The 449,858-nt window shown below is 62.2% G+C and carries 448 protein-coding genes, 5 tRNA genes and 1 riboswitch (2 of these 454 running past the window's edge); of the genes, 278 read left to right on the top strand and 175 right to left on the bottom strand.

The window, feature by feature from the left end; genetic code table 11:
• Positions 1-99, top strand: partial view of a hypothetical protein gene (locus tag KF821_10890; protein MBX3006318.1) — the 3' end only. It extends 621 nt beyond the left edge of the window; 99 of the gene's 720 nt are visible here — the last part of the coding sequence; its start codon lies off the left edge, out of view; it ends in the stop codon at positions 97-99.
• Positions 100-229: 130 nt separating this feature from the next.
• The gene (locus KF821_10885; protein MBX3006317.1) at positions 230-1,759 is read left to right on the top strand and encodes a glycosyltransferase family 39 protein; all 1,530 of its coding nucleotides are present in this window, start codon (positions 230-232) and stop codon (positions 1,757-1,759) included.
• A gap of 1 nt (position 1,760) precedes the next feature.
• Here the strand turns inward: KF821_10885 and KF821_10880 are convergent, their stop codons facing one another.
• Complete coding sequence (locus KF821_10880; GenBank protein ID MBX3006316.1) at positions 1,761-3,230, bottom strand: DEAD/DEAH box helicase; 1,470 nt, start codon at positions 3,228-3,230, stop codon at positions 1,761-1,763.
• Positions 3,231-3,344: 114 nt separating this feature from the next.
• On the opposite strand from KF821_10880, the gene KF821_10875 reads away from it, so the two are divergent.
• The 6 genes from KF821_10875 (at position 3,345) to KF821_10850 (ending at position 12,016) form a co-directional block, all read left to right on the top strand.
• Positions 3,345-4,172, top strand: a complete 828-nt coding sequence (locus KF821_10875) for an SDR family oxidoreductase (GenBank protein MBX3006315.1) — start codon at positions 3,345-3,347, stop codon at positions 4,170-4,172.
• 58 nt (positions 4,173-4,230) lie between these two features.
• Positions 4,231-5,562 carry a C39 family peptidase gene (locus KF821_10870; protein ID MBX3006314.1) on the top strand — a complete coding sequence of 444 codons (1,332 nt, stop codon included), beginning with the start codon at positions 4,231-4,233 and terminating at the stop codon, positions 5,560-5,562.
• An 8-nt stretch (positions 5,563-5,570) separates the two neighbouring features.
• On the top strand, positions 5,571-6,803 hold the full coding sequence (locus KF821_10865; protein ID MBX3006313.1) for an exonuclease SbcCD subunit D: 1,233 nt from the start codon (positions 5,571-5,573) through the stop codon (positions 6,801-6,803).
• Positions 6,804-6,808: 5 nt separating this feature from the next.
• On the top strand, positions 6,809-7,831 hold the full coding sequence (locus KF821_10860; protein MBX3006312.1) for a PD40 domain-containing protein: 1,023 nt from the start codon (positions 6,809-6,811) through the stop codon (positions 7,829-7,831).
• 210 nt (positions 7,832-8,041) lie between these two features.
• The gene (locus KF821_10855) at positions 8,042-9,352 is read left to right on the top strand and encodes a hypothetical protein (GenBank protein MBX3006311.1); all 1,311 of its coding nucleotides are present in this window, start codon (positions 8,042-8,044) and stop codon (positions 9,350-9,352) included.
• 93 nt (positions 9,353-9,445) lie between these two features.
• Entirely contained in the window at positions 9,446-12,016 is a 2,571-nt protein-coding gene (locus tag KF821_10850; protein MBX3006310.1) for a DEAD/DEAH box helicase, read from the top strand.
• Between the two features lie 151 nt (positions 12,017-12,167).
• Here the strand turns inward: KF821_10850 and KF821_10845 are convergent, their stop codons facing one another.
• A complete protein-coding gene (locus tag KF821_10845) occupies positions 12,168-12,359 on the bottom strand; it encodes a hypothetical protein (protein ID MBX3006309.1) in 192 nt (63 codons plus the stop codon).
• A 124-nt stretch (positions 12,360-12,483) separates the two neighbouring features.
• On the opposite strand from KF821_10845, the gene KF821_10840 reads away from it, so the two are divergent.
• Positions 12,484-13,710 (top strand): ribonuclease H-like domain-containing protein, encoded by a 1,227-nt coding sequence (locus KF821_10840; GenBank protein MBX3006308.1) that lies wholly within the window; start codon positions 12,484-12,486, stop codon positions 13,708-13,710.
• Between the two features lie 489 nt (positions 13,711-14,199).
• On the opposite strand, the gene KF821_10835 is transcribed toward KF821_10840, so the two are convergent.
• From KF821_10835 to tgt, 4 genes are read right to left on the bottom strand one after another with little or no spacing between them, the layout of a single operon-like run.
• Entirely contained in the window at positions 14,200-15,210 is a 1,011-nt protein-coding gene (locus KF821_10835) for a class I SAM-dependent methyltransferase (protein ID MBX3006307.1), read from the bottom strand.
• Positions 15,210-15,911 carry a hypothetical protein gene (locus tag KF821_10830; protein ID MBX3006306.1) on the bottom strand — a complete coding sequence of 234 codons (702 nt, stop codon included), beginning with the start codon at positions 15,909-15,911 and terminating at the stop codon, positions 15,210-15,212. Before KF821_10830 ends, KF821_10835 begins: the two co-directional genes overlap by 1 nt.
• Positions 15,908-16,711 (bottom strand): undecaprenyl-diphosphatase UppP, encoded by an 804-nt coding sequence (gene uppP, locus KF821_10825; protein MBX3006305.1) that lies wholly within the window; start codon positions 16,709-16,711, stop codon positions 15,908-15,910. The genes KF821_10830 and uppP overlap by 4 nt, the downstream gene beginning before the upstream one ends.
• A gap of 15 nt (positions 16,712-16,726) precedes the next feature.
• Positions 16,727-17,848 carry a tRNA guanosine(34) transglycosylase Tgt gene (tgt, locus tag KF821_10820; GenBank protein ID MBX3006304.1) on the bottom strand — a complete coding sequence of 374 codons (1,122 nt, stop codon included), beginning with the start codon at positions 17,846-17,848 and terminating at the stop codon, positions 16,727-16,729.
• Positions 17,849-17,928: 80 nt separating this feature from the next.
• On the opposite strand from tgt, the gene KF821_10815 reads away from it, so the two are divergent.
• The 5 genes from KF821_10815 (at position 17,929) to KF821_10795 (ending at position 26,122) form a co-directional block, all read left to right on the top strand.
• Positions 17,929-19,734, top strand: a complete 1,806-nt coding sequence (locus KF821_10815; protein MBX3006303.1) for an SLC13 family permease — start codon at positions 17,929-17,931, stop codon at positions 19,732-19,734.
• Positions 19,735-19,808: 74 nt separating this feature from the next.
• Positions 19,809-21,149 (top strand): L-lysine 6-transaminase, encoded by a 1,341-nt coding sequence (lat, locus tag KF821_10810; protein MBX3006302.1) that lies wholly within the window; start codon positions 19,809-19,811, stop codon positions 21,147-21,149.
• Between the two features lie 33 nt (positions 21,150-21,182).
• Positions 21,183-22,736, top strand: a complete 1,554-nt coding sequence (locus tag KF821_10805; GenBank protein ID MBX3006301.1) for a GAF domain-containing protein — start codon at positions 21,183-21,185, stop codon at positions 22,734-22,736.
• 23 nt (positions 22,737-22,759) lie between these two features.
• Positions 22,760-24,106, top strand: a complete 1,347-nt coding sequence (locus KF821_10800) for a hypothetical protein (GenBank protein MBX3006300.1) — start codon at positions 22,760-22,762, stop codon at positions 24,104-24,106.
• A 96-nt stretch (positions 24,107-24,202) separates the two neighbouring features.
• Entirely contained in the window at positions 24,203-26,122 is a 1,920-nt protein-coding gene (locus KF821_10795; GenBank protein ID MBX3006299.1) for a hypothetical protein, read from the top strand.
• A gap of 34 nt (positions 26,123-26,156) precedes the next feature.
• Here the strand turns inward: KF821_10795 and KF821_10790 are convergent, their stop codons facing one another.
• A complete protein-coding gene (locus KF821_10790; protein MBX3006298.1) occupies positions 26,157-26,852 on the bottom strand; it encodes an FHA domain-containing protein in 696 nt (231 codons plus the stop codon).
• A gap of 103 nt (positions 26,853-26,955) precedes the next feature.
• Here KF821_10790 and KF821_10785 point away from each other — a divergent pair, with 103 nt between their 5' ends.
• Positions 26,956-27,939, top strand: coding sequence for a serine/threonine protein kinase (locus KF821_10785; protein ID MBX3006297.1), 984 nt, complete (start codon positions 26,956-26,958; stop codon positions 27,937-27,939).
• On the opposite strand, the gene KF821_10780 is transcribed toward KF821_10785, so the two are convergent.
• The gene (locus KF821_10780; protein ID MBX3006296.1) at positions 27,917-30,703 is read right to left on the bottom strand and encodes a hypothetical protein; all 2,787 of its coding nucleotides are present in this window, start codon (positions 30,701-30,703) and stop codon (positions 27,917-27,919) included. The genes KF821_10785 and KF821_10780 overlap by 23 nt on opposite strands.
• A gap of 162 nt (positions 30,704-30,865) precedes the next feature.
• Between KF821_10780 and KF821_10775 the strand changes: the two genes are divergently transcribed.
• The gene (locus KF821_10775; GenBank protein ID MBX3006295.1) at positions 30,866-31,549 is read left to right on the top strand and encodes a glycosyltransferase family 2 protein; all 684 of its coding nucleotides are present in this window, start codon (positions 30,866-30,868) and stop codon (positions 31,547-31,549) included.
• Positions 31,550-31,568: 19 nt separating this feature from the next.
• On the opposite strand, the gene recJ is transcribed toward KF821_10775, so the two are convergent.
• The gene (recJ, locus tag KF821_10770; protein ID MBX3006294.1) at positions 31,569-33,260 is read right to left on the bottom strand and encodes a single-stranded-DNA-specific exonuclease RecJ; all 1,692 of its coding nucleotides are present in this window, start codon (positions 33,258-33,260) and stop codon (positions 31,569-31,571) included.
• 122 nt (positions 33,261-33,382) lie between these two features.
• Between recJ and KF821_10765 the strand changes: the two genes are divergently transcribed.
• From KF821_10765 to tpiA, 3 genes are read left to right on the top strand one after another with little or no spacing between them, the layout of a single operon-like run.
• A complete protein-coding gene (locus tag KF821_10765; GenBank protein MBX3006293.1) occupies positions 33,383-34,729 on the top strand; it encodes a YvcK family protein in 1,347 nt (448 codons plus the stop codon).
• A complete protein-coding gene (locus tag KF821_10760; protein MBX3006292.1) occupies positions 34,719-35,894 on the top strand; it encodes a phosphoglycerate kinase in 1,176 nt (391 codons plus the stop codon). Before KF821_10765 ends, KF821_10760 begins: the two co-directional genes overlap by 11 nt.
• A gap of 1 nt (position 35,895) precedes the next feature.
• A complete protein-coding gene (gene tpiA, locus KF821_10755; protein MBX3006291.1) occupies positions 35,896-36,654 on the top strand; it encodes a triose-phosphate isomerase in 759 nt (252 codons plus the stop codon).
• A 12-nt stretch (positions 36,655-36,666) separates the two neighbouring features.
• Here tpiA and KF821_10750 read toward each other — a convergent pair whose 3' ends face one another.
• Positions 36,667-38,022, bottom strand: a complete 1,356-nt coding sequence (locus KF821_10750; protein ID MBX3006290.1) for a diguanylate cyclase — start codon at positions 38,020-38,022, stop codon at positions 36,667-36,669.
• 83 nt (positions 38,023-38,105) lie between these two features.
• Positions 38,106-38,732: a uracil phosphoribosyltransferase gene (gene upp, locus KF821_10745; GenBank protein MBX3006289.1), complete on the bottom strand. Its 627-nt coding sequence runs from the start codon at positions 38,730-38,732 to the stop codon at positions 38,106-38,108.
• A 101-nt stretch (positions 38,733-38,833) separates the two neighbouring features.
• Between upp and ruvB the strand changes: the two genes are divergently transcribed.
• Together ruvB and queA are read left to right on the top strand one after the other, a co-directional pair.
• The gene (gene ruvB / locus KF821_10740; protein MBX3006288.1) at positions 38,834-39,859 is read left to right on the top strand and encodes a Holliday junction branch migration DNA helicase RuvB; all 1,026 of its coding nucleotides are present in this window, start codon (positions 38,834-38,836) and stop codon (positions 39,857-39,859) included.
• 94 nt (positions 39,860-39,953) lie between these two features.
• Positions 39,954-40,970, top strand: a complete 1,017-nt coding sequence (gene queA / locus KF821_10735) for a tRNA preQ1(34) S-adenosylmethionine ribosyltransferase-isomerase QueA (protein ID MBX3006287.1) — start codon at positions 39,954-39,956, stop codon at positions 40,968-40,970.
• Here the strand turns inward: queA and KF821_10730 are convergent.
• The 4 genes from KF821_10730 to KF821_10715 all read right to left on the bottom strand — a co-directional run bounded on the left by KF821_10730 (position 40,967) and on the right by KF821_10715 (position 48,427).
• A complete protein-coding gene (locus KF821_10730) occupies positions 40,967-44,479 on the bottom strand; it encodes a GAF domain-containing protein (GenBank protein ID MBX3006286.1) in 3,513 nt (1,170 codons plus the stop codon). The genes queA and KF821_10730 overlap by 4 nt on opposite strands.
• A gap of 83 nt (positions 44,480-44,562) precedes the next feature.
• The gene (locus KF821_10725; protein MBX3006285.1) at positions 44,563-44,778 is read right to left on the bottom strand and encodes a hypothetical protein; all 216 of its coding nucleotides are present in this window, start codon (positions 44,776-44,778) and stop codon (positions 44,563-44,565) included.
• Between the two features lie 39 nt (positions 44,779-44,817).
• Complete coding sequence (locus KF821_10720; GenBank protein MBX3006284.1) at positions 44,818-45,012, bottom strand: hypothetical protein; 195 nt, start codon at positions 45,010-45,012, stop codon at positions 44,818-44,820.
• A 202-nt stretch (positions 45,013-45,214) separates the two neighbouring features.
• On the bottom strand, positions 45,215-48,427 hold the full coding sequence (locus tag KF821_10715; protein ID MBX3006283.1) for a hypothetical protein: 3,213 nt from the start codon (positions 48,425-48,427) through the stop codon (positions 45,215-45,217).
• Positions 48,428-48,535: 108 nt separating this feature from the next.
• Here KF821_10715 and KF821_10710 point away from each other — a divergent pair, with 108 nt between their 5' ends.
• Positions 48,536-49,840, top strand: a complete 1,305-nt coding sequence (locus KF821_10710) for a thymidine phosphorylase (GenBank protein ID MBX3006282.1) — start codon at positions 48,536-48,538, stop codon at positions 49,838-49,840.
• A gap of 117 nt (positions 49,841-49,957) precedes the next feature.
• On the opposite strand, the gene KF821_10705 is transcribed toward KF821_10710, so the two are convergent.
• Complete coding sequence (locus KF821_10705) at positions 49,958-50,815, bottom strand: DegV family protein (protein ID MBX3006281.1); 858 nt, start codon at positions 50,813-50,815, stop codon at positions 49,958-49,960.
• Positions 50,816-51,062: 247 nt separating this feature from the next.
• Between KF821_10705 and rpsP the strand changes: the two genes are divergently transcribed.
• The 7 genes from rpsP to KF821_10670 all read left to right on the top strand — a co-directional run bounded on the left by rpsP (position 51,063) and on the right by KF821_10670 (position 58,324).
• Positions 51,063-51,557: a 30S ribosomal protein S16 gene (rpsP, locus tag KF821_10700; GenBank protein ID MBX3006280.1), complete on the top strand. Its 495-nt coding sequence runs from the start codon at positions 51,063-51,065 to the stop codon at positions 51,555-51,557.
• Positions 51,558-51,563: 6 nt separating this feature from the next.
• A complete protein-coding gene (locus KF821_10695; GenBank protein MBX3006279.1) occupies positions 51,564-51,800 on the top strand; it encodes a KH domain-containing protein in 237 nt (78 codons plus the stop codon).
• Positions 51,801-51,892: 92 nt separating this feature from the next.
• Positions 51,893-52,390, top strand: a complete 498-nt coding sequence (rimM, locus tag KF821_10690; GenBank protein ID MBX3006278.1) for a 16S rRNA processing protein RimM — start codon at positions 51,893-51,895, stop codon at positions 52,388-52,390.
• A gap of 99 nt (positions 52,391-52,489) precedes the next feature.
• A complete protein-coding gene (gene dprA / locus KF821_10685; protein MBX3006277.1) occupies positions 52,490-53,611 on the top strand; it encodes a DNA-processing protein DprA in 1,122 nt (373 codons plus the stop codon).
• On the top strand, positions 53,604-54,713 hold the full coding sequence (locus KF821_10680) for a mannose-1-phosphate guanylyltransferase (protein MBX3006276.1): 1,110 nt from the start codon (positions 53,604-53,606) through the stop codon (positions 54,711-54,713). The genes dprA and KF821_10680 overlap by 8 nt, the downstream gene beginning before the upstream one ends.
• 73 nt (positions 54,714-54,786) lie before the next feature.
• Positions 54,787-57,081, top strand: coding sequence for a type I DNA topoisomerase (gene topA / locus KF821_10675; GenBank protein ID MBX3006275.1), 2,295 nt, complete (start codon positions 54,787-54,789; stop codon positions 57,079-57,081).
• 145 nt (positions 57,082-57,226) lie between these two features.
• Positions 57,227-58,324 (top strand): hypothetical protein, encoded by a 1,098-nt coding sequence (locus KF821_10670; protein ID MBX3006274.1) that lies wholly within the window; start codon positions 57,227-57,229, stop codon positions 58,322-58,324.
• Positions 58,325-58,390: 66 nt separating this feature from the next.
• On the opposite strand, the gene KF821_10665 is transcribed toward KF821_10670, so the two are convergent.
• On the bottom strand, positions 58,391-58,759 hold the full coding sequence (locus tag KF821_10665; protein MBX3006273.1) for an MmcQ/YjbR family DNA-binding protein: 369 nt from the start codon (positions 58,757-58,759) through the stop codon (positions 58,391-58,393).
• Complete coding sequence (locus KF821_10660) at positions 58,752-59,546, bottom strand: TlyA family RNA methyltransferase (protein MBX3006272.1); 795 nt, start codon at positions 59,544-59,546, stop codon at positions 58,752-58,754. Before KF821_10660 ends, KF821_10665 begins: the two co-directional genes overlap by 8 nt.
• 127 nt (positions 59,547-59,673) lie before the next feature.
• On the opposite strand from KF821_10660, the gene KF821_10655 reads away from it, so the two are divergent.
• From KF821_10655 to greA, 5 genes are all read left to right on the top strand, one after another.
• Entirely contained in the window at positions 59,674-60,537 is an 864-nt protein-coding gene (locus KF821_10655; GenBank protein ID MBX3006271.1) for a decaprenyl-phosphate phosphoribosyltransferase, read from the top strand.
• Entirely contained in the window at positions 60,534-61,478 is a 945-nt protein-coding gene (mvk, locus tag KF821_10650) for a mevalonate kinase (GenBank protein ID MBX3006270.1), read from the top strand. The genes KF821_10655 and mvk overlap by 4 nt, the downstream gene beginning before the upstream one ends.
• Positions 61,475-62,278 carry an isopentenyl phosphate kinase family protein gene (locus tag KF821_10645; protein MBX3006269.1) on the top strand — a complete coding sequence of 268 codons (804 nt, stop codon included), beginning with the start codon at positions 61,475-61,477 and terminating at the stop codon, positions 62,276-62,278. The genes mvk and KF821_10645 overlap by 4 nt, the downstream gene beginning before the upstream one ends.
• A 161-nt stretch (positions 62,279-62,439) precedes the next feature.
• Positions 62,440-63,594, top strand: coding sequence for a deoxyguanosinetriphosphate triphosphohydrolase (locus KF821_10640; protein MBX3006268.1), 1,155 nt, complete (start codon positions 62,440-62,442; stop codon positions 63,592-63,594).
• Positions 63,591-64,064, top strand: a complete 474-nt coding sequence (gene greA, locus KF821_10635; protein MBX3006267.1) for a transcription elongation factor GreA — start codon at positions 63,591-63,593, stop codon at positions 64,062-64,064. The genes KF821_10640 and greA overlap by 4 nt, the downstream gene beginning before the upstream one ends.
• An 81-nt stretch (positions 64,065-64,145) precedes the next feature.
• Here the strand turns inward: greA and KF821_10630 are convergent, their stop codons facing one another.
• From KF821_10630 to xseA, 3 genes are read right to left on the bottom strand one after another with little or no spacing between them, the layout of a single operon-like run.
• Positions 64,146-64,925, bottom strand: a complete 780-nt coding sequence (locus KF821_10630) for a DUF2071 domain-containing protein (protein MBX3006266.1) — start codon at positions 64,923-64,925, stop codon at positions 64,146-64,148.
• Position 64,926: 1 nt separating this feature from the next.
• Entirely contained in the window at positions 64,927-65,151 is a 225-nt protein-coding gene (locus tag KF821_10625; protein MBX3006265.1) for an exodeoxyribonuclease VII small subunit, read from the bottom strand.
• Positions 65,151-66,308, bottom strand: a complete 1,158-nt coding sequence (xseA, locus tag KF821_10620; protein ID MBX3006264.1) for an exodeoxyribonuclease VII large subunit — start codon at positions 66,306-66,308, stop codon at positions 65,151-65,153. The genes KF821_10625 and xseA overlap by 1 nt, the downstream gene beginning before the upstream one ends.
• 229 nt (positions 66,309-66,537) lie before the next feature.
• Here xseA and KF821_10615 point away from each other — a divergent pair, with 229 nt between their 5' ends.
• The 27 genes from KF821_10615 (at position 66,538) to lgt (ending at position 91,884) form a co-directional block, all read left to right on the top strand.
• Complete coding sequence (locus tag KF821_10615) at positions 66,538-67,020, top strand: HIT domain-containing protein (protein ID MBX3006263.1); 483 nt, start codon at positions 66,538-66,540, stop codon at positions 67,018-67,020.
• Between the two features lie 62 nt (positions 67,021-67,082).
• Positions 67,083-68,291 carry an acetyl-CoA C-acetyltransferase gene (locus tag KF821_10610; protein MBX3006262.1) on the top strand — a complete coding sequence of 403 codons (1,209 nt, stop codon included), beginning with the start codon at positions 67,083-67,085 and terminating at the stop codon, positions 68,289-68,291.
• Position 68,292: 1 nt separating this feature from the next.
• Positions 68,293-68,784, top strand: coding sequence for a DinB family protein (locus KF821_10605; protein MBX3006261.1), 492 nt, complete (start codon positions 68,293-68,295; stop codon positions 68,782-68,784).
• 59 nt (positions 68,785-68,843) lie between these two features.
• On the top strand, positions 68,844-69,692 hold the full coding sequence (locus tag KF821_10600; GenBank protein MBX3006260.1) for a 3-hydroxybutyryl-CoA dehydrogenase: 849 nt from the start codon (positions 68,844-68,846) through the stop codon (positions 69,690-69,692).
• 131 nt (positions 69,693-69,823) lie between these two features.
• Positions 69,824-71,260, top strand: a complete 1,437-nt coding sequence (gene gatB / locus KF821_10595; GenBank protein MBX3006259.1) for an Asp-tRNA(Asn)/Glu-tRNA(Gln) amidotransferase subunit GatB — start codon at positions 69,824-69,826, stop codon at positions 71,258-71,260.
• The gene (locus KF821_10590) at positions 71,257-71,724 is read left to right on the top strand and encodes a GNAT family N-acetyltransferase (GenBank protein ID MBX3006258.1); all 468 of its coding nucleotides are present in this window, start codon (positions 71,257-71,259) and stop codon (positions 71,722-71,724) included. The genes gatB and KF821_10590 overlap by 4 nt, the downstream gene beginning before the upstream one ends.
• Positions 71,721-72,074 (top strand): DUF393 domain-containing protein, encoded by a 354-nt coding sequence (locus tag KF821_10585; protein ID MBX3006257.1) that lies wholly within the window; start codon positions 71,721-71,723, stop codon positions 72,072-72,074. The genes KF821_10590 and KF821_10585 overlap by 4 nt, the downstream gene beginning before the upstream one ends.
• 27 nt (positions 72,075-72,101) lie before the next feature.
• Complete coding sequence (locus KF821_10580) at positions 72,102-73,529, top strand: glycosyltransferase family 39 protein (protein MBX3006256.1); 1,428 nt, start codon at positions 72,102-72,104, stop codon at positions 73,527-73,529.
• Position 73,530: 1 nt separating this feature from the next.
• Positions 73,531-74,148, top strand: a complete 618-nt coding sequence (locus KF821_10575) for a CPBP family intramembrane metalloprotease (protein MBX3006255.1) — start codon at positions 73,531-73,533, stop codon at positions 74,146-74,148.
• 147 nt (positions 74,149-74,295) lie between these two features.
• Positions 74,296-74,760, top strand: coding sequence for a 50S ribosomal protein L21 (gene rplU / locus KF821_10570; GenBank protein ID MBX3006254.1), 465 nt, complete (start codon positions 74,296-74,298; stop codon positions 74,758-74,760).
• Between the two features lie 18 nt (positions 74,761-74,778).
• Positions 74,779-75,051, top strand: coding sequence for a 50S ribosomal protein L27 (rpmA, locus tag KF821_10565; GenBank protein ID MBX3006253.1), 273 nt, complete (start codon positions 74,779-74,781; stop codon positions 75,049-75,051).
• A gap of 49 nt (positions 75,052-75,100) precedes the next feature.
• On the top strand, positions 75,101-75,595 hold the full coding sequence (rpmE, locus tag KF821_10560) for a 50S ribosomal protein L31 (GenBank protein ID MBX3006252.1): 495 nt from the start codon (positions 75,101-75,103) through the stop codon (positions 75,593-75,595).
• A gap of 105 nt (positions 75,596-75,700) precedes the next feature.
• Complete coding sequence (locus KF821_10555) at positions 75,701-76,270, top strand: thymidine kinase (protein ID MBX3006251.1); 570 nt, start codon at positions 75,701-75,703, stop codon at positions 76,268-76,270.
• 2 nt (positions 76,271-76,272) lie between these two features.
• Positions 76,273-76,842, top strand: a complete 570-nt coding sequence (hpt, locus tag KF821_10550; protein ID MBX3006250.1) for a hypoxanthine phosphoribosyltransferase — start codon at positions 76,273-76,275, stop codon at positions 76,840-76,842.
• Positions 76,843-76,869: 27 nt separating this feature from the next.
• Complete coding sequence (locus tag KF821_10545; GenBank protein MBX3006249.1) at positions 76,870-78,357, top strand: HD domain-containing protein; 1,488 nt, start codon at positions 76,870-76,872, stop codon at positions 78,355-78,357.
• A gap of 448 nt (positions 78,358-78,805) precedes the next feature.
• Positions 78,806-79,966 (top strand): alanine racemase, encoded by a 1,161-nt coding sequence (gene alr / locus KF821_10540; GenBank protein MBX3006248.1) that lies wholly within the window; start codon positions 78,806-78,808, stop codon positions 79,964-79,966.
• 58 nt (positions 79,967-80,024) lie between these two features.
• Entirely contained in the window at positions 80,025-80,567 is a 543-nt protein-coding gene (gene lspA / locus KF821_10535; GenBank protein MBX3006247.1) for a signal peptidase II, read from the top strand.
• Complete coding sequence (locus KF821_10530; protein ID MBX3006246.1) at positions 80,548-81,483, top strand: RluA family pseudouridine synthase; 936 nt, start codon at positions 80,548-80,550, stop codon at positions 81,481-81,483. Before lspA ends, KF821_10530 begins: the two co-directional genes overlap by 20 nt.
• Before the next feature lie 344 nt (positions 81,484-81,827).
• Entirely contained in the window at positions 81,828-82,853 is a 1,026-nt protein-coding gene (ltaE, locus tag KF821_10525) for a low-specificity L-threonine aldolase (GenBank protein ID MBX3006245.1), read from the top strand.
• Between the two features lie 108 nt (positions 82,854-82,961).
• Positions 82,962-83,798 (top strand): purine-nucleoside phosphorylase, encoded by an 837-nt coding sequence (locus KF821_10520; protein MBX3006244.1) that lies wholly within the window; start codon positions 82,962-82,964, stop codon positions 83,796-83,798.
• Between the two features lie 15 nt (positions 83,799-83,813).
• The gene (locus KF821_10515) at positions 83,814-84,512 is read left to right on the top strand and encodes a hypothetical protein (GenBank protein ID MBX3006243.1); all 699 of its coding nucleotides are present in this window, start codon (positions 83,814-83,816) and stop codon (positions 84,510-84,512) included.
• Positions 84,509-85,057 (top strand): GNAT family N-acetyltransferase, encoded by a 549-nt coding sequence (locus KF821_10510; protein MBX3006242.1) that lies wholly within the window; start codon positions 84,509-84,511, stop codon positions 85,055-85,057. Before KF821_10515 ends, KF821_10510 begins: the two co-directional genes overlap by 4 nt.
• 17 nt (positions 85,058-85,074) lie before the next feature.
• Positions 85,075-86,976, top strand: a complete 1,902-nt coding sequence (locus KF821_10505; GenBank protein MBX3006241.1) for a hypothetical protein — start codon at positions 85,075-85,077, stop codon at positions 86,974-86,976.
• The gene (locus KF821_10500; GenBank protein ID MBX3006240.1) at positions 86,973-88,034 is read left to right on the top strand and encodes a 30S ribosomal protein S1; all 1,062 of its coding nucleotides are present in this window, start codon (positions 86,973-86,975) and stop codon (positions 88,032-88,034) included. The genes KF821_10505 and KF821_10500 overlap by 4 nt, the downstream gene beginning before the upstream one ends.
• A 23-nt stretch (positions 88,035-88,057) precedes the next feature.
• On the top strand, positions 88,058-90,301 hold the full coding sequence (locus KF821_10495) for a hypothetical protein (protein MBX3006239.1): 2,244 nt from the start codon (positions 88,058-88,060) through the stop codon (positions 90,299-90,301).
• A 113-nt stretch (positions 90,302-90,414) separates the two neighbouring features.
• Complete coding sequence (locus KF821_10490) at positions 90,415-91,056, top strand: CDP-alcohol phosphatidyltransferase family protein (protein MBX3006238.1); 642 nt, start codon at positions 90,415-90,417, stop codon at positions 91,054-91,056.
• 9 nt (positions 91,057-91,065) lie between these two features.
• On the top strand, positions 91,066-91,884 hold the full coding sequence (lgt, locus tag KF821_10485) for a prolipoprotein diacylglyceryl transferase (GenBank protein ID MBX3006237.1): 819 nt from the start codon (positions 91,066-91,068) through the stop codon (positions 91,882-91,884).
• A gap of 499 nt (positions 91,885-92,383) precedes the next feature.
• Here lgt and KF821_10480 read toward each other — a convergent pair whose 3' ends face one another.
• Positions 92,384-92,899 carry an HNH endonuclease gene (locus tag KF821_10480; GenBank protein MBX3006236.1) on the bottom strand — a complete coding sequence of 172 codons (516 nt, stop codon included), beginning with the start codon at positions 92,897-92,899 and terminating at the stop codon, positions 92,384-92,386.
• Positions 92,900-93,101: 202 nt separating this feature from the next.
• On the opposite strand from KF821_10480, the gene KF821_10475 reads away from it, so the two are divergent.
• On the top strand, positions 93,102-94,316 hold the full coding sequence (locus KF821_10475; protein MBX3006235.1) for a tyrosine--tRNA ligase: 1,215 nt from the start codon (positions 93,102-93,104) through the stop codon (positions 94,314-94,316).
• 47 nt (positions 94,317-94,363) lie between these two features.
• On the opposite strand, the gene KF821_10470 is transcribed toward KF821_10475, so the two are convergent.
• From KF821_10470 to KF821_10455, 4 genes are read right to left on the bottom strand one after another with little or no spacing between them, the layout of a single operon-like run.
• Positions 94,364-97,006, bottom strand: a complete 2,643-nt coding sequence (locus KF821_10470) for an FtsW/RodA/SpoVE family cell cycle protein (GenBank protein MBX3006234.1) — start codon at positions 97,004-97,006, stop codon at positions 94,364-94,366.
• Positions 97,003-97,866 (bottom strand): S-methyl-5'-thioadenosine phosphorylase, encoded by an 864-nt coding sequence (mtnP, locus tag KF821_10465; GenBank protein MBX3006233.1) that lies wholly within the window; start codon positions 97,864-97,866, stop codon positions 97,003-97,005. The genes KF821_10470 and mtnP overlap by 4 nt, the downstream gene beginning before the upstream one ends.
• Complete coding sequence (locus KF821_10460; protein ID MBX3006232.1) at positions 97,863-98,330, bottom strand: FHA domain-containing protein; 468 nt, start codon at positions 98,328-98,330, stop codon at positions 97,863-97,865. The genes mtnP and KF821_10460 overlap by 4 nt, the downstream gene beginning before the upstream one ends.
• The gene (locus tag KF821_10455) at positions 98,323-99,096 is read right to left on the bottom strand and encodes a DUF3662 domain-containing protein (protein ID MBX3006231.1); all 774 of its coding nucleotides are present in this window, start codon (positions 99,094-99,096) and stop codon (positions 98,323-98,325) included. The genes KF821_10460 and KF821_10455 overlap by 8 nt, the downstream gene beginning before the upstream one ends.
• Positions 99,097-99,206: 110 nt before the next feature.
• On the opposite strand from KF821_10455, the gene KF821_10450 reads away from it, so the two are divergent.
• Positions 99,207-99,608 (top strand): hypothetical protein, encoded by a 402-nt coding sequence (locus KF821_10450; GenBank protein ID MBX3006230.1) that lies wholly within the window; start codon positions 99,207-99,209, stop codon positions 99,606-99,608.
• On the opposite strand, the gene KF821_10445 is transcribed toward KF821_10450, so the two are convergent.
• The 6 genes from KF821_10445 to KF821_10420 all read right to left on the bottom strand — a co-directional run bounded on the left by KF821_10445 (position 99,592) and on the right by KF821_10420 (position 104,302).
• Entirely contained in the window at positions 99,592-99,732 is a 141-nt protein-coding gene (locus KF821_10445; protein ID MBX3006229.1) for a hypothetical protein, read from the bottom strand. The two genes, KF821_10450 and KF821_10445, sit on opposite strands and share 17 nt — an antisense overlap.
• Positions 99,733-99,746: 14 nt before the next feature.
• Entirely contained in the window at positions 99,747-100,778 is a 1,032-nt protein-coding gene (locus KF821_10440; GenBank protein MBX3006228.1) for an MFS transporter, read from the bottom strand.
• Between the two features lie 77 nt (positions 100,779-100,855).
• The gene (locus KF821_10435; GenBank protein MBX3006227.1) at positions 100,856-101,887 is read right to left on the bottom strand and encodes an electron transfer flavoprotein subunit alpha/FixB family protein; all 1,032 of its coding nucleotides are present in this window, start codon (positions 101,885-101,887) and stop codon (positions 100,856-100,858) included.
• On the bottom strand, positions 101,887-102,660 hold the full coding sequence (locus KF821_10430; GenBank protein MBX3006226.1) for an electron transfer flavoprotein subunit beta/FixA family protein: 774 nt from the start codon (positions 102,658-102,660) through the stop codon (positions 101,887-101,889). Before KF821_10430 ends, KF821_10435 begins: the two co-directional genes overlap by 1 nt.
• A 54-nt stretch (positions 102,661-102,714) precedes the next feature.
• Positions 102,715-102,984 carry a GIY-YIG nuclease family protein gene (locus KF821_10425; protein MBX3006225.1) on the bottom strand — a complete coding sequence of 90 codons (270 nt, stop codon included), beginning with the start codon at positions 102,982-102,984 and terminating at the stop codon, positions 102,715-102,717.
• Between the two features lie 106 nt (positions 102,985-103,090).
• Positions 103,091-104,302, bottom strand: coding sequence for an acyl-CoA dehydrogenase family protein (locus KF821_10420; GenBank protein ID MBX3006224.1), 1,212 nt, complete (start codon positions 104,300-104,302; stop codon positions 103,091-103,093).
• Positions 104,303-104,454: 152 nt separating this feature from the next.
• On the opposite strand from KF821_10420, the gene KF821_10415 reads away from it, so the two are divergent.
• The 7 genes from KF821_10415 (at position 104,455) to ybeY (ending at position 110,713) form a co-directional block, all read left to right on the top strand.
• On the top strand, positions 104,455-105,525 hold the full coding sequence (locus tag KF821_10415; protein ID MBX3006223.1) for a tetratricopeptide repeat protein: 1,071 nt from the start codon (positions 104,455-104,457) through the stop codon (positions 105,523-105,525).
• Positions 105,526-105,589: 64 nt separating this feature from the next.
• A complete protein-coding gene (locus KF821_10410; GenBank protein ID MBX3006222.1) occupies positions 105,590-106,237 on the top strand; it encodes a hypothetical protein in 648 nt (215 codons plus the stop codon).
• A 71-nt stretch (positions 106,238-106,308) separates the two neighbouring features.
• Positions 106,309-107,142 (top strand): hypothetical protein, encoded by an 834-nt coding sequence (locus KF821_10405; protein ID MBX3006221.1) that lies wholly within the window; start codon positions 106,309-106,311, stop codon positions 107,140-107,142.
• Between the two features lie 72 nt (positions 107,143-107,214).
• Positions 107,215-107,562, top strand: coding sequence for a histidine triad nucleotide-binding protein (locus KF821_10400; protein ID MBX3006220.1), 348 nt, complete (start codon positions 107,215-107,217; stop codon positions 107,560-107,562).
• A gap of 73 nt (positions 107,563-107,635) precedes the next feature.
• On the top strand, positions 107,636-108,082 hold the full coding sequence (locus KF821_10395) for a GatB/YqeY domain-containing protein (GenBank protein ID MBX3006219.1): 447 nt from the start codon (positions 107,636-107,638) through the stop codon (positions 108,080-108,082).
• 16 nt (positions 108,083-108,098) lie between these two features.
• Positions 108,099-110,243, top strand: coding sequence for an HDIG domain-containing protein (locus KF821_10390; GenBank protein ID MBX3006218.1), 2,145 nt, complete (start codon positions 108,099-108,101; stop codon positions 110,241-110,243).
• Positions 110,240-110,713 carry an rRNA maturation RNase YbeY gene (ybeY, locus tag KF821_10385; GenBank protein ID MBX3006217.1) on the top strand — a complete coding sequence of 158 codons (474 nt, stop codon included), beginning with the start codon at positions 110,240-110,242 and terminating at the stop codon, positions 110,711-110,713. The genes KF821_10390 and ybeY overlap by 4 nt, the downstream gene beginning before the upstream one ends.
• Before the next feature lie 46 nt (positions 110,714-110,759).
• Here ybeY and KF821_10380 read toward each other — a convergent pair whose 3' ends face one another.
• The 3 genes from KF821_10380 to KF821_10370 form a co-directional block, all read right to left on the bottom strand.
• A complete protein-coding gene (locus tag KF821_10380) occupies positions 110,760-112,925 on the bottom strand; it encodes an ABC transporter permease subunit (GenBank protein ID MBX3006216.1) in 2,166 nt (721 codons plus the stop codon).
• A 2-nt stretch (positions 112,926-112,927) separates the two neighbouring features.
• Positions 112,928-113,695, bottom strand: a complete 768-nt coding sequence (gene phnC, locus KF821_10375; protein ID MBX3006215.1) for a phosphonate ABC transporter ATP-binding protein — start codon at positions 113,693-113,695, stop codon at positions 112,928-112,930.
• A 135-nt stretch (positions 113,696-113,830) separates the two neighbouring features.
• A complete protein-coding gene (locus KF821_10370; GenBank protein ID MBX3006214.1) occupies positions 113,831-114,814 on the bottom strand; it encodes a phosphate/phosphite/phosphonate ABC transporter substrate-binding protein in 984 nt (327 codons plus the stop codon).
• 213 nt (positions 114,815-115,027) lie between these two features.
• Here KF821_10370 and KF821_10365 point away from each other — a divergent pair, with 213 nt between their 5' ends.
• From KF821_10365 to KF821_10350, 4 genes are all read left to right on the top strand, one after another.
• Positions 115,028-116,344: a hypothetical protein gene (locus KF821_10365; protein MBX3006213.1), complete on the top strand. Its 1,317-nt coding sequence runs from the start codon at positions 115,028-115,030 to the stop codon at positions 116,342-116,344.
• Between the two features lie 269 nt (positions 116,345-116,613).
• Positions 116,614-117,504 (top strand): hypothetical protein, encoded by an 891-nt coding sequence (locus tag KF821_10360; protein MBX3006212.1) that lies wholly within the window; start codon positions 116,614-116,616, stop codon positions 117,502-117,504.
• Positions 117,501-118,304, top strand: coding sequence for an SDR family NAD(P)-dependent oxidoreductase (locus KF821_10355; GenBank protein MBX3006211.1), 804 nt, complete (start codon positions 117,501-117,503; stop codon positions 118,302-118,304). Before KF821_10360 ends, KF821_10355 begins: the two co-directional genes overlap by 4 nt.
• 22 nt (positions 118,305-118,326) lie before the next feature.
• The gene (locus KF821_10350; protein ID MBX3006210.1) at positions 118,327-120,231 is read left to right on the top strand and encodes an NAD-binding protein; all 1,905 of its coding nucleotides are present in this window, start codon (positions 118,327-118,329) and stop codon (positions 120,229-120,231) included.
• Positions 120,232-120,298: 67 nt separating this feature from the next.
• On the opposite strand, the gene KF821_10345 is transcribed toward KF821_10350, so the two are convergent.
• The 10 genes from KF821_10345 to KF821_10300 all read right to left on the bottom strand — a co-directional run bounded on the left by KF821_10345 (position 120,299) and on the right by KF821_10300 (position 130,851).
• The gene (locus KF821_10345) at positions 120,299-120,799 is read right to left on the bottom strand and encodes a hypothetical protein (GenBank protein MBX3006209.1); all 501 of its coding nucleotides are present in this window, start codon (positions 120,797-120,799) and stop codon (positions 120,299-120,301) included.
• A 345-nt stretch (positions 120,800-121,144) separates the two neighbouring features.
• Positions 121,145-121,672, bottom strand: a complete 528-nt coding sequence (gene coaD / locus KF821_10340) for a pantetheine-phosphate adenylyltransferase (GenBank protein ID MBX3006208.1) — start codon at positions 121,670-121,672, stop codon at positions 121,145-121,147.
• The gene (gene recG, locus KF821_10335) at positions 121,672-124,194 is read right to left on the bottom strand and encodes an ATP-dependent DNA helicase RecG (GenBank protein MBX3006207.1); all 2,523 of its coding nucleotides are present in this window, start codon (positions 124,192-124,194) and stop codon (positions 121,672-121,674) included. Before recG ends, coaD begins: the two co-directional genes overlap by 1 nt.
• 372 nt (positions 124,195-124,566) lie before the next feature.
• A complete protein-coding gene (locus KF821_10330; GenBank protein MBX3006206.1) occupies positions 124,567-125,088 on the bottom strand; it encodes a DNA-deoxyinosine glycosylase in 522 nt (173 codons plus the stop codon).
• The gene (locus KF821_10325) at positions 125,089-125,934 is read right to left on the bottom strand and encodes a DegV family EDD domain-containing protein (GenBank protein ID MBX3006205.1); all 846 of its coding nucleotides are present in this window, start codon (positions 125,932-125,934) and stop codon (positions 125,089-125,091) included.
• A gap of 14 nt (positions 125,935-125,948) precedes the next feature.
• Positions 125,949-127,637, bottom strand: coding sequence for a DAK2 domain-containing protein (locus KF821_10320; GenBank protein ID MBX3006204.1), 1,689 nt, complete (start codon positions 127,635-127,637; stop codon positions 125,949-125,951).
• Between the two features lie 26 nt (positions 127,638-127,663).
• Positions 127,664-128,017 carry an Asp23/Gls24 family envelope stress response protein gene (locus KF821_10315; protein ID MBX3006203.1) on the bottom strand — a complete coding sequence of 118 codons (354 nt, stop codon included), beginning with the start codon at positions 128,015-128,017 and terminating at the stop codon, positions 127,664-127,666.
• 7 nt (positions 128,018-128,024) lie between these two features.
• Entirely contained in the window at positions 128,025-128,690 is a 666-nt protein-coding gene (gene rpe, locus KF821_10310; GenBank protein MBX3006202.1) for a ribulose-phosphate 3-epimerase, read from the bottom strand.
• A gap of 179 nt (positions 128,691-128,869) precedes the next feature.
• A complete protein-coding gene (locus tag KF821_10305) occupies positions 128,870-129,829 on the bottom strand; it encodes a DUF4238 domain-containing protein (protein MBX3006201.1) in 960 nt (319 codons plus the stop codon).
• A complete protein-coding gene (locus tag KF821_10300) occupies positions 129,829-130,851 on the bottom strand; it encodes a serine/threonine protein kinase (GenBank protein ID MBX3006200.1) in 1,023 nt (340 codons plus the stop codon). Before KF821_10300 ends, KF821_10305 begins: the two co-directional genes overlap by 1 nt.
• Positions 130,852-130,990: 139 nt before the next feature.
• Here KF821_10300 and KF821_10295 point away from each other — a divergent pair, with 139 nt between their 5' ends.
• Positions 130,991-131,491 carry a hypothetical protein gene (locus tag KF821_10295; protein ID MBX3006199.1) on the top strand — a complete coding sequence of 167 codons (501 nt, stop codon included), beginning with the start codon at positions 130,991-130,993 and terminating at the stop codon, positions 131,489-131,491.
• A gap of 96 nt (positions 131,492-131,587) precedes the next feature.
• Positions 131,588-131,941, top strand: a complete 354-nt coding sequence (locus KF821_10290) for a DUF971 domain-containing protein (GenBank protein ID MBX3006198.1) — start codon at positions 131,588-131,590, stop codon at positions 131,939-131,941.
• Between the two features lie 41 nt (positions 131,942-131,982).
• Here KF821_10290 and KF821_10285 read toward each other — a convergent pair whose 3' ends face one another.
• The 7 genes from KF821_10285 to KF821_10255 all read right to left on the bottom strand — a co-directional run bounded on the left by KF821_10285 (position 131,983) and on the right by KF821_10255 (position 138,411).
• Complete coding sequence (locus KF821_10285; protein MBX3006197.1) at positions 131,983-132,420, bottom strand: Hsp20/alpha crystallin family protein; 438 nt, start codon at positions 132,418-132,420, stop codon at positions 131,983-131,985.
• Between the two features lie 155 nt (positions 132,421-132,575).
• Entirely contained in the window at positions 132,576-133,331 is a 756-nt protein-coding gene (locus KF821_10280; protein MBX3006196.1) for a response regulator transcription factor, read from the bottom strand.
• Positions 133,332-133,427: 96 nt separating this feature from the next.
• Positions 133,428-133,670 (bottom strand): hypothetical protein, encoded by a 243-nt coding sequence (locus tag KF821_10275; GenBank protein ID MBX3006195.1) that lies wholly within the window; start codon positions 133,668-133,670, stop codon positions 133,428-133,430.
• Between the two features lies 1 nt (position 133,671).
• Positions 133,672-134,181, bottom strand: coding sequence for an FHA domain-containing protein (locus KF821_10270; GenBank protein ID MBX3006194.1), 510 nt, complete (start codon positions 134,179-134,181; stop codon positions 133,672-133,674).
• The gene (locus KF821_10265; protein MBX3006193.1) at positions 134,178-135,674 is read right to left on the bottom strand and encodes a VWA domain-containing protein; all 1,497 of its coding nucleotides are present in this window, start codon (positions 135,672-135,674) and stop codon (positions 134,178-134,180) included. Before KF821_10265 ends, KF821_10270 begins: the two co-directional genes overlap by 4 nt.
• A gap of 51 nt (positions 135,675-135,725) precedes the next feature.
• On the bottom strand, positions 135,726-136,628 hold the full coding sequence (locus KF821_10260; GenBank protein MBX3006192.1) for a serine/threonine-protein phosphatase: 903 nt from the start codon (positions 136,626-136,628) through the stop codon (positions 135,726-135,728).
• Between the two features lie 13 nt (positions 136,629-136,641).
• A complete protein-coding gene (locus KF821_10255) occupies positions 136,642-138,411 on the bottom strand; it encodes a PQQ-binding-like beta-propeller repeat protein (GenBank protein MBX3006191.1) in 1,770 nt (589 codons plus the stop codon).
• 317 nt (positions 138,412-138,728) lie between these two features.
• Between KF821_10255 and KF821_10250 the strand changes: the two genes are divergently transcribed.
• From KF821_10250 to KF821_10235, 4 genes are all read left to right on the top strand, one after another.
• On the top strand, positions 138,729-139,721 hold the full coding sequence (locus KF821_10250) for a hypothetical protein (GenBank protein MBX3006190.1): 993 nt from the start codon (positions 138,729-138,731) through the stop codon (positions 139,719-139,721).
• A gap of 22 nt (positions 139,722-139,743) precedes the next feature.
• Positions 139,744-140,895 (top strand): FAD-binding oxidoreductase, encoded by a 1,152-nt coding sequence (locus KF821_10245; protein ID MBX3006189.1) that lies wholly within the window; start codon positions 139,744-139,746, stop codon positions 140,893-140,895.
• A gap of 205 nt (positions 140,896-141,100) precedes the next feature.
• Positions 141,101-142,264 (top strand): CinA family nicotinamide mononucleotide deamidase-related protein, encoded by a 1,164-nt coding sequence (locus tag KF821_10240; protein ID MBX3006188.1) that lies wholly within the window; start codon positions 141,101-141,103, stop codon positions 142,262-142,264.
• A 112-nt stretch (positions 142,265-142,376) separates the two neighbouring features.
• Positions 142,377-144,305 (top strand): amidohydrolase family protein, encoded by a 1,929-nt coding sequence (locus KF821_10235; GenBank protein ID MBX3006187.1) that lies wholly within the window; start codon positions 142,377-142,379, stop codon positions 144,303-144,305.
• A 101-nt stretch (positions 144,306-144,406) separates the two neighbouring features.
• Here the strand turns inward: KF821_10235 and KF821_10230 are convergent, their stop codons facing one another.
• From KF821_10230 to KF821_10210, 5 genes are all read right to left on the bottom strand, one after another.
• Positions 144,407-145,120, bottom strand: coding sequence for an ABC transporter ATP-binding protein (locus KF821_10230; protein ID MBX3006186.1), 714 nt, complete (start codon positions 145,118-145,120; stop codon positions 144,407-144,409).
• Between the two features lie 11 nt (positions 145,121-145,131).
• Positions 145,132-145,929, bottom strand: a complete 798-nt coding sequence (locus KF821_10225; protein MBX3006185.1) for an ABC transporter ATP-binding protein — start codon at positions 145,927-145,929, stop codon at positions 145,132-145,134.
• Between the two features lie 27 nt (positions 145,930-145,956).
• Positions 145,957-147,603: a hypothetical protein gene (locus KF821_10220; GenBank protein MBX3006184.1), complete on the bottom strand. Its 1,647-nt coding sequence runs from the start codon at positions 147,601-147,603 to the stop codon at positions 145,957-145,959.
• Positions 147,604-147,611: 8 nt separating this feature from the next.
• A complete protein-coding gene (locus tag KF821_10215; GenBank protein ID MBX3006183.1) occupies positions 147,612-148,673 on the bottom strand; it encodes a branched-chain amino acid ABC transporter permease in 1,062 nt (353 codons plus the stop codon).
• A gap of 88 nt (positions 148,674-148,761) precedes the next feature.
• Positions 148,762-149,976 carry a branched-chain amino acid ABC transporter substrate-binding protein gene (locus tag KF821_10210; GenBank protein ID MBX3006182.1) on the bottom strand — a complete coding sequence of 405 codons (1,215 nt, stop codon included), beginning with the start codon at positions 149,974-149,976 and terminating at the stop codon, positions 148,762-148,764.
• Between the two features lie 405 nt (positions 149,977-150,381).
• Here KF821_10210 and gyrB point away from each other — a divergent pair, with 405 nt between their 5' ends.
• The 3 genes from gyrB (at position 150,382) to folD (ending at position 153,830) form a co-directional block, all read left to right on the top strand.
• A complete protein-coding gene (gene gyrB / locus KF821_10205; GenBank protein MBX3006181.1) occupies positions 150,382-152,304 on the top strand; it encodes a DNA topoisomerase (ATP-hydrolyzing) subunit B in 1,923 nt (640 codons plus the stop codon).
• Between the two features lie 22 nt (positions 152,305-152,326).
• The gene (locus tag KF821_10200) at positions 152,327-152,707 is read left to right on the top strand and encodes a VOC family protein (protein ID MBX3006180.1); all 381 of its coding nucleotides are present in this window, start codon (positions 152,327-152,329) and stop codon (positions 152,705-152,707) included.
• A gap of 244 nt (positions 152,708-152,951) precedes the next feature.
• Positions 152,952-153,830: a bifunctional methylenetetrahydrofolate dehydrogenase/methenyltetrahydrofolate cyclohydrolase FolD gene (folD, locus tag KF821_10195; protein ID MBX3006179.1), complete on the top strand. Its 879-nt coding sequence runs from the start codon at positions 152,952-152,954 to the stop codon at positions 153,828-153,830.
• Positions 153,831-153,841: 11 nt separating this feature from the next.
• Here the strand turns inward: folD and KF821_10190 are convergent, their stop codons facing one another.
• From KF821_10190 to KF821_10160, 7 genes are read right to left on the bottom strand one after another with little or no spacing between them, the layout of a single operon-like run.
• On the bottom strand, positions 153,842-154,207 hold the full coding sequence (locus KF821_10190; GenBank protein MBX3006178.1) for a monovalent cation/H(+) antiporter subunit G: 366 nt from the start codon (positions 154,205-154,207) through the stop codon (positions 153,842-153,844).
• 14 nt (positions 154,208-154,221) lie between these two features.
• Entirely contained in the window at positions 154,222-154,497 is a 276-nt protein-coding gene (locus KF821_10185; GenBank protein MBX3006177.1) for a hypothetical protein, read from the bottom strand.
• Positions 154,484-155,005: a Na+/H+ antiporter subunit E gene (locus tag KF821_10180; protein MBX3006176.1), complete on the bottom strand. Its 522-nt coding sequence runs from the start codon at positions 155,003-155,005 to the stop codon at positions 154,484-154,486. The genes KF821_10185 and KF821_10180 overlap by 14 nt, the downstream gene beginning before the upstream one ends.
• A complete protein-coding gene (locus tag KF821_10175) occupies positions 155,005-156,573 on the bottom strand; it encodes a Na+/H+ antiporter subunit D (GenBank protein ID MBX3006175.1) in 1,569 nt (522 codons plus the stop codon). The genes KF821_10180 and KF821_10175 overlap by 1 nt, the downstream gene beginning before the upstream one ends.
• Positions 156,573-157,034 carry an NADH-quinone oxidoreductase subunit K gene (locus KF821_10170; GenBank protein ID MBX3006174.1) on the bottom strand — a complete coding sequence of 154 codons (462 nt, stop codon included), beginning with the start codon at positions 157,032-157,034 and terminating at the stop codon, positions 156,573-156,575. Before KF821_10170 ends, KF821_10175 begins: the two co-directional genes overlap by 1 nt.
• Complete coding sequence (locus KF821_10165; GenBank protein MBX3006173.1) at positions 157,031-157,462, bottom strand: MnhB domain-containing protein; 432 nt, start codon at positions 157,460-157,462, stop codon at positions 157,031-157,033. The genes KF821_10170 and KF821_10165 overlap by 4 nt, the downstream gene beginning before the upstream one ends.
• Positions 157,455-159,809: a DUF4040 domain-containing protein gene (locus KF821_10160; GenBank protein ID MBX3006172.1), complete on the bottom strand. Its 2,355-nt coding sequence runs from the start codon at positions 159,807-159,809 to the stop codon at positions 157,455-157,457. The genes KF821_10165 and KF821_10160 overlap by 8 nt, the downstream gene beginning before the upstream one ends.
• Before the next feature lie 339 nt (positions 159,810-160,148).
• Between KF821_10160 and KF821_10155 the strand changes: the two genes are divergently transcribed.
• The 8 genes from KF821_10155 to KF821_10120 all read left to right on the top strand — a co-directional run bounded on the left by KF821_10155 (position 160,149) and on the right by KF821_10120 (position 169,406).
• Positions 160,149-161,534 carry an 8-oxoguanine deaminase gene (locus tag KF821_10155; GenBank protein MBX3006171.1) on the top strand — a complete coding sequence of 462 codons (1,386 nt, stop codon included), beginning with the start codon at positions 160,149-160,151 and terminating at the stop codon, positions 161,532-161,534.
• Positions 161,527-162,474 carry a carbamate kinase gene (gene arcC, locus KF821_10150; protein ID MBX3006170.1) on the top strand — a complete coding sequence of 316 codons (948 nt, stop codon included), beginning with the start codon at positions 161,527-161,529 and terminating at the stop codon, positions 162,472-162,474. The genes KF821_10155 and arcC overlap by 8 nt, the downstream gene beginning before the upstream one ends.
• Before the next feature lie 46 nt (positions 162,475-162,520).
• Positions 162,521-163,471: a glycosyltransferase family 2 protein gene (locus KF821_10145; protein MBX3006169.1), complete on the top strand. Its 951-nt coding sequence runs from the start codon at positions 162,521-162,523 to the stop codon at positions 163,469-163,471.
• Positions 163,472-164,078: 607 nt separating this feature from the next.
• Complete coding sequence (locus tag KF821_10140) at positions 164,079-164,657, top strand: hypothetical protein (GenBank protein MBX3006168.1); 579 nt, start codon at positions 164,079-164,081, stop codon at positions 164,655-164,657.
• Positions 164,657-166,159 carry a hypothetical protein gene (locus KF821_10135; GenBank protein ID MBX3006167.1) on the top strand — a complete coding sequence of 501 codons (1,503 nt, stop codon included), beginning with the start codon at positions 164,657-164,659 and terminating at the stop codon, positions 166,157-166,159. The genes KF821_10140 and KF821_10135 overlap by 1 nt, the downstream gene beginning before the upstream one ends.
• 1 nt (position 166,160) lies before the next feature.
• Positions 166,161-166,754, top strand: coding sequence for a hypothetical protein (locus tag KF821_10130; protein MBX3006166.1), 594 nt, complete (start codon positions 166,161-166,163; stop codon positions 166,752-166,754).
• Entirely contained in the window at positions 166,751-168,181 is a 1,431-nt protein-coding gene (locus tag KF821_10125) for a hypothetical protein (protein ID MBX3006165.1), read from the top strand. Before KF821_10130 ends, KF821_10125 begins: the two co-directional genes overlap by 4 nt.
• A gap of 49 nt (positions 168,182-168,230) precedes the next feature.
• Positions 168,231-169,406: a hypothetical protein gene (locus KF821_10120; protein ID MBX3006164.1), complete on the top strand. Its 1,176-nt coding sequence runs from the start codon at positions 168,231-168,233 to the stop codon at positions 169,404-169,406.
• Between the two features lie 68 nt (positions 169,407-169,474).
• On the opposite strand, the gene KF821_10115 is transcribed toward KF821_10120, so the two are convergent.
• From KF821_10115 to KF821_10100, 4 genes are read right to left on the bottom strand one after another with little or no spacing between them, the layout of a single operon-like run.
• Entirely contained in the window at positions 169,475-170,323 is an 849-nt protein-coding gene (locus KF821_10115) for a ParB/RepB/Spo0J family partition protein (GenBank protein MBX3006163.1), read from the bottom strand.
• On the bottom strand, positions 170,324-171,112 hold the full coding sequence (locus tag KF821_10110) for a ParA family protein (protein MBX3006162.1): 789 nt from the start codon (positions 171,110-171,112) through the stop codon (positions 170,324-170,326).
• Positions 171,112-171,963: a hypothetical protein gene (locus KF821_10105; protein MBX3006161.1), complete on the bottom strand. Its 852-nt coding sequence runs from the start codon at positions 171,961-171,963 to the stop codon at positions 171,112-171,114. The genes KF821_10110 and KF821_10105 overlap by 1 nt, the downstream gene beginning before the upstream one ends.
• 57 nt (positions 171,964-172,020) lie before the next feature.
• Positions 172,021-172,812, bottom strand: coding sequence for an alpha/beta fold hydrolase (locus tag KF821_10100; GenBank protein MBX3006160.1), 792 nt, complete (start codon positions 172,810-172,812; stop codon positions 172,021-172,023).
• 259 nt (positions 172,813-173,071) lie between these two features.
• Between KF821_10100 and KF821_10095 the strand changes: the two genes are divergently transcribed.
• On the top strand, positions 173,072-174,334 hold the full coding sequence (locus tag KF821_10095; GenBank protein ID MBX3006159.1) for an MFS transporter: 1,263 nt from the start codon (positions 173,072-173,074) through the stop codon (positions 174,332-174,334).
• Positions 174,335-174,630: 296 nt separating this feature from the next.
• Here the strand turns inward: KF821_10095 and miaB are convergent, their stop codons facing one another.
• Both miaB and KF821_10085 read right to left on the bottom strand, forming a co-directional pair.
• On the bottom strand, positions 174,631-175,995 hold the full coding sequence (gene miaB / locus KF821_10090; GenBank protein MBX3006158.1) for a tRNA (N6-isopentenyl adenosine(37)-C2)-methylthiotransferase MiaB: 1,365 nt from the start codon (positions 175,993-175,995) through the stop codon (positions 174,631-174,633).
• A 71-nt stretch (positions 175,996-176,066) separates the two neighbouring features.
• Positions 176,067-176,486: a hypothetical protein gene (locus KF821_10085; GenBank protein MBX3006157.1), complete on the bottom strand. Its 420-nt coding sequence runs from the start codon at positions 176,484-176,486 to the stop codon at positions 176,067-176,069.
• A 109-nt stretch (positions 176,487-176,595) separates the two neighbouring features.
• Here KF821_10085 and KF821_10080 point away from each other — a divergent pair, with 109 nt between their 5' ends.
• The 15 genes from KF821_10080 to KF821_10010 all read left to right on the top strand — a co-directional run bounded on the left by KF821_10080 (position 176,596) and on the right by KF821_10010 (position 192,795).
• Positions 176,596-177,798: a C39 family peptidase gene (locus KF821_10080; protein ID MBX3006156.1), complete on the top strand. Its 1,203-nt coding sequence runs from the start codon at positions 176,596-176,598 to the stop codon at positions 177,796-177,798.
• A gap of 136 nt (positions 177,799-177,934) precedes the next feature.
• On the top strand, positions 177,935-178,978 hold the full coding sequence (gene hrcA, locus KF821_10075; protein ID MBX3006155.1) for a heat-inducible transcription repressor HrcA: 1,044 nt from the start codon (positions 177,935-177,937) through the stop codon (positions 178,976-178,978).
• A 10-nt stretch (positions 178,979-178,988) separates the two neighbouring features.
• The gene (locus tag KF821_10070; GenBank protein MBX3006154.1) at positions 178,989-179,501 is read left to right on the top strand and encodes a nucleotide exchange factor GrpE; all 513 of its coding nucleotides are present in this window, start codon (positions 178,989-178,991) and stop codon (positions 179,499-179,501) included.
• A 28-nt stretch (positions 179,502-179,529) separates the two neighbouring features.
• Positions 179,530-181,425 carry a molecular chaperone DnaK gene (gene dnaK, locus KF821_10065; GenBank protein ID MBX3006153.1) on the top strand — a complete coding sequence of 632 codons (1,896 nt, stop codon included), beginning with the start codon at positions 179,530-179,532 and terminating at the stop codon, positions 181,423-181,425.
• A gap of 89 nt (positions 181,426-181,514) precedes the next feature.
• Positions 181,515-182,639 (top strand): molecular chaperone DnaJ, encoded by a 1,125-nt coding sequence (gene dnaJ / locus KF821_10060; protein ID MBX3006152.1) that lies wholly within the window; start codon positions 181,515-181,517, stop codon positions 182,637-182,639.
• Positions 182,640-182,764: 125 nt separating this feature from the next.
• Positions 182,765-183,139 carry a hypothetical protein gene (locus KF821_10055; protein MBX3006151.1) on the top strand — a complete coding sequence of 125 codons (375 nt, stop codon included), beginning with the start codon at positions 182,765-182,767 and terminating at the stop codon, positions 183,137-183,139.
• The gene (locus tag KF821_10050; GenBank protein MBX3006150.1) at positions 183,136-183,336 is read left to right on the top strand and encodes a helix-turn-helix transcriptional regulator; all 201 of its coding nucleotides are present in this window, start codon (positions 183,136-183,138) and stop codon (positions 183,334-183,336) included. Before KF821_10055 ends, KF821_10050 begins: the two co-directional genes overlap by 4 nt.
• A 47-nt stretch (positions 183,337-183,383) precedes the next feature.
• The gene (locus tag KF821_10045; GenBank protein MBX3006149.1) at positions 183,384-183,983 is read left to right on the top strand and encodes a YdcF family protein; all 600 of its coding nucleotides are present in this window, start codon (positions 183,384-183,386) and stop codon (positions 183,981-183,983) included.
• 48 nt (positions 183,984-184,031) lie between these two features.
• Positions 184,032-184,955 carry a 50S ribosomal protein L11 methyltransferase gene (gene prmA, locus KF821_10040; GenBank protein ID MBX3006148.1) on the top strand — a complete coding sequence of 308 codons (924 nt, stop codon included), beginning with the start codon at positions 184,032-184,034 and terminating at the stop codon, positions 184,953-184,955.
• Positions 184,956-185,056: 101 nt separating this feature from the next.
• Complete coding sequence (gene trmD / locus KF821_10035) at positions 185,057-185,782, top strand: tRNA (guanosine(37)-N1)-methyltransferase TrmD (protein MBX3006147.1); 726 nt, start codon at positions 185,057-185,059, stop codon at positions 185,780-185,782.
• 86 nt (positions 185,783-185,868) lie between these two features.
• Positions 185,869-187,065, top strand: coding sequence for a tetratricopeptide repeat protein (locus tag KF821_10030; GenBank protein MBX3006146.1), 1,197 nt, complete (start codon positions 185,869-185,871; stop codon positions 187,063-187,065).
• Between the two features lie 2 nt (positions 187,066-187,067).
• Positions 187,068-188,393 (top strand): tetratricopeptide repeat protein, encoded by a 1,326-nt coding sequence (locus KF821_10025; GenBank protein ID MBX3006145.1) that lies wholly within the window; start codon positions 187,068-187,070, stop codon positions 188,391-188,393.
• 332 nt (positions 188,394-188,725) lie between these two features.
• Complete coding sequence (groES, locus tag KF821_10020) at positions 188,726-189,019, top strand: co-chaperone GroES (GenBank protein MBX3006144.1); 294 nt, start codon at positions 188,726-188,728, stop codon at positions 189,017-189,019.
• Between the two features lie 45 nt (positions 189,020-189,064).
• On the top strand, positions 189,065-190,702 hold the full coding sequence (gene groL, locus KF821_10015) for a chaperonin GroEL (GenBank protein MBX3006143.1): 1,638 nt from the start codon (positions 189,065-189,067) through the stop codon (positions 190,700-190,702).
• A 431-nt stretch (positions 190,703-191,133) separates the two neighbouring features.
• Positions 191,134-192,795, top strand: a complete 1,662-nt coding sequence (locus KF821_10010) for a ribonuclease J (protein MBX3006142.1) — start codon at positions 191,134-191,136, stop codon at positions 192,793-192,795.
• A 39-nt stretch (positions 192,796-192,834) separates the two neighbouring features.
• Here KF821_10010 and KF821_10005 read toward each other — a convergent pair whose 3' ends face one another.
• The 5 genes from KF821_10005 to KF821_09985 all read right to left on the bottom strand — a co-directional run bounded on the left by KF821_10005 (position 192,835) and on the right by KF821_09985 (position 198,569).
• Positions 192,835-193,548: a LysM peptidoglycan-binding domain-containing protein gene (locus tag KF821_10005; protein ID MBX3006141.1), complete on the bottom strand. Its 714-nt coding sequence runs from the start codon at positions 193,546-193,548 to the stop codon at positions 192,835-192,837.
• Positions 193,549-193,727: 179 nt separating this feature from the next.
• Positions 193,728-194,084, bottom strand: a complete 357-nt coding sequence (locus KF821_10000) for a cupredoxin domain-containing protein (protein MBX3006140.1) — start codon at positions 194,082-194,084, stop codon at positions 193,728-193,730.
• 65 nt (positions 194,085-194,149) lie between these two features.
• Positions 194,150-195,304: a hypothetical protein gene (locus KF821_09995; protein MBX3006139.1), complete on the bottom strand. Its 1,155-nt coding sequence runs from the start codon at positions 195,302-195,304 to the stop codon at positions 194,150-194,152.
• A complete protein-coding gene (locus tag KF821_09990) occupies positions 195,304-197,874 on the bottom strand; it encodes an FtsX-like permease family protein (GenBank protein ID MBX3006138.1) in 2,571 nt (856 codons plus the stop codon). The genes KF821_09995 and KF821_09990 overlap by 1 nt, the downstream gene beginning before the upstream one ends.
• 2 nt (positions 197,875-197,876) lie before the next feature.
• Positions 197,877-198,569, bottom strand: a complete 693-nt coding sequence (locus KF821_09985) for an ABC transporter ATP-binding protein (GenBank protein ID MBX3006137.1) — start codon at positions 198,567-198,569, stop codon at positions 197,877-197,879.
• Between the two features lie 125 nt (positions 198,570-198,694).
• On the opposite strand from KF821_09985, the gene KF821_09980 reads away from it, so the two are divergent.
• On the top strand, positions 198,695-199,339 hold the full coding sequence (locus KF821_09980) for an exopolysaccharide biosynthesis protein (protein ID MBX3006136.1): 645 nt from the start codon (positions 198,695-198,697) through the stop codon (positions 199,337-199,339).
• Positions 199,340-199,489: 150 nt separating this feature from the next.
• Here the strand turns inward: KF821_09980 and gap are convergent, their stop codons facing one another.
• Positions 199,490-200,497 carry a type I glyceraldehyde-3-phosphate dehydrogenase gene (gene gap / locus KF821_09975; GenBank protein MBX3006135.1) on the bottom strand — a complete coding sequence of 336 codons (1,008 nt, stop codon included), beginning with the start codon at positions 200,495-200,497 and terminating at the stop codon, positions 199,490-199,492.
• 434 nt (positions 200,498-200,931) lie between these two features.
• Here gap and KF821_09970 point away from each other — a divergent pair, with 434 nt between their 5' ends.
• The gene (locus tag KF821_09970) at positions 200,932-201,468 is read left to right on the top strand and encodes a PadR family transcriptional regulator (GenBank protein MBX3006134.1); all 537 of its coding nucleotides are present in this window, start codon (positions 200,932-200,934) and stop codon (positions 201,466-201,468) included.
• 18 nt (positions 201,469-201,486) lie between these two features.
• Positions 201,487-202,329 (top strand): molybdate ABC transporter substrate-binding protein, encoded by an 843-nt coding sequence (modA, locus tag KF821_09965; protein MBX3006133.1) that lies wholly within the window; start codon positions 201,487-201,489, stop codon positions 202,327-202,329.
• Positions 202,330-202,372: 43 nt separating this feature from the next.
• On the opposite strand, the gene KF821_09960 is transcribed toward modA, so the two are convergent.
• Complete coding sequence (locus tag KF821_09960; GenBank protein ID MBX3006132.1) at positions 202,373-202,663, bottom strand: DUF2218 domain-containing protein; 291 nt, start codon at positions 202,661-202,663, stop codon at positions 202,373-202,375.
• A gap of 109 nt (positions 202,664-202,772) precedes the next feature.
• Positions 202,773-202,844, bottom strand: a tRNA-Arg gene (locus KF821_09955).
• Positions 202,845-203,119: 275 nt separating this feature from the next.
• Here KF821_09955 and KF821_09950 point away from each other — a divergent pair.
• On the top strand, positions 203,120-203,827 hold the full coding sequence (locus KF821_09950) for a response regulator transcription factor (GenBank protein MBX3006131.1): 708 nt from the start codon (positions 203,120-203,122) through the stop codon (positions 203,825-203,827).
• Here the strand turns inward: KF821_09950 and KF821_09945 are convergent.
• Positions 203,817-204,746, bottom strand: coding sequence for a polyprenyl synthetase family protein (locus KF821_09945; GenBank protein MBX3006130.1), 930 nt, complete (start codon positions 204,744-204,746; stop codon positions 203,817-203,819). The two genes, KF821_09950 and KF821_09945, sit on opposite strands and share 11 nt — an antisense overlap.
• 69 nt (positions 204,747-204,815) lie before the next feature.
• The gene (locus KF821_09940; protein ID MBX3006129.1) at positions 204,816-204,968 is read right to left on the bottom strand and encodes a hypothetical protein; all 153 of its coding nucleotides are present in this window, start codon (positions 204,966-204,968) and stop codon (positions 204,816-204,818) included.
• A gap of 238 nt (positions 204,969-205,206) precedes the next feature.
• On the opposite strand from KF821_09940, the gene KF821_09935 reads away from it, so the two are divergent.
• Both KF821_09935 and KF821_09930 read left to right on the top strand, forming a co-directional pair.
• Positions 205,207-207,039, top strand: a complete 1,833-nt coding sequence (locus KF821_09935) for a hypothetical protein (protein MBX3006128.1) — start codon at positions 205,207-205,209, stop codon at positions 207,037-207,039.
• Positions 206,975-207,295, top strand: a complete 321-nt coding sequence (locus KF821_09930; GenBank protein ID MBX3006127.1) for a hypothetical protein — start codon at positions 206,975-206,977, stop codon at positions 207,293-207,295. The genes KF821_09935 and KF821_09930 overlap by 65 nt, the downstream gene beginning before the upstream one ends.
• Before the next feature lie 169 nt (positions 207,296-207,464).
• On the opposite strand, the gene KF821_09925 is transcribed toward KF821_09930, so the two are convergent.
• The 6 genes from KF821_09925 to rpmH all read right to left on the bottom strand — a co-directional run bounded on the left by KF821_09925 (position 207,465) and on the right by rpmH (position 210,918).
• Positions 207,465-208,196 carry a Jag N-terminal domain-containing protein gene (locus tag KF821_09925; GenBank protein MBX3006126.1) on the bottom strand — a complete coding sequence of 244 codons (732 nt, stop codon included), beginning with the start codon at positions 208,194-208,196 and terminating at the stop codon, positions 207,465-207,467.
• Positions 208,197-208,220: 24 nt separating this feature from the next.
• The gene (locus tag KF821_09920) at positions 208,221-208,970 is read right to left on the bottom strand and encodes a membrane protein insertase YidC (protein ID MBX3006125.1); all 750 of its coding nucleotides are present in this window, start codon (positions 208,968-208,970) and stop codon (positions 208,221-208,223) included.
• Positions 208,971-208,977: 7 nt separating this feature from the next.
• On the bottom strand, positions 208,978-210,036 hold the full coding sequence (locus KF821_09915) for a PQQ-binding-like beta-propeller repeat protein (protein MBX3006124.1): 1,059 nt from the start codon (positions 210,034-210,036) through the stop codon (positions 208,978-208,980).
• Between the two features lie 11 nt (positions 210,037-210,047).
• Positions 210,048-210,353 (bottom strand): membrane protein insertion efficiency factor YidD, encoded by a 306-nt coding sequence (gene yidD, locus KF821_09910; GenBank protein ID MBX3006123.1) that lies wholly within the window; start codon positions 210,351-210,353, stop codon positions 210,048-210,050.
• Between the two features lie 2 nt (positions 210,354-210,355).
• The gene (rnpA, locus tag KF821_09905; GenBank protein ID MBX3006122.1) at positions 210,356-210,643 is read right to left on the bottom strand and encodes a ribonuclease P protein component; all 288 of its coding nucleotides are present in this window, start codon (positions 210,641-210,643) and stop codon (positions 210,356-210,358) included.
• A 98-nt stretch (positions 210,644-210,741) separates the two neighbouring features.
• The gene (gene rpmH / locus KF821_09900) at positions 210,742-210,918 is read right to left on the bottom strand and encodes a 50S ribosomal protein L34 (protein MBX3006121.1); all 177 of its coding nucleotides are present in this window, start codon (positions 210,916-210,918) and stop codon (positions 210,742-210,744) included.
• 123 nt (positions 210,919-211,041) lie between these two features.
• Here rpmH and KF821_09895 point away from each other — a divergent pair, with 123 nt between their 5' ends.
• The gene (locus KF821_09895; protein ID MBX3006120.1) at positions 211,042-211,311 is read left to right on the top strand and encodes a hypothetical protein; all 270 of its coding nucleotides are present in this window, start codon (positions 211,042-211,044) and stop codon (positions 211,309-211,311) included.
• Positions 211,312-211,313: 2 nt separating this feature from the next.
• Here KF821_09895 and KF821_09890 read toward each other — a convergent pair whose 3' ends face one another.
• Genes KF821_09890 through KF821_09880 form a run of 3 tightly spaced genes read right to left on the bottom strand, consistent with a single transcriptional unit; the run spans position 211,314 to position 213,584 of the window.
• The gene (locus tag KF821_09890) at positions 211,314-211,739 is read right to left on the bottom strand and encodes a hypothetical protein (GenBank protein ID MBX3006119.1); all 426 of its coding nucleotides are present in this window, start codon (positions 211,737-211,739) and stop codon (positions 211,314-211,316) included.
• Between the two features lie 40 nt (positions 211,740-211,779).
• Positions 211,780-212,787 carry a L,D-transpeptidase gene (locus KF821_09885; GenBank protein ID MBX3006118.1) on the bottom strand — a complete coding sequence of 336 codons (1,008 nt, stop codon included), beginning with the start codon at positions 212,785-212,787 and terminating at the stop codon, positions 211,780-211,782.
• A complete protein-coding gene (locus KF821_09880; GenBank protein MBX3006117.1) occupies positions 212,787-213,584 on the bottom strand; it encodes an N-acetylmuramoyl-L-alanine amidase in 798 nt (265 codons plus the stop codon). Before KF821_09880 ends, KF821_09885 begins: the two co-directional genes overlap by 1 nt.
• Before the next feature lie 105 nt (positions 213,585-213,689).
• Here KF821_09880 and KF821_09875 point away from each other — a divergent pair, with 105 nt between their 5' ends.
• Positions 213,690-214,211, top strand: a complete 522-nt coding sequence (locus KF821_09875; GenBank protein MBX3006116.1) for a flavin reductase — start codon at positions 213,690-213,692, stop codon at positions 214,209-214,211.
• 130 nt (positions 214,212-214,341) lie between these two features.
• On the opposite strand, the gene KF821_09870 is transcribed toward KF821_09875, so the two are convergent.
• Positions 214,342-215,475, bottom strand: a complete 1,134-nt coding sequence (locus KF821_09870) for a hypothetical protein (GenBank protein ID MBX3006115.1) — start codon at positions 215,473-215,475, stop codon at positions 214,342-214,344.
• Positions 215,476-215,606: 131 nt separating this feature from the next.
• Between KF821_09870 and KF821_09865 the strand changes: the two genes are divergently transcribed.
• Both KF821_09865 and KF821_09860 read left to right on the top strand, forming a co-directional pair.
• Positions 215,607-216,077 carry a MaoC family dehydratase N-terminal domain-containing protein gene (locus KF821_09865; GenBank protein MBX3006114.1) on the top strand — a complete coding sequence of 157 codons (471 nt, stop codon included), beginning with the start codon at positions 215,607-215,609 and terminating at the stop codon, positions 216,075-216,077.
• Between the two features lie 5 nt (positions 216,078-216,082).
• Entirely contained in the window at positions 216,083-219,292 is a 3,210-nt protein-coding gene (locus KF821_09860; GenBank protein ID MBX3006113.1) for a transglycosylase domain-containing protein, read from the top strand.
• A 9-nt stretch (positions 219,293-219,301) separates the two neighbouring features.
• Here the strand turns inward: KF821_09860 and KF821_09855 are convergent, their stop codons facing one another.
• From KF821_09855 to KF821_09845, 3 genes are all read right to left on the bottom strand, one after another.
• Entirely contained in the window at positions 219,302-221,521 is a 2,220-nt protein-coding gene (locus KF821_09855; protein ID MBX3006112.1) for a hypothetical protein, read from the bottom strand.
• Positions 221,522-221,591: 70 nt separating this feature from the next.
• Positions 221,592-222,515, bottom strand: a complete 924-nt coding sequence (locus KF821_09850; protein ID MBX3006111.1) for an alkaline phosphatase family protein — start codon at positions 222,513-222,515, stop codon at positions 221,592-221,594.
• 94 nt (positions 222,516-222,609) lie between these two features.
• Positions 222,610-223,737 (bottom strand): aminopeptidase P family protein, encoded by a 1,128-nt coding sequence (locus KF821_09845; GenBank protein ID MBX3006110.1) that lies wholly within the window; start codon positions 223,735-223,737, stop codon positions 222,610-222,612.
• A 69-nt stretch (positions 223,738-223,806) separates the two neighbouring features.
• Between KF821_09845 and KF821_09840 the strand changes: the two genes are divergently transcribed.
• Both KF821_09840 and KF821_09835 read left to right on the top strand, forming a co-directional pair.
• A complete protein-coding gene (locus KF821_09840) occupies positions 223,807-224,421 on the top strand; it encodes a DUF1684 domain-containing protein (GenBank protein ID MBX3006109.1) in 615 nt (204 codons plus the stop codon).
• Between the two features lie 18 nt (positions 224,422-224,439).
• Positions 224,440-224,949 (top strand): hypothetical protein, encoded by a 510-nt coding sequence (locus KF821_09835; GenBank protein ID MBX3006108.1) that lies wholly within the window; start codon positions 224,440-224,442, stop codon positions 224,947-224,949.
• A gap of 35 nt (positions 224,950-224,984) precedes the next feature.
• Here the strand turns inward: KF821_09835 and KF821_09830 are convergent, their stop codons facing one another.
• Positions 224,985-226,355, bottom strand: a complete 1,371-nt coding sequence (locus tag KF821_09830; GenBank protein MBX3006107.1) for an MFS transporter — start codon at positions 226,353-226,355, stop codon at positions 224,985-224,987.
• A 91-nt stretch (positions 226,356-226,446) separates the two neighbouring features.
• Here KF821_09830 and KF821_09825 point away from each other — a divergent pair.
• The 4 genes from KF821_09825 (at position 226,447) to KF821_09810 (ending at position 231,016) form a co-directional block, all read left to right on the top strand.
• A tRNA-Ala gene (locus tag KF821_09825) sits at positions 226,447-226,519 on the top strand.
• 100 nt (positions 226,520-226,619) lie between these two features.
• Positions 226,620-226,692: transfer RNA gene (locus KF821_09820), tRNA-Ala, on the top strand.
• Between the two features lie 383 nt (positions 226,693-227,075).
• Entirely contained in the window at positions 227,076-229,517 is a 2,442-nt protein-coding gene (leuS, locus tag KF821_09815; protein MBX3006106.1) for a leucine--tRNA ligase, read from the top strand.
• A 545-nt stretch (positions 229,518-230,062) separates the two neighbouring features.
• Entirely contained in the window at positions 230,063-231,016 is a 954-nt protein-coding gene (locus tag KF821_09810; GenBank protein ID MBX3006105.1) for a hypothetical protein, read from the top strand.
• A gap of 16 nt (positions 231,017-231,032) precedes the next feature.
• On the opposite strand, the gene metG is transcribed toward KF821_09810, so the two are convergent.
• From metG to KF821_09795, 3 genes are all read right to left on the bottom strand, one after another.
• Positions 231,033-232,829 carry a methionine--tRNA ligase gene (gene metG, locus KF821_09805; protein ID MBX3006104.1) on the bottom strand — a complete coding sequence of 599 codons (1,797 nt, stop codon included), beginning with the start codon at positions 232,827-232,829 and terminating at the stop codon, positions 231,033-231,035.
• Positions 232,830-232,923: 94 nt separating this feature from the next.
• Entirely contained in the window at positions 232,924-233,718 is a 795-nt protein-coding gene (locus tag KF821_09800; GenBank protein MBX3006103.1) for a phosphatase PAP2 family protein, read from the bottom strand.
• Positions 233,719-233,730: 12 nt separating this feature from the next.
• Positions 233,731-234,651 (bottom strand): hypothetical protein, encoded by a 921-nt coding sequence (locus KF821_09795; GenBank protein ID MBX3006102.1) that lies wholly within the window; start codon positions 234,649-234,651, stop codon positions 233,731-233,733.
• Between the two features lie 142 nt (positions 234,652-234,793).
• On the opposite strand from KF821_09795, the gene KF821_09790 reads away from it, so the two are divergent.
• The gene (locus tag KF821_09790) at positions 234,794-235,456 is read left to right on the top strand and encodes a NifU family protein (protein MBX3006101.1); all 663 of its coding nucleotides are present in this window, start codon (positions 234,794-234,796) and stop codon (positions 235,454-235,456) included.
• A 548-nt stretch (positions 235,457-236,004) separates the two neighbouring features.
• Here the strand turns inward: KF821_09790 and KF821_09785 are convergent.
• Positions 236,005-237,132, bottom strand: a complete 1,128-nt coding sequence (locus KF821_09785; protein ID MBX3006100.1) for a sigma-70 family RNA polymerase sigma factor — start codon at positions 237,130-237,132, stop codon at positions 236,005-236,007.
• Between the two features lie 31 nt (positions 237,133-237,163).
• Positions 237,164-237,709 carry a DUF177 domain-containing protein gene (locus tag KF821_09780; GenBank protein MBX3006099.1) on the bottom strand — a complete coding sequence of 182 codons (546 nt, stop codon included), beginning with the start codon at positions 237,707-237,709 and terminating at the stop codon, positions 237,164-237,166.
• Between the two features lie 225 nt (positions 237,710-237,934).
• On the opposite strand from KF821_09780, the gene rdgB reads away from it, so the two are divergent.
• From rdgB to KF821_09745, 7 genes are all read left to right on the top strand, one after another.
• Complete coding sequence (gene rdgB, locus KF821_09775) at positions 237,935-238,537, top strand: RdgB/HAM1 family non-canonical purine NTP pyrophosphatase (GenBank protein ID MBX3006098.1); 603 nt, start codon at positions 237,935-237,937, stop codon at positions 238,535-238,537.
• A gap of 73 nt (positions 238,538-238,610) precedes the next feature.
• Positions 238,611-239,093, top strand: a complete 483-nt coding sequence (locus KF821_09770) for a hypothetical protein (GenBank protein MBX3006097.1) — start codon at positions 238,611-238,613, stop codon at positions 239,091-239,093.
• The gene (locus KF821_09765; protein ID MBX3006096.1) at positions 239,093-239,272 is read left to right on the top strand and encodes a hypothetical protein; all 180 of its coding nucleotides are present in this window, start codon (positions 239,093-239,095) and stop codon (positions 239,270-239,272) included. The genes KF821_09770 and KF821_09765 overlap by 1 nt, the downstream gene beginning before the upstream one ends.
• Before the next feature lie 160 nt (positions 239,273-239,432).
• The gene (locus KF821_09760; protein ID MBX3006095.1) at positions 239,433-240,257 is read left to right on the top strand and encodes a hypothetical protein; all 825 of its coding nucleotides are present in this window, start codon (positions 239,433-239,435) and stop codon (positions 240,255-240,257) included.
• Positions 240,258-240,287: 30 nt separating this feature from the next.
• Positions 240,288-241,130 carry a hypothetical protein gene (locus KF821_09755; GenBank protein MBX3006094.1) on the top strand — a complete coding sequence of 281 codons (843 nt, stop codon included), beginning with the start codon at positions 240,288-240,290 and terminating at the stop codon, positions 241,128-241,130.
• A gap of 136 nt (positions 241,131-241,266) precedes the next feature.
• Positions 241,267-242,025, top strand: coding sequence for a hypothetical protein (locus KF821_09750; protein MBX3006093.1), 759 nt, complete (start codon positions 241,267-241,269; stop codon positions 242,023-242,025).
• Between the two features lie 111 nt (positions 242,026-242,136).
• The gene (locus tag KF821_09745; protein MBX3006092.1) at positions 242,137-243,324 is read left to right on the top strand and encodes a tetratricopeptide repeat protein; all 1,188 of its coding nucleotides are present in this window, start codon (positions 242,137-242,139) and stop codon (positions 243,322-243,324) included.
• Between the two features lie 62 nt (positions 243,325-243,386).
• On the opposite strand, the gene KF821_09740 is transcribed toward KF821_09745, so the two are convergent.
• Complete coding sequence (locus KF821_09740; GenBank protein MBX3006091.1) at positions 243,387-243,599, bottom strand: cold-shock protein; 213 nt, start codon at positions 243,597-243,599, stop codon at positions 243,387-243,389.
• A 198-nt stretch (positions 243,600-243,797) separates the two neighbouring features.
• On the opposite strand from KF821_09740, the gene KF821_09735 reads away from it, so the two are divergent.
• Positions 243,798-245,462, top strand: a complete 1,665-nt coding sequence (locus KF821_09735) for an HD domain-containing protein (GenBank protein MBX3006090.1) — start codon at positions 243,798-243,800, stop codon at positions 245,460-245,462.
• Here KF821_09735 and KF821_09730 read toward each other — a convergent pair.
• The 4 genes from KF821_09730 to KF821_09715 form a co-directional block, all read right to left on the bottom strand.
• The gene (locus KF821_09730) at positions 245,459-245,989 is read right to left on the bottom strand and encodes a hypothetical protein (GenBank protein MBX3006089.1); all 531 of its coding nucleotides are present in this window, start codon (positions 245,987-245,989) and stop codon (positions 245,459-245,461) included. The genes KF821_09735 and KF821_09730 overlap by 4 nt on opposite strands.
• Positions 245,990-245,992: 3 nt before the next feature.
• Positions 245,993-246,883, bottom strand: coding sequence for a hypothetical protein (locus KF821_09725; protein ID MBX3006088.1), 891 nt, complete (start codon positions 246,881-246,883; stop codon positions 245,993-245,995).
• A complete protein-coding gene (locus KF821_09720; protein MBX3006087.1) occupies positions 246,883-247,434 on the bottom strand; it encodes a sigma-70 family RNA polymerase sigma factor in 552 nt (183 codons plus the stop codon). The genes KF821_09725 and KF821_09720 overlap by 1 nt, the downstream gene beginning before the upstream one ends.
• A 344-nt stretch (positions 247,435-247,778) precedes the next feature.
• The gene (locus KF821_09715; GenBank protein ID MBX3006086.1) at positions 247,779-248,141 is read right to left on the bottom strand and encodes a response regulator; all 363 of its coding nucleotides are present in this window, start codon (positions 248,139-248,141) and stop codon (positions 247,779-247,781) included.
• A gap of 275 nt (positions 248,142-248,416) precedes the next feature.
• Between KF821_09715 and KF821_09710 the strand changes: the two genes are divergently transcribed.
• Complete coding sequence (locus KF821_09710; GenBank protein MBX3006085.1) at positions 248,417-248,632, top strand: cold-shock protein; 216 nt, start codon at positions 248,417-248,419, stop codon at positions 248,630-248,632.
• A 56-nt stretch (positions 248,633-248,688) separates the two neighbouring features.
• On the opposite strand, the gene KF821_09705 is transcribed toward KF821_09710, so the two are convergent.
• Positions 248,689-250,137 (bottom strand): HD-GYP domain-containing protein, encoded by a 1,449-nt coding sequence (locus tag KF821_09705; GenBank protein MBX3006084.1) that lies wholly within the window; start codon positions 250,135-250,137, stop codon positions 248,689-248,691.
• Positions 250,138-250,201: 64 nt separating this feature from the next.
• Here KF821_09705 and KF821_09700 point away from each other — a divergent pair, with 64 nt between their 5' ends.
• From KF821_09700 to KF821_09690, 3 genes are read left to right on the top strand one after another with little or no spacing between them, the layout of a single operon-like run.
• Entirely contained in the window at positions 250,202-251,230 is a 1,029-nt protein-coding gene (locus KF821_09700) for a hypothetical protein (protein ID MBX3006083.1), read from the top strand.
• Positions 251,227-252,024 carry an ABC transporter permease gene (locus KF821_09695; protein ID MBX3006082.1) on the top strand — a complete coding sequence of 266 codons (798 nt, stop codon included), beginning with the start codon at positions 251,227-251,229 and terminating at the stop codon, positions 252,022-252,024. The genes KF821_09700 and KF821_09695 overlap by 4 nt, the downstream gene beginning before the upstream one ends.
• 1 nt (position 252,025) lies before the next feature.
• Positions 252,026-252,700 (top strand): hypothetical protein, encoded by a 675-nt coding sequence (locus KF821_09690; GenBank protein ID MBX3006081.1) that lies wholly within the window; start codon positions 252,026-252,028, stop codon positions 252,698-252,700.
• A 67-nt stretch (positions 252,701-252,767) separates the two neighbouring features.
• On the opposite strand, the gene KF821_09685 is transcribed toward KF821_09690, so the two are convergent.
• The 4 genes from KF821_09685 to KF821_09670 all read right to left on the bottom strand — a co-directional run bounded on the left by KF821_09685 (position 252,768) and on the right by KF821_09670 (position 255,617).
• Positions 252,768-252,974, bottom strand: a complete 207-nt coding sequence (locus KF821_09685) for a hypothetical protein (protein ID MBX3006080.1) — start codon at positions 252,972-252,974, stop codon at positions 252,768-252,770.
• Positions 252,975-253,104: 130 nt separating this feature from the next.
• Complete coding sequence (locus tag KF821_09680; GenBank protein MBX3006079.1) at positions 253,105-253,647, bottom strand: hypothetical protein; 543 nt, start codon at positions 253,645-253,647, stop codon at positions 253,105-253,107.
• Positions 253,637-254,122 carry a PaaI family thioesterase gene (locus KF821_09675; protein MBX3006078.1) on the bottom strand — a complete coding sequence of 162 codons (486 nt, stop codon included), beginning with the start codon at positions 254,120-254,122 and terminating at the stop codon, positions 253,637-253,639. The genes KF821_09680 and KF821_09675 overlap by 11 nt, the downstream gene beginning before the upstream one ends.
• Positions 254,123-254,141: 19 nt before the next feature.
• On the bottom strand, positions 254,142-255,617 hold the full coding sequence (locus KF821_09670; GenBank protein MBX3006077.1) for an FHA domain-containing protein: 1,476 nt from the start codon (positions 255,615-255,617) through the stop codon (positions 254,142-254,144).
• Positions 255,618-255,695: 78 nt separating this feature from the next.
• Between KF821_09670 and KF821_09665 the strand changes: the two genes are divergently transcribed.
• Together KF821_09665 and KF821_09660 are read left to right on the top strand one after the other, a co-directional pair.
• Entirely contained in the window at positions 255,696-257,858 is a 2,163-nt protein-coding gene (locus KF821_09665; GenBank protein ID MBX3006076.1) for a hypothetical protein, read from the top strand.
• 24 nt (positions 257,859-257,882) lie between these two features.
• Positions 257,883-259,127, top strand: a complete 1,245-nt coding sequence (locus KF821_09660; protein MBX3006075.1) for a hypothetical protein — start codon at positions 257,883-257,885, stop codon at positions 259,125-259,127.
• A 4-nt stretch (positions 259,128-259,131) separates the two neighbouring features.
• Here the strand turns inward: KF821_09660 and KF821_09655 are convergent, their stop codons facing one another.
• Both KF821_09655 and KF821_09650 read right to left on the bottom strand, forming a co-directional pair.
• Positions 259,132-259,344, bottom strand: coding sequence for a hypothetical protein (locus KF821_09655; GenBank protein ID MBX3006074.1), 213 nt, complete (start codon positions 259,342-259,344; stop codon positions 259,132-259,134).
• Complete coding sequence (locus KF821_09650) at positions 259,316-259,747, bottom strand: hypothetical protein (GenBank protein MBX3006073.1); 432 nt, start codon at positions 259,745-259,747, stop codon at positions 259,316-259,318. Before KF821_09650 ends, KF821_09655 begins: the two co-directional genes overlap by 29 nt.
• Positions 259,748-259,868: 121 nt before the next feature.
• On the opposite strand from KF821_09650, the gene KF821_09645 reads away from it, so the two are divergent.
• Positions 259,869-261,488: a glycosyltransferase family 39 protein gene (locus KF821_09645; protein MBX3006072.1), complete on the top strand. Its 1,620-nt coding sequence runs from the start codon at positions 259,869-259,871 to the stop codon at positions 261,486-261,488.
• Positions 261,489-261,494: 6 nt separating this feature from the next.
• On the opposite strand, the gene KF821_09640 is transcribed toward KF821_09645, so the two are convergent.
• Positions 261,495-262,058, bottom strand: a complete 564-nt coding sequence (locus tag KF821_09640) for a cob(I)yrinic acid a,c-diamide adenosyltransferase (GenBank protein ID MBX3006071.1) — start codon at positions 262,056-262,058, stop codon at positions 261,495-261,497.
• Positions 262,059-262,111: 53 nt separating this feature from the next.
• Here KF821_09640 and KF821_09635 point away from each other — a divergent pair, with 53 nt between their 5' ends.
• From KF821_09635 to KF821_09615, 5 genes are all read left to right on the top strand, one after another.
• The gene (locus tag KF821_09635; protein ID MBX3006070.1) at positions 262,112-263,812 is read left to right on the top strand and encodes a GAF domain-containing protein; all 1,701 of its coding nucleotides are present in this window, start codon (positions 262,112-262,114) and stop codon (positions 263,810-263,812) included.
• Positions 263,809-264,201, top strand: coding sequence for a hypothetical protein (locus KF821_09630; GenBank protein MBX3006069.1), 393 nt, complete (start codon positions 263,809-263,811; stop codon positions 264,199-264,201). The genes KF821_09635 and KF821_09630 overlap by 4 nt, the downstream gene beginning before the upstream one ends.
• A 50-nt stretch (positions 264,202-264,251) precedes the next feature.
• Entirely contained in the window at positions 264,252-265,019 is a 768-nt protein-coding gene (locus tag KF821_09625) for an alpha/beta hydrolase (protein ID MBX3006068.1), read from the top strand.
• A gap of 14 nt (positions 265,020-265,033) precedes the next feature.
• Positions 265,034-267,127 (top strand): diguanylate cyclase, encoded by a 2,094-nt coding sequence (locus tag KF821_09620; protein ID MBX3006067.1) that lies wholly within the window; start codon positions 265,034-265,036, stop codon positions 267,125-267,127.
• 93 nt (positions 267,128-267,220) lie between these two features.
• The gene (locus KF821_09615; protein MBX3006066.1) at positions 267,221-268,705 is read left to right on the top strand and encodes a diguanylate cyclase; all 1,485 of its coding nucleotides are present in this window, start codon (positions 267,221-267,223) and stop codon (positions 268,703-268,705) included.
• A gap of 48 nt (positions 268,706-268,753) precedes the next feature.
• Here KF821_09615 and KF821_09610 read toward each other — a convergent pair whose 3' ends face one another.
• A complete protein-coding gene (locus tag KF821_09610) occupies positions 268,754-268,915 on the bottom strand; it encodes a hypothetical protein (GenBank protein MBX3006065.1) in 162 nt (53 codons plus the stop codon).
• A 125-nt stretch (positions 268,916-269,040) separates the two neighbouring features.
• Here KF821_09610 and KF821_09605 point away from each other — a divergent pair, with 125 nt between their 5' ends.
• The gene (locus KF821_09605) at positions 269,041-269,679 is read left to right on the top strand and encodes a hypothetical protein (protein ID MBX3006064.1); all 639 of its coding nucleotides are present in this window, start codon (positions 269,041-269,043) and stop codon (positions 269,677-269,679) included.
• 12 nt (positions 269,680-269,691) lie between these two features.
• Here the strand turns inward: KF821_09605 and KF821_09600 are convergent, their stop codons facing one another.
• From KF821_09600 to KF821_09585, 4 genes are all read right to left on the bottom strand, one after another.
• The gene (locus KF821_09600; protein MBX3006063.1) at positions 269,692-270,414 is read right to left on the bottom strand and encodes a Pr6Pr family membrane protein; all 723 of its coding nucleotides are present in this window, start codon (positions 270,412-270,414) and stop codon (positions 269,692-269,694) included.
• 40 nt (positions 270,415-270,454) lie between these two features.
• Entirely contained in the window at positions 270,455-270,931 is a 477-nt protein-coding gene (locus tag KF821_09595) for a GNAT family N-acetyltransferase (GenBank protein MBX3006062.1), read from the bottom strand.
• Between the two features lie 62 nt (positions 270,932-270,993).
• On the bottom strand, positions 270,994-271,731 hold the full coding sequence (locus KF821_09590) for a Pr6Pr family membrane protein (protein MBX3006061.1): 738 nt from the start codon (positions 271,729-271,731) through the stop codon (positions 270,994-270,996).
• 52 nt (positions 271,732-271,783) lie between these two features.
• The gene (locus tag KF821_09585) at positions 271,784-273,223 is read right to left on the bottom strand and encodes a hypothetical protein (GenBank protein ID MBX3006060.1); all 1,440 of its coding nucleotides are present in this window, start codon (positions 273,221-273,223) and stop codon (positions 271,784-271,786) included.
• A gap of 95 nt (positions 273,224-273,318) precedes the next feature.
• On the opposite strand from KF821_09585, the gene KF821_09580 reads away from it, so the two are divergent.
• Both KF821_09580 and typA read left to right on the top strand, forming a co-directional pair.
• Positions 273,319-274,230, top strand: coding sequence for an SH3 domain-containing protein (locus KF821_09580; GenBank protein MBX3006059.1), 912 nt, complete (start codon positions 273,319-273,321; stop codon positions 274,228-274,230).
• 71 nt (positions 274,231-274,301) lie between these two features.
• On the top strand, positions 274,302-276,158 hold the full coding sequence (gene typA, locus KF821_09575) for a translational GTPase TypA (GenBank protein ID MBX3006058.1): 1,857 nt from the start codon (positions 274,302-274,304) through the stop codon (positions 276,156-276,158).
• Between the two features lie 110 nt (positions 276,159-276,268).
• Here typA and KF821_09570 read toward each other — a convergent pair whose 3' ends face one another.
• The 3 genes from KF821_09570 to KF821_09560 all read right to left on the bottom strand — a co-directional run bounded on the left by KF821_09570 (position 276,269) and on the right by KF821_09560 (position 278,290).
• Positions 276,269-276,646: a helix-turn-helix transcriptional regulator gene (locus tag KF821_09570; protein MBX3006057.1), complete on the bottom strand. Its 378-nt coding sequence runs from the start codon at positions 276,644-276,646 to the stop codon at positions 276,269-276,271.
• A 116-nt stretch (positions 276,647-276,762) separates the two neighbouring features.
• Positions 276,763-277,146: a PAS domain-containing protein gene (locus KF821_09565; GenBank protein ID MBX3006056.1), complete on the bottom strand. Its 384-nt coding sequence runs from the start codon at positions 277,144-277,146 to the stop codon at positions 276,763-276,765.
• Positions 277,139-278,290, bottom strand: coding sequence for a DUF2029 domain-containing protein (locus KF821_09560; protein ID MBX3006055.1), 1,152 nt, complete (start codon positions 278,288-278,290; stop codon positions 277,139-277,141). The genes KF821_09565 and KF821_09560 overlap by 8 nt, the downstream gene beginning before the upstream one ends.
• An 85-nt stretch (positions 278,291-278,375) precedes the next feature.
• Between KF821_09560 and KF821_09555 the strand changes: the two genes are divergently transcribed.
• Complete coding sequence (locus tag KF821_09555; protein ID MBX3006054.1) at positions 278,376-279,062, top strand: rhomboid family intramembrane serine protease; 687 nt, start codon at positions 278,376-278,378, stop codon at positions 279,060-279,062.
• Between the two features lie 180 nt (positions 279,063-279,242).
• Positions 279,243-280,964, top strand: coding sequence for a hypothetical protein (locus KF821_09550; GenBank protein ID MBX3006053.1), 1,722 nt, complete (start codon positions 279,243-279,245; stop codon positions 280,962-280,964).
• Between the two features lie 90 nt (positions 280,965-281,054).
• On the opposite strand, the gene KF821_09545 is transcribed toward KF821_09550, so the two are convergent.
• Positions 281,055-281,468, bottom strand: coding sequence for a GNAT family N-acetyltransferase (locus KF821_09545; protein ID MBX3006052.1), 414 nt, complete (start codon positions 281,466-281,468; stop codon positions 281,055-281,057).
• 113 nt (positions 281,469-281,581) lie between these two features.
• Here KF821_09545 and nirK point away from each other — a divergent pair, with 113 nt between their 5' ends.
• Positions 281,582-283,060, top strand: a complete 1,479-nt coding sequence (gene nirK, locus KF821_09540) for a nitrite reductase, copper-containing (GenBank protein ID MBX3006051.1) — start codon at positions 281,582-281,584, stop codon at positions 283,058-283,060.
• A 55-nt stretch (positions 283,061-283,115) separates the two neighbouring features.
• On the opposite strand, the gene KF821_09535 is transcribed toward nirK, so the two are convergent.
• Positions 283,116-284,192 carry a hypothetical protein gene (locus tag KF821_09535; protein MBX3006050.1) on the bottom strand — a complete coding sequence of 359 codons (1,077 nt, stop codon included), beginning with the start codon at positions 284,190-284,192 and terminating at the stop codon, positions 283,116-283,118.
• Between the two features lie 279 nt (positions 284,193-284,471).
• Here KF821_09535 and KF821_09530 point away from each other — a divergent pair, with 279 nt between their 5' ends.
• From KF821_09530 to KF821_09515, 4 genes are all read left to right on the top strand, one after another.
• Positions 284,472-285,533: an extracellular solute-binding protein gene (locus KF821_09530; protein ID MBX3006049.1), complete on the top strand. Its 1,062-nt coding sequence runs from the start codon at positions 284,472-284,474 to the stop codon at positions 285,531-285,533.
• Between the two features lie 105 nt (positions 285,534-285,638).
• A complete protein-coding gene (locus KF821_09525) occupies positions 285,639-286,490 on the top strand; it encodes an ABC transporter permease (GenBank protein MBX3006048.1) in 852 nt (283 codons plus the stop codon).
• Between the two features lie 25 nt (positions 286,491-286,515).
• Positions 286,516-287,310, top strand: coding sequence for an ABC transporter permease (locus KF821_09520; GenBank protein MBX3006047.1), 795 nt, complete (start codon positions 286,516-286,518; stop codon positions 287,308-287,310).
• A 131-nt stretch (positions 287,311-287,441) separates the two neighbouring features.
• Complete coding sequence (locus tag KF821_09515; GenBank protein ID MBX3006046.1) at positions 287,442-288,614, top strand: ABC transporter ATP-binding protein; 1,173 nt, start codon at positions 287,442-287,444, stop codon at positions 288,612-288,614.
• Between the two features lie 36 nt (positions 288,615-288,650).
• Here KF821_09515 and KF821_09510 read toward each other — a convergent pair whose 3' ends face one another.
• Both KF821_09510 and KF821_09505 read right to left on the bottom strand, forming a co-directional pair.
• Positions 288,651-289,427 (bottom strand): hypothetical protein, encoded by a 777-nt coding sequence (locus KF821_09510; protein MBX3006045.1) that lies wholly within the window; start codon positions 289,425-289,427, stop codon positions 288,651-288,653.
• Between the two features lie 71 nt (positions 289,428-289,498).
• The gene (locus KF821_09505; protein ID MBX3006044.1) at positions 289,499-290,263 is read right to left on the bottom strand and encodes a hypothetical protein; all 765 of its coding nucleotides are present in this window, start codon (positions 290,261-290,263) and stop codon (positions 289,499-289,501) included.
• Between the two features lie 278 nt (positions 290,264-290,541).
• On the opposite strand from KF821_09505, the gene KF821_09500 reads away from it, so the two are divergent.
• The 7 genes from KF821_09500 (at position 290,542) to KF821_09470 (ending at position 297,963) form a co-directional block, all read left to right on the top strand.
• Positions 290,542-291,006, top strand: coding sequence for a hypothetical protein (locus tag KF821_09500; GenBank protein MBX3006043.1), 465 nt, complete (start codon positions 290,542-290,544; stop codon positions 291,004-291,006).
• A gap of 149 nt (positions 291,007-291,155) precedes the next feature.
• On the top strand, positions 291,156-292,286 hold the full coding sequence (locus tag KF821_09495; protein MBX3006042.1) for a DUF5309 family protein: 1,131 nt from the start codon (positions 291,156-291,158) through the stop codon (positions 292,284-292,286).
• A gap of 148 nt (positions 292,287-292,434) precedes the next feature.
• Positions 292,435-293,256 (top strand): hypothetical protein, encoded by an 822-nt coding sequence (locus KF821_09490; protein ID MBX3006041.1) that lies wholly within the window; start codon positions 292,435-292,437, stop codon positions 293,254-293,256.
• Positions 293,256-295,808: a hypothetical protein gene (locus tag KF821_09485; GenBank protein ID MBX3006040.1), complete on the top strand. Its 2,553-nt coding sequence runs from the start codon at positions 293,256-293,258 to the stop codon at positions 295,806-295,808. The genes KF821_09490 and KF821_09485 overlap by 1 nt, the downstream gene beginning before the upstream one ends.
• 26 nt (positions 295,809-295,834) lie before the next feature.
• Positions 295,835-296,260, top strand: a complete 426-nt coding sequence (locus KF821_09480) for a hypothetical protein (protein ID MBX3006039.1) — start codon at positions 295,835-295,837, stop codon at positions 296,258-296,260.
• 11 nt (positions 296,261-296,271) lie between these two features.
• Positions 296,272-297,627 carry a hypothetical protein gene (locus KF821_09475; GenBank protein ID MBX3006038.1) on the top strand — a complete coding sequence of 452 codons (1,356 nt, stop codon included), beginning with the start codon at positions 296,272-296,274 and terminating at the stop codon, positions 297,625-297,627.
• A 9-nt stretch (positions 297,628-297,636) separates the two neighbouring features.
• Positions 297,637-297,963 (top strand): hypothetical protein, encoded by a 327-nt coding sequence (locus KF821_09470; GenBank protein MBX3006037.1) that lies wholly within the window; start codon positions 297,637-297,639, stop codon positions 297,961-297,963.
• Between the two features lie 30 nt (positions 297,964-297,993).
• On the opposite strand, the gene KF821_09465 is transcribed toward KF821_09470, so the two are convergent.
• Together KF821_09465 and KF821_09460 are read right to left on the bottom strand one after the other, a co-directional pair.
• Entirely contained in the window at positions 297,994-298,152 is a 159-nt protein-coding gene (locus KF821_09465) for a hypothetical protein (protein MBX3006036.1), read from the bottom strand.
• A 3-nt stretch (positions 298,153-298,155) separates the two neighbouring features.
• Positions 298,156-298,437, bottom strand: a complete 282-nt coding sequence (locus KF821_09460) for a hypothetical protein (protein MBX3006035.1) — start codon at positions 298,435-298,437, stop codon at positions 298,156-298,158.
• A gap of 49 nt (positions 298,438-298,486) precedes the next feature.
• On the opposite strand from KF821_09460, the gene KF821_09455 reads away from it, so the two are divergent.
• The 4 genes from KF821_09455 to KF821_09440 are packed head-to-tail and all read left to right on the top strand — an operon-like array spanning position 298,487 to position 299,948.
• A complete protein-coding gene (locus tag KF821_09455; protein MBX3006034.1) occupies positions 298,487-298,693 on the top strand; it encodes a hypothetical protein in 207 nt (68 codons plus the stop codon).
• 49 nt (positions 298,694-298,742) lie between these two features.
• Positions 298,743-298,895, top strand: coding sequence for a hypothetical protein (locus KF821_09450; protein MBX3006033.1), 153 nt, complete (start codon positions 298,743-298,745; stop codon positions 298,893-298,895).
• Between the two features lie 58 nt (positions 298,896-298,953).
• A complete protein-coding gene (locus tag KF821_09445; GenBank protein ID MBX3006032.1) occupies positions 298,954-299,511 on the top strand; it encodes a GNAT family N-acetyltransferase in 558 nt (185 codons plus the stop codon).
• The gene (locus tag KF821_09440) at positions 299,508-299,948 is read left to right on the top strand and encodes a hypothetical protein (protein MBX3006031.1); all 441 of its coding nucleotides are present in this window, start codon (positions 299,508-299,510) and stop codon (positions 299,946-299,948) included. Before KF821_09445 ends, KF821_09440 begins: the two co-directional genes overlap by 4 nt.
• On the opposite strand, the gene KF821_09435 is transcribed toward KF821_09440, so the two are convergent.
• The 3 genes from KF821_09435 to polX form a co-directional block, all read right to left on the bottom strand.
• Positions 299,945-300,754 (bottom strand): HD domain-containing protein, encoded by an 810-nt coding sequence (locus KF821_09435; protein ID MBX3006030.1) that lies wholly within the window; start codon positions 300,752-300,754, stop codon positions 299,945-299,947. The genes KF821_09440 and KF821_09435 overlap by 4 nt on opposite strands.
• Positions 300,755-300,817: 63 nt before the next feature.
• Positions 300,818-301,501 (bottom strand): hypothetical protein, encoded by a 684-nt coding sequence (locus KF821_09430; protein MBX3006029.1) that lies wholly within the window; start codon positions 301,499-301,501, stop codon positions 300,818-300,820.
• Between the two features lie 16 nt (positions 301,502-301,517).
• Positions 301,518-303,245 (bottom strand): DNA polymerase/3'-5' exonuclease PolX, encoded by a 1,728-nt coding sequence (polX, locus tag KF821_09425; protein MBX3006028.1) that lies wholly within the window; start codon positions 303,243-303,245, stop codon positions 301,518-301,520.
• Positions 303,246-303,369: 124 nt separating this feature from the next.
• Here polX and rpsU point away from each other — a divergent pair, with 124 nt between their 5' ends.
• Entirely contained in the window at positions 303,370-303,603 is a 234-nt protein-coding gene (gene rpsU / locus KF821_09420) for a 30S ribosomal protein S21 (GenBank protein ID MBX3006027.1), read from the top strand.
• A gap of 93 nt (positions 303,604-303,696) precedes the next feature.
• Here the strand turns inward: rpsU and KF821_09415 are convergent, their stop codons facing one another.
• Entirely contained in the window at positions 303,697-304,044 is a 348-nt protein-coding gene (locus KF821_09415) for a hypothetical protein (GenBank protein ID MBX3006026.1), read from the bottom strand.
• A gap of 180 nt (positions 304,045-304,224) precedes the next feature.
• On the opposite strand from KF821_09415, the gene KF821_09410 reads away from it, so the two are divergent.
• From KF821_09410 to KF821_09400, 3 genes are read left to right on the top strand one after another with little or no spacing between them, the layout of a single operon-like run.
• Positions 304,225-304,905: an META domain-containing protein gene (locus KF821_09410; GenBank protein MBX3006025.1), complete on the top strand. Its 681-nt coding sequence runs from the start codon at positions 304,225-304,227 to the stop codon at positions 304,903-304,905.
• Between the two features lie 47 nt (positions 304,906-304,952).
• Positions 304,953-305,201, top strand: coding sequence for a DUF1272 domain-containing protein (locus tag KF821_09405; GenBank protein ID MBX3006024.1), 249 nt, complete (start codon positions 304,953-304,955; stop codon positions 305,199-305,201).
• 41 nt (positions 305,202-305,242) lie between these two features.
• Positions 305,243-306,130 (top strand): EamA family transporter, encoded by an 888-nt coding sequence (locus tag KF821_09400; GenBank protein MBX3006023.1) that lies wholly within the window; start codon positions 305,243-305,245, stop codon positions 306,128-306,130.
• Between the two features lie 87 nt (positions 306,131-306,217).
• Here KF821_09400 and KF821_09395 read toward each other — a convergent pair whose 3' ends face one another.
• From KF821_09395 to KF821_09375, 5 genes are all read right to left on the bottom strand, one after another.
• Positions 306,218-306,685, bottom strand: a complete 468-nt coding sequence (locus tag KF821_09395) for an isoprenylcysteine carboxylmethyltransferase family protein (GenBank protein MBX3006022.1) — start codon at positions 306,683-306,685, stop codon at positions 306,218-306,220.
• Positions 306,686-307,660: an ABC transporter permease gene (locus tag KF821_09390; GenBank protein ID MBX3006021.1), complete on the bottom strand. Its 975-nt coding sequence runs from the start codon at positions 307,658-307,660 to the stop codon at positions 306,686-306,688.
• On the bottom strand, positions 307,653-308,708 hold the full coding sequence (locus KF821_09385; protein ID MBX3006020.1) for an ABC transporter permease: 1,056 nt from the start codon (positions 308,706-308,708) through the stop codon (positions 307,653-307,655). The genes KF821_09390 and KF821_09385 overlap by 8 nt, the downstream gene beginning before the upstream one ends.
• Positions 308,705-310,195 carry an ATP-binding cassette domain-containing protein gene (locus KF821_09380; protein ID MBX3006019.1) on the bottom strand — a complete coding sequence of 497 codons (1,491 nt, stop codon included), beginning with the start codon at positions 310,193-310,195 and terminating at the stop codon, positions 308,705-308,707. Before KF821_09380 ends, KF821_09385 begins: the two co-directional genes overlap by 4 nt.
• 64 nt (positions 310,196-310,259) lie before the next feature.
• Positions 310,260-311,435 (bottom strand): BMP family ABC transporter substrate-binding protein, encoded by a 1,176-nt coding sequence (locus KF821_09375; protein ID MBX3006018.1) that lies wholly within the window; start codon positions 311,433-311,435, stop codon positions 310,260-310,262.
• Positions 311,436-311,759: 324 nt separating this feature from the next.
• Here KF821_09375 and KF821_09370 point away from each other — a divergent pair, with 324 nt between their 5' ends.
• Positions 311,760-312,716 carry an FAD-binding oxidoreductase gene (locus tag KF821_09370; GenBank protein MBX3006017.1) on the top strand — a complete coding sequence of 319 codons (957 nt, stop codon included), beginning with the start codon at positions 311,760-311,762 and terminating at the stop codon, positions 312,714-312,716.
• A 52-nt stretch (positions 312,717-312,768) separates the two neighbouring features.
• Positions 312,769-313,131, top strand: a complete 363-nt coding sequence (locus KF821_09365) for a four helix bundle protein (protein MBX3006016.1) — start codon at positions 312,769-312,771, stop codon at positions 313,129-313,131.
• An 84-nt stretch (positions 313,132-313,215) separates the two neighbouring features.
• Here KF821_09365 and pckA read toward each other — a convergent pair whose 3' ends face one another.
• Positions 313,216-314,880, bottom strand: coding sequence for a phosphoenolpyruvate carboxykinase (ATP) (pckA, locus tag KF821_09360; protein MBX3006015.1), 1,665 nt, complete (start codon positions 314,878-314,880; stop codon positions 313,216-313,218).
• Between the two features lie 87 nt (positions 314,881-314,967).
• Between pckA and mgtE the strand changes: the two genes are divergently transcribed.
• Positions 314,968-316,356, top strand: coding sequence for a magnesium transporter (gene mgtE, locus KF821_09355; protein ID MBX3006014.1), 1,389 nt, complete (start codon positions 314,968-314,970; stop codon positions 316,354-316,356).
• A gap of 16 nt (positions 316,357-316,372) precedes the next feature.
• On the opposite strand, the gene KF821_09350 is transcribed toward mgtE, so the two are convergent.
• The 6 genes from KF821_09350 to KF821_09325 form a co-directional block, all read right to left on the bottom strand.
• Positions 316,373-316,984 carry a hypothetical protein gene (locus KF821_09350; GenBank protein ID MBX3006013.1) on the bottom strand — a complete coding sequence of 204 codons (612 nt, stop codon included), beginning with the start codon at positions 316,982-316,984 and terminating at the stop codon, positions 316,373-316,375.
• A 22-nt stretch (positions 316,985-317,006) separates the two neighbouring features.
• Positions 317,007-317,079: transfer RNA gene (locus tag KF821_09345), tRNA-Arg, on the bottom strand.
• Between the two features lie 21 nt (positions 317,080-317,100).
• The gene (locus tag KF821_09340; GenBank protein MBX3006012.1) at positions 317,101-318,261 is read right to left on the bottom strand and encodes a site-specific integrase; all 1,161 of its coding nucleotides are present in this window, start codon (positions 318,259-318,261) and stop codon (positions 317,101-317,103) included.
• An 83-nt stretch (positions 318,262-318,344) separates the two neighbouring features.
• Entirely contained in the window at positions 318,345-318,542 is a 198-nt protein-coding gene (locus KF821_09335) for a helix-turn-helix domain-containing protein (GenBank protein ID MBX3006011.1), read from the bottom strand.
• Entirely contained in the window at positions 318,532-319,428 is an 897-nt protein-coding gene (locus tag KF821_09330) for a replication initiation factor domain-containing protein (protein MBX3006010.1), read from the bottom strand. The genes KF821_09335 and KF821_09330 overlap by 11 nt, the downstream gene beginning before the upstream one ends.
• A 579-nt stretch (positions 319,429-320,007) precedes the next feature.
• The gene (locus KF821_09325) at positions 320,008-320,964 is read right to left on the bottom strand and encodes a hypothetical protein (GenBank protein ID MBX3006009.1); all 957 of its coding nucleotides are present in this window, start codon (positions 320,962-320,964) and stop codon (positions 320,008-320,010) included.
• Positions 320,965-321,354: 390 nt separating this feature from the next.
• On the opposite strand from KF821_09325, the gene KF821_09320 reads away from it, so the two are divergent.
• A complete protein-coding gene (locus tag KF821_09320; protein MBX3006008.1) occupies positions 321,355-322,284 on the top strand; it encodes an Abi family protein in 930 nt (309 codons plus the stop codon).
• Between the two features lie 47 nt (positions 322,285-322,331).
• Positions 322,332-323,327, top strand: coding sequence for a Gfo/Idh/MocA family oxidoreductase (locus KF821_09315; protein MBX3006007.1), 996 nt, complete (start codon positions 322,332-322,334; stop codon positions 323,325-323,327).
• A gap of 329 nt (positions 323,328-323,656) precedes the next feature.
• Here KF821_09315 and hemH read toward each other — a convergent pair whose 3' ends face one another.
• Positions 323,657-324,700, bottom strand: a complete 1,044-nt coding sequence (hemH, locus tag KF821_09310; protein ID MBX3006006.1) for a ferrochelatase — start codon at positions 324,698-324,700, stop codon at positions 323,657-323,659.
• 198 nt (positions 324,701-324,898) lie between these two features.
• On the opposite strand from hemH, the gene KF821_09305 reads away from it, so the two are divergent.
• The 6 genes from KF821_09305 to KF821_09280 are packed head-to-tail and all read left to right on the top strand — an operon-like array spanning position 324,899 to position 329,560.
• Complete coding sequence (locus tag KF821_09305) at positions 324,899-325,666, top strand: iron-siderophore ABC transporter substrate-binding protein (GenBank protein MBX3006005.1); 768 nt, start codon at positions 324,899-324,901, stop codon at positions 325,664-325,666.
• Entirely contained in the window at positions 325,557-325,859 is a 303-nt protein-coding gene (locus KF821_09300; protein MBX3006004.1) for a hypothetical protein, read from the top strand. The genes KF821_09305 and KF821_09300 overlap by 110 nt, the downstream gene beginning before the upstream one ends.
• Positions 325,859-326,689 carry a (2Fe-2S)-binding protein gene (locus tag KF821_09295; GenBank protein ID MBX3006003.1) on the top strand — a complete coding sequence of 277 codons (831 nt, stop codon included), beginning with the start codon at positions 325,859-325,861 and terminating at the stop codon, positions 326,687-326,689. Before KF821_09300 ends, KF821_09295 begins: the two co-directional genes overlap by 1 nt.
• Positions 326,650-327,729, top strand: coding sequence for an iron ABC transporter permease (locus KF821_09290; GenBank protein ID MBX3006002.1), 1,080 nt, complete (start codon positions 326,650-326,652; stop codon positions 327,727-327,729). Before KF821_09295 ends, KF821_09290 begins: the two co-directional genes overlap by 40 nt.
• Complete coding sequence (locus KF821_09285; protein MBX3006001.1) at positions 327,729-328,775, top strand: iron ABC transporter permease; 1,047 nt, start codon at positions 327,729-327,731, stop codon at positions 328,773-328,775. Before KF821_09290 ends, KF821_09285 begins: the two co-directional genes overlap by 1 nt.
• 2 nt (positions 328,776-328,777) lie before the next feature.
• On the top strand, positions 328,778-329,560 hold the full coding sequence (locus KF821_09280; GenBank protein ID MBX3006000.1) for an ABC transporter ATP-binding protein: 783 nt from the start codon (positions 328,778-328,780) through the stop codon (positions 329,558-329,560).
• Positions 329,561-330,430: 870 nt separating this feature from the next.
• Here KF821_09280 and KF821_09275 read toward each other — a convergent pair.
• Entirely contained in the window at positions 330,431-331,936 is a 1,506-nt protein-coding gene (locus KF821_09275) for a serine hydrolase (protein ID MBX3005999.1), read from the bottom strand.
• A gap of 117 nt (positions 331,937-332,053) precedes the next feature.
• Between KF821_09275 and KF821_09270 the strand changes: the two genes are divergently transcribed.
• The 13 genes from KF821_09270 (at position 332,054) to KF821_09210 (ending at position 343,097) form a co-directional block, all read left to right on the top strand.
• On the top strand, positions 332,054-333,010 hold the full coding sequence (locus KF821_09270) for a proline dehydrogenase family protein (protein ID MBX3005998.1): 957 nt from the start codon (positions 332,054-332,056) through the stop codon (positions 333,008-333,010).
• Positions 333,010-333,492, top strand: coding sequence for a DinB family protein (locus KF821_09265; GenBank protein ID MBX3005997.1), 483 nt, complete (start codon positions 333,010-333,012; stop codon positions 333,490-333,492). The genes KF821_09270 and KF821_09265 overlap by 1 nt, the downstream gene beginning before the upstream one ends.
• Positions 333,489-333,929 (top strand): dTDP-4-dehydrorhamnose 3,5-epimerase family protein, encoded by a 441-nt coding sequence (locus KF821_09260; protein MBX3005996.1) that lies wholly within the window; start codon positions 333,489-333,491, stop codon positions 333,927-333,929. Before KF821_09265 ends, KF821_09260 begins: the two co-directional genes overlap by 4 nt.
• A gap of 6 nt (positions 333,930-333,935) precedes the next feature.
• Positions 333,936-334,856: a prenyltransferase gene (locus tag KF821_09255; GenBank protein ID MBX3005995.1), complete on the top strand. Its 921-nt coding sequence runs from the start codon at positions 333,936-333,938 to the stop codon at positions 334,854-334,856.
• 50 nt (positions 334,857-334,906) lie between these two features.
• Positions 334,907-335,377: a thioredoxin-dependent thiol peroxidase gene (gene bcp / locus KF821_09250; protein ID MBX3005994.1), complete on the top strand. Its 471-nt coding sequence runs from the start codon at positions 334,907-334,909 to the stop codon at positions 335,375-335,377.
• 86 nt (positions 335,378-335,463) lie between these two features.
• Positions 335,464-336,498 carry a cytochrome c oxidase subunit II gene (gene coxB / locus KF821_09245; GenBank protein ID MBX3005993.1) on the top strand — a complete coding sequence of 345 codons (1,035 nt, stop codon included), beginning with the start codon at positions 335,464-335,466 and terminating at the stop codon, positions 336,496-336,498.
• A gap of 14 nt (positions 336,499-336,512) precedes the next feature.
• Positions 336,513-338,432: a cbb3-type cytochrome c oxidase subunit I gene (locus tag KF821_09240; protein MBX3005992.1), complete on the top strand. Its 1,920-nt coding sequence runs from the start codon at positions 336,513-336,515 to the stop codon at positions 338,430-338,432.
• Positions 338,433-338,450: 18 nt separating this feature from the next.
• Positions 338,451-338,666 carry a hypothetical protein gene (locus KF821_09235; protein MBX3005991.1) on the top strand — a complete coding sequence of 72 codons (216 nt, stop codon included), beginning with the start codon at positions 338,451-338,453 and terminating at the stop codon, positions 338,664-338,666.
• The gene (locus KF821_09230; protein MBX3005990.1) at positions 338,667-339,227 is read left to right on the top strand and encodes a heme-copper oxidase subunit III; all 561 of its coding nucleotides are present in this window, start codon (positions 338,667-338,669) and stop codon (positions 339,225-339,227) included.
• Positions 339,228-339,345: 118 nt separating this feature from the next.
• On the top strand, positions 339,346-339,957 hold the full coding sequence (locus KF821_09225) for an SCO family protein (protein MBX3005989.1): 612 nt from the start codon (positions 339,346-339,348) through the stop codon (positions 339,955-339,957).
• Positions 339,958-340,476, top strand: a complete 519-nt coding sequence (locus KF821_09220; GenBank protein ID MBX3005988.1) for a hypothetical protein — start codon at positions 339,958-339,960, stop codon at positions 340,474-340,476.
• A gap of 3 nt (positions 340,477-340,479) precedes the next feature.
• Entirely contained in the window at positions 340,480-341,244 is a 765-nt protein-coding gene (locus KF821_09215; GenBank protein MBX3005987.1) for an SURF1 family protein, read from the top strand.
• Positions 341,241-343,097 (top strand): heme o synthase, encoded by a 1,857-nt coding sequence (locus KF821_09210; GenBank protein MBX3005986.1) that lies wholly within the window; start codon positions 341,241-341,243, stop codon positions 343,095-343,097. Before KF821_09215 ends, KF821_09210 begins: the two co-directional genes overlap by 4 nt.
• 69 nt (positions 343,098-343,166) lie before the next feature.
• Here KF821_09210 and KF821_09205 read toward each other — a convergent pair whose 3' ends face one another.
• On the bottom strand, positions 343,167-343,670 hold the full coding sequence (locus KF821_09205) for a copper chaperone PCu(A)C (GenBank protein MBX3005985.1): 504 nt from the start codon (positions 343,668-343,670) through the stop codon (positions 343,167-343,169).
• Positions 343,671-343,781: 111 nt separating this feature from the next.
• Positions 343,782-344,828 (bottom strand): L,D-transpeptidase, encoded by a 1,047-nt coding sequence (locus KF821_09200; protein MBX3005984.1) that lies wholly within the window; start codon positions 344,826-344,828, stop codon positions 343,782-343,784.
• A gap of 103 nt (positions 344,829-344,931) precedes the next feature.
• Between KF821_09200 and KF821_09195 the strand changes: the two genes are divergently transcribed.
• Entirely contained in the window at positions 344,932-345,858 is a 927-nt protein-coding gene (locus KF821_09195; GenBank protein MBX3005983.1) for a hypothetical protein, read from the top strand.
• A 36-nt stretch (positions 345,859-345,894) separates the two neighbouring features.
• Here KF821_09195 and KF821_09190 read toward each other — a convergent pair whose 3' ends face one another.
• The 4 genes from KF821_09190 to KF821_09175 all read right to left on the bottom strand — a co-directional run bounded on the left by KF821_09190 (position 345,895) and on the right by KF821_09175 (position 349,698).
• Positions 345,895-346,803 (bottom strand): pseudouridine-5'-phosphate glycosidase, encoded by a 909-nt coding sequence (locus KF821_09190; GenBank protein MBX3005982.1) that lies wholly within the window; start codon positions 346,801-346,803, stop codon positions 345,895-345,897.
• Between the two features lie 212 nt (positions 346,804-347,015).
• On the bottom strand, positions 347,016-348,590 hold the full coding sequence (locus tag KF821_09185) for a recombinase family protein (GenBank protein ID MBX3005981.1): 1,575 nt from the start codon (positions 348,588-348,590) through the stop codon (positions 347,016-347,018).
• A 1-nt stretch (position 348,591) separates the two neighbouring features.
• Positions 348,592-349,134: a hypothetical protein gene (locus KF821_09180; protein MBX3005980.1), complete on the bottom strand. Its 543-nt coding sequence runs from the start codon at positions 349,132-349,134 to the stop codon at positions 348,592-348,594.
• Positions 349,135-349,269: 135 nt separating this feature from the next.
• A complete protein-coding gene (locus KF821_09175) occupies positions 349,270-349,698 on the bottom strand; it encodes a helix-turn-helix transcriptional regulator (protein ID MBX3005979.1) in 429 nt (142 codons plus the stop codon).
• 59 nt (positions 349,699-349,757) lie between these two features.
• Between KF821_09175 and KF821_09170 the strand changes: the two genes are divergently transcribed.
• The 46 genes from KF821_09170 (at position 349,758) to aspS (ending at position 384,830) form a co-directional block, all read left to right on the top strand.
• Positions 349,758-350,012: a hypothetical protein gene (locus KF821_09170; protein ID MBX3005978.1), complete on the top strand. Its 255-nt coding sequence runs from the start codon at positions 349,758-349,760 to the stop codon at positions 350,010-350,012.
• Positions 350,013-350,029: 17 nt separating this feature from the next.
• The gene (locus KF821_09165; protein ID MBX3005977.1) at positions 350,030-350,467 is read left to right on the top strand and encodes a hypothetical protein; all 438 of its coding nucleotides are present in this window, start codon (positions 350,030-350,032) and stop codon (positions 350,465-350,467) included.
• Positions 350,464-351,372: a tyrosine-type recombinase/integrase gene (locus KF821_09160; GenBank protein ID MBX3005976.1), complete on the top strand. Its 909-nt coding sequence runs from the start codon at positions 350,464-350,466 to the stop codon at positions 351,370-351,372. Before KF821_09165 ends, KF821_09160 begins: the two co-directional genes overlap by 4 nt.
• Complete coding sequence (locus KF821_09155) at positions 351,369-351,563, top strand: hypothetical protein (GenBank protein MBX3005975.1); 195 nt, start codon at positions 351,369-351,371, stop codon at positions 351,561-351,563. Before KF821_09160 ends, KF821_09155 begins: the two co-directional genes overlap by 4 nt.
• Positions 351,560-351,739, top strand: coding sequence for a hypothetical protein (locus KF821_09150; protein MBX3005974.1), 180 nt, complete (start codon positions 351,560-351,562; stop codon positions 351,737-351,739). The genes KF821_09155 and KF821_09150 overlap by 4 nt, the downstream gene beginning before the upstream one ends.
• Complete coding sequence (locus tag KF821_09145) at positions 351,702-351,962, top strand: hypothetical protein (GenBank protein MBX3005973.1); 261 nt, start codon at positions 351,702-351,704, stop codon at positions 351,960-351,962. Before KF821_09150 ends, KF821_09145 begins: the two co-directional genes overlap by 38 nt.
• Before the next feature lie 76 nt (positions 351,963-352,038).
• On the top strand, positions 352,039-352,272 hold the full coding sequence (locus KF821_09140) for a hypothetical protein (protein MBX3005972.1): 234 nt from the start codon (positions 352,039-352,041) through the stop codon (positions 352,270-352,272).
• Positions 352,273-352,381: 109 nt separating this feature from the next.
• Entirely contained in the window at positions 352,382-352,810 is a 429-nt protein-coding gene (locus tag KF821_09135; protein MBX3005971.1) for a hypothetical protein, read from the top strand.
• Positions 352,803-353,174, top strand: coding sequence for a hypothetical protein (locus KF821_09130; GenBank protein MBX3005970.1), 372 nt, complete (start codon positions 352,803-352,805; stop codon positions 353,172-353,174). The genes KF821_09135 and KF821_09130 overlap by 8 nt, the downstream gene beginning before the upstream one ends.
• 270 nt (positions 353,175-353,444) lie before the next feature.
• Positions 353,445-356,180, top strand: a complete 2,736-nt coding sequence (locus KF821_09125; GenBank protein MBX3005969.1) for a toprim domain-containing protein — start codon at positions 353,445-353,447, stop codon at positions 356,178-356,180.
• The gene (locus KF821_09120; protein ID MBX3005968.1) at positions 356,173-356,739 is read left to right on the top strand and encodes a hypothetical protein; all 567 of its coding nucleotides are present in this window, start codon (positions 356,173-356,175) and stop codon (positions 356,737-356,739) included. Before KF821_09125 ends, KF821_09120 begins: the two co-directional genes overlap by 8 nt.
• Before the next feature lies 1 nt (position 356,740).
• On the top strand, positions 356,741-357,175 hold the full coding sequence (locus KF821_09115; GenBank protein MBX3005967.1) for a hypothetical protein: 435 nt from the start codon (positions 356,741-356,743) through the stop codon (positions 357,173-357,175).
• Positions 357,165-357,449, top strand: coding sequence for a hypothetical protein (locus KF821_09110; GenBank protein ID MBX3005966.1), 285 nt, complete (start codon positions 357,165-357,167; stop codon positions 357,447-357,449). Before KF821_09115 ends, KF821_09110 begins: the two co-directional genes overlap by 11 nt.
• A 26-nt stretch (positions 357,450-357,475) precedes the next feature.
• On the top strand, positions 357,476-357,841 hold the full coding sequence (locus KF821_09105; GenBank protein ID MBX3005965.1) for a hypothetical protein: 366 nt from the start codon (positions 357,476-357,478) through the stop codon (positions 357,839-357,841).
• Entirely contained in the window at positions 357,841-358,230 is a 390-nt protein-coding gene (locus KF821_09100; GenBank protein ID MBX3005964.1) for a hypothetical protein, read from the top strand. Before KF821_09105 ends, KF821_09100 begins: the two co-directional genes overlap by 1 nt.
• Positions 358,227-358,502, top strand: coding sequence for a hypothetical protein (locus tag KF821_09095; protein MBX3005963.1), 276 nt, complete (start codon positions 358,227-358,229; stop codon positions 358,500-358,502). The genes KF821_09100 and KF821_09095 overlap by 4 nt, the downstream gene beginning before the upstream one ends.
• A gap of 209 nt (positions 358,503-358,711) precedes the next feature.
• Positions 358,712-359,275: a hypothetical protein gene (locus tag KF821_09090; GenBank protein MBX3005962.1), complete on the top strand. Its 564-nt coding sequence runs from the start codon at positions 358,712-358,714 to the stop codon at positions 359,273-359,275.
• A gap of 34 nt (positions 359,276-359,309) precedes the next feature.
• Entirely contained in the window at positions 359,310-361,016 is a 1,707-nt protein-coding gene (locus tag KF821_09085; protein MBX3005961.1) for a ParB/RepB/Spo0J family partition protein, read from the top strand.
• The gene (locus KF821_09080) at positions 361,013-361,714 is read left to right on the top strand and encodes a hypothetical protein (GenBank protein MBX3005960.1); all 702 of its coding nucleotides are present in this window, start codon (positions 361,013-361,015) and stop codon (positions 361,712-361,714) included. The genes KF821_09085 and KF821_09080 overlap by 4 nt, the downstream gene beginning before the upstream one ends.
• A gap of 626 nt (positions 361,715-362,340) precedes the next feature.
• Positions 362,341-363,051, top strand: a complete 711-nt coding sequence (locus KF821_09075; protein MBX3005959.1) for a hypothetical protein — start codon at positions 362,341-362,343, stop codon at positions 363,049-363,051.
• Positions 363,020-364,579, top strand: a complete 1,560-nt coding sequence (gene terL, locus KF821_09070) for a phage terminase large subunit (protein MBX3005958.1) — start codon at positions 363,020-363,022, stop codon at positions 364,577-364,579. Before KF821_09075 ends, terL begins: the two co-directional genes overlap by 32 nt.
• An 8-nt stretch (positions 364,580-364,587) precedes the next feature.
• Positions 364,588-366,087 (top strand): phage portal protein, encoded by a 1,500-nt coding sequence (locus KF821_09065; GenBank protein MBX3005957.1) that lies wholly within the window; start codon positions 364,588-364,590, stop codon positions 366,085-366,087.
• The gene (locus KF821_09060; GenBank protein MBX3005956.1) at positions 366,080-366,292 is read left to right on the top strand and encodes a hypothetical protein; all 213 of its coding nucleotides are present in this window, start codon (positions 366,080-366,082) and stop codon (positions 366,290-366,292) included. Before KF821_09065 ends, KF821_09060 begins: the two co-directional genes overlap by 8 nt.
• Positions 366,282-367,124, top strand: a complete 843-nt coding sequence (locus KF821_09055; protein MBX3005955.1) for a hypothetical protein — start codon at positions 366,282-366,284, stop codon at positions 367,122-367,124. Before KF821_09060 ends, KF821_09055 begins: the two co-directional genes overlap by 11 nt.
• A complete protein-coding gene (locus KF821_09050; GenBank protein MBX3005954.1) occupies positions 367,121-367,582 on the top strand; it encodes a hypothetical protein in 462 nt (153 codons plus the stop codon). Before KF821_09055 ends, KF821_09050 begins: the two co-directional genes overlap by 4 nt.
• A 175-nt stretch (positions 367,583-367,757) precedes the next feature.
• A complete protein-coding gene (locus KF821_09045; GenBank protein ID MBX3005953.1) occupies positions 367,758-369,890 on the top strand; it encodes a hypothetical protein in 2,133 nt (710 codons plus the stop codon).
• Between the two features lie 61 nt (positions 369,891-369,951).
• Positions 369,952-370,407, top strand: a complete 456-nt coding sequence (locus KF821_09040) for a hypothetical protein (GenBank protein MBX3005952.1) — start codon at positions 369,952-369,954, stop codon at positions 370,405-370,407.
• A gap of 14 nt (positions 370,408-370,421) precedes the next feature.
• The gene (locus tag KF821_09035; protein ID MBX3005951.1) at positions 370,422-371,021 is read left to right on the top strand and encodes a hypothetical protein; all 600 of its coding nucleotides are present in this window, start codon (positions 370,422-370,424) and stop codon (positions 371,019-371,021) included.
• The gene (locus KF821_09030) at positions 371,018-371,485 is read left to right on the top strand and encodes a hypothetical protein (GenBank protein MBX3005950.1); all 468 of its coding nucleotides are present in this window, start codon (positions 371,018-371,020) and stop codon (positions 371,483-371,485) included. Before KF821_09035 ends, KF821_09030 begins: the two co-directional genes overlap by 4 nt.
• Positions 371,482-371,700, top strand: coding sequence for a hypothetical protein (locus KF821_09025; GenBank protein MBX3005949.1), 219 nt, complete (start codon positions 371,482-371,484; stop codon positions 371,698-371,700). Before KF821_09030 ends, KF821_09025 begins: the two co-directional genes overlap by 4 nt.
• Positions 371,697-372,476, top strand: coding sequence for a hypothetical protein (locus KF821_09020; GenBank protein MBX3005948.1), 780 nt, complete (start codon positions 371,697-371,699; stop codon positions 372,474-372,476). Before KF821_09025 ends, KF821_09020 begins: the two co-directional genes overlap by 4 nt.
• A gap of 9 nt (positions 372,477-372,485) precedes the next feature.
• Positions 372,486-372,998 (top strand): hypothetical protein, encoded by a 513-nt coding sequence (locus KF821_09015; GenBank protein MBX3005947.1) that lies wholly within the window; start codon positions 372,486-372,488, stop codon positions 372,996-372,998.
• 2 nt (positions 372,999-373,000) lie between these two features.
• A complete protein-coding gene (locus KF821_09010) occupies positions 373,001-373,408 on the top strand; it encodes a hypothetical protein (protein MBX3005946.1) in 408 nt (135 codons plus the stop codon).
• Positions 373,409-373,467: 59 nt separating this feature from the next.
• Positions 373,468-373,632, top strand: a complete 165-nt coding sequence (locus KF821_09005) for a hypothetical protein (protein ID MBX3005945.1) — start codon at positions 373,468-373,470, stop codon at positions 373,630-373,632.
• A 3-nt stretch (positions 373,633-373,635) separates the two neighbouring features.
• Positions 373,636-375,729, top strand: a complete 2,094-nt coding sequence (locus KF821_09000; GenBank protein ID MBX3005944.1) for a hypothetical protein — start codon at positions 373,636-373,638, stop codon at positions 375,727-375,729.
• On the top strand, positions 375,729-377,312 hold the full coding sequence (locus KF821_08995) for a hypothetical protein (protein MBX3005943.1): 1,584 nt from the start codon (positions 375,729-375,731) through the stop codon (positions 377,310-377,312). Before KF821_09000 ends, KF821_08995 begins: the two co-directional genes overlap by 1 nt.
• Positions 377,313-377,960, top strand: a complete 648-nt coding sequence (locus KF821_08990; GenBank protein ID MBX3005942.1) for a hypothetical protein — start codon at positions 377,313-377,315, stop codon at positions 377,958-377,960.
• Positions 377,957-378,385 carry a hypothetical protein gene (locus KF821_08985; GenBank protein ID MBX3005941.1) on the top strand — a complete coding sequence of 143 codons (429 nt, stop codon included), beginning with the start codon at positions 377,957-377,959 and terminating at the stop codon, positions 378,383-378,385. Before KF821_08990 ends, KF821_08985 begins: the two co-directional genes overlap by 4 nt.
• Entirely contained in the window at positions 378,382-379,080 is a 699-nt protein-coding gene (locus KF821_08980) for a hypothetical protein (GenBank protein ID MBX3005940.1), read from the top strand. The genes KF821_08985 and KF821_08980 overlap by 4 nt, the downstream gene beginning before the upstream one ends.
• A gap of 17 nt (positions 379,081-379,097) precedes the next feature.
• Positions 379,098-380,006 carry a hypothetical protein gene (locus KF821_08975; protein MBX3005939.1) on the top strand — a complete coding sequence of 303 codons (909 nt, stop codon included), beginning with the start codon at positions 379,098-379,100 and terminating at the stop codon, positions 380,004-380,006.
• Positions 380,007-380,282 (top strand): hypothetical protein, encoded by a 276-nt coding sequence (locus KF821_08970; GenBank protein ID MBX3005938.1) that lies wholly within the window; start codon positions 380,007-380,009, stop codon positions 380,280-380,282.
• Between the two features lie 81 nt (positions 380,283-380,363).
• Positions 380,364-380,759, top strand: coding sequence for a hypothetical protein (locus KF821_08965; GenBank protein MBX3005937.1), 396 nt, complete (start codon positions 380,364-380,366; stop codon positions 380,757-380,759).
• A 269-nt stretch (positions 380,760-381,028) separates the two neighbouring features.
• Entirely contained in the window at positions 381,029-381,691 is a 663-nt protein-coding gene (locus KF821_08960) for a PHP domain-containing protein (GenBank protein MBX3005936.1), read from the top strand.
• Positions 381,692-381,804: 113 nt separating this feature from the next.
• A tRNA-Leu gene (locus KF821_08955) sits at positions 381,805-381,888 on the top strand.
• 59 nt (positions 381,889-381,947) lie between these two features.
• Positions 381,948-382,781 (top strand): hypothetical protein, encoded by an 834-nt coding sequence (locus KF821_08950; GenBank protein MBX3005935.1) that lies wholly within the window; start codon positions 381,948-381,950, stop codon positions 382,779-382,781.
• Between the two features lie 258 nt (positions 382,782-383,039).
• Complete coding sequence (gene aspS, locus KF821_08945) at positions 383,040-384,830, top strand: aspartate--tRNA ligase (protein MBX3005934.1); 1,791 nt, start codon at positions 383,040-383,042, stop codon at positions 384,828-384,830.
• 656 nt (positions 384,831-385,486) lie between these two features.
• Here aspS and KF821_08940 read toward each other — a convergent pair.
• Complete coding sequence (locus KF821_08940; GenBank protein ID MBX3005933.1) at positions 385,487-386,143, bottom strand: queuosine precursor transporter; 657 nt, start codon at positions 386,141-386,143, stop codon at positions 385,487-385,489.
• 231 nt (positions 386,144-386,374) lie between these two features.
• On the opposite strand from KF821_08940, the gene KF821_08935 reads away from it, so the two are divergent.
• Complete coding sequence (locus tag KF821_08935) at positions 386,375-386,728, top strand: 4a-hydroxytetrahydrobiopterin dehydratase (GenBank protein ID MBX3005932.1); 354 nt, start codon at positions 386,375-386,377, stop codon at positions 386,726-386,728.
• Positions 386,725-388,029: an ABC transporter substrate-binding protein gene (locus KF821_08930; GenBank protein ID MBX3005931.1), complete on the top strand. Its 1,305-nt coding sequence runs from the start codon at positions 386,725-386,727 to the stop codon at positions 388,027-388,029. Before KF821_08935 ends, KF821_08930 begins: the two co-directional genes overlap by 4 nt.
• Here the strand turns inward: KF821_08930 and KF821_08925 are convergent.
• The gene (locus KF821_08925; protein ID MBX3005930.1) at positions 388,026-389,276 is read right to left on the bottom strand and encodes a YcaQ family DNA glycosylase; all 1,251 of its coding nucleotides are present in this window, start codon (positions 389,274-389,276) and stop codon (positions 388,026-388,028) included. The genes KF821_08930 and KF821_08925 overlap by 4 nt on opposite strands.
• Positions 389,276-389,869, bottom strand: coding sequence for an SGNH/GDSL hydrolase family protein (locus tag KF821_08920; GenBank protein MBX3005929.1), 594 nt, complete (start codon positions 389,867-389,869; stop codon positions 389,276-389,278). Before KF821_08920 ends, KF821_08925 begins: the two co-directional genes overlap by 1 nt.
• Before the next feature lie 94 nt (positions 389,870-389,963).
• Here KF821_08920 and KF821_08915 point away from each other — a divergent pair, with 94 nt between their 5' ends.
• The gene (locus KF821_08915) at positions 389,964-390,347 is read left to right on the top strand and encodes a hypothetical protein (protein ID MBX3005928.1); all 384 of its coding nucleotides are present in this window, start codon (positions 389,964-389,966) and stop codon (positions 390,345-390,347) included.
• Between the two features lie 80 nt (positions 390,348-390,427).
• Positions 390,428-390,958 carry an NYN domain-containing protein gene (locus KF821_08910; GenBank protein ID MBX3005927.1) on the top strand — a complete coding sequence of 177 codons (531 nt, stop codon included), beginning with the start codon at positions 390,428-390,430 and terminating at the stop codon, positions 390,956-390,958.
• 143 nt (positions 390,959-391,101) lie between these two features.
• Here KF821_08910 and KF821_08905 read toward each other — a convergent pair whose 3' ends face one another.
• From KF821_08905 to KF821_08880, 6 genes are all read right to left on the bottom strand, one after another.
• Positions 391,102-391,716 (bottom strand): hypothetical protein, encoded by a 615-nt coding sequence (locus tag KF821_08905; GenBank protein MBX3005926.1) that lies wholly within the window; start codon positions 391,714-391,716, stop codon positions 391,102-391,104.
• Positions 391,717-391,784: 68 nt separating this feature from the next.
• Positions 391,785-392,780 (bottom strand): P1 family peptidase, encoded by a 996-nt coding sequence (locus KF821_08900; GenBank protein ID MBX3005925.1) that lies wholly within the window; start codon positions 392,778-392,780, stop codon positions 391,785-391,787.
• A 359-nt stretch (positions 392,781-393,139) separates the two neighbouring features.
• Positions 393,140-393,604 (bottom strand): methylglyoxal synthase, encoded by a 465-nt coding sequence (locus tag KF821_08895; protein MBX3005924.1) that lies wholly within the window; start codon positions 393,602-393,604, stop codon positions 393,140-393,142.
• A gap of 1 nt (position 393,605) precedes the next feature.
• Positions 393,606-394,787 (bottom strand): aminopeptidase P family protein, encoded by a 1,182-nt coding sequence (locus KF821_08890; protein ID MBX3005923.1) that lies wholly within the window; start codon positions 394,785-394,787, stop codon positions 393,606-393,608.
• Between the two features lie 352 nt (positions 394,788-395,139).
• Complete coding sequence (locus tag KF821_08885; GenBank protein MBX3005922.1) at positions 395,140-396,111, bottom strand: aldo/keto reductase; 972 nt, start codon at positions 396,109-396,111, stop codon at positions 395,140-395,142.
• 15 nt (positions 396,112-396,126) lie between these two features.
• Positions 396,127-397,455 (bottom strand): hypothetical protein, encoded by a 1,329-nt coding sequence (locus tag KF821_08880; protein ID MBX3005921.1) that lies wholly within the window; start codon positions 397,453-397,455, stop codon positions 396,127-396,129.
• A 318-nt stretch (positions 397,456-397,773) separates the two neighbouring features.
• On the opposite strand from KF821_08880, the gene malQ reads away from it, so the two are divergent.
• A complete protein-coding gene (malQ, locus tag KF821_08875; protein MBX3005920.1) occupies positions 397,774-399,264 on the top strand; it encodes a 4-alpha-glucanotransferase in 1,491 nt (496 codons plus the stop codon).
• 647 nt (positions 399,265-399,911) lie between these two features.
• Here malQ and KF821_08870 read toward each other — a convergent pair.
• Together KF821_08870 and KF821_08865 are read right to left on the bottom strand one after the other, a co-directional pair.
• Positions 399,912-400,499, bottom strand: a complete 588-nt coding sequence (locus tag KF821_08870) for a hypothetical protein (GenBank protein ID MBX3005919.1) — start codon at positions 400,497-400,499, stop codon at positions 399,912-399,914.
• A 26-nt stretch (positions 400,500-400,525) separates the two neighbouring features.
• Positions 400,526-401,500, bottom strand: coding sequence for a DMT family transporter (locus tag KF821_08865; protein ID MBX3005918.1), 975 nt, complete (start codon positions 401,498-401,500; stop codon positions 400,526-400,528).
• Positions 401,501-401,585: 85 nt separating this feature from the next.
• On the opposite strand from KF821_08865, the gene KF821_08860 reads away from it, so the two are divergent.
• The 4 genes from KF821_08860 to KF821_08845 all read left to right on the top strand — a co-directional run bounded on the left by KF821_08860 (position 401,586) and on the right by KF821_08845 (position 405,323).
• A complete protein-coding gene (locus KF821_08860) occupies positions 401,586-402,188 on the top strand; it encodes a superoxide dismutase (GenBank protein MBX3005917.1) in 603 nt (200 codons plus the stop codon).
• 128 nt (positions 402,189-402,316) lie between these two features.
• Positions 402,317-402,742 carry a ferredoxin family protein gene (locus KF821_08855; GenBank protein ID MBX3005916.1) on the top strand — a complete coding sequence of 142 codons (426 nt, stop codon included), beginning with the start codon at positions 402,317-402,319 and terminating at the stop codon, positions 402,740-402,742.
• A 659-nt stretch (positions 402,743-403,401) separates the two neighbouring features.
• A complete protein-coding gene (locus KF821_08850; protein MBX3005915.1) occupies positions 403,402-404,838 on the top strand; it encodes an aspartate ammonia-lyase in 1,437 nt (478 codons plus the stop codon).
• A gap of 8 nt (positions 404,839-404,846) precedes the next feature.
• The gene (locus KF821_08845) at positions 404,847-405,323 is read left to right on the top strand and encodes a DinB family protein (GenBank protein ID MBX3005914.1); all 477 of its coding nucleotides are present in this window, start codon (positions 404,847-404,849) and stop codon (positions 405,321-405,323) included.
• Here the strand turns inward: KF821_08845 and KF821_08840 are convergent.
• Both KF821_08840 and KF821_08835 read right to left on the bottom strand, forming a co-directional pair.
• Positions 405,320-406,162 (bottom strand): DUF2785 domain-containing protein, encoded by an 843-nt coding sequence (locus tag KF821_08840; GenBank protein MBX3005913.1) that lies wholly within the window; start codon positions 406,160-406,162, stop codon positions 405,320-405,322. The genes KF821_08845 and KF821_08840 overlap by 4 nt on opposite strands.
• A 96-nt stretch (positions 406,163-406,258) precedes the next feature.
• Positions 406,259-407,059, bottom strand: coding sequence for a hypothetical protein (locus KF821_08835; GenBank protein MBX3005912.1), 801 nt, complete (start codon positions 407,057-407,059; stop codon positions 406,259-406,261).
• A gap of 104 nt (positions 407,060-407,163) precedes the next feature.
• On the opposite strand from KF821_08835, the gene mutL reads away from it, so the two are divergent.
• Complete coding sequence (mutL, locus tag KF821_08830) at positions 407,164-408,894, top strand: DNA mismatch repair endonuclease MutL (GenBank protein MBX3005911.1); 1,731 nt, start codon at positions 407,164-407,166, stop codon at positions 408,892-408,894.
• Positions 408,895-408,932: 38 nt separating this feature from the next.
• Here the strand turns inward: mutL and KF821_08825 are convergent, their stop codons facing one another.
• Positions 408,933-410,147, bottom strand: a complete 1,215-nt coding sequence (locus KF821_08825) for a response regulator (protein ID MBX3005910.1) — start codon at positions 410,145-410,147, stop codon at positions 408,933-408,935.
• An 87-nt stretch (positions 410,148-410,234) separates the two neighbouring features.
• On the opposite strand from KF821_08825, the gene tilS reads away from it, so the two are divergent.
• Complete coding sequence (gene tilS / locus KF821_08820; protein ID MBX3005909.1) at positions 410,235-411,638, top strand: tRNA lysidine(34) synthetase TilS; 1,404 nt, start codon at positions 410,235-410,237, stop codon at positions 411,636-411,638.
• Between the two features lie 181 nt (positions 411,639-411,819).
• On the opposite strand, the gene KF821_08815 is transcribed toward tilS, so the two are convergent.
• Positions 411,820-412,731, bottom strand: coding sequence for a site-specific integrase (locus KF821_08815; protein ID MBX3005908.1), 912 nt, complete (start codon positions 412,729-412,731; stop codon positions 411,820-411,822).
• Between the two features lie 163 nt (positions 412,732-412,894).
• Between KF821_08815 and KF821_08810 the strand changes: the two genes are divergently transcribed.
• From KF821_08810 to KF821_08785, 6 genes are all read left to right on the top strand, one after another.
• Complete coding sequence (locus tag KF821_08810; GenBank protein MBX3005907.1) at positions 412,895-413,350, top strand: MarR family transcriptional regulator; 456 nt, start codon at positions 412,895-412,897, stop codon at positions 413,348-413,350.
• Positions 413,351-413,357: 7 nt separating this feature from the next.
• Positions 413,358-414,854, top strand: coding sequence for an efflux RND transporter periplasmic adaptor subunit (locus tag KF821_08805; GenBank protein MBX3005906.1), 1,497 nt, complete (start codon positions 413,358-413,360; stop codon positions 414,852-414,854).
• A gap of 19 nt (positions 414,855-414,873) precedes the next feature.
• Positions 414,874-415,539, top strand: coding sequence for an ABC transporter ATP-binding protein (locus KF821_08800; protein ID MBX3005905.1), 666 nt, complete (start codon positions 414,874-414,876; stop codon positions 415,537-415,539).
• Position 415,540: 1 nt separating this feature from the next.
• Positions 415,541-416,767 carry an ABC transporter permease gene (locus KF821_08795; GenBank protein MBX3005904.1) on the top strand — a complete coding sequence of 409 codons (1,227 nt, stop codon included), beginning with the start codon at positions 415,541-415,543 and terminating at the stop codon, positions 416,765-416,767.
• Between the two features lie 174 nt (positions 416,768-416,941).
• Entirely contained in the window at positions 416,942-417,808 is an 867-nt protein-coding gene (locus KF821_08790; protein ID MBX3005903.1) for a DMT family transporter, read from the top strand.
• A 9-nt stretch (positions 417,809-417,817) separates the two neighbouring features.
• Positions 417,818-418,705, top strand: a complete 888-nt coding sequence (locus KF821_08785; GenBank protein MBX3005902.1) for a DMT family transporter — start codon at positions 417,818-417,820, stop codon at positions 418,703-418,705.
• Here the strand turns inward: KF821_08785 and mce are convergent.
• Both mce and KF821_08775 read right to left on the bottom strand, forming a co-directional pair.
• The gene (gene mce / locus KF821_08780; protein MBX3005901.1) at positions 418,702-419,253 is read right to left on the bottom strand and encodes a methylmalonyl-CoA epimerase; all 552 of its coding nucleotides are present in this window, start codon (positions 419,251-419,253) and stop codon (positions 418,702-418,704) included. The genes KF821_08785 and mce overlap by 4 nt on opposite strands.
• 15 nt (positions 419,254-419,268) lie before the next feature.
• Positions 419,269-420,885: a methylmalonyl-CoA mutase gene (locus KF821_08775; GenBank protein ID MBX3005900.1), complete on the bottom strand. Its 1,617-nt coding sequence runs from the start codon at positions 420,883-420,885 to the stop codon at positions 419,269-419,271.
• Positions 420,886-421,046: 161 nt separating this feature from the next.
• Here KF821_08775 and infA point away from each other — a divergent pair, with 161 nt between their 5' ends.
• The gene (infA, locus tag KF821_08770) at positions 421,047-421,295 is read left to right on the top strand and encodes a translation initiation factor IF-1 (GenBank protein MBX3005899.1); all 249 of its coding nucleotides are present in this window, start codon (positions 421,047-421,049) and stop codon (positions 421,293-421,295) included.
• Positions 421,296-421,324: 29 nt separating this feature from the next.
• On the opposite strand, the gene KF821_08765 is transcribed toward infA, so the two are convergent.
• Positions 421,325-422,563 carry a LysM peptidoglycan-binding domain-containing protein gene (locus tag KF821_08765; protein MBX3005898.1) on the bottom strand — a complete coding sequence of 413 codons (1,239 nt, stop codon included), beginning with the start codon at positions 422,561-422,563 and terminating at the stop codon, positions 421,325-421,327.
• An 88-nt stretch (positions 422,564-422,651) separates the two neighbouring features.
• Between KF821_08765 and rsmG the strand changes: the two genes are divergently transcribed.
• Positions 422,652-423,365 carry a 16S rRNA (guanine(527)-N(7))-methyltransferase RsmG gene (gene rsmG / locus KF821_08760; protein ID MBX3005897.1) on the top strand — a complete coding sequence of 238 codons (714 nt, stop codon included), beginning with the start codon at positions 422,652-422,654 and terminating at the stop codon, positions 423,363-423,365.
• A gap of 564 nt (positions 423,366-423,929) precedes the next feature.
• Here rsmG and KF821_08755 read toward each other — a convergent pair.
• From KF821_08755 to KF821_08735, 5 genes are read right to left on the bottom strand one after another with little or no spacing between them, the layout of a single operon-like run.
• Entirely contained in the window at positions 423,930-424,310 is a 381-nt protein-coding gene (locus KF821_08755) for a type II toxin-antitoxin system VapC family toxin (GenBank protein MBX3005896.1), read from the bottom strand.
• Positions 424,307-424,513 (bottom strand): AbrB/MazE/SpoVT family DNA-binding domain-containing protein, encoded by a 207-nt coding sequence (locus tag KF821_08750; protein MBX3005895.1) that lies wholly within the window; start codon positions 424,511-424,513, stop codon positions 424,307-424,309. Before KF821_08750 ends, KF821_08755 begins: the two co-directional genes overlap by 4 nt.
• 47 nt (positions 424,514-424,560) lie before the next feature.
• Positions 424,561-425,757 (bottom strand): DNA replication/repair protein RecF, encoded by a 1,197-nt coding sequence (recF, locus tag KF821_08745; protein MBX3005894.1) that lies wholly within the window; start codon positions 425,755-425,757, stop codon positions 424,561-424,563.
• An 11-nt stretch (positions 425,758-425,768) separates the two neighbouring features.
• Complete coding sequence (gene def, locus KF821_08740) at positions 425,769-426,296, bottom strand: peptide deformylase (protein MBX3005893.1); 528 nt, start codon at positions 426,294-426,296, stop codon at positions 425,769-425,771.
• A 13-nt stretch (positions 426,297-426,309) separates the two neighbouring features.
• On the bottom strand, positions 426,310-427,956 hold the full coding sequence (locus KF821_08735) for a cyclic nucleotide-binding domain-containing protein (GenBank protein ID MBX3005892.1): 1,647 nt from the start codon (positions 427,954-427,956) through the stop codon (positions 426,310-426,312).
• Between the two features lie 128 nt (positions 427,957-428,084).
• Between KF821_08735 and KF821_08730 the strand changes: the two genes are divergently transcribed.
• Positions 428,085-429,530 (top strand): phosphoglucomutase/phosphomannomutase family protein, encoded by a 1,446-nt coding sequence (locus tag KF821_08730; GenBank protein MBX3005891.1) that lies wholly within the window; start codon positions 428,085-428,087, stop codon positions 429,528-429,530.
• Between the two features lie 193 nt (positions 429,531-429,723).
• Here the strand turns inward: KF821_08730 and KF821_08725 are convergent, their stop codons facing one another.
• The gene (locus KF821_08725; GenBank protein ID MBX3005890.1) at positions 429,724-430,422 is read right to left on the bottom strand and encodes a hypothetical protein; all 699 of its coding nucleotides are present in this window, start codon (positions 430,420-430,422) and stop codon (positions 429,724-429,726) included.
• Between the two features lie 93 nt (positions 430,423-430,515).
• Between KF821_08725 and KF821_08720 the strand changes: the two genes are divergently transcribed.
• From KF821_08720 to polA, 18 genes are all read left to right on the top strand, one after another.
• Complete coding sequence (locus KF821_08720) at positions 430,516-431,538, top strand: hypothetical protein (protein ID MBX3005889.1); 1,023 nt, start codon at positions 430,516-430,518, stop codon at positions 431,536-431,538.
• Positions 431,539-431,712: 174 nt separating this feature from the next.
• Positions 431,713-432,228, top strand: a complete 516-nt coding sequence (locus tag KF821_08715) for a ferritin (GenBank protein MBX3005888.1) — start codon at positions 431,713-431,715, stop codon at positions 432,226-432,228.
• Between the two features lie 200 nt (positions 432,229-432,428).
• Positions 432,429-432,548: riboswitch (FMN riboswitch) on the top strand.
• Between the two features lie 188 nt (positions 432,549-432,736).
• Positions 432,737-433,543 (top strand): ABC transporter permease, encoded by an 807-nt coding sequence (locus KF821_08710; GenBank protein ID MBX3005887.1) that lies wholly within the window; start codon positions 432,737-432,739, stop codon positions 433,541-433,543.
• Positions 433,544-433,668: 125 nt separating this feature from the next.
• Positions 433,669-434,631, top strand: a complete 963-nt coding sequence (locus KF821_08705) for an ABC transporter substrate-binding protein (GenBank protein MBX3005886.1) — start codon at positions 433,669-433,671, stop codon at positions 434,629-434,631.
• Positions 434,631-435,389 carry an ABC transporter ATP-binding protein gene (locus tag KF821_08700; GenBank protein MBX3005885.1) on the top strand — a complete coding sequence of 253 codons (759 nt, stop codon included), beginning with the start codon at positions 434,631-434,633 and terminating at the stop codon, positions 435,387-435,389. The genes KF821_08705 and KF821_08700 overlap by 1 nt, the downstream gene beginning before the upstream one ends.
• Positions 435,390-435,437: 48 nt before the next feature.
• Positions 435,438-435,962 carry a cytochrome c maturation protein CcmE gene (locus KF821_08695; GenBank protein ID MBX3005884.1) on the top strand — a complete coding sequence of 175 codons (525 nt, stop codon included), beginning with the start codon at positions 435,438-435,440 and terminating at the stop codon, positions 435,960-435,962.
• 15 nt (positions 435,963-435,977) lie between these two features.
• The gene (locus tag KF821_08690; protein ID MBX3005883.1) at positions 435,978-438,077 is read left to right on the top strand and encodes a heme lyase CcmF/NrfE family subunit; all 2,100 of its coding nucleotides are present in this window, start codon (positions 435,978-435,980) and stop codon (positions 438,075-438,077) included.
• On the top strand, positions 438,074-438,547 hold the full coding sequence (locus KF821_08685) for a cytochrome c-type biogenesis protein CcmH (GenBank protein ID MBX3005882.1): 474 nt from the start codon (positions 438,074-438,076) through the stop codon (positions 438,545-438,547). Before KF821_08690 ends, KF821_08685 begins: the two co-directional genes overlap by 4 nt.
• Before the next feature lie 2 nt (positions 438,548-438,549).
• Complete coding sequence (locus tag KF821_08680) at positions 438,550-439,095, top strand: TlpA family protein disulfide reductase (protein ID MBX3005881.1); 546 nt, start codon at positions 438,550-438,552, stop codon at positions 439,093-439,095.
• Positions 439,095-439,460: a hypothetical protein gene (locus KF821_08675; protein MBX3005880.1), complete on the top strand. Its 366-nt coding sequence runs from the start codon at positions 439,095-439,097 to the stop codon at positions 439,458-439,460. The genes KF821_08680 and KF821_08675 overlap by 1 nt, the downstream gene beginning before the upstream one ends.
• A complete protein-coding gene (locus KF821_08670) occupies positions 439,457-441,175 on the top strand; it encodes a c-type cytochrome (protein MBX3005879.1) in 1,719 nt (572 codons plus the stop codon). The genes KF821_08675 and KF821_08670 overlap by 4 nt, the downstream gene beginning before the upstream one ends.
• Positions 441,172-441,876 carry a heme ABC exporter ATP-binding protein CcmA gene (gene ccmA / locus KF821_08665; GenBank protein ID MBX3005878.1) on the top strand — a complete coding sequence of 235 codons (705 nt, stop codon included), beginning with the start codon at positions 441,172-441,174 and terminating at the stop codon, positions 441,874-441,876. Before KF821_08670 ends, ccmA begins: the two co-directional genes overlap by 4 nt.
• On the top strand, positions 441,869-442,543 hold the full coding sequence (locus tag KF821_08660) for a heme exporter protein CcmB (GenBank protein MBX3005877.1): 675 nt from the start codon (positions 441,869-441,871) through the stop codon (positions 442,541-442,543). Before ccmA ends, KF821_08660 begins: the two co-directional genes overlap by 8 nt.
• Positions 442,544-442,550: 7 nt before the next feature.
• Entirely contained in the window at positions 442,551-443,267 is a 717-nt protein-coding gene (gene ccsA, locus KF821_08655) for a cytochrome c biogenesis protein CcsA (GenBank protein ID MBX3005876.1), read from the top strand.
• A gap of 10 nt (positions 443,268-443,277) precedes the next feature.
• A complete protein-coding gene (locus tag KF821_08650; GenBank protein ID MBX3005875.1) occupies positions 443,278-443,532 on the top strand; it encodes a hypothetical protein in 255 nt (84 codons plus the stop codon).
• Positions 443,533-443,603: 71 nt separating this feature from the next.
• Complete coding sequence (locus KF821_08645) at positions 443,604-444,890, top strand: AI-2E family transporter (GenBank protein ID MBX3005874.1); 1,287 nt, start codon at positions 443,604-443,606, stop codon at positions 444,888-444,890.
• Positions 444,891-444,963: 73 nt separating this feature from the next.
• Positions 444,964-446,262 carry a transposase gene (locus KF821_08640; GenBank protein MBX3005873.1) on the top strand — a complete coding sequence of 433 codons (1,299 nt, stop codon included), beginning with the start codon at positions 444,964-444,966 and terminating at the stop codon, positions 446,260-446,262.
• A 109-nt stretch (positions 446,263-446,371) separates the two neighbouring features.
• Entirely contained in the window at positions 446,372-449,164 is a 2,793-nt protein-coding gene (gene polA, locus KF821_08635) for a DNA polymerase I (protein MBX3005872.1), read from the top strand.
• Here polA and KF821_08630 read toward each other — a convergent pair.
• A protein-coding gene (locus KF821_08630; GenBank protein ID MBX3005871.1) for a hypothetical protein crosses the window boundary here: on the bottom strand, positions 449,161-449,858 show its final stretch. 913 nt of this gene lie beyond the right edge of the window; only the last 698 of its 1,611 coding nucleotides appear in the window; the start codon falls outside the window, past its right edge; it ends in the stop codon at positions 449,161-449,163. The genes polA and KF821_08630 overlap by 4 nt on opposite strands.

The following is a 449,858-nucleotide window of genomic DNA, read 5'->3' as shown; positions in this document are numbered from 1 at the left end:
ACGGATGCGCAAGTGAACGTTGACGCGCAGGGGGATCTCTCCGGCCGTACGCCGTCCCTGCTGGATAATCTGCTCAACTTGTTTGTCAACATCAACTAAGCTGTGCTGCCATGAGGTATACAACGGGCGTTCACCCACGGGTGAACGCCCGTTGCTTTTGTGGTGCAGGCAGAGACAAAAATGGTATCGTAGGCGTGGTGGCGCAGGCGGCGCGGCCAGCGAGAAAACGATGACTTCAAGCGATACCCCCCAGACCCCCAAAATAGCTTTTGACCAATTCCCCTGGCTATACCGTGTGACGGTGCTGCTGCTCTTCGTGGCGGCCGCGGCCCTGCGCCTGTACGATCTCAGTGATCCGCCATTGGATTTTCACCCCACGCGCCAGTTGTATTCGGCGCTTAAGGCGCGCGGCATGTACTATGCCACTCTGGGCACAGCTGCGGATTGGCAGCGCGAGCTGGCGGTGACTCAATGGAAAGCGCAAGGCCTGATCGAGCCGCCCATTATGGAACGCATCTCGGCCAGCCTGTATAGCCTGTTGGGCCAGGAAGCCCTGTGGGTGCCGCGCCTGCTGGCCAGTCTCTGTTGGCTGCTGGGCGGGGTGGCCCTGCTGCAGCTCACCCGCCGAGTGGCAGGCACCAACGGCGCTGTGTTTGCGTTGGCGTTCTATTTGTTCACACCCTACCTCGTATTCGCCAGCCGCGCCTTCCAGCCAGACCCGCTGATGGTGGCGCTGATGATCGCCGCGCTGTATGCCTTGCTGCGCTGGGAGCGCCAACCCAGTTGGCGTTGGGCGGCGGCCGCCGGGCTGCTGGCCGGCCTGGCGATCTTCGCCAAAACAGTGGTAATCTTTCCGTTGGCGGCGGCGTTCATCAGCGTGCCCTTGGTGAAACTAGGCTGGCGCGGCGCTGTGCGCAATCGCCAGGTGTGGCTGATGGCGTTCCTGGCCTTGTTGCCTTACATGGCTTTCTATATTTATGGTTTGTGGGTAACGGGCGAATTGCAATCTCAATTCAGTTTGCGCTTCTTCCCCCAATTGTGGTTGACCCCTGGCTTTTGGCTGCAAGCCAATGCCAATATCAGTAGGGTGGTGGGCTTTGAATTCTTCCTCGCCGCATTGCTGGGCGTGGGGATGCTAACCCGCAAAGCGGATCGGGCGCTGTTGCTGGCGCTGTGGGCTGGCTACCTGGTCTACGCGTTGGTGCTGCCCTATCATATCGCCAGCCATGACTATTACCAATTGCCGCTGGTGCCGATTGTGGCGCTGGGCCTGGCGGTCTTTGCGCAACAGATGGCTGGGCGCCTGCAGGGCGCGCCGCGCCTCAAGGCCGCGGCGCTGCTGGCCGTCTTGCTGGTGTTTGTAGCCATCCAAGGGTGGACTGCGCGCGCTGAGCTCAAACGTGAAGACTATCGCCAGCAGCCCGCCTTCTGGCAGCAGATATCTGGATTATTCCCGCGCACTGCCTCTCTGATCGCCATCACCCCAGATTACGGCTATCGCCTGGAATACTGGGGCTGGCGCTCGGTAAGCAACTGGATGTCTGCGGCGGATTTTGCCCTGCGCCAATTGGCCGGCCAGACGGTGGACCTGGAAGACTGGTTTCGCCAGGAGGTGGCGGGTAAAGAGTACTTCCTGATCACCGAAATGGATGAGCTGGCGCGCCAGCCTGAGATCGAACAATTACTGCAGCAAAACTACCCGGTGTGGAAATCCGGGCCTGGCTACATCATCTACGATCTGCGCGTTCCCGCGCCGTAAGTTAGCTGCGCCGGCGGCCACGGTCGCCACGGCGGGCATTGTCACGCCGGCGGCCGCCATCCCGCTCCGCGCCGCCTTGCGGGCGAGCGGGCACAGGCTTGGCGGCTGCCGATGCCGCGGCGATCAGTTGCTGCGGGTGGGCCGCGGCGTGGTAGCTATCATCCAGCAGCATCGCCAACAGTGCCTGGCCTTCGTCGTTCTCGGCCAATTGGCGCGCCAGGGCGCGGAAGCGCTGGCTGCGCTCCACCTGCAGTTTGTCGCGCCCGCGTAGCTGGGCTTCCAGCTGGGCGGTGAGGCGCTGCCCGAGGATGCTGGCCACCTCGTCTTCAGTGGGGGCGGGGCGCTCGGTGAACTCGATCTTGTAGATCGCCGCGATCTTCTTGAGCTCGCGCTCCTCCAGGCCGGTGATGATCAGGCTGATCGCCACGCCGCCCGCTCCGGCGCGCCCGGTGCGGCCGGCGCGGTGGATGTACAACTCGGCTTCTTCGGGCGGCTCATAGAGGATCACCAGTTCAAGCTCAGGAATGTCGATGCCGCGGGCGGCAACATCCGTGGCCACCAGAAAGTTCAGCGAGCCATCCTTGAGTTGCGCCAGCACTTTCTCGCGCGCCGCCTGCGAAAGCTCTGAACTCAGTTCGGCGGCGTTGAAGCCAAAACGTTGCAGCACCGTGGTGACGTAGTTCACGCGCACCTTGGTGTTGCAGAAAATGATGGCTTGGTGGGGGTTCTCGATCTCCAGCAAACGCACCAGCGTGCGGTCCTTATCCATGCGCGGCACGGTCATCACTACATGCTCTACGTTGGTAACGTGCACATGGTCACGGCTGAGGGCGAGGAAATCGGGCGCATCCAAAAAGCGCTGCGCCAGGCTTTGCACCGTCTGCGGGAAGGTGGCCGAGAACATGCTGGCCTGTACGCCTTGTTGGGGCAGGTAACGTTGTACTTCCAGCATGTCTGGATAGAAGCCCATCGAAAGCATACGGTCGGCTTCGTCGAGCACCAGCATGCGCAGCGCGTTCAAGTTCAGATTGCGTTTGAGCAAATGATCGAGCACGCGGCCCGGCGTGCCCACGATCACCTGGGCGCCGCGCTGGAAGCCTTCGAGTTGCGGGCCGTAGCCTACACCACCATACACGGGCACCACCTCCAGTCCGCTGCCGGGAAACAGCACCTGGGCGTCTTTGGTCACCTGGCTGGCCAGCTCACGCGTGGGCACCAGCACCAGCGCCTGTGGCTCTTTGCGGCTGGCGTCCAGCCGTTCGAGCATTGGCAGCAGGAAGGCGCCGGTTTTGCCGCTGCCGGTGCGTGCTTGCACCATCAGGTCTTTGCCGGCGAGCATATAGGGGATGGCTTTGGCTTGCACCGGGGTCAGTTGGCTCCAGTGAGCGCGCTGCGCCGCGTCCTGGATGCGGGCGCTCAACTGGGTCAACGTGGTTTCGGGGAGGCTCGGAGGGGTGATTGAGTTTTCCATGTACTGCTTTCTTGTTTCGAGAATGATCTTCATTATAGTGGTACACCCTAGGGATACACGCCTATTTCACTGAAGTTTCTATGCAATAATGAAGCCAGCCTTGGAGGTGTACACATGGAACGATGGAAAAACTCCACAGTACTGATTACCGGCGGCGGTTCGGGAATTGGCCGCGCCTTGGCGCAGGCGATTGCCGCGCGGGGCGGCTGGGTGACCGTGGCGGATATAGATTTGGCTGCTGCCCAGGCTGTGGCCGCGGCGTGCGGCGCACAGGCCGCAGCAGTGAAACTGGATGTGCGTGACGCTAAGGCTTTCCAGAAATGCGTGGATGCTATTGTCCAGCAGCACGGCCACCTTGACTACTTGTTCAACAATGCTGGCATTGGCATTGCGGGGGAAGTCTCCGAAATTCCGGCGGAAGCTTGGCAGCGCATTATTGATATCAATATCAACGGTACGTTAAACGGGGTGGCGGCCGCTTACCCACAGATGCTGCGCCAGGGGCGTGGGCACATTATTAACACCGCCTCGCTGGCCGGCCTCGGCCCAGCGCCATTGCTGACCCCGTACGCAATGACCAAGCATGCCATCGTGGGCCTGAGCCATAGTTTGCGCATTGAGGCCGCTGCGCAAGGTGTGTGCGTCAGCGTTTTGTGCCCCGCTTCGGTGGAGACGCCCATGCTGGATGCGCCGCCCCCGGCCGATATCAAGAATATGCCCTGGACGCCCAATGTGCGCCGCTTCCTCACCAAACTGGCCGGGCCGCCGTATCCGGCCGATAAGTTCGCCGCCGAAGCGCTGCGCGGCGTGGAGCGCAATGCGGCCACCATCGTGGCGCCGGCGCGGGCGCGCCTGGTGTGGTATCTGGGCCGCCTGGCACCCAACATCGTTGAGGCGGCCAGCCTGCAGGCGGTTGCCGCGGAGCGCGCCACGCGGGGCTGACCCCGGCCGGCCTGCTCTGCTGGCCTTAATCTGCGGATGATAGAATCGTTTGCAGCGCATGCAAGACTCCTATCTTCGCCCCAGTAACCGTCGCCGCCGCCCACCCACACCAAAATGGCTGCGCGTGCTGGCGATCCTGCTGGCGGGCCTGTTGCTGGTCCTGCTGATCTATAACCTGCCGCCGGTTAAAGAGCGCCTGGCGTGGCGCCTCGAGGCACTGCGCACCCGTATCGTCTATTTCTTCAATCCACCACAAGAGGCGGTGTTCCAGCCGCAAATCACCACCATCAGCCAACCTACACAGCTGCCCACCCGCACGCCGCAGGCGACGCAGCCGGCCACGGCGGTGCCACTGCCGCCTCAGGTGCAATTGGGTGGCTTCACCTATGTAGACCAGCACAACCGCTGGAACTATTGCGGCCCGGCCAATATGACCATGGCGCTCAACTTCTGGGGCTGGGAGGGCGACCGTGATGACGTGGCACGTTACGTCAAACCCGGCATTGGCAGCAACCCCAACCAACCGGAAGACAAGAACGTGATGCCCTATGAGATGGAGGACTTTGCCAACACGCAGGTGCCCGGCATGCAGGCCCTCATCCGCATGGGCGGCGAGATGGATACGCTCAAGCGCCTGCTGGCGGCTGGCTTCCCCGCCATCGTCGAGAAGGGCTACTACACCACCGATGCCAGCGGCAAATACTCGTGGCTGGGGCACTACCAATTTGTCACTGGTTACGACGATGCCGAAGGTGTCTTCATCGTGCAGGATACCTACGAGCGCGGGGGCGAGAGCGATACGGGCAAGAACATGCGCTGGCCCTATGCGGATTTCTATTCCGCTTGGCGCCAGTTCAACTTCCTGTTTATTGTGGTGTACCCGCAGGCACAGCAAGCCGCGCTGCTGGAGGCGCTTGGCCCCTGGGCGGATGAGCAATGGGCCTTCACGCATGCCATGCAGACCGCCCGCGCCGATAGCGAGACCCTCAGCGGGCTGGATGCCTACTATGCCTGGTTCAATGTCGGCACCAATCATGTGCGCCTGTTGGAATATGCCGACGCAGCGCATGCCTACGATTACGCCTTTCAGCTCTACCAGGGCCTCGACCCTGAGACGCGCCCGTATCGCATGCTGTGGTATCAGAGCTGGCCATACTGGGCTTACTACTACAGTGGCCGCTATGCGGATGTGATTGCCCTGGCTAATGTCACGTTGTTGGAAACCATTGCTGAGCCCACGCTGGAGGAGAGTATCTACTGGCGTGGCCTGGCACGCGAAGCCATTGGCGAGACGGATAACGCCATCGCTGATTATCGTGAGGCGGTGCGTCTCAACCCTAATTTTGGCCCCGGCATTGCTCAGTTGCAACGCTTGGGAGTAAGCCCCTAGGAACACGTATGAAAATCCTGCACTTCGCCGACGCCCACATTGACATGGCCAACACCGGCCGCCAGGACCCCGAAACCGGCTTGCCGATCCGCGTGATGGACTTTTTGCGCTCACTGGACGAGATCATCGATACCGCCATCCAGGAACGGGTCGATATGGTGATCTTTGCCGGGGATGCGTATAAGGATCGCAACCCTGCGCCCACCTTTATGCGCGAGTGGGGCCGGCGCATGATCAAACTTTCCAAGGCGCAGATCCCCACCCTGTTGCTGGTGGGCAACCATGACCTTTCGCCCAGCCTGGGCCGTGCTCACGCCCTGGAAGAATATGCCACCCTGGAAGTGCCCTTCATCAAAGTACTCGACAAGCCGCAGTTCCTCGGCCCGGCGGATCTGTGGGATCTGCCGCTGCAGGTGATTGCCCTGCCGTGGGTGACGCGCTCGGCGATGCTAGCCGCGCTGCAAAGCGTGGGCGATGAGGTCGATGACATCTACACGCAGATGGAAGAGTACCTGACCCGGCGCGTCAACGAGTACCTGGATGCTGCCGATCACAGCATGCCGATTGTGATGGCAGCGCATGCCTCAGTGCAGGGCGCAGTGTATGGCGGCGAGCACACCGTGATGCTGGGCAATGACCTGGTGCTTTCGGGCAGCCTGGTGCGCGACACGCGCCTTGACTATGTGGCACTGGGCCACATCCACAAGAAGCAGGATCTCAACGAGGGCGGCCAGCCCCCGGTGGTGTACCCGGGCTCGATTGAGCGCGTGGATTTTGGCGAGGCGCGCGATGACAAATACTTTGTCATCGCTGATGTGCAGAAGCACAACACTCAATTGGATTGGCGCCAACTGCGTCACATCCGCAAGTTTTGGACTGGGGTGGCACGGCCAGAGAATGAACTGAGCGTTACCGCGGATATCATCGCTAAGCTGCCGCCGCCCGAGCAGTTGCAGGATGCGATTGCGCGCCTGATGGTGTTTTACCCGCGCGAGTGGGAAGCGTATATCGACGAAGCGCAGATCCGCGCCGCGGCCGCCGGGACCTTTGAGTTTCACTTGCTCAAGCGCCCTGAGATCAGCGCGCGCAGCCGCATTGCCGAGGGCCGCGTGGTCAGCGAGATGACGCCCTATGACTTGCTCGATCTCTATTGGGATACCGTACACCTCGACCCGGAGCAACGTGCCACGCTAACCGGGCTGGCAAAAGAGATCATCGAGAATCCGCAGGCGGAGGAGTAGTGCGCTTGCGCACCCGCCCTTTGTTGCCGCTGGCAGGCTGCGCCCTGCTGGCGGCGTGCCTGCTAGCGGGCTGCATCGCCCCGCCGGATACGCACCTGCCCACGCGCACGCCCGCCGCAGCGGAGACCGCCGCACTGCCTGCCCAGCCACCACCGGCCACGGCCAGCCCGGAGACCGCGCTGGCCCTGCACGAGCTGGGCTGGCTAACCTATACCGCCAGCATCGGCGGCCGCCGCGATATCTGGCTGATCCGCCCGGATGGTAGCGATGAGCTCAACCTGACCGGCGAGTTTCCCAATGGCTTTGCTGAGGCGCCGGTGTGGGCGCCGGACGGCCGCGGGCTAGCCTACGATGCAGTGCCCAGTGCCGATGTTTCGCGCGATATCTATTACATCGATCTGGCCAGCCGCCAACTGCGCCCGCTGACCACGTTGCCGGGCTTTGATTGCTATCCCAGCTATTCGCCCGACGGTTCGCAGATCGTCTACATGTCAGAGCGCGGCGGCAACCGCGATCTGTTCATCATGGATAGCGAAGGCAACGAGCTGCTACAACTGACCGACCATCCGGGCTACGACTACGAGCCGGCCTGGTCGCCGGATGGGGCACAGATCGTATTCACCTCGCGGCGCACTGGCAACTCTGAGCTTTTTATCGTCAACGCCGATGGCAGCGATCTGCGCCAACTGACCGATGAGGCCAAGCTGGACTGGCGCCCGAGCTGGTCGCCGGATGGCGAGTGGATCGCCTTCGAGACCTGGCGCAACGGCAACGCCGACATCTACATGATGCGCCCGGACGGCAGCGACCTGACCCAGCTCACCGATAACCCGGCCGAAGACGGCCACCCGACCTTCTCCCCGGATGGGCGCTACCTTGTGTTCCACTCCACGCGGGCAGGCAATTACCAACTGTTCATTATGGACCTGGCCAACCCCGGCGAAGCCTGGCACCTGCCCACCGAGAGCCCGTATGCGCTGCTGCCCGCCTGGTCACCGGTGACCGTGGTTGAGGCGTTGGAGGAGTAGGTTAGTAGTGTTTCTAGATGTGGGGAGAAGAAAGCAATTCTTTTTTGCAGCAGAGTGCTAGTTGTAAATTTTGCCCTCACCCTCTAGCGTAATCACCTACAAGTTTGTGCGGTGTATTAGATGAGTGACAGTCGATGCATTGATCCACAATTGTTTTTCAGAGAGGTAAAATGCATCTTTTACACTTCATAGTTTCTCATGGGGTCTAACATGGAAGAACACACTTCGAGTGAAATCTTAAGCCAACCTCCGCAGGCTGTTCAGATTCCAAGCCAGGATATCGAATACATACAGGTTGCTCTAAATAATGTTAGAGATGAAATCAGGGATAACCCGTATATCAAAGAGGCGAGCAGGGTTCTGTCAGTAGGGGGTTATCGTAGCGCTATAGGTTCCTACTGGAACGCTGTGGTAGATGACCTCCGACGGAAAATTCTTCATCGAAGCCTAGATCTCTTTAACAAGGAGCGTCCAGGTGGTTCCCGAGAAATCAGGACATACGAAGATTTCCAAGAGCATGTTACAGACTACGACCTAATTGAGGGGGCATACAAAATTGGTGTTCTTGATTGGGAAGCGAAGAAGGTCCTGCATCAGGCTAGAGAAACGCGTCATATATTTGATGGTCACCCGAAGAGTTCAGATCCAAGCGTAGTTAAAGTAATGAATCTGATGATAGATTGCAATCAGTATGTTCTTTCAGTTGAACCTCCACCTGCAATCATCGATATAAACGCCTATATCGCAGTGATGGATAGCGACGACTTCATGCAAGAAAAACTAGCGGTGCAACAGTCGCTCGGTGACCTGCCTGAGATATATAAGATAGAGCTAATCAATCGTTTTTTGACTATTTATCAGCATGAGGCAACTTCAACAAGGTTGAGAAGTAATATCGAGCTTTGCGCTCCATTGCTATGGGAGTTCTTGCAGAAGGAAACTAAACATCAAGTCGGCGGGCGCGTTGACAAGGAATTGCAGCAGGGTCAAGCGCGAAAGAGTGCTCAAGCTATACGTTTTTTATCAATTTGCGATGGAAGTCTTCGATATACCTCAACCGCTACTCGTCAGATTGTGTTTAACAAAGAGATAGAGGCTTTAGAGAACAATCTTGACAGCTGGGATATTGAAGCAAAAATTGTTTCTCGCATTGAGCAGCTTGGGATGAGTATTCCCGACATGTTATTGGACCGCTACGTTCGTTCACTGATGCTGACCTATGTTGGCTATCAGTCATATCGGAATTATTATTCTTGGGCGGCTGCCCCAATAGTGATCAGATTGTTCGAGAATTTCGACGAAAGGGCAGCAATAGCATTTACGAGTGCAATTGCGGGCTCAAGTATTTTGCGACAAAGAATCAGGTCTGTCTTTCAGCTTGAACGGTTGCGCACCATAGCGCGCTTGGTAATTGACAAGCTCGATGAGAGGAGTGCAGAGTATCGCTTGCTTACTCTCTTGTTGGACAAAGAAAAGGTTGACGACTTCTTCACAACTATTAATTCTCGTCCCACAGCTTAACCCTGTGCTTAGATACGCTTTTTTGAGCTAATCCTCATTACTGCTGCCAGCTTTTATTAGAATATCCGTTCCATTCCTGCTACAATCGCCACTATGGCCAATCTTGAAGCCCTGCTGGCCCACTGGCGCGCTGAACCCGGCGTCGGCGGCAACGTCACCCGCTGGCATCGTGACCCGGCGCGACCCGGCCGCTACGAGCCGCTGCCCGCAGACCTCCATCCGGCGCTGGCCGCTGCCTTTGCCCGCCTGGGCTACGGCCAGCTCTACAGCCACCAGGCCGCCGCCTACCGCGGCCTGCGAGCGGGCGAAGACGTGGCCGTGGTCACCGGCACGGCCAGCGGCAAGACCCTGTGCTACAACCTGCCGGTGCTCGATACCTTGTTGCGCGATGATACGGCCCGGGCGCTGTACCTGTTCCCGACCAAGGCGCTGGCCCACGACCAGCGCGACGAGCTGGATACTTGGCTGGCCGCCGCATCGGCGACCGCCAGCATCCCCGCCGCGGCCTACGACGGCGATACGCCCACGCACCACCGCAACAACATCCGCCGTAAGGCACACCTGCTCATCAGCAATCCTGACATGCTGCACTACAGCATCCTGCCCGCGCACACCCAGTGGGCCGAGTTCTTCGGCAATCTGAAATACATTGTCATTGACGAGATGCACTATTACCGCGGCGTGTTCGGTTCGCATGTCGCCAATGTGCTGCGGCGGCTGGCACGCGTCACGCGCTTCTATGGCGCCCGCCCGCAGTTCGTGCTGGCCTCGGCCACCATCGCCAACCCGCGTGAGCTGGCCGAGCGCCTCATCGAGCGCCAGGTCACGCTCATCGAAGAAGACGGCGCGCCGCGCGGCCCGCGCAACTTTCTGGTCTACAACCCGCCGGTAGTGGACGAGCAGCTGGGCCTGCGCGCCAGCCTGTATCAGGAGAGCGTGCGCCTGGTAAGCGACCTGCTGGCCTATGACGTGCAGACGATCCTGTTTGGTCGCACGCGACGCATGGTGGAAGTGATGCTCAAGAATCTGCGCGACCGCACCGCGGCGGGCGAGGACAGCATCCGCGGATACCGCGGCGGCTACCTGGCCGCCGAGCGCCGCGAGATCGAGAGCGGCCTGCGCAGCGGTGAGCTGCGCGCCGTGGTGGCCACCAACGCCCTCGAGCTGGGCGTGGATATTGGCGGCATGGGCGCGGCGGTGCTGGCGGGCTACCCGGGCAGCGTGGCGGCCACCTGGCAGCAGGCCGGCCGCTCCGGCCGCGGCGAGCAGCCTGCGCTCGGCGTGCTGGTCGCCTCCGCCAATCCGCTCGACCAATATCTGGCGCGGCATCCTGAATATCTACTGGGCCGCACGCCGGAGCGCGCTCTGATCAACCCGGACAATCTGCTCATCCTGCTCTCGCACCTGCGCTGCGCGGCCTTCGAGCTGCCCTTCCAGCCGGGCGAAAACTTCGGCACGGTGCAGGCCGCCGAGGTGGAGGAATTTCTGCGTCTGCTGGCCGAGGGCGGCGAGCTGCGCGCCTCGGGCGGCAAATATTATTGGATGCAAGAGCAGCAGCCCTCGCGCGGCGTCAGCCTGCGCGGCGCCAGCACCGACTCGGTGGTCATCCAGGCGCGTGACGATAAGGGCGCCTGGCAGCTGGTGGGCGAAGTGGAGCCCAACGCGGCGCTGTGGCTGGTGCATCCTGACGCCATCTATATTCACGACGGGCGCACCTATTTTGTGGACAAGCTCGACCTCGACGAAAAGGTGGCCTACCTGCGCCCGATCGAGGCCGACTATTACACGGTGCCCAAGAGCCGCAGCACCGTCACACTGGTCGAGGAGCACAAGCAGCAGCCAGCGCCCGGTGGTAGCACGCACTATGGCGAGCTCAACATCACCGTCGAGATCACCGGCTACGACAAAATTCAATGGAGCGGCAGCGGCCTGGTGGACCCGGAGAATCCTGGCGGTGGGCAACTGAGCTTGCCGCCGATCGAGCTCAATACGTATGGCTATTGGTTCGCGATTGGCGAGGACACCATCGTGCGCCTGCGCGAACAGGGCTTGTGGACCAACGATGCCAACGACTACGGGCCGGAGTGGGCCGCGGTGCGCAAGGCGGCGCTGGAGCGCGACGGCCACCGCTGCCAGGTGTGCGGCGCCGGCGAACCGCTGGACGTGCACCACAAGCAGCCGCTGCGCAGCTTCCGCTCCTATGCCGAAGGCAACACGCTCGAGAACCTCATCAGCCTGTGCCCCACCTGCCACCGCCGCGCCGAAGCGGTGGTGGCGATGCGCAGCGGACTGGCCGGGCTGTCGTTCGTGCTGCGCCACTTGGCGCCGCTGTATTTGATGTGCGACCCCAGCGATTTGGGTGTGCATTCTGACCCGCGCTCAGATTTGGCCGAGGGTGGCCCCGTAGTGGTGATGTACGACAATGTCGGCAACGCACTGGGCTTCAGCGAGCGCTTGTTCGAGCTGCACGGTGAGTTGATGGCGGCCGCGTTGGAGCTGGTGGCGGCCTGTGGTTGCAAGGATGGCTGTCCGTCATGTGTGGGGCCGGGCGGCGAGCAAGGCCAGGGCAGCAAGCGTGAGACGCTGGCCCTGCTGCGTGAGCTGGCGGACACGGTGCCCGTGCATCCCGAGCGCAGCGAGGGATCCTCGTTGGCGCAAAGGTAAAACTGGCTTTTGCGTGGAAGTTGAGCCAATAAGGATTCTTCCCTAGCCCGGGTTCGGCGATCTGGTGTAGACGAAGTAACCCGGTCAGAATGACACGGGTATTAAATGGAGAGCAGAAACAAAAAACTCCGGCTGTTTGGCCGGAGTTTTTCTAAGCAGTGAAAATTCTTAGTTGGCCTTTGCCAAGGTGGCTGCCCAGCAGCGAGAAGGCGGCTACATCGCCCAGCTCGCTCTGCAGGCGCGTGAGGAAGCCGATGGGGTTGCGCGCAAACTGGGGCAGGTTGCCTACAACGGGAAAACCTGCCATGCGGGCAGGTTGCTTGGTTTGAACGGGAGTGACCATGGTGCTCCTAACTACCTTGTGATTTCTTGCACATATAATACTGCGCTCTGGCAGTTTGTGGGTAAGCGATTGATTAAGGCAGAAAATAGAACAAACGTAGCGAAAATAGCGGATAATTGCACACATGGCTTCCCTTTCTGACCGCTTGAAGGCGCTGGGTGTGCAACTGGGCGCAGGCGACCTGGCCGCCAAGCCAGCCGCTTCGTCCAAGGCGGCTTTTAGCATTGAGCAGGTAGTGCCCGGCCGCAGCCAGCTCACCGATTTCGGCGAGGCGTATGTAGTCGAGCACTTTATCCCAGCTGGCGAGCCGCACGGCCAGCATCTGTTGCGCTTCCCCGAAGCGATGCAGCGCATGGCGGCATGGGCTGGCGACACGCGCCTGGCGCTGATTCCGGCTGAGCGTTTCCTCTTTCTCGACACCGAGGCAACTGGCCTGTGGGGCAGCGGTACGATGGCGTTCCTGATAGGGATGGGGCGCTTCGAGGCGGGCGGCTTCCGCTGCGTGCAGCTATTCCTGCGCGAGCCGGCCGAAGAGCGCGCCATGCAAGCTGTGCTCGACCATGCCGTCACACCCGATGACGCGCTGGTGACTTTCAACGGCAAGAGTTTTGACCTGCCGTTACTTGCCAACCGCTACCTGGCCAATGGCCAGCGCTCCCCGCTGCGCCAGCTGCCGCATATTGATTTACTCCACATTGCCCGCCGCCTGTGGAAGGATCTGCTGCCCAGCCGCGCCCTCGGTGACCTGGAGGCGCAACTGCTGGGCATCACGCGCACGGGCGAAGACCTGCCCGGCTGGCTGCTGCCACAACTGTTCATGGACTACATGCACACCGGCGATGCCCGCCCGCTGGCTGGCGCCTTCTATCACAACCACATGGATGTGGTCAGCATGGCCTCACTGTTGGAGCACATTGCCCGTAAGCTGGAAGCGCCAATGGAACTAGTGCAGCACGGCAGCGAGATGGCCGCCATCGGGCGGCTGTTGGCGGATACCGGCTTCGCCGAAGAGGCCATCGAAGTCTTCCAAGGCACGCTCTCGATGGAACTGCCGGATGACAAGCGCGGCCAGCTGCTGGAGCGACTCGCCGCGCTGTTCCGCCGCCGCGGCAATTACGAGGCGGCGCTGCAACTATGGCAGCAGGCCGCCGATGATGGCCAGGTCTACGCTCATGTGGAAATTGCCAAGTACTACGAGCACAAGACGCGCGAGTACACGCTGGCGCTGGAGTACACCGTGACGGCGCTCAAAGTGGTGCGCCGCAAGCGGCCCACAAACTTTGAGCGCGTGCACTGGGAGCCGCAGCTGGAACAACGCGCCGCGCGGTTGGAGAAGAAACTCGGGCGCTAACTACGAAGTTTCTGCCGCAGATGAACGCGGATGAACACAGATTTTGTTGCCCCTATAGCTCGCTCTCTACAAGTACGGCCGGGCGATAATTCCTCGCAGCGCTCGGGATGCGCAACCCACGTGTCATCCTGAGCGGGTGGGCACAACGTCACCAGCACGCCGAACCCGCGCCAGCGAAGGATCCTTGCAGGCGCGTCTTCTATGTAGCGCGTGTTTCTAGCTTATGGATTCCCCCAGATTGCTTCGGTCGGCCGCATTGACATGCGGCCTCGCTCGCAATGACGGCCTAAGCGGAAGCAAGCAGCTCGCCCCGCAACCTACGTGTCATCCTGAGCGGGGCACAACGTCACCAGCACGCCGAACCCGCGCCAGCGAAGGATCCTTGCAGGCGGGTGTTCTATCTAGCGCGTGTTTCTAGCCTTTGGATTCCCCCAGATTGCTTCGGTCGGCCGCATTGACATGCGGCCTCGCTCGCAATGCCAGACAGCGCTACACCGAGAGCACCAGAATTTTGAGCGGCGGCTTACCATCCATGCTGGGGAAATCGGCTTCGGGCAGAATCCACTCAACATCGCGTATCGGCCGGCCAGCTTTGGCGGCGCTGCGCTGCAACTGCGCCAGCCAGCCCTCGCGCTCCACGGTCGCCACGTTGTTGCAGCAATACAGCGTGCCGCCCTCAGCCGTGGCCAGCAAGGCGGGCTTGAATACCGACGGGTAATCGTTGACCAAGTCCACGACCCCAAAGGGGCTCTTGGCATAGCGCGGCGGATCCAGAAAGACAATATCGAAGGACTGCGCTGCCAGTTTCGGGAAAGCGGGCATGCGTTTGCCGCGCACGAAGTGCGGCTGGCCGATGCCGGCCAGCTGGCGCAGCGCCGGAAACACATCACTCTTGATGAAGTCCGGCTTGATACGCAGCGCGTTCAGTTCAGCGTTGTGCTCGCCGACCGCCAGCGTGCTGGCGGCGAAGTCTATATTGACCACCTGGCGCGCCCCCGCCACCGCCGCCGCCGTACCCACGCTGCAGGTATACGCGAAGAGATTCAGCACAGATTTGCCGGCCGCGTTCTGCAGGATGTGGCGGCGGCCAGCGCGCATATCCAAAAACAGCCAAGGGTCTTGCCCCTCATGGCGCGCTTGCACCTGGTAGCGTACCCCCAGCTCGCGCACGGTGTGCAGCTGGCTGGCCACCTGCTGCCGCTCGGCGGGCAGCGGGTTGCGGATGCGCGAATTTGTCTGGCTGCGGTCGTTGTAGATCGGGGTTAGAGCGGGTAGCGCCTGGGCGTAAAAGGCCTCGATGGCTGTTACTTCATCCGGTGCAAGCGGCTGGTGAAAGCTTTGCACCAGCAACAACTCACCATAACGGTCAATCGTCAGGCCGGGGTGCCCCTCTGCCGTGCCGTGGAATAGGCGATAACTGTCCGTGTCTTCGCTATGCAGTTGGGTGAGCAGATCGCGGCGTGCGTCTAGCGCTGTGGCAAGCAAGCTGGGCAGCGCCATCAGGGGTAACTTTCGGCCAGCCGCGCCTGGCCCGTGCCGCTTTGCAGGCAGGCTAACACGTTGCGCGCCAAACCTTGCGGCTCGGCCGGCGCTTGCGCTAGCACGGGCAGCTCAATTCCTAACGCGATCGATTGCAGCGAGGCGGGCAACCAGGCGGCTGGCAACAGAGCCACTGCGGCGGCATCGCTTTCAAGTTGGTGCAGCGCCGCTTCAGGCGCTACGACCAAGGCATTGGGGGCGAAAGGCACCCCCTGCAGGCGTTGCGTTTCCACCTGTTGGCGGGCCTCGTCGCTGGCTGGCGGGATCAACAGCTGCGGGGCGCCGGCCTGGCCACCGATCGCTTGCCAATCCGTCAGGGCTCCGCTGAGTAGCAAGCTGGCTTGTGCGCTGTTGAGCGCGGCGGTCTGGCTGGCAGGCAGCGCCAACACCAGTTGCTCGCTGGCGATCTCGGCGGCGAAACCGGCCGCCGGGTGCGCGCCCAGCTGGATATACAGATCATAGGCCGCCAGGTCAATCTCTGAGGGATACACTGAATCGATGCTCACCGCCACGCCCTCGCCGGTCGGCAGGCAGGCCATTAGCGCGCTGGCCGCAGGGTAGGCCGCTGGGCTGATCGCCAACCGCAGGGTCTGCTGCGCCGCTTGAGGTGCGCCGCAGCTCACCAGCCCGAGCGCCAACAACAGTAAGAGGATGCGCTTCATCGCCATATCAGAATCAGCAGGCCCAGTGCGCTGCAGTACAGGGCAAACGGATAAAAAGAATGCGTCGCCAGGTAGCGTAGCAGCCAGCGGATGGCGACATAGCCCACTATAGCCGCCGCCACAAAGCCCACTAGGATCGGCAGCAGCAGGCTGCTGGCCTCGGGCAGGCTGCCCAGTTGCAGCAGGGCTACGAAGCCTGCCGCGGGCATGATCGGCACCGACATCAGGAAGGCGAAGCGCGCCGCCTCGCGGCGGTCAAAGTTGCGCAGCATGCCACCGAACAAGGTTGACGCCGAGCGCGATACCGCCGGCAGCAACGCAAAGATCTGCGCAAAGCCGATCCACACCGCGTCGGCAGGGGTGAGCTCGCTCAGTTGGCGTTGTTTCTTCCCCAGCCATTCGGCGGCCAGCAACAGCAGGCCGTTCACGATCAGGAACGCCGCGGTCCAACGCAGGCTGGAGAATGTATCCATGCGATCCTGGATCAGCCAGCCGACCACAACCGCTGGCAGCATGGAGAGCAATACTCCCCAGCCCAAGCGGGCGTTGGGGCCAGCCGGGGCGCCGCGCAGGCTGCGCCACAGGTCCTGAGCGATGGCCAGCAAGTCCTTGTAAAAATAAGCCACTACCGCCACCCAGGTGCCCAGTTGCACCAGTACATCAAAAACAAACGCGGCGCTATCCTCCGCGGGCAAGCCGAGCAGGTTGCGCGCCAGGATCAGGTGGCCAGAGCTGGAGATGGGCAAGAATTCGGTCAGTCCCTGCACAATACCCAGCAGGGTGGCGTGAAGCAGCGTCATCGGCGAGAGGTTCCTTTACTTTGCAAGTGCGCCTTGGTGTTGGAGTTCCAGCGCGGCCACCCGCTGCGCAAAGCTGCCATCCAAAATGGCGGCGCGCAGATCCTTGGCCAAATGAACGAGGGTGTAGAGATTGTGAATTGAGAGCAGCGTGCCTGCCAGCATCTCTTTAGCAACAATGAGATGGCGCAGATAGGCCCGCGTGAAGGTGCGGCAGGTGTAGCAGCCACACGCCGCGTCGATCGGATTGCGGTCGTGCGCGAACTCAGCGTTCTTCAGGCTCAGGCGCCCACCCGAACGTAGGAAGACGGCGTTGTTGCGCCCCAGGCGCGTGGGCAGCACACAATCGAAGATATCCACGCCGCGCTGGATGCATTGCACCAAATCCTCTGGTGTGCCCACACCCATCAGGTAGCGCGGTTTGTCCGCCGGCAGGATCGGGTCCACTACGTCTAGCATGGCGTGCATATCGGCTTTGCTCTCGCCCACTGAGAGGCCGCCGATGGCGTTGCCCGGCAGGCCCAGGCTGGCGACGAACTCGGCGGAACGCGCCCGCAGATCCGGCCAGATGCCGCCCTGCACGATGCCGAACAGCGCCTGATCGCCACGCTGCTTGGCGGCGATGCAGCGTTGCAGCCAGGCATGCGTGCGCTGCATTGCCTGCTCGTTGTAGCCGCGGTCGCTCGGCTCGGCGCATTCGTCGAACGCCATGATGATGTCGGCGCCCAAATTCTCCTGGATCGCCATCACGCGCTCCGGGGTGAAGCGATGGCGCGAGCCATCGATGTGGCTACGAAAATCCACACCATCTGCATCGACGGCGCGGGTTTGCGAAAGCGAGAAAACCTGGAAGCCGCCTGAATCGGTAAGCATCGGGTGCGGCCATTGCATAAATTCGTGCAGGCCGCCCATTTCGGCCACCAGGGTGTCGCCCGGGCGCAGATAGAGGTGATAGGTGTTGGATAGCACCAGGCTGGCGCCTAGCTCGCTGAGCTGCGCCGGAGTGATCGCCTTGACGGTGGCGGCGGTGCCCACCGGGGCAAACACGGGCGTCAGCAGCTCGCCGTGCGGCGTAGCAAAGCGGCCGGCACGGGCGCGGCCGCTTTGGCCTTCAAGCGTGAATTTGAAATCAAAGCTCATGTGGCAGTAAGTGTACCTAATCAGGCGTATTTGCCCAATCGTCCTAGACGAGCACTATAATCCGTACACAGAGGAACTTGTTGAGTAGCGAAACCATCCTGACCCTGGCCATTTTAGCCGTCGCGCTGGTTCTTTTTCTCAGTGAACGCGTCTCAGTAGATCTGGTGGCCCTGCTGGTGTTGGTGGCCCTCGGCCTGAGCAGCATCCTATCCTCTGAAGAGGTCTTCTCCGGCCTCAGCGACCCCGCCGTGATCACTATCATGGCGATTTTTGTGCTGGCCCACGGCTTGGAAGTCACCGGGGTGGCCGAGCGCATGGGGGTCTTCCTGGCGCGCTCGGGCGGCGGCGAGCTGTGGATCACGCTGAAGTTAATGGGGCTGGCCGCCTTCATGTCGCTGTTCATGAACAATATCGCCGTGGCGTCGATCCTGATGCCCGCCATGTTCTCGCTGGCTAAAAAGACCAATATCAGCCTCAGCCGTTTGCTCATGCCGCTGGCCTTTGGCACACTGCTGGGCGGCATGGCTACGCTGTTCACCACTACCAACATCGTGGTCAACAGCGTCTTGCAAGACGCTGGCTACACGCCCTTCGGCGTGCTCGATTTCGTGCGCATGGGGCTGCCGCTGACGATTGCCGGCATTGCCTATATGGTGCTGCTGGGGCGCCACCTGCTGCCCAAACAACCCTCGGAAGAGCGCGCTACTGTGCTGCGCCAGGCAGATGATCTGCTCGATACCTATCATCTGGATGAGCGCTTGTTCCGAGCGCGCATCCCGGCTGGCTCCATCCTGAGCGGCAAAGCCTTGGCGCGCAGCACCCTGCGCGAGGTGTACAACCTCAACGTGGTAGCGGTGGAACGTGGCGATGAACGTTACCTTGACCCCAGCCCGGAGTTCCTGCTGGAGCAGGGCGATGTAATGTTGCTGTCTGGCCGCCTTGAAGAGTTCCGCAAGATCGACGTCGAGCCTTATCTTGAGATCCTGCCGATGAAGGAATACGATGAGCGCGATCTCGAATCGGCCTCCACCGTCGTGTTGGAGCTGGTGCTCTCGCCGCGCTCTCAGCACATCGGCCACACGTTGAAAGAAGCTCATTTCCGCGAGAACCTGGGCATGACCATTCTGGCCGTGTGGAACGGCCAGAGCGTGGTGCGCACTGGCCTGGCCGATCACCGCCTGGAGTTTGGCGATGCGCTGTTGGTGCAAGGCCCGCGTGACCGCTTGCCCATGCTGCGCAGCAATCCCGATCTGATCGTGTTGAGCAGTGAAGAAGAGCCAGTGCGCCATGTCAACGGGCGCAGCCGCCGCGCGGTGGGCATCTTCCTGGTCACGGTGCTGATCACCATGCTAGGCATCCTGCCCACTGGGGCGGTGATGCTGGCTGGCGCCCTGGCGCTGGTGCTCAGCAACGTGGTCACGATGGAGCAGGTGTACCGGGCCATCGATTGGAAGGTGATCTTCTTGATCGCCGGCATGCTGCCACTGGGCATGGCGCTTAACAAGACCGGGGCCAGCGACTTGATCGCCAGCCAGATCTTGCAGACGGCCCAGCCCTACGGCCACCTCGGCATCCTGCTGGCGATGATGGTGCTGACCGTGGTGCTCTCGCAAGCCATGAAGGGCGCCGCCGTCTCGGCCGTGGTCACGCCGATCGCCCTGACTGCCGCCCAGGCCGCCGGGATGGATCCGCACAGCCTGGCTCTCGGTGTGGCCATGGCTACTTCAATTGCCTTCGTTACGCCCCTGGGCCACCCCGTGAACATCCTGGTGCTCGGCCCCAGCGGCTATCGCTTCAAGGATTTCTTTCGCGTCGGTCTGCCGCTCACCTTACTGCTCATGCTCTTGATCACCCTGTGGCTGCCGCGGCTGTGGCCGCTCGGCTAGCCTGCGGCTGAGAGGGGGCGACCAGGCTGGGTATAATTGGCGTGAAACTCCCCACATCATTAAAAAGGAAGCCAATGAAACCTTCAGACGTACACGCAACGATTGCTAAACACCTGCCTGCCGGCAGCGAACCGATTGTCCTGGATGTGGAGGGTTCGCACGGCCCTTATTTGCGTGATGCACTGACGGGCAAAGAATATATTGACTTCTTCACCTATTTTGCCAGCGCGCCGATCGGCCACAACCACCCCAAGATGCACGACTCAGACTTCATCGAGAAGATGATGAGCGTGGCGATCACCAAACCCTCCTCCTCGGACTTTTTCACAACCTACATGGCCGAGTTCGTGGAGACCTTCTCCAAGCACATCATGCCTGCCAGCATGCAGCACCTATTCCTCATCGCCGGCGGCGCCTTGGCGGTGGAGAATGCCCTCAAAGTAGCCTTTGACTGGAAGGTGCGCCGCAACATCGCCACCTTCAGCAAGCCGCCTACGGGTCGCATGCACAAGATCGATGGCATGGGCTCCAAGATCATCCACTTCCGCGAAGCCTTCCACGGCCGCTCGGGCTACACCATGTCGATGACCAATACGAACGATGAGCGCAAGTACATGTACTTCCCCAAGTTCGATTGGCCGCGCATCATGAACCCCAAGCTGCGCTTCCCCATCACCGATGAGGTGCTGGCGGACGTCAAGCGCGCCGAAGAGATTGCCATCACGCAGATCGAATACGCCCTGCAGCAGCACCCCGGCGATATTGCCGGCCTGATCATCGAACCCATCCAGGGTGAAGGTGGCGACAATCACTTCCGCCCTGAATTCTTCAAAGAATTGCGCCGCCTGGCCGATGAGCACGAGTTCCTGCTGATCATGGATGAGGTGCAGAGCGGTATGGGCATCACCGGCAAGATGTGGGCGGTGGAGCACATGGGCATTGAGCCCGACATCATCGTCTTCGGCAAGAAGGCCCAGGTGTGCGGTTTCATCGCAGGCCCGCGCATTGATGATGTGCCCAACAACGTCTTCGAAGAAGAGAGCCGCATCAACTCCACCTGGGGTGGCGACCTTACCGATATGGTGCGTTCGCAGCGTTTTATCGAGATCATGGCCGAAGAGAAGCTGGTGGAGCACACGGCCAAGATGGGTGAGAAGCTCATCGCTGGCTTGCAAACCGTGGCGGCTGGCTCCAAGGGCTTCCTGGACAACGTGCGCGGCCGCGGCATGATGGTGGCCTTTGATGTCCCCAACAGCGCCGAGCGCGATGCCCTGCTGGCACGCATGAAGGACAACGGTGTCTACGCGCTCAGCTGCGGCAACCGCTCCGTGCGCTTCCGTGGCACGCTGGACACCCCAGCCGAGATCATTGACAAGACGCTGGAGATCCTGGCCGCCAGCCTGCCCAAAGCCTGAGCAAAGGCCGTATCATAGGGCAACTACCCGCCTATGTTGCCTGATTTCCGTGTACGCCAGCGCGATTACCTTCTGGAGATCGCGCGGGTCATTACCCAAGAGCTAGACCTGGATGCGGTGCTGGCGCGCATTTTGCGCCACGCCGCTGACCTGCTGGCTGGCCAGGCCGGCCTGGTAGCCCTGCGCACCGAACCCGGTGGCTGGGCTACCGCCGCCTCGTACGGCATCCCCAACGAGCTCATTCAGTACCTCAACCCGATCCTTGCGGCGGTGCCGGATCATGAAGATCCGGCCCGCTTTGAGCTCCCTGAAGTCAATCGCTTGCTACAACGCCTGGCGCGCGAGGTCAGTTTGGGTTTGTTCAGCGGCGTGGGCCTCCCGCTCATCTCGCAGAACCGCGTGCTGGGCGTGATCTTTGTCTTCCGTAATTACCGCGGCCAGTTCTCGCGAGAAGATCGTGTGCTGCTGCAAAGCTTTGCCGACCAGGCGGCCATTGCCGTGCAGAACGCCCAGCAGTATGCCAACACCAATCGGGAGCGCCGCCGCACCGAGGCCATTTTGGATGCAGTGGCGGATGGCATTCTTATCCTTGGGCCGGATCACACCATCGAACGTTGCAACCCCGCCTTTGCGCGCCTGTCTGGCCGCGGGGCGGGCGATGTGCTCGGCCGCAAGCACAATGAGGTCATCCAGTTTGGCGAACTGGAGCACGGCCCCACGCTCGAGCAGGCCGAAGCGGGCGGCTGGCCGCTTACGCCCACGGCCACGCTCTACGTCGAAGGTGACCTGCAGCGGCCGGACGGCAGCGCCCTGGCCGTGGGTGTGACCTACGCGCCGCTGCTGACCCAGGAGGGCCGGTTGCTGAACATCATCGCCTCCGTGCGCGATGTCAGCCACTTCCGCCAGGCCGAGGAGCTGCAAAGCACCTTCATCTCCGTCATCAGCCACGAGCTCAAGACGCCGGTGGCGCTGATCAAGGGCTATGTGGGCACGCTGCGCCGCCCGGATGTACGCTGGGATGGCAAGATCGTGCAAGACAGCCTGGAAGTTATCGAAGAAGAGGCTGACCGTCTGAGCGGCCTGATCGAAAATTTGCTGGATGCCTCGCGCTTGGAAGCCGGCGTGCTGCCCATCAACGCCAGCGATGTGGCCCTGCCGCTGCTCGCCGAGCGCATCGTGGAGCGCTTTCGCACCCAATCGCCCTCGCATACCTTCGTGCTGGATTTCCCGCCCGAGTATCCCGTGATCCTGGCCGACGAGCAGCGCATCAGCCAGGTGCTGCTCAACCTGCTCTCCAACGCCGTCAAGTATTCGCCGCAGGGCGGCGAGATCCGCGTGTGGGGCCAGGTGCGCCCGGAGCATGTCGTCGTGTGCGTCAGTGATGAAGGCCCCGGCATCGCTCCCGGTGACATCCCGCACATCTTCGATCGCTTCTACCGCGCCGATGAGGCCCAGCGCAACACCAAGGGCGCTGGTCTTGGTTTATATTTGACCCGCGCCATTTTGGAGGCCCACGGCGGCAGCATCTGGGTCGACCCGAGCTACACCCACGGCGCCTGCATTTGCTTCTCCCTGCCGCGCCACTAAAATTCATTCTGTATCGAGAGATCATGCCACGTACACAAGTTGCCTGCCCCCAATGCCGCACCCCCGTCACTGCTGAGGTTGAACAGCTCTTTGATGTGGGGGCCGACCCGCAGGCCAAGCAGAAGCTGCTCAACGGTTCTGTCAACGTAGTGCAGTGCCCCACTTGCGGCTTCCAAGGCCAGATCCCTGTGCCCATTGTCTATCACGACCCCAGCAAGGAGCTGCTGCTGACCTACTTTCCGGCAGAGCTCATTACGCCCGTGATGGAGCAGGAAAAGCAGATCGCACCTTTTATGAATCGCGTGGTCAATAATCTGAAGCAGGAGGACCGCAAGGCCTACCTGTTCAAGCCACAGCAGATGTTCACCTATCAAAACCTGATCGAAAAAGTATTGGAAGGGGAGGGCATCACCAAAGAAATGCTGGCCGCCCAGCAGAAGCGTGTCGAGCTGTTGCAAAGCCTGCTCACCGCGCCCGAAGAGGGCATTGTCGATCTGGTGCAGAAGAATCTCGACACCGTGGATGCTGACTTCTTCACTTTGCTCAGCCGCATGTTGCAGGCCGGGCTGGGCGCCGGCGACGAGAACGCCGCCATCCGCCTCGGCAAGATCCAAGAGGCGTTGCTGGAGCACACCGAGCTCGGCCAGCAGATCAAGCAGCAGGCCGATGAGATCGAAGCGGCCCGCGCTACGCTGGAAGGCGCCGGCCAGGAGCTCACCCGAGAGAAGCTGCAGGAGCTGCTGCTGGCGGCACTGGATAACGAGATCCGCCTCAGCGCCATGGTCAGCATGGTGCGCCCCGGCCTGGATTATGTATTCTTCCAGCAGCTCAGCGAGAGCATCGAAAAAGCCAGTGGCGAAGCGCAGGCCAAACTCCAGCGTCTGCGCGAAACCTTGCTTGCCCTGACCCAGCAGTTGGATGAGCAGTTACAGCAGCGCGTCAGTGCCGCACAGAAAAACCTCGAAGCGATGCTGCAGGCCGAAGACCCGATCCAGGTCTTGCAGCAAAACCCGGCCATCCTGGATGAATTGTTTGTGCAAGTGATCAATCAGAGCTTGCAAGAGGCGGCTGAGAAAAAAGATGGCACGCGCTTGCAAAAATTGCAACGCCTGGCCATGCTCATCCAGCAATTGGTCAATCCCGGCTACAACCCCGGCCTGCTCGAAGAATTGGTCGAAGCCAGCGATGATGCCGCGCGCACCAAGGTGGCCGAAGACAATAAAGAATCGATCACCCCGGAATTTCTGGAGAGCCTCTCTGCCATGATGGCCCAGCTACAAGATAGCCCGGATAAGCAGCTGGCCGACAAGGTGCGCCAGGCCTACCGCGCCGCCCTTAAAGTTTCGATGCAAAAGAGCATGGGCACCTAAAAGGGTGCCCTTGCCTGCTTGCTACCAAATCGAGTAGTCTGAGTAGACCCCGCGCGTGTCGCTAGACGCGCCGGGCCTGATTTTTTGGGAGGATATATGCAGAAGCAAGCTTGGGCCATCGCTGCGCTGTGCTGCGGGCTGGTGCTGGCCGCGTGCGCCGGCGCCGCGCCGGCCAGCGAACCCGTGGGCGCCAGCGCTACACCGGCGCCCACCCAACCCCCAGCCGCCACGCCCACTCAGGCGCCAAGCGCCACCCCCACGCTGGCGCCGTATGCCTGGCCCACCACCGCGATCACGCTGGAGAATGCCGCCGCAGTAACCTTGCTGGATACCTGGGGGCAAGGAGCCATCATCGCACTCAAGGCGGTGGGCGATGGGCAGGTGTTCTTTGCCGAAACGCTCACCAAGCTGCTCTTCTTCGATACCGAGACGCGCGAGCTGCTGTTCGAGATGCCCAAGCCCACCTATTTTGAGTATTCGCCCAGCAGCCAGTACATGGTGGGTGTGGATGCCGCTGGCGTGGTTAGCCTGGGGGCGCTAGGTGCTACGAACTCGTCCTTCACTCTGGAGAGCGGCGAACCCACCGATAATTATCGTTTTGTATTCTCTCCGGATGAAAGCCTGGTGGCCGTTGCCAGGTATCCGCATGGCAATGTGCACCCGCGCTTTCATGTTATTCGGGTCTACGCTACCAGCAGTGGTGAATTGGTCGCCACCCTCGATCAGGGCGACTATTCACCCGTGCCGGAACGCATCGTCATTGCTCCGGGCTCGCAATACCTGATCGTCCAGGATGCTGGCTACCAACAAGTGCTGGGCGTTTGGGATATTGCCGAGCAGCACATGATTGCCAGGTTCCTGGATCGCACGCTACTGCCCACCCACCCGTTCAGCCCAGATGGGGAGCTGTTCGCCACTTTCTCTGAAAACTACGTATTCTTGTGGAGCTCCAAGACGGGCCAGTCCGCCGGACGTTACGGCACCGGCTTGGGCTGGACCTATGATGTCCAATTCTCGGAGGATGGCGCCTACATCTCGATCAATTCGGGCGAGCAGGTGCGCAAAGCCAGCGATGGCAGCCTGCTGCCGGCGCAAGAAGCCGAGGCCATCGTTTTTCCTGAGAACACCCGCCCCGAAGCGATCTCGCTGAATCTATCCAGCCAAAAAGAGTGGCTTGAAGCGCAAGGCTACTTTGGCGAGCGCGGCTTGATCTTGCCAGTGCAGGCGGATGCGCTGGAAGTGTGGATGCCCGCCATTGATACCCGCTGGCTCCCCCTCCAGAACGAAGTTGCCTCGTTGAGCGAGATCGGCTTTGTTGAAGGGCAAACGCACTTCTCAGAAGATAAATACGTCACCCTTAAATGCCAGCAGGGCCAGCTGAGTGTGTTAAGCAGTAATAGCGTGCCGGTGCAAACTCTGGCGGCGTGCAGCTCCCAGTCACCTGTCGCCGCCAGCCTCAACGGCGGCTTGGCGGCGCTCGCCAACGGCTCGGTCGTCGAGCTGTACAGCCTCATCGATGGTGCGCTCGTGGCCACCTTGCGTGCCCATCAAGAGGATGTGCAATTGCTGGCCTTCTCTGAGGATGGCCGTCTGCTTGCCTCGTATGCAAACAAAGAGCTCTTCATTTGGAGCCTGGAGGGCGAGGTAAGCAAAACCCTCAGCTTATCGGCGCCTTCACCCGTGTATGGCCCGCTGGCGTTCTCGCCGGACAATCAGATCCTGATGTCCAATCAGGGGAATGGCGCCATGGGAGTGTGGCGGCTGACCGATGGCCAAAAGTTGCGCGATATCAAGAATCCATCCTGGGCTTCTGCTATCGCGTTTCTTGGTGAGCCGCTCGTGGTCGTCGTGGGGTCCGACGGTCAGCTCTATCTTTGGGATTACCTGAGCACCAGCCTGCTAACTACGTTGCCTACCGGGTTGGGGCAGGTATCCAACACGCGCGTGGTGCTGGATGGGCGCGGCATTCTGGTTGCTTCGACAGACGGCATCCTGCAGCTATGGGGGCTTGAGTAGCCAAAAAAAAACAAGCAATCAAAAAAGACCCGCACTAGTGCGGGTCTTTTTGTTCGTCTTCGGGTTCCAGGGGGTTTTCCAGGCGCAGCCCGTGGCCGCGCACCGTCACCACATACTCGTGGCTCGGATCGGCCTTGGCCAGGCGCTCGCGCAGGCGGCGGATCAGCGCATCCAGCGCCTGGTCAGAGATGTTCAACGCCTCATCAGCCTGCCATACATGGCGCACCAGCTCATCGCGCGTCACCACCAGGCCATCGCGCAGGTAGAGCATCTCCAGCATGCTGAATTGCGCCACCGAAAGCGGCGGGTCCACCTCGATTTGATTGGCCCACACCCGCCGTGAACGTTTGTCCATGTGCAGGCGCCGGCGCCCTTCGGGTACCGCCGCGGGAATGTCAAAATCCAGCGGTACGGTGGCATCTGAGCTGAGGAAGGTGAACTTTTGGGCCAGGGCAATCTGGATCAGGTCGCCATCGTTGAGTGCCACTGAGCCCTTAAGCGGCTTGCCGTTGTGGTGCGTGCCATTTTTGCTGTCCAGGTCTTCGAGGGTGATGCCATCGGCGCCGGCCAGCAGGCGGGCGTGCTGGCGCGAAATCTTGCGATCCGGGATGATGATGTCGCAATCCTCCCCGCGGCCGATCACCAGTTGGTTGCGCACCGTCCAACGCTCCCCATTTAATGGGCCGTTTTGCGCGATCAGCACGGGGTAACTTTCGGCACTCGGGGGCATGTGCACTCCGCAGGTATAATACCAAATTCAGGCTGCTCACCCGGCTTCGCCAACGGGTTACGCCCCCGGGGTGCGCAGCGGAGTTCGGAGAAGAATCAAAACGATGCCTTTGGACGCCGGCGAGATCTTACGCGAGCGCTACCAGATCAAAGAGTTCATCAGCCGGGGCGGCATGGGCAGTATCTACCTGGCTGAAGACTTGCGCCTTGAGGGGCGCCAGTGCGCCGTAAAAGAAGTTCGCCTCGATCCCTCGCTTTCCGAAGAAACGCTCAACCAAACCCGCGCCCAATTCCTGCGCGAGGCGACGGTGTTGGCGCGCCTCGATCACCCCAACTTGCCCAAAGTGTCAGATTTCTTTTCCGAAGGTGAAAGTGATTACCTGGTGATGGATTACGTCCCCGGCGGGGATTTGCGCACCTTGATGATGGAAGCCCGCCAGACGGATGAGTTTTTGCATGAGACGGAAGTGCTGGCCTGGGCCGGGCAGATCGCCGCGGCGCTAAATTACCTGCACAGCCAGGATCCGCCGATCCTGCACCGTGACGTCAAGCCGAGCAATCTTAAACTGACCCCGAATGGTGTCGTCAAGCTGGTCGATTTCGGCCTGGTCAAGATCCTCGCCGCCCAGGAAGATACGGTCACGATCGTGCAGGGCCGCGGCACGGCGCTCTACACGCCACTGGAGCAATACGGCGGCGATACCGGCCACACCGATGTGCGCAGCGATGTGTACGCCCTGGGCGCCACGCTCTATCACCTGCTGTGTAACACGCCCCCGGTGGAGGCGCGCGAGCGCTTCTTGCATCCGGAGCAGATGCCCAGCCTGCGCACCCTCAACCCCGAGGTCAGCCCGCGCACCGAACGCGCCGTGATGTGGGCGCTGAGTTTGCACCCCGAGGAGCGGCCGCAAAGCATCGCCGAGTTTCAGGAGGCGTTGTTTGGCAAGTTGGAGCCGGTGGGGCGCAATGCGGGCCGCGTGCCTGCACCCAGTTGGGGCGATATTCTTTCGCTCGGCACCGAGCGTTCGCTGGTGTGGTTAGCGGGGATGTTGCTGTTGTTGGGCTTTATTGCGACGATCGGCCACTAGCCGGTTTGCGGCCGCGCCGCCACCAGGCCCAGCCGGCCAGCCAGCCCCCCAGGCAGCCAGCCAACACCGCCAGAACCAGCCCCCACTTGCCGCTAAACTCCAGGATCGCCTGGCTGCCGGGCAGATCCAGCGCCAGATAGCAGCCGGCCAGCAGCCCGCCGATCAGTGTGGTCAGTGCCCAGCGCACGCCCCAACGTAGCTGGTGCAGGCTAGTCCCACTTTGGTAGGCAAACAGCGCCGCCACGGCCGAGATCAGCACCCACAGAAACCAATCCACCAGATCCGTGCGCCGTGCACTCTCCTGCCCATTGGCCGCCAGTGTAGGCAATGGCGTTTGCGCCGCCTGGGTGGCCAGGATCGATTGGGCCGTTTGCGTTGCCTGCAGCGCCAAGCCCTCAGGGTTGATGCCAGCTACGCTGAACTGCTGGCCCAGCGCAAGCGCCGCCGGCTCCCCGCTGGCGGCGGTGATGATCAGCGTGCCTTCATCTTCGATCGAATAGGTGGTGTTGGCCACGCCCAGATGCGTGGGCGCGCTGATCTGGCGTTGCAAGGTGGTTTGCTCGGTCACCAGGTTGATCGCAAAGGTCACCAGGGTATTGTCTGGCACCGGGTTGTTGTTATGGTCGAGGATCGGCCCCGCCTGCAATGCCAGCAGGTCGCCGGCTTTGTAGCTGGGCGGCTCGGCGGTCACCGTCGGTGTAGTGCTATCGGGCGTGGCGCTGGCTTCGGGCAGCAAGCGTGACACTACCAGCGGAACTTCGCGCAATGGGTTGGGAGCCAGCGCATCGGCCAGCTCGTAGCCTACGCCCAGCACGCTCACCGGCGAAGCGCCGCGCGGGTCGATCTCTTTGAAGAGCAGGCGTGCGGCCACTTCGGCCAGGCCGGCGCCTTCACCATACAAGCCGTAATAGGCGCTTACCTTGGTCACGTCGGTCGCATCCAGGTAGTACGGCGCATTCAGCGCGAACACAATCACTTTCTTGTTTTGCAGCAGATTCATGCGTTCGGCCAGCAGGCGCCGCAGTGCCTGCGATTCAGGCCGCGCCGGGTTGTTTTGCGTGACGCCAAACACCACCCATTCGGCGCGGGCCAAATTATCCAGCAGTGGGTCTTCCCCTTCGATGTTGCCATCCAACGTGCGGGTGAGCTGCATGAAGGAGAAGGACGACAAGTTGGCGGCAGTGATCTGGTTGCCCGCCGCCGGGCCATAAAGATTTACGGCCGCCTGGGCAAAGGCGTTGACCGCAACCTCGGCCTGCGGTGGGCACTGGCTGCATTGCTGGGCGGTGTAGCTATCCGTAATGAAGACGATCTGCTCAAAGCGCCCCGGTGGTTCCGGCAGTGCATCGGCCAGGGCGGCCGGGCTGGGGCTGAACAGGGTGGCCGCCCGGCGGCCGACCTCAAAGATGAGCTGGTCATCCTGGCCGATGGCCGCCAAGCCCTCGGCGGCGCTGAGCACCTGGCTGGCGCTGAAGCTGGGGTACAGGCGGAATTTGAGTGTGAGGATGCGCAAGACCGATTCGTCCACGCGCTCAGCAAAGGCCAAATCCTCGCGGTATTTTTGGGCAAAGAACTCGGCGGTGTGCACGATGGTGGTGTAGCTGTTGGGATCCCCGGTGGAAATGAAGTTACCTAGATACAGCAGATCGCTGCCAGCCAGAAACGCATCGCGTGCCACCAGGGGTGCATTGAAGCTTTGCTCGCTGGCGTCGTAGCTGCGCCGTACGGCGCGCGTGCCGAGGCTATCGCTAACGATCAGCCCCCCTTGCTCGCGCCAACTGGCGAAGGCCGGCAGGGCCATCAGATCATTGAAGGCTTGCAGATCGAAACTGAGCGGGCGCGTGGTGGTGCGGATGTTGCCCTGGAAGCCCTGATAGCGAATGTGCGCCAGCAGCATTGCATCGGCGCTGGCTTCGGCACTGGGAGCATTGCCGGTGACGCTAAAAAAGGGCGGCAACTCCACCTGGGTAAGCTGCGTCAACGATTTGCGGATCGTAGGCACTTCATCATCCAGCGGGCGATCCGAATCGCCGTAGCCGGGCAGGTGCTTGGCCACCACCGCCACGCGGTTCTGGCTGCCGGCATGAATGCCGCTAATGTAGGCCTGGCCCATCTGCCCCACCCAGTAGGGATCGCCGCCGAAGCTGCGCACGCCCAGATCACCCGGTGAGCTCGGCCGCGGCGTTTCGATCACATCCAGCGAAGGGCCCAGTAGCAGGTTAACGCCCAGTGCGGCGAGCTCGCTGCCGAGCAGGGCGCCAGCCTGCTGCGCCAGGCCAGGGCGCCAGGTGGCGCCTAGCATCATCGCGTTCGGCTGCGGGCTGAGCACATCCAGCAGTTGGTCGTTCGGGTAGCCATCGCCTTCCTGGGCCAGCGCCACCAGCAGCGGAATATAGGCCGCCCGCGTGCCGTTGAGCAGGCTGCCTTGCGAGGCGTCTTGTTCGGCGGTCTGCAGCTCCGCGATCAGGGTGTGTGCCTGAGCCAGCGTATCCGGCGCGGCTACGAAGTTATCCATGTCGCGGCGCAGCACTACGCCGCCAATGTGATAGCGGTTGATCAGTTCGTAAATCTGGCTGTCCGTGCTGGCGTGTGCACCGCTAAAGGTCACCATAAAGAGCTGCCCGACGCGCTCTTCGGGCGTCAGGCGTTGCAGCAGTGCCTCCGCCTGGGCTTGGGCATCGCTTTGCGGGCGCGGCGCGGCCAGCACTGGCTGAGCGGCAATAAACAGGGGCACCAACAGGCTGAGCAATACCCCCGCGCTCATCAAGCGGAGGCGCAGGGCGCGGGCTGGGGGAGACGCGGGCGCGGATCGCATACGAGTAATAAAAAACCGCAAAACCTTAACCGTTTGCGGTTGGCTCTATTATACCTGTACGGTCTGTGGCTCCCGGCAAGCCTGGCCGGCTAGGTAGCATATAATCCCAGCATGAAGCTCAGTGTCATCATTCCCATTTACAACGAAGCCAATACTTTGCAAGAGATCATCCAGCGCGTGCGTGCCGCCGGGTTGGCGGATGAATTGGTGTTGGTGAATGATGGCAGCCAAGACGGCAGTGCAGCGCTATTGCAGGCCTATGCCGGGCAGCCCGGGGTGCAAGTGCTGCAGCACGCCCGCAACATGGGCAAGGGCGCCGCGGTGCGCAGTGGCATTCAGGCTGCCACCGGCGATCTGATCCTGATCCAGGACGCTGATCTGGAGTACGATCCGCGTGATTTTGGCAAACTGCTCGATCCGATCCACACCGCCAACGCCGATGTGGTCTACGGCTCGCGCTTCCTCGGCGGCCCGCGCCGGCCCACCATGTTCTGGCACATGGTCGCCAACAAGCTGCTCACGCTGCTCACCAATATCCTCTACAACAACATCCTTACCGACATGGAGACGGGCTACAAGCTGTTCAAACGTGAGGCTTTGCAAGGCATCACCATCCGCTCCAATCGCTTTAACTTTGAGCCGGAGATCACCGCCAAGCTGCTCAAGAGCCGCGTGCGCATCTATGAAGTGCCGATCAGCTTCAACCCGCGTGATTACTCGGAAGGCAAAAAGATCGGCCTCAAAGATGCCTTTGAGGCCGTGTGGGCCTTGCTGTGGTATCGCTTTTTCGATTAATGGCTGGGCCGGTAGCGGGTTAATCCGCCGGCTTGAGATCGCGCACATTCAGTTGCAGGCTGGTGCGCCCGTTGAATTCATTCGCTTCAAAACGATAGAGCAGATCGATCGCCTTCGGCATGCGTGAGTACCATTCGCCCATGCCGAAGGCGATCGCATCGTAGACGATGTGCCCATCGCTGACGCTGAGCTTGAGGTGGCGCGCCTCGGCGCCGACGGTGCGCGCCGAGCGCACCTGCAGCCCGCGGCTCACCAGGTTGACCTGGGGGTTGCCGAAGCCGGTAGGCTCGAGCAGCGCCAACTGGTTGAGCACATCGGGGCGCAGCTCGCTCAGTGGCAGCTCGGCATCCACCGTGATTTCCTGGCGCAGGTCGAGGGTGCCCAGTTGCGCCGCAGCGATCGCCCGCAGGCGTTCCTGCAGCTCGGGCAGGCGCTCGTTGCGGATGGTGAAGCCAGCCGCGGCCGCGTGGCCGCCAAAATTCTCGAACAGCTCGGCGCATTGTTCCAGCGCATCGGTAATATGAAAGTGAGGGATGCTGCGGCACGAGGCACGCGTGAATACATCGCCCTGCTGGCCGACGATGGCCGGGCGGTAGAAGCGCTCCACCAGGCGCGAAGCCGCCAAGCCCACCACGCCGGAGCTGTACTCCGGGTGGAAGGCGAACAGCACCAGGGCTTCCGGGTCCCCTTGCGTGGCCAGTACCTCGGCCGAGGCGCTCATCGAACGCGTCAGCTCCTGGCGTTCCTTATTGCGCAGGTCAAGATATTGAGCCAGTTGGCCGGCGCTGAACACATCATCAGTGGTCAGCAGGTCGTAGGCGGCCTTGGCGTTCTCCATGCGCCCGGCCGCGTTGAGGCGCGGCCCGAGCATGTAGCCAATGTCACCCGCACTCACCTTGGCTGGCTTCACGCCAGCCGCGCCCATCAGCGAGAGCAAGCCCTGGCGGGTGGGGCGCCGGATCAGCTCCAGCCCCTGGCGTACCAGCCAGCGGTTTTCGCCGGCCAGCGGCACCATATCGGCCACGGTACCCAGTGCCACCAGGTCCAGCCCGGCCAACGCATCGGCCTGGGGCTGCAGGCGGTTGCGCAGCGCCACGGCCAGCTTGTAGGCGGTGCCTACACCAGCCAATTGTTTTTCAGGGTACTCATCACCGGCTTGTTTGGTATTGATGATCGCCAGGGCATCCGGCAGTTCGGGGCCGGGCGAGTGATGATCGGTAATGATCAGATCCAAGCCCAGGCGGCGAGCTTCGGCGGCCTCAGCCAGGGAGCGGATGCCACAATCCACACTGATCACCAGCGCCGCGCCCTGCGCGTGCAGCGTTTGCAGCGCCGCCACGTTCAGGCCATAGCCTTCTTCAAAGCGATCGGGGATGTAGCCGCGTGCCTGGCCGCCCAACGCCTGGATGGCCTGCACCAGCAGCGCCGTGGCGGTGACGCCGTCGGCGTCGTAATCGCCATATACCACGATCGTTTCCCCGTGCTGGATGGCGTAGGCGATGCGCTCCACCGCCACGCCCATGTCCTTCATGCGCAGCGGGTCGTTGTCGTGCGGCGGCTGCGCCCCCAGGTACTCGCTGGCGGCTTGCGCCGTATGGTGGCCACGATTGAACAGGATCTGGCGCAGCAGCGCCGGATGGTGGGCCAGGTTTTGCTCGATCGCCGCATCGATGCGCGGCGCAATTTTCCAGATCTTCTCAGTGGGTGGCATGGCGGCGCAATCATACCAGCCGGCAGCAAGCCAACAACCCTATGCTGTAGGGGCAACCACTTACAAACTCTCTAAACAGGGCTACATTTCTTGCGTTATCATCGCGGGCGATGTGGCTTCAAATGCAGAAATGGTGGCAGGCGGCCTGGGTGGGGGTGCGCCGCGTGCTGCGTTGGCTCACCCCCGGCCTGGGGATCAAACGTTGGCTGGTGGTCATTCTCTTTGGCACCTTTTTGATCGGCGTAGGTGGTGCCATCCTGGTATTGGATATCTACCGCACCGCGCCGGATACCTGGTGGGCCAGCTACCTCTCTACGCTCTCACTGCGCTTCCTTGAACGCCCCGTGCGCGCGCTCATCTTTGGCGGCCTGGGGATGGGTGCGCTGGTCTACGGCGTGCTGAATATGAACCGGGCCTTGTTGGCGCCTTATCTGCGCCCCGGCCGCCCGGTCGTCGATACCCTGGTAGATCACCGTAAACGTGGCCGCGGCCAGCGCATCGTCGTCATCGGCGGCGGCCACGGGCTCTCCACCCTGCTGCGCGGCCTCAAAGAGCATACCTACAACATCACCGCCATCGTCACCGTGGCCGATGATGGCGGCTCCTCCGGCCGCCTGCGTAGCAATCTCGGCGTGCTGCCCCCTGGCGATATCCGCAACTGCCTGGCCGCGCTCTCCAACGATGAAACCCTGATCACCCAGCTCTTCCAGTATCGTTTTTCCAGCGGCGCCGGTGAATTGCAGGGCCACTCCTTTGGCAACCTGTTCATCAGCGCGTTGAGCGAGATCACCGGCAGCTTTGAGCAAGCCGTGGCCGAATCTGGCCGGGTGCTCTCCGTGCACGGCCAGGTGCTGCCCGCCACGCTGCACGATGTGCGTCTGGTGGCCGATCTGAGCGTGCCGCTGGCCGGCGGCGAAGTGCGCGTGCACGGCGAGAGCAAAATTCCGGAGCAAACCGGCGCGGCGGTGCGCCGCGTCTGGCTGGAGCCCAATGCACCCCCGGCCTACCCGGCGGCGGTGCGCGCCCTGCTGAATGCGGATCTGATCGTGATCGGCCCCGGCAGCCTATACACCAGCATTCTGCCCAACCTGCTGGTGCCCGACCTGGCCGCCGCGCTGCGCAACAGCCCGGCGCTCAAGATCTTCATTTGCAATCTCTCGACCCAGCCCGGCGAGACGGATGGCTACAGTTGCGGTGACCATGTGCGCGCCATCGAGCAGCATGTGGGCGATCATTTGTTTGATGTCGTGATTGGCAACCAACCCCTGGGGCGCAAGCTGCCCAAAGGCAGCGATTGGGTGACCATCGATGAGGACCTGCGCAAGAACTATCCGCTCTACCTGGCGCAGGTGGCAGACCCTGAGAAACCCGGCCAGCACCTGGCCGATAAACTAGCGCAACTGCTGATCGATCTATTGCAGGAGCGCACTGGCCCATTGACGCGAGAAGAGCAGGAACATGTTCAATAAGAAAACGATTGCTGATATTGACCCGCAAGGCAAGCGCGTCCTGGTGCGCGTGGATTTCAACGTGCCGCTGGAGGGCGAGGTGGTGCAGGATGACACACGCATCACCGCCGCCCTGCCCACCATCGAGAGCTTGCTGCAGCGTGGCGCGGCCGTGATCCTGTGCTCGCACCTCGGGCGGCCCAAAGGCGCCCCCGATGCGCAGTACTCGCTGGCCCCAGTGGCGGCGCACCTGCGCACGCTCACCGCAGCGCCGGTGCACTTTGTAGCAGAGGCCATCGGCCCGCAAGCCGAGGCGGCCGCCCAGGCGCTCAAGCCGGGCGAAATCCTGGTGCTCGAGAACACGCGTTTCTACCCCGGCGAAACCGCCAACGATCCGGCGATGGCGGCTGCGCTGGCCAAGCTGGCTGACCTGTACGTCAATGATGCCTTTGGCTCAGCGCACCGCGCCCATGCCTCTACCGAGGGCGTTGCCCACTATGTGCCCGCCGTGGCTGGCTTATTGATGGAAAAAGAGATCCAATACCTGGGCCAGGCGTTGGCCGATCCGGCGCGGCCCTTCATTGCTATTTTGGGCGGCGCCAAAGTGAGCGACAAGATCGAGGTGATCCGCAACCTGCTCGCCAAGGCGGATCAGGTGCTGATTGGCGGCGGCATGGCTAACACCTTCTTCGCCGCCCAGGGCATCGCCATGGGCGATTCGCTGGTGGAGCCTGAAGCGATCGCCACCGCCAAGGCGCTGCTGGCGGATAGCCAGGGCAAGCTGCACCTGCCGCTGGATTTTGTGATTGCCGATGCCTTTAGCGCAGAGGCTGCCTATCGCATTGTGCCGGTGAGTGATGTGCCCGCCGGATGGCGCGTGCTGGATATTGGGCCGGAGACCGTCGCCGCTTTTGGCTCCGTGCTCAGCCACGCCGGCACCGTGGTGTGGAACGGGCCGATGGGCGTATTTGAGCTGGCGCCCTTTGCCAGCGGCACCGTGGGCGTTGCCCAGGCCGTGGCCCAGTCCTCGGCGGTCAGCATCGTCGGTGGTGGCGATTCAGTCGCCGCCCTGCAGCAATCTGGCTTGGCTGGCAAGATCACCCATATCTCCACCGGCGGTGGCGCTTCATTGGAGATGCTCGAAGGCAAACTGCTGCCCGGGTTGGCAGCGTTGGAGGATAAATAGCATGGCACGTACCCCGCTGATCGCAGGCAACTGGAAAATGAACAAAACCGTGGGGGAAGCCCTGCGCCTGGTGGAAGATATGTTGCCCGGCTTACGCGCCGTGCAGGGTGTGGAGACATTGCTCTGCCCGCCGGCGATGGCCTTGATGCCCGTGGCGGCCCTGCTGGAAGGCAAAGGCGTGGCCCTCGGCGCGCAGAACCTGCACTGGGAGGCGGATGGCGCCTTCACCGGCGAACTATCCGCCCGCATGCTGGCCGAATTCTGCCAGTATGTGATCGTGGGCCATTCCGAACGCCGCGCCTTGTTTGGCGATACGGATCTTAACGTGCACCGCAAGCTGGTTGCCGCCCTGGCGGCCGGGTTGACCCCGGTGCTGTGCATCGGCGAGACCTTGGAGCAGAACGAAGCTGGCCGCGCCGCCGAAGTGCTCAGCGGCCAGCTGCGCGCCGCCCTGGAAGGCGTGGACATTCCCTCGGCGCAGGCGCTGGTGGTGGCGTATGAGCCGGTGTGGGCCATTGGCACTGGCAAGGCGGCCAGCCCTGAGCCGATCAACACCCTGTTGCGCAATGTCGTGCGGCCCACGCTGGCCGGGTTGCTGGGCCAGGCCGTGGCTGACGAAGTGCGCGTGCTGTATGGTGGGTCCGTGAATGCAGGCAACGCCGGCGAGTACTTTGCTCAGCCGGAGGTCGATGGCGCTTTGGTGGGCGGGGCTAGTTTGAAGGCGGCTGATTTCGTAGCGATCACGCAGGCCGCGGCTTAACCGGCGGCCGGATCAGCCCGCCGCTCGCCCGAACAAGCGCACAGTGTTGCCGCCCTGTTGTTTGGCGGCATACATCGCCTGGTCGGCCTCGCGCAGCAGGCTTTCTGCTTCGGTATCGGCGTCATTGAGGGCGATGCCGATGCTGGCGGTAATGTTGGCTTCATCCTTCAGCGCGCTCAGTACGAAGGGGCGCAGCACCGCTTCACGTATGCGTTGTGCCACTTGCATCGCATCCGCGGCCTGCTCGATCCCATCCAACAGCACGGCAAACTCATCGCCGCCCAGGCGGGCCACGATGTCGCCCGGGCGAATACTGGCTTCCACGCGCCGGGCGAAGTGATACAGCAGCTCGTCGCCCACCATGTGCCCATAGCTATCGTTGAACAATTTCAGATCGTCCAGATCGATAAACAGCACCGCGTAGTGTCGCTCTTGCTGGTGTTCCTGGGCACGGCTGAGCTGCTCGATAAAGTAGGAACGATTGGGCACTTGCGTGAGCGCATCGTGGGTGGCGTGGTGCTGCAGCACCTCCTGAGTGAGCTTGCGGACTGTGACGTTGTGCAGCACGCACACCCAGCCGGGCTGCTGGATCTGCAGCGGGGCGGCATGCCAATCGAAGTGCTGGTCACCCAGGGCAATCTCAAAATCAAAGGGGTGCAGTTGGGCAAAGCGCGCCACGATCTGCTCGGCTTCGGTGGCGGCCAGACCACAGCCTTGCAGCACGCTGGCCAGCGCCAGCGGCTCGTTCGCCGGGATGCCGAAGAAGTCGATCGCCGCTTGGTTGGCGCGCGTCACGCGCGTCTCACTGGTCAGCAGCAGGATCGGATCGGGCGTGCTTTGTAGCACCGCATCGAACAGGGCGGTTTGTTCCATCAGCTCGGCTTGAAACTTGCGCTTGCTGGTGATATTGCAGAACATCAGCTCAGTGCCGATCACCGCGCCGGCTTCATCCTTGCTGGCCACCGCCGAGCACATGGCGAACACCGGGGTGCCGTGCTTGTTGTAGAGGGTTAGCTCGCGTTCGCGCACAAAGCCGTTGCTTTTCACATCGGCAAACAGGCGCTCGGCATCCTTAGGCTCGTTCCACATATAGCCCGGGAAGCCCTTCTCCAACAGTTCACTTTTGGCATCCACGCCCATCATGCTAAGAAAGTAGGGATTGGCGTAAGTGATCTCGTTGTTGGCGTTGGTGTACACCACGCCATCATGGGCGTTGTTGTGAAAGTTGAGATCTGACATGGCGCGGTCAAGAAAATTGCGCTCCAGGGAGACTTGGGCGAGCTTCTTCTTCAGCTCGGCATTCTCCTTGCGCAATTCAGCCAGCGTAGGGCCTTTGGCGCGCGTCAGCGGCGCTTTCTTGGTTGGCATATAGCGGTCAGACCACTCCGAGTGTACACCTTACAAAAACGTAGAACAAAGCGAGCTAACAAAACTGCAAGCCGGCATTAGCGTTAGCCCGTGCCGAATTGGCGATCACCTGCATCGCCCAGGCCGGGAACAATGTAGCCAATCTCATTCAGGCGTTCGTCTTGGGCACCGAGGAACACCGGCACATCGGGGTGTTGCTCGGCCAGGTAACGAATGCCCTCGGGGGCGCCCAGCAAGCCAATGTAACGAATGTTCTTGACGCCCCATTCCTTGAGGATGCTCACGGTGGCCGCCGCCGAGCCGCCGGTAGCCAGCATCGGGTCGAGCACCAGGCACACGCCCACGGTGGGGGCCAATGGCAGCTTGTTGTAGTACTGCACGGGTTGCAGGGTCTTCTCGTCGCGGAACAGGCCAATGTGCCACACCTGCGCATCGGGGATCAGCTCCCACACGCCATCCACCATGCCCAGGCCGGCACGCAGGATCGGCACCAGGCCAATCGTGTCTTCCATTTCGCCGCCTTCAGCCTTGCCCATCGGGGTGTCCACCGTTTTCTTGATCGTCGGCAGATCACGCGTGGCCTCGTAGGTCAGCAGGGCGCTGATCTCTTTCACCAGCTCGCGGAACTTGCGCGGTTCGGTGGATTTGTCTCGCAGAATAGTAAGCTTGTGTAAAACCATGGGGTGCTGGGAAATGTTTGCCTGGGCCATGCGCGTTCCTCCGTTGGCTAATGAGGCGGCGAATAAATTGCGCCGATTATATACGCAGCGCCGCTGCGCCGCGAATTTTCGAACCTGTATAATCTTTGACGATGAACGATGCCCCACGCCTGGTGGACCCGGCGCCCCAAACCACGGATCGCAACGAGCCCGCGCTGCGCCCGCGCAAGCTCGATGAACTCATTGGCCAGAGCAATGTCAAAGAGAATCTGGCCATCCTGATCGACGCGGCGCACCAGCGCGGCGAAGCGCTGGACCATGTGCTCTTCTATGGCCCGCCCGGCCTGGGCAAGACCACGCTGGCGCACATCCTGGCCAATGAGATGGGCGTCAACATCAAGGTCACCGCCGGCCCGGCCATCGAGCGCCAGGGTGACCTGGCGGCGATCCTGAGCAATCTCAATGAGGGCGATGTGCTCTTTGTGGATGAGATCCACCGCCTGGGTAAAGCGGTAGAAGAGGTGCTCTACCCAGCGATGGAAGATTATTCGCTGGATATTGTCATTGGCAAAGGCCCTTCAGCGCGCGCCATTCGCCTCAAGCTGCCGCGCTTCACCGTCATCGGCGCCACCACACGCCTGGCCTTGCTCACCGCGCCGCTGCGGGCGCGCTTTGGCGCCACCTTCCGCCTGGATTACTACGAACCCGCCGCCATCCAGGCGATCCTGGCGCGCGCTGCCGGCGAGCTGGGCCTGCCGGCGGATGCCGAGGGCATGCAGGAGATAGCCCGCCGCAGCCGCGGCACGCCGCGCGTGGCGCTGCGCTTGCTGCGCCGGGTGCGCGATTATGCCGAGGTGCGCGCCGCCGGCCAGCTCACCCAGGTGGTGGCCGAGCAGGCCCTGCAATTATTGGAAGTCGATTCGCTCGGCCTGGATGAGCTCGATCGCCGCGTGCTGCGCGTGATTGTTGAGAAGTTCGGCGGAGGCCCGGTGGGCCTGAACACCATCGCCGCCGCAGTGAGCGAAGAGCCCGATACGATCATGGATGTGGTGGAGCCCTACCTGATGCAGCTCGGCTTCCTCGAACGCCGTGCCCAGGGCCGCCACGCCACCCTGGCGGCGTGCACTCATTTGGGCCTGCCCGTGCCGGCGCAGCTCAACACGCCGACTCTATTTTGATCCACAGATAAACACAGATGCTTGGAACAGATAAAGCAGATACATCTGAGTTCATCTGCTTGTTATCTGTGTGTATCTGTGGAGAGTTTTTGTCTTGAACACCGCTGACTTCGACTACGAGCTCCCCGAAGAGCGCATTGCCCAAACGCCCGCCGAGCCGCGCGATAGCTCGCGCCTGCTGGTGCTCGACCGCGCCAGCGGGCAGCGCATCCACACCCACTTCGCTGAAATTGGCCAGTTTTTGCGTCCGCATGATCTGCTGGTGGCCAACCGCAGCCGCGTGCTGCCGGCGCGCCTGCACGGCCACAAGCAGCCCGGCGGCGGCGAGGTGGAGATCTTGCTGGTGGAGCAGTTGGCGCCGCAGCGCTGGAAGGCGCTGGTGGGCGGCAAGGGGCTACGCCCCGGCCGGGTGATCGAGCTCGGGCATGGTTTGCAGGCCGAAGTGGTCGAAGAGCTAGAGCGCTCGGCGCGGGTGATCGTGTTTAACCAGCCGCTCGACGAGGCTCTCAATTCCATCGGGCAGATGCCGCTGCCACCCTATATCCACACCGCCTTGCAAGACCGCGAGCGTTACCAAACCGTCTATGCCCAGCAGGCGGGCTCGGTTGCCGCGCCCACCGCCGGGCTGCACTTCACGCCTGAGCTGCTGGCCCGCTTGCAGGCGCAGGGCACCGGCTTCGCCGAGGTGCTGCTGCATGTCGGCCTGGATACCTTTGCCCCAGTGCATGAGGATGACCCGCAGCAGCACACCATCCACACCGAATGGTGCCGCCTGCCCGCCGCCACCGCCGCGGCCGTGGCCGCGGCGCGCCAGGCTGGCGGGCGCGTGCTGGCCGTGGGCACCACCAGCGTGCGCACGCTAGAGAGCGCCGCGCGTGCTGGCGCGGGCCGCGTCGCGGCCTACGAAGGACGTACTGACCTATTTATCTTGCCGGGGTTCGAATTCAAGGCGGTGGATGCGATGATCACCAATTTCCACTTGCCGCGCTCCAGCCTGTTGATGCTGGTGAGCGCCTTTGCGGGGCGCGAATTGATCCTGGATGTGTATCAGGAGGCGATCCAGCGCGGCTATCGCTTCTATTCATTTGGCGATGCGATGCTGATTCTTTAGTTGTTGCGCGCTCTGAAATTTTCCAACGCCTGCAAAAAGGCTTGCACTACATTCGGGTCAAACTGTGAGCCGCTACAGCGCTTCAGCTCAGCGATGGCCTCCGCCTGGGTGCGTGCCTGGCGATAGACGCGTTCATCGGTCATGGCTACATAGGCATCCGCCACGCTGATGATGCGCGCGATCTTGGGGATCTGCTCGCCGCGCAAGCCATCGGGGTAGCCGGTGCCGTCGTAGCGCTCCTGGTGGGCACGGATGATCGGCGCCACCGTGGCCAGGTTGCGCACTGGCTCCACAATGCGCGCCCCGATCTCAGGGTGCTGGCGCATGATGTCGAGCTCGGCCGCTTCCAGCGAGCTGGGCTTGCGTAAGATTTCATCGGGTACGCCGATCTTGCCAATGTCGTGCAGTAGGGCACCCCATTTGATATCAGTCAGTTCATCGGGCGTGCAGCCCAGCAGGCGCCCGGTTTCCACGGCCAGGTCCACCAGGCGCTGGCTGTGCCCGCTGGTGTAGGTGTCGCGCACGTCGATGGCACTGGCCAGGGCGCTGACGGTTTGCAGATATGCATCCTGCGCTTCTTCAAACAGGCGCACGTTCTCCAGCGCAATGCCGGCATGGATGGCAAACGAGGCCACCAGATCGGCATCTGCCTGCGAGAACTGCTTGCGCGTATAGCCATCCACGGTCAGCACGCCGATGCATTCGCCGCGCGCCATCAGCGGCGCGCCGATCCACGAGAGCACCTGCGCCGCGCCGGGCGCCAACATCCAATCGGGGTGCTGGCCAATATCCTCGAACAGCAGGGTGCGCTGTTCGAACAGCAGCGGGTGGGCCAGGCGGTCTTCCTGAATGTTCAATTCGTGCCCCACGGTTTCCGGCGGCAGCTTACCGGCCACGGCGTGGATCACCAAGTGGTCGCCGCGCCGCAGTTGTACCGAGGCACTGTCAAAGGGCACCACGCGTTTGAGCTGCTCGAGGATCAGATTGAGCACGCTGGCCCGGTCGGCGGCTGAACCGAGGATCGCGGCCACTTCGCGCAAGGTCTCCGCCTGGCCGCGCTGTTCGCGCTCCGCCGCGAACAGGCGCAGCTTCTCCAGCGCCGTGCCGACTTGCCCGGCGATGGTGCTCAACAAGCGCAGATCAGATTCGGTGAAGGCGTTGATGCGTGTGCTCTCGGCGTTGATCACGCCCAGCACACGATTGTCATTGCCGAAGATCGGCACACACAATTCAGAGCGCATGCTGGGGTTGACGCGCATGTAATTGGGCTCTTTGTACACATCGGGCACGCGCCAGGCTTTGCCAGTGGCGGCCACATGGCCGGTGATGCCTTGAGAGAGCGGCACGGCCTGCTGGCGGCTGCTTTCGTCGATGCCGCGATAGGAGGGGTGCACCAGCAGTGCGCTGCCCTCGGCATCCATGATCAGGAAGCCGAATTTATCGGTATATAAGCTGGCGCCGATGATTTCCGTGGCGCGTTCGAGTAGCTCATTCTCGGTCTTGGCATTCACAGCCGCCTGGGTGATGGCGTGCAGCATGGTCAGCTCTTGTAGCTGGCGCTTGGTCGATTCAAACAGCTGGATGCTTTCCAACGACAGGGAGATCTGATCACCCAGGGTGGAGAGTGCCGCCACTTCGTAATCATCAAATGCGTTCAGTTGCTGGCTTTCGATGTTGAGTAGCGCAAAGACCTTCTTGTAGATCTTGATCGGAATGACCAGCTCTGATTGGATCGGGCCGTGCCCTTCCACATGGTGAAAATTGGCAGCCTTGCTGACATCGTTGGCCAGCACGACCTCGCCGCTTTGCGCTGCCTGGCCCAGCAAGCCCACGCCAAAGGCCTGGCTGTAGCCCTGACGGTTGACGCGGCCCTCGAAGGCGCCGGCACTGGCCTCCACGATGTAGGCTTGCGTTTCATCGTCTACACGCGTGATGTCTGTGGAGAAGTAGCCCATGCGGCGGTGCAGGCACTCCACAATCGTTTCAAATAGCTTTTCGCGCTCCAACAGGCCGCTCATGCGCGTGGTCAATTCGTTCAGCACGGCCAACTGGTGGGCACGGCGGGTTTCAGCGCTGGCATTGCGCAAGCGCTGAATACCGGTGGCCAACTGGCCCGCCAGAGTGCTGAGCAGGCGCTCATCGTCTTCCGTGAAGTGGTTCAGCTCACGGCTTTCGGTGTTGATCACGCCGATGACGCGTTCGCCGATCTTCATCGGCACACACAGCTCGGAGAGCGTGGCCTTGTCGTAATCCAGGTAGTTGGGCTCCAGGCGCGCATCCGCAATGCGCATCGGCTTGCCGGTTTGTGCCACGCGCCCGGTGACGCCCACGCCCAGGGCAATCGGTTTGCCGGCCACTTCCGGCGCCGATTCATAGGAGGGGTGGATGTGCAATTCTTGGCTGTTCTCGGCCAACAGAATGATGCCGAAGTTATCCGAATAAATACTATGGCGAATGAGCTGGGTTGCACTTTCGATCAGCTCATCTTCGCTGTTGGCCTCGGTGGTGGCATTGGCCACCTGCTGCAAAATGGTCAACTCTTGCAGTTGGCGGCGGGTGGCTTGGAACAGGCGCGCGTTCTCGATCGCCACTGCAGCTTGCTGGCACAGGGTTTGCGCCAGGTAGATCTCACGGCTGGAGAAGCTGCGCAGTGCTTCACGGTCTTGCAATTCCACCAACCCGATGATCTTGCTCTGGGCGATCAGCGGCACCAGCAATACCGTTTCCACCCCGGCGCGTTGCAAGGCCTTCTTCTCGGCGGCGGCAAGGTTGCTTTGCGTGCGTTGGCGTTGCATCGATTGGCCCGCTTCCAGCGCGGCGCTCACGTCCATATGCGCGGCGATGGCCTGCGGTGGGTGGCTGGGCACTTTGTCGTAGCTGTGGCGCAGGCGTAAGGCTTGGGTATCCGCCAGCCAGTCGTACGCAATAAAGGTGTGTACATCCAACAGGTTGATCAGTTGGTACCCCACCACCTGCAATACTTTGTCAATATCCAGGCTGGAGCTAATGCTGGCTCCGGTGAGCGCCAGCGCGGCGAGCTCATCGGTATGCTGACCATCGGTGCTTTCATGCAGCCAGGGAATGGGCAGGTTTTCGGGGTTGCTGATCGTGACGCGGATCAGGTCCGTATCTTTGAGCGGTAGGTGGCTTAATTGAATTTTGCCGTTGATCGGTTTGCCGGCAGGGGTGCGCCCGGCCCACGGCGTTTCGGGTGTCTCGCCTTGCCGCGCCAAGGCGCGGTAACGGTCCAGTTCCCCCTGGCCCGTTTGGCTTAGCTGTTCAAAGTTGTGCTGCTGCAGGCGGTTTTCTTCGGCTTCAAATAGCAGCACGGCACTCTGGTTGGCCGCCAGCACTTGGCCGTTATCGGCCTGCAGAATCAATACGGCCTCGGCAATATGCTCGATCAGGGCCTTGACTTTGCTCAGATTACGCGAGAAGTCATTGCCCGACGAAGCTCGACGGGAACGTGAATCGTTGAAGGAGGCCAGCAGCATTGTGTTTGCATCCATAAGCGCCGCTCAACGTACGGGCATGCGTCATGTTAAGGGGCCAGTATCCTGCGGCGTAGGCCGAGGAAAGCCCCACGGAATGCTTAGTGTACTGCGGGCGCGGCCTGAATCAGGGTGCCCAGGCGGTGCATGAATTGATCGAGATCCATGGCCTGGATAGCGGTGACGGCGCGCATTTCTTCTTCATTCAATTGGAACGCGCTCAGTTTTTCCTGCAAGCGGCCGCTCAGCATGGCTGCCTTGAAATCCTGGTCTACCAGCGCGAGAGTGGCAATAGCGTTCAGTTTGAGCTTGGACATTGGGGTCTCCGTTGGGTGTGCGTAAAGGTCAGGGCTGGATTAGCGCGTGGCCGGGCCGGAGCCGATGCCGCCGCCGATGGGGTAGCTGGCCTGCGGGCCGGAACCGATGCCGCCGCCAATGGGGTAGCTGGCCTGCGGGCCGGAGCCGATGCCGCCGCCGATAGGGTAGCTAGCCTGCGGGCCGGAGCCGATGCCGCCACCGATGGGGTAAGAGAAGCTGGTCTGCTTGATCATGTTGGTAAATCTCCTGTAGATTAGATTGGCCACATTCTACGAATGCACCTATGAACGCAGCTATGACCAAATGTCAAAAAAAGCCACCCAATTTCGAGTAGCTTTTTCATTACCTGGCGATTAAGTTGCAATTTCCTTGCCGTTTGGCACGTTTCCGGTTGCGCACCGGTGAAGTGCAAACGCAAGGGTGCGTATTTTTGTTCTACACGTTGATGATCAATTGTTGGTAATACTCCTGCAGCGCCTCGATCGGCTCGGCGTTCAGTTCATGGCGTAGCAGGGCCTTATAGTCCTTATAGTGGGCCAGCGCGGTGGAGGTGGCGCCCGAGGCGACCATGCTCTTCATCAGGGCCAGGTGCGCTTCATCACGATACGGGTCGCTGGCGACGATGCGTTCATAGGTCTCGCGCGCTTCGCGGAAGCGCTTGCCACGCATCTCGATCTCACCCAGGCTTATCAAGGCATCCAGGTAGCGGCCGCGCAGCACCTCGCGGCGCTGGTCTACCCATTCCATGTACAGGTCTTCCATAAAGGGCCCACGGTACAGGCGGATCGCCTGGCGCAGCAGCTCGGCCCGCTCGGCATCCGCCAGCCCGCTGGCCCCGGCCATCGCCAGATAATTTTGAAATTCAGCCACGTCGTACCATACGTGCAGACTGTGGTGCAAGCTGTAGCTTTCGTCTTCGAAAACGATGGCTTCCTTGAAGCCTAGCGCCTGGCGCACACGCCATAGCGTGGCGTGGAAGTTGCTGCTGATCTTACTGATGCTGAAGTCTGGCCAGAAATCCAGGCCGATGGCTTCTTTGCGCACCCTGCCTTGATCCAATATATAAAAGAAGAGCGCCTTGGCACGGCTAGAACGCCACACCGCGCTGTGGATCGCGGCGCCATCCTTGCTTACCGTGCTGCTGCCAAAGGCGTGCACCTCCAGGTTGGTATCGGGCACTTGCTCCACCGGGCTGGGCGGGCCCAGGTTGGCGCGCCCCGGCTGGAAGGCTGCTGCACGGGCATGCAACTTCTCCAGCGCGGGCAGCTGCACATCGGCCAGCGCGCGGGCCAACGCCTCCAGGTGGCGTTGTGCCGCTACCACCAGGAACTGGTCATAGCCCAGGCGTGCGGCGATCTGCAGCGCCAGGGCAAACAGATCCTCGGCAGCCGGCAGCTCGCCTGCGGCGTGCAGCAGCAGCGCCTGGTGAAAGGCGGCCAGCGGCGTGCTGGGGCGTGGCTGGCCGTCTTGGGCATTAACCAGGCACTTGGCGAATTCTTCGCGTGCCAGTACGGTTTGGCCCATCGCTAGATAAATGCAGCCCAATTCCAGAGCATAGTCATCGCTGCCAAAGGTGTTGCTGGGTTTGCTGGCGGCCTGGCGCAGCAACGCCATCGCCTCGTTGCCATTGCCCTGCAGGCGCTGCACGCGCGCCTGGCCGGCATAGATCAAGGCCAGGTCCAGTTGCGCGTCACGCTGGCCAAGCTGCAAGGCGTGTTCGAAAACCGCCTCCGCCTCCGCCAGCTCGCCCAGGTCCAGCAGCAGCTCCCCCTGGCCGCTCAGAATGGCAATCTCGGCGCGCACCTGCCCTGAGGCGTGGGCGTGCCCCAATGCCAGCGAGTACTCCTTCCAGGCGGCGGGGTAGTGGCCTACCTGGTGGTGCAGATAAGCGATGTTGTTGCGCGCCGCCGCTAACGCCCCCAGATTGCTGCGGATGCTGACATGAATATCCAATGCTTCCTGAAACGCTTGCTGTGCCAGCAGGATCTGCCCGTTGACAATATGGATCCAGCCTAGATCGCTCAGGCATTCAGCCAGATTGAAGACGTATACCCCTTTGAGCTTGTCTTGCCCTTCGGCGGCCAGTTGGCGCAAGCCGCGCACCGCATCTTCCAGGTGATGGATGCCCGTGCGGGTCTGGCCCTGCAAGTGCAAGGAAACGCCGCGCAAACGTTCGGCTTGGTACCACTGGTAGGAGCGTGTCTCGCTCAACAACTCCTGTGCTGCATCGGCCAGGCCGATGGCGCCATTGGTATTGCCGGTAAAACGATAGACCATGCCACGCGTGATCAGCGCATTGGCCAATAGCTGTACATCACCACGGTCACGCAGCACCGGCTCGGCTTCGGCCAGCAGCTTGAGGCACTCCTCAAATTGGTTTTGGTTGCCGAGCGATTTAGCCTGGTAGAGCAGCAGGCGTGGCGCCAATTGGCACAGGGCCGGCGCCGTGCCTAATTCTTCCAGCCAGCGCGCCAGCAGGGCCTGGCGCCCGGTGGTGTAGAAGTGCTCGGCGGCGGCATCCATCCACTCGGCGGCCTGCTCGGTTTCGCCGGCGGCCAGTTTGAAGGCTACCGCGCTCTCCCATTCCTGGCGGGCAAAATGCCATTCGGCGGCGCGGCTTTGCAAGTGGTGCAGGCGTGCGGCGTCATGCCGTGCGAAGTAATCCTGCAGGAATTCGGCAAATAACTGGTGGAAGCGGTAGCTGGTCCCCTCGCGCGTTTCGGTGCGGCTGACGAACAAGTTGCGTTCTTCGAGAGCGCGCAGCATCTGGCCCGAATCCTGGCGTTGCAGCAGGAAGTTACACTGCGCTTCGCTAAAATCGCTGAACACCGAGGCGCCCAGCATAAACGCCCGCAGCTCTTCGCTTTGTTGGTTGACGACTTCTTCGGCCAAGTAGGTGTAAACCTGCTCGGTGTCCCCCAGGAAGCGCGGCAGCGCGCCGTGGCTGATGGCGCGCACCGCCAGCAACAGCGCCACGATCCATCCGTCAGCACGCTTGGCCAGCTCCTCGGCTTCCTCCTGCGTCAGCCGCATGCGATAGTTTTGCAGCACCAGCTTTTGCAGCTCATCGGCGCGGAAGCGCAACTCATCCGCGCTGATCGTCACTAGCTCATCACGAATATACAGGCTGGCGGCGGGGATGCCGTAAACGCTGCGCGAGCCGATCAGAATACGCAAATGGTCGGGCAGATGCTCCAGCAGGCTTTCGAGAAAATCGACGATCTGCTGGTTCTCGCCTGCCAGATGATAGTCATCCAGCACCAGCACACAAAAATCTTTGACCTGCTCCTGGATCGCATTGATCAGCTCAGTAGCAATGCTGGGCGCATCCGGCGTGGCACCGGGCGTGTTCAGGTGTTCCTCCAGGGCTTCGCCGAAGCCGGGGAATTGCTGCTGGAAGGCGGCCACAATGTGCAGGGCAAATTGCACCAGATCGCCATCCTCCGGCCCTACGCGATACCAGCAGACGTGAGCATCTACATCAGCGGCAAAATCCACCAGCAGCGTGGTTTTGCCGTAGCCCGCCGGCGCCGATACAAAGGTCAGCTTGCGGTGCAGGTTTTGGTGCAGCGTATCCACCAGGCGCACGCGCCGCAGCACGTCCTTGCGACGTTGCGGGGCACGCACCTTGGTCAGCAGAATAGTCATTCGGCGAAGTACAGCCTTTCCGTACAGGCTTATTGTAGGGCAATCCGCCCTGAATGTTGAGCCCGAACGGTGGATGGGGCATTAGTATAATTTTCCCAGTGAGGTGTTATGCGAACTGTGGATCTGATCATTAAGAAGCGTGATGGCCTGGAACTGACCCGCGAGGAAATTGAATTCTTCGTTCAGGGCTTCACCGATGGCAGCGTGGCCGACTATCAGGCCGCGGCCTGGGCCATGGCGGTGCTGCTCAACGGGATGAGTGACCGCGAAACCACCGATCTCACCCTGGCGATGGCCCATTCGGGCGATGTGCTCGATCTGAGTGGCGTGGTGGATATTGCCCTGGATAAACATTCCACCGGCGGGGTGGGGGATAAAACTACTTTGGTGGTGGAGCCGGTCGTCTCGGCCTGTGGCCTGCGCGTCGGCAAAATGTCTGGCCGCGGCCTGGGCTTCAGCGGCGGCACGCTCGACAAAATGGAGGCCATTCCCGGCTTCCGCACCAACCTGACCCAGAAAGAATTCCTGCGCCAGCTCAAGACGCTTGGCGTGGTGCTCACCGGCCAAACCGGTGATTTGGCGCCGGCGGATGGCAAGATGTACGCTCTGCGCGATGTCACCGGCACCGTTGATTCGATGGCGCTGATCGCCTCTTCCATCATGAGCAAGAAGATCGCCGGCGGCGCCCAACGCATGGTGCTGGATGTGAAGGTGGGGGTGGGCGCGTTCATGAAAACGCTGCCGCAAGCCAAAGAGCTGGCGCAGTTGATGGTGCGCATTGCCAAGCGCGCCGGCCGCAAAGCCGTTTGCCTGCTTTCGGATATGAACCAGCCGCTCGGCTTCGCCGTGGGCAATGCCCTTGAAGTCAAGGAAGCCATCGCTACCCTGCATGGCGCTGGCCCGGCGGATTTCCGCGAGCATTGCCTCGAAGTGGCCAGCCAGCTCATCGTGCTGGGCGAGGGCGCCAGCAGCCTGGCAGCGGCCCGCAAGCTGGCCGAGGCCAGCCTGCAGAATGGCGGCGCCTTCGAGCGCTTCCGCAAGCTGGTGGCCGCGCAAGGCGGCGATGTCCGCTATGTGGATGATCCCGAGAAGCTGCCCAAGGCGCCCTTTGTGGAAGTTGTGAAGGCCCCCAAGAGCGGCTACCTGAAATGGATCGACGCCAAGACCGTCGGCGAAACCTCTGTAGAGATGGGCGCCGGCCGCGCCAAGAAGGGCGATGCGATTGACCCCGCCGTGGGCATCGTGGTGCTGCACAAAGTGGGCGACAAGGTGGCCAAGGGCGAAGCCCTATTTGAGTTGCACGCCAACTCCAAACAATCGCTCGCCGCGGCCCGGGCGCGTGTGCTCGGCGCGCACCAGTGGTCGGCCAGCAAAGTCAAGCCGCTGCCGCACTCCTATGGGGTGGTGAAGTAGACCAGCTGTCAGCGTTCAGCAATCAACTTTAAACAAAAACAAGCCCTGCGAATTCGCAGGGCTTGTTTTTGTTTTTGAAGTTGATTTAGCTGATAGCTAAAAGCTGATCGCTGATTGCTACCCTTGATACCCCGCCATAAACGCCACGCCCAGTGTACCCGGGCCAGTGTGCGTGCCCACCGAAGGGCTCACCGCGGTTACTGCGGTCATCGTCGGGTTGAAGCGCGCTTTGGCCTCATCCAGCAGCGCCTTGGCATCCGCCTCGGCGTTGGCGTGCACTACCGCCAGGTGCAGCGGTGTGCGGCCGCCGATGCGTTCTTCCACCAGCTCCAGCACACGCGCCAACGCCTTGGCCTTGGTGCGCACGCGCTCGCGGGCTTCCAGGGCGCCATCTTCCACTTCCAGGATCGGCTTCAGGTTCAACGCCGTGCCCAGGAAGCGCGCCCCGCCGCCGATACGGCCGCCGCGGTGCAGGAACTCCAGCGTATCCACCAGCAGCATCAAGCCGGTGTGCTCACCGGCCTTCTTGGCGATCGCCGCGCAGTCTTGCAGCGATTTGCCCGCCTTGGCGGCCTTGGCCGCTTCCAGCAGCGCCCAGCCGGTGCCCATCGAAGCCGAATGCCCGTCCATCACTTCGATATTGATGCCACTGACCAGCTCTTTGGCCTGGTTGGCTGAGCTGATCGTGCCCGAGAGCTTGGCGGAAACAAACAGGCCCAAAATGTCGCTATAGCCATCTTTCTTCAACTTCTCGTACATGTCCTTGAAGGCGGCCGGCGAGGGCTGCGAGGTGCTGGGCATGCTATCTGCCTTAGCCAGGCGTTCGTAAAACTCGTCGGGCTGGATATCCACGCCATCGCGCAGTTCCTCCCCGTTCCAAATTACCACCGTGGGCACAATGTTGATGTTCAGGCCCTCGCTCAGCTCTTTGGGAAGGTAGGTGGTACTATCGGTAATGATTGCAACTTTGGCCATGCTCTCTCCTCACAGATGATTCGTGTGCCGGGGCGGGCACGTAAAATAGGGTAGTGGCTAAGTGTAGTGGAAACTCGGCCAGCCTACAAGAGCGCGCCCGTTACCGCCCGCCCTGGGGCCTAAAGCGCGCTCTTGACCCGCCGCCGCTTAGCGGCTACAATCACCCGCCGTTTGTAGTGATAAAACTACACATGGGCTTTGCCATCGGCAGGGCCTAGTTAACGTTTACTTGAGGAGCTTGTTGTAGATGGTACGGATCAGATTGCGCCGCGTGGGCGGCCATAACCAGGCTAGCTTTCGTATCGTAGCCGCAGATAAAGAAAGCCCGGTCAAAGGCCGTTTTATTGAGGTGCTGGGTTCCTACAACCCGCGCACTCAGCCGGCCACGATTGTGCTGAAGGAAGACCGCATTTATCACTGGATCGGCAATGGTGCCCAGCCCAGCGAATCGGCCGAGCAGGTCTTCAAGCAGGCTGGCTTGCTGGATCGCTATGTGCGCTTCAAAGCCGGCGAGGCCATCGAGACCCTGCTGGCCGAGGCCGATGCCGCCGCCAAGCTGCGCAATGCTGACCAGCGCACTCGCCGCCCGGCTCCGGCGTCTTCCAGCCGCAACAAGAAGAACCTGGCGGCCGCTGCCGCCGCCGCGGCTGCTCCGGCTGCGCCAGTGGCTGAGGCCCCTGCCGCCGAAGCTGAAGCGCCGGCCGAGGCCGCTCCCGCAGACGACGCCCCTGCCGCTGAATAAGCAGCTATGCAAGCGCTCATCGAATACATCGCCCGTTCCCTGGTAGATGATCCTACCCAGGTGCAGGTGCGCCCGCGCCGCCGTGGCGAGGGCAATGAGCTCGCCTTGCAAGTGGCCAAAGAAGATATGGGGCGCATCATTGGCCGCAACGGGCGCGTCGCCAATGCCATTCGCCTGTTGCTGCAGGTAGCCGCCTCGCAAGATGGCAAACACGCCAGCCTGCACATCTCGGAACCTGATTGACCTCGCGACGTCACAGAGCCAACACTCGCCGCAAGGCAAATGAAGGCAAGCCCTCCCAGTCAGGCTCGGCAGTTTTTCGCGAGCCTGACTTTGTGTTGGTGGCCGTCTTGCGCCGCCCGCATGGCCTGCGCGGCGAGCTGCAAGCCTCCATCGAAACCGATTTCCCCGAGCGCTTCAAACCCGGCGCGGTGTTCTTCCTGGGTGAAGACCATCGCCCGGTCACCATTCGCAGCGTGCGCCCGGTAGATAACGGCGTGCTGCTGGCGTTCAAAGAATTTCCCGATCGTGCCTCCCTGGAGCAGGTGCGCAATGCACCGCTGTTCTCGCGCGTGCAAGACAGCCCGCCATTGCCGCCCGGCCAGTTTTACCGTTACCAACTGCTCGGTTTGCAGGTTCTCACCGATAGCGGAGAGGCGCTGGGCCAGCTCACCCAGGTGCTGGAGACCGGCGCCAATGATGTCTACGTGGTGCAATCGCCCACCTATGGGGAAGTGCTGTTGCCCGCCATCGCGGACGTAGTGCTGGAGACCGACATTGCCGCTAAGCGCATGCGCGTGCACCTGCTGCCCGGCCTGCTGCCCGAGAAGTAATAATGAAGAACCGTGGGGGATGTTCTAACTCATCCTTCATCCCTCATTCTTCATCCTTGGTATGCCTGTGGTATTCTGGTTGCCGTTTTGAGGGCCAGCATGCCTACGCCACCCATGGATAGCGAAAAGCTCAGCCGCATTGCACTCACCAGCGTTAAAAATGTAGGCGCCGTGCGCTTCCGTTTGCTGCTGGAGGCCTTTGGCAGCGCCGCGGCTGCATGGGCCGCCACGCCGGCCCAATGGCAAGCGGCTGGCCTGCCGCCCGCCGCCGTCAATGGCTTGGTGCAGGCGCGCCAGAGCCTGGAGCTGGACAAGGTTCCCGCCCGCCTGGCGCAGTACGGCGTGCGTGCCCTGGTGTGGGAGGATGACGAATATCCCCGCCGCCTGCGCGAGCTCGAGCAAGCCCCGCCGGTACTCTACCTGCGTGGCGATCTGCTGCCTGAGGATGAATGGGCCGTGGCCATTGTCGGCAGCCGCGAGGTGACCGCCTACGGCCGCCAGGTGGCGCAAGAGCTAGCTACCTTTCTGGCGCAGCGCGGCATCACCGTGGTAAGTGGGCTGGCGCGCGGCGTGGACGCCCTGGCGCACACCGCCGCCCTGCGCGCCGGCGGCCGCACGCTAGCCGTAGTGGCACATGGGTTGGATAGTGTCTATCCCGCTGCCAACCGCGGCCTGGCCGAAGAGATGATCAAGCGCGGTGCCGTGCTCAGCGACTATGCGCTGGGCACTCCGCCGGATGCGGCCAACTTCCCGCCGCGCAACCGCATCATCTCCGGCCTCTCGCAGGCGGTGGTGGTCATCGAGGCGGGTGAGCGCAGCGGGGCGTTGATCACCGCTGGCTTTGCCGCTGAGCAAGGCCGCGAGGTCTTTGCTGTGCCCGGCCCGATCTATGCGCCGCAAAGCAAGGGATGCAATATGCTGATTGAACGTGGGGCACACCCACTAACGCAGTTTGAGAACTTACTAAAGGTGTTGAACCTGGAAACGATGCAAGCCAACAAAGATGCCCGCCAGGCATTGCCCACAGACGCCACCGAGGCTGCGCTCTACCGCCTGCTAGGGGCTGAGCCGCTGCACCTCAATGAGATTGGCGCTCGTGCGGCCCTGCCCATCGCCCAAGTCTCCTCCACGCTGACCTTGATGGAGCTCAAAGGTTTGGTGCGCCATGTGGGCGGCATGGCCTATGTGGCCGCCCGCGAACTGGGGGCTACTTATGGCTAAGCCTGTGATGCAACACGCCTACGCCGTGATCATGGCCGGCGGCGGCGGCACGCGGCTCTGGCCGCTCTCGCGCCAGTCCAAGCCCAAGCAGATGCTCACCCTCATCGAGGAGCGCAGCCTGTTCCAGATCGCCGTGCAGCGTTTGCAAGCCCTGCTGCCGCCCGAGCGCATTTTGGTGGTCACCAGCCAGCAGCAGGCTGACCAGCTCAAGACTCACGCCCCCGAGCTGCCCACCGAGAATTACATTCTAGAGCCGCAGCCACGCGGCACCGCCGCCGCCATTGGCTTGGCCGCTGCCGCCCTCGGCCAGCGTGACCCGCAGGCCGTGATGATCGTGCTCACCGCTGACCACTACATTGGCAACGAAACTGGCTTCCACCGCTACCTCGAAGCCGCTGTGGCCCTGGCGCAGACCGGGCCGCTGGTTACCCTGGGTATTGACCCGGCCTTCCCCGCCACGCAATATGGCTACATCCACATGGGTGAGAGTCTGGGCGAATTCGGCGGCTTTGTTGCCCACAAGGTCAAGCGCTTCAAAGAGAAGCCCAGCCTGCCAGAAGCTGAAGCCATGCTCGCTTCCGGTGACTATGCCTGGAATTCCGGCATGTTTATCTGGACCATTGAGCGTATCCTGCAGGAATTTGCCCAGCAAATGCCAGACCTGCACGCCACGCTGCAAACTGTGGCCGCCGCCATGGGCACGCCAGACTACGACAGCGTGATCGCCCACGAATGGCCGCGCATCGCCGCCCAGACGATTGACTATGGCGTCATGGAGCATGCCGCCAACGTCGCCGTCATCCCCGCCAAGGAATTGGCCTGGAACGATGTCGGCTCGTGGACCTCGCTGTTTGAGGTGCTGCCCGCCGACGCCAACGGCAATCTGGCGCTGCATCCACACCACCATGACCTCGATAGCCATGATTCCTTGGTGCACGGCGCCAGCAACACGCCAGAGCGTCTCATCGTTACCGTTGGCGTCAAGGATTTGGTGGTCGTAGACACCGGAGATGTGCTATTAATTTGCTCCCGTGAGCGCGCCCAGGATGTGCGCCAGGTCATTGAAGCCCTGAAAGAAAAAGGGTTACAGAAGTATCTGTAACCATGATGATGATTAAAACTTTAGAGGTGTTTGTTTGGAAGCGTATTGCGTAAAGTGCAAGACCAAGCGTGAAATGGTTGACCCCAAGCCGGAATACACGGCCAGCGGGGCGCCGGGTACGCGTGGCACCTGCGGTGTGTGCGGCACCACCTTGTTCCGCATGGGGCGCACCCCGGCGCATGAGGGCATTGCCGCCCCGGTCAAGCCGACCAAGCAAGAGCGCCAGGACGCCAAGCGCAAAGGTCGCCTGGTCATCGTCGAGTCGCCCGCCAAGGCGCGCACCGTAGGCCGCTACCTCGGTAACGGCTACCGTGTCGAAGCCTCAGTGGGCCATGTGCGTGACCTGCTGCGTTCGCAGCTCTCGGTGGACGTAGACAACAGCTTCGCGCCCAAGTACCGCATTCCTAACGAGAAGCGTAAGGTGGTCAAGGGCCTCAAGGCCGAGGCCGCCAAGGCCGAAGAGATCTTCCTCGCTACCGACCCTGATCGCGAAGGCGAGGCAATTGCCTGGCATCTGCTCGAGGCCGCCGAGATCGATCCGGCGCGCGCCAAGCGTGTCGTCTTCCATGAGATCACCAAGCCCGCCATCGAAGAAGCTTTTGGCCAGCCGCGTGAGCTCAATATGGATCTGGTCGACGCGCAACAGACCCGCCGCGTGCTTGACCGTCTGGTAGGCTACAACCTCAGCCCCATCTTGTGGACCAAGGTACGCAACCGCCTCTCGGCCGGCCGCGTACAGTCCGTAGCGCTGCGCCTGATTGTGGAGCGCGAGCGTGAGATCGATGCCTTCGTGCCCGTCGAGTACTGGTCCATCGAGGCGCAGTTGCAACCTGAAGGCAGCAAAAACACCTTCGTGGCCAAGCTGGCCGAGGTCAACGGTGCCGAGCCGGAGCTGGGCTCCAAAGACAAAGTTGATCCGCTGCTGGCGGATATGCAAACCGCCGCCTACAGCATCCGTGAGATCAAGCGCGGCCAGCGCCGCCGCAAGGCGCCCGCACCGTTCACCACCAGCACGCTGCAGCAAGAAGCCTCGCGCAAGCTCGGCTACACCGCCAAGCGCACCATGGCTATTGCCCAGCAGTTATATGAAGGCATTGACCTGGGTGAGGGTGAGACCACCGGTCTTATCACCTATATGCGTACGGACTCCACTTATGTCTCGCCGCTGGCGCAGCAAGAGGCGCGTGAGTACGTCACCAGCGTGCACGGCGCCAGCTACCTGCCGGAGCAGGCGCCTGAATACAAGACCCGCGCCAAAGGCGCACAGGAAGCGCATGAGGCGGTGCGCCCAACCTCAGCTATGCGCACGCCGGCGCAGATCAAAGACAACCTCAGCCGAGACCAGTACCGCCTGTACCAGCTCATCTGGCAGCGCTTCCTCGCCTCGCAGATGGTGCCCGCGGTCTACGACACTATCTCGGTGCGTGTAATTGGCCAGGGCAGCAACGAGTACCTGCTGCGCGCCTCTGGCTCCATCTTGCAATTCCCCGGCTACCTGGCTGTGTACGAGGAAGCCAAAGACGAAACCGTCAAAGCCGAGGGTGAAGATGATTCACCCATCCCGCCGGACCTGGCCGAGGGTCAAACGCAAAAGCTCTTGGAGCTGTTGCCCGCCCAGCACTTCACCCAGCCGCCGCCGCGCTTCAGCGATGCCTCGCTGGTCAAAGCGCTGGAAGAATACGGCATCGGCCGCCCGTCCACCTATGCGCCTACGCTCAACACCTTGCAGCAGCGCGGCTATGTGGTGCGTGAAGATAAGCGCTTCATCCCCACCGAGACGGGGCTGCTCGTGAACGACCTTATCACGGAGCATTTCCCAGACATCGTCGATTTCAACTTCACGGCAGAGATGGAAGCCAATCTGGATAAGATCGCCTCTGGTGATGCCAACTGGGTCAAAGTGCTCAGTGACTTCTATGGCCCCTTTGCTGAAGAAGTGGAGAAGGCCAAGCTGGAGATGCCCGAGTCCAAAGCTGGCCCCGAGTACATCGGCCGCGAGTGCCCCACCTGCAACCAGGGCCAGCTTATCATCCGTTGGGGGCGCTATGGCAAGTTCATCGGCTGCGAGCGCTTCCCAGACTGCCGCCACACCGAGCCCTGCCTCGAGAAGATTGGCGTCACCTGCCCCAAAGACGGCGGCGATATCGTCGAGCGCCGTACGCGCAAGGGCCGCATCTTCTATGGTTGCGCCAACTACCCTGAGTGTGAATTCACCTCGTGGAAGCGCCCGCTGCCCACACCGTGCCCCAGTTGCGGCGGCACGCTGGTCATCGCCAACAAGAACTTCGCCCAGTGCATCGACTGCGAAACGCAGTTCCCGCTGGACGATGTACAAAAGGAAGACGAGCCCGCCGGCGAAGCTGCCTAGTTTGTCATTGCGAGGACGCTGAAAGTTGCATTCATGCAACTTTCAGCCCCGAAGCAATCTCCAAGCCAGATTGCTTCGCTGCGCTCGCAATGACAGGCTGGAGTTAGTTGCACATTCCCTGCTGCTCCTCTAAAATCCAATCCAAATGGACTACGACCCACAAACTCCTGACCCCGTCGCACCGCCCGCCGCCCGCCGCCGCGGCTTTGCGTTCGATCCCACTGCGCTGCTCGCCAGCCTGCGCCAGCCACGTACCCTAGCAATTGCTAGCGCTATTGCCGGGTTGCTGTTCGGCTGGCTGGTCATCGGCTGGTGGCTGTACCCGGTGGAATTCATCGATGGCAATCCGGCACAGATGCGCGCCGATTACCAGCAAAGCTACCTGCGTGCTGCCATCGACTCCTACACCCTCACCCCGGATGAGACCGTAGCGCGCCAGCGCCTTGAGGCGCTGGGCGCCGCCGTGGATGGCATCATGGCCGCCGTGGCCGCTGCACCCGGCAGCCAGGACGTCAATACCATCGCTCATTTCCAATTGCTGCTGGGCACCAATCCCGCCCAGGGCGCACAAACGCCCAATGCCGAGACCGGGCCAGCTAGCCAGTCAACCCCGGCTGCCGGCGCCGATAAGCCGCAACTAACAGCGGGCAACTGGTTCACCACAATGTGTGGCATTACGCTCGCTTTGGGCGCGGTTTTGCTAGCGGTTACCTTACTGAAGAAGCGCCAAAGTGGCGCGCTCGCCGCGTCGCCGCTAGGGCCGCGTGGCAAGGTGCAACCCAGCGCGGCTCCCGGCGCCATCAGCAATGATGCCTTGCCGCTCTCGCAGTGGATGACCACCTATTTGATGGGCGATGACCTGTTCGATGACTCGTTCAGCATTGATTCGCCTGCCGGCGAATTCATGGGCGAGTGCGGCGTGGGCATTGCCGATACCATCGGGGTAGGCACGCCCAAGCGTGTCACGGCCTTCGAGATCTGGCTGTTTGACAAGAACGATATCCAGACCGTGACGAAAGTGCTGATGAGCAGCCACGTCTTCCGCGATGATGCGGCCCGTGGCCGTCTCTCCGCCAAGGGCGAGCCGGCGTTGTGCAGCCCCGGCGTCGAGATGGTGCTCGAGACCGCCACTCTACAGATGGTGGCGCGCGTGGTGGATATGCAATACGGTGAGGGTGCCTTGCCCGAAGACAGCTTCTTTGAGCGCGTGACGCTGGAGTTGGCCGTGTGGGCCAAGAGCTAACCTGAATGCAAGCAACAAAAGACCAGCCGTTTGGCTGGTCTTTTCTTTTGCGCCTTAGCAGCTGTGTTAGCTTTCCAGTGTGGCACGCACGGCTTTGGGCAGGCTGGCGACCACCAGCAGGTACGACTGGTCGATCATTTCGCGCAGCACAGCATCAGGCAAACCTTCGCCGACCACCACCGTATTCCAGTGCTTTTTGTTCATGTGATAGCCCGGCCGCACCCACTGCGGGTAGGCAGCGCGCTGCGCCAGCGCATCTTCAGGGTCACATTTGAGATTCAGGGTGAGCTGCGCTTCGCCCTCGCCGATAAGGGCGAACATCTTGCCGCCCACTTTGAGCACGCGGGCGCCCGGGCCAAAGGGATAGCTGTCGCCGGCGCCGGGCTTCTTCAAAAAATAGGCCAGTACACCCGCATGGCTCTGTAGCTTAGCCATCTTCGCCCTCCGGCTCTGGCGCCGCCAGCACCGCGTCCAGGTCCGGCGTCACGGCTGCCGCGCCCTGCTGTGCCCAGAGCAGGAACTCCACATTTCCCTTGGGGCCGAGCACGGGCGAGCGCAGCAGCCCGCGCAGCGCCAGGCCGCGCTGGCTGACGAAGGCCAGCGTATCTTCGAGCACGCGGCGGTGCACGCTAGCATCACGGATGACGCCTTTGCCGCGTGCGACCTCTTTTTTGCCCGCCTCGAATTGCGGTTTGATCAGCGCCACTACCTGGCCGCCTGGCTTCAGCCAACTTTGAAATACGGGTAGCAGCGTCTTGAGCGAGATGAACGAAGCGTCCACTACCACGCCATCCACTAGCTCTGGCAGGGCGGCTACATTGCGGGCATTGGTTTCTTCCATCACCACTACACGCCCATCCTGACGCAACTGCCAGTGCAACTGGCCTTTGCCCACGTCAATGGCGTACACCTTGGCTGCGCCGCGTTGCAGCAGGCAATCGGTGAAGCCGCCGGTTGAAGAGCCCACATCGGCCGCCACCCAGCCTTCCACCGAGATAGCGAAGCCATCCAGAGCGGCCTGCAGCTTCTCGCCGCCGCGCGAAACGAAAGGCGGCCGCGCCGCCAGCTCCATGGCGGCGTCTTCCGGCAGCAGCGCTCCGGCCTTATCGACCAGCTGGCCGTTGACGCGCACCTGGCCGGCCATCAGCAGGCGCTGCGCCTGGCTGCGGGTTTCGGCCAGGCCGCGCTGCACCAGAAGCAAGTCGGCGCGTTGTTTAGGCATAGTGAGATTCTATAGCAGAAAAACGAGCGATCAGTGAGCGGGGGTGAGTGATTAGTTATCAATCACCTTACAGATTACTGTTCACCGATCACTAATCACTCATACTTTAAATGCTATGATTCGCCCCATGCTGCTTGCTCTGCTCAAAAACATGCGCCCAAAACAATGGGCCAAGAATGTGTTGCTGTTTGCCGGGCTGGTGTTTGACCGCCAACTCACCCGGCTCGGCCCACTGCAGCAGACGGTGTTGGGCTTTGCGTTCTTCTGCTTGTTGAGCAGCAGCGTCTACCTCATCAACGACATTGTGGATGTGGAGGCCGATCGCCGCCACCCTCAGAAGAAGCACCGCCCGCTGGCCTCCGGGGCGCTGCCCATGTGGCTGGCGGTGAGCGCGGCAGCGGCCTGCATACTGGTGGCCCTGGTGGGCGCCTTCTGGCTCTCGCCAGCGTTTGGCATCCTGTGCGTGATCTATCTTGCGCTCAATTTCGTGTACTCGGCCTGGCTCAAGCACATCGCCATCATTGACGTCATCGTGCTGGCGCTGTTTTATGTCATCCGTGTCGGCGCGGGCGTCACGCTGATCGATGTGGTGCGTTTCTCGCCCTGGCTGTATGTATTCACCACCTTCTTTGCCCTGTTCCTCGGCATCGGCAAACGCCGCGCCGAAATCAAGGCCAAAGGCGGCGCGCACACGCGTAAAGTGTTGGCGGGCTACACCGAGGAATTTCTCGACCAACTACTGCTCATCGTGCTCAGCCTGGCCATTCTGACCTACAGCCTGTACACCTTCTCCGCCCCTAACCTGCCCGATAATCACAGCATGATGCTGACCATTCCCTTTGTGCTCTACGGCTTCTTTCGTTATCTGTATCTGGTGCAGGTCAAACATTCCGGTGAAGCGCCGGAGGATATTCTGTTCTCTGACCGCCCTCTGCAAATTGACTTGGTGCTGTGGGCGCTGACCGTCTTGCTAATTTTCTACCTCGCATGAGCATGCCCGCCGGCACCGGGGCGGCCCCCGGCAAAGTGATTCTGTTTGGCGAGCACGCCGCGGTGTACGGCCAGCCGGCCATCGCCGTGCCCGTGCAGCAGGTGGCGGCGCGTGCCCTGGTGCGCCCGCTATTCAATGCGCCCAGCGGCCGCATTCGTATCCAGGCGCCTGAAGTAGGCCTGGAAGCTGACCTGGACGAGCTAGATCCGCAACACCCACTGGCCGCCGCGGTGCACTTCACCCTGCAGGCGATGGGCGTGCAGCGCCCGTTAGCAGTGACCATCAAGGTCAGCTCCACCATCCCGGTGGCGGCCGGGCTCGGCTCCGGCGCGGCGGTGAGCGTGGCGATTGCCCGCGCCCTCTCCGGCTTCCTCGGCCACCCGCTGGCCGATGAGCAGGTCAGTGCCGTGGCGTTCGAAGTGGAAAAAATCCATCACGGCACACCTTCGGGCATCGACAATACCGTGATTACGTACAACCAGCCGGTGTACTTCATCAAAGGGCAGCCACTGCAGACCTTTACGCTGGGCGCGCCGCTGAATCTCGTCATCGCCGACACGGGCATCCCCAGCCCCACCAAAATAACTGTGGGCGATGTGCGCAGCGCATGGCAGGCTGAGCCGGAGCGCTACGAAGCCTTGTTCGCCGAGATTGGCGCCATCACCAATGCCGCCCGTGCCGCACTGCAACAGGGCGAGCTGGCCACGCTGGGCGAGCTGATGAACCAAAACCACGGCTTACTACAACAGCTCAACGTGTCCTCGCCAGAGTTGGACGCTCTGGTGGCCGCGGCACGCGCCGCAGGCGCCCTGGGCGCCAAACTCTCCGGCGGCGGGCGCGGCGGCAACTTGATCGCGCTGGCCGCCGGCGACCCGGCGCCACTGCAGGAAGCCCTGCAGACCGCGGGGGCCAGCGCCACGCTGCACACGGTGGTGGCATGAGCGAGCTGGTCTTCCTGAAGCTGGGCGGCTCGCTGATCACAGACAAGCACACCGAGGCCACGTTGCGTCCGGATGTGGTGCGCCGCATCGTGCAAGAGATTGCCGCGGCGCGCCAAGCCAACTCCGGGCTGCGCATCGTGCTGGGGCATGGCTCGGGCTCCTTTGGGCACGTGCCCGCCAAAAAGCATGGCACGCGCCAGGGCGTTAATTCGCCCGAGCAATGGCTGGGCTTTGTAGAAGTGTGGCGCTATGCCAGCGCGCTCAACCAAGCCATCATGGGCGCGTTGCAAGCCGTAGCTGACCAGCCTGCCATCTCTTTTGCGCCCGTCAGCAGCGTGCTGGCGGCGGGCGGCGGCGTGCAGAGCTGGAACCTGCAGCCCATCCGCGCCGCGCTGGCGGCGGGCATCATCCCCGTGGTGTATGGCGATGTGATCTTCGACACCCAGCTAGGCGGCACGATCCTCTCCACCGAAGATTTGTTCGTGCACCTGGCCGCCGAGCTGCAGCCTGCCCGAATTCTGCTGGCCGGCAACGATGCTGGCGTATACGACCGTTATCCCGATGGCACAGTGGTGCCGCGCATTACGCCTGCCAGCTACGCCAACATGAACGCGCTGCCCGGCGCCTCCGCCGCCACCGATGTAACCGGCGGCATGGCCAGCAAAGTGGAGAGCATGCTGGGCATCGTGCAGGCGATGCCGGCGTGCCAAATCAGCATCTTCTCTGGTATTGAAGACGGCAATATTCAGGCCGCCCTACTAGGAGAGCAGTTGGGAACGCTAATAGCCAGTGATGAATAACAAGTGAGCAGTGAGTAGTGATCGGCAATCAGTGCTTAGCGAACTGACCATCACGGACTGCTTCACCGATTGACTGCTCCCTGATTGACTGCTCCCTGCTCACTCTTTCCTGATTAACCCCGATTGACAGTCCCATAGCCATCAACTAGACTTTTCATAAGATGATTATTACTCGCCAACTGCTTGAACAGTTCGAAGACCAAACGCTGGCTCCCTATGGCATGCGCAGCCGCGACACCAAGGGCCGCGAGTACCCCGACAACGAGCCGGAGTACCGCACTACCTTTCAGCGCGACCGTGATCGCATCATCCACACTACGGCCTTCCGCCGCCTGGAGTACAAGACGCAAGTCTTCAACAACTTTGAGGGTGACTACTTCCGCACGCGCCTGACGCACACGCTGGAAGTGGCCCAGGTAGGCCGCACCATCGCGCGCGCCCTGGGCGCCAACGAAGACCTCATCGAGGCCATCTGCCTGGCGCATGACCTCGGCCACGCCGCCTTCGGCCACTCCGGCGAAGCTACGCTCAACGAGTTGCTCAAGGATCACGGCGGCTACGACCATAACAAGCAGTCCTTCCGCATCGTCACCAAGTTGGAGCGCCGCTTCCCCAACTGGCCCGGTCTCAATCTCACTTGGGAAGTGCGCGAGGGCATCGTTAAGCACGAGACCGAGTATGACGTCTCCGATGCGACCGACTTCAACCCGGAGCTGCGCGGCAACCTGGAAGCGCAGATCGCCAATGTGGCCGATGAGCTGGCCTACACCACGCACGACCTGGATGACGGCCTGCGCTCCGGCATGATCCATCACGAGATGTTCAGCGATCTAGCGCTGTGGAAGCTGGTGATCGAAAGCGTGGGCTGGGATGGCAAGGGCGAGATGAGTGAACTCATGCGCCATCAGATTGTGCGCCGCCTGGTCGGCATCCTCATCAGTGATGTGCTTGAGGCCACCAATGCGCGCATTGAGGCGGCGGGGGCCCAAAGCGTGCTGGATCTTCAGCAGTTGGATCACAACGTCATTGGCTACAGCACCACGATGCTGCCGATGAACAAGGAGCTCAAGAGCTTTTTGTTCAAGAACTTGTATAACCACCCACGTGTGCGCGGTATGGCTGAACATGCCCGCAATGCGCTCATCACCATCTATCGCGCCTACGTAGCCAAGCCTGAGATGCTGCCGCCGGATTTCCAGGCCGCCATTCCCAGCCGCGGCCTCGAACGCGCCGTGTGTGATTACATCGCTGGCATGACCGACCGTTTTGCCGAGCAAGAAAACAACCGGTTGAAAGGAACCACCAGCTTGCCATGAGCTCCCCCCACGAGTTTTACCTAACCGAAGAAGGCATTCAGAAACTGAAGGCCGAACTGGAGGAGCTGAGCGGCCCGCGCCGCACCGAGCTAGCGCAACGGCTGCGCACCGCCATCCAGCAGGGCGACCTGTCTGAGAATGCGGATTACTCCAAGGCCAAAGAGGACCAGGCCTTTTTGGAAGGCCGCATCCAGGAGATCAACACCATTCTGGGCAACGCGGTCGTAATCAGCGACAAGGGCACGCCGGATGGCGTGATCGGCATCGGTTCCACGGTGACCTTGAAAGAAAAAGGCCGCGAGCCCGTGAAGTACTTCCTGGTGGGCGCCCAAGAGGCCGACCCGCGCAACGGCAAGATCTCCAACGAGTCGCCGATTGGCAAGGCGCTGCTCGGCCACAAAGCCGGCGAGAAGGTAGAAGCGCAGACGCCGGCCGGTGTGCTGGTCTTTGAAGTGGTCAGCGTGGAATAGAGCGCGGCTCGCTATCGGTAAACCCAAAAGAGCCAGCGTATAGCTGGCTCTTTGGATTCAAATGGCGGCGGGGTCAGCGGCTTAGGCCAGTCCCGGCGGTAGATAGATCGTGAACTCGGTTTCGGGCTGCACCAGTATGCTATACGGCCTGCGTTGCTCCTCGAAACTGGCCACGCCCAGGCGCTCCAGCGCCTCAAAGCGCGCGTCTACCACTTCGCCAGGCTGCATGTTTAGCCGATCGTGCCAGATGCTGTAGCTGCCCAGCTTGCCATCGCGGCGCGTGTAGTAGCCGCGTAGCGGATGGGTGAGATACACCAGCGCCGTCTCCTCATCGGGGAAGCCAGCATGCTGCTGAGACAAACCGAAGGTTTGTCTCAGCTCCAGCGCAGCGCCGCCCCAGGCTGAGCGCGTCTCGATGGCGTAGTGGCTGTAGCGGCCATCGGTGCCTAGTGTGCAGTCAAAGTGCATGCGCCCATGATGCCAGGGCAGATTCCATAAGTAACGGGGAATCACTACAGTTACCGAATCGAGCAGGCTGCCCAAGAACCACACGCAAGGCTCACCGGTTGTGCGGTCAGTGACATACACGCGGTAATTGATCTGCCCGAAGCGAAACTGTGGGGAAGGGTAGGCGGCCAGCCGGAAGTCAAGTTCCTGAAACGGGACAACCGAAATCAGTGCGCGTTCTTCACCTTGTACTGGGACGGTGAGCAACTCAAAGCGCTCATGCACTAGCGGGCGCAAACGCTCTGGCGGCACGGCATAAGTGATGATGGCAAAGTGCAGCAGGGTGCTGACCACGTCAATGCCGCGCGGCTGCGGCTTGGGCCGCGCTACCTCTGCGAGGCGCAGGGCTTGCATTTCACTCAAGCGCGGTGAGCTGGCCATCGCTGCCCAGTTGCTGCACACGCAGCTCGGCTTGTTCCAGCAGCGTGCTGCAATGCTGGCTGAGCGCCTGGCCGCGTTCATACAATGCCAGCGCCGCGTCCAGATCGCCCACTTCGGCTTCCAGTTGTTGCACGATAGTTTCGAGTTCTTCTAAAGCCTGGTCATAGCTCAGGCTGCTGATCTCTTTGGGCTTGGCCATTAGTCTTCCTTCGTTTCCTTGACTTCAACATGGATGCGGCCGCGCTGTACGCGCACATCCAGCGCTGCACCGGGCTGCACCTGGCTCGCTTGGCGCACCAGCCTGCCCTCCGCCGTGCGCACCACGGCGTAGCCGCGCTCCAGCACCGCCAGCGGGCTCAACGCCTGCAGCCGCGCCGTGTGGCCTTGCAGCGTGGCGCGCAGCCAGCGCGTGCGTTGCGCCAGGGCGCGGCCGCTGCGCAAGCTGAGCTCATCCAGTTGCTGGCGGGCTCTGTTGATCTTGGCGATGGGCGTTTGGCGTTGTAGCCGGCTGTGCAGGGCGGCCAACCGCGCTTGTAACTCTTGCAAATCTGGCGTGGCTAGCTCGGCAGCCGCGGTGGGGGTGGGGGCACGCAGATCCGCGGCAAAATCGGCAATGGTGACATCAGTCTCATGCCCCACACCGCTCACCACAACGGCACGCGTGCGCACGATGGCGCGTGCCACGATCTCACTGTTGAACGCGTCCAGGTCTTCCAGCGAACCGCCGCCGCGCACCAGCAGGATCAACTCGGGTTGGGCAAACTGGTCCAGCAGGCCCAGCGCCTCGGCCACCAGGGCGGCTGCCGAGGGGCCTTGCACCTGCGTGGGCGCCAACACCACCTCGGCCAGCGGGTAGCGGCGCTCCAGCGTGTGCAGCACGTCTTGCAGCGCCGCCCCGGTGGCCGAAGTGACGATGCCGATGCGCTGCGGCCAGGCGGGCAGGCTGCGGTTGCGTTCAAACAGGCCTTCCGCCTTCAGCCGGTTCTTGAGCTCAATGAATTTCTGGTACAGCGAGCCTTCGCCGGCCGAACGAATCTCATCTACATACAGCTGGTAGCGCCCCTGCGCTTCGTAGATGCTCAGGCCACCGTGCACTTCGATCTGGTCGCCGTTTTTAGGGATCTGTGCTTGCAGCTCGGCGGTGCTGCGCCACATCACGCAGGGCAGGGCGGCATCGCGGTCTTTCAAGGTGAAATACCAATGGCCAGATTGCGGGCGCGAGAAGTTGGACACTTCGCCCTGCACCCACAGGTTCTGGAACACATCCACAGACTCAATCGCCCGGCGCAAACCGCGGGTGAGCTCAGTCACCGTGATGGCTTTGGGTTCAGGGGTGAACAGGTCCATCTGTTGCATGCGAGCAGGATACTTGCCGCACGCGGGCGCGTCAAGTTTTTACGGCTGTCTGTCAAGGCTGCAGCCTCTGCCAGGGTAGATCATCTTGTCATTCCGAACGAGCGGCGCAGCCGCGAGGAGGAATCCGATATGGCAATGCAATAGAGTCGATGGCTTTTACCCTAAAGGATTCTTAGCCTTCGGCTATTGCGCTCGGAATGACACCCCGTCCTCAAAGTACAATTCACTCATGCAGCGCCTCTTCTCCCCGTGGCGTAAACCCTATATCCAAAGGGATAAAACCATGAATGATGGCTGTGTCTTCTGCCAGGTCCTGACCCAAGCGGATAGCGCCGAGACCCTGGTCTTGCACCGCGGCGCCGATGCCTTCGTGATGCTCAACCGCTACCCCTACACTAGCGGCCACCTGATGGTCTTGCCGCTGGCGCATGTCGCCCGCTTGGATGCGCTGACCCCAGCAGTGCGCGCCGAGATGATGGAGTTGCAGACGCAGGCCGTGGCGCTGCTCGAGGCGGTCTATGCTCCGCAGGGCTTCAACCTGGGTGCCAACCTTGGCTCCGCCGCCGGCGCCGGCATTGCTGAGCACTTGCATCTGCACATCGTGCCGCGCTGGGCCGGCGATACCAACTTCACCGCCACCGTGGGCCAGACCCGCGTACTGCCCGAAACGCTCGAAGAAACCTGGCAGCGCCTGCGCGCCGCCTGGAAGTAAGCCCCAAGGCCTGAGGTACACTTTTCACTCTGGCAGTTCCGCCAACCCCACACAGGATGGTTATGACCCAAGATAAGCACAATCAGCCCGTTATTCTCAGCGCGGTGCGCACGCCCATTGGCAAGTTCCTCAGCGCCTACAGCACCCTCAGCGCGCCGCAGCTCGGCGCCATCGCCGTGAAGGCGGCGCTGGAGCGCGCCGGGTTGGATGGCAGCACCAAGATCGATGAAGTCATCATGGGCAACGTGGTCTCGGCTGGCTTGGGTCAGGCACCCGCCCGCCAGGCCAGCATCTTTGCCGGCATCAGCCCCGAAGTCGGCGCCACCACCGTCAACAAGGTGTGCGGCTCCGGCCTCAAAGCTGTGATGATCGCCAGCCAGGCCATCAAGGCGGGTGACGGTGATTTGTTCGTCGCCGGTGGCATGGAGAGCATGAGCAAGGCGCCCTTCCTTGTGGACGGGCGCGGCGGCACGCTGCGCTATGGCAGCACTCAACTCACCGATGCGCTGCAGTTCGATGGCTTGTGGGACCCCTTCGAAGATTGGATTATGGGCGACGCGGCCGAGTTCATCGCCGATGAATATGAAGTTACCCGTGAGGCGATGGATGAATACGCCCTCGGCAGCCACCAGAAAGCCGTGGCCGCCATTGAAAGCGGCAAGTTCAAGAACGAAATTGTTCCCGTTGAGATCAAGACCAAAAAAGGCGTCACCGTTGTAGACACGGACGAGTCGCCGCGCCGTGACACCTCGCTGGAGGTGCTGCACAAGCTGCCGCCCGCCTTCCAGGAGGGCGGTAAGGTGACCGCCGGCAACGCCCCCGGCCTCAACGACGGCGCCGCCGCCACCGTGATTGCTAGCCGTGCCCGCGCCGAGGAACTGGGCGTCAAGCCGCTGGCGCGCGTGGTGGGCTACGCCCAGGCCGCCGTAGACCCCAAGAGCATCTTCATCGCTCCGGCGCACGCCATTCCGCGGCTGCTGGAGAAGATTGGCTGGACCCTGGCTGATGTTGACCTCATCGAGCTCAACGAAGCTTACGCTGCCCAAGTATTGGCCGATGGCTACGCCCTGGCCGATAAAGGCTGGGACTGGAGCAAGGTCAATGTGAATGGCGGCGCGATTGCGCTTGGCCACCCGCTGGGCGCCAGCGGCGCTCGCCTCCTGGCTACGCTCATTTACGCCCTGAAGGACCGCGGCCTGAAGCGCGGCATCGCTTCGCTGTGCCTCGGCGGTGGCGAGGCTGTGGCAATGGCGATTGAGTTGGAGGACTAAGATGGAGAAAGCCGAGCGTCAAGCCCTAATTGAGAAATACGCCAGCGCTTTCGACGAGTTCGAAGCCGCACTGAACGCTATCCCCAAAGAAGCCTGGCTGTTCAAGCCCGCGCCCGATGCGTGGAGCGTGCACGAGAACATCATCCATCTGTTGGATAGCGAGACCAACAGCTTCCTGCGTGCCCGCCGCCTGGTGGCCGAACCCGGCCTGCCGCTGATGGCCTACGACCAGGATCTGTGGGCCGTCAAGCTGGATTACCACTCCGAGAATATTGAAGATGCGCTGGCGCTGACTCGCCTGGTGCGTAAGGTCACCTATGACTTCATCAAGAACCTGCCCGATGAGGTCTGGAACAATACCGTAGTCCACCCCGAATACGACGAGCCGTATACCTTTGAAAAGTGGCTGCGCATCTATTCCAACCACCCGCGCGCCCATGCTCAGCAAATCACTGAGAACTACCGCGTCTGGCAAGAGCAACAGACTAATTGACTAATCGACCAGGCGACTGGTTGATTAGTCGATTGGTCTGTAGATACTGAGGAGTCTTAATGGCAATCAAGAAGATTTTCGTCATCGGCGCGGGTACTATGGGCAATGGCATTGCCCAAACTGCCGCAGTCTCCGGCTACCAGGTCACCATGATGGATGTGGCCGAGGAGTACGTGCAGCGCGGCATGAGCACCATCGCTAAATCGGTTGAGAAGCTGGCGGAGAAGGGCCGCATCACCGCCGAGCAGAAGCAGGCCGCGCTGGACATTGTGCCTGTGACGGATATCAAGGGCGTCGCCGAGACAGACTTGGTCATCGAGGCCGCCACCGAGAATCCTGAAATCAAATTCAAGCTCTTTCAAGATTTGGATGCCATCGCCCGGCCCGAAACGGTGTTGGCTTCCAATACATCGTCTATTAGCCTCACCAAGCTGGCTGCCGCTACCAAGCGGCCAGACAAAGTGGTGGGTATGCATTTTTTCAACCCTGTGCCGCTCATGTCGCTCATCGAAATCGTGCGCGGCTTGGGCACCAGCGATGCCAGCGTGGAGCTGGCGCTCGAAGTCGGGGCGCAGATGGGCAAGACCCCCGTCGTAGTCAATGACTCGCCCGGCTTCGTCTCCAACCGCGTGCTGTGCCCCATGATCAACGAAGCCATCTTCGCCCTCGAGGAAGGCGTCTCGGATGCCGAGGGCATTGATACGGTCATGAAGCTGGGCATGGCGCACCCCATGGGCCCGCTGACCCTGGCTGACCTTATCGGTCTGGATGTCGTCCTCTACGTGATGGAAGTGCTGCAGCGCGATCTGGGTGACAGCAAGTACCGCCCAGCCCCGCTGCTGCGCCGCATGGTGGACGCGGGTTACCTCGGCCGCAAGAGCGGCAAAGGCTTCTACGAGTACAAGTAACACTCACACCCAGGTTATTCGCAGAACAATCTTGGCAAAATATTCAGCCCTCTCCCTCATGGGAGAGGGCGCGTTGCGTGGGCGAAGCCCACGCAAGCGGGTGAGGGTCTCTCCCCTGATAAAATTCCTCTATGACCCAATACGAAGTAGTCATCGGTCTCGAGACCCACATCCAGCTCAACACCGAGAGCAAGATTTTTTGCTCCTGCAGTGCCGACTCGTGGGGCGCTGACCCCAACACCAACATCTGCCCGGTGTGCAGCGGCCTGCCCGGCGTGCTGCCTGTGCTAAACGAAGGCGCCGTGCGCAAGGCCGCCACGCTGGCGGCCGCCATGGGTGCCGAGCTGCAGCCCATCTCGCACTTTGACCGCAAGAACTACTTCTACCCAGACCTGCCCAAGGGCTATCAGATCTCGCAATACGATATGCCGCTGGCCAATGGCGGGTATATGGACTTGCCGACTGCCGAAGGCACGCGCCGCATCGGCATCCATAAGCTGCACCTTGAGGAAGACGCTGGCAAGACCGTGAACCGCGCCGATGGCGCCCGCCTCATCGATTTCAATCGCTGCGGCGTGCCACTGGTCGAGATGGTCACCGGGCCAGACCTGCGCTCGGCTGAAGAGGCCGCCCAATACCTCATCCGCCTGCGCCAACTGCTGCGCTGGCTGGGCATTTCCGAGGCAGACATGGAGAAGGGCCATCTGCGTGCAGATGCCAACGTCTCCATCCGCCCGGTGGGCAGCGATGTACTCAACACCAAGACGGAAATCAAGAATGTCAACTCCATCGACTCGCTGCGCTCGGCCATCGAAGTTGAGATTGAACGCCAAATCCGCGAGGTGGAAGCGGGCGGTAGCATCCAACCGTGGACGCTGGGTTGGGATGAAAACAGTGGCACGCTGAGCAAGATGCGCTCCAAGGAAACCGAGGCGGATTACCGCTACTTCCGCGAGCCCGACCTATTGCCGCTGGTGCTGGATGACGCCAAGCGCGCCGAGATCATTGGCGCCCTGCCGGAGCTGCCCCTGGCGCGCCGCCAGCGCTTCATCGCTGAGCTCGGCCTGCCCGAATACGATGCCGATATCCTCAGCGGCGAGCGTGCCCTCTCCGATTACTTCGAGGCCGCCGCCGCGGCCTACGGCGGTGACATCAAACGTGTCTCCAACTGGCTGATGAATGATGTGCTCGCCATGCTCAACGAGAGTGGCGAAACCGCTGCCCAGCTTAAGTTGACGCCGCACTACTTTGCCGAGGTGCTCAAGCTGATGGACTCGGGCGCGGTGAATACCCCCACTGGCAAGAGTCTGCTGCTCAAGGTACAGGCCAGCGGCCATGCGCCGGCGGACATCGTCCAGGCCGAAGGCCTGGCCCAGGTCAGCGATGAAGGCGAGCTGCGCAAGATTGCCGAAGACATCATTGCCGCCAACCCGGACAACGTGGCCGCTTTCCGAGGCGGCAAAGACGCGCTCATGGGTTGGTTTGTAGGTCAGCTGATGCAGCGCACCAAGGGCAAGGCGGACCCCAAGGCGGCCGCCCGCATCCTTAGCGAACTGCTGCGCGCATGACCCACAGTGCTGTGCAGGGCGAGTTTCGTATTCAGCCTGCCGAGCACACACATTCGGCTGCCATCCAAGCCCTTGTCCGTTCGTCGGGCATAAATCCCACCGGACTCGCTTGGGAACGTTTTTTGGTCGCTCTGGATGCGGCGGGCGAACTCATCGGCTGCGTACAAATCAAGCCGCACCGCGATGGCAGCCGCGAGCTGGCTTCCCTGGCGGTCGCACCCCAGTGGCAATCACGGGGCGTGGCGCGAGCGCTGGTAGAAGCCATCCTCGCCCAGCATCCCGGCACACTGTACCTGATGTGTCAGGCGCGCCTGGGTGTCTTCTATGAGAAGTTTGGATTCAGTCGTATCCGCGCAGACGAAATGAGCACCTACTTTCGCCGCATCAGCAAGCTGGCTGGGGTAGTCTTGGCTATGCGCGCAGCAGAAGAACAGTTGCTGATTATGCGCCGGGATGCACAATGAGCAGGCCACTGGTGCTTTACGATGGCTACTGTGCGCTGTGCAACCGCAGCGTTGCCTTCTTGCAGGCCTGTCAACGGCCGGATGCACTGGAGTACGCCTCGCTGCAGTCGCCGCGCGGCCAGCGTGTGCTGGCCGCCGCAGGCCTGCCACTGCAGGATTACGACAGTGTTGTCGTGCAGGACGGTGAGCGCGTCTACCTGCGCTCGGCGGCGGCGCTGCATTTGCTGCGCTACCTGCGCTCCCCCTGGCCGCTGCTCGGCGTGTTGCGTATCGTGCCCACCTTCTTGCGCGATCCCATCTACAACTTTGTGGCCCATAATCGGCATAAAATTGGCAGATCGATTAATTGATTAATCAATTAATCGATTGAACCTACTATGCGCCTCCCCAAACTCTTTTCGCCCCTCGGCCTATTCCTGCTCGCCTTTGTCCTGCGCCTGATTCCGGTCATTGCCGCCATCAACCTGCCGATCGGCCTGGACGACATGTTCCAGTACGACATGCTCGGCCGCAGCCTGGCCGCCGGCGAAGGCTACCGCTGGTACGCTCAGCCTGATCTTGACCTCATTCGCAGCTACATAGATATCGATTTCATTGCGCCGCAGTACGACCCGCGCGGCCTGGAGACTTCGTTCCGTGCCCCGGCCTATCCCTTCCTGCTGGCCGGCGTATACACAATTAGCGGGCTGGAAAGCCGCCTGCTGGCCGCCCGCCTGGCCAACGCCGCCCTGGGCGCGCTGCTGGCGCCCATGGCGTATGCCCTGGCACGCCGTCTGTTCCCCGAGCACGAGCGCGCCGCTCGCTTTGCCGGCATCGCACTCGCCGTGTACCCCATGCTGCTTATTTACCCGCTCGCGCTCGCCACCGAGAATCTTTTCTTCCCGCTGGTTCTCGGCGGCCTGCTGGCCTTGCTGCGTGCCGCCGAGAAGGGCAGGGCGCGTGATTGGCTGCTGGCTGGCGTCATTCTCGGCGCCGCCACGCTGACCCGTTCCGTCATCTTTGCTTTTGCCGGCCTGGCCGGGCTCTGGATCTGGTTTGGCCTGCGCAATTTCCGCGCCGCGGCGCTGTATGGCCTGGCGGTGTTTGCGCTGGTGCTGCCGTGGACCATTCGCAACACCCTGCTGGAAGGTCAGTTCACTTTCGTCGAGAACTCCATGGGCTACAACCTACACATGGGCTATCACCCTGAGGGTACCGGCACCTTCCAATACGGCATCTCGGTAGAACTGCTGCCCTATTTGGATGATGGCGAGCGCAACACACTCGGCACGCAAATGGCGATGCAATACATTGAAGATGACCCTGGCCGTGTGCCCTATCTCATGGTGCGCAAGCTTGGCTACTTCTTTGGCCTGGAGCGGCGTGCCATCAGCTACTTCTACACCAACAACTTCTTTGGCAACATCCCCTCGCTTCCTTTGGTGGGCGTGTTCCTGGCTTTCACCCTGCCGTTTCCCATCATCACCACGCTGGCCGCCGCGGCGCTGCCTTTTGTGCGCTGGACGCGGCAGCGCATATTGGCCTTGCTTCTATTAACTGGCTACATCTTGCCGCATGTGCTGCTCATGGCGGAGGACCGCTTCCACCTCGCCATCCTGCCAGTATTGGCTGTCTACGCCGGCTATGCCTGGTCGCAGCGCGCTGAGCTGTGGGCTGGCGCGCGCCGCAGTCTGCCGCGGATGCTCGCCGCCGCGCTGCTCGTCGGCCTGTTGTGGTTGAATTGGGGTTTGGAGCTGCACCGCGACGCAGACAAGCTGCAACAACTATTTGGGCCAGAAGGCAACCGCGCGGGGTTCTCATACTGACATGAAAAAACTCTTCGATTTCAACGTAAAGTTTGATCGTGAGGTGGTGGCACTCACCATCGTCAGCACGTTGCTGCTGATGATCGATTACTACCAGCGGCTGACGCCCGTCAAAGTGATTGACCGGGTGGCGCTCTATCTCATCATTCCGCTGGGCATTATTGTGTTCGCCTTCCGCCGCCCAGTGGGGGAGTACGGCTTCCAGTGGGGCGATTGGAAGGCGGGCCTGGCGCTCACCGGCCTGGTGGTGCTCATCGGCGCCCCGATCCTCTGGTATGTCGGCCGCAACGATCCGGCGATGGTGGCCTATTACGCCCACCAAAGTGGCCCGGCTGCCGCGCTGTATACCTTCCTGGATCTCATCGGCTGGGAGTTCTTTTTTCGCGGCTTCCTCCTCTTCGGCTATGCGCGTTATTTTGGCGCCAATGCCCTGTGGCTGGCGGCGGTGCCCTTCGCCCTGGCGCATATCAGCAAGCCGGCGCTGGAGACCTATTCGACCCTTTTTGGTGGGGTATTATTTGGGCTGGTTGCCTGGCGCACGCGCTCCTTCGTCTACCCCTTTCTGATCCACTGGTTTGTCTCTACCTTTACCATTGTTGCGGCCGCCAGCCTGCGCTAGCGGATTCGGGCGTTGACAGTTCCCCCGTTGTCCTCGTATAATATCCGCCGCTCTACTGGTAGGGCCACCCGTGCGCGGTTTTGCACGGTTTCTGCCCCGGCAGACTTACTTGCTGGGGCTTAGTTTTGAAAATTTACCTTGGAGAAGTTGTTCATGCGTTACGCAATTATTGAGAGCGGCGGCAAGCAGTACAAGGCTGTCGAAGGTGAAACGATTGAGGTCGATCTGGTAACCGAGGAAACCGGTAAGCAGATCGAAATTGGCCAGGTGCTGCTGATCTCAGACGGTGACAACATTCTGGTGGGCACGCCCACCGTGGCCGGCGCCAAGGTGACCGCCACCGTGGTGGATGACACCCAAGGTCCCAAGATCGTGGTCTTCAAGTACAAGCCCAAGATCCGCTACCGCGTGCGCACTGGCCACCGCCAGAAGCTCACCCGCCTGATGATCGATAGCATCCTGATCGCTGGCGAGACGCGCAGCAAGCCCGCCAAGGAAGAGGCCCCCAAGGCCGAAACCAAGCGCACCCGCAAGCCGGCGGCTAAGAGCACGGCGGCCAAGAGCGCGGCCCCCAAGAAAACTGCGGCTAAAAAGACCGCCAAGAAGAAATAACCTTCGGAGTAGAGACCAATGGCACATAAAAAAGGCGGCGGTTCCAGCCGCAACGGTCGTGACAGTCATGCGCAGCGCTTAGGCGTGAAGAAGTTTGGTGGCGAGCAAGTCAGCGCTGGCAACATCCTCGTGCGCCAGCGCGGCACCAAGATCCACCCGGGCCAGAATGTCGGCTTGGGCAAGGATCACACCATTTTCGCCACCATTGACGGCCAGGTGGTTTTCGAAACCATCTCCGCCACGGGCCGCAAGCGCGTCAGCGTGATGCCCGCCAACGGGGAAGCCAAGTAAGGCCAATAGCAATTGAAGCGCTTGCCGTTAGAGCGTTGAAAGGAAACACATGAAGGCTGAGATCCACCCCACATACTACCCAGAGGCCAAGGTCGTTTGCGCCTGCGGCAATAGCTGGAACACCGGCTCCACCAAGGCCGAGATTCGTGTCGATATCTGCTCCAACTGCCATCCGTTCTACACCGGTGAGCAGCGCATCGTCGATACCGAAGGTCAGGTCGATCGCTTCTACAAGCGTTTGGAAGTGCGCACGGAGTACAAGAAGACCCGTGATGCCGCCCAGGCCGCCAAGACGTCGCCTGAGCGCCCGTTGGCGGACTTCGAGCTCACCAAGAAGACCCTCGAGGCCTACAAGGCCGCTGGCATCGTCAACGCCGGCCAATTCATCGAGAAGCTGGCCGGTGGCGATGAAGCCCTGCTGGCCCTCGACGGCGTAGGCCGCAAGGGCCTGGCCGACACCAAGAAGGCGCTGAAGCGTGCTGGCTTCAGCCTGCCCGAAGGCAGCGAAGCCGAGGCTGAAGCCGAAGCGGAAGCCGCCGAGTAATCACCGCAAGCTTAAAAAGCGCTCCCCAACCGGGAGCGCTTTTTGATTCGCCAGCCGGCCGCGCGGCTTTCTAGTACACTACCCCTATTCGCGCTTGAGGTGAGCATGGAAAACAAAACTGGCCTGTTGGAAGTCATTACTGGCTCAATGTTCTGCGGCAAATCGGATGAGCTGATTCGCCGTCTGCGCCGTGCCAGTATCGCCCAGCAGCACATCCAGGTCTTCAAGCCCGCCATCGATGATCGCTATGCCGAAGCCAAAGTGGTTTCGCACGCCGGCAATGAATTTGACGCCGTGCCGATCCACACCGCGGCCGATATTCGCGCCCAGCTTAAAGCGGAGACCACCGTGGTGGGCATCGACGAAGCCCAGTTCCTCGATGAGGAGATCATCGCCATCACCAAGTACATGGCCGATAACGGTGTGCGCGTCATCGTCGCCGGGTTGGATACCGATTTCCGCGGCGAACCCTTCGGCAGCATGCCCGCCCTCACCGCCCTGGCTGAGCGCGTCGATAAGCTGCACGCCATCTGTATGGTGTGCGGTGGCGATGCCAGCCGCACCCAGCGCCTGGTCAACGGCCAGCCCGCCAATTACAATGACCCCATCGTGATCGTCGGCGCCTCTCAGCTCTACGAGGCGCGTTGCCGTGCTCACCACCAGGTGCCCAACTAGCCATGCCACAACTCCCGCCGCCGTATCAGGAACTCCTCGCCGAAACCTTGATTGCCGAGGCGCCGCTCCAGGCGCGCATTGCCGAGCTGGGCGCAGAGATCAGCCGCGATTATGCCGGCCAGGATCTGGTGCTGATCTGCATTCTGCGCGGCGGGGTGATGTTCCTCACCGATCTGGTGCGCCACATCAGCGCTCCGCACATGATGGATTTCATGGCGGTCTCCTCCTATGGGGCCGGGGCCCGCAAGAGCAGTGGCCAGGTGCGCATCACCATGGATCTGAGCATGGACATCGCCGGGCGCAATGTGCTGCTGGTCGAAGACATTGTGGATAGTGGCAATACCATCGCCTCGGTGCTCAGCCTGCTGCAGGCCCGCAAGCCCGCCAGCCTCAAAGTGTGCAGCCTGCTGGATAAGCCGGCCATGCGCCAGGCCGAAGTGCCCATCGACTACACCGGCTTCAGCATCCCCAACAAATTTGTCTTCGGCTACGGCCTCGATCTGGATGAGTACTATCGCAACCTGCCCTTCATTGGCGTTGTCGATACACAAAAGTACAATCCCCCCAAGTAAACTCGCGGCCCCGTTGCCGCCCCTGCCATGAGCACGCCGCCCACTCCCCAACTGCCGCCGCTGGTGCAGCAGGTCTGCCATGCCTTGCCCGCCGGCCACGCGCTGTACCTGGTGGGCGGCGCCGTGCGTGACCTGCTGCTTAACCGCGGCGTGCACGACCTTGATTTTGTGGTGCCCGGCCCGGCCATCCCCTTGGCGCGCAAACTGGCCAATGCCCTCGGCGGCCACTTCTACCCGCTGGATGCGGCCCGCGATGCCGGCCGCGTGCTGCTGCCGGATCAACACGCCGCACTCGATTTCATCACCCTGCAGGGCGGCAGCCTCGCCGAAGACTTGGCTCAGCGCGATTTCACCATCAACGCCATGGCGCTCAGCCTGCCCGATGCCACTCTGCATGACCCGCTGGGCGGCGCGGCAGACTTGCGCGCCAAATCCTTGCGCATGGCAGGCCTGCAGGCCTTCCACACTGACCCAATCCGCATCCTGCGTGCCGTACGCATGGCGGCCAGCTTCGGCCTACAGATCGAGCCGCAGACACGCCAGGCGCTGCGCGCCGCCGTGCCGCAGCTGGGCCAGGTATCCGCCGAGCGCCAGCGCGATGAGCTCTTGCGCCTGTTGCAGGCGCCTAAACCCGCCACTTCGCTGCGCGCCCTCGATCTGTTCGGTGCGCTGTCGATACTCCTGCCCGAGTTGGGGCCCCTCAAGGGCCTGGGCCAATCCGCGCCGCACATTTACGATGTCTGGGAGCACAGCCTGCAAGTGGTCGATAAGCTCGGCCTGGTGTTCAGCGCGCTGGACGATGCCTATCCCGCCGAGGGGGTGGGGGAGCTGGTCAGCGGGCTGACTGTGCTGCGCCTGGGGCGCTTCCGCAACGCGATCAGCCAGCACCTGGCCGCCGAGGCCGTGCCCGGCCGCCCGCGGCGGGCGCTGCTGCTGCTGGGCGCCCTGCTGCACGATGCCGGCAAGGCGCTCACTCGTAGCGTGGAGCCGGGTGGGCGCATCCGCTTCTTTGAGCACGAAGTGCGCGGCGCCGAGCTGGCCGTGGCCCGCGCCCAGGCACTGCATTTCAGCAATGGCGAAGTAGAGTATCTGCACACGCTGATTAGCCAGCACATGCGCCCCTTTCTGCTCACCCAGGTGGGCACGCCGCCCAGCCGCCGCGCCATCTATCGCTTCTTCGAGGCCAGTGGGCCCGTCGGGGTGGATGTGTGTCTGCTGGCCCTGGCCGATCTGCTCGGCAAGCGCGGCCCGCACGTGGACGAGCCTGAGCTCACCGCCACGCTGGATACCCTGCGCGCCCTGTTGGCGGGCTACTACGAACAGGCCGAAGAAGTGGTCTCACCGCCCGCGCTGCTCAACGGTAACGACCTGATGACTGAGCTGGGGCTCAAGCCCGGCCGCAAGGTCGGCGAGATCCTCAAGGCGCTGCGCGAGGCCCAGGCCATGGGCAAGGTGCCAGATAGGGATGCCGCGCTGGCTTTTGCTCGCCAGCAGGTTCGCTCCGGCCAGAATTAACATCATTCCGAGAAGCAGTGTGCTGCTATGCATGCCCGCCCGGCGCGCAGCATGCTTCGCGCGTAGACTCGCCTAGCACGCATATTTGTCATCCCGAACGAGGCCGTTAGGCCGAGGAGGGATCTGTCAGAGGCTGTTTTTGAGTGTTAGATACTTTGGCAGAGCGGATGTGTGTGGCAGCATGCTTCGCGCGTAGGCTCGCCGGGTACGCATATTGTCATCCCGAACGAGGCCGCTAGGCCGAGGAGGGATCCGTTAAGGGCTGTTTTGATTGCTAGATACTTTGGCAGAGCAGATGGTGCGGGTAGTGCTTTTCCACAGATGAGCTGCAGGATAAGCAGTGAAGTACGGATTCCTCACCACTCGCTGCGCTCGGGTTCGGAATGACAGGTTTTTAGTTTGCAATTGTGATTTGAAGTAGCGAACAAAGCGCTAAAATTTACCCAGCATGCAAATCAGCAATCACCCCACCATCAGCACCACGGCGGACCTGCGCCCGACCCATGTCCAGATCGATCTGGCGCGGCTGGGCAGCAACCTGCGCGCCATCCAGGCGCATGTGGGCGCCGCCCAGGTCATGCCGATCCTCAAAGCCAATGCCTACGGGCACGGCCTGGTGCGCGTAGGGCAGTATATGCAGAGCCTGGGGGTGGCGCGCATTGGCGTTGCCTATCTCGAGGAGGGTATCCTGCTGCGCGAGGCCGGCGTCACCACGCCGATCCTGGTGTTGGGCGGCATCCTCGGCAGCCAGGCGCCGCTGTTCCTGCAGCACAACCTGACCCTGACGGTATCCTCGATCCAAAAGCTGGAGCAGGTCGAGGCAGCCGCCGCCGCCGCGGGCGTCACCGCGCGCGTGCACCTCAAGATCGATACTGGCATGGAGCGCATCGGCGTGCACTACTACAACGCCGAGGGCCTGCTGGAGGCCACGTTGGCTTGCAAGCATGTTGCCGTCGAGGGCATCTTCTCGCACTTTGCTAATGCTGATGCCGCCGAATTAAGCTCGGCGCGTTTGCAAGTAGAACGCTTTCAGGAAGTGCTGCGCTTCTACGAGCGTCACAGCCTGCCCACGCCCGTGCGCCATATGGCCAACTCCGGTGCGGTGCTGCAGTTGCCCGAAAGCTGGCTTGATATGGTGCGCCCCGGCATCCTGCTCTACGGCGTCTATCCCTCTGCCCAGGCGCAGCGCAGCGTGGCGGTGCAGCCGGCGCTCACCTGGGCCTCGCGCATCGTCTATTTCAAAGTGGTGCGCCCCGGGCACCCGGTCAGCTATGGCTCCACCTGGCAGAGCGATCACCCGGTGCGCGTGGTGACCGTGCCGGTGGGCTATGGCGATGGCTACTTCCGCGCCATGTCAGGCAAGGCCCAGGTGCTGATCAAAGGCCAGCGCTATCCGGTGGTGGGCACCATCTGCATGGATCAGTTCATGGTCAATATCGAGCACGACTCAGCCTTCAACGAAGATGAGATCATCCTGGTGGGCCAGAGCGGCGAGCAACACATCACCGTGGAAGAGTTGGCCAGTTGGGCGGGCACGATCCCCTACGAGATCCTCACCAATATCAATACGCGCGTGCCGCGCGTCTACCTGCAAGATCAAACGCCCTGAAACCTGCGTACGGCGCGCAGCGGGTAGAATTAGCGCTTATCCACGCGTCTGAGGGCCCATGACATCCAAAACTCCTGAAACAAGCCTCAACCTGCGCAGCTATATCAGCCTGGGGCTGATTGCTGGCACAGTGATCCTGCTCGACCAGCTGACCAAATCCTGGGTGCGCACCCACCTGGCCCTCGGCCAGACCTGGATGCCGTGGGAGCCGCTGGCGCCCTATGCGCGCATTGTGCACTGGCAAAACAGCGGGGCCGCCTTTGGCATGTTCCAAAATGCCGGTGGCCTGTTTGCGATCTTGGCGGTGCTGGTAGCAGCCATGATCATTTACTACTTCCCGCGCCTCGGCCCGCAGGATTGGGCCGTGCGCCTGGCGATGAGCCTGCAACTGGGCGGCGCCCTGGGCAACCTGATCGATCGCTTGCAACATGGCTACGTCACCGATTTCATTTCGGTCAGCACCTTCCCGATCTGGAACATTGCCGATGCCAGCATTACCTGTGGCGTGATTGTGCTGATCCTGGATGTGGTTTGGTTCAACCGTGGTCGCCAGGATACGGCGTCCACTCCCGTGCAGGGCGATGACCGAGCCAGCCGCTGAGCACATCCATCACCTGGATGTGCCCGATGGCCCGCAGCGCCTGGATAAATTCCTGGTAGCGGCGCTGCCGCAGTACTCACGGGCGCGCGTGCAGGCGCTGATCAAAGCTGGCCACGTCTTGGTGAACAACAAGCTGGCCAGCAAGGCCGGCCAAAGCCTGGAGGGTGGCGAGCGCCTCGAGGTGCAGGTGCCGCCCGCCGCTCCCAGCGAGCTGCAGCCCGAAGCCATTCCGCTGGATGTTGTTTTTGAGAATGACGATGTGCTCATCGTCAATAAGCCTGCGGGCATGGTTGTGCATCCGGCGGCCGGGCACCGCAGCCACACGCTGATCAATGCCGCCCTGGCGCATGCCCCTGAGATCGAAGGCGTGGGCGGCGAGCTGCGCCCCGGCCTGGTGCACCGCCTGGATAAAGACACCTCGGGCCTGATCGCCCTGGCCAAGAACGACGCCGCCCAGCAGGCCTTGCAGGCCCAGTTCCAGCAGCGTTCGGCGCAGAAAAGCTACCTGGCCCTGGTGGACGGCCAGCCCGCCACGCCGCAAGGGCGTATCGAAGCGCCGATCGGGCGCGATCCGCGCGAACGTAAACGCATGGCGGTGATGCGCCCCGGCCGCGGCCGCGAAGCGGTGAGCGAATACCGCACGCTGGAGAGCTTCCCCGAGCACACCCTGCTCGAAGTGGATATTCACAGCGGGCGCACCCACCAGATCCGCGTGCACCTGGCCTTCATCCACTGCCCGGTGGTGGCCGATACCGTGTATGGCCGCCGCAAACCCAGCCTGCCGCTCAAGCGCCAGTTCCTGCATGCGGCGCGCCTCGGCCTGGTGCTGCCCGGCGAAACGCAACCACGTACCTTCAGCGCGCCCTTGCCGGCCGATCTAGAGCACGCCTTGAATAACTTGCGCGCCAGAGGGTAGAGGCGCAATGGTGTGGTGCTGCGCTGCGAAGTAGCGCAGCATTGTTGCCAACGCAGTTTGTCATTCCGAACGAGCGGCGCAGCCGCGAGAAGCCGCAGTGCATTCCTGCGGAAGAATCCGTACTGAAATGGTTTGTGCTCCGGGCCATGTGCGGCAACTCAAAACTAGTCCTTAACGGCTTCCTCGCGGCTTCGGAATGACAGAATTCCTTTAGTGCCAGGTTGCGCCTTTAAACACGCGCTGCGAGGGTCCTTCGCTGTGCTCAGGACGCACAAAGAAGCAATCAGCAATAAAGATGGCGTAGCTACCGGCTCGCCCGAGCATTAACGCTTTAGAATACGCCCATGCGAATCGACCTGCGCTCCGATACCGTCACCCAGCCCACCCAGGCCATGCGCGACGCCATGTACACCGCCGAGCTTGGTGATGACGTCTATGGGGAAGACCCCACCGTCAACCGCCTGCAGCAACTGGCCGCCGAGCGCACCGGCAAAGCCGCCGCCCTGTTCGTGCCCTCTGGCCACATGGGCAACCTGGCCGCCTTCCTGGCGCACTGCCAGCGCGGCGATGAGCTCATCCTCGGCGCTCTTTCGCACCCCTTCAACTCCGAGACCGGCAGCCTGGCGGCGGTGGGCGGCATCCAGCCGCACACCTTGCCCAACCAGCCGGATGGCACCCTGCGCCTTGAGGACATCGCCGCCGCCATCCGCGCTGACGATGTTCACCAACCGGTGACGCGCCTGATCTCGCTGGAGAACACGCACAACCGCTGCAATGGCGTGGCACTCACGGTGGAGTACACCCAGTCCGTAGCCGCCCTGGCACAGCGCCACGGGTTGAAGCTGCACCTGGATGGGGCGCGCATTTTTAATGCGGCAGTCGCGCTGGGCGTGCCGGTCAGTGCGCTGGCCGCCCCGGCCGATTCGATCACCTTCTGCCTCAGCAAAGGGCTGGCCGCGCCGGTGGGTTCGATCCTGTGCGGTGACGAAGCCTTCATCTACCGGGCACGCCGGGCGCGCAAGCAACTCGGCGGCGGCATGCGCCAGGCCGGCGTGCTGGCCGCCGCTGGCATTGTGGCGCTCACCGAGATGGTAGACCGCCTGGCCGAAGACCATGCTCGCGCCCTGCGCCTGGCCGAAGGCCTGGCCGAGTTCAAGCCGTTCAATGTGCCGCCCAGCCACACCAACATCGTGCGCTTTCAGTTGGCGCCCGGCGGCGGCGTAGACGGCGCCAGGCTCACCGAGGCGCTGGCCCGCGATGGGGTGCTGGTAGACTATGACCATTACGAAGGCTTCCGTCTGGTGACGCATTACGGCATTGAAGATGCCGATATCGAAGCCACCCTGGCTGCCTTCGCCCGTAACCTTTAGCCTGGATTAATCCAGCCGCACGGGCCGGGCAGTGGCTACTGTTATAATTGGGCTTATTGTCCATTTCGCCGTCTTTATCAACTAGAGAGCATGTGGAGCAGACCGTTCATGGGTGATTTCCTCACCATTACTGATATTCAAGCCGCAGCAGCAGAAATTCAAAAGAAAACCAGCCAAAAACCGCGTATCGGCATGATCCTGGGCTCCGGCCTTGGGGCGCTGGCCGAATCGATCGAAAATCCCGAATATGTGCCTTATGGCGAGATCCCCGGGTGGCCGGTCTCCGGCGTTAAAGGCCACGCCGGCCGCTTAGTGTTTGGCCACCTTGAAGGCCAGCCAGTGGTGGTGATGCAAGGCCGCACCCATTATTACGAAGGCTACGATATGCCGCGCCTTGGTCTGCCGGTGCGCGCCATGCAGGCCCTGGGCATTGAGATCATCGTGATCACTAATGCCGCCGGAGCAGTGCACCCTGAGTTTGAACCGGGGGATTTGATGCTGATCACCGATCATCTCAATTTCATCGGCATGGCCGGCCAAAACCCGTTGCGCGGCCCCAACCTGGATGAGCTAGGCCCGCGCTTTCCTGATATGAGCCAGGTCTACGATCGCCAGTTGCTGGCGCTGACGCGTGAGGTGGCCGCAGACCAGCAGCTGACTCTGCGTGAAGGCGTGTACTGCTGCCTGGCTGGCCCCAGCTTCGAAACCCCGGCCGATCTGCGCTTTTTGCGGGCCGTGGGTGTGGACGCGGTGGGTATGTCCACCGTGCCCGAAGCCACCATCGCCCGCCATAGTGGCACGCGCGTGCTGGGCATCTCGGGCATCAGCAACAAAGCCAATCTGGATGGCAACACCGAAACTACCCATGAGGAAGTGCTGGAAGCCGGCAAGGTGCTGGCGCCCAAGCTGACCCAGCTGGTGCGTGGGGTGCTACGCAAGCTCTAAGCGTGCTGTGCTTCAATGGCAGACGTATTGCGCTTTTTTGTTCAATATGAAGCGGTCCTGTATTTTTTGCTGGGCCTGGGTGGGATTCTGTACTTCTACCGCTTCTGGCTCGCCTGGCAGGAATTGCGCGAGGCCACCTATGGCCTGGAGCGCCAAGCCAGCCGTGAGCGGCTTAACCAGGCAGCGATCATGCTCTTTGGCTTGCTGGTCATTGCCGTTGGGGTCTTTGCGATGGTTACCTTTGTAGCCACTTCGCTGCCGGCCCAAGCCTTGCTGGCTACGCCCACGTTGTCGTTCTCGATGGATATGCAAACCGGCGCCACCACCGTAACCCCCGCGGGCGATGAAGTGCTCGCCACCGCCACCGCCTTGCCCACCGTAGCGGTGGACCCGGCGGCCTGCATTCCCGCCCAGATCGCCATTACAGAGCCGGAGCCTGGCAGCGTCTTGTCAGGCTCGGTCACCGTTAACGGTACGGTGGATGTGACTGATTTTGGCTTCTACAAGTTTGAAGTCGCCCGCGCCGAAGAAGAGCTCTGGCTCACCATCCAGGCCGGGCGCAGCATTGTACGCGAAGGGGCCCTGGTGGAAAATTGGGACACCTCGCGCCTGCCCAATGGGGAATATGTCTTACAACTCGTCGTGACCGATAGCAGCGGCCGAGAGCTGCCGCCCTGTCGCGTCCCGGTGCGCATCGAGGCGCCCAGCTCATGAACGAAGAGAAACTTGCCATCACCTTACGCCCCGGCAGCGAGGATGACCTGGCCGCCCTGGGGGCCTTGGATCACGGGTACTCCACCGAATACGTCTGGCAGATGGAGCTGGACACGGCGCAACCGCGTACCGGCGCCCATTTTCGCGAGATGCGCCTGCCGCGTCTGATGCAGGTGGCCTACCCGCGCGCCAAGGATGGTCTGGCCAGCCTGGCACAGCGCAGCCTGTGGCTAGTGGCCGAGGCCGCTGGCCAGCCGGTGGGCTACGCCGCCCTCTCCACCCAGTGGGCGCCGGGCACCGCCTGGCTCAGTGATGTGGTCGTGGCGGCCAGCCAGCGCCGCCGCAGTGTCGGCAGCCGCCTGGTGCTGGCGGCGCAAAACTGGGCACGTGAACACGGCCAGCAGCGTCTGGTGCTCGAAATGCAGGCCAAAAATTACCCGGCCATCAAACTGGCGCAAAAGCTGGCCTTTGACTTTGCCGGCTATAACGATCGCTATTACGACAATCAGGATATTGCTCTGTTCTTCGCCAAACGCTTGGCTTGATTAAAAGTTGAAACCTCATGGATGACTTGGTTCTGAGAAGTCTGGAAACCATCAACCGTATATTCGAAGCCGGCATCGCTATCACGGCGCTTTCGTTATTTTTGCGCGCCCTCACGTTTAACCTGCGCGATCGGATCTCGCGCGCCTTTGCCGTCATCCTCGCCTGTGTCATGGTCAGCTTCCTGGGCGAGGCGGTGGCCGGAGTGCTCAGCCAGCCGGCCAGCTTGGAGATCTGGCTGCGTCTGCAATGGGTGGGCACCTTGTTCCTGCCTGCCGCCTACCTGCACTTCTCCGATGCCCTGCTGGAGACCACCGGGCGCCCCTCGCGTGGCCGCCGCCGTTGGGCGGTGCGCTTTTCGTACTTTATCTCGGCCGCCTTTGTCTTCCTGCTGCCCACGACGCTGTTCCTCGGCCCGTTGGTTTCCGCTGGCCGCCCGGTGCCGCACCTGACCCTCACGCCACTGTCGTGGGGTTTCAGCGTCTACTATGTTGTCACCATGGGCATGGCGCTCTCGGTGATCTACCGCGCCTGGAAGCGCACCGTACTCAGCGCCAGCCGCCGCCGCATGACCTACCTGTTGGCCGGTTCTGTGGCCGTGGCCGTCGGCTCGTACCCCTTCCTGCTCTTGGTGGCGGAGCTGGCCGCGGCGGTGCCGATCCTGTTCTTCCTCAGCGCCTCGATCGCCAATATCTTCGTCTTCTGGGCGATGGTGGCGATGGCCTATGCCACCGCCTTCTTCGGTGTGCCCTGGCCTGACCGCGTGGTCAAGAGCCGCTTGTTCCGCTGGCTCTTGCGCGGCCCGGTGACCGTATTCATCGTACTGGCACTGATCCCTTGGGCCGATGACATCGGGCGCCTGCTGCGTATTCAAGATGGCGTGGTACTGCCCATCCTGGTGGGGCTTTCCATCCTGGCGGTATCACACCTGCTCACCCTGGCCGCCCCGGCACTGGAAAAATGGCTCATCTTCAGCGGCAGTGAGGAAGATGTGCAATTCTTGCAGGAGTTGCCCGAGCGTTTCCTGACCGATGCCGACATGCGCCAATTTCTCGAAGCCGTGTTGGCGGCCGTCTGCGATCGTTTCCAGAGCAAATCAGCCTTCGTGGTGGCTTTGCACGAGGGCCAGATGCAAAGCGTGGTGGAGGTCGGCTCGCGCAATTTGCGCGATAAAGACAAATCCAAAGACCTGCTGGCGGTGGTCAATAAACAGAACGAGGCGCGTAGCTTCACCTGGGGCAATTACCAACTGCTGCCATTACATGCCAGCCAGGGGGAGGCGTTGGTGGGTTTGTTGGGCGTGCAGCGTAACCGCAAGGGCGAGCTGCCCGAAGATTTGCAACGTGCCTTCGTCTCGCTCGGGGCGCGTGCCGCGCAAGCACTGGAAGACCGCCAGCAGCAGCGCGATGTGCTGCGCTCGCTGCAAAGCCTGACGCCGCGCGTCGAAGCCATTCAGCGTCTGCGTGCCGCCTCACGCTATGACCAGGCGGAAGTGCTCAGTGATGTGGCCGCGCTGCCCAAGTATCAAGACCTGGTGAAGTGGGTGCGCGACGCGCTGACCCACTACTGGGGTGGCCCCAAGCTCACCCAAAGCCCCTTGCGCGGCCTGCAAGTCGTGCAGACCGCCTTGGATGACCACGAAGGCAACCCGGCGCTGGCTTTGCGTGCGATCTTGAAAACCGCCATTGAGCGCAATCGCCCGCAAGGCGAGCCGCGCCTCAACGGCGAGTGGATGCTCTACAACTTGTTGGAGATGAAGTTCATGCAAGGGCGCAAGGTGCGCGAAGTGGCGATGCGCCTGGCCATGTCGGAAGCCGATTTGTATCGCAAGCAGCGCGTTGCCATTGAAAGTGTGGCGCGCAGTGTATTGGAAATGGAAAAAGACACGCTGGCTGTGAAGAATGGAAAGGAAGATGTATGAACGAGTATGACCGCGCAGGCAAATCCACCCAGGGTGAGGGCTGGGGTGGCTCACTGATGTCCGAAAGCCACCTGGGCCGCAACGCCCAATCCCCCGGCCGCCGTCGCCCGGGGCCGCGGCGCAACAACAACGCCGCGGCGCGCCCTGGCCGCCCGGCGGGGCGCGGTGGCCCCGGACGCAGCGCCAAGCCCAAGGTCGATGAAAGCATGGGCTGGGTGGATTGGCGCCGCGTGCTCGAGCTGCAGGAAAATGAAACCGTCTGCTATGCGGAAGTAGTGAGCTGGAACAAGGGCGGCTTGCTGGTACGTGCCCAGGAATTTCAGGGCTTCGTGCCGCGCTCGCACCTGCAGGCCACGGCCAGCGGCCAGCGCATCACCGAGAAGTTGCTGGAGAGCTACATGGGCAAAGAGATGGAGCTCAAGGTGATCGAGTGTGACCCGGAGCGTGGCCGCATTGTGCTCTCCGAACGTGCCGCCGAAAGCGCCCCCGGCTCCCGCCAAGGCCTCTTGCAGACACTGCAGCCCGGCCAGCAGCTCGAGGGCAAGGTCACCAATGTGACCAATTTTGGCATCTTCATCGACCTGGGCGGGGTTGAGGGCTTGGTGCACATCTCGGAGCTTTCCTGGGGCCGGGTTGGCCATCCGCGCGAAGTCGCCGTCCCCGGCGATTCGCTGGCCGTGGTGGTGCTCGACGTCAATATGGAAATGGAGCGAGTTTCGCTCAGCGTCAAGCGTGGCCAGGCCAACCCGTGGGCCAGCGTGCTGGAGCGTTTTCCCGTAGACTCAGAAGCCAGCGCTGAGATCACCGAAGTGGTGCACTTCGGCGCCTTTGCCAAATTGGAGGAAGGCCTGGAAGGTCTCATCCATATCACCCAGATGGGCTTGCACCATCGACTGGACCCACGCCTGGTGCTGGAAGCTGGCATGCAGGTGCAGGTGAAGGTGCTGCAGGTGGAGCCGGAGCGCCAGCGCCTCAGCCTGCAACTGCTCGGCGAGCCGTGGAAAGACCAGGCCGCCGATGGCCCCGCCTGGCTGGAGACACCCGGAGAGCATGCCTGATTCTTTCGTCTGCGTAGGCCGGCATGGCTGAACGCAAACCCAGTAGCCCGCCGCGCGCCAGCATGGCGCACGCGCCCCAGCCGCCGCGCACCCTATGGGAGCGGCTTGCTTGGCTGCGCCGCCGCCCGGGCGATGCGGCCTCCGATGTGATCGGCGTGGCGCTGATGGCGCTGGCGCTCATCACCATTCTGGGCTTGCTGGGCCTGACTCAGGGCGCCTGGCTCAGCCCCTGGGTCGGCGTGATGCGCCGCTGGCTGGGCGTAGGTTCCATCCTGGTGGTGGTTGGCCTGGGCCTGGCGGGCTGGCAGTTGCTGCAGCGCCGCCGCCTGGGCGCCGGCCTGGCACCCGGCCGCCTGATCGCGTTTGAAGTTACTGTGTTTGCCTTGCTGGCCTTGCTGAGCATATTGACTGGCTTATCGCTGGAGCAAGCTGAGGCTGGGCGCGCCGGTGGGTTGATCGGCTGGGGGCTGGCCGAAGGCCTGCGCCTGCTGTTGGATAGCGTGTTGCCCAACTGGCTGGCGCTCGGCCTCAGCGGCCTGCTGTGGCTGGCCGTCGCCGGCCTGGCTGGCCTGCTCACCTTGCAACGCCGCGCCTGGCCAACCGGCGCCGAACCCCAGCGTATGCCGGAGTATGAAGCCGTGCACGAGCCGGTGTTCACCGCCTCACCGATGGCGCCAGAGGCCGAGGCAGATGAGGCGGCCGCAACGCCGCGCGTGCGCAAACCACGCCTGCCCGCCGAATACCGCAAAGATTTCAAGCTCAGCGAAGAGCAGAAGCCACCCGCGCTCAAAACCGCGCCGCGCGCCGCCGATCTGCCACCCCTCAAATTATTGGTGGAAGAGCGCAGCACGCGGCCGGATGAACGCCACATCAATGAGATGGGTGGCTTGCTGGAGAAAGCGCTGGCTGAGCTGGGCGTTCCCGCCAAAGTGGTTGATTTCCAGGTTGGCCCCACCGTCACCCAATTTGCCGTGGAGCCGGGCTATATTCAGCGCCCCGGCGATCCGCCGGGCCAGGGCGGCCAGCGCGTACGCGTCTCGCAGATCTCGGCGTTGCAGCGCGATCTGGCGCTGGCGCTTTCAGCACAGCGCCTGCGCATCCAGGCGCCGGTGCCCGGGCGCGCCTATGTGGGCATCGAGGTGCCCAATCGCCGCACGATGACCGTGCGCATGCGCCCGATCCTGGAGAGCATGGCCTTCCACAAACTCAACTCGCCATTGGGCATTGCCCTGGGGCGCGATGTCTCTGGCGAACCGATCGCCGCCGATCTGGCGCGCATGCCGCACCTGTTGGTGGCCGGTACCACCGGTTCGGGCAAGTCGGTGCTGATCTCGGCGATCGCGGTGTGCCTGATGATGAACAACAGCCCGGCCGATCTGCGCCTGGTCATGCTTGACCCCAAGATGGTGGAGCTGGTGCGTTTCAACGGCCTGCCGCACTTGATCGGCAAGGTGGAAACCGAGCTGGAGCGCATCACCGCCAGCCTGCGCTGGGTAGTGGCAGAAATGCAACGGCGCTACAAGCTGCTGGAGCAAGAGCGTGTGCGTGATATTGACGGTTTCAACCGTAAAGTAGAAAAGCAAGACGATGCGGAGCGCTTGCCGCGCATCGTGGTGCTGATCGATGAGCTGGCCGATCTGATGATGAACACTGCCGAGCATACCGAAAGCACCCTGGTACGCCTGGCGCAGATGGCGCGTGCGGTGGGCATTCACCTGGTGGTCGCCACGCAACGCCCCAGCACGGATGTGGTCACCGGCCTGATCAAGGCCAACTTCCCGGCGCGGATCTCGTTCGCGGTGGCCTCGGCGATCGATTCGCGCGTGATCCTGGACACCACCGGCGCCGAGGCGCTGCTGGGGCGTGGCGATATGCTCTATCTCTCGCCGGAGGCGGCCGGCCCGCTGCGCTCGCAAGGCGTGATGATCACCGATGCCGAGATCGAAGCGGTGATCGCCTATTGGCAGCACGCTTGGCCGGCGGATGGCGCCGAGGCGGCCCCGTGGGATGGCTTGCTGCAGCGCGAGGCGCTCAGCGAAGACCGCGATGAGCTGATCGACCGGGCGATCGATGTGATCCGCGCCACAGGCAAATCCAGCGCATCGCATTTGCAGCGCGCCCTCAAGGTGGGCTACCCGCGTGCTGCCCGTCTGGTGGACGAGCTGGAAGAGATGGGCGTGCTTGGCCCGGCGCAAAGCGGCGGCCGCGAGCGCGAAGTGCTGATGGATCTGGATACCTTCGTTGGCGAAGAGGGTGATGAGGAATAAGCTTGTCATTGCGAGGAGGTGAAGCGGCGAAGCTGCTGAACGACGAAGCAATCCCCAAGCTGGTTTCCGCGCTGCTTGACACCGCCTGCGCGCTCCATTAGCATAGCCCTCTCATGCGCGATCCCATCACCTTCACTGACCGCCTGCGCGTTAGCTTTGCCTGGCTGATCAACCCCACGGTTGAATTTCTCAATAAACTTGGCGTCACTCCCAACATGCTCACCCTGCTAGGCCTGCTCGGCATCACCGTTGGCGCCGTGTACGCCGCCCGCGGCAACTTCCGCATCGCCGGCCTGATGGTGCTGCTGATGACGCCCTTTGATGCCCTGGATGGCGCCCTGGCGCGCCGCCGCGGCGAATCGCAGGAGTTTGGCGCCTTTGTCGATTCAGTCAGTGATCGCTATGGCGAGCTGGTGGTCTATGGCGGTATTTTGTGGTGGGCTACCCAAAATGGCAATCTTTGGTTGGCGTTTGGTAGCTACTTGGCGGCCTTCGGCTCGGTGCTGGTTTCCTATATTCGGGCGCGTGCGCAAAGTGTAGGGCTGGAGGCCAAGGTGGGTCTGCTCAGCCGGGTGGAGCGCTACTTCATCCTGGGGCCGAGCCTGTTTTTCAACCTGCCCATGCTCGGCGTGGGCCTGATCGCTGTTGGCGCCAACCTCACCGCACTGCAACGCATTTGGCATGTGCGCAGCCAGGCGCAGCAAAAACAAAACCAACCCGCCGCGGCTCGCAAGGCCGCCCGGCGGCGTAAGTAAGGAGCCGGCATGACTATCGGAGCAACCTCGATTCAAATTGGGCCGCTGACCATTCACTACTATGGGGTCATTCTCATGGTAGGGGTGGTGTTGGCGGCTTCTTTGGCAGAACGCATTGCCAAGCAACGCAAGATGAACAGCGAATTCATTTGGGATATTTTGATCTGGATCGTGGTGGCCGGTATTGTCGGGGCGCGCATCTGGCATATCCTCACCCCCTCGCCCTCGCTTGTGGCGGTGGGCGTTACCACCCAGTATTACCTCACTCATCCGTTGGATGCGATCGCCGTGTGGCGCGGCGGCCTGGGCATCCCCGGCGCAGTGGTGGGCGGCGTGCTGGCGCTGTACGTGCTATGCCAACGCCGCGGCGAGAAGTTCCCCGCCTGGCTGGATGTGATTGCCGCACCCTTGGCGCTGGGCCAGGCCATCGGGCGCTGGGCCAACTTCGTCAATCAGGAGCTGTACGGCGCGCCCAGCAATCTTCCCTGGGCGATCACGATTGATCCCGCCAATCGCCTGCCCGAATTTGCCGATGTGGCCACGTATCACCCCATCTTCCTGTATGAATCACTATGGAGCTTGGCCACGGTGGCTTTCCTGGTTTGGCTTGGCCGCAAGTACGGCAAGCTGCTCAAGCCGGGCGATATCTTCCTGACCTATCTGATCACTTATCCCACCATTCGTATCCTGCTCGATTTCCTGCGTCTGGATGCTTCGCAGGTGGCGGGTTTCAACGCCAACCAAACTTTGATGGCAGTGGTGTTGGTGCTGGCGGCTGGCGCACTGATCTATCGCCACACTCGGCCGGAGAAGAAGAAGCGTAAGTAGACTAGCACCTCTCACCCGTTGACTTGGGTTCTATTGTTGACTTCGGCCAGCCCTCGTCTGCGACGCGGCGAGCGGGTGAGTGGTGACCACTCCTTGTCATTCCGAACGAAGTGAGGAATCCGTTAAGGGGACGGAGTTAGATGGTGCTTTGTATGAGAAAGGACTTGTGCAGACGGGTAGTACTGTTCTTGTGCGCCAAACGGATTCCTCCTCGCCGCTATGCGGCTCGTTCGGAATGACAAGACTTGCGGAAGTGAGCGGCATTCCGCAAAGGAGTGAAGACGCATCCAACATACAATCACCTGGGACACCTAGATGAAGCTACTTGCCCTCGTGCTACTGACGGCTTTCTTGCTGCCTGAGGCCTACAAGTCGCACAACCTACGCCTGTGCTTGTACTATGCGTGCGGAGAAGCGTTACTCGGCGTTAGCCGAGTAGGTTCTCCAGAGTGTGCGCAGCAAGTCAACTAGATCAGCTACTGGTAATGTGCTGCGCAGATTACCAGCCCTTGATAAAGCTATCCCAATCGCGGTTCTCGGCCAGGTAGCGGCCAAAGATGTACTGCGCCGAAGCCGCCGGCGCATGCGGCTGGCTGAGCAGCTGCATGCCCGCCTCCACCAGCACCCGGCCGCCCTTGTGGTGATTGCAGGCGCGGCAGGCCGTGATCAAGTTGTCCCAACTGTGGCGGCCGCCCAGGCGGCGCGGCAGGATGTGATCTAGCGTCAGCTCCACATCTTTGCGGCCGCAATACTGGCAGGTGTAGCCATCCCTGCGGAAGATTTCTTGCTTATTCAGCTTGACTTTGGGGCGGGGGCGGCGCACCATACGCTCCAGCCGGATCACGGAGGGCGCCGGGTACACCTTACGGGCCGTGTGGATCTCGCCGCGGCCGTTTTGCAGCATGGAGGCCTTGTCAGCAAAGATCAGGCCCATGGCGCGGCGCATCGTGCAAACGTTGATCGGTTCGTAGTTGGTGTTGAGAACGAGGACGAGTTCCTTTAAGCTTGGTTGCATGGTCGTAAAGGTGCAACCTCGGCATTATAGCATTATGGGCATCGCTTGGCGGATTGCGCAGCGCTGCCCAGCGCGAATGTTATATAATGCCGCTATGCACGCAGGTTTCGCCCCCTATGCGTATGCCCCGTCTCGTTGAGCTGGTGACGGGCAAGCCTGCGCGCCCTCGCCAGCGAGGGCGTCTTTGTTTAATGGAGCTGTGATGAATATCGAAGAGCAAGTTGCTACCCTGATGCAGGGCACCGAATACGGTGATACCAATCTGGCCAAGGCGATGGAGAATGAACTGCGCCAGCGCCTGGAGGAGGCCGCCGCCAGCGGCCGCCCGCTGCGCGTCTATTGCGGGTTTGACCCGCGCACCACTGATCTGCACCTCGGCCACACTATCCCGATGCGCAAGCTGCGCCAGTTTCAGGAGCTGGGCCACCAGGTGGTCTTCCTGATCGGCACTTTCACCTCGCTGATCGGTGACCCCTCGGACAAGGATCAGTTGCGCCCGCAGCTCACCGCCGAACAGGTGGAGGAGAACGCGCGCACCTACGCCGAGCAGGCCTTTCGCGTGCTCGACAAAGAGAAGACCGAAGTGCGCCACAATGCCGAATGGCTCTCCAAGCTCACCTTTGCCGATCTGATCAAGCTGGGGGCCAACTTCACGCTGCAGCAATTCATCACGCGTGAGAACTTCCACCTGCGTTGGGAAAAGGGCGATCCGATCTATCTGCATGAGACCTTCTATCCCATCATGCAAGGCTACGATGCCTACGCGCTGCAAGCCGATGTGCAGGTGGGCGGCACGGACCAGCTTTTCAATATCCTCACCGCCGGGCGCAAGCTGATGGGCGCCCTGGGCGCCAAGCCCAACATCGGCATCATCATGGGCATCCTGCCGGGTACCGATGGCGAGGTCAAGATGAGCAAATCGCTCGGCAACCACATCCCGCTCAATACAGATGCCAATGACATGTTCGGCAAGGTGATGAGCCTGCCCGATAAGGCGATGGGCAGCTTTATGCGCCTGGTGAGCCGCTGGACCGCGCCGCAGATCGCCGAGCGCGAGGCGCAACTGGCCGATGGCCGCCTGCACCCGCGTGAAGCCAAGGCACAACTGGCCGCCGAGATCACCGAGATCTTCTATGGCCCGGCTGCGGCAGCCGAGGCACGCGTCAACTTTGACCGCGTGTTCCAGCAGGGCAATGTACCAACGGAGATGGAAAGCTTCACCGCTGGCAAAGAGCAGCCGCTTATTGACGTCTTGATCGCGGCTGGCCTCGTCGCCAGCAAGAGCGAGGGCCGCCGCCTCATCGAGCAGAAGGGCGTGCGCCTGGATGGCGAAGCCCTCAGTGACCCGGCGGCGGCGCTGCCTGCCGCCGGCGTGCTGCAGGTAGGCAAGCGGCGTTTCGTACGCATAGAATTCTAGTACTAGAATAAAAGCCCCCTGCCGAGCAGGGGGCTTTTTGTGTGGCTTTACTCGGCCAGGGCTGCCTGAAGTAGCTGCCGGCCGATGGCGGCGGCCCGCGCCGTGCCACCATCCTCCAGCAGCACAACCAGGCTGAGTGGGCGCTGGGCGGTGCTGCTCAACGTGCCGGCCAGATACCAGGCGTAGCGCTCGCCTTCGCGGTCGTAGCCGTAGGCGCGGTGCTCCCATATCAGCGCATCCGCGGCGGCCAGTTTGAGCGCCTGGCTATAGGCGGCGATGCTGTCGAGCACGCGCGACGGGTCAGCGTCTTCGGCGTAAGGCTGCCAAGCCCCCCGGGCATCCTTGACCGCCAGCGCCAACTGGGCGGCGGGCACTTCGCCGCCGTTGCTCAACGAAGCCGCCACCAGCGCCATTTGCAACGGGCTCACCAACAGCTCGGCCTGCCCGGTGGCCACGTCGCCCGGGCGCGGCAGGCGGTTGGGCGCGCTGCGCGCCGGCTGGCTCAATGGCACGCTGGGGTTGCGGTATAGGCCCAGGTTCGTGAACAGGCTCAGTAGCTCCTGCTCGCCCAGTGCCAGCCCCAGTTGCGCCAACGCCGCCGGGCAGCCAGCTTGCACGAGCGCATCCCAATCTTGCGTATCCGTGGGAGTGTAGCTGCAGTGCAGGCTACGGCCGGCCAGGGTGTACTCGCCTGTGCTGGCGGCATTTGCCGCCGGCACGCTGCCCTGGCTGCGGGCGGCCGCCAGCAGCCACGGGCCGATGGCGCCCCCGGCCGGGTAGCTGCCCTGCACGGCGCGGTTCATCAACGGCGCGTCGGGATCGCTAAGTACGGATTGCCATTCCTGGCTGAGCAGGGCGGCATCAAAGCCGGGCTGCGAGGCCAACGCCAGCACCTCGCCCGATTGGGCATCCAGCAGCACCAGTGCGCCGCGTTGCCCGGCCAGTGCATCCGCGGCGCGCCGGGTTAGCTCGGTGTCCAGGCTGAGCTGCACATCCAGACCCGGCGCGGGTTGCCCATACAGAATATGGCTCCACCACAGCGCCCAGGCAGGCTGGCGCTCCTCACCACGCAGAATCGGGTCGAGCCCATCCTCCAGGCCAGATTGGCCGAATTGCGCGTGTGAATAGCCCAGCACGTTGCTCAGCTCGGCATACGGGTAGGCGCGCTGGTATTGCCCGGCGCTGCCGCTGGTGCGCGCCAGCGGCAGCAGGTCACGGTCGAGCAGGGCGCCGCGCCACACCAGGCGATCGGTCTGGCCGCGGCGGGCGTTATCGCTGCGCGTCAGCAGATCCGGCCCGCGCACCACGCCCCACCATCCGGTGATCAGCGCCGCCAGCGCGAACGCGCCCAGCAACAGGCCGGCCAGCAACAGTGTGGGCCGGCTGTTCAACATCGGCGCGGCGCGGTGCATGCCCTCGTGGCTGACCAGGCTGAGCAGCAGCAGCGCGATAAACGAAACCAGCAACGAGGAGCCGCCGTAAGAGACAAACGGCAAAGTTACCCCAGTAAGCGGCAGCATACGAATGTTGCCGCCGATGATCAACAGGCTCTGGCTGGCCAGGTAAGCGGCCAAGCCAATCGCCAGGTACCGCTGATAGGCATCCCGCGCCTGCAATGAGATGCGCAGGGCGCGCAGCACCAGAAAGGCGATCAGGGTCAGTAGGGCGATCGCCCCCAGCAGGCCGCTTTCTTCCACGATCGAGGTGTAGATAAAGTCACTATGCGCCACCGGCACAAAACCGGGGCTGCCCATGCCCGGCCCGCGCCCGAACAAGCCGCCAGCGGCGATTGCCATCAGGGCTTGCACGATTTGATACGAGCGATTGCTCGGATCGAGCCAGGGGTTCAGCCAGCTATCGATGCGCGCGTGCACCAGGCTCACCAACTCGTAGCCCGCCAGCATGGCTACCAGCAGCACCAGCAGGCTGGCCAGCAGCACGCGGCGCTTACCGGCGGCGCTGTAGATCAGCAAGGTGTACACAAAAATGAAGACCCAGGCGGTGCCTAGATCGCGTTGCACCATCAATAACAGCAATACCGCGCCGGTCATCACTGCGGTGGGCGCCAGTAATGGCACCAGCCCGCTCATCAGCGGCTGGCGATCGGCCAAATAGGCCGCCAGGTAAATGATCAACAGCAATTTCAGCAGTTCGGAAGGCTGGAAGTACATACCGCAGCAGCCCAGCCACAGATCGGGGCCAATGCCGGATGGGTTGATGCCAAATAGAAACGTCAGGGCGGTGATCAACAGGCCGGCCAGCAGCCAGAGGTATTTGTAGCGCCGCAAGGTGGGCAGAATGCGCTGGCGCTGGCGCAATGCCAGCACGCACAGCGCCGCGCTCAGCGCCAGCCAGGCGGTCTGGCGCAGGCCAAAGGTGCCGGTGAGGCGCCAGATGGTGAGCAAGCCCCAGCCGCTGAGCAAGCCGGCCACCGGGATCAGAAACGGATCGCGGTTGGGCAGCGCCTGGCGCATGCGCCGGTCGAGCCACAGCATCGCCAGCAGCCACACCAGGATGCCGAGCCAATGGCCCCAGCGCAGCGCACCCAGCGGCAGCCAACTGCGCTGGCGCACCGCAGGCGAGAGAGTGAGCGCCACGCCGTACAGCGCCATGAACACGGCCGCCAGCCGCAGCAGGCTGGCGGACACGCTGGCGGGCAGCAGGCGCCGCAAACCGGCGGGCGCTTTCATTTACTGAGGTACTTGTCTACCAGGATGCCGAGTTTCTGGCGCACGGCGGGATCAATGTTGGCTTTCTGGGTGATCAGCGCATCCGCCAGGGCATTTTCACAGGTGCACTCAGGGGCCTGCAGGCTTTCAACCAGTTTGCGAATGGCCGCCTGGGCCACATGCGTATTTTGCTGCAGGGTGCGCACCACCATATCCACGCTCACCGGCTCATCATGCCATACGTCGTAATCGGTGACGTGAGCCATGACGGCGTAGCACAGCTCGGCCTCGCGCGCCAGAAAGGCCTCGGGGCTGGTGGTCATGCCGATGATCGAGAGGCCCCACGAGCGGAAGATGTTCGATTCGGCGCGGGTGGAGAAGCGCGGCCCCTCCACTGTAATGTAGTCGCCGCCGAGGTGGGCAGTGGCGCCGGCGGCCTGGCAGGCCGCGTAGACCTGGGCACTCAGGCTGGCGCAGAACGGCTCCGCCACGCCGACATGCGCCACCAGGCCGGGCTCATCAAAAAAGGAGCTCACCCGGCGGCGGGTGAAGTCAAACAGTTCACTGGGCACCACAATATGCCCGGGCTCAAAATCGGCACGCAGCGAGCCGCATGCGCTCACCGCCACCACCCAGCGCACGCCCAGGGCTTTGAGCGCATAGATGTTGGCGCGGTAGTTCACATGGGTGGGCGAGATGGTGTGGGTGAGCCCGTGGCGCGCCAGAAAGGCCACGCGCTGGCCGGCCAGGCGGCCGACGATGATCGGCGCGCTCGGTTCCCCGAACGGTGTGGTGAGCCTGTGCTCCTGTTTGTCTTCTAGACCTGGCATGTCATACAGGCCGGAGCCGCCAATGATGGCAAGGGTAGCGGTTTCGCTCATGGCAATTCCTGTGCTTGGGATGGGGTGGGTTGGGGCAGGGCGTCGATCTGCAGGGCAAAGCCCACCTGCCCGCAGCGAATGCGGTCTTGATTGGTGAGCACCACGGGCGCCCGCAAACTGTCGCCGTTTAAAAAGGTGCCATTGCGTGAGCCCAGATCTTCAAGCCACCAATGATCGTGGTGAAAGACCAGGCGGGCATGGCGCGAGGAAACCGTGTCGTCGTTCAGCACCCACTCGCAACTGGGGTGGCGCCCAATGGTGACTTCGGGCGTGGCGAAGCGGATCTGCTCGCCGCCCGGCTCCGGGGTGATCAGCAGGGCGGGCACGCGCTGGCGGGCCAGGCTATCGGCTTGCTGCTTAAGCTCGCGCCACAAGGTGAGGAAGCACCAGGCCAAAAAGCCATACAGAGCCAGCGCCATCAAGGCGCGCACGATGAGCAGCAGGTAGGCGGGCAGCTCAGCCATGCGTCAATCGCTGGGCATGGGTGTGGATTTCCTGGGTCTCCTGCGGCTGGCTGCCGGTGTCCTGCCCATAGATCAGCGGCACTACCCCGGCCAGTTGGATCACATCTCCGGCCAGCAGCACGGCACGTTTGGCCTCCGCGCCGTTGATGAAAGAACCACCCGTCGAGCCCAGGTCAAAGAAGTGATAGTGCCCGTCAATCGCACGCAGCTGCGCATGCCGGCGCGAAATTTGTGGGTTTTCGATGACCAAGTGGTTATCGCTCTTGCGGCCAATGTTGAGGATCGGCTGGGTGAGCGGAAAGATCTCGGCGCCGGCCACGATGAGAAACGCTCCGGCCGGGATGCGTTCGTCCTGCGGGGTATCGATGGCGCGCAGGCTCTGCGTGGTGCTCAGGCTTTCGCCCACCCCGCTGGCGCGCACGCGGAATTCGCCTTCGCTCAGCGCTTCGTCCGGCGCCACGTGCAGCACCAGCTCGCCGGGCAGTTGGATGCTAGCGGCGGCCGCGGCGTGCTGCAGCGCCTGGCGCAGCTCGTCCAGCAGGCCAGCGTTGGCGCGCAGGCTGCTGGCGTGCTCGCTGGCCGCCAGGATCGTATAGGTGCCAGGGGCGCGCAGGCTGTCGGCGCCGGCAAACTGCACCTGCGCCTGCATCGCTTCGATCAATTGCGCCGCCAGGATGGCCTTGGTGTCTTGCGAGGCGAATAAACGCGCCGTGCCATCTTCGATCAGACGTTGCAAGCGTGCTTCCAATCGGTTCAACTGGCTCATGTCAGGCATTGTATCGTTTTCAGGCCCACTACGCTGTTGGCTGGCGCATGGTTTAATCAGCCTTAATATCCGTGTGGGAACATCGTCTGTACAGGAGGCGTTGTGTGAGCATGAAAACTCGAATCTTTCTTCTTGTGCTTCTGGCCGCTGTAGTGAGTGCCTGCGGTGCCTCACCTGCTACTGAGGTACCTCCAGATAACGCGCAGGGGCCGATCTACATTGACTCGGCGCAGCTGCTGGTTTTGGAAAGCTTTCCCATTCAGCTTCAGCTCGTGCTACAGGGTAACCTGCCCACGCCGTGTCACTTATGGCACTACGAAATCGCGCCCGCCAATGCCCAGGGCCAGATTCATGTCAGCCTGTACACCACCGTGGACCCGCTGGCGCGTTGTGTGCAGGTGCTGCAACCCTTTGATGAGACCATCAGCATTCCCTTGGAGGGCCTGCAAGATGGTAGTTATGAAGTGTGGCTCAACGGCGAACTGGTGGGTAGCTTTAACTATCCCGGCTAACGTGACCGCGCAGGCGCGGTTTGTGCGTCAGCCATTGCAAAGTTTCATAGATCACCAGCATCGCCAGCAGCAATGCAAAAATGAATGCGGCGATGCTCTCGAGGCTGACGGAATCGGCCAGCACGCCGGTCAGGCTGCTCAGTAGGGAGCCACCCAGGCCGGCGGCGGCGATCTGAAAGCCGAGCGTGTTGGCACCTGGCCCGCGCTGACGCGTTGCGGCGTGGTGGCGATCAGTACCGGGAACACGGGCGCCAAGGCCAAGCCGGTGAGCGCCAGGCCCAGCAGGCCCAGCCAGGCGGCGGGGTTGAGCCACAGCAAACCGGCGCCGAGGCTGGCAGCCGCCAACGCGGCGCGCAGAAAACGCTGTACGTTGATGCGCTCCACAATGAACCCAAACACAATGCGCCCCAGAGTGAAGCTGCCCCAATACAAGGAGACCCAGGTGCTGGCGACGATGGGGTCAATGCCGCGCCCCAGGGTCAGCAGGCTGTAGCTCCATTGCCCGGTGCTGACCTCAACCCCGGTGTATACAAAGAAGATCAGTACGCTGAGCCACACCACCGGTAGGCGCAGCATGGCCCACAAACTGCCCGCCGGGGCGCTGCCTGCGGCCGGGGCGGCCGCCGCCACGCGCCAGGCGGGTGCGCTGCGCCAGATGAGCCATATGGAGAGCGCCTGCACCGCCGCCAACAGGCCAAAGGTCCAACGCCACGAGAGCTGGTTGGCCAACAACGCCGCCACCAGGAACGGGCCGAGCGTAGCGCCCACGCCAAAGCTGGCGTGCAGCCAATTGAGTTGGCGGGCGGAGTGGTAGCTGGTTACATGGCCATTCACCGTGGGGTCAATGCCCCCGGCGCCCATCGAGGCCAGGAAGCCGCCTACTAGCACGCCCTCCCAGCGCGGCGCCAGCGCCATCAGCAGCAGCCCGCTGCTGCGTGCCAGGCTGCTCGCCAGCAACAGCGCATACAAGGAACTCCGCCGGATGATCCAGCCGCTGCTGAAGCTCAGTAGCACGAAGCCCACCAGGCCCACCAGAAACAAGCCGCCGATGGCATCCAGCGAGAGGGCAAACGTTGCGCGCATTGAGGGCCAGGCGACGCCGATCAAACCCTCATAGGCGCCAAAGGCGGCGAAGGCCAGATAGCCGATCCACAGCGGTTGTTTGCTCACAGTGCTCACCATGCTAACAACCCTGGAGATAAGAAAAAGCACGCGTGCGCGTGCTTTTTCTATCTCCAGGGTGGGTTTTACTTGCTCAGTCGTTCTTTGAAGGCTTTGGTCAGTGCCGGTACGATCTCGTACAGATCGCCCACCACGCCGAAACGTGCCAGCTTGAAGATCGGCGCGTCGGGGTCTTTGTTTACCGCGACGATCACTTTGCTGGTGCGCATACCCGCCAGATGCTGGATGGCGCCAGAGATGCCCAGCGCAATGTACAGATCGGGCGAGACGACTTTGCCGGTCTGGCCGACCTGGTTGGCATACGGAATGTAGCCGGCATCCACCGCGGCGCGGCTGGCGCCCACGGCACCATTCAATGCCTGGGCCAGCTCACCAATCATGCTGAAGCCCTGCTGGGCGCGCCAGATCTCTTTTTCTTTTTCGTCAGTGATCTCCGCTGGCGGGGTCAGGGCGGGGTTGTTGGCCACGCCGCGCCCACCCGAGACGATCACCGCCGCGTCGGCCAGGCTGACGCGGCCTTCCACGGTGGCGTAATCCACCACCTTGGTCTGCAGGTCACCCTCGGCCACGGCGGCGGCCACCTTGGTGACCGTGCCGCTGCGGCTGGCATCCGCCACCGGCTTGCCGAAGGCGCGCCCGCGCAGCGTAACCAGTGCCGGCTTGGCCGCCACGGTTACCTTGCTGAGCAGCTTGCCGGCGTAGATCGGGTGAGTGGCCACGAAGCCTTCGCCCTCTTGGCTGATCTCGGTGACATCCACCAGCACACCGGTATCCAGGTCGATGGCCACCATCGCGGCGATCTCGCGGGCGCGGCTGCTGGTGGGGAACAGCACCGCATCCGGCTGCTGCTCTTTGGCCAGCTTGCTGAGCAGGCTGGCATAGGCTTCGGCGCGGTAATCCGCCAGGCTGGCATCTTCGCCCAGCAGCACGGCATCCGCGCCGTAGTGGAAGGCGCTTTGCGCCAGGGCGTCTACGCCCTGGCCGAAGATGAGGGCGGTTACCGGGCTGCCCAGGGCTTTGGCCGCGGCGATGGCTTCATACGAGGCCGGCAGCGCGGTGCCTTTGAAATGGTCTACGTATACCCATGTGCCGGCCATTACAGCACCCCCTCAGCAATGATCAGGTCGGCCAGCTTGGCGGCGATCTCGTCGGCACTGGCGCCAGTCACCATCTCGCTGCTCACCTCGCGAGCGGGCGGGGCGCTGATCTCGCTCCAGCGCACTTTGGATTCCGGGGCGCTGAGGCCCAGGTCGGCCAGGCTCCACAGCGGAACCTCAGCCTTGGACGCTTTGCGGATACCCATGAAGGACGGATAGCGTGGCTCTGCAAAATCTTTGACGATGCTGAGCACGGCGGGCAGCTTGCTTTCCACCACCTGGCGGCCTTCTTCGATGGCGCGCTCTAGTTTAATGGTGCCGGCGTCGAGCGCGGCGATGCTGGCCACCAGGCTGAGTACCGGCCAGCCGAGGACGCGGGCGGTCATCGCCGCGGCCAACCCGGTGTCCGAGTCGATCGCCTGCTTGCCGAAGATCACCAGGTCCACGCCGCCCAGCTTCTGCACGGCGGCGGCGAATACTTTGGCGGCCGCGGCGGCATCGGCAGTTGCCAGCGCCGGGTCACTGATCAGCGTGGCGCTGTTGGCGCCCATCGCCAGGGCATGCTTGAGCGCCTCTTTGGCGTCTTCAGCGCCCAGGCTGATGGCGGCAACCTCACCGTTGTGCTTCTCGGCGAGTTGCAGTGCGGCTTCCACCGCGTATTCATCCCAGGGGTTGATCACCAGCGGCGCATCGCCCCAATTCACAGTGCCGTTTTCCACCGAAAGCTTGGCGGCAGAATCCGGCACTTGTTTTACAAAGACTGCGATCTTCAAACCTTCCTCCTTTAATGAACTCCGTCATTGCGAGCGTAGCGAAGCAATCTGGTTTTAACTTTCAAAAAGCTCCACGTATAGATCTTTCCATTCTGGGTTGACACCCTCTATCAGATCGATCTTCTTTTGCCTTGAACCTGCCTTGATTTGCTTCTCTCTTGCAATGGCGTCGAGCATCCGTTCGGTCACTTCATACCAAACCAGCTTTGTTATCCTGTATTTCGAGGTAAACCTACCTGGCGTCCTTGCGCGGTGCTCCAAAACCCTTCGTTGCAGGTTATTGGTGACACCGGTGTACAGCACCTTGTTGTGTAGGTTAGTCACGATGTACACGCAAGGTTGACCCATCTTTTAGCCAGCCCCGAAAACAGATTGCTTCGTCCGTTGCCGATGCGCAGCATCGGCATACTCCTCGCAATGACTGGCGGCGCTAGCCTTCCGCCTGCCAGTACTCCGCATCGTAGGCGGGCAGCTCGCAGCGCAGCTCGGCATCCTTGCGGTAGCCCAGCGCGTAGCCAGCTTGCATCAGCTGGTGAATTTCACTGGTGCCTTCGTAGATCACGCCACCCTTGGAATTGCGCAGGTAACGCTCTACATCGTATTCGTCACTGTAGCCGTAGGCGCCGTGCACCTGAATGGCTTCCGAAGCGGCGTCGAACGAAGCATCGGTGGCATACCACTTGGCCAGCGAGGTTTCGCGGGTATTGCGCTCGCCGCGGTTCTTCATCCAGCCGGCGCGCAGGTACAGCAGGCGGGCAGTCTCGTATTGCTGCACCATGTAGGCGATCTTTTGCTGCACCAGTTGGAAGTGGCCGATCTCGCGGTTGAACGCTTTGCGCTCGTGCGAGTAGTTGACGCTAGCATCGAGGCTGGCGCGGATCAGGCCCGTGGCGCCGGCCGCTACGGTGTAGCGCCCATTGTCCAGGCACGACATGGCGATCTTGAAGCCTTCGCCTTCTTCGCCCAGGCGATTCTCAGCCGGAATGCGCACGTCTTGCATGGCAATGTAGCCGGTGGAGCCGGCGCGCATGCCCAGCTTGCCGTGAATGTCGCCGGTGGTGATGCCCTTGCGGTCTAACTCCACGATGAAAGCACTCAGGCCGTCATGCGGGTCTACATCCGGGTTGGTGCGCGCCACGATCAGGGCGTGGTGCGCCTTGGTGGCCAGCGAGATCCACATCTTCTCACCATTGAGCACATACTCGTCGCCTTCGCGGCGGGCGGTGGCCTTCATGCCGGCCACATCGGAGCCGGCTGCCGGCTCGGTGAGGCCAAAGCAGGCGTACTTCTCGCCCTTGGCCTGCGGGGTGAGGAACTTCTGCTTCTGCTCCTCAGTGCCCCATTGCAGCAGGGCCATGCTGTTGAGGCCCATATGCACCGACATCACCACGCGCAGCGGGCTGTCGCCGGCTTCCAACTCCTCGCACACCAAGCCGAGGGCGATGTAATCCATGCCCTGGCCGCCGTAGCGCACCGGGATGTTGATGCCCAGGATGCCCAGCTCGGCCATGCGTGGCAGGATGAAGGGGGCCATCTCTTGCTTGCGGTCCCATTCTTGAACCGTGGGCTTGACTTCTTTTTGCACGAAGTCGCGCACCATCTTTTGCACCATCAGGTGCTCTTCACTTAATTGAAAGTCCATGTGACTCCATATAAAGGAAACTTGTGATTAAAAGCGCAGGATTTGATTATACCTAGATACGCAACCCCCTCTGCGTGTCTGATGGTCAATTGGTCGCTTAGTCACTCAAAGACCAAGCGACCATCAGACCATCTGACTCTTATAATTCCCCTATGCTGCGCCGTATCCCTCGCAAACTCGTGCTGCTGGTCTTGCTGGCGCTGGTGGTGTTTCTGTTGCCCACCTGGTGGCTGCGCATCTGGCTGCCGCGCCAGGGCGGCGTACCCACGCCGGCCACAGCGGCCAGCCAGCCGGCGGCGGATGCGCTCTACCGCCAGGCGCTAGCGCTGGCAGCCAGCCAGCCACTGGATGCGCTGCCGCTGCTTGATTCAGTCATCGCGGCACAGGGAGTGGAGGCCGCGGCCGCCGCAAGCCTGCGCCAGGGCATCCAAAACGGGCGCAGAGGGGGCGACCCAGCCTATTTGCTGGCCGCCAGTGGCCAGGCGCTGGCGGCGCTGGGCGAGTGGCCCGCCGCTCGCCAGGCTTTTCTGGCGGCGGTGGCCGCCAACCCGGATTTCGCCGAGGCCTGGGCCTACCTGGGCGAGGCGTTGCAACAAAACGGGCAGGATGGCCTGGCCGCTTTGCAGCAGGCCGAGCAGCTTGACCCGAATTCCCTGGCACTGCGCCTGTTCTTCGCGCTATATTGGCAGCGCCAGGGTGACTATGCGCGCGCCGAGCAGAATTTGCGCATCGCCGCCCTGCACCATCCCCAGAATCCGATGGTGCAAATGCAACTGGCTGAGAATGCCGTGCTGACCGGCGACACCACCGCCGCGCTGCCCTACCTGCAACGTGCCCTGGAACTGGCCCCGCATGACCCGGCAGTGTGGCGCGCCGTGGCTGCCTACAGCGTCGAATCCGCCCTGTTCGTGGAGGAGGTGGGCCTGCCCACCCTGGAGCGCCTGGCGGCCGAGCAGCCTGACAGTGCAGACACGCTGGTGCTCAGCGCCCGCGCCCTGGCTTTGCTGCGGCGCGAGGCCGAGGCCGAAGCCTATTTCCAACGCGCTTTAGAGTTGGATGATGCCAACGTGGCCGCGCATGTATACTTCGGCATCTTTTTGTTGGCTGACCGGCGCTACGAGGCCGCCCGCCAGCACCTCAACCAGGTGCTGGCGCTGGAACCGGCCGGCCCGCGGGCAGAGTTGGCCGCCTACTGGCTAGCCCAGATGGCTACTACGCCCTAATAACGCAGCAAGGCCAGGCTTCGTTAATTCTGACTAGGTTGCTTACAACAAGTGAAGGAGATCTATGAAGAAGCAAATCTGGCTCGTATGTGGGGTTTTGCTGCTGGCCGCCATGGCCTGCAGTTTTGGTGGTGCTGCTCAGGCGCCAGCCGCCACGGAAAGCAATGTGCTTTTCCAGGATGATTTTTCCAGCACCAGCAGTGGCTGGGAGCGCAGCGTCTTTGATGGCGGCGAAGTCGATTACCTGGATGGCGCCTATCACATCCGCGTGGATGATGAGTACGCTTCGGTCTGGGCGCTCACCGGCGGTGACTACGGCGATGTGCGCGTAGAGACCGATGCGGTGATGGCCGGTGGCGTGGATGACAACGAATTCGGCGTCATCTGCCGCTATCAGGACGATAACAACTTCTACGCCGGCAGCGTCAGCAGCGATGGCTTCTATGCCATCATTGCCATCGTCGATGGGGATTTCACCTACCTCGGCAATGACGCCATGATGCCCTCGGATGCCATCAAGCTCGGTTCAGAGGTCAACCGTGTGCGCCTGGATTGTGTCGGCCCGCAGATCACCCTGTACGCCAATGGCACCCAGTTGCTCAGCGTCACCGATAGCTCCTTTGCTCAAGGAGATGTCGGGTTGTACGCCGGCACCTTTGCCACCCCGGGCATTGACATCGCTTTCGACAACTTCCTGGCTCGCCGGCCTTAGCCGGTATCGCTTGCAGGCGGCTGGCCTGACATTCAGGCCAGCCGCTTTTTGCATTTATACGAAGGAGACGTATGCAGCGCATTAAATTGTTTTCGGTCATCGGCGTACTTAGCCTGGTGGCCTTGGCTTGCGCCGGGCTCTCGTTGCCCAGCGCGGGTGACCTGGTAGGCAATGTGGTCGGCACGGCCCTGGCCACCACCGGGCTGGATGAGTTTGTGCAGATGGCTACCTTGCTGGCCGATAGCGGCCTGGGCGACGATGCCCAGAGCATGGCCGCCACGATGATGGCCGGCGGCACGGCCTTCCCGCTCGAGACCCTGATGGCGCAGTTTGGCAGCCAGGCCTCTGGCGCGGTGATCTATCAGGATGATTTTTCCGATGTGTCTACCGGCTGGCCGGTGGACACCTTCGCTGAAGGCGGCACCAGCTACTACGAGGGCCAATACCGCATCACCGTCAACGAGGTCGATTACGCCGTCTGGGCGAACTCAGCCACGGGTGACTATGCCGATATCTCCACCGAGGTGGATGCCGTCATGCTGGCTGGCCCGCAGGAGAATGAGTTTGGCCTGCTGTGCCGCTTTGTAGATAATGACAACTTCTACATTGCCACCATCGCCAGCGATGGCTACTACTTCATCTGGCGCCGCTTGAATGGTGGGGATTGGGAACTGGTCGGCATGGAATCGGGCGAATTCAGTGAAGCCATTCGCACCGGCAACCAGTCCAATCGCATCCGCCTGGATTGCGTCGGCTCCAGCATCACCCTGTATGCCAACGGCGTTGAACTCATTCAGGTGTTCGATAGCTCTTTGCCCTCAGGCGATGTGGGCCTGTATGCGGGGAGCTTTGAGCAGGGTGGGGTAGACGTGCTGTTCGACAACTTCGTTGTCATTCAGCCCTGAGCGCCGGCTTTCTGTATAATCAAGTGGTGTGCCAACGGCACACCACTTTTTTTATCCCTGCGGGAGGCGCAAATGGCCGAAGACTGTATCTTTTGCAAAATTGTGGCTGGTGAAGTGCCGGCTACGCAGGTGTATCAGGATGAGCTGGTGACCGCTTTCCGCGATATTCACCCCCTGGCGCCGACCCATATTCTGATCATTCCCAATGCGCACCTGGCCAGCGCCAACGAGCTGGCGCCAGAGCATGCCGCCGCGGCCGGCCGCATGCTCACCCTGGTGCCCGAGCTGGCCCGCCAGGAAGGGATTGCCGAAAGCGGCTACCGCCTGGTACTCAACACGGGTGCGGATGGCCGCCAGGAAGTGCCCCATGTGCACCTGCACCTATTGGGCGGCCGCCGCATGCAGCATCCGCTGGGCTAGCATCCGCAGGGCTAGCATCCGCTGGGCTAGGCGCGGCCACGACAAGCGGTGCGAAAGGTATAATTAAACCCGTATGAGCAAAAAAGCTGAATTGGAAGCCGCCCTTAAAGAAGCCATGAAGGCCAATGACGCCGTGCGCAGAACCACGCTGCGCGGCGCCCTAGCCGCCGTGAAGGAAGCCGAAGTGGCCCAACGCGGTGAGTTGGACGAGGCCACGGTGATCTCGATCCTGCAGAAGGAGCTCAAGGCGCGCCATGAGGCGCAAGCCGAAGGCGAACAGGCGGCCCGCCCCGATCTGGTGGCAGCGGCCAAAGCCGAAGCCAGCATCCTCGAAGCGTTCCTGCCTGCTGGGCTGAGCCCCGCCGAGATCGAGGCGATCATCGCCGCGGCGATCGCCGAGAGTGGCGCCGCCTCCCCGGCGGATATGGGCAAAGTGATGAAACTGGTGCAGCCGCAGATCAAAGGCCGCGCCGATGGCAGCCAGGTGAGCGCGCTGGTGAAGGCCAAATTACAAGGGTAGCTCTATCGCTAGTTCAATGTCTGAAAAAGCCATACTCCAGCGCAAGGCACCGCGTTGGTCCACCCGCCGGCGCGTTTTCTTGGGGACCCTGTGGGCGGTCTGCCTGCTGATCTCGATCGCCGCCCTGGTGATGCCCTTCTCCACCCGGCCGGCCAGCCTGCGCGCCCAGGTGGGTGACGTCACCAGCCAGGACATCGTAGCCCCGCGCACGCTCAATTATCAGAGCGCCGTGTTCACCGAGCGCGACCGGCGCGAGGCGGCCGATGCGGTGGCGCCAGTCTACGGCGCCCCGGATGCCAACGTGGCGCGCCAACAACTGGAGCACCTGCGTGCCGCGGTGGATTTTATCGATAGCGTGCGCGCCGATGGCTACGCTACCCTCGAACAAAAAATTGGCGATCTAACCGCCTTACAAAACGTCAACCTGGGGCGTGAAAGCGCCCAGGCGATCCTGCTGCTCAACGATAGCGCCTGGCAGAATGTGCGCCAGGAGGCGATCGTGGTGCTGGAGCAGATCATGCGCAGCAGCATCCGCCAGAGCCGCCTGGATGAAGCGCGCCGCAGCATCCCCGCGCTGGTGAGCCTGTCGCTGCCACAGGATCAAGCCACCCTGGTGGCCGAGATCGTGGCCGCCTTCGTGGCCCCCAATAGCTTCTACTCCGAGGCGCTGACCCAGGTGGCGCGTGATGAAGCCAGTGCGGCGGTACCGCCGGCCGTGCGCACCTTCGTCACCAATGAGATCGTGGTCGCGCGTGGCCAGGTGATCAACGAGGCCGACCTGGAGGCCTTGCAGCAGTTTGGCCTCGTGCAGCCCGAAACGGGCTGGCAGAATTACGTAGGCGCCGCCGCGCTGGCGCTGGCCGCGTTTGCACTGGCTGGCCTGTTCCTGCGCTTCCGCCCGCAACTGCTCGATAAAATTCGTGAGCTCACCCTGGTGGCCACACTTTTTGTAGCCTTTCTGCTGGTGGCGCGTTTTGTCATCGTGGATCGCACGGTGCTGCCCTATCTGTTCCCGGTGGCGGGTTTCGGTTTGCTCGCCGCCACCTTATACAGCTCGCAGGCCGCCATGGTCTTTTCGCTGGTGCTCAGCGTACTGGCAGCCTATAACCTGCCCAACGCCTTTGACCTGACGCTGTTCTACTTCTTCGGCAGCTTGTTTGGCATCCTGTTCCTCAAACGCGCCCAGCGCGTCATGGCCTATTTCTGGGCTGGCGCGGCGGTGGTGGTGGCCGGTGCCGCGATCCTGATCGCCTACCGCCTGCCGTTGGCCTCCACCGATGCCTTGGGCATCCTCACCCTGCTAGGCGCGGCCGCGCTGAACGGCTTCCTGGCCGCCAGCCTGACGATTGTGCTGCAATTGTTCCTGGCCCAGTGGCTGGGCCTGACCACGACCGTGCAACTGATGGAGCTGGCACGGCCTGACCATCCTTTGTTGCAGTTGGTGATGCGCCAGGCGCCCGGCACCTACCAACATAGTTTGCTGATCGCTAACCTGGCGGAGCAAGCGGCGGAGGCGATCGGCGCAGATGCTTTGCTCACCCGCATCGGCTCGCTGTATCACGATGCCGGCAAAGCGCGCCAGCCGCACTACTTCATCGAGAACCAGGTCACTGGCGCGCCCAACCCGCATGAGCAGCTCAGCCCCACCGAGAGCGCCGCGCACATCATCCGCCATGTGCCTGACGGGGTCGAGCTGGCCCGCAAGCACCGCCTGCCCAACCGCATCATCGATTTCATCAAAGAGCACCACGGCACGCTGGTGACGCGCTTCCAGTATGTGTGCGCCGTGGAAGCCGCCGGTGGCGACGAAAGCCAGGTGAACCTGGATGATTTTCGCTACGACGGGCCGCGGCCGCAATCGCGCGAAACCGCCCTGGTGATGCTGGCCGATGGTTGCGAGGCGCGCACGCGTGCCGAGCGCCCCAAGACCCAGGAGGCCTTGGAGGCGCTGGTGAAGAGCGTGATCGACAACCGCTTGAATAACGGCCAGTTGGATGACACCACGCTGACCATGTATGACCTCAAAGTGATCGCCGAAACCTTCGTTACCGGGCTGCGCGGTGTCTACCATCCGCGCCTGGTCTACCCGGATCTGGACGAGAAGACCATCAACGCCCTCGACGCCCAGCCCAGCCTCAAATCGCTGCCGCCCAAGCAATGATCCATCTGCATATTGAGAGCCGCTATCGCGCCCTAAAGCTGGGCGCCGCGGTGCGCAAAGCCGCCCTGGCGGCACTGGCGCAGCAAAACAGCCAGGCGGCTGAGCTCAGTGTGGCGCTCACTGGCAATGTACAGGTGCGCCGCCTCAACCAGCAATTCCGCGGTGTGGATGCCGCCACGGATGTGCTTTCCTTTGGTGCGGAGCAAGCCCCGGCCGGTGCCGGCGATACCTATCTGGGAGATATTGTCATCTCCGTGCCGCGTGCCCGCGCCCAGGCCCGCGCCGCCGGACACAGCCTGGCGGCCGAGGTGCAGTTGCTGACTGTGCACGGCGTGCTGCATCTGCTGGGCTATGACCATGCCAGCGCCGCCCAGCGCCGGCGCATGTGGGCTGCGCAAGACGCCATTCTGGCGGCCTTGCGCTTGCCCATGCGCTCCGCCGAAATGGAAACCCGGCCGGAAGCCAAATAAAAAAAGCCCTGGCATTGCCAGGGCTTTTTGTTTGCTGCCAACGCGCTTACACGAAGCGCTCGCGGATCTCCGAACTTACATAGTCCAGCGCGGCCACGGTGATGGCGATCAGCCAGACGGCAATGCCCACCGCCTCGTAGTTGTACAGGCGGATCCATTGCAGCAGGATGAAACCGATACCACCGCCGCCCACGAAACCGAGCAGGGTGGACATACGCACGTTGATATCCCAACGGTAGACCGTGAACGAGATCACCGGCGGCATGATCTGCGGTACCACCGCGTAGACCACACTCTGCAGGCGATTGGCGCCTACCGCGTCCAGCGCTTCCAGCGGGCCGGGGTCAATGCTCTCGATGGCTTCAGAGTACAGCTTGGCCAGCGAGGCCACCGTGTGCAGGGTCAGCGCCAGGGTGCCAGCGAAGGGGCCTAAGCCCACCCAGATGGCGGCGATGATGGCATAGATCAGCGCTTCTACGGAACGCACGATGTTGAAGATCGTGCGCACGATGCCGTACAGGATCAAGCCCACCGGCACGCGGCGCGTCTCGCGCTTGCCATACAGATACCAGAACACCGCCAGGGTCACCAACACCGCACCGATCGCGCCATACCATTGTTCGTTGATGGCGGCGATTTCGTTGCCCACCACAATGCTGCGCACGCCGCGGCTAAAGCCCAAGCCCAGGCGGTAGCCTGGGTAGGCGGCCAGCAGCGCCAGCAGCCCCGAAGCGGTCCAGTAACCAGCATCCTTGCCCAGGCGGGTCAGTAGCATTTCGCTCAGGCGGCCGCCAAACTGCAAGCCGAGATAGCCCAGCCCCAGTACGGCGATCAACCCCACCAAAAAGATCTGCACGGGCGCTTTATCCAGGCCGCCCAGCGAGTTGGAGACGAAGTTGGTGACCTGCAGGCCGGCCCAGCCGCCCGCCAGGGCGCCGGCCAGCGAGCCCACAATGCGTTGCGGGGTGCCCAGGATGGGGGCCATCAGGTTCTTGGCGGCCAGGAAGGACAGCGGGAAGGCGGCCACGATGCCGAAGAAGGTCGCCATCAGGCCGATCATGATCGTTTCCAGCAGGCCGATCAAGGCCAGCTTCATTTCTTCGCTCAGCCGCCCGCCGAACACCAACACGCTCTCCTGGCGGATGATCAGCGAGTGGATCTGCGTGCCGACGGCGGTATCCGGGGCCACGACCGCATCGGGGATGTTGAGCGTGGTGGTGAAACCACCGTCCTCATCGATGGTGATGTCGGTTTCGCCCATGCCACGCGGCGTGAACGGGTTGCCGATCGGGTTGGCCCAGCGCACGTGCACCACCTGGCCGGGCACAAAGTTGCCGCCGGTAATGGTGAGTTGCGTACCCAGCTCCAGGCCGCCGGTGATCGGGCGAGAGCTGAGCTGGCCGCAGGTAGGCGTGGCACTCACCCAGGGGTCATCCGGCAGGGCCGGGTTCGAGGGCGGGCCAACTTCCCCATCGGGGCAGGGCGCCTGGATCTTCTGCACAACTTCGAAGACTTCCTGGTCGTAGGCAAACGCCGAACGCCAGGGCCACAGGATGCGCGGCAACAAAATACCCACATCCTGATATTCGCGGATCGCTTTGGGCAGGTCTACCCCGGTGAGGTTGTAGCCGAGGGCAAACACCAGCAAACAGGCGATGACGATCGCCGCGCCCATCGAGGGCAGGAACTTGCCGCGCAGGTGCTCGCCGCCGATGCGTGCCGCATCCACCACTTGCCACAGCCACAGGGCGGCCAGGGCCGCGCCGGCATACAGCGCGGTGACGCCATGCACCTGCGAGATCTCCTCGGGGCGCAGCACGGTGGGCAGGATCTGGCTTGGGCCAATGACCACAAGCAGCAGGAAGAACAAGATCACTACGCCGTAGAGGCTAAAGGCCTCCATGGCCGGGTCTTTGGTCACGAAGCGCACGAAGAGGTGGCGCAAGGCGAGCAGGAACACCAGCAAGGCCGCGGTGGCAAGCACAACTTTGATGAAGACCGCGGTGCTGAGGCTGTAATCTGGGAAGCGGGCGCGCTGGGCGATGGTCCACATGCTCAGCCCGAACAGGGTAACTACCATCAGCAGGATCGTCAGCCCGCGCGTGCGTGCTTTGGCCACAAACTGGCCTAACCCGGGCACGATCAGCGAGAGCAGGGCATGCAGGGGGGAGCGCTTGGTGCGCTCAAACGATGGAGGCGTGGATTTGGCCATTGCTATGCGCCTCCCATGCGAATGGCTTCTTCGCCGTAGATCTCTTTGAAGCGCGCATCGCTCATCTGTTGAATATCGGCTTTGTTGCCTTCAAACACCACTTGGCCGTTGCGCAGGCCGATCACGCGTTCGCAATAGCGTTCGACCAGATCGAGGTAGTGCAGGCTGCACAGCACGGTAATGTTGTCTTCGTGGTTGAGCTTTTCAAGGTAGCCCAGGATCGAGTGCGCCAACACCGGGTCGAGGCTGGCCACGGGCTCGTCGGCCAGGATCATCTTGGGCTCCTGCATCAGCGCCCGGGCGATGCCCACGCGCTGCTGCTGGCCACCGCTGAGCTCATCGGCACGGTTGTGGGCCTTGTCGGGAATGCCCACACGTTCCAGCGCCTGCAGCGCCATCTGGCGGTCCTGGCGGCTGAAGCGGTTGGCCAGCGCCCAACTGGGCGGGGTGTAGCCCAGCCGGCCTGAGAGCACATTGGTCAGCACGCTGGAGCGCTTCACCAGGTTGAATTGCTGGAAGACCATGCCGATCTCACGGCGTACGAAGCGCAATTCACCCTGGGGCAGGTGAGTAATATCCTTGCCATTCCAGATGATGCGCCCCTCGGTCGGTTCCAACAAACGGTTGATGCAGCGCAACAAGGTGGATTTGCCTGACCCGCTGAGACCGATCACGCCCAGAAATTCGCCGTCTTGCACTTCAAAACTGACGTCTTTGAGCGCCACAGTACCATCGGGGTAAATCATGGTAAGGTTTTCGACTGTGAGCATGGGATTATTGTAAAAGGATTCTGGATTTTGCAAACCTACAAAAAACGGGAAGGGTGCGCTGGGGAGCGCAGACCCTTCCCGTTTTGTTTGCTGTGCTAGCTCAACGCCAGCCAAGCAGCATTCGCGTAGACCTGACTAGCAGTCTTCGCTGATGCGGCCTTCGCTGCTGATGCACATGCCAGCCGCTTCGAGCTGCTGGCGGAAACCATCGTAGAAGCTGTCTTCGGTGGCTTCCAGGCCGCTCCAGCTATACAGCTGGCTCAGCTGGGCCAGACCCTCTTCGCTGTCGTTCAACGCCAGCAAAGCGGTCTTGAGGGCTTCCACCGTCTCGGCGCTCAGGGAGGGCGCGAAGCTGATGGTGTCATTCGGGATCGGCGCGCTCTCGGTGACAACGATCACCTTGTCGCGTACATCCGGGTAAGCCTCTTCCACGTTGGAGCGGGCATCGGTGAAGGTGGAACCCGCGTCACACTGGCCTTCGTACACGGCGATGATCACGCCATCGTGACCACCGGCATCCACGATCTCCATGTCGGTCTCGGGGTTGATGCCCTCAGCCTTGATGGCGATGGAAGGCAGCACCCAACCGGAGGTGGAGGTGGGATCCGGGCGGCAGAACTTGGTGTTGGCCAGGTCAGCCAGGCTGGTGATGCCCGTATCGGGGCGGGTCACAACCTGGGCGGTGTAGAAGCTGCTGCCGAAGCGCAGGGAGGCAATGCCGACATCGGCGCAACCACGTTGGTGGGCAACGATGTAGTTGAAGGTGTTCAGCGCGCCCATCTGAGCCTCGCCGTTACACATAGCCTCAACGGCCGCGGTGAAGTCGGTCGTGATGACCGGCTCAATCACCAGGCCAGTGGCCTCTTCAATGGCAGCCGCAATGCCGCTGGCACCGCTCAACACGGCGTCAGTGTCCTGTGAGGGAACCAAGGCCCAAACGATCGGGTTCTCCTCGGTGCCATACACGGGGCCAGCCTCTACGGTGGGCTCTTCGGCGGGGGCCTCCGTGGCAACCGGTTCAACCGGCGCTTCGGTGGGAGCCGCGGCGGAGCCGCATGCTGCCAGCAGCAGTGAAAGCACTACTACGATGGCCAGCACGGGAAAGAAACGATTCTTCATAGCTCTTCTCCTTGTGGGTTTAGCAGCTTTGGGGCTGCCATAGTAAAAAGAATGATAAATCACCTGATTTGGTACAACCTTAAAATATCCTTGCCTCGCCCCAGGGGAGTATGTCCGGCGGGTCCGGCGGGACCATGCCGGGTCGGGCAAGGCCATGCCGGGTCCGGCTTGGCCTCTCCAGCCGGCCTATCCGGCCCACAGTAAAATCAGGCCATGTCTGCCCCGGCCTATCTCGACTATTTGGCGCAATTGCCCAGCCTGGCGGCCCAGAACCAAAATAGCCTGGCGCCTGAGGAGTTCCAGTTGGCGCGTGTGGCCGGCCTGCTGGCCGCCCTCGGCGAGCTGCAGCAGGCCTATCCCAGCCTGCATGTGGCCGGCACACATGGCAAAGGCTCGCTGTGCGCCCTGTGCGCCGCCGCCTTGCAGGCACACGGCTACCGCACCGGGCTGTTCACCTCGCCCAACCTCGCCGGGGATGTCCACGGGATCCGCATCGATGGCGTGGCGGCTGCGCCGGAGCTCCTGCAAGCTGCTTTTGCGCGCCTCTACCCGTACTTGCAGGCCCAGCCGGGCTGGACCTATTTTGAAGTCAGTGTGGCGCTGATGTTTACCGCCTTCGCCCTGGCAGCGGTAGACGTGGCCGTGATCGAAGTGGGGCTGGGAGGCCGTCTGGACGCTACCAATGTGCTGCGCCCGCGCGTCAGCGTGATCACCCCGATCGATCTTGACCACACCGCCATCCTCGGCGGCAGCTTAGCCGAGATCGCTGCCCACAAGGCCGGCATCATTAAGCCCGGCGTGCCGGTGGTGAGCGCCGCTCAGCCCGCCGAGGCCGCCGCGGTGATCGCCGCTCAGGCAGCGGCGCTGAACGCGCCATTGAGCCGCGTGGGCGTGGAGTGGCAAGTGCAGCCCCTGGCGGCCGCGGCCGGCGGCCAGACGCTGCGTGTACGCGGCGCGGCGGGTGATTGGCAGCCGCTGCAGATCCGCTTGCTGGGCGCGCACCAGATCGGCAATGCCGCCACTGCCTACGCCGCCTTGCAAACGTTGGCAGATACGGGCTTGCCGGTGAGCCTGGCCGCCATTCAGACCGGCTTTGCCGCGGCGCGCTGGCCAGGCCGTTTTGAAGTACACCCGGGCCAGCCCACCGTGATCCTGGACGGGGCGCACAGCCCAGGGGCGGCGCGCGCTCTGCGTGCCGCGCTGGATACCTACTTTCCCGAGGTGCCGGTTGTGTTGGTGCTCGGCGTCTCGGCGGATAAAGACTTGCCCGGCTTGTTGTCTGCGCTGTTGCCGCGCATCCAACAGGCCTATGCCACCCAGGCGGCCCAGCCGCGGGCCATGCCCGCCGCCGAGCTGGTTGAACGGCTCGGCGCACTGGGGCTGCCGGCGCGCGCCGCGCCGCAGCCGGCCGCGGCGTTAGCCGCGGCCCAGGCGGCCTGCCCACCGGGCGGCGTGGTGCTGGTGGCTGGCTCCTTGTTCTTGGTGGAGGAAGTGGGCGAGGATTTAGGAGCTGAACCTTCAACCAATTGATTAAGAGTCAACTCCTCATTTCTCGCCGTGAGCGGCAAGGGCCGTAGGGGCGAGTCTTAGACCCGCCCTACAAACTCAGTGCATCCTGAGCGTTAGCGAGGGATCATTGGTACGCACATAAGCAACTAAGCTCGGCACAGAAGACCGGTCAGCAAGGATTCTTCCCTGTTCCGGCTTCGGCGATCCGGGTGTGGATGTATAAACCCGGTCAGAATGACACGGGGTTCTGCCTGCACTCGATTCCAGGAATTCAATGCGATAATTGTTTAATGAGCCCAATAAAAATAGCGCTCTCCGCGGTGACCTTGCTGGCCCTGGCAGCCTGCAACCTGCCGGGGACGCCAGCCCAGCCCACCGCCACCAGTATCATGCTGCCCGCAGCCACCCAAACCACCGCGCCCGCCGTAGCCACTGACGAAGCCGCCGCGCCTACGCCCTCCGGCGAGGTAGCCTTGGAGGCGATCCTGATCGGCAGCCCAGGCTTTGCCTCAGCGATCAGTTCGCCGGTGACGGTGAGCGGCCAATCCCGCCCCACCTTTGAGCAAAACCTGGTCATCGCCATCTACGACGAGGCCGGCAACCAGATCGCCCTCACGCCCACCACCATCGCCGCCGAAGCCGGCAGCCCCGGCCCCTTCTCGGTAGAGCTGCACTTCTCCGTCAGCGAGGAACAGCCCGGCCGGGTGGCGGTGATGGAAACCAGCGCACTGGATGGCGGCATCGTGCATCTCACCAGTGTGGAGGTGACCCTGCTGCCCGGCGGCGAAGCGCGCCTGCTGCCGCAGCCGGTGGCAAGCGAGAACATCGCCATCCAGTCGCCGGGGCCAAATAGCTCGATTGCCGGCGGCAGCCTCACCGTTAGCGGCTTCTCCGCCTATTACTTCGAATCCAACCTGGGCTTGCTGTTGTGCGGCGTGGGGGCCGGGCCGAGCGTAGAAGCCAGCCCGCTGGCGCACAGCATCTGTGGCGATGCCAGCGTGCTGGCCAGCAGCTTCGCCAGCATTGCTGCGCCCGATATCGGCCAGCCCGGCCCGTTCAGCGGCACGCTGAGCTGGTCTGTCAGCCAGGCCGTGCCCGGCCGCATTGTGCTCTACGCCGAGTCGATGCGTGATGGCGGCCTGCTCCATCTCAGCAGCATTCCGGTACTCATCCAGCCTTGAACGCGCCTGCCGTCGTCCTAATCACGGGCGCCTCTTCGGGCATCGGCGCCGCCACGGCGCGCCGCCTGGCCGCGGCGGGCTACCGCGTAGTGCTGGCCGCCCGGCGCCTGGAGCGCCTGCAAGCCCTGCAGGCCGAGATTGCTGCGGCGGGAGGCACGGCATTGGCGCTGGCTGCTGATGTGGCCAACCCGGCCGATAGTGAAGCGTTGGTAGCGCGCAGCCTGGCGGCCTACGGGCAGATCGATGTGTTGATCAACAATGCCGGTTTTGGCCGCACGCAATGGCTGGAGGCGCTAGACCCGCAGGCCGATATCGTTGCGCAGATCAACGTCAATCTCACCGGGGCGATCCTGCTCACCCGCGCGGTATTGCCGCACATGCTGGCGCGCCGCCAGGGCCATATCATCAACATGAGCTCGCTGGCCGGCTTGATGGCAACCCCGACCTATAGCGTGTACGCGGCCAGCAAATTTGGCTTGCGCGGCTTCAGTGAGGCCTTGCGCCGCGAAGTCGGCGTGTTCAACATTCACGTCTCCGTGGTCTACCCCGGCGGCGTGGATACTGACTTTGCCAGCCACACCGGTATGCAACGCAAAGGGCGCCTCAGCACCCCCCAGCCGCTGGTGCTCAGTGCCGAACAGGTGGCCACGGCGCTGCTGGGCCTGGTCCGCCGCCCGCGTCGCAGCCTGGTGCTGCCCTGGGTCTATCGGCTGGTGGTGCTGTTTTCAAATCTCTTCCCGGCGCTAAGTGATTGGGTGCAGGAGCAGATCTTCACCCGCCCTGAGCGCGGCCTGCGCTAGCGGGACCGTATAATCACTGCACATGAAGCCATCCTTGCTTGAGCGTTTACGCTATCGCCTCGATAACTTGATCTCGCGCGGCACCCCGGCTTTGATCGCGGTGGTGCTCTCGGTTTCGTTGTTGGTGGTGCTGCTGGCCGCCACGGTGATCTCGATCGCCGGTATCGTGCAGGAGGGCGATCTTGAGCCGCTGAGTTTTGCCGAGGCGGTGTGGCAAAGCCTGATCCGCGCCCTCGGCTCGGGCGCCATCATTGGCGATACCGGCGCTGGGTTCCGCACGGTGATGCTGATCGTCACCGTGGTGGGCGTGTTCACGCTCAGCGCTTTGATCGCGGTGCTCACCAACGGCATCCAGCGCCGCATCGAAGAGCTGCGCAAGGGGCGCTCGCGCGTGCTGGAGCATAACCACACCCTGATCCTGGGCTGGTCGCCACAGATCTTCACCATCTTGAATGAATTGGTGCTGGCCAATCAAGGCCGGCACAATGCCTGTATCGTCATTCTGGCGGATCGCGACAAGGTGACGATGGAAGATGAGATCGGCGAGCGCGTGGCGCTGCACGGCAGCCGCACGCGCATCGTCTGCCGCCGTGGCAAGCCCAACGACCCGGCGGATATTGACATTGCCAATCCGCAGACCAGCAAATCGATCATCATTCTGCCGCCCGATACAGCCGACCCGGATGCGGAGGTGATCAAATCTGTGCTGGCGATCACCAATGCCACCAACCGCCGCGCCGAACCGTACTCGATCAATACGCAGGTGCGCAACCCGCGCAACCTCAATGTACTCAAGCTGGTCAGCGCCGAAGATAAGGTGCAGGTGGTGCTGATCGGTGATCTGATCTCACGCTTGATCGCCCGCGCCAACCACCAATCGGGCTTATCGCTGGTGTATACCGAACTGATGAACTTTGCCGGCGATGAGATCTATCTGCTGGAAGAGCCCAGCCTGGTGGGCAAGACCTATGGGGATGCGCTGCTGGCCTATGACGAAGCGGCGGTGATCGGCCTGCGCGGTGCCGCCGGCGAGATCAGGCTCAACCCGCCGATGCCCACGCCGCTGCAGGCAGGCGATCGCTTGCTGGCGCTGGCGGCCGACGCGGGCGTGCGCCCAGCCAAGCCGGAAGAGGTGCAGATCCAGCCAGCCTTGATCGTGGCCGGCGCGGGCGACCCGGCGCCGCACAGCGTGCGTACGCTGATCCTGGGCTGGAACCACAACGGCTTCACGATTCTGCGCGAGCTGGATCATTTTGTGGCCCCGCACTCTGAGCTGCGCATCGTGGCCGATATTAATGACGCCACCGCCGAGACGATTCGTCTGCAGGCGGGCCAGCTCAGCAACCTGGCCGTGCATGTGTTGCAGGGCGATACCACCGATCGCGGCTTGCTGGATGCGCTGCGCGTGGATGATTACGAACACGTTATCGTGCTGGCGTACGCTGAGCGCGGTGTGCAGCCTGCCGACGCGCTGACCCTGGTGACGCTGCTGCATTTGCGCGATATCTTCCACCATGACCAGACGCCTTTCTCGATCGTCAGCGAGGTCCTCGATGTGCGCAACCGCGAACTGGCGCAGGTGACCCGCGTGGATGACTTCGTGGTCAGCGAGCAACTGGTCAGCCTGATGATGGCGCAGTTTGCTGAGAATGCCGAGCTCTACGCGGTGTTCGCCGACTTGTTTGACCCGCAGCACGCGGATATCTACCTCAAGCCCGCGTCTTTGTATGTGGAAACCGGCCGCCCGGTGAATTTTTACAGCGTGGTGGAAGCGGCGCGGCGCCGCGGCGAAACGGCTATCGGCTACCGGCTGGTGGCGGATAGCAATCACCCTGAGCGCGGCTATGGCATCCGCACCAACCCGCCCAAATCCGCCTCGACGATCTACGGCGAGGGCGACAAGATCATCGTGTTGGCCGAAAATTAACCAATTTTGAGGCAACAAAAAAGCGCCCGCAATTGCGGGCGCTTTTTGCATCGGCGTTGAGGTGGGTTTAGCCGGCGGCGTTTTCGCCGCCGGGGCGGGCCTGCTGCTCGGCGCGCTTGGCTTCCTGCTGCTGCATCACGGCGCGAATGCCGTTGCGTACCTGGTTGAGCACGCGCTCCAGTTCCATTTCCAGGCTGGTCAGCGTTTCCACTACGTAGTCATCGGCTTCCTGGCGCGTGGCATCTGCATCCAGGTTGGCCTGTTGCAAGATCTGCTCGGCGCGGCTTTCGGCGGCAGCCACGATCGCATCGCGCTCCACCAGGCCATCGCTTTTCTCGCGGGCCAGTTGCAGGGTGCGCTTGGCCTCCTCCTGCGCCTGGGCCATCGTGCGGTCGCGCTCGGCGATCAGCTTCTGGGCCTTTTTCACCTCATCGGGGATCGCCACGCGCATCTGATCGATCAGATCCAGCATGCGGTCTTCGTCCACAATGACGTTGTTGGTCAGCGGCAGGGGTCGGCTCTCATTAAAGAGCTCTTCCAGCTTGTCTACGAGTTGAAGAATATCCATAGGTTGGTTCTTGCCTTCTAGCGTGCAGATGCAAGATTTGAGCCTAGCTTATCGGTAAATCTCCATTTAGGCAACTTGCAGGGGAAGCCAAATCGCTGCCCTTGTGTCATCCTGAGCGGGTAGATAAACCAGCACCGGAACGCCGAGGCCCGTTCAGCGAAGGATCCCTATGGGCATTTCTTCCACATGAGGCTCTTTCCAAAACACGCGCTACAGGGATTCTTCGCGGGCGCAAGCGGCGTTGCCGCTTGCTGGCTCAGAATGACACTGGGTGGGTCAGTCAGCTTTTTGCAACTAGGGCATCACCCCAGATTGCTACGCTGCGCTCGCAATGACAGGCACTACTCAATCTCTCAGCGGCGTGGCGGGGTACTCCGGCTCGCCGTTGGCGGCCATCTCGGCGATGCGCGCCGCCAACGCCTGCTTGACGTGCGGCGGCACCATGCTGCTCACATCGCCGCCCAACGAGGCGACCTCGCGCACGGTGGTGGACGACAAGAAGCTATGCTCCTTGCTGGTGATCAGCGAGATCGTCTCCAGGTCGGGCGCCAGTTGGCGGTTGGCCAGGGCCATGCGGAACTCGTACTCAAAGTCAGAAAAGACGCGCAGGCCGCGTACGATCACCGCCGCGCCGATCTCGCGGCAGTAATCCACCGTCAGGCCGGCGTAGGTGGTGACGGTGATCTTCTTCTCATCCTTGAAGGTCTCCTTCACCAGCGCCACGCGCGTTTCGGTGGATAGCAGCAGGTTCTTCTGCGGCAGCTCATACACCGCCACCACGATCTCATCAAATAGCTTGGTGGCCCGCAGGGCAATATCAATGTGCCCGTTGTGGATCGGGTCAAAAGTGGCGGGGAACAATGCACGAATCATCAGCTCAAATCTCCCTTGCCGTCACGCGTGTAGTGGATCAGCGCCGCGGCGATTGGTTTGTGCTCCGGCTGGCTCAGCTCCGGGTCGGCGGCCAGCAGGGCTTGCGCCTGGCGGCGGGCTTTCTCGAGCAGGCGCGTATCGGTCAGCAGGCTCAATTGTATGTCACCAAAGCCTGCCTGCGCCATCCCCATAAACTGGCCCGGGCCGCGCTGCTCCAGATCGATCTGTGCCAGCTTGAAGCCATCCTGCGTACTGGCCAGCGCGGCCAGGCGTTGGTTTTCCAGGGCGTCTTCGCTATCCGGCACCAGGATGCAATAGGCCTGCTGGGTGCCGCGGCCCACCCGGCCGCGCAGTTGGTGCAGTTGCGCCAGGCCGAAGCGGTTGGCGCCTTCGATCAGCATCACGGTGGCATTGGGTACATCCACGCCCACTTCGATCACCGTGGTGGAGACGAGCACATCCAGTGCGCCATCGCGGAAGGCGCCCATCACCTGCTCCTTCTCTTCGGCACGCATGCGCCCGTGCAGCAGACCCAGCTTGAGTTGCGGAAAGACCTCTTTGCTCAGCCGGGCGTGCTCAGCCACCGCCGCCTTGGTTTGCGAGCTCTCGTTTTCTTCGATGAGCGGATAGATGATAAAGGCCTGGCGGCCGGCGGCGGCTTCCTGGCGGATGTAGTTGTATGCGCGGGCCACTTCGCGCGGCGCCAGCACATGGGTGTGCACGGGTTGGCGGCCGGGGGGCAGCTCGCTGATCGTGCTGACCTCCAGGTCGCCATACAGGGTGAGCGCCAGGGAGCGCGGGATCGGCGTGGCGCTCATCACCAGCAGGTGCGGGTTGTGGCCCTTGGCGCGCAGGGCGGCACGCTGGCCCACGCCGAAGCGGTGCTGCTCGTCGATCACGATCAGCTCGAGCGCATCGAAGACTACCGGGTCTTCGATGAGGGTGTGCGTGCCGATGATGAGCTTGATCTGCCCGCTGGCCAGCCCGGCTTTGATTTCGTCTTTCTCCGCCGCGCTGGTGGCGCCGATCATCAGGCGCATCTCCTCTGGCGCCAGCGGGCCGCCTTCCGCCGCCAGCAGTTGGCGCAGGCTGGCGTAGTGTTGCTCGGCCAGAATGCTGGTGGGCGCCATCAGCGCCGCCTGGGCGCCGCCGGCCGCCACCAGCGCCATGCACAGCGCCGCCACCACCGTTTTGCCTGAGCCGACATCGCCTTGCAGCAAACGGTTCATCGGGCGGCCCGAGGCCAGGTCAGCCAGCAAGTCCGCCAGGGCACTTTGCTGTGCCCCGGTGAGGGTATAGGGTAGGCGTGCGGTTTGCGCCGCCAGCCAACCGGGGGCGGGGCTGAAGGGGCGGGCACGCTCGCCCTGCCAGATGCGCTTCTGGATCAATACGGCGAGCTGAAGCAGGAACAGTTCGTTGAAGGCCAGGCGCAGCTTGGCCGCTTCGAGCTGTTCCTGCGAATCCGGAAAGTGTACCTGTTGCAGCGCATCGCTATATGACAGCAAGCCCGCAGTGGCTAGCAGGCTGGCCGGCAACAGATCCGGCAGGCGCGGCGCCCAATAGCTCACCACCTTTTTCATCAGGCCGCGCAGCCAACGCTGGCGGATATCGGCGGTGAGCGGGTAGACCGGCACAATGCGATGGGTGTGCTGGGTATCTGCCAGGGCGTCTTCGTCTTCCAGCTTTTCCCACTCGGGGCTGTTCAAGGTCAGCCGGCCGAGGTATTGGTCGATCTTGCCGGAGAGCACTACCTCTTCGCCCTCGTGAAAATTCTTGTACATCCACGGCTGGTTGAACCAGATCGCCCGCAGTGCGGCGCTGCCATCATCCACCACGATCTCGAAGACTTGCTTGCCGCGCGGTGGGCCGTGGCGGCCCTTGCTCTTCACCGTGCCGATCACGGTGACCACCTGCCCAAATTTCAACTGGCGAATGGGCACGCGCTGGCTGTAATCGTCGTAGCGGCGCGGGAAGTGATAGAGCATATCGCCCAGGGTATAGATGCCCAGCTTCTCCAGCCGTTCGGCGTTCACTGGGCCCACGCCGTCGAGCGCGGTGGTGCTGGCCGCCAGGGCGGCTGGCTCCCCTTCGATCTTGGCGCGCCGCGCCGGCGGCTTGCTGCGCCGAGTGGCGGGCTTGGCGGCCGCCGCCTCGGCTGGCTTGGGGGGCTGCGCTTTCTTTTGTGTTGTGGGGCGTGGGTTGGCGCTTGGCCCGCGGCGCCGCGGCGCTGCTTTGGCCTTGGCCGTCGTTTTCGCCTGGCTGGCGGCCGCGGGCGGCTTGCCTTGCACCGCGTGCCAGGCCGCTTTCAGTGCGGCGGCCCGGCCTGCCGGGTCGAGGCGGCTGTAGTTGTGCAGGTGCTGGCTGATCGCCAGCACCTGTGCTTCGTCTACGCCTTCGGCGCGGGCGTTGCCGGCCCATAGGGGCAGCATCTTTTCCAGCCCACCCAGCACGGCACGGTCATCGTAGCCGCGCGCGGCTTCGAGGCGAAAATACTTCCTCAGGGTGCTGAGGGCGGGGTGCATGAGGGGATTCTACTGGGAATTGCGTGCGGCTATCGGTATGTGGTGATTGACAACCAAGATTGGAGTCATGTTTTTCGGGTTAGAGACAGCTGGATTCCACGGGATTATGTATTTGTTCTACAAACATCCCCTGCGCTCTCCATGCGGATATTCTTTCAAACTTTCCTGGGAGTACGAGCGTGTCAATGTTTAGGGAGAGATCAATCTGTTCATGCAGTGCCATCCTTTGCATCTCTGTGTGAAGCGAGGATAAAGAGTTATGTAGATTCGAGAGAAAGACAGGCTGGCTCATCGTAGGATCCCACAGCACATACCAAAATTGGTTATCTGCTGTGCGAAAGATGTCAAACAATTTCATTCAACCCTCTATGGCTACTTGAGCGGAGATTCAATGAATTTGAGAATAACTTTCCACTCTGCTACTTTTTGCTGAAAGCTCATGCTTGTATTTGCTCCACTTGGAGAGGGTAGCACATGGAGTACCTTGGCTGGTGCAACCACATGCTTCTCGTAAGCGGCGAGCGCTTTTTGACCGAGAAAAAAGACATGCTGGATTTGAGGGTGCTCGGCATAGAAGGCCGCAAAGTCGTTTGGGACTTCTTGACTGATGTACTTATCCAGGCTGGAAGGGGCAGGGTGGGGTGCGTCAGTTTCTCTACTACAGGCTTTGAGCACATCCCAAAGGGCAATACCGTTCGCTAGAAGCAATTGTTTGCGGACAGAGTAATCATCAGAAAATTCTTGGTTCAGTAGCGTAAAGAGGATCTTCCAGAATTGGTTTGTATTATTTGCAAAATAGGTGTTGGTCTGTAACGATTTTTCGCCGGGCATTGTGCCAAGTAGAGCAATGCTGCTGGATTTGTCAGAAATTGGGGGAAACGATTCGATTCGCATCTAGCTACGTATGGCAAACAAGCCCAGCGAGCGCGGCCCGATGAAGCTGGCCAGTGGGGCGTTGATGATCTGCTCGCTGATCGGGGTGGTGTAGCCCTCTTCGGCCAGGCGCTCGCGCAGGGCGCGCGTCTCGGCTTCGAAGGCGGGGGCGCCTTGCAGCAGCGCCAAGTGGCTCAAGTCAGTGAACTCGGAGAGGAACTCATACATGGCGTCTACCAGTTGGCGCGTGTTGCGCGCTTTTTGGGTGGGCACCAGTTGGCCGTTATCCAGAGTGAAGACCTGCAAAATGTCTAGATACTCGCCCACCACCGCCTGCGAATGGTTGACCTGGCCGCTGCGCTCAAGGTAGCTCAGCCCGGGCACGCACAAAATACCGAAGACGTTGGGCACCAGGCCGCGCACATACAGCTCCAGCTCCGCCAGCCCCATGCCAGCGGCGCTGGCGGCCGCGGCGGCCTGTACCAGCAGGCCCAGCCCCAGCGAGGTGGTCAGGCTATCCACCACGCGCACGGCCACTTTACCGTGCACGCTGCCCGCCGCCGCCTGGGCTTCTTCTTCGATCGCGCTGAAGTGATTGGAATGCAACAGGGTGAGTACGCCGGCATGGCTGGGGCCAAGCTGGCGGAACACGGCTTCAAAATCGGCCGCGCGCGGCGCCACCAACTGTGGCACGGGGGAGGGGTCGTTGGCGCGCAGGCTGGCCGGGAAGTGGCTGGCCTTCAGGCGCTCCGCTTCGGTGGCGCGCGGTGGCTGCCACTGCGGCGCCAGGATGTGCACCAGCTCCCGGCCCGGAAAAACCGGGCTGGGGAACGAGACGGTGCTATCGGTAAGAATGGCGACGGGCATGCCAGGCTGCGGGCTTATTCCACCGCGAAGATGAATTGGTAGTGAGGTTGCCCGCCCTGTTGCACTTCAATTTCCTGGTCAGGGTATTGCTGGCGAATGGTATCCGCTACCGATTCAGCCACCTGGGCTTCTACCTCTTCGCCGTAAAAGATCGAGAGCACTTCCATGGCTTCAAACTGCATCTCTTTCAGCAGGTCGAGGCTGGCTTTCTCTACATCCTCGGCGGCTACTTTGAGCTTGCCGTTGTGCAGGCCGATGATCTGGCCGTCTTTCACTTTCACGCCGTCGATCTCTACGCTGCGCGTGGCGGTAGTGACCTCACCGGTTTGCACGCTGTTGGCGGCTTTGGTCATCGCATCGGCCACTGCTTGCAGCTCACCCTTGGGGTCCCATACCAGCATGGCGGCGATGCCCTGCGGCACGCTGCTGGTGGGCAGCACGATCGCTTCCTTGACGGTCAGCTCGGCGGCCGATTGCGCCGCCAGGGCAATGTTCTTGTTATTGGGCAGGATGATGACCTTGTCGGTTGGCAAATTCTCAAACGATTTGAGAATATCGGCCGTGCTGGGGTTCATGGTTTGGCCGCCCTCGATGATCGCCGCCACACCCAGATCGGCAAAGTGGCGTGCGATCCCGGCGCCGGGCGCCACGGCCACCACGGCGATCTGGCCGGCGGCGATGGGGCGCACGGTGTACTCACCGCGGCCCTTGGCCTGGGCGGTAATGTCATCCATCTGCGCCATCAGGTTCTCGATGGCCACGTTGGTGACGGTGCCCAAGCCCATGATGTAATCGATCGGTTCGTAGCGCTTTTCCGTGGGCACGTGGATATGCATGCGGAACATGCCTTCGCCTTCGCCCACCTGGATCGAGGTGCCCATCTTCTCCAGCTCGGCGTAAAACTCCTGCAGGGCCAGTTCGCCCTTGGGGCGGAAATCCACCACTACTTCGTAGTCCTGGCCTTCTTCCACTGCTTCCAGTGAATTCTCCAGGTTCAGCGCGGCAATCGGGGCGATGATGCTTTCGGCATTGCGCACCTGCTGGCCGCGTACCCAGCGCAACATGCCTTCGATGAGGAAGTACAGCCCCTTGCCGCCCGAATCGACCACGCCGGCTTCTTTGAGGATCGGCAGCAGCTCGGGCGTGCGGCGCACCGAGGCATCGGCGGCCTTGAGCACCGCTTCCAGCAGGGTGATCGGGCTGTCCACGCCGTTGGCGATGGCTTCTTCAGCCGCGCTGGCCATATCCTTGGATACGGTCAGGATCGTGCCCTCCACCGGGCGCACGACACCTTTGTAGGCCGTGTCGCGCGATTCGCTGAAGCCACGCGCCAGATCGGCGGCGCTGAGCGTATCCTTGCCCTCGGCGGCGCGGGCAAAGCCGCGCCACAGTTGCGAGAGGATCACGCCGGAATTGCCGCGCGCCCCCAGCAGGGCGCCGCGCGCCACCGCTTCGAGCACTTTGCCCGCTTTGCTCTCGCTGGATTTTTGCATCTCTTCCATGGCCGATTTCATCGTCAGCACCATGTTGGTGCCGGTGTCACCATCCGGCACGGGGAAGACGTTCAAGGCATTCACGGATTGCTTATTGGCTTCCAGCCAGCCAAAGCCGGCCTGTGCCAGGCTACGGATGCCGTTGCCGTCTACCGGGCGATGCTGCAAGATGTTGGCGCGGTGAGCGCGCGCATGAGTGGTTTCTGACATGCTGAGACCTGCTTCTTCGTTGAATTTTAGTCTGCGCTGAACCGCAGCCCCTGAACATGCACGTTGACATGCTGGATCGGCAGCCCCAGCGCCTTTTCCACGTTGAAGCGCACGCTCTGCGCTACGCTGGCGGCGATGGTTTTGATGTTGGTGCCGTATTCCACCACGATATAAAGATCAATATGAATGGCATCATCGCTATAGCTCACTTCGATCCCGTGGGTGGGATCCTTGACGATGAAGTGGCTCACGCCATCCAGAAAATTTTTGGCGGCCAGCCCCACCACGCCGTAGGATTGCACGGCGGCCTGGTAGGCAATGGTGGCGACGGCGCGCGACGAGACCTGAATACTGCCACGGGGAGTGTTATCTGCAGTCATTGTCATCCTAGGTAAGAGAGGTGCGCAGCGCCTGAAGGCCGGCGGCGATGCCCTGTGGGTGGGTGAAGATGGCGTTGCCAGCGACGAAGGCCGCCGCCCCGGCGGCATAGCAGGCCGGCAGGGTGCTGGCGTCGATGCCGCCGTCCAGCTCGATCTGGGTGGCTAGGCCGCGCGCCTGGATGGCCGCTTGCAGGGCGCCGATCTTCTCCAGGCTTTCCGGGATGAAGGCTTGCCCGCTACGCCCAGGGTTGACGCTCATCACCAGGATGATGTCGGCCTCGGCCAGGTAGGGCAGCACCGCCTCGACCGGGGTGGGCGGGTTGAGCGCCAGGCCGGCCCGGCAACCCAGGGCGCGGATGGCGCGCAGGCTGGCGGCGGGGTCAGGGCTGGCTTCCACATGCACATGGATGTGATCTGCCCCGGCGGCGGCAAACGAGGCCAGCATGCCGTCCGGCGCCTGCACCATCAGGTGCACGTCCAGCGGCAATTGGCTGTGCGTTTTGCACACCTGCGTCACCAGTTGGCCCATGGTGATCGGCGGCACAAAATGGCCATCCATCACGTCAATATGCAGCCAATCAGCGCCGGCCGCTTCGGCGGTGGCGATTTGCTCAGCCAGATGGCCAAAATCTGCACTCAGGATGGATGGGGCGAGGATTGGCTTAGACGCCATTGGAGAATTATAACTGAGGTACTTCTGAGGGCCGGTCTCGGCTTGTCGCGTAGGCTTAGTAGCAAGTGTCTGCTAGCTTTGTGGGGAGAATGCAATTTCATAGGCAGAGAGAGAGTTTTCTTCTTATAGGCACATGGCTATAGGGGGTGATGTGCAAAAGGAGAGACATGTATCCGGGGCTATGAGAAATTCATCCGTGGACCAGTTTTAAACATCGGATTTCTAGAAAGCATCGTCTTTACGAGAGTAAAGTTTTGTAGACAGGAAAAGATTTGTCGTTCCGAATAACGCGTCTGGAGGGAATTTAAAAAGCTGACATTTTCTCTGTGGACCTGAAGGGCATTGCCGCTCAGCAAGTGAAAGTAAAGGCGCCTAATAGAACTGTAATCTTCCTGAGTTGAATCTAGTTTAGAGAGCGCCTGATAAGTTTGTGCTACTGCTTCTAAATGGCTAGGACATAGTATTGCTAACAACAACGAACTCGAAAGTGGAACGTAGATTTCAATCCCTTTTACAGCAACCCCCAGATTGCCGTATGGACGCATGTCTATCTCATTGTGCAATGCAATTGGGTTGTCTGAAAAATAGAAGGGATTTGTTTCGGTGGTTTCGAACAAACACCAAGTTTTGTCTAAAAGATGAGGAGAGATATCCTCTATAAAGGAAGGTAAAGATAGTATTGCTATTTCTTTCGCATCTTGGTCGTTGTTGAATAACTCCTTTGTTTTATCTGGGTCGAAGCCCATTTGTTTAATCTTTGACTTGAGTTGTTTGTTCATGAATATAAGATTGTGTCTCGTGTGAGTTCCCCTTGCCATTTGAAGAGCAATAAACTCTGCAAAAGCGATTCTCTCTTTGGAAGAAAGTATGCCGACTGACTTCCTTCTTGTTACTTTTTCGAGAATCTGACTTGCCCTACTTTCAAGGACGCTTAAACTGGGTTCTAACGAGATACTGACTTTACCTGCACCCAAATTGTAGAAATCTCGCTCAGAGGCCACATTGCCTACATTGCTTATGTAGACATCTTCTGCATTCTTGTCAAAAACAAAAACTTTGTCTTTTTGACCAGAGATGGCAAAATTCCTAAGCCAGAATTGAGGAACATAGTGCTGTCTTTTGGTCCGTGTCTTAGACATTATTGCAGCGGCGGGTTATAGACCAGATAGACCCACATCCAGAACGGCAACAGGCCGCCCACGGCCAGCGCGGCCAGCAGCCCCAGGGCCACCGCTACCCAGTCCGTCGGGCTTTGCTCGCCGCTTGGGGGCGCGGCGGCTTCGGCCAGCGGCACCCCAATGGTGGGCGCATCGGCTGCCTGGCTTTGCGCAGCCACTTGTGGCGCGGCAAAGGTTAGCAGCACGCGCCCCAACTGGTCCGCGGTGCGATAGCGCGCCGCGGGCTCCTTGGCCAGCACTTTGAGCATGATCTCGTTGAGCGCCGGGGGGATGCGCGGGTTGAGCTGGTTGGGGGGGATGGGCTGCTCAAAGCGGTGCTGGCGGCCGAGCTCCTCAGGGCTCTTGCTGGTGAAGGGTAACTGGCCGGTGAACATCAGGTACATGATCACGCCCATGCTGTAGACATCCGAGGCGGGCGAAGGCGGCCCGCCGCCGGCCTGCTCGGGGGCGAAGTACTGGGGCGAGCCCCACACCACCTCTTGCGCTTCGTTGGGGTTGATCGAGGCCAGCGCCCGCGCAATGCCGAAATCGGTTACCTTGACGCGGCCATCCGGCGTCACCAGAAAATTGTGCGGCTTGATGTCGCAGTGCACCAGCCCGGCACGGTGGGCATAGCCCAGCCCTTTGCAGGCCTGGATCACGATCGGAATGCCCTCCTCCAGCGAATACAGCCGTTTTTGCTTGATCAGCGTATTCAAGTCGGTGCCGGGCACATACTCCATGACGATAAACAAGCGTTCCTCGTCGTAGCCGAAGTCGTAGACGGTGACGATGTTGCTATGGCTGAGGTTGGCGGCGGCTTTGGCCTCCTGGCGGAAACGTTCGCGGAAGCCGGCGTCTTTGGAATAATCCTCGCGCAGCACCTTGATGGCCACATCGCGCTCCAGCATCAGGTCACGGCCGCGATAGACGCTGGCCATGCCGCCTTTTTCCAGGAAGTCTTGCAATTGGTAGCGCTTGTTCAGCAATACGGTTTCAGCCATGCACCGATTTTATCGTACCGGGCCTGGTTCGTTACGGTGCATAGTGCGGCGGCGTCCGCTGCGTGTTAGAGCACAGCCTGCCCAACAGCCTGGATAGCTCGCGCACACGCGCCGGGGCGGACGTAGTATCCTTGGCGCTGTGGACTGGCAAACCCTCTTGCAGCGATTGCGGCCCTATGCCACCCGGCGCGTGCTGTGGGCCGGCGTGGCGCTGGCGCTGCTGCTCGGCAGCTTGGCTGCCCTGGGCCTGTTCTTCTATCTGCCCGCCAGCCGTGTAGAAGCCCCCGCTGCGGCGCTGACCTGGATCCCCGGCCCCACCAATACCCCGGCCCCCAGCGCCACCCTGGTGCCCACCTCAACGCCCACGGCGGTCTACGAGCCGCCGGCACGCGGCGAGATGGGGGTGGGGGCGTATGTGCAGATTATCGGCACCGAGGGGCGTGGGCTGAACATTCGCAGCGCCCCCGGCCTGGCCACCACGATCCAGTTCCTGGCCTATGACGCCGAAGTATTCGTGGTACAAGATGGCCCGCGCGAAGTGGACGGACTGACCTGGTGGTACATCGTGACCCCGGTGGATGCAGCCCGCGCCGGCTGGGCCGCCGGTACCTATCTTGAAGTGGTTGTTCCACAGGAATAAATAGACTAGAAAGGAAGTGATTCGTGAGAGGTGGACAGTGGGCAGCGAAGATGCTTTGCCTGCTTACTCATCACTACTCACGGTTCACTAGCACACATGACTGAAATCATCCCCAAATCCATCACCGCCAACCGCGCCGCCGCACGGCTCAATATCGAGTGGAACAATGGCCGCGCGGTGAGCTACCCCTTCGAGTTGTTGCGCAATGCCTGCCCCTGCGCACAGTGCCGGGGCGGCCATGAGAACATGAAGCCCGAGCCGGACCCGGGGGTCTTCATCATCCCCTTGATGAGCGCCAACGCCACGCGCTTGGTGGGCATTGAGGCGGTGGGCAACTATGCCATCAACGTAGAGTGGGAAGACGGCCACAAGTACGGCATCTACAACTGGCACTATTTGTTGGCCCTGGCCGACGAAATGGAAAAGCAGGCTGCCCAAGGCGGTCACTAACAACAAAAACCCCGCCGGATGGCGGGGTTTTGCTTTCTAGCTTAGCTAGCCTTAACTTTGATGGTCTTGGCTTTGGCCGCTTCGGCCTTGGGCAGAGTGAGGTGCAAGATGCCATCCTTCACTTCGGCCTGGGCCTTCTCGGCCACTACGGGCACCGGCAGCAGGATCGAGCGGGCATAGGCGGCGTAGCGCTGTTCCCGCAGGTGATAGGTCGCCTCCTGCTGCTCTTCCTCGTGCTGGCTTTCTGCACGGATGGTGAGCGTATCGCCATGCACCTGCACATCGACATCTTCGGGCTTTATACCCGGCAGCACCGCCTTGACGTGTACGTCCTGGTCGGTTTGGTAGAGATCCACCAGCGGAGTGGCATGGCCGTTCTGGGTGACGGGGGTGAAGAAATTATCGTCAAAGAGACGATCCCAACTACGGCGCATATCCATTAGCTCCCGAACGGGATCCCAGCGAACAAGATTTGCCATAATTCATGCCTCCTGTACATGTTTTTTTTGGCGTTCAGCCAAAGACATCTTAGGAAACAAAAATTAAACCAACGCAAAATTTTGATCTGAAAATCGTTAAAAAAAGCTGCGCCGGGAAACAGGCGCAGCGTTCAGGCAGGTGCAGCGGTGAAGCGCTAGGTACTCTTCTTGCGCTTGGCCTCGGGCTTGGCCTCTTCCTGTTGGCGCTTGAAGTCCACGAAGCGGTAGCCAACGCCGCGTTCGGTGAGGATGTACTTGGGGTTGGCGGGGTCCTTCTCCAGCTTCTCACGCAAGTAGTTGACGTATAGGCGCACGTAGTGCGGCTCGTCGCGGTACTCGTAGCCCCATACCTTGGCCAGAATCTGATCGTGGGTTACCACCCAGCCCGCATTCTGCACCAGGTGATAGAGCAGGCGGTATTCGGTGGGGCGCAGCTTCACCAGCTTGCCGTCCACCCACACCTCGCGGCGATCGAAATCCAGCTTGAGGCGCTCATCCACCTGGATGATGCCCTCGCTGCCGCGTTGCGCCTCGGTGCGGCGCAGCACGGCGCGCACGCGGCTCACCAGCTCGCGCGGGCTGAACGGCTTGGTGACGTAGTCATCGGCGCCCAGCTCCAGGCCGCGCACGCGGTCATCCTCTTCGGATTTGGCGGTGAGCATGATCACGGGCACGTCGTTGTTCTCGCGGATCAGGCGCAACACTTCAAAGCCATCGATGTCCGGCAGCATCACGTCCAGCACCACCAGATCGGGCATGCTCTGGCGCAGCTTGTCCATGGCTTTTTTGCCGGTGAAGGCTTCTTCCACCTGGAAACCGTCTTGCTCCAGGTTGAGGCGGATGAAGCGCACAATGCGCTCTTCATCGTCCACCACCAGGATACGTTTGTTGGTCAGTTGTGTCTCAGTCATAGTCAGAAATTGCATTATCCACAGATGAACGCAGATATTCAAACCGATACATCGGATACATCTGTTTTTGCATCTGTGTGTATCTGTGGATTTAGGTTATTCCCTCACAAAGCCAATGATCTCGTCATCGCCGCCGGTGGGCAGGATCTCGATAAAGCTGATGCGGCTCCACGGCCAGAACACCGTGGTCACATCGCTCTGCAAGTAGTGCAAATCTTTGCCGTCGCGCTTGCGTGGGTTTTGCACGCGCAGCAGCGTATCCGCTGCCGCGGGCAGCTCTTCGATCTCGCCCACCACCGGGTCTTCGTTGTGCAAATGGATCAGGACAGTATGCGGCATCTTAGTCACCGGTGAGGGCCTGGACGCTGAGGCGGCCAAAGCGCAGCACATCCTTGTTTTGGATGGAGTAGGGCTGGTGCGGGGCCAGCTTGTCGTTATTCAGGCGGGTGCCGTTGGCGGAGCCAAGATCGGTGATCAGGATCTCCTCGGCCTGGATGCGAATGCGGGCGTGCAGGCGCGAAACGCCGGATTCATAGGCGGCGTACGGCTCCAGGTCCACATCCGGCAGGATCGATTGGCCGGAGCTGACCCGCCCGACGATAAACTCGCCGGGGCCGGCCAGCGGCAGGATCTGGCCGGTGCGAATAATGTGCAGATTGAGGCGCGCCGGGCCGTTGGGGCGCATCAGGGTGCCGCTGGTTTGCAGGCGGGTTGTGGTGAGCCCGCCCAGGCTGCTTTCCATGGGCATGGTGCGCAAGCCCTCTTCTGAAATCAGCTTGGTGCCGCAATCCGGGCAGAACAACGCTTCCTGTTCCTGCTGCTTGCCGCACCCTTGGCATACCACGATCACGCTTGGCCTCGTTTCTTGCGCCCTTCAAAGTCATCCACCAGGGCGCGTGTGCCGTATTTTATCTGTTTTCCCTCTTTCTCACCCAGTGGGGCACCCTCCTTTAAATCATCCGCGGCCAGCAGCACCGTGCGCGCCAGGCTGCGCTCGCCTTGCGAGAGCAGCCGGGTGGCGAGCATGCGCATGCGCTTGGCGGCGCCTTCGGGGTCGCCATTTTCCAGTTCCTGGCGGGCGTGTTCCTGCATGCGGTATAGCGAGAGCTTGCCAATCGCGCCGATCAGCGTCGCCGGCGGCGCTTCGGGCTGGGTCGGTTCGGCGATCGGGCGCATCAAACGGAAGCGCGCCGAGTTGGACGGCGTGGGGCGGCTGGGCACATCCAGGCTGAGGCGCCCCTCGGCCAGCACAAGCTCGCCGCTTGCGGCGCCGCGGCTGTCGAGCTCGAACTCGAGGAGCACGCTGAGGCTGTCGTTCTGGGGCACGTTGCCGAGGAAGATCGGCTGCTCCAGCGACACCGGGCCCAGATCCGGCGAGAGGCGAAACACATACTTGAGCTGGCTCATCGGCGTGTTGCTGTAGCTCAGCTTGACGTTGTTGGCGTAGCTCAGGCTGAGGGTGTGCAGGCGGCGTTCCAGCAGCGTGTGAATCTCGGCGCTTTTGTCGGCGTACATGCTGCTGCCGCCGGCGCGCGCCACCAATTGATCGATGAATTCTTCGTTCCACGCATCGCCAATGCCGATGGCGCTGATCGGGATGCCCTGGTGGGCGGCATCGGCGGCCAGCGCCAGGCTGGCGGCTTCGTCTCCGTAGGTGCGCCCATCGGTGATCAGCACGATGTGATTGACGGCACTGGCGCGCTGGTGGCGCAGCACTTCGCGCAGGCCGGCCTTGAGGCCCTGATAGATCTCGGTGCCACCGCTGGCTTGCAGGGTGCTCAGCCGTGAGAGCAGGCGTTGGATATCCAGCCCGGGCTGGGCGGGGATGACCACCTGGGCGCGATCATTGAAGGTGACCAGCGATAGGATGTCGTGCTCGCCCAATTGCTCAACGAACTGGCTGGCCGCCTTGACCACCTGGCCGAGGCGCGCCCCGGCCATCGAAGTGGATACGTCCAACACCAGGGCAACGTTGAGCGGCGGTTTGCGGCGGCGCTCTTCTTCGCTGGCGCTGGGTTTGAGGTCAAGCAAGACATAGATCACCTGGCCGGGCTCATCCGGCGTGATCTGCGGGCGGCTGTACAGCGCGTTCACCATCAGCGCGGGCGGCGCGTCAATATCTTCCGGCAGCGTGGCGTCGTACTCACGGCGTTTTTGTGGGTCTTGCAGGGTGTCAAAAGCTTCCTGCACCAGCAGGAACAACTCGTTGGCGCCGGTGTGCTTGTTGGTATCGGGGTGGAATTGGCGGGCGGCGCGGCGGTAGGCGCGCTGGATCTCATCCTGGCTGGCATCGCGCGGGATGCCCAGGCGGGCATAGTAATTATCCAGGTAGCTGGTAGCCATCGCTGGGCTGTATTGTAGTGCAGCCCTGGCGCCTGCGCTCAGCCGTGGGTACTAGTGGACGAGGCGCGCCAGCACGACGGAGATATTGTCTGGCCCGCCGGCGGCGTTGGCGGTCTCCACCAGGTGCAGGCAGGCCAGGTAGGGGCTGGCGGTGGCGTTGACGATGGTCTGGATGTCGTCTTCGTCGACATAGCCCCACAAGCCGTCTGAGCACAGCAGCAAGAAACTATTGGGGGAGAGGGTGCCACTGAAGAAATCCGCCTGCACCAGATCGCCCTGGCCCAGGGCGCGGTAGAGCACCGATTTTTGCGGGTGGTCGGCCGCTTCGGCTTCGGTGAGCTGGCCCATCTCCTGCAGGCGGCGCACCAGGGTGTGATCGTTGGTAAGCTGCTGCATGCGCCCATCGCGATGCACCAGGTAGGCGCGGCTATCGCCCAGGTGGGCGATGACCAGTTGAGTGCCCACCACCAACGCCGCGGTGAGTGTGCAGCCGCCGCCGGGGGCGGCGCGTTTGACGGCGCGGTGCGCTTCGTTCACGGCGCCTTCCATTAGCTCGCGCAGCGATTCTTCCGCGGGCTGCGGGTCTGGCCCGAACAGCGGCTTATACAGGCGCTGCATCAGGTACTGGCCCAGGGCGCGCACGGCCGTCTCGCTGGCCACTTCGCCGCTGCGGTGGCCGCCCATGCCATCGGCAATCACATACAGGCCCAGCGGCAGGCTGCTGTTGGCGGCCCCGAGGGTGCCGTTGAAGCACAGCAAGCTATCTTCGTTGTTCTCGCGGCGCTGGCCCTGATCCAGGGCGCTACCGGCGATCAGGTGAATGTACTTGCCGTCGCGTTCGCCGTTGGCCAGATCCCACACCTGTGCCTCGCTCAACGGGGCGGTGGCGGCGTTGCTGGGCAGCGGGGCGGAGACGGGCTTTTTCTTGCGGAAGAGGTTCTTGAAGAAATTCATTGAGGTCTCTTTGCTATGCCAGGAAGGCATATACGCGCTTATCAGTGGAACCAATAAAGATCATGTCGTCATGCGCTACCGGCGTGCCGGTGATCGGCCCTTCGGTCTGGTAGCGCCAGCGCAGGCGCCCGCTGGCCGCGTCGAGGCAGTACAGGCTGCCGTCCACCGAGCCGCAATACACCGCATCGCGATGCACGATCGGTGAGCCATTCACCTGGTGTTCGGTGGTGTAGCGCCACAGTTCTTTGGCCGAGCGCGTGTCAATTGCATAGATGATGTGGTCGGCCGCCCCGGTGTAGAGCACGTTGCCGGCGATGGCCGGGGTGCAGATGCTGCCCTTGCCGAGGCGGAAGCGCCACACGGCCCAGCCGGAGTTGGCGTCCAGCGCGTAGAGCGTGCCGTCCATCGAATTGAAATACACCACGCCGTCTTGCAGCACGGGCGAGGAGGTGATGGCGCGTTTGGCCTTGAAGCGCCACTTCGGGTCGCCGCGGAAATCAGTGGCGGTGAAATCGCCCGCTTCGGAGCCAAAGTAGATGTGCTCGTTGCCGACCCACGGCGTGGAGCGCACCGGCGAGCCGACCTCGGAGCGCCAGGCCAGGCGCCCGCTGCTCAGGCTCACCGCGTGCAGGCTGCCGTCGTCTGAGCCGATGAATACGTGGCCCTCGGCAATGCGCGGCGAGGAGCGCACCGGCCCATCCGTGTAGTGCGTCCATACTACTTTGCCGGAACGGGTGGAGATGACATGCAGGCGCTTATCTTCAGAGCCGAAGTAGATATTGTTGTCAAAGATGGCCGGCTTGCTGGCAATGCCGCCATCCGTGGGGTACTTCCACTTGAATTCGCCGTTGGCGGCATCCAGCGCGTAGAGGTTGTTGTCGTAGCAGCCAATGTAGAGCGTGCCGTCATGATAGCTAGCGGAGCTGCGCAGCTCGTCCTCGGCCTGAAAGCTCCACAGCGGCTTGACGCCCACGCCGCGGCTGGGCATACCGCCGCTCACCGCCGTGGGGATGCTCAGGTTGAGCAGCGTGCCGGTCTTGCGCGCTACATTGATCAGCGCTTCCTTCATTTCAATGGCGCTGTCGTAGCGGTCTTCCGGCTTGTACTCCAGAGCGCGTTCCACCACCGCGGCCAGCTCACGGCTGACGTTGGGGTTGATCTCGCCGATCAGGCGTTCGCCGAAAGAGAAGGGCGCTTCCAGTTGCGGGTCGCGCAGCGTCAGCAGATGGTGCAAGGTAGCGCCCAGGGCGTAAATATCCACCTTGGGCGTGGCCTCACCGCGGTACTGGTCTGGCGGCGAGTAGCCCTGCGTGCCGACCATCGTGTTCTTCTGGCCCGACTCAAACACCTTGGCGATGCCAAAATCCACCAGCGCAATATGGTTCTGCAGTGTGTTCATAATGTTGGAGGGCTTGATGTCCCGGAAGATGATCGGCTCCGGTTTGTGGCTGTGCAGATAATCCAGCACGTCGCACAGCTCCACCGCCCAGGCGAGCACTTGCTCTTCAGGAAAGAAGCCGCTGGTTTCGGAGAGCAACTGCTCCAGGTTCTTGCCGTGGATAAATTCCAGCACCAGGTAGGCGCGCTCGCCAATGGTGAAGTAATCGTAGATGCGCGGAATGGAAGGGTGGCGCAGCGTGGCGAGGATGTTGGCCTCGCGCTCGAAGATCTGGAAGATGTTCTTGCGCACCAGCGGATCGGTCACCTGGCTGATCATCTCCTTGATCGCCACCAGGCGGATAGCCTTGAAGTTCTTGTCGCGGGCGCGGTACACCGAGCCCATGCCGCCGATGCCTACGATCTCCTGGATCTCGTAGCGCTCCTGCAGCACTTCCCCCTGACGCAGTTGGCTATGGCGGCTGGCGTTCTCGGAAATATCCAGGTTGCGGGTGGGTTGATCCTCGCTCAGGGTCGCTCCTCGGCCCAGTGGGCCTGGTGAGCGATTATAGCCCTCAGCCCCGTTCTGCGCTGGCTGCCCTCGCCCCGATATGGATTTGCGTATAGTCCTCACTCTCCATTGGGATAGGGGAGGTGAACAGTACGCCAAGAGTTAATTCAATGGGAGGGTTAGTTGATACATCACTGGTTTAGAATTGCCCCATGCTGATCCTCACCGCCAATGAAGTCCGCCAGGCGCTGCCGATGCATGAGTGCATCGCCGCCATGAAGCAGGCCTATGCCGCGCTGTCTGGCGGCGCTGCCGAGGTGCCGCTGCGCTCGCGCCTGAACGTGGCCCCGCACGAGGGCCTGAGCATCCTCATGCCCGCCTTCGTGGACGGTGCGTCGGTTGCAGAGCAGGCGTTGGCCGTCAAGTTGGTCTCGCTGTTCAACAAGAATCCATCCCGCGGCCTGCCGCTGATCAACGCCGTGGTGCTGGCCTTCGATCCGGAGACGGGCGCGCTGCAAGCCATCCTCGAAGGCGCGGCGGTCACCGCCATCCGCACCGGCGCCGGCTGCGGCGCCGCCACGGATGTGCTCGCCCGCCCGGATGCGTGCACGGTAGCGGTCTTCGGCGCTGGCGTGCAGGCCCGCACGCAGTTGGCCGCCGCCTGCGAAGTGCGCGATATCCAAACCGCGTGGGTGTATTCGCCCAACCCGGAGCAGGCCGCCGCCTTCATCGCCGAGATGGCCGGGGTGGGGCGCATTCCCAAAGACTTGCGTGCCGCCGCCAGCCCGCAAGAGGCGGCCGCCAACGCCGACATTATCAGCACTGCCACCACCAGCCCCACACCCGTCTTCGCCGCCGCCGATGTGCGCCCCGGCACGCACATCAACGCCGCCGGCTCCTATACCGCCGATGCGATAGAGGTGCCCAGTGAGCTGGTATCGCGTGCGTACGTCACCGTAGACAGCCGCTCGGCCACGCAGGCCGAGAGTGGCGAGATTGCCATGACCCTGCAACAGGGTCTGATGGCCGCTGACGATATTCACGAGATCGGCGCGGTGCTCAACGGCCAGGCGGCCGGGCGCAGCGCCGCCGAACAGATCACCTTCTTCAAATCTGTGGGCGTGGCCGTGCAAGATGCCATGGCCGCCCGCGTCGCCGTTGCCAATGCCCGCAAACTGGGCATTGGCACCCAGGTAGCCTGGTAACCGCTTCATCAAGGAGAATGCGTTGAGTCTTCCCAAAACAGCTTCAGTGGTCATCATCGGCGGTGGCGTCATGGGCGCCTCGGCCGCCTATCACCTCGCCCAGCGCGGCATCAAAGATGTGGCGCTGCTCGAGAAGGATGAATTCTTCGGGCAGGGCGCTACCGGCCGCTGCGCCGGCGGCGTGCGCTACCAGTTCGGCACCGAGGTCAATATTCGCCTCAGCCTTGCCAGCCTACCCATGCTGGAACGCTTCCCGGAAGAGATCGGCCAGGAGGTGGATTACCGCAAGTGTGGCTATTTATTCCTGCTCACCAACGATGCGGACATTGCCGTCTTCAAAAAAAATGTCGCCCTGCAAAACAGCCTCGGTGTAGACACCCAATGGCTCTCCGGTGATGAGATCCGCGCTCGCTTGCCGCAAATGAATCTGGATGACGTGCTCAAAGGCACGTACAACGCCGCTGATGGCCTGTGCGACCCCAACAGCGTGGTGATGGGCTACATCAACGCCGCCACCAAGCTGGGCGCTACCTGCCTCGGCAACATCGAGGTCACCGGTCTGCAAGTCGAGGGTGGTGCCATCACCGGCGTGCACACCAACCAGGGCAGCATCGCGGCCCCGTTGGTGCTCAACGCCGCCGGCCCGTGGGCCGCGCCCATCGGCAAGATGGCCGGCGTAGACATTCCGATCATCCCGGTGCGCCGCCAGATCGTCACCACCACGCCGCTGGCCGGCATCCCCGCTGATTTTCCCTTCGTGATCGATTTTGCCAAGTCGCTGTATTTCCATCGTGAGGGCGAAGGCTTGCTTACCGGCATGTCCAATCCTGACCAGGCCCCGGGCTTTGACCAGAACGTGGACCCCGAATGGGAACTGGTGCACATGGAAAATGGCGTAGCGCGTTTACCGCTCTTGGAGCAGGCCGGCTTGGCCAGCCATTGGGCGGGCCTCTACGAAGTCACGCCGGACGCCCATCCTATCTTCGGCGCAACGCCAGTACAGGGCTTCTACCTCGTGGGTGGTTTCTCTGGCCACGGCTTCATGCACGGCCCGATTGCCGGCAAGCTGATGACCGAGATCATGCTGGATGGTGCCGCCACCTCGGTGGATGTGTCCGCACTAACCCTCGACCGCTTCAGTGGCGACTCGCTCAAAGAGTACAACGTCGTCTAGGGAAGCGCATGACTGTCTTTGCGAGGAGATTAGGAGCTGCACGAAGTGCAGCTCCTAATTGACGAAGCAATCCCCAAGTCAATTTGTATTCAAGCGTGGGGATTGCTTCGTGCGCAGGCAAGCCTGCGCCTCGCAAAGACGGTGATGTTGGTTTGCAATACTAAAGCTTACAAATTCCCCACAGTTTCTCGATTAGGATAGTGCTATGCCCTCCGCAGAAATCCTTACCATCGGTACCGAGCTGCTGCTCGGTGAAATCACCGATACCAACACCCAGTACTTGGCGCGCCAACTGCGTGACGCCGGCATTGACCTGTATTACACCTCCACCGTGGGCGACAATGAGCAGCGTATTGCCGATGCCGTGACCCTCGGCCTCAGCCGCTCAGACATCCTGCTGTGCACCGGCGGCCTCGGCCCCACGGTGGACGATGTCACGCGTGAAGGCATTGCCCGCGCCCTCGGCGTTGTGCTTGAATTCCGCCCCGAGCTGTGGGAGCAAATCGAGGCGCGCTTTGCGCGCATGAAGCGCACGCCCAGCGAGAACAACAAGCGCCAGGCCGAGCTGCCCGTGGGCGGCCGCAGCCTGGAGAACGCCGTGGGCAGCGCCCCCGGCGTGCTGGTGGAACATAACGGCAAAGTGGTCATCGCCGTGCCCGGTGTGCCCAGCGAAATGCGCTACCTCTACGAGCACGGCATCCTGCCCTACTTCAAAGAACGCTTCGGCCTCACTGGTGTCATCCGTGCGCGCGTGCTGCACACCGCCGGCGTGCCCGAATCGCAGATCGATCAACACCTGGCTGACCTGGAGCGCCAGACCAATCCCACCGTGGGCTTGGCGGCCCATGCCGGCAGCGTAGACGTGCGCCTCACCGCCAAGGCCGAGAGCGCCGAGCAGGCCGCCGAGATGCTGGACACCCTCGAGGCCGAAGTGCGCCAGCGCCTGGGTGACTGGGTGCACGGCGTAGACGAAGAGACCCTCGCTCGCGCCGTATTGCGTGAAGTGGCCCAGCGCAAGCAAACCATCGCCGTACTGGAGAAGGGGCTCAATGGCGCCATCGTCAAAGCCTTCACCGGCGAGGGCAACGCCTTCGTTGGTGGCGAGGTGCTGCATGCCACGCTGCGCACTGAGCCGCTCAAGCTGGCTGCCACAGAGTACGCCTCCAAAGTGCGCGCCGATCTGGTGCTGGCGGTTGAGCTGCGCGCCACCAAAGACGGCAGCCACGAGCTGGAAATCTTCATCACTGGCCTCAAAATTTCACACCATGTCGCCTTCCCCTACGGCGGCCACACCACCCAGGCCGCTGGCTGGGCCACCAGCCTGGCGCTGTCTTTCCTGCGGCGCAAGCTGCTGGATGAGGTAAACTAGGCCAATTTAATTTCAAGCACTTATTGGCTTGCCTCGCTTGGCAAGATTATCGAAAGGGAAATGATTGGCTACTAAAGCAGACCTAATCCTTACTAACGCCCACGTCCTCACCATGAATGAGGAGATGCACCAATTCCCCAAGGGCGCCGTCGCCATCCTCGGTGACAGCATTCTGGCCGCCGGGCCGGAAGATGAAATCCTGAAAGAGTACGAATCCGCAGACAAACTGGATTGCCGCGGTAAAGTGGTGATGCCCGGCCTGGTCAACGCCCACACGCACGTGCCCATGACTCTGCTGCGCGGCCTGGCGGATGACCTGCGCTTGGATGTGTGGCTGATGGGCTTCATGATCCCGGTGGAGCGCGAATTCGTCACGCCTGACTTTGTGCACCTCGGCACCTCCATCGGCTGCGCCGAATACATCCGCTCCGGCATCACCAGCTTCGCCGACATGTACTACTACGAGTCCACCGTGGCCGAAGCGGCCGCCGCCGCCGGCATGCGCGCCGTGTGCGGGCAGACCATCATGAAGTTCCCCACGCCAGACGCCAAGTTCTACGAAGAGTCGCTGGCGTACACGCGTGAATTCATCCAAAAATGGAAGGGCCATCCGCTCATCGTGCCCGCTGTCTCGCCGCACGCGCCTTACAGCAGCACCGAGGAGCTCTTGCGCGCCTCCGCTGCCCTGGCGGTGGAGTTTGATGTGCCCCTGCACACCCACATTGCCGAGACCTCCTTCGAGGTCGAGAACGCCCGCAAAGAATGGGGTATGCCGGTTGTGCCTTACGTCAAGAAGCAGAATCTCTTTGACGCCAAAGTACTCGCCGCCCACTGTGTGCACCTCGACAAAGGTGAGATCAACACCTTCGCCCACTACAACGTAGGCGTCTCGCACAACCCTTCGTCCAACATGAAGCTGGCCTCCGGCGCTGCGCCGGTCAATGAGATGCTGCGCGCCGGCCTCAACGTCGGTATCGGCACCGATGGCCCCGCCTCCAATAACGACCTCGACATGTTTGAGGAAGTGCGCCTGGCCGCCTTCCTCGCCAAGCTGCGCGAGAGTGACCCCACTGTGCTGCCCGCGCAGACTGCGCTGCTCATGGCTACCCGCCTCGGCGCGCAGGCCATGCATATCGGCGACATCACCGGTTCGCTGGAGCCCGGCAAGCGTGCTGACCTCATCGTGGTGGATATTGACACCCTGCACGCCTCGCCGCACTTCAGCCGAGACCCCAACAGCACCTATTCGCAGATCGTCTATGCCGCCAAGTCCACAGATGTGACCGATGTCATGGTCAACGGCAAGTGGCTCATGCAGAGCAAGCAGCTCACCACGCTGGATGAGACTGCGTTGCTCGAACAGGCTGGCGAGCTGGCCAAGAAGATTGACAAATTCCTCATCGCCCGTGAGAAGTCCGTGCTCACCAAGCTCATCGCCATCGGTGGTGCCACGCAGGAAGAGAGCTTCGAGGCGCAACTCAAAGTGCCGGTGGAAGACCCCGAGCCCGTGGTGGCCGCCCTGCAGCATCCCGAGATCAAGATCGTGTACCAACGCCACTATCACGAGTACGACAGCTATTTCATCTTCCCCTCGGATGAGAAGTACATCCTGCGCTATCGTGAAGACGTCTTCCTCAAGGAGAACGGCCAGCCTGACCACTCGCGCTATCGCCTGACCCTGATCGGTGACTCGCACGAGCGGGATCTGCCCAGCGAGGTGGTGCTCTCACGCAGCCGCTACCTGGCACCGGCGGACCAAAGCTTGCGCTTCTACCGTGAATACTTCCAACCCGAACGTGAGGTCGAGGTCGAGAAGGACCGCCGCCGCTGGCTGGTACGCTTCCGCGACACCGATTTCTACGTCAACGTAGACCGCATGGACACGCCGGCCCTGGGCAGCTTCGTAGAGATCAAGAGCCGCACCTGGAGCCAGCGCGATGCGGATGCCAAGGCCAAGCTCATCGTTGAGCTGGCCCAGTTGCTTGGCCTGTCTACAGACACCGCCGAGCCACGCGATTACCTCAAGATGACCCAAGGGTAACCCTAGCCTAAAACAAAAAGAGCGCAGCCATTGGCTGCGCTCTTTTGTGTTGTCATCGCTAGCCGCCGAAGGCGGCTTAAATGCAGCCGCAGGCTGCGTATTTAGTCAATACCCAGGTAGGCCTTCTGCACTGTTTCGTTCTTGGCCAGTTTGTCGGCCTTGTCGGTCAGCACGATCTCACCGGTCTGCAGCACATAGCCGCGGTGGGCGATCGCCAGCGCCATGCTGGCGTTTTGCTCCACCAGCAGCACGGTGGTGCCATCCTGGTTGATCTCTTTGATGGTGTCGAAGATGCCGTCCACCAGGATCGGCGCCAGGCCCATCGAAGGCTCGTCGAGCAGCAGCAGCTTGGGCTGCGCCATCAGCGCCCGGGCGATCGCCAGCATTTGCTGCTCGCCGCCGGAGAGCGTGCCGGCCACCTGCTTGCGGCGCTCCTTCAGGCGCGGAAAGCGCGTAAAGGCGCTTTCTTTGTTGCGCTCAATGCGCGCCTTATCGTTGTCGATATAGGCGCCCATTTCGATGTTCTCTTCTACCGTCAGCTTGGCGAACACACCGCGGCCTTCGGGCACCATCGAGATGCCCTTGTAGACCAGTTGGTGGGCCGGGTACTTGGCCAGGTCTTCGCCGTTCAGTTTTACGTTGCCTTCGCGCGGCTTCAGCAGCCCGCTGATCGTGCGTAGCGTGGTGGTTTTGCCCGCACCGTTACCGCCGATCAGGGTCACGATCTCGCCCTCTTCCACCGAGAGCGAAATGCCCTTGAGCGCGTGGATCTTGTCGTAGTATGTGTGAATGTTGGAAACTTCAAGCATGGCCATGGGGCTGCTCCTTATTTCGCCTTGGCGGTCTTAAGCCCGGAGGCCGCGCCGCTGCCCAGGTACGCTTCGATCACCTGTGGGTTGCTCTGGATGTCTTTGGGCTTGCCTTCGGCGATCTTGGCACCGTAGTCCAGCACCGTGATCTGCTCGCTGATGCCCATCACCACGCGCATATCGTGTTCGATCAGCATCACGGTGATGCCCAGCGTGTCACGCAACTCCAGAATGAACTTGGTCAGGTCGGCGGTTTCGTTGGGGTTCATACCCGCCGTCGGCTCGTCGAGCAGCAGCATCTTGGGCTGGGTGGCCAGCGCACGTGCAATTTCCAGGCGGCGCTGAGCGCCGTAAGGCAGGTTGCGCGCCAGCGAGTCGCCCAGGCCTTTGAGGCCTACGAAGTTCAGCAGGCGCTTGGCCTCTTCTTCCGCGGCGGCCTCTTCGTCTTTGAAGCGCTTGGTGTGCAGCACGGCATCCACCAGGTTCGTGTGCAGATGCACATGTTCGCCCACCAGAATGTTCTCCAGCGAAGTCATGTTGGAAAACAAGCGGATGTTCTGGTAGGTGCGTGCCATGCCCACCCGCGTGATCTCATCCGGGCGCAGGTTGTGCGTCGGTTCGCCATTGAAGAGGATCTCGCCCTGATCGATCTTGTAGAAGCCGGTGACGCAGTTAAAGAACGTGGTCTTGCCGGCACCGTTGGGGCCGATCACCGAGCTGATGCTGTGCTCTTTGATGTCCAGGCTCAGGCTGTTAACCGCCACCAGGCCACCAAAGATTTTGGATACGTTTTTTGCAGACAGGATGTTTGTCATGGTTGTCGTCCGTTTCTCGCCAACTGGCTAGCCTGCCTGCTCAGCTTCATCGCCGCTGTGCAGCTCACGTCGAATGGTCTCTGAGGGGATAAAGCCCTCTGGCCGGTTGAGCATCATCACCACCAGCAGCACACCGTAGGCCAGCCAGCGGAACTCAGCGAATTCACGCAGCAGCTCCGGCAGGCCCACCAGAATGATGGCGCCCGCCAGGGTGCCCGGAATGCTGCCGAGGCCACCCACGATGATCAGGCTCAACACGTTGATGGAGATGAGCAAGTTGAAACTGTGCGGGAAGATCGAACCCAGCTTGGAGGCGAAGATGGCCCCCGCCAAACCCGAGAAACCCGCGCCGATGGTAAAGGCAAGCAGCTTGGTGCTCACCAGGTTGATACCCATCGCCTCGGCCACATCCTCGTCCTCGCGCATCGCCATCCAACGGCGGCCGATCTGCGATTCGCGCACACGGATGGACATGAACATTGCCACCGCGACGCCGATAAGGATGACATAGTACATATGCTCGGGGCGGATCAAGGCCAGCTCACCCACCATGGGCTTGGGGATGTTCAGGATGCCTTGCGCGCCGCCGATGTACGGCTTCATCAAGTCAGACAGCGCCAGGATGCGGATGATCTCACCGAAGCCCAGCGTCACGATGGCCAGGTAGTCGCCACGCATGCGCAGCACGGGCATGCCCAGGATGAAGCCCGCCGTAGCGGCCACGGCCACACAGATCGGCAGCGCCACCCAGAAGGACAGCCCGGCCAAGCCGAGCGAACCGGTGGAGGTCAGCGCCGCCATCGTATAGGCACCGATGGCGAAGAAAGCCACATAGCCCAGGTCCAGCAAGCCTGCCAGGCCCACCACGATATTGAGGCCCAGGCCCATCAGGAAGAACAGGCCGATATTGTTGGTCACTTCCGTCAGGTAGCTGCCCAGCAGCATCGGCAGCACCAGCAGCAAGCCGCTGATCAGCGCCGTGCGCACCAGGCTCTCGCGGCCGGCCGGCAAGCGAATGCCCACGGGCTTGATGCGGCCAATCGAGCGCAGGTACACGAACGCGGTAATCAGCACAAACAGCACGATGGCCGGCACCAGTTGCAGCGCCTTGGAAGCAAAGATGGCGCTGCTCAACTGGCTGCTAAAGAGTGCACGCAGACGCTCAGACAAAATCTCAGATAGCAGGCCGATCAGCACCGTCAGCCCGCCGCCAGCCAGCAGCGCCGTGCGCAGGTTGGCTGGCATCAGCGCCAAGGCGCCGCCAGCCAGGCCGGCGCCCGTCAGGGCCAGCAGCAAAGTCAGGCTGCTGCTGCCACTAAAGGTCAGGATATTGATTAGCTTCGGGGACACGTTGATGAACACGCTGCGCACATCCATGTTCTGTGCCAGCCATACCAACGCCACCATCGCCAGGCCGACGCCCAGGCCAATCAGCAGGGCTTTGAGCATGCCCAGCCACTGCTTGGCTTGAGGGGTCTCTTGCACGGCACGGTAAGCAAACACCGCCGTGGGGCCCAGGAACAGGATTTGCGCCATGGTGAACAGGCCTGTGATCACAAAGCGCTCGCCGAAGAGCTCTACCATACCGATGGCGCTCACACTGAGCGTGATCAGGCTGGCCACCAGCCATTTCATTGCAGTCTTACGCAGGTCGAGGTCAGTAAAAAGACTCATTGCAACCTCTACGCTTTCTTTTCTTTCAGACGCTCACCCACAATACCTTGCGGGCGGAAGATGAGCACCAACACCAACATGGTGAAGGCGATCACATCCTTGAGCTGGTTGAAGGCCGGAATGCCCAGGCTTTGCAGGAACAGGCTGGGGCCGAGCGATTCGAACAAGCCCAGGAACAAGCCACCCACAGCGGCGCCGGGGATGCTGCCAATGCCGCCCAGCACCGCTGCCGTAAAGGCTTTGATGCCGGGGATAAAGCCCATGAAGAAATGCACTTGCTGGAACACCAGCGCATACAACATGCCCGCCACACCGGCCATCGCCGCGCCGGTGGCGAAGGTCAGGCTGATCGTGCGGTCTACGTTGATGCCCATCAGCGCGGCCACGTCTTTGTTCTCGGCCACGGCGCGGATCGCCTTGCCGGGGCGGGTGCTGCTGATGAAGAAGTTCAGCGCCACCAACACCACCATGGTCACAAAGATCACCAGGATATGCGTCTTCAGCACTTGGGTATGCAGGAAGGACACAGTGCCCTGCAACTGCGGAATGTCAGGGAAAGGAATAACTTGCGAGCCAAACAGGCCGCGGAAGTAGTATTGCCAGAAGAATGAAGCACCGATCGCCGTGATCAGCGGCATCAGGCGCGGTGCATAGCGCAGCGGGCGGTACGCAATGCGTTCCGTCAGCAGCGCAATTCCCACCGAGATAAGAATAGACGTCAGTGCGATCAGCAGCAGACTTGGAATGGGGTGGGAGGCCAGGTATCCCGAGCGGGCCAGAGGAATGGCCACGGCAGAGGTGGAAGCAAAGATGCCTGACATAAAAAATTCACCGTGTGCAAAGTTGATCATTTGCAGCACGCCGTATACCAGCGTGTAACCAATGGCGATCAGCGCATACATGCTGCCTTGCGCAATGCCAAAGATAATGAAGTCTTCCCAGTTGCGAAGGGAGTAGGGGTTGCTGATGATGGTCTTGATCGTGCCCACCAAAATCACCACCAGAATGGCAGCGCGCGCAACCCATAAGAACAGGTCGATCAAGTTGAGTTTTGCAAGGCGGTCTCTCATGCGTATGGCTCCGGCGTAGGTGCTAGAGGCCCAGGGCTTGCGCCCTGGGCCTTTTGTTAAAGCAATGTTCTGCTACGAACGCTGCGGCTTACGGCCAGATGGCAACGTAGTCGCCGTTCTGGATCTCGTACACAGCGATCTTGGCGTCAGCGCAGTCACCGTACTCATTGCAGGTCAGGTTGCCGGTGATGCCCGCGAAGTCCTTGGTGGCATACAGGCAGTCACGCATGTCCTGGCGGCCGATCAACAGGGCGCCGTCGCTCTCCTTGGCAACCTTCTCAATGCAGGCGAACACCATGTTGGTGGCGTCGAACGCATGAGCATGGAAGACGGAGATCGGGGCGGAACCGAAGTTGGTCTGGTAGGCCTCAGCGAACTTGGTGTACGTGTCGCCAGAGAAGGCCAGATCCGGGCCGGAGATGTACAGGTTGGCGGTGGAGGAACCAATCGCCTCAGCCGCGGCGGCCGAGAAGCAGCCGTCAGCCGCACCACGGGCCGTGTTCTCCAGGCCGGCTACTTCCAGCGACTGGGTGGCCAGGTGGGCGCACTCAGCGGTGAAGACCGGGAAGAACAGGAAGCCAGGAGCACCACCTTCGCTAGCCGCGATGGAGGTCAGTACCGGGCGCATGTCGGTGTCACCCACGTTTACCGCGGTGAAGGCCACCATCGTGCCGCCCATTTCCTCGAAGGCCACGCGGAAGGCGTTGGCCAGACCCTCGGTGTACGGGTCACCGTCATGAATGGCGGCGGCCGTGGTCAGGCCCAGGGTGTTGTACACATAGTCAGCCATGGCAGCGCCCTGAACGTTGTCGTTGTGGGCAGTGCGCAGGTAACCAGGCTTCCAAGCACCGTTCGGGTCGGTCAGAGCCGGGGAGGTGTTGGACGGGGAAACAACGACGTAACCGGCGTCAGAGGCAATCTGCGCCAGAGGAACACCAGCGCCGGAGCAGCTGGTACCGATGATGGCAACGATGCTGGGGTCAGACACGATCTTCTGACCAGCGGTCTGACCGCCTTCAGCGGAGCAGCCGTCATCTTCGGCCTGCAGCTCAACCGCGTGGCCGAGCACATCGCCCTTAAACTGAATAGCAATCTCGACACCGTGCTGGGAGTCCAGACCCAGGTCGGCGTTGGCACCGGAAATCACCAGGGCGGAAGCAATGCGAATGGGGGCACCCGCAGCCACTTCCACACAACCGATTTCGTCCGTACATTCAAAGGCAGAGGCTGCGCCGCCACCACAAGCCGCCAGCACCAGGCCGGCAACCAAAATGGCGATCAAAGCCAGAAAACGCTTCGACATTCTTTTTCTCCTCCAATAGAGTTGTTGAGAGTACTTTTGTTTTCCTAGGAAAGCAAAACAGTGTGGTTTTCAATTTCGTTCTTGTTTACACCTCCGATGTTGTATTCTATGGATAGAGGTGCGTTCGCACCTCTATGGTCATAGCTATTAAACTCACAACTCATTTGTGACTAATTGTGGATATTCATTGTACATAGGTGTCTAGGCACGGTCAAGCAGCAATGCGTTTCGCACCAATAAAAAACTAACCGTCTTGCACTTCATTGCGCTTAATCTCCACATGGTAAAATAGAACATAGAGTCCATTAGATCCATTTTCCTTGCCAATTGAGGGGGCGTTTCTACAGCACAACACCGGCAAGGTGTTTTTAATCTAGGGACACAGTGATTTTCGGAGGTTTTTAAGTGGCAGAGAATCAAGCCAAGTCCTATCAAGCTGAAAACATTCAGGTCCTCGAAGGCCTGGAGGCCGTCCGCCGCCGCCCGGGTATGTATATCGGCGGTACCGATATCAAAGCCCTGCACCACATCGTCTACGAGGTGGTGGATAACGCTATAGATGAAGCCATGGCCGGCGTGTGTGACCGTATCGAGGTCACCATCCACAAAGACAGCAGCGTCACCGTGTACGACAACGGTCGCGGCATCCCGGTGGACCAGCACAAGACTGCCAAGAAATCGGCCCTGGAAGTGGTGATGACCATGCTGCACGCCGGCGGCAAGTTCGGCGGCGGCGCCTACAAAGTCTCCGGCGGTCTGCACGGCGTGGGCGTCTCGGCGGTCAACGCCGTCTCCGAGTGGTGCGAAGCCGAGATCAGCCGTGACGGCGCGGTGCACAAGCAGCGCTACGAGCGCGGCATCCCCACTGGCCCGGTCAAGGTCGTGCGCAAGCTCAAACCCGGCGAGGGCACCGGCACGCGCATTACCTTTAAGTTTGACCCGATCCTCTTCAAGGGTGACCTGGACTATCGCTTCGATACGCTGATGCAGCGTTTCCGCGAAATGGCCTTCGTCACCAAGGGCATCACCATCAAGCTGCTCGACGAGCGTGACAACCGTGAAATGACCTTCTACTTTGAAGGCGGCGTCACCTCTTTCGTGCGCTACATGAACCGCGAGCGCGAGGCGCTGCACCCGGTGTTCTACCGCGAGCAGGAGGTGGACGGCGTCATCGTGGATGTCGCCATCCAGTTCACCGATGCCTACACCGAATCGGTGATGGCCTTCGCCAACACCATCAACACGGTGGATGGCGGTACGCACATGACCGGCCTGCGCTCGGCGATCACGCGCACCATCAACGACTATGCCCGCAAGAATGGCTTGCTGAAGGACAGCGATCCCAACTTCAGCGGTGATGACACTCGCGAGGGCCTCACCGCCATCGTCAGCGTCAAAGTGCCTGACCCGCAGTTCGAGAGCCAGACCAAAGTCAAGCTGATGAACCCTGAGGTGCAGACCTATGTCGCTCAGGTGGTCAACGAACACTTTGCCGAGTTCCTCGAGCAGAATCCTTCGGGCGCCCGCGCGATTGTGTCCAAGTGTCTCACCTCGGCCCGCGCCCGTGACGCCGCCCGCAAAGCGCGCGATCTCGTCATCCGCAAATCGGCCCTGGAGAGCATGACCCTGCCCGGCAAGCTGGCCGATTGCTCCGAACGTGCCCCCGAAAAGAGCGAGCTCTACATCGTAGAGGGTGACTCGGCCGGTGGCTCCGCCAAGCAAGGCCGCGATCGCCACTTCCAGGCCATCCTGCCCTTGCGCGGCAAGATCCTCAACACCGAACGTGCCCGCCTCGATAAGATCCTCGGCAACAACGAAGTCAAGGCGCTGATCTCCGCCCTCGGCACCGGCATCGGCGAGAACTTCAGCCTCACCGGGCTGCGCTATCACCACGTCGTCATCATGACCGATGCCGATGTCGACGGCAGTCACATCCGCACCCTGCTGCTCACCTTCTTCTTCCGCTACATGGAGCCGTTGATCACCAGTGGCTATCTCTACATCGCCCAACCCCCGCTGTATTCCGTCACCAGTGGCAAATCCGTGAGCTGGGTCTTCACCGAGAAGGAACGTAACCAGGTGCTAAAGAGCCTGGGCGATAAAGCCGAGAAGGCCAGCGTGCAGCGCTACAAGGGTCTCGGTGAAATGAACGCGGAACAACTGTGGAGCACCACGATGGATCCGGAGAACCGCAGCCTGCTCAAAGTCACCATCGAAGATGCCGCCGAGGCTGACCGGGTGTTCTCCATGTTGATGGGTGACGAAGTTGCCCCGCGCAAACGCTTCATTCAGACGCATGCCAAGGAAGTGCAAAACCTGGACGCCTAACCCCAAACGCCTAAGGAGTGCCATGCCCTACAAACCCAGCAACTACAATGACCTTTCGCCCTATCTCATTGTCGAAAGTGCCAACCGCCTGATGGAGTTCCTCGAGAAGGCGCTGGGCGCCACCCGCATCCAGTCCTACGAGCATGAGGGCCGCGTGATGCACGCCGAGATGCAAGTGGGCGACACTGTGCTCATGCTCGCTGATGCCAGCGAGCAGTACCCCGCCGTCAAGAGCGTTATGCACCTCTACCTGGCCGATGTGGATGCTGCCTTTGCCAGCAGCCTGGCCGCCGGCGGCGTAGAAGTGCACCCGCCCATGCAGAACGAGGGCGAGGCCGATCGCCGCGGCACCTTCACCGACCCCTGTGGCAATCTGTGGTCACTCAGCACCAAGATGGGCTAAAGACAAACAGCGCCGCAATTGCGGCGCTGTTTGTTTAGGAGCGGGTCCTCTGACCCGCCCGCAGCACACCGTACCAGCCCTTTGATACAGCTTGCCAAATCATCCCCTCTGCTCAATCTGTTCATTGTGGCTAGCAATGTATCCTTGCTTCAGACCCACCGACCCAGTCGACTAGCCGACTAGTAGTTGACTAATCGACTAATCGATTAACTGATTAACCGTTTCCCAATCTATAATCCTTCCCATGTCTCCCGCCACCATCCTCGACGGCAAGGCCATCGCTGCGCAGCTACGCAGCGAGATCGCCGCCCGCGTAGCCGCCCACATCGCCGCTGGCGCTGCCCAGCCCGGCCTCGCCACCGTGCTGGTGGGCGATGATCCGGCCTCGGCGATCTACGTGCGCAGCAAGCACACGGCCTGCCAGCAGGCTGGCCTGGCGTCCTTCGGCTACCAGTTGCCCGCCAGCACCAGCCAGGCCGAGCTGCTCGCCCTGGTAGCCGAGCTCAACCAGCGCGCCGATGTACACGGCATCCTGGTGCAGTTGCCGCTGCCGGCGCACATTGATGCATTGGCAGTCCTCTCCGCGATCGATGTGCGCAAAGATGTGGATTGTCTGCACCCTGAAAACGTTGGCCTGCTGGCGCAGAAAGGCCGGGCGCCGCGCTTCGTCCCCTGCACGCCGGCTGGCGTCATGCACCTGCTGCAAGTTGCCAATGTGCCCCTGGCTGGCGCCAATGCCATAGTGCTCGGCCGCTCCAACATCGTGGGCATGCCGCTCTCGCTACTGCTCGTGCGCGCCGATGCCACCGTCACCATCGCCCACTCCCGCACGCGTGATCTGCCCGCCGTGTGCCGCCAAGCCGATGTGCTCGTGGCGGCCGTCGGCGTGCCGGAGCTGGTGCGCGGCGATTGGATCAAGCCCGGCGCCACGGTGATCGATGTCGGCGTCAATCGCATCAGCGACCCGACCGCCAAGCAGGGCAGCCGCATCGTCGGTGATGTAGCCTATGGCGAGGCCGCTGAGCGTGCCGGCGTGATCACGCCAGTGCCTGGTGGGGTCGGCCCGCTGACGATTGCCATGTTGCTGCAAAACACCTTGCACGCCGCCGAAGTGCAGCCATAAAAAAAGAGCCGCTAGCGGCTCTTTTTCTTTTTGGCGGTTTTGCGCGCCCGGCGTGGCCCGCTTTCCATCTCGTTGAACTCCAGCGCCAGCTTGGTGCTCGGGCTGGCTACGCGGTAAGCCGCCCGCGACAGGGCGGTGCTGGCAATCGGCCCGGTGATGAAGAACAGCAGGATCAATACCACCATGCGTGCCCGATACTCCGGATAGTACATGCCTGCCGCCAGGATCAGGCCGCTGATGCCCAAAGTGCCCGCCTTGCCGAAGGCGTGCATGCGCATGAACACATCGGGCAAGGTCAGCACGCCAATGCTACTGATCAGCATGATCAGCGCCCCGATGCTGGCCACCAGCAAGATGATGATTTCGTGTGTTTGCATAGTTACCTCGGATGCTATTCGCCGTCGCGGGCGTCTTCCAGATAGCGCGCCAGCAGCACCGTGCCGAGGAAGCCCAACACCGCCGCCACCATCACAATATCCAGCAGCATCGGCGCCTCATGGCGAATGGCGATCAGCGCCACCATGCCCACGGCTTGCAGCGCGATGAGATCGAAGGCCAGGGCGCGGTTGGGCACATCCGGCCCCTTGATCAGGCGCATGAAACCGAGCACGAATGACAAGGTCAGGATCACTAGCAATACTTCAATGCCAATATCAAACCAGTTCATGCTGCCACCCTCCACGCGTCACCAACGATAGTCTGCGTTCAAACGTCTCTTTGATCTCATGCCGAAACGAATCGGCGTCTTTGACAAAAAAGCTATGGATGTAGACCACATCGCGGCCGCGCCGGTCCTTGCGCAGGTCCACGCTCACCGTGCCTGGGGTCAGCGTGATCATCGTCACCAGTACGGTGATCTCAAAGTCGCTGTCCAGAGTGAGCGGCACCGCCACAATGCCAGGGTGGAACTCCAGCTTGGGGTGCAGGATCCACCAGGTCAGCTTGGCGTTGCTCAGCACGATCTCCCACGCGACAAACGCCAGGTAGGAGAGCAGCCACCAGATGCGTAGCCCATACCCGCGATGGTAGATCGAGAGGGCCAGCGCGCCCACCGCGAAACCCAGCAGCAGGTTTCTGGCTTCATCACCGGGGAAGAAGATATACCAAAAGATCGCCAGGCAGGCGTTGACGATCAGCAGGCCAATCAGTTGTTTATTCTCGTTGCTTTGCGCCATCAGTGTTCCTCCCCAGGTGCCCACAGGCGGGGTATGTCTGCGCGCGGTGCCACTGCGCGGATATAGCCTTCACGGTCCAGCACCTGGGCAGCGGCAGTCTGCGCCCAGCCGAACACCGGGGCGCTGAAGATGCCGATCGCCAGGCTGGCCAACACCAGCAGCGCGATCGGCGCCAGGGTCAGGCGCGGCTGCGGCGTGCGCAGCGGGAAGGTATCGCTCTTGGCTGGCCCGGCGAAGCCCTTCTGCCACAGGCGCAGCATGCTCATCAGCGTCAGCAGGCTCACCACCAGGCTCACGCCGGCGATGGGCCATTGCCCCGCGTCCAGCGCGGCTTGCAGCAAGCCCAGCTTGCTGACGAAGCCACTGGAGGGCGGGATGCCGGCCAGCGAGAAGGCTGCCACGAAAAACAGCACCGCCAGGGCCGGGGCGCGCTTGGCCAGCCCGCCCAGATAGCCCGGCTCCAGCCGCCCGGTGCCCATGGTCAGCTCGGCGGCGCCGCCCGCCATCAGCAGCGCGGTCTTCACGATCATGTGGTGGATGATATAGAAGATGCCTGCCGCCAGGCCGAAGCCCAGCGCCAGCTGGTTACCACTGGCCACCAACCCGAGGCCCATCACCATGTAACCGACTTGGCTGATGACATGAAAACTGAGCACGCGCCGTATGGTGGTGACCGCCATGGCGCCGAAAACTCCGGTCAGCATCGTGAGCGCGGCCACGGTCAGCAGCAGCGGCTGCCAACTGCTCAGTAACTCCGGGAATAGCAGCGGAAAGATGCGGAACAGCGCATAGATGCCTACTTTGGTCAACAGGCCGCCGAAGATCGCCGTCACCGCCGGATGCGGCGTGTGGTAGCTGGCCGGCAACCAGAAGAACAGCGGGAACAAGCCTGCTTTGCTGCCGAAAGCCAGCAGCAGTATGCCGGCCAGCACAATGCGCAGCGATTGCGGCGCCAGCGCCATGCGCTCGGCCAACTGCGCCAGGTTCAGCGTGCCTAGCGTGCCGTAGACCACGCCGGCCGCGGTGAGGAACAGGGTCGAGGCGATCAGGTTGAGCACCACGTAACGCAGGCCACCGTTGACCTGGCTGGGGCGGCCGCCGAGGCTGAGCAGCACGAAGCTTGCCATCAGCAAGACTTCAAAAAATACGTACAGATTGAACAGATCGCCGGCCAGAAAGGCCCCATTGACGCCCATCAGCAGAAAGAGCAGCAAGGGGTAAAAGTTCAACCCTTGGCGCTGGTCGAGCGTGCCCATCGCATACAGCACAACCGCCACCCCCAGCAGCGCGGTGAGCGCCAGCATGATCGCGCTGAAGGCATCCGCCACCAGCGTGATGCCAAAGGGCGCCTGCCAGGCACCGGCATACAGCACCATGCGTTGCCCTTGCAGCGTGTGATACAGCAGGAGCAGTGCTACCGCCAGGTTCAACAGGCTGGCCACTAGCGCCAGGCTGCGTTGCACCCGGATCTGGCGCAGCGTCACCCGCCTGGCCACCAGCAGCGCGCTGGCCGCGAAGACCAGTGGCACCAGAATGGGGGCAGCCAACCAGTTGGCGTAGAAATCCATCAGCGCCTCCCTTTGGGCTTATCTAGCTGTTTCAGCAGCACCACATCTTCCAACCATTCGTAATCTTCTTCCTCGCGTTCCAGCGTGGCGGGGGCTTGCTTGGCGAACGGGTCATTGCGACGGTCAGTACAACTTTCCCCAATGGCTTCCAAGGAATTGCGGCGATGCAGCAGGGCGATCAGGAAGGCCACGATGCCAAAGCTGATCACGATGGCAGTCAGGATCAAGGCCTGCGGCAGCGGGTCGACAAACTGGCTGATGTCGCCGTTGAAGGCCGCCTTGTCGGCGATGATCGGCGGCAGGCCGCGGTGGCTGACGCTGGTACCAAACAGCAACAGGTTGACCGCGTGGGTGAACAAGCCCAGGCCGAGCACCATGCGCACCGCGTGGCGCTGCAAGATCAGGTAGGTGGCGCTGGCCATCAGCACCGCCACCAACCCGGCAAAGACCAAAGCAATCATTTGCGGCCTCCTTCTTTGGCCGGGCGGCTGAGCTCGAGTAGGTATGAGGTGACGAAGGTGCTCACCACCAGGAAGACGCCAATGTCAAACAGGGCCGGCGAGCCAAATTCCCAGGCCCGGCCGCCCAGCTGCAGTTGCCACCACACCCCTTCAAAGAATTGGCCATAGCGCCCGATGCCAGCCAGTGAGGATGCCGCGGCGATCAGCAACCCGGCGCCCATCAGCGGCTGCAGGTACGGGCCGATCAGGCGGCGCACGAACGCATCACCGCGCGCCAGGATTTGCATCAGGAAGGCGCTGGCCACCACCAACCCGGCAATGAAGCCACCGCCGGGCGCGTTGTGGCCGGCCAGCAAGAAGATCACCGCCAGCAGTAGCAGCACCGGGGTAAGGATGCGATCGAGAAGGGCCAGATACAGCTCAGGCATGCGGAGGCTCCTTGTATTTCTTGTCAGGCTTCACCGGGCGCAGGCGCGAGGCGCGCAGCAGGGCGTAGCCACCCAGCGCCGCCACCACCATCACGCTGATCTCGCCCAGCGTATCAAAGCCGCGGAAATCCACCAGGATTACGTTGACGATGTTGCCGCCGTGGGCCGCGGTGGCGTTCAGCGAGAAGTATTCACTGATGCTTTGTGCCAGTGGTTCCCCCGCCGCTAGCAGCGCCATGCTAAAGCCCCAGGCGCCCACCACCAGGCTGATTAGCAGATACTTCAAGGAACGGTGCTTGGGCGGCTTGGGGTAGGCGTGGTTGGGGATGCGGTAGAACACGAACACCAGCAGCACCAGGGTGAGCACTTCCACCAGGAATTGGGTCAGCGCCAGATCCGGCGCCGAGAAGAACACATAGATGAGCATTACCACGCTGCCCACCAGACCCAGGCTGATGATGGCGCTCAGGCGGCTTTGGGCGCGGGCGATCGCCAGCGCCGCCACCACTGCCAGCAGCGGTAGCACGACCTCGTAGAAAGTAGGTACGGCACTCCAGTCTACGCGTAGATCTGCAATGAAGTTGTGGCGTAGCGCAAAGGCGGCGAAACCAGCCGCCGCCAATAGCGGAATGCTGATCTGGGTGGGGAAGCTGGAGCCTTGCACCGTGCGCGTGCTCCAGCGCGCCACGCCATACAGCGCGTCCACCGCGCTGTCAAAGACTGTCTGTCCTTTAAACTCGGGGGCTTTAGCAAACAGCTTGCGGATGCCCTCGCGCTGCGTAAAGACCAGTGCGCCCAGCGCAATCGCCAGCAGGCTGGTGAGGAAGATCGGCGTCCAGCCGTGCCACAGCGCCAGATGCGGCTCCAGCGTTGCGCCCAGGATGGCGCTGCCCGCCGAGCCGAACAGCGCGCCCTCAATGGCTGAGAAGAAGAACGGAATCAGCGCGCCCACGATGGTGAGCGCCAGCACCGGCAGCACAAACAGCGTCGATGGCGCGTGGTGCACCGTGGCCTGCTTCAGCGGTGAGCTGCGCCGCAGGAACGCTTCCCACAGCAAGATCAAGCTATAGGCTACAAACAGCGCGCCGGTGAGCACGACCGCCACCAGGCCGATCCAGCCCAGTTGGCTTTGCCCGGCTTCGATAAGGGCAAAGAAATTCTCCAGCAGCAACTCTTTGGCCACAAAGCCAAAGGTGGGGATGATGCCGGCCATCGAGACGCCCGCCAAGATCGCCGCCGCGCCTACCAGCGGCAGGCTGCGCGCCAGCCCGGCCAGCTTGCGAATGTCGCGCGTGCCCGTGGCGTGGTCTACGATGCCCGCCACCATGAACAGCGGACCCTTGTACAGTGCATGCGCCAGAATGCCCACCACGGCGGCGGTGACGGCCACCTTAGTATTGAACGCCAGTAGCATCACCAGCACGCCAAGCTGGCTGACGGTGGCATAGGCCAGAATGGCTTTGAGGTCATAGTGGCGCAGTGCGATCACCGCACCCACCAGCATGGTCAGCCCGCCCACGACAAACAACGCCCAGAACCACAGCGGGCTCTCGGCGAAGGCCGGGTGCAGGCGTGCCAGCAGATACACGCCCGCCTTCACCATCGTGGCTGAATGCAAATAGGCGCTGGCCGGCGTAGGCGCAGCCATGGCGCCGGGCAGCCAGAAGTGAAATGGGAACTGGGCTGATTTTGTAAATGCGCCCAAGAGCACCAGCACCAGCATGGGCGTGAACAGCGCGTGCTGCGTCAGCGTGGCGGCCGGCAGAGCCAGCAGCCCGCTAATGGAATATGTGCCGGCCATTTGGCCCAGCAGCACAAAACCGCCCAGCATCGCCAGCGCGCCCATGCCCGTCACTACGAACGCGCGACGTGCGCCTTCGAGGGCGTTCTTATCGGTCAGCTTGAAGGAGATCAGCAAATAGCTGGTGATGCTGGTGCCCTCCCAAAATACAAACAAGGCCAGCAAGTTATCTGCCCACACCAGCCCCAGCATACTGGTCATGAAGGTGAACAGCAGGGCGTAGAAGTAGCCCAGGCGTGAGTTCTTCTCAAAGTAGTAACCGGCATACACGGCAATCGCCGTGCCGATGCCCGCCACGATGAGGCCAAAGAACAAGCCCAGCCCATCCAGGCGCAGGTCCAGCGCCAGGCCAAAGGCATCTGACCATACGCGTTGCTCGGTCAGAACCTGGCCGTTCCCCACTGCGCCTAACTGCGTCAGTAGCCAGCCGGTGACCAGCGCCGGGCTGAGCGCCGCCAACCAGCCAGCGTGCCCCCAGCGATGCGGGCGTAGCAGCCACAGCGCCGGGCCGCTCAACAAAAGTAAGAGAAGAAAAGGTGTCAGCATAAATAACTCGCAAAGTAACTCGCAGGGTTGCCCGTCCCATTTAGCCTACAACTAAACAAGTCGGAAGGTTTAAAAATCCTATTCCCTATGTGAGCTTCACGCCTCAGCGTGCACAGGCGCAAATTAAAACGAAGGCCGCTCGGCGTACTCGGCGGAAAGTGCCCATGTGGGGCACATTACGTCAGGTTGAACGTCGTGGCGGCCTATTGCCAAACGATGACGATGAAACTAATAAGTGAAATCAATCACTTATGCCTAATCCTAACAAACGCCACATAGCTTTGTCAAGCAAGGGCAGAGTTTCGGCATTGGCGTACGATGTCGTATCATTATCTCCCTATGAGCACACTTCTAGTACGCAATGCTACTCTGATGGCCACCATGGATGATCAGCGCCGTGAGATCCAAGACGGCGGCCTCTTCATCCGTGATGGCTTCATTGAACAAGTCGGGCCGAGCGCCGAGCTGCCGCAAAGCGCAGACGAAGTGCTGGATCTGCGCGGCCATGTACTGCTACCTGGCCTGGTGAACACGCACCATCACTTCGTGCAGATCCTCACCCGCGCCGTGCCCGCCGCCCAGAACGTCAATCTGTTCAACTGGCTCACCACGCTGTATCCCATCTGGGCACGCCTCACGCCCGATGATGTCAAGGTCGCCACGCGCACCGCGCTGGCTGAGCTGGCCCTCTCTGGCTGCACCACCGCCTCAGACCATCTCTACATCTACCCCAACGGGGCGCGCCTGGATGACCAGATCGAGGCCGCCTTGCAAATGGGCCTGCGCCTGCAGGCCTCACGCGGCTCGATGACCCTCGGCGAGAGCCAGGGCGGCCTGCCGCCCGACAGCGTCGTCGAAACTGACGCGCAAGTATTGGCCGAGAGCCGCCGCCTGGTCGAGACCTACCACGACGCCAAGCCCGGCGCGCTAATTCAAGTGGTGTTGGCGCCGTGCTCGCCGTTCAACGTGTCGCCTGACCTGATGCGCGAGACGGCCAAGCTGGCGCGCCACTATGGCGTACACATGCATACCCACCTGGCCGAGACGCAAGATGAGGAGCAATACACACAGCAGCACTACGGCATGCGCCCGGTAGCCTGGATGGAAACGATGGATTGGCTCGGGCCGGATGTTTGGTACGCCCACTCCGTGCACGTCAACGATGCCGAGATTGCCCAGTACGCCCAGCACAACTGTGGCGTAGCGCACTGCCCATCCTCCAATATGCGCTTGGCCTCCGGCATCCCGCCGGTGCTCAAGATGCTCAACGCTGGTGTGCGCGTCGGCCTCGGTGTAGACGGCTCGGCCAGCAATGACAGCTCGCACCTGCTGGCCGAGGTGCGCCAGGCTATGCTGCTGGCGCGGCTTGACGCCGGCCAGCGCGGCGCCTCGCTCTCCGGCGAGGATGCCCCGCCGCTGATGACCGCCCGCACCGCGCTGGAGTTGGCCACACGCGGCGGCGCCGCCGTGCTCGGCCGCAGCGACATCGGCTCGCTGGAAGTTGGCAAGTGCGCCGACTTCTTCGCCGTGAACCTGCACCAGCTCGGCTTTGCCGGCGCCCTGCATGACCCGCTGGCTGCCCTCGTCTTCTGTGCTCCTGTGCAGGCTGATTACACCGTGGTGGGCGGCCGCTTCATCGTGAAGGAAGGCCAACTGCAAACCGCCGATCTGCCTGTCCTGGTCGAGCAGCACAACCACGCCGCCACGCGTCTGGTGAATGGATAACATGACCAAAAAAATCGCCGTCGTCGCCGTAGGCGGCAACGCCCTGATCCAGCAAAAGGGTAAAGAAGGCATCGCTGACCAATACGCCGCCGCCAGCCAAACCATGGGCTATGTGGCTGAGATGATCCAGGCGGGCTGGGATGTTGTCGTCACCCACGGCAACGGCCCGCAGGTTGGCTTTGCTCTGCGCCGCTCAGAGCTGGCCGCCAACGAGCTGCCGCCCGTGCCGCTGGATTACTGCGGCGCCGAGACGCAAGGTTGGATCGGCTACATGTTCCAGAAGGCGCTTAATAACGTGTTCGCCCAACGCGGTATCGCCAAGTACGCCGCGACAGTGGTCACGCAGTGCTTAGTAGACGCGGCCGACCCTGCATTCAAGAATCCCACCAAGCCCATCGGCTCCTTTGTGGACGCGGCTGCCGCCGAGCAGCTACGCGCTCAGGGCAAACACGTGACCGAGGACTCCGGCCGTGGCTGGCGCGAGGTCGTCGCCTCGCCGCAGCCCAAAGAGATTATTGAGGCGCCCGCCATCCAGCAGCTCATCGAAAGCGGCTTCATGGTGGTGGCCTGCGGCGGCGGTGGCATCCCCGTCATCAAAGAGGGTGGCGAGCTCAAAGGCGTGGCGGCTGTCATTGACAAGGATTTCGCTTCCAGCCTGCTGGCTGGCGAGATCGGCGCCGAGCTACTGCTCATCTCCACCGGCGTGGAGCAGGTCATGCTGCACTACAACACGCCCCAGCAGCGCGCCCTCAAACGCATGACCGTGGCCGAAGCCAAACAATATATAGAAGAGGGCCACTTTGCCCCCGGCAGCATGCTGCCCAAGATCCAGGCCGCCGTACGCTTTGTCGAAGCGGGCGGCACGCAGGCCCTCATCACCGACCCCGCCAATATCGCCCGCGCCCTGCGCGGCGAAACGGGCACTTGGATCAGCGCCTAGCATGCGTACTAGCCGATTAGCCAGTTTCAGCGCATAATCCTCTTGGATGAAGACTCCCACCTATTCCATCGTTGTACCCCTGTTCAACGAGTCCGAAAGCCTGCCGGAATTCATTGCCCGCACCACCGCCGTGATGGATGGCCTGGGCCAGCCGTGGGAGCTCATCATGGTGGATGACGGTTCGCGTGATACCACCGCCCAAATCCTGCTGGAGCACGCCGCCAAGGCCGAGCACATCCGCCCGATCCTGTTCGCCCGCAACTTCGGCCACCAGATCGCCGTCACCGCCGGGATGGACTACGCCCGCGGCACCGCCGTCATTTTGATTGATGCCGATTTGCAGGACCCGCCCGAGGTGATTCCGCAGCTCATCGAAAAATGGCAAGAGGGCTACGAGGTGGTCTACGCCGTACGCCGCCAGCGTGATGGTGAGAGCTTCTTCAAGAAGTTCACCGCCTCGGCCTTCTATCGCCTCATCAACCGCATCACCGATATCGAGATTCCGCTTGACACGGGTGACTTCCGCCTCATGGACCGCAAAGTGGTGGATGTGCTCAACCGCATGCGCGAGCACCATCGCTTCCTGCGCGGCATGTCCGCCTGGGTCGGCTTCCGCCAAGTCGGTGTGCCCTATGACCGTGCCGCTCGCTTCGCCGGCGAGACCAACTACACGCTCGGCCGCATGGTCAAGCTGGCCCTCACCGCCATCACCGGCTTCTCGTTCTTCCCGCTACAGGTCTCCACCTATGTTGGCTTTGTCTCCGCTGCCTTGGCGTTGCTCTCCATCCCGCTGGTGATTGTGTTGCGCGTGATCGGCAGCCAGGCCTTCACCGGCCAGGCTACTGTGCTGATCGCTGTGCTGTTCTTTGGCGGCGTGCAGCTCATCTCGCTCGGCATCGTCGGCGAATACATCGGCCGCCTCTACGACGAAGTGCGCGGCCGCCCGCTCTACATTCTGCGCAACAACCCAGACGAGCCGGTCAAAAAAGCTAAGTAAGCTTATAGCTGTTAGCGATTAGCTATTAGCTGTCAGCCATAAGCCATAAGCCATAAGCCATAAGCCAACCCGTCATTGCGAGGAGTATTGCCGTTTGCGGCAAACGGACGAAGCAATCTGCCCCTGGATTAACCAGCATGCACGTGCATCTCGAGCGCAGCGAGGGAAATCGTGCTGCCATATCCTAAACTCAGCCAATACTGCAAACTGTGCATCCCGAGCGTAGCGAGGGATCCTTGCTGCCTCGCCTGAATTCTTGTCATTCCGAACGAGCGGCGTAGCCGTGAGGAGCCGCAGTGCATTCCTACGGAAGAATCCGTCAAGGAGCGGCACAACCTCTCACACATCTGAAATAGTACGCATTTTGGAAGAGGCGCCAGCAAGGATTCCTCCCTGATGTGGGTTCGGCGGTCCGATGGAGTGCTGCCTACCCGCTCGGAATGACACCGCCCGCCCTGTCATTGCGAGGAGCATTGCCGCTCGCGGCAAGCGAACGAAGCAATCTGTCCCACCCTTCATCCCAAAACGCAGCGAGGAACCCTCGCCGCCATCCCAAGCTCAGCTCCGCGCCCACAACAGGCGGCTACAATAGCCAGCATCCTCGCCTATGTCGCAGCGCCTACTGCCCACTGACCTTGTGCTCGTTTGCATCATCCCCAGCCCGCGCGATCTGGAAATCGCCCGCACGCTGGGCTGGTACCGCATCCCCCTGGTCAGCGGCCCGCACATCATCGCCGCCGATTCGTTGGCCTTCTATCAGCCCGCCAGCTTCGGTAACCGCAAGTGGTGTATTGAGTACACTGCGCCGCTGCGTGGCCACGAGCTGGTGCTGCGCAAGGATCTGTTCAAAGACGAGCCCGAGCACCCGCGGGCCATGAACGAGTACTTCAAGATGCAACTGGGCAGCCTGCAAGCGCTGCCACGGCCCTTGCCCGCGGGCGAGTGGAAGCGCATTACCTTCTTCTACACCACTGGCGAGCTGCTGCTGGGCGCCACCAGCATTGCGGACCTGCAGGTGCCGGGCGAACAGCGCGGCGAGCTGTATCGCTCGATTCGCGAGAAGGCCATTCAGGAGCAGGGCTACGACACCCGCACCACGCCTGAGCTTCCGGTGGATCTGGATTTGCTGGCGCTCTTTACGCTGCGCGAAAGCGGCACGATGTTCTTCGGGGAGGGCGATAGCTGATGCTAGTGCTGCTGCCGGTCGTGTTGCTCAGTCTTACTTTGTTCAGCCTGGTGGCTGTGCAGCGTTGGCGGCCTGCCTTCAAGTCCTACTGGTTCGTAGCCACCGGCGGCGTACTGCTGGCCAGCCTGGTTACCCTGGGCCTGCGCGCCGGCTTGCCGCACCAGATCACGCTACCCGGCTGGCAATTGGGGCCAGAGCTGCAGTTTCCTTTCCTGTTGGCGCTGGATGCATTCTCCTGGCCGCTGGCAGTATCCGTATTGATCCTGCTGCTGGCCCATTTGCTGGCGCGCGTGCGGCGCGCCTCCGGCGTCAGTTGGCCGATCTGGGTGCCCGCCTTGGCGCTGGCCGCCGCAGCCTTACTGGTCGCATTGGCCGGCGATCTGCTGGCCGCCGCGCTCACTTTATTCCTGTTGGATGTTTTGCAGTACGGCTTGCACAGCGCCTTAGCGCTGGAGCAGGGCCGTGCCAGCTTGCTTGAACGCCTGGCCTTCAACACCAGCAGTGTGATCTTGGTGCTGGCCGCCTGGGCCATTCCCGCTTCGTATGCCAGCTTGGCCAGCCTGGTGCTCGGCGTAGCCGCCACGATTCGCCTGGCCGTGGCAATTCGTCCGTTGCCCGCCACGCGCCAGGAGATGCCCGCCTTTCACGCCATGTTGCGCGCCGCCCCGCTTATCGGCGCGGTAGTGTTGTTGCGTTTCATGCCCGCCGTCAGCGGCCTGGCGCTGCAGTTGGCGCTGGCCCTGGTTTGGGGGTTGGGCATCTACAGCGCCGCGCAGAACCTGGCGCCGGCCGCGCCGCGGCACTGGCAGCAAGCCAGCCTGGCTGCCCTGGTGCTGATCGCGGGCCTGGCCGGGGCGCAAGCCGCCGTGCTCGCCTTTGGCCTTCTATGGCTTTTCTCCGATAGTGTTGCCCAACTGACCGCGCAGTTTGGCGAGTGGCATCGCCCGCTCACCGTCGTGGCCGCCCTGCTGTTGGCAGGGCTGCTTTTCACCAGTGTGCAGGGTGTTAGCACGCTGTACCCGGCGGCGGCCAGCCCGCTGATCTTCCTGGCCTTGCCACTGCACGCCCTGCTCTTGCTCGGTTTGCTGCAGCGCGCCGCTGAGCCGGCCGCCGCGCCGGACCCTGACGAGCCCTGGACCCTGGCCGTCGAAGCCATCGCGGCCAGCCTGCCGGCCGTGATGCTGTTGTTGCTGGGCCTGCTGATGCCGGCGCCCAGTGGCCGGGCCTGGTGGCCCGGCCTGGTGGTGCTGCTGCTCTTAGCCGCTGCCTACGCTGGCCGCCAGGCGCTGCAACGCAGCGGCCGGCGCCTGCTGCCCCCGCATCTGCGCCTGCCGCAGATGCAGTGGCCCGCGCCCCAGCGTGCCGCCGCCTTGTTCTCCGCCGCGCTCGCTGGCAGCCTGCGCTTGCTCAATAGCTTGCTGGAAGGTGAGGCCGGCTTGCTGTGGGCGTTGCTCTTCATTGCTTTGTTGATCTCCGTATTCTCGCAAACAGGGCTGGGCTAGTGTGAACGATTTCTTTGGCACCCTGGTGGTTTTGCTGCTGCTGTTGACTGCACTCTACATTCTGGTCAATCAGGATTGGCGTTGGGCGATTGCGGCCCTGGGCTTGCAGTACATCTGGGCCTTTCTATTGGTCATCGCCACTTGGCCCGCCGAGTTGGCAGTGGTCAAGCTGGTCACTGGCTGGATCGCTGCTTCGGTGCTGGGGCTGACGCGCCTCAACCTGCCGGAGGATCCCGCTCTGCCGGATAGCGGCGTGCCCTCGGGGCGCGTCTTCCGCTTGCTGGCGGCTGGCCTGGTGGTGCTGATGACCCTGGGGGCGGCCCCGCGCCTGGCCGATTGGTCACGCGCCTTTGGCATCTACCCCTCCTGGGGTGGCTTGCTGCTGATCGGGATTGGCCTGATGCAAATCGCCCTGCGCCCCGGGATGTTTCGCAGCGCACTGGGCTTGCTGACTCTGTTCTCCGGGTTCGAGATCCTGTATGCTGCCGTCGAGGCCTCGACCTTGGTGACGGGCTTGCTCACTGCGCTCAATCTTGGCATTGCCTTGGTCAGTGCCTATTTGCTCTCGGCCCCTAGCCTGGAGGTGCAGGAATGAGCGCGGCGCTGCTGTGGGTGCTACTGCCCGTGCTGGTTGGGGTGGCCTTGCTTTTCTATCGCCGCTCGGATGACACGCCGCTCTATCTGGCGCTGGGCCTGAGCTTCATCCTCACCTGGATCGCCTGGCAGTTTCCGATTGATGTGGTCTTGCAGCTTGGCTCGGTCTCGATCGAGATCTCGCCCACGCTGGTGTTTCTCGGCCGCAACTTCACCATCGCCGAAAATCAACGCTTGCTGCTCACTTTCATCTACCTGGCCGAGACCTTTTGGCTATTGGGCAGCTTCATCACCCGTCCCGGGCGCTGGTTCCCGGCACTCTCACTGATTGCGGTGGGCTTGTTCATGGCGGCATTGTCGGTGCAGCCATTTTTGTACGCGGCCTTGTTTTTGGCGGCGGCCGTGTTGCTGTGGGTGCCCTTGTTGGTGCCACCCGGCAGCCAGCCCGGGCGTGGCATCCGCCGGGCGCTGATTTTCCTGCTGTTCTCGTTGCCCTTCATCCTGTTCACCGGCTGGCTGCTCACCGGCGCCGAGGGCAGCCCGGGCAGCGTCACCTTGGTGTTGCGCGCCGGCCTGATGCTGGCGTTGGGCTTCAGCTTTCTGCTGGCCTTGTTCCCGTTCCATTCGTGGATGCCTATGTTGGCCGAGGAAGCCCATCCCTATGTGCTGGGCTTCCTCACCTTCTTCCTGCACTCGGTATCTTTGCTGTTCCTGCTGAGCTTTGTGGAGCGCTACGTGTGGCTGCGCGATAACCCGGCCGTGTTCGAGCTCTTGCTCACCGTGGGCAGCCTGGGCGTCTTTCTGGGGGGGCTGTGGGCCGCCCAGCAGCGCCATCTTGGCCGCCTGATGGCGTACACCGGCATGCTGGCCACCGGCGGCCTGCTGCAAGCGATTGGCCTCGGCGGGGCGGCGGGCTTGCCGGCTTTCTTTGCCCTGCTGCTGCCGCAGGCCTGGGTGCTGTGGGCGCTGGCCGCCTGCCTGGGTGTGCTCTACCGCCAGGCGCCTAGCTTGCAGTTGGCTGAGCTGGGGCCGGCCTTGCGCCGTCACCCCCTCTTGGCCTTTACCAGCGTCACTGCCTTGCTGGCGCTCGCCGGGCTGCCGCTGCTGGGGCCCTTCCCGGCCCATCTGGCAATTTGGCAAGGCGTGGGCCGCCATTCGGTGGGCTTGCTGGTGCTGACCTTGCTGGGCAGCCTCGGCTTGCTGGCAGGCGGCCTGCGCCTGCTCCACGCCTGGCTCAGCGCCGCGCCTGCCGCCCTGGCGCCCGCCGCCCCGGCTGGCCCGCGGCGCCTGCGCGGCGATCTGGCCAACCCGTATGTATGGGGCTTCTTCCTGATCTGGATGGTGACCTTGCTGGGCTACGGCTTGCTGCCCAGCTTTCTGGCGCCGGTGGGGCGGCTGGTGCTGATGTTCCCGCAACTGTTTCAGTAACCTGTTTTTTGCCGAAAACGGTAGGTTACATTCGCTATAATCCTCGCATATGGAAAAAGAACAGCTTGAAAAGAAGGTGGCCTGGCTGGATGAAGAGCGCCGCAAGGCGATTGCCGAAAACACGGAGCTCAAGAAGCGCCTGGATGCGGTAGAACGCAGCCTGGTACGCTCCCAAAAGACCACCACCTCACGCGCCGAAAGCAAGGCACGCGTAAAATCCCTGGCGGATCAGGTGGCTGAGTTGGAGGCCGAGCTCAAGGCCCAGCAAGCGGCCCACAAAGCAACCAAAGATGAGCTGCAGGCCCTCAGCACGCAGCGCAAATCGCAAGAAAAGGCCCTGGCCACTGAGCAAAAGGGCATCGCCAAGGTGCTCGAAGATTTCCGCAAGGAGATGACCGAGCTGCAGGCGCTGCGCAAGCAACAAAACGAACACAGCCAGACCCTGCTGAAGCTGAGCGGCGGGGTGGAGCGGCTGGAAGGCGCGGTGACCGCGGTGGAGCGTGGCGAGGAACAGCGCGCCAAGATCGCCCAAACCATCGAGAAGAACAGCCAGCAAGACATCAAACGCCTGACTGAAATGCACGCTGAAGTGGCCGCGCTGATCAGCCGCCTGGATACTGCCGCCAAGCGCACCGAATTGATCCTGGATGGCCAGCGCAAGGTGGATAAGCGCGTGGATGAGATGTTTGCCGCCGAAGAGCAGCGCAAACAGGCTCAGCTCGCCTTTCTGGAGCAGGCCAACGTGCAAGACGAAGAACGCAAGCGCACGATGAAGGAATGGGCCAAGCGCTTTGAACTGGTGGAGCAGCAATCCAATACCCTGGTGCGCCACCTCAAAGAGTTAGAGACTACCGATCTGGCGGTCAAGCGCGCCCAGCGCTCGTTCGATGAGCTGGTGGAGAAGATCAATCGCCGCGTGAATGAGCTCAGCGAGATCCAGCGCCTGGGCGAACAGCGCTTCCGCCAGGAATGGTCGACCTTCCAGGCCGATGCGCAAAAGCGCTGGGCCAGCTTTACGCTGACCAACGAAGAGCAGATGCGTGAGGAGGGCCGCCAGCGCGAAAAACTGGCTGACCAGATCACGATGCTGGAAGATACGCTGCGCGATGCGCAAGACACCCTGCAGCATCTGCGTGATCAATCTGAGCGCAGCATGCAAGCCGTGCTGGAGCTGGCGCGTGATTCGCTGGCCGAGCACGAACGCTTTCTGAGCAATCAGCGCTAAAAGAAAAACGATCGATTAATTGATCAATCAATTAATCGATCGCTTTTTTTAAGAAGCCAACGAGGTGCTTATCTACGTTTGGTTAGGCGGGTGACCAGACTGTCCAGCTCTTCATCGGAATAATAAAACACCGTAATATGCCCGCCCTTGCGGCTGTGCTGCACTTTCACCTTGGTGCCCAGCGCATCGCGCAGCTCATTCTGCAGATCGCGGATCTCGGCGCTTTGTGAAGCCTTGGCGGCCGCCTTGGGGCGCGTGCCGCGTAGTTTGCGCACCAACTCCTCCGTCTGGCGCACGTTCAGCCCCTGGCTGACGATCGTGCTCAGCGCGGCGCGCTGCGCCTGGGGTGTATCCAACGCCTTCAGGGCGCGGGCGTGGCCTTCGCTGATGCTTTCATCCAGCAGGGCTTGCTTCACCGCCGCGCTGAGCTCGAGCAGGCCCAGCGTGTTGGTGATCGCCACGCGGCTCTTGCCCACCCGGCGGGCGATCTCGTCATGCGAAAGGTTGAACTGGTGGTGCATGTGCTGGTAGGCTTCGGCGGTTTCCAGCGGGCTTAGGTCAGCGCGTTGCACATTCTCCACCAGGGCCAGCTCCACCAGGTCGCGGTCGCTGGCTTCACGGCTGACCACGGGCACCGTGGCCAGCCCGGCCAGCTTGGAGGCTTGCAGGCGGCGCTCGCCGGCGATCAGGGTGTAGCGCCCGCCGGCGTCTTCTTTGACGATCAAGGGCTGGATCACGCCATAGGTGCGGATCGATTCAGCCAGCTCGGCCAGTTGCTCCTTGGCGAAGTGCGTGCGCGGCTGGTGTGGGTTGGGGCGGATCGCCTCCACGGCCACCTGCTGCACATCGCTGGGCTTGATGGCGCTTTCGGAAGGGATCAGGGAGTCGAGCCCGCGGCCCAAACGAGATTTTTTCATTTACGCGTTCACGGCCACCGTCACGCCGTCTCCTTCCAATACTTCCTGCGCCAGTTGGCGGTGTGCCTCGGCCCCGGGGGAATTGGGGAAGTAGGCGATGATCGGCAGGCCGTGTGAGGGCGCTTCGGCCAGACGGATGTTGCGCGGGATGACCACGTTGAAGGTCTCTTTCTTGAAGTGGGCGCGCACCTGGCTGACGACTTCGTCGGAGAGGCGCGTGCGATTGTCGTACATCGTCAGCAGCACGCCGCGCACGCGCAATCCGGGGAACAGCGCTTTGCGCACACGCTCGATCGTGCTCAACAACATGCTCAGGCCTTCCAGCGCCAGGTATTCGCACTGCACCGGAATGATGATGCCGTCTTGCGCCGCCACCATGCCGTTGAGGGTCAGCAGGCCCAGCGAAGGCGGGCAATCGATCAGAATGTAATCGTATTTGTCTTTAAGTGGCTGCAGTGCTTCGCGCAGCTTGTTTTCACGGGCCAGTTCGTTCACCAGCTCCACTTCGGCGCCGGCCAGGGCGGGCGAGGCGGGCAGCAGCGAGAGTTTGAGCTCCGGGCTAACCAGGATGCTTTCGCTGGCCGGGTGCAGCCCCATGATCGCTTCGTAGGTGCCACTTTGCACACTGGCCTTGTCAATCCCCAGGCACGAGGTGGCGTTGGCCTGCGGGTCCAGGTCCACCAGGAGTACGCGTTGGCCCAAATGTGCCAGGTAGGCGCCCAGGTTGATCGTGGTGGTGGTCTTGCCGACGCCACCCTTTTGATTGACGAGGGTGTAGATGCGCGCCATCAGGCCGCCGCCTCAGCCAGCAGGCCGAACAGCTCGGCCTGGGTGGGGATGCCAGCCAGGCCAGCGCGGGTAACCGAGTGCGCTGCGACCTGCGCGGCCAGGTGGGCCGCCGCGGCTGCATCGCCGCTGCGCTGCCATTGCAGGAAGAAGGTTGCGGCGAAGACATCGCCAGCCCCGGTAGGGTCTACTTCGTCGACTTGTGGGGTGGTGATCGGCAGCACTTCGCCCTGGGTGTACAGCGTGGCGCCGTGCTTGCCGTCGGTGACGATCAGAATAGGGCACTGCGCGGCCATCGCTTCTACGCGGCGCTGATCGCCGCCTACATCTTCGAGGCCGATCACGCAGGCATCCAAACGGTTGAGGATGCTTTCGCCTTCAGGCCAGGCGCTGGGTTGCACGCGGCCGCTGGCGTCCCAATCGCGCAGCCAGCCCTGTGGCGTAGCGCCGATGCTGGCTTCAGGGAAATAGCGCAGCAGCGCCGGGGAAACCTCTTGGGCCACCGGCGCCAGGTGCAGCAGCGGCGTCTGGCGCCAGGCTTCGGGCACATGGTGAAAGGCCAGCGTGGGCGCCTGGTGGCGAATGTATTGCGTACGTGCGCCGTCGACATAGCGGTTTTCGAAACGCGTGCTGTGCTCGGCGCCGATGTTGAGGATTTGGATGCCGTCGAGCACAGTGGCGGGTAGCTCCTCACCCCAAGCGGTGAGGATGCCGGCGCGCAAGCCGAAGGCTTGCGCGGTGCGCGCCGCGTAGGCGGCCGAGCCGCCCAGGCGCGGCCCCTGCGGAGTCTCGTCAAGCGTGATGTGGCCGATGGCCAGATACTCCACCGGTTGCATGCGTTGGCTGAACAGCATGGCGAGATTATATCGTTTTGCCGCGTTCAGCCCCACATTGCGCGCGCGGCGCGCAGCTCAACTCAGCCGGCCGAGGAACTCTGTCACCGCCTGATTGAAGCGCTCGGGTTGCTCCAAGTTGGGCACATGGCCGGCCTGCGGCAGGAGGTGCAGTTGGCTGTGGGGAATTGCAGCGGCCATTGCCTCGGCTTCACTGAATGGGATCACCTGGTCTTGCTGTCCGTGAATGATCAGCGTGGGCAGGTTGATCTCCGGCAGCTCATCCGTTGCATCCGGGCGGTCACGCATGGCAGTCAGGCCCATCACCACCCCTTCGGTGGTCGCACCCTGCAAGATCGCTTTCAGCTCGCTGGCGGTTTCCGGCTGGGCGGCGTAATTTTCCGGCGCGAGGAGTTTGGGATACATCCCTTCGCCCGCCGGGGCCGGGCCTTCGGCTTGGGCGGTGGCGATGCTCTTGTCGCGATTGGCCTTGGCTTCCGCCGAATCGGCCCCGGCGCGGGTGGAGAGCAGCATCAGGCCGCGCAAGCGCTCCGGGAAGTGGCGCGCCGCGGCCAGGGCAATGTAGCCGCCCATCGAGAGGCCACCCAGCACCACCGGCTCGTGAATGCCCAGAGCCGTCACCGCGTCCAGGCAGGCGGCGGCCAGGCGTTCCACGCTGTGCGGGGGCGGGGCGGCCGGCGTGCGCCCGAAGCCCGGCAGGTCGGGCGCCAGGATGTGGCCGCTGGCGGCCAGCCCGCTGAGTTGCGGGCGCCACATGCGGCTGGTGAAGGGGAAGCCGTGGATCAGCAAGACCGGTATGCCGCTGCCATTGTGTTCGAGGTGCAGAGGGGGGATTTTTGTGTCGTTCATGTAAAAAGTGTAATCTATTTTTGCAAAATATCAAAAATATGCATAGGAATATAAGAATTTATAAAATATCTATTGACAAATTCAATATAAATGTTTAGTATCTATGCAAATAAGGAGCAAAAATGTTCAATTCTTCTCTTTCGAGTTTCACTTTTCTGTTTCAGCAGGCTCATGCGGCCGATCGTGCCGCCGCCTATCCCAGCCGCTTCCACACCCTGACGGGCTTGGCGCGTACGCTGATCGCCAATTTCTTCTAACCATGGCTACTGCCCCCGCTCAAGACCTTGGCCGTTGGCAGCGGCGCTTCTTCACCATCTGGGTGGGGCAGGCGCTTTCGCTGCTAGGCAGCCAATTGGTGCAGTTTGGCCTGGTGTGGTACCTCACCCGCCAGACCGGCTCAGCTACCGTGCTGGCCACCGCCACCCTGGTGGCGATGCTGCCCAATATCGCCCTGGCCCCACTGGTGGGCTCGCTGATCGACCGTGGCAACCGCCGGCGCATCATGATGGTGGCGGATAGCGGTGTGGCCCTGGTCACCGTGCTGCTGGCGCTGCTGTTCGCTCTGGGCGCGGTGCAGCTCTGGCATATCTATCTGGCGATGTTCCTGCGCGCCTTGGGGGGTGCTTTTCACGGCCCGGCGATGCAAGCGTCTACCTCGCTGATGGTGCCGCCGCAGCACCTGGCGCGCATTCAGGGCCTGAACCAGATGCTCAATGGGGGCATGAACATCCTCTCGGCGCCTTTGGGCGCACTGCTGTTGGAGCTGCTGCCCATGCAGGGCTTGCTGGGCCTGGATGTGCTTACCGCCTTGTTTGCGGTGGTGCCTTTATTCTTCTTTACCATTCCTCAGCCGGCCAAGGCGCCCTCAGCGGGCCTGGCGCCCAGCTTCTGGCAGGATGTGCGCGCCGGGCTGGACTATGTGCTCAGTTGGCCGGGCTTGCTGATCATCTGCCTGATGGCCACGGCGATCAACTTCTTGTTCAGCCCGGCCGGGGCGCTGACCCCGCTGTTGATCACCAAGCATTTCGGCGGCGGCGTGAAGGAGCTAGGCCTGTTCGAAGCCATGTTCAGCGCCGGAGTGATCCTGGGCGGCTTGCTGCTGGGTGCCTGGGGCGGCTTCCGCCGCCAAATCCTCACCGCCATGCTGGGCCTGCTGGGCATGGGCGTCTTCACTTTCTTGGTGGGGCGCACCCCGGCGCACGCATTCCCCTGGGCGGTGGCGGGTATGTTCTTCTCGGGCTTGATGAACCCGATCGTCAATGGTTCGCTGGGCGCCATCCTGCAAGGCGCGGTGGAGCCGGGCATGCAGGGGCGTGTGTTCTCGTTGATCAACAGCCTCTCTACCGCGGCCACACCGGTCAGCCTGCTGGCCGCCGGGCCGCTGGCGGATCGCTACGGCGTGCCCAGTTGGTACATGCTGGGCGGGGTGGTGTGCTTCTTGCTGGCGCTGGTAGGGATGGCTTTGCCGGCGGTGATGTCGGTAGATGATGGCCACCCAGGGAAGGGGGTGGTGGCGGGCTAGATAGATCAGGTTGGATAGGTGAGGTAAGAAGTGGCCCTCTGGGGCCATCCAATGAGCAGGAGTAAGTGAAGCTTTGCACTCTCTCCTCCTCGATGAGCAAGCGGGCGCGGCGAGGCGCCCGTTTGCGTTTTAAGCTAAGCCCGCGCAGCGTCATCGCTGCGTGGCGTGTTTTCGGGAAAGCCTAAAGGATTCCTCCGCGGAATGACAGCTGGGCGGAATGGTGTGCTGCGCTCGTGATGACGGGAGCGCCTAAAACTTTGTGCTCTTTGTGTCTTTGGTGTTGAGGTTTAAACTCGCTACGAAACCACGATCGGCTCGATGAGAATCGGCAGCGTGGCCGGGTCTGGCAGCAAGCGGCCCTGCATCGACCATGGCCCGGTCCAGGTGATTTGCACCGGGCGCACCTGCCCGTGCAGGCGCGTCTCACTTTGCACGAAGACCAGCTTGTTGGTTTCCGTGCGCCCCTTCCAGCGCCCGCGCACGTCTTCTTCAAACAGCACCGGCACCGTCGTGCCCAGATAGCGGGCGTTGATCTCGGTCAAAATCGCTTCCTGCTGGCGATCGAGCACCTTCAGGCGGCGCATCTTCTCATCTTCGGGCACGTCATCCAGCATGCGGCGGGCGGCCACGGTACCCTCGCGCGTGGAGTAGCGCGCCAGGTGGGCCACGTCGAGCTTGAGCTCGGCCAGCAATTGGCGCGTGCCCTCGAACTGCGCTTCGGTTTCGCCGGGGAAGCCGACGATGATGTCGGTGGCGATCGCCACCTGGGGAATGATGCGACGGATGCGCTCCACCAGGGCGCGGTATTCGGCCACGGTGTAGCCGCGCTTCATGTTGGCCAGCACTTCATCGTGCCCGGCTTGCACCGGCACCTCGATCTGCGGCATCACCTTGGGCAGCGCCGCCACCGTTTCCAGCAGCTCGTCGGTCATCCAGTTGGGGTGCGAGGTCAGGAAGCGAATGCGCTCAATGCCCTCCACCTCGCTGACGCGGCGCAGCAGCGCCGGCAGATTGGGGCCATCCGCTACGTCTTTGCCGTAGCGATCCACGATCTGGCCCAGCAGGGTGACTTCTTTGACGCCCTGGGCGGCCAGGGCGCGGATCTCGGCCACGATCTCGCCCAGCGGGCGGCTGCGCTCCACGCCACGGCGGTAGGGGATGATACAGAAGGTGCAGGCATGCGAGCAGCCGTAGACCACTGGCACGTGCGCCGTGACCAGTTGGCCGCGCTCCTCCAGCGGCAGGATCAGGGCCTCGTTGTCCATTTGCTCGAAGCGTTGCTGCGTGGCCTGCAACTCAATGAAGCGGCTGTCTTCCTGCGTGAGGTGCGCCACCAGCGGGCCAGGGTCAGAGGGCGGCGAGAACACATCCACATAGGGTAGGGCGGCGCGCAGCTTGTCTTGCCCTTTCACGCCCACCATGCAGCCCATCAGGTTGATGGTGACATCCGGCCGGGCTTCTTTGAGCGGCTTGAGCGAGGTCACGCGGCCCATCGCCTTGTCTTCGGCGCTCTGGCGCACCACGCAGGTGTTGAGCACGATTACTTGCGCGTCCTCGATCACCGGTGTAGCCACGTAGCCCAGGCGCTCCAGCGCCGAGGCGACGCGCTGTGAGTCGGCCACGTTCATTTGGCAGCCTTCGGTCCAGATGTGGTATTTCATGCGGAAGGATTATAGCTAACAAAAAAGCGCCCTCACAGGAGGGCGCTTTTTTCTTGCCGGCACGTCGCGGCCTAGTCTGCGTACAGATCCAGCGTCACGGTGTAATCGGCATAGTCCACCGGGGCGGAAGCCAGCGGGTAGGGGTTCACCTCTAGCAGGGTGACGGTGAACTCGCCCACCGTGGTGACGTTGGTGTCGCCGCTGGCCATATCGCCCAGGGTCAGGATCGCCGTGCGGGTGCTGTCGCCTTCCTGGATGGCGAAGCGTGCCTGTACAAAGCCAGAGCTGATGCAGATCGCATCCGCCGGGCAACGGCTGTCTTGCACGATCTCCACAAAGGTCAGCATGGAGCCAGACTGTACATCATCCAGGCTTTCGCCCACCTGCATCTCAGCCTGGCCGGCTTCGAATACGCGGTGGGGCGAAGCGGCGGGGCGGCAGGCGGCGGTGAGCACGAGCAGGGCGCTGAGCAGAATCAAATTGCGTTTCATTAGGTCTCCTTGGGTATCGCTATATTAACGCCACCACCTGGCGCAAAGTTCCGCGTGGGGTAGGCGAATACTTAGCTGGCGCTCAAATAAGCTGGATACAATCTCCCCCATGCGCATACGCAATCTGTTGCTTGGTGTACTCGGCCTGCTGCTGGTGGCCGTGCTGGCCTATCAAGTGCCCTGGGTGAGGCTGCGCGCCGATTGGGGCTACGAAAGCGCCCGCGCCTATCTGCGCGGCATCATCGATCCGGTGCAGGCGTTGCCCGCCCCGCAGGTGAACGTGGTACAGAGCCCCTTGCCCACCTTCAGCCCGCCGGCGCCCAGCGCCACGCCGCCGGCCAGCCCCACGCCGCTGCCCGGGCTGGTGCAGTTGCCCGCGCCGCGCTACGAACGCCAGACGCCCAACAACTGCGGCCCGGCCACCCTGGCAATGTACCTGGACTTTTACGGATGGCAGGGAACCCAGCAAGACATTGCCGATGAGATCAAGCCCGAGACCGGCGACCGCAATGTCAATGTAGACGAGCTGATCCACTTTGCTGGCAACTACGCCGGCTGGCTGCGCTCCACCTTCCGCGTGGGCGGCACGATCGAGTTGATCAAGCAGTTTCTGGCCGAGGGCATTCCGGTGATGATCGAGGAAGGCGAATACCTGGAAACCGACGCCTGGGCTGGCGATGACCGCTGGGCCGGGCACTATGTGCTCATCACTGCTTATGATGAGGCCGCGCAAACTTTCACCTATCAAGATACCTGGCGCGGCGCCGACCTGGTGCGTAGTTATGCCGAGACCGATGAATTCTGGAAGCAGTTCAACCGCGTCTACCTGCTGATCTATCGCCCCGATCAGGAAGCGCGCGTGCAGGAGCTGCTCGGCGAAGATTGGGATGTGGACACCAATCGCCGCAACGCGCTGGCCACCGCTGAGCGCGAAATCCAGGCCAATCCGCAAGACGCGTATGCCTGGTTCAATCTTGGGATGAACCAGGTGCACTTCCTGGAGTACGGCAACGCCGCCACCGCCTTTGACCGGGCGCGTGAGCTGGGCCTGCCGCAGCGCATGCTGCGCTACCAGTTTGGCCCCTTCTTCGCCTACTACAACACCGGCCGCATGGACGATATGCGCGAGCTGCTCACCTATGCTCTGCGCATTACCGATGTCTCCGAAGAGGCGATGATCTGGATGGGCTGGGTGCTGTATCGCGAGGGGGACCGCAATGGCGCCATCCAGCAGTTCCGCCTGGCGCAAAACGTCAACCCCAAATCGTCTTATGTGCAGCAAGCCCTGATTTCGATCGGGGTAGAGCCTTAAACCCACTCTTAGACCTTTGTAAGAAACGCCCCAAGGCCAGTCAGATTTCTTGACTGGCCTTTTCTGGCTTGTTAAAATGAGGGATAGAGTGATTTAGCACTCTAGCATCGAGAGTGCTAAAAACACACAGAAAACAATGACCCATCCCCTCAGTGAGCGCCAGAAGCTCATCCTTGGCCTGATCGTCAAGGATTACGTCGAAAGTACCCAGCCGGTCGGCTCCAAGCGCCTGCTGGATCAATACGCGCTGGATTTCAGCTCGGCCACCATCCGCAACGAGATGGCCGAGCTCACCGAAGCCGGCTACCTGCGCCAGCCGCATACCTCGGCGGGCCGCGTGCCCACCGAGGAGGGCTTCCGCTTCTTTGTAGGCGAGCTGATGGCGCGCCAGGAGCTGCCCGCTTCGCTGCGCCACACTATCAGCCACCAGTTCTACCAGGCGCGTCACGAGACGCAGCAGTGGATGAAGCTGGCCGCCTCGGTACTGGCTAACCAGTCGCGCGCCGCCTCGCTGATCACCGCCCCGCAGACCCAATCGGGGCGCTTCAAGCATTTGGAACTGATCCTCACCACTGGCCGCCAAGTGCTGATGGTGTTGGTGCTGGAGAACGGCCTGGTGCGTCAGCAGATGCTGGCGCTCAAGGACGCGGTGGACCAGGAGCGCCTGAGCAGCATGGCGGCCAAGCTCAACCAGCACCTGCGCAACGTGACGCTGGATACCATCCAGCCGCCCGCGACCGAGATGGGCGAGCTGGCTGGCGAGATCTACAAGCTGGTACAAGCTGAGCTACACAACACGCAGAGCCCGCTCACCGGCGAGGTACTGCAAGACGGCCTGACCAATGTGTTAGCCCAGCCGGAGTTCAGCGATGCGGATGCCGCCCAGCGTGCCCTGCGCGTGTTTGAAGAGCGCCCGATGCTGGCGGACTTACTGGCACAAACGTTGATGAACAGCGAGATCGGCGGCGTGCAAGTGCTCATCGGCGGCGAAGGCCGCTGGGAAGAGCTTAACGATTTCTCGCTGGTGCTGGCACGCTACGGCGCCACCAACGCCGCCAGCGGATACCTCGGCGTGCTTGGCCCTATCCGCATGGCCTATGGCCGCGCCGTCTCCACCGTAGATTATGTGGCCGGATTGCTGAGTGGCATGATGGCTGAAACCATGAGTACGCAGGACTGATAAGAGAACAATGGACGAAACAACACATACCCCCGAAGACACCCAGGCCACCGCGGGCGAAGTGGCTGACGTGGGTTTGCAGCAGGAGCTGCAAGCCGCGCACGCCAAAGCCGCCGAGAACCTCGAAGGCTGGCAGCGCGCCCAGGCTGAGTTTGCCAACTACAAGAAGCGCATGGCGCGTGACCAGGAAGCCCAGGAAGCCGAGATCCGCGGCCGCGTGATCAAGCGCTACCTGGAAATTGTGGACGACCTGGAGCTGGCCTTCAAGAGCCAGCCAGAGGCCGCCGCCGACTGGGGCCAGGGCATCGAGCTGATCTACCGCAAGCTGCTCGGCTTCCTCGAAGCGGAGGGCGTGCAGCGTGTAGACCCGCTGGGCCAGCCTTTTGACGCCAACCTGCACGAAGCCGTGGCGCAAGAGCCCAACCCCGACTACGCCAGTGGCACGGTGAGCGAAGTGCTGCGCACCGGCTACACCCTCGGCGAGCGCGTGCTGCGCCCCGCCGTGGTGAAGGTAGCCCAATAACAACTGCAATTATTTGAGGAGACAAGATATGGCAAAGATCATCGGTATTGACCTCGGCACCACCAACTCGGTGGGTGCCGTGATGGAAGGCGGCGAACCGGTCGTCATCCCCACCGCCGAAGGCGAACGCGTCGTTCCCTCGGTGGTGGCGATCAACAAGAATGGCGAGCGTCTCGTCGGGCGCCCGGCGCGCAATCAGGCCGTAGTGAACCCGGAGAACACCATCTACTCGATCAAGCGCTTCATGGGCCGCAAGTTTGATGATGCGGAAACCGCCAAGGCGCTGGAAGTAGTGCCTTACAAGATCCACCAGGCCAGCAACAGCGGCATTGAAGTGGAGATGGCTGACAAGCGCTACAGCCCGCCCGAGGTCTCGGCGATGATCCTGGCCAAGATCAAGGCCGATGCCGAAGCTTACCTCGGCGAGCCGGTGACCCAGGCCGTGATCACCGTGCCGGCCTACTTCAACGATGCCCAGCGCAACGCCACCAAGGATGCCGGCAAGATCGCTGGCTTGGAAGTGCTGCGCATCATCAACGAGCCCACTGCGTCCTCGCTGGCCTACGGCCTCGACAAGCAGAAGAATGAGATCATCGCCGTGTATGACCTCGGCGGTGGCACCTTCGATATCTCCATCCTCGATGTAGGCGATGGCGTCTTCCAGGTGCGTTCCACCAGTGGTGATACCTTCCTGGGTGGTGATGACTTTGACCAGCGCATCATCAACTGGCTGGCCGATGACTTCCAGCGCGACAACGGCATTGACCTGCGCCAGGACCGCCAGTCCCTGCAGCGCTTGAAAGAAGCCGCCGAGAAGGCCAAGATTGAATTGTCCTCCCTACAGCAGACGGAGATCAACCTGCCTTACATCACCGCCGATGCGGCTGGCCCCAAGCACTTGGTCACCAAGCTGACGCGTGCCAAGTTGGAGCAGCTCACTGAAGATCTGGTGGAGCGCACGCTGGCCCCGGTGCGCCAGGCGCTGAAAGATGCTGACCTCAAGCCCGCCGATATCAACGAAGTGGTGCTGGTGGGCGGCATGACGCGTATGCCGGCCGTGCAAGAAGCCGTCAAGAAACTGTTCGGCAAAGAGCCGCACAAGGGTGTTAATCCGGATGAAGTCGTGGCTGTGGGCGCCGCCATCCAGGCCGGCGTGCTGGGTGGTGATGTCAAAGACATCCTGCTCTTGGATGTAACTCCCCTGACCCTGTCGATCGAGACGCTGGGCGGCGTAGCCACCCCGCTGATCGAGCGCAACACCACCATCCCCACGCGCAAGAGCCAGGTGTTCTCCACCGCCGCCGACAACCAGAACCAGGTCGAGATCAACGTGCTGCAGGGCGAACGCCCGATGGCCGTTGACAACAAGAGCCTGGGCAAGTTCGTGCTTGACGGCATTCCGCCGGCGCCGCGTGGCGTGCCGCAGATCGAAGTGACCTTTGACATCGATGCCAACGGCATCATCAACGTCACCGCGGCTGACAAGGCCACCAGCCGCAGCCAGCACATCACCATCACTGCTTCGTCTGGCTTGTCTGACAGCGAGGTGGAGCGTATGCGCAAGGATGCTGAGGCTAACAAGGCGCAAGACGACCAGCGCAAAGAGCTGGTGGAAGCGCACAACACTGCCGATAGCGCCGTCTACACCGCCGAGAAGACTCTCAAAGACCTCGGTGACAAGGTGCCGGCGGCTAGCAAGCAGGAGATCGAAGACCTGGTGGCTAAGACGCGTGTCGCCCTGGGCGGTGAGGATGCCGCCGCCATGAAGGCGGCCACCGAAGCCCTGATGGAACGTCTGCAGAAGCTGGGCGCCGAAGCCTACCAAGGCGGCGCTGGCCCGGCCGCCGGCGGCCCCGAAGCTGGCCCCGGCAGCGGCCCGGCGGGCGGCGAAGACGTTGTCGACGGCGAGTTTAAAGAGGCCTAGGACCAGTGAACGGTGAGCAGGGCGGGGTGAGCAGGAGGATTCCTGCCATCTGTGACCTGCTCACTGATTACTAGTCACTGCTCACTTTTATGGCCGCAAAACGCGACTACTACGAAATTCTTGGCGTTCCTCGCAATGCCACGGCGGAAGAGCTGAAAAGCGCCTTCCGCCGTTTGGCGCGCCAATATCACCCGGATGTCAATAAGGATCCGGGCGCCGAAGAAAAATTCAAAGAGCTCAACGAAGCCTATGCCGTGCTCTCAGATGACCAGAAGCGCGGCGCCTATGACCGCTACGGCCATGCCGGTATGGATGGCTTCGGCGGCATGCCGGATTTCAGCAACATTGACCTTAGCGATCTGTTCGGCGAGATGTTCGGCTTCCCCTTCGGGGGCGGCCGCCGCACGCGCGATCGCAACGCGCCGGCGCGCGGCGCTGACTTGCAATACAACCTCACCCTCGATTTTGAAGAAGCGGTGTTCGGGGTCGATAAGACCATCGAATTCACGCGCGATGAAACCTGCCACCACTGCAGTGGCGATGGCGCCGAGCCGGGTAGCAAGAAACACAAATGCACCACTTGCGGTGGGGCAGGAGAGGTGCGCCGGGCGCGCGCTACGCTGCTGGGCAACATGATCCAGGTGACCACCTGTCCGGATTGTCGCGGCAGCGGTGAACTGTTCGACAAGGCCTGCCGCGTGTGCAACGGCAGCGGCCTGGAGCGTGTGCAGGTGCGCCGCGAAGTCAAGATCCCCGCGGGCGTGGATAGCGGCAACCAGGTGCGCCTCAACGCCGAGGGCCAGCCGGGGATGAACGGCGGCCCCGCCGGCGATCTGTACGTGGCGCTGAATGTGCGCAATCACAAATTCTTCCACCGGCAGGAGAACAACATCCTGCTCGATCTGGACATCAACATCGCCCAGGCTACCTTGGGCGCCGAAGTCGAGGTGCCCACGGTGGATGGCCCGGCGATGCTCAATGTGCCTGCCGGCATCCAGCCGGGCAAGGTGCTGCGCATGCGTGGCAAGGGCGTGCCACACCTGCGGGGCGGCGGCCGCGGCGATCAGATGGTCATGGTCAACGTAGCCATCCCCACCAAGCTCAGCGCCGAGCAGCGCCAATTGATCGAACAGCTTGCCGCCACCATGGGCACTGAGGTACAGCCGCGCGAGAGCGGCATCCTCGACCGGCTTAAAGACGCCTTCGGCGGATAAGACGCCTTTGGCGGATAGCTTGACATAAAAAAGGCGGCTTGTTTGCCGCCTTTTTGTTGGCTGGTTATGTAAAGTAAACTTGACAAAATGTAAAGAATGCTATATTGTGATGGCGAGGTGAAAAAATGAAATCTTTGAGTCCTGCCAAACAGCTTTTTGCATCGCTCGCAACCTATGTATTGCTGCTGCTCTTGAGCTTGACCGCGGCCAGCCTGTTCCCGGCCTATCGTCTGCCCATCCTGCTTTTGCCCCTGATCCCCGGCTTCCTGATCGTCTTGGCGCTGCTTGCCGCCATCCGTAACATGGACGAGATGCAGCGCCGTATCCAGCTCGAGGCGCTGGGCTTCGCCTTCGCCGGCATGTTCATGCTGCTGGTCACCGAGGCGCTGCTGAATGCTGGGCTGGCCCAGCCGCCAGCGCCTGCTGCCGGTAGCTACATTTTTTACATGGCAATGATGTGGGGCGTGGGTTTGCTGGTGGCGCGCAGAAAGTATGCATGAAGAATCGCCTGAAAGTGCTACGGGCGGAGCGGGATTGGTCGCAAGCCGATCTGGCCCAACGTCTCAATGTGTCGCGCCAGACGATCAACGCAATCGAGACCGGCAAGTACAACCCCAGCCTGGAGCTGGCCTTTGCCCTGGCGGCCTTGTTCGAGCGCACGATTGAGGAGATCTTCACCCCCGGCGATACGGCCTAACGCCGCCGGCCTGCACACACCCAGCCCAGCAAGGATACAATGCGCCGATGTTTCGGCGCATTGTTTTGATTGTCATCGCGCTGGCTTTGTTGGTCGGTCTGCATGCCGGCGGCATGGCCGCCTTGCGCATCCGCCAATATGCCCATATCGATGAAACCCAGCCGGCCGACGTAGCGATTGTGCTCGGGGCGGCCGCCTGGCACAACCGGCCCTCGCCGGTGTTTGCCGAGCGTATCAACCACGCCATTGAGCTGTATCGTTTGGGCTATGTGCGCCAACTGATCTTTACCGGTGGCTATGGCCGCAACCCGCAAGTGGCTGATTCGGAGATCGCGCGCGAGTATGCCTTGCAGCGCGGCGTGCTCGCCTCGGCAATTCATGTGGAAACCAATTCCACGGATACGGAAGAGAACCTGGTCGAGGCGCAGAAGCTCATGCAATCGCTGGGCTACACTAGCGCCCTGCTCGTTAGTGATCCCTTGCATATGTACCGCGCCCAACAACTGGCCAGCGAACTGGGCATGCAGACCTTCTCCTCGCCTACGCCCACCAGCCGCTACCGCTCCACGCTGGCGCGCACGGTCTTCACCTTGCGCGAGGTGTACTCGCTCTTCATGCACTGGATAGAGGAAGTACAGGCTCAATAAAGCGCGGCTTCGCACAGTAACAGTTTCATTCCTAGTAGAGAGAGACATATGACCGCATCCTGGTTACGAATTGCACTCGAAGTTGATCCTGAGCAGGCCGAAGCGGTCTCTGAGGCGTTGGCGCGTTATATCCCCGGCGGCATCGTCATCGAAAGCACTGCCATCGAAGCCAATGCGGAGGATGAGGGCCGCGCGGTGGGGGCGTTGCGCGTACTTGGCTACATTCCCCAAGATGAGCAGTTGGAAGAGCGCCGCGCCCGGATCGAGCAGGCGTTGCGCTACCTGGCGCTGATCCAGCCGTTGCCGGCGCCGCAATACGAACCGGTGCAGGAGCAGAACTGGATGGAGGCCTGGAAGCGGCATTACAAGCCCTTCACCATCGGTGAGCGCTTGCACATCGTGCCCGCCTGGCTGGCAGACGGCGCCACGGCCGAGGGCGGGCGCGTGCAGGTGCGCATTGAGCCGGGCATGGCCTTTGGCACGGGGGTGCACCCCACTACGCAGTTGTGCCTGCAACTCGTCGAGCAGTGTGTGCAGCCGGGCAACACCATCATCGATATCGGCTGCGGCTCGGCCATTCTGGCGATTGCCGCCAAAAAGCTCGGGGCAGGCCAGGCGCTCGGCGTGGATATTGACCCGCAATCGATGGACAATGCCCGCGAGAACGCTGCGCTGAACCATGTGGAGATTGAAATCGGCCTGGGCTCGGTGGCCGAAGTGCTGGCGGGCGAATACAGCCTGCAGCAGGCCGATGTGGTGCTGGCCAACATCCTGGCGCCGGTGCTGGTGCGCCTGCTGGCGGCCGGCTTGGGCCGCCTGGTGGCGCCGGGTGGCACGCTGGTGCTCTCGGGAATTCTCAACGAGCAGGAGCCGGAGCTGCGCCGTGCGTTGGCGGCGGCTGGCTTTGGTATCCTCACGGAGCAGCGCAGCGGGGATTGGCTGGCGCTGGCGGCTCAAGCTATAAAGCTTTAACCACAAAGACACAAAGAAACTTCAGCTTTCCAAAAAGCTTTGTGCTCTTTGTGTCTTTGTGGTGATGGTTCTAATCCAAAAACACGGCTAGAATCTTCTCGATGCAAGTAGACGTCTTCACCCTCTTTCCTGAGCTCTTTCCTGCCTACCTCGAAGCCAGCATTCTCGGCCGCGCCCAGCAGGCCAATTTGCTTTCGGTGGGCGTGCACAACATTCGCGAGTACGCCACCGACAAGCATCAGGTAACCGATGACACCCCCTTTGGCGGCGGCGGCGGCATGGTGATGAAGCCCGAGCCGATCTTCGCCGCGGTCGAGGCCGTGCTGGGCGCCCCGCCGGCGGCGCCGGTGATCCTGCTCAGCCCGCAGGGCCGCGTGTTCACCCAGGCCATCGCCCAGGAGCTGGCCCAGCAGCCGCGGCTGGCCTTGCTGTGCGGCCGCTACGAAGGCGTGGACGAGCGCGTGCGCCAGCACCTCGCCACCGACGAGATCTCGATCGGTGATTTTGTGCTCACCGGCGGCGAGCTGCCCGCACTGCTGCTCATCGACGCCGTGGCGCGCAACCTGCCCGGCGTGCTGGGCCAGGCGGATGGCGCCCTCACCGATTCGCACGCCACCGGCCTGCTCGAGGGCCCGCACTACACACGCCCCGCTGAGTTCCGCGGCTGGGGCGTGCCGCCTGAGCTGCTCTCCGGCGACCATGCGCGCATTGCCCGCTGGCGCCGCCAGCAGGCCTTGCGCCGCACCGCGCAGCGCCGGCCGGATCTGCTCGCCAAGGCCGAGTTGAGCGACGAAGATCGCAAGCTGCTGGATGAGAGTGATAACTGATTAATCGATTAACCGATCGCAATGAATCTATTAATCAGTTAATCAATTAATCTGTAGTCCTAAGCTCCCACAGGTAAAATCAGCGCATGTATCTGCGTGGCTCCCGCTGGCATATGCAGCGCCAGCGTAACAAGCGCCGTTCGAATCCGGCGTTCATTGGTTTATTGGTGATGTTGATCCTGGCCGCCCTGTACTTCAATAGTTATGTGGTGCCAACGATCCCCTTGCCCCAGGCGCCTACCCCCACCGCCACCCGCGATCCCGAGTCGTTCATTACTGCGGCCCAAACCGCCTTCAGCGAGGGCAACCTGCTCAACGCTATCGAAGGCTATCAGCAGGCGATCATGCTCTCGCCGGGCAACCCTTCGCTTTATTTGGAACTGGCCCGCGTGCAGGTGCTCTCCGGGCGCTACGAGGCCGCGCAGACCTCGGCCTCCAACGCGCTGTTGCTCAGCCCGGATAATCCCACCGGCCATGCCATCCTGGGCTGGACCTTGAACTACCTCGGCGATCGCGCCGGGGCCGAGGCCGCCCTGCGGCGTGCCCTGCAGCTCGACCCGAACAGCGCGCTGGCGCACGCCTTCTACGCCGAATACCTGGCCGATATGCAGGAGTACACCCAGGCCGGCGAGGAATCGCGCATCGCCCTGGAGTTGGATAACACCTTGCTTGAGGTGCGCCGCGCCCGTGGCTATGTACTCGAAACCACCGCTAATTACGAAGAAGCCGCTTTTGAATATGAGCAGGCCATGGCGATCAACGATCGCATTGCCGGCCTGCACCTGGCGCTCGGGCGCACCTATCGCGCCCAGGAACGCTACGATGACGCCATTGAGCAATTCGTCATCGCCGATTCGCTCAACCCCACCGATCCGATCCCCAATACCCAGATCGGCCTGATCTACATCACCACGGGGGAGTTTGGCCGTGCCGTTCAGGCCATGCTGCAGGCGGCCAGCGAAGACCCCGGCAACCCCATCCGCCACGGCAATCTAGGCGTGGCCTACTATCGCAATCGCCAATCTGTCGAGGCGATCGATGCCTTCACCCTGGCGATCCGCGGCGGCATGACCGAAACCGGCGTGCCGGTGCAGGGCTTGCCACTGCAATACGGACAGGTGGCCACCTTCTATTACATGTACGGCCTCTCGCTGGCCCGTGAAGGCCGCTGCGCCGAAGCCCTGCCCATCTCGCAAGCGCTCATCGCCGCCGTGCCGGATGATTTGATCGCCGTCTCCAATGCCGAAGAAATGGTGGCGATCTGCTCGGGGGAGAGCAGCTAACCATGCGCGTGCCAAGCCGCCGTTACCTGTTCTACAATCCGGGGCGCCAATCCAACCCCTGGCGCCTGCTGCTGTGGGGGGTGCTGATCATGGTGGGGCTCAGCGCGCTGCGCGGCATCCAGGCCGGCGAGATCGAGCCACTGTTCCTGCCCACCGCTACGCCCACGCGCAGTGCCACCTCCTATCGTGAGGAGGGCACCGCCTTCTTCAACGCCGGCAACCTGGATGCAGCCATCGACGCCTACCAGGATGCGCTGGCGGTCAACCCCGGCGATTACGTCGGCTGGACTGAGCTGGCACGCATTCAAACTTACTCGGCCAGCCTGCTCACCCAGGATCGCCGCCGCACGCGCATGTCCGAGGCACGCCAAAGCATCGATAGCGCCGTGGCGATTGCTCCGCAAGACAGCATGGCCAACGCGGTGCGCGCCTTCGTCTACAACTGGAGTGGCAGCTCGGCCGCCAATGCGGCCGAACGCCAGGCCTACATCTCCGAGGCCAGCACCGCCGCCATTCTGGCCGTGCAGTTGGATAACCGCAATGTGCTGGCGCAGGCCTACCAGGCGGAGATCCTGGTGGACCAGCAGCAGTATGACCAGGCGCGCCAACGCATTGAGATGGCCGTGGCGCTTGAGCCCAATTCGGTGGATACGCGCCGCATCTACGCCTATGTGCTCGAAGCCAGCGGCGCCTATTCCGCGGCCATCGAGCAGTACAAGCTGGCCGCCGAGTTGGCGCCTAACCTCACCTTCCTCTATATCTCCATCGGGCAGAACTATCGCCAGCTCGGCCTGCATGACCAGGCGCTGGAATACTTTGACCGCGCCGCGACGATCAACAAGGCGCTCGGCGTATCCGACCCCTTGCCTTACATCGCCATCGCCAAGACCTATTCGCGCGATGGGGAGTTTTACGCCGCGGCGCTGAACGCCGAAAGCGCCATCGCCCTCGACCCGACCAACCCGGATTGGTATGGCCAGTTGGGGATTGTGCGCTTTCGCTCGCGCAACTACGAAGGCTCGATCCCCGTGCTGCTGTGTGCTGTAAATGGCTGCTCGGCCGAAGAGAACACCGAGCAAGCGGTGGCGGTTACCGGGCTGACGCTTAACGATGCTTCGCTGCCCTACTACTACACGCTCGGTTCGGTGCTTTCGGCGCTCGATCAGTGCGCCCAGGCCTTCCCGGTGCTGGAAGCGCTGCGCGCCTCATACGCGGCCGATCCGGTGGTGATGGGCATCGTCGAGGAGAGTGCCCAAGTGTGCGCCAACCTGGCCGCCCGCTCACAGCCCACCGCCACGCCGCAGCCCGAAGCCAGCCCCACGCCGTAGGGTAGGGGCTATTTGCGATAGCGGGTACTCTTTAGTTCGCTGAAAATTTGCCAGGCTTCTCTTGCCCTAAAGGATTCCTCGCTGCGCTCGGAATGACGGGTGTTTGGATTGCTAGCGATTGCCCCTGCCCGGCTTCACGCCTGCAAACATCAGAGATTTCTCAGAAATTGGCCTGGCTGCCTTGAAAACTCTTGACTGGCATCCTGAAACTGGTATTATTTGGCGGCTTAGCACTCAAACCAAAAGAGTGCTAAATCTGTGGGCAGATGCTTTCCTAGCCAGCCCACAAAGCAAACAACAACTTATATCTATCTGTTTTTAGGAGGCATTGTATGGCTCAGAATCTCAAACCGCTCGCCGACCGCGTCTTGGTGGAGCCCATCGAGGACGAGGAGATCACCGCGGGCGGCATCGTGCTGCCGGAAACCGCCAAGGAAAAGCCGCAGCGCGGCAAGATCCTCGCCGCCGGCCCGGGTGGGCGCGATGACGATGGCAAGGTGATCCCCATGGAAGTCAGCGTGGGCGACACTGTGCTGTTTGCCAAGTACGCCGGCACCGAGATCAAGGTTGAAGGCAAGAAGCTGATGATCTTGCGCCAGTCTGACCTGCTGGCCATCGTAGGCTAATCCACAACTGCCTCATTCTACGAATTAATCAGGAGAATCAGATCTATGGCAAAACAACTCGTCTTTTCTGAAGAAGCACGCCGCCACTTGCTGCGCGGGGTGGATGCCGTGGCCGAAGCCGTGGTCACCACCCTGGGCCCCAAGGGCCGCAACGTGGCGCTCGACCGCAAGTTCGGCGCGCCCACCGTCACGCATGACGGTGTGACCGTGGCCAAGGAAATTGAGCTGGAGAACCCGTTTGAGAACATGGGCGCCCAGTTGCTCAAGGAAGCCGCCTCCAAGACCAACGACATCGCCGGTGACGGCACCACCACCAGCACCCTGCTGGCGCATGCCATCGTCACCGACGGCATGAAGAACCTGGCCGCTGGCGCCAATCCCATGCTGCTCAAGCGCGGCATCGAGGCCGCCACCAAGGCCGTCTCCGATGAGATCAAGAAGCAGGCGATCGAGATCAAGACCAAGGCCGACATCGCTAACGTGGCCTCCGTCTCGGCTCAGGACCGCACCATCGGTGAGCTCATCTCCGATGTCTTCGACAAAGTCGGCAACGATGGCGTCATCACCGTGGAAGACTCCCAGGGTCTGCAGTTCGAAACCGAGTACGTGGAAGGTATGCAGTTTGACCGCGGCTACCTCTCCGCCTACTTCGTCACCAACCCTGAGACGATGGAAGCCGTGATCGAGGATGCCCAGGTGCTGATCCACGACAAGAAGATCAGCGCGGCGCAAGACATGGTGCCCCTGCTGGAGAAGCTGGTGCAGACCGGCAAGCGCAACCTGGTGATCATCGCCGAGGATGTGGACGGCGAAGCGCTGGCCACCCTGGTGCTGAACAAGCTGCGCGGCATGCTCAATGTGCTGGCCGTCAAAGCCCCCGGCTTTGGTGACCGCCGCAAGGCGATGCTCCAGGATATCGCCGTGCTGACCGGCGCCACCGTCATCTCTGAGGAAGTCGGCCGCAAGCTGGAATCCGCCACCCTCGAAGACCTCGGCCAGGCCGAGAAGATCGTCTCCGACAAGGACAACACCACCGTCGTAGGCGGCAAGGGTGACGAGAAGGCCATCAAGGGCCGCATCGAAGAGATCCGCGTCGAGAAAGAAAATAGCACCAGCGACTATGACAAAGAGAAGCTCGACGAGCGTCTGGCCAAGCTCTCCGGCGGCGTTGCCATCATTCGTGTGGGCGCCGCTACCGAGACTGAGCTGAAGGAAAAGAAGCACCGCGTGGAAGACGCTGTCTCCGCGACCCGCGCCGCGATTGAAGAGGGCATTGTGCCCGGTGGTGGTGTCGCGCTGCTCAACGCTCGCAGCGTGCTCGACAAGCTGAAAGTGAACGGCGAGGACGAGAAGGTGGGCGTGCAGATCGTGCGCCGCGCCCTCGAGCAGCCCATGCGCCGCATCGCCCAGAACGCCGGCCAGGATGGCTCGGTCATCGTGGACGGTGTGCTGCGCCAGCACGCCGAGCTGAAGAAGAACACCATTGGCTTTGATGTGCTCGCCGAAGACTTTGTGGACATGGTAGAGAAGGGCTGGATCGACCCCGCCAAGGTTACGCGTGGCGCGCTCGAGAACGCCGCGTCCATCGCCGCCATGATCCTCACCACTGAGGCGCTCATCACTGATAAGCCTGAGGAGCACCCGGCCCCCGCCGCTGGCGGCGGCCACATGCCGGAGTACTAGGCCGCGTAGCGGCCATGGCAAAGCTGCGCTTTGCCATGGCTGAAACCAAAGCAGCCCCGCACAGCGTGCGGGGCTGCTTCTTTAAGGCGATGCTTCGTTATGTTGAACTCTGAAGGCCAGTGGCGGCTATCTCTATCGCCGTGCGGTGCAGGCCGTGCTGGTGAGCGTAGAGTAGCCTCATGCGCTCCTCATCCTGCGGCTTGTCGCGCAGCGGCGGAACTGCTATAATTGCCCTGTTAACTGAAACACGCGGCCTCCATTGGCCTTTTCTGGCTTTGCTACATTACCCTAGCAGTACCTGATGAGATCATTACCCCGGCCGTGGATCACGTACCGGGGTTTTTTGTTTGCAGTGCGTTTCAAACAGATAAAAATCAAGAAAGGGCAGGGTTTTTGCGCTGCTGCGCGGCCCTGCAAGGTGTATTTAATCAATGAGTAACAAAAAACAAGCCAACGCGCGCCGTAACGCGCTGCGCGTCATTCCCCTGGGCGGTTTGGGGGAAATTGGCAAGAACATGACTGTCTTCGAATACGGAGACGAGATCCTGATCGTGGATACCGGCATCATGTTCCCGGAATCCGACATGCTGGGAATCGATTACATCATCCCGGATTTCAAGTACCTGATGGACAAGAAACACAAGGTCAAGGGGATTGTGATCACCCACGGGCATGAGGACCACACCGGGGCGATCCACCATGTGGCCGAGCAAATCAACGCTCCGATCTACGCCACCCCGCTGACCAAAGGCCTGCTGGAAGTGAAGCTGGCGCGCGGCGGGCAATCCGGCAAGGCCAAGGTGCATGAGGTCAACGCCGGCGATACCGTGCAGATCGGCGTCTTCAAGGTGGAGTTCTGCCATGTGTGCCACTCGATCCCCGATTGTGTTGCCCTGGGGATCACCACCCCTGCTGGCCTGATCGTCCACACTGGCGACTACAAGCTGGATCACACCCCGGTGGATAACTGGCCCACCGACTACGCCAAGCTGGCCGAATTCGCCGGCCGCGGCGTGCTGGCCATGCTGGGCGACTCCACCAATGCTGACCGCGCCGGCTGGACGCCTTCGGAGCGCGTCATCGAGCCAGCCTTCGACAAAGTCTTCCGCCAGGCGCAGGGCCGCATCCTCGTGGCCACCTTCGCCTCGCTGATCTCGCGCATCCAGCAGGTGGGCGAGGCCGCTTTGCGCCACGGGCGCAAGATGGCCTTCGTCGGCACCAGCATGCGTGAGAACGCCAAGATGGCCAAGCAATTGGGCTATCTGGAGCTGCCGGATGAGTTACTGGTGCCGATCGATGAGGTGCTCAAGCTGCCCCCGCACGAAGTGGTGCTGATGTGCACCGGCTCGCAGGGCGAACCCTCCAGCATCGTTGGCCGGCTGGCCAGCGGCACCAACCGCCAGTTTGACCTGCTGCCCACCGATACCGTGGTGCTCTCCTCGCACCCCATTCCAGGCAATGAGGAAAGCGTCTCGCGCACGATCAACAAACTGTTTCAGCGCGGCGCCCATGTTGTCTACGACCCGCTGGAAGCGGTGCACGTATCTGGCCACGCCAGCCAGGAAGAGATGAAGTTCATGCTCAACCTGATCAAGCCGAAGTATCTGGTGCCGGTGCACGGCGAGCTGCGCCATTTGCACCAGCACGCTGCGTTGGCCGAGAGCCTGGGCTACTCCGAGGAGAACGTGGCCATCGTGGAGAACGGCCAGGTGATCGAATTCCAGGGCGGCAAGATGTTCATGGGCGAGCGCGTGCCGGGTGGCTATGTGTTCGTGGATGGCTCCAGCGTTGGTGATATTGGCCCGGCCGTGATGCGTGAGCGCGATGCGCTCTCACGCCAGGGCTTTGTGCTGGTGAACCTCAACGTCAACCGCCACAACGGCAAGTTGCTGCGCGATCCTGAGATCATTACGCGGGGCTTCATGTACCAGCCTGGTGAAGACTTCCTGGATTCGACGCGCCGCCAGATCGAGAAGACCCTTGCTGAGGCCAACGGTGATGTCCAGCGCCAACTGGAAAGCACGCTACGCGATCACTTCTTTGATCTCACCAAGCGCAAGCCGATGCTGTTCGTCACCATCAACCGCAACTAAACAAAAAGCCCGCTACTGTGTAGCGGGCTTTTCTTTAGGCTAAGGCGTTGCCGATGGCGACGGTGTAACCGTCGGGATCGGGCCGGTGGTGCCTTGCGGCGTAGGTGAAGGGCCGGGGGTGGGCGTGATCAGGCGCACCCGCACGGTGAGCAACTGGCCGACGAAAATGTTGTTGGCATTATCGAGGTCGTTGGTGCTCAGGATGTCATCCACCGTGCTGAGGAACTTCTCGGCGATGATCGCCAGCGAATCGCCTGGCAGCACCAGGTATTGGATCTCGTCGCCGCGGCGTAGATTCTCAGGCAGCGGGGTCGGCTCCGGAAATTCCATGTTCGGGTCAGGAATGATCAGCTCCTGGCCAACCTGCAGCACGCTGCTGTTGTCCAGCCCGTTAAGGATCATGATGATGATGTACTCCACGCCAAACTTATCGGCGATGCTGGAGATCGTGTCGTCGCGCTGCACCTGGTAGATGAAGGGCGCCGAAGCCGTCGGCGTGTTGGGGATCGGCGTCTCGGTGGGCGTTTCAGTGATCGTCGGCGTCAGGCTGGGCGTCAGCGTGATGGTGGGGGTGGGGGTGTCGCTGGGGAAGATGCCGCCGATGCCGCCATTGCGGAACCAGCCCACAGTGAGCCATGCGCCGCCCAGCACCATGATGAGCGCCAGCGCCCCCAGGCCATAGGCGAAGAGGTTGCCGCGGCCGCCACGGCCTCGGCCGCGGGTCACCAGCTTGTAGGGTGATTTAGTGGTCATACGTCTCCCCAAGGATGCACGTAAGCATAAATGGCAAGCGAAAAGCTCCTTTGGATTTGGGTACTCAAGGGTGTAACGATGATTCTACCCGATTGAAAACGAAATATATGAGCGGAAGAAGAAAAAAAGCGCCTGGCCAGGGCACGCGGCGCCCGGCCAGGCGCTTTTTGATGCGCGGGTTACTCGCTGATGATGATGTGGCCTACCATTCCGGCCTCTTCGTGGCCCGGAATGCTGCAGATGAATTCGATCGTGCCGGCGTGGTCTACCGTAAAGTTGACAATTTCCACGTCGCCAGGGGAGAGCAGCAGGTCTACGCCTAGCTCTTCGATCACGATGTCATGGTCAAGTGCACCGGTGTTCTTGATCGTCAATTCCACTGGCTGGTTTACCTTGGCCTGGATCTCGTGGAGGCTCCACATGATGTCCTGTGCCTCCATCGTAATGCGCAGTGGCTCGGGGGTGCTGGCACAACTGGCCAACCCCAGCGCCAGGATGGCGAACAGGGCCAAACAAACCTTCTTGGAAACGTTCACAACTATGCTCCTTTCGGACTAGTGGGTTTGGCGCGATTATAGCCCTGGCGCCAGCCGGCGTAAGCTTAGAAATCGCCGTTGAAGGGCTCGGCGTACCCGGTGAGCTCAACGTAGCCGAAGCCGGCTACTGGTGCGCCGCCGTAGCTGCCTTGTACTGCCACGGCGCCCTCCCAGTAGATGATGCGCGTATCCAGCTCCTGGTCGGCCAGCAGCGGGCTGACTTCCAGCGTCAGGCCGTAGGCGGGCAGGCCCAGTTGCCAGCGCGCCGGGTAGACCCCGCCCGAGCGCGGGCTGCGCCAGCGGCCCTGCGGCACAATGTTAAAGTCGCCCGGGCCGAGTAGTGTGGTGCTGCCATCCGGCGCCACCAGCAGGCCGCTGGCGCGCGGCGCCAGGCTGCCATCGGCGCGGCGCAACTGGTAGAGCATCAGCTCATAGTCATTATCGAGCTGGATCGAAAACCAATCCCAGCCCACCATGTCATCGCTTAGCACCGAGGTGCTGAACTCGTGATCCTTCCAGCTCAGGCCCTGCACGCGGTAGGATTGCGCCCCGATCTCGATCTGCCCGCTGGTCTCCAGGTGAGTTTGGCTGTAGTAGTAGGAAGCATCGCCGGGGTCTTCGCCTTTTTGGCTGTAGCCCTCGATACCCTGCAGCACCGGGCCCTTGATGTCGTGCAGGCTGAGTTGCAGGCGCACTGCATCGCTGGCGGCGTAGAGCTGGTATTGATCCGGCCCGCTGGCTTCCACGCGCAGATCCTCCAGCCATACGCTATACGGTTCTGCCTGCGCCCCGGCCAGCCCCGCCGCACCGCGGGCCAGGCGCTCATGCGTGTAGAAGGCTTGGTCTTGCACATCCGTGATGGTGAAATGGGCCATATAGATCTGTTCGGTGGCCCACTGGCTGCTGCGCGGCAGCCACTGCGCTTGCGGCAGCAGGGCGCGCCGGAAGAAGGTGAGCTGGTAGCCAAAATGGCGGCCTTCGGCGGTTTGCAGGTTGCCGGTGTAGTACCACCACTCGGTTTGATATTCGGGGTGCGCACCCAGATCGGCCGGGAAGCTGAAGACGCGCGGCCCGGTGGCGCGGGCGAAGCCGCTCAGCGGGGCGGGGGTGCTTTGCACCACCGCACTGAGCTGGCTGGCCGGCCGCGGTGCCAGGAAGGCGTAATAGGCCAGCGCCAGCAGGCCGCCGGCAACCAGTAGCCAGGCGAGGATACGTTTCATTAGTCAAACCTCATCGCATCGGCCGCGCTGCGCCGGCTGGCGCGCCAGGCCGGGTACAGCCCGGCCAGCAGGGCGGCTGCCAGCGCCACCAGTAAGGCTTCGATGAACGGCGCGGCTTCAAAATGCAGTTGCAGCGTCCAGCCGAAGGCGCGCCGGTTGATCAAGCCCAGCAGCACCTCGCCGATCAGCAAGCCCATCGGCAGGGCCAGCAGGCCGGCCAGGGCGCCGATCAGCCCGGTTTCCAGCAGGGTCAGCGCCCAGATCTGGCGTACGCTCAAGCCAATCGCTTTGAGGATGCCCATCTGGCGCTGCTTCTCCAGTTGTAACGACAGCATCGCCGAGAGTACGCCGACGAAGGCCACATTGGTGGTGATCAGATGCAGGGCGCTGCTGATCAGGAAGGTGCGGTCGAACACTTCCAGGCTCTCGGCGCGCAAGCTGCTGTTGGAGCGGATGTGTAGCAATTGGTTCGGGCTCAGCTCGCGCTTGAGCTCCTCCACCAGCGTGTCGATATCACGGCCCGGGCGCACCACCGCCGAGAAAGCCGTCACGGTTGGATCGCCCCACAGGGCGCGGTAATTCTCCAGCCACATGGTGATATTGCCGCGGCTGGAGCTATAGTCGCTGAAGATCGCTGAAATATGAAAATCCTGCGGGCCAGTGGGCGTGTAGAGTGTCAGGCTATCGCCCACGCCCAATTGCAAGCGGTTGGCCAACGGTTCTGAGATGATCACCGCCCCGGCTTGCACCGCGCGCCAAACGGCCTGGCCGTCGCCTTCGGCGGCGTAGTAGACCTGCTCTTCGCCATCGTTAGGGTTGTCGTTGGCGGCCACCATCAAGGGGCCGTAAGGCGAATCGACCAGTACGTTGCGCAGCACATACACGCCCTCGATGTCCGGCCAGTTCGCCAGGCGCTCCAGCGCCAGCGGGTCGATCGCTTCCTGCGGCTCGGAGAGGTTGGCGCCGGCTACCGAGCCGTAAATATCGTTGCGCAGAATGACTTCCATCCAATCCACCACGCTGGCGCGGAAGCTGCTCACCATCAGGCTGCCGCCGATGGTGACCGCCACCGCCACCATCAGCGCCGCCATGGCTGGCGCTGTGCGGCTGGCCGAGGCCGAGACCTCGCGCGGCGCCAGGCGCCCCAGCGGGCCGATCAGCGGCGCCAGGCCGCGCGCCAGCCAGGGCATGCTGAGCTGCATGATGTAGGGCGCCAGCAGCGCCGCGCCGATCACCACGCCGAACATGGCGCCAAAACTGGGCACTAGCTCCAGATCCAAGCGCGCCAGGGCCAGCATTGAGGCGATGCACACCAACGCGCCGGCCAGAGCAGCCTGCGCCAGCATACGCCGCGAAACACTCTCCAATTGGGAGCGCGACAGCGTGCGCCGCGGCGGCGACTTGGCCGCCTCCCAGGCGGGGATCAGCGCCGCCACCAGCGTGGCCAGCAGGCCGAGCAGCGCGCCTTTCAGCAGGCTCTGTGCCGGCAGGCTGACCTCGCGCACGGTCATGGTGTAGAAGACGTCATTGATGGTTTGCGAAACCAGGGCCACTGCGCCACGGCCCATCACGACGCCGAGCAGCAAGCCAATGGCAGAGCCCAACAGGCCCAGCACCAGGGCCTCGCCCAGCACCAGGCCGAAGATCTCGCGGCTGCTCACGCCGAGGGCGCGCAAGGTGCCAAAGGATTGGCGGCGCTGCACGACCGAGAAAGTGACTGTGTTGTAAATAAGGAAGACCCCCACCACCAAGCCCAACAAACTCAGCGCGGTGATGTTGGTGCGAAAGGCGCTGGTCATTTGCTCCACGGCTTGCGTGCGGCTCTCCGATTGCAGGATCACCGCGCCCTGCGGCAACCGCGCTTCCAGCGTGGCCAGGGCGGCGGCGCGGCCCTCCGTGGGCAGGATCAGGTCAATCCGTTCCAGGCGCCCTAAGCGGCCGCTCAACTCCTGCACCGTGGCAATATCCGCCAGCAGCAGGCCTTGTAGCGCCTGGGCGCTCAGGTTGTCACGCGGCTCGAGCAGGCCGGCCACGCGGGCCGGCAGCAGATTGCCGTTCACGTTGAGTTGCAGGCTATCCCCGGCTTGCAGGCCGTACTGTGCCGCCATTGGGCTGGAGAGCAGCACCGCCCCGGGCACTACATAAAAGGCGCCCAATACTTCGGCAGAAGCATCGGGGTCTTCGGCGTTGAAGTAACTGCGGAAGGGCTGCTCGGCCAACGGGTCGATGCCCATGAGTTGCAAGGGAATCTCGCCCAGTTGGGGCGAGGTGACCAGTTGGCTCAACACCGGGGCCATCGGGTAGGGCAGCCCGGCGCGGCGCAAGTCTACGTAGCTTTGCTCATCCAGCCCCAGCGGGCCGGCTGAGATGTAATGGGTGGCCCTGCCGGCCACGGCTTCGGTGCTGAGCTCAAAGGCCTGGGCGGCGCTGGCGTTGGCAATGTCTACGCTCACCGCCACGCCCACGCCCAGGGCGATGCCAAGCAGCATCAGCAGGCTTTGCAGCGGGTGGGTGAGCAAATAGCGCCAGGCTACTTTGAGCAGGCTGGGGGCGAAGGGGGGTGTGCGCATGGTCAGGCGAGCTCGCTCACCAGTTTGCCTTCGTGCATACGCAGCACACGATCCGCCAGACGCGCATTCTCCAGGTTATGGGTGGCCATGATCAAGTTCTTGCCCGCCTGGCGCGTGAGCTGTTCCAGCAGCGCCATGATCTGCGTGCCGGTCTCTTCGTCGAGGTTGCCGGTGGGCTCGTCGGCCAGCACCAGCAGCGGATCGTGCGCCAGGGCGCGGGCGATGGCCACGCGCTGCTGCTCGCCGCCGGAGAGCCGGTCAGGGAAGGTGCTGGCACGTTCGGCCAGCCCCACCTGGGCCAGCAGCTCCTGCGCGCGCGCCTGCGCCTGCTTGAGCGACGTGCCACGCAGCTCGGCCGGCAGGGTGACGTTCTCCAGCACGGTCAGGGTGGGCAGCAAGTTGAAGAATTGGAAGACGAAGCCGATGTGATTGCGGCGGAACAGGGTGCGCTGGGTCTCATCCATCGTCACCAGATTTTGGCCCTGCACCCAGATCTCGCCGCTATCCGCCAGGTCGATCCCGCTGATCAAATTCAGGAAGGTGCTCTTGCCGCTGCCCGAGGCGCCCAGCAGGGCCACGAACTCGCCGGCTTGGATGCTCAGGCTGACCTGGCGCAGGATCGGGCGCAACTGGCCGGCTTCCTGGTAACTTTTGGAAAGATCACGAATATCGAGAATCGGGCGGGACGCGGACATGGCACCTCATTTGTTAATAATATCACAATCAAATCCGCGTTGGTTGATGCGGGTAAAATGGGGCCGACGTATTCGTAGCTCATCCCTCGCCAAAGGCAATTGATCATCTAGGAAGGTGCTCGCGCATGACCAGCACAACGATAGACCCCTCGCGCTCCGAATCCCTGGTGGAGAAGTTGGAGACCATTATCCAAACGCTGCCGCCCGGCCAGGTCACCCTGGCCAAGATCATCGACATCATTGGTAACGACAGTTTGATGCTGATCACTATCTTCCTGTCGTTGGTCTTTCTGATCCCGGTCTCGATCCCGGGCGTAAGCACCGTCTTCGGCAGCGGCATTTTGCTGATTGGCCTCTCTTTGCTGTTCAGCAATAAGCTGTACATGCCAAAGAAAATCCAAGAGCGCCCGATCGCCAGCGAAAAGCTGGTCAAGGGCATGCGCGGCGCGCTCGCCTGGCTGCGCCGCCTGGAAAAGATCAGCAAGCCCGGGCGCATTCCCTGGCTGGCCACGCGCGCCACGCTGCTCAACAAGCTGGCCTATATTCTGGCGGCGGTGCTGCTGATGATGCCATTTGGCTTTGTGCCGTTTAGCAACACCCTGCCGGCCATCGCCTTGATCTTCTTTGCGATTGGCGCTATTCAAAAGGATGGGCTGAGTATCTTGTTCGGCCACCTGATGAACATCGTCACCATCATCTATTTTGGGGCGCTGATCGCCGCTGGCGGTTGGACGATCCTGGAAGTATTGCAGAAGATGCGCGGCGGCTAACCCAACTTCTTCCTGTCATTGCTTCGTGCGGCTACGCCGCTCTCGCAATGACAACTTGCGTATAAAAAAGCGCCGCAATTGCGGCGCTTTTTTGTTGTGTTCTCTTGGTCTTGCGAGCCAGCGGATCTGCTGGGGGATCGCTTCGTGCGGCTACTTTAGCGTGCTGGCGATCTCGCGCGCTTTACGGATCATCTGATTGGTGTAGCCCCATTCGTTGTCGTACCAGGCGAAGATCTTCACCAGGTTGCCATCGACCACCTTGGTCATCTGCATGTCGATAATGCAGGCATGCGGGTCGCCCACGATGTCAGAGGAAACGATCTCGTCATTGGTCACGCGGATGATGCCCTTGTAGCGCCCGTTGGCTTCGTCTGTGAGGATCTTGTTGATCTCCTCGGCGCTGGTGTTCTTCTCGGTCAGCATCACGATGTCAGACACCGAGCCGACCGGCACGGGCACGCGCAGCGCCACGCCGTCAAACTTACCCTTGTATTGCGGCAGCGCCAGCGTAGTGGCTTTGGCCGCGCCGGTGGAGGCGGGCACGATGTTGACTGCGGCGGCGCGGCCGCGGCGCAGATCGCCACCCTTGCCGCCCGGGCCGTCTACCAGGCCCTGGCCGGCGGTGTAGCCGTGCACCGTGGTCATGATCGCCTTCTGGATGCCCAGATGGCGGCCGATGACCTCGACCACCGGGGTGAGCGAGTTGGTGGTGCAGCTGGCGCAGGAGATGATGTTGGCATCCTCGTCAGAGGTGTTGACGCCAAACACCACCGTGGGCACATCCGTGCTCTTGGTGGGGGCGGAGATGATCACATACTTAGCACCGGCTTCGATGTGCTTGATCGCATCGACCTTTTCGGTGAAGCGGCCAGTGCTCTCGATCACAATGTCTACGCCCAGGTCCTTCCAGGGCAAGGCGGCCGGGTCCTTCTCGCTGAAGAATTTGAAACTCTGCTGGTCCACATGCAGGCTATCGCCTTCGGCGCGCACATCCTCGCCGTAGCGGCCGTAGACCGAGTCGTACTTGATCAGATAGGCGATGTTCTCCGGAGAGGCGATGTCGTTGACCGCCACCAACTCCAGATTGTCTTCCTCCAGTGCCAGGCGCAGCGCGGCGCGGCCGATGCGTCCCAACCCGTTGATTGCGATACGTGCCATAGTGCTTCCTCCGAATAGAGCTAAATGTTCAGTGAATTTAAGGCCATTATAGTGTGCTTTGCCCGCGGCTGAGAGTGAGCAGTGACCGCTGAGTGAGGTGACGTTTGCACTGAAGTTGAAGTGAACAGTGAACAGGGAGCGGTGAGCAGGGAGCAGGGAAACGGTGAGCAGTGAACAGGGAAACGGTGAACAGTGAACAGGGAGCGGTGAACAGTGAGCAGGGAACGGTGAACAGTGAACAGGGAGCGGTGAATAGGGTAGCAATTACGGGCAGTGCCTGCCATGACCCTAAATGGCACCTTAGCGTCCTGTATCCACGCGTGGCAGCAAACTACGCGCCCCGTTCACTGATTACTGATTACTGATTACTGATTACTGCTGACTTGGCTGCCCTGCTATTCCATCATGGAATAGAGTCGTGCTATACTGCGGCGATGGCCGCCCCCGTTCCTGACGAAACCATTCTCGGCATTCTGGCCGCCGAGCCGCAGCACGGCTACCAACTGCTGGCGCGCTTCACATCGCGGGCCGAGCTGGGGCGGGTGTGGACCCTGAGCACCAGCCAGCTCTACGCGGTGCTCAAGCGCCTGGAGGCCGAAGGCCTGCTGCGCGGCAAGCAGGTGCTGGGCGGCGATGCACCGCCCCGCCGCCAATACACCCTCACCGCCGCCGGGCGCCGCCGGCTGGATGCCTGGCTGGAGACCCCGCAGCTCTCCGCCAGCGTGCGCCAGGTGCGCGTGCAGTTCATCAGCCGCCTGTACGTGGCGCGCCTGCTTGGCCGCCCCACCGAGGCGTTGGTGGACGCGCAGCGCAGGGTATGTGAGCAGCAGTTGCGCCAGTTGCAGGCCGCGCACCAGGCGGCTCCTGAGATGGAGGCGCTGGTGCTCGATTTTGTCATCGGCCAGTTGCACGCCGTGATCGCCTGGTTGGATACCTGCCAGGAACGTCTGGCAGAAATTACCCCGCTCTAGGAACTCCCAAGGAGACATATGAAAACGCAACGATTGATAGAGCCTTTGCTGGCGCTGGCTCTGTTGTTGGCCGCCTGTGGCGCCCCGGCGCCGGCCGCCACCGCCGCGGTGGCCCAGCCCACTGCCGAAGCGCTGAGCGTCAGCGAAGTTCCCGTAGTGACCACGGAGCTGGTGGTGATGGCCGCCAGCTCGCTGACCGATGCTTTCAACGAGATCGCCGATGTGTTCGAGGCGGCTCACCCGGGAGTGGAGGTGCTGCCCAACTACGCCAGCTCCTCCTCGTTAGCCACTCAACTGGTGGAAGGCGCCCCGGCGGATGTGTTCGCTTCGGCCAATAACACCCAGATGGGCGTAGTGGCGGAAGCGCAGCGCCTGCAAGGCGAGGCAACCACTTTCCTCACCAACCGCCTCACCATCATCGCGCCCGCGGATAACCCGGCGGGCATCGCGAGCTATGCCGATCTGGCCAAGGCCGGCCTGGCGCTGATCCTGGCCGCGCCGGATGTGCCCGTGCGCGAATACAGCAACCAGGCCATCGCCCTGATGGGCGATGCGGCCTGGCAAGCGGCGGTATTCGCCAACCTGGTGTCTGAAGAGCCCAATGTGCGCCAGGTGGCCACTAAGATCTCGCTGGGTGAGGGCGATGCCGGCATTGTCTACACCTCTGACGTCACGCCCGATATTGCCGGCAGCGTGCTGCAGATCCCCATTCCCGATGAGATGAATGTGATCGCCAGCTACCCGATCGCGGTGGTGGAAGGTGCCCCGGCGGGCGATGTAGCCCAGGCGTTTGTTGATTTTGTGCTCGGCGCCGAAGGCCAGGCGATCCTGGCCAAGTGGGGCTTTGGCCCACGGCCCTAAGGTTGCAAAGATAAAAAAAGAGCCGGCGTAGCCGGCTCTTTTTTTATTGGTTTGTCTTCTTCCAACGCAGCGTGAGCTGCTCGCGCTGGCCAAACAAGGCGACATGGCGGTTGAGCGAACGCGTCAGCACCCATAGGCCCAGCCAGTTGGGCGTGGTGATGCGCAGGCGCAGCGCCGGCCCGTGTACCTCGGCGTCCAGTCGCCCGCGTTTGAACTGCACCCAGCCGCGCCGGGCGTCATATTCCGCCGGGATATGACGCTGGTAATGGTGGACAAGCCGCTTCAGGAAGCCGCTTGGGTCTTTGGGTCGGATAATGGCTTCTTGTGTTTTCACAACGGTTTCCATGATAATGCCAGGCTAGAGTTCCGTTACTCGGCGAAGCCGAGTAGGAACTCTCTAAAGCCCAACATAAAACGCCCGGAGGGCGTTTTATGTTGGGCAATGCCCCTACTGCGATTCGAACGCAGGCTCCTGCCTCCGGAGGGCAGTGCTCTATCCACTGAGCTATAGGGGCGCTCATCGATGCAACGGGCGCATTTTATCATGCGCAAGTTTCTTGCGCACTCCTGCCGTATAATACCGGCGGCCGCCAGTCGTTTGCCATCACAGTGGGTTTAAAGGAGAATGCCATCAGTCGTTCCCCTCTGACTGATGGCATGGGATGGGCTGGCCCGTAACGTGGTTCGTGGCCCTGTTATACGGCTGGCCGGTATTTCTTTGAATAGTCTCTTTGTTGTTTTGCTGTAAACATTTGTACTGTTGGACGACTAGGGGAAGTGAGCGCAAAAAATGGACACTGAAGCAAAGCGCACTGTTCGGGTTGCTGTATTAGAAGACCATCTCTCCACCGTGGATGGCTACGCCTATCGTTTTCAGGATCACCCGCATGTAGAACTGGTGGCCTCCGCCAGCCGAGGCGACCAACTCTTCGCCATGTTGGCCGAGCATCCCATCGATGTGCTCATTCTGGATGCCTCGGTGCCCATGACGGATAGCCTGCAGGCGCCCTATCCGCTGTTCAGCGATATCCCCAAAATTCTTGCGCAGTATCCTAAGTTGGCCATCCTGCTCATCTCGGGCCACAAGCACCCCGCCTTCATTCGCTCGGTGATGGCTGCCGGCGCCAAGGGCTACATCGTCAAAAGCGATGCCGCCGCCACGCAACGGCTGGCCGAGATCGTGACGTTGCTGGCGGGCGGCGGGGTGTATCTCTCGCAGCTTTCGGTGGATGCGCTGGCCGAACCGCCCGGCGCCGAAGGCGAGATCGAGATGCTTACCGAGCGCCAGCGCGAGGTACTCTCGTTGTGCGCGGCCTACCCAGGCATGACCACCAAGCAAATTGCCGAGAAGTTGGGCATTGCGCACCCTACCGTGCGCACCATGCTCTCGCTGAGCTATCGCCGCTTGCGCGTCAACAACATGGCTGCGGCGATCCTCAAGGCGCGTGAGCTGGGGCTGATCACGCCACTCGATGACGGCTATCCATTTACGCCGTAGGCTGCAACGAAGCGAACAAGTGCTCCACCGGGGCGATGGCGTGCTCCAGGATCTGTTGCAGCGGCCGCGGGTTGGCTAGCGCCATCTCGCCCAGCAGCGCCAGCAAGGCCTGCTGGCGACTGAGCAGCTCATTGATGCAATAGCTGATCGCTCCGCTGCTCACCAGGATGCTTTGCGCCTCATGCAACGCGGCCGGGTCGCTCACCTGATTGCGCAGCAGCAGAAAGCGCTCGCGCTGCGGGTGCGGCACCAGCTCGGCGAAGAGCAACGGCAGCGGGGCGCGGCCTTGCAACCAGTCCACATTGGCCGGCTCGGCCAGGCAATCGTTCAGATCGTCATGAATTTGCATGATCTCGCCGAACACTGCGCCAAACTGGCGCAGTTGCTGGTTGAGCGCCAGATCGGCGCCGCCGTACAGCGCCCCCAGCTCCAGCCCCGAGGCGAAGTAGGGCGAGCTCTTGGCGCGTGCCACGGCCCAGTAGCTCTCTTCGCTGTGCTGGTTCTGCACATCCAGGTCCTGCCCGTAGGCTGTGCCACCGAGGATGTGCGCGAAGGCCAGGCTGGCTTGGCGCGGGTGCGGGCAGGGGTGTAGCTCCAGCATCTGCTGGCCCAGGCTGTTCAGCCCGGCGGCCAGGTTGGCCGCCCGCCCGGCGCCCAGCTTGCGGTACTCGCCGCGCGGATCTTCATCTAGAATGTCGTCAATCAAAATAATGCCAATATGGGCGCAGGTGATAGCGGCCACAGGCGCCAGCGCCTGGTTGGCCTCGGCGCCAGCGGCCAGGCAGCCGGCGATCGGAAAATCCCAGGCGATCGGGCGCACATTAAGGGCGCGTTCGATCACGCTGGCGAGCAGCGGCCACTGCTGCACAGCAGGCTGGCGCAGCAGTTCATGAATGGCGGCGGTATACACGGTATCCATTGGTCTCTCCCACAGGTGGATTTATTTGAAGGTGGGGCTGGCCAACTGGCCAGCCCCGAGGTCGGTAGCCTACTTGGCTTCCTTCCACATATCCCATTCCCATTCATTGCGCACTGCCTGCACCTGCTCCAGGCTGGCCTGGGCCACGCGCTGCAGGGCCTCAACTTCCTTGATCGTGCTGGAAGAGTCGCTGATGTTTGAGTAAAATGCTTGCATAGACATGGTAAGTTTCCTTTCTTGACGAAAAACGGTTGAGTAAGTGGCTTTACCTGAGAATTGCTTCGGCCTTTACATAGGCATCACCTCCCCGATGTAGCAAGTTATGCGCTCTTCTGGCCTTTATCGTGTCCTAACCCAGTTCCTGCTTCCGGCATTGGTTTTGCTTGTCTTGCTGGTCTATACCTACGCGCGTTTCTTTGTCATTCCGTATCTCGGATTTCAGTATTTCGGCACGGGAGAGGTGCGCGCGCTCTTTACGCCTGCCGCGGCCGAGCAAATTCATCTTGGCGATTTCATTCTCGAAGCCAATGGCGTGCCCTTCGAAGACTACGATCAGAGCCTGACAACCAATTGGTTTGAAGGGGTTTCACGTGGCGATCGGATCCAGTTGCGGCTGATGGACGCCCAGGGCGAGCATGCTGCCGAGCTGGTATCCCCGGGCTTCAATCTGCCTGAATTTGTTTCACGCTTGATCAATACATGGTGGCTTAGCTACGCCTTCTGGGTAGCTGGGACGATCATGTTCTTCCATTTGCGGCCTGTAGATGTACGCCGCAATCTATTAGTCGCCTTCAGCTATCTCACGGCAATCTGGTTCATGGCTGGCAGCATCTCAGGCAGTACGGTGTATTACTCCGCAGTAGTACTGCGCGTTGGTATCTGGCTGAGCCTGCCGGTGTATCTACACTTGCACTGGCATTTCCCCAAACCCTTCCGCAAGTTGCCGGCGCTGCTGTGGTGGGCGTTGTACGCGCTGGGCATCGCCATGGCGATGCTCTCTGCCTTGCAAATTGCGCCAGCGGGCATCTATGGCGTTGCGCTGCTGCTAGCCGTGCTGGGCAGCTTACTGCTGCTGCTGATCCGCTTGGTACGCCAGCCGGAGCAGCGCCGCGAAGTCGGCATTCTGCTGCTGGCCGTGGTGATCAGCCTGGTGCCAGTAATGTTGCTCTCCTGGGCAAATGCGATCGGCGTGCTGGCCAACCTCAGCGGTGGCGTGGTGATCTCGCTGATCATCTGGCCAGGCGCTTACTTGTATGTGGTCTACCGGCGCCAATTGGGTGGCTTGGAGCTACGCGCCAACCGCCTGATCTCGTTCTATCTGTTCTTCGTGCTGTTGTTCATCATCGCGTTGGTGCTGGTGCCGCTGCTCTCGCCGTACTTGCAAAGCCCTGAGCAGGTGGCGGCTTCGATCTTGATCACCGGCTTGCTGGTCTCGCTCTTCAATGTGTATGCCTTTGAGCGCTTCCAACGCTTTGTGGAGCGCAAGCTGCTGCACATTCCCATGCCACCGGAGCGTTTGCAACACAGCTTTGCCGGCAAGCTCTCCACCAGCTTCACGCGCCAAAATCTGGCGGAGATCGTGCAGCAGCAGGTGTTGCCCAGCCTGCTGATCCGCCAGTCTGCCCTGCTGCACCTGGGCTCGGCTCACCCGGCGCGCCAAGTGGTGTATCTGCAAGGGGTTGACACAAGCCAGGTTCCCGATAGCGCCACGATCGCCGCGCTGCTGGCAGCAGGTGGCCAGCAGGACCCCGAAGGCACTTGGGTGCAGTTGGCCATCCCCATGCATGTATCTAACCGTCCGGTAGGCTTGTGGCTGCTGGGGCGCAAAGACCCTGATGACTACTATTCCTATGCAGAGCGGCGCCTGTTGCAATCCCTGGCTGACCAAATGGCGATCGCCCTGATCAACATTGAGCAAGCCGATAACTTGCGCGCCCTGCATCAAAGAAGCATTGATGATGTTGAAGCACGCCGCGCCTTCATGGCGCGCGAGCTGCATGACGATGTGCTGGCAGGCATCAACGAGCTGGTTAGCCTCGGCGGCCAGCCTGAGCAGGCCGCCCGCCTACAGCAGCACCATGAAGCATTGAGTGACCGCGTGCGCCAACTGATCTACCGCCTGCGCCCCGCCATGCTCGATTACGGGCTCTACCGCGCCTTGATCGAGCTGGTGGATGTGCTCAGCCGTGATAAGCCCCAGGTGCAAGTTTCGCTGCTGTTGCCGGAGAGTGACCAATGCCTACGAAGAGCAGGTGGCCCAACACGCTTACCGCATCGTGCAACTGGCCGCTGAAAACGTCTTCAAACACGCCCAAGCCCAGTTCCTGACCATTAGCGGCCAGTTGGAGCCGGATTGTATCGACCTGCTGGTCGAAGACGATGGCCGCGGCTTTGACGCCCAAGGCGCCCAACTGACCGATCTGCTGCGCGCCCAGCACTACGGCCTGGCCAGCATGAGCGAGCGCGCCGCCCTGATCGGCGCCGAGCTTTCGATCGAATCGCAGCCGGGCGCCGGCACGCAGGTGCGCTTGGTGTGGCGTAAATCCTGAGCTATTCCGTTGTTAACGTGACGCAGACATTTGTACTGTGCGCTGCTGTCACGATACTGGGCCTTGGCTGGGGAGACTATGTCAGAACTGTGCGCTTCTATGCGCGCCAGGAAATAAAAAAACGCAGGCCATTGGCCTGCGTTTTTAGCTAGCTAGAAGGGGGTGAAGCCTAGCGCGGGATGATGACGACTTTGCGGCGCGGCTCTTCGCCGATGCTCTCGGTGGTTACGTCGCTGTTTTCGCGCAGCGCCAGGTGCACGATGCGGCGCTCCGAGGCGCTCATCGGCTCCAGCGTCTGGCGGCGGCCAGTGCTGACTGCCTGCTTGGCCATCTTATCGGCCAGCTTGCGCAGATTCTCGTCGCGGCGCACGCGGTAGCCCGAAATATCGATGATGATGTGGGCGGCCTGGCCTACTTCTTTGCCTACGATCAGGCGGGTGATCAGTTGCAGGGCGTTCATCGTCTCAGCCTGGCGCCCGATCAGGAAGCCCAAATCGCCACCTTGGATGTCTACCAGCACCGGCGCGGCGAGCTCAGGTTCATCCGGCGTGCCCATGCTCACGCTCACCTCGGCGCGCACGCTCATGTGCTCCAGCAGGGTCTGCACGGTGGCCTTGGTGATGGCCAGCAGGTTCTCGGTTTCTTCGCTGCTCAGCGGGGCGCTGGGGCTGGCCGCCGGGCGGCTGGGGCGCGGCGCGGCCGGTGGGGTGGTGGCCAGGCCTTCGCGTACGATCAGGCGCACACGCGCCTGGCGGCCGCCCAGGCCCAGAAAGCCCGTACCGCCCTCGTCCAGCACCTCTACGTCTACTTGCGTATCTTCCAACCCCAGCTCGGCCAGGCCTTTTTCAATGGCCTCATGCACGGTGGGGGCGATCACTTCAAGATTTGTACGATGTTCCATTCAGATACCTACCCGAATTCTAACTCACTTAGCAGCAGCGGCCGTCACCGGGCGGCGTTTCATCACCCATGCCTGGGCAATGCCGAAGAGATTGCTGATCACATAGTAGATCGACAAGCCGGAAGGGAAGACCATCGAGATGTAGCCCATCATCAACGGCATGGTCAGGCTCATCGAGCGCGCCATTTGGGCGCTCTGGTCGTTCGGGTCGGCCGAGGCCGGGGTCATCAGCTTGCTTTGCAGCCAGGTGGTAACCACCACGATAATGGTCAGCACCGGGATGGCAAACGGCAGGAAATCGACATGCAGGCGCTCCGGCTGGGAGAGATCCATCCACAGGAAGCTACTGTTCAACGGCATTAGCGCTGCCGCGTTGGGCAGGGCGATGCCACGCGCAAACTGCAGCAACGCCAGCGGGGCGGCGGCCAGCGAACGCTGGATCGACCAGTACATGGCGATCAGCAGCGGGAACTGGATCAGCGAAGGCAGGCAGGAGCTGAACGGGCTGATACCCTTCTCCTGGTAGAACTTCATCTGTTCCTGGGCCAGCTTCTCGCGGTTGCCCTTGTACTTGGCCTGCATCTGCTTCCAGCGCGGGTCGTTCTGCAACTCCTGCGTCATACGCGCGCTCTTCAACTGTGAAACCGAGAGCGGGTAGGTGAGCAGCTTGATCAGCAGCGTAAAGACGATGATCGCCAGGCCGAAGTTATGCCCGAGGATATCGTAGAGAAAGACGAGTACGTTGGTGAAGGGGACAATGATGATATCTAACATAGCGGTCCTATTGCTCCTGCGGGTAGGCCCACACGCGAGTGCCGCTTTCGTTCACGGCGACCAGGGTGGTCGTGTTATTGTGCTGGCCAACCAGGATCAGATCGCCAGCGGCGACCGCCGAGCCATACAGCTCAGTGCCGAAATCCTGATTCCACACGATCGCACCTTGCGGCGTCAGCGAGATCACGCTCCCGGCCTCATTGAGGATATAGATGTGATCGTTGAGCACCAGCGGGGTGCCGGTGATCGAGCCGCCGGTTTCCACGTGCCAGTTCTCGGCGCCAGTGGCCGGGTCAAGCGAGTACAGGAAACCGCTCAGGTCACCCACCAGTAGCTGGCCATCGTACACGGCAGGGGTGCCCCATACCCAGCCATCCGTGGCGGCGCGCCACAGCACTTCACCGCTGCTGGCGTCAAGTGCCAGCACTTCACTGTTGAAGCTGCCAATGTATAGCACGCCTTGGTGCAGCAGCGGGCCGGAGACCAGCGTGCCGCCGGTATCGGTGGACCATTGCTCTTCGCCGGTTTGGGCATCCAGCGCGTACAGGAAATGATTCAACGAGCTGGTGAATACCAGCCCATCGGCGCTCACCGGGGTGCCCCACAGCGGCTGGTTGGTGCTGAAGCTCCACAGCAGCGCGCCTTCGCCGTTGAGCGCATACAGGCGATGGTCGGCGTTGGCGGCGAAGATCTGCTCGCCGCTCACCAGCGGGCTGGCGACGAACTTGCTGCCCGCGCCCGTAAAGCTCCACAGGCTGGTGCCATTGGCGCTGTTCAACGCGTACAGGGTCTGGTTGTAGCCGCTGACGTACAGCGTGTCACCCACCACCACGGGGTCAGCGAAAACGCTGAAGTTCTTGTCGTTCTCGCTGGGGTGTTCCCATACCGGGGTGCCACTTTGGCTGTTCAGCGCGGTGACCTTGTTCTGGTAGGCCAGGTAGACGCGGTCATTGGCGGCGTCTACGGCCAGGCCCGGCCAGGAGAGTGGCGGCACGGTGCCGCAGGCCGTGAGCGCCAGGCTCAGCAGCCCCAGGAATGCAAGCTTAAGTAAGGTGTTTTTTTTCATGCCTCTTCCGTTTATGGCACCGGGTCGAAACCGGTGGATTTATTGAATGGGTTGCAACGCAGAATGCGGTTGAAGCCCAGCAGGCCGCCTTTGGCCGCGCCGTATTTGTAGATCGCCTGATAGGTGTAGTGCGAACAGGTGGGATAAAAGCGGCAGGTGTTGGGCGGCAGAGTGCGCGACCAGGTGGCCTGATAGATGCGGATGGGGATCAGCAGCAGAAAGCGCGGCAGGTTGGCCAGAGTGCGCGGCAACTCACGCAGCGCCGGATCGGGCTGTTCGTGAATTTCGGCATGGCTGTGGGTGTGGGTTGCATCCATATTCATAATAGTTTCGCGCGTTGCAGTTGGCGCTGCAACACCGCCTGCGCCTCGCGGCTGTTGGCGGCCAAGACGCCCGGGCGGGCGATCAAGATCACATCATATCCGGGCGCCAGGGCGCCCAGCAAGGGCTGGATGGCGGCGCGCAGCACGCGCTTGGCGCGGTTACGCTGCACGGCGCCGCCCACGCGGCGCCCGGCCATCACGCCCACGCGCACCTGCGGCAGGGGGCTGGCCAGCACCACAAGCACAACAAACGGGTGCGGGTATGACTTTCCCAGTCGCCGCACCCGTTTGAATTCGGCTGGTTTGCGGAGGCGAAATCCTCGCTTCACCGATAATCAAAGGCCTGCTCTCGCCATCGAGGCGTGGGCGTTAAGCCACGCGCTCAGGCGTTCCAGTCTACCTTTTTGACGTGGTTGTTGGCCTTCACCGTCAATTTCTTGCGGCCCTTCAGGCGGCGGCGCTTCAGCACATCCTGCCCGGAGGCGCTGGACATACGCTTGCGAAAGCCGTGCACGCGCACGCGGCGGCGCTTCTTGGGCTGATAGGTTCTCTTGGGCATCTTCTTTCCTTGCGTTTAATTCAGTCTAGTAACGAGGGCAGATTATACCCGTACTTTGCGGCAAAGTTGCATAGGTTACAGTTTGCACTATAATGCCCCTACGTTCATTTTTTGGAGGATTGCATGACTGTTGGAGAAAGCCACTCATCCGAGGGTGGCCTGCAGGCCACTGACGTATTCGTGAGTCTCTTCGCCGCTGGCGCCATCGCTGGGGTGGTGTGGGCCGTCGTCTTCGGCCTGTTTAGCGGTGCCGCCTATGGGTTGGAGTACTTCCAGGTAGCCCTGCCGCAGATCGCCCAGGATGGGCTGAGCATCGCCCGCGATGTCTTGCCCTGGCTGGCGGCGATCCCGGCGGCGTGGTTCGGCTACCAGTTCATTATCCGCCTGCCGTAAACTTACTCTTCGTCTTCGGGAGCAATTTGGCCAGGCTGGAGCACCTCCAGCACTTCGCCACGGTGGTTGACGCGGATTTTGAAACCGCTCATCCCCAGGTAGGTGCGGCTGGCCTCAGGGAGCCCTTGGGCCAACACCTGGTCAAATTGCTCATCCACATTCTTTAGCTGATTCAAAATAGCGGCCTGGGTGAAAATATCGTCCTGGCCCATCATCTGCGCCGCTTGCTTGCTGAGCTCTTCTTCGTGCCCGCTGAGCATGCCGGCCATTTGCTGCAGCACGTGCCGGTCGATCGCTTCGCTGGGCACATGGTGCATAAACCCCTGGTCGTTGATCACATAGAAGGCTTCTTCGCCCACCAGGGTATCGGTCACCGCCTGGTCGTGCTCATCCACCACCAAGCCGCTGAACAGTGCGTGTTTGGACATGCTCTAATCCTACCCGCGCAGTGTTAGCGCGATATAAGCATTAATAATGTACGCGCACTACGGTGCCCACGCTGGCCCAGCTGTACATCCAACGTGCATCGTCGATCGACATATTGACGCAGCCGGCGCTCATCGGCGTGCCGAAGTTGTTGTGCCACCAGGTGCCGTGAATGCCATAGTCGCCCTGGAAGTACATCACCCAGGGCACATCGCGGATGTAATAGCCCGGGCCAGACATATCCTGCATGCGCACCTTGATCCATATCTTGAAGGTGCCGGTGACGGTGGGCGTGGCCGGCCGCCCGCTGGAGATCACAAAGCGGTTGACCAGCAGGCTGCCTTCGTACGCTTCCAGCGTCTGGTCGCTCAGGTTGACGTCGATCCAGCGCTCGTTGACGCCGATGCCACTGGGCAGCTCCACAAAGTGCTTTTCCAATTGGCTGGTATCTGCCCCCAGTGTGGCGGTGGCCGTGGGGCTGGGCGTTGCCGTGGGCGTGGGCGTGGAGGTGGCCGAGGGCGTCAGCGTGGCGCTGGCAGTGAATGTGGCACTGGCGGTGAAGGTAGCACTGGCCGTGGGGCTGCTGGTAGCGGTGGGGCTGCTGGTGGCCGTAGGGCTGGCCAGCAAGCTATCCAACCCTTGTGCCGCCGCGGCGCCCACAAAGCGTAGCCCATCACCCAGGCCGGGCGGCTGCAGCCAGGCGAACAGGGCGAGCGCCATCAGCACTGCGCCGCAGGCCAGCAGCAGCCAGGTACGCGGGCGCCCGGCGGGCGGCGCGGCCGCCGCGGCGGGTGCTGCGGCGCTACGCGTGTGTGCCCACTGCAGTGCTTTGCGCGCCCGCGTGGAGCGCGGGTTGATGCGCAGCGCTTCCTGCAGATAGCCCAGGCTGGCGGCCGGCGTGGCCATCGCCGCCAGCAGCAGCCAGGGCTCCTCTTGCTGCGGGGCCAGCGCGGCGGCGCGGCGCGCCATGCGGCGCGCTTCCGCCTTGCGTCCGGCGGCCAGGGCGGCGCGCGCCTCCACGCACAGGGCGTGCCAGGCGGCCGCGGCCATTAGTTGCCCTCCGGGGAGACGGCGCTTTCGTTATAGATGTAGCACAGAACGCCTTGCGCTACACCTTCGGCGACCACATCTGAGTTTTGCGTAAGCACTTGCCGGTCGAGATTGAGGAAACCGGTTTCGATAATGGCGGCCGTGGTCTCGTGGTGGATCTCATTGAAGGTGTGGTAATTGCTCATATGCGCGGTAACGCTGCCCAAGTGGTAGCGCAGCCCGGTGGCTTGCTGGTAGCGATTGCTCAGGCAGGCCACCAGGCGTTGCGTCTTGGCCTGGTCGCTGGTGAGCGAGGCTGCCACTTTAAACCCGGTGGCGTTATCGTCAATATATTCGCAGGTATCCGCATGCAGCGAAACCAGCACCAGCGCCTGATAGCCTTCTAACTTGTCGTCAAATTCCTGCAGCAGGTCAACGTCAAAGCCGGCATCGGTAAGCTTCTGCGCCGCGCGCGTGGCAATATCCAAATTGACTTCAACTTCGGTCAGGCCGTCGGAGCACACCGCGCCTGAATCGGAGCCCCAGTGTCCGGCCACGATGCCCACCACCGGGCGCGGCCGCGGTGTGGGCGTGGGGAAGTTGCTGGCGGCGCCTGAGTTGCCGCTGAGCTGCGCGCTGAACCATTCGCTCAGCCCGGCCGGCAGCAGGCCTAGCGGGGTAAAGGCGGTGAACAGGGTTGCCAGGATGGCACTCACCGCCAGAATGCTGCTGAGCTGGCCCAGCACGTTCATGCTGGCGCGGCGCACGCGCTGCGGGCTGCGCCGCGGCGCTTCGGGGGTGGGCTCTTGCGTCACCATAACGAAATCCATGCTACCCCGAAACGCGTGCGTCTCCAATAGGATTTTGGCGCTGGCATGTGAATTGCAACCCAGACGCCGAACCCGCAGGGTTACAATGCCTGCATGCAACAACAGACGCAACCCGAGGCCATCTTTCGCCCCGATGCGGCTCAACTGCGCGAAGTGCTGCGCTTTTGGACCACGGGCGTAACCATTGTTTCCGCCGCACACCAGGGCCGCCGCCACGGTATGACGGTGAACTCCTTCACCTCCCTGTCACTCGAGCCGCCCTTGGTATCCATCTCGCTGGAAAAGGTCACCCGCACGCACGAACTGGTCAGCCAGGTGGGGCGCTTTGGCGTCAGCCTGCTCAGGGCCAGCCAGCAGGAGCTCTCCAACCGCTTTGCCGGCCGTGAGAGCGAGCAGCAAGACCGCTTCGCCGATGTAGCGACTTTTACGTTGGAGACGGGCAGCCCGCTGCTGCAAGAGGCACTGGCCTACTTTGATTGCCGCGTGGCCGTGACCCATGATGCCGGCACGCACACGATCTTTATCAGCGAGGTGTTGGCCGCCGGCGCGCCGCAAGGCGCCGCAGGCGAGCAGCCACTGGTGTATTTCAATCGTGGCTATCGGAAGATTGGCTGATTAATCGGTTAATCACTACATCGACTAATCGGAAACGGATTGTCGTCTGGTTAGTCGATTAGTTGATTAGTCGACTGGGTTTGACTAACTGACCAGTCGACTGGGTTTGACTAGCTGGCTAGCTGATTAACTACGGCCCCCAGCGCAGATCGTGCCCAAAATCCACCAGCACTTGCAAGGGCTGGCCGTCGCTGGCCGCCAGCACGATCGGGCCGGCGCTGCCGGTGGCGTTCTGCACCACCAGCGCCAGGCTGCCATCGGCCGCCCACAGCGCCTCGCGGATGGTGAAGGCATCATCGCGTAGCTGGCTGCGCGCCCCCACGCCGTCGGCCGCGGCACGCACCATATACAGCGGCAGATCGGTCTGCGGTGGCTCGACGGCGCTGGCGTAGAAGTATTGCAAGTTGCCGTTGGGCAGTTGTAGCGGCCAGGCGATGAAGGGGTACGCTTCGCCGCTGTGCGTTTCCACCAGGGCCACCCCTTCCCCGGTGGTGGTGTCAAAGCGCCATAGGCCCGGCTCCATCAAGCCGAGCAGTTGGCTGGCCAGCAAAACACTGCGGCTATCCGGCGCCCAACTGGCCTGGCAGCACAGGCTGCCCTCGCTGGCCAGACGAGTGAACTGGTGACTGCTCGCATCCCAAACGCCCAGCCCGCTACCTTGCGGGCCGGCCACCGCCACCAGCAATTGCAAGCCAGAGGGCGCCCAGGCTACCGGGCTGTACACCACCTGGGCATCCTCACCCTCACCCGCCGAGCCGCTTTGGTTTTCCAGCACGCGCAGGGCATTGCCGCTGGCCAGATCGAACAGCCACAGCCCGCCCTGGGCGTAGGCCAGCGTGGCGCCGTTGGGCGCCAGGCGCGGGCTGCGCACGGCTTGCTGGGTGGCGAAATCAGCGGCGTCTTCATCGGCGCTGGCGTTATCCACCAGCAGGCGCGGCGCCTCATCTTGAATATGCAAATAGATCCGGTTGCCAATGCGGAAAACGAGCTGCCCGTTGGGGGCTACGTCAAACTCGTCGATACTGGCCTCGCCGCCGGTGATCGCTTGCAGCGTGCGGCCATCTGCATCCAGGCGCCAGATGGCTTGCAGGCCCTCGCCGCGCGTGCTCAGGAAGTACAGCGCCTGCGGCAGCAGGCGCGGCGCCGCCGTGGGCGCGGGCGTGGCGCTGGGCTGCGGCGTGGGTGTGGGAGGCTGGCCTGGCGTGCCCGGGTAGGTGCACGCTGCCAGCAGCAAAAGCAGAAGGAGCCAGGATCGTATGCGCATAGGGTAGGAAACAAATTACGGAGAGAATCGTTTAGTTAACATGCCTAGTTTAACAAATGCCCAGGGGCACTGCTGGCTGCGCCCTATGCTAGAATCGCGCCATCCCTTTCATTTGCAGCCAGAGGAGAGCTATGACTGAGCAAACGCGCGCCCAACGAGGCATGTATTTTGAAGATTTTCAGGTTGGCCACAAACTGGCCAGTGCCGGGCGCACGGTGACCGAAACCGATATCGTCATGTTCGCGGGGCTGACGGGTGACTATAACCAAATTCATGTCGATGCCGAATTTAGCAAAACAACGCCGTTTGGGGCGCGCGTCGCGCATGGCTTGCTGGGTCTGTCGTTTGCCTCGGGCTTGATCGTACAGACCGGCATCATGGAAGGCACGATCATGGCCTTTCGCGAGATCAACGAATGGAAGTTCATCAAACCGATCTACATCGGCGATACGGTGCACGTGGAAACCGAAGTGCTCAGCACCAAGGCGCTGCCGCGCATTGGTGGCGGCTCGATCGTGCTGCAGCTTGAGCTCAAGAACCAGACCGGGGACACTCTAATGAAAGGCACCTGGACGGCGCTGTTCCTCAGCCGCCCCAACTAGCGCCTATGCCGGAAAACCCGCCCACTGCGCCCCAGCCGCCGCATGGCGAGGGCGCCAGCGACCGTTTCCGGCGCCTCTCCGCTTCGGGCGCCCACGACCCGCAGCCCAGCCTGGGGGATACCCAGCCCAGCCAACCGGTTGCCGCGACGCCTAGCGACACCCAGCCGCAAAGCCCGCTGCCACCCGACGAAGCGCCCACCCTGTTCGGTGAGCCGCTGATCCCGGCGGGTGACTACCCGGCCCCGCCGCCGCTCGGCCACACCCCGGCCGGGCCGCGCCCCTCTATGGATGAATTCGGCATGCCCTTGCCGCGCCGCGTAGCGGAGAGCGACCCCGAGGCCACGCGGGTGACTGGGGCGGCCTACCGCCACAGCCGCGCCACCCGCCCCCAAAACGCCGAGACCACCCAGCCGCTGCCCAGTGGGGCAGGCTGGGGCGCACGCCTCAAACATTGGTGGCAGCGCGTGGGCCGCATGGGCTGCCTGCCGCGCGTACTAGTGTACGGCGGCATCGCCGCCATCCTGCTGGTGATGGCCGGGCTGGCCTTTGCCTTCTACGAATACTACGCCATCGCCTCCACCTTGCCCTCGGTGGCCGATCTGCACGCGCGTGGCTCGCAATTTGAGACCACGCGCATCCTCGATGCCAATGGCAATCTGCTCTACGAAATTCTGGATCCCAACGCCGGGCGGCGTACCTATGTGCCGCTGGAAGACATCTCCCCCTACATGCTGGCCGCCACCATCGCCACTGAGGACAAGGAGTTTTACAACCATCCCGGCTTTAATGTGATGTCGATCGCCCGCGCCTATTTCCAAAACCGCAGCGATGGCGAGATCGTCTCCGGCGCCTCCACCATCACGCAGCAATTGGCGCGCATGCTGCTCTTCTCGCCGGAAGAAGCGACCCAGCGCACCTACTTGCGCAAGGTGCGCGAGGCGATCCTGGCGGCCGAGATTACGCGCCGCTACAGCAAAGACGAAATTCTGGAGCTGTACCTCAACGAGATCTACTTCGGCAACCTGGCCTATGGCGTGGAAGCCGCCGCCGAGACCTACTTCGGCACGCGCGCCAGCGAACTGACCCTGGCGCAGGCGTCCTTCCTCGCTGGCCTGCCGCAGGCGCCCTCGGTCTACGATGTATATGTAGACCGCGAGGCCGCCTTGGGGCGCCAGCAAACCGTGCTGCGCCTCATCTATACCCTCAGCGATGAAGCGGGCTGCATCTACGTCAGCAACAGCCCCGAACGCGTGTGCGTCTCATTGGATGAGGCCGCCGCGGCCGGCCTGGCGATGTTGGAGTACACCTTCAACCCGCCCGGCGTGCAAATGCGCTACCCGCATTGGGTGCAGTACATTCGCTCGCTGCTTGAAGCGCAGTACGATCCGCAAACCATTTACCGCTCCGGCTTTACCGTGCACACCACACTGCTGCCGGAGCTACAAGATATGGCGCAGGCCACGCTCAGCGAGCATGTTGCCGCGCTGCAAGACAAGCTGGTGGGCAGCGGCGCACTGGTGGCGCTGCGCCCCAGTGATGGGTACATTCTGGCCATGGTCGGCTCGGCGGATTTTTATAACGAAGCCATCGATGGCCAGATCAACATGGCGTTGATGCCGCGCCAGCCCGGCTCTGCCATCAAGCCGCTCACCTATGTCGCCGCCTTCGAAAAAGGCTGGACGCCCGCCACGCTGCTCTGGGATGTGGAATCAGAATTCCCGCCCTCAGGCCAGCCTAGCGACCCGCGCCCGCCGTACATTCCGCAAAACTATGATGAGCGCTTCCACGGCCCGGTCACCGTGCGCAGCGCCTTGGCCAACTCCTACAACGTGCCCGCCGTCAAGGCCTTGGATTTCGTCGGCATCTATGATGACCCCGCAACCCCCGAGGAAGAGGGCCTGGTGGCCTTCGCCCATCGTTTGGGTATCACCGATCTGCAGAGTGACCAATACGGCTTGGCGCTCACCTTGGGCGGCGGCGAAGTCAAACTGCTTGATCTCACCACTGCGTTCGCCGTATTTGCCAACCAGGGGCGCCAAGTGACCCCGGTGGCGATCACGCGCATCACCGATTACTCCGGCGAGCTGATCTATGAAGCGCCCCAGCCCAGCACCCAGCAACTCATCCGCCCTGAGCACGCCTTCCTGATCAGCTCGATCCTCTCCGATAACCAGGCGCGCATTCCGATGTTCGGCGCCAACTCGGTGTTGAACTTGCCGTTCCCCGCCGCGGCCAAGACCGGCACCACCACCGATTTTCGCGACAACTGGACCATGGGCTACACCCCGGATGTGGCCGTGGGCGTATGGGTGGGCAACCCCGATAACACCGCCATGCAAGGCACCAGCGGCCTCAGCGGCGCGGCGCCGATCTGGGCCGAGTTCATGCAGCAGGCCGTCAACTTCCTGGTGGCGGGCAACGGGCGCGGCTTTGAGCGCCCACCTGGCATCGAAGAGAAGGTGATCTGCGCGCTGAGTGGCGCCGAGCCTTCACAGTATTGTGATGAGCAGCGCCGCGAATTCTTCGCCGCCGACCAGCCGCCCGCCGATGCCGACCATGACCTGTGGCAAGACATCCTGGCCGACACCTGGACCGGGCTGCGCGCCTCCAGCCTGTGTGGGGATCGTTTCACCAAAGAATATCTCGGCTTGAATGTACAAGACCCCTGGGCGATCAAGTGGCTGAGCCAAACCAGCCAGGGGCGCGCCTGGGCCGAGGCGCACGGCTTCAAGGAGCCGCTGTTCGTCTCGCCGCAGCGCCGCTGCGGCGAGGGCGATCCGCGCCCGTTGCTGGATGTGATCCTGCCCAAGGATGGCGAGCATTTCAGCCAGCATGAGGTGCAGGTTGTGGTGCGCGCCGATGCCAGCGCCAATTTCCATCACTATGAGTTGGATTGGGCGCCTGGCGAGCGGCCGGATGATGGGGACTGGCAGGGCATTGCTTCGGGCACCAGCCCGATCCCGCAGCAGCAGGCGATCTACACCCTGCCGATGGCCGAGCTGCCGCGCGGCGCACTTGCGCTGCGGCTCACGCTGTACAGCACCCAAAACACCTCGGCGGAGATCAAGCTGGTGATCTATAACGATATGCCGGAGCCGACGGCCACGCCCACCGCTACCCCCACGCAGACGCTGACGCCTTCGGCAACGACCACGATCACGCCCACACCCGCTCCCAGCATCACCCCCACACCCGAGCCGAGCGCCACCCCCTAGCAGGCACCACTAGAGCAGCGGCGCTTGCAAGGCTTCGTCGGTGAGCGGATCGAGCCGCGCCGCGTCTGCCACGCTTTCCAGCGTCAGCGTTTGGGCTGCCAGCAGGCGGCGCACACTGCGAAACTTCACGAAGCGCCAGCCGGCGGCCAGCGCCTGCTCGAGGCGCGGATCGTGCTGCACTTTGTAAAGGGCCAGCGCCGCCCGGCGGCCGGGCAGCACGATCAGGCTGTGGCTCGGCGGTGTGCTGGCATGCAGCAGTACTTCCCCCAATAGGGCAGAGGCAATTACATAGAAATTCAGTACCGGTTGTTCGCCGTGCAGCCAGCGTAGAGCGCCGCCCTCGCTTGTTGTGACGCGGTAGCCCAGGCGCGTGGCGAGCTGCTGCAGCGCGGCGCGCATCTCGGCCAGATCGGCGCGGCGTTGGCGTGGCTGGTCTTCGGCTGCCAGGCGCCAGGCCGCGCCGTCGAGCTCGCCGTAGGAGGCCAGCAGCGCGGCCAGCAAGCCCGGCGCGGGGGTCAGCAAGCCGGGAAAGATGCGGCACAAGGCGCGGTCCAGCGCGTGCTGCGATTGGGGTGGCGTGCGCAGCAGGCTGCGCACCAGCGCCATCTCCACACGGTCGGCCAATGGGGTGCGCTCGGCGTGGGTGCGGGTATGCCACCACTGCCCGCTCTCCGCTTCAGCGGCGCCGCCAAACTGCACAAACTCTCCGTGCGTGCGAATGGCGCTTTCGATTTGTTTGCGGGTATAGGTGAAGACGTCTGCCACCTCGTGCGGGGCGGGGGCGCCCATGGCCGGCTGCTTGTTGAGCAGATTGAGCGCTGCGGCTTGCAGGTATTCGAACGCGCTGGGCTGGCTGCGCTGGCCCAGCACAAAATGCGCGGCGCGGCGGATGGCCTGCTCGGCCGGCTCTTCGGCCGCTTGGGCGGCGGCCTTATACAGGGTCAGTTGCATTTCGGCGGCGGCATGGCGGTAGGCCATGCTATCGATGCGCAGGCCCGCCAGATTGGCGGCCACCGCCGCGGCCGCCTGCAGACCGCCATCGGCTTCGGGCAGCAGAGCCAGCACGGGGGTCTTCTCGCTGACCTGTTCGGCCACTGCGCTCAGCGCGGCGTGCAAGGCCTCGCTATGCCAGGCGAAGTCATAGCGCCGGCGGCGCAGCACCAACACGAACGGGCCGATGGCCTCACGCCCCCACAGCCAGCCGGCCCACAGGGCGCATAGCGTCCAGAAGGCGGGCGCCGGCCGCGGTAGCACCGTCGCCACCGCCGCCAGCGGCAGGTCACCCAACTCGGCGGCCAGGCCGCGCATGCGCCCTTCGTAGATACAAATGCCGCCGCTGGCGGGCGGGGCTTCCGGCCACTCGGTGAGCGGCAGCGGTTCAGCGGCTTGCGCCCACAGCGCGATCGAGCGCTCCATTTCAAACCAAATGTTGTACTCGCGGTACTGTGGCGGTGGGTTGAGCTGCTTGGGGCGCAGGCGCCCGCTGGGGTGCGCCCACAGCTTCGTGGCCCGGTCGCAGGCGCTGAGCAGCAACGCCGAGAGCCAGCGGCGTTCGTGCGCGTCGCCATCCAGGCTGTCCAGCCGGTTGATGATCGTGATGAGCGCATAGGCAGCCCGCGGCAGGTATGCCTGCAATGCTTCTTCGGCGTGCTGGCGGTCCGGGTCATCCGTGGCGGCAATGCGCTCCAGGGCGCGCGCCAGGGTCGGCCCGCTCATCGGGTAGGCCTGGGCACGGGCCACGTCGGCGGCATCGCAGGGGTATTCGCCTTGCGTGCCACAGAGTTTGCAATCCAGTTGCTTGGCGTACGGCGCGCTGGCCTCGCGTTCCCACAGGAAGGCTTCGGCGGGGATGAGTTGCTTGCAGTTGGGGCACTCGCTGAGATAGAGCTCCAGGATGGCCGGCTCGAGGCGCTCAGCGCCGCGGCGGGCAGCGCCCAACGCCGCCAGTGCGGCAGTGAGTTGCTCGGCACGCGGCGGCTGGGCGTGCATTTCGATCAGGAAGCGCGCCACCGGGTTGTTGGCGGCCACCAGCACGCGGTAGCCGGCACGCGCCGCCTCCACCGCCCAGTGGGGCGAGGCGCCGAACGGCTCCAGCACCCAACTGCCCGGCGCGGCGTGCTGCGCCAGCCAGGCTTGCGCCACCCCGGCGCCAACCGGCGGCAGGTAGCGCTCCAGCGGGCTGGGGGCGAAATTCCCTTGTGCTGGGAGAAAAACACTAGCGTTAGCCATACGACCCCTGATCGCCATGCTCACCAGACCCGTAGCAGACTCGACTCAGGCGGGCACAGACTCGCATCGCTTATTCCTTAGGCGGATAGAACTGCAAAATCGCTGGCGTGACCTGGCTAAGGTCTTGCAGGCCGGCGCAGAATTGTTGGCGCAGGGCGGGCGCGCCGATCACCAGGCCGGGCACCGGGTTGGCGGTGTGCGTGCGGCGGCTGAGGTCTTCCATATTCCCGTGATCGGAAGTGATCAGGATCAGGCCTTCGTCATCCGGCCAGGCTTCCAGCAGGCCGCCCAGCACGCCGTCAAAATGCTCCAGCAGCTTTACCGCGCCGGGGTGATCCTGATGGTGGCCGGCATAGTCGCTGGGCCAGAATTCAAAGAAGGCCAGATCGTAGCTACGCGTCACCGCCGCCAGGCGCTGGCCGGCGGCGTGCGGGCTGTGCACCGGGGTATCGCTGAAGCCCAGTTGGCTGCGCCAGCCTTCGCCGGTGAAATCGGCGGAGAAGCCATCGCCGTGCAGCATATCCTCGTGGGTCTTGAGGGCGATGCCGGCGCTGGTCACCGCCAGCGGGATGGCAGAGAGCAGGCGCTTGCCGCTTTCGATGCCCTTGAAGTACATTGGCGGGTACGCATTCAGCAGCGTGCTGCGGTAGCCGCGCTGGCTGAGTTGTATGAACAGATTGTCTTCTTTTACGATTGCGGCCACGGGTTTGTTGGGCTTGGGGCCGTAGTGCTCGCCGACCAACTGAGGCACATTTTTACCGGTGAGCAGCGCGGCCTGCCCAGTGGCCGACTGCGGCAGACCGGGCATGCCCAGATTGGGATCGAGCGCCAGCAGGCTGGCCCGCGCGCTCTCGCGCGGCGCGCTGCCCGCCACCAGGCGGGCGCCGCCCAGCAAACCATCGAGATGCGGCGTATTGGCCGCGGCAAAGGGATTGATGGCCGGGTCGTTCTCCCCAAAACCGATCCCGTCCATAAACAGGAAGAGGAACTTCATTGGGGGATTGTACTCTGAGCAAGAAATCAAAAAAGCAATCGATTAATCATTAATCGATTGCTTTTTGACCTGCTACCTAGGAACGGCTTTTTGACTAGCCGATTGTGCGCAATTCGCGCGGGAAGCTGCTCAGCGTGCGCGGGCCATCGGCGGTCATCACCACATCATCCTCAATGCGCACGCCGCCACGGCCATCCAGGTAGATGCCCGGCTCCACTGTGAAGCTCATTCCCTCGGCCAACGGCAGTTGGTTGTCACCACGCATGTAGGGCTCTTCGTGGCCTTCCATCCCCAGGCCGTGCCCGGTGCGGTGGGTGAAGTATTGCCCGTAGCCGTTGTCTTCGATGGCGTCACGCGTCGCGATATCCACCACGGCGCACGGCGCACCGAGGGCGCCCGCCTGGCGCCCGGCCTGGTTGGCCAGTTTGACAATTTCGTAAATACGCTTGAACTCTTCGCTGATCTCACCCACGGCGAAGGTGCGCGTCAGATCCGAGAGGTAGCCGTTATATGAAGCGCCCCAGTCGATCAGCAACAGGTCGCCCGCTTGGATCTTGTAATCGCTGACCGTGGCGTGCGGGTTGGCACTGTTGGCGGCGGCGGCCACGATTGGCGCAAAGGGCAGCTCGGGGTCGCTGCCCAGTGCATACAGCTCCTGCACCAGGATGCCGGCGATCTCTTTCTCGCTCATGCCAATTTTGATCTTTTTCAACGTAGCTTCCAGGCCACCTTCGGCAATCTCCACCGCTTTTTGCATGGCGGCAATTTCGCCGGCGTCTTTCAGGCGGCGCATGTCCGCCACCAGCTCTTCGGCAATGGGGAACTGCGTGCCGGGGAAGGCGGCTTCGAGATAGCGCAACTCCATCACACGCATGCGCAACCCCTCCACGCCGATCTTGTGTGCCGGGCCGATGTGCTGGGCTGCTTTGGCGAAGGCGTCCGGCCACTCCGCCGGGTTCTCGCCGTAGGTCACCGCATCCAGCTCAAACCCCAGCCCGGCCAGCTTGCCCTTCTCAAAATCAGGCAGCACCATCACCGGGCGCTTGCCCGGCGCCAGCAGCATCACCGCCGGGCGCTCCATCAAGTGGAAGTGCAGCCCGCTCAGATACACCTGGCTGGGGCCGGCATTTAGCGCCAGGGCATCATAGCCGCCGGCGCGCAGGGCTTCGGCCAGTTGGCTTTGGCGGCGGATCAGATTCTCAGTGGAAAAGGGATGGCTCATCGATTGGCTCGTTTCGCGTAGTGGATGGATGTGGATTATATTTGATGATCACCCGCGTTTTGGAGAGTTATGTTTCGATTGGATGAACTGGACCAAGTGGATTACCTGCGCAAGGTGCAAGCCGTGTATGCAGGCGTGCGCGACCGGCGCATTCCGGCAGAGCAGCGCTGGCAGTATTGGGTGGCGGCGCGCAACGAGCTCTTCGGCCACCATGCTGCTTCGCCGCTGGCGCCGGCCCAGCGCGCCCACTTCATCAACCTGGCGTATTTCCCTTATGACCCGGCGCTGCGGTTTGCGGTAGATGTGGATATTGACGTGGCGCCGGAGTTGTTGGCGGTGGCCGGGGCGCCAGCTAAACGCGTCGGGCGGGTTCATTTTGCCGTGGCTGGCAGCACACTCAGTCTGAGCGTGTTCGCGTTGCAAAGCTATGGCGGTGGCCTGCTGCTGCCCTTTGCGGATGCCAGTGCGCAGAGCGGGAAAACCTATGCGCCCGGGCGCTGGCTGCTGGATGGTGCCCACGGCGCAGACCTGGGCGAGGAGAACGGCAAGCTGGTGCTGGATTTCAACTTTGCCTACAACCCCGCCAGCGCCTATGCGGCGGCGGGGTTTGAGGTGCCGGCGGAGAACCGCTTAGCTTTGGCCATCCCGGCCGGCGAGCAACTCTACCCGGCGGCGGCGGCCTAAGGCTGCGTACGGAGAGCGATGCTGGACTGGAATACTCTACTATGGCATGGCGCGCTGCTGGCGCTGCTGTTTGCCAGTGTGGTACTGCTGGTGGCGCGCCGCGCCCCACGCATGTTTTTGGTGCGCGGCGAAGTGCCGCCGGATATTTTCGCCGCGGCCGCCCCGCTCAATGCGGCGGAGCAAGCGCAGTCCACGCGTGTCATGGGCGTGCTTATGGCGATCCTGGTGGGCGGCACGCTGTATTCCACATACACGTTCGCGCAGCACAGTGGGGTAGGCTACGGCGTGCTGTTCCTGCACGCACTGCTCATCCAGCTCAGCATCACTACGTTCGATCTGATCTTTATTGATTGGCTGGTGCTCAATACACTCACACCGGCTTGGTCAGTCTTTGCGGGTACCGAGGGGCTGCCCGGCTATAAGGAGTACAGCTTCCACGCCAAAGTACATCTCAAGCTGTTGCCGCGCCAGTTGTTGGGCGCGGCGGCCATTGCTGGGATTGCGTTGTTGCTAGCGCGCCTGGTCTAGAAAAAAGCCCCGCAGCTGCGGGGCTTTTTTTGATTCTAGCTAGCGTGCCGTGCTTCGTTGAGCGCCTCGGCTTCGCTCTGGCTACGGATGATTACATCGGGCAGCTCGTCTTGTACATGGCGCAAGCGCGGGCTGGTGAGTGCGATGGCCGAGATGATCAGCACCAGGATCGCCACGCAGGCGAAGAACAACGCCATGCCGCGGCCAGGGCCTACGCCCACCCAGGTGCCCAGCAACGTATCGGCCAGTGCGCCGCCGGGCATCAGGCTGGGCCGGAAGATACCATCCACCAGTGGGCCGGACAGCAGGATGGCGATCGGCGCGGTGAACTGCGCCAACATGCGCCGCACGGCGAACACGCGGCCCTGCAAGTCGGGCTCGGTCTTGCTCTGCCATAGCGCCTGGCTGCTGCCGTTAAGCACCGGCAGCACCAGCATCGAGAGAAAGCCGATCAGCGCGATCCACTCCACGGTGGCCGGGCGCAGCAGGAACAGCAGCATCACGCCCATCCAAATGCCGGAGCCGATCACGCCGTAGACGCGGCGGCGCGGGCCGCCCCAGGCGCTCATCACGATCGTGCCTACCAGCATGCCGCCGCCCACGATCGAGGACACCAGCCCGGCTTGCGCCGGCGAGCCCAGATCCAACAGTAGCGGCGTCCACAACGGTTGCAGCATATTAAGGAACAAATTGATGCCCGCAAAGTACATCAGCAATTGCAGCAACCCTGGGCGTTGGCGAATGAAGCGGAAGCCGGTGCGCATGCTGGCCACCAGGGAGGGCTTGCTGGCGGCTTCCTCCGCGGTGCGTACGGGCTCGGGGATGCGGACATACAGCAGGGTGCCCACGGCGAACAAGAAGGTGACGATATCCACCAGGATGATGTTGCCGAGGCCCCAGGTGGCGAACAGGCCGCCGGCGATGGCCGGGGCGGCCAACTGCGCCACCGCATCGGCCATTTGCACCATGCCACTGGCGCGGCCCAGTTGGGCCTGCGGCACCAGCATGGTGGTGGCGGCGGAGTAGGCCGGCCACTGAAAGGTGCCGAACAGCGAGGCCACGAAGTTTGCGGCGTAGATGTGCCAGATCTGCAGATTGTTGGTGAGCACCAGCAGCAGGATGGCGACAGTGGTCAGCCCGGCGCCGGCGTCGCTCAGGATCATCATCCAGCGCCGCGGGAAGCGATCCACCAGGGCACCGGCCAACGGGGAGAACACCACCCCAGGGATGGTGAGCGCCAGGATGCTGAGAGCGAAGGAGGTGATCGAGCCCGTCTTTTGGTAGACGTGTACGCCGAGCGCAAAGCCGGTCAGGTTGCTGCCGAGCAGCGAAACCAACTGGCCGAACCAGATAATATAAAAGGTGCGCATCGTGTGCGCACCGGGTTGTGAGGCATGCATGGTCATTGAATCGGTCCCTTGGCGCTAGTATAACGCGCCAACCAATCGCATTCTTGACAGTCCTTCGTCTGCAAAGTACAATCCTGCCTCTGAGCTTGGGCCTGTAGCGCAGTTGGGAGCGCGCATCAATCGCACTGATGAGGTCGAGGGTTCGAATCCCTCCAGGTCCACTGTGCGATACTGGCACTGGAACATTTACATCAAGTTGGCGTTCCGTTACTCGGCGAAGCCGAGTAGGACACGCCACTAGCATGGCGTAGCCATGCGTACGGGCCCATGGCGCAGCTGGGAGCGCGCCTCAATGGCATTGAGGAGGTCGAGGGTTCGAATCCCTCTGGGTCCACTAGCAAGACAAAATGAATAGTGGCCGGCCAATTGCTGGTCACGCCGGGTAGGAGTAGTAGGTTGGCTTTACGCTCACCCAGAGAGCCGGGCGCAGTGGTGCAAGCCCGGCATGCGCAAAAGCAAGCTGAACTCGCCTGCCAGCCCCTGAGGCACGGCAACGTGGCACGCGATACAGTGCACTGAGTGGCCTGCGGCGCAGGCAAAGCGGGTGGTACCGCGGGAGACATCTCTCGTCCCGATGCAAAAGAAGCATCGTGCGGCGAGAGTTTTTGTTTAAGCACGATCCGTGATTTAGGTTTTTAGCTTACAGCTTACAGCTTACAGCTTACAGCTTACAGCTTACAGCTTACAGCTAACGGCGAACCGCGAATAAGGAGCTTTATGGCAGCAAAGTACAACCCGGCCGAGATCGAGGCCAAATGGCAGCAAAAATGGGAAGCTGACGGCATCTACCATGCCGATATTGACCCCACGCGCCCCAAGCACTACGCGCTGACTATGCTGCCGTACCCCTCGGGCGATCTGCACATCGGCCACTGGTACGCCATGACCCCTTCCGATGCGCGGGCGCGCTACCAGCGCATGCGTGGCCATAACGTACTCTTCCCCATGGGCTTTGACGCGTTTGGCCTGCCCGCTGAGAACGCCGCGATCAAACGCAATATCCATCCCAAACAATGGACCTATGCCAACATCGAGAACATGCGCCGCCAATTGCGCAGCATGGGCACCATGTTTGACTGGCGCCGCGAAGCCATCTCGGCCGACCCGCAGTATTACCGCTGGACGCAGTGGTTCTTCCTGCAATTCTTCAAGCACGGCCTGGCCTACCGCAAGCTGGCCGCGGTGGACTGGTGCCCCAAGGACAATACCACCCTGGCGCGCGAGCAAGTGGTGGGCGAGGAGCGCGTTTGCGAGCGCTGCGGCACTCCGGTGATCAAGAAGAATTTGGAGCAATGGTTCTTCCGCATCACCAACTACGCCGATGAGTTGCTGCAGTTTGCCGGCATGGATTGGCCCCAGCCGATCGAGACGCGCCAGACCAATTGGATCGGGCGCTCCGAAGGCGCCAATGTGGTCTTCAAAACCGAAAGCGGCGATGAGTTCACCATCTTCACCACCCGCCCGGATACCCTGTGGGGGGCCACCTTCATGGTGCTGGCCCCTGAGCACCCGCTGGTGGCGCGCATCACGACGCCGGAACAGCAAGCCGAGGTGCAAGCCTACATTGCCGCGGCCACGCGCCAGACCGATGTAGAGCGCGAATCGACGGAGAAAGAAAAGACCGGCGTATTTACCGGTGGCTATGCCATCAACCCGGTGAGCGGCGAGCGCGTGCCGGTGTGGATCGCCGACTATGTGTTGATGACCTATGGCACCGGTGCCATCATGGCCGTGCCGGCGCACGATGCGCGTGATTTCGCCTTTGCGCGCAAGTATGGCCTGGCGGTGCGCCCGGTGGTGCAGCCCTCCGGCGCCGAGGTGGATGGCGCCAGCCTGACGGCGGCGATCACCGCACCCGGCGCGATGCACAACAGCGGCCCGCTGAGCGGCACGCCAGCGGCGCGTGCCATCCCCGAAACGATCGCCTACCTGGAGAAGCTCAAGGTGGGCGAGGCGGCGGTCACCTACCGCCTGCGCGATTGGCTGATCTCGCGCCAGCGCTACTGGGGCGCGCCGATCCCCATCGTGTATTGCCAAGACTGCGGCGCCCAACCGGTGCCCGAGGCGCAGTTGCCCGTGGAGTTGCCCGAAGACATCGAGTGGACGCCCACCGGCGAGAGCCCGCTGAAGCTGCACCCCACCTGGAAGCACACCACCTGCCCGCACTGTGGCGGGCCGGCCGAGCGCGACACCGACACGATGGATACGTTTATGTGCTCCTCGTGGTATTTCCTGCGCTATCTGAGCCCGGCCTACGCCGAGGGGCCGTTTGACCCCAAGGAATACGCCTACTGGATGCCGGTGGATACCTACACCGGCGGCTCCGAGCACGCCGTGATGCATTTGCTGTATGTGCGCTTCTTCCACAAGGCGCTGCGTGACATCGGGATCGGGCAGGGCGATGAACCCATGCTGCAATTGCGCAACCAGGGCCAGATCCTCTCCAGCGATCACCAGCGCATGAGCAAATCGCGCGGCAATGTCGTCGATCCGGACCAGCAGGTGGCCTTGTATGGCGCCGATACCGTGCGCGCCTATTTGATGTTTGGCTACCGCTGGTCTGAAGGTGGGCCATGGAGCGATGAGAACATTCAGGGCGTGGTGCGCTGGATGCACAAGGTGTGGAGCCTGTTTACCGATACCCCGCCGTTGCCCGGCAAGCCCGCCGCCGCGGCAGCCAAGACCCTGCGCCGCAAGGTGCACCAGACCATCCAGAAGGTTTCGCGTGACCTGGAGAGCTTTGAGTTCAACACGATCATCTCAGCCTACATGGAGCTGGCCAACAGCATGGCGGAGCTGCGCGGCGAGGTGGAAGGCAGCCCAGAGTGGGACGAAGCCAAAGACGTCTACCTGCGCCTGATGGCACCGGTTACCCCGCACATCGCCGAGGAGCTGTGGGCCCAGTCGGGCAAGCCCTACTCGGTGCACATGCAGCCCTGGCCGCAGGCCGATGAGGCTGCCGCCCGCGAGGATGAGATCACCCTCGTGGTACAGGTCAACGGCAAGCTCAAGGATCGCATCACCCTGCCGGCCGGTCTGAGCGATGAGGAAGCCAAGGTGCAGGCCCTGGCCAGCGAAGCCGTGATCAAGGCGCTGGAGGGCAAGACGCCACGCCAGGTCATCGTGGTCAAAGGCAAGCTGGTCAATATCGTAGTTTAGTGACACTTAACCACAAAGGCACACGGGTCACAAAGCAAATCTCTTTGATTTAGAAACTTTGTGATCTTGTGCCTTTGTGGCTGTTTTGCATTCAACTGTCATTGCGAGGCCGCGCAGCGACGCAGCTGCTGAACAACGAAGCAATCTCGAACTTTTGCCGCAGATGAACACAGATGGACGCGGATGCAGCCTTTTATCAGCACGCCCCCACACTCAGCAGAAGATGCACAAACCCGTCTGTCATTGCGAGGCCGTGAAGCAGCGCAGCCGCTGAGCAACGTAAAATCCCTCAACTCGCCACGCAATAACCTTTGTGCCCTTTGTGTCTTTGTGGTTGATTTGCTTTTGACTCCGTCTGTCATTGCGAGGCCGTGAAGCGGCGCTAGCTGCTGAACAACGAAGCAATCCCCAACCCGCCGCAGCCTGCATCTACACAAGCTTTTACATCGCAACAACCTTTGTGCTCTTTGTGTCTTTGTGGTTGATTTTGCTTTTTACTCACTGATCACCTGCGCACCCCCCAGGCCTCGTTGTATCATTCACCCATGGAATGGCTGCGGGGACTTTGCAAAGCGCCGCGTACCCCCGGCGAACCGCCGCACTGGCGCGCCGCCGGCATGGTGCTGCTCGGTGCACTAGGCCTCGGCTGGCTGCTGCGCGATGCGCCGTTGCTGGGCTGGGATTGGTTCTACACCCTGCGCGCTGGCGGCGATATCGATGTTTGGTATCCGGGCTGGACCAAGCTACTGACCTGGCCGCTGGCGCAGTTGCCCTGGCGCTGGGGGCTGGCCTTCTCCAACGGGCTGATGCTGGCCGCAGTGGCCATCGCCACCTACCAGCAGCGCCGTGACCGCAGCAGCGCCCTCGGCGCGCTGCTGGCCTTGCTCAGCCCACCGGTACTGGTGCTGCTGTGGGCCGGCAACGTGGATGGCTGGGCGCTGCTCGGCTACCTGACGCTTCCCTGGGGCGTGCCCTTGCTGCTGATCAAGCCCACGCTGGGCGCCTTCGCCCTGCTTACCCGGCGCAGTTGGTTTCTGGCTGGGCTGCTCTTCGCCGCGCTCACCCTGCTGGTTTGGGGCTGGTGGCCGGCGCAGGCCATCGGCATGCATGTCACCGGTGGCAACCTGCACAGCTCTTCGAGCATGGGCTGGTATATCCTCGGCTGGCCGATTGGCCTGGTGGGGCTGGGCTTGCTGCCCTTCACCAATCGCAAAGACCCCTGGCAAATGATGGCGGTTGGCGCCTTTCTCATGCCGTATGTCTTCCCATATCACTTTATCTTGATGCTGCCGGTGTTGGGGCGTTGGCGCGGCTTGCGCCAGTGGCTGGTATGGCTGGCGAGCTGGACGCTGGCACTATCCTTCCTCTTCGGCTATGCCGCCGCCTGGATGGGCTACGTGTTCCCGCTGGCCGTGTGGCTGCTGGTGGCCGCCGAAACCCGCCGCGAGCAAACCTGGCTGGCTGCAATCAGCCACCAGATTCATCGCTTAATCAATTGATCGCAGGGGGATGAAGCTAAGCCGCTCCGCCCAGGCGCGCCCGCTCTTCGTCGGCGATGCTGGGTTCGAGCTTCTTGTACAGCGGGCCGGGCTGCTGCAGGGCGCGGCCGCCCTCCAGCGTGCTGGGGCGCCAGTGGCCGGGGATCGCCGCCGCGCGGTAGCGCAGCGCCAGATGCTCGCCCAGGTCATCGCTGACGGTTTCGGTGTATTGCTCGCCGAACAGCGGGGCATGGTAGCCCAGCATCTGGTGCAGCGCCTCGCTGGTGTGCGGCAGGAAGGGCGCCAGGAGCAGCTTCAGGTTATCGATGGCGCGCAGCGCGGTGTAGATCGTCTTGCCGGCGGCGTCCTTATCGGTCTTCACTTGGGTCCAGGGCGCCTGCTCATCCAGGTAACGGTTCACCTCGGCTGCCAGGCCCATCGCTTCGCCCAGGGCACCGCGCAACTTCACGTTCTCGATCAATTGGCCCACGCTGTCGTAGCCGGCCTCAATGCTGGCCAGCAGCGCTTCGTCTTGCGGGCGCAGCGCCCCGGGCTGCGGCACGCGGCCCTCCCAATGCTTGGCGGCGAAGGACAGCACGCGGTTGGCCAGGTTGCCCCAGGTGGCCACCAGCTCATTGTTGTTGCGACGCACAAAATCATCCCAATCCCAATTGGCGTCGCTGCTCTCGGGCATATTCACCGTCAGGTAATAGCGCAGCGGGTCGGCATCATAGCGGCTGAGAAAATCCAGCCCCCATACGCCCCAATTGCGGCTGCCGGAAATCTTGCGGTTCTCCATATTCAGGAATTCGTTGGCGGGCACGTCATAGGGCAGCGTCAGCGGCTTGCCTTGCTCGCCGCTGTAGATCGCGGTGAACTGTTCGCCCACGCCGATCAGCTCGGCCGGCCACATGATCGCGTGGAAATCGATGTTGTCTTTGCCAATGAAGTAATACGCCCGTGCCGCCGGGTCAGTCCACCAGCGTTGCCAGGCCTGCGGCTCGCCACTGAGGGCCGCCCATTCGATGGCGGCGCTCAGGTAGCCGATCACGGCTTCGAACCACACGTACAGGCGCTTGCTGGCCCAATCGCCATCCTGCACGGGCAGCGGAATGCCCCAATCCAGGTCACGCGTGATCGGGCGGCCGTGTAAGCCTTCGCTGCGGATCCAGCCCAGCGAGCGGTTGACCACATTGGGGCGCCAGTAGCTCTGGCGCGTTTCAAGGAACTGCATCACTTCAGGTTGCAGTTTGCCCAGATCGAGAAAGTAGTGCGTAGTGGTGCGCAGTTGCGGGGTGGAGCCGTCTTCCTTGGCGCGCGGCTGGATCAGTTGCGTGGCATCGAGCACGTTGCCACAGTTATCGCACTGGTCGCCGCGGGCGCCTTCAAAGCCGCAGATGTAGCAGGTGCCCTCTACATAGCGATCAGGCAAAAACTTGCCCAGGCTGGCGGAATACCACTGTTGCTGTTCTTCCGTGTAGAGATAGCCGTTTTCCTTCAGCGCCAGAAACATGGTTTGCGAAACTTTAAAATGGTTGCGCGTGTGCGTGCTGGTGAACAGGTCGTACTGCAGGCCCAGCTTTTGGAACAGCTCCACAAAGCCGGCATGGTAACGTTTGTAGATTTCCACCGGGGTCACGCCCTCGGCGTCAGATTTCACGGTGATCGGCGTGCCGTGCGCATCCGAGCCGGAGACCATGAGCACCTGATTGCCGCGCAGGCGGTGGTAGCGGGCGAAAATATCGGCAGGCAGGTACGAGCCGGTTAGATTCCCGACGTGAATTTCAGCGTTGGCATAGGGCCAGGCAACGGCCACCAGAATGTGTTTGCTCATCTTCGTTGGTGAGTATACAACGAGTGCGACTAATCGATTAATCTACAATCGATCAATCGCTTGGATTTGATTTTGCAGCTGCAAGAGTAGCCAGTTATCCGAGCCAAGAAAATAGCGGCACCCAATACGGATCGATCAGGTTGGCCAGCGTGCCCCACATCAGCCCCAGCAGCGCGCCGCCAATGACATCGCGCGGGTAGTGCGCGCCGACGTACATGCGCGTGAAGCCCACGCCGAGGGCGACGGCGAAGAGCAGCGCGCCCAGCCACGGCCCGGGCTGGAAATGGTGATACAGCAAGGTAGCCAGAAAGAAGATCTGCGCGGTGTGCCCGCTGGGAAAGGAGCGCCCCGGCTCACGCCAGCCCACGACGCGGGCGTTGGCATTGGTGAGGAAGGGCCGCGCCCGGTCCGTCAGCGCCTTGAGCAGCTCCACCATGATCGAGAGCGTCAGAACGCCCAGCGCCAGTTGCAGCGAGAGATCCTGATTGCGCTGGAACAGGTACAGGCTCAGGCCGATGGCCAGCGCGCCGTTGCCCAGTTGGCTGAAGGTGCCCAGGGCAATATCCAGCCAACGCGGGCGGCGGCCGCGCAGGTTGAAGAACAGGAAGGCGCGGTTATCGATCTCCTGGCCGCGCGCCCACAATAGCGAGAGCGCCAGCAGCCCCAGTACCAGCAAGGGCAGGATCAGGCTGCGCCGCAGGAACAGGGCGCGCCACAGCACCTGGCGTTGCTCCGCCGGGGCAAAGCTGAGCAGGAAGATCAGCCCGGCCAGGCAGGCCACGAAGATGGCGATGCGGTAGGGGAGCGGGCGTTTATGGGCGGTGGGTTTGGGGGTTACCTGCTCTTGCAGGCTTTCAACCAGGGGCGGTGTGTTGGCTTTGTTGGGCATCCGTTGTGGGCTCTATTTCTTGCGGGCTTTGCGGCCGGCCATCACCGTCAGGGCTTTGGGCAGCACCTCGATCGTGGCGGCGCCGCGGCCCAGCTCGAGGCCATCGGCCATGATGTTCATCGCAGGGCGCGAGTGTAGCTTAAGTTGGCGCACCTGCACATGCTGAATGGATTGTTGATCGATGTTGCCCGCCAGCGAGCGCATGGCGAATGAGATCAGATGGAACTTGGTCATATCCGAGAAGACGAAGACATCCAGCTTGCCATCGCGAAACGAAACGTGCGGATCGATCTGCAGATTGGGGCCAATGTAGCGCATGTTGGCCACCAGCACCATGTGGCCGTGCGCCGCCAGGGTGCGGCCCGGGCCACGCCCGGCCGCATCCAGGCTCAAGCGCGCCTCGCTGGGCTCGGCTGCCATAAAGGTGGAGAGCCATTCGCCGATGCGGGTGACATCGCCGTGCTGCAGCTCGTCGGTCAGCTCGTACATATCCGATAGCAGGCCGATCGTCACCAGCTCCAGAAAATAGCGCGTGTTGCCGCCGCTGCGTGCCTTGCCCACATCAATGCGTGTGGGCGTGCCGTTGCGCAGCAACGCCACCGCCCCGGGGATATCGGCAGGGATGTTGAGGTTGAGCGCCAGGTTGTTGCGCGTGCCGATTGGGATCACTCCCAGGCGTAGCGGCGTGCCCACCAGGTGGTGCGCTACGCTATCCACGGTGCCATCGCCGCCGGCCACGGCGATCAGCCGCGTGCCGTCACGGCGGGCACGGCGCACCACGGCGCGCACATCGGCGCCGGGCTGCACCACGAACACCTCGGGCGCCAGGTCGTGGGCTTGCATCGCCAGCAGGATATCCACCAACTGCTGTGGCGATTGCTGCTGGTTGCCAGCGGTGTGATTGTAGATCAGTTTGATCTTTTGTGGGGCCATGCTATCGCCAACGGGGTGGGCCAGGGCGTGTTATCGCCCAGCGGGGCTAAGTGTACTGTGCGGCGCCTTTCATTGGTAAGGAATCCGGCCTGGCGAGCGACTATACCTATTGAGCAAGGTATACTTGTGCGAAAGGGTACAAATGACCGAAGCCAGCACCCAAATTCTTGACGTTACCTCTGCGGCAACTGACAAAATTGCCGAATTGATTCGCACCCGCGGCAAGCCCGGCTTGGCCGTGCGCGTCGGCATCCGCGGCACGCTGCCCGGTGGCGGCTACCAGACGGAGTTCAAGTTCCAAGACCGGCGCAATGCCACCCCTGAGGATATTGTGCAGCCTGCCGGTGAGTTCGATTTCCTCTTCGATCCCGATGTAGCCAAGAAGGTGCAGGGCTGCCGCGTAGACTACGATGACCAGCGCTATGCGGCGGGCTTCAACATCGAATACCCGCCGGCGCCGTTTGGCCCGCCGGCTGAGCGCATTCGCTCCGACTGGAGCGATCCGCTGGCGGTGCGCGTGCAGCAGGTGATCAACGAATACATCAATCCCGGCGTGGCCGGCCACGGCGGCTGGGTGCTGTTGACGGATGTCAAGAGCACCTCGGTCTATGTGGAGATGGGCGGCGGCTGCCAGGGCTGCGGCCTCTCGGCGGTTACGTTGCGCCAGGGGATCGAGCGTGCCATCATGGAAGCCGTACCCGAGGTCACCGAAGTCATCGATATCACTGAGCATGGCGAGGGCGAGAACCCGTATTACTCGCAAGACGCCGCCCAGGCGGTCAATGGCGCTTCGCCGCTGGCCTAGCTAGGCGCAGGAAACGAAACCACAAAGGACACAAAGCGTAGCTTCGTGTCCTTTTGTTTTCACTTGCATTCATCATTGCCGTCGAGCGGGGAGGGAGCAATTGTCTAGAAATGGCGTATCCGCGTCTATCTGTGTTCATCTGCGGTTAAAAAGTAGAAGATTGCTTTGTTGCTCAGCGGCTACGCCACTAGTGGCATTTGCAATGACCTAAAGGATTCCTCCTCGCGGCTACGCCGCTCGTTCGGAATGACAGACCGTCGCGCGAGCAATCCCCAGGCCTGTTTGCTTATTCACTTGGGGATTGCTTCGTTGTTCAGCGGCTACGCCGCTTCACGGCCTCGCAATGACAGTCGGGTTGCGCACCTACTGGCTGAGTGTGTGGGCGCGTTGATAAAAGGCTGTATCCGCGTTTATCTGTGTGCACCTGCGGCAAAAGGTGAGGATTGCTTCGTTGTTCAGCGGCTGCGCCGCTTCACGGCCTCGCAATGACAGACGGGCAAAACAAAAAAGCCGCTCAACGAGCGGCTTTTTTTATCATCGTGGTGGCGTCAGCCTTCCTGGGCGTAATCGCGCAGTTGGCGGGCGCGCAACGGATGGCGCAGGCGGCGCAGTGCTTTGCCCTCGATCTGGCGGATGCGCTCACGGGTCAAGCCAAACTTCTCGCCCACCTCTTCCAGCGTGTAGTAGCGCCCATTCTCCAGCCCGAAGCGCAGGCGCAGGATACGCGCCTCGCGCGGGCTTAGCGTACTCAGTACTTCGTGTACCTTCTGCTCCATCATATTCTTGTAGGCGCTTTGGCTGGGGCTGGGGCTGTTTTCGTCTTCCACGAACATGCCCAGCTCCGAATCCTCTTCGTCGCCCACCGGGCTTTCCAGGGAGAGCGGCAGCCAACTGACCCGCAGCATCCAGTCCACCTTGCCCACCTCTTCCTTCATCTCTTTCGCCAGCTCATCCAGCGAGGGCGGTTGGCCGTTCTTCTGCTCCAGCATGTGCGCGGTTTTGTACAGCAAGCGGATACGGTCGATCATGTGTACCGGCACGCGGATCGTGCGGCCCTGATCGGCGATCGCCCGCGTGATCGTTTGGCGGATCCACCAGGTGGCATAGGTCGAGAAGCGGAAGCCGCGGCGGTAATCAAACTTGCTGACCGCTTTCATCAGGCCCAGGTTGCCCTCCTGGATCAGATCGAGGAAGGGCACGCCGCGCGCCATGTACTTCTTGGCGATGCTCACCACCAGGCGGGTATTGGCGCGGATCAAATGATCGCGCGCCTGGCGGCCGTCTTCCACCAGCGCTTCCAGTTGGCCGCGCTTGGCGGCGCTGGCCGGCTGCTTCTTGAGCTGGCTGAGCGCCTTCTTGGCTGCCTCCATACGCTTGGCCAGGCTGACCTCTTGCTCCATGGTCAGCAGCGGCACGGCCGACATTTCCTTCAAATACAGGCCCACCGTATCGATGACTTCGTCGGCGGGCAGCTCGTAGGCTTCGGCCGCATCGGCATCCGGCTCGGCTGTGCCGAGCGTGGCCAGGCTGTCCTCTTCGTTCTCGTTCTCTTCGCTCAGATAATGCCAGCGCAGGCGCTCAAAGTCTTCCATCTCGTTGGGTAGGAAGTGATTGGGCGTGCTGAACAGCACCGGTTGCTCCAGTGAATCGTCATCAGGCGGGGACTGAAAAGACATAACTCCTCCTTGGTACTCGTACGCTACCGAGCTACTCTTTTGGGTCCAACAGGTCTTTCAACGCGGCGAAGCGTGGATCGGGCGCCTCGTCCGCGGGGGGTTGCGGGTCTTGCGGGTGCTGGGCATGCCCGCACTCCTGCTGGTTGCGATTGGTGCCGCACACCACGCACAGCCCCTTGCAGTCGGGGCGGCACAGCGGCGTGATCGGCATATCCAGCAGCAGGTATTCGCGCGCCAGCGGTGCCAGATCGATCTGGTGGCTGGGCGGTACTAACAGGTGCGCCTCGGTCACCGAACGCTCGTCAAAGGCGTACAACTCGGTGAACTCGGTGGCGATCGCCTGGTCAAACGGCTCCAGGCAGCGCACACAATCGGCGGCGGTGCGCCCACTCAGCGCCACCTCAGCCACCAGGCCTTGCGGCGTACGCCCAAAGGTGACGCTGCCCTTCAGCTCGCGCACCGTAAAATCCTCGGAAAGCACCATTTCGCCCACATCAAATTCGATGGTGCGGCTATAGCCGGCATCGGCCTTGACCAGGAAACCGACATTAATGCGTAAAGGGTTGCGCTTAGCCATTGGGAAGGGGGTAGGGTGCCGTTAGGACGAAGTTAGGCCTTTGATTCAAAAAGAATCCTTTGCTTTGCAAAGGATTCTGTGAAAGTTTCGTAGATTATAACAAAAATTGCAGAATCGGTCAATACGCGCCCCAAAATGCAGGCGGATTCGCCGATTCGCGCCTGCTAGTGCTGGCCGGGTACTGGTTTGTAGAGTCTTTGTTCTGAATCCAGCTACAATCCCCGCATGACAGATCTGGTGCTGGCCACCAATAACTCCGGCAAACGCGGCGAGCTGGCCGCATGGCTGGCCACGCATGGCCTCGCCAGCCTGCGCCTGTGGACGCCCGCCGAACTCGGCTTGGAGCTGCAGCCTGAAGAAAGCGGCACCAGCTACGCCGAGAATGCTATGATCAAGGCGCGCGCCTTTGCGCAGGCCAGTGGCCGCCCGGCGCTGGCCGATGACAGCGGGCTGGAGGTGGCTGCCCTGGGCGGCGCCCCCGGGCTGCATTCGGCGCGCTATGCCCCGCAGCCCGATGCCAACGATGCTGACCGGCGCCAGCATTTGCTGGCGGAGCTGGCGGCGCACCCCGCACCCTGGCCGGCGCGCTTTGTAGCCACGCTGTGCCTGGCGCTGCCCGACGGGCGCCAGGGCTTTGCCGCCGGCGAGTGCGCCGGCGAGATCAGCCCCGCGCCGCGCGGGGCGGGCGGCTTTGGCTACGACCCGATCTTCATCGTCGCCGGCAGTGGCGGCCGCAGCATGGCCGAGCTCAGCCTCGAGGAGAAAAACCAGCTCAGCCATCGTGCCCGCGCCTTGCAGGCACTTCTGCCCCACTTGCGCCAGTTGTAAGCGCCGCGGCAGAATCTGCGCAGCAAAGCAGCTATAATCCGATGAATCAGTAACCATTCCTTAAGGACACTGCATGACTTACGAAGAAGTGCTTGCAAAAGTAGTTGCCGAAGGCGCCATTCGCGCTTTTCGCCTGAGTGATAACACCGCCTATGCCTACCGCTTCAAGGATGGCAAATATGAGGCGCGCACGCTGATCGCCCGCGAGGGCGCCTGGGAGCTTGGGCGCATCGTGGTGAGCGGCAAGGCCATCGGCCGCACCGCCGATGGCTGGTATCCCGTCGTCGGGCTGCCGCTGCGCGCCCAGCCCATCGCCGGGGCCGAAGACAACTCCGGCTTTAGCGCGCAAAGCCTGCGCCAGTGCTACTCGTGCAAAGAGTTCAAGCCGGAAGCCGAGTTTGCCCGCGCGGGGGGCGATTCGCACCGCAACTGGGAATGCAACCAGTGCTACGAGCGCCGCACGCGCGAATGGGCGCTGTTGGCCCCGGCGCGCCGCGGCGATTTTCTCGATAAGGACACCCTGGTCTCTCCGCCGCCACCCCAGGGGACGATTTAATGTCGCTACGTAAACTGTTCGCCCTCGGCCTTGGCCTGATGGGGTTTATCTTCCTGCTGCAGGGCCTCGGCCTCACCGCCAGCCTCTTCCCCAGCTTTATGGATAATGACCTGCGCTGGTCGCTGGTGGGCATTGTGGCCCTGCTGGCCGCGCTGTTCTTGTGGCCGCGCAAACGCTGAGCCGCTACCGTACTTAAAAAAATGCGCCGGACCCGGCGCATTTTGCTTTTAATAGCACGAAGAAACTCGCCAAAAATCAGTACGAATGGGTGGATGGTTTTGGCGTCTTGCTTCGTTATCGTTTGGAAACCCCGCCAACGGCGGACATTGAGGTGAAACAATGAAACGAACCCGTACCCTAACCGGCCTGCTGCTGGTAGCCGTGTGGCTGGCCGCCTGTGGTGGCCAGAGCACGGATGCGGCGATTGCCACCGGCATCGCCCAAACCTTGCAGATCAGCCAACTGGAAACCGCCGCGGCCAACAACAGCGGCCCCGCTACGGCGCTGCCGGAGAACACCGCCCAGCCGGAGGCTGACGCGCCGGCCGAGACGCCCACGCCCGGCGTGGCCTATGTGTCCGTTTCCACGGATACCCATTGCCGCTTCGGCCCCAGCCAGCACTACAAGCTGATCACCACCATCTTGGCCGGCCAACCGGTAGAGGTGCTCAAAACCTTTGCTGGCTCCGACTATGTGGTGGTGAAGAACCCCAACGCGGCCGGCGATTGCTGGCTGTGGCTGCGCTATGCCGACACCAGTGACTTTAGCGCCTACCAGTTGCCCACGGCCACCCAGCCGCCCACGCCCACTCCCACCATCACCCCGTCGCCCACCCCGTCATATGACTGGTCGGGCAACTGGAGCATCCGTGTCTACCACGGCGGCGTGGAGCGCACCGGTGCGATGAGCTGCTCGGTCAGCGGCATGAACCTGACCTGCAGCGCGGTCACCAACCCCGGCGCCTTCGCCTACTCATTCACCGGCACCATCGCCCCTGGCTACCAGACCGCCAGCGGCAGCTTCGGCGGCACGGGCAGCGGGGTTTGGGCCGCCAAGATCACCGCACTGGGCTCGCCGCAATTCATCGGCAACCTGGACACAGGCAGTTGGGAATTCTGCGGTACACGCTCCGGCGGTTACCCCAGCCCCTGCCAGTGGCCTTAAGCCGCGCGCAGCAATACCACAGAGGAACCTATGAAGACACCACGATGGGGCTGCGTGCTTTTGCTACTCGCCGCCGGGCTGCTCTCGGCCTGCGGCGGCCTGAGCACCGAAGCGGCGATCGCCACCGGCATTGCGCAGACCTTGCAGATCAGCGGGTTGGAGACCGCCGCCGCCGGTAATGGCGTGCAGGCGACCGCTGCGCAAGCTGCGCAGGACACTCCGGCGGCTGGAGCTGCAGACGCAGCCACCGCCACCGCGCTGCCCGAGTTGGGCACCGCGCTGGTTTCCGTGACGCAAGACACCAATTGCCGCTCTGGCCCCAGCGTGCAGTATCGTCTGATCACCACCATCGCCGCCGGCCAGCAGGTGCAGGTGCTCAAAACCTTCCAGGGTTCGGAGTATGTGGTCGTGCAAGTGCCCGGCGGCGCTGGTGATTGCTGGCTGTGGCTGCGCTATGCCACCAGCAGCGATTTCAGCGCCTACAACCTGCCGGCGGCCACCCAGCCGCCCACGCCAACCGCCACGCTGACGCCCACGGCCACCGCCACTCCGCTACCCAGCTTCGGTGGCGCCTGGACCAGCAAGACCGCCAGCGGGGCCAGCAACTACACCGGGGCGATCACCTTTACCCTCTCTGGCAACACGGTGACCGGTAGCACCCAATTTAGCACTTACTCCTACTCGTTCACCGGCACCCTGTCGGGGGATGGACAGCAAGTCTCCGGCACTTGGACGAGCAGCGTGCCCAGCAATGGCAGCTGGACGGCGCGCCTGCTCAACAACAACCAGTTCTCCGGCAACATCGGCAATGGCTGGTCGTTCTGCGGCTGGCGCAATGGCGCCAGCGAGCCGGGCAGTTGCCAGTGGCCTTAGGCTCTCGCCTACCGTCTGATCGCAACACCAAGGCGGCCCCTGCAGGGGCCGCCTTTTTTTGTGGCCGGCGTTTTCGCGGCGCGGCTGGCACGATTCTTGTATAGTTTTTGAGTATCTCTAACCTATGGAACGTACTATGAAACTATCTCGAAATCGTGTTTTGCTTTTGATGCTCACCAGCCTGGCCCTGGCCGCGCTGGCCTGCGTGCGCTCGGCGCCCCTGGGCACCAACGAAGATGTCAGCATGGCCACGGAGAAGGTGGCGCTCACCGCCGATGCGCAGATCCAGCAGACGCTGGATGCGCTGCTGGGTGCCGCCACCGTGGAAACCGTGGCCAGCGAGACCCCGCTGCCCAGCGCCACCGCCACCAGCGCCGCTCCGACGGTGATGGCTTCCTCCACCGCCACGCTCGAGGCGGCCCAGCTCACCGCGCTGGCCGCCGCGCTCACCCCGCAGGCGCCCAGTGCCACGCCGGAGGCCAGCCCCACGGCCACCACGCCGCCTTCCACCGCCACGCCGGCCTGCTATGCGGCGCGCTACGTCTATGACGAAACCTACCCAGACGGCACGCGCGTCGATCCCGGCCAGGCGATCTCCAAGACCTGGCGTCTGCAGAATGTGGGCACCTGTGATTGGCGGGCGGGCAAATACGAGCTGTTCTTCGTGGGCGGTGACCGTATGAATGGCTCCTCTCCGCTGACGATCAACTACAACGTGCCGGCGGGCGGCTACGCCAACTTCACCATCAACCTCAGCGCACCGGCCACGCCGGGCACCTATCATGGCGATTGGGTGCTGCGCTTCGATGGCAGCCAGCAGGTGGGCGTGGGCCCCGAGTTCAACTTGCCCTTCTGGGTTGAGATCGTGGTGCGCGGCTCCACCCCCACGCCGTAGGGTTTTACCCGGCGTTCGATTGCAAGACCAAGAGGGCAGTACCAATGTGCTGCCCTCTTTTGCTGCCGGCTGTCTTGCTCTTGGTTTCTTTTTACAGTAGAGTACAAGCCGATGAAACTGGCATTGGCCCTTCTGCTATGTCTTGGGCTGCTGGGCTGCAACCTGCCCACCAGCCCGCAAGCCGTGCCGCCCAGCCAGGCGGGCAGCGCGGACCTGCCGACTGCGGCGGAACCCAGCCCCACGCCGGCTCCCAGCTTTGACGAATACCTGGCGCTGGCGCAAGACGCTGCCAACGCCGCCGATTGGGCCGCGGCGATTGCCTATCTGGACGCTGCCCTGGTGCTGGATGCGCAAAGTGCCCAGGCCTATTGGCAACGCGGTGTGGCTCAGCAGTCTGCCCAGGCGCTGGATGCCGCCCTGCAAGACTTTGACCAGGCGCTGGCCTTGGCGCCGGATTGGGCCTCGGCCTACCAGAGCCGTGGCCTGCTATATATTCAGCGCGGCGATGCCGCTGCCGCCCTGGCGGACCTCAACCGGGCGATCGAGTTAGCCCCCACCTTTGCCCAGGCCTACCGCAACCGTGCCGCGCTGCAGCGCAGCCTGGGCAACTACACCGCGGCCAGCTTCGACCTGCAGGTCTACCTCAGCCTGGTGCCCAGCGCGCCGGAGCGCGCCAGCATTGAAGCCGAGATCGGCGCCATGCAGCAGCAGGCCCTGGCGCAAGCCGGCGCCGATGGCCTGCTGTTTACCGATGATTTCTCCAACCCGGCCAGCGGCTGGTATAGCAACGGCGGGCCGGAAACCCGCGCCGCCTATGAGCAGGGCGGCTACCTGTTGGAGCAAACGCAACCCAATGCGGTAGTGTGGGCCTTGCCTGGCCGCATCGTCAGTGATGTGCGCGTGCAGGTGACCAGTACCCGCACGGGCGGCGACGACAATAACTTCTTCGGCCTGCTGTGCCGCGTGCAAGGCACCGGCCAGACCGGCGATTTCTACGCCTTTCTGATCAGTAGCGATGGCTATTTTGGCATCTCCAAAAAGAGTGGCGATGCGTTGGAGCTGATCGGGCAGGAGATGATGCTGCGCCACCCGGCCATTCGCCTGGGCGGCGAGCCTAACCGCATCGAGGCGCTGTGCGTCGGGGAGCGCCTGGCGCTCTACGTCAACGGCGAGCTGGTGGCCGAGACCAGTGATGCCGAGTACGCCAGCGGGCAAGTGGGGCTGCTGGTGGGCGCACTGGAAGCGGGCGGCAGCCAGATTCTCTTTGATGATTTCGCTGTGTACAGCGCAGCACCTTGAGCGGATAACCACGAGCGTATAAAAAAGCCCCGCAGCTGCGGGGCTTTTTTTGCATTGTGATGTCAGTCAACCACTACAACGTCCTGGGCTTGCGGGCCTTTGTCGCTATCGCCGACAACAAACTCCACCCGTTGGCCCTCTTTCAGGGTACGAAACCCATCGGCTATGATCGCACTAAAGTGGACGAAAATGTCCCCCCCAGAGTCGCGCTCGAGAAAGCCGTAGCCCTTTGCGCTATTAAACCACTTTACCGTCCCCTTTTCCTTCTCTGCCATGCTGAAAAATCTCCTCTCCGATGTTGAAGCAAGGGCCAGCTCCCCAGCCGTACAGGCCCAGGACAATTCCTTTCGAAATTGTTTGGGTGGATTGTACATATGCGCCTTACCGTGTCAAGCACACATGGATTGGTAAAAATCCAGCATGGATTGGTAGGTTCTGGGAGAATAGGGCGAGTTTCTACTTACTGGTGACGAATGTTCTCAAAACTGCGTGAATTTTATATCCCGGTGTTGGTGCAAATTGCCTTGCCTTACATGCTGCTGGCCCTGGCCCTGTCTGCCGGGGCTACTTACATCACCACGCGGCTGATCGTGGATTCGGTGGAAGAGCGCTTTACCAACCAGCTCTTCGCCAGTGCCGTGCAGGTGGAAGACAGCCTGGTGCGCAAGGAAGAAGAGCTGCTGGCCGATCTGCGCCTGCTCAGCAACATCCAGGGCGTGGCCGCTGCGCTGCAAAGCAACGATGCCGCGCAGCTGCAGACCCTGCTGCTGCCCGTGGCGATCAACGACGGCGTGGAGTACCTGGGCGTGGTGTCCGCCCAGGCTGGCCCGCTGCTCAGCGCTGCCCTGGGCCCCAGCGGTTACCTGGGCATTGCGCCGCCCAGCGGGCTGCTGCAGTTGCCGCTGGTGACGGAGGTGCTGGCCGGGCGCGAGGACGCCGGCGGCGACAAGTATGCCCAAGTGCTGGCGCTGGAAAGCGGCGCGCACCTGGTGCTGAGCGGCCCGATCCGCCAGGATGGCGTGGTGGTGGGCGTGCTGCTGGTGGGCCGCAGCGTCGAGAGTCTGGCCGCCGCGCTGCGCGAGGAGAGCCTGGCGCAGGTGAGCTTCTATAGCGCCGATGGGCAACTGCTCGCCTCCAGCCTGGCACAACCACGCCCGCTCAGCAGCGCGCAGGCACAGGCGGTCAACCGCAGCGAGGACAGCGGCAGCTTGATCCTGCCCTTGGCTGAAGAGCGCATTACGTACAATGAATTGAACTCGGTTTGGGCGGTGCGGGATGGCCAGCCGGCGGGCATCGTGGGCGTTTCCCTGGCTACCAACTTTCTGGTGCAAGCCACCCAATTCAGCCGCACCAATACGCTGATCCTCACCATGGCGTCCTTGGTGCTGGTGATCCTGGTGGGGGTGTGGCTGGCCGGGCGCATCACCGAGCCACTCAGCCGTTTGAAGCGCGCCGCCCAGCGCGCCGCCGCGGGTGACCTGAGCGCCAGTGTGCCGGTGGATAGCAACGATGAAATTGGCGTGCTGGGGCGCTCGTTCAACCACATGCTCGGCAGCCTCAGCCGCTCGAAGCAGGAGCTGCTGGGCGCGTACGAGCGCACCATCGAAGGCTGGGCACGCGCCACGGATCTGCGCGACCACGAGACCGAAGGGCACAGCCGCCGCGTGGCCGAGCTGACCGTGGAGCTGGCGCGCCGCATGGGCCTGAATGGCGAGCAGCTGGTCACCATCCGCCGCGGCGCGCTGCTGCATGACATTGGCAAGATCGCCCTGCCGGATTCGATCCTGCTCAAGCCCGGCCCACTGACCGCCGAAGAGATCGGTATTATGCGCCGCCACCCTGAGCACGCGCGTAGTTTTATCGAACAGATCGATTTTCTCAAGCCGGCCTTGGCGATCCCCTACCATCACCATGAACGCTGGGATGGCAGCGGCTACCCGCTGGGTTTGAAAGCGCAAGAGATCCCGCTGGAGGCACGCATCTTTGCTGTGGTGGATGTGTGGGATGCGCTGACCTCAGACCGCCCGTATCGTAAAGCGATGGCGCGCGACGAAGCCTGGGCGCTGATTGCCGCGGGTGCCGGCAGCCACTTTGACCCGCAGGTGCTGGCCACGTTTCAGGAGATGATCGCAGGCTAGCAGCGGATGCCAAGTATGCAGATTGCAGTGGGGAGTATAGGTACGATATTGTTCACTGGTTCTACGACCGCGGGGACGATTTCATCCAATACCGGGGCTACTACAGGTGGCACTAATTCGGGGAGCACTTCATTAAGTACTTCGTTTACCACTTCGCCCACCGCGGGAAGGGCGGTAGAGATGCCGCCGCCTACGCCCGCGGGTGGCGTGCTGGTTTGGCTGCCGGCACTAGTGGGGGTGGCTTGGCCGGTGGGGGCGATGGCGCCGATGCTGCCGCTGGGTGCGGCGTTGGCTTGATCCTGCAGCACTTCGTTGTATAGCGCAGGGTCCACCGCCGGGAAGGCCAGTTGGGCTGCATCACGGCCGTAGTTGGCAAAGCGGCCGGGGCGCAGGATCAGCGGAGCGAACTCATCAATATCCAGCGCTCCAGCGCTGGCGATCTGGTAATTGACCCAAAGCGAGAAGAGCAAGACCACCGGCAGGATCCAGCGCAGGCGCAGCTCTGGTTGGCTGGCGGAAGTGCTCATGGATTATTTGTCGGATTGCGGCGTACTGAGAGCTTTCATAATGCTGTCGGACAAGCTGAGTGGCTCTTTACTGTTCAGCTCGATCGAGAGCGCCGGCCCTTCCTTGGCACCTACTTCCACCGAAACGCCTTCGCTGCCGCCAGTCACGCTCAGCGAGCCTCCCAACGCGGGAACCACGGGCACGACCAGTTGAATTTGCGGCTGCGGCGCAGCTTGCGGGTCTTGCTTGGGATTGTTGGTGATGATGTCGGTCAGGGCAGGCATAAAACTGAATACGTCGTCAACGGTGGAGCCGCTGGCTTCCAGCAGCGCTTCCACCTGTTGGCGCTGGGCATGCAGGGCGGTTTGCGTATTCAGTGCGTGGCTGGGCAGGCTTTCTACATCCAGGCGCAATACTTCCAATGAAGCCGCATAGGCGCTGAGAGCCTGGGGCACCTGCGCGCCCTCCACCGCCAGCAACTCTTCCAGGCGGCGTTGCGCTAGGCGCAGGTCGGCTTCCACTGGGTTAGGCTGCAGGGCGCGCCACACTTTCTCGCTATAGAGCTTGACGGGATGCAGCGGGTGACCGGGCAAGGTGGTTTGGGCCATCACGGTTGTGGCACTGGTCAGCGCCACAAGAATGGCCGCCATTCCGGCGGCCAGGCGCACCCACCCGCGTGGCGCGCCGCCGCGCCGGCGTGGCCGGGCCGCCATGTGCGCCAACAGCGCACTGCGGCCACGGGCGCGGAAGGCCGCGTCGGGCTCCGGCGCCACCTTGCAAATTTGTAAGGTGGCGGTAAGTAAGGGTTCTAACTCTGGGCGAAGGTGAGGGTATTGCGTGAGAGCCTCTTCGAGGCTTTTGCCCTGCTGCACCATGTAGATGGCATCGTCGAGGGCCTGTTCCAGGTTTGGCACTATGTCTCCATCAGTTTGGCCAGGGTCTGCAATCCTCGCATCTGCAGTGCCCGCACGGCCCCCTGACGTTTTCCTAAGACCTTGGCAACTTCTTCTGTGTCTAAGCCGTGAACGAGCTTAAGCGTTAAGACGTTACGCTGGTCTTCTGTCAGGCTGTTCATCAACCGCAAGATGGTTTCGGCCTCCAGCTTGATCGCCACGCCCTCCGAAACCGAATGGGGGTTACGATCACTAGCATTCAGCGCGGCTTCCAGCGGAGCCACTTCCTTGCGGGTGCGGTAATGGTCGATCACCGCATTGCGGGCAATGCGAAACAGCCAGGCTCGGAAGGGCAGCCCGCGTTGCTGGTATTTGCCCAACTTCTCCCACGCTCGCAGAAACACGCCGGAGGCAATATCCTCAGCGGTTTGCTGGTCTTCGACGCGTATGTAAATAAAACGGTAGATGCTGTCTACGTACGTGTCATAGAGCAAGGCGAAAGCCTGCTGATCGCCGTTAATCGCTTCGCTGACGACTTGCTCTTCGCGAAGAAGTTGTTTGGTTTTTGCCAATGGCGAACCGTTCCTAGTCTGGCTTGTAAAGTATATCCCAGCTACTTCCCTGTGCAGTAGGGCAGCGTAATACCCTGCACACGGGCTCGTTTTCAGCCCTACGACCAACCTGAACTGGAGGCTGGAGACATGAAGATACCTGCAAGCGCCCGAATCCGCTCTTGTACATTGGTACTGGTGCCTGCCCGTGCGGGCCAGGGGCTGGCATGCCGGCCGTGATCGCTGCCCAGGCCTGGGCTAACGAGGCGCCGCAAGTGGCCCTGTTTTTGCTGATCGTGGTGATCTTGTTGGGTGCTGGCCTGGCCGTACTGATGTCTCGCCCCCCGGCTTGATTCTGCGTTCGCTCAACCCAGTTGTGCGTCGACGGCTTCCATTAAACTGCTGACCCGATAGGGCTTGTGCAGCAGCCCGCTGAAGCCATTTTCTGAGAGGCCGGGTTGCAAGGCGGCGGCTGGGGTGGCGGTGCAGGCCAAAACGGGGATGCCATCCAGGCCCGGGGTGGCGCGCAAGCGGTCCAAAAAAGTGCGCGCATCAATATCGGGCAGCCAATAGTCGTAAACGATCAGATCAGGCTTGTGTTCGAACGCCAGGGCCAGCCCGGTTTCCCCGTTGGGCGCTATCAGCACTTCATGGCCGTAGCGGCGCAAAATTTGGGCGGCTAGCTCGGCGCTATCCGGCATGTCTTCAACCACCAAAATCTTCGGCATACTTTGAAATGACCCCAACCTTACATTGGAGTGAACTGTCTGTTTATCCTAGCATGCGCTGCAAGGGGCGGTACTAACAAATTTGTTAGACCGCGCCGCGCCCAGGCGCGCTATGCCCGGGCCACGGCGCGCATAGCTCAGATGATTGACAGGCCCGTTTTGCGCATGCTAGAATTTTTGCAGTGCTAGCAGTTGTCAAAAAACAGTTGGGTGTTCCACTGATCGACGAGCCATCGTCGGACCTCTAGCAACTATACGAAAGGAGGCTCCGGATCATGGCTGAACGGGTGACGGGTGAAGTCAAGTGGTTTAACGCCACCAAAGGCTTTGGCTTCATCAAACGTGATAATGGCGAAGATGTGTTTGTGCACTTTAGCGCCATCGTTGGCGAAGGCTACCGCTCTTTGGAGGAAGGCCAACGCGTCGAATTTGTTGTCGTCCAGGGCCAAAAAGGCCCCCAGGCGCAAGACGTAACCCCTGTACTCCCCTAATAGCAGTTCTCGTGCAAAAAAAAGCGGCGCCGAGGGCGCCGCTTTTCAGTTAACCCTCAGCCTTCGCCAGCCGGCGGGTTGGCCACCGGGGCGCTGCGGATCTCGCCAGCCAGCACCAACTGCTCCCACACATCCACCAGGCGCGCTTGAAACTGGGTGCCGCGGTTGCGCTGCAGGTAGCTCAGCGCTTCGGCCGTGCTGCGCGCCGCGCGGTAGGCACGGCCCGAGGTTAGCGCATCGAAGACATCGCTCACCGTCAGAATACGCGTCAGCAGGGGGATCTGCTCGCCTTGCAAATGATCGGGGTAGCCGAGCCCATCCAGGCGTTCGTGGTGCCAGCGAATGATGCCCAGCTCATCCTGCATGAAGCCCAGCCGTGCGCACATCTCGTAGCCGGCGATGGTGTGCTGCTCGATGGCGCGGCGTTCCTGCAGGCTGAGCGGGCCAGGCTTGCTCAGCACTGCATCCGGCACGCGCAGTTTGCCGACATCATGCACCACGCCGCCTTGCACCAGGGCGCGCAACTGCTCCGGGCGCAGATCGAGCGCCTTGCCCAGGCGCAAGGCGCCCTGGGCCACGCGGTGCTGGTGGCCGGCGGTGTACGGATCGCGCTGCTCCGTGGCGATGATCAGATTGCGCACCGCGTTGGACACCACCGCTTCCACCTGCTCGCCGGGGTTGCTGCTGAACAAACCTTGCAGCGCCAGCATCGGTTCGCCTGGGCGGCGGTATTGGCGAGCGAGCCCGGCCACGCAGATCAGCACGCACAGCAGCAGCAGTACATGGTAGAGCCACCAGCCCAGGTAGAAGGTCTCGCTGGTGGCGATGATGAACATCGCCACCGCCACCCAGCCGCCTGTGTAGGCCATCGCCAACTGGAAGGGAAACTTTGAGTAGCGGTACGATTGCCAATAGCGGTAGCCGGCGATCAGCGCCATGCCGATGGTCAAGCTGCTCAGGCCGATGCCCAGCGGCACCTCGCGCGCCGGCACCCAAGCCAGTAACTGCGGCTGCTGGATCGAAAGCACCCCCAGCGCCAATAAGCCCAGCGGGTATAGCAAGAGCAACCAAACCACATAGCGGGCCAGGCGCGTATTCAGCGTGTGGCTGCTGGGCAACGCCGAGATGAGCAGCCAAAAGCTGGTGGTGAACACAGCCAACTGGGCAGTGGCGCCTACCACCAAATTAGGCCCGAGCATGAAGCCGGGGGTGGTGAGCCCGTGCAGGCTGAACAGCGTGGCCAGCGAAACGAAGGCCAGCGCCACATAGATCACCTGCAGATTGCGCTGGCGTACGCCCACCATGCCCACGGCGATAGCCACGCCCAGTGAAATTGCTGAAATAATTGAAACCAGATGAAAGTGATGGCCAGGGTGCAGCAGATATACATCCGCCGCGGGAGCCAAAAAATGTAGATACGTATAAACAGCCAGGGCTGCGGTGACCCCAAGCAGCGGGTTGCGATAGGTCAACACGCGCTTGAGTAGCTTTGTGACTCGGCTCATAGAGCAGGCGCATTATAACAGCCGCATCCGCCGCACGCTGGGGCGCCGCCGTTATACTCAACGCATGCGAATGCAGCACGGCTTGCTAGCTCTCCTGCTATTGTGCGCCTGTAGCACCCCCGGCGCGGGGCGCGCTGCGCTGCGCGCCAGCCTGGGGCAGGCGGCCCGCGCCGCGGCAGCCCGCAGCGTCGCGCCCGTGCCGGCTGCGGCCAGTGCGCCGCAGGCCGCGCTTGCGCCGCAAGCTTCGCTTGCGATGCAGCCCACACCATCTCCGCGGCGCGATACTGAGCTGCCCTACGCCACTAGCGACCGGCCGGATGAGGTCAGCGGTTACCAGGTGCACTTCATCTATGCCATCCCGCAGGATGGCAAGGATGATCTGCTCGATGTGAACGGCGTGATCGAGCTCTCCGCCAACGCGCTCAACGCCTGGCTCGAAGCGCAAAGCGGGCGGCGCCTGCGTCTGGATACGTACGAGGGCCGCCTGGATGTTACCTTCGTGCAGTTGCCCTACCTGGCCGCCGAGATCAGCGGCACGCACCTGGCGGTCAGCGATCTGATCGAGAACTGGCTCAAGACACAAACCGGCGTGCAGCCCACCAAGCTGTATGTGGTCTTTTACGACGGTGTCTTCGCCACGCCGGAGGGCTTTTGCGGCCTGGCGCCGCTGCCGCCGGGCGGCCTGGGCCAGACGGCGTTCCTGCTCTTGCGCGGCTATAACCCCACCGTCGATGTAAGCTGCCCGCGCAGCTTCACGCGCTCCGCCGATTACACCGGCTTCTTCGAAACCGCTATCCTGCACGAGGTGCTGCACTTGCTCGGCCTGGTGGCCGAGTGTGCCCCGCATGTCGATGGCGGCCATGTCACCGACAACGCCCAGGATCTGATGTACTTCCGTTATGACGGCAGCTTCTCGCCACTCTACATGACGTTGGACTATCATCAAGATGATTACTTCAATCACGGCCTGCCCAACTGCCCTGACCTGGCGCGTTCGATCTTCCTGGAGCCATTGCCGGCGCACGCCGAGCTGCCGCCGCGCTGGGGCGATAGTATTCGTAATGTGCCGCCCAATCCGTTGGAACCTAAATGAACAAAACCCGCTTCGCGTCTTCCACCGGGCTGCTGATTCTGCCCGGAGTGCTGCTCACCCTGCTGCTGGGGCTGCCTGTACTGGCGCTGGTGCTGCAAGGCGCCACCAGCGAGGTGCTGGCGCGCCTTGGCCAGGCGCAGGCGCTGAGCGCCCTGCGCCTGAGCCTGAGCACCAGCGTGCTCAGCACTGGCCTGGCGATCTTCACCGGCACGCCGCTGGCCTTCGCCCTGGCGCGCTGGCGCTTTCGCGGCAAGGCGCTGATCGAGCTGGTCATCGACCTGCCGATCGTGCTGCCGCCCTCGGTGGCTGGGTTGGCGCTGCTGCTGGCCTTTGGCCGGCGCGGCCTGCTGGGCAGCCAACTGCTGGGCTGGGGGCTCAGCCTGCCCTTCACCACCCTGGCGGTGGTGCTGGCGCAGTTGTTCGTGGCTGCGCCGCTGTTCGTGCGCTCGGCGCGCCTGGGCTTTCTCAATGTCGATAAACAGCTCGAGGAATCGGCGATCACCGAAGGCGCCAGCAACTGGCAGCTCTTTCGCTATGTGATGGTGCCCACCGCCGGCACCAGCCTGATCAGCGGCGCGTTGCTGTGCCTGGCGCGCTGCCTGGGGGAGTTTGGCGCCACGCTGCTGTTTGCCGGCAACCTGATGGGCCGCACCCAAACCATGCCGCTGGCGATCTACGTCGGCCTGGAGAGCGACCGTGGCGTAGCGATTGCGCTGGCTTTGATCCTGCTGCTGGTCTCGGCGCTGCTGCTGGCGCTGCTACGCACCCTCGAGCGTAACTGGAGCCTGGGCTGAGATGGCGCGTGGTCGTTACCTGGGCCGCCTCAAGCTGCGCCCGCTGCCAGCGGAGTTGGCCCAGCAGTATTTGCTGCAATGGCACCCGCGCCAACTGGCCCTGCAGCCCGAAAGCTTCCCGCCGCTTACCTCGCCCGCCTTGTTTGGCAACGCCGCCCCGCTAGCGGTAGAGATTGGCGCTGGTTCTGGCGAGTATTTGCTCAGCCTGGCGCAGGCCGCCCCGCAAAGTAACTTTCTGGGCATCGAGATCTCTAACCGGGCGGCCCATGCCGCCGCCTGGGCCGCGGCTGAGGCCGGCCAGGCGAATATGAAGGTGCTGCGCGCCGATTTCAAGCTGCTGGCCCCCTTAGTAAGGCCGGGCGCCTGGCAGCGCGCCTATTTGCACTTTCCCGATCCACTGCTGAAGCCGGCGGACGCCCGCCGCATCCTGTTCGCTGCGCCCTTTTTGGATCTGCTGGCCCTGGCCTTGCCGCCGGGCGGCGAGTTGAGCGTAGTGAGCGACCAGGCGGCCTTCTTCGAGTACATGTTGGCGCTGGCTGAGGCGGATGAGCGCTTCGTCAAGGCGCACGCCGCCGCCTACCTGAGCGGCTTCAGCCCGCCGGTCAAATCACGCTTCCAGCGCATCTGGGAGCGCAAGGGGCGCACCCCGCGCCAGTTTGTGCTGCGGCGGCGCTAGGGAAACAAAAAGCGGCGCACAGGTGCGCCGCTTTTGATGGTGCCAGGCAGGAGCTGCCATGCCGCCGCTAGGCGGCGGGCTGATCCTTCTTCAGCACCGGCAAGCCGGTCTTCATCTCGGCCACCTGGTAGCCTGCGGGCAGGCTCTCCACGGCACCGTCCTTCACTTCCTTCGAGAAAAAGTACAGGGTGGTGGTGCCGCCGCTCTTGTTGGGCTTGGAGCGGGCGTGCAGGTAATACGTGGTGCCTTTTGAGTTGGTGAATGAGTACGCCATAATCCTCTCCTTTATGAGGGTTTGGGGATTTTTGCTACCGGCAATGTTGTTTTCCCGATGCTGATTAATTTTAACATTCGCACAGGGTAAGCTGCAACAAAACCAGAGGCTGAAATTCAGAACAAGTGTACTATGACTCTGCGCCCTCTGCCGGCTCTGGCGGGGCGAGTAGTGCCTCCAGCCGGGCTACGAAGCGATCGTGGTCGCCGCTCTCCAGCCCCTGGCGCGGGATGTACAGCATCTGGTCACTGTAGGTGAGCAGCCAGGTGCTATCGGCGCGGTGCTGGATCGACTGGATGTGGTTGACCGGGATGCGAGCGGCCTCGCCGTTCTGCTCGATCGAGAGGCTCTTGCCGCGCAGCTGCAGGGTGGTGAGCGGCATGTGCGGCCCGAAGAGCTGCTCGCGGCGCAGATAGACGAGAAACACATTGAACAGCGGCCCCAGCGTGAAGGCCAAGCCACGCCAGAAGACATACAGGCCCAGCAGCACGGCCAGCAGCCGCAGGAACCAGGCCGGGGTGCGGTCAAAGGTGAGCACCATGATCAGCGTGCCGAGGAACATCACCAGCGGGCCGCCGGCTACGCGGCGCAGGGTCTGCACGCCGCCGCTGTAGTAGGTGGCCAGGTAGTTATCGGCGAATTGGGCAAAGGTGGGCCGGTAGCTAACTTTCATGGCGGGGCAGCTCCGGTGGCTCGGCAATGCGCACGCCCAACACCTCGGCGCGGGCGGTTTCCACCCCGTGGGCCAGGATGCGGCAGTGTACATAGGTCTTGCGCCCCTCCACCCGGGTGACGGCGGCGCGCAGCTCCAGCGGCGCGCCATCCAGCGGGGTGGGCTTCAGGTAATCCACCTGCAGCGAGCCGGTGACGTAGGTGATCAGTGGCAGGCTGCCGATGGCGCGGCCCTCCTGGCGGTGGGCATGCGCCATCGCCAGGCCAATGCTGTGGCAATCCACCAGGGTGGCGATGATGCCGCCGTTGAGCACCCCTTTGTGCCCGGTGAAGTGCTCGGCCGGGGTGAAGTACGCCACGGCTTCATCGCCTTCCCAGTGGCTCTTGATGTGCAAACCGTGATTGTTATTGCGCCCACAGCCCCAGCAGTCGGCGCGGGCATCCAGGTATTGGTCTTGGAAGGGAATTGCGCTCATGCAGCTAGTGTACCGCTGCTTAGTGAGTGGTGACTTCGAAGGCATCCACCGGGTGGCTGCGCTCTTTGATCGGCAGCTCGCCCAGTGGTTTGAGCGTCACCTGGCCGGCCACCGCCGCGGCGGTCTCCGGCCCCAACAGGATGCGGTTGGGGCGCGCCAGGTTTTGCAACCCGGCGGCGATGTTGACCGCATCGCCCAGCACGGTGAGCTCCACGCGCTCCTTGGTGCTGACGTAGCCGGCCACCGCGTTGCCGGTGTTGATGCCGATGCCGACGTCAATGTAGCGCTCAGGCGTGCGGTAGCGTGCTTCCAGTTGGCGCAGGATCTCTTGCGCGGCGTGCACCGCCTGCAGCTCCGGCTGGCCTTTAGCCCCCATGCCGAAGACCGCCATCACGCCATCACCCAGATACTTATCCAGCAGGCCGTTGTATTGGAAGATGATGTCGGTTACGTCCTGGTAGTAACGTTCGAGCAACTGGGCGAAAGGCTGGCTGCCCATACGCTCGGCCAGCCCGATCGAGCCGGCGATATCGACGAACAGAATGGTCAGGCGCTGCTCGGCCAGGGTGGGCAGCTTGCCGCTGCGCAGGTAACTGCGCAGCAGGAATTCCGCCTCCACCGGGGCCACAAAGCGCTGCAGCAACTGGCGGATGCGCTGCTCTTCGCGCACGCGCTCCATCAGGCTGACGCGCTCAATCGTCAGCGCCGCCAGGTGGCCCACGGCCACCGCCAACTGCATATCGCGCTGGCCAAAGAAGCGCGTGCCGCGGCGGCTCTTGGAGATATAGATCAGGGCGATGGTTTGCTCCTGGCTCACCACGGGCACACACAGCAGGGTTTGCAAGTGCAGTTGGCGGCTGGCTTCTTCCAGCAGGCTGCGCGTCTGCGGTTCCTGGCTGGGCAGCAGCAGCGCGCTGCGCTGCTGGATGGCAGTATCGGCGATGCGGCGCGGGATGCCCAGCGCCTCGAGGCGCTCGAAATCCTGCGCCAGCACCACCTGGCATTGATCGGCCCCCAGGGTGACTTGGAGCAGGCGGCTGACTTCTTTGAGGGCCATCTCGACATCGAGAATGTTGTTGAGCTGCTGGATCACTTCGTAAAGCAGCACGGCATGGTTATCAAAGGATTCGAGCAGCAGCTCACGGCTGAAGGGTTGTACGCCACGCGCGGCCGGCTCCTCTTGCGGATCGCTGGCCAGTTGGGTCACCAGAATTTCATACAAGCCAATGCGCACGACATCGTTGGCGCTGAGCTTGAAATCAAAATTCTCAGTAATGCGGCGGCGGTTGATGTAGGTGCCGTTGCGGCTGCCCAGATCACGAATGGTGATGGTGTTGCCCTCGTCGTTGAGCTGGATCTCGGCATGTTGGCGCGAGGCGGCTTCATCGGCGATCAGGATGTCGTTATCCTGGCGGCGGCCGATGCTGTTGAGGCCGGGCTTGAGCAGATATTCGCTCGGCTTGCTGTCGGGGGAGCGCACGGTAAGGGTCCACATGGGCGAAGGTTGGCGGCCGGCTCCGCCCCGAAGCAAGCCGCCAAGTGGAGGCATTATAATCGCCGCGGTTTGGCCCCTATGAAGAAACAACAACAGAAAAACCGGCTGGGTTGGCGCCAAAGGCTGCTATGGGCGGTGCCCGGGGTGGCCCTGGGCTGGTTTGTGCTGGTGTATTGGTTGGATGCGTTGCAGTGGCCGGCCAGGCCACTGCTGACCGGTGTGGCCCTGGCCAGCCTGGCGGGTGCCTGGCTGAGCACCACGGCGCTGCCGCGCCTGGGCGCTGAGGGGTGGCTGGCGCGGCGGCGCAAGCTGCCGGCCAACACATGGGCGCTGGCGGCGCTGATCTTTGCTGGCTTGGTGCCCGTAGGCCTCATGCTGCAGGCCCAGGTGCGCGTGCCGGCCACGCACCGCCTCGAGGTGTGTGCCCCGCAGCCGATGTACGCCCCGTTTGTGATCCAAGGCATCACCCGCGAGGATGGCGTGCGCGTGATGCTGGCCGGCATCAAGGGCGATGACCCGTGGAATTTTTCCGGCGACACCTTGCTAACTCAACAGTCCGGCTCGTGCGTGCACTACGAGGCCTTCTTTAAAGGGGGCGTTGTACTCTCCTTGCAGAGTGGCCCGCAGGTTGGCCCGGCCCACATCGTGTGGGATGGGCAGGCACGCACCATCGCGCTGGACGAGCCGCTGCCGGGTAGCCGCGTGCTCAATCTGCACGGCAGCCACCCGCTGGGCATCAGCGTGCTGCGCCAGGCGCTGCTGTGGGCCGCCACGCTGGCACTAGTGGTGCTGGGCGTCTGCGTGGCCGTGGGGCTGGCGCTAGCGCTGCAGCCCGCCGCCGGGCGCGCTACGGCGGAGGCTGGCTGGCTGGTGTGGCTGGGCGCACTGGCGGCATTGAACCTGCTGGTGATGGGCGTGGTGGGGCGCAATGCGGCCCTGGCTGCCGATGATTTTTGTTATGCCATCTCCTCAGCTGAAGTGGGCGTGTGGCAGGGGACCTGGAATTTTTATACGCAGGCCAATGGGCGCTTGCTGGGGAACTTCCTGGGCATGCTCAGCGGTGGCCTTTCACCACAACAACAGTTCCCCGCTGAGGTGTTGCTGTATTTGGCGGTGTGGGTGGCGGCTTTGGCATGGGCCTTTCACGGCGTGCTGCACTGGCTCGGCGCGCGGCGCCCATGGGGCGCCGCACTGCTGCTGAGCAGCTTGAGCGTGCTGGTGACGCTGATCCTCACGCCTACTGTGGCGCAATCGCTGTATTGGCGCTCTGGCCGCGAGCCGCTGGTGGCTTCGTTGATCGTGGGCAGCGCCGCCTTGGGTGGCTTGCTGGCCCTGGGAGCGCGCCGCCCGCTGCGCCCTGGGGCGCTGGGCGGCCTGGTGCTGGGGAGCGCAGTTGCCGGCCTGTTCCACGAAGCCTATGCCGCCGCCCAAGTGGGCATGTTGCTGGCGGCGTTGGGCCTGGTGTATGCCTATCGCCGCCCGGCGCGCCGCGCCGCGGGCGGCGGGTGGCCGGCGGCGCTGAGCGCACAACTCTTTGGCGCGCTGGCCGCCTTGGCGGTGCATCTGTTTTCGCCCGGCACGGCGGCGCGCGGCAGTGTATTGGGGGCCAGCTTTGACCCGCTGCGCGTGGGCTATGGGGCGCTCTATGATACGGGCGTGCTACTGTTCGGGGATGCGCTCAACGGGCTGACGCTGGCCTTATTTGTGATTGGGCTGGTGCTGGCGGCGCGCGCAGTGGGCGCACGGCGCATGCCCGCGCCACGGCTGCGCGGCCTGAGCTTCGGCGCGGTCTTGATCCTGGCGGCCGGCGTGCTGAGCGCCAATGCCGTCGGCCATTACGCCTTGGATGGCTTGCCGGCGCGCACGGCGATCATCCCCACCTATTTGGCCGTGCTGATCGCGCCGCTGGCCGGCTTGCTCAGCGCGCCCTGGCTGCTGAAGCAGCTTTCCGGGCGCGGCCTGCGCTATGCCCAGCGCGCCGCGCTGGTGTTGTTGAGCATCGTGTTGCTGGTGCAAGCCAGCAGCAGCGCAGCCCTGTTGCCCGAGTACCAGCATTACGCCTTGTCGGTGCGCAGCTTCTTCGCCAGCCTGCAAGGTGCGCAGGCCGCAGCGCAGGGCACCGTGAAGTTGCGCGCCCTGCTGCCCAATCCCTACGGGGTGGCCGCCCCCGGCATTGAGGAGCGCAACTTCGTCAATGGCTGCATCGACCGGTTGAGCGGTGGGGCGGTTACTTTTGAGTAAGCGCGCCAAAATGAAGTAGTGCCGATGCGCGCAGCATGGCTTAGCCCCTTGCTCTTGGTGCCCCTGCTGGCTTGCCGCGCGCACACGGCCTCGCCAGCCACGCTGCTCCCCAGCGCCAGCCCGACGGCCGCCAGCACGCCCAGCGCGATGTTCGAGCGAACGCCCAGCCCAACGCTCAGCCCCGCAGCCAGCCCCACGCCGCGTTCTGTGCGCTCCTGCCAGTTGCCCAGCCGCGCGCACTTGGGGCTGGGCTGGCCGCGCTCGCCTGAGCGCTTGCCCAGCCTGGGCACCGTGCGCGCCGTAGTGCTCTTCGCCGATTTTGAGGATGCGCCCTCCAGCCGCAGCCCGCAAGCGGTGCTGGCCTTGCTCTCACCGCAGGCCGAGGACTTTCTGGCCGCGCAATCCTATGGGCGCTTTGCACTTCAACTCGAACCGCACTACACCTGGCTGCGCCTAAGCCAGCCAGCGGCGCACTACGGCGCCAGCCTGAGCGCCTACGCACCGCATTTGGCCTTTTTGCAAGAGGCGGTGGATCTGGCCGATGCGCAGGTCGATTTCTCCGGCGCCGACTTGGTGATCGTGCTGAGCAACCCGGATGCGGAGGCGATTGCCTACGGGCCAACCTACACCGGCTTTCGCAGTTCCGGCCTGCAGGCGGATGGCGTGATCATCGCCAATGGCATGACTTCGGGCCGTGACCTGTTGTATTGGGGTTGGATGTGGCTGCCGCACGAACTTGGCCACAGCCTGGGCCTGCCGGATCTGTACGCCTATGATGCGCCGCTGGATCAGTTCCCGTATTCCGGCGGCTATAGCCTGATGGGCAACATCTTTGGCTTCGCACCGGAGCTGAGTGCGCTGGAGCGCTGGCTGCTGGGTTGGCTGGCTGACGAGCAGGTGTATTGCCTGCCAGCAGGGGAGGCGTTGACCGTGGAGCTCACGCCGATCGAACGCCAGGGCGGCATGAAGGCGGTGTTGCTGCCGCTGGGCGCCGGCCGTTTGCTGGTGGTGGAGAGCCGCCGCGCCGAAGGCTATGATCACTTGCTGCCTGAGCCGGGCGCGCTGGTGTATGTGGTGGATGCTAATGTGGCCAGCGGCTATGGCCCGCTGGTGGTGTGGCCGCCGGCGCAAGAAGATGCCGGGCTGGCGCAGGCCACGCTGCAGCGCGGCGAGGCGCTGAACGTGGCCGGCTATACGATCGAGGTGTTGGCGAGCACGGCCGGGTACGACCGCGTGCGCCTGGCGCCTGCTACGCCGGGCGCACCCTAGCGGCTTACGCCGCCGGGGCCGCGGCGGGGCGCGGTGTCTCGGCTTCCAGTTGGAACTCCATCACCGTTTCCACTTTGACCAGGCGCCCCTGGTGGGCGCTGCAATGCTGCAACCACTTGCGCGCCAGTTGGCTGCTTTCGATGCGCGTGGTGGTGCACCCGCAGGCATACTGCTCCACGCGGGTCACTTCAACTTCGACTGAGCCTTGTGGCTTCATTGGCTTCTTTTTGTTGGCCCCCATACTGTTCCCCTGTGAGTCGGATTTCGTCGCTGCTGAGCAATGCCCGCCGGCCGATCTCGGTGAGCGGCTGGTACTCCTGCGGGTACAGCGCAGCCAGAATGTCGGCGGCAAATTCGCCGCGCCAATCGTGCTTGGCCACTTGGGCCAGGCGCATCATCAGCAAGGTGTCCGGCAGGTAGACACGGTCTTGCCAATTCTTGATGCTCTGGTAGCTCACACTGCGGCCGATGCTGTGCAAGGCTTCGCTCAGCTCATGTGCAAATTCACGCAGCGTGGCGGGCTTGTAGGATGTGCCCGCCAGAATGCGATATTGCTGCACAATGTGGGCGACGGCCTTTTTGTTGCGATGGGTGGTGTTGAGTGCGTGGCTGTTTTCCATAGAACGATTGTTCTATGATGATACTGAGGATGTGAATTTTTTTCAAGCGCAGTCAAGCCAATGTCAAGGCGCTGGACACCGGCGGCGGGGATGATGCAGTGGGCGCGTATAATCCACGCCAATGCGTAGCGCCATACTCTCCGCGCGGTGGTGGCTGTGGGCCAGCCTGGTGCTGGTCTTCTTCGCCGTGCGCTGGCCCGGCCTGGGGCGCTACGTCACCATTGACGAAGTCTTCTGGCTGACCCAATCAGCCAAGTTGGCGGTGGCGGTGGAGCAGGGCGATTGGCACGATACCGGCCTGGCCGGGCACCCTGGGCTCACCACCGCCTGGGCGGGCGTGCTGGGGCTGCGTGCGCGCCTGCCAGATTTCGCTAGCGATCCACCCGAACAGATCACAGATTTTCATGTGCGCACCGCCTTCCGCCAGGCGGGCTACAACCCGGTGCAAATTCTGGCGGCGGCGCGCCAGGTGATGGTGCTGGCTAACACGCTGGTGTTCGCCGCGCTGGCCTGGTATCTGCTGCGCGTGTGGGGTGGCTGGCCCGCCGCACTGGCCGGCGGCCTGCTGGCCTTGGATCCCTTCCTGATCGCGCACCAACGCTTGCTGCACCAAGATGGGCTGATGGCCGGGCTGGTCTTGCTGGCGCTGCTGGCTTTCACCTGGCACCAGCGCACAGGCCAGTTGCGCCATGCGGCCGTTGCCGGGCTGGCGGCGGGCTTGGCCTGGCTGACCAAATCGCCCACGCTGCTGTTGGGGCCGTGCATCCTGGCGCTGGCCGTGTGGCAGGCCTGGCGCCAACCCGCCGCGCGGCGCACGGTGTGGCGCGGCGTGCTGGTCTGCGGGCTGGCGGCGCTGTTGGTGTACGTAGCCTTGTGGCCCAAGATGTGGGTAGCGCCGCTGGAGGCGCTCGGTGAGGTGTGGAGCTATGCAGCCGAAACCGCCAGCGGCGAACACAGCGGGCCGATCTATTTCAATGGCCAGTTGTATCCCAATGGGGAGCTCGGCCTGGCTTCGGCCTACTTCTATCTATATACGTTTTTATGGCGCGCCACACCGCTGGATTGGCTGGGCGTGCTGGCGGCCGCGGCGGCCCTATGGGCCTGGCGCCGCCAGCCGCCGGAGCAACGCCAGGGGCTGGTCGCGCTGCTCGGCTTTGCGGCGGTGTTTATCCTCGCCATGAGTGTCGCCGCCAAAAAATTCGATCGCTATATGCTGCCGGCCTACGCCGCGCTGGTGCTGTTGGCTGGCTGGGGTTTGGCGGCGGCTTTGCGCCAGTGGCGCGGCGCCCGCTGGCGCCCTTTGGCCGCCGCGGCGCTGCTGCTCGGCGCGCAGGCCTTCTGGGCGCTGGGCGCCTTCCCGTATTACCTCAACTTCTATAATCCGCTTCTGGGTGGCACTGCCGCTGCGCAACATGTGATGCTCTTGGGTTGGGGCGAAGGGTTGGACGAAGCGGCCAGCTTCCTCAGCCGCCAGCCGGATGTGGGCACGGCCCGCGTGGCGGCCTGGTACAGCAACGCCTTCAGTTTTCAAAGCCCGCTGGCGGTGGACGATATTCCCATCGCCGCGCAGCTCAGCTCGGCGGAATTGCAAGCCACGCTGGCGCACGACTACCTGGTGATCTACGTTCACCAATGGCAACGCCACACCCCGCAGAATCTGCTGGATGCGCTGGCTGATTTGCAGCCGGTGTATACCCTGGTGCTGGATGGAGTCGACTACGTGCGGGTGTACCAGCCCTAGCGAGGGCTAGGCGTGGCTATCCCACAACGGTTCTTGGATCTGGCGCTGCAAATTTTCATAGCGCGCCATCACAAACAACGCATCCGATAAGCGATTGACATAGGTTACCGATTCAGGGCGCACTGCATCTTGGCGCGCCAGGGTTACCAGGCGGCGCTCGGCGCGGCGGCATACGGCGCGCGCCACCTGCAAGGTGGCTGCGCCCAGGCTGCCGCCGGGCAGAATGAAATTCTGCAACGGGCCGAGCTCGGCGTTCATTTCGTCGATCAGTACTTCGAGCGCGGCCACATGGCGCGCCTCGATGCGCGGCACCTTGAATTCTTCGGCTTCTTCGGGCGGGAAGGAGAGATCGCTGCCGAGGTGGAACAACTGGTTTTGGATCGCCGGCAGCACTGCGGCCAGTTTGGCGCACAGCCCCTGGGCCAGCGCCAGGCCGATGAACGAATTCAACTCATCCACTGCGCCGTAGGCGCGCACGCGCGGGTGATCTTTGGCAACGCGCTGTTTGCTGCCCAGCGCGGTGCTGCCGTCATCCCCCGTCTTGGTATAGATCTTGGTCAGGCGTGGCATGCCCGCATTATAGCGCGCGGCACGCGCCGCAGCGGCCAGCTATAATCCTCGCCATGCGCGCCGACATCGCTGCCTATGCAATCCTGAGCCGTTGGTTGGTGCTGTTGGCTGCCGCGGCGCAACTGGCGCTGACGGGCGCCGGCGTGCTCACCATTCCGCTCTTGCTGGCCCTGGCGGGGCTGTGGAATGCCTGGCTCAGTGTGCGTTGGCTGCAGGGCCAGCGTTGGCGCCAGCAAACCGCCATCGAACTCATCGTGGATTTCGCCATCGCCCTGGCGCTGTTTTACTTCAGCCGCACCGTGCTGGGTCCGTTGGTGTGGATCGGCGTGCTGCCGGTGCTGCGCGCGGCCTGGTCGCTCGGCCTGGGCGGCGGGTTGGCGGCCGGCTTGGGCAGCGCTGCGGCGTTTGCGGCGCTGGCAGCCATCGATGTGCCCGTGGCGCAGATCCCCCTGCGTATGCTTTTGCCCGCCCTGGCTTTTCTGGCCGTGGGCAGCATCTTAGGCTTCCTCGGCCGCCAGGCAGATTTTGCGCTGCAGGAGCAGCACGAGATGGCCGAATACAAGCGTCTCGAAGCTACCCAGCGCCAGCGCGAGCGCAACGAAGCCCTGTTTAACATCACCCAACAAATGAATGCCAGCCTGGTGTATGAACAGGTGCTGGAAATTGCCCTAGATGCTGGCAGCAAAGCTTTGATGGAGAGCCACGAGAATGTGGCGCGCACGCTGGGCGGCGTCTTGCTGTTTGACGAAGGCGGCCTGCGCCTGGCCGCCGGGCGCGGCCTGGCGGCACAGGACATTGGCCGTGTACTGCCGGGGCAGGCCGGCGCGCTGGCTGAGCTGCTACAACATGGCGAACCGCGCCAAGTGCCCAACCCGCTGGCCGATGAAGAATTGAAACTGCTGGCCGGTTTGCACAATACGCAGAGTGTGTATGCCCTGCCGTTGGTGGCCGGCTTGGATCTGTTCGGCGTGCTGTTCTTTGCGCACCCGGATGCCGATTTCTTTGACCCAGAACGTTGTGAACTGGCTGGCTTGATCGCCCGCCAACTGATGAGCGCCCTACAAAACGCGCAGCTCTACGAAGCACTGACCGAAGAAAAAGAGCGCATCGCCCACTTGCAGACGCAAGCTCGCCAGCAGTTGGCGCGCAACCTGCACGATGGGCCCACCCAGAACGTGGCCGCGCTGGCGATGCGCATTAACCTGGCCCGCCGCCTGCTGGCCAAGGATCCGGCCGCTGCCGGCGAGGAGCTGTTCAAGATCGAAGATCTGGCGCGGCGCACCACCAAAGAGATGCGCCATATGCTCTTTACGCTGCGCCCGCAGGTGCTGGAAACCGGCGGCCTGGGCGCCGCCCTGCAAGACCTGGCTAAGCATGTGCAGGAAAGCTACGGCCTGGCTGTAGACGTACAGGCAGACCCGGCGGCCGAGACGCGCATGGATCAAGGCAAGCAGACCCTGTTGTTCTCGATCGTGGACCAGGCGCTGACCTATGCTCAGCGCCAGGGCCAGGCACGCCATGCCCGCGTGCAGTTGGCGCCCCTGGATGGCAGCATTACCTTGCTCACCGTGCAGACTGATGGCCCCGCGCCGGAAGGCAACGCCGACGGTGAGCTGGATATTCTGCACGAGCGCACCAACCTGCTCAACGGCGTGCTGCGCATGGATAAGCAAGCCGAAGGGGGCATGCAGCTGCGTGTGTGGGTGCCGCTGAGTGAGCAGGCCGCTGAGCGCCTGCGCCGCGGAGAGCTGTGAGCACCGCACCGGCTGCCGCCCCGCGCAGGCTGCGCATGCTCGGTGCGGTTTGGCTGGTGCTCTTTCTGCTCTGGCTGCCGTTTGAAGATACCCAGCTTACCTTCCCGTTAGTACTGGCGTTGGATTTGTGTGTCTGGCTGGCGCTGCGCATGTGGCCGTTTTGGTCTACACTGGGCCGCGTAGCGGCTACGCTGGTGGCCGCCGCCTGGTTGGCCAGCGCGCCAGTGCTCACGCTGGGGCTGATGGTGTTCAAGAGTGGGGTGCATGCGCACGGGTTTCCTGATTTCGCGCTGCGCCAGTTTGCCGCCGTGCTCACCGCGCTTCCGCTGTGTGCATTGCTGGGTGGCTTGATGGGGCTTGGTGCTCATATCTTATTGATGAAGAAATGATGGTCTAAGGGGGCTGAAGGGGCAGTAGGCCGCATCTCGGGAGGCTGCAAATGCCGAGAAGCGGGGGCTTGTATTACGCCGCACAAACCGGGCACCGTGATTCCATGCCGGTGCTTCTTTTAATCCATGGCGCGGGGGGTAGCACGGCCAGTTGGCCGTACCAACTGCGCCGCCTGCCGGGCTGGCGCGTGATTGCGCCGGATCTGCCCGGGCATGGCAGTTCTTCGCTGGCTTCAATGGAAACGCTCGCCGCCTACGCCGATTGTTTGTGGCAATGGCTGGCTGACCTGGGGATCGAGCAGGCCGTGCTGGCCGGTCATTCAATGGGCGCAGCCATCGCTCTGCTGATGGCGCAGCGTGCCGCGCGGCGCACGCAGGGGCTGGTGCTGTTGGGCGGCGCGGCGCGCTTCTCAGTGAACCCCCACTTAATGGAGACGCTGTTGCACCCCGGCCGCGGCAACGAGGGCGTGCGCAACATCGTGCAATGGTCGTTTGCGCGGCAGAGCCATGCCGCGCTGCGCAGCGCGTACACGCGCCAACTGCTGGCCAACCGTGCCGGCCAGTTGTATGCGGATTTCGTGGCCTGCAGCCACTTTGATTTTGGCGAAGCGGCGCCTGGGCTGCGCGTGCCGGCTTTGCTGCTCAGCGGGGCGGAAGACCAAATGGTCGCGCCGCACCTCTCGCAGGCGCTGGCGCAGCGTTTGCCACTGGCGCGCTACCAAGCCGTGCCTGGCGCGGGGCATATGCTGATGCTTGAGCGCCCGGTGGAGGTGGCCGCCTGCGTGGAGGATGCCTTGCGAAACTGGGAATCACGCTAAAATCGGGCGCAGCGATGATAGCGCGTGTGCAACGCTGGTTAGGCGCCCCCGAACTAGAAGATTCAGAGCTTAGACGTCAGGCCGGGCTTCTCAGCCGTATTCTGGCGGTCTTAATTCCCGCCACCATCTGCTTGGCGCTGCTGTTAACGGTGCTGGCCCCGCACAACCTGACCGGCCGTAATATCGCGCTGGGCGCCATCCTGGTTGAGTTCATTACCCTGGCATTGTTGCGCCGCGGCTGGGTGCAGTTTGCCGGCATCTGTATGCTGCTGGCCCTGTGGGGCTGCATTAGCGCGGCGATGTACTGGGGCGAAGGGGTGCGCAGCGTCTCGATGCTCGGCCAGATTCTGATGATCTTCATGGCCGGCTTGCTGGTGAACGGATCGTTTGCGTCGACGCTGGCACTACTCACCATCCTGTGGAACTACGTCACCGTCCTGTTGCATACCCAGAATGGGGAGCCGCCGACGCTGCTGTTGGACATGCACGCCTATTGGGCGGTGCAATCGCTGTTCTTCATCATGAGCGTGGGGCTCACCCTCACCTACGTCAACCGGTTGCGGGTAGCCTTTGATGAGGCCCAGGCCAAGGAAGACTCGCTCACCACGCGGGTGAGCGAGCTGCATGCTGCCCAGCAGGCCCAGAGCGTGGAAGAGAGCCATCTGCGGCGCAAAGAAGCCATCCTCAAAGCGGTGTCACGCGCCGCGGAGCAACTTTTTCGCCAGCACTCGTTTGCCGAAAGCATTCAGGATGTGCTGGGTGATCTGGGCCAGGCCACCGGGGTTGACCGGGTGCGCATCTTTGAAAATGCCCCGGGCAGTGGTGATAACTTGATGTCGCATGAGTTGGCCGCCTGGGCCAATAGCAACGTCTCCGAATACATGCAATTGGGGCGCTTCAAGAGCACCCATTTTCGCGAGGTGGGGCTCTCGCGCTGGGTCGATCTGCTGTCCAACAATCGCGTAGTCAGCAGCCGGGTGAAAGACCTGCCAGACGGTGAGCGGCGCCGCTTGCAATCGCAGGGATTGAAATCGATCCTGCTCGTGCCGATCTTTGTGCGCGCCGCCTGGTGGGGCTTTATTGGCTTCGATGAGATCAAGACCGAACGCGAATGGACGCTGGATGAAGAAGAAGCGCTGCGGGCGGCGGCTGGCATCCTGGGCGGCGTGATCGAGCGCCAACAGGTCGAGCGCGCCCTGCACCGCAGCCAGCAACACTACCTGGCGATCCTGCAAGACCAGACCGATATGATTTGCCGCTACTCGCCGCAGGGCCTGATCACCTTTGCCAACGAAGCCTATGAACGCTTCTTTAACTTGCCGCCTAAGGGAGCCGAGCACCGCCCGATTTGGAACCAAATGCTCAATCAAGAGGAGGCCGAGGCCCTGCGCGCCAAGATCGACTCGATCTCCGTTGAGCACCCGGCAACCACCAGCCGCAACCTGAGCTTGCGCGCCGATGGCGTGCTGCGCTGGATCGAATGGACCTCGCGCGGCATCTTTGACGAGAACGGTGTGCTGGTGGAAGTGCAAGCGGCCGGCCGCGATGTGGACAACGAAGTGCGCCTGCGCGAACAATTGGAGCGCAACTTGCGCGAGACGGAAACGCAGGCGATGACCGATGCGCTCACCGGCTTGCACAATCGCCGGGCGATCACTGAGCGCGCCGAGTTGGAATGGCGCGGCGCCATGCAAGCGGGGCTGCCGTTTAGCTTGATCTTGCTGGATCTGGATCACCTCAAAGAGATCAATGACACCCACGGCCACCTGATGGGCGATGAAGCGCTCAAGCTGGTGGGCACCCTGCTCAAGACCAGCATGCGCCGCAATGATGTGGCTGGCCGCTGGGGTGGCGATGAGTTCATGCTGCTGCTGCCCGGTTCGGATCAGGAAGTGGCTTTGCAGGTGGCCGAGCGTTTGCGCCAACGCATTGGCCAGGCGCATGTACGCCTGGAAGATGGCGAGACGCTGACCTTGCAGGTCAGCCTGGGAGTCGTGTCAGACCGGGCCGGTGCGCATGCCGAAACGCCGGGTGGCCTGTTCGCCAAGGCTGACCGGGCACTCTACCGCGCCAAGCAAGCCGGGCGCAACCGGGTAGGCGTGGCCTAAAATGCCGCGCCCGCCGCACGCGCCAACGCCGGGGCGGGCCGCGGGTGGGATTGCAAAACCAAAACAGCGGTATAGTTCTGCGGGTTCGTACGTATGCAAGTGATGCGCCGCCTCAAGGACTTGGTGCGGTTAAGCCGCGCTGGGGATATATCAGATGATCTGCGGGGCCGTCTCTTCGGCTACATTTTTTGGGTAATCTTTTTGCTGGCCGTCGTCGGCATTGTGGTCACCGGTGGCCTGTTTCAAGCCAGCCCGGCCGCCCGCGTAGGCCAGGGGCTGATGCTGCTCTTCCTCGGCCTGGTGTGGATCTTGTGGAAGCGTGGGCGCATCACTGCCGCTACCACGTTGATCGTGTGGAGTTTCTGGGGGCTAACCCTACTGGTGGTACTGGGCGAATCCAATCACAATAGCATGTGGATGGTGCCGCAGTTCCTGCTGGTGGTGCTGACCCGTTTCTTGCTCAGTGGGCGGGTGGCAGTGTTCATGGCGCTGCTGACCGCCATCCTCGATTTCCTGATTTTTTCGCTGCCGCTGCGCCAGCGCCTTTTCCCGGGGTTGCAATTGATGGCCTATGAGGGGGAGTTGCCCCCGCTGATCATGAGCGTGCTCTTCCTCGTGTTCATTTTCTTTTTGGGGGATATCGTGCTACGCGAAAGTTTGCTGGGGGCGCGCCGCAATGAAGGCCGCTACCGCTCCCTGTTCGAACACACCAACGATGCCGTCTTTTTGATCGATCCCCAGTTGCGCTACCTCGACGTCAACCAGCAGGGCGCCGCCCTGCTGGGCTATGAGCGCCAGGAGCTGCTCGGCAAGCCGATCGCCGAGGTGATCGCGCCCACCGAAGTGGCCGCCATGAAGGCCAACTTCACCCGCCTGGAGCGCGAGGGCAATGTGCCACTGTTTGAGCGCACCATGATCCGCAAAGACGCCAGCCGCATCATCACCGAAGTAGGTTTGTCGCTGGTGAAGGATGAGGACGGCATGCCGCTGTATCACCAGAGCATTGTGCGCGATATTACCGAGCGCAAACGCCTGGAGGATCAGTTGCGCTTCTCACTGGAAGAGATGCAGACCCTGGCGATGCAAGACCCGCTGACCGGGCTGCTCAACCGCCGCGCCGTGACCGAGCACGCCGAAGCCGAATGGTTCCGCGCCCAGCGTGAGGGCCGCCCGATGTGCCTGGTGCTGGTGGATCTGGATAATCTCAAAGTGATCAACGATGTGCAAGGGCACACCACCGGTGACAAGGTGATCCTGGAGTTGGCCCGCGCCATCAAGATGCAGAAGCGCCGCTATGACTGGGCCGGGCGCTGGGGCGGCGATGAATTCCTGCTGGTATTGCCCGGCGCCACACTCAGCGAGGCGGGCGATGTGGCCGAGCGCGTGCGCAACCAGTACACGCAGAGCCCGCTGGTGAACGGCGCCGGCGAAGACGCCTCAGTGAGCCTGGGGGTCTCGTGCTACTCTGGCCGGCGCGGCGATAGCGTGGATTTCAACCAGTTGCTTAACCAGGCAGACGAAGCGCTCTACAAGGCGAAACAATCCGGCAAAAATCAAGTGCAGCTGTATCGCGATTAAACAAAAAGACCGGGCAAAGCCCGGTCTTTTTTTTCTGGCGTGACTGACTTACTTGTCAGTGAAGGCGCCCAGCAGGCCACCCGCGCCACCCAACACACCGGCGATACCGGTCAGGGTGTCGGCGAAGGGGATTTCCACGCCGAAGTACTTCAGGCCAGCCAAAACGAAAAAGATTGCTTGCAATGCAGTAGTGGGTTTCTGAAGGTTCATCAGAATCTCCTTGGGGGGTCCCTATACGGAATACCGTACCTGCAAAATAAAACACGGCTTGCCCGGCGGGGTTGCGCCCCGTTGCGGCCTGCCGCGTGCTATAGTACGTCTCTCGCGGAGGGTATGTGAAGGTTCGCACAGGTGTTTTGGTACTGCTACTTTTGACGCTAAGCCTGGCCGCTTGCGGCGCCCAGCCACAGCTGGCACAGGCCAGCCAGGCTACCCGCGAGCCCTTTCTGATGGCGGGCGGCGTGTTCCTCAGCGGCCCGCAAGACTTCTTGCTGCCCAGTGAGCTGACCGGCGAAGCCTACGCATTAACCAGCGCCGGCACCGAAGCACCCAATAGCCGCGTGATCGAGATGCGCCCCGATGGCGAAGCCTACATCGCCGCCACCGGCCGCCTGATGGGCTGGCAGCGCCAGTTGGATCGCCGCAGCGGGGCTGGCCCGCTGTACCTGGTGAACGTCGTCAATGTCTATGAGAGCGAGGCCGGCCCGCTGGCGGTACTCAGCCGTGAATGGCACGCCGAAGTTTGGAACCGGCTGGATATGGGCGAGCTGACCCTGCGGCCCGATCTGCCCGGTGTAGACGCTGAGCACCTGGTCTGGCAAGACGGCTCCGGCGGCATTGGTGTGGAGATTGCCTATCACAATCTCTACCTGTTGCTGACCGGGCCTGGCGAAGACGGCGTAGACCAGTACGCCTTCTTTGCTGATTTGGTGCCGCGCTATTTGCAATGGATACGCGAAGGGGAGACCCAGTAAGTAAAATCCCGCCTAACGGCGGGATTTTTGTTTGGCAGTTTTCTTGGTTGCCTTCTTGGCAACCTTCTTTGTTGCTTTTGCCTTGGTTTTTGATTTGGGCTTTGTTTTCGCGGTTGGCGTGGATGAGCTGCCGTTACCGTTGGCTACCCGAATGACAGCCCAGCTGATGGCAAAGAACACCACCAGAATGGCCAGGCAATACAGCGCAACAATTGCGTAGCCGCCCACGTTGCCCGGGTTGAGGAAGGGGTAGGGATACCAGCCCACCAGGCTGCCGCGTACCAGGGTGTAGCCAAGATAGGCGATGGGGAACATGAACCACGGCTTCCAGGCGTCTTTGGCCAGCTTGTGCTGCGGCGGTGACACAAACCAATCCACCACACCCACCACAGGGTTCACATAATGCAGCAGGGTATTAATCCACGGCTCCAGCGAACCCAGGTCAATGTCTCGCAGCAAAATGCCGTAGACGATACCCACCACGGCGATGTACACCACAGAAGCGCCGCGCGCCGATTCCTGGGTGCGCGTTGGAGTTTGCTTCTGCCACAGCAACAGACCGCCAATCACAAAGATGGCGGCCAGAAACAGGTTGCTTAGGTTGGTGAAGTAGCTGAAGTAGTTGACCGGGTCATAACCCAACCGCAGATGAGTGCCCAGTTGCAAGTCTACTGCGTAAAAAGTGAGCAGGCCAAAGAATAAACGAACAACGATGAGGGTTTTGCGCTTGTCCATAACCCCATTGTAGGCGGGTTTGGCGGCGCAATGCAATAGGCTAACTGTCCAGGCGCATCAGCACTTCGTCTACATTGGCGTTGCGGATGTCAGAGAAGCTGCGTTCTTCGCCTGTGCGCACAAAGCCGCACTTCTCCAGCACGCGCAATGAGGCCAGGTTGTCTTTGACGGCGCGCGCACACAATGGGCGCTGGCGATACTCCTGCAGGAACAGGCGTACCGCCTGGGTGGCGATGTCGCGGCCCCAGTGCTCGCGCCCCAGCCAGTAGGCCAGGTCGTTCTCGCCGAACATCACAAACGTGATGATGTTGCCAACCACCTCGCCATCGGCGAGAATGGTACGTGCTACGCCGTCTGGGTTGGCGAGGATGCGCTCCCAGCGGGCGGCGTGGGCCTCGGCGTCCAACGCGGTTGGCGTGCCGAAGGCGGCCATGTAGCGCGAGCCTTCATCGGCCTGGTGCACGAGGAATACGGGGAAGTCTGTTTCTTCTACTGGGCGCAGGGTTATGATTGCCACGCCGCCATGATAGCGCAAATGGTCTATTCGGCAGTGGTGTTGATGGATAACAAAAATCCCGCCTAGCGGCGGGATTTTTGTTTGGCAGCTTTCTTTACTGCCTTCTTGGCGACTTTCTTGGTAGCTTTCTTTGCAGCCTTTTTCTTGGCCGGGGCTTTCGCCTTGGCAGGCGCCTTCGAAGCCACCGTGGCCGCAACCGGGGCCGCAGCTGGCGTGCGGGTGAGCTTGAGCACCAGGCCGCTAAACAGCAGGAACAGAAGGGTGATGCCCACGCTGTACAGCGCTACACCGCCATAGCCACCTTGGCGAACCGGGTCAAAGAACGAGTAGGGATACCAATTCACCAGCGCCCCGCGTACCAGGCTGTAGAGCAGATACCCGAGAGGGAATATCAGCCAGTAGACCCACACATTCTTGGGCAGCTTCTGCTGCGGCGGGTAGAGCAACCAGTCCAGCAGAGCCACGACAGGGTTGATGTAATGCACCACCAGGTTGTTCCAGGTGAGTTCGGAACCCAGGCTGCGGCGCAGCAAGGCCTCGTACACCAGACCGACAACGAGGATAAAGACCACCGAGCCGCCGCGCAGCATTTCTTGCTTGACGGTGGGCTTGCGGTTTTGCAGCAGGGTCCACGCCCCGCTGAGGTACACAAACACAAGAATAATGTTTGTGAGGTGGGTGAAGTAGCTAAAGAAATTGACCACCTCGCCGCCCATGCTGCCAAACTGGCGGATGAGCGCGGCGATGGTCGCTACTCCTAAAATAATGCGTAATGCGATAATGAATTTTCGTTTGTCCATAGGCCCATTGTATGCAAAGCGGCGGCGGGCGCAATCAGCAGAATCGCCAGCCTTAGCCGCGCCCCAGGCTGCGAAACGGGTTGGCGTGCGCAGCCGGGCGCGGCGGGCGCGGCGGAATGTGGCTGCGGCCGACGTGCAGCATCCAGGCCACCGCGTCGAGCGTATCGTCATGCTCGCCGTTGGGCCAGCGCAGCCACTCATCCCGAAACGCACGCAGAAACGGTGTTTCTACATTAGCAATGCGGGCGCGGCCATTTTGGAACAGCGGCGCCATGCCCGCCTCGAAGCGGCGGCCCTTGCTTTTGCCGCCGGGGTGCAGCGGCAGCAGTGGCAGGCTGGAAGTGCGCAGCATGAGGTGATAGAACTCCTCTCCTTTGCCCACCGCCTCTACGCCGATCATCTGGGTCGAGGGATATTGCGCCGCCAGGGCGCGCAGTTGCTGCTCGGCTTCGCCCTGGCTGACTTGGGCGCGGAAGCCATCCACCAGCACGATGCCGCCGCCGGGCAGCACGCGGCCGATGGCCACGGCGAAATAATCGCGCCGCCGACCAATCAGCTCATCCGCGGTACTGGCATAGTCCACCCCCATCACCACCGGCCAGCGCGGGTTGATCTTTTCGTGCGGGTAGGGCAGCAGCCATTCCGGCTTGAGGTGCAGGCCTTGGGCCGCTTCCAGATCCAGCAGGTACATGCGTGCAAACTCCGCCTCTCCGCTGAGTTTGCGCAGCTTGCGGATGGCGGCTTTGGGAAACTTGCTGGGCCATTGCGGGGTCTGGCCGCGCAGGATCGGCGTGCTGGCGCTTTTGAAGCGCCCGGTGGCGGCCAGATAGGCCAGGGCATCGTTCTCCTGCCAGGGCGTGCCCACCACCAGCAGCCAGGTCTCTGGCGTGGCGGTGGGCAGGATCGTGCCGGTGAGGATCTTCACCACTGTGTCCAGCTCGCGCACCGAGCGCGTATTGGTCTCATCGTGGATGTCGTCTACCAACAGCAAGCCGGTAGGGTGCTTGCCGATGATGGCGCGTGATTTGTAACCCAGGCCCACCAGTGTGGGGTCTTTGCCTTTGTCGCGAGCACAGCGCGCCCGCCATGCGGCATAGTCGTAGTGCGTATTGTTGAGCTCGTAGCCTTCGGCGCCCCAGCTCACTTTGCGGTCTGGCACCAGGTGCGGGAAGGCCGCCTGCCAGCCGGGGTTGTGCGCGATCAGCTCGGCGATCTGGGCACTGGTGTCGTGCGCGATGGCATCGCTGGCTTGCACCAGCAAGTGGCTTTGGCTGGGCTGCAACCCAATGCGAAAGGCGCTGAAGGCAATGCTGAGCGCGGTGGTTTTGCCTGAGCCGCGGAAGGCGGTGACCACCAGGCCTTTGCCGGCGGCGCGGGCGGCGTACAGCGGCTTGACCCAATCGCGCCGCGCGTGGGCCGGCAGTGGGCGTTGGTAGAGCATTTCATAAAAGCGCGCAAAATCTTCGGCGTGATCCTGCAGATCGATTGCCATAAAGCCCCCTGTAGTGAATAGTTTTTTTCTGATATAACGACTTTTTATCTTTCCAGTAAAAGTTGGGGCAATATGTCAAGTGCTTGGGGTACATGATGGCAAAGGTGCGCATTGGTCTCTTGATCCTGGCGGCGTTGATCGCCGTAGCTTGCAAAACGGTGTCACAAGCGGGGCGCGTGCAGGCGCCTACGCTGCAGGCGCTTCAACCCAGCCAGGAGCCGCTCAGGGAAACCGCAACTGACTACGATCACGGTGATGCGTACGAAATCATCCGCGCCATCGATTTTGCGCTGCAGAATAACCGGCCAGACATCCTGCGAGACATGGTGCAGGCCGAGAATGTCTTCTACTCTCGCTTTGAGGGTGAGGGCAATACCATCGTTACCCGCCAGGAATTCTATGAAGCCTTGCAACAACGCGTAGGCAACGGCGCGGCGTGCCAGGGCTATATGTTTGTGCCGTCCATGCCGTGGATGCTGGTGTGGGTGGAGGGGTGGAACCCGGCCTGGGTGCAAACAGACTATTGCGATATCAGCGGGTGCTACGTCCTCGATGAACCCTGGGAGTCGAGCAGTACCGGGCTGGTCTTCGATGGCGAGAGCGGGGAATGGGAATTGATCGGCGTGTACAACACGCCATCGCGCGGCAATGATTTGATCGCATGTAGCCAGGTAACCTCTTCCGCGATAACGGCTCCCGAAAACGGCATGGGACGCGCCGGCTTTGTAGATTTGAGCTGCGCGGGAGCCCCCGCACAGCGCTTAGTCGTGGGGGCGCATGCCCAGGTATGCACCCTGCGCGATAGCGTGTTCATGCGCAGTTCGCCCAGCCGCTCAGCCGATCGCATCGGCCGCTATGCCCCCGGCAGCACGCTGGAGGTTATGTATGGCCCAATTTGCGCCGACGACTGGTCGTGGTGGCAGGTGCGCGATGAAAGCGGCCAAACCGGCTGGATGTCTGAAGGGGGCGATGCCATCGATCCGTACTTTCTCTGCCCGCAACCCTGAATTTCATCTGCTATAATCTCCTTCTTACAAGGCCCTGCCCCGTGCAGGGTCTTTTTAATGGGAAGACTTTTATGAAAACACCTCGAGACGATTTACGAAATATTGCCATTATTGCCCATGTAGACCATGGCAAAACCACCCTGGTGGATGGCTTGTTGCGCCAGGCGCGTGTGTTCCGTGAGAACCAGCAGGTAGCCGAACGCGTGATGGACTCCAATGACTTGGAACGCGAACGCGGCATCACCATCCTGGCCAAGAACACCGCCATTCAAATTATCAACCCGGCAACCAACACCCCCGTAAAGATCAACATCGTAGATACCCCCGGCCACGCTGATTTCGGCGGCGAGGTCGAGCGCGTGATGAACATGGTGGATGGTGTGTTGCTGCTGGTGGATGCCGCCGAAGGCCCGCGCCCGCAGACACGCTTTGTGCTGAAAAAGGCGCTGGAGATGGGCCTGCGCGCCATCGTGGTGATCAACAAAGTAGACCGCAAAGACGCCGACGTAGCGCGCACGCTCAACGAGACCTTTGACCTGTTTGTCGATCTGGGGGCCACCGATGCCCAGGCCGATTTCCCGGTGGTGTATGCCATCGGCGCCCAGCAGCGCGCCGGCCTGACGCCGGAGCTTGGGCCGGATCTGCAGCCCTTGTTCGAAACGATCCTCAACGAAGTGCCGCCCCCGGTGGTGGATGCGGACGCGCCGCTGCAGATGCTGGTGACCACGCTGGATTATGACAACTACCGCGGCCAGACCGCCATCGGGCGTATTTTCGCCGGGCGCATGCAAGTGAGCCAGACGGTGGCGCGCCTGACGCTGGACGGGCGCAACTTGCCCGAAGTGTTGCGCTACCTGTACTTGCAGGATGGTTTGCAGCGCGTGGAAGTGCAAGAGGCGCGCGCCGGCGACATTGTGGCCGTGGCCGGCCTGGAAGGTATTGCCATCGGCGAAACCCTGGCCGACCGTGAGCACGCTGTGGCGCTGCCCGGCATCACCGTGGAAGAGCCAACCGTGCGTATGGCCTTCGGCGTCAACACCTCGCCGTTTGCTGGTCGCGAAGGCAAGTGGGGCACCAGCCGCAAGCTGCGTGAGCGCCTCTACAACGAGCTGCGTAGCAATCTTTCGTTGCGCGTAGAGGATACCGAGAGCGCCGATACCTTCATTGTCTCCGGGCGCGGCGAGCTGCACCTGGCGATCCTGATCGAGACCATGCGCCGCGAGGGCTACGAATTCCATGTGGCCCGCCCGGAAGTGATCCTCAAAAAAGATGGCGAAGGCAATACGCTGGAGCCGTTCGAAGAAGTGCATATCGAAACCGGGCCGGACACGGCCGGCGTGGTGGTGGAAATGATGGGGCGGCGGCGCGGCGAAATGCAGCAGATGATGGAAGGCCCGGCCGGTAGCACCTTGATGACCTTTGTTGTGCCCACGCGTGGTTTGCTCGGCTTTCGCCAGCAGTTCCTCACCGCCACGCGCGGCCGCGGCATCATGAACACGCTGTTTGCCGGCTATCGCCCGGTGGCGGGCACGATCACCTCGCGGGCGCGCGGCTCATTGATCGCCTATGAGACCGGCACGGCGGTGACCTATGGCTTGCGCGCCGCCGAAGAGCGCGGCATCCTCTACATCAGCGCGGGCACGGAAGTGTATGCCGGCATGGTCGTGGGCGAGCAGCCGCGCGAAGGCGACCTGGAAGTCAATGTGTGCAAGACCAAGAAGCTCACCGGCGTGCGCGCCGATAGCCGCGGCGAGATCGAGCAGCGCCTGACCCCGCCACGGGTGATGAGCCTGGACGAGTCGATCGAGCAGTTGGCGGACGACGAGTTGCTTGAGGTCACCCCGCAGAGTCTGCGCATTCGCAAGAAGATCCTGGATATGCATGTGCGCGGCCGCGAGGCCAAGCGCGCCAAACAAGCCCTGGAGTAAGGGCGCGCAACTACTCTGTTTTGCGGTTGGTGGTGAGCCAATTCTTTGTCAGGAAGAGCAGCGTGAGGGTGAATAGCTGCCAGCGCCGGGCCAGCGATAACGCATCCCAGCTATCTGTCAGTTTTCTTAGGCCGACCTGTACGTGAGGCTGATTCTTCATTTCCCGCCTTCAGCAGCTTCTCGGCCGCGGCCAGAAGCTGTTGCTGTTGTTCAGCTGTCAACTGGCTCCAGTTGCGCGTGATAAAACGCAGCTTAGGGTCAGGATGCTGAAGGCCCAGTATATCGTAAACTTCTGGGCCTAAGCGCTGGGCGAGCTTGCGGGTGTTTTCGCGAGTGGGCTTGCGAATGCCGTTGAGGTAGTGGCTGAGCAGCGGCGCCGAGAGGCCTAGATGGTCAGCAAACTGGGCCAGGGTAGCACGCTTGCCGCGCGCACTTTGCCACTCAATGTATTTTTGCTCCAACCAAGCCGGGAATTCCAGCGTCTCCATGCGGGCCGTCCTTGTGTTCGTGCTAACCCCTTTCGATACCACCAAGATTAGACAATACCTTTTGTCAACTCAGCGTATACGTACTATACCCAGCGTAATGCCTGGGTGAGTTAACACTAACGTTGGGTGCCCTCGATCTGTTCCAGGCGTTTTTGGGCGCTGATGTCCAGCGAGAGGATCAGGGCGCCATCCGGCCAGGGCAGGATGTTGAGATCGAACCAGGCTTCGCTGCCATCCGGGTAGGTGAAGTGATTGAGCATGCGCTCGGGCATGCCGGTCTCCATCACCTCTTTGAGCTTGGCAAACATCTCGGTATTCTCGATGCCGGGGTAGACCTCCATCATCGTTTTGCCGAGCAGCTCTTCCCAGGGGCGTTTGCCGTGCTCGAGGATCACTTCGTTAAGGAACAAATAGCGAAAATCGCGGCTGACGATCTGGCAGCCTTCCAACAGGCGGTTGAAAAAGGCGTAGTCTTGTAGGGTGATCTTGTTTTTATCCATCAACAACTCCGTCCTGCGTAGGTGCCCCGTTCCATTGGAAGAGCAGCAGGCATAGCAGTGGTAGCACCAGCAGTTGCAAGGGCGTATCGCCCAGGCGATAGAACAGCCAGGGGCTGAGCATGAGGCCAAGCAGCAAAGCGTCTTGCGGCCGGTGCGGGTGTGGCTGCAATGATAAAGCAAATAACACCACGATTAATAGACTCAATGTATAGGTTCCGGTTTGCGGCAGCAACAACAGCGCAGCCAGCAGGGCCGCCAGGCTAAACCCCACAAAATGGGAGCCTGGGGCGCGCAAATAGGCGCGCAGCCAATGCAGCAGCCAGCCGGCCACCAGCACAGTGAAGCCCCAGGCGGCCCAGGGGGCGCCGAGCAAACTGGGTGGCCATACCAGGCTGCTATACCCAGAGTAATTGCCCACCGCGGTGAGGAAATCAGGCAGCCACCAGCCGATGCGCAGGCTGCTGGCCAGCGTGAGCAGCGCCAGGCTGCCCAGGAAGCTGGCCAGGCCGCGCCAGCGCCCGCGCAGGGCCACCGCGCCGAGCAGTACCAGCGCCAGCGGGCCGGAGAGCGAAGGTGGCACGGTGGCAAGAGCGAAGGCCAACCCGGCCCAGGCGTCTTTGTTCCGGGTCAGCAAGTAGATGCCCAGTGAGAGCAAGAGCAGTAGTGTGCCGGTGAATTGACCGATGACAAACACGATCATTGGATAGCGGAAGACCAGCACCAGCCCGACCAGCAAATAGGCCAGGCGCAGCGGCGAAGGGCGCACCCGTAAGATGGCCAGCCAGACCAGCGGCGTCACCAAGAAAGCCCACAACTGCAAGGCCATCCATATCGGGATGGCTAGGTTGGCAGGCAGCGCCACCAGCGGCCCCAGCAGCAGGCTTGCGTAAGCAGGGTAGACCAAGCGGTGCTGGTCGGTGCCGGCGGGCAATCGCGTGCCGAACATGCCGCGCTGGATGCGCTCGGTGACGGCGGGCTGGTAGGGGGTTTCGCCGGCCCACACCGCCCGGCCCGCTACCCAGTGCGGGTAGAAATCGAAGCGGTTTTGCCGTTGTGGCACGATGCTAGCGGCGCTGAACGTGGCAATCCCGGCCAGGATGGCCAGGTTAACTAGCACCAGCGCCAAGAGGGTGGATTTCTTCACAACTGCGCCCAGTGTAAGTGGCGGCCAGCGCATGCGCCGCAGAAAATATGGGCCAGTTTATAATTTTGCCAAGGAGACTCCCGCTATGATGCCAATTGGTGATGACAATTCGGGCCGTCGCAGCACCCCGGTAGTGACCTATGCGCTGGTTGCGCTGAACATTCTGGTCTTTGGGTTGGAGTATTTGCTGGGCGATGCTTTTATTGTGGAATGGGCGTTTGTGCCGGCGCGCTTTGTACAGAACCCCATTTGGGAATCGACCACGATCTTTAGCGCCATGTTCATGCACGCCGGGCTGATGCACTTGGCCGGCAATATGCTCTATCTGTGGATCTTTGGCGATAACGTTGAGGACAACTTCGGCTCGCTCAAGTTCCTCATTTTTTATCTACTCAGTGGCATTGGCGCCACGGTGCTGCAATTTGTCTTCAATCCTGCCTCGAACATTCCGAACCTGGGCGCCTCCGGCGCGATTGCCGGCGTACTGGGCGCCTATCTGGTGATGTTCCCAGGGCGGCGCATTAATGTGCTGCTGGGCCGCTTTATCACTCAGATGAACGCGCTGATCGTGATCGGTTTTTGGTTCGTGCTGCAGCTCTTCAGTGGCCTGGGCTCGCTGGACCCCGGCGCGGCGGATACCGGCGGCGTGGCCTACATGGCCCACATCGGCGGCTTCATTGCTGGCCTACTGCTCTCGTTTATCTTTCGTGACCGCCAGCGGCTGCGCGAACTTGCGCCGCCGCAAAATCGCGGGCGCTACATCGGATACTAGAAAAAGACGGCCTAACGGCCGTCTTTTTTGCAAGAATTTTCATCTTCTTCACCACAAAGACACAAAGGACACAAAGACACAAAGATTGCTTTGTGTGCTTGTGTTTGGGGTGCTTGACAAAGCGAGCTTAATCTTGGGGATTGGCTGGATACTGGCTACACTGCCAAAAAAGGGGGAACGATGCAAGAGCTAGCCTACTTTCAAACTGTCGCTTCACACATGATCGCCGCCGACCGCGAGCGCGATGAAATGCTGCGCGCCATGGACGCCATGTGGCACAACCGCTGGCAACTACCGCCGCCGCTGCAGGCGGTGGGCTGGGTGCACAAAGTGGTCAGCACCGATCCGCACGACGCGGTGCGGGCGGGCACACGCGTACTCAGCTCGGTGGCGCCGCGCATCACCGTGCAGCCGCTGGGCGGGCGCAGCGCCCGCAGCCAGGCCGAGCGCATTGAGCGCGCCCTGGCCTGGCACTTCCGCAATGCCAGCCGCCGGCGGCGGGCTAGCGTGCTGCGCGATGTGGTGCTGAGTGCCCTGCTGTACGATGAGGTAGTGGCGCAGGTGGTCTACCTGCCGGCGCAGCAGCAGGCGGCGCAATGGTTGGGCGCCGGCGCGCCACACGCGGCGGCGCAGCGTTTTGGGCCGTTTGCCATCATCGTGCGCAACCCGCAGGATGTGCACGTGCGCTACTCCGACTGGATGCCCGAGGCCGTGCTGCTCAAGCAACTGATGCCACTGGAGGAAGCGCTGGCCTTCTGGGGGCAGGCCCTGGCCAGCCAGCTCAAGCAAGCCCGCCCGGCAGGCCGCGGCGGGCCGTTGCGCAAGAGCGCGGCGTTCACGCATGTGAGCGTATACGACTACATGGATACGCAGCAGCGCACCGTGTGGGCAGTGCCGCAAAGCGATGCCAGCGCCCTGGCCGACCCGGGTGGCACGCCGGAGGCGGGGGCGCGGCTGATCCTGCAGGAGGAGCACGGGCTGGGTTTCTTGCCCTGGGCCGCCAAGGTGGGCGGCACCACGCTGCATCGCGGCAGCCACCAGCGTATCCCTTTGCTGGCCAGCATCTACCAATCGCGCCAGTGGGATACCCAAAACATCGTGGAGACCTTACTGGCTTCTGAAGTCATCGCCTATGCCGCCGCGCCGCGGCTGAAGGTAGAAGGCCCCAGTGCCGAGGTGGATGTGGATTACGGCGAACCCGGCCGCATCGTGCACGTGCCGCCGGGGCACCAGCTCAACCCGCTGGCCGCCCCGGGGCTGGATGAGAGCTTGGCACGCATCGCCGAGCGCGTGGCGGAGCGCATGGGCAAGAGCACCGTGCCACGCGTGCTGCAAACTGCTGATTTCCCGCTGGGGGCGGCGTTCGCCACGCTCAACCTGGCGACGCAGAGCGGCATCAAGAGTCTGACGCCCTACAAGGAATTGGCCCAGGATGCGTTGGCCGAGGTGTTCCAACTGATGCTCAATTGGGTGCAGCACAGCCAGCAGCCGCTGGAGGCGCACATCAGCCAGCGCGGACGCAGTGAGACGATCACGTTGGATCCGCGCAAGCTGGATCTGAGCCAGGTGCTGATCGATGTGGAGCTGACCGCCGATGTGCCCACTGACCGCATGGCGCGCATCAACGCCGCCAGCATGGCAGTACGCGATCTGGGCTACAGCCGCGAGCGGGCGCTGGAGCAGATCGGCGAGACGGATGCCAAGGAGGTGATGGCGCAGGCCGAGCAGGAGCAATTGGCCGCGGCGCAACTGGAGCTGCGCAAGCGCCGCCTGCTGGCCGAGCTGGATGGCCCCGCGGAACCGCCGGCGAGCGCCAGCCGGCGCGGATTTGACCCGGCGGCCGGCGGCTTGCCGCCGGTGATGGCCAATCCGGATGCGGTAGCCGGCGCCAATACGAAGTAGGCGCGCCCCTGGGGTGATGGCCGTTTAAACAACGAGGGATCCTTTGGGGCTATGCCCCGAAGGATCCCTCGGCTTATTTTTACGTAAAGATCAGCTCAGTTCCTGGCGGGCGCCCAGCACCCAGGCCGAGGGATGCTGCTCAAAGCCGATGCGCGGGTAATAGCCCACGGCAGCGGGGGCTGCCAGCAGGATGATCTTGGCGTCGGGCTCCAGGGCGGCCTGGGTCTCGCGGATCAGTTGCTTGCCAATGCCGCTGCGTTGCTGGCTAGCATCCACGGCCAGGTCTGACAGATAGCAGCAATAGGCCCAATCGGTGACTGAGCGGGCAATGCCCACCAGCTTTTCGCCGTCCCAGGCGCTTACCGTCAGGTTGGCATGCTGCAGCATGCGTGCCATACGGGCGGCATCGTCCACCGGGCGGCGTTCGCCCAGGGTGCTGGCGCGGTAGAGTGCAATGGCGGTTTCAGTGTCTATCGGGGTATTCACTTTGTAGATGATCGGCATGGGTTCCTCAGGGTGAACGGGACAAATAAGCCCCTAGCTGAGGACAATCATACCTAAGAAGAAACGCGCTTTTCTCCTACAGTGGTGGGAACATCACTCAATCGAGGAGAGATATGCAACGTAAATTTTTTGTCCTGATGAGCTTGCTGCTGGTGGCGCTACTGTTGAGTGGCTGCTATTCCATCCAGCGCGAGCAAACATCGATCAAAGCGACGCTCAGCTCGCTGCAAGACCAAGTGGGCGGCAGTGGCGGGCATGACATGGGCGATATGTCGGGCAGCAGCAGCACGCCGGTAGCCCAGGCGGCCGTGCCCGATGGCGACGCCGATGTGGCTTACACCCTCACCACCGGCACCAGCGGGCATAACCTGGTGTTCATCGGTGTGGGCGGCGAGATCGACGGCATGTTCAACCCCACCTTGGTAGCCGAGCCGGGTGACATTGTGCAGATCACCCTGGTGAGCAGCGAAGCGGTGCAGCACAACCTGCAGCTCGATGACTTCGGGGTGGATACCGGTATGCTCACCGCGCTGGGCGAGGAACGCAGCATCAAGTTCGTGGCCGACCGCGAGGGCAGCTTCACTTACTACTGCGTGGTGCCGGGGCACCAGGCGGCCGGCATGCAAGGCACCCTGCAAGTGGGCAGCGGTGACGGCACGGCGGCCACTTCAGTGGTGAAAGACCCCACCGATATCCCCGCGCCGGTAGGCGCACGCGGCCCGCAATTGGTGCAGGCCGAACTGGTGGCGCAAGAAGTGGTGGGCCAACTCGCCGACGGCACTACCTATCCTTACTTCACCTTCAATGGCAGCATACCCGGCCCCTTCATCCGGGCACGGGTAAACGACACGGTCGAGATCACGCTGCGCAATGAAACCGACAACGCCTTCGTGCACTCGGTGGACTTGCATGCCGCCACGGGGCCGGGTGGCGGTGGTGAGGTATCGCAGATCCAGCCGGGCGAAACCAAGGTGTTCACTTTTCAGGCACTCAACCCCGGCATTTACGTCTATCACTGTGCCACGCCCAGCGTGCCGCACCACATTGCCAGTGGCATGTTCGGCCTGATCTTGATCGAGCCGGAAGGCGGGTTGCCGGTGGTGGACCGTGAGTTCTATGTGATGCAGAGCGAGATCTACACCGAGCAAGCCTTCGGCAGCCTGGGTGAGCTGACCTTTAGCCACGACAAGATGGCCAATGAGGACCCCGAGTACTTCGTCTTCAACGGCGCGGTGGGCGCCGTGGGCCTGGCCAGCGAAGAGTACATGCTGCGCGCCAACGTAGGCGAGACGGTGCGCATTTACATCGGGGTGGGTGGGCCGAACTTCACCTCCTCCTTCCATGTGATCGGCGAAATCTTTGACCGGGCGTATGCCTTTGGGTCGCTCAGCTCGCCGCCGCTCACCGATGTGCAAACCATCAGTGTGCCGCCGGGCGGGGCCACGATGGTGGAATTCACCGTCAACTACCCGGGCCACTATGTGCTGGTGGATCACGCCCTCAGCCGGCTGGAGCGTGGCTTGGTGGGCATGCTGGAAGTGAGTGGGGCAGCCGACCCCAGCATCTTCAAAGAAGGCCCGGCCAACCCCTGAGCCAGTGAGTAAAAGATAAAAAAGAGCGCAGCTTGGCTGCGCTCTTTTTTTGTGATTATTGGCCGGAGCGGTTACGCCGGAAGGAGATCGCCATCGAAATAAAGAACAACAGAATCGCAAAGCCATTCAGCAGGCCGCCCCAGCGGCGGATCAGCGGATCGAGCAGCAGATTGCCAATGATGCGCACGATCAGCGAACTATGCAGCAGCGCCAGCGGCGCGTACAGGATGGGATGGTAGACCGCGGTGCGGCCTAGAATGGCGGGCAGGATGATCGGCCCGTGGGCAAACACCATCGAGAGTACGAAGCCCACGAACATGCCGTGCCAGTAGGCATCGTAGAGCAGGCCGGCTACCTGCGGCCCGTTGAGGAAGCCGAGCACCGCACTGACGCCCAGCCAGATATAGCCCAGGCAGAGCGCCCAGGCAATGTAGCGCGGCAGGCCGCGTGTGCGCAGGGTGACGCGCACGACGTCATAACGCAGGAACCACAGGCTGAGTGCCAGGATGCCCAGGTTATAGAGGCGCGCACCCCACAAGAAGTTGAACGCTACCAGCGCGGCGCCCAGCAAGACCGCCGCGGTGGCGGCCAGAAAGGCGCGCTGGGCGTTTTGGCTGGGGCGCAGCAAGCGCCCCAGCTCCAGGCGTTCGCCGGCGATGGTGAGCACCAGGAAGGCCGCCCACCAGTGCACCACCAGCGAGAGCGGCAGGCCAAATAGCCACAGCAGGTTGCCCACCAGCCAACTGGTGGCGCCGATCGCCATCACGCGGGTGTAGTTGGCCGGCGCCTGGCGCACGATCAGCCAGCCCACCAGGCTAAAGCTGAGGCTGGCCAGCACGATCAACAACGCGCCGGGCAGGCTGTGGCCGGCCACCAGCAGCAGGCCGCCAAGGGCACTGGCGGCTGGGCCGAGGTACATCCAGCGGCGGTTGAGCGCCACGGCGCGCTCCAGGGCGATGAGGGTACCAAAGAAGCCGCAAACCATCAGCGGGCCGTGGGCGATGGGTAGTTGGCGCGGCAGGCTGGGCAGCGCCCAGCCGATGCGCGCCAAGCCGGCCAGCACGGCCAGTACCAGCAGGGCAACGCACACCAGCAGGATCGGCAGGCGAAACTTGAAATAGGGGATCTTCATCAAAGGGAGTGTACTACTGCCTGGGCGGGGCAGGTGGGGTGCTGGCCCGCCGGGGTGCTGGCCCGCCGGGGGTGGCCGCTGCCAATTCTTTAAGCTTTGAGCATTGCATTTTGCTTGCAACCTAATAAAATATGCAAAATGACGGTGGATGGAGACTGTCCTGTCCCAGCTGCTATGGGGGAGCCAAGTAGCGAAACTGTACGGGCGAAGTCGTGGCCACGGCTGCGGAACCCCAGGTACAGTTTTTTTGTTTAACAATAATAAGGAGAAAGAGAAAAAATGAAGTTAAACAAAATCAAGAACGTTGTATTGCTGCTGTTGGCGGCGGCCGTGTTGGCTGCCTGTGGGGGTAGCGCCGCGGCCCCGAACACCCAGCTGATCGTGCTGGAATGGTCGGGCTATGAGGAGCCGAGCTATTGGGAGCCTTTTGCCCTGCAACACCCGGAGATTGCGCCGGAATACAGCTTTTTTGGTGAGGATGCCGAAGCCTTTTCCAAGGCGCAAAGCGGCTTCCAGTTTGACGTGGTGCACCCGTGTGGGAGCTGGTGGGGCCTGTATGTAGAGGCTGGGTTGGTGCAGCCGCTGGACGTTTCGCGGCTCTCTAATTTTGACAAGCTCTTCCCCACGCTGGCCGAGCACGGCCAGTTTGACGGCAAGCAATACTTCATCCCTTGGGATTGGGCCTACGAATCGATCACGGTACGTACCGACCTGGTAGACGAAGTGCCGGACTCATGGGCCGACTTGTGGGACCCGCAGTATGCTGGCCAGGTGGCCATCTTTGACTCGGGCGAATCCACCTTTCTGACCGCGGCGTATGCCCTGGGTTATGACCCGTACAACACCACGCCGGAGCAGCAGGAAGCGATCAAGCAGCACCTGATCGCGCTGAAGCCCAATCTGTTGACCTACTGGGTGGACTACACCGAGATCAACCAGTTGCTGGCCGCCGGCGATGTGGCGGTGGGCGCTAACACCTGGAACGATGCCTGGGCCACCCTGGCCGATGAAGGCTATCAGGTGGAATACGTCAACCCGAAGGAAGGGCGCATCAGCTACGCATGTGGCTTCGGCATTTCGGCCAATTCCACCAATGTGGATCTGGCGTATGACTACATCAACGCGCTGATCGATGCGCAGTCGAACGCCAACATGGCGAATGATTTCTACTACGGCGCGGCCAACATGGAGTCGGTGCCCCTGCTCGACCCGGATCTGGTGGATGTGTTCCAGTTTGATGATCCCGCCGTGCTGGCGAGCAGCAACTTCCAGCACCCGCTCACCCAGGAGCAGCGCCAGATGATGACCACCATCTGGAACGAAGTGAAGGCCGAGCAGTAGCTTGGCTGGCTGGCACTTGGTGAACAGGTTGTCACTACACTGACACGACGAGCAGGGCGGGATTACGCAACGTAATCCCGCCCTGTTCTCTGCTAGGACTATCGAATGGAAAACAAACGCCGCCTCTTTGCTCTCATCACACCGCCATCGGTGTTTTTGCTGTTCTTCTTTATGGTGCCCCTGGTCATCATGGCCTTGTACACCTTGAAGGCCAGCAGCTTTGGGCCGTTGTTGCCGTTCTCATTTACCGCCTTCGAGAACTTCTTTTCAAACCCATCCTATTTCGTGCTGCTGCTCAACTCCAGCCGCCTGGCCTTGCTCACCGCGGTGCTCTCGATCCTGTTGGCTTACCCGGTGGCCTACTATCTGGTGTTTTACACCGGGGCACGCCGCGTGATGCTGCTCACCTTGCTGATCCTGCCGGCGTGGATCAGCTATCTGCTGCGCGTGCTGGCCTGGAAAGTGATCCTGGGCTCGGAGGGCTTGCTAAACCAACTGCTGATCCAGGCGGGCCTGATCCAGGACGGTGCGCCGATCTTGCTCTACAGCCAGGCCGCGGTGCTGATCACGCTGGTGTATGTATGGATCCCATTTGCGGCGCTGCCGATCTTCGCCGCCATGGAACGCATTGACCCGCGCTTGCACGAAGCGGCTGCCGATCTGGGTGCCTCGCCCAGTGTCACTTTCTGGCGGGTGACCTTTCCGCTGACCATGCCGGGCGTGGCCTCGGCGTTCTTCTTTGTCTTCATCCCCACGCTGGGCGAATGGGTCACGCCGACCCTGGTAGGCGGGGTGAGCGGCATCATGTATGGCAACCTGATCCAGGATCAGTTTGGGCGCGCGCTCAACTGGCCGCTGGGGGCGCTGATGAGCATGGTGTTGCTGGTGCTGGTGGGCGTGTTCAGCTACATTTTCAATCGCTTTATTCCGATCACTGAAGTGCCGGTGTCCTCCTAGGGCGCAGCGAGAGAAGGCGCAGAGCATGAGACAAACCGGAAAGTGGCTGGGCTTGGGGTATTACCTGCTGTTGCTGTTGTTCCTGCAACTGCCGATCCTGCTGTTAATTGTGTTTTCGTTCAACGACTCGGTCTTGCTGGTCTTCCCGCTCAAGGGTTTTACCTTGCAGTGGTACCGCGAGCTGTTGCAGGCCACGGAACTGATCAATGCGGCCAAGAACAGCTTGATCATCGGCGTGGTGTCCTCGGTGGTGGCCACGGTATTGGGCGGGGCGGCGGCGATCGCAATTGCGCGCTACAACTTTCCCGGGCGCGAATTCTTCCTCAATATTGCCACGCTGCCCTTGGTGATCCCGTACGTGGTGCTGGCCGTGGCGCTGCTGATCCTGTTCCAGGCCTTGAAGGTGGAGCTCAACCTGTGGACGATCATGATCGGCCATACCATCATCAATATGCCCTACGTTATGTTGATCGTAGCGGCGCGCCTTTCTGGCTTCGCCAATAATTTGGAGGAGGCCGCGATGGATCTGGGCGCCACCTACTGGGGCACGCTGATGCGGGTGACCCTGCCGATCTCCATGCCGGCCCTGGTGGCGGCGTTCTTGTCTTCGTTCACCATGTCATTTGACGAGTTCTCGCTGGCGTTCTTCCTGGCCGGTACGCAGAACACTCTGCCGGTGTACTTGTACTCCCAATTGCGCTTCCCCAGCCGTTTGCCGCTGGCGGTGACCACGGCAGCGGTAGTGATCATGGTTTCGGTGGTGATCTTGCTGTTCAGTGAATGGCTACGCCGGTTGGGAGCCGGCCGGCCGAAGGTATAAGGCGGCACCGCTATTTTGGTGGATCTGATCGAATAGAGTGTGAAGGATAACGAATGAACGCGAAACCATTGGCAGTTGAACTCAAGAATGTCAGCAAGGTCTTCTCCGGGGCGGGGCGCGGCGAAGGGCTGATGCACGCCGTGAAGGGCGTGGATCTGCAGATCAAGCAAGGTGAATTTTTTACCATGCTCGGCCCGAGTGGCTGCGGCAAGACCACCACGCTGCGCATGATCGCCGGCTTTGAGTTCCCCACCAGTGGCGAGATCTATTTGAACGGCGAGCTCTCCAACGAGGTGCCGCCCTACAAGCGTGCGGTCAACACTGTGTTTCAAAGCTATGCGCTCTTTCCGCATTTGAGTGTGGCCCAGAATGTGGGCTTTGGCCTGGCGGTCAAGCGTGTGCCCAAGGGCGAGCGCGAGGTGCGCGTGCGTGAGGCGTTGGAACTGGTGAAGCTGGGCCAACTGGGTGAGCGCAAGCCGAACCAACTTTCCGGCGGGCAGCAGCAGCGCGTGGCGCTGGCGCGCGCCCTGGTGAACCGCCCGGCGGTGCTGCTGTTGGATGAGCCGCTGGGGGCGCTGGACCTCAAGCTGCGTGAGAGCATGCAGCATGAGTTGAAAGAGCTGCAGAAGCGCGTGGGGATTACATTTATTTATGTCACGCACGATCAGGAAGAAGCGCTGACGATGAGCGATCGCATCGCCGTGATGAGCGAAGGCCGCGTGCAGCAGGTGGGCACGCCGGAGCAGATTTACAACTTCCCCGCCAATCACTTTGTGGCTGATTTCATTGGCGATACCAACTTCCTCGAAGGCAAGGTGGTATCGATGCACGAGGACCGCACCGTCTTGAAGGTGGGGCGCGAGGATGTCACCGCCGCCCCGGCCAACTTCCCGCTGATGCCCGGCGAAAAGGTCACCATGGTGATCCGGCCGGAGAAGCTGGGCATTGCCCGCGAGCTGGCGCCCAACCTGGCGCCCGGCGCCGAAGTGCCCGCGCCAGCCGCGCCCAGCAACCCGGCCAAGCCGCCGCAACCGCGCATCAATGCAGTGATGAACGCGCGCGTGCTCGATTCGGTGTTTGTGGGCACCGATACGCGTGTGGAGGTGACCCTCAAGGGGGGTACCGAGCTTACTGTGCTGGTGCGTAATCTGGATGAGGATGAGGAATTCAAGAAGGGTGAAAAAGTGGTGTTGACCTACGACGCGATCGACTCGCGCTTGTTGCCGGCGGCGCAATTGGGCACTACGGAAGAAACCTATAGCGGGGCAACGCCACCGCCCACCAGCGAGCCTGAAAAGAAGTAAAAAAAAAGCGCCTGCGAATTCCGCAGGCGCTTTTTTTTAGACCAATATTGAGTGCACGCGTAGCAGGCGTTGTACAGCGCGTGGCGGGAAATAGGCAATGTAAATTAGCACCAGCGCCGCCAGGCCGATCAGGCGGATGGCTAGCGGCCACCAGGTGACTGTATTGAGGTTGGTGCCGAGGAGCAGCAGAATCAGCGGGATGAAGTAGGCCAAGCCGAAGAGCAGGAAGAAGCCCAGCGGCACCAGCAAGGCACGGAACCGCGCGCTGCGCTCACGTACGCGGAAGAACAAAGTGAACATGCCAATACTGGCCAGGATCGGCGGCAGGCTCAAGAGTAGGATCAGTAACACGCCATAGAGCAGGCCGAAGAGCCCGCTGGGCACGTTGGCGTATTGCAGCGTCATCTCCCAGGTGCCCATGCTGGCGCCGACAGGATGTAAGAGGTAAATGGACACCAGCAGGAAAATGCCGAAGAGCACATAGAAGCGGCCTAGCCAGCGCGAAGCGGTGTGGTTGCCGCGGAAGATGTACAGCAAGTAGCTGAGCAGACCCCAAAGGGCCGGCGCGGCGGCCAGGGCGGCCAGCGCATTCAGCGCTACTAACAGCGGCAGCCAGCTAATGCCCAGGCCCATGGCAAGTACGGCCAAACCATTCAGCCCGGTGTTAGCAGCCATGCCATACCACCAGAACAGGAATGCGCGCCAGCCGCGCGCATCTTCGGCATCGGCCAGCCGTTTTTGGCGCAGCGAATGGCCGATGAAGAAATACAGCGCGCAGTTAGCGAAGAAGATAGTGAGGGCGGGGAGGTTCATTCGGGATACCAGAGGGTAAGCCCAGCATAGGTCTGGTGGTGCAACGTATGTGGGTGGATTTTTAGGAGCCGCTATAGCGGATTGACGCGCAACCAGTCTTGTACGAAACGTGGCGGAGAATAGGCGAAGTAGAGCAGGAGCAGGCCGAGCAGGCCGACCAGGCGGTAGGTGAGCGGCCACCAGGGGAGTTTGGGGGTGAGGATGCCGAACAGGTAGAGAATGATCGGCATGATGAAGGGCACGGCAAACTGCAGGAAAATACCGAGGGTAACCAGTACGGCGCGGTAGCGGGCGCTGCGCTCGCGCAGGCTAAAGAAGATGCGCAGGAACGCCAGGCTGGCCAGGATCGGCGGCAGGCCGAAGAGCAGCAGCAGGCCCACGGGGTAGAGCGGCCTGGGCGTGCGCTGATATTCGATGAGCACTTGCCAGGTGGTGAGCGTGGCAGCGGTGGGCACGAAGGCAACCACGGTGTAGAGCAGGTATAGGCCAAAGGCAATGTAGAACGCGGCCACCCAGCGGCTGTGGCGCCAATCGCCGCGGAACACATACAGGAGATAGCTGATCAGCCCCCATAGCGCCACCCCGGCAGCCAGCGTGCCGAGCAGATTGAGGGCTACGAAGAACCACAGGGCGCTCAGGCCGCTGGCGCGTAACAGCATTGAAAGGCCCATCAGCGCGGCGTTGAGGCCCATGCCAAACCACCAGCACAGGAAGGCGCGCCAGGCGCGCTGATCCAGCGCATCGGCGTGCTGGCGGTGGCGTAGGCGCCAGCCGACGAAGGCAAACAGGCCGGCGGTGGCCAGGTGAATGAGGATGGCGGTGATGAACGGGCTCATATCAGGCGCGCCGCCCGCGCCGCTAAGCTGTCAGTAGGGCCCTTGGTTACAGGCTTCGCCTTGGCCTTGGGTAGCTTGGGCTTCGGGCTCGGTTTTTTGGTCTTGCTGGCGGGCTTGTTTGCCATATACGCGTCCTGTCAAGGATGATAGTTGAAATTTGCTTTGGCTCCAATAACCTTGCATAAGTGATAGGTGCATTGTCCAGCCGCTTGATTTTTAAATGTAGGCGCACTATACGACGCGTTGCCATGCTATACCTGCGCAACAGGAGGTGGGCTATGCACGTAGAGCAACTGGAGGGTTCCCAGGCCGATGGTTTCGAGGGGCGCGCCGCGCCGGCGGCCACGGCATTGGGAGGGAGTAAGAAGCAGCAACGCATTGCGGATCTGGTGAAGGCGCAACTGGGCGAAGAGTTCAAGCAGGCGCTGCTGGGCGAATTGGAGCAGCGCCTGGCAACGACTGCGGCGCCTGCCGCGCCGCGGCGCGCGGCGCTGGATGAAGCCACCGAGCCGGATGTGCAGGCGCTGGTGGCCACGGCGGCCGACGCGCTGCAACGCCTGGCGCGCTGGGGCGCGCCGCAGGGGCGTGCCAGCCTGGCGATCCCGCCGGGCGGCGGCGGGGCGCCGCCCGCCGATCTGCCCGCCGAGTACCGCCGGCGCATGGCCGCCTTGCGGCCGGGCAACCTAGCGGCGGTGGTGGAGCTTAAGCGCGAATTTCGCCAGCGCGGACTGGAGGTGTACTAAAGCAAGGATGGAAGGCAAGGATGAAGGATGAAGGATGAGGGATGAGGGATAAAGAATAAAAAATGGCAAATAGCAATTGGTAAATAGAAGGCAGAGATTTGAACTCTTAGCTTACGGCTAAGAGCTAACAGCGAATAGGGGGATTTTGTATGGCAATTTACGATGGCATGAAAACAACCTATGCGGATACGGCGGCCCAGGCGCGGGTGATCAGCGATGTGGTGCAGATGGTGGACCCGCGCGATACGCCGTTGCTGGCGCGCCTGGGGTTGGATAGCGCCCGCGACAAGTTCAAGATCCGCATGAACGGCCATAAGGTGGAGCTGCTCGAAGATGAGCTGGACCCGCTGGTGACCGCCGCCAACAACGGCGAGACGATCGGCGCGGCGGATACCAGCTTCGTGGTGGCCGACGCCTCGGTGTTTCAGGATGGCCACGTCATCCTGATCGACGCCGAGTACATGGTGGTCAAGAGTGTTGATCTGGGCACCAACAACGTGACGGTATATAGCCGTGCCTACGGTGGCACGAATGCTACCCACGCGGCGACCGCCGCGATCACGATTTGCGCCATGGCGCGCCTCGAGGGTGACGATGCCGACTACGGCCCGCTGACCGCGCTCAGTGTACCGTTCAACTACACCAGCATTTTTCAGAAGGCAGTGCAGGTGAGCGGCACCCAGCAGGCGATCAGCCAGCACGGCATTGAGGATGAATTCCAGTACCAAGCCAATAAGGCCGTGCCGCACTTGCTGCGCCTGGTGGAAGGCGCCGCCTTCCACGGGGTGCGGGCGGCTGGTTCGGCCAGCACGCCGCGCTCGATGGGCGGCCTGGGTAGCTTCATCACCAACAACAGCGTGGATGCTGGCGGGGCGATCGCCAAGGCGGATGTGGACGCGCTGATGGAAGAGATCGTGATGGATGGCGGCAACCCCGATCTGCTGGTGATGAATCCGCGCGTGGCGAATGATTTGCGCAATCTGCTCGACAATAGCAGCTTCGTACGCGTCGGCCAGGGCGAGCACAAGCTGGGCCTGGATGCGATCGAGCGCGTGGTGACGCAGTACGGTGAACTGGAGCTGGTGATGAATCGCTGGTGCCCGGTGCACACCGCCTACATTCTGGAGAGCGGCAAGGTGGGCTTCTACACGCTGCGCGGCTTTGAGGCCAAGGAGCTGGCGCGCTCTGGCGACAGTCTGAAGGGCGAGGTGGTAGGCGAATTGAGCTTGCTGGTGGCCAACAACAAGGCCCACGGCAAGATCTTTGGCATTACTAGCTAGACGATATCAGGAGGTGCGCTGGCGCAGACCTGCGCCAGCACACCGGCGCGCACCCGGCGCGGTGGGCCCAGGCGAGGGGGAGCCTGGGCCCCGACTGTTAACGCCGCAGGCTGCGTCATTTAAGCGCGCAGCAGACCAAGGGGGATGTATGTCATACACGTTGAGTGAGTTGCTTCAAGACGCCTACACCGAGCTCGGCCAGTTGCGCCGCGGCCAGGCCAGCGGCGGCAGCGCCAGCAGCCTGACCGATGCGGAGCTGGCCGGCCAGCACAGCGAGGATGACTGGAAGGGCGGCAGTGTCTTCCTCGCCGCGGGCGGGGCGCCGCCGGCGGGCGAATTCGCCCGCGTGGCGGGCTTCGCCGCCAGCACGGGCACGCTGGCCCTGGCGCCCAGCCTCAGCGAGCCGGTGGAGGCGGGCATGGCCTACGCGCTAGCCTCGGCGCAGTATCCGCTGGCCACCATGCTGGAGCTGGCCAATAGCGCCCTGCGCGGCCTGGGCGAGATCCCGCTGGTGGATGAATACGCCGTGGCTCCGCACGCCCACACCCTGGAGTGGGCGCACCGCCGCCCGCTGCGCATCGACTGCCTGGCCGTTGCCGGGGTGAGCGCCGGCGACCCGTGGCGTACGCTGCATGATTGGGATTTTGTGCCCGCCCCGCCCGGCGCCCCCGGCACCGTGCGCTTTGCCGACGCGTTGCCGCCAGGGCGGCCGCTGCGCGTTTGGTATCCGGCCACGCACCCGCGCCTGGCGGCCGCAGGCGATACACTCTCCGCCGCCATTCAGCCGGAGCTGGCGGTGGCGGCAGTGGTGGAGCGCGCCCTGCGCTGGTATAGCGTGCGCAAAGGCGGCGATGGCCAATTGGCCGCGTTGTGGCAGGCGGCCGCCGAGGAGTTGCAGGCGGCCCAGCGGCGCTTTCCCATCTGGCGCCCGCGGCGCGGGGCGCGCCTGCTCAGCGCGCGGAGCTTCTGATGGCGGCGCTGCAGGTCTATCCCGGCGCCAGCCATCCCAGCCACGAACTCAGCCTCAGCGATGGCGTGCTCACCTGGGGGCTGCACCTGCAAGGCGGCGCGGCCGGCATCAAAGAAACGTTGCTGACGCCCTCCGGCTTGCGGCTTAATTGGGTCAGCGGCTTTGGCGCTTGGGAGCCGGGGCTGGCGCAGATCGAGCAACGCGATTGGAGCGGCGGGCGCGGCGTGGCGCGCTTCAGCACTCAGACGGCGCGCCATTTCTTCGATAGCCAAAACGCCTGGACGCTGACCCCCGGCCGCGTGCATGCCGCCCCACAATGGAGCTATGCGCAAGGGCTGCGCCACGCGGTGCAGCGCCTGCCCGGGGACCTCAGTTGGCAGGCCTTGCTGGGCGAGCAGCGCAGCCTGGCGGCGGCCTTCAGCGTGGGCGCCGAAGGCTTGGCCGCTAAGCACGCCTGCGTGTGGCTGCGGCGGGTGGGCTCGCCTGGCGAGCTCAGCGTGCAGTTGCACGCCGATGCTGCCGGGCAGCCCGGCGCGGTGTTGCCCAACTCGGCCAGCCAGGTGACCGTGACTGAGATCACCGATGTGGTCAGCCAGTGGCGGCGCTTTGATGTCTCCGGCTACAGCACGCCGTTGAGCGCTGGCAGCTACCACCTCGCCGTGCGTGGCGCGGCCAGCGACAACGCCAGTAACCATTGGGAGATTGGCGTGGAGCGGCGTGCCCCCGGCGGGCAGCGCGCCGCCGCCGATGGCGGGTGGCACGCCACCAGTTTTCGCGCCTACTACCGCATAGAGGATAACGATCTTGACCGGCGCTTCCTGTTCTTCTGGTTGGATGGGGCGCTGTACGCTGCCGATCAGCGCGCTGACGGCAGCCCCTCGCATCTCTACCTCAACGGGGCGCGTGGCGTGGCCAGCAGCGCCAGCGCCACCAGCCTGAGCGATGCCAATGCACTCTGGCCCGCCGATCAGTGGGCGGGGGCATGGGTGTACATCCATGCCGGGGCGGGAGCGGGCCAACTGCGCCAGATTGTGGGCAATAACGACACCCAGCTCCAGGTCGCCGCGTGGCAGGCCCTGCCGGATGCCAGCTCGCAGTACCTCATCACGGCCACGCCGCACTGGCAAGACATCAGCCCCAGCAGTGGCGATACGCTGAATGGTAGCGTGAGCGATGTCGCCGTGATGAACGGCCAGGCTTTGTTGGCGCTGGGTGCCAGCCTGCCGCTGCTGCGCATGCGCTTCAACCCGGCGGCTACGCCGCCGGCGCATGAGTTCGATGCGGATGGCAGCAACGCCGCCGACCTGTTGCACATCTTTCAACATGCGGAGTTTGGCCCGCAAGTGTGGCGCGGGCTGGCTGCCAGCGCGCAGATCTCACGCGCCCAGCCCAGCGCCTGGCTGACCCCGCTCAGCTTTGCTACGCCGATCCAACTCGGGGGCGACGGCTTGCCCTTGCTGCGTTTGTTTGATTTCAACGGCCAGCTATGCACCCTCAAGGCAGATAGCCTGTGGCAACTGGAGCGCAGCGAGCATGTGCAGCGCCAACCGCTCGGGCTGCCGCGGCTGCCGCGCCATATCACGCCCAGCGCCCAGGTGTGGAACGATGCGCTCTGGCTGGGCTGGGGCAGCCAACTGCTCGCCACTGGCGGCAGCGGGCTGAAGCGCTTCGGCCCCGGCCAGGGTGAGGGCCTGCCGCCGGGCCGCGCCGGCCAACTGGCCGCGCTGCTGCCGCTGGGTGCGCATGCTCTGGCCGTGGCGCAAGACGCCGGCCGCGGCCATTCCAGCGTGCTGGTGTGGGACGGCACTGCCTGGCATGAGCTGCTGCGTGCCCCGCGGCCGGCCGCCCCGCTACGCAGCCTGGCGCTGCAACCCGGTGGGGCGGGGATGCCGGCCTGGCTGTGGGTGGAGTGCGGTGGCGATCTGCTCTGGTTGCCGCTGCCGGCCGAAGGCGAGAACCCGCTGGGGGATGCAGGCATGCGCTACCAGCACGAAGGTGTGCTGGTGGGCAGCAGCATCGATATGGAAGCGACGCTGTTGCCCAAGTTTCTCACCCAGCTCAGCCTGGTGAGCCGCAACCTGGGGGAGGGCGCCCAGGTTGCACTCGATTTCCAGTTGGACGCCGAGATCGGCGGGCCGAGCTGGCGCCAGGCGGGCAGCTTCTACTCCTCGCCGGTTGACCGGCTGACCCTGAACACGGGCGAGCTGTTCGCGCTGCGCCCGCGCCTGCGCCTGCTCAGCCAGCGCGCCGCTACCCCAGCCATCGTGGAAGCGACGCTGCTGGATGGCTTTGCGCGCACGCCACAAAAATACCAGTGGGAGTTGCAGGTGCGCCTGGATGCGCTGCAACTGCACGGCGGCGAAGGGCTGGATGCCGCCCCGCAAACCTTCCTGGCCTGGCTGCGCCAAGCGGCGCGCAGCGCCACGCGGCTACGGCTGCGCGCCATGTGGGCCGGGCTGGATGACAGCTATGTGATTGTGGATGCGCCCAGCCTGCAGCGTGCCCCGCAAGGCGAAGGTGGCGTGGCGCTGGTGCGCATTCGTGAAGGGTAGTTCCATCAAACGATCGGAGGGGGAAGATGTACAGCTTTATCTACAACGCGGGCAAACTGGCCTGGCTCAAGGGGGAGGTGCAACCGCTGCTGGATGCGTTGCGCGTGGCGCTGGTGACGGCGGAGTACGTGGCCAACAAAGATAGCCATCAAGTCTTTGCTGATATCAGCCATGAGGTGGTGGGCACCGGCTACAGCGCCGGCGGCCAACTGCTCAGCGGCGTGGTACTCACCCAGGATGACGCCAACGACCGCGCCGTGTTGCAAGCGAACAGCCCCCTGTGGGCGGTGGGCGCTTTCACGGCACGGGCGGCGCTGCTCTATAAAGACAGCGGCAACCCGGCCACCAGCCCGCTGCTGGCCTACATGAACTTTGGCGCAGACCACACGGTCAGCGGTGAAGACTTCAACCTGGAGTGGAGCCCGGAAGGCGTGCTCTACCTGGGCGAGTAGCAGGAGGGGTGATGACTTGGATCGATACGTTTTTTGAGCACAATCCTGAGCTGGCCGGCCGCGTGACCCAACGCAGTGCGCACGCTACGCACTTTGCGTTGGCCGGCGGCCTGCGCCGGGCGGTGGTCACCACCGCGCCGCAATACTTCCGCGGCCCGCACGGCTGGCAAAGCTATGACCTTAACCTGCGCCCCGATGCGGCGGCGCGCTGGGGCGCGGCGGGCTCGCCCGTGCGCCTGGCGCCGGATGGCAGCCTGAGCGTGGGCAGCTATGCGCAGCGCACCTACAGTGTGGGCGTGTGGGCGCAGGCAGGCTACACCGCGCTGGCGCAGTTGCCCGCCGTGGCACGCGCCGCCGGTACGCGCCTGCGCCGTGAGCAGGGCGTCTTCTGCCATGAGCTGCTGCTTACGGAAAACGGAGTAAAGGAAGAATTGCGCATCGCTGCCATGCCCGCGCTGGAGAGCCGCGCGGGCTATCTGGTGTATGCCACGCGGCGGCAGGGCACGCCGCAGGGCTTGCAGTTCACCCCTGGTCACGCGCTGGATGCTGCCGGGCGCGTGCTGGCCGTGCACCATTTTGAGGATGGCGAGCTGCACTACACCGGCCTGGCGCTGGAGGATTTGGCTGCGGCCAGTTTTCCGGTAGTGATCGATCCGCTGATCGCGTTTGGGGCACTGGGCGATGGCTTCGTGGCCGGGCAGCACAGTACCTACGATGGCGCTCGGCTCAACTCCAGCTTGTACGACTCCGGCGGAGCGGATCTCTTCGTCGGCCAGGCGTATGAAGCCAGCCTGCCGCGCTATCACGCCTATCGCGGCTTCGTGAAGTTCTCGCTGGCTTCGCTCAACCCGATGGCGCAGATCTACGCCGCCACCTTGGGGTTGGCCTGCGTGGTGGATGCCTCGACGCTGTCTGATTTCGATGTGCAGATCGTAGCGCAGGATTGGTCAGCGCAGGATCCGCTCAGCAATGGCAATCGCGAGGCGGCCTACGATGGCTGCCGGACTGGCAGCCTGGCAGCGCTGTGGCGCAATACCGCCGGCGTGGCGACCAACAGCCTGCTGAGCAGCGCGCCGCTGGATGTGAGCGGCCTGCTGCCCGGCGGCATGGCCTACTACAGCCTGCGCAGCAGCCGTGACGCTGGCGCCAACCCGCCGCCGGCTAACGGCGCCGAGTACGTGCGCCTGGCGGCGGCCGCCCACAGTAACCCCGCCTTGCGCCCGGCCTTGGTGGTGGATTATTTTGCCGTGCCGAGCGCAGTAATGCGCAGCGCCCAGCCCACGCCCCAGGTGCGTATTCAAGACACGCGGCTCAAGCTGCGCGCTCGCCGCCGCAAGACCTTGCTGCACACCGTGCGCTTACGTTAGGAGGGAAGAATGGAAAACAGTGTTTGGTTGATCGACAGCCCGGTCAGCATGATCGCCGGCGAGCAAATCGCTTACAGCGTCGATTGGCAGGGGGCTACCAGCGTCAGTGCGCCGGCCGCCGTGGTCTACCGCAATGGCGTCGATATCACCGCTGAGGCGATGGACGCCGGGGATGGCCATGTGGTCACCGGCAATGTGCTCACGTTAAAAAAGCTGCGCGCCCTCGCCACGGATGGCGGGGCGCGCTATGTGGTGCTGATCCATGCCTGGGTAGACGGCAACCAGGAGCGGCGCAAGCTGCTCGTGCAGATCGTCGCCCCCAGCGCTGAAAGTTAGCCAGTCAGCTGGGGGACGGCAGGCTACTGGCTAGCCCAGTTGGCGGTAGCGCAGGTAGGCAGTGCTCAGCGCCCAGGCAACCAGCCCGGCCATGCTGCCGAGCAGAATGTCGTCTCGCAACAGGCCGAGAGTCACGCCAACGCCGAGCCCAAACCAAACCGGGTTGACGCCGCGCGGGGTTGGCGCCATCGCCTACTTCTTGTTTGCAGAGCTGGCTGCGCCGATGCCGGCCCCCAGCGCGACACCTAAGGCGATGCCCAGCGCCAGGTTATCCAGCGCCACGCCAAAGGCCACACCGAGCGCCAAGCCCAAGCCGAGGCCTGCGCCGAGCGAGCGCCCGCCAGCATCCACCTGGCTTGGCTGGCTGCTGGCCTTGCTTTTGGCGAGCGATTTCTTGGAAGCTACTTTGGCGGGGGTCTTCTTTGCGGCTTTCTTCACCGTCTTTTTGCTGGCAGATTTCTTTGCGTTAGCCATTTTCTCGAATCTCCTTAGGGGGATTGTAGTGCATTTGAAAGGAGAGATTGTGAATATCGAACTCACCACTATGTTTGAGGCGATCAACGCCTTAGGGGTCATCGGCCTGCTGGCCTTTATGGTCGTGGCCTTCTATCGCGGCGATCTCATCGCCCGCAGCCTGCTCGACCGCATTCTGCGCCTGTACGAGCAGCAGATCGGCGAATTGAGCCAGCGCATCCTAGCCAAGCTGGAGGAGGTGATGCAAGACAAATAGCGCACACAGATTGGATGGGTTTCTGTTTATCTAACCAAAGGGGGATGAAATGGAACAAGCATTGTATTGGCTTACCGGCGCGCTGGGCGTGCCGTTGGTGAATTGGTTGAAGCAGCGCCTGGGCTGGCAAGGCCGCGCCGCCCTGTGGCTCACCACGGCGGTGGCTGCCGCTACCCTGGCCTATAAGCTGCTCAGCCAATAGCACCCTTGAAACGCGGGGCGGGCATGGCCCGCCCCGCGTTTTATGCAATAATCTCAGCATGCAGATACAGATTGTGGATGCCGCCAGCCTGGCCGCCGCGCCGCGCGCTGCCATGGCGCATATTCTAGTGGCGGCCTTTGCCGCCCACTGGCCCGATGCCTGGCCGACGCTGGCCGCGGCCCAGGCCGAGCTGGAGGAATTTGCCGATCCGGCGCGCGTGTGCCGCGTGGCGCTGGCCGCCGAAGAGGTGCTGGGCTGGGTTGGCGGCATCCGCCAATATGATGGCGAGGTGTGGGAGCTGCACCCGTTGGCGGTGGCCCCGGCCTACCAGCGCCAGGGGGTGGGGCGCGCGCTGGTGGCCGATCTTGAGCGCCAGGTGGTGGCACGCCGCGGCCGTATTGTGATGCTCGGCAGTGATGACGAAGACGGCATGACCTCGCTAGCCGGGCAAGACCTGTTTCCCGATCCGCTGAAGCATTTGGCCGCGCTGGCAGACCGCAAAGGGCACCCTTTCGGCTTCTACCGAAAGCTGGGCTATGCCGTGATCGGCGTGATCCCTGATGCCAACGGCCCCGGCAAGCCCGACATCCTGATGGCCAAGCGCGTGGCGGCATGACGCCCGCCGAGCTGCTCGCTGCCGCCGATAGCGCCCTGGCCGCGGCGGGCTACCGGCGCGGCGCAGCCCTGCCCGGCTTGGATGCCGGATATGTGGCCGCAGCGGCGCGCCTCGGCCTGGCTGTGTTGCCCGCCACGCCCCCGCCCACGGACTACCGCCAGGCGTTTGACGCCGGGCTGCAGCGCCTGTTGGCGGCGCGCCACAGCGATGCAGACGTGCGCTTGGCCTTGGCGGTCGATCTTTCCAACGCCGCGGCAGCGCCGGCAAATTCGTATCGCCCGGCGCTGAACAAATACCGCAGCTCAGTTGTCTTCGAAGATGTGGGTATTGGCCTGCTGCTGCTCGGCCATGCGCAACCGCCTGGCGTGTGGCTGCCCCCGGCCGAGGTGAGCCCCTTTTTACGCCAACTCAATCGCTGGCTGCTCGGCGCGCGTTAAGCCTTGGCTGGCAATTCGCCCAACTCGGTCATCATTTGCAAAAAGGCCGGGGTCATATGCGGGTCGAATAGAATGCCAGCATGCTCGCGCAGATACTGCGCGGCCTTCTCGGCGGACCAGGCCAGGCGGTAGGGCCGGTCACTGGTCAGTGCATCCCACACATCCACCAGGGCGAACAAGCGCGCCGCAGCGGGGATGCGCTTGCCTTTCAGGCGGCGCGGGTAGCCGCTGCCGTTCCAGCGTTCGTGGTGCGCATAGGGGATCGGCAAGGCGGAATGCAGGAAGACGATCGGTGCGAGCATATCGCGCGCGTACAACGGGTGGCGGCGCATGATGCGCCATTCGTTCTCGGTGAGCTTGCCGGGTTTGTTGAGAATTGCATCGGGCACGCCCATCTTGCCAATATCGTGCAGCAGGGCGCCGCGGCGTACGTCAGTAATGTCTGAATCACTGTAGCCCAACGTCTCGGCAAATTCCACGGCCAGGTGCGCCACGCGCTGGGTGTGGCCTTCGGTATCCTCGTCGCGTAGCTCCAGGGCGCGCGCCCAGCCCAGCAGTGTGCGCTCGTATTCCAGCTCGCGCTGGATGTGCGCCCCGAGGATATCGGCCACCGCCCGCAGCAGGTCCAGCTCGGCGCCGCCCCAGCGGCGCGGCCGGTCCAGGCTGGCCAGGCTGATGCCGCCCCACCACTGGGCGCCGACGAAGATTGGCGTCGCCAGCAGCGAGCCGCGCTTGGCCCCCGGCCCCAGCGGCAGGCGCTCGCGCACTGGCTGGCCGGCGGCCAGTTGCACTTGCCAGCGCTGCAAGCCGTGCTCCTCCAGGTTGAGCCGCTGTGGGCCGCGCGGGTGCTGGCGTGCCTCACTGGCTACCTATTCTTTGCGCAGCACCAGCACGCTCTGCGTACTGTCACGGCGCGGCACGTTTTCAAACAGGCGCACGCGCTGGGCATGCGCGGCGCGGCCCAGGCTCTTGAGAATATCGGGAATGGGCTCGATGTACTTATCGGCCTTGAGCGTATCTTCGGCGATGCCCGCGATCGTTTCCAGGATCGTCTCGCGATACTTCAAGCCAGCCTGGGCGCGCTTGCGCGCCTGTAGCTCGCTGGTCAGTTGGCTATTCAGATTGGTCAGTTGGCGCGTGCGCGTTTGTACTTTGCCTTCCAAGCGCGCGTTCAGATAATGCAGCGCTTTCTCGGCGGCCTCGCGCAGGCGAATTTCCTTCAAAAGCTCTTTGCGTGTCTCGCTGATGTAGCCGGCGCTGATCGCACAGAAGCACACGATCAGCGTGCTGAAGAGGACTTGCAACGGGGCTTCGCGCGGGCTGGAGCCGGCCAATAACAGCATGGCCAGGTTGAGCGGGATCGAGGCCATGGCGGCCAGCATGCCGCCGCCCAGGCCGGTTTGCCAGCCCACCACCATCACTGGGAACACCGCCGCGCTAGCGGCGATGTTGCCCAGGTATGGATAGCCGAGATGCACCAGCAGGGCGTAGGCCACAAACGCGAGGAGCAAAGTAATGAACTGAACCAGTGGGTTTTCGTGTTCTTCGCTCATCTCGGCCCCTTTTAGCTTATGCGCTGTTTAACCAGTCTAGCAGTTGTTTGGGCGTCCAGCTATTAACAACATTTTTGGGTGCTACCCAGCCACGCCGGGCGGTAGCCACTCCATAGAACAGAAAATCCATATGATCAGGGTGGTGGGCGTCTGTATTGATCGAAAGCTTGATGCCCATCTCCACCGCCCGGCGCGCCTGCACATCGTCCAGATCCAGGCGGGCCGGGTTAGCGTTGATCTCCAGCGCCGTGTCCGTTTCAGCGGCGGCTTTGAGCACCGCGTCCATATCCAGGTCTGCGCCTTCGCGATCGGGCAGCTTGCGGTTGGTGGGGTGGCCGATGATATCGACATGCGGGTGGTGGATGGCAGCCAGCATGCGTTCGGTGATCTGAGCGCGCGGCTGGCGCATGCTTTGGTGGATCGAGGCCACCACGATATCCAGCGAGGCCAGCACCTCATCGGGCAGGTCCAACGTGCCGTCGGCGCGCACTTCCACTTCCACGCCTTGCAGCAGGGTCAGTTGGTCACCCACTTGCTTGCGCACCTGCTCGATCTCTTTGCGTTGCTCCAGCACCTTCTCCGGCGTGAGCCCGTTGAGGATACCGATGGCGGCGGAGTGATCGGTGATCGCCAGCACTTTGTAGCCGCGGGCGATCGCCGCCGTGGCCATCTCAGCGATGCTGAGCTGGCCATCGCTCCAGGTGGTGTGGCTGTGTAGCTCGGCTTTAATATGCTTGACTTCGATCAAGGTGGGTAGCTTGTGCTCCAGCGCCAATTGGATCTCGCCGCGGTCTTCACGAATTTCGGGCGGCACCCAATCCATGCCCAGCAGTTGGTAGACCTCTTCTTCGCGGGCACACAGGATCTCGCTCCCGTCTTCTTTCAGGAAGGATTGATCCGACAGCGAGAGGCCCAGATCCAGCGCCATCTCGCGCAGGCGCACATTGTGCTCCTTGGAGCCGGTGGCGTATTGCAGCGCGGTGCCGAAGCGCGCCGGCTCGTGCACCCAGATCTGGCCGCGCATGCCGTTATGGAACTCCACGCCGGATTTGACCGTGCCGCTGCCGGTGACGCGTGCCACATTGGGCGCCTCGGTGAACGCTTTGATAACCTGCTGCGGATCGGTCGATGACACCAGAATATCAATATCGCCGATGCTGGCGCGCATGCGCCGCAGGCTGCCGGCCACCTCGGCGCGCTTCACGCCCTTCACCGTGCGCAGGCTCTCCAGCAGCTCCTGCGCAAAGGGCCACACCGTGCCCAGTGGCAGGCGCCCGCTGCGGCGGCCCAGCGCCTCGATGCCGGTGAGGATCTTGGCCTCAGACTTGGCGCCCATGCCGGGCAGGTCACGCAGCTTGCCATCCAGGGCGGCAGCTTTGAGCTCGTCGATGCTCTTGATGCCCAGCTCTTTGTAGAACATGGCAATCTTCTTGGGGCCTAGATCGGGGATGCGCAGCAGGCTGGCCAGCTCTTCGGGCACTTCTTTTTTGAGCTTCTCGAGGAAGCTCATCTGACCGCTGCTGAGCAGCTCGTCGATCTTTTCGGCGATCGCCTTGCCGACGCCGGGGATCTCCAGCAGGGCCTTTTGGCCGCCCTCTTGCCAGATCACGTTGACATCACGGCCGAGATTGGTCAGGTTTTCTGAGGCTTTGCGGTAGGCCAGGGTCTTGTAGACCACTTCCCCTTTGATCTCCAGCAGGTTAGCGATCAGCAAAAAGGTATCGGCCAGCTCTTTATTGGTCATTGGCGGATTATACGCGCGTGTTATAATTCTTGCGCTTCCGGCTGTATTTGGGTATAGCGTTCACGTCGAACGCTTTATTTATGTAAGGCAGGCGGCAGTCCACGATGGAAAGGTGGTGTTAGGTTTGCCCAAAGTTGTTCTCAGGCCCGGTGAGTCGCAAGGCTCCCTGCTCAAGCGCTTCCGCAAGAAAGTCGCTCGCAGCAAGGTGCTCAGCACGGTGCGCCGCAAGCGCTGGTTCATTTCAACCAATGAGCAGCGCCGCATGGAGAAGCAAAAAGCCATCCGCAAAGCGCAACGCCGGCTCTCGGGCTGGAAGCCCAAGCCCAGGCCCACTTCGTCTGGCGCTTCCAACTCCTAGTTTCATTAAAAGCGGCCCCGAAGGGCCGCTTTTCTTGTTAAGCAAAAGAGCGGGGCGTTGGCCCCGCTCTTTTGTATAAATCCACAACGAAGACTAGGGCATCACCCACTCATAAACCGTCTTGAGCAGCATACCCGCCGCACCGGCGGCCGCGGCCACCGCGGCACCACCCAGCAGGCCGGCCACAATGCCACCCAGGATGTCTACAAACAGGGAGCCGGCGCCACCAGCAAAGGCGCCTAAGGCCAGCGCGGCAATGTAAAATGCCGTCTTGTCCTTCATGCTGCTCAAGTGCAGCAGGCCTCCCAGGAAGGCCGCAGCCTGGGCAACGGTCGCCAGAATCTCAGGCAGCCCCATGCCCAGTGCCCCAGCCAGCCCCCAAATCAAGGCCAACGCGAGACCCACGATCCAAAGCCACTTACCGATGTTTCCAAGATCCATCTTTCTCTCCTTGAGAAATGATGCATTACGGCAATCGCCGCTCACCTTAAACAACCCTTGAGAATATGTGCAAGTTCTCATTGTGAAATAGAGAGCAGAGGCATTTGTTCTGCTTTTCACACAATTTGCGCAGTATGATTTAAGCCGCGTGGCCTTTGGGCTCAACGCAACAGGAGACCTATGTTTAAAAAGCTGGTGCTGGGTTTTTGTTTTACGCTTTTGCTGGCGGGCTGTGCCACGCCGGATGGGGGATACCCCGGATACTACCAAGGCAACCTGGAGGGGCAGGTGATCCGTTTGTGGCTGGGCGCGGATGGCAATGTGCGCCTGACGCAAGACCCTGGCGACGGCCAGCCGCCTCAGATCGATGAGGGCACCTGGCTGGGCAGCAACGATTCGCTGGATCTTACTTTTGATGGCCGCATCCTCACCTTTGGCCGCGAGGATGACGACTCGCTCTTTTTGGTGGATGACCTCAATCACATCGCCCCCGCCGGCCTGACCCTGCAACCGGTCAGCGCCCTGCTCGAAAATCGTTGGGTATGGCTGCAGACGGTGGCCAACGGCCAGACCACTGATCCCAGCACGGCAGGCGCCTTCATCCTCACATTCAATGAGGATGGCCTGGCGCTCATCGAAACGGATTGCAATGCGGGCCGGGGTGGCTTTGTGGTCGGCGCGCAGCAACGCGTGAGCCTGCCGGTGATCGCCACCACGCGCATGTTCTGCGAAGGCTCGAACGAAGGCGATTTCTACGCCCAGCTCGGCCTGGTGGAGAGCTACACGATTAGCGCGGACGGCGTGCTGGAATTGCACCTCGGCGGCGAGGGCGGCACGATGGACTTCTCGCCCGAAGCGTAGCTTCGATCGAGGCATAGCTTCATCTGAGACGCGCCCACGAGGTTACGATGCTAGAGTTGCGCCCTAATTGCGAATGTTGTGATGTGGATCTGCCGCCTGCGGCAGAAGCCTACATCTGCTCCTTCGAGTGCACCTTCTGCGCGGCCTGCGCCGCCGACCGGCTGGGCTTTGTGTGCCCCAATTGTGGCGGAGACCTCGTGCGCCGGCCCGTGCGGCCGGCGCACGAGCTGGCCCAGCATCCCGCGTCTACGCAGCGGGTGTACAAGCCTGCGGGCTGCGCGCCGGAAGCAAACTAAGTTTCTTTTCTAGTTATTCACACCCATCCTCTGGAGTGACTGTGGGCAATACCCTGTTGTATCTCATCCCTGTGTTCATTTGGGGTTCTACCTGGCTGGCGATCAAGTTTCAATTGGGGGCGGTGGCCCCAGAGCTTTCAGTGGCCTATCGCTTTCTGCTGAGCGCGTTGATCTTGTTTGTTTATAGCAAATGGCGCGGGCTGACCTTGCGCTTCAACCGCCGCCAGCACGCCTTCATGGCGCTGCAAGGCCTGCTGTTGTTCTCGCTCAACTATGTGATGGTGTACTTCTCTGAGCTGTACGTCACCAGTGGCCTGGTAGCGGTGCTGTTTTCTGCGCTGATCGTTCTCAACGTGCTGTTTGGCGCGCTGTTCCTGCGCACGGCCGTCAGTGCCCGCATTTTGCTGGGCGCCTTTGTCGGCGTGATCGGCGTAGCGCTCATCTTCTGGCCGGAGGTGGCCGGGCTACAGATGCAAGGCACGCGATGGATCGGCATCACCCTCGGCATGCTGGCGGCGCTCTCGGCTTCGCTGGGCAACATCGTCTCGGCGCGCAACCAGCGCGCCCAACTGCCGGTGATGCAAACCAACGCCTATGGCATGCTGTACGGCGCGCTGCTCACGCTACTGTTTGCCCTCGCACGCGGCACGCAATTCACCTTTGACCCCTCGCTGAGCTATGTCGGCTCGCTGCTCTATCTGGCGCTGTTCGGCTCGGTGATTGCCTTCGGCAGCTACCTTACCCTGCTGGGGCGCATCGGCGCAGACCGCGCCGCCTATGTGAATGTGATGGTGCCGATGATCGCCCTGGCGCTCTCGGTGATCTTTGAAGGCTTGCAGTTGGGCTGGTTTGAGTTTGCGGGCATTGCGCTGGTGCTCTTAGGCAATGTGATCGTGGTTAGTAGGCGCCAGCGTACAGCCAACGCCTAGCAGGCACTTTTTATATTTGGCTTTGGCTAAAACCCTCACCCCACGCAGCTTCGCTGCGTGGGGTGAGGGTGCTAACCGGCCTGGTATTTACCGCTTCCCTCGCGGTAGCCAGCGCGGCACGGAGGCTTTGTATTGCCGATACCCGTCCCCAAAGCGCTGTTCCAATCCAGGCTCTTCAGAATACACAAAGTAAATGTGGTTGAGGGCGACAAAAACCGCGCTGAAGATGCCCAAAGCGATAGAGCTAAAGTAGACCGCTTGGCCAAATAGCATCGCGGCCACACCAGTGATCATCGGATTACGCACATAGCGGTAGGGGCCCACCGCCACCAACGCCGTAGTAGGGTCCCATGGCGCCAGCGTGCCGCGGCCCACGCACACGAACAAGCTTACGCACCAAGTAAAAACACTCAGTCCCGCGGCGAACAGCAGCACCCCTGCCGCCTGTTGCCACGGCCCCGGCTGGCCCGTGCCAAATTGGCTTATCAGATAAGCGGGGATGGCTACCGTGACCACAAAAGGCAACAGCAGCACGGCCAAGGCGTGACGCAGCATCTAACCCTCCTCCAGCTCCTGGCCCAGGGCCACCGGGGGCGCGGCTTGCAGCAGGCTGCGTAACGGCCGCCGCACGGCGGCGGGGGCACGCGCCAGCAGGGGCGCGGCCAGCTTGCCGCTCACGATGAGCAGCACCGCGATCATTAGCACCCAGGGGATGGCGTTGAAGGCCACCAGCGCCACTTGTGGGAAGCTGCGCTGCAGTAGGGTGGCCAGCGCTTTGGTGGCGCCAAACAACAGCGCGCCGATGGCGCCGCGCAGCGGTGACCAGCCGCCAAAGATGACGATTGCCAGCGCAATCCAGCCCATGCCACGCGTGTGCCCTTCGGCCCAACCAATTTTGATATCCAGCGAATACGCCGCTCCGGCAATGCCCACCAGCGCACCGCCCAGGATGGCGTAGAGAGTGCGCAACTTGCGCACATCCACACCGCGGCTGAAAGCCGCCTCGGGGCGCTCGCCGGCGCTGCGCAGTTCCAACCCGGCACGCGTGCGGAACAAGAACCACCAGGTAGCCGCTACCAGCAGCAGGGCAAAGTACACCACTGCATCCTGGCGGAAGACGATGGGGCCGAGCACGGGAATGTCTTTGAGCACGGGGATGTGCCAGACCGGTACGCTCGGCCCGGGCAGGCGCGTGTAGCTCTGGCCTAGGAAGGCGCTCAGGCTGTCGCCCAGCATGGCCAGCACGAAGCCGATCGCTACTTGGTTCTGGCGCAGCTTTAGGCTGCCGAAAGCCACGATGGCAGCGAAGACTGCGCCCACCGCCGCGGCAGCCAGAAATCCGAGCCACAAGCTGCTCGTGACCAGCGCGGCCACAAAGCCCGCCAGCGCCGAGAGCAGCAGGCTGCCATCCATCGAAAGATTGATCACGCCGGCGCGCTCGCTGATGGTTTCGCCGCACACGGCAATGATCAGCGGCGCCGATTGCAACAGGATGGACGCCAGAATGGCGATGAGTTGAGTGCTATCCATGCTGCGCCCTCCGGCGTTTTTGTAGCGCATTGCGCACGCGTTCGTAGTTGCCAAACAGCAGCACCAAGAGTACGAGGATGCCGGTCAGAATATCACCCAGGGCTGAGTGCAACTGCGTACGCAGTTGCAGGGTGATACTGCCATTGAGCACGGCCGAGAAGAAGAAGGCCACTAGCGGGGTCAGCACCAGGCGGAAGCCAGCCAGCAGCACCACCATCAGCGCCAGGTAACCAATGCCGCCAGAGATGCTCTGGCGTAAGCTGTCAAACCAGCTTAGTACACGCACCCCGCCACCCAGGCCAGCCAGCGCGCCGCACAGCGCCATGGCCAGCAGCAGCTCGCGCTGGCTGGATACGCCCAGCAAGAACGCTGAGCGCGCATTCTTGCCCAGCGCCTTAAGGCGCAGCCCCCAGTGGCTGTTGGTCAGCAGCAGTGCCACCCCGGCGAAGGCCAACACCGCCAACGCCAGCGAGAGCAGGCTGAGGCGTGAGTTGTCAAACAAAGGTAGCAGCGCATGCGCGCCGAAAGTTTGCGTACCGCGGAAGCTGCCGCCCTCGGGCGGCTGCCACGGGCCGGCAATCAAGTAATTCGTGAACAGGATCGCCAGATTGTTGAGCGCCAGCCCGCCAAAGATCTCGTGCACGCCGCCACGCGTCTTTAGTACGCCTGCCAGCAGTGCCCACAGGCCGCCGCCCGCCATAGCGGCCAGCAGCTCCAGCGGAATTTGCAGGCCGGCCGGCAACTCCACGCGCAAGGCCACCCATGAGGCGGCAATCGCCCCCATGATTATCTGGCCCTCGATGCCAATGTTCCATAAACCGGCTTTGAAGGTGAGCAGCAGGCCGCTGGCGGCCAGCAGCAGCGGCACCAGGAAGGCCAGCACGCTATACAAGCGGGCGCTGCTGCCAAAGGCGCCCTGCCACATGGCGGCGTAGGCATCGACTGGGTTGGTACCCATGCCCATCAGGAGCAGGGTAGTGATGAGCAGGGCGGCCAGCCCGGGCAGCAGCGGCCAAATACGTTGGATGAAGGGCCGCTTGCTGCTCACACTGCACCGCCGATCAGGTGGCCGAGTTCGTCTGCGTTGGTTTCGGCGGCGGCCACGCTGCGTAGCAACTGCCCGCCAGAGAAAACGGCGATCTGGTCGCTGCGCGCCGCTACTTCGTCGAGATCCGCCGAGATGAATACGATGGCGGTGCCATTGGCACGGCGTTGGTCCAGTTGCTCCCAGATCCAATCCGTCGAGCGAATATCCAGGCCACGGGTGGGATGTTCCATCAGTATCAATTTCAAATCCTTGGGCAGCATGGCGAACAAGAAGCGTTGTTGGTTGCCGCCTGATAATGTCTCAATAGCAGATTCCGGTTGGCCTACCACCTGATAGGTGGCAATGTGCTCGGCGGCCAGTTGGCGGTTCTGTGGCCAATCGACCAGCAGCCCGTGCGCATGGCTGACCAGCGCCATGTGCTCGGTCAGGGTCAGGCCCGCAATCAAGCCTTCTTCCAGGCGGCCGGCGGCCAGATAACCCACGCCGCGCTGGCGGGCCAGCGGGTAATTCCATTCAGGCTGGCGCTCACCACTGAGCCACAGGCTGCCCGCCGCCAGCGGTAGCAGCCCGGCGCAGGCGCGCAGCAGCAGCTCCTGCCCGCTGCCCTCCAGCCCGGCGAGGCCGAGCACTTGGCCAGCCTGCACTTGCAGGCTAGCCGGGGCTAGTTGTAGGCGCGGTGTGTGCACGCTGGCGGACCGCAGCTCCAACGCCTTTTGCGTGTGTGTAGTCTGGCGGCGTTCTGGACGCGGCGGCAATTGCTCGAACATCAGCGTCACCAGCTCCGCCGTGGGGCAGGGCAGGTTGCGCCCGCCAACATAGCGCCCTTTGCGCAGCACGTAGGCATGGTCGCACAGCTCTTGCACCTCATCCAGCTTGTGCGAGACCAGGATGAGGGTCTTGCCTTCCTCGCGCGCCAGGGTGCGCATGGAGGCGAAGAGCAGGTCTTTTTGCTCGGCGCTGATGCCAGTGGTGGGCTCATCTAGAATCAGCACTTGAGCGCCGCCTGCCAGCAGGCGCAGCAGCTCCAACTGCTGGCGCTCACCCATACTCAGCGTTTCGATGCGCTCGTGCGGGTCTACTTCAAAGCTATAGCGCTGCGCCAGTTGCACCAGCGCCGTGGCAGCCTGCCGCGGCGTCTGGCCATCCGGCGCGCGGCCGAGCAGAAAATTTTCGAGCACGGTGAAGACGGGCACATCCAGCGGCTCTTGATACAGCATGCCCACCCCGGCGGCCAGCGCCTGGCGCGGCGAGGTGAAATGCTGCACTACGCCCCCCAACAGGATCTCGCCGCTGTCCGGCTGCTGATAGCCAGACAAGATCTTCATCAAGGTGCTTTTACCCGCGCCGTTCTCGCCCAGCAGCCCATATATGCGCCCAGGCTCAAACAGCAGCGTAATGTCATCATTGGCTACTAGGGTGCTAGCACCTTCGGTGCTAGCACCCTGAGCACCAAATTGCTTGCGAATTGTGTTGAGATGTACCTGCATGATGTGTGTGCTAGTAGACCAGAAAAACTGCCGGTGGGCGTATATACGCCCACCGGCAGTTTGATTACTGGCTCGGGCCGTTCATCCCTTCGATGAGTTGCGGCAGGTACCAGACCTGCTCATCGCTACCCACTTCACCGGCTGCGATGTAGGCAGAGCCGTCTTGCAGGTTGATGGGGCCAGTCCACACGGCTACTTCACCGCTGGCTAGCTTGCTGATGTAATCCGCCAGATCGGCGGCGGCCTCTTCGCTCAGGCCGGGGCCGTTGAGCCAACCCACAGCGCTGCTGTCCAAGTCGCTCAGGTCAGCCCAGTTCGGGCCGCTCCACACCCAGCTCTGCGTCCAGCTGCCATCTACAACCGCAGTGGCCAGGGCCAGATAGTCGGGTCCCCAGTTGAAGAAGGGCACACCCAGGCAGATGTCAGGGGCGTTGTCGCAGGCGGCCAGGTAGTCATACGGCACAGCCCATACCGCGTCACCCGCGGCGGCACGCTGGCCAGCCACGTTGATGGCCTCGGTGGTGTCAATGCCGCTGAGCACCACATCCACACCCGTGTCGATGAAGTTGGTAGTGACTTCGGTGGGGTCGCTGGTGACGCCGGGAATGTTGAACCAGAAGCCGATCCAGCTCACCGTGAACTCCAGATCATCGGCATCCAGGCCGCGGTAGGTTTCGTAGCAGTGCTGGGCACCCAGATAAGCCGAGGCAGTGAGGCGCAGCGTTTCGTGGTTGATGAGCGGGCCCACATAGCCAAGCTGGCCGGTTTGCGTGGTGAGGGCGGCGGCACAGCCGGCGATGGCCTTCATTTCTTCCATGCGGCCCATGATGTTGCTCAGGTTGGCCGGGCCTTCGCCGGTGAGCGCATCATCACCGGAGACGTTGACGAAGGTGACCTCAGGATACTTGGCGGCCACCGTGGTGGTGTCCTCCTCGAATTCATCGGAGGTGGTGATGATCAGGGTTGCGCCTTGTGCCACCATCTCATCCACCACGCCTTCCAGCGTGGCTTCGGGCTTGTCCGCTGGGTTGAGCGACTCGAACACGATCATCTCGGCGCCGGGCAGGTTTTCCACCACATACTGGCCGCCCTCGTAATGCGCCTGGCTCCAGCCGTGGTCGTTTTGCGGGCCAACCAAAATCACGCCAAAGGTGAAGTTTTCTCCGCTGGGGGTGCTAGCGCCACAGGCGGCCAGCACTAAGGCGGTGAGGGCAAGCAACAACAGTACCTTCTTATGCATCTTCTCTTCCTCCAAATAAAGTTGGTCAGAAAACAAAAAAGCTGAGAGCGGTGAGCGTGTTTGCGGTCACCTCCTCAGCTTTGCTGCTTTATGGGGAAAAACAAACGTCCCATCAAGATGATGGGACGTGATTTCGGCTGTGGCTTACACTCCTCCCCGAGTAGCGATTTCGTCTCGGAGTGGGGAGAGAAACCGCGCATGCGTCCTCAGGGATTGGGCGTATACATGGCGGGTAGAGAGAGTAAGGCCACAATATACAGGTACTTTTTCACAGAGTCAAGCGTTTTGCCCAAATTGGTACCAAAGTGGGTCTAGAATGGGCGCATGACGCAAAGATCTGTGCTTGTCCTCGGCTGTGGCGTGTCTGGGCTGAGCAGCGGCATCCTGCTGTTGCAGGCAGGCTGGGCTGTCACCATCTGGGCGCGTGAGCTGCCGCCGTACACCACCTCTAACCAGGCCGCCGCGCTGTGGTTCCCGTATCTGGCACAGCCCATCGAGCGGGTGGCGCCGTGGGCCAGCCGCACGCTGGCCTACTTCAAGCAGCACCTGCTGCCGGACGCGGCCAGCGGTTGCCGCCCGACCCTGGTGCAAGACCTGTACGCCCACCCGGTCGAGACGCCGTGGTGGGCGGGCGCGGTGGCAGGCTACCGCCGGCTGGCCGCCGCCGAGCTGCCGGCTGGGTATGCAGACGGCTTCGAGACCGAGTCGATCGTCATCGATACCAGCGTGTACATGGATTATCTGGTGCCGTGGTTCGTGCGCCTGGGCGGCCAGATCGTGCAGCGCGAGGTGAGCAGCATCGAGGAAGCCGCCGCCGAGAGCACGCATATTGTAAATTGCACTGGCCTGGGCTCGCGAAACCTGTTTGGCGACGAGAGCGTGCGCCCGGTGCGCGGCCAGGTGGTGAAGGTGCGCCCGAATGGGGTCGTGCACAGTATCCTGGACGACGAGGGGCCGAATGGGTTGGGCTACATCATCCCGCGCAGCGCTGATGTGGTGCTGGGCGGCACGGCACAGACCGATGATTGGGATACCCGCGTGCGCGCTGCAGACCAGGCCGAGATTCTGCGCAAGGCCGCCAACCTGCACCCGGCCTTCGCTGATGTGCAAATTGTCTCCGCCGGTGTGGGCTTGCGCCCGGTGCGCCACGAGGTGCGCTTGGAGGCGGAGCGCATCGGCGAGGCGATCGTTGTGCACAACTACGGCCACGGCGGGGCAGGCTTTACGCTCAGTTGGGGGTGCGCGGAAGAAGTAGTGCAAAGGATGAGGGAGGAAGGATGAAGGATGAAAAAGCAAAGATGAGAGCAAGAAGGCAAAGGATGAGGGCGGAAGAATGAATACAGATCAAAACTCTCAGGATTTAAAGAAACGAACAAGAGCCTTTGCTATTCAGATTATCAGGATGTATTCAAGTTTGCCCAAGACGACCGAAGCACAGGTACTTGGCAAACAGTTGCTTAGAGCTGGCACCTCTGTAGGAGCACAGTATGCGGAGGCCCAACGCGCAAAATCGAACAAGGATTTTGTAACAAAAATTGAAGGTTCACTTCAAGAACTGGAAGAAGTTTTGTATTGGCTTGATCTGCTAATCGAGATTAATCCAAGCAGCTCAGAAACACTTGCGGCTGTCCAAAAAGAAACAAATGAGCTGTTGGCCATCTTCGTTACCATCGTAAAGCGAGTTAAGTCTCGCTAGCTTAAACCAGAGACGGAAGGAGTACTCCTTCCGTCTCTGGTTAGTGCGAGGACGCAAGGATTTTCATCCTTCCGCCTTTATCCTTCATCCTTTTGAAATCGGCCCTGCGCCCTTGATGGCCGCGCTGGCGCTTCCTTCAAAGCGTTTGAAGTTCTTGTGGAACTCCGCCGCCAGCTTGGCCGCCTGCGTATCGTAGGCAGCTTTGTCGGCCCAGGTCTCGCGCGGGTTCAGCACCTCGCTGGGCACGTCTGGTGCGCTGGTGGGGATGGCCAGGCCGAAGATGGGGTCAGTCTGGGTACCGATACCATCCAGGCGGCCCTCCACCGCGGCGCGCACCATGGCACGCGTGTAGCCAATCTTCATGCGGCTGCCCACGCCGTAGGGGCCGCCAGTCCAGCCGGTGTTGACCAGCCAGGCCTGCGTGTTGTGCTCGGCCATCTTCTTGGCCAGCATCTCGGCGTAGACCGTGGGGTCCCACACCATAAACACCTCACCGAAGCAGGCCGAGAAGGTGGCCTGTGGCTCGGTGACGCCGCGCTCGGTGCCAGCCAGCTTGGCGGTGTAGCCGGAGAGGAAGTAGTACATGGCCTGCTCGGGCGTCAGCTTCGAGATCGGCGGCAGCACGCCCCACGCATCGGCGCTCAGGAACACGATGTGGTTGGGGTGGCCGGCCATGCCGTCTGGGTCTGTATTGGAGTTGAAGTTGAGGGGGTATGCGGAGCGAGTGTTCTCGGTAATTTCGTCGCTATCCAGATTGAGCGTGCGGTCCGGATTCAGCACCACGTTTTCGAGCACGGTGCCATAGCGGTGCGAGGCGGCCCAGATATCCGGCTCGGCTTCCTGTGAGAGCTTGATCACCTTGGCGTAGCAGCCGCCTTCGATATTGAAGACCCCGTTTTCGCTCCAGCCGTGCTCATCGTCACCGATCAGGGCGCGGTTCGGGTCAGCCGAGAGGGTGGTCTTGCCGGTGCCCGAGAGGCCAAAGAACAGCGCCGTGCGCCGGTCACTGCCCACGTTGGCCGAGCAGTGCATCGAGAGCACACCCTGCTTGGGCAGCAGGTAGTTGAGCGAAGAGAAGATAGATTTCTTGAGCTCGCCAGCGTAGCGCGTGCCGCCGATCAGCACCATTTTCTTGGCCAGGTTGAGCACAATGAAGGTGCCTGAGCGCACGCCATCCGTTTTGGGATTGGCCTGCATCTCAGGCGCGTGCAACACGGTGAACTCAGCGTCGAAGCTGCTCATGTCTGCTTTATGGCGGAACATGTTCTTGACGAAGAGCATGTGCCAGGCCGAGGTGGAGACGAAGCGCACCGGCATTTCGTAAGCCGGGTCGGCGCAGGCGTAGACCTCACGCACGTACAGCTTGGGCTGCTTGTTGAGGTAGGCCACCATCTTCTGGTGTAGACGGTCGAAGACCTTCTCGTCTACTTCTACATTGACGTTGCCCCAGTGCACATCGTTCTCGCTGTAGCTCTCGCGCACCACGAAGCGATCCTTGGGCGAGCGCCCGGTGTGCGGGGTGGTCACCGCGTTCAGCGGGCCATCGGCCGTGAGCATCACTTCGCCATTGCGTACGGCGTGCTCGTAGCTTTCGGCTGTGTTTAGGTTGTAGAAGGCTTTCTTGAGGTTTAATGCCGCAGCCTTGGCAGGCTTACGGGCGGCTGTCTTTTTGACAGTCTTGGATTTCTTCACTGGAGTGGTCTTGGTCTTGCTGGTTGATTTGCGTAGCAACTTCTTTTTAGCCGGCATTCAAGCTCCTCTAGCTTTGGTTGTAAAAAGGCCTAAAAATTGTATCAGCAATCCATAGGGGGTTAAAATCGCTGCCGCGAGGGCACGATGAAACGTCAGATGAATAATGGCAAGAAAAATGAGCTGGTCAACACCGAGGAACTGGAACGCAGTCTGCGCGCCGCCCTGGAGCGCCGCCAAAGCACCGCCCTCAAAGCGGCGCTGCACGGCCAGCACCCCGCCAATATTGGCGATGTGCTCGAGCGCCTCAACGTAGCCCAACGCCGCCGCGTCTTCAACGCGCTGGAGCTGCCACGCCAGGCGGATGTGCTCGCCGAGCTGGCCCCCAACCTGGTGCGCGATGTGGCCGGCCCGCTGAAGGTGGGCCAGATCGCCGCCATCGTGGATGCCATGCCCATGGACGAGGCCGCCTACATCATCCCCATGTTCCCGCGCCGCCGCAGCGCCATCCTCGAAGCTCTGGAGCCCAAGCACGCCCTCGATATCCAGCGCCTGCTGCAATACCCTGTGCACAGCGCCGGGCGCATGATGACGGAAAAATTCGTGCGCGTGCATAAAGAGTGGCGCGCCGCCGATACGCTGGTGCGCTTGCGCCGCATGAACGCCGATGTGGAGACGCTCAATAATCTCTATGTAGTGGATGACGAGGAGCGCCTGGAAGGCGTGGTCTCGCTGCGTGAGGTGGTAGTGGCGCCGGCGCGCAAGAAGCTGGGCGCGCTGATGAATACGCAGTTGGTCAGCGTCACTCCAGAGACCGACCGTGAAGATGTGGCGCGCCTGCTCTCACACTACGATTACCTGGCCATGCCCGTGCTTGACCCCGGCGGGCGTATGCTCGGCATCATTCCCGTAGACGATGTCATCGATGTGCTCGCCGCCGAAAGTACTGAGGATATTTTGCGCTTCGGTGGTGTGGAAAGTGGCCCGGTAGACCAGCCCTATTTCACCATCCCGCTCAAGACGGCCATCTCGCGCCGCATCGGCTGGCTGCTGCTGCTGTTCGTGGCCGAGACGCTCACTGGTATGGTGCTGCGCCATTTTGAGAGCGAGCTGGCCGCCGTGGTGGCGCTTTCGTTCTTCATCCCGCTGCTGATCGGTACCGGCGGCAACACCGGCGCCCAAACCGTCTCCACGCTCATCCGTGGCCTGGCGCTGGGCGAAGTGACCCTGCGTGACAGTTGGAAAGTCATCGGCCGCGAGCTGCTCAGCGGCCTGCTAATTGGCCTGCTGCTGGGCAGCGTGTCGTACATGCGTGCCAAGTTCTGGGGCTCCAGCGATGCGCTGGCGCTCACCGTCTCGCTCTCGGTGCTGGTGATCTGCACCTGGGCCAACACCATCGGCTCGCTGATCCCGCTGCTGGCGCAGCGCTTCAAGATCGACCCCGCCGCAGTGAGCGCACCGCTCATCACTACGCTAGTGGATGCGACCGGGTTGGCGATTTATCTGTATATTGCCAAGGCGGTTATGGGGTTGTAGGCAACAAAGCAGCTATCTAGTTGGGAGGCACTAGGCCATACCAAGTCATGTGGGGGGCTCCATCAGAAGTGCTTTTGAGTTCTCCATTAAAGAAAAAGCGGCTTGCGTGATGGAAGCCTGCGCTGTTAACAATTACAAAATAGTGGTAGGGCTCTGCAAAATATCGGTAATTTCCAGTTTCATCTGGCCCGAGGGATATCTGGTCTATGTTGGATGCATGAACAATGCCGTTCTCAGTGAACACCCATTGAGCTTCCATAACCTCAGTTCGTTCATTCGGGCGTTGTAACTTGATCTTAATTGGATAAGCATTGTTGACAGCATCAATTAACTCCTTGGAGCTTCCTTTTAGCTGCCGTCCATTTTCATCATGCTCGTAAAGTAACTTCCAAGAGGGGAGAGCTTCAGATATGCTTTCGATACTCTTTGCTATTTGAAACTTGGAGAGGCGAGTAGTAGAGAATATGATGGCTATCAGTAATACAATGAACAAAATGACTGCTGCAAAATAGTAGCCCTGTTCAATCAGCGTATTTAGTATCAGTGAAAACCCACCGATGACTGCTGCGAGTAACGTGTAGTAACCAGTCAGTTTGACAGTTTGGTGATTCTTCTCTTCAGTTTTCATGGATCCCCATAGCATTCCTTAGCGCGCCCAGCAGGAGTCGAACCCACAACCCACTGATCCGAAGTCAGTTGCTCTATCCATTGAGCTATGGGCGCATACGGGTAAATTATACAGTTTTAGGCCTTAAAAACGGATTTTTGCGCTTGCTGCTGCAAATCTGCTGCAGTTAATGGAGCTACTAACTCATCCAAACGCTCTGCAGATGCATTTTCAAGGCCGGGTATCAAGTGACCGTAGATATCCAGCGTGATACTTGGTTTAGAGTGTCCCAGCTGCCGAGCAATGCGGATTAGCTCCATCCCACTCATGAGCATTAGCGAAGCTGCGGTATGCCGCAGGTCATGAAACCTAACATCAGGAACTCTAGCCATCTTTAAGGCTTTCTTGAACTGAGCGTAGAGGATGCGTGGCTCTTTTGGCGTTCCCGTTGAGGAAGGGAACAGCAGGTCTTCTGTGTTCTCGCCATTTAGGAATTCGGCACCTTGCCGCTCTTTGTGCTGCATCAACGCTCGCAAAGTCAGGCTTCCCAACTGGACTGTGCGAATACCATTGCGGCTCTTAGGCTCAGTAAAGATAAGCCCTTGATAGGGAATTCGCTGCAGTTGCCTGCGAACACGAACAGTAGCACTTGCCCAATCCACATCAGCCCAGCGAAGCCCAAGTAACTCGCCTTGCCGCATTCCGGTAGTAACTGCCATCTGAAGCAATGTTCCTAAGCTGCTGCCTTCTGTGAGCGCAAGCAGGGCTTTTACTTGAACATCTGACAGGAACTTCATTTCCGGTTGCATGAAAGTTGGTTTGTCTACTCGCTTTGTGGGACTGTAAGAGATTAGCCCCTGACGCTCGGCAAACCCTAACGATGAGCGCAAAACCCCATGAATTAGCTGAACGGTGCGAGCACCCAGACCATCTCTAAGTTTCTCGGCGTACAGGTCTTGAATTGCTGCTGGCTTGATATCTACTAGCTTCGTCTTTCCAAACTTGGGCATGAGGTGATAGCTGCCTATCCCTCGATATTGCAGCCATGTTTTTGGCCTGACCCTCGGCTTTGTAAGCAGCAACCATCTTTCAAAGAATTCATGAAAGGTTAGGTCTACCCCTTTCGAGGTCAGGCCTCGGTCTTTTTGATTAGCCATTTCACGCAGCCAATCTACGCACTCCCGTTTCGAAGGAAAAGACTTGCTAAACCTTCTGCCCTCGATTGAGAATTGTGCTTGCCAGCGACCATTGGGCTTTTGATAGATAGCCCCTTCTTGATTGTTTCTTCTTTTTGCCATTCCTTGACTCCTTTACCAGAGTTAGGAAAGGCAGTTTGGCCGGATTGTTAAAGTGCAGGTGGTCTGAGTCATTGTAAACCTACCTACACCATCGCTGTTCGCTTAGCTTCAATGTATCGCTTTAGGTCTTCCAGCTTGACCCGTACAGCCCCTTGCATCTTGACTGTGGGTAGCTCACCCTTTTTCATAAGCTGATATGCGAACGCCCGACTGACATTGAGGATTTGTGCAACCTGCGTAGCTTTCAATAATTGGAATGGGGGATAGGCTTCAAGATTCATGGTTGCCCCCAGATAGCAAGCTATCAAAGCGTTTGCCTCGCTTGCGCCGTCCAGTTTTGAGCAGACGATCTACTGCATCCTCGCCGTAAACATCAGCTAAGACTGACAGGCTGGGAGCAACCTGCTTGTAAAGCCAATCAGAAATTCTAGACATCTCACTTGTGCGTGCATCTGTAACTGTGCAATTGGCTCTAGCTTCACCCTGAATAAATTCCTGCCAATAATCTGCATGCACATCTACAAAATCCCGCAGGTGCGCCATTGCTTTTGCTGCCCAATCATCAGGCGCATGAACCAGCACATCTCTGGCAATAGTGTCAGCCCGCTTGCTACGAGTTTCAATTTCAAGGCGAACTGGACCATGCAGGTTGTACACGCGCAGATAGCGCGAAGACTGCCGGCTACCCATTCTGAAAATGGAGTGGCCTATCTGCCCGTCTTCTCTTGGCTTGTATGGTGTGCTTTCGAAGCTAAGAGTTTCCCGCCTTGCGTAAGTCCGCAGCATATTGCTTTCGCCAGCTTGCTCTAAATCTTCGGGCGTGAACGGCACGCCATCCCAAGCTAAGTCAAGGCGAGTGAACTGGAAGCGTTCGACATGCTCCAGCGCAAGCATAAAGTCCTGCAGCAGCTTTGGGTGCAAAGCCTCGCAAGCTGACCCAGGTAGCTCAAAATGGAAGTGTTGTTCAGAATCGTCAGTAGCCAGTCTAGGAGCGCAGTAGAGCTTGCTTTCTGCTAGTGCCTTATAGATTGACTGGTACAGCCTGCCACCATAGCCCTGTGGCTGCATGTGGCCTAAGCTCTTTTGAAACCAAACTTCCCAGAGTTTTAGCGCAAAATCTGTTGTTCCCCAAATAGTTACAGCAAACCAATGTATCCTGAATTCCATATTTACTCCGTGACCAATTTACGCCCCCCTAACAGTATTGGGGGGCTGCCGATGAAATTGGCAAGAAGTAGTGCACTTCCGCTCCGCTTCCGGTGCTCCTCACGTGCGCTCCGGTTCGGTGCTCAGCATCAGCTACTTACTTGCTTGCTGTGGTCTGTGGGAAACAGGTGTGCCAAAAAGCAGGCAAACTGCCTCAGAGAACATCAGCTATTCAATTCACTTGGTCACATGAAATTCAGGGCGTCCGCCGACCAAAATAGCTGCCCTGGGGCTGCAATAGCCACTCGGCGCTGGCTGCGCCTCTCGATAGACCTTTAGGGGGAACTCTGTACGATTAGTCCTTTACGTACTCTGGTTGAAGAAGCCAGAACCAGCCCCACAAAAAAGATACTGTAGCTTTCGGGAAGTGTCAATCTGATTAGTGTCTATTGTGTCTACTCTTTCGCCTTTCTTCCCTTTCGCAGCCTACGGCAGCACCCCAGCTTGTCAAGGGCAGGGTTGTTAGTTTGGCTGGTCATGCGCTCCCCTTGACAAGCCGAGGCCCCCGCTGCCGTCTCCCGGCTGCGGGAAGAAAGGCTATTAATCAGGTTCGTGTCTGCTCGAGTCAACTATGATAGAACCACCGGAATATGGTTGGCGTGGTCTGACGGGCGAAGGGAGAAACTGGGAACTACTACTAGGTGGCATGAGATGTTCGGGATTTTCGGCTTCTATTTCATAGAACTTTCTAAGTGAATCTTTCTCAGAAAAGAATTCATTCTTAAAATCTGAGATCATCTTTTCCCATAAAGCATTTAGCTTAACTTCAAGCTGCACCGTATCATCTTCAGCCTGTTCGTATTCTTCCCGAAAATTACTCATTTCCGCACCTGTGTTTGCGGCTTTTTGGGTTTCTCCCAAGTTATTCTTCATATATAGTCTGGCCTTTTCGGATTTGGGTATCAGATATCCTTCAGGCGAAGATATGCGCGCTAGCATTACATCGTGAACGAGAATGTTCCTAAGCACTTTTATGTTTCTTACATGGTTTAGATATCCGTTGAACTGCTCGCTGAATTTGTCACCAAAATATTCTTTCCTTAATTCTTCACATTCTCGAAGGCGCTTTCTTTTTTTACACTTTACTTTTGTCTCCTCATTCCTTGCCTTTAGCATAAGTAGATGGAATTGAGCGACTGTGTTATCTGCCAAATCACATGCCGATACTAGATGTGAGTAAGTGTTTTCGATTGAAGAAATCATCCTTGTTTGCAAGTGAACTCTGGCAAATACAAGATGCAGAAACATTGTGTAATGACTCCACCCAACCAGCCGTAGTGTTTCTATCTCTTTTAACTTGCTGCTGTTGCGATCACTGTTTAGGGGTTGCGTAGAAGCCATTTGGGCATAAGGACCTACAAAGAATTTCCAGAAAATCTCGCAATTTGGGAAATTAGGTGCGAGAAGATGGCCATACGCCCTTTCATACTTGTCACCATCTCTTCGAAAAGTCAGGTTTTCTAGTGATTCTCGAAGAACACTTAAGCGGATTTTCATATCACTCCTTTGAGGATGCCAAGCAAGGAAATGCTGTTGCCAAACTGCCTTTCCCACCACCTGCTGCTGCAAATCTGCTGCAGTTAATCTGAAAAATTATTGAAATCTTAGACTCTATTTACTAGCTTTCCCCGAATTTACCCGTAAATTTGGCCCAAGAACACGTAATAGACAGGGTTTACAACGTCTATTGCAGTCCGAAGTCAGTTGCTCTATCCATTGAGCTATGGGCGCAGTAGACCTCTATTATACAGGTGTGGCGCTGATACCTACGACAGTACCCAGCTATGGCCAGCACACCGTAGTTGCCTGCCAGTATTGACATTGTTGCTAAAACAACCTATAATCTATTTAACAAATCCGCCAAGCCTCTGTCTTAGACATGCTCAAATGGGCGGATTTCTCTTTTTGGGGATGAAGTACAAAAAAGAACCACTTTCAATTGTAGAACAGGTAGCCTTGCTTACGGACAGAGGCCTATCGTGTCAACCAGAACGCTTAGCTACCTTCCTAAGGCAAGTTAACTACTATAGGCTAACTGGCTATCTGTACGCGTACCGCAAATCAGATATAGATGACAACTTTATTGATGGTACCACCTTCAGTATGGTAGAAGACCGCTATTACTTTGATAGAGAATTAAGGTTACTTATCTTTGATGCACTTGAGAGAATTGAGATTTCTGTTTTTCGCTCACATCTTGTTGAGTTCTTTTCTAGTAAATATGGTGCCTTTGGATTCTTAGAACGAAATTCATTTCGGCAAGATGAAATAGAGAATTTTCACGAAGATTTCCTGAAGTTTTCTGAAGTGACAAAAGAAAGAAGTTCATCTGATTTCGTTAAGGCTTACCGGAGTAAGTACACCAGTGAATCGCACCTGCCGTGCTGGATGCTCTTTGAAGAAATGACATTCGGGGCTCTCAGTAAATTCTATGCAAATTTGCATCAAGTCGATCGTGAAGTTCTTTCTCGGCATTATGGGCTAACCCGAAAGGTGTTTGGATCTTGGCTTCATATGCTTGCAGTTGTAAGAAACATTTGTGCTCATCATGGGCGTCTATGGAATCGTCATTTCCCGATTGGTTTTCAGATTCCAAAAGAGAAAAATCTTTCAGATTTTCACAAGCCCGTCAAAATTACTACCGCGAGCAACCGGGTGTTTCCTTCTTTGGTAGTTATCCAGTATTTGTTGAATGTCATTGATGTGGATAACACTTGGGGCTCGCAGTTAAAAGCGCTTGTAAGCCATTATCCTGAATTGCCAATGGAACAGATTGGTTTTCCTGAGAACTGGATGGAAGTGCCATTTTGGCGCTAGCATACTTGATTGGTTAGAGAGACGCCGCTCCCTGTATACTCCCACCCATGCCCGCATCCCGCCAACCCACCACCTGGGGCTTCGTAGCCGCCGGCAAGATGGCCGCCGCCATGGCGCGTGACATGCGTCACGCGCCCGGCAACCGCATCGGCGGCGTGGTATCGCGCACGCCTGAGTCCGCCGCCGCCTTTGTGCGCCAGTTCGGCGGGCAGGCCTACGGTTCGCTGGACGCCATGCTGGCTGACCCGGGCATCGATGTCGTCTACGTGTCCTCGCCCAACAACTTGCACTACGAGCAAACGAAAGCCGCCTTGCTGGCCGGCAAACCGGTACTGTGCGAGAAGACCTTTACCCTCAACGCGCCGCAACTGGCCGAGCTCATCGAGATTGCCCGCAGCCGCCAGCTGTTCCTGATGGAGGCGATGTGGGTGCGGTGGCTGCCTTTGGTTTCCGCTCTGCGCGAGCTGCTGCAGCGCGGCGCCATCGGCCAGCCGCTACAACTGCACGCCGCCTTCCACTCCCAGCCGCCCATCGCCAACGACAATCGCTTCTATTCCCCGGCCCTCGGCGGCGGGGCGCTGCTCGATCTCGGCATCTACCCCGTCTCTTTCGCCAGCCTGGTCTTCGGCGCCCAGCCGCAGGAGATTCTCTCCAAGGCCGAGCTGGCGCCCACCGGCGTGGATACGCGCTTCTCGGCCATTTTCCAGTATGCCGGCGGCGGTGTGGCGCAGTTGGCGGCCGGCTTTGCTGGCCGCATGCGTCACGACATTATGCTGCTGGGCAGCGAGGGCAACATTCGTATCGAGATGGACCGCGGCGGCTGGAAGATGCGCCGCCTGCACCTGCAACAAGGGGGCGGCAGCCGCGTGCTCACCGCGCCCTACAAGGGCGATGGCTACGGCTACCAGGCCGCCGAGGTGCGCCGTTGCCTGCAAGCCGGCCTGCTGGAGAGCGAAACCATGCCGCTCGATGAGTCGCTCGCCATCCTGCGCACGCTGGATACGCTGCGCACCCAGTGGGGCATGCGCTATCCGGGGGAGTGATTCCAGACAGTTATTCTTAGTTGATTTGCAATGGCCTAAAGGATTCTTCCCTCGGCTGCACGGCTCGTTCGGGATGACAGTAAGCCAAAAAACATCATTCCGAACGCGGCAGCCGAAGGCTAGGAATCACCTAAGAGCAAACCTTCAAGCTGGATTTGCAATGGCCTAAAGGATCCCTCCTCGCCGCTACGCGGCTCGTCGGGATGACAACAAACTTTAAACGTCATTCCGACCGAACGCAGTGAGGGAGGAATCCTTTAGGGCAAAGAAAGACTCTTTAATTGTTATTGCCAAAAGACGTTCTAACTATCCCCCACGAGTAATAGCACTCACATCCCGGCCAGCACTACTTCGCCACGCTTCTCAAACGCCTCCACCCAGCCCGCCAACGTATCGATCCATGCCGGGTGGTCGTTGATGCACGGGATTAACTCAAATTCCTCGCCGCCGGCGGCCAGGAACACTTGCTTGCCGCGGATGCCAATCTCTTCCAGCGTCTCTACACAATCGTCCACAAACGCCGGGCAGATCACGGTGAGCTTGCGCACGCCGCGCTGCGCCAGCTCCACCAGCTTGGCCTCGGTGGAGGGTTGCAGCCACTTATCGCTCCCCAGGCGTGATTGGTAGGCCAGCGAATACTTCTCCGCCGGAATGTTGAACTCACGCACGAACGCATCTGTGGTGCGCAACAGTTGGTGGCGGTAACAGGTGCCGTGCGCCGCGCTGGGCACCTCGCAGCAATCGGCGCTGCGCAGGCAGTGCGCGCCGGTGGGATCGGCCTTGCGCAGATGGCGCTCGGGCAGCCCGTGATAGCTGAACAGCAGGTGCTCAAAGTCCTGTAAGTGCGGGCGGGCGCTGGCGTACAGCGCTTGCAAATAGCCCGCTTCATCATAGTAGGGCGGCTGCACGATTAGGCGTGCTGCCGGGTCAAGCTTGGCCAGCTCCTCTTGCGTCTTCACCACCGCGCTCTCGATGGTAGACATGGCGTAATGCGGATACAGCGGGATGGCAAAGATCTCGCGAGCGCCCGCTGCCAGCAGCTTTTGCAGCGCGGCGCGCGCCGTGGGCTGGCCGTAGCGCATGCCCAGCTCCACCGGCAGCTGCGTGCGTTCCTGCAGCGCCTGCCGCGTGCGCTCGCTGATCACCACCAGCGGCGAGCCTTCCGGCCACCAGATCGAAGCATACGCCTCGGCCGAAGTTGCTGGCCGCTTGGGCAAGATGAATTGCTTTACCACCAGGTTACGCAGCGGGCGCGGATAATCCAGCACGCGCGCATCCATCAAAAATTCTTCCAGGTATTCGCGCAGCGCGCCTTCCTCCGGCGCGTCGGGCGAACCCAAATTCAGCAAAATCACACCTTTTGTTTCTGCCACGAACATCTACCTCGCTTGCTTGGGCAAGATTTCACAAATAGACCACTGCCGATCTCAAAAATCCACTACCTGAGCAAAGCCAATTATCACCCACATTGAAACTTTGCCTCACCAGGGAGCAAATAGGGATTAAGCCGCACGCCTAGATTATTGAAGGCCCACTGCATACACTCGCTTGCGAACTTAAGGAGCTGTACTGTGCGCAAACTACTCATTCTCGTGCTGGCCAGCCTGTTGGCCGCATGTGCCCCCGTCATCGTGCCGCGTGAGCCCGTAGACCCCAACACCGCCGGTGCCATCACCATCCCCCATACAATGGGCGAGGCGGTGCTGCCCGGCCCGGCGCTGCGCGTGGTGGCCCTCGAATGGACCTATGTCGAGAACCTGCTGGCGCTGGGCATCCAGCCCGTCGGCGTCGCCGATATCGAAGGCTTCAACACCTGGGTCAATGTGCCCGCTGAGCTCTCGCCGGATGTCGTCGATGTCGGCATGCGCGGCGAGCCGGATTTTGAAACCCTGGCGGCGCTGCAACCCGATCTGATCATCGATACCCAGGCCACCGCCGCGGGCTACTACGAACAACTCGACGCGATTGCCCCCACGCTGGCCTTCAACCCCTATCCGGATGATCCGGCGCTCTCGACCTTTGCAGAGATGCAAGACAGCTTCCGCTTGCTCGGCCAGGCCACCGGCCGCAGCGAGCAAGCCGAACAAGTGCTGGCCGGCTTGGATGCCCAGATCGCCGCGGGCCGCGAGGCGATTGCCGCCAGCGGCCACGCCGGCGAGCCCTTCGTGTTGGCGCAAATGATGTCTTACCTCAACAATGCCTATCTGCGCTTCTTTATTGATAACGGGCATGGCCACCAACATCATCGAGCAGTTGGGGCTGGAGAATGCCTGGGACAGCGAGTTTGCCCAGTACGGCTTTGCCGAGGTGGGCAGCGAAGCACTCACCGAGTTGGGTGACGTGCACTACTTTTATGTGATCCAGGAAGATGACGGGCTCAATCGCTCCGGCTCCTTCCAGAAATTGTGGGATACGCTGCCCTTCGTGCAGTCTGGCAAAGCGCATGCCATCGGCGGCGATACCTGGCTGTTCGGCGGGCCGCTGTCGGCTGGCGTGCTGATCGAACGCGTGGTTGGCGCCGTAACTGAGTGATGCCGCAGCACCCCATCGTCGCAACGTTGGCGGCGCTCAGCGCCGCCAACGAAAGCTACCGTGCGCAATTACTCAGCACGCCGGATGCGCAGCCTGGCTGGCTGAACGCCAGCCAGCTGCATGAATCCGCCTACCTGGCGCCGCTGCTCAAAGCCAGCGCCGCGCATCACCAGGCCACCGACGCCCAATCGCCCGCGGCCCTGTGGTTTGGCCATTACGTCTTCTACATCATGGCCGTGGCGGTGACTTGCTATCTGGCCACCCAACGCGTGCCCGATCTGCGCCCCGGCTCGCTGGCCGTGCGTTTCGATGCAGACGGCGAGCTGCTTGCCATCGCCTGGCAGGGCCGCGCCTTCGCCGCCCTGGCCGCTGACGCAGCCGCGGCCCATCCTGACTGCACCGCCATGCCGGATACCGACGCGCTGCGGCTGCATCTCACTCAGCAGCTTGAAGCGCATTGCCAGCCGTTGATCCTGGCGCTGCGCCAGAATTCGCGTATCGGCGTGGCCGGCCTATGGTTGCTGGCGCGTGATTACTACGGCTCAGCTTTCACCTGGGTGGGCGAACAACTCGGCGATGTGCCGCGCAGCCTGCACGAGGCGCGCGCCGCCGCGGCGCTGCCCACGCAGTTGGCACGCCAACGCGACTTCGTGTGCGTGGAGCACGCTGGCCTGAGCTACCAACTGATCGACCGCGTGTCGTGTTGCCTGTATTACAAAACCGGCGAGGGGCACTATTGCTCCAACTGCCCGCACCGCCCCATGCCACAGCGCATCGCTCTCATCGAAGAGTGGCTGGCCGAACGCGCCGCGGCCGAGGGCGCACGCTGATGGCCACCTTACCGGCCCGCGGCACCGCGCCCCTCGCCACGCGGCGCGGCAATGCCTTGCGCCTGCTGGGCTTCCCGCTCATGGCCGCCCTGCTGTGGGCGGTGTTGCTGGCCAGCACCGCCTTCGGCGCGGCCGAGATCCCGCCGCGCACTGTGGTGGAATCGGTGACCCATTTTGATGACACCAACACCGAGCACCTCGTCATTCGCAGCCTGCGCATGCCGCGCGCCCTCACCGCCGCCCTGGTGGGCGCCGCCTTGGCCGCGGCAGGCGCCATCATGCAGGGCCTGACGCGCAACCCGCTGGCCGATTCCGGCTTGCTGGGGATTGAAGCCGGTGCCGCACTGGCCGTGCTGGTGGCTGTGCTTTTCCTCAACGTGCATTCATTATCTGGCTTTGCCCTGTTTGCCTTTGCCGGCGCGGCGCTCAGTGGCGCCTTCGTCTACGCGGTAGGCTCGCTGGGGCGCGGCGGCCCCACGCCGATCAAGCTCACCATCGCCGGCGCGGCGATGGCCGCCACCCTCGGCTCGATCACCAGCTTGCTGGCCATCTTGCATCCGCTGGGCTACGACCAGGTGCGCTTGTGGATGGCCGGTAGCGTGGCCGGGCGCGAGATGGAGCTGATCGCTCCGGCCGCCGTATACATTCTGGCCGGGCTGGCACTGGCGATCCTGCTCGGCCGCCAGATCACCACGCTCTCACTGGGCGACGATCTGGCGCGCGGCCTGGGCCTCAACGTGCTGTGGGTCAAGCTGCTTGCTGCGCTGGCCACTGTGGTGCTGGCTGGCACCTCGGTGGCCCTGGCCGGGCCGGTCGGCTTTGTGGGCCTAGTGGCGCCGCATGCCGTGCGCTTCTTCACCGGCCCGGATTATCGTTGGATCATTCCCTACGCCGCCATCCTCGGCGCCATCTTCCTGGTCACCGCCGATGTCGTCGGCCGTCTGGTGATGCGCCCGCTCGAGCTGCCCGTCGGCCTGATGACCGCCGCCCTGGGCGGCCCCTTGTTCATCTATTTGGTGCGCGCCAAGGTGAAACGCTGATGGCGCCCTGGTTGGTTTTACGTTCACGGCGCCTGCCGTTCTCACTGCGCCTGGATGGCCGCCTGCCGGCGGTGGCGGCAGCGCTGCTGCTGCTCACCCTGGCGGCGATGGTGCTCAATATGGGCATTGGCGAATTCCAAATTGCCCCGCTGGATGTGTTGCGCACGCTGCTCGGCATCGATACCGGCGTACCGCAGCACACCTTTGTGGTGCTCAATCTGCGCCTGCCGCGCATGCTGCTGGCCTGGTTGGTGGGTGCCGCCCTGGCGGTTTCCGGCAATATCGTGCAGGGCATCACCCGCAATCCGCTGGCCTCACCGGACCTGACCGGGGTGACGGCCGGAGCCAGCCTGGCGGCGGTGTTCTTCATCATAATGATGCCCGGCCTGCCGCGCAATCTGCTGCCGCTGATGGCCTTCGTGGGCGCGCTGGCGGTGGCGCTGCTGTTGTATCTGTTGGCCTGGCGCCGCGGCGATTCGCCCATGCGCTTCATCCTCATCGGCATTGGCCTGCAGGCCGCGCTGAGCGCCTTGATCGGCTTTGAGCTCACCTTCGGCCGCATCGACTTGGTGACGCAGGCGATGATGTGGCTGGCGGGCACGGTCTACGCCACCACCTGGGCTGAGGTCAACGCCGTGCTGCCCTGGATCGGCGGCGGCTTGCTGCTGGCTGTCTTGCTGGCACGCCACCTCAATGCCCTGCACCTGGGGGAAGAGGTGGCGCGTGGCCTCGGCAGCCAGGTAACCGCCCAGCGCGCCCTGCTGCTGCTGGTGGCCGTGGCCCTGGCGGGGGTTACCGTCACCGTGGCCGGCACCATCGGCTTCGTCGGCCTGGTGGCGCCCCACCTGGCGCGCCGCCTGGTAGGCCCGCTGCATGAGGGCTCACAGCTCATCGCGGCCCTGGTGGGCGGCACATTGGTGGTGGTCTCGGACCTGATCGGGCGTACGGTGATCGCCCCGGCCGAGATCCCCTGTGGCTTGATCATTGCCCTGCTGGGCGCCCCGTTCTTCTTGTTCTTGATCTGGAAAAACCGCGAGAGGTTTTAGCGATGCAAACATTTTCTGCCGAAGCACTTAGCCTGGCGTATAGCGATGAGCGCATTATCGATGCGCTGACTTTGCAGGTGCCCGTGGGCAAGGTGACCGCGCTGGTTGGCCCCAACGGCTGCGGCAAATCCACCTTGCTGCGCGGCCTGGCACGCCTGCTCAAGCCGCAGGGGGGCGCGGTGCTGCTGGATGGCAGCGCCATCCACAGCCTGCCCACCAAGCAGTTGGCGCGTGAGATCGGCATTCTGCCGCAATCGCCAGTGGCGCCCGAAGGGCTGAGCGTGCGCGAGCTGGTGGCCCAGGGGCGCTACCCGCACCAACACTGGTTCCAGCAGTGGAGCGCCGAAGATGAAGCCGCCCTGCAACACGCCCTGCAGCTCACCAAGTTGGAGCCGCTGGCCGAGCGCAGCGTGGATACGCTCTCCGGCGGCCAGCGCCAACGCGCCTGGATCGCCATGACCCTGGCCCAGGAGACCAATACGATCCTGCTGGACGAGCCCACCACCTTTCTCGACTTGGCCCACCAGATCGAGGTGCTCGATCTGGTGCAACACCTCAACCAGCAAGGCAAGACCATCGTGCTGGTGCTGCATGACCTTAACCATGCGGCACGCTGCGCCGATCACATCGTTGCCTTGCACAAAGGGGAACTGATCGCTCAGGGCGCGCCGCAAGCCGTGATCGTGGAGGATGTGGTGCGCCGCGTCTTCGGGGTGGAGAGCCGCATCATCGAGAATCCGGTGACCGGCCAGCCAATGTGCCTGCCGGTGAAGCTGGCAGGTTAGGGGCGGGCGATAGCGGTGAGCAATGACGCTGCTTTGTTATAGGGGAGCTGCATCCTGCCAGCCTATAGCGTCATTCCGCCTGCTGTGTCATTCCGAACGGGTATATCGATCCACACCAGAGCGCCGAACCCAGGCCAGTGAGGAATCCTTGCGGGCACATCTCTCCCAGATGCCTGTCTAAAATTCGGCCCGGAATGACGCGGCTTGAGGAGCTGCACACCAGAAAAGCCTATAGCGTCATTCCGAGCGCAGCGAGGAATCCTTTAGGCCACACCAAAGTCAATCAAGGTTTGGCATGCCCTAAAGGATTCCTCCTCGGCCAGCACAAATCGCTGGCCTCGTTCGGAATGACGTGGCCTTGTTATCGAGGGAGCTGCACTCTACACCGCCTACTGTGTCATTCCGAACGGGTGGATACATCCACACCAGAGCGCCGAACCCAGGCCAGTGAGGAATCCTTGCGGGCACATCTCTCCCGCACTGCTTGCCTAAAATTCGGCCCAGAACGACGTGACTTTGTATTGCGAGGAGTTGCACCTGCCCACCCTGTAGCGTCATTCCGAGCGCAGCGAGGAATCCTTTAGGCCACACCGAAGTCAATCAAGGTTTTGGCATGCCCTAAAGGATTCCTCCCTCGTTTTACTCATTCGGAATGACGTGACTTTGTTATTCAGGGGAGCGCACTCTATACCGCCCGCCGTGTCATTCCGAACGGGTGGATACATCCACACCAGACCGCCGAACCCAGGCCAGTGAGGAATCCTTGTTGGCCCATCTCCCCCGCACTGCTTGCCTAAAATTCAACCCAAGATTGCTTCGTCAGCGTAACTTCGTTGCACATGCCTCGCAATGACCGACGAGGGTGCTGGCCTACTCTTCGCGCGAAGGCAGCGTGTAGTAGTTGTATACCGCTTCGCTCAGATCCGAAAAGATCGCCGCGATCGGATCAAAGATCAACTGCACGGGTTGGTAAAAGGTGATCACCAGCACATAATCGCCACTGGGCGTAAAGATGATGCCCGCGTCGCTCATCACGTTGATCACCTGCGTATTCGGATTGGTCACCCAGCCGTGCTTGTGCGCTACCCGCGTACCCTCAGGCACGCCGGCCTCCAGCAGAATGCCGATGCGGTTCTGGCTGAGGATATCCAGCATATCCTGGCACTCGGCCTGCGTGATTTGGTCGGGGAACACCGCTCGCAGCGTGCCGCCGCCCTCGCTGGCACATTGGTAAATATCGGCCAGCAGCATCCCCATGTCGGTGGGCGTCGTCTGGTTATACGGGTCGGGATCGGTGTTGACGTCGCTGCGCTGGTTAGCTGGCGTGCTGTAGCGCTCCAGCAGCGGCGCCCCTAAGTAGAAATAACCAGCCAGGAACGAATTGTTCAGCCCCAGAGCGTGCAGATCCTCGGTGACGCTGATCGGGGCGCGCGGCCCGCCCACCACCTCGCTCATCAGCGCGTCGGTGGCTTCGTTCAAGGATTGCGCGATCATCTCGCGGAAGAGTTCTTGTACGCGCATATCGGGCGCGCCATCCAGATGCTTAAAGGTCGAAACCAGCACGGGCACCTTCATCAAGCTGGCCGCGGTGAAAGAAATATCCGGCTGATTGGGCAGGTTGCTGCCTAAGCGGTAAATGAAGTGCAGGTCTTGCCCGGTGGCCAGGTCCTGAAAATAAATATCGGCAATCCCGTCATAACCGGCCACTTCCATGATCTGTTGCAGTTGCACTTGCAGGTTTTGCAGGTTGGGGCGGGCGGTGGCGGATTGCTGCACCACCAGGTCCACGCGGCGCTCGCTGGGCGAGAACAGCGCGTTCTCGATCTGCGTCAGCGCGCTGTCAACGTTGATCGTGGTGCCCGGTTCGCCCAGCCGGAACTGGGTGGTGCCGGCGATCGGCTGGGCCGGGCCGGGGGCTTTGTCGTAGCGCGCCGAGATCTCCTCGCGCAGGTAGCGCTCCAGTAAGCCTTCGGAATAAGTAGCATCCAGCGGCACTTCCACCGGGTTGGAGACATTGCCCCATAAATAATCCCAGAAGCCGCCCCAGAAGGGCGAGCTGGTGCGCTGCTGGTCGGCCGCGGCCACCATGCCTTCCAGATTCAGGCGAAACTCCACCAGCGCCGGATCCATATGGATCAGCGCCTCGCCATAGCGCAGCTCCACGGGCAAGCTATAGATGCGCAGCAGGCGCTCGGCGGCCTGCTGGCGGCTGATGCCGCCCACGGGAATGCCGCCCACCACCAGCCCGGCCGGAAAATTGGCCCGGTCACGGCTGTACATGATGAGCTGCAGGATCAGGAGCACCAAAGTGCCGATGAGTAGGAAGCTGGCCGCCAGCCGCATGAAGGAAGAGCGCGGACGTACGTAAAAGCCCATAAGACTGCGGCGAGTATATCGCATCCGCCTGGCATGATAGAATTCGCGCGTATGAGCGCTGCATGAATATCAGGAGCGCGCATACGCCATCCACTACCTCGCGGAATCTAAAACCCTATGCTGCGTAGTTTTCTGATCTATCTTTCGCAAGCCGCCTGGGCCAAACGTTTCACCATGCGCCTTGGCGTGGCACGCCGCATGGCGCGCCGCTTTGTTGCCGGTGACGAGCTGGGTGATGCGCTGCACGCCGTACGCAAGCTGAACAGTGAGGGCATGCTCGCCACCCTGGATCTGCTCGGCGAGCACACCGCCGATGCCGCCGCGGCCCAAGCCTCCACCGCCCGCATCATCGAGACCATCACCCAGATCGCCGAAAGCGGCGTGCACTCCGGCGTCTCGATCAAGCTCACCCAGTTGGGCCTGAAGCTGGATGTGGCCCTGGCCGAGGAAAACCTGCGCCAGATCGTGCAGGCCGCCAGCGAGCGCCAGGTGTTTGTGCGCATTGATATGGAAGATACGCCCTGGGTGGATATCACCCTTGGCCTTTACCGCGGCCTGCGTGCCGCCGGATACACCAATCTCGGCGTCGTGATCCAGGCATACTTATATAGAAGTGAAGCCGATGTGCACGCACTGATCGCCGAGGGCGCCCGCGTGCGCGTGGTCAAGGGCGCTTATATGGAGCCGGCTGACCGGGCCTTCCCGCGCAAGGCGGATGTGGATGCCGCCTATGACCGCCTGGCTGACTTGCTCTTGCATGCCGGCCAGCACCTGCCGCCCGCCGGCGGCCCGGCCGGCCCCTGGCCGCCGATGCTGGCCGTGGCCAGCCAGGACCCGCAGCGTATTGCCTACGCCAAGCAGCACGCCGCTGAGCTCGGCGTGCCTAAGGCGCAGGTCGAATTCCAAATGCTCTACGGCATCCGCCGTGATCTGCAGCAATCCCTGGCCGCAGAGGGCTACCCCGTGCGTATCTATGTGCCCTACGGCCGCGAGTGGTATCCCTACTTCATGCGCCGTCTGGCTGAGCGCCCGGCCAACCTGTGGTTCTTCCTGACCAACCTGGTGAGGCGCTAATGTCCGCCCTGGCTCACGAACTGGCCGATGCACTGCACAGCGAAGGCGAGAAGACCCTCGCCTTCCTGCGCGCCCTCAGCCCAGAGCAAATGCAAACGCGCATCTACGAAGATGGCCTGGCCTGGACCACGCATGACCTGCTGGCCCACTTTGTTGAGGTCGAAGGCTCGATCGGGCGCGTGATGCAACGCGTCGCCGCCGGTGGCGAGGGCGTGCCTGCCGATTTCAACATCAATCGCTGGAATGCTAGCCACACCAGCGAAATGAGCACGCAACATGACGATGCCTGGCTGCTGGACGAATTTGCCCGCCGCCGCGCTGCCACGGTGGAGTGGGTGCGTGGCCTGAGCGATGAGGCGCTGGAGCGCCGCGGCCGCCATCCAGCCCTGGGTGAAACCGAAGTTAAGCATATGGCCAAGTTGATGTACATTCACTTGATCGGCCACCAGCGCGATATCAAACGCGCCCTGCAGTTGCCATGAACGCCGCCCAGCCGATCGCCGATATGCACCGTTGGCCGCTGAGCGCCGCGGCCGGCGAGACGCGCTTGCTGCGCGAGGTGGATCATGTGCTGCGCCGCTTTGGCCAGCTTTCCACGGAAACGCTGGCCGCCGGCGGCGCCACGCCCTATACCTTGCGCGCCGAAGCCGACCGTGTGGTCTTCGCCCTCGACGGCCGTTGCCAACTGCGCCTGCTCGACCTGCGCCCACAGTCGCCCAGCCATGCCGTCTTTGCGCAGCTGGCGCTCGACGCCGCCACGCCCGAGGGCGTGCTGGTGCCCTTTGGCGTTGCCTGCAGCCTGGCCGCCAGCGACGCGGCGCGCGTGCTGTGGCTCAGCACGCACAGTGCCGCACACGCCGGCGATCGCCAAGCCAGCCCCGCAGAGCTGGCCGCGCATGTGCCCGCGGGCCAGCGCTGAGGCTGCGTGAAGCAACCCCATCCGTTTTTCTTATTCGTTCAACTCTCCCGCCCGTGGTTTTTGGCGGCGGGCGTTTTGTTCTATGCTCTCGGCGTCGGTATGGCGCGCTATCTCGGCCATCCGTTGGTTTGGGGCGTTGTGCTCAACGGCCAGATCTGGGTCAGCGCCTTGCAGTTGTGCGTGCATTACCTTAATGAATACTTTGATCACGGCGAAGATGCCGGCCACCCGCAGCGCACGCTATTCAGCGGCGGCAGCGGCGTGCTGGGGCAGGGCGCCGGCCAACTGCGCCCGCAGGTGGCCTTGATCGCCGCCGGCAGCCTGCTGGCCGTGCTGGCCGTGGCCACGCACGCCTTGCTGCGCAGCGGCCAGCTCAACCTCACCGTGGGCTCGCTGCTGGCGCTGATCCTGTTCGGCGCGCTGAGCTACAGCGTGCCACCGCTGCACCTGGCGACCAGTGGCTACGGTGAGTTGAGCACCGCCATACTGCTCGCCGCGCTGGTGCCCGCCCTGGGCTTCACCCTGCAGAGTGGGGCGATGCACCGCCTGCTCGGCCTGAGCACCTTCCCGCTAGTGGCGCTCACCCTGGCGGCCATGCTGGCGCTGGAATTTGCCGATTACGCCCAGGATCTCAAAGTAGGCAAGCTGACCCTGCTGGTGCGTGCCGGCTGGGAGCAGGGGCTGCGCCTGCACCACGCCCTGTTGGCCGCCGGCTACGCGCTGCTGCTGGGGGCGCTCACTGCCGGCCTGCCCGCGGCCATCGGTAGCATGGCGCTGTTCAGCCTGCCGCTGGCCGGTTTGCAGGTCTGGTACCTGCAACGCATTGCCCAGGGCCTAAAGCCCAACTGGCTGGCGCTCACCTTCAATGGCGTCGCCATCCCCTTCCTCACCGCCTATCTACTGGCCCAGGGCTTCTGGCTGCGCTAGCGGCGGGTACACTCTCAGCACATACACGATCTTTCGCAAGGAGAAGACCGATGGAACTTAAAGTAGGCCAACCGGCCCCCGATTTCAAACTGCCCGATGAGACGGGCAAGCTGCACTCGCTGGCCGATTACCGCGGCCAGACGGTGGTGCTGTACTTCTACCCCAAAGACGACACGCCGGGCTGCACGCTGGAAGCCTGCAACTTTCGCGATGATTATTCCGAGTACCAGGCGGCCGGCGCAGTGATCCTCGGCGTCAGCCCGGACGATGAGGACTCGCACGAGAAGTTCAAGCAGAAGTTTGATCTGCCTTTTCCGCTGCTGGCCGACGCTGGGCATGTGGTCTGCGAGCAGTACGGCGTGTGGGGCGAGAAATCCATGTTCGGCAACAAGTACTTCGGCGTCATCCGCTCCACCTTCCTGATCGACCCGCAAGGCAACATTGCTGAGATCTACGACAAGGTCAGCGTGCCCAAGCACAGCACTAAAGTGCTCAAGGCCTTGCAGGGGCTGCACGGCTGATTTTGGCTGCCGAAAAGGTGATATACTCGACTTCGTACCTTTCGGCACAATAACAACACGAAAGGCCTTTTTTCGGAGGATAACGGATGATTCATCTCCTCATTGTTGGCGTGCTTGTGGTCATTTCGACCATTGGCATGGGGCTGCTGTTCACCAGCGGTATCCTGCTGCCTGCACAAGCCAGCCAACAAGCCATCACGGTGGACTGGCTCTTCAATCTGCACTTCTGGTTCATCGCCTTCTTTGTCTCGCTGATTACTGTATTCGTTTTGTACAGTGTCTTCGTCTTTCGCCGCAAGAAGGGCGAAAAGGGCGATGGCGTGTACATGGAAGGCAACCAGCGTCTGGAAATCGTTTGGACGATCATTCCCATCGGCATTGTGCTCTGGATGGCGGTGATCGGTGGCCAAACGCTCTCCGATGTGGAGCGCCGTGACCCGGATGCGATTACGGTGGATGTGTACGCCGCCCAGTGGAGCTGGCGCTTCGAGTACGAAGTCACCACCCCTGAGGGCATCAACACCGCGGTGGCCTCAGACACGCTGGTGTTGCCGCGCAACCGCCAGGTGCTGCTGCGCTTGCATTCGCAGGATGTCATCCATTCCTTCTTTGTGCCTGAATTCCGCGTCAAGCAAGACATCTTGCCTGGCGGCGAAGAATACGTGCGTGAACTGCGCATCACCCCCAACACCAACGGCCTCTACACCGTGGAGTGCGCCGAATTGTGCGGCCAGGGCCACTACAGCATGCTGGCCCAGGTGCAAGTGGTGGATGGTTCTGAATTCAGCAGTTGGCTCACCGAGCAATCCGGCGAGTGCAACCTGAGCGACGCCGAGTGCGGCGCCCGCTGGGCGCAGACCTTCGGCTGCCTCGGCTGCCACACCACCGACGGCACGCCCAAAGTTGGCCCCACCTGGCTGGGCTTGCCCGGCCACACGGTGGAGCTGGCTGACGGCAGCACCGTGACCGCCGATACCCAATACCTGCGTGCATCCATCGTGGATCCGAACGCACAGATTGTGGCCGGCTACCAGCCCAACATCATGCCGCAAAACTTTGATGAACTGCTGAACGCTGAACAGATCGACCAGATCGTGGCGTTCATTGAGAGCTTGCAGTAACTAAGGAGTAGAGGATGCGTTTCTTTTCCACTAGTTTTTTCCGCGGTCTGATCGCCCAGATTGTTGGCACTGCCGTCGGCATGGGCTTCGTGATGGCGCTGCGCGTCATCTTCGGCCTGCCGCTCTCCAGCCCGGTCGAGGCCGATGACGCCCACATCCGCGAGATCATCGTGGTTGGCGGTGTCATCGTCGGCGCCATCAGCTTCCTGGTCGGCGCGGGGGTCTTCGGTGACTGGTTCAAGTGGGCGCGCGGCGAGGAAACCTCAGACGACCACACGCCTGACCCCAACAAGCCGCACTGGATGCGTTTCTTCAGTGTCGACTTTGACCACAAGGTCATCGGCGTGCAGTACGGCGTCACCTCCTTGCTGCTGCTGCTCTTCGGCGGTACCTTCGCCATGCTCTTCCGCATTGAGCTGGCCAGCTCAGGCATCACCTTCCTCAACAGTGAGATCTTCAAGGTGTTGCTGGGCTACGATGGCCCGCACCTCTACAACACGCTGATGTCGTTGCACGGCATCGTGATGATCGCCGGCATTCTGCTGGGCATCGGCGCCATGTCCAACTACCTGGTGCCCATGCTCATCGGCGCCAACGACATGGCCTTCCCGCGCCTCAACGCGTTTGCCTTCTGGGTCAACGTGCCCGGCGCCATCATCCTGCTCAGCAGCTTGTTCCTGGGCGGCTTCGATACCGGTTGGGTAGGCTACCCGCCGCTCAGCCTGCGTGCCCCGCTGGGCATGCAGATGTTCCTCATCGGTGTCTATCTCGTCGGCCTCTCGTCCATTTCCGGCTCGATCAACGTCATCGTTTCCACGCTGACCATGCGCGCCAAGGGCATGAGCCTGCTCAAGATGCCGGTCTTCTGCTGGTCGGCGCTGGCCACCGCGGTGATCCAGTTCACCGCCACCCAGTTGATCGGTCTTTCCTTCCAGCTCATCATGCTGGAGCGCTTGCTGGGCATGCCCTTCTTTGACTCGCTCAAGGGCGGTGACCCGGTGCTCTACCAGCACTTGTTCTGGTTCTACTCGCACCCCGCCGTATACGTCTTCATTCTGCCTGGCCTGGGGCTGATCAGTGAGCTGCTGCCGGTCTTCGTGCGCAAGCCGCTCTATGGGTACCGTTGGGTGGCGTTCTCCTCCTTCGGTATCGCCGGCGTGAGCTTCTTTGTGTGGGCGCACCACATGTTCGTCTCCGGCATGAGCCCCTTCCTGCGCATTCCTTTCATGTATTCCACCCTGCTGGTGGCAGTGCCCACGGGCGTCAAGTTCTTTAGTTGGGCGGCTACCCTGTGGCAAGGCAAGGCCGATCTCAAAGCGCCGATGCTGTTTACCCTGGGCGCCATCCTCATCTTCTTGTTGGGTGGCGTTACCGGGCCCCCGCTGGCCACCATCGCTACGGACCTGCATGTGCATGACACCTGGTTCGTTGTCGGCCACTTCCATGACACCATGTTCGGTGGTTTCATCTTCCCCTTCGTGGCGGCCATCTACTACTGGTTCCCGAAGATGACCGGGCGGATGTACAACGAGAAGCAGGGCGTGCTCTCCTTCTGGCTGATGTTCATCGGCTTTATGCTGATGAGCAACCTGCAGTTGGTGCTCGGCTTGCTGGGCATGCGCCGCCGTGTGGCCGATTACGATGCCGCCCTGGGCTTTGACAGCATGCAACTGCTGCTCACCATCGGTGGTTTCATGGTCTTCGCCGGCATGCTGGTGGTGGCTTTCAACATCATCCGCAACTGGACCAAGGGCGAGAAGACCCCGGGCAACGTCTGGAATTCGCGCTCGCCCGAATGGCAGCGCCCCAATCCCATGCCGCTGCACAACTATGAGAGCCCCATCGAAGTGGTGGGTGAGCCGTATGACTACGGCCTGCCCAATTCGCGCTACGTGAATGTCAATCCGGCGGGCGAAGCCCCCGCCGCGCACTAAGGGTCGAGGAGTACTGGAATGGCCGAAATCAACGAAAGCCGCCGTGCGGCACTAACCCGAGGGCTGTGGGTCGCCATGATGTTGGCGGTGCTCACCTTCGGTGAGTACCTCGTCGGCGTGATCGCGCCACCCTGGGGCAAGCTGCTCCTGGTGGTGGCCGCCTTCAAAGCCTTCTTTGTAATCACGGAGTACATGCATGTTGGGCGCCTGTTCTCCTCCGGTGAGGAGCACTAAATGTCCGTTGTAGAAAGTTACGCCACCAAACTGGCGCGCAATCGCCTGGGCCTGTGGCTCTTCCTGATCTCAGACTCGTTCGTCTTCGTGGGCCTGTTCGTCGCCCGCATGGTGCTGCTGGGTGACCATCGCCCGCATCTGGAGCAGGGGCTCGGCCTGGCCGTCACCATCCTGCTGCTGGTCAGCAGCTTCCTGATGAACCGTGCCGAAGTGGAAATGGCCCACGGCAACCGCCCGGCCTTCCTGCGCAACACCTTCATCACCATGCTGCTCGGCATCATCTTCCTCATCGGCGTGGTGGGCGTTGAATGGCAGTTGGCGCCCTTCGGCCCCTCAGACGGGCAAGCCGGCGCGGTCTTCTACTCGATGACCGGCTTCCATGCCTTCCACGTCTTCACCGGCGTCGTCTTCCTGTTCATCGTGTGGAACAACGGCCGCCGCGGCCACTACAGCGCTGAGAAGCACTGGGCGGTGGAAGCCTGCGCCATCTACTGGCACTTCATCGATGTGGTGTGGATGTTCTTCTACGTGGGCTTGTACCTGCTCGGGACGCCAATCTAAGCCTCTACACATATCCATCGGGTATAACAAAAAGCGGGCCGGTGCTGGCCCTGCACCAGCCGCTTCACGGTTGGTGTAGGCCAACGATCGCCCGCTTTTGTTTTGCAAAGACACCGAAATGAAAAATACACGCACGCTCTTGTATGTTGCCATCGCTGTTGTAGTGCTTGCTCTCCTGGGCTCCTCCGCCTATACGATCTGGCAAGACCAGCAAGCCTTCCGCGGTTCTGAGATCACACCCTCTACCGTCGCCGCACCGATCCAGTTGCAGCGCCTGGATGGCACCCCCTTTGATCTCAGCCAGCAGGCTGGCCGCGTGGTGGTGCTGTACTTTGGCTACACCCACTGCCCGGATTACTGCCCGGGCACCCTGGCCAAGTTCCAGCAGATCTACACCCGCCTCGGCGAGCAAGCCAGCCAGGTGGATTTTGTTTTCATCACCGCCGATCCTGACCGTGATACCCCCAGCGTAGCCGATGAGTACGCGCGCTACTTCAACCCCGCCTTCATCGGCCTCTCCGGTGACATCGAAACCCTCGATCCCATCTGGCGCAACTACTACGTGGGCCGCCAGATCGTGCCTATGCCACAAAGCGCCCTGGAATATGCCGTCAATCACTCCACGCGGGCCTACGTGGTGGATACGCAGGGCAACCTGCGCCTTACCTTTCCCTTCGAGATGCAGGTCAGCGACATGACCCATGACCTGCAACTATTGCTGGCGGAATAAATGAAAGTTGACATGGATACCCAAAACGCCACGCGCTACCTCAACCGCTTCCTGCTGGTGGTGGCGCTCTCGGTGCTGGTGGCCTGGCTGATCAGCGAATTTGGCCTGCTGCTACAGCAGGATCAGAACACCGCCCGCCCGCCGCAGCAGATCGAGCTGATCATTCCCGCCGGCACCGCCGAGAAGGTGGCCGCCGGCGAACCCGCCCCCGGCATCCCAGATGAGATGACCTTCGTCATCGGCGATGTGCTCGTGGTGCGCAACGAAGACACGCAGACCCATACGCTCGGCCCGCTGCTGGTGCCGGCCGGCGCCAGCGCCAGCCTGCCCCTGAACGAAGAAGATAACTTCTCGATGACCTGCAGCTTCAACGCTTCCAGCTATATGGGCCTCACTGTGCGCCCGCCCACCACACTGCGCACCCGCATCGTCGGCATCACCTTTGCCGCCGTACCCACCGCCGCCATGCTGTTCGTCTACAGCTTGCTGGTCTTCCCGCTCAAGCCCAAGGCCGTCTGACCCATGTTCGCTCGCCTGCTTAGCCGGCGCTGGCTGTTCACCACCTTGCTGGTGCTGGTGGCTGCCGCCGTGATGGTGCGCCTGGGAATTTGGCAACTTGATCGCCTGGAATGGCGCCGCGCCTTCAATGCCCGCGTGATGGAGCAAGCCGCCGAGCCGCCTCAGCCGCTCGGCCCCGAAGCGTTGGATTTGGATTTATACTCGATGGAGTACCGCCAGGTAGAAGTCACCGGCGAGTACTTGCCGCAAGATGCGATTGTGCTGCGCAATGAGGTCTGGCTGACCCTGGATCAGGGCAGCCTGCTGGGCTACAAGCTGCTCATGCCACTGCGCATCGCCGGCAGCGATACGGCCATTTTGGTGGATCGTGGTTGGATCCCGATGGATGCGCCGTTGGAGCTGGCGCAGTATGCCAGCCCCGCGCCGGTAACGGTGAGCGGCCAGTTGCGCCGTGCCGAAACGGATGTGAGCCTGGCCTTCAATGCCGATCCCACTCTGCAGCCCGGCCAGGCCCGGCTGGACGTGTGGAACCGGCTGGATCTGGACCGGGTGGCGGCGCAGATGAGCACCCCCTTGCTCACCAACGCCTATCTGCAGGTAGTACCGCACGCTGTGCAGGCCCAGCCGCCCTTCGCCAACCCGCCAGAGCTGGATCTGAGCGAAGGCTCGCACTTTGGCTATGCAGTGCAATGGTTTACTTTTGCCACTATTTTGTTGGTGGGCTACCCCTACTATGCCCGCCGCCAGGATTTGAGAAACGAGAAATGAGCCCAACCAAGCAGAAAGCTGTCAAAAAATCGTCCCGCCGCAAAACCAGTGCGCCCATTGCCATTGGTAATTTTCGCTATCTGGTGCTGGCCGCCACCATCGCTACCTTCTTGCTGATCGTGATCGGCGGCATCGTGCGCGTCACCGGCTCCGGCCTGGGCTGCCCCGATTGGCCCACCTGCTTCGGGCGCATTTTGCCCCCGCCGCAGATCGAAGCGCAGATCGAGTTCAGCCACCGTTTTTGGGCCTCGGCGGTCACCTCGCCGCTCATTCTGCTCTCCGCCTTCTTTGCCTGGCGGCGCTTCCGCTCCGTGCGCCTGATCTGGTTGCCCCTGTTCTGGTCGCTGCCGATCCTGGCCATCCAGGCCGCCCTCGGCGCGGTAGTGGTGCTGCAGGAGTTGCCACCCTACATCGTGGCGGTGCATCTCGGCACGGCTTTTTTGCTGCTGGCCCTGCTGATCCTGGCGACGGTCACGGCTTTCCGCTTACATTTGAAATCGGCCTCGGCTGAACGGCTGGTCTTCCAAAGCCGCTTTGCGCGCCTGGCGCTGGGCGGGCTGATCGGCCTGTTCATCGTGCTGGTCAGTGGCGCCTTCACCGCCGCGGGCGGCGCTACCTATGCCTGCTCTGGCTGGCCGCTGTGCAACGGGGAGCTAATCCCTAGCCATGCCCTTGGCTGGCTGCACATGTTCCACCGCAGCATGGTAGCCCTGCTCACCGTGCACATGCTGCTGCTGCTGCGCGCCGCCTGGCGCAGCCAGCGCAGCCAGCGTGGCATCCTCTCCGCCGCTACGCTTACCGTGGTGCTCTACTTTGCCCAAATTCTGGTGGGCGCCCTCAAGGTCAGCTTCCAGTTCCCCATCTATCTGCTGGGGTTGCATGTAGCCACTGCCGCGGCGGTATGGGCGCTGATGGTCGTGCTCGTTGTATTGGTGGGGCTGGCGGGGCGCACCACCAAGGACGAGCAGCGCGAAGCTGCCCAACCCACCAACCCCAAACAACGCCTGGTGGATTTCTTCCTGCTCACCAAGCCGGTGATCGTGGCCCTGCTGTTGGTGACCACCTATGCTGGCATGGTGGTGGCCGGCAAAGCGCTGCCCTCGCTCTCGCTCACTTTCTGGACGATGCTGGGCGGGGCGCTGGCTGCGGGCGGCAGTGGCGCCATCAACCAATATCTTGATCGTGAGATTGACCAGCATATGACCCGCACCGCCCGCCGCCCGATCGCGGCCGGTCGCCTGACCCCCGCCGAAGGCTATGCCTTTGGCCTGGGCGCACTGGTGATTTCGTTCTACATCATGGCCGGCTTCGTCAACCTGCTGGCCGCCTTGCTCTCGCTGGCCGGCATGATCTATTACATCGTGCTCTACAGTATGTGGCTCAAGCACGTCACCGTGCAGAATATCGTCATCGGCGGCGGCGCGGGCGCCATCCCGCCCCTGGTGGGCTGGGCGGCGGTCAGCGGCAACCTCAGCGTGCCGGCCCTGTTCATGTTTGCCATCGTGTTCATGTGGACCCCGCCGCATTTCTGGGCGCTGGCGCTGGTCAAGCAAAATGACTACGCGCGTGCCGGCGTGCCCATGCTGCCGGTGGTGCGCGGCGCCAAGAACACCCGCTGGCAGATCTGGCTATATACGTTGGAGCTGGTGGCGCTGACCCTGCTGATGCCCGTGCTGGGCATGGCTGGCGGCGTGTACGCCGTGTGCGCCGCGCTGCTGGGCGCCTGGCTGATCTACTGGGCCTGGAAGGTGTGGAAAGTAGGCAGCAACAAGATCGCCTGGAGCATGTATCGCTATTCGAGCATGTACCTGGCCTTCCTGTTTGTGGCCCTGGTGGTGGATGCGCTGCTGTAGCCGCGTGCCCTGAGATATGCAACAAAAAAGACCCCGCCAGCGGCGGGGTCTTTGTTTACCGGGTGTTGGCTATTCTTCCGCCTGCACCGTGACTTGCACGGTGATGGCGTCGGCGTGCTCGAACTGCAGCGTCAGGTCAAAGGTATCGCCGGCCTTGAGCTCCTGCGTGAGGTTGATCAGCATCACATGGTAGCCGCCGGGCTGGAAGGGCACCATCTCGCCCGCGGGCAGCTCGATGCGTTCCACCATCATCATGCTGCCCACATCGCTCATGTCGTGCCCGCTCATGTCCATGCTGGCGTCGCCGCTCATGTCGTGCTCGCCCATCTCCATGCCGGCCATGCTGCTCATGTGCACTTCCACCGTTTCGGCGATGGTTGTGCTGGCCGCGATCAGCGCATCGTCCGTCTCGCTGCCATTGTGCAGGGTAAAGTATGCCGCGCCGGTCATCCCGGCCAGGGTGGGGCGGCTGTAGGCGCCATCCACCATCATGCCGTGGTTGGCGCTGGGGCTGGCGCAGGCGCTCAACAGCGCCGCCAGCAGCAGGGCGGGAACAAGCAAACGAATTTTCAAGACGCTTCCTCTCTCTGGTGAAGGATCAAAACCTGATTATAGGCCGGAGCGGCGGGCGGCTGTCAAAGGCACTTTGTCCCGTACTCCGCGGGACAAATGTCCTGCGGGCGCTCAGCGCACCAGCACGCGCGTGCCCTGGCCCAGGCTCTGCACCTGGCCAAACTCGCTTTCCGGCATCAGCCAGCGGTATAGCCATTTGGCCTCGGCCGGCTTCATGTTCACGCAGCCGTGGCTCATCTCATTGCCGTAGTTATCGTGCCAGTAGGTGCCGTGGAAGGCTACGCCCCATTCATGGAAGAACGACACCCAGGGCACGCCGGGCAGCTCATACGCTTCCACATCGGCGTTGGTGGTGCCATCGCCCATGTGGCGCACCGGCATCTTCGAGAAGACGCTAAAGCTGCCCTTGGGGGTGGCGGTGGGGATGCCGTTGGTGCTCACCAGATAGGGGATGCCGGTGGACACCTTGGTATCCAGCAGCAGCTCGCCTTCCTCGTAGGCCCACATGCGTTGCTCGGGAATGCTCACCTCGACCCATTTCTGGTGCAGCGGGATGTGGGGGTTGACCGGGGTCAGCTCGCTGGCGGGTACTTTGCGCATATGCTCGGCCAGCACGTGATAGGTGATCTTAAGCAGCTCGTCGGTGATCTCGTACCACAGCGCGCCATCCGGCCCGATGGTGATGGCGGTGACCCAGTGGGTCGAGAGGTAATACAAGCGGTAGAAGGTCTCCCAGCCGCGCGCCCGGGTATGGCGATACGACTGGGTGAGCGGCACGGTCACTTCGTATAGCTCGCCCTGGGGGCTCACCGAAAGCGCCACCGGGTTGAGTTGTGTTTGCACCGGCTGCAGGTAGGCGGTGTGCGCGTAGCCTTCGTCCATCTTGTACCAGCGCGGATTGAAATCCGGCCCCAGCTCTGATTCGAATTCTTCGAAGGCGTAGAGCAGTTGATCGCGGCTACGCGTGGCGACCACCATGCTTTCGTAGGAAGGCTCGCTGTACAGGCGCAGCTCCTTGACCGCCACGCGCACCAAGGCGTGCGCCGCGGCGGGCGCGGGCTGCAGCAGTGTGCGCAGCCCACTGGGCTGCAACGCCAGGCCGCCCAGCGCCAGCCCGCTGAGCTGTAGGAATTCTTTACGCGAAAGCGCCGAAGTCATGCACCCATTCTAACCAAACTCTATGGGCTTGGCATGAGAGCCTGGCGCAAGTGCCGGGCGTGGCCGGGCGCAGCTGCGCGGCGAGGGGGCTATAATGCCGCCGATGCCCATCGCCGTGGATTTGCAAAGCTTTATCCGCGCCGCTACGTATATCTGCCTGTTCTTTGGCGTATATGCCTTCTTCAGTGGCCGCAACCTGTTGCGCACGGCACGCGAGGTGCCTTTCTACCGCGTGCGCCAGCAGCGCACCCTGGGCGGCTGGCGCAGCCTGTTCCTGGGCGTGCTGCTGTGCGCTGCGGCACTCTGGCTGGGCTTCTTCGGCGAGCGCAGCGCCTATGCGATCTTCCCGGTCACGCCCACGCCGAGCCTCAGCCCCACGCCTTCGCTCAGCCCTTCGCCTACTCTGACGCCCTCGCTGACCCTGACGCCGAGCCTGACCCCAACGCTGCAGTTCACCCTCACGCCCTCGATCACGCCGGTGCCCGTGCTGCCCGCCGAGATCGCGGCCGAGTTCACCTCACAGGTCACCCCCAGCGGCGCGGCGGTGTTCAGCCCGTTTGTGTTCGCCCGCGGCGTGAACCTGGGCAACTACCAGCCGATTGGCGCCGATATCGTTTTTGAAAATCCGGTGACCGGCATCTATGCCCTGTTTACCTACGACCAAATGCAGCCGGAAGTGCAATGGACCGCGCTGTGGTATCGCGATGGGGTGCTGGTGCACTACGAGACCAAACCCTGGGATGGCGGCACCGGCGGGGCCGGTTTTACGGAGTGGCTGGCCCCCGCCGAGGAGTGGCTGCCTGGGCGCTACCAGGTGGAGATGTTCGTGGGCAACGAAGTTAAGCTGATTGGCAACTTTGACGTTACCGGCAACCCGGCCACCAGCACCTTCACGCCCTCGCCGACCGCCACGCGCACGCCGACGCCGCTGCCCAGCGATACGCCGACGCTAACTCCCAGCCCCACGCGCACACCGACTCCTTCGCCATCCGCCACGCACACGCGCCAACCGACGGCAACCGCTAAATAGCCAATTGATTAATTGATTAATCAATTAATCGATTGGCTAGATCTCTACTGAATTCCCTGCACTCAATTCTTTGGCTATCTCCGCCGCGATACGCGCGTTGTTCTTGAGCAGCGCCAAATTCGCTTGCAGGCTGCGCCCGTTGCTGAGCTCCGCTACGCGCGCCAGCAGAAAGGGGGATACACGCTGGCCGCGGATGTCTTGTGCGTCGGCTTCGGCCTGCGCCTGCACGATCCACGCTTCCACTTCTTCGCGCTCGATGGCCGTCTCTGCGGGAGGGGGCGCCGCCAGCAGCACGCCGCCGCCGCCCAGTTGCCAATGCGTGCGCGCCAGCAGCGCCGCTTCAGCCGCGCTGTCCACACGGTTGCTGGTGCTCAGCCCGCTGTCAACTGAATAAAAGGCCGGATAGTTGTCGCTGCCGTAGCCCACCACCGGCACGCCCAGCGTCTCGAACTGCTCCAGCGTGGCGGGCAAATCAAGGATGGCCTTGGCCCCGGCGCACACCAGCACCAGTGGCTGGCGCGCCAGCTCGGGCAGGTCAGCTGAGATGTCCCATTGGCTGCCGCGATGTACGCCACCGATGCCGCCGGTGGCGAAGACGCGAATGCGCGCGCTGGCGGCGATGCGCAGCGTGGCCGCCACCGTGGTGCCGCCGCTGGCCTTCTGGGCCACCGCCGCCGCCAGGTCACGGCTGCTCAGCTTGCGCACATCCGGATTATTGGCCAGCGCCTCCAGCTGGGCGGGCTCCAGCCCCACGCACAGCTCGCCATCAATTACGGCAATGGTGGCCGGGGTGGCGCCGCCCTCGCGCACAATCGTTTCCAGCGCGTGGGCCAGCTCCAGGTTCTGCGGGCGTGGCAGCCCGTGCGTGATCACAGTCGATTCCAAGGCCACCACGGGCTTGCCGTGCAGGATGGCTTTGCTGACCTCAGGGGATAGTTTGAACATACCGGGTAGTTTCATGGTGTTCTGATTTTAAGCGCAATTCGACAAAGAGGTAATAGGCAAGAAGACTTTCTTGCTTTCACAAAATAAAGTCAAGCAGGATCGCAGGGAAATCCTTCGTGAATGCAAAGATACACGAACGTTTGTGGAGGGAGCTGCGCTGCGAAGCAGCGCAGGGGAACAACTCAAGCGAAAGCGTAGTTCCCCCAGTGGGGTCATAGCTCACTACTCAACATAGGCATAAAAAAATCAGGGATAAAAAAACTCACCACACCAGATACTTCTTTGCCCTTCCTCTCTATCTGGATAGACTTAACAAGAGATTGCAGGTTGGATCTGGGCACGGGCTCGTGCTGTAGCGAGGCCTTCAGCTGCCTTAGCCCCGCGTCAATCTCGGCCTTGCTGTAGGGGGCGCTTGGGCGCACCATACGTAACGCAGAGATTTGCAACTCGCGGTCCTGCACGGCGGCTTCGAGCGACCGCAGCCTGCTAAGTAACGTCTCGTTGTGCCCCGCCTCTTCGATTGCGCGGATGATGTGCTCCATGCGCTTGAGGCTTGCCAGGTTCTCTTCCTCAAGTGCAGCAATCTGGGTCTGGGTTGTCTCCCTTTCCAGTTTGCGTTGAACGGCGGCATCAAGCAGTGCGTTGCGTAGCTGGTCAGATGCCGAGTACTGCAATAGCAGTTCCGAGATGTTTTGTTCTAGCGGCGCCTGAGGGACAAAGCCAGAGTCGCAGGGGCGCTCAATGTGCTTTTTTCCATCGCACACATAATATCTGTACCCTTTTTTCTGACTGCCTTTGATCAACTTGCCGTGCATCATCGCTCCGCATTTGCTACAAACTAATAGCCCCGAAAGCAAGAACCGTGAACCTGTTCTTCTTGGATGGTTGGGGTTTGGATCTTCATCGGTGTGGCTCATGTGGATGAAACGATGCATTCGGCTGTTGCGCTTGTTTAGTTCTTGGACTGCGGCCCAAGTAAGGCCGTCAATAATAGGTTCGCAGTAGTCGGGGATCACTACGACATTGCTTGTATGCTTAAAGTAGCGAAGCTCACCGATATAAAGTGAGTTTTTGAACATATGGCGATAAGAAGATTGGTGGCTATAAAAAGGTTTGCCAAACCGATCTCGCAGCGCCGCATGTATGGCGCGTAAGCTCGTGCCACTAGCGCGCAGTTTCCAGGCATAGCGCACCACCTCCAATTGGTCTTGATCGGGTATTAACCGGCGCACATTGTGGGGTTTGCCATTGCGCCGCGTGCCAATTGTTTCCTCAACAACGCGGAAGCCAGGGGGAATGTTCGAAATAGTCACGCCCCCATTTGCTTGTACCATGTGGCGGAGACCGCGCTGTACATCCTTCACCATATCTTCGCGGAAGCGCTGGTTCATCCAGTCAATCGCGGCCTCAAACATACGGCCGTCGGGGCCATCGGGCACATGATCGTTCATGGATTTCACCAGGTAGCCGCGACGACGCAGGTCAGCTTTATAAAATTGTGCGTCGTCAAAGTCGCGCGCAAACCGGTTGTACTTCCACAGGATTACTCCGTGATCGCGGCACTCCTGGGAGCTGAAGTGCTTCATCAGCGCGTGAAAGCCTGCCCGGCCAACGGTGGATTTGCCGGAGGTGGCCTCATCCTTATACACACTAGTGAGCCGGTGGCCATGTTCCTGGCACCAGGCGCGGATTGCATCCTCTTGCTGTGCAAGCGAGAGATCCTGATCCGTACCGCCGCTGTCGCGCAGGTAGGCGACCAGGCGGAGGTTTTCGGTTGATGCTGGCATTTCAGGATCCCAGGGAGGCTAGCTCAATGGCGATTTGGTCGAGCAAGGTTCTCATTTCGCCCAGGACGCCAACCGCGGCTTCCATGTGAGGCGAAACGACCCCAGCATTTAGCCCTGATAGGCCCTCCTCGAAGTGGAAGGCCAGGCGGATGTTCGCGTCGCGAAAATCGCTGAGGTGCTGGTGTAGCCTCTCGAGTGCCGGCGAAGGTGGTGGCACACTGGCCATTTCGGTGGCCTTGGTCTCCATGGTGTTGAGCACTAGCAACGTTGTGGCCTGCCAGGTCGGCTCAGCCCATCTGCCGGATTCGTGGCTGGCCGTGGCGAGTTGATCGTTAAATTCGCTGAAGGCGTCTTTGTATTCCTCGTAGACTGGATCCAGTGTGTCGAGATATGCCGTTTGCGCAGCGGCCAAATTGGGAGTGGGAGAGGGCTGCGTTGTTGGGGTTTCGGCCGGCGCTTGCCCTGTACACCCGGTAAGCAGCATGGTTGAGACGACAATGATGACCAACAGGGCCACAAAGATACGAGAGTTCTTTCTGAGCATAGTTTTCCTCCGCTGGTAGGCCTCAAGAGTGGAGAGCAGCTCGGCCCGATCGCTGACGTTTGCCTCGTTCCAGATATCCGCCCATCTTTGCATAGCAACAGAGTAGAACTCGCGTTCTACTCTGTCAAGAGTTTGTCAAGGTGTTCGTTTTCTCTTTTCTTTCAGGCGCGCCAACTCAATCTCGGCGCGTTCCAGTAGCTCAGCCCGCTCCTTGTCTGTAGCCTTTTCAAATATGTGTAGCCAGCGTAATTCGGCATCGGTCGGCTCTGCTCGTGTAGGCAGCAACCCCGCCTTGCGATAGACCAGGTCGAGTGGTAGGTCAAGGCCGCGTGCCAGGGCATGGAGTACGGCCGTGCCAGGCTGGCGCACCCTGTTTAGCACGTTGCTGATCGTAGCGCGTCTAAGACCAGAGGCCCGCGCAAGATCGGACTGGCTCCAATCGCGCTTCTGCATTTCCGCCGAAAGCCACTCAGAAAACGACATTTTGTCCATTTTGGAATACAAGCCTATTTTCAGCGGCAACGCGTATTCTTTGGGTTTCACAGTGTATTCATCTATTGACATATCTATACCTTCTGATATAGTTTCTTTGCATTCTTTTGAATACAAAGGGCATTCTTGTTATGACAAACCAAGAGCAGGCAAAAGCCGCATTGCGCAACTGGGCCGACATGGCTGGCATTACGCCAACTGCTTTCGCTGAGGCCACGGGCTACAAGTATCAGCACGCCTGGGGTCTGCTGCGCGGCAGCCGCCGGGTCACGGACCACACAGTAGGCCGCATCTTCGCCGTCTATGGCGCAGCAGCAGCGGATCCAATATCGCACGCTTTGCAAGGCGAGGGTGGTAGCGAGCCTGCTCATCAGCAAAAAGCCTAGCATGCCAATCTCAATTCTTGGAATTACTGGAGGATGAAATGACGAATTTACGGGCAAAACATGCCACACCACTTGCGGAGCTTGTGACGCAACGTCTACAGCAGCGTCAGCAACAAGTGGAGCGGGAAGAAGCCCAGGCTCTAGAAGTCATGGTGCGCCAATGGTTTGCGGAGGTCCTGAGTATTGATTTGCCGGAGCTCGCTGTCGTGCGCCCGATGGGTGAGCCTGTTGGCCGCCGGTGTCGTGTGGCAGTGTCGCTCTTGCGGGGCGCCCGAACCGTCGGGACCATCGCTAGTGAGCATCACTACGAGTTCACCGAGCTCAGTGGCTCAGGGGTCTGCCGCGTAGTCCCGTACCACCATAGCGCGTGGAGGGCGTGGCGCGAGGGTGCCTCAACCTATGCGGTCTTCGAAGATTTTGTTGACGCGGCCATCTACCTGCAGGGGGGCAAATGAGCTGGCAACTCCCCTTCGCTACCTGGCTGGCCGAGCGAGAGGATAGCAGCCCGCGCACGATCGCTTCCTACCAGGGCGCCCTCGGCATCTTTGCGGCATGGTTCGAGCAGGCCTACGGCCGGTCCTTCGATCCGGCCCAGCTCACTACCCGCGATGTGCGCGCCTATCGCCATGAGCTGCAGCAGATCCGCGGCCTCTCGGCCAGCACGGTCAATGTGGCCCTGGCGGCCCTGCGCGCCGTGGCGCGCTGGGCTATCGCCAGCGGTGCGCTCGCCAGCAACCCGGCCGCGGCGATCGCCTTCGTGGAATTGCAGCCGGCCCAGCCGCGCTGGATGAGCCGCGGCGAGCTGAGCCGCTTGCTGGCCGAGTTCGAGCGCAAGATTAACGATGCCCGCGCCCGTGGCGCCACCGTGCGCGCCGAACAAGCCGTGCGTGACCTCGCCGCCGTCTCCTTGATGGGCGGCGCCGGGCTGCGCATCGCCGAGGTGTGTTCGCTGGACCTCGCTGATATCGAGCTCCATCCGCGCTCTGGCCGCGTCACGGTTCGCCAGGGCAAGGGCCGCGTGCAGCGCACCGTTCCCCTGGGCCTGCAAGTGCGCGAGGCGCTGACTGATTGGCTGAGCCTGCGCGGCCAGCAGCCCGGCCCGCTCTTCGCCGGCCAGCGCGGCAACCGTCTCGGCGTCCGCCAACTTGAGCGTTCGTTTGCCGAGGCCGCCCGCCGCGGCAGCCTGATCGGCTTCACCCCACATTCGTTGCGCCACACCTTCGTCAAGACGGTCACCACACACAGCGGCTTGGCCACCGCGCAGCAACTGGCAGGCCATCGTCGCATCCAGACCACGGCGCGCTATGCCGCCCCCGGCGAGCACGAGCTGGCCGAAGCGGTGGAAGGAGTGTTGCTGTGAGACTGCTTCCGGATCCATCCATTTTCGATGAGCCACGCGAGCCGGCGCCGGAGGGCGCCGACGGGCCAACCCGCATAGCACTGACCGCCCGGCGCGAGGCCGACGACACGCCGCGCTGTGAGTGGTGCGGCCGCATGCTGGCTGTCACCACTCGCCGCGCCTGGTGCCCGGTGTGCGAGGTGCAATCGTGAAGCTGCGGTTTGACCTGCAGGTGATGCTTGTGCCATTGCCGGAGGAGCAGTTGCCAGCGTGGGAGCTGGCCATCCAAACCTTAGGTGCCCGTCTGGCTGACATCATCGAGGAGCAGCGCAAGCAGCAGGAGGTAGCCGATGGCCAGGTTGAGCCAGCGCAACACGTCTCGGCGTGACCGTGTGGAGGAGGTGTCCTTCGCGCTGGGCTCGCTGCGCTCGCACCTGGACGTGGTGGAGCTGCGCCTGCGCCAGATCACCGGCCGCGTGCCGGGCATCGCCAGCCTGGCGCAGCCCGCTCTTGACTCCGTGGCCAGCATGCGCCTGGCACTGAGCCGGGCCCGGCGTGCGCTGACCTTGCTAGCCCAGGACGTGGACAAGGCTTTGCCATCGCTCGACTGATCTCCAGCTTGGAGTTGTGCCCAGGCCAGGTTGGAGTTCAGTCGAGCGGCATGACAATGCCGCCGGAGGAAGCAATATGCAGAACGTCTTCACTTTTGTATCGGATGAGGTAGTTCGTGAGCAGACGGTTGATGGCCGCTTGCTCGCCTACCGCGCGGTTTTGGATGGTGGCGAGCAGCCGCGCTTCAGCCGGCGCCAGTTCGCACTTGCCAAGGAGGCTGCCAGCTATCAGCAACAGGCCATTGAGCGCTGGCTCAGCCTGGCCATCGCTGGCGAGCGCAGCACGATTGCCGCTCCACGCACTCGCTAAAAACAAGCCCGAAATCGAGGTCAGAACCATGTCAGAAAACACGCCACACGGCAAACCTATATCACCAGTCACGGCCTATAAAAATCTCGTCCCCCAGGCGCCAAGTGCGTTGCGAGATTTGATTGCCGCCCTGGGCTATCCGATCGAGCCAAAAGCGGACGGCGGCTATGCCGTTTCCGTAGAAACGCTCACCACGGTGGCTGCTGAGCTCTCGGAGCTGGTGGATGTGTCACCGCCCTGGGGCTGGCGCTACATGCACGGCGTCATCAACGGTAAGACGAAAGCATCCGCAAAGCTGGCCCAAGCCATCTTTGCCTGGGGCGCGGTGGTGGATGGCTCCCCCGCCCTGTTGGCCAACACGCAGGACGTAGTGGTGCGCGCCCATCCGGGCCAGCTACACCCTGGGTCGGTGGTGCTGGCCAGCAGCCGGCGCTGCCCGGCCTGCCGCGTGGCCTTTGTGCCCACGGTGCCGTGGCAGCGCTATTGCCGGCCGCAATGCCGCATGGCAGGAGGCAGCGATGGCGCAGCTGATGCCTAATGGATTTGAGCAGTACGAGATCCGCTTCTCTCGTCAGTTGGAGCTCATCTACAAGCAAACCACCATCGAGTTCAAGAGTGGGCGCCGCTTTGGCGGGCCGGTCAGGTTGGGCGGGGATTGGACCATGGGGCTGCTAGCTATGTGCCTGTTCCAGGTGGATCTGGACCGGCACGCGGTCATCACCTTCGACTATACCTGCACCCCTCCCGCGCTGGTATTTGACGTGGCCGCTCTTGAGGAAGTCTTGCGCGGCCTCTCGGATCTGCAGCCGGCCACGCGCGCTGTGATGTATGCCGAGCTCGAGGCCCAGGTTTACCTGGCGCGCCTGCTCGAAAAATACCCGCTGTTCGCAGACAAGGGCTAACCAGTGGCGAGCGCGCACACCTTCGCCTCTCGGGGTATCCCCCGCCGGCGCCTTCTGGGTAGGAAGTCAGTAGCAGAGGAATTCCCAATGTTCCCACATTCCCCCTGCGCCTCTGCGCGTGGGGAAAAACGCGCCTGGGCGGGTTTTGCGCCATGCGCAGGCCGCGGCTTTTGCGTCGCACAAATGCTTTTGGGCGACATATTTCCGTCTCTCTCCCCCGTACGGGCTGGCCTGGCTGGCTCCGCAACCCAAGGAAATTAGGTCGCACAAATGGCAGTCGATATCCAAGAGATCAAAGCGGCGAACCGCCTCGAAGACCTGGTGCGCCTGGCGGGCCACGAGCTGCACGGTAGCGGGCGCTACCTCAAGGGGCGCGAGCATGACAGCTTTGTCGTAGACACTCACAACCAGAGCTGGCATGACAACGGCAGCCGCTTGGGCTGGCGCACCACCCAGGGCGACATCGTGGATTGGGTGATGGAATGGAAGCGCCTTGGGTTCCGGGATGCGATCGAGTACCTGGCTCGGCATGCTGGCCTGCCTGAGCCTGTATGGCGTGAGGACGATCCGGCGGCAGGCATCGCCGCCCGGATCCAAGAGACGGCGCTGACCGTGGCAGCACGCGTGTTCGTGCACCGCCTGTGGCGCAACGACGCCGCGCAGGCGTATGCCCGCAGCCGCGGCTGGGACGATGAGACCATCCGGGCGGCGGGGCTGGGCTACACCGGCAGCGGTACGGCGGAGGAGCTGGCTGAGCTGCGTCAGGCCTTCGCCAACAACCAGCTGGACCCTGAGGATCCGGCGGCGGTGGCCGTGCTCGGCTACCAGGGCAACCTGGCAAGCTGGGCCGGCAAGCACAAGATCGAGGAGCTGCCGGCCAACTGGCGAGAGCAGGGCCGAGTGCCCGGCCTCCCGCCGGGGATGCTGGTCTACCCGCACGTGGAAGGCGGCCGCGTGCGCTACCTCAGCCTGCGCTCCATCCGCGAGAAGCGCCACCACAATCTCTCGCAGCTCCTGGTGGGCACCAAGCGGCCGTACTACAACCATGCCTGGTCACCACGTGAGCGCGAGGTGGTGATCGTCGAGGGCCAGGCCGACGCGCTCAGCCTGGCGCAATGGGGCATCCCTGCGGTGGCGTTGGCAGGGGCCAGCGCCGCCGACAAGCTGCTCGGTGCACTGAGCGCCTACATACACAGCGGCACGGTGTACCTGGGGCTGGATATGGACCAGCCCGGCGAGACGGCGGCGGGCAAGCTGATGCAGGTGCTTGGCCCGTTGGCGCGGTTGGCGCAGTGGCCCGCCGGCGATGCCAACGAGTGGCTGCAGGCAATGGCCAGTAATCAGGTTGCGGTTAACGAGCAAGCTGAACATGCGCGGGCCGTGCTGCGCGAAGCGCCTACGGTGGTGGAGAAATTGGCAGAAATCGCCGGAGGCAAGCAAGGCGCCGAGCGAGACGAAGCACTTAAGCAAGTAATGGGCACGGTGGCCAAGCTGGGTGCGCAAGACCTGGCGCTCTACCGCAAAAATTTGGCCAAAAAGCTGCGCCTCGATTTGCGGGAATTCAACCTGTTGCTGGATGAGACCAAGAAGGTGATCGAGACCGAGGGACACGGCGAAGATGAGCGTTACCAGGAGGTGGTGGGCGGTCACTTTGGCGGCTGGCTGCTGGAGTTGGTGTATGACCCTGCCAAAAAGAAGACGCTACTGGCGTACCGTGACCCGGAGGGGGCGATTGGCAAGGCACCGTTCGTCGAGATCGAGGGCATCACGTATGCTCCGAGACCCCCGGACGATTTGATCCTGCAAGAGGTAGTAGTGCTGCCCTCAGGTCTTGGCCAAGGACTTAGTGAGAGTGAATTGGTGCGCAAAATCGTCGATCTGCTGCACCGCTACTACCTGATCGACCCTTTTTATGAGCAATTAATCGCCTATTACGTGCTGTTCACCTACCACTCCGATAGCTTCCGCAACCTCGTGTACCTGCGCGCTCTCGGCGAATGGGGGTCGGGCAAATCGCAGTTGATGATGATCGTTGGGTACCTCTCGCACAGGCTGATCAAGCTCACGGGGGCTGCCAGCGAAGCTTCGATTTTTCGCACATTGCACCTGTACAAGGGATCCTTGTGGATTGACGAGGCCGATAAGGTCAGCTCCGATACGGATGACCCATTCACAAAGATCCTCAACACAGGCAATCAGAAGGGGCTGCCTGTCGTACGCATGCGCGATTCTGGGTCTGGCAAGTATGAGCCGGAGGCCTTTGACGTATTTGGCCCCAAGCTGCTAACCACGCGCCGGCGCTTTGATGACGAGGCCTTAGAAAGCCGCTGCCTGACGATCGAGACCGTCAAGCATTCAATGGGTGAGCTGCTAGCTCGGGGTATTACTGGTGATCTGAACCAGGCATTTTTCGAGGAGGCTGCTGGACTGCGCAACGAGCTGCTCCTGTGGCGCCTGCGCACCTGGCAGCCCCAACGAGAGATTGAGCGTGACCTGGTGGATGTGCAGGTACAGGCGCGACTAAACCAAGTCATGAACCCCATCAAGCAGATCGTCTCGGATCCAAAGGTGCGGGATGACATCACTGCTCTCACCCGCGGCTACCAACAGCGCATGGTGACCGAGAAGAGCATGACGCTGGAGAGCAAGGTACTGCAGGCGCTGATCCAGATCAAGAATGGCCCACCGGTCACCAAGGATAAGGACGGCAAAGCGCTCACTGCCCCGTACTGGGATTACTCGATGGGCAATGTGGCCAAGGTGGCCAATGCAATCATCGACGCGGAGAACTCTGACGGGGAGACGGAGCAGGGTGAGAGCGACACTGCGACCGGCGGCAAGAAGCTGCAACCACGCGGCGTGGGCGCCATCATCAAAGACCGACTGATCCTGAGCACAGAACGCGCCACCAGTGGCCCGTTGAAGCGCAAGTACGTGGTGGTTTGGAACGAAGAGCGCATCCGCGGCCTGTGCAGCGAGTACGGCGTGGAGTACGAGCATGACTAGGCCGGTGAATGTGGTGAACATGGAGAACGTTGCCAGGTGTGCTGCTGCTGCCTTTTTAGGGGGGTGCGGGGGGATAGGCACCGCATTTACCCGTACGGCGGTGAATGTAGTGAACGTGGGGAATGTTGCGGGGGCGCTGTGGCATGGGCGCGATTTGTTTTTTGAGCACGTTTTGGCTGGCCAGCAAGCCTTTTTGGAGCTGGGCGATGGCCTGATTTCGGGTGAACAAGGGGTATTTCTCTCTTTCTCTTTCGCGAAAGACGCGAAGTTTTGCGATGGGCGCCGAGCTGCTGCTGCTTCGGGGGAACGTCGCGCCCGCGATGTTCCCCGCGATGTTCACCGCCTACGGGGCGGCCGGGTGAACGTGGCCGAGCGGCTGCTGGCGGCTGATGTTTGCGCGACGCATGAGCCTATGAGTCTTTTAGAGAAGTTGGCTAGCCACGAGGGGATTGCCCTGGCGCAAAACAAAGTAGGTGCGCCTGAGGCTGGCCGCGAAGTTCACATGTTCTCCGCGGGCGCTTGCTTCGCGGCAATTAGCACAAACAAAACGGGAGTGTGAAATGGCAGAGTTGGTGAGTGTTGAGCGAGTTGAAACGGGTGAAGTAGGTTTTTGCAGCCGCTGTGGTGACACGGTGCGTGTGGTAGTGCCGCCAGCCGATCGGCAGAGCGTGCGCCTGCTGCAAGCGGAGCGCAGATTGCAAGCCTTGCGTGGCGTGCCGCCGGCACCGACGGCCGCCTTGCGGTTGGCGCGGGCCAACCAGGCGCAGCTGAAGGCGGGGATCCAGGCGGGAGCACTGATCACGGAGCGCATCTTGCTGGGCAAGTGCACGCGCTCTGATCTGTTCCTGGTGCGGCAGGCGCTGCGGGATGGCGCGGCGGCGATCGCGCTGGCCGAGGCGGCGCTGAGCGAAATACTGCACGAGCCGGTGGATCTGTTGCGCGAGGCTACCGAGGACCGTGAGAGTTGGGTGGCGGAGGGTCAGCATGGCCGTTGATCGGGGGACTTATCTGGATTTGTTGGGTGATGCCTACGTTTCGCCTCCGGAGCTGAAGGCGATGCTCCTCGTGGGTGGTGTGGTGTCTTACCGTGGCAAGCCAATCAGCGAGCTGAGTGACGATGAGTTATTGCGGCTAGCAGGTGACGATGAGTTATTGCGGCTAGCAGGCATGGAACCGCGGGCGGCGGTGAAAGCAAACCGCTGCGCCTACTGCTCGCGCAAGCATGCAGCCGCGGCGGAGATGTGCGTCAGCTGCGGAGCGCCGCTGTGAGCGCTCGGGTGGAAGTGAGGCCGCTGATGGACGGCGAGCGAATCTCCGAAGTGGCCGCCTGGGAGTTGATGCTGGAGGCCACGTGGGATCTTGAAGAAGAGATCTACGGCGAGGTCTGCTCGCCACGGCCCGGTGCGGGTGTATTCCGTCTTGAGTATGTGGCCAGCGCGGCGCTCGCTGGCGTGGTGTGCGGCCAGGGCGAGCACATTGTGCAGAACAAGGTGTATCCGGGCGGCGTGTGCAACTTGCGCATCGTGCGGCTTGGCCACCCGGTGGCCGCGGAGCGCTACCTGGAGCAGCTGCCTGCCGTGACTGAGTTGCAGGCCTGGCAGTGGATCGATCGCCGCAATGGGCAAGAGATGCACACCCTGCTGCTGCTGTGGAGGCTGTGATGGAGATTGACATGACCTATGACCCGCGGCTGGATAGCCACCCGGCGCTGCGTTCCTGCATGACCTATTGGATCGGCAACACGTGGGGCTGCTACCTGGTGCGCTTGTTTGCGGCGGCGGCTGGCCAGACGGTGGTGGTGCTGACCGAGCTGCCAGAGAACACCGGCGCCAGCGTGACGAATGTGATCGAGCAGCTGATGCACGAGCTGAGCATGGTGTTGAGCCTGCCTGCGGATGTTGTGTGGGTGGAGCACTACACCGACCGGCGCCAGGGCGGCGATGACGCCAGCCTGGCGGAGAGCTTTGCGCTGGTGGAGCTGGTGAACGGTGAGCCGGCGTGGACGCAAATGGACCGTGAAGACCTGTTTTGGATGTTGGAGGGCAAATGAGCCAAGAGAAGCGGCGGTGGAAGTGTGAGTGCGGCTGCGTGCTGGGCGTGGTGGCGCAGACGCCGGCCAAGGTGCGCCGTTTGCGCATTCTGCGCCTGGCGCTGCCCGGCGATGTGAGCGACGCGGTGCTGCAGGATGCCGAGGATGATGCCCTAGTAGAGGCGATGGGCGTGGCCCAAGTGCGCTGCAGCCACTGCGACCGCAAGCGTAGCTGGCATGCGGCGGCGGATGGTATGCGCGAGTTGATGGCCAAGCGCGGGGCGCAGAGATAGGCCCCGATGTCTAGCAAGCGAAGGCTGCGCCGGCGCTCTTGTGACAGGAAGGTCCGCTATTCCTCGCAGGGTGCTGCGCAACAGGCAAAGGTAGGGATTCGAATGCGAACGGGTAGAGCGCATTTGAATGCTTACAAATGCAAGTTTTGTGGCGGCTGGCACATTGGCCATATGCCAAAACAGTTAGTCAAAAAATACGGAGGTTTGGGATGAGTAATGAAGCACAGGTAGAGAAAATCCGCGGCAAGCACCTAGCGCTGCAAAATGACCGCCAGGAAGCAATGGCGCGGCCGGGCAAGTCTGAAAAGGCGGTTGTGATCGCACAGGCGACACTGGATTACTACAAGGGGATTGAGCGTCTGCTGGAAGATGCGTTGGAGCTGGCTAGTATGAACCATCCGCCAATGATTGAGATCAATGCGGCGGCAATCGGCGAGGCCATGACTGCGGCGGCAGTAGATGCGATTGCCCAGGTGGTAGGCATTCGGGTGCCCGTGCAGCCGCCTGCGGAAGAGCTGCTTTCCCCGGATATGACCGTGGGCGAGGCGGTCAGTGCGTTCTCGCGGGCCGCGGAGGAATCGGTGCGAGAATGGCCCGGCTCCTGGGTGCCGGTGGATGAGGCTGCACGGCGCGAGGGTATTGAGATTGGGCCAGTAATGAGCGCAGTGTATGCCGGCAAGATCGTCAAGCGAGGGCGCGGCAAGACGCTTGAGCTGAAGATTAAGTCATTCGAAGCGTGGGTGCGCGGCTACAAAGAGCGCGCCGGCAAATAGCAACAGAAAACTACCTTCAATTTTGGAGACCAAAATGAGCGAGCAAATTTTGAATGTGCCTTTGGAGCAGATCCACCCCAACCCGTACCAGATGCGCAAGGTTGAGGATGCGGAGACCGTGGCGGAGATCGCTGCCAGCATCCGCAAGAGCGGCCTGCTGGAGAAGCCCAGCGCCCGCCAGGTAGACGGCGGCTACGAGCTGGTGTTTGGCCACACGCGTTTGGCGGCCTTCCGGCTGCTGGCAGCCAGCGGCGAGCCGGATGCTGGGCAGTACGCCAGCATGCCGCTGACGATTGTGGGCGGCCTGGATGAGCGCCAGATGTTTGAGCTGGGTGTGGCGGAGAACGTCAAGCGCAAGAACCTGAATGCGATTGAGCTGGCCGAGGCGTTGAAGACCTACATGGAGCAGTTCGAGGCGACCAGCAAGGAGGCCGGCGAGCTGTTCGGCTACAACGAATCGACAGTGCGCGGCAAGGTGCGCCTGTTGGAGCTGCCGGAGGCTATGAAGGCCAAGCTGGTAGACGGCGAGCTGAGCGAGGTGGATGCGCGCACGCTGTTGCAGGTGCAGCGCGTGGCGCCCGGTTTGAGGGAGGACCTTGATAAGGTGATAGAGGAGGCCGCAGAATGGCACGACAACGATCTATCAAGCGCTGCACGGTCTATATTAGAAGATGAGGAGGGTGTGGTTAATTTTGATTTTCCACGTGATTGGAGCATCGATACCAAGCCGGAGAACTTCCCGGCTCTGCCCGAAGTAGCTGCCGACCAGCTACATGCGGAGCACCTGAATGCCCCGCCGGCCTGCTCAGCCTGCCCTTTCCATGCTGAGCTGGATGGTGAACACTTCTGTGGCATTGCCGCCTGCCATGCCCGTAAGCAGACGGCCTGGCAACAGAGCATGTTGGAGTGGGCGGTTCAAAGCACCGGCTTAGCAGCTCACAACGCCGCAACAGATGGCAAAGTGGTTGAGCTAGTGTCCAGTTGGAGTTGGTCAGGTGTCGAAAAGGCCAAAAAGAACAAACTCATGCGCTTGCGGGTGGCGGGTGACGAAAGGATACGCGATTACGCTGGCCTGCCTGGCGGGGTTGTGCCAGTGGTTTTGGTAAAGGCCAAGGCGAGCGATGACAAGAAAAAGGGGCCGTCTGAGCAGCAGATGCGCGAGGCAAGGCTAGAGCGGGATCTCCTGGAGAAGCGTAAGGATGCCATCGCCGACTACGTTCTGCGCCATGCAGATGTTTTTGCTAAGCAGATTGGTATCGCGCTCCCTGGTTTACTGCTGAAATTGCACAGGGAATTCGGAGCTGTTGAGGCTTGGACGGGCGTGGCAGCATTCGACGGGAGCGCAAGCAAGAAGGATGTGGCGTTGCTTCAGCGCGAAGTGGCCTTGAGTATGGTGTTCTCTCCGCGCTACAAGCTATACCATAGCTTTGGGGCTACTGATGCCGCTGGTTTTGCCCAAAACGGCGTGTCGCTGGTGAAGCTGGCCAAGTACCTGGACGCCGAAGCCAAGGCCTGGGGCTTCAAGCTGCCGGCGGCGGTCATGGCGGATGCCGAGCGTACGCAGAAGGCGCTCGTTTCTGCAGAAACGGCCGCCCGGGCGGCGCTGAAGAAGGCGGCCAGCTCGGCGAAGCCGAGCACGAAGCCTGCCGCAGCGAAGCAAGCCGGGCCTGCGAAGGCCCCCGGCAGACCTGCCGCCAAGAAGGCGGCGGCCGGCGGCAAGGCCAAGGGAGGCAAGAAGTGAGCCTGTTTGATGAGCGCATTGTCTGCGTGTCTGCAGATCTGGTGGCCAGGACTGTAGAGTGTCTGGGTTGGGGGCGGGGAGACGGCCTGTTGCTAGAGAAGCTGGATAAGCTGGCTTCTAGGGCAAACCCCGGAAGCGAGTTCGCCTTTTTTTGGGAAAGCGAGGTTCAAGGGCTTGTCGATTATTTGTTGGTTCTTGCGCTATCGTTCGAGGCTCTCTTCATGCCAAGTCTGCCTGATGTGCTGGGGGAATGGCAGGTTGTTCGGGCCAGTTTCGGGCAGCAAGAGGTGGCGGCTGAGAGCCGGGAGCCAGAAGTGCTCGAAGAGCCTGCTCTGTCCCTGACGGATGAGGAAAGAGGCCTCCTCGAGCTTGAGGAAATAAACTTCGCGCACCAATTACGGGAAGGCGCGCCAGAGACGCTGACACAGGGCAATGTGATGCGGCTGCTGCGCGCCCTCGCCGCCGCCCGCTTCGAGAAGCAACAGATGCGCGGCGCGCTGACGGCCATCGCAGGCTCAATCTACCCAGCTGGCAACGGCACTCCGTTGGTCGGCCTGATTTTTGAAGTTACCAAGCATGCGTTGGGCGATGAAAAGCTGGAGGACGGCGAAGAGTATGAAAACTGCACAAAATATCTTGTGGCTATCGGCTCCACCTACCCCGCAGAGTTGAAAGCCCAGTCCAAAGGCGGTAAATAATGGCTAGCTCTGAGTACGTCACGCCGGCATGGGTGGCCTGGTTCCCGCCCATCCTGTACGGGCTACTAGTGGTCTCGCTGGTGCTGATTGGCCGGGATGAGGGCGGTGAGTGATGGGTCTAAGCCGTAGACTGTTCGCTCTGCCCTCGAAGACGCAACGAAGCAAGCCTATCACTCTGGCTTCGAGAGAGGGCGAGAGATTGGCCGTGTCAAGGGGCTGAAAGAGGCTGAGCAAGTGGTAGTTGATGCGTGTGAGCCTTGTGGTGGCGAAGGTGTGGTTGGGATGGACAGCGCTGAGATAGTGCCTACATTCGAACCTTCATTCAGCGACGTTGTGCCATGCCCCTCCTGCGGGGTAACGGATTGGGACCGCGGGATTTGCCGCGGCTGTGGTTGGCCAACAACGGAGGCAGATGCCAGGCAGTATTGGTCTTGATTTGACACCAGCGCTGGCTTCGTGCTAAAGTTGCGCCACAACTGAGCTTGCTCCCGTAGTTGAGGGGGCACGGCGGAAGATGAGCGCCCGCCACTGGAACTTTTTGAGTTCCGGTGGCGGGCGCTTTTTGCGTTGGGCAAAAGCGCCAACGCGGGCCGAGCTGCGCTCGGCCTCAAAAAGATGGAGGCAGTGTGCCGTTCACAAAACCTAATCTGGAATACCAGCAACTGGGCCTAGGCGAGGCGTTTGACGCTCTGGTAGATGCGGAGTGCGTAGACCCTGCGGAGGCTGCAAGAATTTCTGACGTGGCGCGGGCGGCATTGCTGCACATGATAAAGACGGGGTCGGCGCCGAAAATAAAGCTAGCCACTGAAAAAGACAGTGAGCAGGAAGTGTTGCCGCAGTGGCTGGACCCGTTTTTAAATCTCCTGACAAAGGGGTGGCCATGGCGCCAGGCGGCGTACATAGCCTGGATGGCCAGCCCTATTAACAGCCGGTGGCCGGCAACCCAGGAAGAACTGGCAACCAAGGTATTGGGTCTAAGCAGTGACCGGGTCATCAGCACCTGGCGTAAAAAAAATCCGTCTATCGATAGGATGGTGGGTACGGTTCAGACGGCTGAACTCTTTCGGTGGCGCGGGGATATGTTTGCCGCCTTGATTCAGAGTGCGCTCACTCCAAGTTACCGAAATCACAATGACCGCAAGCTGATGGCTGAGATGACGGGGGACTTCGTTCCTATTACCCAGCTCAAGGCCATGATGCTTAAGGGCGACTTCAAGACCAACCGCGATACGGAAGACCTTAGTGACGAAGAGTTGTTGCAGTTAGCGGGCGGTGATTTCGCGCCACTGATGCGTAAGGATACGGATGCTGGCCCAGCCGACGAGCCAAGCGCTTAGCCCAGAGGCGGCCAAGCGCGAAGTCGCCCGGCGTGAGCTGGCGCGGCGAAGCCTCACCGCCTTCGGGGAATATATCTCGCCGTGGTACAGCACGCAGCCCTTCCACCGCCTCATCGACAAAGAGCTGGAAGATATTGAGCGCTACGTGCGCACGCGTGGCCGCCAAGGCAATGGGCGCCTGATCATCAACATGCCGCCGCAAAACGGCAAGTCGGAGAAAGCCTCCAAGATCTTCCCCGCCTGGTTCCTTGGCCGCAACCCGGATGACCGCGTCATCATCGCCAGCTACGGTTCTGAGCTGGCCTTCACCAACAGCGCCGGCGTGCGTGCCTATATTCGAGATGCGCGCTATGCCAATGTGTTTGGTGAGCGCTCCAGTGTGGATCTGCCCGTAGGGTTGGATAGCGAGCAGGGCCGCGTGGGCGGCTGGGATTTGGGCGCACCGCATCGCGGCGGCCTGACCGCTGCCGGCGTCGGCGGACCGCTCACCGGCAAAGGTGCCCACCTGGCCGTCATCGACGACCCGTTTAAAGATCGCTCTGAAGCGGAAAGCCCGGCGGCGCGTCGTAAGGTGCTGGACTGGTGGAGCGGTGTGTTGGTGCAGCGTTTGCGCCAGGGCGCCGCCATCGTGCTGCTGATGACGCGCTGGCATCCGGACGACCTGGCCGGCCACCTGCTCAAAGAGATGGCTTTCAACCCGGAGGCTGACAAGTACCGTGTGCTGAGCCTGCCGGCGCTGGCCGCCGAGCCCAGCCAGTTAGCCAAGAACGAAGACGATCAACGCGCTGCCCTCTCCGAAGGGTTGTGGCTGAACATCAAAGACCCGCTCGGCCGTCAGCCCGGCGAGGCCTTGTGGCCGGGCATGTTCCCGCGAGAAGACCGCTTGCGTGCCAAGGCCAACATGGCGGCGTATGACTGGGAAGCGCTGCACATGCAGATGCCGCGGCCGCGCACCGGCGGCTTCTTTGCCAGAGAGTGGAGGATCGTCGAGCCTTCCGAGGTGCCCAGTGGGCTGCAGTGGTTCCGCCATTGGGACTTGGCCACTTCTGAGAGCGCCCGGGCTGACTACACCTGCGGCGCCTCGCTGGCGTTTGACGCCAACGGCGTGCTCTACATCCGCGACGTGCGCCGCTGGCGCACCGCCTGGCCAGAGAGCCGGCGTAACCTGGTGCAGCTCTCGGCCGAAGTAGACCCCGCTGAGATCTGGGGCATGGAGCATGTCAGCTTCCAGCTGGCCGCGGTGCAGGACATGCAGCGTGAGCTGGCCGGCCGCCGCAGCTTCTACCCGGTGAAGCCCGAGGGCAGCAAGCAAGAGCGTGCGCTGCCGTTGCAGAACTTGAATGACATGGGGCGCGTGGTGCTGGTGCGCGGCGCGTGGAACCGTGATTTCGTCTCGGCCGGCAATGTGTTCCCCCGCCAAGGTGAGCACGACGATGAGATCGACTCTGTCACCGGCGCCATGCAGCTGCAGCGCGAATATGACCAGCGCCACCGTGTGCGCGGCAGAGCCCTCCTGGGCTTTGCATAAGGAGAGCTATGGGAGTGATGCGGCGAGCAGGCAAAGGGGTCGGCGATTTTATTGGCGGCGTCATGGATGGCATCCAAGGCGGCGCGGCCGCCAAGGCGCAGGCGCCGCGGGCGGTGAGTTTGTTGTCCGGCGAGGACCGCTATGGCTCCGGTGCCAACCTGGCAGTGACGTACAACCAGCAGGACTTATACCAGCGTCTGGCCTGGGTGAGTACCGCAATTTCTGTTGTGGCCCAGTTGGCGGCAGCTGGTACGTTTAACGTGTACGCAATGGATGGGGAGGAGAGGCGCGACCTTCCAAACCACCCCTATGAGCTTTTGCATCGCAGCCCAAATCCGTTTTGGACGGGTATCGAGTTTTGGCGAGCCTTTTTTTCGTTTGAGTATTTAACAGGCAGCGGATACGCTTGGCTCAAGCGGCCTAGTGAAACTGTACCTCCTTCAGAGATGTGGATTATCCCAAGTCATAAAATTCTACCCATACCTGATGGTCGCCTAGGCATAGCCTCTTACAAATATGAGCCCGGGGGTGGGCTCCCCCCAACATTCTTGGAGCCGTGGGAGATTTTGTGCTCGCGTGAGTTTCACCCGCTAAGCACTTATTCCGGGCTCTCACGCATTTCGCAGTTAGCGACGATAGCTGAGGGTGATATGGCCATGCAACGGCATAACACCAGCTATTTCCGCGACCAGGGTGGCAAGATGCCGGGGGTGCTGACGTTTGCCGATCAAGTCCCAGACGATCAATGGGTCGAAATCGAAAGAGACGTCAAGAATCACGACAAAAGCGGGCGTATCCTGCTATTGCGCAACACAGGGCAAGGGGTCAATTGGGTTAGCACGGCCATGAGCCGCAAAGACATGGAGTTTCTTGCTGGGCGCACAGCGAACAAAGAAGAAATCTACGAGTGGCTGGCACCAGGTCTCTATAGCTGGTTGGCAGTTAACTCCACTGAGGCTAATTCCAAATCCGGGCGAGATGCGTTCTATGAGGCTAGTGTGTGGCCGCGCCATGTTTCGCTGGCAGAAAAGATTACGGCCCACATCCTGCCTGCCTATGGGAATAATCTAATAGGAGCCTTTGAAGACGTGCGCCCGCGGGATGGCGAACAGAAGCTCCGGGAGCAGCAGGCCTACGAGCGTACCCACACCATCGACCAGGTCAACAAAAAGTTCTACGGCGAAGACCCGCTGCCTGGTGGCCTGGGCGAGCGCCTGGTGCGCGATGGGAGTATGGAAAGCCTTGGCGCGCAGGAGGCCTCCCCGGCCCCATTAGCGGCCGGCAAAGTGGCCGCCAGCTCGCCGGAGGCCGAGCGCGAGCGTGAGCAGTTCAAACGCTATGCCATGAAGCGTCTCCAAGAGGGCAAGCCGGAGAAAGTGGCCGATTTTCGCTTCGAGCACCTGGGAGAGGATGAGCAGACTGCGCTCAAGGCCCAGTTGCTGGGCGGCGAGTGGAGCCTGAAACAAAAGTTGCAGTCTTTGATTGATGAGGTGCGTGAAAATGTCTGACGATCTCAAGCAAGTCGAAATCATCATCCGGCCGGATCCGAAGAGCGGCGGATTTGTGGCGCTGTGCACGGAGTATCCGGAGTGTGTCGGCCGCGGCAAGCACCGCGTGCAGGCGCTGCAGAATGTTGAGGCAGCGATCAGCTATCACCCTGATCGCCTGCGCAAGAGTGGGTTGGCGCAGGGCAAACAAACCAATGCTCGCTAACTATGCCCTGATCGATCGGGCCGCCGATCAGCTGGCCGCCAAGGGCGTGCGGCTGGATAAGGCTTACGAGCGCCGCGATCCGAAGGAGCCCCACCGGCAACAGAAGGAGCTCTTCGAAGACCGGGTGGCCAAGCCGGTGCGCCAGCTCTTTCGCTCGCAGCAGGCATTGGTGTCTGCGTGGGCGGAGGACTTGCGGCCGCCGACCAAGGCGATGCCCGAGCTACCGGCCGAGCTGGTGCTGGCCATCTCGCAGCTCAACTTGGATGATGAGGCTGCTGAAGCCGCCATCCTGATGGCGCTCAGCGAAGCGGGTGACGATGCCGTAACTCTGTTTGCTGAGCAGGCCTCTATTGGCTTGGATCTGGCCTTGTACCAGGCGTTGAGCACCGCCTACGTCCGGGAGCACATCGGCGTCATGATCCAGGGCATCAACAGCACTACTTTGCGGGCCGTGCAGCAAGCGGTGGCCACCTACTTCGAGATTCCGGGCATGACCCTGCGAGACCTGGTGAGCATGTTGCCCTTCGGCCCGCAGCGGGCGCTGGATATTGCCCGCACCGAGATCACGCAGACCTATGGCGAGATCAATCGCCTGGCCGGGGAACAGCTGGCCAGCGAAGTGCCGGATGTGCTGGTGGAGGAGACCTGGTTCACCAATCGCTCGGATACGGTCTGCCCCATGTGCATGGGGCTGGATGGCGTCAGCCGCAAGCCAGGCGAACCCTTCATCCACCGCTCGACGGGCAAGCGCTATATGAGTTCGCGTGACACCCATCCGCGCTGTGCCTGCTGGACCCGGGTGCGCACGCGCATCCTGGGAGGCAAGGCATGACCGAGCTCAAAGTAACCGTGGATACCAAGGAGGCGGGTCTTATGCTGCTCAAGATGCCACAAGCACTTGGGCGTGCCGCTGAGCTGGCCGGCAAAGAATTTGGCGACGTAGTGCTGGACACCGAAGGCCTGCGTGAGTACCCGCCCAGCACGGCCGCCAACGAAGCGCCACCGCCCTATTACAAGCGCGGCGTGGGCATGCAATATGCCCAGGGCAAGAACGACATGCGCTCTGAGCGCTACGGCAGCAGCTACCGCACCAGCGCACGCGGCTACCGCACGGAGATCGTCAACACCACCAGCTATGGGCCGCATCTGGGCGGCCAGAAGCAAGCGCGTCGCATGGCCGCCCTGGGCTGGCGCAAACTGTACGACGTGGCGATGGAGAAGAAAGAGCAGGCGCAGCGAATTTATTCGGCGTGGATCGAGCGCACTTTGAAGCAGTTGGGCTTCAAGTGATTGACATTCGCGGCGGGTTTGTAGTAAGCTACGCAAAGTTGGCAAGAAATCTGCCAGCACCACAAATGAGCTTGCTCCCGTAGTTGAGGGAGCGCGGCGGAAGATGAGCGCCCGCCACTGGAACTTTCGAGTTCCGGTGGCGGGCGCTTTTTTTTGTTTCTGCCCAGGAGACGGGATGGAATACAGGGTGAAAGGTCAATCTAAGGTCAAGGCCCTCAAGGGCATGACGCTCGAGGTGCTTGGTATTCCTTTTGGCGGGCCATTTGGTGGTCGTGATGCCTACCGCGAATACTTTGATGAGCACACTGACCTGCACCTAGATCTGTTCCCGACGCCGCCAGCGGTGTACTACCACGGCAACGACTCCGATGGCTGGCAAGCCGATATCCCTCAGTACCTGGGCAAAACAACAAAAGTTGAGCAACGTGAGGATGGCGTCTGGTTTGAGATCTTGCTGGATGAGGCCTTGGAGCTTGCGCGCCACCTTTATGAGATGGCCAAACAAGGTCTGCTCCGTGCCTCTTCTGGTTCTGCGCCTCACTTGGTGCGGATAGACGAGGATACCGGCCACATCGAAGAGTGGCCGGTGGTGGAGATCAGTCTGCTCGATCTTTCCCTTGGCCAGGCTCCGGCCAATCCGTACGCCGTGGCCATCCCCGTGATGAAAGCTATTTACAAGCAGGCGGGCATCGCCCTGCCTGATTTCCCCAAATCGGAGGCTGCGGAGGCCCAGGCGAAGCCCGGGCGCAGCGGTGCGGGGGCAAGCAAAACCCAACCTACCAAATCACAAGGAGCAACGAGCATGGAATACACCGAAGCGCAGCTGGCGCAAGTGCGCGCTGATGCTGCCAAAGAAGAGCGCGAGCGCATCGAGACCGAGGCCAAGGCCAAGGCCGACCGCGAGAAAGAGATCGAGGATGCCAAGGCTGAAGCCGTGAAGGCTGCTCAGACCAAGTGGGAAGAAGAGAACAAGGACGCCCTCGAGGCGGCCAGGAAGGCGGAGGCCAAGAAGAGCCGCCTCTTCGATGGCGATACGCCTGACCTGCTGAAGTTCGCCGAAGGTTCCAAATTCGCCAACCTGGACCCCGGCGCCCACGCGCTGCTGGTGGAAACGCTCAATTCCGAGAAGGGCGGCAAGGGCGCCAGTGAGCAGGCGGTGAAAGCATTGGCCAACAAACTGCTGGACGAAGGCTCGCGCGACAAGGATCGTCGCTATGCGCGCTCGCTGGCGGCGATGAAAGCCGCAGGCATGCCGCTCAAGGCCAATGAGCTCAACCAATCCACCTTGGCCAACTACGGTGCCGAGTGGGTTGGCGAGACCAGTAGTGCGGCCCTCTGGGAGAAGATCCGCCTGGGCGCCAAGCTGCTGGAAAAAATCCCTACCGTTGAAATTCCGCAAGGTGTCGAGAGCATCACTATCCCTTACGACGCCGGCTCTGCGACCTTCTATAAGGTCGCCCAAGCCAGCGCCACGGACAGCGGTGCGCTGACCCAGGCCACCCCCACCGTGCCCGCCTCCAAGATGGGCACCGGCAACCGTGAGCTGAAGGCCGGCAAGATTGGTGCCCGCGTCCTCTTCACTGGCGAACTGACCGAAGATTCTCTCATCCCTTTCATCGAAACTTTGCAGGCTGACCTGGCGAAAGAGGGCGCTGAAGTGATGGAGCATGTGGCCATTGATGGCGATGTGGCCACGGGCGCTACGACCAACATCAACACCATCGGCGGCACTCCTGCTGGCAGTGAAGCCTATCTGTTGTTGGATGGCTTCCGCAAGTTGGCGCTGGTCACCAATACGGCCAATAGCCGCGATGGCGGTGCGCTGGGGGTAGATGACTACCTCAAGACCCTGCAGCTGATGGGCTTGGGTGGCCGCAATGCGCTCGACAAGAGCAAGGTCGCATTCATCATCGACGCCGCTACCCACTATGCCTCGCTGCAGCTCAATGAGGTGCTCACCTTGGACAAGCGTTCTGCGCCCACTGTGGAAAACGGCCAGTTGACCGGTTTGTGGGGTACCGGGATCTTTGTCTCTGGCAACATGCACCGTGCCAACCAGGACGCCACCTACGGCCTGAAGGCGAACGCTGCCGGCAAGGTGGATCTGACCACTCCGGCCAACAACACCAAGGGCGCCATCCTGGCCGTGCGCTGGGATCAGTGGCTGTTAGGCATGAAGCGCCTCATGACCATGGAAGTGGAGCGCATTGCCCGCGCCGATGCTTGGGAGTTGGTGGCACTGGCTCGCTTCGGCTTGGTCTACCGTGACACCGAGGCCTCGGCCATTAGCTACAACATCACCGTCTAGCCCACGTCTTGCAAAGGAGGGCTGGTCAAGGCCAGCCCTCCTTCTGCCGAAGGAGAACTGTATGTCACAGGAAATCACAGTTGTAGAAATCATCGAGGGCTACCGCGGTGCGCTGACCGGCGAGAACTATGTGGAGCCGGGCAGTGTACTCGAATGCGACCCCGAGGCCGCCGAATACCTGATCGAGATCGGCAAGGCCAAGCCCAGCCGCGAAGATGCGACCTATCGCCTGGTATCGGGCGAAGGTCTGCAGGTGGATGGCGAGCCCTATGCGAGCGAGCCTCCCGAAGGTGGCGTGAGTGCGGCAGGTGCGCCGTCGCGCGAGCACCAGCTACTGAAGAAGAACAACGATGAGCTGCGCGCCATCCTGGCTGGCTTGGGCAAGGACCCGAATTGGTGGGCTTCGATGAACAAGAAGGCCATGGTCAAGGAAATCCTCTCCCTCGAAGCTGGCGTTTCTGCAGAAACGGCGGCGTCCGCCGAAGGCGAGCCCACGGAAACCCCGCCCGCTGCGTAAGCGAAGCCTGAGCCATGTCCGAAGAAACGCCCACGCCCCCCAGCATCACCAACGGGTACTGCACCCTGGCCGAGTTCCAGGCCTACCGTGTTGCCCCGGCGGGGGCTGGCGAGGCTGTGCTGGCGCAGCTCATCGAAGCGGCCAGCCGCTACATCGACCAGGAGGCCGGCTGCACCTTCTTCGCGGTCAGCGAGGTGCGCTGGTACGACGTGCCGGAGGACGATGAGCTGCGTTTCGGCGGCGACTGTCTGGCCATCACCTCGCTCACCAATGGCGATGGCGTCGTGATCCCTGTGGAGAACTACCAGCTCTTGCCGCTCAACGCCGCCGCCAAGCGCGGTGTGCGTGTGCGCCGCGGCGTGCGCTGGTCGGCGGATGCGTACGGCGATCGCCGGGGCGTCATCCGCATCGAGGGCAGCTGGGGGCGCTTTGCTGAAGCGCCCCAGGACATCAAGCTGGCTTGCATGGAGATCGTGCGCACGATGGAGAGCCGCCGCAGCGGCCAGGGCGCTGAAGGTCAGGCCTCGGTCACGCCGTTTGGCATTGTGATCGAGCCTACTGGCGTGCCCAAGCAAGCCGCCCAGATCATCCGCCGCTACCGGAGGATGCTGTGACCACGGCCACCATCCATCCCGCCGAAGTCGCCGCGGGCATCGCCGCCAAGACGCTGACCGGCATCACCCTGAAGGGCCCGGCCGACATGGTCGATGCACCGCTGCATACGCAGCTGCCCTTGCTGCAGCCGGCACCGCACTTCATCACCAACATCCGCATCGAGCGTGACAGCTATGGTAGCGGCGGCGTGGCGCAGATGACGGTTACCTACGACCTCAACTTCCGCTATATGCACTCGCTGGCCAGCTCGGCCGGCTTGGGCGGTGTGTTCGATGCCTTGCTGAAGGCGGTATCGGTCTTGTACATCTTCTTCGCGGAAAACGATTCCATCGCATTTACTGGCGGCGAAGCGGTGGATCTGCAAATTGCCTCCATTGGCGAATTCGGCGATGTGCCCGCCCCTAACGGCACCATGTGCTGGGGCTTTGACCTCGCTGCGCGAGTTACGGAGCTGATCAATTGAACGACTACGTGCGGGCCATTCGGCCCATCCCTATGCCAGATGGCAGCGTAATCTATCCGGGTGCTCACCTGCAGTTGCCGGCAGAGCAGCTCGATGAGCTTGTGGCCGGCGGCCAGGCGGTGCGTGTCCAGTCTGCTGAGCCGAGCGTAGCTGATCCGGAGCCGGCACCCAAAACCGAGAAGGCCGAGAGCAAGAAACACAAGGAGGCCAAGTGAGCCGATCTGTATCCAAGGCGACTCGCGTCTTTGTTGAGGGGCTGGACATGAGTGGCTACAGCCGCAGCATTGGCCCATTGGATTGGACCTACGAATGGGCCAAGGATGAGGCCTTAGCCCAGGAGCTGTATGGCTACCTGCCTGACCAGGTGACGCTCGGCCTTGGCCAGCTGAATGCTGCCTTCGACAACACGGCCAGCATTGGCCCGCACGAGAACTTCAAGGATGCCGAGGGCCAGATGCGCACGGTGATGGTGGCCATCGGCCGAGGGGGCTCCGCCCCTGTGCCCGGAGACCCGATCTACACCGGGCAATTTGCCCAGGGCTCGTATCTCACGGACCCGGGCCAGACCGGCCAGACGCTCTCGGCGCAAATGGATTTCTCACACTCGGCCCAGGCCGATCTGCGCGGCTTGTATGCCATCCCCTGGGGTGTGCTGCTCAAGGCCAAGGGCGTGATCACGGGCATCAACGCTGCTCAGGGCATCCTCAACCCCTTCACTGGCATAGCCACGGCACACGGCGGCTTCATGGTTTACCAGGTGCTGGCTGCCGATGACGATGTAGAGCTCACGGTGCAGGATGCCGCCACCAACGTGGACGGCAGCTTTGTGGACCTGGTCAGCTCGGGCGTGGTTGGCCCGGGTGCCTCAGGCATTGTGCCCTTGGCGCGTGGCGCCACGGTGGAGGCGTATACGCGCTGGCAGCTGGGCGCAGGCACGCAAGCTACCTATGTTGATTTTGTTCTTGGGTTTGTCCGCTCATTCGGGCAGTAAGGAGAAAGTATGTCACCGAACACCGGTCGTACAGTAGGAAAGAATTTCAAGTTTCAGCTTGAGGATATCGGCGGCGTGATGCGCGATCTGCCCGTCAACACGATTAGTGGAGTGGGTATCACGCACGAGTGGGTTGATGTGTCGGCCTTGCAAGATGCCCTAAAAGGTTGGCTGGCAGGTCATGGTGATGTGCCGCTGGAGATCGGCGGCCCATTAAGTACAGACCCCGCTGTGGCAGCTTCAGCTTCCGGAGCTCGTCCGGCATTGAGCGGGTCATACACTATTTTGGTGCCGCTCAATGGCAAGACGGTGCCTTTGATGTTTGCTGTTTATATCGGCATTAGGCACGACTGGGAGACAGGCGATCCGGTCTTCGGGATCGTCAGTCCCAGCGCTGAGGATGGCGTCGCCGTCGGCTCATTTGTGCCCGACGTGAGCAACATGACCTACACCGCCAGCCTGCGCCTGGTGCCGGGCAGCAAGGCTCCCACCTGGGGCACTGCGGCCATCGTGGTGGCGTAAGCATGGGCAAGGTCATCGCCAGCCCCTCGCAGCGCTGGCCGGGCACGGTCACGCTGCAGTCTCCGCTCTATCTGCCCCAAGCAGCCGCCTGGGAAGCGGCGCTTGGGGTGGTAGAGGACCTGCCGGCCAGGGTTACGCACCGCACCTACCTGGCCGCATTGCTACCCGCCGTGTATGCCTGCATTGAGCGCTTTGACCTGGCCGGGTGGCAGGCCTCGTCACCGGATCAGTTCCCGCCAACCGACGAGGGTGTCGAGCTGGCGGCCTGGCTCGTGAAAGAGGTGGCCGTGGTGTACGCCGAAAGTGTGGCGCCACCCCCAAAAGCGTCTACGCCTACGCCTATGCCGACGCCCTCGGAGTCGATGGCGATGGCGGAGAGCCCATCCGCAGCGCCGAGCTCCGCGTCCTAAGTTACATCGATCGCTTTGGGGTGCAGGCGGTGTATGGCCGGCCGCTTAGCCCCGCCGAATTGCGCAGACTGCAACTGGCCGACACGATTGGCCATTATGCGCGGCGGCGGGCGGCGGCAACGGGGGGCGAGGTGACCTGGAACAAAGAGCACCCCGAGGGTGCCGCCCTGCTGGAGTGGGCGGCGCTATACGCAATCGAACTGGGATTACTCAAGAACGCATAAACCATGGCCGATCCAAAGGTCCGCATCCTCATCGAAGCTGTCAACGCCGCTGAAGGCGTTATTAAGGCAGCCAGAAAAGAACTCAAGGACATGGGGGATGAGGGCAAGGCGAACAACTCCACCTTCGCCGCGCTCAAGTCAACCTGGGGCCAAGGCGCGATCGCCTTGGGTGCCGTGGCCGCCGCGGGAGCGGCCGCCAAGAAGGTATTCGATCTAGGCAAAGAAGGGGCCCAGCTGGAGTACCAGGCCCAAAAATTCGATCGCCTGGCCTTGAGCGCGGGCACTGTTAGCGATGTACTGCTGCGCGATCTGCGCGCCGCCACGCGTGGCATGTACTCCGACGCGCAGCTGATGGGCGCAGCGGGCGACTTCATGGCGTTGGGGCTGGCTAAAACGCACGATGAAGCGGTGCGTCTCTCGGCCGTGGCCAGCGCCCTAAACATGAACATGAACCAGTTGGTCCTCACGCTGACCAACCAGACCACCATGCGCTTTGATGCGCTCGGTGTGGCCGTAGATGGGTTTGATACGAAGCTTAATGCGCTGGTTGCCTCGGGCATGAGCGCCAACGATGCATTTACCGAAGCCTTCCTGCAACAGGCCGAGGAGCAGATCGAGCGAGTTGGCCATGCGGCCGACTCCACGCTGGGTAGCTTCCAGCGCCTGGAGGCGCAGGGCAGCACGGCCTGGGAGCGCCTGCGGGTCAACCTCGCTCGATCCACCGCTCCGATTGCTGACGATATGGCTGATACGCTCGAGGTTGTAAATGATGTTGAGCGGGCCCTCGAATTGCTCGGCGCCCGACGTCTTCGCGGTACTTTGTTTGAGCTCGATTCTGGTGCTTTTGTTTTCCAGAACGAATTGCTACAGCGCGCTAATTTCCTAGTCGAACATGGTGCTGAAAAATACATCGCCTTCGGCGAGGCTGTTGAGGATGCTGGTGGTAGCTTCCGTGGCCAGTCTGCAGATATGCAGCGCTGGATGGCCATGGCGGAGCAGTTCAAGGATCTGGATCCCGGGCCGGCAGCATCCGCCGGCGCGGCGGCCGGCGAAGCCTACGTGGCCGAATTTTCGGAGCGCGTCAAGGGCCTCTCTGGGATTGGCAAAACCTTGAATGACATCAAGGTAGGCATGGCCGGTGGCTTTGAGCTGCAGGAGCAGGTGGATTTTGCCAGCAAGCTTCAGCTTACGCCGGATGAAGCAAAGCAAATCTGGGATGCATTTTACGTCGAGGCGGCCCTGGTTGAAGAGCGCGCCGGCAACATCAACATGGCCGAGGCCAAGAAGCGCATCCAGGAAGAGCTGGGCATGCCCTTTGGTGAAGCCGCTGCGCTGTCGCAAGAGGTGCTCGACAACCTCGATGCGCTTAAGGACACCGCCGTCAATGCCGACCTGGTCGTCAATGTCAAGGTGCAGGGCGATACCTGGGTATTGGATCTGGCCGGCGGGCAGTTTGTGATTGGCGGTGGCCAGGCGCTCACCAAAGGGCAGCGCGCCGATGGGGATCGCTGGGCGGCCCAGGCGGGGCATGCCACCGGGGGCTACTTGGGCGAGCGCGGGCCGCTCGTCAAGCTGGGGGAGCGTGGCTGGGAGTATGGGCGCTATGACACCCGTAAGGGCGCGTGGGAGATCATCCCGCACGAGAAATCAGTGGCGCTGGAGCGCCGCGGGTACGGCGCACAAGCCGGCATGATGGCTGGCGGCTTGCTCTTTGACACATGGCACCCGCCTGTGCCAGCAGCCACCCCACGGCCACGTAGCGCCGCTCCGGCGGTCACGCCAGCCGGCGCCGGTGGCGTTACTGCGAAGGCCAACGAACCAACCGATAGCGGAGTGGCCGTACAGGCCGCCGCAGATGCCGCCGTGCGGGCGGCCACCGCCAGCGCGGTGGGTGTGGGCGCCGCCGTAGGTGGCCAGGGCCAGGCGTTTGCCGCTCAAGTCGTGCAGGAGATGGCGCAGCAAAATCTACGCGCGAGCGAGCAGCTCAATGCCGAATTGCGTGAGGGCTTTGGGCGAGTGGTTACCCAGCTCCAGCAGCTGGCGCGCCCTGGGCACATCAAAAACGCGATGCTCGAAGTTATTGCCGAGGTGCGCTGATGGCTGGCCCGGTATTTCCCCGCTGGGGCGTCGAAATGCAATTGGCGGGTGCTGTGCTCTGCCAGGAGGATGGTACAGAGCTCTGCCAAGAGGATGGCAGCCGCCTGGTCATGGATGGCTTTGGCTATGTGGATATCACCGCTGACGTGGTGGTGCCGAGCCTCACCTGGAGCAAGGGCAAGCTGGATACCCGCCAGACGGGCCGCGTAGCAGGCATCGGCACCTTGCAATTGGAGCTCAACAATTCGGTGAGCAACTCCGCGGGTCTGGCTGGTTGTTACTCGCCCGGTCACGCAAACTGCCGCCCGGGCTTTGCGCGCAAGCGCGCTATCCGTTGGTATCTGGAGTATGGCGGCGTGCGTGTCTACAAGTGGCAAGGCTATGTATCTAACCTCAAGCCGGTGCCGGGCGTGTATGGCCAGCGGCACACGCTGGTAGAAGCCCAGAGCACGATGATCTTGTATCACGGTGCGCAACGTCAAAGCCTGCAGGAGCTGCAAATCGAAGTGCGTTCGGATCAAGTGTATGAACAGCTTACGCGCGGGCTTGAGCGCCGGCCGCCCTCGTGGCGGTGGAGCGTCAACCCCCGGCCGCTGAATTTTGTTTTTGCGGCCGCATTGTCTCAAAAACCAACGGCGGCCAGCGAACTCAACAAGGTGGCCGCCTCAGCCTGGGATCTGGTGCTCGAGCAAGGCAATGCTCAGCATGGCGGGAGCGTGCGTAGTGTGGCGTATGCTGACCTGCTGCGCCAACAGACGGTGCAGGCGGATCTCGCCGAAGGCCTGCGGGATTTGCAGCCTGATGAAGAGGAGCCTCTGTACTCGCGGGTTTCTGTCACCATCCACCCCCGCAAGGCCGAGGAAGACGAGACGATCTTATGGCAGCTCGATCAGGCAGAGTATATGCGCGCGGGCATCACGGTGGAAAAGATAGTCTCATATAGCGATGGGCGCGGCGGTGCAGTGGCTGCGCTGGATATCGATCGAGATCCCGAGCCCGGCGTGGATTACTACTTTGACAGGGTGGAGGCCGACCTGGCTGGTGCGTTGAGCGGGTCACTCCTGGTAGAGATCGAGGCGGGTGCTACACAAAGCGTGTTGCGTTTCACGCCTCGCCACAACGGATACCTTAATAACTATTTCCTGCGTGGCAAGTTGGTGCGCGCCTTCAACGAGGTCACGCTGCCCGAGGATATCTCGCCCCAGCCCGGGGAAGATGCTGAGCTGCGCGTGGATCTGCCATACCAAAGTAATGCCGTGTTTGGCGCAAGCCTGGCCAAGGTGCTGCGTGATGATGCTGTCGGCGAAAACGGTGGGTATCGGGTGAGCTTTAGCGCCAATCGCAATGATACGCATATGCAAGCGGCGTTACTGGAGCCCGGAGCGGTAGTGACAGTCAGCGAATGGCAGACCGGCGTGGATAACTGGCTAGGGATCATTGTGGGTGAGCAGGGAGAGCTGAGCGGGCGCGACCAGGTGAGCGTCACCTGGACGCTGTTACCGCTGCCCCCCCAAGATGCGTTGCTGATCGGCGTGCCTGGCCGCTGTGAAATTGACGGCACGCATGTGGTGCGAGGTGTATAGATGGCGATTTGGGTAGATCCGACCGCGTTTGATAATGGCGATCCTTTGACACTGGTGCTGGCCAACCAGTTGATGGTGGATAACGCGCAATTTTTGTACGACAACCTGGGCGTGTTAGACGCAAAGGCGGGCTACATTGCCCCACTGGTCACACCGTCCAACTTCAGCCTGCTGAATATCCCTCAGGGGTACGACAGCCTGCATGTGGTTGCCTATCTGCGCTCTACGTATACGGGAGCCACGCAAGATTTCGGCATCATCCGCTTCAACGGCGACACGGCGGCCAATTACGCATACAACCTCACGCGGGCCACAACTACCACGCTGTCCTCTACGGGTGGTGGCGGCCAGGCTTCGTTGTTTGGGGCGGGCCTCGAGATCCAGAGCAGCCATGCCACCCCCGGGGCGCTGGCCTACTCCGTGCTGGAACTCACTATCCCTGGGTATAGCAACAACAGTTACTACAAGGCTGTAACCATGCAGAGTGGCTGTTACAAGGGAGCGGCGGGTGGATCACATTACAACGTCTCGGGGCATGCTACCTGGCTGCAGACGGCGCCGATCGATCGCATCGATATCAGTGCCAATGGCGGCTTATGGGAAGTAGGCAGTTATTGCGCTGTGTTTGCGGGGCAGCACATCTCATGACACTGGCAACCAGTAGCCTGGTGCTGCGCGAGCCTACGCCGCAAGAGCGCGAGGAGCGCCGTGCCTATCTATGGCAACGCAACGGGATGGATGCCTGGCTAGTGCGTATTGAGGCGATGCCAGACTCTGAGGCCAAGGCCGGCGAGCGTGCCAAGTGGGAGCTCAATTGCCAGAGCCTGGAGCGCGAGGTGGCATCCGGGCGCATTGCTGAATGGGTCACTACCTACCGCGAGCTCACCGGCGAGGAGCTGGCCCAGCGCGAAACAGACCAGGCGATCGTGGCCGCCGCGCTAGCTGAAGGTGAACGCCGCCGGCAGCAGCGCATTGAGTTAGTGCGGCAAGCCGCCGCGGCGCTAAATTTGCTGCCGGCAGAATATCTGGAGTTGCACCCTGTAGCCGGCGTTAGCGCGGAGGATTACCAGTGAGCGGTGAAAACAAATATAGCGATTTAGAGCTTTTTGCGGCCCCGCCTGAAAAAGGCGATGTATTTTTCGGCCGCGATATTGACGACCCGGCCACTGATACGGGCTGGGTCAAGGGGCTCGAGCTGGAAATGTTGCTGGCCGGGGTGGGCAATCTAGACAGCCGCACCCCCGACCCGGGCGATGAACTGGAAGAATCAGATGAGCTGGTGGTGGCGGCTGGCGGAGGATCCTATCGCGTGCCCGCCTGGAAGCTGGGATCGCGCCATCGCAAGTATCTCGCCAGTCAAGTGGATATGGCCAGTAACACCACGTTGGCCGCTCTCGCTGGGCTGGAGTTTGAGCTGGCGGCGGGTGGAGTGTACGTGTTCGAGGCGCTGCTACACGTCAGCGCCGGCGCAAGTGGTGGGCACAAGTACCGCGTAGCGGGCAGCAACGGGCTCACCGCCAGCACGATCAATTACTACGTGCAGGCTCAGTCGGGCACGGCAGCGCCCACTATTGGCACACGTATTCAGGATTTGGGCAGCACGGCCGCCGGCGTGACCAGCGCCACCAGCGGCATTTGTGCGCTGCGTGGCGCCTTGGTAGTTAGTGACGCCGGCTCACTGGTCATTGAGTTTGCGCAAAACGCCAGCAATGGCACCGCCAGCAGTGTGCTGGTGGGCAGTTATCTCGACGTAGTACGCGTCGCCTAATTGAGGAGAGAGAGGATATGGATACGTTGAACGGCAAGGGAATGTATTTGTGGATCAGCAGCCGGGTGGAAGGTGGCGATCCCGAGCGTATCGCCCAGACGGCCGCCGAAGCTGGCTTGACGCATGTGCTCATCAAAGTGGCGGATGGGCAGTACGCCTACAACATCGACCCTAAGACCGGCAAGGATAATGTGCCGGCCGTGGTCGATGCGTTGCGCACCCGCGGCATCCAGGCGTGGGGCTGGCAGTACATCTACGGCCGCAACCCGGCCGCCGAGGCGGCGATGGCCATCCAGCGCACCAAGCAGTTCAACCTGGATGGCTTCGTGGTCAATGCTGAGGTGGAGTTCAAGCAAAAGGGCATGGAGGCGCAGGCTCGCCAATATATGCAAACGCTGCGCGCTGGGCTGCCCGGCGTGCCGGTCGGTTTCAGCAGCTATCGCTACCCCACCTTGCACCGGCCGCTGCCCTTCGAGACCTTCTTGGAGTACAGCGACATCAACATGCCGCAGGTGTATTGGGTGCAGGCCAGCAACCCGGCTGCTCAGCTGCGGCGCTCGGTAAGCGAGCACCAGGCGCTGAATGTGTGGCGCCCGATCGTGCCCACCGGCTGCGCCTACCCGGATGGCGCCTGGGCACCCACGGCTGGCCAGGTGACCGAGTTCCTGCAGGCCTGCAAGGATCTGGGCCTCAGCGGCGCGAACTTCTGGGAGTGGTACTACGCCCGCAAGGATCTTGCGCTGTGGGCCGCGGTGAGCGCCTTCCCGTGGGCGCCGCCAGTGGAGCCCGAAGCAGAGCCTGCGCCGGTCGTAGATGATCCGGAGCCGGCGCCGGTGAAGGTAGAGACGCAGCCGTACGTCAGCCCGGAGGTGCTCAAGGACTGGCAGGCGATGCGGGCAGCGGCGGCTGGCCAGGGGCGCGGGTAAATGGCCAACGGCGAGACGTTCGACACCATTCGCAAGCTCGTGGATAGCGGCCCCAGCGGCGAGGGATTGAGCCGCAAGCAGACAGATCTGCTTCTGTTGGCCGCCCAGGCAGATATTCACGCGCAGGTAAAAGACCTCCACACCAAGATCGATAAAGAGGTCAAGCCAGTGCGCCAGGCCGCCTACTTGGCATTGGCAGCTTCCTTCGTGGCGCTCTTTCTTCCGGATCTGCGAGATGTGCTGGTCAAAGCATTCCTGGCATTGTTTGGCTTGTGAGAGGAGGTGATCCAAGAGAGTTCGTGGAGGTCAGTTTTTTTCAACGGATCAACATTCCTGGGCACGGAAGAGTGATCAAACATGAAGAAGTCGTATATTGTGTTGCTTGTTTTGTTCGCTGCCATCTTCGTGGTGGCTGCCGCTCCGGCACCCGCTGTGCCGGCGGCCGGCGGGGTGGTCGGTGCAGAAATCGACTTGGCGGCCCTCGTGGCCGCCGCCATCGGTGGCGTGGGCCCGATTTTTGTGGTCATCTTTGGCCTGGTCGAGTACGTGCGTAACCTCGGCGTACGCGATATGGCCTTGCTGATGGTCTCCATGCTCATCGGTTTGATCTTTGGCCTGTGCTATCTCGTCGCGACCCTCGGCACGCCGGCAGACTTTGGCGCCTGGTTTGCTTACTGCGTCACGGCCATCCTGTATGGGCTTGCGGCCTCGGGGGTGGTCAAGCTGGGTAAGCGCTTGGCCGACGGGGTCTAACCCGTTTCTGCAGAAACGAAGCCCTCAGGCTGGCGCCTGGGGGCTTTTTTGTTGGCCCTATGCTTCTGCCGGAGTCTCCACCCATATTTCCAGCTCTTGCGCTTCCCCACTGCGTTTTACCGGGTACCTGAATTTATGCCTATGGAGCTGTGGTCTTAGGGGCGAAGCCCCTAAGAGAGTAAAGGTTTGAGCTTGATTATCTCGTCGTTAAATAACTAAGAGGTTTCACCTTCTCGCAATGACAGAAAATGAGCCGTTACAATCCCCCCATGCTCACCGTAGAAACCCACTGCCACACAGACGCCAGCGGCGATTGCCGCGTACGCGTGGAAGACCTCATCAAGACCGCCCGCCGCCGCGGCATTGACCGCCTGGTGGTGACCGACCACAACTCCATCAGTGGGGCGGTGCGCGCCAAGCAGCTCGACCCCGAGCTCATCATCATCGGTGAGGAAATCATGACCGAGCAGGGCGAGCTGCTGGCCTTCTTCGTCAGCGAAGAGGTGCCCCGCCACCTGCCGCCCATGGACGCCATTCGCATGCTGCGTGAGCAGGGCGCCTACATCAGCGTCTCGCACCCGTTTGACCCACGCCGCGGCTGGGAGCTGCGCGCCCTGGAGGCGATTGCGCCGCACGTGGATGCGGTCGAGACCTTCAACGCCCGCAACATCCGCCCGGCCTACAACGAGGCCGCCGAGCGCTTCGCCACCCGCTTCAAGCTGGGCGGCACCGCTGGCTCCGATGCGCACACCCTCATCGAGGTCGGCCGCGCCACCATGCAGGTGCCCGAGTTTACGGATGCGGCCAGCCTGCGGGCGGCCATGCCGCAGGCGCAGTATACGAAGCGCGCCAGCGGCCCGCTGATCCGCCTGGCCTCGCGCTATGCGGCGATTGTGAATAAGGTGAGCAGGGGAGCGGGGAGCAGTAAGTAGTGGACAGGTAACAGTGAATAGTGAACAGTAATCAGTGAACAGGCAACCCCTGCTCACTGGTTACTGCTCACTGCTCACGTTAACTGCGATAAAATCACTCGGCGTTTACGCACGGCTCGGTGGCGGAACTGGCAGACGCAGGGGACTTAAAATCCTCCGAGGGCAACCTCTTGTGGGTTCGATTCCCACCCGAGCTACTTTTACTGGCCGATGTTGCATCTAGTGACGACCCTATAAGCACACACGCGGAGCCTGGATGCCTATTCAATCCCTGCACATGCTGATTACATTGGCGCTCTTGCTCGCCGCCATGCTCTATCCCTTTCTTCCCGGGCGATATGATGCGCTAGCGGTGCCAGTGTCCACCCTGATGCAGCTATTGGGAGCGGGGGGCACAGTATTGTTGGCTCCGATCGGAATTGCCTGGCTGGTATATGAAAGGCGCGGTGCGAAGCCCCGCTCTGGCGCTTGGGCGCTGGCCGCCGTGGTGGCAGCTGGCCTGCTGGCGGTGCTGCTGTGCGTGGCTGCTTACGCATTGAGCGGCGTGCTGTTGGCCGTTGCCTTCGCCATCGCAGCGCTATTGCCCCTACAGCGTCTTGCCCGCCTGCGCACAGGCGTGGGTGCCGCGGAAGCGGTAACCGCGGCCCGGTACATGGCGCTGTTACCCCTGGCGCTGCTGGCCGCCCAGCTTATGCTGGCGGGGCCGCTCACCCAAGCCAGCCGGGCGCGTGGCATTGCCAATAGCGCTGAACTGTTGGACGCTATCGAGGCGTACCATGCCGCGCATGGCGCCTATCCGGCGTCCTTGGCAGCAGTCTGGCAAGACTATGCACCGGGGGTGGTGGGGATAAGTCGCTATTTCTATGCAGCCAAAGGTGCGGGGTTCAATTTGTTCTTTGAGCAGCCGCGCTTCATTCTCGATAACTTTGGGGCACGTGAACTCGTGGTCTATAACCCACTGGGCGAGCACAGCATGATCAGCCATGATTCATGGATTCTTCTACTCGGCCCGAGCCGCGTGGAATCCACGCCAGGCTGGTTTCAGGTGAACGATGCTGGCGAGGGCTGGCGCTATTTTTGGTTTGATTAGACGGCTTTTGCCCTGGTCAAGTGTCTGTTAAGCCTGCAGACGCGCGATTTCTCGCTGGACCCTTGCTGGGGATTAAATTGTTAATGCTATAATCCCCGTATGTTCCAACCCATCGTTGTGGACAGCAATAATCTGGACAATAACCCCCAGCGGGCGGGAGGCCCCTGCCTGGCGGCTCGTTAGGTCCGCCTGGTTGGCTCTCGCCCGGTGCATTCGCACCGGGCGTTTTTGTTTGCACTTATTCTTGTGAGGATTGTGATGAGCACTACGTTCAAGACCCATACTTGTGGTGAACTGCGTGCCGAGCACAGCGGGCAAACCGTCACGCTGGCCGGCTGGGTACACCGCCGCCGTGACCACGGCGGGCTTACCTTCATTGACTTGCGTGACCGCTTCGGTTTAGTCCAGATCGTCACCGACCCCGAAAAGGCCCCCGAGACCCACGCCGCCTTTGACCCCGTGCGCAGCGAGTGGGTGCTGCAGGTCACCGGCATCGTGCGTACTCGCCCTGAGGGCATGCACAACGCCGATCTCGCTACCGGTCAGATCGAAGTGGCCGTCACCGAGCTCAAGGTGCTCAACCAGGCCAAGCCGGTGCCCTTCGCCATCAACAAAGATGAAGAGGTAGACGAGAACGCCCGCCTCAAATACCGCTACCTTGACCTGCGCCGTGAGCGCATGCAGCGCAACATCGTGCTGCGCCACAAGATCGTCAAGTTCATCCGTGATTACATGGATGCTGAAGGCTTCCTCGAAATCGAGACGCCCATCCTGTTCAAGACCACGCCCGAGGGTGCGCGTGACTACCTCGTGCCCTCGCGCGTACACGCCGGTGAGTTTTACGCCCTGCCGCAGTCGCCCCAGCAGCTCAAGCAGCTGCTCATGGTGGCCGGTATGGAGCGCTACTTCCAGCTCGCCCGCTGCTTCCGCGATGAAGACCTGCGCGGCGACCGCCAGCCGGAGTTCACCCAGCTGGACATCGAGATGTCCTTCGTGCAACGTGAAGACGTGATGGATCTCATGGAGCGCATGTACACCGCCATGGTCAAAGAGCTGGTGCCCACCAAGCGCCTGCTCTCTGAGCCCTGGCCGCGCCTCACCTACAAAGAATCCATGGCGCGCTTCGGCAAAGACAACCCAGACATGCGCTATGGCATGGAGTTGCAAGACCTCACCGAATGGGCCGCCACCAGCGGCTTCAAAGTCTTTGAAGATGCGGTCGCCAGCGGCGGCCATGTGCGCGGCATCAACGCCAAGGGGATGGGCAGCGCCAGCCGCAAAGAGATTGACGCGCTCACCGAATACGTCAAGCAGTTCAAGGCCAAGGGCTTGGCCTGGCTGGCCGTCGCCAGCGAGGGCGAGGATCGCTCGTCGTTCCTCAAATTCCTCAGCCCCGAGGGCTTGGCCGCCCTCAAGCAGGCCATGAGCGCTGAACCCGGCGACCTGCTGCTCTTCGTGGCTGACCAGCCGGCGGTGGTGTACGACACCCTCGGCCGCCTGCGTGTGCACCTCGCCGAGCAGCTCAACCTGGCCGACCCGGACCTGTTGGCGTTCTGCTGGGTCATCGATTTCCCCTTCGCCTTCTGGAACGAGGAGGAACAGCGCTGGGACCCCAGCCAGCACCTCTTCACCTCGCCCATGCCGGATGACATTGACCTCATCGAGAGCGACCCGGCCAACATGCGCGGCACGCAATACGATATGGTGCTCAACAACACCGAGGTGGCCGGCGGCTCCATCCGCATCCACGAGCGCGCCCTGCAATCACGCATCTTCAAGCTCATCGGCTTGAGCGAAGAAGTGGCGCAGGAGCGCTTCGGCCACATGCTCGAAGCCTTCGAGTACGGCGCCCCGCCGCACGGTGGCATTGCCTCCGGTATTGACCGCCTGGCTATGATTCTGGCTGATGAGGACAGCATCCGCGAGGTCATCGCCTTCCCCAAGAACCAGGCCGCCCGCGATGTGATGGCCGATGCGCCCTCGGTCACCGAAGAGCGCCAGCTCAGAGAGCTGCACATCAAGGTGGACGTACCCAAGAAAGCCGAATAACAAAAGGCCGAGCAACCGCTCGGCCTTTTTGATTTTTAGACTATAGCCATCATGCAGGGGCGTCCGCTGCTTCATGGCGTAGCATGCTGCGCCTTGCCTTATTGTCATTGCGAGGAGTATTGCCGCTTTGCGGCAAGCGGACGAAGCAATCCCCAAGTGCAGGCGTACACAGGCTTTGGGACTGCTCCGTGCAGGCTGTCATTCCGAACGAGCGGCGTAGCCGCGAGGAGGAATCCTTTAGGACATTACAAACAGGCTTATTGTGCTATGTCCTAAAGGATTCCTCGCTACGCTCGGAATGACGGCTTGGCTGTGTAGGGGCGTCCGCTGCTTCGCAGCGTAGCATGCTGGCCTCTTGCCTTATTGTCATTGCGAGGAGTACTGCCGCTTTGCGGCAAACGGACGAAGCAATCTCAGATATGTTCACGCAACGCACAACACCGTCATTCCGAACGAGCGCAGCGGATGAAGAATCCTTTAGGGCACAGCAAGCCCCAGTTTTTGTTGAGGGACAAGCATGCTGGCAAGCGCATATTCATGCTGTGCCGACCAAACGTACTGTGTCATTCTGACCGGGTTTGTTCATCCACACCAGGATAGCCGAAGCCTGACCAGGGAAGAATCTTTGCTGGCATATCTTCTATCAACTGTAGCTTTTATTCCACCCCGCGCCGCTCCGGCACCACATAGATCAGCGGCAGGCTCAACAGTGTCACCGCATACTTGACCAGCAAATTCACCACAAAAATGCCCCACACCGTCGCCCACGGCAGCAGGCCGCCAAACGCGCCCACCGCAAAAATGAGATTGTCCACCGGCACGCTCAGGCTGTTGCTCACCAGCACCCGCGCCCATTGGTAGCGCCACGTGATGCGCGTCACGAACAGGTGATACAGCTCCGTATCCAGCAGCTCGCTCACCACCTCGGCGACGATCGAGGCCAGCGTAATGCGCCACACCGGCGTCAGCACCGCGGCGAACTCGGCGCCCAACCCCCAGCTGGCATCGCTGGGGAACTTGGCCGCCCACACCAGGTAGGCCGCCATGCCCAGGTTGATGGCGCCTGCCGCCACCACCAGCGTGCGCGCCACGCTGCGCCCCAGCAGCTTGTGCACCACATCGCGCAGCGTAAACGTGATCGGGTAGATGAACGTGCCCATATCCACCGCCAGGCTGCCCAACGCCGGCAGGGTCAGCGTGCCGATTTTGACGCTGGCCACATCCGCCAACATTTGCGCCGCAATGTACGCGGCAATCACCACTACAGCGGTGGCGGGGAGGGGGGAGGGGGCTGCTATGTCTTCTTTTTTCACGATGCTCCTAACTTATTGCAAATCACCAGTGAACAGCGGCTACTTACTACTCACTGCTCCCAGTTCACTTCTTTCTACTCACTACTCACTGATCCCTGCTCACTCAATTAACAGAAATGAGGACGCCAAGTCCTCGCCGCAGTTTTGATAAGCCGGGTGCGCTGCAACCGGCATAGGGCAGGCTTAAGTGGCCCTAAGCCAGCCCTGCTACGCAAACATTATAATCAAGCCATGAGTACGCTTGTGCCGTTAGGCCAACGAACCTGTGCCGCCTGCCAGGCAGGCGAGCCCACCCTCACCGCCGCCGAGATCAACCAGCTGCTGCCGCAGGTGCCCGAATGGCGCCTGGTCAGCGTGGGCGGCGTGCAGCGCCTGCGCCGCGGCTTCCGCTTTGCCGATTTTGCCGGCGCGCTCGCCTTCACCCAACGCGTCGGAGCGCTGGCCGAGCAGCAGGGGCATCACCCGCTGCTGCGCACCGAATGGGGCAAAGTGCGCGTGGAATGGTGGACGCACAAGATTCACGGCCTGCACGGTAACGATTTCATCATGGCTGCCAAGACCGACGCGCTCTATTCGTCTGAATGAGCACCGTCAAACGCCGCTCTCTCCGCTTGTTGGCACTGTTGGCCCTGGGTCTGTTCGCCTGCCAACCCAGCGCGGCGCTCAGCCTGCCTGCGCCGGTCTCCACGCCGACCCCCTATATTTTCTCCAGTCTGTATGGCCAAACCCTGGCCACCTATACGCCCACCGCGGCCGCGGCCCAGCCCGCCACGCCAGCCGCCACGATCAGCACCGCCTTCGCTGGGCAGACTCTGCACCTGCATCTGTTCTGCGCCCGCAGCGGCCCCTTGTCCGCTTCGTCTGCATGGCGTGCCGGTGCGCTGGAGGCGGCCCTGCAGCAATACAACGCCGCCGGTGGCCTGCAAGGGGCCCAGTTACAGTTTGATCTGATCGATACGGGCGATGCCACCCAGCCGGAGCCATCCGCCGCGGCCGCCGCCCAGCAAGCCGCTACGGACCAGCCCGCGCCGCTAGCTCTGCTCTGCGATGCCGCCAGCGAAGAGCTGCTCATCCAGTGGCTCACACAACGCAATCTGCCTGCGCTTGGTCCGGGAGTTGCCGCCCAGGCCCGCGGTGTGCTCTACGGCCTGGAGCCGCCTCCGGCCCAGGCCCTGGCCCACTGGCTGCGCTTTATGCAAGCCCCGCGCCGCGCCGAGGATACCCGCAGCCTGAGCAGCCCGCTGCGCCTGGCGATCGTCTCCTGGCCGGGCAGCCTGGCGGGGGAAGTATTCACCCCGCAGCTGGAGCAATTTGCCGAGGAGCTTGATGTGCCCATCGTGCAAACCGTCGAGCTCAGCCCCCGTGCGGATCTCAACGTCTACGAGTGGATCTACACTGCCCGCGATCTCAATGTTAATCTGCTGTATGTCAATGCGGATTCGTATGGGCTGGCCGCGGTGCTCAACGCGCTCGGCCACCTCGGCCTGCAGGGGCGCTTCGCAGTGGCCGCGCCCAGCCTGGCCTATGAGCCGGCGCTGTACGAATACCTGGCCGATCCAGCCTTCGCCGAGGGGCTGTATCTCGTTTCGGCGCTGCCGCTGAAGCCCGTGGGGGAGGGGCAGGCGCCTGCCGTGCTGGGCCTGGTACAGGACAGCTTCGCCCAGGCCAGCCTGGCCATCCTGACCAGCGCCCTTGAGCATGCGTTGGCTGCCGCCGGCTCGCCGGCGGCGATCACGCCGGCCCAGGTGGCCGCCGGGCTGCAGGCCGCCGGCTACCCGGATGGGCAGCGCAGCCCCGCCCAGCTGGCGCTGTGGCAGCTCGGCGCTACGCCTGGCGAAGTACGCCAGCTAGACACCTTGCGCGCCCCCGCGTCCCTGGCGCCTTAGCTCGCCGCCAGGCGCACGATTGCCTTCAGCGTGCGCTCGCGCTGCACCGGCGCGCCCAGCACTGTGCGCTGGGCGCCCAGGTAGCGCATGAAATCACGCAGGCATTGCGCCAAAGCGGTCTGCATTGCTTCATCGCGGCGCGGCACGCCGGGCTGCCACCACCAATTCTTGATCGTCAGCGTTTGTGTTTTGCGGTCATAGCCCGGGTCAAAACGCGCTACAAACGCATCGCCATACAAGACTGGCAGCACATAGTAGCCATACTGGCGTTTCGCCTCGGGCACGTACACTTCCCAGCGGTAGTAGAAGCCAAACAGCTGCTCCAGCAGGTCACGATCCCACAGCAGGTTATCCAGTGGCGCCAGGAAGCTGGCAGCAGCAGCCCGGCGCGGCGGCGTGCGTTGTAGCGCGGCGAGTTGGCTGCGCGGCAGGTAAAACACCTGGCCGGGCACGCCCTCCACGCCCACGCGGGCGATCGCCTCGCGGCCCACCAGGCGCGCCAGCACCGGCTCCAGCGAGCCACTACGTTGGATGCCGCCCCATTGGCCGTTGCCCTGCGGGCGAGCCAGCCCCATGCTTTCGATGCGGCGCAGTACGTGCCATTCGCGGTAGGCGCTGGCATCCTCGTGCGGATCGGCCGGCGCGGTGAGCGGCTCGCCCAATACGCGCGTCGCCAGCTCAAAATAGCGCCGGTTGGCCACCCGGTGGTGGATCACTACCTCGCCTGAGTAAAACAAAATGTCGAGAGCGATGCGCACCGCCCGCGCCGAGCCGGTGAGCCACCAATCCATCTTGGTATCGTCTTCCAATTCCAATGCCGAGAGCGGGCCGCGCGTGCGAATTTCCTCGCGCACCCAATCGAGCAGGCGCGTGGCTTTCTCGGTGCTGCTGGCCTCTTTGTACAGTTGGCCCATCGCCGCGCGGTAGGCGTTGAAGAAGGGCCAGTCTTCGCGTGGGTAGATCGACATCACCTTATCGAAGCCATCCACCAGGCTGCGCTCGCGGTACAGCAGTTCATCCAGCAGTGCCGGCCGGTAGTTGCGCACGCGTGATTGCAAAACGAGGTGAGGGTTTTGCCCCACCACATTGATCGGATCGAATTGGATGCAATTCACCTGGCGGATGTATTCGAGCGCCCCGGCTTTGCCCTTGAGAGTGCGCGGCTGGGCCAGGCGCTGGTACGCCACCAGGTAGCGGCGCGCTTGCCCCACGCTCACCGTGACTTCAGTTGGCAGACTCTTTGCCATCACAGCCAGCCTTGCAGCCCGGCCTGCACCGCCGCGGCGATGAGTGCATGGCCATCCGGGGTAGGGTGCAGGCCATCCGCCGTGAGCGCGGCCGCACCGCCGGCCGCGGCGAAGGCCGGCGCCAGCGCCACGTAGCGATAGCCGTGCTGCGCGGCAAAGTGTTCCAGCGCCGCATCGTACTGCGTGGCGGCCACTTGCGTGTAATACAGGTCTTCGGCGATCGGCAGAGTGCGCGCCTCGTCGAGCGGGGTGAGCCCTACGACCAGCACCTGCGTGGGGTGGCCGGCCATGCGCCGGGCAAACTCTGCCAGCCCGCGCCGGAACTCTTCCAGGGGCACTTCGTAAGGCCCGTTGGCACCATAGCGGCGCGAGTCGTTGATGCCTACCGCCAGCACCACAATATCCGGGGCGTAGATCAGCGCGTCTTGCTCCAGCCGCGCCAGAATGAGTTGGATGGTGTCGCCGCCCACGCCGGCTTGCACCGCTTCCCAGCCCGGCGGCAGGCTGGCAGCCAGGCGGCGCGACCAGCCGCCGCGCACATAATCCGCGGCGCCTTCTGTGATCGAGTCTCCGATGAATACGATGGTGGGCATGGCTGGGTATTATAGTTAGGAAGTAAGTCAGCAGTGAACAGTGAGCAGGGCTCAGGCTTGCCCCCTAATCACTGCTCACTGATTACTATTCACTATGTTGGAAGTGATTATGACCGAAGGCTCTACGCGCGTCCTCGCCATCACTAGCGATTTGTTCTTCATGCCCAAGGTGCAAGCGATTGCCCAAGCGGCTGGCGGTGACTTTAGCTGGATCGATCAGCCACTGACGCCGGCGCAGTTCTGCGCCCAGTTGGCCGCCGCACCCACTGCGCTGGTGCTGCTGGATCTGGGCAGCGCGCTGCCTTGGCAGGGCTGGCTGGCTGCCGCCCAAGCCGAAACGGCGTTGGCGGCGGTGCCCTGGCTGGCCTATGGCCCGCACACCGATGCGCCGCGGCTGGCGGCGGCACGCAAGGCCGGCGTACACAAGGTGGTGCCGCGCTCGCAGTTTGCCCAGGCGCTCAGTGAGATGCTGAGCTAGCAACACCTCGCTCGCAGTTCGGGGGGTACTCCTGGTGAAAATAGTACAATAGCGTTAAGTTGTCCGCTAGAGGTGGGAAAGTGACTGAGGAGCACACTGTTTATGCTTTTGTAGACAGCCAAAATTTAAACTTGGGTGTCAGCAATGATATTGTTATTGGCAAGCACAATGTCTATTCTGGATGGAAACTGGACTTTAGGCGGTTTTTCGTTTATCTAAAAGATAAATACAGGGTGGATAAGGTGTATCTCTTTATTGGCAAGAAGCCCGGCAATCAATCGCTATACGATTTTCTTGAAGAAGTTGGATACAAAATGATATATAAGCCAACAATTTCTCAGAAAGACGGTGTAACAAAAGGAAATGTGGATGCCGAACTGGTGTTACATTCCATGATTGAATTACCAAACTACGATCAAGCGATTATTGTTTCTGGAGATGGAGACTTTCTTTGCCTCATTGAACACCTTGATGGGCTGGGTAAACTCAAGGCACTTTTAGTACCCAATAGGCACCGCTATTCTTCTCTGTTGCGTAAATTTGCCACAAAAACGGCCTATATCTCAGATTTGAAGGAAAAACTAGAATTTAAAACAAAACGAGAGGGATAGACCAAAGGACGTACCTAAGGTTTACCCTCTCATCATGATTGTAAAGAGTATATCGAGTAGGGTAACTGTTGTCAATATCATTACAAAAAGCGGTCGGGGCAAATCACCCGACCGCTTTTGTTTGGGTTACTCGAACAGAAAAACTACGGAGCGATCTGACGCAACTGGTCCATCAGCAGCGAAGCGCCACCGGAAGCCAGGCCAACGGCAGCCAGTACGGCGCTGCCCAACAACCCAGAAACCAGGAAGCTCACAATCCAGCCAGCGATCACGGTGATCGCCGTCTGCGCCGTATCCAGATCCAGCGCTTCTTGGGCGGCCACAAACCACGAAACCAGGCCCAGAATGCCGCCAATGCACGCAATCGGCGCAGTGATGCAGCCCAGCAGCGGCACAAACGCACCCGCTACACCCAGCACGCTGGCCAGAGTCCACACCTGGGCCAGGCCCAGGGTGCGCACCATCTCTTCAAAGGTTACATCGGCCTTGAAGAGCGCTTTGCCCAGCCAGGCAATCAGGTAGGCGCCCAGCGCAAAGGCAGCCACCGCAATTACCGTGCCGGCGATTGCACCCAGCAGCCAACTGCTGGCATTGAGCTGGCCACCCTCGCCGTAGGCCGCGCTGGCGGTGGTACCTAGCTGGCTCAGGAAGGCCACCACCGCCACAATGCCCCAGGCGGTGCTGGTGAAGCTGGTGTCCTTTTCTACATCTGCATACACTTGGCGCTTGAAAGTAAGTGCGCCGATGATACGTTCCATCAACATATAACCTCTCCTTTTTGAGTAGGTGCCGATTTAATCTAGTTAACCCAATTTAGAAAAATTCGTTACCCGCCCAGCTCGTGCAGGCTGGGCACGCCCGCCAGGCCGCGGGCGGCCTGCACGGCGTTGTAGACCGCCTGCACCACTGCCTCGGCTGCAAACGCGCCCACAATGCTCACATCTGCCGCCTTGCGGCCGCTGCTGAGGGCAAAGATCGTGTCGCCGTCGAGCATGGTGTTCGCCGGGCGCAGGCAGCGTGCCAGCCCGTTGCTGGCCATCGCGGCCACCTTGCTGGCGCCTTCCTTGTCTAGCTGGGCGTTGGTGGCCACCACGCCGATGACGGTGTTGCTACCCTGCGCCAGGCCCATCACGCTGCGCCCGGCGGCCGTGCGCAGCACCTGCATACTGTCGGCAAACATGCCTTTGCCAATTTTGAGCGGGCCTTTTTTGATCGAGCGCACACCCGCCAGGATCTCGCCATCCGGCCCGATCACATCGCCAAAAGTGTTGACCGCGATCAATGCCCCCACCTTAACCCCGCCGCCGGCGTCCACCAGCGCGTTGCCAATGCCCGCCTTGATGGCTTGGCCCATGCCCAGCAGCTTGCCCACCGTGGCGCCCATGCCGGCCCCGGCGTTGCCCTGGGCGGGCTCCGCGGTGCTGGCGTTCACGCAGGCCTGGTAGCCCATCGCCGCATCGGGGCGGCGCGTCGCCGAACCGATGCCCAGATCGAACAAGATCGCGCTGGGCACGATCGGCACGCGCGCTACGCCCACGTTGAGGCCTACTTTGCGCTCCTCAAGGTAGCGCATGGCGCCGCTGGCCGCGTCCAGCCCAAAGGCCGAGCCGCCCGATAGCATGATGGCGTGTACTTTGTTGACCAGATGGCCGGGCCGCAGCAGGTCGGTCTCGCGTGTGCCCGGCGCGCCGCCGCGCTGGTCGACGCTGGCCACCGCGCCTTTCTCGGCCAAGATGACGGTGCAACCGGTGGCGGCCGCTTCGTCATGCGCATGGCCGACGCGGATACCAGGAATGGCAGTGATGGAGTTGTTGGTTGGCATAGGAGTTCTCCTGTCGGGGAGTGTACCAAACAGCAATCAGCATTCAGCTGTTAGCTGTCAGCCTGAATTGTCGTTGCGACCCAGCCAATCCGTCATTGTGAGGAGTAGGCGCTGCGCAGCAACGGCAACGGACGAAGCAATCTAGGGTTAGCGCGCTGGGCTTAAACCAAATTGCTTCGCTGCGCTCGCAATGACAGTTGTCTTCTTTGTCTTCGCTGCTTTGTCATTGCGAGGAGTAGGCGCTGCGCAGCAGCGGCAACGGACGAGGCAATCTGGGGGTAGCACGCTGGGCATAAACCAGATTGCTTCGCTGCGCTCGCAATGACGGTTGTTTTCTTGTCATTGCGAGGAGTAGTTACTTAATCCGCCTCATCCTCACGGATCTCCTGCATACGCCGCGACAGATCCGGCACCTTGCGCCCGTACTCCTGCGCCATCAATGGGGACGTAATCAGGAAGTCTGCGCTGGAGCGATTGGAGGCCGTGGGGATGTTATGCAGCACCGCCAGGCGCAGCAACGCCTTCACATCCGGGTCGTGCGGCTGCGGCTCCAGCGGATCCCAGAAAAAGACCAGCATGTCGATCTCGGCCACGGCGATCGCCGCGCCCAACTGCTGGTCGCCGCCCAGCGGGCCGCTCAGAAAGCGCGTGACGTGCAACCCGGTGGCTTCGGCGATGCGCGTGCCCGTGCCGCCGGTGCCGTACAGCTCATGGTTGGCGAGCGTGCCCTTGTTGTAGACCGCCCACTCGATCAAGTCTTTCTTGCGGCCATCGTGCGCCACTAAGGCAATGCGTTTTTTGGCAGGTAGATAATGGATGGGCATATCACTCCACGTAGATCAACTCAGTTTGCGGCGGCCCAAGGAACTCGCAGCCGTTGGCTGTCACCACCACGTCTTCTTCCAGCCCCATGCACCCATAGCCGGGCACGATCAGGCTGGGCTCCACGGTAAACACCTGGCCCACCTCCAGCGGCAGCCTGGGCGTCTCGCCGTACTTCTCCCACAGCGGGCCGAGCAGCCCGCCGCCGTCGTGCACGCTGCGGCCCATCTGGTGGCCCAGCGCGTGCGGAAACTCGGGGTAGCCGGCTGCGGTCACCACCTGGCGTGCCGCCGTATCCACCGCCAGCCCACTCACCCCGGGCCTGATCAGCGCCACCGCCGCTTCGATCGCCGCGCGGATCGTATCGAAGCCGCGCTGCACCTCGGCGGGCGCCTGGCGTTCACCCGGGCGCAGAACGTACAGCATGCGCTGCAGGTCCGAGGTGTACTCCTCCACCATCACGCCAAAATCGAAGTGCACCAGATGGCCGGGCTGCACCTGGATATCTGTCGGGGCGGCGTGGCCGATCGGGCTGTCTGGCCCGCTGTTCACCGCCGGGCAGAACGGCGCATCCCAGGCAAAATCCAGCCCGCGCCGCTGCGTCTCGGCGTGCATGTGCGCGGCGATCTGGCGCTCGCTGCGCCCCACGCCTACAAAGGGGTAGGTGGCGGCGAAGATCTCCTCCGCGGCAGCGATCGCCAGGCGGATGCGGCGCTGTTCTTCGGCCGTTTTGCGGCCGCGCACCGCCATCACAATGCGCTCGGCTGAGATCAGGCGCTCGGCGTAGGCCCCCAAATACTCACGCAGCACTTCCTGCAAGCCGCTGCCCAGCCCATCGGCAAAGGGATCATTGCGCGAGATGTTCACCGCGATCTGGGCGGGGTTCAGGCGTTGTAGCGTTTCTTGCAATACCTGGCGAATGGAATGGTCGTAGCCGAGCACGGTGTCATACGCGCCGGTGTGCTCCAGCGTGTCCACCTCCATCGTGCCCACGATGGCAATGCGCTCGCCCTGGCGCGTCACCATCAGCGCGCTTTGCCAGGTAAGCTCAGCCCCCACGATGATCGGCAGCATCGGGTCGCCCCCGGCACGCGTCTCGCGCACAAAGGTCAGCCACAGGTCTACGTTGTGCTCCTGTAGGATGCTGACGGCTTGCTGGGTTTTTTCTTGTACGAGTGTTGCCATTTGCTTCCGCCAATCTTGTTTGATCGTCTAATCGGGTTCGTCAGTTAATCGATTAGTGGCACTATATATGAGAACCGTCATTCCGACCGAGTGAAACGAGGGAGGAATCCTTTAGGGCATTGCAAATCTGGTTTGAAATCCTTTGCCCTAAAGGTTTTCTCCTCACGCCATTCGCCGTTCATCGGAATCACAAGTTTCCAGGCAGAACCGCTGCGGAGCAGCGTAACCCGCCCGCCCGAAATACAGAGTTCAACCTACAAGTGAACGCACCTCTATTGGCTGGCGTATTAGGCGCTGCGAAGCAGCGCAATACGCCAAACGCATGGTAAAACGCCAATGCTTTTTTGGCGTTTTACCATGCGTACGCTTCCGGCGCCTCGCCGCCCGGGCCGGGCCAGATCTCATCCAGCGCCTTCAGCGTCTCCGCATCCAACGCAAACTCCAACGGCTGCAGCGCGGTCTCCAACTGCTCCAGCGTGCGCGGGCCAATGATGGGCGCCGTCACCACCGGGTTGGCGAGCAGCCAAGCCATCGCCACCGTGGCCGGGCTGGCGCCCAGCTTTGCGCACAGGGCTTCATAATCCTTGTGCTGCTGCTCACGGCGTTTCACCTGCTCCTGGTTGCGGTCATCCGTGCGGCGGCTGTCCTTCACCTTCTCGAAGGCGCCGGCCAGCGTGCCCGCCGCCAGCGGGCTGTAGGGGATCAGGCCCAGGCCGTACTCGCGGCACGCCGGGATCACTTCCTGCTCAATGCGCCGCGCCGCCAGGTTGTACAAGCTCTGCTCGCACACCAGGCCCATGAAGTGGCGCGCTTTGGCCTCGGCTTGCGCCTGGGCAATGTGGAAGCCAGCGAAGTTGCTGCTGCCGATGTAGATCACCTTGCCTTGCTGCACCAGCACCTCCATCGCCTGCCAGATCTCTTCCCACGGCGTCGTGCGGTCAATATGGTGCATTTGATACAGATCGATATACTCGGTCTGCAAGCGCTTCAGGCTGGCCTCACAGGCCTGGCGAATATGCCGCGCCGAGAGGCGCTTCTCGTTGGGCCAGTCGCCCATTTCGCCGTACACCTTGGTGGCCAGCACCACCTTCTCGCGGCGCCCGCCCCCTTGCCCAAACCAGCGCCCGACGATCTGCTCGGTCACGCCTTCACCTTTCTTCCAGCCGTACACATTGGCCGTATCGAAGAAGTTGATGCCCAGCTCCAGGGCGCGGTCCATGATCGCGAAGCTATCCGCTTCGCTGGTCTTCGGCCCGAAGTTCATCGTGCCCAGGCACAAACGGCTGACCTGCAAGCCGGTGCGTCCGAGCGTTGTGTATTGCATGTCCATATGTGCTCCTCAGTTTTGCAGCGGCAGCGCCGCGGCGGGAATGGGCGCCTTGTGCGCCAGCGTACCTAAGTAGATCGCTTCAGTGGCCATCGAAAGCGTCAGCGCTGCCGCCGCGGTGGGAATGCTCGGCAGGCCCAGTGCCACGCCGCCGGCCAGCACTCCGGCCAGCACCGCCAGCTCCAGCGCCATGGCGTAGGCTTGCGGCCGCGTGATGCGCTGCGCCGTCAGCAGGCCGCGCGCCAGGCACACCGCTGCCATGGCCAGCGGCAGCAGCACGCCCAGGCGTGCGCCGCCTTCGGCCAGCGCCGCCAACTGGCCATCCACGCCGATCAGCGTGTGAAAGTAAAAATCCGACAGCGGCGTGAACGCCACCAGCGTGAGCAGCAGGCTGGCGGCCAGGCCCACCCGGTAGCTGAAGCGCCGCAAGGCCGCCTGGCTGCCGGGTTCGTCGTACAGGGCAATCGTGACTTCAGGGATGGCCATTTCCAACGAACGGCTGAGGAAGAACAGCCCGTTCAGCACCGGCCAGGCGGCCAGCGCCGTCTCCGGCTCCGGGCTGCGCGCCAGCGCCGCGGCGATCAGAGGTTGCGTAAACAGAAACAGCAGATTGCTCATCGCCAGCGGCCAGTGAAAGTTCACCAGCGCGCCATAGCTCAGCTCCGGCGCTGCCTGCGAGCTGTCTGCGCCGAAGCGCTCGGCCACCAGCCGCGCCGAGACCTGCTGGGCATACAGCGCCTCGGCCACCACGCCGAGGCTGAGGGCCAGCGTGCCGATGCCTACACCCGGCATCGGCGTGAACAGGGCCAGCAGGGTGGCACTGCCCGCCGAGGCCAACAGCCGCACCAAGGTGCCCTTGCCTACATACTGGCTCTGCCCAAAGCGGATGAGGATGCCCTGGCGGAAGCGCCGCCAGGCGATCGCCGCGCTCCACACCGCCATGAGCTGCAGCCCCAACTGTACCGAGGGCAGCAGGCTGGCCGGCACGCCCATCCAGCCGCGCACCACCCAATCAAACAAGGGCGACCAGCCCAGCAGGATGTGCAGCAGAGTGGTGAGCACCATCAAATGCTGCGTAAAGCGCCGCAGCATCAGGTAATTTTGGCGGCTGCGCGCCAGGGCCGTACTCGTCGAGAGCAGCGAGATCACCGGGCTCTCGATCGTAATGCTCAGCGAAGCGGCAATGCCGAAGGCGGCGATCATATGCACACTCTGCGGCAGCCGCGCCAGCGCGGCGTTGATGTAGGGCATCTCGAGCGCCATCAAAAGCCAACTGGCCGCCAAGGGCAGCCAGGTCAGCAAAATTCGTTTTTGGGTCAGGGGAGGGGTAGGGGATTGCATATGTGTGGAGTGTACCAAATCAGTTGACAGCTAACAGCTAACAGCCATCAGCCATCAGCCATCAGCTATCAGCTATCAGCCATAAAGCCGTCATAAGCGGGCAGCCATCCGCTTATAGTGACGCTGCCATGGGATGACCCGCAGTTGCGACGCGGGCCACCAAGTGAGCTCCGTAGGTTGCAGCACCCGGCTTGAACGATCTGCGGAGGGGGTTAGGGGGAACCAACGCAAGCGCAGCGTAGTTCCCCCTACGGGGCCAGGGCAGGGCTCCTGAGAAAGAAGAAAGTGCTACTGCTCGCTGATAAAATCCCAGTACGCATGGATTTCCAACACCGCTCCGGCATCCTGCTCCACATCACCAGCCTGCCCGGCCGCTTTGGCATCGGCGACCTGGGGCCGCAAGCCTATGCCTGGGTAGATTTCCTCGCCGCCAGCGGCACGCGCTGGTGGCAGACCCTGCCGCTGGGTCCCACCGGCTACGGCGAATCGCCGTACCAATCCTATTCTTCGTTCGCGCTCAACCCCAATCTGCTCAGCCCCGAGCAGCTGCTGGTGGATGGTTTGCTGGATGCTGCCCACCTCGAAACCGCGCCGGCCTTCCCATCCCACACCGTCGATTTCCCCGCCGTCACGCAGTGGAAACGCGGCCTCTACCAGGTGGCCTTTGCCCGCCTGCACAGCCTGCCGGCCCTGCGCGCCGAATTCGCAGCCTTTTGCGCCGCCCAGGCCGCCTGGCTCGACGACTACAGTATGTTCATGGTGCTCAAGAGCCAGCACGGCCAGCAGGCCTGGCCGCACTGGCCCGCGCCGCTGCGGGCGCGCCACCCTGAAGCACTGGCCGCCGTGCGCCAGGCCCAGGCCAGCAGCTTGGCCTATTACGCCTTCCAACAATTCCTGCTCTTCCGCCAGTGGACGCAACTGCGCGCCCATATGGCCGCCCGCGGCGTGGGCGTCATCGGCGATCTGCCCATCTATGTCGCCCACGACAGCGCCGATGTGTGGTGCCGCCCGGATCTGTTCGAGCTCGACGCCCACGGCGCGCCGCAGCGTGTGGCCGGCGTGCCGCCCGATATCTTCAGCACCACTGGCCAACTGTGGGGCAACCCGCTCTACCGCTGGGATCTGCACAAGGCCGAAGGCTACGCCTGGTGGCTCAATCGCCTGCGCGCCACCCTCGCCCAGGCGGATGTGATTCGCCTCGATCACTTCCGCGGCTTCGCTACCTACTACGCCATCCCTGCCAGTGAAGACACGGCCATGCACGGCACCTGGGAGCTCGGTCCCGGCGAAGATTTTTTCCACACCGTCGAGCGTGAGCTCGGCCACCTGCCACTCATCGCCGAAGACCTTGGCGGCGAGGCCGCCCCTGAGGTCATCGCCCTGCGCGACCAGTTCCATCTGCCCGGCATGAAGGTCTTCCAATTCGGCTTTGACCTCGGCATGGAGCATCCCTTCCTGCCGCACAACTATCCGGTCAATTGCGTCGCCTACTCCGGCACGCACGACAATGACACGTTCCTGGGCTGGTTTGAACATGCCCCTGCCGCGCAGCGTGCCCTGTGTGAGCGCTATATCCAAGTCGGCCCGCAAGGTTTCGTGTGGAGCATGCTCGAAATGTTGTGGGCTTCACAAGCCGCCCTCACCGTAGCCCCCCTGCAGGATTTTCTGGAGTTGGGCAGCGCAGCCCGCATGAACATCCCCGGCACGCCGCTGGGCAACTGGCACTGGCGCGTAGACGGCGGCCACCTCACCCCCAGCCTGGCCCAGCGCATCGCCGCACTCAACCAGCGCAACGCGCGCAGCAAGTAAGCGGTTTTGCTTTATCCCTTAACCACAAAGAACACAAAGAACACAAAGTTTTGAGCTCACGTCATTCCGAACGAGCGCAGCGAGAGAGGAATCCTTTAGGGCCACACCGAGCACACTCTGCAAAAACGAACAGACCCTTGCCTTCTTTGTGTCCTTTGTGACTTTGTGGTTTGCCTTTAGCCACAAAGAACACAAAGTTTGAGCTCACGTCATTCCGAGCGAGCGCAGCGCCCGGCTGCGCCTTCCAGCCGAGAATCCTTTAGGCCAAACCGAGCACACTCTGCAAAAACGAACAGACCCTGGCCTTCTCTTTGTGTCCTTTGTGACTTTGTGGTTTGCCTTTAGCCACAAAGAACACAAAGTTTTGAGCTCACGTCATTCCGAACGAGCGCAGCGAGAGAGGAATCCTTTAGGTCACCCCGAGCACACTCTATAAAAACGAACAGACCTTTGCCCTCTTTGTGACCTTTGTGTCTTTGTGGTTAAGCACTTGCTTCTCCCGCAGATACAAAAGCGCTGCCCAGAATAACAACCTTCGGGGGTGTTGTCATTCCGGGCAGCTTGCGAGCTGCGCTCGCTCAAGGTGCGGGGGGATTGGCGTCAATAGAAGTATAGAAAAAACGACCCCGTGCGGGGTCGTTTTTTGCTTACTTCTTTTTCTTGGCGGGTGCCTTCTTGGCGGCCGTCTTCTTGGCGGCGGGCTTTTTGGCCGCGGCCTTCTTGGCCGGCGCTGCCTTCTTCACGGCCGCCTTCTTGGCTGCAGGCTTCTTCGCCGCAGCCTTCTTAGCTGGCGCCGCCTTCTTGGCCGGAGCCGCCTTCTTCGCCGGTGCCGCCTTCTTGGCCGGAGCAGCCTTCTTGGCCGGAGCAGCCTTCTTGGCCGGAGCAGCCTTCTTCGCTGGGGCAGCCTTCTTCGCTGGGGCGGCCTTTTTCACTGGCGCCGGCCTGGCGGCTACTGGCTTGGCCTCAACCTTGGCGGGCGCTGGCGCTACCGGCGCCGGCTTGGGCGCGCTGGCCGGCATGGCCGGCGCGCTGGGGGCAGGGGCCGCCCCGCCTGGCGCCCAATCCGGGGCGAAGCGCAGCAATTGATCGCGCGGCACCACATTGGTGCGCGCACAGCGCGGGCAGTAGGCGTTGTAGTGCTTCCAACCCTTCGCCTCTAGCTGGTCCAGCGCGGCGTGAATGGTTTCCTGATTCAATGTAAAAGGGGTGTGGCAATGCGTACAGCGTACTAGCATGGTTAACTCCTTTGTCAGTGGCTGAATTATACATCTGGCGCTTGTGCGCCAGGCGCCAGACTGGCGATCAAGATGCCCACCAGGATCAGGCCAGCCCCCAGCAGCTTGAACCCGCTGGGCGTTTCCCCCAGCAGCAGCGTCGCCAGCACAATACTGCTCACCGGCTCGCCCAGCAGGGCGATCGAAACATAAGAGGCCGGCAGATGTGCCAGCGCCCAGTTAAAACTAGAGTGCCCGATCAACTGCGGCAGCACCGCCAGCAGCAAAAGATACACATAGCTGCTCGGGCTGAACCCAAACGCCGCCTGGCCCGAGAACGGCACCAGTGCCACCAGCACCAGCGCCGCCATGCCATACACCAGGAAGATATACGCGGTCAGCGAGAGCTGCGGCCGCAGGATGCGCCCGATGAGAATATAGCCTGCCCCGCTTAGCGCACCCACCAGCGCCAGCAGGTTGCCGTAAAATGCCCGCCCAGCCACAAATTCCTGCCAGGGCGGGCAGGCCAGCCCGCTGGCCGCCAGCGTGCAGCTATCGCTCAGCGCCACGCCCACGCCACCCGCCAGCGCCACCAGCATGCCTAGTAGCACTCCGCGCCCCAGGCGCTCCTTCAGCACCAGCGGCGCCAGCAACGCCACCCACAGCGGGTTGGTGGTCACCAGCACCACGGAGCTGGCCACGCTGGTGTATTCCAACGAAAGGATCCAACTGGCAAAGTGCACTGCCAGCAGCACGCCGCTCAACGCCGCCAGCGCTACACCACGCCGGCTGAGGCCGCGCAGTTCGCCGCTATGCCGCGGCAGGGTCAGCGGGATCAGGATCAAGGCCGAGAGCGCCATGCGGTACGCCGCGATCACCAGCGAGCCCACCTCGGCCTGCGCGAAGCGGATCAGCAGCGAAGAAGAGGCCACCGCAAAAATGCCCAGCGCCAGAACCACATGCGGGCTAACGGAAGGTTTGGTGGGGGTGTTCACAGCCTCGATCGGGGCTTTTCTTGACAAAGGGGAAAGGCAACGACTACAATCGCCACTGCCATTGTAACTTAACCTATTTTTGGCCGTTTTCTCAATTGAAAGGAGACTCAAAATGGCTTTTACCCTTCCCGCACTGCCCTACGAGTTCAACGCTCTGGAGCCACATATCGATGCCCGCACCATGGAGATTCACCACGGCAAGCACCATCAGGCCTATGTGAACAACCTCAACGCCGCCATCGAAAAGCACCCCGAGCTGGCCGACAAATCCATTGAGGACCTGTTGAAGGATCTCAACGCCATCCCCGAAGACATCCGCACCGCCGTGCGCAACAATGGCGGCGGTCACTTCAACCACAGCCTGTTCTGGCAGGTCATGTCGCCCAATGGCGGCGGCGCCCCCAGCGGTGCATTGGCCGATGCGATCAACAAGGCCTTCGGCGATTTCGACACCTTCAAGCAGAAGTTCGTCGCTGCCGCCGGTGGCCAGTTCGGCTCCGGCTGGGCCTGGCTGGTAAAAGAAGGCGATGGCGTTGCCATCGTGGCCACCCCGAATCAGGATAACCCCATCTCCAACGGCAAGACCGCCATCCTGGGCGTGGATGTTTGGGAGCACGCCTACTACCTCAACTACCAGAACCGCCGCCCCGATTACGTCGGCGCCTGGTGGAACGTAGTCAATTGGGATGAGGTCGCCAAGCGCTTCGCGGCCTAGCCTGCGCAGTCCCCACAAGCAGGCAAGCCCGGGCCAGCGAATCTTCGCTGGCCCGTGGTGTTTCGCTAAATCGGGGCTAGCAAAAATAGCAACCTGGGTGTAAAATACGCTCAACGGAGGTTCACTAAATGACCCACATCATCACCAGTTTATGCCTGCGTGACGGCGGTTGCGTAGAAGTTTGCCCAGTCGAGTGTATTGTTCCCGGTATGCCTCAGGATCAATACCCGCTCTACTACATTGATCCCAACACCTGCATCGATTGTGGCGCCTGCATCCCGGAGTGCCCCTTCGAAGCTATCTTCACCGAAGATGAAGTGCCTGACTCCTACGAGGCCAAGGCCGATCAGAAGCAGTCCAAGCCCGCCGGCACCCCTGGCTTTGCTGAGCACTACGAAGGCAGCAATCACCACGGACACGCCGTAGCCATCGATACGGTCAAGACCCTGACCGCCGGTGAAACGGTTAACCTCCGCGATGACATTCAGTTCAACTACGATTACTTCGGCAGCGGCCCAGGCTACTGGGACGGCTGGCAGCAGCACGGCAAGTAATCCTCACCAAGCCTCACCAAGAGCCCGCCATTCGGCGGGCTCTTTTTGTATACCTATCACGGCAACCAGCCCGCTATGGGAGCGAACGTAGTGAACGGGTGAGGGCACCTTGTCATTGCAACTCGCACTCTCCGCAGGAGCTGCGCATATTCCGCCCGTCATTCCGAGGCGGTGTACTGAAATCCACAAAGCAATAATGCCTTCCAGCCGAGGAATCCTTTAGGCCAAGCAAAGTCTAGCTATCGCGCCCTTGTCATTGCGAGGAATCCTTTAGGCCAAAGCAAAGCCTATCCATCCTCATCTTGTCATTGCGAGGAGCATGCTCCGCAGGAGCTGCGCACGAAGCAATCTGTCCCGAACGCAGCCACGGAATCCTTAGGCCATCCTCCTCATCCCCAACGCGCATCGCAGCAAACCGGCGGCACACCCACCGTTCCCTTGACACCCGCCGCCAACCGCACCCCTCGCACAGCCCCCGCGTTATAACCAGCGCATGCCACGCAGTTGCCTCACCCGCCAGCCCGTCAAGCCGCTTGAACTATTAACCCTGCCCGCCCCCGCAGCCATGATGATGATTAAAACTTTTCAATCGACTAAAATACAATCCCCTGTGGCCGCAAGCCATAGACAAACACCACTACCTACCTCAAAAGGACAGTATGAGCCAAGACGTACGTATTGAACATGATTCCCTCGGCGAAGTAAAAGTGCCTGCCGGGGCCTTGTATGGTGCGCAAACCCAACGTGCCGTCGAAAACTTCCCCGTGTCCGGGCTCAAACCCTGGCGCGCCTTCGTCTGGTCCATGGCCGCCATCAAGCGCGCCGCCGCCGACGTCAATAGCGGCCTCGGCCTGCTGGATGGCGACAAAGCCAAAGCCATCGCCACAGCCGCCAGCGAAGTGATGGACGGCCAATGGGCCGATCAGTTCGTGGTCGATCCCTTCCAGGCCGGCGCCGGCACCAGCCACAACATGAATGTCAATGAAGTGCTGGCCAACCGTGCCACCCAGCTCATCGGCGGCGAGCTGGGCAACTACCTGGTCAACCCGAACGACCATGTCAACATGGCCCAATCCACCAACGACACCATCCCCACCGCCATCCGCCTCGGCGCCCTATGGCGCCTGGAGGAGTTGCTCGCCGCGGTGGACGGCCTGGCCACTGCCCTCGAAGCCAAAGCCGTCGAGTTTGATGGCGTGGTCAAATCCGGCCGCACCCACCTGCAAGATGCCGTGCCGGTGCGCCTGGGGCAGGAGTTCGGCGCGTATGCCAAAGCCGTGCGCCGCGATGCCGAGCGCATCCGCCGCGCCGCCGATGGCCTGCGCCGCTTGGGCATCGGTGGCACCGCCACCGGCACCGGCCTCAACGCCCATCCCAGCTATCATAAGAACATGGTGGCCCGCCTGAGCGAGATCACCGGGCTGGAGCTGCACACCTCCGATAACCTCTTCGAGAGCATGCAGAGCCTGGCGGATGCCGCCGATTTCTCGGCCGCCCTGCGCACCTACGCGCTGACGATGACGCGCATCGCCAACGATTTCCGCCTGCTCGCCTCCGGCCCCTCCACCGGGCTCGACGAAGTGCGCCTGCCCGCCGTGCAGCCCGGCTCCAGCATCATGCCCGGCAAGGTCAACCCGGTATTGGCCGAGATGATGAACCAGGCCATGTATCACGTCATCGGCTGTGACACCACCGTGGCGATGGCATCGGCCGCTGGCCAGTTGGAGCTCAACGTGATGATGCCGATCATCGCCCACAACCTGTTCGAGATGATGCAAGTCATCATCGGCGCGGTCAACGCCTTCACCACGCGCTGCGTAGTGGGGCTGAGCGCCAATCAAGAGAAGGCCGAAGGCTGGCTGGCGCGCAACGCCATCATCGTCACCGCCCTCAACCCGCTCATCGGGTACCAGGCGGGTGCCGCCTTGGTGAAGGAAGCCGTGAAAGACAACCTGGCAATCACCGAGCTGGCCGTGGAGAAAGCTAACGCCGGCTTGCTCCAGCATGTCAATGAAGATCGCCCTGCCACCGCCGATGAGATCCGCCACGCGCTGAGCGATTTGCGTAAGCTGACCGAGGGCGGCATCGTCAAGTAGGCCGCGCTATGCTGCCCGAGATCCAAGACACCCTGGCCAGCTTGGCTGGCTTGCGCGGCCAGATGGCCGCCATCGTGGCGGCCACGCCGCTGGCTGGCCTCAACTGGCGGCCCAGCCTGCCGCCCGCTGCGGATGAAACCAACTCGCTGGCTGTGCTGGCCGTGCACAGCACCGGCGCCGAGCACTTCTGGTTCGCCGAGGGCATCGCCGCCCAGCCGCCCACGCGCCAGCGTGCCGCCGAGTTCAGCTTCGTGGCGCAGTCAGCCGAGCAGGTCTTGCAGGCCTTGCAAGCCGCCGCCGCCGAAAGCGAGCCGATCCTGGCGGCGCTCAGCGCCGCTCGCTTGGATGAGACCCTCACCTTCAACGGCCGGACGCGCAGTGTGCGTGGCATTCTGCAACATGTGCTGGCGCACTATGCCATGCACCTGGGGCATATGCAGCTCACCTACCAACTGTGGGCTGAAGGCAAGGCCTTTGCGGGCTAAACGTTTTTAAAATGATCGATCTCGGCCAGGGCAGCCTCACTGGCCGCCAGCAGGGCCGCCGGTAGCGCATGCCGCCGGGCGCGGAAGGCAAAGCTGCGCAAAAAGGCCTTAACGTTGAAATGTACGAAACTGGAGCCGGCTTCGGCTGGCTCCAGCGCTCGGGCCGCCAGGCGCTGCAGCCAGGCCACCACATGCTGCTCAGGCAGCAGCTGGCGCCCCAGCGCCGAGAACACCGCCGTGGTCATGCGCTCATCTTCTTCATAGAGGTGCGGCATGGGGGCAAAGGCAATACTGGCAGCGGCCGCATCCAGCAACTCCAGCAGGTCGCTGGGGTGCAGTTGCGCGCACTGCACCAGATCGTCCAGCGCATCGGCGGCATGCGCCGCGGCGTGTGCCCAGCCTTTGCCGGGCACATAGCCGCGATGGTCCTGTTCGCTGCGTAGATAGTGGGCCATGCGCTCTTTCAAGGTTTGCGTTTCCGCTGCGCTCAAGAAGGGGCGCTGGCGTTCGACGATCAGGACCGGCGGCCACAGCAACACCGAAAACGAACGCCGGAAGACCGAATCGTCTCCGGCCTGGCCCAGGCCGTAGCCAAGGTGCTCGTCGTCGGCCAGTTGCCACAGCAACTGGCGCAGCGCCTCGCTCTCGAAGCGCTGCTGGCGCAGGATCCAGCGCGCCAACGTGCCGTAGATCAGGTCATCGCGCAGCTCGGCATCCGGGCTGCCCAGATGGGCCAGCATCGCCTGCGCCAGCGCGAAGACATCCTCTCCATCAGGCGGCGCATATTCTTGGCTGGCAATGCTTTGTAGCAGTGGTTTGAGCTCCGCTTCGCTGTACATAAAACTCCCTTGAACATTCTCCCCATTGTAGATGGCTTTGCGATTCAAAAAAGCGCCAGCTTGTGGCTGGCGCTTTTTCCGAGTCGAACTTGACGTTTAGGGGATGTTGTAGCTTTGCAATTCGATGGTGGTCTCAAAACCGCTGGCGCCTTCCATCGTGGCGCTGCCGGTAGTTTTGACCCAGCCAATATCTGACACCAGCCAGGATGTGTTGGTGGATACCAGGTTGAACGGCACCGTAATGCCCATCACACTGGCCTGCAGGTTGAAGGTGGTAACGATGTCAAGCTTCAGCGCATCAAAGCTGCCCACCGGCGTGCTGACGCTCTCGATGCCGATGGCTTGATAATCCTGTGTGATATTGCCCTGCACCGTGCTCTCGATATCAGCGCTCAGGATCGTACCTTCGATCTCGAAGGTTTGCTGCCAGCTGTCACCCGGTTGGATGTTGCGCGGTATGGTGATGCCGGTGGTCTGCAAGGTTTCCAGGGTGACGTTCAAGCCCGAGTAGGTCAGCGAAGCATCCGCGCCACCGCCATACTCCAGCGCCGTGGCGCCTTCTTCTGAGCAGGTCCAGCGCTGGGTCACGATCAGCGGCTCACCGCCGGTATCGTGAGTTTGGGTCACGGTGAAGCTGGCATCGCCAACTTCGCTGGTGAGCACGCTCCAACTGTAGGGGCCGGTCTCGCTGCTGCCTTCGTAGTGCCAGGTGGCACCTTCCACCACGGGCATGTACTGTACGCTGCACAGGCTGGCCGGCACGCTGGGCTCAGCGCTGGCTTCCGCTGCGGGGCTGCCGGCGCCTGCCGCTTCGGTGGCGCTGGGGCCGGCACCGCCGCAGGCTACCAGCAGAAGCGTGAGTAGAAGCAGGCCGAGGGATTTTGCAAATGGTTTCATGCGTTCTCCTGAGAGGCTGAATTGATGTAGCTAACGATGAAGCGGCACAGAATAGCACGCCGCGGCACTTTCCGCAAAGGGCAAATAGCAGTTAACATCTAGCCATGCCGATTCGCATGTTGCCAGATGCGCTGGCCTCACAAATTGCCGCTGGGGAGGTGGTCGAACGGCCCGCCTCGGTGGTCAAAGAGCTGGTGGAGAACGCGCTGGATGCGGGGGCCAGCCGCATCCAGGTGCGCGTGGAAGGCGCCGGCCAGCGCCTGATCGAGGTGAGCGATGATGGCCTGGGTATCCCCGTAGCCGAGCTGCCGCTGGCGCTGGAGCGGCATGCCACCAGCAAGCTGGCCGCCGCCGAGGATCTGGAACACATTCACACCCTGGGCTTCCGCGGCGAAGCGCTGGCGGCGATCGCCTCGGTGTCGCGCTTCACGCTCACCTCGCGCCCGCCGGCCAGTGAGGCGGCGGCGCGCATTCAGGTGGATGCTGGCCAGCGCGCCGCCCTGGAACAGATCGGCGCGCCAGTGGGTACCCTGGCGCATGTTGAGGACCTCTTTTTCAATCTGCCTGCCCGGCGCAAATTCCTCAAAGGCGATGCTACCGAGCGTCGCCACATCAGCCAACTGGTGGCCCGTTATGCCCTGGCCTATCCCGGCGTGGCCTTCGACCTGCAAATGGACGGGCGCCATACCCTGCAAACCAGTGGCAACGGGGAGCGGCGCGAGATCCTGGCCACACTGTATGATGCCGGCCTGGCACGGCGCATGATCCCGGTGGAAGCGCCGGATGCGCTGGTGGGGGTGAGCGGCTTTATCAGCCCGCCGGATCTGACGCGCGGCAACCGCGCCGAGCTGACCTTTTTTGTTAATGGGCGCTGGGTGCAAGATAGCGCCCTGGCCGCCGCCACCATCCAGGCCTATCACGGCTTACTGATGGTGGGGCGCTACCCGCTGGTGGTGCTGTTCATTGAGCTGCCCAGCGAGCTGGTGGATGTCAATGTACATCCCACCAAAGCCGAGGTGCGCTTCGCCCAGCGCGACCGTGTGTTCACTACCTTGCAGCGCGCCGTGCGCCGCGCCCTGCTGGCACACGCCCCGCTGCCGCAACTGGAGCCGCTACAACCCGGGCTGGCCTGGCGCCCGATGCCGGCTCCCGCCGAGCCGGCCCCCGAACCCTACTCCGAGCTGGCCATGCCGCCGGAGGAAGACGCAGCCGCGCCCATACCCGCCGCGCAAGCCGCCCAGCCGCGGCTGCCGGGCGTACCCCTGCTGCGCCTGGTGGGGCAGGTGGGCTCGGCGTACTTGGTGGCGGAAGGGCCGGATGGCTTATATTTGGTAGACCAGCACGCCGCGCACGAGCGTGTGCTGTACGAGCGCTTTCAGAGCCAGCGCAGCCAACTCGGCTCGCAATTGCTGCTGGAGCCCGCCACGGTGCAGCTGCCCGCGGCGCAAGCCGAGCTGCTGGAAGGGCAACTGGATACGTTGCGCGGCCTGGCCTTTGATGTTGAACCGTTTGGCCCGCAGACCTATAAGGTGCGTGCCATCCCGGCCCTGTTGTTAGGCTCAGACCCAGAGGCGGCGCTGCGTGCCGTGGTGGAAGATTTCGAAGAAGATGAGCAGCCGCTGGAAAAGCAGTTGGAAGCCAAGCTGATCGCACGGATCTGCAAACGCATCGCGGTGAAGGCCGGCCAGGCGCTTTCGCCGGAGGCGCAGCGCGCTTTGCTGCGCGATCTGGAGGCCTGCGAGGCGCCGCGCACCTGCCCGCACGGCCGCCCGACGATGATCCATTTATCGATCGATGTATTGGAAAAGCAATTTGGCCGGCGCGGGGCACGCTAGCGTTTCATCGCAATAAAAAATCAATGCAACTTGCCGGATCAGCGGCGACGCTTGGGTTCTGCGATCAGGTTGACCAGTTTCAGGGTCTGCTGGGCGCTATAGCTCTGCGGGTCCGTCTCGAGCATGGATTGCTGTTGGCGTGTGGCCTGGTAGGCCAGCTCGGGCGCCGGGGTGAAGACGGCGTCGAGCTCACGGCCGAGCTGTTTCTGCAATTCGGCCGCATTCACCGCCAGGTCGTTGCGCACGCGGTGCACCATGGCGGCCATCAGGCGCGCATTGGGCAGCGGCAGCGCTTCCAGGTCTGCCAGCAGCGCTTTGGTCTGCTCAAAGGTATACGGATCGGGCTCAGCCACTACGAGAACATGGCTGCACAAGGCCAGGGCGCGCTGGTTGCCCAGCGAAAGGCCGACGCCCAGATCCAGCACGACATGGTTGGCGATCTGCTTGAGCTCGCCGATGATGGCGGCCATCTGCTCGCCCGCCTGGCTCAGCGGGGCATCGCTGGGGCGCGTGCCAGCCAGCAGCAGGCGCTGGTTGCCCTTGTGTTCGCTGAGCGCAGCTTCCACCGCGCTGCGATAGATATCGCGTGCCGAGCGGCGCAGCAATTGCGCCAGGCCATCGCCGCTTTGGCCCAGGCGAATGTTGAGATCGCCGTGGCCGGGGGTGAGTTCGGCCAGGAGGATGGCGCTTTGCGGGTATTGCTCGGCCAGGCCGGCTGCCAGGTTAATGCACAGGGTTGAAACGCCCTGGCCGCCCTTGGCAGCGAGCACACCGATGACTCTCTGGCTACTGCCCGCCGGGATGGCGGCAGGCGGCGGGCTGGCCGCCGGGCGGCTGGGCTCCTCGCTGGGGAGCGGCGGCAGCATGCTGGTCACCGGGCGCTTAAGGATGTTGCGCACGCGGGCTACCAGCTCGGCGGGGTGGGTCGGCTTGGTCAGGTAATCGTCGGCTCCAGCTTCCAGGCCGGCCACCTTATCGTCTACCTGGGCTTTGGCGGTGAACAGAATGATGGGGATGCCCGCGGTTTGTGGGTTGGCGCGCAGGCGGCGGGTGACTTCGTAGCCATCCATCTTGGGCATCATTACATCCAAGAGGATCAGATCGGGCTTGGCTTCCTGCACCTTGTCCAGCGCTTCCTGCCCATCTTTGGCGATGTGGATCACGAAGCCCTGCTTTTCAAGCGTGGTGCCCACCAGCTTGAGGGTATCCAGATCGTCGTCAACCACCAGCAGCGTATAGGTCTGCGCCATCATAAGGAGTTGAGTCTAGCATAAAGGCGGCGGGGCGGCAATTCATGCCGGCGTGGCCGCTGGGCCGGCGCGCCTCGCTATAATCAGCCTATGGGTGAAAGTGCGTTCCTCTCGGCGGCGGCCGTGGCGCAGTTGGCGCCCGGCGGGCTGCTGGTAGTGGGCTTCTCCGGCGGGCCGGATAGTGCCAGTTTGCTGCATGCCTTGCACGGCCTGGGCCGTTGGCCGCTACTGGCCGCGCACCTGGACCATGCGCTGCGGCCCGAATCGGCGGCGGAGGCCGCCGCGGCGCGCCGGGTGGCGGCTGGCTACGGCATGGCGTTTGCCAGCCGGCGCGTGGATGTGGCCGCTTTGGCGCGGCAGCACAAGCAATCGCTGGAGGCGGCGGCGCGTGCGGCACGCTATGCCTTCTTGTTTGAGCTGGCCGAGCAGCACGGCGCCCACGCCGTGCTCAGCGCACACACTGCCGATGATCAGGCCGAGACGCTGGTGATGCATATGCTGCGCGGGGCGGGCGCGCAGGGGCTGCAAGGCATGCCTGCCTATTGGCGGCCCAATCCATGGAGTGATCGCGTGGCCTTGGTGCGCCCGCTGCTGGAGACAAGCCGTGCCGCGGTGTTGGCATATTGCAAAACCCACGCGCTTGCCGTGCAACAGGATCCCAGCAATCACGACCCCGCATTTTTCCGTAACCGGGTGCGCCACACCCTGCTGCCCGCAATGGAAGCGCTGGCACCGGGCGTGAAGACGCGCCTGGCACACAGCGCCGCAGTGCAGGCTGCTGAGAATGAGGTGCTGCAAGCCGCCAGTGAGGCGGCCTGGCAGCGCTGCGTTGCGCGGCGCGCCGCAGGCTTTATTGGCCTGCAGCGCGGGGCCTTGGCTGCCGAACCACTCGCCCTGCAGCGCCGGGTGTTGCAGCGCGCCGCCAGTGTGCTGCGCCCGCATAGGGATGCGCTTACCTTTGGGTTGATCGAGCAGGCGCGCGCCGCGTTGGACGGCCAGCCGGGCGAGCAGGATTGGTTCGATGGCTTGGTGCTGCTGGTGGAAGGGCCGCAGCTTTGGCTGGCGGAACGTGAGGTATTGCGCCGCGGGCAGCTGCCTGCCGCCTGGCCACAGGCGCCGCAGGCCCAGCTGGCGCTGCCAACGCCCGCCGATGTGACCCTGGGGGCAGGCTGGCGGCTGCGGCTGCAGGTGCAGGCCGCGCCGGCGGCGCCGGCCGCCGACGCGTTCCAAGCCTGGCTGGATGCTAGCCTGGCGGCGCAATTGGTTTTGCGCCGCCCGCAAGCGGGCGACCGCATGGCGTTGCCCCATGGCCGCCAAAAGCTGGCCGACCTGTTCATCAATGCCAAGCTGCCGCAGCGTGCCCGCGCCGCCTGGCCGCTGCTATGTGCCGGCGATGCGGTGGTGTGGGCGCCGGGCTTGCGCCTGGCGCACGGCTATGCCGCCGCACCGGGGCAAGCGGCGGTGCATGCTGAGCTGGTGACAGGTAGCGAGTAGAGCGTGGGCAGGGGGCCGGGCTGCTGGCATATCTTCTGTGCCGTGCGTGCCGAATTGATCAGATAAGGCAGTACTAACCCAAACCCTTGGCGGATTCCCCTTTCGCGGCTGCGCCGCTCAGCGGAATGACAAAAATCATGGCTGTCCCAGAGAGAGCACTACCTGCTCACTCTAATCTCTATCAGAACAATTGCAACTGGTCTTCAGCGCGCAGGCGGTTGAGTTTCATGCTCAACTCGCGCCATTGGATCTCGGAGACGCCTAATTTTTGGCGCAGCAAAGTTTCATCCATCCCGCTGCGCAGGTCGCGCAGCGCACAACTCCAGCGGCACATCAGGAACGAAAGCTGTTGCGGCAGGCCGGCGGCTTTGCCGATATCTTCCAGCAAGTATTCCAAGCGGCGCGGGGACCAGGGAAACAGGGCGCGGCTGAGATCATATTGGCGGCGGTACTCCTCGTACGCTTCCACCCATTCCAGCGGCAGGCTGATCTTGCGCTCCTTGTAACGATCCTTGGGGCTGGGGTAGCGCACGAACAGCAGCGGGCCTTCGGCCGCTTCCATATCCACGTGATTGGTTTTCAGCGCCAGCGTCTCCCCCTTCTTGATGCCAGTGCTGAGCAGCAGGGCCAGCAGGGTGTAGGCGCGCGCATCGCCTTGCTTGCCGCGGCGCTGGCGCGCGGCTACGGCCAGCACGTTCTGCAGTGCGGCTTCATTGAGCACCGCGGGCAGCGGGCTGAGCACGCTGCGCTGCACCACGCGCTCGGCGGGATCGGCCAGCACGGCGCCACCGGCTTGCAGCCAGCGGAAGAAGCCCTTGAGTGACGTGATGCGCCGGCTGAGCGTCTTGGGGCTGCACTCCACGCCGCGCTTGTGTTGCATCCACTCCAGAAAATTGTTCAGGTCATTGGTGGTGATACTGCCCACGGGCTGATCCGCTGGCAGGAAGCTGGCCAGCAGGCGCACATCACCAGTGAAGGCTTTGACCGTGTGCAGCGAAGAGCCTTGGTCGGCCAGGTAGCTGGCCCAGGCCTGGATGGCCGGGGGCAGGGTGCTCTTGGCACCCAGGCTGAAGGGGGCGGCGGTTTTAGGCATGCTCAGCGGTGCTCCTTAATGCGCATAGTCAATCGTTGTAGTGTAGGCAGGCGCCGAGTGCGTGTCAACTCGATCCGGCTTGCAGAAATAGCTTTCTTATCCAGCCCACATGTTATCGATGGCCGCGTTGACTACAATCGTTTAGTTAGATAAACTAACTACTATGCAAAACAAGACTGCCGCTTCGCAAGAGCAATTGATCGCCGTGCTGCAACGCCTGGAAGGCCTGGGGCTGGGCCGCATGGCCGCCAAGGATCTGGAGCTTAGCTTGTCGCAGCTCGGCTTGTTGTTTGCCGTGCAGCGCCATCCCGGCATTCGCGTCAATGAACTGGCGCAGCTGCTGCACTTGAGCGCCCCCACGGTTAGCGTGGGCTTGCGCAAGCTGGAGGGGGAGGGCTGGCTGCTGCGCCAGGCTGATCCGCAGGATAAGCGTTCGCTGCGCCTGCACCTGACCGAAAAGGCGCGCGCCTTCGCGAAACGTGCCCAGCAGTTTCAACGTAAACAGATTGGCGTATTGTTGAGCGGCCTGGAGGCCGAGGAACAAGCGCAATTGGTGCACTTACTCAATAAAGCGATTACCAGCCTGGAGAACCGGGCGGATCAGACCAAGGAGTCATAAAAGATACATGATCAAGCGCATTCAAGAATGGTTCAAAACGATGGGCACCCGCAAATGGTCCATCGTCGAATGGTTCAAGACGATGGATACCCGCAAATGGTTCATCGTCGGTGGGGCGGCGTTGCTGCTGCTGGTGGTGGCGGTGCTGGTGCGTAACGCCAGCCAGCCCAGCCAGTCGGCGGCCAGCAATGTGCAGACCGCCCGCGTGGAGCGCGGCAGCCTGGTCGCCACGGTGGGCGCCACCGGCAGCGTGCGCGCCCTGCAGAGCGCCGCGCTGGCCTGGGAGACCTCAGGCGTGGTGGAGGAGATCCATTTCGCCGTGGGTGACCGGGTGCGCAAAGGCGATGTGATCGCCAGCCTGGTGATCTCCTCGATGCCACCTAACGTCATCCTCGCCCAGGCCGATCTGCAAAGTGCCCAGGATGCTTTCGAAGACTTTGAAAATTCGTTTGGTGATCTGGGCCTGAGCCAGGCGCAAAAAGAGCTGGCCGAGGCGCAAGACGCTTTCGAGAAGGCCCAGCGCTATCTCAGCTCGATCAGCAACCCCGGCCGCCCGGTGGATATTGACCAGGCCAAGGCTAATATGATCCTGGCGCAAGACGGGCTTGACCGGGCGCGCAATGCCTACGAACCCTTTGCCAGCCGCGCCGAGGGCGACCTGACGCGTGCCGGGCTGCTGTTGCAGCTCACCGAGGCGCAGCAGAAATACGATGCGGCTGTGCGCCAGTACAACGCCCTGTCCTCGGGCTCCGGCGCCACACCAATCGCCAAGGCCGAGGCCGATCTGGCGCTGGCGAAGGCCCAACTGGAGATTGCCCAGCAACACTATGACGAAGTCAGCCAGGGGCCTAGCGCCCAGCAGCGCGCCGCGGCCGAGGCACGCCTGGCCGCCGCTCAGGCCAGCGTGGACATGGGCTACATCCTAGCGCCGTTCAATGGCACCCTCACCGATATTTACCCCAACGCGGGCGACCTGGTGAACACCGGTGCGCCGGCCGTGCAGGTGGATAACCTCAGCACCGTGCAGGTGGTGGTGGAAGTCTCTGAAGTCGACATCAACCGCATTGCCGTGGGCCAGCCGGCCAGCGTGGTGCTGGATGCTGTGCAGGATGTGGCCTACGCGGGCGAAGTGGTAGCCGTGGCCCAATCAGGCAACAGCACGCAGGGCGGCGTGACCTTCCGCGTGGTAGTGGAGCTGGATGATGCCGATGCCAATGTGCGCCCGGGCATGACCGCGGTGGTCAACATCGTGGTGACCGAACTAGAAGACGTGTTGCTGGTGCCTAACCGCGCGGTGCGCGTGCAAAACGGCCACCGCGTGGTGTATGTGCAACGCGGCGTGCGCATGGAGCCGGTGCAGATCACCCTGGGCGCCTCGTCTGAGACCTATAGCGAAATTCTGGACGGCGAATTGAAGGAAGGCGATGTGATCGTGCTCAACCCACCGGTATCCAGCTTTGACCCGATGGATCCTTCCAACCAATTCATGGGAGGTTTCAATTAGCGCAACAAAGAAAGACCTGGTGGTTGAGGCGCGTAACCTCACCAAGGTCTATCAAATGGGCGATGTAGAAGTGCACGCCCTGCGCGGCCTCTCGCTCGAAGTGGCACGCGGCGAAGTCATGGCGATCATGGGGCCTTCCGGCTCCGGCAAATCGACCCTGATGAACACCCTGGGCTGCCTGGACCGGCCGACCAGCGGCGAATACTACCTGGACGGCGAAAGCGTGGCCGAGATGAATGATGACCAGTTGGCGGATGTGCGTAACCGCAAAGTGGGCTTTATTTTTCAGACCTTTAACTTGCTCAAGCGCGCCAGCGCCCTGGCCAATGTCGAGCTGCCGCTGCGCTATGCCAACCGCAACGAAGACCGCAGCGCCATCGCCCGCCAGGCGCTCGAAGCCGTGGGCCTGGGCGAGCGCCTGCACCACAAACCCAACGAACTTTCCGGTGGGCAGCAGCAGCGCGTAGCGATTGCGCGGGCGCTGGTCAACAATCCGGCTTTCATCATGGCGGATGAGCCCACCGGCAACCTGGATAGCAAATCGGGCGATGAGATCATGAAGATGCTGTTGGCGCTCAACAAAGAGCGCGGCGTGACCCTGATCATCGTTACCCATGATCCTGAGATCGCCAAGCGCACCCAGCGCGTCGTCACGATCCGTGATGGCCAGGTGGCGGAGAGCTAACATGAACTATCTGAATTCTTTTGTGGTCGCGCTGGAGAGCCTGGCCGCCAACAAATTGCGCTCGGCGCTCACCGTGCTGGGCATCGTCATCGGTGTCGCCGCGGTGATCGCCATGCTGGCGGTGGGGCGCGGGGCGCAGAGCACGATCACCGGCACGATCGAAGGCATTGGCACCAATTTGCTCTTCGTCATTTCCGGCGGTGGCAGTGATGTCACCAACCCCAAACCGCTGACCCTGGCGGATGCCCAGGCGATGCAAGACAACTTCGCCGCGCCCTCGGTGATCGGCGTGGCGCCGATGATGCAAGGCTCGGCCACCGTCACCGCCCAGGGTGAAAGCACCTCCACCGTGCTCGATGCAGTCACGCCGGACTACAGCTGGGTGCGCAACATCGAGCTCACCGAAGGGGAGTTCATCTCCGAGGCGCACCTGCTGGCGCGCTCGGCGGTGGTGATCCTGGGGCCGGATGTGGCCGAGGAGCTCTTCGGGCGCACGGATGGCGTGGTGGGTGAAAGTGTGCGCATCGAAGGCCAGCCCTTCCGCGTGATCGGCTTGCTGGTTTCCAAGGGCGGCTCGGGCTTCACCAATGAGGACAATCGCGTGATTGTGCCGCTCACCACGGCCCAGGCGCGCCTGCTGCGGCGCACCACACCCAACCGCGTCGATATGGTCATCGTGCAGGCGGCCAGCTCGGAGGCAGTACCCCAGGCCAGTGAAGAGATCGCGGCCATCCTGCGGGCACGCCACCGCACTGGCATCGGCGCCGATGATTTCACCATCTTCAACCAGCAAGACTTTTTGGATACGGCTGCGGCGGTGACCGGTGTGCTGACCATTTTCCTGGGCGGCGTGGCGGCCATCTCGCTGCTGGTGGGCGGCATCGGCATCATGAACATCATGCTCGTCTCAGTGATCGAGCGCACGCGTGAGATCGGCCTGCGCAAGGCGTTGGGGGCGTGCAAGCGGGACATTCTGATCCAGTTCCTGGCCGAATCGTCGATGCTCAGCTTGCTGGGCGGCGTGCTCGGCATTCTGCTCGGCTGGCTGATCTCGCTCGCCGTGGGTGCCGTGGCGGCCGCCAGCAACGCCGATATCACCCCCGTGATCGGGCTCGATTCTGTGCTGCTGGCCACTCTGTTCTCGATGGCGGTGGGCCTGTTCTTTGGCTTGTACCCGGCCAACCAGGCGGCCAGTTTGCAACCGGTGGAAGCGCTGCGTTACGAATAGGCGCGGCTACAGTGTCTGTAATCGGGCTGGCCATTGGCCAGCCCGATTTTTTTTTGCATGAGATTGCCTGCTTTCACAAAAAATTGCCGGGGCGGGTTATAACAGTATCGCCAACGCAGGCTGGGGGTTATGCCCTGTGGATCGCTGGCCCAGAGCTGAATAGATGAGGAGTGTATGAAGAGCAAAGATTGGTTGGTATTTCTGGGCCTGGCCTTGGCCTGGGGTTCGTCTTTTTTCTGGATCAAGATCGCGCTGAGCGAAGTGGGCCCGTTCCTGCTGGTGGCGCTGCGCGTGCTGTTTGGCATTCTAGGCTTGCTGGTGGTCTACTTCCTGCGCAAATCCGAATGGCCGCGCGATAAGGCCCTGATCCGCAACCTGCTGATCCTGGGCATCACCAATACGGCGTTGCCGTTTGCGCTCATCTCCTGGGCGGAGCTGCACATTGACTCGGCGGTGGCCTCAATTTTGAATAGCTCGGTGCCCTTGTTCACCACCGTGATCGCGCACTTCATGCTCAGCGATGACAAGATGAGCGTGCGCCGTGTGGCCGGCCTGCTGGTGGGCTTTGTGGGCGTGGCCCTGCTGGTGCTGCGTGATGTGCCGGGGGATGTGCGTCTGAACCTGCTGGCACAGGGTGCCATGATCCTGGCGGTGTTGTTTTATGCTGGCAGCGCGGTGTTTGCGCGCAGCCGCACCAAGGGCACCACGCCGGTAGTGCAGGCACTGATCCCGCTGCTCTCCGCGGATGCGTTCATTTGGGCCTCAGCGCTGGCCGTGGAATCCCCGCTGCATCTACCGCAGATGGGCATCACCTGGGTGGCGCTGGCCTGGCTCGGCCTGGTGGGTTCGTGCGCCGCCTACCTGTTTTACTATTATCTGATCCACTCCGTGGGCCCGACGCGCACCACCATGGTCACCTATACTTTTCCGGTGGTGGGGGTGACGCTGGGTGTGCTGTTCCTGGGCGAGGCGCTGGATTGGCATCTGGTGCTGGGCGGCTTGCTGATCCTGGCCAGCCTGCTCATCGTCAACCGCGGCTAAGCCCAACGCATGGCCTCTTCCCCTGTACGCAGCCAGGCGCGCCTGGAGCTGCTGGCTTTCGTTGCCCTATGCCTGGCGTGGGGCGGTGCCTTTTACTGGATCAAAGTAGCGTTGGTGCAGTTGCCGCCCTTCACGCTGGTAGGTTGGCGCCTGTTGGTGGGCGGCCTGCTGCTGGCGCTGCACGCCCTGATCGTGCGCCCGCAATGGCCGCGCGGCTGGGCGCAGTGGTGGCCGCTGTTGTTGATGGGCCTGATCAATATGGCGGTGCCGTGGGTGATGACCACTTCCGGCCAGCAATACATTGATACCGGCGTGGCTTCCATCATGCTGTCCACTATGCCCTTGTTCACTGTTATTTTGGCGTACTTCACGTTGAAGGAAGACCGCCTGCGCGGCTGGCAGTGGCTGGGCTTGCTGGTGGGCTTTGCCGGCGTGGTGCTGTTGCTTTTGCGCGATGTGGGGGCAAGCCAATCGACGCTGTGGGGCTACGTTTCGCATTTGCTGGCCGCGTTCCTGTACGCGGCCAGCGCGGTGTTCGCCCGCAAAGCCTTGCACCCGCACAGCGTGCTGGTGCAGGCGCTGGTGCCCACGCTGTTCAGCGGTGCGCTGGTATGGCTGCTGGTGCCGCTGGTCGAGCGGCCGGTGCAAGCGCCTACCCAGTGGCTGCCGCTGCTGGGCGTGCTCTACCTGGGTGTGTTTAGCTCCTACCTGGCCTATTTGCTGTATTACTACTTGATCCGTACCATCGGCCCGGCGCGCGTTTCGCTGACCACTTACACCTTTCCCCTGGTGGGCGTGGTGATGGGCGTGCTGTTCCTCGGCGAAACGTTGGATCCGGCCCTGTTGCTGGGCGGTGGCTTGGTGCTGGGCAGCGTGTTTATCGTCAACCGGGCTTAGTTGCGCTTGTCGCGCGGGCTGGCCGGGCGGGTGAGCTTGCGCAAGTACTCGATGGCTTCGGCGGCGCGCAGCTGGCCTTGGTTGAGCAGGTGCGCGGCGGCCTGGCGGGCACGCTCCAGGCGGATCTGCAACTCTTGCCCGCTCAGCTCGTACAGCTCCACCAGCACGCCGTGGGTACTCTCCGGGTGGATGAAGGCGATCTTCTTGCCGCCTGTGCCGATGATCGGCTCGGGGTTGATCAGGCGCACATTTTTGGTGCGCAGGTGCGCCATGGTGGCTTCAATGTCATACACCTCGAAGCAGATGTGATGCATACCTGGCCCGCGCTTCTCCAGGTAGCGTGCCACGCCGCTCTCCGTATCCGTGGGGGTCACCAGTTCCACTTCGCTCTCGGCAGCGGGCAAAAAGGCCACGATGGATTTTTCGCTGGGCACTTCTTCGAGGTGCGAGAGATCTAGCCCGAGCGCATCCTGCCAGAATTCCAGGGCTTTATCCATGTCCTTTACCACCACGGCGATGTGATCGATCTTCTTGACGAACGAAGGCATTGCGCTTCTGGCTCCTTAGGCCGCGGGCGGCTGGTATTCACCCCACAGGCTGCGCAAGTGATTGCAGATCTCGCCGAGGGTGATGTTGTTCTCTACACATTCAATGAACACCGGCAGCAGGTTCTGGCTGCCTTTGGCGGCCGTCTCCAGATGGCCCAGCAGCTCGTGCACGCGGGCGTTATCACGCCGTTGGCGCAGCGCCGCCAGCCGTTGGCGGGCGGCAGCCTCCAGGCTCGGGTCGACTTGCAGGCGTTCGGGCTGCACGTCTTCTTCGGTTTGGAAGGCGTTCACGCCCACCACGATCTCTTCGCCGCTCTCCAACGCTTGCTGGAACTCATAGGCGGCGTTCTGGATCTCGTTCTGCACGTAGCCCTGCTGGATCGCCGCCAACGCGCCGCCCATACCCTCGATGCGCTCGAGGTATTTTTGCACCTCGGCTTCGATCTGGTCGGTGAGGTACTCGATGGCATACGCGCCACCCAACGGGTCGACCGTATCGCCGGCCTTGGATTCGTGGGCAATGATCTGCTGCGTACGCAGCGCCACGCGCACGGCGCTCTCAGTGGGCAGCCACAGCGCCTCGTCCAGGCTGTTGGTGTGCAGGCTCTGCGTGCCGCCGAGCACGGCGGCCAGCGCCTGCACCGTCACGCGCGCCACGTTGTTCTGCGGCTGCTGGGCGGTGAGCGTGGAGCCAGCCGTCTGCGTGTGGAAGCGTAGCTTCCATGAGGCCGGGTTCTGCGCCTTGAAGCGCTCTTTCATGATGCGCGCCCAAATGCGGCGGGCGGCACGGAATTTGGCGATCTCTTCAAGAAAGTGGTTGTGGGCGTTGAAGAAGAACGAGAGCTGGCCGGCAAAATCGTCTACGTTTAGGCCGGCGCGCAGCGCCTCTTCCACATAGGCAATGCCATTGGCCAGGGTGAAGGCCACTTCCTGCACGGCGGTGGAGCCAGCTTCGCGGATGTGATAGCCCGAGATGCTGATCGTGTTCCAGCGCGGCACTTCCTGCTGGCAATACTTGAAAATATCGGTGATCAGCCGCATCGAGGGCTGGGGTGGGTAGATATAGGTGCCGCGGGCAATGTATTCTTTCAGAATGTCATTCTGCACCGTGCCGCGCAGCTTGCTGGGCTCCACCCCCTGGCGCTTGGCCACGGCGATGTAGAGCGCCAGCAGGATGGCGGCCGGCGCGTTGATCGTCATACTGGTGGAGACCTGGTCGAGCGGAATGCCCTCGAACAGTTGCTGCATATCCTCGATGGAGGAGATGCTCACGCCTACTTTGCCCACCTCGCCCAGCGCCATTGGGTCGTCGGCGTCGTAGCCGATCTGGGTGGGCAGGTCGAAGGCGACGGAGAGGCCGGATTGGCCCTGCGAGAGCAGATAGCGGTAGCGTTGGTTGGATTCCTCGGCGCTGGCGTAGCCAGCGTACTGGCGCATGGTCCACAGGCGGCCGCGGTACATGGTGGGCTGCACGCCGCGCGTGTAGGGGTATTCGCCCGGCGCACCCAGCGCACTGGCCGGGTCACTGTGTACGTCACCTGGCGTGAGCACCCCGGGCAATTCGATGCCGCTGGGGGTGGCGAAGTTGGGCTTGCGCTCGTCTGGCTTGGGGGAAGGGGTGTCTGATGCCATGCAGAGCAGAGTATACCTGCACGCGTGGCGCCGCCTGTTGAGCCCAGCCGCGGTGGCGTGGCGCCGCTTGTTCAACACAGCCGCGGTGGCGTGGCGCCGCTGCGGCGCCTAGCCGATTGGGTAGTGTCTTTTTATTCGCAATGAGGTATCATTAGCGGGTTATGGCAAAAGAAAAAGACATGGTCAAAGTTGAGGGCACGGTGATCGAAGCGCTGCCGGGCACTCAGTTCCAGGTTGAGCTGGATAACGGCCACCGCGTGCTTGCCTATCTTTCGGGCAAAATGCGCCGCTTCTATATTCGTATCCTCCTGGGTGACCGCGTCACCTTGGAGATGTCGCCGTATGATATGCAGCGCGGCCGCATCGTCTACCGCTACAACAAGGCGCCCAACCAAAACCCAATGCCCTAAAAAAGCCCCGCAATTTGCGGGGCTTTTTGTTACTGAAAATATACCGTTTGCCCGGGCGTCAGCGTATAGGGGAAGTTGAGATTGTTGCGCACGGCGACCTGTAGCCAATCCAGCCCATAGTAGTGGGCCAACGCAAACAAGCTCTCCGTGCGCCCGGCGGTGTAGTACTCAGGCACCTCGATCGCCACGGGCGGCGGGCTGCTTACCTGCGGGCTGGCCTGGCCGTCGGCTGCGGGCAGTTGCAGCACTTGGCCGGGCAAGAGCAGGTAGGGCGATTCCATCTCGTTGATGGCGGCGAGCGCCTGCCAATCCAGCGCCAGCTCACGAGCGATCTTCATCAAATGATCGCCGCGTTGCACCGTATAGGTGCCGGCGCTGGGCACTACGGGATTGGCCTGCGGCGGAGCCTCCACGCGCAGGGTCTGGCCAGGGAAGAGCGCATAGGGATAGGCGATATTGTTCCAGGCGGCCAGATCCTCCCAGGCTAAGCCCAGGCGGGCGGCCACGCGCTGCAGCGTGTCGCCGCTTTGCACGCTATAGCCGGGCGCGCCGGCTTCTTCGGCAGGCTCGCTTTGCGGTTCGCTGGGCTCGGCTAGGTAGCGCGGCCCGTCGGTGAATACGGCCATGTTGTTCAGCACGCCCCATGAAGCCAGGAAGTTTTGTATCGAGTGGGTGATGGTGTAGCCGGTCAGCGCATCGACGAGTTGCACCGAGTTTTCGTCGTAGCCGATCAGCGTCATGGTGTGCTGGTTGTGCGCCACGCGGACACTCAGCCCGGCCTGGGTGGTGTACGTGCGTGGCGTGCCGGCCCACACGCTGCCGATGACCCACACGATCACCGGGCGCCCGGCGGCGATTTCGTTTTGCAGATCGCCCCAGCTCAACCCTTCGGCGGCGTTGGCGTTGAGCCCATAGCTGCGCAGCAGGCGCGCGATCGGCTCGGCATGCACGCCGTAGGAGTTGGGCGGAATATAACCCCAGGCGTCGTTGACGTTGCCAACGAAACCCAGGTTGGGGTCGTCTGAACTGGGCAGGTTGGTAAAGAATTCGGTTTCGGTGATGGCATAGCCCCAGAAAGCGGCCACATCCACGGCCGAGCGCGATTCGCACGACAGCGAATACTGCTGGGCGCGGCCGACGAAGCCGCTAATGTACGCCTGCGAGGGCAGATCGGCCTGGGATGGCAGGTTGGCCGGCGCGGCGTGGGCGGCGATAGGTGCTGTTGCCAAAGCAAGCAGCAGGGTGAAGGAAAAGAGCGCTTTCTTCATAATCTTTGTTGCCCAAATACTACCCTTGGTACGAACAGATTATTCGATTAATCAATTAATCGATCGAATAATCCATATAATCGCTCGCATGCCATCCTTCACTGATTCTGCACAAGCCCTGCTGGGCGAACCACTGAGCGCCGAGCAAGCCGCCGCCTTTGACACCTATGCCGCTGAGTTGCTGGAGTGGAACCAGCGCATCAACCTGACTGCCGTGCGCGAGCGCGAAGCCGTATACACGCGCCACTTCCTCGATTCGCTGAGCTGCTGGCTGGCCATGCGCCAGCAGCCGGGCAGCCGCATCATTGATGTGGGTACCGGCGCCGGGCTGCCGGGGCTGCCGTTAAAAATTTGGCAGCCGGGGCTGCAGCTCAGCCTGCTGGAGTCGGTGGGCAAGAAGGCGAGCTTTCTTGAGCATATCGTGCAAGTTCTGGGCCTGCGCGATGTGCAGGTGCTCACCGCCCGCGCCGAGGACGCCGGGCGTGACCCGGCGCAGCGCGAGCAGTACGACTGGGCGCTGGCACGCGCCGTGGCGCCGCTGCCGGTGCTGGCGGAGTACCTGCTGCCCTTCGTACGCATGGGCGGCTACATGCTGGCGCAGAAGGCGCGCGGCGTGGCTGAGGAGGCCAAGGCGGCGGCCAACGCCTTCGGACAACTGGGCGGCAAGCTACACGAGCTGGTGCAGGTGCGCGTACCCGGCCTGGAGGATGAGGAGCGCTGGCTGGTGGTGGTGCGCAAGGTGAAAGCTACGCCGGAACGCTTCCCGCGCCAAGCGGGCACGCCGAGCAAGAAGCCGCTGTGAGACAGCGGTCAGCGCTCAGCGATTAGCTTTAAACCTTTGCTTGCTCTTTTGCAAAAATAGAGCCGTAGGGGCGGGGTAACCCCGCCCCTACCAGTGGGATTGAATTCTTGCCAGTTGGGATGACAATCCAACAAACTCTCGTAGGGGCGAAAGCCTGTGTGCGCCTGCACTTGGGGATTGCTTCGTTGTTCAGCGGCTGCGCCGCTTCACGGCCTCGCAATGACGGGGCCGGGGTGGGGCGCAGCATGCTGCGACCTTGAGTGTCATTCGAGCGTCAGCGAGGAATCCGTGCTACGCTCATTTTCTTTACGGCATATCTGTGCATCCAGCCCACAACGGATTCCTCCTCGGCCTTCGGCCTCGTTCGCAATGGCAAGAAAATGCAGCGTTGGCGAGGCGGCGCAATTCTTATCATTGCGAGGAGTATTACCGCTAAACGGTGCCGCTTGCAGCAAACGGACGAAGTAATCTGGTTCTTGGCAGCCATCAGGGGCGTAGGCTGCTCTGCAGCGTAGCATGCCTCGCAATAATTGAGCTATGCGAATTAAAAGAATAGCAAGCCGACTAGCGCAGGGCCTTGGCTTTGTACTTGACGCCAGCCAAGCCTGCAAAATCTGCATCCTGGGTCCATATCACGGCGTTGTTAGCGTAGCCGCTGGCGTAGATGATGCTATCTGCCATCGGTAGCTTGAGTTCCAGCGAGAACTTGGCTGCCAGTAACGCAAGCTCTGCGTCCAGCTCAATGATCAGTCCCTCGTGCATGATGGAGACAGCCTGTAGCGCTGCCCCTTCTCCGCGTTGATGATGAATGCGTTTAAAGACCTCGTAAAGGCACACGCTCGGCACGATCAACTGGCTAGTTTTCTTGATAGGTGCGGCGAAGAAAGCCGCGTTGGGGCCATCGGCAAAATACTCTAGCCACCCTGATGAATCGATGAGGTTCATTCGCGGTCTGGCTCACGGTCTACGTCTGTATCAATCCCCTTGTATAGCCCGCGCGCTTCAGCGATACCGATTTGAGGGATCAGTTCAATACGATCGCCATATTGAATCACACGCACCGTCTGCCCGGGCTTGATGCCCAGTGATTTGCGAATGGCCTTGGGAATGACGATCTGAAACTTCGGGGATACTTTTACGCTTGTCATACGTTTTTCCTATCGATGAGAAAATCGTATGACGATTATAGCCTACTCTACGCCAGCTGCCCGCCCTCAATCTCCCAGCGGGCGGCGCTCTCCAAAAACTCTGGCGTGAACAAATTGAAATCGGTGGTGGTGAGCAGCACCTGGTCGCTGTTGGCTTTCAGGCGCTCGAGTAGATCGGCGCGGCGGCTCTCGTCCAGCTCGGCCAGCACTTCGTCTAGCAGCAGCACCGGGCGCTGGCCGCTGCGGGCGTGCATCCACTCCAACTCGGCCAGTTTCAACGTCAGCAGGGCGGTGCGCACCTGGCCGCGGCTGCCATAGCTGCCCAGGTCGATGCCGTTGCCCAGGAAGCGCAGCTCATCACGGTGCGGGCCGAGGCTGGTGGTGCCGCGCGCCAAATCCTCGCGGCGCGCTTTTTGCAGGGCGGCCAGATAGCCCGTCTCGATCTTCTCGGCGGAGATGCCGCTGCGATCGGTGGGGGCATCCAGCAGCATGCGCTGGCCGGCGGGGGCCGGTAGCGGGTCATAGCTGGGCTGGTAGCTCAGGCGCAGCACTTCGGCGCCGCGCGTCAGGCCGTGGTGCAGGCGTGCCGCGGCCTGCTCCAGCTCCTGGATGGCGCGGCAGCGGGCGGCCAGCACCTGCGCCCCACGGGCCGCCAGACGCTGATCCCAGAAATCGAGCTGGTTATGGTCACCGCCGTTTTCGCTGAGCTGGCGCAGCAGCGCGTTGCGCTGGGTCAGCACGCTTTCGTATTCGCTCAGGTTCTCGCTGTATTGTGTGTGCACCTGCGCCAGCGCCAGATCCAGGTAGCGGCGGCGGTGGCGCGGCGTGCCGTCTACGATCTGCAGCATCTGCGGCAGGAACAGCACCGCCTGGAAGTGGCCGATGACCTCGCTGGCCTTCTTTTTGGCGCCGTCTAGCAGCACTTCTTTGCGGCTGCGCTCCACCCCGTTGCGGGTTTGTTCCTTGATGATGCGAATCTCGAGCTGGTGCGTGCGCCCATTGCGCGCGTAGCTGGCTTGCAGGCGCGCCACGGCCAACGGGTTGCGCGCTTCAATGAAGTTGATCAGTTGGCGGTCGGTCTCGGCGTGGAAGGAGTTGAGTGTGGCCAGAAAATAGATCGCTTCGAGCAGGCTGGTCTTGCCTTGCGCGTTGCGGCCGACGATGAGCACGGCACTCGCCGGCACTTGCACATCCAGGCGCGCAAAGTTGCGAAAGTGAGTGAGCGAGAGGCGCGAGAGCTGCATGCGGCTGTGCCTCAGGCCGCGTGGCTGTCTTCGGTTTCTTCGTCGGGCTTGATCTCGTAGACCTTGTTGGCGCGCTCGGTGAACAGCACGCCATTGAGGTGGTCGATCTCGTGTTGGAAGATGCGTGCCAGCCAGCCCTCGGCCTTGATCTTGAGCGGGTCACCGTTGCGGTCTTGCGCCACCACGGTGACGCCCAGCGAGCGTTCGACTTCAGCGAGGATGCCCGGGAAGGACAGGCAGCCTTCGGTGCCCATCTCCTTCTCGCGGCTCATGCGGCTGATTTCGGGGTTAATCAGCGTGAAGAGCTGCTTCTCCACCGTATCTTCTTCCTCTTCGCTTTCAGCCTCACCGTATTCGATGACGACGACGCGCAAGGGCACGTTGACTTGCGGCGCGGCCAGGCCTACGCCGGGGGCGGCGCGCATGGTCTCGATCATGTCGTCGATCAGGGCTTGGGTTTCAGCGTCAATGCGTTCGACGCGCTGCGCTTTTTGTTCCAGCACATCGCTGGGGTACTTGACAATCTCTCGGGTCGCCATGGGTATTCGGGGGCTATTCTACCGCCTCGTCTGCGCCGCCTGGGCGCGATACGCCGCGGCTGCGCTCCTCTTCATAGACTTTGAGCCACTCGGCCATGCGTGCCCGCTCGTCCTGGTCGCGCTGTTTTTGTGTTTTGAGCTTGAAGGCCTCGATGCGCGCAAAGATGTCTTGCTGCACCTGGGCCGGGTCGTGCACGCCATCAAAATCCAGCCAGCTATCGCCGACATTGATGCGCACCACACCGAAGTTGAACAGCAGCCCCATCAGCCCGATGCGATGGTTCTCCAGGCTGAGCACATTGGCTAGTGGGGCGGTCTTGGTGATCAGGCTGCCCAGCGGCTTCTTTTCAGAATCCATCAGGCTCTCTGGCGTGAGCATATAAATATCATTCTGCCAGTCGACATAGTGGTAGAGGATGATCGCCAGCGGCACCAGCAGGGCGCCGAGCAGTACCAGCCAGCCGGCGCCGTCGCGCGGCAGGCCGGCATACACGTACTCGACGGCAAAGAACACCGCCACCAGAAACAGCAACGGGAAGAACAGCGTGCTGAGCAGTTTGGCCCAGTGCTTGTGATAGATGATCTTGTCGCCATCGATGGTGCGGGTGGGGAACAACCACAGGCGCTCCGTGCGGCTAGGCGCCTGGCTGACCGAGGCCACTGGGCGCTCTGGTGTGCGGTTGTGCGGCGCGGTGCCCAGGCTCTCGCGCACCGCCTGGCGGATGCCATCATGGCGGGCCAGGCGCGCCCCGCGCCGCTGGCGCAGCACGTACTCTTCTACTAAGTATTTGGTGGTGTGTGGGTCGCCTACGTTGGGCATCGACACCGTGCTGGTGAAAGTTTGGATCATCACATCGCCAAAGCCCAGCAGGCGCCCCAGCAGGCTGGTATGGGTGTTGACCGATTGCACCGTTTCCAGCGGCGCTTCGACGCGGCTGGCCGAGCGCAACAGCTTGTGCTCCAGCCACACTACGCGCTGATCGGTGAGGACATAGAAGTCATTGCGCCAATCGGCGGCTTCCCAGGCGGCCCAGCCTGCCGCGGCCAGTAGCAGGCCGCCGGCCGCCAGCAGCCAGGGCATCGCATTGGTGGCCCCCAGGCTGACCTGTACGCAGAGCAGGCTGGCGATGGCCAGCAGCAGGGCGCGGGTCAGGCGCAGCCACAGGGCCGCGGAATGCTTGCGCATCACGAATTGGATCGATTCATCGCGCCCCAGCCATTCAAACGAGCTCTCCGGCTTCAGGCTGCGGCCGGCGGCCAGCGTGTGCAGGCGTTGGGCCAGGGCAGGGAAGGCTTGGAGCACGTAATCCAGATCGCGCCGCGGCAAGTAGAGCAGGTGGCTGGCGTGCAGCGCTTTGACGCGTGAAATCGGGCTGCCATCCAGGCCCAGGCTACGGGCGCCGAAAATATCGCCGTTCTGCAAGCCGGAGGCGACCACCTGGTCATGGCTATTGACCAATTCGCAGCGCAGGTGGCCATCCACCACCAGGTAGAGATTTTCCGCCAGCTCCCCCTCTTCGTACAAGGCTTGGCCGCGGCTGAGCGTATAGTCAATGAAGCGCCCGGCGATCTGCGCCAGTTCGTGCTCTTTGAGCTCGCGAAACAGGGCCACTTCTTTCAGCAGCGAGATGCGTTCGCTTAGCGTGCTGTCTGCGCTCATGGGGGCATTTTAGCATGCGCCCGAATCGGGCGCTGGCGGGGTGGTGGCGTAGCCGGTGGCGAGGAATACGGCCAGCGGTGTTAGAATTTTCGCCATTCCCCTGAACACTGCATACATGAGGTTAACAAATGCCTATCCACTTCGGTACTGACGGCTGGCGAGCCGTAATTTCCGATACCTTTACCTTTGCCAACCTGCGCATGGTGGCCCAGGCCATCGCCGATGCCATGCGCGCCGATTGGCAGAGCCAGGGCGGCCAGCCGGCGCCCTTGGTGGTGGTGGGCTTTGACACACGTTTCCTTTCGGATCGCTTTGCACGCGATGTGGCCTGCGTTCTGGCCGCCAACGAGTTCCACGTGCTGCTGGCCGAGGCGGATGCGCCTACGCCGGCGATCTCCTTCGCCGTGCGCCAGCACCAGGCCATCGGCGGGGTGATGATCACTGCCTCACACAACCCGCCGCGCTACAACGGCATCAAACTCAAGGCGGCCTATGGCGGCTCGGCCCCGCAGGAGCTGTGCCACCGCGTGGAGATCTACCTGAGCGACAACGAGACGCGCGGGCGGGGCGCCTCGGTGATGGATTATGAGCACGCGGTGGAACAAGGCCTGATCGCCCGCTTTGACCCGCTGCCTGATTACAAGGCCCACCTGGCCACCCTGATTGATTTCGACATCATCCGCCAGCACCCGCAAAAGGTAGTGGTCGATTCGATGTTTGGCTCCGGCCGCGGCCACATCGCCGCCATGCTGCGTGAGGCTGGCTGCGAAGTGGTTGAGATCCGCGGCGACATGAACCCCGGCTTCGGCGGCGTGCACCCCGAGCCGATCATGCCGCACCTGCAGGCGCTGGCGGATGCCATCGCCCTGCACCCCGGGTTTTACGGCGTCGCCACCGATGGCGATGCCGACCGTGTGGGGGCAATGGATGAAGACGGCGTCTTCGTAGACCCGCACAAGATCATGTCGCTGGCCTTGCGCCATTTGGTGGAGGCGCGTGGGCATTCCGGCAGGGTCATCCGTACCGTCTCCACCACGCGCATGATCGACCGCTTGGCCGCCAAGTACGGTCTGCCGGTGGAGGAAACCCCGGTGGGCTTCAATCACATCGCCGACCATATGCTGGCGGGCGATGTGCTCATCGGCGGCGAAGAGTCGGGCGGCATTTCGTTCACCGGACACATCCCCGAAGGCGATGGCGTGCTGATGGGCCTGCTGGTGGTCGAGATGGTGGCGCGTGCCGACAGTAGCCTGCGCGCCCTGGTGGCCGATCTGCTGGCCAGCGTTGGCCCGGCACACTATGCCCGCAAAGATCTGCGCCTCAGCCGCCCGGTGGAGAAGAAGGCGATGACCGCCAAGCTCACTGAGGAGGCTCCGCAGGCCATCGGCGGCCAGGCGGTGAGCGAAGTGCTCAGCCGCGATGGCGCCAAGTACATCCTGGCGGATGACTCGTGGCTGCTCATTCGCCCCTCGGGCACCGAGCCGGTGCTGCGCGTGTATGCCGAGGGCCGCACGCCGGAGATGGTGGCGGCGCTAATGGCTTACGGCGAACAGGTGGCCGCCAGTGTGTCGTGAGTAGTAAGTAGTGAGCAGTGAGTAGTAATCTGTAATCAGTAAAAGGCGAGGTGCTCCTCGCCTTTTTTTAACGTTGACTTGGCTGCATTATGAATACAAAGGATTGCTTCGTCCGTTTGCCGTAGGCCGAGGAGGAATCCGCTAAGGCAGAGTTTGCCTATGTGTATTTGTCTGTCTAGTACCGTGCTAAAAGTCACGCCAACAGCTCGCCCAAATCAAACACCGGCCCTGCGGCGCAGGCCAGCAGCGTGCGGCGGGCGGTGGCAAAGCTGCACACACCGCACTGCGCCAGCCCGCCGCAGGGCATCGGCGGCGTGATCAGCGCCTGCCCGCTGAGCGTCTTGGGCACGCGCTCATTCAAGCCGAGCAGGCGCGGCAGCTCCTTAACTTGATCGGGCGGTAGGTCCAGTGCCAGGAAATCGGCCCAGGCCAGTGCACCGGGCAGCGCCGCCAGCGGCTGCACTTCGATATGGCTGGGCAGCTCCCCAAGCGCTTCATCGCAGAAGACGGCTACTTCGCTTGCTGCCTGCCCCAGCGGCAGCAGGCGGCTGGCCGAACGCCCGCTGGCGGCCAGGGCCAGGCGGCGCGTCGGCGCCGGCACGGCAAAGCCGCGCCCCAGCGGGCCGCGGGCGTGCAGCACCTGGCCCGGTTGCCAATTGGCAGGTAGCTGGCCGGCCACGTGCAGCGCCACCTGCCCGCGTTGGGTTGCGGCAGCTTGCCAGCTGGCTGCAAACAACTGCGTGGCGATGACCGCCTGGCGGTCTGCGGGGTCATGCACTTGCAAGTATTGCCCGGGGCGCGGCAGGGCGGCTGCGGGCAACTCGAGGCGCGCCGCGGCGTTCTGATAGGGTTCTAACAGGAGCGTAGCCAGCCGCACCGTATAATGATTCATCGCCATTCATCGGCATGCTACCATGCCCAGTTGGCAAAACACCTGGGTGGGGTCTGCCGTTTTAGAGATAGCAGCGCTCTGTGAGGAGGAGTCATGGAACTGGTAAGTATTCTTGCATTCCTGGCGGTCATGGCCTGGATCGTGGTCGTTGGCGTGGTCGCCTTGGTGGTGGTACGCACCCTGCGCAGCCGCACGGGTGGCAAAGCCTTGGCGGGTGGTGGAGTGATGATCGCAGTGGCGTTGATCGCCGCGATCTTGATCAGCACGCTGGCCGCCGGCCTGGTCTTCATTCAGCCCAGTGAGCGCGGCGTAGTGATCAGCGCCACCCAGGGCGGTATTCGTGATGAAGCCCTGCAACCGGGCTTGCATTGGGTGGTGCCCTTTGCTGAGAACGTGATCCCTTACACCATCTCGCGCCAGACCTATACCATGTCGGTCATTCCTGAGGAGAGCGATGTCTTCCGCGATGATGCTGTGGAGGCGCGCACTTCGGATGGGCAGGTGGTGCATGTGGATGCCTCGGTGATCTTTGCCATCGATCCCGAAGAAGTCGTCAATGTACATATCCGTTGGCAAAACCGGTACATCAACGGCATGGTGCGCCCGATCGTGCGCGGCATTATTCGCGATGCGGTGGCGCAGTTTGGCGTTGAAGAGGTCTATAGCAGCAAGCGCATGGAGTTGACCCAACTGGTCAGCGAGGAAATGGAGCGCCGCTTCGCCATGAACGGGATCGAACTGGTGGATTTTGTGGTGCGCAACATTGCCTTCTCGGAAGAGTATGCTGACTCGGTAGAGCAGAAGCAGATCGCCGAGCAACAGGCGCAGCAGGCCGCCTTTGTGGTGGAGCAGCGCCGCCAGGAGGCCGAGCAGGCCCGCCAGGTGGCGCAGGGCGCTGCCGACGCCTCCGTGATCCGCGCCCAAGGTGAAGCCGAGGCACGCTTGATCCAGGCGGAGGCCGAAGCTGAGGCGCTGCGCATGCTGGCGGAGGCCTTGGGGCGCAACCCCAATGTGCTCACGTTGGAATACATTCAAAAGCTGGCGCCCAATATCCAAGTGATGCTGGTGCCTACGGACAATCCCTTCCTGCTGCCTTTGCCGGGCACCAACCCTTAACCCCCTGTAGCTCTAGCGCCGGGCCAACCATTTGGTTGGCCCTGTGTGGGTTAACCCTGCGAATTAGTATGATATAAATCATAAAAATAACGAAGGAGTTTTACATTTAGTTGATTTTAATTATCAACTGGGGTGAAAATGTGATACAGTATGGGCCAAGGTAAAGGAGCAAAAATGCTAATCAGTCAAAACTTGATGAAGGCGATCAATGAACAGGTGGGGCGCGAGTTCGGCGCGGCCATGCAGTACGTCAATATCGCCGCGTACTTCACTGCCGAAAACATGCTGCTATTTGGCAAGCTGTTCTTTGAGCAGGCGGCCGAAGAGAATGCCCACGCCATGAAGTTTGTGCGCTATGTATTGGATGCGGGCGGCACGGTTGGCGTGCCGGCCATTGCGCAGGCGCGCGCCGATTTCAAATCGCCGCAGGATGCGGTGGGCGCGGCGCTGCAGTGGGAAGAGGAAGTGACCCGCCAGATCAACGACTTGATGGACATTGCCGTCAAGGAGAAGGATTACATTGCTCAGGAGTTCCTCGGCTGGTTCGTCAATGAGCAACTGGAAGAAGTCTCCAAGATGAGCACGATCCTCAGCGTGATCGAACGCTCGGCGGGCAACCTGTTGCTGGCGGAGCAGTACGTGCAAAGCACCCTGGCCGACATCGAATCGGTTGAAGGCGGCGCGAAGTAACGTTTTGCAGATGTAGGTTGTATAATTTGCAAGCTATAAGCTATAAGCTATAAGCTATAAGCTATAAGCTATAAGCTATAAGCTAACAACTGAATACTCTTCGGGGCAGGGTGATTACGTATCGGCGTTGCCGATGCTGGCGGAGTTGCTTCGCAACTCTGAACGCCAAGGCGGTGGAGTTGCACAGCAAACTCCATTAGCAGCGGCGCCAGCCGCTGCGTAAAATTCCCGATCGGTGGTACAGCCCACGAGCGCTCTTGAGCGCAGGATCCGGTGAAACTCCGGGGCCGACGGTATAGTCCGGATGAAAGAAGACGCGGAGACGAAGACTCCGCAAGCACTACCCGCACCAAGTTGCGGGTGGTGCTGGTGTGTTTGCGCATGCCAAAGCCCCAAAAGCAACGCTTTTGGGGCTTTTGTTTTTTCGGCAGTGCGCGCACCGGTGTGCTTTTTGCGCGCCACAGCCCCGATGAGTGCATCGGGGCTGTTTTTGTATGTGAGGTGCTGATTGGCAAGTAAGCGGCAAGCAAGATCGATCCCCGCCGGGCTGCTGGCGCTGCTCGTCGGGCTAGTGACCCTGCTCATTTGGGAAGCGCTGGTGCAGCTGGCAGGCTTGCCGGCCTTCATTCTGCCCGCGCCGGGTGCGGTGTGGGCACGCGCCCTGGTCGCCATCGCAGATGGCAGTTTGCTGCGCCATGTACTCGTGACCCTGCAGGAGGTGCTGCTGGGCCTGGCCTTGGGCGCCGTGGCGGCCGGGCTGCTCGGATACGGGCTGGCACGCTCGCCGCGCTGGGAGCGCCTGCTGGCCCCGTTTGTCGTCGCCAGCCAATCTGTGCCTATCGTGGCGCTGGCCCCGCTGCTGGTGATCTGGTTTGGCCCGGGTCTGCTCTCCAAGACGCTGATCTGTGCCTTGATCGTGTTCTTTCCCATCCTGATCAACACCATCCTCGGCCTGCATAGCGTGCCGCAGGATCTGCGTGACCTGATGCGCTCGCTGCAGGCCAGCCGCGCCCAAACCTTGCGCCTGCTCGAACTGCCCGCCGCGCTGCCCGTGTTCCTCGCCGGGTTGCGTATCGGCGCCACGCTCTCGGTCATCGGCGCGGTGGTGGGCGAGCTGGTGGGCGCCGACCGCGGGCTAGGCTTCCTCATCAACGTTGGCCGCGGCCAGTACGATACCGCCCTGGTCTTCGTGGCGGTCTTCGCCCTGGTGGGCCTGGCGCTGGCCCTGTATGGCCTGGTGGTACTGGCCGAGCGCCGCTGGTTGTGGTGGCAACAAAAATCCAATTCACTTTCATTATTTTCTGGAGAAAAATGAAAAACTCCCACTCACGTACCGTCTTTGCGAGCCGCTCTGCGGCGAAGCAATCCCCAATTGGGATTGCAAGACAGGCATGGGGATTGTGCAATCTACGATTGCTCCGTTTGCCGCGGGCTATGACTTTGACCCTGATCGCAATTAGCTTGCTGTTGGCCGCCTGCGGCGCGGCAGCCGCGCCGGCTGGCCCGTGGCAGGCCATCCGCCTGCCGATGGGCTACATCCCCAATGTGCAGTATGCGCCGTTCTACGTGGCCGTTGAGCGCGGCTACTTTGCTGAGGCGGGTTTTGACATTGAATTCGATTACAGCTTTGAGACCGATGGCGTCGCCCTCGTCGGTGCCGGACAGTTGCCCTTTGCCGTCGTCTCGGGCGAACAGGTCTTGCTCGGCCGCGCCGCCGGTCTGCCCATCGTCTATGTCGGCGCCTGGTACCAGGAATTCCCGGTGGCGATCGTTGCCATGACCGAGAGCGGTATCCAGACCCCGCAAGACCTCAAAGGGGCGCGCATTGGCCTGCCCGGCTTGTTCGGCGCCACCTACATCGGCCTGCGCGCCGTGCTGAGCCAGCGCCAGATCCTCGAAGCGGATGTGCAGCTTGATTCGATCGGCTTCAATCAAGTGCAAGCGTTGGCCGCCGGGCAGGAGGATGCCGTGGTGGGCTACATCAACAACGAGCCGGTGCAGCTGCGCGCCGAAGGCTACGCGGTCAATGTGCTGCACGTGGCCGATTATGTGCAGTTGGCCGCCAATGGCTTGCTGACCAACGAAACGATGCTCGCCGAGCATCCTGAGCAGGTGCGCGGCTTCGTACGCGCCTTCCTGCGCGGCCTGGCCGATACGATCGCTGACCCTGAGGCCGCCTACGAGATTGCTACAAAATACGTAGAGGGCCTGGCGGCGCAAGACAAGGCCACCCAGATGGAAGTCCTTACCCTCTCGATCGAATCGTGGCAGGCAGAACCGCTGGGCTACTCCGATCCGCAGGCCTGGGAGAACATGCAAGCCGTGCTGCTGGAGATGGGCTTGCTCAGCGCACCCCTCGATCTGGGCGCGGCCTTCAGCAACGAATACCTGCCGGCGGAGTAATGACGCCTGCGGCAACGCCACTCTTGCACGTCGAGAAGCTCTCGGCGGCCTATGCTGACCGCCATGGGGCGCTGGCTGTTCTGCGCAACCTCTCGTTTCAGGTGCCGGCCGGGCAGTTCGTATGCGTGCTCGGCCCCTCGGGGGCCGGCAAGAGCACCTTGCTGCGCGTGCTGGCCGGCTTGCTGGCGCCGCGGTACGGCCGGGTTCATTTTGCCGGCCAGCCGTTGCGCGGCCCGCAAGCCGGGGTGGGGCTGGTGTTCCAGGATGCCAATCTGATGCCCTGGCGCAGCGCGCTCGACAATGTAGCTCTGCCATTGGAGTTGCGCGGCGATGCGGACGCCATCGACCGCGCCTGGGACATGCTGCAAATGGTGGGGCTGCAGGGCTTTGAGCAGGCGTTACCCGCCACGCTCTCCGGCGGCATGGCGCAGCGCGTCGCCATCGGCCGTGCCCTGGTGCAAGACCCGCAGCTCCTGCTGCTGGATGAGCCCTTCGGCTCGCTGGATGCGCTGACCCGCGAGAAGATGGGCGAGGAGTTGCTGCGCATCTGGGAGCTGCAGCACAAGACCGTGGTGATGGTTACGCATGACATCAACGAGGCGCTTTACTTAGCGGATCGCGTGCTGGTGCTTGGCCCGCGCCCGGCCGGGCTGAAGCTGGATCTGGCGGTGCGCCTGCCGCGGCCGCGCCGCCCGCAACTGCGCTACTCGCCGGCCTTTGGCCGCCTGGCCGCACGCCTACGCGCCGCCATTGAGTAGGCCCGCGAGGCAGGCGGTATAATCTCTACGGAAAGTGAGAGATTGCACATGAGCAGTACAAGCTTGGCCCAACCGCTGCCTACCCCCATCGGCAACAAGAAATTTATTATCGGTGGCCTGCTGATTTTGGCGGCAGTGGTCTATCTCATCGTCTCCTCGACTGCGGCCGGGGCGCAGTTCTTCTTCACCATCGATGAGCTCAACCAGCGCGGTGCCGAAGCCGTCGGCAAGCCGGCCCGCGTGGCCGGGGCGGTGCTCGGCGATACGATCGAGTACGATCCCGAGACGCTCACGCTGACCTTTACCATGGTGCACATGCCGGCCGATACGCGCCTCATCAATGATGATGGCGGCCTGGCCGAAGCATTGCATGCCGCCGTGAATGACCCGACGCGCAGCCAACTGCGCGTGCAGTATGTGGGCGTGAAGCCGGACCTGTTGGCCCACGAGGTGGAAGCCATCGTGGCTGGCAAGCTGGGTGAAGACGGCGTGTTCTACGCCGATGAGAACGGCCTGCTGCTGCGCTGCCCCACGCGCTACGAAGAAGCCCTGCCTGCCCAAAGCGGCAGCTAAGCGCGCCCGCCGATCATGGTTGCTGACCTCGGTTTTTTTGCTCTGCTGGTCGCATTCTTACTGGCGCTGTATGCCTGCGCCGCGGCGGCCTATGGCAGTTGGCGCCGCCAGCATCGCTGGGTGGCCAGCGCGCGCGCGGCTGTGTTGCTCGGCTTCCCGCTGCTCACCCTGGCGTGCGCCAGCCTGATTTACTCTCTGATCAATTTTGATTTCCAATTGCAATACGTCACCCAGGTGACCAGCCGCAGCATGCCGCTGTACCTGCGCGCCACCGCGCTGTGGGGTGGGCAGGCGGGCTCGTTGCTCTTCTGGTCATGGCTGATGGCCACCTTTACCTTTGTGGTCATGCTGCGCGATTGGCGCCGCGATCGTGATTTGCTGCCCTGGGTGGTGATCGTTTGCGCGGCGACGCTGGCCTTCTTCCTGGCGCTGATCCTATTCTTCGAGAATCCCTTCCTGCGATATTGGCGCGGCGTCACCGGCACCGTGTGGGCCGCCATGTGGCAGCCGGGCGGTGCTTTGCCGTATGTGCCCTTTGACGGCAATGGGCTCAACCCCTTGCTGCGCCACCCGGGCATGATCATCCACCCCCCAATGCTATATACCGGCTTCGTTGCCTTCGTGGTGCCGTTTGCCTTCGCCATCGCCGCCCTGGTGACCGGGCGCGGCGATGACCGTTGGATCCGCGTGACGCGGCGCTGGACGCTGATCGCCTGGCTGTTCCTCTCGCTGGGCCTGATCCTGGGCAGCCGCTGGGCCTACGACGTGCTCGGTTGGGGCGGCTATTGGGGTTGGGATCCGGTGGAGATCGCCGCGTTCATGCCCTGGCTGACCGGCACGGCTTTCCTGCACTCGGTAATGATCCAGGAAAAGCGCGGCATGTTCAAACATTGGAACATGCTGCTGATCATCCTGACCTATTGTCTGGTCATCTTCGGCACCTTCCTGACGCGCTCGGGGGTGCTGTCCTCGGTGCATGCGTTTGCGCAGAGCGCCATCGGGCCGATGTTCTTCGTCTTTATCGCCGTGACCTTTATCGTGTCGCTGGCGCTGCTTAGCAAGCGTTGGAACACGCTCAAATCAGAAGTGCAGATGACCTCACTGCTCTCGCGCGAGGCGCTCTTCCTGGTAAACAACCTGCTGTTCATGGGCATCTTACTGATCTGCTTCTGGGGCGTGGTCTTCCCGATCGTTAGCGAGGCCAGCGGCGGGATCGGCCAGGCCATTCCGGCGCTGGCGCACATTTTTACCGGGCAGCGCGCCACCGTAGGGCCGATCTTTTACGAAAGCGCCACTGGCCCCCTGTGGGCTGCGCTGCTCTTGCTTATGGGCATCGCCCCGCTGTCTGCCTGGCGCGCCTCCACGGCGCGCACGCTGGGCCGCGCCATGTGGAAGCCCTTCGCGCTCTCGCTGCTGGTGCTCGCCGGGCTGCTGGTGGCCGGTATGCGCCAGCCGCTGGCCTTGCTCTCGCTGTGGATCTGTGCCTTCGTCTTCCTGGTCACCCTGTATGAATTCTGGCGCGGCGTACGCGCCCGCGTGGCGCGCGGCGAGAACCCGCTCACCGCGTTAGGGCGCCTGGTGGCGCGCAACCGCCGTCGCTACGGTGGCTACGTCATTCACCTCGGCGTGATCTTGCTGGCGGTGGGCATCATCGGCATCGAAATGTTCCAGCAGGAGACCCAAGGCAGCCTGGCGGTGGGCGAACGCATGAGCCTGGGCAGTTACAGCATCGAATATGTCTCGCTTGCCGAATTTGAAACGCCGGATGGCCGCCTGGTCGACCGGGCGGTGATCGACGTGTACCGCCAAGGCGAGTGGCTGACGCAACTGTACCCGCGGCGTGACTTTTACTACGAATCACAGCAAGCCATGACCATTCCCGGTTTGCGCAGCACCTTGGAAAATGATGTCTACATCCTGCTAGTGGATTGGGAACCGGTCAGCGCCAGCCGGGCTACATTCAAAATGTATGTCAACCCGCTGGTGAATTGGGTGTGGTATGGCGGCTTTGTCTTCGTCTTCGGCACCCTGGTGGCCTCGTGGCCTGAGGCGCAGCCCAGCGCCCTGGGCCAGCGCAGCCGCAGCCGCATGCGCGGCCACGCGGAGCGCGCATGAAGTGGGCTGCCTGGGCCGCGGCGCTGATGCTGCTGCTGGCCGCCTGCGCTGGCCCGGCCAACGCGCCGCTGGCAGCCGGCAGCACGCCGAGTGCTGACCAGGTCAACGCGGTAGCCAAGCATCTGTATTGCCCGGTGTGCGCCAATGTGCCGTTGGATGTGTGTGGCACGGCTGCCTGCGCCCAGTGGCGCGCGCAAATTGCCGATCTGCTCAGCCAGGGCTACAGCGAGCAGGGTGTTTACGATTATTTTGCCGCCCAGTACGGGCAGAGCGTGCTGGCGGTGCCGCCGGCCCGCGGGCTGAACTGGCTGATCTATCTGCTGCCGCCGCTGGTGATCGCCGCGGCGGCGTTGTGGCTGGGGCGCAACCTGGCGCGCTGGCGTAAAGCGCCAACCGCGGCGCCCGAGCGGCCACAACTGGATAATGCCTATGCACGCCAGCTCGAAGACGAGCTAAAGGCGCGCCGTTGAGGATGATGACAGAAAAAAACACCACTCCGTTGTGGGGGCGTTTGCTGGCTTGGGGGCTGCTGCTGCTGTTGCTGGCGCTGGTGGCGATCCAGTTGCGTAGCTCGTTGCAAGGCATTCTGACCCGCGGCGAAGATGCGCCGGCCTTCACCTTCACCACCTTTGACGGGCAGACCCTGACCAGCCAGGATTTGCTGGGTAAGGTGGTGGTGCTCAACTTCTGGGCCTCATGGTGCGGCCCGTGTGAGCAAGAAGCCGCCCACCTGGAGCAGGCCTGGCAGCATTACCAGCCGCGTGGCGATGTGATCTTTTTGGGCGTGGCCTATGTGGATACGGAAAAAGAATCGCTGGCCTTCCTGGAGAAGTTCGGCATCACCTACTTAAATGGGCCAGATCTGGGTACCACCCTCTATACCGCTTTTCGGGCGCGCGGTGTGCCCGAGACCTTTGTGATCAACAAACTGGGCGAGATCGCCTCGGTGAAAGTGGGGCCGTATACCTCACTGGCTGAGATCACCAGCGTGGTTGACCGCCTGCTCGAGCTCGACTGATGGATATTGGTTCGTTATTCCTCCTGTTGGCCCTGTTGGTGCTGGCTGGCCTGTTCGTCGCCCGCCCGCTGATCGTGGAGAGTGACGCCGCGCTCGACCCAGCGCTGGCCGACCTGCAGGCCGAGCACCAACGCGTGCTGGATGCACTACTGGAGTTGGACGGCGATTGGGATCTGGGCAAGGTGCCCGAAGAGATCTACCGCCCGCAGCGCCAGCAGCTGCTGGCCGAAGGCGCCGCCGCCTTGCGCGCCATCGAGCGCCTGCCGCTGGAAGAGGCCGCACCGGCCAGCGCCGAGGCGGATGAGCTCGAAGCGATAATCGCCGCCTACAAACAGACACAGCGCAAGCAGGGGAAGCGTAAATGACCGCACCGCACAACCTGCGCCGCCTGGGCGCGTTGGCCGCGTGGCTGCTGGCCCTGCTGCTCAGCGGCTGCGAATTCTCGCTGGCGGGGGATGTGACCCCGCCCCCCGAGGCGCAGATCAGCACGGCCGTCAGCACGCCGCTCCCGGTGGAGTATCCGCCCGCCGCCGCCAACCTGCAAAGTGGGGCGCTGCTATTCAGCGAGCATTGTGCCGCCTGCCATGGGCCACGCGGCCTGGGCGATGGCGCCCAAGCCGGGCAGTTGCCCGTGCCACCGGCCGCCATCGGCAGCGCCACCCTGGCGGATGCCGCCCGCCCGGCCGATTGGTATCTCACCATCACCCAGGGCAACCTGGATAACTTCATGCCCCCCTTTGCCAACCAACTCAGCTTGCAACAGCGCTGGGATGTGCTGGCTTATGTGTATTCGCTCAGCCAGGATGAATTGGCCAGCCAGGCCGAGCCGCTCTTCAGCCAGCATGCCGACGCCCTGCGCGCCGCATTGCCGCTGGACGATATTCGTGCCATGGCAGCCTTCAGCCGGCATGAGCTGGTGGCGACGCTGGAGCAGAGCCTGCCCAGCCTGTCCTCGGCGGAGCTAGTGGCACTGGCCGGCTATGTGCAGGCCCGCGCCCTCGGCGGCAGCACGCAAGCGGCGGATAGCGCCGCGCCGCCCGCCAGCGGCCGCCTGCGCGGCCAGGTGCAAGACGGCAGCGATGGGCAATTGGCGCCCGGGCTGGCAGCGAGTTTGTTTGGCTACGAAGGCCAGACCCTGGTCTATACCGACTCGGTGCCCCTGGCTGCCGATGGCAGCTTTGCTTTCGATAGCGTGCCGGCCGCGCCGGGGCGCACCTTCTTCGCCTCGGTGGATTATTTGGGGCTGAGCTACTTCTCTGAATTCGTCACCGACCCGGCCCAGACGCAATTTGCCCAGCCGATCACGGTCTACGAGACCACCAGCGACACTGACCAGTTGGCCATCGAACGCCTCACCCTGATCCTGGAGTTCGACGCACCGGGCGTGATGCGTGTAGTGCCGCAGTATGTGCTCTCCAACATCGGCAGCCGTGCCGTGACGCCGCGCGCCGAGAACGAGCCGGTGTTGCTATACAGTTTGCCGGAGGGGGCCAGCAATCTGGCCTTCAACGAAGGTAGCCTGGGCGAGCGCTATGTGCCCAGTGCCGAGGGCTTTGGTGATCTGCGCGCCGTGTTGCCCGGCCTGCAGAGCTACCAATTGCTGTTCGCCTACCAGATGCCGTATACGCGCACCCTCGATCTGCCCTTGGCGCTCGAGCTGCCGGTGCGCGCCGTCGTGGTGTTGGTGCAGGCGGGCAGCGTAAGCCTGGCCAATACCGATTTCACCGCGATGGGCCAGCAAGAGATCGAAGGCCGCATGTATGATGCCTATCTCTCCACCGCGGGCTACTCCGCCGGCGAAGCGCCCGTACTGCAATTGCGCGGGCGTAATCCGCAGGGTGGGGCGGGCTGGCAAAGCCTGCTGGCCAGCGATACGGTGATCAGCGGCCTGGCGGTACTCACCGCCGCGGTGGGCGTTGCCTGGTTGTGGCTGCGCCACCTGCAGCGCGATGCGCAGCAACTGCTGGCGCAGATCGCCCGCCTGGATGAACGCCACGCCCGCGGCGAGATCGCCGAGGGCCGCTACCAGCGCCAGCGCAGCGCGCTGAAGGCGCAATTGCAACGCGTACTCAAGCGATGATCAAGATCAGCCAGCTCAGCAAGCGTTACGGCTACCGCCCGGTTTTGCAGGGCATCGAGCTGGCAGTGCGCCGCGGCGAAGTGGTCGCCTTGCTCGGGCCCAACGGCGCCGGCAAAAGCACCTTGCTGCGCATTCTGGCCGGGCTGGCGCAGGCCAACCACGGCCGCGTGGAAGTGGCCGGCTGCCGCTTGCCGCAGCAGGCCGCCGCGGCCCGCGCCCAACTGGGCTACCTGGGCCACCAACCCCTGCTTTACGAAGACCTCAGCGCGGACCAAAATCTGGAGTTCTTTGCACGCCTGTACGGCGTAGCGGCCGCGGCGGCGCGTATTGACGAACTGCTCGAGTTGGTAGGCTTGCAAGCCCGCCGCCGCGAGCGCGTGCGTGGCTTCTCGCGCGGCATGCTGCAGCGCCTGGCGCTGGCGCGCGCCCTGCTGCACCGCCCGCGGGTGCTCTTGCTGGATGAGCCGCACAGTGCGTTGGATCTGCACACCGCCGATCTGCTGGATACGGTGTTGCGTGCCGAGGCGCACCGCGGGGTTGCCATCCTGCTCGCCAGCCATGACCTCGAGCGTGTGGGCGGCCTGGCCCAGCGTGCCGTGTTGCTGGCGCAGGGGCGCATCGCCGCCCAGTTGCCCAAGGCGCAGCTTGGCCGCCGGCTGCCAGGCGCCTACCAGCATGCCGTGGAGCGCGCCAATGCCTAGTTACTTCGCCGCCATTTGGGCCATCGTGCGCAAAGATATAGCCGCTGAGTGGCGCAGCCGACAGATGCTGACCGCCATGCTGGCCTTTGTGGTGCTGGTGATCTTCATCTTTGCCTTTACGCTGGATATTGACGCCTTGACCCGGCGCCAGATCGCCAGCGGCATTTTGTGGACCACCTTTGCCTTCGCCGGCACACTGGGGCTCAACCGTACCCTGGCCACCGAAGGCGAGCGCGGCTCGCTGGATGGCTTGCTGCTGGCCCCGTTGGAGCGCAGCGCGATCTATTTTGGCAAAACCCTGGCGAACTTATTTTTCATGCTGGTTGTGGAAATTTTCACCCTGCCGCTTTATGCTCTCTTCTACGGCATGAACCTGGCGCACCCCGGCTTGTGGCTGGTGCTGCTGCTGGGCTCATGGTGTTTTTGTGCCGTAGGCACGCTGTTGGCCGCCATGGCGGCGCAGGCACGCAGCCGCGAGTTGCTGCTGCCGGTGCTACTGTTCCCGTTGGTGCTGCCCGTGTTGGTGGCAGCGGTGCGCGCCAGCAGTGCCCTGGTGAACGGGCTTGGCTGGGCGTATGCCTGGCCCAGCCTGAACATTTTGATCGTCTACGGCATCATCATGCCCGCCTTGGGTTTTATGTTTTTCGATTTTATTGTGGAGGAGTAGTTTTCTTATGGCATCAACTTCATTAGATCGTAAGCCGCGTGCCCTGCATGCGCTGGACGTAGTGTCGGCGCTGCTGATGGCGGCTACCCTGTACATGGTGTTCTTCTACGCGCCCACCGAGCGCGTGATGGGCCAGGTGCAGCGCCTGTTTTACTTCCATGTCTCCAGCGCCTGGGTGGCAATGGCGGTCTTGATCGTGGCGGCCGTGCTCGGCATTGTTTACCTGATCCGCCCGCAGCACAAGCTGGATGTGTGGGCGGTGGCCTGCATTGAGCTCGGCCTGGTGTACGCCTTCATCTGCGTCACCACCGGTTCGATCTGGGCCCGCCCGGCCTGGAACACCTGGTGGACCTGGGACCCGCGCGTGGTGACGTTCACCATCCTCATTCTGGTCTACCTGGCGTACATGCTGCTGCGCCAGGGCATCGAAGATCCGCAGCGCCGCGCCCGCTTTGGCGCCATCTACGCCATCCTCGCTTCGGTCACCGTGCCGCTGACCTATTTTTCCATCCGCATCTGGCGCACCCTGCACCCGGTGGTCATCGGCAGCGGTGATCCCAGTGCCCAGGGCACCTTTGATATGACCCGCCCCATGCTGCACACCCTGCTCTTCAGCCTGCTGGCCTTCAGCGTGTTTGGCGCCACCCTGCTGTGGCACCGCGTGCGCCTGGGCTGGCTGGCCGACAAGGTTGAGCAGTTGCGCATGCAGGCCCTGGGCCGCTGAGGAGATTTCCATGCCGATTGAAACCACCAACTACCTGATCCTGGGCGCCGTGATCACCTTTGGCGCCATCGCGCTGCATTTGCTCAGCTTCCCGTTGCGAGCCCGCAACCTGCAAGCCGATCTCGACGCGTTGCAAGTAGCCCCGGCGGCCAAAAAGCCCGCCGCCAAAAAGGCCGCGCCCAAAAAGGCCGCCAAGAAAACGGCCGCCAAGAAAACGGCCAAAAAAGCAGTGAAGAAAGCGGCGCGCAAGCGCACCAGCCGCTAAAACAAGGGGTAACCGGACGGGCGGGGCACGCAGTGCCCCGCCCGTTTTGCATTTTGCGCTAGAATGCCAATATGCCCACGAAAAAGAGCATCCCCAGCAAGACGACCTATAACCGTTGGAGCGCCACCACCAAGACGGTGGTTGGCCTCAGCCTGGTGGCCTTATTGGCGGCCATTCTGGTGCGCTTCAACTATCTCATCGGCCCGCTGCTGTTGGCCTTCATCATCTCGTATATTTTGCACCCCTGGGTGGAGCGCCTGGCGCGGGCCACCGGCTTGAATTGGCGTGCGGCCGTCAGCCTGATCTTTGTTGCCTTCCTCGGCCTGGTGGTGTGGCTCTCGATCCTGGGCGGCTCGGCGGCGGTGGATCAGATCAGTGCGCTGATCTCTTCGGGGCAAGACTTGGTGACCAATCTACCGGAGTTTGCCAGCCAGTTGGGCAGCCAGACGATCCACCTGGGGCCATTCACCATCCAGTTGGCCGAGGTGGAACGCGTGCTGGAGCAGGAGTTCAACCTCAGCTTCGTTACCTTGGGGCAACAGTTGCTCTCCACCTTGCAGCCTGTGCTGGGGCAGGCCGGCAGCCTGATCGGGCGCCTGGCCACCGGCGCCCTGAGTACGCTGGGGTGGGCCGCGTTTGTTTTCGTCATCTCGTACTTCCTGTTGGTGGATGCCGAGGGCGTGCCTTCCTTCTTTGCGCAAATTGCCAACACCGGGCATGATGCCGATATTCGCCGCATTGGCCGCGAGCTCTCGCGCATTTGGGATACCTTCCTACGCGGCCAGTTGCTCATCATCACCCTGGTGGTGGTGACCTATCTGATCTTGATGACCATTCTGGGCGTGCACAATGCGCTGGGCCTGGCCTTCCTTACCGGCCTGGCTAAGTTTGTGCCTTATGTGGGGCCATTGGTGGCCGGTGCCACCGCGGCGCTGGTCGCCTACTTCCAGCCCGGCGGCAATTATTTGGGCATCGAACCGTTTACGTATTCCGTGGTGGTGGTGGTGGGCACATTGGTGCTGGACCAGATATTCGATAACCTGGTCAGCCCGCGTATCTTCGGCAAGCGTTTGGGCGTGCACCCCGCAGCCGTGCTGGTGGCCGCCCTGGTGGCGGCCAGCCTGCTGGGCTTCGTGGGCCTGCTGCTGGCCGCGCCGGTATTGGCCAGCGCGCAGTTACTGTTCACCTTTGCGCTGCGCAAAATGCTCGATCTCAACCCGTGGCCCAAACGCGAGGCCAAAGCTGAGCCGGCCAGCTCATCCAGTGTGACTCAACGCCTGAACGGCACCTGGCGCGCTGTGCGGGCGCGGCTGGAGCGCGCCTACAAAGCCTGGCGCAAACGCCGCACGGCGCGCTGATCTGGCGCAAAAAGTGCATCGTTAAAAACTAAGCCCTTTCGCTTATACTTAATTGCCTTTTTGGGCACTTTTTATGGCACACAACGCCATCATCCTCACCCCTAACCGCGGCTTTGGCGAAATGGTTCGCCAACTGCTGGCGGATACGGCCGCCCTGCACGCGCAGTGGCTGGCCACGCCGCAACGCGCCTTGCAGGCGCTGGCGGGGGTGGAGCTGTTGGTACTGGATGCAGACTTCCCTGCGTTGGATGTGGCTGAGTTCATCCAGCAGGTGCGCCAGACCCATCCCACAACCAAGTTGATCCTGATCCTGGCGGAGGACATGCCCGCGGACGGCTGGCCGGTGGAAGCGCTGATTCCGCAGCCGTTTTACTTGCCCGATCTGGCCGCGGCGCTCGAGCGGCTGTATGGCCCGCTGCAGCCCGCCGCAGCACCGCCGGCTGCCGCGCACGCTGCGCCGGCCTGGTTGGCCGATACCAAACTGTCCGCCCAGCACCTGGCACAGCTCTCGCTCGAATCAGCTTCACAGGCGGCGCTGATCACGCGCGGCGCCGAAGTATGGGCCTATGCCGGCGAGTTGCCGCAGGCAGCCGCCCAGGAGTTGGCGGCGGCGATCTCCAGCGCCGGTGACGCCGGAGCCGACCTGGCGCGCTTTGTGCGCCTGGAAGCGACCCAGGCCGATTACATGCTATACGCCACATCCCTGGGCCGCGAGTACACGCTGGCCCTGGTGTTTGATACCCAAGTGCCCTTTAGCAAGATGCGCAGCCAGGTGGACAAATTGGCCGCGGCAATGGCCAGCGCTAGCGAAGCCAGCTTGGCGGCTGCCGCCCCGCAGGCGCGCCTCCGCAACGGCGAGCCAACGGCCGCAGCGCTGCCGCCAGTGGCCTACGACCTTGCTCCGGCGCTAAACGCGTCTGTGCAGGCTGTGTACGCCAGCGAGCCCAGCGTGCGCCACGGCGCCGTGGCCGTCACCCATAGCGGCAGCGCGCTGCAATATGCCTATGTGTTGCTACCGCGCCTGCCGGAGCACCGCCTGGAAGGTGACCTGGCCGAGAAGCTGGCCGCCTGGCTGCCGCAGTTGTGCCTGGCCTTCGCCTGGCGGCTGGAGCACCTCAACATTCAGCCCGGCTTCTTACAGTGGATGGTGAGCCTGCCCGCCGAAACGGCGCCCGAGCGCGTGGTGCACAGCCTGGATCAGCATCTCTCGCAACGCATCTTCGAAGAGTTTGCGCGCATGCAGCGCGAGAACCCCTCGGGCGAATTCTTTGCCCCGGGCTTTCTGGTGGTCAGCGGCGGCCTGCCCAGCGATGCGCAGGTGCTGGATTTCATCAGGCACACGCGTGCCCGTCAGGGTATTCCAACACAGTGAGCTGTGAACAGTGATTGGTGAGCAGGAAGTTCACCTCGATCCGATCACTCCTCACTGTTCACTGGTTACTCTTCACTAGTTACGCTCCTCTCCCTAGTACAATCTTTGCATGTCGCAAACGCTCTATCTCATCGATGGCCATGCCTTGGCCTATCGCACCTATTTCGCCCTGACCAGCGCCGGCGCGGGTAGCAGCCGCTGGACGACCAGCTCGGGCGAGCCGACCGCTGGAGTCTTTGGCTTCACCTCGGTGTTGCTGCGCATCCTTGAGCAAGAGCGCCCCGAATACATGGCCGTGGCCTTCGATGTGGGCAAGACCTTTCGTGACAAGCGCTACCCTGAATACAAAGCCACCCGCGAGAAGATGCCGGATGACCTGCGCATCCAAATGGAGCGCATTCGCGAAATGGTGGATGCGTTCGGCTTCCCGCGGCTGGAGTTGGAAGGCTTTGAGGCCGATGACGTCATCGGCAGCATTGCCAAGCAGGTCGCCGGCGAAGGGGTGGGGGTCAAGATCATCACCGGCGATAAAGACCTGCTGCAATTGGTGGATAAGCGCATCATCGTCAGCCTGCCTGGCAAGCAGCTGGCGGACGGCAAGGATTATTACGCTCAGGATGTCTTCGAATTCCTGGGGGTGTTGCCTGAGCAGGTGGTGGACTTCAAAGCCATGATCGGCGACAAATCCGACAACATCCCCGGTATTGCCGGGATCGGTGAGAAGACCGCCGCGGCGTTGTTGGCCGAGTACCAAACCCTCGATAACATTTATGCGAATTTGGATAAGCTCAAGCCGGCCCAGCGCCAGAAGTTTGAAGACGGGCGCGAGAAGGCGCAACTGAGCTATGAGCTGGCGCGCATCGTTACTGATTTGAAGATCGATTTCAGCATTCAGCAAGCCCGCACGGATCAGATCAAGGCGCAGGAAGTGCAAGAGCTCTTCCGCCAGTTGGAGTTTCGCTCGCTAATGAAGCGGCTCAGCACCGTGTTGGAGCTGGGCAACATGCCGCAGGATACCAAGCTGGGCCAGTTGGGCATGTTCCCTGAGGACAACCCGGCCCCGCGCGGCCCGGCGGTGGATATTGACGTAGAGATCATTGACACCGCCGAGAAGCTGGCCAGCCTGGCGGCGCAGTTGGCCAGCGCCGAGCAGATCGCCTTTGACACCGAGACCAGCAGCACCGATCACATGCAGTGCGATTTGGTGGGCATCTCCTTGGCGCTGGCGCCGGGCAAGGGCTATTACATCCCCATCGGGCACGAGCCGATGCTTGGCCGCCAGTTGCCGATCGAGGAGGTGGTGGCGGCGTTGCGCGGCCCGCTGACCGACCCCACGATCCCCAAGTGGGGCCATAACCTCAGCTTTGATTACGTCATCCTGGCACGCCACGGGCTCAAGGTACAGCCGTTGAGCATGGATAGCATGATTGCCGAGTGGGTGGCCGATAGCGGCTCGCGCAACCTGGGCCTCAAGGGGCTGGTGTGGGTGCGCCTGAACAATGAGATGACCGAGATCCAGGAGCTGCTCGGCAAGGGGCGCAAGCAGATCACCATGGCGCAGGTGCCGATCGAGCAGGCGGCCAGTTATGCCGCCGCGGATGCCGAAGTGGTGCTGCGCCTGCAGCCCATTCTGGCCGAGCGCATTGCGCAGGTGCAAGGCCAGCGCATCTTTGCCGAGATCGAGATGCCGTTGGTGCGCGTACTCTCCGATATGGAGATGGCCGGGATCAAGCTCGACACAAATTTCCTGGCGGAGATGGGCGCCGAGCTCAATAGGGAGTTGGAGCGCATCGGCACCGAGGTGTACCAGCAGGTTGGCGAAGAATTCAACCTCAGCTCGCCGCAGCAATTGGCGCACATGCTGTTTGATCGCTTGAAGTTGCCGCCGCCGGCCGGGGTGCGCAAGACCGCCAGCGGCGCGTACTCCACCTCCGCCGATATTTTGGAAGCGATGAGCTCCGAGCACCCCATGGTGGAGCTGATCCTGACCCATCGCGAGCTTTCCAAGCTCAAGACCACTTATGTGGACGCGCTGCCGCTGGAAGTGAACCCGGCCACCGGGCGGGTGCACACCTCGTACAACCAGGCGGGCACGGTCACCGGGCGCATCGCCTCCAGCGAGCCGAATCTGCAGAACATCCCCATTCGCACGGAGCTCGGCCGGCGCGTGCGGCGCGCCTTCATTGCCGCGCCGGGGCACAAATTGCTCGGCGTGGATTATTCGCAGGTCGAGCTGCGCATCGTGGCGCACATCGCTCAGGATGAGGCCATGCTGAACGCCTTCCGCAACAACGAAGACATTCACGTCACTACTGCGGCGGCGATCCTTGGCATTGCGCCGGAACAGGTGACCGGTGAGCAACGCCGCAACGCCAAGGCGGTGAACTTTGGCCTGATCTATGGCATGAGCCCGTTCGGGCTGACGCGCAGCACGGATCTGACGCTGGCGGAAGCTGAGAACTTCGTCAAGGCGTACTTCGAAAAATTCCCCGGCGTGCGCGCCTATATCGACAATACCAAGAAGACCGCGGCGCAATTGGGCTATATTGAAACGCTACTCGGCCGGCGGCGCCTGTTCCAGGGGCTGAAAGACGGCACGAACTATGTGCTCAAGAGCCGCCTGGAGCGCGAGGCGATCAACAGCCCGATCCAGGGCACCGCGGCGGACATTATGAAATTGGCGATGCTGCGGGTGGATGCGGCGCTGCCGGCGGCCAAGCTGGGGGCGCGTATGTTGCTGCAGGTGCACGACGAGCTGGTGCTCGAGGTGCCCGAAGCCGAATTGGCGCAGACCGCCGCCCTGGTGCGCGAGGAGATGGCCGCGGCGTATACGTTGAGCGTGCCCTTGCAAACTGAAGTGAAGGTGGGCGATAACTGGGGCCAGATGCAGGTGCTGGATTAATTGGCCGGGCGCACAAACATCAGCCCGAAAGCATCCTCATACATCAAGGTGTAGCCCTCAAGCTGGTGGAGCAGGGCGGCGCGGTAGAAACGGTGCATCGGCTCCAAACGTGCGGGGTCGGGCGCGTTGGCCAGGTAGTGCGCGTCTCCGTAGGCAAGCACATTCTCGCGTTCCAGCAGCAGGATATCGGGTTGCTCACTGTTGAGCATATCCAGGCTGCCCAGTTCCCAATCCATAAACACCTCCAGCCCCGCGCGGCTGGGAAAGTACACCTTCCAATCGCGGTAGATGCGTAGCGGCTGCGCCGGGCTGGCGGCGGCCAGTTGCGCTTGCACCGCGCCGTAAAACTGCAGGCTGGGCGAATTTTGTTCGCGCTGTAGCGTGCTGGTGATCAGCCCAGCATCCGTGCGCATGAAGTGCGCCGCCTGGAAACCCAGCAGCGCCAAGACCAGCCATTGCAGCAGGCGCGGCCAGCCTGCGGCGCGGCGCAGATCGGCCAGCGAGTCGGGCAGCACGAAGACCAGCGCGGTGATGGCAGGCAACAGCACCGGCAGCCAGTAATGCGGCCGGAAAGACGAGGCGTTGAAAGTGATGAACAGGGCGGGCAGCAGCCAGGCGCTGAGCAGGGCGGCTTGCGGGCGTGTGGCGCGGCGCGCCCAGCCGAGCAACAACGCGGCGCCCAGCAGCGCCAGGA

The sequence above is a fragment of the Anaerolineales bacterium genome, assembly GCA_019637755.1.
In the GTDB taxonomy this organism is placed as follows: Bacteria; Chloroflexota; Anaerolineae; order Anaerolineales; family UBA11579; genus JAMCZK01.
Note: the sequence above shows the minus strand (reverse complement) of the source record. Positions and strands in the feature narration are given on the sequence as shown.

Excerpts from the sequence above, each read along its gene's own strand:
- KF821_10885 (MBX3006317.1), top strand. The coding sequence starts at position 230 with ATGACTTCAAGCGATACCCCCCAGACCCCCAAAATAGCTTTTGACCAA.
- KF821_10880 (MBX3006316.1), bottom strand. The coding sequence starts at position 3,230 with ATGGAAAACTCAATCACCCCTCCGAGCCTCCCCGAAACCACGTTGACC.
- KF821_10875 (MBX3006315.1), top strand. The coding sequence starts at position 3,345 with ATGGAACGATGGAAAAACTCCACAGTACTGATTACCGGCGGCGGTTCG.
- KF821_10870 (MBX3006314.1), top strand. The coding sequence starts at position 4,231 with ATGCAAGACTCCTATCTTCGCCCCAGTAACCGTCGCCGCCGCCCACCC.
- KF821_10865 (MBX3006313.1), top strand. The coding sequence starts at position 5,571 with ATGAAAATCCTGCACTTCGCCGACGCCCACATTGACATGGCCAACACC.
- KF821_10855 (MBX3006311.1), top strand. The coding sequence starts at position 8,042 with ATGGAAGAACACACTTCGAGTGAAATCTTAAGCCAACCTCCGCAGGCT.
- KF821_10850 (MBX3006310.1), top strand. The coding sequence starts at position 9,446 with ATGGCCAATCTTGAAGCCCTGCTGGCCCACTGGCGCGCTGAACCCGGC.
- KF821_10845 (MBX3006309.1), bottom strand. The coding sequence starts at position 12,359 with ATGGTCACTCCCGTTCAAACCAAGCAACCTGCCCGCATGGCAGGTTTT.
- KF821_10840 (MBX3006308.1), top strand. The coding sequence starts at position 12,484 with ATGGCTTCCCTTTCTGACCGCTTGAAGGCGCTGGGTGTGCAACTGGGC.
- KF821_10835 (MBX3006307.1), bottom strand. The coding sequence starts at position 15,210 with ATGGCGCTGCCCAGCTTGCTTGCCACAGCGCTAGACGCACGCCGCGAT.
- KF821_10830 (MBX3006306.1), bottom strand. The coding sequence starts at position 15,911 with ATGAAGCGCATCCTCTTACTGTTGTTGGCGCTCGGGCTGGTGAGCTGC.
- uppP (MBX3006305.1), bottom strand. The coding sequence starts at position 16,711 with ATGACGCTGCTTCACGCCACCCTGCTGGGTATTGTGCAGGGACTGACC.
- tgt (MBX3006304.1), bottom strand. The coding sequence starts at position 17,848 with ATGAGCTTTGATTTCAAATTCACGCTTGAAGGCCAAAGCGGCCGCGCC.
- lat (MBX3006302.1), top strand. The coding sequence starts at position 19,809 with ATGAAACCTTCAGACGTACACGCAACGATTGCTAAACACCTGCCTGCC.
- KF821_10805 (MBX3006301.1), top strand. The coding sequence starts at position 21,183 with ATGTTGCCTGATTTCCGTGTACGCCAGCGCGATTACCTTCTGGAGATC.
- KF821_10800 (MBX3006300.1), top strand. The coding sequence starts at position 22,760 with ATGCCACGTACACAAGTTGCCTGCCCCCAATGCCGCACCCCCGTCACT.
- KF821_10795 (MBX3006299.1), top strand. The coding sequence starts at position 24,203 with ATGCAGAAGCAAGCTTGGGCCATCGCTGCGCTGTGCTGCGGGCTGGTG.
- KF821_10790 (MBX3006298.1), bottom strand. The coding sequence starts at position 26,852 with ATGCCCCCGAGTGCCGAAAGTTACCCCGTGCTGATCGCGCAAAACGGC.
- KF821_10785 (MBX3006297.1), top strand. The coding sequence starts at position 26,956 with ATGCCTTTGGACGCCGGCGAGATCTTACGCGAGCGCTACCAGATCAAA.
- KF821_10780 (MBX3006296.1), bottom strand. The coding sequence starts at position 30,703 with ATGAGCGCGGGGGTATTGCTCAGCCTGTTGGTGCCCCTGTTTATTGCC.
- KF821_10775 (MBX3006295.1), top strand. The coding sequence starts at position 30,866 with ATGAAGCTCAGTGTCATCATTCCCATTTACAACGAAGCCAATACTTTG.
- recJ (MBX3006294.1), bottom strand. The coding sequence starts at position 33,260 with ATGCCACCCACTGAGAAGATCTGGAAAATTGCGCCGCGCATCGATGCG.
- KF821_10765 (MBX3006293.1), top strand. The coding sequence starts at position 33,383 with ATGCAGAAATGGTGGCAGGCGGCCTGGGTGGGGGTGCGCCGCGTGCTG.
- KF821_10760 (MBX3006292.1), top strand. The coding sequence starts at position 34,719 with ATGTTCAATAAGAAAACGATTGCTGATATTGACCCGCAAGGCAAGCGC.
- tpiA (MBX3006291.1), top strand. The coding sequence starts at position 35,896 with ATGGCACGTACCCCGCTGATCGCAGGCAACTGGAAAATGAACAAAACC.
- KF821_10750 (MBX3006290.1), bottom strand. The coding sequence starts at position 38,022 with ATGCCAACCAAGAAAGCGCCGCTGACGCGCGCCAAAGGCCCTACGCTG.
- upp (MBX3006289.1), bottom strand. The coding sequence starts at position 38,732 with ATGGCCCAGGCAAACATTTCCCAGCACCCCATGGTTTTACACAAGCTT.
- ruvB (MBX3006288.1), top strand. The coding sequence starts at position 38,834 with ATGAACGATGCCCCACGCCTGGTGGACCCGGCGCCCCAAACCACGGAT.
- KF821_10730 (MBX3006286.1), bottom strand. The coding sequence starts at position 44,479 with ATGGATGCAAACACAATGCTGCTGGCCTCCTTCAACGATTCACGTTCC.
- KF821_10725 (MBX3006285.1), bottom strand. The coding sequence starts at position 44,778 with ATGTCCAAGCTCAAACTGAACGCTATTGCCACTCTCGCGCTGGTAGAC.
- KF821_10720 (MBX3006284.1), bottom strand. The coding sequence starts at position 45,012 with ATGATCAAGCAGACCAGCTTCTCTTACCCCATCGGTGGCGGCATCGGC.
- KF821_10715 (MBX3006283.1), bottom strand. The coding sequence starts at position 48,427 with ATGACTATTCTGCTGACCAAGGTGCGTGCCCCGCAACGTCGCAAGGAC.
- KF821_10710 (MBX3006282.1), top strand. The coding sequence starts at position 48,536 with ATGCGAACTGTGGATCTGATCATTAAGAAGCGTGATGGCCTGGAACTG.
- KF821_10705 (MBX3006281.1), bottom strand. The coding sequence starts at position 50,815 with ATGGCCAAAGTTGCAATCATTACCGATAGTACCACCTACCTTCCCAAA.
- rpsP (MBX3006280.1), top strand. The coding sequence starts at position 51,063 with ATGGTACGGATCAGATTGCGCCGCGTGGGCGGCCATAACCAGGCTAGC.
- KF821_10695 (MBX3006279.1), top strand. The coding sequence starts at position 51,564 with ATGCAAGCGCTCATCGAATACATCGCCCGTTCCCTGGTAGATGATCCT.
- dprA (MBX3006277.1), top strand. The coding sequence starts at position 52,490 with ATGCCTACGCCACCCATGGATAGCGAAAAGCTCAGCCGCATTGCACTC.
- KF821_10680 (MBX3006276.1), top strand. The coding sequence starts at position 53,604 with ATGGCTAAGCCTGTGATGCAACACGCCTACGCCGTGATCATGGCCGGC.
- topA (MBX3006275.1), top strand. The coding sequence starts at position 54,787 with ATGGTTGACCCCAAGCCGGAATACACGGCCAGCGGGGCGCCGGGTACG.
- KF821_10670 (MBX3006274.1), top strand. The coding sequence starts at position 57,227 with ATGGACTACGACCCACAAACTCCTGACCCCGTCGCACCGCCCGCCGCC.
- KF821_10665 (MBX3006273.1), bottom strand. The coding sequence starts at position 58,759 with ATGGCTAAGCTACAGAGCCATGCGGGTGTACTGGCCTATTTTTTGAAG.
- KF821_10660 (MBX3006272.1), bottom strand. The coding sequence starts at position 59,546 with ATGCCTAAACAACGCGCCGACTTGCTTCTGGTGCAGCGCGGCCTGGCC.
- KF821_10655 (MBX3006271.1), top strand. The coding sequence starts at position 59,674 with ATGCTGCTTGCTCTGCTCAAAAACATGCGCCCAAAACAATGGGCCAAG.
- mvk (MBX3006270.1), top strand. The coding sequence starts at position 60,534 with ATGAGCATGCCCGCCGGCACCGGGGCGGCCCCCGGCAAAGTGATTCTG.
- KF821_10645 (MBX3006269.1), top strand. The coding sequence starts at position 61,475 with ATGAGCGAGCTGGTCTTCCTGAAGCTGGGCGGCTCGCTGATCACAGAC.
- KF821_10640 (MBX3006268.1), top strand. The coding sequence starts at position 62,440 with ATGATTATTACTCGCCAACTGCTTGAACAGTTCGAAGACCAAACGCTG.
- greA (MBX3006267.1), top strand. The coding sequence starts at position 63,591 with ATGAGCTCCCCCCACGAGTTTTACCTAACCGAAGAAGGCATTCAGAAA.
- KF821_10630 (MBX3006266.1), bottom strand. The coding sequence starts at position 64,925 with ATGCAAGCCCTGCGCCTCGCAGAGGTAGCGCGGCCCAAGCCGCAGCCG.
- KF821_10625 (MBX3006265.1), bottom strand. The coding sequence starts at position 65,151 with ATGGCCAAGCCCAAAGAGATCAGCAGCCTGAGCTATGACCAGGCTTTA.
- xseA (MBX3006264.1), bottom strand. The coding sequence starts at position 66,308 with ATGCAACAGATGGACCTGTTCACCCCTGAACCCAAAGCCATCACGGTG.
- KF821_10615 (MBX3006263.1), top strand. The coding sequence starts at position 66,538 with ATGCAGCGCCTCTTCTCCCCGTGGCGTAAACCCTATATCCAAAGGGAT.
- KF821_10610 (MBX3006262.1), top strand. The coding sequence starts at position 67,083 with ATGACCCAAGATAAGCACAATCAGCCCGTTATTCTCAGCGCGGTGCGC.
- KF821_10605 (MBX3006261.1), top strand. The coding sequence starts at position 68,293 with ATGGAGAAAGCCGAGCGTCAAGCCCTAATTGAGAAATACGCCAGCGCT.
- KF821_10600 (MBX3006260.1), top strand. The coding sequence starts at position 68,844 with ATGGCAATCAAGAAGATTTTCGTCATCGGCGCGGGTACTATGGGCAAT.
- gatB (MBX3006259.1), top strand. The coding sequence starts at position 69,824 with ATGACCCAATACGAAGTAGTCATCGGTCTCGAGACCCACATCCAGCTC.
- KF821_10590 (MBX3006258.1), top strand. The coding sequence starts at position 71,257 with ATGACCCACAGTGCTGTGCAGGGCGAGTTTCGTATTCAGCCTGCCGAG.
- KF821_10585 (MBX3006257.1), top strand. The coding sequence starts at position 71,721 with ATGAGCAGGCCACTGGTGCTTTACGATGGCTACTGTGCGCTGTGCAAC.
- KF821_10580 (MBX3006256.1), top strand. The coding sequence starts at position 72,102 with ATGCGCCTCCCCAAACTCTTTTCGCCCCTCGGCCTATTCCTGCTCGCC.
- KF821_10575 (MBX3006255.1), top strand. The coding sequence starts at position 73,531 with ATGAAAAAACTCTTCGATTTCAACGTAAAGTTTGATCGTGAGGTGGTG.
- rpmA (MBX3006253.1), top strand. The coding sequence starts at position 74,779 with ATGGCACATAAAAAAGGCGGCGGTTCCAGCCGCAACGGTCGTGACAGT.
- rpmE (MBX3006252.1), top strand. The coding sequence starts at position 75,101 with ATGAAGGCTGAGATCCACCCCACATACTACCCAGAGGCCAAGGTCGTT.
- KF821_10555 (MBX3006251.1), top strand. The coding sequence starts at position 75,701 with ATGGAAAACAAAACTGGCCTGTTGGAAGTCATTACTGGCTCAATGTTC.
- hpt (MBX3006250.1), top strand. The coding sequence starts at position 76,273 with ATGCCACAACTCCCGCCGCCGTATCAGGAACTCCTCGCCGAAACCTTG.
- KF821_10545 (MBX3006249.1), top strand. The coding sequence starts at position 76,870 with ATGAGCACGCCGCCCACTCCCCAACTGCCGCCGCTGGTGCAGCAGGTC.
- alr (MBX3006248.1), top strand. The coding sequence starts at position 78,806 with ATGCAAATCAGCAATCACCCCACCATCAGCACCACGGCGGACCTGCGC.
- lspA (MBX3006247.1), top strand. The coding sequence starts at position 80,025 with ATGACATCCAAAACTCCTGAAACAAGCCTCAACCTGCGCAGCTATATC.
- KF821_10530 (MBX3006246.1), top strand. The coding sequence starts at position 80,548 with ATGACCGAGCCAGCCGCTGAGCACATCCATCACCTGGATGTGCCCGAT.
- ltaE (MBX3006245.1), top strand. The coding sequence starts at position 81,828 with ATGCGAATCGACCTGCGCTCCGATACCGTCACCCAGCCCACCCAGGCC.
- KF821_10520 (MBX3006244.1), top strand. The coding sequence starts at position 82,962 with ATGGGTGATTTCCTCACCATTACTGATATTCAAGCCGCAGCAGCAGAA.
- KF821_10515 (MBX3006243.1), top strand. The coding sequence starts at position 83,814 with ATGGCAGACGTATTGCGCTTTTTTGTTCAATATGAAGCGGTCCTGTAT.
- KF821_10510 (MBX3006242.1), top strand. The coding sequence starts at position 84,509 with ATGAACGAAGAGAAACTTGCCATCACCTTACGCCCCGGCAGCGAGGAT.
- KF821_10505 (MBX3006241.1), top strand. The coding sequence starts at position 85,075 with ATGGATGACTTGGTTCTGAGAAGTCTGGAAACCATCAACCGTATATTC.
- KF821_10500 (MBX3006240.1), top strand. The coding sequence starts at position 86,973 with ATGAACGAGTATGACCGCGCAGGCAAATCCACCCAGGGTGAGGGCTGG.
- KF821_10495 (MBX3006239.1), top strand. The coding sequence starts at position 88,058 with ATGGCTGAACGCAAACCCAGTAGCCCGCCGCGCGCCAGCATGGCGCAC.
- KF821_10490 (MBX3006238.1), top strand. The coding sequence starts at position 90,415 with ATGCGCGATCCCATCACCTTCACTGACCGCCTGCGCGTTAGCTTTGCC.
- lgt (MBX3006237.1), top strand. The coding sequence starts at position 91,066 with ATGACTATCGGAGCAACCTCGATTCAAATTGGGCCGCTGACCATTCAC.
- KF821_10480 (MBX3006236.1), bottom strand. The coding sequence starts at position 92,899 with ATGCAACCAAGCTTAAAGGAACTCGTCCTCGTTCTCAACACCAACTAC.
- KF821_10475 (MBX3006235.1), top strand. The coding sequence starts at position 93,102 with ATGAATATCGAAGAGCAAGTTGCTACCCTGATGCAGGGCACCGAATAC.
- KF821_10470 (MBX3006234.1), bottom strand. The coding sequence starts at position 97,006 with ATGAAAGCGCCCGCCGGTTTGCGGCGCCTGCTGCCCGCCAGCGTGTCC.
- mtnP (MBX3006233.1), bottom strand. The coding sequence starts at position 97,866 with ATGAGCGAAACCGCTACCCTTGCCATCATTGGCGGCTCCGGCCTGTAT.
- KF821_10460 (MBX3006232.1), bottom strand. The coding sequence starts at position 98,330 with ATGGCTGAGCTGCCCGCCTACCTGCTGCTCATCGTGCGCGCCTTGATG.
- KF821_10455 (MBX3006231.1), bottom strand. The coding sequence starts at position 99,096 with ATGAGCCAGTTGAACCGATTGGAAGCACGCTTGCAACGTCTGATCGAA.
- KF821_10450 (MBX3006230.1), top strand. The coding sequence starts at position 99,207 with ATGAAAACTCGAATCTTTCTTCTTGTGCTTCTGGCCGCTGTAGTGAGT.
- KF821_10435 (MBX3006227.1), bottom strand. The coding sequence starts at position 101,887 with ATGGCCGGCACATGGGTATACGTAGACCATTTCAAAGGCACCGCGCTG.
- KF821_10420 (MBX3006224.1), bottom strand. The coding sequence starts at position 104,302 with ATGGACTTTCAATTAAGTGAAGAGCACCTGATGGTGCAAAAGATGGTG.
- KF821_10415 (MBX3006223.1), top strand. The coding sequence starts at position 104,455 with ATGCTGCGCCGTATCCCTCGCAAACTCGTGCTGCTGGTCTTGCTGGCG.
- KF821_10410 (MBX3006222.1), top strand. The coding sequence starts at position 105,590 with ATGAAGAAGCAAATCTGGCTCGTATGTGGGGTTTTGCTGCTGGCCGCC.
- KF821_10405 (MBX3006221.1), top strand. The coding sequence starts at position 106,309 with ATGCAGCGCATTAAATTGTTTTCGGTCATCGGCGTACTTAGCCTGGTG.
- KF821_10400 (MBX3006220.1), top strand. The coding sequence starts at position 107,215 with ATGGCCGAAGACTGTATCTTTTGCAAAATTGTGGCTGGTGAAGTGCCG.
- KF821_10395 (MBX3006219.1), top strand. The coding sequence starts at position 107,636 with ATGAGCAAAAAAGCTGAATTGGAAGCCGCCCTTAAAGAAGCCATGAAG.
- KF821_10390 (MBX3006218.1), top strand. The coding sequence starts at position 108,099 with ATGTCTGAAAAAGCCATACTCCAGCGCAAGGCACCGCGTTGGTCCACC.
- ybeY (MBX3006217.1), top strand. The coding sequence starts at position 110,240 with ATGATCCATCTGCATATTGAGAGCCGCTATCGCGCCCTAAAGCTGGGC.
- KF821_10380 (MBX3006216.1), bottom strand. The coding sequence starts at position 112,925 with ATGGCCAAATCCACGCCTCCATCGTTTGAGCGCACCAAGCGCTCCCCC.
- phnC (MBX3006215.1), bottom strand. The coding sequence starts at position 113,695 with ATGCTCACAGTCGAAAACCTTACCATGATTTACCCCGATGGTACTGTG.
- KF821_10370 (MBX3006214.1), bottom strand. The coding sequence starts at position 114,814 with ATGAAGAATCGTTTCTTTCCCGTGCTGGCCATCGTAGTAGTGCTTTCA.
- KF821_10365 (MBX3006213.1), top strand. The coding sequence starts at position 115,028 with ATGTCTGCCCCGGCCTATCTCGACTATTTGGCGCAATTGCCCAGCCTG.
- KF821_10360 (MBX3006212.1), top strand. The coding sequence starts at position 116,614 with ATGAGCCCAATAAAAATAGCGCTCTCCGCGGTGACCTTGCTGGCCCTG.
- KF821_10350 (MBX3006210.1), top strand. The coding sequence starts at position 118,327 with ATGAAGCCATCCTTGCTTGAGCGTTTACGCTATCGCCTCGATAACTTG.
- KF821_10345 (MBX3006209.1), bottom strand. The coding sequence starts at position 120,799 with ATGGATATTCTTCAACTCGTAGACAAGCTGGAAGAGCTCTTTAATGAG.
- coaD (MBX3006208.1), bottom strand. The coding sequence starts at position 121,672 with ATGATTCGTGCATTGTTCCCCGCCACTTTTGACCCGATCCACAACGGG.
- recG (MBX3006207.1), bottom strand. The coding sequence starts at position 124,194 with ATGCACCCCGCCCTCAGCACCCTGAGGAAGTATTTTCGCCTCGAAGCC.
- KF821_10330 (MBX3006206.1), bottom strand. The coding sequence starts at position 125,088 with ATGCGAATCGAATCGTTTCCCCCAATTTCTGACAAATCCAGCAGCATT.
- KF821_10325 (MBX3006205.1), bottom strand. The coding sequence starts at position 125,934 with ATGCCCGTCGCCATTCTTACCGATAGCACCGTCTCGTTCCCCAGCCCG.
- KF821_10320 (MBX3006204.1), bottom strand. The coding sequence starts at position 127,637 with ATGTCAGAAACCACTCATGCGCGCGCTCACCGCGCCAACATCTTGCAG.
- KF821_10315 (MBX3006203.1), bottom strand. The coding sequence starts at position 128,017 with ATGACTGCAGATAACACTCCCCGTGGCAGTATTCAGGTCTCGTCGCGC.
- rpe (MBX3006202.1), bottom strand. The coding sequence starts at position 128,690 with ATGGCGTCTAAGCCAATCCTCGCCCCATCCATCCTGAGTGCAGATTTT.
- KF821_10305 (MBX3006201.1), bottom strand. The coding sequence starts at position 129,829 with ATGTCTAAGACACGGACCAAAAGACAGCACTATGTTCCTCAATTCTGG.
- KF821_10300 (MBX3006200.1), bottom strand. The coding sequence starts at position 130,851 with ATGGCTGAAACCGTATTGCTGAACAAGCGCTACCAATTGCAAGACTTC.
- KF821_10290 (MBX3006198.1), top strand. The coding sequence starts at position 131,588 with ATGACTGAAATCATCCCCAAATCCATCACCGCCAACCGCGCCGCCGCA.
- KF821_10285 (MBX3006197.1), bottom strand. The coding sequence starts at position 132,420 with ATGGCAAATCTTGTTCGCTGGGATCCCGTTCGGGAGCTAATGGATATG.
- KF821_10280 (MBX3006196.1), bottom strand. The coding sequence starts at position 133,331 with ATGACTGAGACACAACTGACCAACAAACGTATCCTGGTGGTGGACGAT.
- KF821_10275 (MBX3006195.1), bottom strand. The coding sequence starts at position 133,670 with ATGCCGCATACTGTCCTGATCCATTTGCACAACGAAGACCCGGTGGTG.
- KF821_10265 (MBX3006193.1), bottom strand. The coding sequence starts at position 135,674 with ATGGCTACCAGCTACCTGGATAATTACTATGCCCGCCTGGGCATCCCG.
- KF821_10260 (MBX3006192.1), bottom strand. The coding sequence starts at position 136,628 with ATGAATTTCTTCAAGAACCTCTTCCGCAAGAAAAAGCCCGTCTCCGCC.
- KF821_10255 (MBX3006191.1), bottom strand. The coding sequence starts at position 138,411 with ATGGGCTCGGTGTACCGCGCCCGCGACAAGAACTTCAAGGCTATCCGC.
- KF821_10250 (MBX3006190.1), top strand. The coding sequence starts at position 138,729 with ATGCTGATCCTCACCGCCAATGAAGTCCGCCAGGCGCTGCCGATGCAT.
- KF821_10240 (MBX3006188.1), top strand. The coding sequence starts at position 141,101 with ATGCCCTCCGCAGAAATCCTTACCATCGGTACCGAGCTGCTGCTCGGT.
- KF821_10235 (MBX3006187.1), top strand. The coding sequence starts at position 142,377 with ATGAATGAGGAGATGCACCAATTCCCCAAGGGCGCCGTCGCCATCCTC.
- KF821_10230 (MBX3006186.1), bottom strand. The coding sequence starts at position 145,120 with ATGGCCATGCTTGAAGTTTCCAACATTCACACATACTACGACAAGATC.
- KF821_10225 (MBX3006185.1), bottom strand. The coding sequence starts at position 145,929 with ATGACAAACATCCTGTCTGCAAAAAACGTATCCAAAATCTTTGGTGGC.
- KF821_10220 (MBX3006184.1), bottom strand. The coding sequence starts at position 147,603 with ATGAGTCTTTTTACTGACCTCGACCTGCGTAAGACTGCAATGAAATGG.
- KF821_10215 (MBX3006183.1), bottom strand. The coding sequence starts at position 148,673 with ATGAGAGACCGCCTTGCAAAACTCAACTTGATCGACCTGTTCTTATGG.
- KF821_10210 (MBX3006182.1), bottom strand. The coding sequence starts at position 149,976 with ATGTCGAAGCGTTTTCTGGCTTTGATCGCCATTTTGGTTGCCGGCCTG.
- KF821_10200 (MBX3006180.1), top strand. The coding sequence starts at position 152,327 with ATGCCCTACAAACCCAGCAACTACAATGACCTTTCGCCCTATCTCATT.
- folD (MBX3006179.1), top strand. The coding sequence starts at position 152,952 with ATGTCTCCCGCCACCATCCTCGACGGCAAGGCCATCGCTGCGCAGCTA.
- KF821_10190 (MBX3006178.1), bottom strand. The coding sequence starts at position 154,207 with ATGCAAACACACGAAATCATCATCTTGCTGGTGGCCAGCATCGGGGCG.
- KF821_10185 (MBX3006177.1), bottom strand. The coding sequence starts at position 154,497 with ATGAACTGGTTTGATATTGGCATTGAAGTATTGCTAGTGATCCTGACC.
- KF821_10180 (MBX3006176.1), bottom strand. The coding sequence starts at position 155,005 with ATGGCGCAAAGCAACGAGAATAAACAACTGATTGGCCTGCTGATCGTC.
- KF821_10175 (MBX3006175.1), bottom strand. The coding sequence starts at position 156,573 with ATGGATTTCTACGCCAACTGGTTGGCTGCCCCCATTCTGGTGCCACTG.
- KF821_10170 (MBX3006174.1), bottom strand. The coding sequence starts at position 157,034 with ATGATTGCTTTGGTCTTTGCCGGGTTGGTGGCGGTGCTGATGGCCAGC.
- KF821_10165 (MBX3006173.1), bottom strand. The coding sequence starts at position 157,462 with ATGCCTGAGCTGTATCTGGCCCTTCTCGATCGCATCCTTACCCCGGTG.
- KF821_10160 (MBX3006172.1), bottom strand. The coding sequence starts at position 159,809 with ATGCTGACACCTTTTCTTCTCTTACTTTTGTTGAGCGGCCCGGCGCTG.
- KF821_10155 (MBX3006171.1), top strand. The coding sequence starts at position 160,149 with ATGAGCACACTTCTAGTACGCAATGCTACTCTGATGGCCACCATGGAT.
- arcC (MBX3006170.1), top strand. The coding sequence starts at position 161,527 with ATGGATAACATGACCAAAAAAATCGCCGTCGTCGCCGTAGGCGGCAAC.
- KF821_10145 (MBX3006169.1), top strand. The coding sequence starts at position 162,521 with ATGAAGACTCCCACCTATTCCATCGTTGTACCCCTGTTCAACGAGTCC.
- KF821_10140 (MBX3006168.1), top strand. The coding sequence starts at position 164,079 with ATGTCGCAGCGCCTACTGCCCACTGACCTTGTGCTCGTTTGCATCATC.
- KF821_10135 (MBX3006167.1), top strand. The coding sequence starts at position 164,657 with ATGCTAGTGCTGCTGCCGGTCGTGTTGCTCAGTCTTACTTTGTTCAGC.
- KF821_10125 (MBX3006165.1), top strand. The coding sequence starts at position 166,751 with ATGAGCGCGGCGCTGCTGTGGGTGCTACTGCCCGTGCTGGTTGGGGTG.
- KF821_10120 (MBX3006164.1), top strand. The coding sequence starts at position 168,231 with ATGGAAAAAGAACAGCTTGAAAAGAAGGTGGCCTGGCTGGATGAAGAG.
- KF821_10115 (MBX3006163.1), bottom strand. The coding sequence starts at position 170,323 with ATGAAAAAATCTCGTTTGGGCCGCGGGCTCGACTCCCTGATCCCTTCC.
- KF821_10110 (MBX3006162.1), bottom strand. The coding sequence starts at position 171,112 with ATGGCGCGCATCTACACCCTCGTCAATCAAAAGGGTGGCGTCGGCAAG.
- KF821_10105 (MBX3006161.1), bottom strand. The coding sequence starts at position 171,963 with ATGCTGTTCAGCCAACGCATGCAACCGGTGGAGTATCTGGCCATCGGC.
- KF821_10100 (MBX3006160.1), bottom strand. The coding sequence starts at position 172,812 with ATGAACGACACAAAAATCCCCCCTCTGCACCTCGAACACAATGGCAGC.
- KF821_10095 (MBX3006159.1), top strand. The coding sequence starts at position 173,072 with ATGGCTACTGCCCCCGCTCAAGACCTTGGCCGTTGGCAGCGGCGCTTC.
- miaB (MBX3006158.1), bottom strand. The coding sequence starts at position 175,995 with ATGAAATACCACATCTGGACCGAAGGCTGCCAAATGAACGTGGCCGAC.
- KF821_10085 (MBX3006157.1), bottom strand. The coding sequence starts at position 176,486 with ATGAAACGCAATTTGATTCTGCTCAGCGCCCTGCTCGTGCTCACCGCC.
- KF821_10080 (MBX3006156.1), top strand. The coding sequence starts at position 176,596 with ATGCGCATACGCAATCTGTTGCTTGGTGTACTCGGCCTGCTGCTGGTG.
- hrcA (MBX3006155.1), top strand. The coding sequence starts at position 177,935 with ATGACCCATCCCCTCAGTGAGCGCCAGAAGCTCATCCTTGGCCTGATC.
- KF821_10070 (MBX3006154.1), top strand. The coding sequence starts at position 178,989 with ATGGACGAAACAACACATACCCCCGAAGACACCCAGGCCACCGCGGGC.
- dnaK (MBX3006153.1), top strand. The coding sequence starts at position 179,530 with ATGGCAAAGATCATCGGTATTGACCTCGGCACCACCAACTCGGTGGGT.
- dnaJ (MBX3006152.1), top strand. The coding sequence starts at position 181,515 with ATGGCCGCAAAACGCGACTACTACGAAATTCTTGGCGTTCCTCGCAAT.
- KF821_10055 (MBX3006151.1), top strand. The coding sequence starts at position 182,765 with ATGAAATCTTTGAGTCCTGCCAAACAGCTTTTTGCATCGCTCGCAACC.
- KF821_10050 (MBX3006150.1), top strand. The coding sequence starts at position 183,136 with ATGAAGAATCGCCTGAAAGTGCTACGGGCGGAGCGGGATTGGTCGCAA.
- KF821_10045 (MBX3006149.1), top strand. The coding sequence starts at position 183,384 with ATGTTTCGGCGCATTGTTTTGATTGTCATCGCGCTGGCTTTGTTGGTC.
- prmA (MBX3006148.1), top strand. The coding sequence starts at position 184,032 with ATGACCGCATCCTGGTTACGAATTGCACTCGAAGTTGATCCTGAGCAG.
- trmD (MBX3006147.1), top strand. The coding sequence starts at position 185,057 with ATGCAAGTAGACGTCTTCACCCTCTTTCCTGAGCTCTTTCCTGCCTAC.
- KF821_10030 (MBX3006146.1), top strand. The coding sequence starts at position 185,869 with ATGTATCTGCGTGGCTCCCGCTGGCATATGCAGCGCCAGCGTAACAAG.
- KF821_10025 (MBX3006145.1), top strand. The coding sequence starts at position 187,068 with ATGCGCGTGCCAAGCCGCCGTTACCTGTTCTACAATCCGGGGCGCCAA.
- groES (MBX3006144.1), top strand. The coding sequence starts at position 188,726 with ATGGCTCAGAATCTCAAACCGCTCGCCGACCGCGTCTTGGTGGAGCCC.
- groL (MBX3006143.1), top strand. The coding sequence starts at position 189,065 with ATGGCAAAACAACTCGTCTTTTCTGAAGAAGCACGCCGCCACTTGCTG.
- KF821_10010 (MBX3006142.1), top strand. The coding sequence starts at position 191,134 with ATGAGTAACAAAAAACAAGCCAACGCGCGCCGTAACGCGCTGCGCGTC.
- KF821_10005 (MBX3006141.1), bottom strand. The coding sequence starts at position 193,548 with ATGACCACTAAATCACCCTACAAGCTGGTGACCCGCGGCCGAGGCCGT.
- KF821_09995 (MBX3006139.1), bottom strand. The coding sequence starts at position 195,304 with ATGAAACGTATCCTCGCCTGGCTACTGGTTGCCGGCGGCCTGCTGGCG.
- KF821_09990 (MBX3006138.1), bottom strand. The coding sequence starts at position 197,874 with ATGCGCACACCCCCCTTCGCCCCCAGCCTGCTCAAAGTAGCCTGGCGC.
- KF821_09985 (MBX3006137.1), bottom strand. The coding sequence starts at position 198,569 with ATGTCCGCGTCCCGCCCGATTCTCGATATTCGTGATCTTTCCAAAAGT.
- KF821_09980 (MBX3006136.1), top strand. The coding sequence starts at position 198,695 with ATGACCAGCACAACGATAGACCCCTCGCGCTCCGAATCCCTGGTGGAG.
- gap (MBX3006135.1), bottom strand. The coding sequence starts at position 200,497 with ATGGCACGTATCGCAATCAACGGGTTGGGACGCATCGGCCGCGCCGCG.
- KF821_09970 (MBX3006134.1), top strand. The coding sequence starts at position 200,932 with ATGGCCGCCCCCGTTCCTGACGAAACCATTCTCGGCATTCTGGCCGCC.
- modA (MBX3006133.1), top strand. The coding sequence starts at position 201,487 with ATGAAAACGCAACGATTGATAGAGCCTTTGCTGGCGCTGGCTCTGTTG.
- KF821_09950 (MBX3006131.1), top strand. The coding sequence starts at position 203,120 with ATGGACACTGAAGCAAAGCGCACTGTTCGGGTTGCTGTATTAGAAGAC.
- KF821_09945 (MBX3006130.1), bottom strand. The coding sequence starts at position 204,746 with ATGGATACCGTGTATACCGCCGCCATTCATGAACTGCTGCGCCAGCCT.
- KF821_09940 (MBX3006129.1), bottom strand. The coding sequence starts at position 204,968 with ATGTCTATGCAAGCATTTTACTCAAACATCAGCGACTCTTCCAGCACG.
- KF821_09925 (MBX3006126.1), bottom strand. The coding sequence starts at position 208,196 with ATGGAACATCGTACAAATCTTGAAGTGATCGCCCCCACCGTGCATGAG.
- KF821_09920 (MBX3006125.1), bottom strand. The coding sequence starts at position 208,970 with ATGTTAGATATCATCATTGTCCCCTTCACCAACGTACTCGTCTTTCTC.
- KF821_09915 (MBX3006124.1), bottom strand. The coding sequence starts at position 210,036 with ATGAAAAAAAACACCTTACTTAAGCTTGCATTCCTGGGGCTGCTGAGC.
- yidD (MBX3006123.1), bottom strand. The coding sequence starts at position 210,353 with ATGGATGCAACCCACACCCACAGCCATGCCGAAATTCACGAACAGCCC.
- rpmH (MBX3006121.1), bottom strand. The coding sequence starts at position 210,918 with ATGCCCAAGAGAACCTATCAGCCCAAGAAGCGCCGCCGCGTGCGCGTG.
- KF821_09895 (MBX3006120.1), top strand. The coding sequence starts at position 211,042 with ATGACTGTTGGAGAAAGCCACTCATCCGAGGGTGGCCTGCAGGCCACT.
- KF821_09890 (MBX3006119.1), bottom strand. The coding sequence starts at position 211,739 with ATGTCCAAACACGCACTGTTCAGCGGCTTGGTGGTGGATGAGCACGAC.
- KF821_09885 (MBX3006118.1), bottom strand. The coding sequence starts at position 212,787 with ATGGCCGCGGCCGCCTGGCACGCCCTGTGCGTGGAGGCGCGCGCCGCC.
- KF821_09880 (MBX3006117.1), bottom strand. The coding sequence starts at position 213,584 with ATGGTGACGCAAGAGCCCACCCCCGAAGCGCCGCGGCGCAGCCCGCAG.
- KF821_09875 (MBX3006116.1), top strand. The coding sequence starts at position 213,690 with ATGCAACAACAGACGCAACCCGAGGCCATCTTTCGCCCCGATGCGGCT.
- KF821_09870 (MBX3006115.1), bottom strand. The coding sequence starts at position 215,475 with ATGCGCATACGATCCTGGCTCCTTCTGCTTTTGCTGCTGGCAGCGTGC.
- KF821_09865 (MBX3006114.1), top strand. The coding sequence starts at position 215,607 with ATGACTGAGCAAACGCGCGCCCAACGAGGCATGTATTTTGAAGATTTT.
- KF821_09860 (MBX3006113.1), top strand. The coding sequence starts at position 216,083 with ATGCCGGAAAACCCGCCCACTGCGCCCCAGCCGCCGCATGGCGAGGGC.
- KF821_09855 (MBX3006112.1), bottom strand. The coding sequence starts at position 221,521 with ATGGCTAACGCTAGTGTTTTTCTCCCAGCACAAGGGAATTTCGCCCCC.
- KF821_09850 (MBX3006111.1), bottom strand. The coding sequence starts at position 222,515 with ATGAAGTTCCTCTTCCTGTTTATGGACGGGATCGGTTTTGGGGAGAAC.
- KF821_09845 (MBX3006110.1), bottom strand. The coding sequence starts at position 223,737 with ATGAGCCATCCCTTTTCCACTGAGAATCTGATCCGCCGCCAAAGCCAA.
- KF821_09840 (MBX3006109.1), top strand. The coding sequence starts at position 223,807 with ATGTTTCGATTGGATGAACTGGACCAAGTGGATTACCTGCGCAAGGTG.
- KF821_09835 (MBX3006108.1), top strand. The coding sequence starts at position 224,440 with ATGCTGGACTGGAATACTCTACTATGGCATGGCGCGCTGCTGGCGCTG.
- KF821_09830 (MBX3006107.1), bottom strand. The coding sequence starts at position 226,355 with ATGACCATGCATGCCTCACAACCCGGTGCGCACACGATGCGCACCTTT.
- leuS (MBX3006106.1), top strand. The coding sequence starts at position 227,076 with ATGGCAGCAAAGTACAACCCGGCCGAGATCGAGGCCAAATGGCAGCAA.
- KF821_09810 (MBX3006105.1), top strand. The coding sequence starts at position 230,063 with ATGGAATGGCTGCGGGGACTTTGCAAAGCGCCGCGTACCCCCGGCGAA.
- metG (MBX3006104.1), bottom strand. The coding sequence starts at position 232,829 with ATGAGCAAACACATTCTGGTGGCCGTTGCCTGGCCCTATGCCAACGCT.
- KF821_09800 (MBX3006103.1), bottom strand. The coding sequence starts at position 233,718 with ATGCCCAACAAAGCCAACACACCGCCCCTGGTTGAAAGCCTGCAAGAG.
- KF821_09795 (MBX3006102.1), bottom strand. The coding sequence starts at position 234,651 with ATGGCCCCACAAAAGATCAAACTGATCTACAATCACACCGCTGGCAAC.
- KF821_09790 (MBX3006101.1), top strand. The coding sequence starts at position 234,794 with ATGACCGAAGCCAGCACCCAAATTCTTGACGTTACCTCTGCGGCAACT.
- KF821_09785 (MBX3006100.1), bottom strand. The coding sequence starts at position 237,132 with ATGTCTTTTCAGTCCCCGCCTGATGACGATTCACTGGAGCAACCGGTG.
- KF821_09780 (MBX3006099.1), bottom strand. The coding sequence starts at position 237,709 with ATGGCTAAGCGCAACCCTTTACGCATTAATGTCGGTTTCCTGGTCAAG.
- rdgB (MBX3006098.1), top strand. The coding sequence starts at position 237,935 with ATGACAGATCTGGTGCTGGCCACCAATAACTCCGGCAAACGCGGCGAG.
- KF821_09770 (MBX3006097.1), top strand. The coding sequence starts at position 238,611 with ATGACTTACGAAGAAGTGCTTGCAAAAGTAGTTGCCGAAGGCGCCATT.
- KF821_09765 (MBX3006096.1), top strand. The coding sequence starts at position 239,093 with ATGTCGCTACGTAAACTGTTCGCCCTCGGCCTTGGCCTGATGGGGTTT.
- KF821_09760 (MBX3006095.1), top strand. The coding sequence starts at position 239,433 with ATGAAACGAACCCGTACCCTAACCGGCCTGCTGCTGGTAGCCGTGTGG.
- KF821_09755 (MBX3006094.1), top strand. The coding sequence starts at position 240,288 with ATGAAGACACCACGATGGGGCTGCGTGCTTTTGCTACTCGCCGCCGGG.
- KF821_09750 (MBX3006093.1), top strand. The coding sequence starts at position 241,267 with ATGAAACTATCTCGAAATCGTGTTTTGCTTTTGATGCTCACCAGCCTG.
- KF821_09745 (MBX3006092.1), top strand. The coding sequence starts at position 242,137 with ATGAAACTGGCATTGGCCCTTCTGCTATGTCTTGGGCTGCTGGGCTGC.
- KF821_09740 (MBX3006091.1), bottom strand. The coding sequence starts at position 243,599 with ATGGCAGAGAAGGAAAAGGGGACGGTAAAGTGGTTTAATAGCGCAAAG.
- KF821_09735 (MBX3006090.1), top strand. The coding sequence starts at position 243,798 with ATGTTCTCAAAACTGCGTGAATTTTATATCCCGGTGTTGGTGCAAATT.
- KF821_09730 (MBX3006089.1), bottom strand. The coding sequence starts at position 245,989 with ATGAGCACTTCCGCCAGCCAACCAGAGCTGCGCCTGCGCTGGATCCTG.
- KF821_09715 (MBX3006086.1), bottom strand. The coding sequence starts at position 248,141 with ATGCCGAAGATTTTGGTGGTTGAAGACATGCCGGATAGCGCCGAGCTA.
- KF821_09710 (MBX3006085.1), top strand. The coding sequence starts at position 248,417 with ATGGCTGAACGGGTGACGGGTGAAGTCAAGTGGTTTAACGCCACCAAA.
- KF821_09705 (MBX3006084.1), bottom strand. The coding sequence starts at position 250,137 with ATGAGCCGAGTCACAAAGCTACTCAAGCGCGTGTTGACCTATCGCAAC.
- KF821_09700 (MBX3006083.1), top strand. The coding sequence starts at position 250,202 with ATGCGAATGCAGCACGGCTTGCTAGCTCTCCTGCTATTGTGCGCCTGT.
- KF821_09695 (MBX3006082.1), top strand. The coding sequence starts at position 251,227 with ATGAACAAAACCCGCTTCGCGTCTTCCACCGGGCTGCTGATTCTGCCC.
- KF821_09690 (MBX3006081.1), top strand. The coding sequence starts at position 252,026 with ATGGCGCGTGGTCGTTACCTGGGCCGCCTCAAGCTGCGCCCGCTGCCA.
- KF821_09685 (MBX3006080.1), bottom strand. The coding sequence starts at position 252,974 with ATGGCGTACTCATTCACCAACTCAAAAGGCACCACGTATTACCTGCAC.
- KF821_09680 (MBX3006079.1), bottom strand. The coding sequence starts at position 253,647 with ATGAAAGTTAGCTACCGGCCCACCTTTGCCCAATTCGCCGATAACTAC.
- KF821_09675 (MBX3006078.1), bottom strand. The coding sequence starts at position 254,122 with ATGAGCGCAATTCCCTTCCAAGACCAATACCTGGATGCCCGCGCCGAC.
- KF821_09670 (MBX3006077.1), bottom strand. The coding sequence starts at position 255,617 with ATGTGGACCCTTACCGTGCGCTCCCCCGACAGCAAGCCGAGCGAATAT.
- KF821_09665 (MBX3006076.1), top strand. The coding sequence starts at position 255,696 with ATGAAGAAACAACAACAGAAAAACCGGCTGGGTTGGCGCCAAAGGCTG.
- KF821_09660 (MBX3006075.1), top strand. The coding sequence starts at position 257,883 with ATGCGCGCAGCATGGCTTAGCCCCTTGCTCTTGGTGCCCCTGCTGGCT.
- KF821_09655 (MBX3006074.1), bottom strand. The coding sequence starts at position 259,344 with ATGAAGCCACAAGGCTCAGTCGAAGTTGAAGTGACCCGCGTGGAGCAG.
- KF821_09650 (MBX3006073.1), bottom strand. The coding sequence starts at position 259,747 with ATGGAAAACAGCCACGCACTCAACACCACCCATCGCAACAAAAAGGCC.
- KF821_09645 (MBX3006072.1), top strand. The coding sequence starts at position 259,869 with ATGCGTAGCGCCATACTCTCCGCGCGGTGGTGGCTGTGGGCCAGCCTG.
- KF821_09640 (MBX3006071.1), bottom strand. The coding sequence starts at position 262,058 with ATGCCACGCCTGACCAAGATCTATACCAAGACGGGGGATGACGGCAGC.
- KF821_09635 (MBX3006070.1), top strand. The coding sequence starts at position 262,112 with ATGCGCGCCGACATCGCTGCCTATGCAATCCTGAGCCGTTGGTTGGTG.
- KF821_09625 (MBX3006068.1), top strand. The coding sequence starts at position 264,252 with ATGCCGAGAAGCGGGGGCTTGTATTACGCCGCACAAACCGGGCACCGT.
- KF821_09620 (MBX3006067.1), top strand. The coding sequence starts at position 265,034 with ATGATAGCGCGTGTGCAACGCTGGTTAGGCGCCCCCGAACTAGAAGAT.
- KF821_09615 (MBX3006066.1), top strand. The coding sequence starts at position 267,221 with ATGCAAGTGATGCGCCGCCTCAAGGACTTGGTGCGGTTAAGCCGCGCT.
- KF821_09610 (MBX3006065.1), bottom strand. The coding sequence starts at position 268,915 with ATGAACCTTCAGAAACCCACTACTGCATTGCAAGCAATCTTTTTCGTT.
- KF821_09600 (MBX3006063.1), bottom strand. The coding sequence starts at position 270,414 with ATGGACAAGCGCAAAACCCTCATCGTTGTTCGTTTATTCTTTGGCCTG.
- KF821_09590 (MBX3006061.1), bottom strand. The coding sequence starts at position 271,731 with ATGGACAAACGAAAATTCATTATCGCATTACGCATTATTTTAGGAGTA.
- KF821_09585 (MBX3006060.1), bottom strand. The coding sequence starts at position 273,223 with ATGGCAATCGATCTGCAGGATCACGCCGAAGATTTTGCGCGCTTTTAT.
- KF821_09580 (MBX3006059.1), top strand. The coding sequence starts at position 273,319 with ATGGCAAAGGTGCGCATTGGTCTCTTGATCCTGGCGGCGTTGATCGCC.
- typA (MBX3006058.1), top strand. The coding sequence starts at position 274,302 with ATGAAAACACCTCGAGACGATTTACGAAATATTGCCATTATTGCCCAT.
- KF821_09570 (MBX3006057.1), bottom strand. The coding sequence starts at position 276,646 with ATGGAGACGCTGGAATTCCCGGCTTGGTTGGAGCAAAAATACATTGAG.
- KF821_09565 (MBX3006056.1), bottom strand. The coding sequence starts at position 277,146 with ATGGATAAAAACAAGATCACCCTACAAGACTACGCCTTTTTCAACCGC.
- KF821_09555 (MBX3006054.1), top strand. The coding sequence starts at position 278,376 with ATGATGCCAATTGGTGATGACAATTCGGGCCGTCGCAGCACCCCGGTA.
- KF821_09550 (MBX3006053.1), top strand. The coding sequence starts at position 279,243 with ATGCAAGAGCTAGCCTACTTTCAAACTGTCGCTTCACACATGATCGCC.
- KF821_09545 (MBX3006052.1), bottom strand. The coding sequence starts at position 281,468 with ATGCCGATCATCTACAAAGTGAATACCCCGATAGACACTGAAACCGCC.
- nirK (MBX3006051.1), top strand. The coding sequence starts at position 281,582 with ATGCAACGTAAATTTTTTGTCCTGATGAGCTTGCTGCTGGTGGCGCTA.
- KF821_09535 (MBX3006050.1), bottom strand. The coding sequence starts at position 284,192 with ATGAAGATCCCCTATTTCAAGTTTCGCCTGCCGATCCTGCTGGTGTGC.
- KF821_09530 (MBX3006049.1), top strand. The coding sequence starts at position 284,472 with ATGAAGTTAAACAAAATCAAGAACGTTGTATTGCTGCTGTTGGCGGCG.
- KF821_09525 (MBX3006048.1), top strand. The coding sequence starts at position 285,639 with ATGGAAAACAAACGCCGCCTCTTTGCTCTCATCACACCGCCATCGGTG.
- KF821_09520 (MBX3006047.1), top strand. The coding sequence starts at position 286,516 with ATGAGACAAACCGGAAAGTGGCTGGGCTTGGGGTATTACCTGCTGTTG.
- KF821_09515 (MBX3006046.1), top strand. The coding sequence starts at position 287,442 with ATGCACGCCGTGAAGGGCGTGGATCTGCAGATCAAGCAAGGTGAATTT.
- KF821_09510 (MBX3006045.1), bottom strand. The coding sequence starts at position 289,427 with ATGAACCTCCCCGCCCTCACTATCTTCTTCGCTAACTGCGCGCTGTAT.
- KF821_09505 (MBX3006044.1), bottom strand. The coding sequence starts at position 290,263 with ATGAGCCCGTTCATCACCGCCATCCTCATTCACCTGGCCACCGCCGGC.
- KF821_09500 (MBX3006043.1), top strand. The coding sequence starts at position 290,542 with ATGCACGTAGAGCAACTGGAGGGTTCCCAGGCCGATGGTTTCGAGGGG.
- KF821_09495 (MBX3006042.1), top strand. The coding sequence starts at position 291,156 with ATGGCAATTTACGATGGCATGAAAACAACCTATGCGGATACGGCGGCC.
- KF821_09490 (MBX3006041.1), top strand. The coding sequence starts at position 292,435 with ATGTCATACACGTTGAGTGAGTTGCTTCAAGACGCCTACACCGAGCTC.
- KF821_09485 (MBX3006040.1), top strand. The coding sequence starts at position 293,256 with ATGGCGGCGCTGCAGGTCTATCCCGGCGCCAGCCATCCCAGCCACGAA.
- KF821_09480 (MBX3006039.1), top strand. The coding sequence starts at position 295,835 with ATGTACAGCTTTATCTACAACGCGGGCAAACTGGCCTGGCTCAAGGGG.
- KF821_09475 (MBX3006038.1), top strand. The coding sequence starts at position 296,272 with ATGACTTGGATCGATACGTTTTTTGAGCACAATCCTGAGCTGGCCGGC.
- KF821_09470 (MBX3006037.1), top strand. The coding sequence starts at position 297,637 with ATGGAAAACAGTGTTTGGTTGATCGACAGCCCGGTCAGCATGATCGCC.
- KF821_09465 (MBX3006036.1), bottom strand. The coding sequence starts at position 298,152 with ATGGCGCCAACCCCGCGCGGCGTCAACCCGGTTTGGTTTGGGCTCGGC.
- KF821_09460 (MBX3006035.1), bottom strand. The coding sequence starts at position 298,437 with ATGGCTAACGCAAAGAAATCTGCCAGCAAAAAGACGGTGAAGAAAGCC.
- KF821_09450 (MBX3006033.1), top strand. The coding sequence starts at position 298,743 with ATGGAACAAGCATTGTATTGGCTTACCGGCGCGCTGGGCGTGCCGTTG.
- KF821_09445 (MBX3006032.1), top strand. The coding sequence starts at position 298,954 with ATGCAGATACAGATTGTGGATGCCGCCAGCCTGGCCGCCGCGCCGCGC.
- KF821_09440 (MBX3006031.1), top strand. The coding sequence starts at position 299,508 with ATGACGCCCGCCGAGCTGCTCGCTGCCGCCGATAGCGCCCTGGCCGCG.
- KF821_09430 (MBX3006029.1), bottom strand. The coding sequence starts at position 301,501 with ATGAGCGAAGAACACGAAAACCCACTGGTTCAGTTCATTACTTTGCTC.
- polX (MBX3006028.1), bottom strand. The coding sequence starts at position 303,245 with ATGACCAATAAAGAGCTGGCCGATACCTTTTTGCTGATCGCTAACCTG.
- KF821_09415 (MBX3006026.1), bottom strand. The coding sequence starts at position 304,044 with ATGGATCTTGGAAACATCGGTAAGTGGCTTTGGATCGTGGGTCTCGCG.
- KF821_09410 (MBX3006025.1), top strand. The coding sequence starts at position 304,225 with ATGTTTAAAAAGCTGGTGCTGGGTTTTTGTTTTACGCTTTTGCTGGCG.
- KF821_09405 (MBX3006024.1), top strand. The coding sequence starts at position 304,953 with ATGCTAGAGTTGCGCCCTAATTGCGAATGTTGTGATGTGGATCTGCCG.
- KF821_09395 (MBX3006022.1), bottom strand. The coding sequence starts at position 306,685 with ATGCTGCGTCACGCCTTGGCCGTGCTGCTGTTGCCTTTTGTGGTCACG.
- KF821_09390 (MBX3006021.1), bottom strand. The coding sequence starts at position 307,660 with ATGGATAGCACTCAACTCATCGCCATTCTGGCGTCCATCCTGTTGCAA.
- KF821_09380 (MBX3006019.1), bottom strand. The coding sequence starts at position 310,195 with ATGCAGGTACATCTCAACACAATTCGCAAGCAATTTGGTGCTCAGGGT.
- KF821_09375 (MBX3006018.1), bottom strand. The coding sequence starts at position 311,435 with ATGCATAAGAAGGTACTGTTGTTGCTTGCCCTCACCGCCTTAGTGCTG.
- KF821_09370 (MBX3006017.1), top strand. The coding sequence starts at position 311,760 with ATGACGCAAAGATCTGTGCTTGTCCTCGGCTGTGGCGTGTCTGGGCTG.
- KF821_09365 (MBX3006016.1), top strand. The coding sequence starts at position 312,769 with ATGAATACAGATCAAAACTCTCAGGATTTAAAGAAACGAACAAGAGCC.
- pckA (MBX3006015.1), bottom strand. The coding sequence starts at position 314,880 with ATGCCGGCTAAAAAGAAGTTGCTACGCAAATCAACCAGCAAGACCAAG.
- mgtE (MBX3006014.1), top strand. The coding sequence starts at position 314,968 with ATGAAACGTCAGATGAATAATGGCAAGAAAAATGAGCTGGTCAACACC.
- KF821_09350 (MBX3006013.1), bottom strand. The coding sequence starts at position 316,984 with ATGAAAACTGAAGAGAAGAATCACCAAACTGTCAAACTGACTGGTTAC.
- KF821_09340 (MBX3006012.1), bottom strand. The coding sequence starts at position 318,261 with ATGGCAAAAAGAAGAAACAATCAAGAAGGGGCTATCTATCAAAAGCCC.
- KF821_09335 (MBX3006011.1), bottom strand. The coding sequence starts at position 318,542 with ATGAATCTTGAAGCCTATCCCCCATTCCAATTATTGAAAGCTACGCAG.
- KF821_09330 (MBX3006010.1), bottom strand. The coding sequence starts at position 319,428 with ATGGAATTCAGGATACATTGGTTTGCTGTAACTATTTGGGGAACAACA.
- KF821_09325 (MBX3006009.1), bottom strand. The coding sequence starts at position 320,964 with ATGAAAATCCGCTTAAGTGTTCTTCGAGAATCACTAGAAAACCTGACT.
- KF821_09320 (MBX3006008.1), top strand. The coding sequence starts at position 321,355 with ATGGGCGGATTTCTCTTTTTGGGGATGAAGTACAAAAAAGAACCACTT.
- KF821_09315 (MBX3006007.1), top strand. The coding sequence starts at position 322,332 with ATGCCCGCATCCCGCCAACCCACCACCTGGGGCTTCGTAGCCGCCGGC.
- KF821_09300 (MBX3006004.1), top strand. The coding sequence starts at position 325,557 with ATGGCCACCAACATCATCGAGCAGTTGGGGCTGGAGAATGCCTGGGAC.
- KF821_09295 (MBX3006003.1), top strand. The coding sequence starts at position 325,859 with ATGCCGCAGCACCCCATCGTCGCAACGTTGGCGGCGCTCAGCGCCGCC.
- KF821_09285 (MBX3006001.1), top strand. The coding sequence starts at position 327,729 with ATGGCGCCCTGGTTGGTTTTACGTTCACGGCGCCTGCCGTTCTCACTG.
- KF821_09280 (MBX3006000.1), top strand. The coding sequence starts at position 328,778 with ATGCAAACATTTTCTGCCGAAGCACTTAGCCTGGCGTATAGCGATGAG.
- KF821_09275 (MBX3005999.1), bottom strand. The coding sequence starts at position 331,936 with ATGGGCTTTTACGTACGTCCGCGCTCTTCCTTCATGCGGCTGGCGGCC.
- KF821_09270 (MBX3005998.1), top strand. The coding sequence starts at position 332,054 with ATGCTGCGTAGTTTTCTGATCTATCTTTCGCAAGCCGCCTGGGCCAAA.
- KF821_09265 (MBX3005997.1), top strand. The coding sequence starts at position 333,010 with ATGTCCGCCCTGGCTCACGAACTGGCCGATGCACTGCACAGCGAAGGC.
- KF821_09260 (MBX3005996.1), top strand. The coding sequence starts at position 333,489 with ATGAACGCCGCCCAGCCGATCGCCGATATGCACCGTTGGCCGCTGAGC.
- bcp (MBX3005994.1), top strand. The coding sequence starts at position 334,907 with ATGGAACTTAAAGTAGGCCAACCGGCCCCCGATTTCAAACTGCCCGAT.
- coxB (MBX3005993.1), top strand. The coding sequence starts at position 335,464 with ATGATTCATCTCCTCATTGTTGGCGTGCTTGTGGTCATTTCGACCATT.
- KF821_09240 (MBX3005992.1), top strand. The coding sequence starts at position 336,513 with ATGCGTTTCTTTTCCACTAGTTTTTTCCGCGGTCTGATCGCCCAGATT.
- KF821_09235 (MBX3005991.1), top strand. The coding sequence starts at position 338,451 with ATGGCCGAAATCAACGAAAGCCGCCGTGCGGCACTAACCCGAGGGCTG.
- KF821_09230 (MBX3005990.1), top strand. The coding sequence starts at position 338,667 with ATGTCCGTTGTAGAAAGTTACGCCACCAAACTGGCGCGCAATCGCCTG.
- KF821_09225 (MBX3005989.1), top strand. The coding sequence starts at position 339,346 with ATGAAAAATACACGCACGCTCTTGTATGTTGCCATCGCTGTTGTAGTG.
- KF821_09220 (MBX3005988.1), top strand. The coding sequence starts at position 339,958 with ATGAAAGTTGACATGGATACCCAAAACGCCACGCGCTACCTCAACCGC.
- KF821_09215 (MBX3005987.1), top strand. The coding sequence starts at position 340,480 with ATGTTCGCTCGCCTGCTTAGCCGGCGCTGGCTGTTCACCACCTTGCTG.
- KF821_09210 (MBX3005986.1), top strand. The coding sequence starts at position 341,241 with ATGAGCCCAACCAAGCAGAAAGCTGTCAAAAAATCGTCCCGCCGCAAA.
- KF821_09200 (MBX3005984.1), bottom strand. The coding sequence starts at position 344,828 with ATGACTTCGGCGCTTTCGCGTAAAGAATTCCTACAGCTCAGCGGGCTG.
- KF821_09195 (MBX3005983.1), top strand. The coding sequence starts at position 344,932 with ATGCCCATCGCCGTGGATTTGCAAAGCTTTATCCGCGCCGCTACGTAT.
- KF821_09190 (MBX3005982.1), bottom strand. The coding sequence starts at position 346,803 with ATGTTCAAACTATCCCCTGAGGTCAGCAAAGCCATCCTGCACGGCAAG.
- KF821_09185 (MBX3005981.1), bottom strand. The coding sequence starts at position 348,590 with ATGCCAGCATCAACCGAAAACCTCCGCCTGGTCGCCTACCTGCGCGAC.
- KF821_09180 (MBX3005980.1), bottom strand. The coding sequence starts at position 349,134 with ATGCTCAGAAAGAACTCTCGTATCTTTGTGGCCCTGTTGGTCATCATT.
- KF821_09175 (MBX3005979.1), bottom strand. The coding sequence starts at position 349,698 with ATGTCAATAGATGAATACACTGTGAAACCCAAAGAATACGCGTTGCCG.
- KF821_09170 (MBX3005978.1), top strand. The coding sequence starts at position 349,758 with ATGACAAACCAAGAGCAGGCAAAAGCCGCATTGCGCAACTGGGCCGAC.
- KF821_09160 (MBX3005976.1), top strand. The coding sequence starts at position 350,464 with ATGAGCTGGCAACTCCCCTTCGCTACCTGGCTGGCCGAGCGAGAGGAT.
- KF821_09145 (MBX3005973.1), top strand. The coding sequence starts at position 351,702 with ATGGCCAGGTTGAGCCAGCGCAACACGTCTCGGCGTGACCGTGTGGAG.
- KF821_09140 (MBX3005972.1), top strand. The coding sequence starts at position 352,039 with ATGCAGAACGTCTTCACTTTTGTATCGGATGAGGTAGTTCGTGAGCAG.
- KF821_09130 (MBX3005970.1), top strand. The coding sequence starts at position 352,803 with ATGCCTAATGGATTTGAGCAGTACGAGATCCGCTTCTCTCGTCAGTTG.
- KF821_09125 (MBX3005969.1), top strand. The coding sequence starts at position 353,445 with ATGGCAGTCGATATCCAAGAGATCAAAGCGGCGAACCGCCTCGAAGAC.
- KF821_09120 (MBX3005968.1), top strand. The coding sequence starts at position 356,173 with ATGACTAGGCCGGTGAATGTGGTGAACATGGAGAACGTTGCCAGGTGT.
- KF821_09115 (MBX3005967.1), top strand. The coding sequence starts at position 356,741 with ATGGCAGAGTTGGTGAGTGTTGAGCGAGTTGAAACGGGTGAAGTAGGT.
- KF821_09110 (MBX3005966.1), top strand. The coding sequence starts at position 357,165 with ATGGCCGTTGATCGGGGGACTTATCTGGATTTGTTGGGTGATGCCTAC.
- KF821_09105 (MBX3005965.1), top strand. The coding sequence starts at position 357,476 with ATGGACGGCGAGCGAATCTCCGAAGTGGCCGCCTGGGAGTTGATGCTG.
- KF821_09100 (MBX3005964.1), top strand. The coding sequence starts at position 357,841 with ATGGAGATTGACATGACCTATGACCCGCGGCTGGATAGCCACCCGGCG.
- KF821_09095 (MBX3005963.1), top strand. The coding sequence starts at position 358,227 with ATGAGCCAAGAGAAGCGGCGGTGGAAGTGTGAGTGCGGCTGCGTGCTG.
- KF821_09090 (MBX3005962.1), top strand. The coding sequence starts at position 358,712 with ATGAGTAATGAAGCACAGGTAGAGAAAATCCGCGGCAAGCACCTAGCG.
- KF821_09085 (MBX3005961.1), top strand. The coding sequence starts at position 359,310 with ATGAGCGAGCAAATTTTGAATGTGCCTTTGGAGCAGATCCACCCCAAC.
- terL (MBX3005958.1), top strand. The coding sequence starts at position 363,020 with ATGCTGGCCCAGCCGACGAGCCAAGCGCTTAGCCCAGAGGCGGCCAAG.
- KF821_09065 (MBX3005957.1), top strand. The coding sequence starts at position 364,588 with ATGGGAGTGATGCGGCGAGCAGGCAAAGGGGTCGGCGATTTTATTGGC.
- KF821_09060 (MBX3005956.1), top strand. The coding sequence starts at position 366,080 with ATGTCTGACGATCTCAAGCAAGTCGAAATCATCATCCGGCCGGATCCG.
- KF821_09055 (MBX3005955.1), top strand. The coding sequence starts at position 366,282 with ATGCTCGCTAACTATGCCCTGATCGATCGGGCCGCCGATCAGCTGGCC.
- KF821_09050 (MBX3005954.1), top strand. The coding sequence starts at position 367,121 with ATGACCGAGCTCAAAGTAACCGTGGATACCAAGGAGGCGGGTCTTATG.
- KF821_09045 (MBX3005953.1), top strand. The coding sequence starts at position 367,758 with ATGGAATACAGGGTGAAAGGTCAATCTAAGGTCAAGGCCCTCAAGGGC.
- KF821_09040 (MBX3005952.1), top strand. The coding sequence starts at position 369,952 with ATGTCACAGGAAATCACAGTTGTAGAAATCATCGAGGGCTACCGCGGT.
- KF821_09035 (MBX3005951.1), top strand. The coding sequence starts at position 370,422 with ATGTCCGAAGAAACGCCCACGCCCCCCAGCATCACCAACGGGTACTGC.
- KF821_09015 (MBX3005947.1), top strand. The coding sequence starts at position 372,486 with ATGTCACCGAACACCGGTCGTACAGTAGGAAAGAATTTCAAGTTTCAG.
- KF821_09010 (MBX3005946.1), top strand. The coding sequence starts at position 373,001 with ATGGGCAAGGTCATCGCCAGCCCCTCGCAGCGCTGGCCGGGCACGGTC.
- KF821_09000 (MBX3005944.1), top strand. The coding sequence starts at position 373,636 with ATGGCCGATCCAAAGGTCCGCATCCTCATCGAAGCTGTCAACGCCGCT.
- KF821_08995 (MBX3005943.1), top strand. The coding sequence starts at position 375,729 with ATGGCTGGCCCGGTATTTCCCCGCTGGGGCGTCGAAATGCAATTGGCG.
- KF821_08990 (MBX3005942.1), top strand. The coding sequence starts at position 377,313 with ATGGCGATTTGGGTAGATCCGACCGCGTTTGATAATGGCGATCCTTTG.
- KF821_08985 (MBX3005941.1), top strand. The coding sequence starts at position 377,957 with ATGACACTGGCAACCAGTAGCCTGGTGCTGCGCGAGCCTACGCCGCAA.
- KF821_08975 (MBX3005939.1), top strand. The coding sequence starts at position 379,098 with ATGGATACGTTGAACGGCAAGGGAATGTATTTGTGGATCAGCAGCCGG.
- KF821_08970 (MBX3005938.1), top strand. The coding sequence starts at position 380,007 with ATGGCCAACGGCGAGACGTTCGACACCATTCGCAAGCTCGTGGATAGC.
- KF821_08965 (MBX3005937.1), top strand. The coding sequence starts at position 380,364 with ATGAAGAAGTCGTATATTGTGTTGCTTGTTTTGTTCGCTGCCATCTTC.
- KF821_08960 (MBX3005936.1), top strand. The coding sequence starts at position 381,029 with ATGCTCACCGTAGAAACCCACTGCCACACAGACGCCAGCGGCGATTGC.
- KF821_08950 (MBX3005935.1), top strand. The coding sequence starts at position 381,948 with ATGCCTATTCAATCCCTGCACATGCTGATTACATTGGCGCTCTTGCTC.
- aspS (MBX3005934.1), top strand. The coding sequence starts at position 383,040 with ATGAGCACTACGTTCAAGACCCATACTTGTGGTGAACTGCGTGCCGAG.
- KF821_08935 (MBX3005932.1), top strand. The coding sequence starts at position 386,375 with ATGAGTACGCTTGTGCCGTTAGGCCAACGAACCTGTGCCGCCTGCCAG.
- KF821_08930 (MBX3005931.1), top strand. The coding sequence starts at position 386,725 with ATGAGCACCGTCAAACGCCGCTCTCTCCGCTTGTTGGCACTGTTGGCC.
- KF821_08925 (MBX3005930.1), bottom strand. The coding sequence starts at position 389,276 with ATGGCAAAGAGTCTGCCAACTGAAGTCACGGTGAGCGTGGGGCAAGCG.
- KF821_08920 (MBX3005929.1), bottom strand. The coding sequence starts at position 389,869 with ATGCCCACCATCGTATTCATCGGAGACTCGATCACAGAAGGCGCCGCG.
- KF821_08915 (MBX3005928.1), top strand. The coding sequence starts at position 389,964 with ATGTTGGAAGTGATTATGACCGAAGGCTCTACGCGCGTCCTCGCCATC.
- KF821_08905 (MBX3005926.1), bottom strand. The coding sequence starts at position 391,716 with ATGGAACGTATCATCGGCGCACTTACTTTCAAGCGCCAAGTGTATGCA.
- KF821_08900 (MBX3005925.1), bottom strand. The coding sequence starts at position 392,780 with ATGCCAACCAACAACTCCATCACTGCCATTCCTGGTATCCGCGTCGGC.
- KF821_08895 (MBX3005924.1), bottom strand. The coding sequence starts at position 393,604 with ATGCCCATCCATTATCTACCTGCCAAAAAACGCATTGCCTTAGTGGCG.
- KF821_08890 (MBX3005923.1), bottom strand. The coding sequence starts at position 394,787 with ATGGCAACACTCGTACAAGAAAAAACCCAGCAAGCCGTCAGCATCCTA.
- KF821_08885 (MBX3005922.1), bottom strand. The coding sequence starts at position 396,111 with ATGCAATACACAACGCTCGGACGCACCGGCTTGCAGGTCAGCCGTTTG.
- KF821_08880 (MBX3005921.1), bottom strand. The coding sequence starts at position 397,455 with ATGCAATCCCCTACCCCTCCCCTGACCCAAAAACGAATTTTGCTGACC.
- malQ (MBX3005920.1), top strand. The coding sequence starts at position 397,774 with ATGGATTTCCAACACCGCTCCGGCATCCTGCTCCACATCACCAGCCTG.
- KF821_08870 (MBX3005919.1), bottom strand. The coding sequence starts at position 400,499 with ATGCTAGTACGCTGTACGCATTGCCACACCCCTTTTACATTGAATCAG.
- KF821_08860 (MBX3005917.1), top strand. The coding sequence starts at position 401,586 with ATGGCTTTTACCCTTCCCGCACTGCCCTACGAGTTCAACGCTCTGGAG.
- KF821_08855 (MBX3005916.1), top strand. The coding sequence starts at position 402,317 with ATGACCCACATCATCACCAGTTTATGCCTGCGTGACGGCGGTTGCGTA.
- KF821_08850 (MBX3005915.1), top strand. The coding sequence starts at position 403,402 with ATGAGCCAAGACGTACGTATTGAACATGATTCCCTCGGCGAAGTAAAA.
- KF821_08845 (MBX3005914.1), top strand. The coding sequence starts at position 404,847 with ATGCTGCCCGAGATCCAAGACACCCTGGCCAGCTTGGCTGGCTTGCGC.
- KF821_08840 (MBX3005913.1), bottom strand. The coding sequence starts at position 406,162 with ATGTACAGCGAAGCGGAGCTCAAACCACTGCTACAAAGCATTGCCAGC.
- KF821_08835 (MBX3005912.1), bottom strand. The coding sequence starts at position 407,059 with ATGAAACCATTTGCAAAATCCCTCGGCCTGCTTCTACTCACGCTTCTG.
- mutL (MBX3005911.1), top strand. The coding sequence starts at position 407,164 with ATGCCGATTCGCATGTTGCCAGATGCGCTGGCCTCACAAATTGCCGCT.
- KF821_08825 (MBX3005910.1), bottom strand. The coding sequence starts at position 410,147 with ATGATGGCGCAGACCTATACGCTGCTGGTGGTTGACGACGATCTGGAT.
- tilS (MBX3005909.1), top strand. The coding sequence starts at position 410,235 with ATGGGTGAAAGTGCGTTCCTCTCGGCGGCGGCCGTGGCGCAGTTGGCG.
- KF821_08815 (MBX3005908.1), bottom strand. The coding sequence starts at position 412,731 with ATGCCTAAAACCGCCGCCCCCTTCAGCCTGGGTGCCAAGAGCACCCTG.
- KF821_08810 (MBX3005907.1), top strand. The coding sequence starts at position 412,895 with ATGCAAAACAAGACTGCCGCTTCGCAAGAGCAATTGATCGCCGTGCTG.
- KF821_08805 (MBX3005906.1), top strand. The coding sequence starts at position 413,358 with ATGATCAAGCGCATTCAAGAATGGTTCAAAACGATGGGCACCCGCAAA.
- KF821_08795 (MBX3005904.1), top strand. The coding sequence starts at position 415,541 with ATGAACTATCTGAATTCTTTTGTGGTCGCGCTGGAGAGCCTGGCCGCC.
- KF821_08790 (MBX3005903.1), top strand. The coding sequence starts at position 416,942 with ATGAAGAGCAAAGATTGGTTGGTATTTCTGGGCCTGGCCTTGGCCTGG.
- KF821_08785 (MBX3005902.1), top strand. The coding sequence starts at position 417,818 with ATGGCCTCTTCCCCTGTACGCAGCCAGGCGCGCCTGGAGCTGCTGGCT.
- mce (MBX3005901.1), bottom strand. The coding sequence starts at position 419,253 with ATGCCTTCGTTCGTCAAGAAGATCGATCACATCGCCGTGGTGGTAAAG.
- KF821_08775 (MBX3005900.1), bottom strand. The coding sequence starts at position 420,885 with ATGGCATCAGACACCCCTTCCCCCAAGCCAGACGAGCGCAAGCCCAAC.
- infA (MBX3005899.1), top strand. The coding sequence starts at position 421,047 with ATGGCAAAAGAAAAAGACATGGTCAAAGTTGAGGGCACGGTGATCGAA.
- KF821_08765 (MBX3005898.1), bottom strand. The coding sequence starts at position 422,563 with ATGAAGAAAGCGCTCTTTTCCTTCACCCTGCTGCTTGCTTTGGCAACA.
- rsmG (MBX3005897.1), top strand. The coding sequence starts at position 422,652 with ATGCCATCCTTCACTGATTCTGCACAAGCCCTGCTGGGCGAACCACTG.
- KF821_08755 (MBX3005896.1), bottom strand. The coding sequence starts at position 424,310 with ATGAACCTCATCGATTCATCAGGGTGGCTAGAGTATTTTGCCGATGGC.
- KF821_08750 (MBX3005895.1), bottom strand. The coding sequence starts at position 424,513 with ATGACAAGCGTAAAAGTATCCCCGAAGTTTCAGATCGTCATTCCCAAG.
- recF (MBX3005894.1), bottom strand. The coding sequence starts at position 425,757 with ATGCAGCTCTCGCGCCTCTCGCTCACTCACTTTCGCAACTTTGCGCGC.
- def (MBX3005893.1), bottom strand. The coding sequence starts at position 426,296 with ATGGCGACCCGAGAGATTGTCAAGTACCCCAGCGATGTGCTGGAACAA.
- KF821_08735 (MBX3005892.1), bottom strand. The coding sequence starts at position 427,956 with ATGAGCGCAGACAGCACGCTAAGCGAACGCATCTCGCTGCTGAAAGAA.
- KF821_08730 (MBX3005891.1), top strand. The coding sequence starts at position 428,085 with ATGCCTATCCACTTCGGTACTGACGGCTGGCGAGCCGTAATTTCCGAT.
- KF821_08725 (MBX3005890.1), bottom strand. The coding sequence starts at position 430,422 with ATGAATCATTATACGGTGCGGCTGGCTACGCTCCTGTTAGAACCCTAT.
- KF821_08720 (MBX3005889.1), top strand. The coding sequence starts at position 430,516 with ATGGAACTGGTAAGTATTCTTGCATTCCTGGCGGTCATGGCCTGGATC.
- KF821_08715 (MBX3005888.1), top strand. The coding sequence starts at position 431,713 with ATGCTAATCAGTCAAAACTTGATGAAGGCGATCAATGAACAGGTGGGG.
- KF821_08700 (MBX3005885.1), top strand. The coding sequence starts at position 434,631 with ATGACGCCTGCGGCAACGCCACTCTTGCACGTCGAGAAGCTCTCGGCG.
- KF821_08695 (MBX3005884.1), top strand. The coding sequence starts at position 435,438 with ATGAGCAGTACAAGCTTGGCCCAACCGCTGCCTACCCCCATCGGCAAC.
- KF821_08690 (MBX3005883.1), top strand. The coding sequence starts at position 435,978 with ATGGTTGCTGACCTCGGTTTTTTTGCTCTGCTGGTCGCATTCTTACTG.
- KF821_08685 (MBX3005882.1), top strand. The coding sequence starts at position 438,074 with ATGAAGTGGGCTGCCTGGGCCGCGGCGCTGATGCTGCTGCTGGCCGCC.
- KF821_08680 (MBX3005881.1), top strand. The coding sequence starts at position 438,550 with ATGATGACAGAAAAAAACACCACTCCGTTGTGGGGGCGTTTGCTGGCT.
- KF821_08675 (MBX3005880.1), top strand. The coding sequence starts at position 439,095 with ATGGATATTGGTTCGTTATTCCTCCTGTTGGCCCTGTTGGTGCTGGCT.
- KF821_08670 (MBX3005879.1), top strand. The coding sequence starts at position 439,457 with ATGACCGCACCGCACAACCTGCGCCGCCTGGGCGCGTTGGCCGCGTGG.
- ccmA (MBX3005878.1), top strand. The coding sequence starts at position 441,172 with ATGATCAAGATCAGCCAGCTCAGCAAGCGTTACGGCTACCGCCCGGTT.
- KF821_08660 (MBX3005877.1), top strand. The coding sequence starts at position 441,869 with ATGCCTAGTTACTTCGCCGCCATTTGGGCCATCGTGCGCAAAGATATA.
- ccsA (MBX3005876.1), top strand. The coding sequence starts at position 442,551 with ATGGCATCAACTTCATTAGATCGTAAGCCGCGTGCCCTGCATGCGCTG.
- KF821_08650 (MBX3005875.1), top strand. The coding sequence starts at position 443,278 with ATGCCGATTGAAACCACCAACTACCTGATCCTGGGCGCCGTGATCACC.
- KF821_08645 (MBX3005874.1), top strand. The coding sequence starts at position 443,604 with ATGCCCACGAAAAAGAGCATCCCCAGCAAGACGACCTATAACCGTTGG.
- KF821_08640 (MBX3005873.1), top strand. The coding sequence starts at position 444,964 with ATGGCACACAACGCCATCATCCTCACCCCTAACCGCGGCTTTGGCGAA.
- polA (MBX3005872.1), top strand. The coding sequence starts at position 446,372 with ATGTCGCAAACGCTCTATCTCATCGATGGCCATGCCTTGGCCTATCGC.